At 43.3% G+C, this 461,373-nt stretch carries 396 protein-coding genes, 9 tRNA genes, 6 rRNA genes and 15 pseudogenes (2 of these 426 cut by a window edge); 251 read left to right on the top strand and 175 right to left on the bottom strand.

The window, feature by feature from the left end; genetic code table 11:
* The 41 genes from CW735_RS17210 to CW735_RS17010 form a co-directional block, all read left to right on the top strand.
* On the top strand, positions 1 to 209 hold the end of the coding sequence (locus CW735_RS17210; RefSeq protein ID WP_100970721.1) for an IS110 family transposase. 829 nt of this gene lie to the left of the window's left edge; 209 of the gene's 1,038 nt are visible here — the last part of the coding sequence; its start codon lies beyond the left edge, outside the window; it ends in the stop codon at positions 207 to 209.
* A 509-nt stretch (positions 210 to 718) separates the two neighbouring features.
* A complete protein-coding gene (locus tag CW735_RS17205) occupies positions 719 to 2,155 on the top strand; it encodes a DUF4397 domain-containing protein (protein ID WP_232368316.1) in 1,437 nt (478 codons plus the stop codon).
* Between the two features lie 412 nt (positions 2,156 to 2,567).
* Positions 2,568 to 2,936 carry a 50S ribosomal protein L14 gene (gene rplN, locus CW735_RS17200; protein ID WP_071980728.1) on the top strand — a complete coding sequence of 123 codons (369 nt, stop codon included), beginning with the start codon at positions 2,568 to 2,570 and terminating at the stop codon, positions 2,934 to 2,936.
* 12 nt (positions 2,937 to 2,948) lie between these two features.
* Positions 2,949 to 3,263: a 50S ribosomal protein L24 gene (rplX, locus tag CW735_RS17195; protein WP_071980727.1), complete on the top strand. Its 315-nt coding sequence runs from the start codon at positions 2,949 to 2,951 to the stop codon at positions 3,261 to 3,263.
* 17 nt (positions 3,264 to 3,280) lie between these two features.
* Positions 3,281 to 3,820, top strand: coding sequence for a 50S ribosomal protein L5 (rplE, locus tag CW735_RS17190; protein WP_071980726.1), 540 nt, complete (start codon positions 3,281 to 3,283; stop codon positions 3,818 to 3,820).
* Positions 3,821 to 3,833: 13 nt separating this feature from the next.
* On the top strand, positions 3,834 to 4,139 hold the full coding sequence (gene rpsN, locus CW735_RS17185; RefSeq protein WP_071980725.1) for a 30S ribosomal protein S14: 306 nt from the start codon (positions 3,834 to 3,836) through the stop codon (positions 4,137 to 4,139).
* 13 nt (positions 4,140 to 4,152) lie between these two features.
* On the top strand, positions 4,153 to 4,545 hold the full coding sequence (gene rpsH, locus CW735_RS17180) for a 30S ribosomal protein S8 (RefSeq protein ID WP_071980724.1): 393 nt from the start codon (positions 4,153 to 4,155) through the stop codon (positions 4,543 to 4,545).
* Positions 4,546 to 4,558: 13 nt separating this feature from the next.
* Positions 4,559 to 5,092: a 50S ribosomal protein L6 gene (gene rplF, locus CW735_RS17175; protein WP_083595320.1), complete on the top strand. Its 534-nt coding sequence runs from the start codon at positions 4,559 to 4,561 to the stop codon at positions 5,090 to 5,092.
* 12 nt (positions 5,093 to 5,104) lie between these two features.
* The gene (rplR, locus tag CW735_RS17170) at positions 5,105 to 5,458 is read left to right on the top strand and encodes a 50S ribosomal protein L18 (RefSeq protein WP_032094986.1); all 354 of its coding nucleotides are present in this window, start codon (positions 5,105 to 5,107) and stop codon (positions 5,456 to 5,458) included.
* Positions 5,459 to 5,467: 9 nt separating this feature from the next.
* Complete coding sequence (gene rpsE, locus CW735_RS17165) at positions 5,468 to 5,968, top strand: 30S ribosomal protein S5 (protein WP_071980723.1); 501 nt, start codon at positions 5,468 to 5,470, stop codon at positions 5,966 to 5,968.
* Between the two features lie 6 nt (positions 5,969 to 5,974).
* The gene (gene rpmD / locus CW735_RS17160) at positions 5,975 to 6,154 is read left to right on the top strand and encodes a 50S ribosomal protein L30 (RefSeq protein WP_032094888.1); all 180 of its coding nucleotides are present in this window, start codon (positions 5,975 to 5,977) and stop codon (positions 6,152 to 6,154) included.
* A gap of 4 nt (positions 6,155 to 6,158) precedes the next feature.
* Positions 6,159 to 6,593: a 50S ribosomal protein L15 gene (gene rplO / locus CW735_RS17155; RefSeq protein WP_071980722.1), complete on the top strand. Its 435-nt coding sequence runs from the start codon at positions 6,159 to 6,161 to the stop codon at positions 6,591 to 6,593.
* Positions 6,594 to 6,598: 5 nt separating this feature from the next.
* Positions 6,599 to 7,918 carry a preprotein translocase subunit SecY gene (gene secY / locus CW735_RS17150; RefSeq protein WP_032094886.1) on the top strand — a complete coding sequence of 440 codons (1,320 nt, stop codon included), beginning with the start codon at positions 6,599 to 6,601 and terminating at the stop codon, positions 7,916 to 7,918.
* A gap of 37 nt (positions 7,919 to 7,955) precedes the next feature.
* On the top strand, positions 7,956 to 8,069 hold the full coding sequence (gene rpmJ, locus CW735_RS17145) for a 50S ribosomal protein L36 (RefSeq protein WP_013786217.1): 114 nt from the start codon (positions 7,956 to 7,958) through the stop codon (positions 8,067 to 8,069).
* Positions 8,070 to 8,243: 174 nt separating this feature from the next.
* On the top strand, positions 8,244 to 8,600 hold the full coding sequence (rpsM, locus tag CW735_RS17140) for a 30S ribosomal protein S13 (RefSeq protein WP_012519216.1): 357 nt from the start codon (positions 8,244 to 8,246) through the stop codon (positions 8,598 to 8,600).
* A 14-nt stretch (positions 8,601 to 8,614) separates the two neighbouring features.
* A complete protein-coding gene (gene rpsK, locus CW735_RS17135) occupies positions 8,615 to 9,007 on the top strand; it encodes a 30S ribosomal protein S11 (RefSeq protein ID WP_013786215.1) in 393 nt (130 codons plus the stop codon).
* 24 nt (positions 9,008 to 9,031) lie between these two features.
* Entirely contained in the window at positions 9,032 to 9,652 is a 621-nt protein-coding gene (rpsD, locus tag CW735_RS17130) for a 30S ribosomal protein S4 (protein WP_032094884.1), read from the top strand.
* A 19-nt stretch (positions 9,653 to 9,671) separates the two neighbouring features.
* Entirely contained in the window at positions 9,672 to 10,661 is a 990-nt protein-coding gene (locus CW735_RS17125) for a DNA-directed RNA polymerase subunit alpha (RefSeq protein WP_071980721.1), read from the top strand.
* Positions 10,662 to 10,702: 41 nt separating this feature from the next.
* Positions 10,703 to 11,104 (top strand): 50S ribosomal protein L17, encoded by a 402-nt coding sequence (gene rplQ, locus CW735_RS17120; protein WP_100973018.1) that lies wholly within the window; start codon positions 10,703 to 10,705, stop codon positions 11,102 to 11,104.
* 314 nt (positions 11,105 to 11,418) lie between these two features.
* Positions 11,419 to 12,771 carry a flagellin N-terminal helical domain-containing protein gene (locus CW735_RS17115; RefSeq protein WP_100973017.1) on the top strand — a complete coding sequence of 451 codons (1,353 nt, stop codon included), beginning with the start codon at positions 11,419 to 11,421 and terminating at the stop codon, positions 12,769 to 12,771.
* Between the two features lie 146 nt (positions 12,772 to 12,917).
* Positions 12,918 to 13,502: a response regulator gene (locus tag CW735_RS17110; protein ID WP_100973016.1), complete on the top strand. Its 585-nt coding sequence runs from the start codon at positions 12,918 to 12,920 to the stop codon at positions 13,500 to 13,502.
* A gap of 154 nt (positions 13,503 to 13,656) precedes the next feature.
* Positions 13,657 to 15,051 (top strand): Fic family protein, encoded by a 1,395-nt coding sequence (locus CW735_RS17105; RefSeq protein WP_071980718.1) that lies wholly within the window; start codon positions 13,657 to 13,659, stop codon positions 15,049 to 15,051.
* Between the two features lie 118 nt (positions 15,052 to 15,169).
* Positions 15,170 to 16,630 (top strand): phosphomannomutase CpsG, encoded by a 1,461-nt coding sequence (locus CW735_RS17100; RefSeq protein WP_100973015.1) that lies wholly within the window; start codon positions 15,170 to 15,172, stop codon positions 16,628 to 16,630.
* 491 nt (positions 16,631 to 17,121) lie between these two features.
* Positions 17,122 to 21,231: a PKD domain-containing protein gene (locus CW735_RS17095; RefSeq protein WP_100973014.1), complete on the top strand. Its 4,110-nt coding sequence runs from the start codon at positions 17,122 to 17,124 to the stop codon at positions 21,229 to 21,231.
* Between the two features lie 242 nt (positions 21,232 to 21,473).
* Positions 21,474 to 22,880: a mannose-1-phosphate guanylyltransferase/mannose-6-phosphate isomerase gene (locus CW735_RS17090; RefSeq protein ID WP_100973013.1), complete on the top strand. Its 1,407-nt coding sequence runs from the start codon at positions 21,474 to 21,476 to the stop codon at positions 22,878 to 22,880.
* Between the two features lie 269 nt (positions 22,881 to 23,149).
* A complete protein-coding gene (locus tag CW735_RS17085) occupies positions 23,150 to 25,987 on the top strand; it encodes an SLBB domain-containing protein (RefSeq protein WP_198520982.1) in 2,838 nt (945 codons plus the stop codon).
* 63 nt (positions 25,988 to 26,050) lie between these two features.
* Positions 26,051 to 27,007, top strand: coding sequence for a Wzz/FepE/Etk N-terminal domain-containing protein (locus CW735_RS17080; RefSeq protein ID WP_100973011.1), 957 nt, complete (start codon positions 26,051 to 26,053; stop codon positions 27,005 to 27,007).
* 153 nt (positions 27,008 to 27,160) lie between these two features.
* Positions 27,161 to 28,351 (top strand): UDP-N-acetylglucosamine 4,6-dehydratase, encoded by a 1,191-nt coding sequence (locus CW735_RS17075; RefSeq protein ID WP_100973301.1) that lies wholly within the window; start codon positions 27,161 to 27,163, stop codon positions 28,349 to 28,351.
* Positions 28,352 to 28,366: 15 nt separating this feature from the next.
* Positions 28,367 to 29,521: a LegC family aminotransferase gene (locus CW735_RS17070; RefSeq protein ID WP_100973010.1), complete on the top strand. Its 1,155-nt coding sequence runs from the start codon at positions 28,367 to 28,369 to the stop codon at positions 29,519 to 29,521.
* Positions 29,521 to 30,675: a UDP-N-acetylglucosamine 2-epimerase gene (neuC, locus tag CW735_RS17065; protein ID WP_100973009.1), complete on the top strand. Its 1,155-nt coding sequence runs from the start codon at positions 29,521 to 29,523 to the stop codon at positions 30,673 to 30,675. The genes CW735_RS17070 and neuC overlap by 1 nt, the downstream gene beginning before the upstream one ends.
* Positions 30,676 to 30,683: 8 nt before the next feature.
* Positions 30,684 to 31,757 carry an N-acetylneuraminate synthase gene (gene neuB / locus CW735_RS17060; RefSeq protein ID WP_100973008.1) on the top strand — a complete coding sequence of 358 codons (1,074 nt, stop codon included), beginning with the start codon at positions 30,684 to 30,686 and terminating at the stop codon, positions 31,755 to 31,757.
* Positions 31,747 to 32,397, top strand: coding sequence for a NeuD/PglB/VioB family sugar acetyltransferase (locus CW735_RS17055; RefSeq protein ID WP_232368315.1), 651 nt, complete (start codon positions 31,747 to 31,749; stop codon positions 32,395 to 32,397). Before neuB ends, CW735_RS17055 begins: the two co-directional genes overlap by 11 nt.
* Positions 32,394 to 33,452: a nucleotidyltransferase family protein gene (locus CW735_RS17050; RefSeq protein WP_100973007.1), complete on the top strand. Its 1,059-nt coding sequence runs from the start codon at positions 32,394 to 32,396 to the stop codon at positions 33,450 to 33,452. The genes CW735_RS17055 and CW735_RS17050 overlap by 4 nt, the downstream gene beginning before the upstream one ends.
* Positions 33,452 to 34,159, top strand: a complete 708-nt coding sequence (locus CW735_RS17045; RefSeq protein ID WP_100973006.1) for an acylneuraminate cytidylyltransferase family protein — start codon at positions 33,452 to 33,454, stop codon at positions 34,157 to 34,159. The genes CW735_RS17050 and CW735_RS17045 overlap by 1 nt, the downstream gene beginning before the upstream one ends.
* Complete coding sequence (locus tag CW735_RS17040) at positions 34,152 to 35,114, top strand: Gfo/Idh/MocA family oxidoreductase (protein ID WP_100973005.1); 963 nt, start codon at positions 34,152 to 34,154, stop codon at positions 35,112 to 35,114. Before CW735_RS17045 ends, CW735_RS17040 begins: the two co-directional genes overlap by 8 nt.
* Before the next feature lie 13 nt (positions 35,115 to 35,127).
* Positions 35,128 to 36,066 carry a Gfo/Idh/MocA family oxidoreductase gene (locus CW735_RS17035; protein WP_100973004.1) on the top strand — a complete coding sequence of 313 codons (939 nt, stop codon included), beginning with the start codon at positions 35,128 to 35,130 and terminating at the stop codon, positions 36,064 to 36,066.
* The gene (locus tag CW735_RS17030; protein WP_100973003.1) at positions 36,059 to 37,018 is read left to right on the top strand and encodes a hypothetical protein; all 960 of its coding nucleotides are present in this window, start codon (positions 36,059 to 36,061) and stop codon (positions 37,016 to 37,018) included. The genes CW735_RS17035 and CW735_RS17030 overlap by 8 nt, the downstream gene beginning before the upstream one ends.
* Before the next feature lies 1 nt (position 37,019).
* The gene (locus CW735_RS17025; protein ID WP_100973002.1) at positions 37,020 to 38,249 is read left to right on the top strand and encodes a lipopolysaccharide biosynthesis protein; all 1,230 of its coding nucleotides are present in this window, start codon (positions 37,020 to 37,022) and stop codon (positions 38,247 to 38,249) included.
* Complete coding sequence (locus CW735_RS17020; RefSeq protein ID WP_232368314.1) at positions 38,240 to 38,731, top strand: acyltransferase; 492 nt, start codon at positions 38,240 to 38,242, stop codon at positions 38,729 to 38,731. The genes CW735_RS17025 and CW735_RS17020 overlap by 10 nt, the downstream gene beginning before the upstream one ends.
* 100 nt (positions 38,732 to 38,831) lie before the next feature.
* On the top strand, positions 38,832 to 39,938 hold the full coding sequence (locus CW735_RS17015; protein ID WP_157812719.1) for an O-antigen ligase family protein: 1,107 nt from the start codon (positions 38,832 to 38,834) through the stop codon (positions 39,936 to 39,938).
* Entirely contained in the window at positions 39,935 to 40,693 is a 759-nt protein-coding gene (locus tag CW735_RS17010; protein ID WP_100973000.1) for a glycosyltransferase family 2 protein, read from the top strand. The genes CW735_RS17015 and CW735_RS17010 overlap by 4 nt, the downstream gene beginning before the upstream one ends.
* Positions 40,694 to 40,744: 51 nt before the next feature.
* On the opposite strand, the pseudogene CW735_RS17005 reads toward CW735_RS17010, so the two are convergent.
* Positions 40,745 to 41,031, bottom strand: a pseudogene (locus CW735_RS17005) (integrase core domain-containing protein); the annotation flags it as partial.
* Positions 41,032 to 41,304: 273 nt separating this feature from the next.
* Entirely contained in the window at positions 41,305 to 41,484 is a 180-nt protein-coding gene (locus tag CW735_RS17000) for a hypothetical protein (protein ID WP_157812637.1), read from the bottom strand.
* Positions 41,485 to 41,619: 135 nt separating this feature from the next.
* Between CW735_RS17000 and tnpC (CW735_RS16995) the strand changes: the two genes are divergently transcribed.
* Both tnpC (CW735_RS16995) and CW735_RS16990 read left to right on the top strand, forming a co-directional pair.
* Positions 41,620 to 43,029: an IS66 family transposase gene (gene tnpC, locus CW735_RS16995; RefSeq protein ID WP_100970864.1), complete on the top strand. Its 1,410-nt coding sequence runs from the start codon at positions 41,620 to 41,622 to the stop codon at positions 43,027 to 43,029.
* A gap of 19 nt (positions 43,030 to 43,048) precedes the next feature.
* Positions 43,049 to 43,489 (top strand): annotated as a pseudogene (locus CW735_RS16990) (IS66 family transposase); the annotation flags it as partial.
* On the opposite strand, the gene CW735_RS19645 reads toward CW735_RS16990, so the two are convergent.
* The 4 genes from CW735_RS19645 to tnpA (CW735_RS16975) are packed head-to-tail and all read right to left on the bottom strand — an operon-like array spanning position 43,483 to position 45,860.
* Positions 43,483 to 43,635, bottom strand: a complete 153-nt coding sequence (locus tag CW735_RS19645) for a hypothetical protein (RefSeq protein WP_157812636.1) — start codon at positions 43,633 to 43,635, stop codon at positions 43,483 to 43,485. The pseudogene CW735_RS16990 and the gene CW735_RS19645 overlap by 7 nt on opposite strands.
* A 7-nt stretch (positions 43,636 to 43,642) precedes the next feature.
* Complete coding sequence (gene tnpC, locus CW735_RS16985; RefSeq protein ID WP_198520977.1) at positions 43,643 to 45,229, bottom strand: IS66 family transposase; 1,587 nt, start codon at positions 45,227 to 45,229, stop codon at positions 43,643 to 43,645.
* 23 nt (positions 45,230 to 45,252) lie between these two features.
* A complete protein-coding gene (tnpB, locus tag CW735_RS16980) occupies positions 45,253 to 45,588 on the bottom strand; it encodes an IS66 family insertion sequence element accessory protein TnpB (RefSeq protein ID WP_100970759.1) in 336 nt (111 codons plus the stop codon).
* The gene (gene tnpA / locus CW735_RS16975; protein ID WP_100970758.1) at positions 45,588 to 45,860 is read right to left on the bottom strand and encodes an IS66 family insertion sequence element accessory protein TnpA; all 273 of its coding nucleotides are present in this window, start codon (positions 45,858 to 45,860) and stop codon (positions 45,588 to 45,590) included. Before tnpA (CW735_RS16975) ends, tnpB (CW735_RS16980) begins: the two co-directional genes overlap by 1 nt.
* 116 nt (positions 45,861 to 45,976) lie before the next feature.
* On the opposite strand from tnpA (CW735_RS16975), the pseudogene CW735_RS16970 reads away from it, so the two are divergent.
* Positions 45,977 to 47,029: pseudogene (locus tag CW735_RS16970) on the top strand (IS110 family transposase); the annotation flags it as partial.
* Between the two features lie 284 nt (positions 47,030 to 47,313).
* Here CW735_RS16970 and wecA read toward each other — a convergent pair.
* A complete protein-coding gene (gene wecA, locus CW735_RS16965) occupies positions 47,314 to 48,378 on the bottom strand; it encodes a UDP-N-acetylglucosamine--undecaprenyl-phosphate N-acetylglucosaminephosphotransferase (RefSeq protein WP_100972999.1) in 1,065 nt (354 codons plus the stop codon).
* 304 nt (positions 48,379 to 48,682) lie between these two features.
* Between wecA and CW735_RS16960 the strand changes: the two genes are divergently transcribed.
* The 5 genes and pseudogenes from CW735_RS16960 to CW735_RS16940 all read left to right on the top strand — a co-directional run.
* Entirely contained in the window at positions 48,683 to 50,086 is a 1,404-nt protein-coding gene (locus CW735_RS16960) for a capsule assembly Wzi family protein (protein WP_157812718.1), read from the top strand.
* A 207-nt stretch (positions 50,087 to 50,293) separates the two neighbouring features.
* Complete coding sequence (locus CW735_RS16955) at positions 50,294 to 51,298, top strand: NAD-dependent epimerase (protein ID WP_100972997.1); 1,005 nt, start codon at positions 50,294 to 50,296, stop codon at positions 51,296 to 51,298.
* Positions 51,299 to 51,368: 70 nt separating this feature from the next.
* A complete protein-coding gene (gene glmS, locus CW735_RS16950; RefSeq protein ID WP_100972996.1) occupies positions 51,369 to 53,201 on the top strand; it encodes a glutamine--fructose-6-phosphate transaminase (isomerizing) in 1,833 nt (610 codons plus the stop codon).
* Positions 53,202 to 53,270: 69 nt separating this feature from the next.
* Complete coding sequence (glmM, locus tag CW735_RS16945) at positions 53,271 to 54,614, top strand: phosphoglucosamine mutase (protein ID WP_100972995.1); 1,344 nt, start codon at positions 53,271 to 53,273, stop codon at positions 54,612 to 54,614.
* Positions 54,615 to 54,625: 11 nt separating this feature from the next.
* Positions 54,626 to 54,964 (top strand): annotated as a pseudogene (locus CW735_RS16940) (sugar phosphate nucleotidyltransferase); the annotation flags it as partial.
* A 2-nt stretch (positions 54,965 to 54,966) separates the two neighbouring features.
* Here the strand turns inward: CW735_RS16940 and CW735_RS16935 are convergent.
* Positions 54,967 to 55,923, bottom strand: coding sequence for an IS1595 family transposase (locus CW735_RS16935; protein ID WP_157812624.1), 957 nt, complete (start codon positions 55,921 to 55,923; stop codon positions 54,967 to 54,969).
* 59 nt (positions 55,924 to 55,982) lie between these two features.
* On the opposite strand from CW735_RS16935, the pseudogene CW735_RS16930 reads away from it, so the two are divergent.
* From CW735_RS16930 to CW735_RS16895, 8 genes and pseudogenes are all read left to right on the top strand, one after another.
* Positions 55,983 to 56,534, top strand: a pseudogene (locus CW735_RS16930) (sugar phosphate nucleotidyltransferase); the annotation flags it as partial.
* 26 nt (positions 56,535 to 56,560) lie between these two features.
* On the top strand, positions 56,561 to 57,115 hold the full coding sequence (gene rfbC / locus CW735_RS16925) for a dTDP-4-dehydrorhamnose 3,5-epimerase (protein WP_100972994.1): 555 nt from the start codon (positions 56,561 to 56,563) through the stop codon (positions 57,113 to 57,115).
* Positions 57,116 to 57,148: 33 nt separating this feature from the next.
* On the top strand, positions 57,149 to 58,024 hold the full coding sequence (gene rfbD / locus CW735_RS16920) for a dTDP-4-dehydrorhamnose reductase (RefSeq protein WP_100972993.1): 876 nt from the start codon (positions 57,149 to 57,151) through the stop codon (positions 58,022 to 58,024).
* Between the two features lie 130 nt (positions 58,025 to 58,154).
* Positions 58,155 to 59,237 carry a dTDP-glucose 4,6-dehydratase gene (gene rfbB, locus CW735_RS16915; protein ID WP_100972992.1) on the top strand — a complete coding sequence of 361 codons (1,083 nt, stop codon included), beginning with the start codon at positions 58,155 to 58,157 and terminating at the stop codon, positions 59,235 to 59,237.
* A 318-nt stretch (positions 59,238 to 59,555) separates the two neighbouring features.
* Entirely contained in the window at positions 59,556 to 60,092 is a 537-nt protein-coding gene (gene abiEi, locus CW735_RS16910) for a type IV toxin-antitoxin system AbiEi family antitoxin (RefSeq protein WP_100972991.1), read from the top strand.
* A complete protein-coding gene (locus CW735_RS16905; protein ID WP_100972990.1) occupies positions 60,082 to 61,002 on the top strand; it encodes a nucleotidyl transferase AbiEii/AbiGii toxin family protein in 921 nt (306 codons plus the stop codon). Before abiEi ends, CW735_RS16905 begins: the two co-directional genes overlap by 11 nt.
* 52 nt (positions 61,003 to 61,054) lie before the next feature.
* Positions 61,055 to 61,252: pseudogene (locus tag CW735_RS16900) on the top strand (NAD-dependent epimerase/dehydratase family protein); the annotation flags it as partial.
* Positions 61,253 to 61,516: 264 nt separating this feature from the next.
* Positions 61,517 to 61,855 carry a helix-turn-helix transcriptional regulator gene (locus CW735_RS16895; RefSeq protein ID WP_100972989.1) on the top strand — a complete coding sequence of 113 codons (339 nt, stop codon included), beginning with the start codon at positions 61,517 to 61,519 and terminating at the stop codon, positions 61,853 to 61,855.
* A 98-nt stretch (positions 61,856 to 61,953) separates the two neighbouring features.
* Here the strand turns inward: CW735_RS16895 and CW735_RS16885 are convergent, their stop codons facing one another.
* The 3 genes and pseudogenes from CW735_RS16885 to CW735_RS16880 all read right to left on the bottom strand — a co-directional run bounded on the left by CW735_RS16885 (position 61,954) and on the right by CW735_RS16880 (position 62,965).
* Entirely contained in the window at positions 61,954 to 62,298 is a 345-nt protein-coding gene (locus CW735_RS16885) for a hypothetical protein (RefSeq protein WP_232368313.1), read from the bottom strand.
* Between the two features lie 6 nt (positions 62,299 to 62,304).
* Positions 62,305 to 62,370 (bottom strand): annotated as a pseudogene (locus tag CW735_RS20160) (hypothetical protein); the annotation flags it as partial.
* Positions 62,371 to 62,401: 31 nt separating this feature from the next.
* A pseudogene (locus CW735_RS16880) lies at positions 62,402 to 62,965 on the bottom strand (IS607 family transposase).
* 189 nt (positions 62,966 to 63,154) lie between these two features.
* Between CW735_RS16880 and CW735_RS16875 the strand changes: the two are divergent.
* Positions 63,155 to 64,894 (top strand): glycosyltransferase family 2 protein, encoded by a 1,740-nt coding sequence (locus CW735_RS16875; RefSeq protein WP_100973298.1) that lies wholly within the window; start codon positions 63,155 to 63,157, stop codon positions 64,892 to 64,894.
* A 166-nt stretch (positions 64,895 to 65,060) separates the two neighbouring features.
* Positions 65,061 to 66,248, top strand: a complete 1,188-nt coding sequence (locus CW735_RS16870) for a nucleotide sugar dehydrogenase (protein WP_100972986.1) — start codon at positions 65,061 to 65,063, stop codon at positions 66,246 to 66,248.
* Positions 66,249 to 66,306: 58 nt separating this feature from the next.
* On the opposite strand, the gene CW735_RS16865 is transcribed toward CW735_RS16870, so the two are convergent.
* From CW735_RS16865 to CW735_RS16845, 5 genes are all read right to left on the bottom strand, one after another.
* Positions 66,307 to 66,693 (bottom strand): type II toxin-antitoxin system VapC family toxin, encoded by a 387-nt coding sequence (locus tag CW735_RS16865; RefSeq protein ID WP_100972985.1) that lies wholly within the window; start codon positions 66,691 to 66,693, stop codon positions 66,307 to 66,309.
* A complete protein-coding gene (locus CW735_RS16860) occupies positions 66,693 to 66,923 on the bottom strand; it encodes a type II toxin-antitoxin system Phd/YefM family antitoxin (RefSeq protein ID WP_100972984.1) in 231 nt (76 codons plus the stop codon). The genes CW735_RS16865 and CW735_RS16860 overlap by 1 nt, the downstream gene beginning before the upstream one ends.
* A 156-nt stretch (positions 66,924 to 67,079) precedes the next feature.
* Positions 67,080 to 67,970, bottom strand: coding sequence for a homocysteine S-methyltransferase family protein (locus tag CW735_RS16855; RefSeq protein WP_100972983.1), 891 nt, complete (start codon positions 67,968 to 67,970; stop codon positions 67,080 to 67,082).
* Positions 67,971 to 68,032: 62 nt separating this feature from the next.
* Positions 68,033 to 68,320 carry a type II toxin-antitoxin system RelE/ParE family toxin gene (locus CW735_RS16850; RefSeq protein ID WP_100972982.1) on the bottom strand — a complete coding sequence of 96 codons (288 nt, stop codon included), beginning with the start codon at positions 68,318 to 68,320 and terminating at the stop codon, positions 68,033 to 68,035.
* A gap of 7 nt (positions 68,321 to 68,327) precedes the next feature.
* A complete protein-coding gene (locus CW735_RS16845) occupies positions 68,328 to 68,561 on the bottom strand; it encodes a ribbon-helix-helix domain-containing protein (RefSeq protein WP_100972981.1) in 234 nt (77 codons plus the stop codon).
* Between the two features lie 275 nt (positions 68,562 to 68,836).
* Here CW735_RS16845 and CW735_RS16840 point away from each other — a divergent pair, with 275 nt between their 5' ends.
* Positions 68,837 to 70,060: an IS4 family transposase gene (locus CW735_RS16840; RefSeq protein WP_232368312.1), complete on the top strand. Its 1,224-nt coding sequence runs from the start codon at positions 68,837 to 68,839 to the stop codon at positions 70,058 to 70,060.
* Here the strand turns inward: CW735_RS16840 and tnpA (CW735_RS16835) are convergent.
* Positions 70,039 to 70,338 (bottom strand): annotated as a pseudogene (gene tnpA / locus CW735_RS16835) (IS200/IS605 family transposase); the annotation flags it as partial. The gene CW735_RS16840 and the pseudogene tnpA (CW735_RS16835) overlap by 22 nt on opposite strands.
* A 38-nt stretch (positions 70,339 to 70,376) precedes the next feature.
* Here tnpA (CW735_RS16835) and CW735_RS16830 point away from each other — a divergent pair.
* Together CW735_RS16830 and CW735_RS16825 are read left to right on the top strand one after the other, a co-directional pair.
* The gene (locus tag CW735_RS16830) at positions 70,377 to 71,606 is read left to right on the top strand and encodes an RNA-guided endonuclease InsQ/TnpB family protein (RefSeq protein WP_100972979.1); all 1,230 of its coding nucleotides are present in this window, start codon (positions 70,377 to 70,379) and stop codon (positions 71,604 to 71,606) included.
* A gap of 199 nt (positions 71,607 to 71,805) precedes the next feature.
* On the top strand, positions 71,806 to 71,988 hold the full coding sequence (locus tag CW735_RS16825) for a hypothetical protein (RefSeq protein ID WP_100972978.1): 183 nt from the start codon (positions 71,806 to 71,808) through the stop codon (positions 71,986 to 71,988).
* A 44-nt stretch (positions 71,989 to 72,032) separates the two neighbouring features.
* On the opposite strand, the gene CW735_RS16820 is transcribed toward CW735_RS16825, so the two are convergent.
* A complete protein-coding gene (locus CW735_RS16820) occupies positions 72,033 to 72,926 on the bottom strand; it encodes a LysR family transcriptional regulator (RefSeq protein WP_100972977.1) in 894 nt (297 codons plus the stop codon).
* Between the two features lie 158 nt (positions 72,927 to 73,084).
* On the opposite strand from CW735_RS16820, the gene CW735_RS16815 reads away from it, so the two are divergent.
* The 3 genes from CW735_RS16815 to CW735_RS16805 all read left to right on the top strand — a co-directional run bounded on the left by CW735_RS16815 (position 73,085) and on the right by CW735_RS16805 (position 77,292).
* Positions 73,085 to 74,794 (top strand): ABC transporter transmembrane domain-containing protein, encoded by a 1,710-nt coding sequence (locus tag CW735_RS16815; RefSeq protein ID WP_100972976.1) that lies wholly within the window; start codon positions 73,085 to 73,087, stop codon positions 74,792 to 74,794.
* Positions 74,795 to 75,844, top strand: a complete 1,050-nt coding sequence (locus tag CW735_RS16810; RefSeq protein ID WP_071980700.1) for an HlyD family secretion protein — start codon at positions 74,795 to 74,797, stop codon at positions 75,842 to 75,844. It abuts the gene before it with no gap.
* 92 nt (positions 75,845 to 75,936) lie between these two features.
* Positions 75,937 to 77,292 (top strand): TolC family protein, encoded by a 1,356-nt coding sequence (locus CW735_RS16805; RefSeq protein WP_442857513.1) that lies wholly within the window; start codon positions 75,937 to 75,939, stop codon positions 77,290 to 77,292.
* Between the two features lie 143 nt (positions 77,293 to 77,435).
* Here the strand turns inward: CW735_RS16805 and CW735_RS16800 are convergent, their stop codons facing one another.
* Positions 77,436 to 78,278: a hypothetical protein gene (locus CW735_RS16800; RefSeq protein ID WP_100972975.1), complete on the bottom strand. Its 843-nt coding sequence runs from the start codon at positions 78,276 to 78,278 to the stop codon at positions 77,436 to 77,438.
* A 605-nt stretch (positions 78,279 to 78,883) separates the two neighbouring features.
* Between CW735_RS16800 and CW735_RS16795 the strand changes: the two genes are divergently transcribed.
* From CW735_RS16795 to tuf, 14 genes are all read left to right on the top strand, one after another.
* A 16S ribosomal RNA gene (locus CW735_RS16795) occupies positions 78,884 to 80,416 on the top strand.
* 109 nt (positions 80,417 to 80,525) lie between these two features.
* Positions 80,526 to 80,602, top strand: a tRNA-Ile gene (locus CW735_RS16790).
* A gap of 43 nt (positions 80,603 to 80,645) precedes the next feature.
* Positions 80,646 to 80,721, top strand: a tRNA-Ala gene (locus CW735_RS16785).
* 277 nt (positions 80,722 to 80,998) lie between these two features.
* Positions 80,999 to 83,887: ribosomal RNA gene (locus tag CW735_RS16780) — 23S ribosomal RNA — on the top strand.
* A gap of 134 nt (positions 83,888 to 84,021) precedes the next feature.
* Positions 84,022 to 84,137: ribosomal RNA gene (gene rrf / locus CW735_RS16775) — 5S ribosomal RNA — on the top strand.
* Together the 16S, 23S and 5S rRNA genes with 2 tRNA genes alongside form the textbook arrangement of a ribosomal RNA operon.
* 275 nt (positions 84,138 to 84,412) lie before the next feature.
* Positions 84,413 to 85,969: a methyl-accepting chemotaxis protein gene (locus tag CW735_RS16770; RefSeq protein WP_100972974.1), complete on the top strand. Its 1,557-nt coding sequence runs from the start codon at positions 84,413 to 84,415 to the stop codon at positions 85,967 to 85,969.
* Positions 85,970 to 86,142: 173 nt separating this feature from the next.
* Positions 86,143 to 87,141: a UDP-N-acetylmuramate dehydrogenase gene (gene murB, locus CW735_RS16765; protein WP_071980698.1), complete on the top strand. Its 999-nt coding sequence runs from the start codon at positions 86,143 to 86,145 to the stop codon at positions 87,139 to 87,141.
* A 195-nt stretch (positions 87,142 to 87,336) separates the two neighbouring features.
* Complete coding sequence (birA, locus tag CW735_RS16760; RefSeq protein WP_071980697.1) at positions 87,337 to 88,323, top strand: bifunctional biotin--[acetyl-CoA-carboxylase] ligase/biotin operon repressor BirA; 987 nt, start codon at positions 87,337 to 87,339, stop codon at positions 88,321 to 88,323.
* 7 nt (positions 88,324 to 88,330) lie between these two features.
* Positions 88,331 to 89,062, top strand: a complete 732-nt coding sequence (locus CW735_RS16755) for a type III pantothenate kinase (RefSeq protein ID WP_232230512.1) — start codon at positions 88,331 to 88,333, stop codon at positions 89,060 to 89,062.
* A 109-nt stretch (positions 89,063 to 89,171) separates the two neighbouring features.
* Positions 89,172 to 89,247, top strand: a tRNA-Thr gene (locus CW735_RS16750).
* A gap of 8 nt (positions 89,248 to 89,255) precedes the next feature.
* Positions 89,256 to 89,340: transfer RNA gene (locus tag CW735_RS16745), tRNA-Tyr, on the top strand.
* A gap of 34 nt (positions 89,341 to 89,374) precedes the next feature.
* Positions 89,375 to 89,449 (top strand) — tRNA-Gly (locus CW735_RS16740).
* A 7-nt stretch (positions 89,450 to 89,456) separates the two neighbouring features.
* A tRNA-Thr gene (locus CW735_RS16735) sits at positions 89,457 to 89,532 on the top strand.
* Positions 89,533 to 89,600: 68 nt separating this feature from the next.
* Complete coding sequence (gene tuf, locus CW735_RS16730; protein WP_083595409.1) at positions 89,601 to 90,785, top strand: elongation factor Tu; 1,185 nt, start codon at positions 89,601 to 89,603, stop codon at positions 90,783 to 90,785.
* On the opposite strand, the gene CW735_RS19640 is transcribed toward tuf, so the two are convergent.
* Positions 90,777 to 91,133, bottom strand: a complete 357-nt coding sequence (locus CW735_RS19640; RefSeq protein WP_157812717.1) for a hypothetical protein — start codon at positions 91,131 to 91,133, stop codon at positions 90,777 to 90,779. The genes tuf and CW735_RS19640 overlap by 9 nt on opposite strands.
* Here CW735_RS19640 and CW735_RS16720 point away from each other — a divergent pair, their 5' ends adjacent.
* On the top strand, positions 91,134 to 91,340 hold the full coding sequence (locus tag CW735_RS16720) for a hypothetical protein (protein ID WP_015068459.1): 207 nt from the start codon (positions 91,134 to 91,136) through the stop codon (positions 91,338 to 91,340).
* Between the two features lie 723 nt (positions 91,341 to 92,063).
* Here the strand turns inward: CW735_RS16720 and CW735_RS16715 are convergent.
* Positions 92,064 to 93,041, bottom strand: a complete 978-nt coding sequence (locus CW735_RS16715; protein WP_100972973.1) for a transposase — start codon at positions 93,039 to 93,041, stop codon at positions 92,064 to 92,066.
* A 555-nt stretch (positions 93,042 to 93,596) separates the two neighbouring features.
* Between CW735_RS16715 and CW735_RS16710 the strand changes: the two genes are divergently transcribed.
* The 8 genes from CW735_RS16710 to CW735_RS16680 all read left to right on the top strand — a co-directional run bounded on the left by CW735_RS16710 (position 93,597) and on the right by CW735_RS16680 (position 105,844).
* Entirely contained in the window at positions 93,597 to 96,149 is a 2,553-nt protein-coding gene (locus tag CW735_RS16710; protein WP_071980674.1) for a sensor domain-containing protein, read from the top strand.
* Positions 96,150 to 96,449: 300 nt separating this feature from the next.
* Entirely contained in the window at positions 96,450 to 97,796 is a 1,347-nt protein-coding gene (locus CW735_RS16705; RefSeq protein WP_071980673.1) for an alkaline phosphatase PhoX, read from the top strand.
* A 128-nt stretch (positions 97,797 to 97,924) separates the two neighbouring features.
* Positions 97,925 to 98,101 (top strand): hypothetical protein, encoded by a 177-nt coding sequence (locus CW735_RS19635; protein WP_156844084.1) that lies wholly within the window; start codon positions 97,925 to 97,927, stop codon positions 98,099 to 98,101.
* A gap of 393 nt (positions 98,102 to 98,494) precedes the next feature.
* Positions 98,495 to 99,547 (top strand): aldo/keto reductase, encoded by a 1,053-nt coding sequence (locus CW735_RS16700; protein ID WP_100972972.1) that lies wholly within the window; start codon positions 98,495 to 98,497, stop codon positions 99,545 to 99,547.
* A gap of 455 nt (positions 99,548 to 100,002) precedes the next feature.
* Entirely contained in the window at positions 100,003 to 101,157 is a 1,155-nt protein-coding gene (locus CW735_RS16695; protein ID WP_071980671.1) for a Na/Pi symporter, read from the top strand.
* Positions 101,158 to 101,603: 446 nt separating this feature from the next.
* Positions 101,604 to 102,791 carry a hypothetical protein gene (locus tag CW735_RS16690; RefSeq protein ID WP_071980670.1) on the top strand — a complete coding sequence of 396 codons (1,188 nt, stop codon included), beginning with the start codon at positions 101,604 to 101,606 and terminating at the stop codon, positions 102,789 to 102,791.
* 446 nt (positions 102,792 to 103,237) lie between these two features.
* Positions 103,238 to 105,184, top strand: coding sequence for an acetate--CoA ligase (gene acs, locus CW735_RS16685; RefSeq protein WP_071980669.1), 1,947 nt, complete (start codon positions 103,238 to 103,240; stop codon positions 105,182 to 105,184).
* Between the two features lie 15 nt (positions 105,185 to 105,199).
* Positions 105,200 to 105,844 (top strand): response regulator transcription factor, encoded by a 645-nt coding sequence (locus CW735_RS16680; protein WP_071980668.1) that lies wholly within the window; start codon positions 105,200 to 105,202, stop codon positions 105,842 to 105,844.
* Between the two features lie 100 nt (positions 105,845 to 105,944).
* On the opposite strand, the gene CW735_RS16675 is transcribed toward CW735_RS16680, so the two are convergent.
* Genes CW735_RS16675 through rimK form a run of 4 tightly spaced genes read right to left on the bottom strand, consistent with a single transcriptional unit; the run spans position 105,945 to position 109,375 of the window.
* The gene (locus CW735_RS16675) at positions 105,945 to 106,916 is read right to left on the bottom strand and encodes an amino acid ABC transporter substrate-binding protein (protein ID WP_157812716.1); all 972 of its coding nucleotides are present in this window, start codon (positions 106,914 to 106,916) and stop codon (positions 105,945 to 105,947) included.
* Positions 106,917 to 106,938: 22 nt separating this feature from the next.
* The gene (locus tag CW735_RS16670) at positions 106,939 to 107,373 is read right to left on the bottom strand and encodes an ATP-dependent zinc protease family protein (protein ID WP_100973295.1); all 435 of its coding nucleotides are present in this window, start codon (positions 107,371 to 107,373) and stop codon (positions 106,939 to 106,941) included.
* Between the two features lie 4 nt (positions 107,374 to 107,377).
* Positions 107,378 to 108,409 (bottom strand): succinylglutamate desuccinylase/aspartoacylase family protein, encoded by a 1,032-nt coding sequence (locus CW735_RS16665; RefSeq protein ID WP_100972970.1) that lies wholly within the window; start codon positions 108,407 to 108,409, stop codon positions 107,378 to 107,380.
* Positions 108,410 to 108,469: 60 nt separating this feature from the next.
* The gene (gene rimK, locus CW735_RS16660) at positions 108,470 to 109,375 is read right to left on the bottom strand and encodes a 30S ribosomal protein S6--L-glutamate ligase (RefSeq protein WP_071980665.1); all 906 of its coding nucleotides are present in this window, start codon (positions 109,373 to 109,375) and stop codon (positions 108,470 to 108,472) included.
* Positions 109,376 to 109,683: 308 nt separating this feature from the next.
* On the opposite strand from rimK, the gene CW735_RS16655 reads away from it, so the two are divergent.
* Complete coding sequence (locus tag CW735_RS16655; protein WP_232230511.1) at positions 109,684 to 110,409, top strand: mechanosensitive ion channel domain-containing protein; 726 nt, start codon at positions 109,684 to 109,686, stop codon at positions 110,407 to 110,409.
* A 47-nt stretch (positions 110,410 to 110,456) separates the two neighbouring features.
* Here CW735_RS16655 and CW735_RS16650 read toward each other — a convergent pair whose 3' ends face one another.
* Complete coding sequence (locus CW735_RS16650; protein ID WP_071980664.1) at positions 110,457 to 113,924, bottom strand: PAS domain-containing hybrid sensor histidine kinase/response regulator; 3,468 nt, start codon at positions 113,922 to 113,924, stop codon at positions 110,457 to 110,459.
* 258 nt (positions 113,925 to 114,182) lie between these two features.
* Here CW735_RS16650 and CW735_RS16645 point away from each other — a divergent pair, with 258 nt between their 5' ends.
* The 4 genes from CW735_RS16645 to CW735_RS16630 all read left to right on the top strand — a co-directional run bounded on the left by CW735_RS16645 (position 114,183) and on the right by CW735_RS16630 (position 118,912).
* Positions 114,183 to 114,449 (top strand): DUF4212 domain-containing protein, encoded by a 267-nt coding sequence (locus CW735_RS16645; RefSeq protein WP_071980663.1) that lies wholly within the window; start codon positions 114,183 to 114,185, stop codon positions 114,447 to 114,449.
* Positions 114,450 to 114,453: 4 nt separating this feature from the next.
* Positions 114,454 to 116,160 (top strand): sodium:solute symporter family protein, encoded by a 1,707-nt coding sequence (locus CW735_RS16640; protein ID WP_071980662.1) that lies wholly within the window; start codon positions 114,454 to 114,456, stop codon positions 116,158 to 116,160.
* A 222-nt stretch (positions 116,161 to 116,382) separates the two neighbouring features.
* A complete protein-coding gene (locus CW735_RS16635; RefSeq protein WP_071980661.1) occupies positions 116,383 to 118,212 on the top strand; it encodes a putative nucleotidyltransferase substrate binding domain-containing protein in 1,830 nt (609 codons plus the stop codon).
* 1 nt (position 118,213) lies between these two features.
* Entirely contained in the window at positions 118,214 to 118,912 is a 699-nt protein-coding gene (locus CW735_RS16630) for a 3'-5' exonuclease (protein WP_071980660.1), read from the top strand.
* A 112-nt stretch (positions 118,913 to 119,024) separates the two neighbouring features.
* On the opposite strand, the gene CW735_RS16625 is transcribed toward CW735_RS16630, so the two are convergent.
* Both CW735_RS16625 and CW735_RS16620 read right to left on the bottom strand, forming a co-directional pair.
* Complete coding sequence (locus CW735_RS16625) at positions 119,025 to 120,008, bottom strand: GGDEF domain-containing response regulator (RefSeq protein ID WP_100972969.1); 984 nt, start codon at positions 120,006 to 120,008, stop codon at positions 119,025 to 119,027.
* 305 nt (positions 120,009 to 120,313) lie between these two features.
* Positions 120,314 to 120,820 (bottom strand): fasciclin domain-containing protein, encoded by a 507-nt coding sequence (locus CW735_RS16620; protein ID WP_071980658.1) that lies wholly within the window; start codon positions 120,818 to 120,820, stop codon positions 120,314 to 120,316.
* A gap of 296 nt (positions 120,821 to 121,116) precedes the next feature.
* Here CW735_RS16620 and CW735_RS16615 point away from each other — a divergent pair, with 296 nt between their 5' ends.
* Entirely contained in the window at positions 121,117 to 122,292 is a 1,176-nt protein-coding gene (locus CW735_RS16615; protein WP_071980657.1) for a tetratricopeptide repeat protein, read from the top strand.
* A 228-nt stretch (positions 122,293 to 122,520) separates the two neighbouring features.
* Here the strand turns inward: CW735_RS16615 and CW735_RS16610 are convergent, their stop codons facing one another.
* From CW735_RS16610 to CW735_RS16590, 5 genes are all read right to left on the bottom strand, one after another.
* Complete coding sequence (locus CW735_RS16610) at positions 122,521 to 123,360, bottom strand: isopenicillin N synthase family dioxygenase (RefSeq protein ID WP_100972968.1); 840 nt, start codon at positions 123,358 to 123,360, stop codon at positions 122,521 to 122,523.
* Positions 123,361 to 123,528: 168 nt separating this feature from the next.
* On the bottom strand, positions 123,529 to 124,740 hold the full coding sequence (locus CW735_RS16605) for a NupC/NupG family nucleoside CNT transporter (RefSeq protein ID WP_071980655.1): 1,212 nt from the start codon (positions 124,738 to 124,740) through the stop codon (positions 123,529 to 123,531).
* Positions 124,741 to 124,752: 12 nt separating this feature from the next.
* Positions 124,753 to 125,376 (bottom strand): uridine kinase, encoded by a 624-nt coding sequence (gene udk / locus CW735_RS16600; RefSeq protein WP_032095511.1) that lies wholly within the window; start codon positions 125,374 to 125,376, stop codon positions 124,753 to 124,755.
* 242 nt (positions 125,377 to 125,618) lie between these two features.
* The gene (locus CW735_RS16595; RefSeq protein ID WP_232368310.1) at positions 125,619 to 126,539 is read right to left on the bottom strand and encodes a hypothetical protein; all 921 of its coding nucleotides are present in this window, start codon (positions 126,537 to 126,539) and stop codon (positions 125,619 to 125,621) included.
* A 44-nt stretch (positions 126,540 to 126,583) separates the two neighbouring features.
* On the bottom strand, positions 126,584 to 127,435 hold the full coding sequence (locus CW735_RS16590) for a PhnD/SsuA/transferrin family substrate-binding protein (RefSeq protein WP_232368309.1): 852 nt from the start codon (positions 127,433 to 127,435) through the stop codon (positions 126,584 to 126,586).
* 417 nt (positions 127,436 to 127,852) lie between these two features.
* Here CW735_RS16590 and CW735_RS16585 point away from each other — a divergent pair, with 417 nt between their 5' ends.
* Both CW735_RS16585 and CW735_RS16580 read left to right on the top strand, forming a co-directional pair.
* The gene (locus CW735_RS16585; protein WP_100972967.1) at positions 127,853 to 131,044 is read left to right on the top strand and encodes a TonB-dependent receptor; all 3,192 of its coding nucleotides are present in this window, start codon (positions 127,853 to 127,855) and stop codon (positions 131,042 to 131,044) included.
* Between the two features lie 188 nt (positions 131,045 to 131,232).
* On the top strand, positions 131,233 to 131,916 hold the full coding sequence (locus CW735_RS16580) for a type 1 glutamine amidotransferase domain-containing protein (RefSeq protein WP_100972966.1): 684 nt from the start codon (positions 131,233 to 131,235) through the stop codon (positions 131,914 to 131,916).
* Between the two features lie 230 nt (positions 131,917 to 132,146).
* Here the strand turns inward: CW735_RS16580 and argR are convergent, their stop codons facing one another.
* Positions 132,147 to 132,611 (bottom strand): transcriptional regulator ArgR, encoded by a 465-nt coding sequence (gene argR / locus CW735_RS16575; protein ID WP_100972965.1) that lies wholly within the window; start codon positions 132,609 to 132,611, stop codon positions 132,147 to 132,149.
* A gap of 260 nt (positions 132,612 to 132,871) precedes the next feature.
* On the opposite strand from argR, the gene mdh reads away from it, so the two are divergent.
* The 5 genes from mdh (at position 132,872) to CW735_RS16550 (ending at position 136,805) form a co-directional block, all read left to right on the top strand.
* On the top strand, positions 132,872 to 133,810 hold the full coding sequence (gene mdh, locus CW735_RS16570) for a malate dehydrogenase (protein ID WP_071980649.1): 939 nt from the start codon (positions 132,872 to 132,874) through the stop codon (positions 133,808 to 133,810).
* A gap of 407 nt (positions 133,811 to 134,217) precedes the next feature.
* Positions 134,218 to 134,502: an IS66 family insertion sequence element accessory protein TnpA gene (tnpA, locus tag CW735_RS16565; protein ID WP_100972964.1), complete on the top strand. Its 285-nt coding sequence runs from the start codon at positions 134,218 to 134,220 to the stop codon at positions 134,500 to 134,502.
* Positions 134,502 to 134,837, top strand: coding sequence for an IS66 family insertion sequence element accessory protein TnpB (gene tnpB / locus CW735_RS16560; RefSeq protein WP_012518757.1), 336 nt, complete (start codon positions 134,502 to 134,504; stop codon positions 134,835 to 134,837). The genes tnpA (CW735_RS16565) and tnpB (CW735_RS16560) overlap by 1 nt, the downstream gene beginning before the upstream one ends.
* A 23-nt stretch (positions 134,838 to 134,860) precedes the next feature.
* The gene (tnpC, locus tag CW735_RS16555) at positions 134,861 to 136,438 is read left to right on the top strand and encodes an IS66 family transposase (RefSeq protein ID WP_100972963.1); all 1,578 of its coding nucleotides are present in this window, start codon (positions 134,861 to 134,863) and stop codon (positions 136,436 to 136,438) included.
* Positions 136,410 to 136,805, top strand: coding sequence for a hypothetical protein (locus CW735_RS16550; protein WP_015066045.1), 396 nt, complete (start codon positions 136,410 to 136,412; stop codon positions 136,803 to 136,805). The genes tnpC (CW735_RS16555) and CW735_RS16550 overlap by 29 nt, the downstream gene beginning before the upstream one ends.
* A 109-nt stretch (positions 136,806 to 136,914) precedes the next feature.
* Here CW735_RS16550 and CW735_RS16545 read toward each other — a convergent pair whose 3' ends face one another.
* Positions 136,915 to 137,712 (bottom strand): hypothetical protein, encoded by a 798-nt coding sequence (locus tag CW735_RS16545; RefSeq protein WP_071980648.1) that lies wholly within the window; start codon positions 137,710 to 137,712, stop codon positions 136,915 to 136,917.
* A 187-nt stretch (positions 137,713 to 137,899) separates the two neighbouring features.
* A complete protein-coding gene (gene ppc / locus CW735_RS16540) occupies positions 137,900 to 140,521 on the bottom strand; it encodes a phosphoenolpyruvate carboxylase (protein ID WP_071980647.1) in 2,622 nt (873 codons plus the stop codon).
* A 233-nt stretch (positions 140,522 to 140,754) separates the two neighbouring features.
* Here ppc and CW735_RS16535 point away from each other — a divergent pair, with 233 nt between their 5' ends.
* The 14 genes from CW735_RS16535 (at position 140,755) to CW735_RS16470 (ending at position 154,375) form a co-directional block, all read left to right on the top strand.
* Positions 140,755 to 141,375 (top strand): FKBP-type peptidyl-prolyl cis-trans isomerase, encoded by a 621-nt coding sequence (locus tag CW735_RS16535; protein ID WP_071980646.1) that lies wholly within the window; start codon positions 140,755 to 140,757, stop codon positions 141,373 to 141,375.
* A 225-nt stretch (positions 141,376 to 141,600) separates the two neighbouring features.
* Complete coding sequence (gene fabV / locus CW735_RS16530) at positions 141,601 to 142,779, top strand: enoyl-ACP reductase FabV (protein ID WP_071980645.1); 1,179 nt, start codon at positions 141,601 to 141,603, stop codon at positions 142,777 to 142,779.
* Positions 142,780 to 142,895: 116 nt separating this feature from the next.
* The gene (locus CW735_RS16525; protein WP_100970746.1) at positions 142,896 to 143,930 is read left to right on the top strand and encodes an IS110 family transposase; all 1,035 of its coding nucleotides are present in this window, start codon (positions 142,896 to 142,898) and stop codon (positions 143,928 to 143,930) included.
* Between the two features lie 650 nt (positions 143,931 to 144,580).
* Positions 144,581 to 145,921 carry a Na(+)-translocating NADH-quinone reductase subunit A gene (locus tag CW735_RS16520; RefSeq protein ID WP_100973294.1) on the top strand — a complete coding sequence of 447 codons (1,341 nt, stop codon included), beginning with the start codon at positions 144,581 to 144,583 and terminating at the stop codon, positions 145,919 to 145,921.
* Between the two features lie 3 nt (positions 145,922 to 145,924).
* Complete coding sequence (locus CW735_RS16515) at positions 145,925 to 147,127, top strand: NADH:ubiquinone reductase (Na(+)-transporting) subunit B (RefSeq protein WP_071980644.1); 1,203 nt, start codon at positions 145,925 to 145,927, stop codon at positions 147,125 to 147,127.
* Positions 147,117 to 147,881, top strand: a complete 765-nt coding sequence (locus tag CW735_RS16510) for a Na(+)-translocating NADH-quinone reductase subunit C (protein ID WP_071980643.1) — start codon at positions 147,117 to 147,119, stop codon at positions 147,879 to 147,881. The genes CW735_RS16515 and CW735_RS16510 overlap by 11 nt, the downstream gene beginning before the upstream one ends.
* 10 nt (positions 147,882 to 147,891) lie before the next feature.
* Positions 147,892 to 148,524 carry an NADH:ubiquinone reductase (Na(+)-transporting) subunit D gene (locus tag CW735_RS16505; RefSeq protein WP_071980642.1) on the top strand — a complete coding sequence of 211 codons (633 nt, stop codon included), beginning with the start codon at positions 147,892 to 147,894 and terminating at the stop codon, positions 148,522 to 148,524.
* 3 nt (positions 148,525 to 148,527) lie between these two features.
* Entirely contained in the window at positions 148,528 to 149,136 is a 609-nt protein-coding gene (gene nqrE, locus CW735_RS16500; protein WP_071980641.1) for an NADH:ubiquinone reductase (Na(+)-transporting) subunit E, read from the top strand.
* Positions 149,137 to 149,156: 20 nt separating this feature from the next.
* Positions 149,157 to 150,389, top strand: a complete 1,233-nt coding sequence (gene nqrF, locus CW735_RS16495) for an NADH:ubiquinone reductase (Na(+)-transporting) subunit F (protein ID WP_071980640.1) — start codon at positions 149,157 to 149,159, stop codon at positions 150,387 to 150,389.
* A gap of 76 nt (positions 150,390 to 150,465) precedes the next feature.
* Complete coding sequence (locus tag CW735_RS16490) at positions 150,466 to 151,494, top strand: FAD:protein FMN transferase (RefSeq protein WP_100972962.1); 1,029 nt, start codon at positions 150,466 to 150,468, stop codon at positions 151,492 to 151,494.
* A gap of 9 nt (positions 151,495 to 151,503) precedes the next feature.
* On the top strand, positions 151,504 to 151,737 hold the full coding sequence (nqrM, locus tag CW735_RS16485) for a (Na+)-NQR maturation NqrM (protein WP_032095528.1): 234 nt from the start codon (positions 151,504 to 151,506) through the stop codon (positions 151,735 to 151,737).
* Positions 151,738 to 151,928: 191 nt separating this feature from the next.
* Entirely contained in the window at positions 151,929 to 153,017 is a 1,089-nt protein-coding gene (gene dinB / locus CW735_RS16480) for a DNA polymerase IV (RefSeq protein ID WP_071980638.1), read from the top strand.
* 12 nt (positions 153,018 to 153,029) lie between these two features.
* Positions 153,030 to 153,278, top strand: coding sequence for a DUF1653 domain-containing protein (locus CW735_RS16475; RefSeq protein ID WP_071980637.1), 249 nt, complete (start codon positions 153,030 to 153,032; stop codon positions 153,276 to 153,278).
* Positions 153,279 to 153,472: 194 nt separating this feature from the next.
* Positions 153,473 to 154,375 (top strand): MBL fold metallo-hydrolase, encoded by a 903-nt coding sequence (locus CW735_RS16470; protein WP_071980636.1) that lies wholly within the window; start codon positions 153,473 to 153,475, stop codon positions 154,373 to 154,375.
* Between the two features lie 132 nt (positions 154,376 to 154,507).
* Here the strand turns inward: CW735_RS16470 and CW735_RS16465 are convergent, their stop codons facing one another.
* The 5 genes from CW735_RS16465 to CW735_RS16445 form a co-directional block, all read right to left on the bottom strand.
* Positions 154,508 to 154,948 (bottom strand): group I truncated hemoglobin, encoded by a 441-nt coding sequence (locus CW735_RS16465; RefSeq protein WP_332249001.1) that lies wholly within the window; start codon positions 154,946 to 154,948, stop codon positions 154,508 to 154,510.
* Positions 154,949 to 154,952: 4 nt separating this feature from the next.
* Positions 154,953 to 155,798, bottom strand: a complete 846-nt coding sequence (locus CW735_RS16460) for a DUF3034 family protein (protein WP_100972961.1) — start codon at positions 155,796 to 155,798, stop codon at positions 154,953 to 154,955.
* Positions 155,795 to 158,122 (bottom strand): GGDEF domain-containing protein, encoded by a 2,328-nt coding sequence (locus CW735_RS16455; RefSeq protein WP_071981357.1) that lies wholly within the window; start codon positions 158,120 to 158,122, stop codon positions 155,795 to 155,797. Before CW735_RS16455 ends, CW735_RS16460 begins: the two co-directional genes overlap by 4 nt.
* Before the next feature lie 8 nt (positions 158,123 to 158,130).
* Complete coding sequence (locus CW735_RS16450; RefSeq protein ID WP_071980634.1) at positions 158,131 to 158,772, bottom strand: methylamine utilization protein; 642 nt, start codon at positions 158,770 to 158,772, stop codon at positions 158,131 to 158,133.
* A gap of 179 nt (positions 158,773 to 158,951) precedes the next feature.
* The gene (locus tag CW735_RS16445; protein ID WP_071980633.1) at positions 158,952 to 159,167 is read right to left on the bottom strand and encodes a VF530 family DNA-binding protein; all 216 of its coding nucleotides are present in this window, start codon (positions 159,165 to 159,167) and stop codon (positions 158,952 to 158,954) included.
* A gap of 170 nt (positions 159,168 to 159,337) precedes the next feature.
* Between CW735_RS16445 and CW735_RS16440 the strand changes: the two genes are divergently transcribed.
* Entirely contained in the window at positions 159,338 to 160,183 is an 846-nt protein-coding gene (locus CW735_RS16440; RefSeq protein ID WP_100972960.1) for a class II glutamine amidotransferase, read from the top strand.
* A 100-nt stretch (positions 160,184 to 160,283) separates the two neighbouring features.
* Here CW735_RS16440 and CW735_RS16435 read toward each other — a convergent pair whose 3' ends face one another.
* A complete protein-coding gene (locus CW735_RS16435; RefSeq protein WP_100972959.1) occupies positions 160,284 to 161,201 on the bottom strand; it encodes a LysR family transcriptional regulator in 918 nt (305 codons plus the stop codon).
* Positions 161,202 to 161,368: 167 nt separating this feature from the next.
* On the opposite strand from CW735_RS16435, the gene CW735_RS16430 reads away from it, so the two are divergent.
* Positions 161,369 to 161,875 carry a lactoylglutathione lyase family protein gene (locus tag CW735_RS16430; protein ID WP_071981356.1) on the top strand — a complete coding sequence of 169 codons (507 nt, stop codon included), beginning with the start codon at positions 161,369 to 161,371 and terminating at the stop codon, positions 161,873 to 161,875.
* Positions 161,876 to 161,953: 78 nt separating this feature from the next.
* Here CW735_RS16430 and CW735_RS16425 read toward each other — a convergent pair whose 3' ends face one another.
* The 4 genes from CW735_RS16425 to CW735_RS16410 all read right to left on the bottom strand — a co-directional run bounded on the left by CW735_RS16425 (position 161,954) and on the right by CW735_RS16410 (position 166,683).
* Positions 161,954 to 162,595, bottom strand: coding sequence for an MBL fold metallo-hydrolase (locus tag CW735_RS16425; protein ID WP_100972958.1), 642 nt, complete (start codon positions 162,593 to 162,595; stop codon positions 161,954 to 161,956).
* Between the two features lie 119 nt (positions 162,596 to 162,714).
* Positions 162,715 to 164,001 carry an APC family permease gene (locus tag CW735_RS16420; RefSeq protein WP_100972957.1) on the bottom strand — a complete coding sequence of 429 codons (1,287 nt, stop codon included), beginning with the start codon at positions 163,999 to 164,001 and terminating at the stop codon, positions 162,715 to 162,717.
* Positions 163,994 to 165,649 carry an amidohydrolase gene (locus tag CW735_RS16415; RefSeq protein ID WP_198521015.1) on the bottom strand — a complete coding sequence of 552 codons (1,656 nt, stop codon included), beginning with the start codon at positions 165,647 to 165,649 and terminating at the stop codon, positions 163,994 to 163,996. Before CW735_RS16415 ends, CW735_RS16420 begins: the two co-directional genes overlap by 8 nt.
* 17 nt (positions 165,650 to 165,666) lie before the next feature.
* On the bottom strand, positions 165,667 to 166,683 hold the full coding sequence (locus tag CW735_RS16410) for a serine/threonine dehydratase (protein WP_100972955.1): 1,017 nt from the start codon (positions 166,681 to 166,683) through the stop codon (positions 165,667 to 165,669).
* 176 nt (positions 166,684 to 166,859) lie between these two features.
* On the opposite strand from CW735_RS16410, the gene CW735_RS16405 reads away from it, so the two are divergent.
* Together CW735_RS16405 and CW735_RS16400 are read left to right on the top strand one after the other, a co-directional pair.
* Positions 166,860 to 169,868 carry a putative bifunctional diguanylate cyclase/phosphodiesterase gene (locus CW735_RS16405; RefSeq protein WP_100972954.1) on the top strand — a complete coding sequence of 1,003 codons (3,009 nt, stop codon included), beginning with the start codon at positions 166,860 to 166,862 and terminating at the stop codon, positions 169,866 to 169,868.
* Between the two features lie 13 nt (positions 169,869 to 169,881).
* Positions 169,882 to 170,256 (top strand): PH domain-containing protein, encoded by a 375-nt coding sequence (locus CW735_RS16400; protein ID WP_071980626.1) that lies wholly within the window; start codon positions 169,882 to 169,884, stop codon positions 170,254 to 170,256.
* 57 nt (positions 170,257 to 170,313) lie between these two features.
* On the opposite strand, the gene CW735_RS16395 is transcribed toward CW735_RS16400, so the two are convergent.
* The gene (locus tag CW735_RS16395) at positions 170,314 to 172,536 is read right to left on the bottom strand and encodes a S9 family peptidase (protein WP_100972953.1); all 2,223 of its coding nucleotides are present in this window, start codon (positions 172,534 to 172,536) and stop codon (positions 170,314 to 170,316) included.
* 70 nt (positions 172,537 to 172,606) lie between these two features.
* Between CW735_RS16395 and CW735_RS16390 the strand changes: the two genes are divergently transcribed.
* The 8 genes from CW735_RS16390 (at position 172,607) to CW735_RS16355 (ending at position 183,551) form a co-directional block, all read left to right on the top strand.
* Entirely contained in the window at positions 172,607 to 173,227 is a 621-nt protein-coding gene (locus CW735_RS16390; RefSeq protein ID WP_100972952.1) for an NAD(P)H-binding protein, read from the top strand.
* Positions 173,228 to 173,476: 249 nt separating this feature from the next.
* Positions 173,477 to 174,196, top strand: a complete 720-nt coding sequence (locus tag CW735_RS16385; RefSeq protein ID WP_157812715.1) for a tRNA1(Val) (adenine(37)-N6)-methyltransferase — start codon at positions 173,477 to 173,479, stop codon at positions 174,194 to 174,196.
* 38 nt (positions 174,197 to 174,234) lie between these two features.
* Entirely contained in the window at positions 174,235 to 174,720 is a 486-nt protein-coding gene (locus tag CW735_RS16380) for a YgjV family protein (protein WP_071980622.1), read from the top strand.
* Positions 174,721 to 174,969: 249 nt separating this feature from the next.
* Entirely contained in the window at positions 174,970 to 175,548 is a 579-nt protein-coding gene (locus CW735_RS16375) for a DUF2975 domain-containing protein (protein WP_083595312.1), read from the top strand.
* Positions 175,529 to 177,748, top strand: a complete 2,220-nt coding sequence (bcsA, locus tag CW735_RS16370) for a UDP-forming cellulose synthase catalytic subunit (RefSeq protein WP_071980621.1) — start codon at positions 175,529 to 175,531, stop codon at positions 177,746 to 177,748. The genes CW735_RS16375 and bcsA overlap by 20 nt, the downstream gene beginning before the upstream one ends.
* 3 nt (positions 177,749 to 177,751) lie before the next feature.
* Complete coding sequence (locus CW735_RS16365; protein ID WP_071980620.1) at positions 177,752 to 180,061, top strand: cellulose biosynthesis cyclic di-GMP-binding regulatory protein BcsB; 2,310 nt, start codon at positions 177,752 to 177,754, stop codon at positions 180,059 to 180,061.
* Positions 180,055 to 181,098: a glycosyl hydrolase family 8 gene (locus tag CW735_RS16360; RefSeq protein ID WP_100972950.1), complete on the top strand. Its 1,044-nt coding sequence runs from the start codon at positions 180,055 to 180,057 to the stop codon at positions 181,096 to 181,098. Before CW735_RS16365 ends, CW735_RS16360 begins: the two co-directional genes overlap by 7 nt.
* Positions 181,099 to 181,103: 5 nt before the next feature.
* The gene (locus CW735_RS16355; protein ID WP_100972949.1) at positions 181,104 to 183,551 is read left to right on the top strand and encodes a cellulose synthase subunit BcsC-related outer membrane protein; all 2,448 of its coding nucleotides are present in this window, start codon (positions 181,104 to 181,106) and stop codon (positions 183,549 to 183,551) included.
* On the opposite strand, the gene CW735_RS16350 is transcribed toward CW735_RS16355, so the two are convergent.
* The 6 genes from CW735_RS16350 to CW735_RS16325 form a co-directional block, all read right to left on the bottom strand.
* Positions 183,531 to 184,856, bottom strand: a complete 1,326-nt coding sequence (locus tag CW735_RS16350; RefSeq protein ID WP_100972948.1) for a choice-of-anchor A family protein — start codon at positions 184,854 to 184,856, stop codon at positions 183,531 to 183,533. The two genes, CW735_RS16355 and CW735_RS16350, sit on opposite strands and share 21 nt — an antisense overlap.
* 158 nt (positions 184,857 to 185,014) lie before the next feature.
* Positions 185,015 to 186,385, bottom strand: a complete 1,371-nt coding sequence (locus CW735_RS16345; RefSeq protein WP_100970794.1) for an IS4-like element ISUnCu9 family transposase — start codon at positions 186,383 to 186,385, stop codon at positions 185,015 to 185,017.
* A gap of 139 nt (positions 186,386 to 186,524) precedes the next feature.
* A complete protein-coding gene (locus tag CW735_RS16340; protein ID WP_071980617.1) occupies positions 186,525 to 186,932 on the bottom strand; it encodes an ExbD/TolR family protein in 408 nt (135 codons plus the stop codon).
* A 144-nt stretch (positions 186,933 to 187,076) separates the two neighbouring features.
* Positions 187,077 to 187,862, bottom strand: coding sequence for a CLCA_X family protein (locus CW735_RS16335; RefSeq protein WP_100972947.1), 786 nt, complete (start codon positions 187,860 to 187,862; stop codon positions 187,077 to 187,079).
* A gap of 63 nt (positions 187,863 to 187,925) precedes the next feature.
* The gene (fldB, locus tag CW735_RS16330; RefSeq protein WP_100972946.1) at positions 187,926 to 188,462 is read right to left on the bottom strand and encodes a flavodoxin FldB; all 537 of its coding nucleotides are present in this window, start codon (positions 188,460 to 188,462) and stop codon (positions 187,926 to 187,928) included.
* Between the two features lie 19 nt (positions 188,463 to 188,481).
* Positions 188,482 to 190,341, bottom strand: a complete 1,860-nt coding sequence (locus CW735_RS16325; protein WP_232368308.1) for an alkaline phosphatase family protein — start codon at positions 190,339 to 190,341, stop codon at positions 188,482 to 188,484.
* 408 nt (positions 190,342 to 190,749) lie between these two features.
* Here CW735_RS16325 and CW735_RS16320 point away from each other — a divergent pair, with 408 nt between their 5' ends.
* Positions 190,750 to 191,868: a hypothetical protein gene (locus CW735_RS16320; protein ID WP_071980613.1), complete on the top strand. Its 1,119-nt coding sequence runs from the start codon at positions 190,750 to 190,752 to the stop codon at positions 191,866 to 191,868.
* A gap of 137 nt (positions 191,869 to 192,005) precedes the next feature.
* Here the strand turns inward: CW735_RS16320 and msrA are convergent, their stop codons facing one another.
* A complete protein-coding gene (msrA, locus tag CW735_RS16315; protein ID WP_071980612.1) occupies positions 192,006 to 192,545 on the bottom strand; it encodes a peptide-methionine (S)-S-oxide reductase MsrA in 540 nt (179 codons plus the stop codon).
* A 155-nt stretch (positions 192,546 to 192,700) separates the two neighbouring features.
* Here msrA and CW735_RS16310 point away from each other — a divergent pair, with 155 nt between their 5' ends.
* The 3 genes from CW735_RS16310 to CW735_RS16300 all read left to right on the top strand — a co-directional run bounded on the left by CW735_RS16310 (position 192,701) and on the right by CW735_RS16300 (position 195,447).
* Positions 192,701 to 193,096, top strand: coding sequence for a thiol-disulfide oxidoreductase DCC family protein (locus CW735_RS16310; protein WP_071980611.1), 396 nt, complete (start codon positions 192,701 to 192,703; stop codon positions 193,094 to 193,096).
* On the top strand, positions 193,086 to 193,811 hold the full coding sequence (locus CW735_RS16305; RefSeq protein ID WP_100972944.1) for an SDR family NAD(P)-dependent oxidoreductase: 726 nt from the start codon (positions 193,086 to 193,088) through the stop codon (positions 193,809 to 193,811). Before CW735_RS16310 ends, CW735_RS16305 begins: the two co-directional genes overlap by 11 nt.
* A 214-nt stretch (positions 193,812 to 194,025) precedes the next feature.
* Positions 194,026 to 195,447 carry a sodium-dependent transporter gene (locus CW735_RS16300; protein ID WP_100972943.1) on the top strand — a complete coding sequence of 474 codons (1,422 nt, stop codon included), beginning with the start codon at positions 194,026 to 194,028 and terminating at the stop codon, positions 195,445 to 195,447.
* 145 nt (positions 195,448 to 195,592) lie between these two features.
* On the opposite strand, the gene CW735_RS16295 is transcribed toward CW735_RS16300, so the two are convergent.
* Together CW735_RS16295 and CW735_RS16290 are read right to left on the bottom strand one after the other, a co-directional pair.
* Positions 195,593 to 196,429, bottom strand: coding sequence for an NAD-dependent epimerase/dehydratase family protein (locus CW735_RS16295; protein WP_100972942.1), 837 nt, complete (start codon positions 196,427 to 196,429; stop codon positions 195,593 to 195,595).
* Positions 196,430 to 196,635: 206 nt separating this feature from the next.
* Positions 196,636 to 197,436, bottom strand: a complete 801-nt coding sequence (locus CW735_RS16290) for a DUF2884 family protein (protein ID WP_100972941.1) — start codon at positions 197,434 to 197,436, stop codon at positions 196,636 to 196,638.
* Between the two features lie 333 nt (positions 197,437 to 197,769).
* Here CW735_RS16290 and CW735_RS16285 point away from each other — a divergent pair, with 333 nt between their 5' ends.
* A complete protein-coding gene (locus CW735_RS16285; RefSeq protein WP_100972940.1) occupies positions 197,770 to 197,961 on the top strand; it encodes a hypothetical protein in 192 nt (63 codons plus the stop codon).
* A gap of 91 nt (positions 197,962 to 198,052) precedes the next feature.
* On the opposite strand, the gene CW735_RS16280 is transcribed toward CW735_RS16285, so the two are convergent.
* Genes CW735_RS16280 through CW735_RS16270 form a run of 3 tightly spaced genes read right to left on the bottom strand, consistent with a single transcriptional unit; the run spans position 198,053 to position 201,144 of the window.
* Positions 198,053 to 199,336, bottom strand: a complete 1,284-nt coding sequence (locus CW735_RS16280) for a mechanosensitive ion channel family protein (RefSeq protein WP_100972939.1) — start codon at positions 199,334 to 199,336, stop codon at positions 198,053 to 198,055.
* Between the two features lie 3 nt (positions 199,337 to 199,339).
* Positions 199,340 to 200,233 (bottom strand): acyltransferase, encoded by an 894-nt coding sequence (locus CW735_RS16275; protein ID WP_100972938.1) that lies wholly within the window; start codon positions 200,231 to 200,233, stop codon positions 199,340 to 199,342.
* On the bottom strand, positions 200,230 to 201,144 hold the full coding sequence (locus CW735_RS16270; RefSeq protein WP_100972937.1) for an acyltransferase: 915 nt from the start codon (positions 201,142 to 201,144) through the stop codon (positions 200,230 to 200,232). Before CW735_RS16270 ends, CW735_RS16275 begins: the two co-directional genes overlap by 4 nt.
* Before the next feature lie 113 nt (positions 201,145 to 201,257).
* Between CW735_RS16270 and fghA the strand changes: the two genes are divergently transcribed.
* Positions 201,258 to 202,100: an S-formylglutathione hydrolase gene (fghA, locus tag CW735_RS16265; protein WP_100972936.1), complete on the top strand. Its 843-nt coding sequence runs from the start codon at positions 201,258 to 201,260 to the stop codon at positions 202,098 to 202,100.
* Positions 202,101 to 202,286: 186 nt separating this feature from the next.
* Here the strand turns inward: fghA and CW735_RS16260 are convergent, their stop codons facing one another.
* The 5 genes from CW735_RS16260 to CW735_RS16240 form a co-directional block, all read right to left on the bottom strand.
* Positions 202,287 to 203,141, bottom strand: a complete 855-nt coding sequence (locus tag CW735_RS16260; RefSeq protein ID WP_157812713.1) for a nucleotidyl transferase AbiEii/AbiGii toxin family protein — start codon at positions 203,139 to 203,141, stop codon at positions 202,287 to 202,289.
* Positions 203,125 to 204,156 (bottom strand): type IV toxin-antitoxin system AbiEi family antitoxin, encoded by a 1,032-nt coding sequence (locus tag CW735_RS16255; RefSeq protein ID WP_071980600.1) that lies wholly within the window; start codon positions 204,154 to 204,156, stop codon positions 203,125 to 203,127. Before CW735_RS16255 ends, CW735_RS16260 begins: the two co-directional genes overlap by 17 nt.
* Positions 204,157 to 204,826: 670 nt before the next feature.
* Positions 204,827 to 206,227: a HipA domain-containing protein gene (locus tag CW735_RS16250; protein ID WP_100972934.1), complete on the bottom strand. Its 1,401-nt coding sequence runs from the start codon at positions 206,225 to 206,227 to the stop codon at positions 204,827 to 204,829.
* On the bottom strand, positions 206,211 to 206,531 hold the full coding sequence (locus CW735_RS16245) for a helix-turn-helix domain-containing protein (protein WP_232368307.1): 321 nt from the start codon (positions 206,529 to 206,531) through the stop codon (positions 206,211 to 206,213). Before CW735_RS16245 ends, CW735_RS16250 begins: the two co-directional genes overlap by 17 nt.
* A gap of 774 nt (positions 206,532 to 207,305) precedes the next feature.
* Positions 207,306 to 208,436, bottom strand: a complete 1,131-nt coding sequence (locus tag CW735_RS16240) for a hypothetical protein (protein WP_100972933.1) — start codon at positions 208,434 to 208,436, stop codon at positions 207,306 to 207,308.
* Between the two features lie 78 nt (positions 208,437 to 208,514).
* On the opposite strand from CW735_RS16240, the gene CW735_RS19775 reads away from it, so the two are divergent.
* Both CW735_RS19775 and CW735_RS19770 read left to right on the top strand, forming a co-directional pair.
* Entirely contained in the window at positions 208,515 to 208,652 is a 138-nt protein-coding gene (locus CW735_RS19775) for a hypothetical protein (RefSeq protein WP_198520980.1), read from the top strand.
* On the top strand, positions 208,652 to 208,789 hold the full coding sequence (locus tag CW735_RS19770; protein ID WP_012519791.1) for a hypothetical protein: 138 nt from the start codon (positions 208,652 to 208,654) through the stop codon (positions 208,787 to 208,789). The genes CW735_RS19775 and CW735_RS19770 overlap by 1 nt, the downstream gene beginning before the upstream one ends.
* A gap of 158 nt (positions 208,790 to 208,947) precedes the next feature.
* Here CW735_RS19770 and CW735_RS16235 read toward each other — a convergent pair whose 3' ends face one another.
* The 4 genes from CW735_RS16235 to CW735_RS16220 form a co-directional block, all read right to left on the bottom strand.
* Entirely contained in the window at positions 208,948 to 209,493 is a 546-nt protein-coding gene (locus tag CW735_RS16235) for a hypothetical protein (RefSeq protein WP_100972932.1), read from the bottom strand.
* Between the two features lie 215 nt (positions 209,494 to 209,708).
* Entirely contained in the window at positions 209,709 to 210,020 is a 312-nt protein-coding gene (locus tag CW735_RS16230) for a hypothetical protein (RefSeq protein ID WP_100972931.1), read from the bottom strand.
* 252 nt (positions 210,021 to 210,272) lie between these two features.
* Entirely contained in the window at positions 210,273 to 211,643 is a 1,371-nt protein-coding gene (locus CW735_RS16225) for an IS4-like element ISUnCu9 family transposase (RefSeq protein WP_100970794.1), read from the bottom strand.
* 126 nt (positions 211,644 to 211,769) lie between these two features.
* Entirely contained in the window at positions 211,770 to 212,096 is a 327-nt protein-coding gene (locus CW735_RS16220) for a hypothetical protein (protein ID WP_100972930.1), read from the bottom strand.
* A gap of 108 nt (positions 212,097 to 212,204) precedes the next feature.
* On the opposite strand from CW735_RS16220, the gene CW735_RS16215 reads away from it, so the two are divergent.
* Together CW735_RS16215 and CW735_RS16210 are read left to right on the top strand one after the other, a co-directional pair.
* Positions 212,205 to 212,528, top strand: a complete 324-nt coding sequence (locus CW735_RS16215; protein ID WP_100972929.1) for a hypothetical protein — start codon at positions 212,205 to 212,207, stop codon at positions 212,526 to 212,528.
* Positions 212,529 to 212,663: 135 nt separating this feature from the next.
* Positions 212,664 to 212,960: a hypothetical protein gene (locus CW735_RS16210; protein ID WP_232368306.1), complete on the top strand. Its 297-nt coding sequence runs from the start codon at positions 212,664 to 212,666 to the stop codon at positions 212,958 to 212,960.
* A 119-nt stretch (positions 212,961 to 213,079) separates the two neighbouring features.
* Here CW735_RS16210 and CW735_RS16205 read toward each other — a convergent pair whose 3' ends face one another.
* Positions 213,080 to 214,126, bottom strand: coding sequence for a hypothetical protein (locus CW735_RS16205; protein ID WP_100972927.1), 1,047 nt, complete (start codon positions 214,124 to 214,126; stop codon positions 213,080 to 213,082).
* Positions 214,127 to 214,370: 244 nt separating this feature from the next.
* Between CW735_RS16205 and CW735_RS16200 the strand changes: the two genes are divergently transcribed.
* The 5 genes from CW735_RS16200 to CW735_RS16180 all read left to right on the top strand — a co-directional run bounded on the left by CW735_RS16200 (position 214,371) and on the right by CW735_RS16180 (position 222,530).
* Complete coding sequence (locus tag CW735_RS16200; RefSeq protein WP_100972926.1) at positions 214,371 to 215,303, top strand: DUF5655 domain-containing protein; 933 nt, start codon at positions 214,371 to 214,373, stop codon at positions 215,301 to 215,303.
* A 117-nt stretch (positions 215,304 to 215,420) separates the two neighbouring features.
* Positions 215,421 to 217,067 carry a type I restriction-modification system subunit M gene (locus CW735_RS16195; RefSeq protein ID WP_100972925.1) on the top strand — a complete coding sequence of 549 codons (1,647 nt, stop codon included), beginning with the start codon at positions 215,421 to 215,423 and terminating at the stop codon, positions 217,065 to 217,067.
* Complete coding sequence (locus CW735_RS16190) at positions 217,064 to 218,257, top strand: restriction endonuclease subunit S (RefSeq protein WP_100972924.1); 1,194 nt, start codon at positions 217,064 to 217,066, stop codon at positions 218,255 to 218,257. Before CW735_RS16195 ends, CW735_RS16190 begins: the two co-directional genes overlap by 4 nt.
* Positions 218,258 to 218,280: 23 nt before the next feature.
* Positions 218,281 to 221,706, top strand: coding sequence for a DEAD/DEAH box helicase family protein (locus CW735_RS16185; RefSeq protein ID WP_100972923.1), 3,426 nt, complete (start codon positions 218,281 to 218,283; stop codon positions 221,704 to 221,706).
* Positions 221,707 to 221,729: 23 nt separating this feature from the next.
* Positions 221,730 to 222,530, top strand: coding sequence for a DUF2971 domain-containing protein (locus CW735_RS16180; RefSeq protein ID WP_100972922.1), 801 nt, complete (start codon positions 221,730 to 221,732; stop codon positions 222,528 to 222,530).
* Here the strand turns inward: CW735_RS16180 and CW735_RS16175 are convergent.
* Positions 222,516 to 223,472 carry an IS1595 family transposase gene (locus CW735_RS16175; RefSeq protein ID WP_157812624.1) on the bottom strand — a complete coding sequence of 319 codons (957 nt, stop codon included), beginning with the start codon at positions 223,470 to 223,472 and terminating at the stop codon, positions 222,516 to 222,518. The two genes, CW735_RS16180 and CW735_RS16175, sit on opposite strands and share 15 nt — an antisense overlap.
* A gap of 494 nt (positions 223,473 to 223,966) precedes the next feature.
* On the opposite strand from CW735_RS16175, the gene CW735_RS16170 reads away from it, so the two are divergent.
* Together CW735_RS16170 and CW735_RS16165 are read left to right on the top strand one after the other, a co-directional pair.
* Positions 223,967 to 224,227 (top strand): hypothetical protein, encoded by a 261-nt coding sequence (locus tag CW735_RS16170; protein WP_100972921.1) that lies wholly within the window; start codon positions 223,967 to 223,969, stop codon positions 224,225 to 224,227.
* 106 nt (positions 224,228 to 224,333) lie between these two features.
* Positions 224,334 to 224,570: a hypothetical protein gene (locus CW735_RS16165; protein WP_100972920.1), complete on the top strand. Its 237-nt coding sequence runs from the start codon at positions 224,334 to 224,336 to the stop codon at positions 224,568 to 224,570.
* Positions 224,571 to 224,606: 36 nt separating this feature from the next.
* Here the strand turns inward: CW735_RS16165 and CW735_RS16160 are convergent, their stop codons facing one another.
* Positions 224,607 to 225,476 carry a hypothetical protein gene (locus CW735_RS16160; protein WP_100972919.1) on the bottom strand — a complete coding sequence of 290 codons (870 nt, stop codon included), beginning with the start codon at positions 225,474 to 225,476 and terminating at the stop codon, positions 224,607 to 224,609.
* 908 nt (positions 225,477 to 226,384) lie between these two features.
* Here CW735_RS16160 and CW735_RS16155 point away from each other — a divergent pair.
* Positions 226,385 to 226,756 carry a hypothetical protein gene (locus CW735_RS16155; protein WP_100972918.1) on the top strand — a complete coding sequence of 124 codons (372 nt, stop codon included), beginning with the start codon at positions 226,385 to 226,387 and terminating at the stop codon, positions 226,754 to 226,756.
* A gap of 236 nt (positions 226,757 to 226,992) precedes the next feature.
* Here the strand turns inward: CW735_RS16155 and CW735_RS16150 are convergent, their stop codons facing one another.
* Positions 226,993 to 227,268 (bottom strand): hypothetical protein, encoded by a 276-nt coding sequence (locus tag CW735_RS16150; protein WP_232368305.1) that lies wholly within the window; start codon positions 227,266 to 227,268, stop codon positions 226,993 to 226,995.
* Positions 227,269 to 227,553: 285 nt separating this feature from the next.
* On the opposite strand from CW735_RS16150, the gene CW735_RS16145 reads away from it, so the two are divergent.
* From CW735_RS16145 to CW735_RS16130, 4 genes are all read left to right on the top strand, one after another.
* Positions 227,554 to 228,369, top strand: coding sequence for a GIY-YIG nuclease family protein (locus CW735_RS16145; RefSeq protein WP_100972916.1), 816 nt, complete (start codon positions 227,554 to 227,556; stop codon positions 228,367 to 228,369).
* Between the two features lie 468 nt (positions 228,370 to 228,837).
* Positions 228,838 to 229,386, top strand: a complete 549-nt coding sequence (locus tag CW735_RS16140) for a hypothetical protein (protein ID WP_198520979.1) — start codon at positions 228,838 to 228,840, stop codon at positions 229,384 to 229,386.
* Complete coding sequence (locus CW735_RS16135) at positions 229,373 to 229,786, top strand: type II toxin-antitoxin system YafO family toxin (RefSeq protein ID WP_100972914.1); 414 nt, start codon at positions 229,373 to 229,375, stop codon at positions 229,784 to 229,786. The genes CW735_RS16140 and CW735_RS16135 overlap by 14 nt, the downstream gene beginning before the upstream one ends.
* A 734-nt stretch (positions 229,787 to 230,520) precedes the next feature.
* On the top strand, positions 230,521 to 231,630 hold the full coding sequence (locus CW735_RS16130; RefSeq protein ID WP_100972913.1) for a hypothetical protein: 1,110 nt from the start codon (positions 230,521 to 230,523) through the stop codon (positions 231,628 to 231,630).
* 105 nt (positions 231,631 to 231,735) lie between these two features.
* On the opposite strand, the gene CW735_RS16125 is transcribed toward CW735_RS16130, so the two are convergent.
* The 3 genes from CW735_RS16125 to CW735_RS16115 form a co-directional block, all read right to left on the bottom strand.
* The gene (locus tag CW735_RS16125; protein ID WP_100972912.1) at positions 231,736 to 232,368 is read right to left on the bottom strand and encodes a hypothetical protein; all 633 of its coding nucleotides are present in this window, start codon (positions 232,366 to 232,368) and stop codon (positions 231,736 to 231,738) included.
* A gap of 260 nt (positions 232,369 to 232,628) precedes the next feature.
* Entirely contained in the window at positions 232,629 to 233,780 is a 1,152-nt protein-coding gene (locus CW735_RS16120) for a site-specific integrase (protein WP_100972911.1), read from the bottom strand.
* A gap of 140 nt (positions 233,781 to 233,920) precedes the next feature.
* Positions 233,921 to 235,003, bottom strand: a complete 1,083-nt coding sequence (locus tag CW735_RS16115; protein ID WP_100973292.1) for a tyrosine-type recombinase/integrase — start codon at positions 235,001 to 235,003, stop codon at positions 233,921 to 233,923.
* Between the two features lie 211 nt (positions 235,004 to 235,214).
* Between CW735_RS16115 and dusA the strand changes: the two genes are divergently transcribed.
* The 10 genes from dusA to CW735_RS16065 all read left to right on the top strand — a co-directional run bounded on the left by dusA (position 235,215) and on the right by CW735_RS16065 (position 244,684).
* Positions 235,215 to 236,189 (top strand): tRNA dihydrouridine(20/20a) synthase DusA, encoded by a 975-nt coding sequence (gene dusA, locus CW735_RS16110; RefSeq protein ID WP_232230651.1) that lies wholly within the window; start codon positions 235,215 to 235,217, stop codon positions 236,187 to 236,189.
* Between the two features lie 189 nt (positions 236,190 to 236,378).
* A complete protein-coding gene (locus tag CW735_RS16105) occupies positions 236,379 to 236,666 on the top strand; it encodes a hypothetical protein (RefSeq protein ID WP_071980597.1) in 288 nt (95 codons plus the stop codon).
* Between the two features lie 330 nt (positions 236,667 to 236,996).
* Entirely contained in the window at positions 236,997 to 237,665 is a 669-nt protein-coding gene (gene pspA, locus CW735_RS16100) for a phage shock protein PspA (protein ID WP_071980596.1), read from the top strand.
* A 95-nt stretch (positions 237,666 to 237,760) separates the two neighbouring features.
* Positions 237,761 to 237,961, top strand: coding sequence for a PspC domain-containing protein (locus CW735_RS16095; RefSeq protein ID WP_071980595.1), 201 nt, complete (start codon positions 237,761 to 237,763; stop codon positions 237,959 to 237,961).
* Positions 237,961 to 238,323 carry a hypothetical protein gene (locus tag CW735_RS16090; RefSeq protein WP_071980594.1) on the top strand — a complete coding sequence of 121 codons (363 nt, stop codon included), beginning with the start codon at positions 237,961 to 237,963 and terminating at the stop codon, positions 238,321 to 238,323. The genes CW735_RS16095 and CW735_RS16090 overlap by 1 nt, the downstream gene beginning before the upstream one ends.
* Positions 238,324 to 238,474: 151 nt before the next feature.
* Entirely contained in the window at positions 238,475 to 239,467 is a 993-nt protein-coding gene (locus CW735_RS16085; protein WP_071980593.1) for a DUF2333 family protein, read from the top strand.
* Positions 239,468 to 239,470: 3 nt separating this feature from the next.
* Positions 239,471 to 240,226: a TIGR04219 family outer membrane beta-barrel protein gene (locus CW735_RS16080; protein ID WP_071980592.1), complete on the top strand. Its 756-nt coding sequence runs from the start codon at positions 239,471 to 239,473 to the stop codon at positions 240,224 to 240,226.
* 165 nt (positions 240,227 to 240,391) lie between these two features.
* Positions 240,392 to 242,227, top strand: coding sequence for an assimilatory sulfite reductase (NADPH) flavoprotein subunit (locus CW735_RS16075; protein ID WP_071980591.1), 1,836 nt, complete (start codon positions 240,392 to 240,394; stop codon positions 242,225 to 242,227).
* Entirely contained in the window at positions 242,227 to 243,945 is a 1,719-nt protein-coding gene (cysI, locus tag CW735_RS16070) for an assimilatory sulfite reductase (NADPH) hemoprotein subunit (RefSeq protein ID WP_100972909.1), read from the top strand. Before CW735_RS16075 ends, cysI begins: the two co-directional genes overlap by 1 nt.
* Positions 243,938 to 244,684, top strand: a complete 747-nt coding sequence (locus CW735_RS16065) for a phosphoadenylyl-sulfate reductase (protein WP_100972908.1) — start codon at positions 243,938 to 243,940, stop codon at positions 244,682 to 244,684. The genes cysI and CW735_RS16065 overlap by 8 nt, the downstream gene beginning before the upstream one ends.
* A 138-nt stretch (positions 244,685 to 244,822) precedes the next feature.
* Here CW735_RS16065 and CW735_RS16060 read toward each other — a convergent pair whose 3' ends face one another.
* Entirely contained in the window at positions 244,823 to 245,728 is a 906-nt protein-coding gene (locus CW735_RS16060; protein ID WP_100973291.1) for a TIGR03899 family protein, read from the bottom strand.
* A 224-nt stretch (positions 245,729 to 245,952) separates the two neighbouring features.
* Between CW735_RS16060 and CW735_RS16055 the strand changes: the two genes are divergently transcribed.
* Complete coding sequence (locus tag CW735_RS16055; RefSeq protein WP_100972907.1) at positions 245,953 to 248,193, top strand: two-component system response regulator; 2,241 nt, start codon at positions 245,953 to 245,955, stop codon at positions 248,191 to 248,193.
* Positions 248,194 to 248,241: 48 nt separating this feature from the next.
* On the opposite strand, the gene CW735_RS16050 is transcribed toward CW735_RS16055, so the two are convergent.
* On the bottom strand, positions 248,242 to 248,820 hold the full coding sequence (locus tag CW735_RS16050; protein WP_071980586.1) for a uracil-DNA glycosylase family protein: 579 nt from the start codon (positions 248,818 to 248,820) through the stop codon (positions 248,242 to 248,244).
* A 111-nt stretch (positions 248,821 to 248,931) separates the two neighbouring features.
* On the opposite strand from CW735_RS16050, the gene CW735_RS16045 reads away from it, so the two are divergent.
* Entirely contained in the window at positions 248,932 to 249,237 is a 306-nt protein-coding gene (locus CW735_RS16045; RefSeq protein WP_071980585.1) for a pyridine nucleotide transhydrogenase, read from the top strand.
* Positions 249,238 to 249,290: 53 nt separating this feature from the next.
* Here the strand turns inward: CW735_RS16045 and sthA are convergent, their stop codons facing one another.
* A complete protein-coding gene (sthA, locus tag CW735_RS16040; RefSeq protein WP_071980584.1) occupies positions 249,291 to 250,706 on the bottom strand; it encodes a Si-specific NAD(P)(+) transhydrogenase in 1,416 nt (471 codons plus the stop codon).
* Between the two features lie 163 nt (positions 250,707 to 250,869).
* A complete protein-coding gene (locus CW735_RS16035) occupies positions 250,870 to 251,997 on the bottom strand; it encodes an acyl-CoA desaturase (RefSeq protein ID WP_071980583.1) in 1,128 nt (375 codons plus the stop codon).
* A gap of 186 nt (positions 251,998 to 252,183) precedes the next feature.
* Here CW735_RS16035 and fabR point away from each other — a divergent pair, with 186 nt between their 5' ends.
* Positions 252,184 to 252,777 (top strand): HTH-type transcriptional repressor FabR, encoded by a 594-nt coding sequence (fabR, locus tag CW735_RS16030; protein WP_071980582.1) that lies wholly within the window; start codon positions 252,184 to 252,186, stop codon positions 252,775 to 252,777.
* 123 nt (positions 252,778 to 252,900) lie between these two features.
* On the opposite strand, the gene trmA is transcribed toward fabR, so the two are convergent.
* Positions 252,901 to 253,995, bottom strand: a complete 1,095-nt coding sequence (gene trmA / locus CW735_RS16025) for a tRNA (uridine(54)-C5)-methyltransferase TrmA (RefSeq protein ID WP_100972906.1) — start codon at positions 253,993 to 253,995, stop codon at positions 252,901 to 252,903.
* 226 nt (positions 253,996 to 254,221) lie between these two features.
* On the opposite strand from trmA, the gene CW735_RS16020 reads away from it, so the two are divergent.
* Positions 254,222 to 255,538: a DUF5610 domain-containing protein gene (locus CW735_RS16020; RefSeq protein WP_071980580.1), complete on the top strand. Its 1,317-nt coding sequence runs from the start codon at positions 254,222 to 254,224 to the stop codon at positions 255,536 to 255,538.
* Between the two features lie 53 nt (positions 255,539 to 255,591).
* On the opposite strand, the gene CW735_RS16015 is transcribed toward CW735_RS16020, so the two are convergent.
* Positions 255,592 to 256,059: an RNA recognition motif domain-containing protein gene (locus CW735_RS16015; protein WP_071980579.1), complete on the bottom strand. Its 468-nt coding sequence runs from the start codon at positions 256,057 to 256,059 to the stop codon at positions 255,592 to 255,594.
* Positions 256,060 to 256,602: 543 nt separating this feature from the next.
* Here CW735_RS16015 and CW735_RS16010 point away from each other — a divergent pair.
* From CW735_RS16010 to rrf (CW735_RS15990), 5 genes are all read left to right on the top strand, one after another.
* Positions 256,603 to 258,135 (top strand): 16S ribosomal RNA (locus tag CW735_RS16010).
* Positions 258,136 to 258,215: 80 nt separating this feature from the next.
* Positions 258,216 to 258,291, top strand: a tRNA-Ala gene (locus tag CW735_RS16005).
* 127 nt (positions 258,292 to 258,418) lie between these two features.
* Positions 258,419 to 258,495, top strand: a tRNA-Ile gene (locus tag CW735_RS16000).
* Positions 258,496 to 259,134: 639 nt separating this feature from the next.
* A 23S ribosomal RNA gene (locus CW735_RS15995) occupies positions 259,135 to 262,144 on the top strand.
* Between the two features lie 134 nt (positions 262,145 to 262,278).
* Positions 262,279 to 262,394, top strand: a 5S ribosomal RNA gene (gene rrf / locus CW735_RS15990).
* Between the two features lie 129 nt (positions 262,395 to 262,523).
* On the opposite strand, the gene CW735_RS15985 is transcribed toward rrf (CW735_RS15990), so the two are convergent.
* Both CW735_RS15985 and CW735_RS15980 read right to left on the bottom strand, forming a co-directional pair.
* Positions 262,524 to 263,204: a hypothetical protein gene (locus CW735_RS15985; protein ID WP_100972905.1), complete on the bottom strand. Its 681-nt coding sequence runs from the start codon at positions 263,202 to 263,204 to the stop codon at positions 262,524 to 262,526.
* A gap of 339 nt (positions 263,205 to 263,543) precedes the next feature.
* Positions 263,544 to 266,027 carry a DNA polymerase II gene (locus CW735_RS15980; RefSeq protein WP_232368304.1) on the bottom strand — a complete coding sequence of 828 codons (2,484 nt, stop codon included), beginning with the start codon at positions 266,025 to 266,027 and terminating at the stop codon, positions 263,544 to 263,546.
* Positions 266,028 to 266,347: 320 nt separating this feature from the next.
* Between CW735_RS15980 and CW735_RS15975 the strand changes: the two genes are divergently transcribed.
* Complete coding sequence (locus CW735_RS15975; protein WP_100972904.1) at positions 266,348 to 267,370, top strand: MBL fold metallo-hydrolase; 1,023 nt, start codon at positions 266,348 to 266,350, stop codon at positions 267,368 to 267,370.
* A gap of 19 nt (positions 267,371 to 267,389) precedes the next feature.
* On the opposite strand, the gene CW735_RS15970 is transcribed toward CW735_RS15975, so the two are convergent.
* The 5 genes from CW735_RS15970 to CW735_RS15950 all read right to left on the bottom strand — a co-directional run bounded on the left by CW735_RS15970 (position 267,390) and on the right by CW735_RS15950 (position 271,962).
* Complete coding sequence (locus tag CW735_RS15970; RefSeq protein ID WP_071980578.1) at positions 267,390 to 268,706, bottom strand: sensor histidine kinase; 1,317 nt, start codon at positions 268,704 to 268,706, stop codon at positions 267,390 to 267,392.
* Positions 268,706 to 269,290 (bottom strand): chemotaxis protein CheX, encoded by a 585-nt coding sequence (locus tag CW735_RS15965; RefSeq protein ID WP_071980577.1) that lies wholly within the window; start codon positions 269,288 to 269,290, stop codon positions 268,706 to 268,708. Before CW735_RS15965 ends, CW735_RS15970 begins: the two co-directional genes overlap by 1 nt.
* Entirely contained in the window at positions 269,287 to 269,652 is a 366-nt protein-coding gene (locus CW735_RS15960) for a response regulator (RefSeq protein ID WP_071980576.1), read from the bottom strand. The genes CW735_RS15965 and CW735_RS15960 overlap by 4 nt, the downstream gene beginning before the upstream one ends.
* Before the next feature lie 274 nt (positions 269,653 to 269,926).
* Entirely contained in the window at positions 269,927 to 271,093 is a 1,167-nt protein-coding gene (locus CW735_RS15955) for a pyridoxal phosphate-dependent aminotransferase (RefSeq protein WP_071980575.1), read from the bottom strand.
* Between the two features lie 47 nt (positions 271,094 to 271,140).
* Positions 271,141 to 271,962, bottom strand: a complete 822-nt coding sequence (locus CW735_RS15950; protein WP_071980574.1) for a sulfite exporter TauE/SafE family protein — start codon at positions 271,960 to 271,962, stop codon at positions 271,141 to 271,143.
* 566 nt (positions 271,963 to 272,528) lie between these two features.
* On the opposite strand from CW735_RS15950, the gene CW735_RS15945 reads away from it, so the two are divergent.
* Entirely contained in the window at positions 272,529 to 273,515 is a 987-nt protein-coding gene (locus CW735_RS15945) for a LysR family transcriptional regulator (RefSeq protein WP_071980573.1), read from the top strand.
* Between the two features lie 7 nt (positions 273,516 to 273,522).
* On the opposite strand, the gene CW735_RS15940 is transcribed toward CW735_RS15945, so the two are convergent.
* Both CW735_RS15940 and CW735_RS15935 read right to left on the bottom strand, forming a co-directional pair.
* A complete protein-coding gene (locus CW735_RS15940) occupies positions 273,523 to 274,236 on the bottom strand; it encodes an endonuclease/exonuclease/phosphatase family protein (protein WP_071980572.1) in 714 nt (237 codons plus the stop codon).
* Positions 274,224 to 276,428, bottom strand: a complete 2,205-nt coding sequence (locus CW735_RS15935; RefSeq protein ID WP_100972903.1) for a VTT domain-containing protein — start codon at positions 276,426 to 276,428, stop codon at positions 274,224 to 274,226. The genes CW735_RS15940 and CW735_RS15935 overlap by 13 nt, the downstream gene beginning before the upstream one ends.
* 256 nt (positions 276,429 to 276,684) lie before the next feature.
* Here CW735_RS15935 and CW735_RS15930 point away from each other — a divergent pair.
* Positions 276,685 to 278,426, top strand: a pseudogene (locus CW735_RS15930) (PAS domain S-box protein).
* A 436-nt stretch (positions 278,427 to 278,862) separates the two neighbouring features.
* Positions 278,863 to 281,163 carry a catalase/peroxidase HPI gene (katG, locus tag CW735_RS15925; RefSeq protein WP_100972902.1) on the top strand — a complete coding sequence of 767 codons (2,301 nt, stop codon included), beginning with the start codon at positions 278,863 to 278,865 and terminating at the stop codon, positions 281,161 to 281,163.
* Here katG and CW735_RS19630 read toward each other — a convergent pair.
* Complete coding sequence (locus CW735_RS19630) at positions 281,133 to 281,519, bottom strand: hypothetical protein (RefSeq protein ID WP_157812712.1); 387 nt, start codon at positions 281,517 to 281,519, stop codon at positions 281,133 to 281,135. The genes katG and CW735_RS19630 overlap by 31 nt on opposite strands.
* On the opposite strand from CW735_RS19630, the gene CW735_RS15920 reads away from it, so the two are divergent.
* From CW735_RS15920 to CW735_RS15910, 3 genes are all read left to right on the top strand, one after another.
* The gene (locus tag CW735_RS15920; protein ID WP_015068459.1) at positions 281,520 to 281,726 is read left to right on the top strand and encodes a hypothetical protein; all 207 of its coding nucleotides are present in this window, start codon (positions 281,520 to 281,522) and stop codon (positions 281,724 to 281,726) included. It abuts the gene before it with no gap.
* 382 nt (positions 281,727 to 282,108) lie between these two features.
* Positions 282,109 to 283,146, top strand: a complete 1,038-nt coding sequence (locus tag CW735_RS15915; RefSeq protein WP_100970721.1) for an IS110 family transposase — start codon at positions 282,109 to 282,111, stop codon at positions 283,144 to 283,146.
* Positions 283,147 to 283,586: 440 nt separating this feature from the next.
* Entirely contained in the window at positions 283,587 to 284,072 is a 486-nt protein-coding gene (locus CW735_RS15910) for a hypothetical protein (protein WP_071980568.1), read from the top strand.
* Positions 284,073 to 284,079: 7 nt separating this feature from the next.
* On the opposite strand, the gene CW735_RS15905 is transcribed toward CW735_RS15910, so the two are convergent.
* Positions 284,080 to 285,399 carry a mechanosensitive ion channel family protein gene (locus CW735_RS15905; RefSeq protein WP_071980567.1) on the bottom strand — a complete coding sequence of 440 codons (1,320 nt, stop codon included), beginning with the start codon at positions 285,397 to 285,399 and terminating at the stop codon, positions 284,080 to 284,082.
* A 253-nt stretch (positions 285,400 to 285,652) separates the two neighbouring features.
* Between CW735_RS15905 and CW735_RS15900 the strand changes: the two genes are divergently transcribed.
* Positions 285,653 to 286,735: a hypothetical protein gene (locus tag CW735_RS15900; RefSeq protein ID WP_100972901.1), complete on the top strand. Its 1,083-nt coding sequence runs from the start codon at positions 285,653 to 285,655 to the stop codon at positions 286,733 to 286,735.
* An 871-nt stretch (positions 286,736 to 287,606) separates the two neighbouring features.
* Positions 287,607 to 288,965, top strand: a complete 1,359-nt coding sequence (locus CW735_RS15895) for a DEAD/DEAH box helicase (protein WP_071980564.1) — start codon at positions 287,607 to 287,609, stop codon at positions 288,963 to 288,965.
* A 9-nt stretch (positions 288,966 to 288,974) separates the two neighbouring features.
* On the opposite strand, the gene CW735_RS15890 is transcribed toward CW735_RS15895, so the two are convergent.
* On the bottom strand, positions 288,975 to 289,694 hold the full coding sequence (locus CW735_RS15890; RefSeq protein WP_083595309.1) for a thioredoxin family protein: 720 nt from the start codon (positions 289,692 to 289,694) through the stop codon (positions 288,975 to 288,977).
* Positions 289,695 to 290,045: 351 nt separating this feature from the next.
* Between CW735_RS15890 and dld the strand changes: the two genes are divergently transcribed.
* Positions 290,046 to 291,779, top strand: coding sequence for a D-lactate dehydrogenase (dld, locus tag CW735_RS15885; RefSeq protein ID WP_071980563.1), 1,734 nt, complete (start codon positions 290,046 to 290,048; stop codon positions 291,777 to 291,779).
* Here the strand turns inward: dld and CW735_RS19625 are convergent.
* A complete protein-coding gene (locus CW735_RS19625; protein ID WP_157812711.1) occupies positions 291,776 to 292,093 on the bottom strand; it encodes a hypothetical protein in 318 nt (105 codons plus the stop codon). The genes dld and CW735_RS19625 overlap by 4 nt on opposite strands.
* A gap of 35 nt (positions 292,094 to 292,128) precedes the next feature.
* Between CW735_RS19625 and CW735_RS15875 the strand changes: the two genes are divergently transcribed.
* On the top strand, positions 292,129 to 292,335 hold the full coding sequence (locus CW735_RS15875) for a hypothetical protein (RefSeq protein WP_015068459.1): 207 nt from the start codon (positions 292,129 to 292,131) through the stop codon (positions 292,333 to 292,335).
* A 253-nt stretch (positions 292,336 to 292,588) separates the two neighbouring features.
* Here CW735_RS15875 and CW735_RS19620 read toward each other — a convergent pair whose 3' ends face one another.
* Positions 292,589 to 292,957, bottom strand: a complete 369-nt coding sequence (locus CW735_RS19620; protein ID WP_157812710.1) for a hypothetical protein — start codon at positions 292,955 to 292,957, stop codon at positions 292,589 to 292,591.
* Between the two features lie 35 nt (positions 292,958 to 292,992).
* Between CW735_RS19620 and CW735_RS15865 the strand changes: the two genes are divergently transcribed.
* Positions 292,993 to 293,199 carry a hypothetical protein gene (locus CW735_RS15865; RefSeq protein ID WP_015068459.1) on the top strand — a complete coding sequence of 69 codons (207 nt, stop codon included), beginning with the start codon at positions 292,993 to 292,995 and terminating at the stop codon, positions 293,197 to 293,199.
* 382 nt (positions 293,200 to 293,581) lie between these two features.
* Entirely contained in the window at positions 293,582 to 294,619 is a 1,038-nt protein-coding gene (locus CW735_RS15860) for an IS110 family transposase (protein ID WP_100970721.1), read from the top strand.
* A gap of 316 nt (positions 294,620 to 294,935) precedes the next feature.
* Here CW735_RS15860 and mmsB read toward each other — a convergent pair whose 3' ends face one another.
* Together mmsB and CW735_RS15850 are read right to left on the bottom strand one after the other, a co-directional pair.
* Positions 294,936 to 295,811 (bottom strand): 3-hydroxyisobutyrate dehydrogenase, encoded by an 876-nt coding sequence (gene mmsB / locus CW735_RS15855; RefSeq protein ID WP_071980561.1) that lies wholly within the window; start codon positions 295,809 to 295,811, stop codon positions 294,936 to 294,938.
* Positions 295,812 to 295,832: 21 nt separating this feature from the next.
* The gene (locus tag CW735_RS15850) at positions 295,833 to 297,332 is read right to left on the bottom strand and encodes a CoA-acylating methylmalonate-semialdehyde dehydrogenase (protein WP_071980560.1); all 1,500 of its coding nucleotides are present in this window, start codon (positions 297,330 to 297,332) and stop codon (positions 295,833 to 295,835) included.
* A gap of 97 nt (positions 297,333 to 297,429) precedes the next feature.
* Between CW735_RS15850 and CW735_RS15845 the strand changes: the two genes are divergently transcribed.
* A complete protein-coding gene (locus CW735_RS15845) occupies positions 297,430 to 298,317 on the top strand; it encodes a LysR family transcriptional regulator (protein ID WP_071980559.1) in 888 nt (295 codons plus the stop codon).
* 24 nt (positions 298,318 to 298,341) lie between these two features.
* Here CW735_RS15845 and CW735_RS15840 read toward each other — a convergent pair whose 3' ends face one another.
* Entirely contained in the window at positions 298,342 to 299,274 is a 933-nt protein-coding gene (locus CW735_RS15840; protein ID WP_071980558.1) for an AEC family transporter, read from the bottom strand.
* A gap of 393 nt (positions 299,275 to 299,667) precedes the next feature.
* On the opposite strand from CW735_RS15840, the gene CW735_RS15835 reads away from it, so the two are divergent.
* Positions 299,668 to 301,494 (top strand): diguanylate cyclase, encoded by a 1,827-nt coding sequence (locus CW735_RS15835; RefSeq protein WP_100972900.1) that lies wholly within the window; start codon positions 299,668 to 299,670, stop codon positions 301,492 to 301,494.
* A gap of 228 nt (positions 301,495 to 301,722) precedes the next feature.
* A complete protein-coding gene (locus CW735_RS15830) occupies positions 301,723 to 302,796 on the top strand; it encodes an adenosylhomocysteinase (protein ID WP_232368302.1) in 1,074 nt (357 codons plus the stop codon).
* A 58-nt stretch (positions 302,797 to 302,854) separates the two neighbouring features.
* Here CW735_RS15830 and CW735_RS15825 read toward each other — a convergent pair whose 3' ends face one another.
* The gene (locus tag CW735_RS15825) at positions 302,855 to 303,316 is read right to left on the bottom strand and encodes a tetratricopeptide repeat protein (protein ID WP_071980554.1); all 462 of its coding nucleotides are present in this window, start codon (positions 303,314 to 303,316) and stop codon (positions 302,855 to 302,857) included.
* A gap of 251 nt (positions 303,317 to 303,567) precedes the next feature.
* Here CW735_RS15825 and CW735_RS15820 point away from each other — a divergent pair, with 251 nt between their 5' ends.
* The gene (locus tag CW735_RS15820) at positions 303,568 to 305,871 is read left to right on the top strand and encodes a winged helix-turn-helix domain-containing protein (protein WP_100972899.1); all 2,304 of its coding nucleotides are present in this window, start codon (positions 303,568 to 303,570) and stop codon (positions 305,869 to 305,871) included.
* A 34-nt stretch (positions 305,872 to 305,905) separates the two neighbouring features.
* Here CW735_RS15820 and CW735_RS15815 read toward each other — a convergent pair whose 3' ends face one another.
* On the bottom strand, positions 305,906 to 306,271 hold the full coding sequence (locus CW735_RS15815; RefSeq protein WP_071980552.1) for a hypothetical protein: 366 nt from the start codon (positions 306,269 to 306,271) through the stop codon (positions 305,906 to 305,908).
* Between the two features lie 312 nt (positions 306,272 to 306,583).
* Here CW735_RS15815 and CW735_RS15810 point away from each other — a divergent pair, with 312 nt between their 5' ends.
* The 3 genes from CW735_RS15810 to CW735_RS15800 all read left to right on the top strand — a co-directional run bounded on the left by CW735_RS15810 (position 306,584) and on the right by CW735_RS15800 (position 309,817).
* Positions 306,584 to 307,105, top strand: a complete 522-nt coding sequence (locus CW735_RS15810; protein WP_071980551.1) for a retroviral-like aspartic protease family protein — start codon at positions 306,584 to 306,586, stop codon at positions 307,103 to 307,105.
* A 176-nt stretch (positions 307,106 to 307,281) separates the two neighbouring features.
* Positions 307,282 to 308,490, top strand: a complete 1,209-nt coding sequence (locus tag CW735_RS15805) for a M24 family metallopeptidase (protein WP_071980550.1) — start codon at positions 307,282 to 307,284, stop codon at positions 308,488 to 308,490.
* Positions 308,491 to 308,647: 157 nt separating this feature from the next.
* Entirely contained in the window at positions 308,648 to 309,817 is a 1,170-nt protein-coding gene (locus CW735_RS15800) for an acyl-CoA dehydrogenase family protein (RefSeq protein WP_232230506.1), read from the top strand.
* 86 nt (positions 309,818 to 309,903) lie between these two features.
* Here the strand turns inward: CW735_RS15800 and CW735_RS15795 are convergent, their stop codons facing one another.
* The 3 genes from CW735_RS15795 to CW735_RS15785 all read right to left on the bottom strand — a co-directional run bounded on the left by CW735_RS15795 (position 309,904) and on the right by CW735_RS15785 (position 312,169).
* Positions 309,904 to 311,115: a saccharopine dehydrogenase family protein gene (locus CW735_RS15795; protein ID WP_071980548.1), complete on the bottom strand. Its 1,212-nt coding sequence runs from the start codon at positions 311,113 to 311,115 to the stop codon at positions 309,904 to 309,906.
* 7 nt (positions 311,116 to 311,122) lie between these two features.
* On the bottom strand, positions 311,123 to 311,557 hold the full coding sequence (locus tag CW735_RS15790) for a DUF3010 family protein (protein ID WP_071980547.1): 435 nt from the start codon (positions 311,555 to 311,557) through the stop codon (positions 311,123 to 311,125).
* Between the two features lie 159 nt (positions 311,558 to 311,716).
* Positions 311,717 to 312,169 carry an RrF2 family transcriptional regulator gene (locus CW735_RS15785; RefSeq protein WP_071980546.1) on the bottom strand — a complete coding sequence of 151 codons (453 nt, stop codon included), beginning with the start codon at positions 312,167 to 312,169 and terminating at the stop codon, positions 311,717 to 311,719.
* Positions 312,170 to 312,298: 129 nt separating this feature from the next.
* Here CW735_RS15785 and CW735_RS15780 point away from each other — a divergent pair, with 129 nt between their 5' ends.
* From CW735_RS15780 to CW735_RS15770, 3 genes are read left to right on the top strand one after another with little or no spacing between them, the layout of a single operon-like run.
* Complete coding sequence (locus tag CW735_RS15780; protein ID WP_071980545.1) at positions 312,299 to 313,099, top strand: sulfite exporter TauE/SafE family protein; 801 nt, start codon at positions 312,299 to 312,301, stop codon at positions 313,097 to 313,099.
* A gap of 10 nt (positions 313,100 to 313,109) precedes the next feature.
* On the top strand, positions 313,110 to 313,964 hold the full coding sequence (locus CW735_RS15775) for an MBL fold metallo-hydrolase (RefSeq protein WP_071980544.1): 855 nt from the start codon (positions 313,110 to 313,112) through the stop codon (positions 313,962 to 313,964).
* A 10-nt stretch (positions 313,965 to 313,974) separates the two neighbouring features.
* Positions 313,975 to 315,645: a bifunctional protein tyrosine phosphatase family protein/NAD(P)/FAD-dependent oxidoreductase gene (locus CW735_RS15770; RefSeq protein WP_071980543.1), complete on the top strand. Its 1,671-nt coding sequence runs from the start codon at positions 313,975 to 313,977 to the stop codon at positions 315,643 to 315,645.
* A gap of 199 nt (positions 315,646 to 315,844) precedes the next feature.
* On the opposite strand, the gene CW735_RS15760 is transcribed toward CW735_RS15770, so the two are convergent.
* The 5 genes from CW735_RS15760 to CW735_RS15740 form a co-directional block, all read right to left on the bottom strand.
* Positions 315,845 to 316,246 carry a rhodanese-like domain-containing protein gene (locus CW735_RS15760; RefSeq protein WP_071980541.1) on the bottom strand — a complete coding sequence of 134 codons (402 nt, stop codon included), beginning with the start codon at positions 316,244 to 316,246 and terminating at the stop codon, positions 315,845 to 315,847.
* Positions 316,247 to 316,256: 10 nt separating this feature from the next.
* Positions 316,257 to 317,126, bottom strand: coding sequence for an MBL fold metallo-hydrolase (locus CW735_RS15755; RefSeq protein ID WP_071980540.1), 870 nt, complete (start codon positions 317,124 to 317,126; stop codon positions 316,257 to 316,259).
* A 74-nt stretch (positions 317,127 to 317,200) separates the two neighbouring features.
* Complete coding sequence (locus CW735_RS15750) at positions 317,201 to 317,449, bottom strand: hypothetical protein (RefSeq protein ID WP_232230505.1); 249 nt, start codon at positions 317,447 to 317,449, stop codon at positions 317,201 to 317,203.
* 250 nt (positions 317,450 to 317,699) lie between these two features.
* A complete protein-coding gene (locus CW735_RS15745; RefSeq protein ID WP_071981349.1) occupies positions 317,700 to 318,239 on the bottom strand; it encodes a DUF1439 domain-containing protein in 540 nt (179 codons plus the stop codon).
* A 341-nt stretch (positions 318,240 to 318,580) separates the two neighbouring features.
* Positions 318,581 to 318,979 (bottom strand): DUF3718 domain-containing protein, encoded by a 399-nt coding sequence (locus CW735_RS15740; protein ID WP_071980539.1) that lies wholly within the window; start codon positions 318,977 to 318,979, stop codon positions 318,581 to 318,583.
* A gap of 296 nt (positions 318,980 to 319,275) precedes the next feature.
* Between CW735_RS15740 and CW735_RS15735 the strand changes: the two genes are divergently transcribed.
* On the top strand, positions 319,276 to 321,516 hold the full coding sequence (locus tag CW735_RS15735) for a penicillin acylase family protein (RefSeq protein ID WP_100972898.1): 2,241 nt from the start codon (positions 319,276 to 319,278) through the stop codon (positions 321,514 to 321,516).
* 109 nt (positions 321,517 to 321,625) lie between these two features.
* Here CW735_RS15735 and CW735_RS15730 read toward each other — a convergent pair whose 3' ends face one another.
* Together CW735_RS15730 and CW735_RS15725 are read right to left on the bottom strand one after the other, a co-directional pair.
* Positions 321,626 to 323,515, bottom strand: coding sequence for a sensor domain-containing diguanylate cyclase (locus CW735_RS15730; RefSeq protein ID WP_198520978.1), 1,890 nt, complete (start codon positions 323,513 to 323,515; stop codon positions 321,626 to 321,628).
* Positions 323,516 to 324,215: 700 nt separating this feature from the next.
* The gene (locus tag CW735_RS15725) at positions 324,216 to 326,027 is read right to left on the bottom strand and encodes a hypothetical protein (protein WP_232230504.1); all 1,812 of its coding nucleotides are present in this window, start codon (positions 326,025 to 326,027) and stop codon (positions 324,216 to 324,218) included.
* A gap of 52 nt (positions 326,028 to 326,079) precedes the next feature.
* On the opposite strand from CW735_RS15725, the gene CW735_RS15720 reads away from it, so the two are divergent.
* Together CW735_RS15720 and CW735_RS15715 are read left to right on the top strand one after the other, a co-directional pair.
* Entirely contained in the window at positions 326,080 to 326,307 is a 228-nt protein-coding gene (locus CW735_RS15720; protein WP_071980537.1) for a type II toxin-antitoxin system Phd/YefM family antitoxin, read from the top strand.
* Positions 326,285 to 326,641: a type II toxin-antitoxin system RelE/ParE family toxin gene (locus CW735_RS15715; RefSeq protein ID WP_232230503.1), complete on the top strand. Its 357-nt coding sequence runs from the start codon at positions 326,285 to 326,287 to the stop codon at positions 326,639 to 326,641. Before CW735_RS15720 ends, CW735_RS15715 begins: the two co-directional genes overlap by 23 nt.
* Before the next feature lies 1 nt (position 326,642).
* Here the strand turns inward: CW735_RS15715 and CW735_RS15710 are convergent, their stop codons facing one another.
* Positions 326,643 to 327,104, bottom strand: a complete 462-nt coding sequence (locus CW735_RS15710) for a hypothetical protein (RefSeq protein ID WP_100972896.1) — start codon at positions 327,102 to 327,104, stop codon at positions 326,643 to 326,645.
* 621 nt (positions 327,105 to 327,725) lie between these two features.
* Between CW735_RS15710 and CW735_RS15705 the strand changes: the two genes are divergently transcribed.
* Both CW735_RS15705 and CW735_RS15700 read left to right on the top strand, forming a co-directional pair.
* Complete coding sequence (locus CW735_RS15705) at positions 327,726 to 328,883, top strand: helix-turn-helix domain-containing protein (RefSeq protein ID WP_071980535.1); 1,158 nt, start codon at positions 327,726 to 327,728, stop codon at positions 328,881 to 328,883.
* Between the two features lie 14 nt (positions 328,884 to 328,897).
* Complete coding sequence (locus CW735_RS15700) at positions 328,898 to 329,389, top strand: hypothetical protein (RefSeq protein ID WP_071980534.1); 492 nt, start codon at positions 328,898 to 328,900, stop codon at positions 329,387 to 329,389.
* Positions 329,390 to 329,604: 215 nt separating this feature from the next.
* Here CW735_RS15700 and CW735_RS15695 read toward each other — a convergent pair whose 3' ends face one another.
* Entirely contained in the window at positions 329,605 to 330,363 is a 759-nt protein-coding gene (locus CW735_RS15695; protein ID WP_100972895.1) for a DUF2034 domain-containing protein, read from the bottom strand.
* 128 nt (positions 330,364 to 330,491) lie between these two features.
* On the opposite strand from CW735_RS15695, the gene CW735_RS15690 reads away from it, so the two are divergent.
* Both CW735_RS15690 and CW735_RS15685 read left to right on the top strand, forming a co-directional pair.
* On the top strand, positions 330,492 to 331,496 hold the full coding sequence (locus tag CW735_RS15690; RefSeq protein ID WP_100972894.1) for a DUF429 domain-containing protein: 1,005 nt from the start codon (positions 330,492 to 330,494) through the stop codon (positions 331,494 to 331,496).
* 72 nt (positions 331,497 to 331,568) lie between these two features.
* Positions 331,569 to 331,850, top strand: a pseudogene (locus CW735_RS15685) (WYL domain-containing protein); the annotation flags it as partial.
* 403 nt (positions 331,851 to 332,253) lie between these two features.
* Here the strand turns inward: CW735_RS15685 and CW735_RS15680 are convergent.
* From CW735_RS15680 to CW735_RS15670, 3 genes are all read right to left on the bottom strand, one after another.
* A complete protein-coding gene (locus CW735_RS15680) occupies positions 332,254 to 334,416 on the bottom strand; it encodes a hypothetical protein (protein ID WP_100972893.1) in 2,163 nt (720 codons plus the stop codon).
* 406 nt (positions 334,417 to 334,822) lie between these two features.
* On the bottom strand, positions 334,823 to 335,377 hold the full coding sequence (locus tag CW735_RS15675; protein WP_100972892.1) for a hypothetical protein: 555 nt from the start codon (positions 335,375 to 335,377) through the stop codon (positions 334,823 to 334,825).
* A gap of 9 nt (positions 335,378 to 335,386) precedes the next feature.
* Positions 335,387 to 335,797 (bottom strand): hypothetical protein, encoded by a 411-nt coding sequence (locus tag CW735_RS15670; RefSeq protein ID WP_100972891.1) that lies wholly within the window; start codon positions 335,795 to 335,797, stop codon positions 335,387 to 335,389.
* Between the two features lie 389 nt (positions 335,798 to 336,186).
* Between CW735_RS15670 and CW735_RS15665 the strand changes: the two are divergent.
* A pseudogene (locus tag CW735_RS15665) lies at positions 336,187 to 336,552 on the top strand (transposase); the annotation flags it as partial.
* A gap of 56 nt (positions 336,553 to 336,608) precedes the next feature.
* Here the strand turns inward: CW735_RS15665 and CW735_RS15660 are convergent.
* Together CW735_RS15660 and CW735_RS15655 are read right to left on the bottom strand one after the other, a co-directional pair.
* Entirely contained in the window at positions 336,609 to 337,022 is a 414-nt protein-coding gene (locus tag CW735_RS15660; RefSeq protein ID WP_100972890.1) for a hypothetical protein, read from the bottom strand.
* Between the two features lie 59 nt (positions 337,023 to 337,081).
* On the bottom strand, positions 337,082 to 337,438 hold the full coding sequence (locus CW735_RS15655; RefSeq protein WP_100972889.1) for a hypothetical protein: 357 nt from the start codon (positions 337,436 to 337,438) through the stop codon (positions 337,082 to 337,084).
* Positions 337,439 to 337,742: 304 nt separating this feature from the next.
* Here CW735_RS15655 and CW735_RS19615 point away from each other — a divergent pair, with 304 nt between their 5' ends.
* From CW735_RS19615 to CW735_RS15620, 8 genes and pseudogenes are all read left to right on the top strand, one after another.
* The gene (locus CW735_RS19615) at positions 337,743 to 338,192 is read left to right on the top strand and encodes a hypothetical protein (protein WP_157812708.1); all 450 of its coding nucleotides are present in this window, start codon (positions 337,743 to 337,745) and stop codon (positions 338,190 to 338,192) included.
* Between the two features lie 19 nt (positions 338,193 to 338,211).
* The gene (locus tag CW735_RS15650; protein WP_100972888.1) at positions 338,212 to 338,736 is read left to right on the top strand and encodes a hypothetical protein; all 525 of its coding nucleotides are present in this window, start codon (positions 338,212 to 338,214) and stop codon (positions 338,734 to 338,736) included.
* Positions 338,736 to 339,065, top strand: coding sequence for a hypothetical protein (locus CW735_RS15645; RefSeq protein ID WP_100972887.1), 330 nt, complete (start codon positions 338,736 to 338,738; stop codon positions 339,063 to 339,065). Before CW735_RS15650 ends, CW735_RS15645 begins: the two co-directional genes overlap by 1 nt.
* Positions 339,066 to 339,226: 161 nt before the next feature.
* Positions 339,227 to 339,415, top strand: a pseudogene (locus CW735_RS15640) (IS5/IS1182 family transposase); the annotation flags it as partial.
* The gene (locus tag CW735_RS15635) at positions 339,415 to 339,987 is read left to right on the top strand and encodes a hypothetical protein (protein WP_100972886.1); all 573 of its coding nucleotides are present in this window, start codon (positions 339,415 to 339,417) and stop codon (positions 339,985 to 339,987) included. The pseudogene CW735_RS15640 and the gene CW735_RS15635, both read left to right, overlap by 1 nt.
* 171 nt (positions 339,988 to 340,158) lie before the next feature.
* Positions 340,159 to 341,336, top strand: a protein-coding gene (locus CW735_RS15630; RefSeq protein ID WP_100970927.1) for an IS3 family transposase whose coding sequence is annotated in 2 segments (ribosomal slippage) — positions 340,159 to 340,408 and positions 340,408 to 341,336 — 1,179 coding nt in all. Because the reading frame shifts where the segments join, the coding sequence is not laid out codon by codon here.
* 328 nt (positions 341,337 to 341,664) lie between these two features.
* Positions 341,665 to 342,054: pseudogene (locus CW735_RS15625) on the top strand (DUF6444 domain-containing protein); the annotation flags it as partial.
* A gap of 66 nt (positions 342,055 to 342,120) precedes the next feature.
* A protein-coding gene (locus CW735_RS15620) for an IS3 family transposase (RefSeq protein WP_100970927.1) occupies positions 342,121 to 343,298 on the top strand; the annotation gives its coding sequence in 2 pieces (ribosomal slippage) (positions 342,121 to 342,370 and positions 342,370 to 343,298; 1,179 coding nt in all).
* A gap of 9 nt (positions 343,299 to 343,307) precedes the next feature.
* Here the strand turns inward: CW735_RS15620 and CW735_RS15615 are convergent.
* Positions 343,308 to 343,541 (bottom strand): hypothetical protein, encoded by a 234-nt coding sequence (locus CW735_RS15615; protein WP_100972885.1) that lies wholly within the window; start codon positions 343,539 to 343,541, stop codon positions 343,308 to 343,310.
* Positions 343,542 to 343,697: 156 nt separating this feature from the next.
* Complete coding sequence (locus CW735_RS15610; protein ID WP_100972884.1) at positions 343,698 to 344,021, bottom strand: hypothetical protein; 324 nt, start codon at positions 344,019 to 344,021, stop codon at positions 343,698 to 343,700.
* 509 nt (positions 344,022 to 344,530) lie between these two features.
* Here CW735_RS15610 and istA point away from each other — a divergent pair.
* Positions 344,531 to 346,057 (top strand): IS21 family transposase, encoded by a 1,527-nt coding sequence (gene istA / locus CW735_RS15605; protein ID WP_083595408.1) that lies wholly within the window; start codon positions 344,531 to 344,533, stop codon positions 346,055 to 346,057.
* A gap of 14 nt (positions 346,058 to 346,071) precedes the next feature.
* On the top strand, positions 346,072 to 346,857 hold the full coding sequence (gene istB / locus CW735_RS15600; RefSeq protein ID WP_269529678.1) for an IS21-like element helper ATPase IstB: 786 nt from the start codon (positions 346,072 to 346,074) through the stop codon (positions 346,855 to 346,857).
* 30 nt (positions 346,858 to 346,887) lie between these two features.
* Here istB and CW735_RS15595 read toward each other — a convergent pair whose 3' ends face one another.
* The 5 genes and pseudogenes from CW735_RS15595 to CW735_RS15575 all read right to left on the bottom strand — a co-directional run bounded on the left by CW735_RS15595 (position 346,888) and on the right by CW735_RS15575 (position 350,880).
* Positions 346,888 to 347,166, bottom strand: coding sequence for a hypothetical protein (locus tag CW735_RS15595; RefSeq protein WP_100972883.1), 279 nt, complete (start codon positions 347,164 to 347,166; stop codon positions 346,888 to 346,890).
* A gap of 44 nt (positions 347,167 to 347,210) precedes the next feature.
* Positions 347,211 to 347,471 (bottom strand): annotated as a pseudogene (locus tag CW735_RS20155) (site-specific integrase); the annotation flags it as partial.
* 408 nt (positions 347,472 to 347,879) lie between these two features.
* The gene (locus tag CW735_RS15585) at positions 347,880 to 349,205 is read right to left on the bottom strand and encodes a hypothetical protein (protein WP_100972882.1); all 1,326 of its coding nucleotides are present in this window, start codon (positions 349,203 to 349,205) and stop codon (positions 347,880 to 347,882) included.
* 27 nt (positions 349,206 to 349,232) lie between these two features.
* Positions 349,233 to 349,532, bottom strand: coding sequence for a hypothetical protein (locus CW735_RS15580; protein WP_100972881.1), 300 nt, complete (start codon positions 349,530 to 349,532; stop codon positions 349,233 to 349,235).
* A gap of 25 nt (positions 349,533 to 349,557) precedes the next feature.
* Positions 349,558 to 350,880 (bottom strand): tyrosine-type recombinase/integrase, encoded by a 1,323-nt coding sequence (locus CW735_RS15575; protein ID WP_100972880.1) that lies wholly within the window; start codon positions 350,878 to 350,880, stop codon positions 349,558 to 349,560.
* A 260-nt stretch (positions 350,881 to 351,140) separates the two neighbouring features.
* On the opposite strand from CW735_RS15575, the gene CW735_RS20045 reads away from it, so the two are divergent.
* The gene (locus CW735_RS20045; RefSeq protein WP_100972879.1) at positions 351,141 to 352,340 is read left to right on the top strand and encodes a flagellin N-terminal helical domain-containing protein; all 1,200 of its coding nucleotides are present in this window, start codon (positions 351,141 to 351,143) and stop codon (positions 352,338 to 352,340) included.
* A 273-nt stretch (positions 352,341 to 352,613) separates the two neighbouring features.
* On the opposite strand, the gene CW735_RS15565 is transcribed toward CW735_RS20045, so the two are convergent.
* Complete coding sequence (locus CW735_RS15565; protein WP_100972878.1) at positions 352,614 to 353,084, bottom strand: hypothetical protein; 471 nt, start codon at positions 353,082 to 353,084, stop codon at positions 352,614 to 352,616.
* Between the two features lie 356 nt (positions 353,085 to 353,440).
* Positions 353,441 to 354,061 (bottom strand): hypothetical protein, encoded by a 621-nt coding sequence (locus CW735_RS15560; protein ID WP_157812707.1) that lies wholly within the window; start codon positions 354,059 to 354,061, stop codon positions 353,441 to 353,443.
* A gap of 167 nt (positions 354,062 to 354,228) precedes the next feature.
* On the opposite strand from CW735_RS15560, the gene tnpA (CW735_RS15555) reads away from it, so the two are divergent.
* The 4 genes from tnpA (CW735_RS15555) to CW735_RS15540 are packed head-to-tail and all read left to right on the top strand — an operon-like array spanning position 354,229 to position 356,786.
* Positions 354,229 to 354,501, top strand: a complete 273-nt coding sequence (gene tnpA / locus CW735_RS15555; RefSeq protein ID WP_100970758.1) for an IS66 family insertion sequence element accessory protein TnpA — start codon at positions 354,229 to 354,231, stop codon at positions 354,499 to 354,501.
* Positions 354,501 to 354,836 carry an IS66 family insertion sequence element accessory protein TnpB gene (tnpB, locus tag CW735_RS15550; RefSeq protein WP_100970759.1) on the top strand — a complete coding sequence of 112 codons (336 nt, stop codon included), beginning with the start codon at positions 354,501 to 354,503 and terminating at the stop codon, positions 354,834 to 354,836. The genes tnpA (CW735_RS15555) and tnpB (CW735_RS15550) overlap by 1 nt, the downstream gene beginning before the upstream one ends.
* A gap of 23 nt (positions 354,837 to 354,859) precedes the next feature.
* Positions 354,860 to 356,446: an IS66 family transposase gene (gene tnpC, locus CW735_RS15545; protein WP_198520977.1), complete on the top strand. Its 1,587-nt coding sequence runs from the start codon at positions 354,860 to 354,862 to the stop codon at positions 356,444 to 356,446.
* A gap of 7 nt (positions 356,447 to 356,453) precedes the next feature.
* On the top strand, positions 356,454 to 356,786 hold the full coding sequence (locus CW735_RS15540) for a hypothetical protein (protein WP_100970760.1): 333 nt from the start codon (positions 356,454 to 356,456) through the stop codon (positions 356,784 to 356,786).
* Between the two features lie 491 nt (positions 356,787 to 357,277).
* Here CW735_RS15540 and CW735_RS15535 read toward each other — a convergent pair whose 3' ends face one another.
* Positions 357,278 to 359,257, bottom strand: coding sequence for a hypothetical protein (locus tag CW735_RS15535; RefSeq protein ID WP_100972876.1), 1,980 nt, complete (start codon positions 359,255 to 359,257; stop codon positions 357,278 to 357,280).
* A gap of 190 nt (positions 359,258 to 359,447) precedes the next feature.
* Between CW735_RS15535 and CW735_RS15530 the strand changes: the two genes are divergently transcribed.
* The 6 genes from CW735_RS15530 (at position 359,448) to CW735_RS15505 (ending at position 364,322) form a co-directional block, all read left to right on the top strand.
* Positions 359,448 to 359,840, top strand: a complete 393-nt coding sequence (locus CW735_RS15530) for a hypothetical protein (RefSeq protein WP_100972875.1) — start codon at positions 359,448 to 359,450, stop codon at positions 359,838 to 359,840.
* A 154-nt stretch (positions 359,841 to 359,994) separates the two neighbouring features.
* Positions 359,995 to 360,909 carry a tyrosine-type recombinase/integrase gene (locus CW735_RS15525; protein ID WP_100972874.1) on the top strand — a complete coding sequence of 305 codons (915 nt, stop codon included), beginning with the start codon at positions 359,995 to 359,997 and terminating at the stop codon, positions 360,907 to 360,909.
* A complete protein-coding gene (locus CW735_RS15520; RefSeq protein ID WP_100972873.1) occupies positions 360,906 to 362,918 on the top strand; it encodes an AAA family ATPase in 2,013 nt (670 codons plus the stop codon). The genes CW735_RS15525 and CW735_RS15520 overlap by 4 nt, the downstream gene beginning before the upstream one ends.
* A 22-nt stretch (positions 362,919 to 362,940) precedes the next feature.
* Complete coding sequence (locus CW735_RS15515; protein ID WP_100972872.1) at positions 362,941 to 363,378, top strand: DUF6641 family protein; 438 nt, start codon at positions 362,941 to 362,943, stop codon at positions 363,376 to 363,378.
* Between the two features lie 174 nt (positions 363,379 to 363,552).
* A complete protein-coding gene (locus CW735_RS15510; RefSeq protein ID WP_100972871.1) occupies positions 363,553 to 363,960 on the top strand; it encodes a DUF2787 family protein in 408 nt (135 codons plus the stop codon).
* A 65-nt stretch (positions 363,961 to 364,025) separates the two neighbouring features.
* The gene (locus CW735_RS15505; protein ID WP_157812706.1) at positions 364,026 to 364,322 is read left to right on the top strand and encodes an RNase H1/viroplasmin domain-containing protein; all 297 of its coding nucleotides are present in this window, start codon (positions 364,026 to 364,028) and stop codon (positions 364,320 to 364,322) included.
* 1 nt (position 364,323) lies between these two features.
* Here CW735_RS15505 and CW735_RS15500 read toward each other — a convergent pair whose 3' ends face one another.
* Together CW735_RS15500 and CW735_RS15495 are read right to left on the bottom strand one after the other, a co-directional pair.
* Positions 364,324 to 365,073, bottom strand: a complete 750-nt coding sequence (locus CW735_RS15500; protein ID WP_100972869.1) for an NYN domain-containing protein — start codon at positions 365,071 to 365,073, stop codon at positions 364,324 to 364,326.
* Between the two features lie 9 nt (positions 365,074 to 365,082).
* Positions 365,083 to 365,850: a restriction endonuclease gene (locus tag CW735_RS15495; RefSeq protein WP_100972868.1), complete on the bottom strand. Its 768-nt coding sequence runs from the start codon at positions 365,848 to 365,850 to the stop codon at positions 365,083 to 365,085.
* A 128-nt stretch (positions 365,851 to 365,978) separates the two neighbouring features.
* Between CW735_RS15495 and CW735_RS15490 the strand changes: the two genes are divergently transcribed.
* The 3 genes from CW735_RS15490 to CW735_RS15480 all read left to right on the top strand — a co-directional run bounded on the left by CW735_RS15490 (position 365,979) and on the right by CW735_RS15480 (position 368,464).
* Positions 365,979 to 366,983: a DUF429 domain-containing protein gene (locus CW735_RS15490; protein ID WP_100972867.1), complete on the top strand. Its 1,005-nt coding sequence runs from the start codon at positions 365,979 to 365,981 to the stop codon at positions 366,981 to 366,983.
* 72 nt (positions 366,984 to 367,055) lie between these two features.
* Positions 367,056 to 367,949, top strand: a complete 894-nt coding sequence (locus CW735_RS15485; RefSeq protein WP_071980531.1) for a WYL domain-containing protein — start codon at positions 367,056 to 367,058, stop codon at positions 367,947 to 367,949.
* Positions 367,946 to 368,464 carry a DUF6933 domain-containing protein gene (locus CW735_RS15480; protein WP_100972866.1) on the top strand — a complete coding sequence of 173 codons (519 nt, stop codon included), beginning with the start codon at positions 367,946 to 367,948 and terminating at the stop codon, positions 368,462 to 368,464. Before CW735_RS15485 ends, CW735_RS15480 begins: the two co-directional genes overlap by 4 nt.
* Before the next feature lie 15 nt (positions 368,465 to 368,479).
* Here CW735_RS15480 and CW735_RS15475 read toward each other — a convergent pair whose 3' ends face one another.
* Positions 368,480 to 369,679: an IS4 family transposase gene (locus CW735_RS15475; protein ID WP_100970741.1), complete on the bottom strand. Its 1,200-nt coding sequence runs from the start codon at positions 369,677 to 369,679 to the stop codon at positions 368,480 to 368,482.
* A 204-nt stretch (positions 369,680 to 369,883) separates the two neighbouring features.
* Here CW735_RS15475 and CW735_RS15470 point away from each other — a divergent pair, with 204 nt between their 5' ends.
* From CW735_RS15470 to CW735_RS15455, 4 genes are read left to right on the top strand one after another with little or no spacing between them, the layout of a single operon-like run.
* On the top strand, positions 369,884 to 371,536 hold the full coding sequence (locus CW735_RS15470) for a class I SAM-dependent DNA methyltransferase (RefSeq protein ID WP_100972865.1): 1,653 nt from the start codon (positions 369,884 to 369,886) through the stop codon (positions 371,534 to 371,536).
* Positions 371,526 to 372,869 (top strand): restriction endonuclease subunit S, encoded by a 1,344-nt coding sequence (locus CW735_RS15465; RefSeq protein ID WP_071980528.1) that lies wholly within the window; start codon positions 371,526 to 371,528, stop codon positions 372,867 to 372,869. The genes CW735_RS15470 and CW735_RS15465 overlap by 11 nt, the downstream gene beginning before the upstream one ends.
* Positions 372,870 to 372,874: 5 nt before the next feature.
* Complete coding sequence (locus tag CW735_RS15460; RefSeq protein ID WP_071981345.1) at positions 372,875 to 376,183, top strand: type I restriction endonuclease subunit R; 3,309 nt, start codon at positions 372,875 to 372,877, stop codon at positions 376,181 to 376,183.
* Between the two features lie 56 nt (positions 376,184 to 376,239).
* Positions 376,240 to 377,070 (top strand): abortive infection family protein, encoded by an 831-nt coding sequence (locus tag CW735_RS15455; RefSeq protein WP_071980527.1) that lies wholly within the window; start codon positions 376,240 to 376,242, stop codon positions 377,068 to 377,070.
* A gap of 113 nt (positions 377,071 to 377,183) precedes the next feature.
* On the opposite strand, the gene CW735_RS15450 is transcribed toward CW735_RS15455, so the two are convergent.
* The 7 genes from CW735_RS15450 to CW735_RS15420 form a co-directional block, all read right to left on the bottom strand.
* Positions 377,184 to 379,544, bottom strand: a complete 2,361-nt coding sequence (locus CW735_RS15450) for a S8 family peptidase (RefSeq protein ID WP_071980526.1) — start codon at positions 379,542 to 379,544, stop codon at positions 377,184 to 377,186.
* A gap of 24 nt (positions 379,545 to 379,568) precedes the next feature.
* A complete protein-coding gene (locus tag CW735_RS15445; RefSeq protein WP_071980525.1) occupies positions 379,569 to 380,543 on the bottom strand; it encodes an AAA family ATPase in 975 nt (324 codons plus the stop codon).
* 419 nt (positions 380,544 to 380,962) lie between these two features.
* Positions 380,963 to 381,049 (bottom strand) — tRNA-Leu (locus tag CW735_RS15440).
* A gap of 281 nt (positions 381,050 to 381,330) precedes the next feature.
* Positions 381,331 to 382,356, bottom strand: a complete 1,026-nt coding sequence (locus tag CW735_RS15435; RefSeq protein WP_071980524.1) for a methionine synthase — start codon at positions 382,354 to 382,356, stop codon at positions 381,331 to 381,333.
* Positions 382,357 to 382,420: 64 nt separating this feature from the next.
* Complete coding sequence (locus tag CW735_RS15430) at positions 382,421 to 383,470, bottom strand: putative oxygenase MesX (protein WP_071980523.1); 1,050 nt, start codon at positions 383,468 to 383,470, stop codon at positions 382,421 to 382,423.
* A 273-nt stretch (positions 383,471 to 383,743) separates the two neighbouring features.
* Positions 383,744 to 386,341, bottom strand: coding sequence for a TonB-dependent receptor (locus tag CW735_RS15425; RefSeq protein WP_071980522.1), 2,598 nt, complete (start codon positions 386,339 to 386,341; stop codon positions 383,744 to 383,746).
* A gap of 268 nt (positions 386,342 to 386,609) precedes the next feature.
* Positions 386,610 to 387,884, bottom strand: coding sequence for an ROK family transcriptional regulator (locus CW735_RS15420; RefSeq protein ID WP_232230502.1), 1,275 nt, complete (start codon positions 387,882 to 387,884; stop codon positions 386,610 to 386,612).
* Between the two features lie 118 nt (positions 387,885 to 388,002).
* Here CW735_RS15420 and fucP point away from each other — a divergent pair, with 118 nt between their 5' ends.
* Positions 388,003 to 389,277 carry an L-fucose:H+ symporter permease gene (gene fucP, locus CW735_RS15415; protein WP_071980521.1) on the top strand — a complete coding sequence of 425 codons (1,275 nt, stop codon included), beginning with the start codon at positions 388,003 to 388,005 and terminating at the stop codon, positions 389,275 to 389,277.
* Between the two features lie 239 nt (positions 389,278 to 389,516).
* On the top strand, positions 389,517 to 392,657 hold the full coding sequence (locus CW735_RS15410) for a WD40/YVTN/BNR-like repeat-containing protein (protein WP_071980520.1): 3,141 nt from the start codon (positions 389,517 to 389,519) through the stop codon (positions 392,655 to 392,657).
* Positions 392,658 to 392,768: 111 nt separating this feature from the next.
* Here CW735_RS15410 and CW735_RS15405 read toward each other — a convergent pair whose 3' ends face one another.
* The 6 genes from CW735_RS15405 to CW735_RS15380 all read right to left on the bottom strand — a co-directional run bounded on the left by CW735_RS15405 (position 392,769) and on the right by CW735_RS15380 (position 398,603).
* Positions 392,769 to 393,869 (bottom strand): HupE/UreJ family protein, encoded by a 1,101-nt coding sequence (locus CW735_RS15405; protein ID WP_100972864.1) that lies wholly within the window; start codon positions 393,867 to 393,869, stop codon positions 392,769 to 392,771.
* 16 nt (positions 393,870 to 393,885) lie between these two features.
* Complete coding sequence (locus tag CW735_RS15400; RefSeq protein ID WP_071980519.1) at positions 393,886 to 394,998, bottom strand: hypothetical protein; 1,113 nt, start codon at positions 394,996 to 394,998, stop codon at positions 393,886 to 393,888.
* Positions 394,999 to 395,074: 76 nt separating this feature from the next.
* Positions 395,075 to 395,602 (bottom strand): Ig-like domain-containing protein, encoded by a 528-nt coding sequence (locus tag CW735_RS15395; RefSeq protein WP_100972863.1) that lies wholly within the window; start codon positions 395,600 to 395,602, stop codon positions 395,075 to 395,077.
* An 11-nt stretch (positions 395,603 to 395,613) separates the two neighbouring features.
* Positions 395,614 to 397,206, bottom strand: coding sequence for a DUF4331 domain-containing protein (locus CW735_RS15390; RefSeq protein WP_100972862.1), 1,593 nt, complete (start codon positions 397,204 to 397,206; stop codon positions 395,614 to 395,616).
* 165 nt (positions 397,207 to 397,371) lie between these two features.
* Complete coding sequence (locus CW735_RS15385) at positions 397,372 to 398,073, bottom strand: anti-sigma factor (RefSeq protein ID WP_100972861.1); 702 nt, start codon at positions 398,071 to 398,073, stop codon at positions 397,372 to 397,374.
* Positions 398,070 to 398,603, bottom strand: coding sequence for a sigma-70 family RNA polymerase sigma factor (locus tag CW735_RS15380; protein WP_100972860.1), 534 nt, complete (start codon positions 398,601 to 398,603; stop codon positions 398,070 to 398,072). The genes CW735_RS15385 and CW735_RS15380 overlap by 4 nt, the downstream gene beginning before the upstream one ends.
* Before the next feature lie 579 nt (positions 398,604 to 399,182).
* Here CW735_RS15380 and CW735_RS15375 point away from each other — a divergent pair.
* Positions 399,183 to 399,695 carry an RDD family protein gene (locus CW735_RS15375; RefSeq protein WP_083595406.1) on the top strand — a complete coding sequence of 171 codons (513 nt, stop codon included), beginning with the start codon at positions 399,183 to 399,185 and terminating at the stop codon, positions 399,693 to 399,695.
* 176 nt (positions 399,696 to 399,871) lie between these two features.
* Here CW735_RS15375 and lptG read toward each other — a convergent pair whose 3' ends face one another.
* Both lptG and lptF read right to left on the bottom strand, forming a co-directional pair.
* A complete protein-coding gene (lptG, locus tag CW735_RS15370; RefSeq protein WP_071980513.1) occupies positions 399,872 to 400,933 on the bottom strand; it encodes an LPS export ABC transporter permease LptG in 1,062 nt (353 codons plus the stop codon).
* Positions 400,934 to 402,034, bottom strand: coding sequence for an LPS export ABC transporter permease LptF (lptF, locus tag CW735_RS15365; protein WP_071980512.1), 1,101 nt, complete (start codon positions 402,032 to 402,034; stop codon positions 400,934 to 400,936).
* A 260-nt stretch (positions 402,035 to 402,294) separates the two neighbouring features.
* On the opposite strand from lptF, the gene pepA reads away from it, so the two are divergent.
* The 3 genes from pepA (at position 402,295) to CW735_RS15350 (ending at position 407,069) form a co-directional block, all read left to right on the top strand.
* Positions 402,295 to 403,800, top strand: coding sequence for a leucyl aminopeptidase (pepA, locus tag CW735_RS15360; protein WP_071981343.1), 1,506 nt, complete (start codon positions 402,295 to 402,297; stop codon positions 403,798 to 403,800).
* A 6-nt stretch (positions 403,801 to 403,806) separates the two neighbouring features.
* A complete protein-coding gene (locus CW735_RS15355) occupies positions 403,807 to 404,229 on the top strand; it encodes a DNA polymerase III subunit chi (protein WP_071980511.1) in 423 nt (140 codons plus the stop codon).
* Between the two features lie 65 nt (positions 404,230 to 404,294).
* Positions 404,295 to 407,069 (top strand): valine--tRNA ligase, encoded by a 2,775-nt coding sequence (locus tag CW735_RS15350; protein WP_071980510.1) that lies wholly within the window; start codon positions 404,295 to 404,297, stop codon positions 407,067 to 407,069.
* Between the two features lie 83 nt (positions 407,070 to 407,152).
* Here the strand turns inward: CW735_RS15350 and CW735_RS15345 are convergent, their stop codons facing one another.
* The 5 genes from CW735_RS15345 to CW735_RS15325 form a co-directional block, all read right to left on the bottom strand.
* Positions 407,153 to 409,864, bottom strand: coding sequence for an ATP-binding protein (locus tag CW735_RS15345; protein WP_071980509.1), 2,712 nt, complete (start codon positions 409,862 to 409,864; stop codon positions 407,153 to 407,155).
* 28 nt (positions 409,865 to 409,892) lie between these two features.
* Positions 409,893 to 411,173 carry an ABC transporter substrate-binding protein gene (locus tag CW735_RS15340; protein ID WP_071980508.1) on the bottom strand — a complete coding sequence of 427 codons (1,281 nt, stop codon included), beginning with the start codon at positions 411,171 to 411,173 and terminating at the stop codon, positions 409,893 to 409,895.
* 218 nt (positions 411,174 to 411,391) lie between these two features.
* Positions 411,392 to 412,306: a choice-of-anchor H family protein gene (locus CW735_RS15335; RefSeq protein ID WP_071980507.1), complete on the bottom strand. Its 915-nt coding sequence runs from the start codon at positions 412,304 to 412,306 to the stop codon at positions 411,392 to 411,394.
* Between the two features lie 157 nt (positions 412,307 to 412,463).
* The gene (gene rraB / locus CW735_RS15330; RefSeq protein ID WP_071981342.1) at positions 412,464 to 412,874 is read right to left on the bottom strand and encodes a ribonuclease E inhibitor RraB; all 411 of its coding nucleotides are present in this window, start codon (positions 412,872 to 412,874) and stop codon (positions 412,464 to 412,466) included.
* A 47-nt stretch (positions 412,875 to 412,921) separates the two neighbouring features.
* Positions 412,922 to 413,647: a 1-acylglycerol-3-phosphate O-acyltransferase gene (locus CW735_RS15325; RefSeq protein WP_071980506.1), complete on the bottom strand. Its 726-nt coding sequence runs from the start codon at positions 413,645 to 413,647 to the stop codon at positions 412,922 to 412,924.
* Positions 413,648 to 413,958: 311 nt separating this feature from the next.
* Here CW735_RS15325 and CW735_RS15320 point away from each other — a divergent pair, with 311 nt between their 5' ends.
* Positions 413,959 to 415,098: an HD domain-containing phosphohydrolase gene (locus CW735_RS15320; RefSeq protein ID WP_100972859.1), complete on the top strand. Its 1,140-nt coding sequence runs from the start codon at positions 413,959 to 413,961 to the stop codon at positions 415,096 to 415,098.
* Positions 415,099 to 415,205: 107 nt separating this feature from the next.
* Here CW735_RS15320 and glnG read toward each other — a convergent pair whose 3' ends face one another.
* From glnG to glnA, 4 genes are all read right to left on the bottom strand, one after another.
* Positions 415,206 to 416,615, bottom strand: a complete 1,410-nt coding sequence (gene glnG / locus CW735_RS15315) for a nitrogen regulation protein NR(I) (protein WP_100972858.1) — start codon at positions 416,613 to 416,615, stop codon at positions 415,206 to 415,208.
* Positions 416,605 to 417,690 (bottom strand): nitrogen regulation protein NR(II), encoded by a 1,086-nt coding sequence (gene glnL, locus CW735_RS15310; protein WP_100972857.1) that lies wholly within the window; start codon positions 417,688 to 417,690, stop codon positions 416,605 to 416,607. The genes glnG and glnL overlap by 11 nt, the downstream gene beginning before the upstream one ends.
* Positions 417,691 to 417,815: 125 nt before the next feature.
* Complete coding sequence (locus CW735_RS15305; protein WP_100972856.1) at positions 417,816 to 418,472, bottom strand: DUF4124 domain-containing protein; 657 nt, start codon at positions 418,470 to 418,472, stop codon at positions 417,816 to 417,818.
* A 202-nt stretch (positions 418,473 to 418,674) separates the two neighbouring features.
* Positions 418,675 to 420,084 (bottom strand): glutamate--ammonia ligase, encoded by a 1,410-nt coding sequence (gene glnA, locus CW735_RS15300; protein WP_071980501.1) that lies wholly within the window; start codon positions 420,082 to 420,084, stop codon positions 418,675 to 418,677.
* Positions 420,085 to 420,539: 455 nt separating this feature from the next.
* On the opposite strand from glnA, the gene typA reads away from it, so the two are divergent.
* From typA to CW735_RS15285, 3 genes are all read left to right on the top strand, one after another.
* Positions 420,540 to 422,369 (top strand): translational GTPase TypA, encoded by a 1,830-nt coding sequence (gene typA / locus CW735_RS15295; protein ID WP_071981341.1) that lies wholly within the window; start codon positions 420,540 to 420,542, stop codon positions 422,367 to 422,369.
* A 250-nt stretch (positions 422,370 to 422,619) separates the two neighbouring features.
* Complete coding sequence (locus tag CW735_RS15290; protein WP_071980500.1) at positions 422,620 to 423,003, top strand: response regulator; 384 nt, start codon at positions 422,620 to 422,622, stop codon at positions 423,001 to 423,003.
* 236 nt (positions 423,004 to 423,239) lie between these two features.
* Positions 423,240 to 424,391 carry a MalY/PatB family protein gene (locus CW735_RS15285; protein ID WP_071980499.1) on the top strand — a complete coding sequence of 384 codons (1,152 nt, stop codon included), beginning with the start codon at positions 423,240 to 423,242 and terminating at the stop codon, positions 424,389 to 424,391.
* Positions 424,392 to 424,505: 114 nt separating this feature from the next.
* Here CW735_RS15285 and CW735_RS15280 read toward each other — a convergent pair whose 3' ends face one another.
* The gene (locus CW735_RS15280) at positions 424,506 to 425,702 is read right to left on the bottom strand and encodes an Nramp family divalent metal transporter (RefSeq protein WP_071980498.1); all 1,197 of its coding nucleotides are present in this window, start codon (positions 425,700 to 425,702) and stop codon (positions 424,506 to 424,508) included.
* 186 nt (positions 425,703 to 425,888) lie between these two features.
* On the opposite strand from CW735_RS15280, the gene CW735_RS15275 reads away from it, so the two are divergent.
* Positions 425,889 to 426,551 carry a UPF0149 family protein gene (locus tag CW735_RS15275; protein WP_232368301.1) on the top strand — a complete coding sequence of 221 codons (663 nt, stop codon included), beginning with the start codon at positions 425,889 to 425,891 and terminating at the stop codon, positions 426,549 to 426,551.
* Positions 426,552 to 426,585: 34 nt separating this feature from the next.
* On the opposite strand, the gene CW735_RS15270 is transcribed toward CW735_RS15275, so the two are convergent.
* The 3 genes from CW735_RS15270 to CW735_RS15260 form a co-directional block, all read right to left on the bottom strand.
* A complete protein-coding gene (locus CW735_RS15270; protein ID WP_071980496.1) occupies positions 426,586 to 426,777 on the bottom strand; it encodes a hypothetical protein in 192 nt (63 codons plus the stop codon).
* A 192-nt stretch (positions 426,778 to 426,969) separates the two neighbouring features.
* Positions 426,970 to 427,398 (bottom strand): CopD family protein, encoded by a 429-nt coding sequence (locus CW735_RS15265; protein WP_071980495.1) that lies wholly within the window; start codon positions 427,396 to 427,398, stop codon positions 426,970 to 426,972.
* A 1-nt stretch (position 427,399) separates the two neighbouring features.
* Complete coding sequence (locus tag CW735_RS15260; RefSeq protein WP_100972854.1) at positions 427,400 to 429,076, bottom strand: chloride channel protein; 1,677 nt, start codon at positions 429,074 to 429,076, stop codon at positions 427,400 to 427,402.
* A 119-nt stretch (positions 429,077 to 429,195) separates the two neighbouring features.
* Here CW735_RS15260 and CW735_RS15255 point away from each other — a divergent pair, with 119 nt between their 5' ends.
* A complete protein-coding gene (locus CW735_RS15255) occupies positions 429,196 to 429,921 on the top strand; it encodes a DUF6776 family protein (protein WP_100972853.1) in 726 nt (241 codons plus the stop codon).
* 137 nt (positions 429,922 to 430,058) lie between these two features.
* Here the strand turns inward: CW735_RS15255 and azu are convergent, their stop codons facing one another.
* Positions 430,059 to 430,523, bottom strand: coding sequence for an azurin (gene azu, locus CW735_RS15250; RefSeq protein WP_071980492.1), 465 nt, complete (start codon positions 430,521 to 430,523; stop codon positions 430,059 to 430,061).
* 391 nt (positions 430,524 to 430,914) lie between these two features.
* On the opposite strand from azu, the gene CW735_RS15245 reads away from it, so the two are divergent.
* The 7 genes from CW735_RS15245 (at position 430,915) to CW735_RS15215 (ending at position 436,061) form a co-directional block, all read left to right on the top strand.
* Entirely contained in the window at positions 430,915 to 432,294 is a 1,380-nt protein-coding gene (locus tag CW735_RS15245) for a class II fumarate hydratase (RefSeq protein ID WP_100973287.1), read from the top strand.
* Positions 432,295 to 432,580: 286 nt separating this feature from the next.
* Positions 432,581 to 433,396, top strand: a complete 816-nt coding sequence (minC, locus tag CW735_RS15240; RefSeq protein ID WP_100972852.1) for a septum site-determining protein MinC — start codon at positions 432,581 to 432,583, stop codon at positions 433,394 to 433,396.
* A 31-nt stretch (positions 433,397 to 433,427) separates the two neighbouring features.
* A complete protein-coding gene (minD, locus tag CW735_RS15235; RefSeq protein ID WP_071980489.1) occupies positions 433,428 to 434,237 on the top strand; it encodes a septum site-determining protein MinD in 810 nt (269 codons plus the stop codon).
* Positions 434,237 to 434,491 (top strand): cell division topological specificity factor MinE, encoded by a 255-nt coding sequence (gene minE / locus CW735_RS15230; RefSeq protein ID WP_071980488.1) that lies wholly within the window; start codon positions 434,237 to 434,239, stop codon positions 434,489 to 434,491. Before minD ends, minE begins: the two co-directional genes overlap by 1 nt.
* 46 nt (positions 434,492 to 434,537) lie before the next feature.
* Complete coding sequence (locus CW735_RS15225) at positions 434,538 to 434,912, top strand: sensor histidine kinase (RefSeq protein ID WP_100972851.1); 375 nt, start codon at positions 434,538 to 434,540, stop codon at positions 434,910 to 434,912.
* An 82-nt stretch (positions 434,913 to 434,994) separates the two neighbouring features.
* Positions 434,995 to 435,339 carry an iron-sulfur cluster insertion protein ErpA gene (erpA, locus tag CW735_RS15220; RefSeq protein ID WP_071980485.1) on the top strand — a complete coding sequence of 115 codons (345 nt, stop codon included), beginning with the start codon at positions 434,995 to 434,997 and terminating at the stop codon, positions 435,337 to 435,339.
* A gap of 143 nt (positions 435,340 to 435,482) precedes the next feature.
* Positions 435,483 to 436,061: a glutathione S-transferase family protein gene (locus CW735_RS15215; protein WP_071980484.1), complete on the top strand. Its 579-nt coding sequence runs from the start codon at positions 435,483 to 435,485 to the stop codon at positions 436,059 to 436,061.
* 3 nt (positions 436,062 to 436,064) lie between these two features.
* On the opposite strand, the gene CW735_RS15210 is transcribed toward CW735_RS15215, so the two are convergent.
* On the bottom strand, positions 436,065 to 437,054 hold the full coding sequence (locus CW735_RS15210; RefSeq protein WP_100972850.1) for a D-2-hydroxyacid dehydrogenase: 990 nt from the start codon (positions 437,052 to 437,054) through the stop codon (positions 436,065 to 436,067).
* 133 nt (positions 437,055 to 437,187) lie between these two features.
* Between CW735_RS15210 and CW735_RS15205 the strand changes: the two genes are divergently transcribed.
* Together CW735_RS15205 and CW735_RS15200 are read left to right on the top strand one after the other, a co-directional pair.
* The gene (locus CW735_RS15205) at positions 437,188 to 438,999 is read left to right on the top strand and encodes a trans-sulfuration enzyme family protein (protein WP_100972849.1); all 1,812 of its coding nucleotides are present in this window, start codon (positions 437,188 to 437,190) and stop codon (positions 438,997 to 438,999) included.
* A 174-nt stretch (positions 439,000 to 439,173) separates the two neighbouring features.
* Complete coding sequence (locus CW735_RS15200; RefSeq protein WP_100972848.1) at positions 439,174 to 439,620, top strand: SRPBCC family protein; 447 nt, start codon at positions 439,174 to 439,176, stop codon at positions 439,618 to 439,620.
* Between the two features lie 104 nt (positions 439,621 to 439,724).
* On the opposite strand, the gene CW735_RS15195 is transcribed toward CW735_RS15200, so the two are convergent.
* The 4 genes from CW735_RS15195 to CW735_RS15180 all read right to left on the bottom strand — a co-directional run bounded on the left by CW735_RS15195 (position 439,725) and on the right by CW735_RS15180 (position 444,014).
* Positions 439,725 to 439,952: a ChaB family protein gene (locus tag CW735_RS15195; RefSeq protein WP_100972847.1), complete on the bottom strand. Its 228-nt coding sequence runs from the start codon at positions 439,950 to 439,952 to the stop codon at positions 439,725 to 439,727.
* Positions 439,953 to 440,154: 202 nt separating this feature from the next.
* Positions 440,155 to 441,276: an alkene reductase gene (locus CW735_RS15190; RefSeq protein WP_100972846.1), complete on the bottom strand. Its 1,122-nt coding sequence runs from the start codon at positions 441,274 to 441,276 to the stop codon at positions 440,155 to 440,157.
* Between the two features lie 133 nt (positions 441,277 to 441,409).
* Positions 441,410 to 442,645 (bottom strand): anhydro-N-acetylmuramic acid kinase, encoded by a 1,236-nt coding sequence (locus CW735_RS15185; protein ID WP_100972845.1) that lies wholly within the window; start codon positions 442,643 to 442,645, stop codon positions 441,410 to 441,412.
* Positions 442,646 to 442,685: 40 nt separating this feature from the next.
* Complete coding sequence (locus CW735_RS15180) at positions 442,686 to 444,014, bottom strand: peptidoglycan DD-metalloendopeptidase family protein (protein ID WP_100972844.1); 1,329 nt, start codon at positions 444,012 to 444,014, stop codon at positions 442,686 to 442,688.
* A 341-nt stretch (positions 444,015 to 444,355) separates the two neighbouring features.
* Between CW735_RS15180 and tyrS the strand changes: the two genes are divergently transcribed.
* Positions 444,356 to 445,555: a tyrosine--tRNA ligase gene (gene tyrS / locus CW735_RS15175; protein WP_100972843.1), complete on the top strand. Its 1,200-nt coding sequence runs from the start codon at positions 444,356 to 444,358 to the stop codon at positions 445,553 to 445,555.
* Between the two features lie 67 nt (positions 445,556 to 445,622).
* On the opposite strand, the gene CW735_RS15170 is transcribed toward tyrS, so the two are convergent.
* The 11 genes from CW735_RS15170 to gltB form a co-directional block, all read right to left on the bottom strand.
* Complete coding sequence (locus CW735_RS15170; RefSeq protein ID WP_100972842.1) at positions 445,623 to 446,252, bottom strand: GNAT family N-acetyltransferase; 630 nt, start codon at positions 446,250 to 446,252, stop codon at positions 445,623 to 445,625.
* Between the two features lie 3 nt (positions 446,253 to 446,255).
* Positions 446,256 to 446,642 carry a DUF2721 domain-containing protein gene (locus tag CW735_RS15165; protein ID WP_071981339.1) on the bottom strand — a complete coding sequence of 129 codons (387 nt, stop codon included), beginning with the start codon at positions 446,640 to 446,642 and terminating at the stop codon, positions 446,256 to 446,258.
* A gap of 130 nt (positions 446,643 to 446,772) precedes the next feature.
* A complete protein-coding gene (locus CW735_RS15160; RefSeq protein ID WP_100972841.1) occupies positions 446,773 to 447,177 on the bottom strand; it encodes a rhodanese-like domain-containing protein in 405 nt (134 codons plus the stop codon).
* Positions 447,178 to 447,278: 101 nt separating this feature from the next.
* Complete coding sequence (locus tag CW735_RS15155; protein WP_232230499.1) at positions 447,279 to 448,085, bottom strand: cobalamin-binding protein; 807 nt, start codon at positions 448,083 to 448,085, stop codon at positions 447,279 to 447,281.
* 118 nt (positions 448,086 to 448,203) lie between these two features.
* Complete coding sequence (locus CW735_RS15150) at positions 448,204 to 449,145, bottom strand: cobalamin biosynthesis protein CobD/CbiB (RefSeq protein WP_071980471.1); 942 nt, start codon at positions 449,143 to 449,145, stop codon at positions 448,204 to 448,206.
* A 135-nt stretch (positions 449,146 to 449,280) separates the two neighbouring features.
* On the bottom strand, positions 449,281 to 449,979 hold the full coding sequence (locus tag CW735_RS15145; protein ID WP_100972840.1) for a 5'-methylthioadenosine/adenosylhomocysteine nucleosidase: 699 nt from the start codon (positions 449,977 to 449,979) through the stop codon (positions 449,281 to 449,283).
* Between the two features lie 206 nt (positions 449,980 to 450,185).
* Positions 450,186 to 450,773, bottom strand: a complete 588-nt coding sequence (locus CW735_RS15140; protein ID WP_071980469.1) for a DUF2726 domain-containing protein — start codon at positions 450,771 to 450,773, stop codon at positions 450,186 to 450,188.
* Positions 450,774 to 450,972: 199 nt separating this feature from the next.
* A complete protein-coding gene (locus tag CW735_RS15135) occupies positions 450,973 to 452,370 on the bottom strand; it encodes an amidase (RefSeq protein WP_100972839.1) in 1,398 nt (465 codons plus the stop codon).
* Between the two features lie 26 nt (positions 452,371 to 452,396).
* Positions 452,397 to 452,834, bottom strand: coding sequence for a hypothetical protein (locus CW735_RS15130; RefSeq protein ID WP_157812705.1), 438 nt, complete (start codon positions 452,832 to 452,834; stop codon positions 452,397 to 452,399).
* 300 nt (positions 452,835 to 453,134) lie between these two features.
* A complete protein-coding gene (locus CW735_RS15125; protein ID WP_100972837.1) occupies positions 453,135 to 454,550 on the bottom strand; it encodes an FAD-dependent oxidoreductase in 1,416 nt (471 codons plus the stop codon).
* Between the two features lie 13 nt (positions 454,551 to 454,563).
* Positions 454,564 to 459,030 carry a glutamate synthase large subunit gene (gene gltB, locus CW735_RS15120; protein ID WP_100972836.1) on the bottom strand — a complete coding sequence of 1,489 codons (4,467 nt, stop codon included), beginning with the start codon at positions 459,028 to 459,030 and terminating at the stop codon, positions 454,564 to 454,566.
* Positions 459,031 to 459,652: 622 nt separating this feature from the next.
* Here gltB and CW735_RS15115 point away from each other — a divergent pair.
* Positions 459,653 to 460,687, top strand: coding sequence for an N-acetylmuramoyl-L-alanine amidase (locus CW735_RS15115; protein ID WP_100972835.1), 1,035 nt, complete (start codon positions 459,653 to 459,655; stop codon positions 460,685 to 460,687).
* A gap of 172 nt (positions 460,688 to 460,859) precedes the next feature.
* Positions 460,860 to 461,373, top strand: the 5' end (the start) of a protein-coding gene (gene arcB, locus CW735_RS15110) for an aerobic respiration two-component sensor histidine kinase ArcB (RefSeq protein ID WP_100972834.1). It continues 1,838 nt past the right edge of the window; 514 of the gene's 2,352 nt are visible here — the first part of the coding sequence; it begins with the start codon at positions 460,860 to 460,862; its stop codon lies beyond the right edge, outside the window.

Genomic DNA, 461,373 nt, shown 5'->3' with positions numbered 1-461,373 from the left:
GAAGTTTGCTCTATCAGGGAGCAATGTCGGTAGTGAATAAAGCAGTATCCAGAGAGCCTAAGACTGTGAAAGAGCAGTGGCTGAAGGCGTTAGTTGACCGAAGGGGAAAGAAGGTTGCTGCCATCGCGTTAGCAAATAAAACGGTGAGAACCGCTGTTGCTCTAATAAAGAATAATGACGATTACAATCCGATACTGTTAGCAGCCTAAGAGTTAGTAAATCAACAAATTGCGAAAATAAATGGTAAGACCAACCAGCAGAATTCAGCCAGTCCTCTCAAGTGACTAAACACTGTGTGTGAGAATTGAACTGTTGGTGCGTATACATCGAAGGGCAGGAGTAGCTCTCCATTTAAAGCCCGTATATAAGAGCGCATCTACTACTAATTTTTCAAAAGATGTTGATTACTTCAGGGAGTCCATATAAGAGGGATGAGGCGCAAGCCTCACCCTACTCGATAGTTATCAGAAGCCGCCTTGGAGTAAACCCTCTCAGGAAAACCTTCTACGTTATAGCCCAAACAACCCTTCTTGCTATTTTCCCAATTTGTTTAGTTTTACGCCGTTTTCTTCAGTTAAATGTCAGTTTTGTAAAGAAAGAGTAAAGCTATGAACCTACGCCACATTTTTATGCCATAACGGCGTTCGGCGCATGTTTTCCCGTCTGTGCTGCTATCTAATTTATCTATTTAAAAACAAATTTAAAGGAAACACCGTTTATGCAATTACTCTCTTCGCTTTATCGTACCTGTCACTTTAGAAGCGGTGCCTGTCACATTAGTAATAGTGCCTGTCACTTTAGTAAAACTTTAGCGCTAGCCTTGGTTGCGCTGTTCGCCCTTTCGGCATGCGGTGGCTCAGATAGCGGTAGCTCAGATTTTGAATCTGCATATCTTCAGTTCTATAACGCATCACCAAACGGCGCAAACGTAGAAATGAGAGAAGTAGATGAAGACAGCTTTGGTTCAGCGCAATTTGGCGATGCTACGCCTATGTATTCAATGGAAAGCGGCGAAATTGTATTAGAGTTCATTCGTACGGATTCAGATGACCAAGAAATCTATATCGATGAGATAACGGTAAATCTAAGAGAAGGCGACAAAACAATAATCGTCATGAGTGGCGACTTCAATAACCCTACATTCACGGAATATAGTTATGAACGGGAGACGCTTGAAGACCATTTCCGATTATTAGCACTATCGGTGACAATGGAAGGCAATTCCTTCGACTTTTACATGAGTGATGCAGGTGATCCCTTTGAAGCAGCCAACTTTCTTGGAACAGTAACACCAAACGATTTAGGCGAATTAATCTATTGGGACGGTGATGACGACAGCGACGACTTCGATGAGGGCGAATACACAATATATCTAACAACACCCGGAAGCAACGAGGTGATCTTCGAGTCGCAAACTCTCGATTTTGTTTTCGAAACTGAATACGTAATGGCGCTTCGTGATGTAAGTGGCGCTATCCAAGAAGGATTAGTGGTCGATACCATTTTGAATTCATCTACTGTCTCAGCGCTAACCGATGTAGAGGCCGACGCTCAATATCGTATTTACAATTCAACAGACCTGACAACACCGCTTAACATTACCTTTGGTGGCAACACAGACGAAGAAGACATTGAATTTGCATTGTCTGCTGGAGAGCTTTCGGAGTTTTCTGCTATTCGTTACGGTGACTATCGGGTGAGCGTAACCGACTCAACAGATACATTAACGCCCTTAAGCAATAAGCTTGTAACGCTAAACCAAGGTGAAAGTAAGGCAATATTGATTTATCAAACAAACAATACGCTCAAAGCTTCTACCTTTGAAGAGAGCGGGCTGCCGCAGGCGTACGACAAAACTGTTAACTTCATCAATCTCGTTAGCGATTATGACGACGTTGAAGTTTACTTGGTACGCGTTGACGAAACCATAGACACAGCGGAATACAAAATTCGCAATCTGGAGTTTGGTGAAAGCAATAGTACGGTACTGCCGTCAGACTTTTATGAAGTCATCGCAGTCTACGAAGATGACAACGACGAACAAGTGCTACTAGACAGAACAGCACTGTTCGGCTTTACAGAAGAAGAAAACTATATTGTAACCATCGAGCCTGCAAACACACCTACAGGCTACCAAATCAATGTACTGTTTTAGTCGTTCACAAAAAAGAGATGTGATAGGAAATACGAAGGTTTTCACTCAACAACTAGCCTAAAATTATTAGACTAAATGATGAGTGAAAAACCTACCATTTTCTGAATTCTCTATTACTTTTAAAGTATGCCCGAATGTCATCTCGTGGTGCTCATGTCGACGTTCAGGTTTGGAAATAGTTCCTGCTTGATGACCTCCTCTGTGGTTATCTACCCCCCAGTTAGTCGCTGGGGGTTTTTTTATTCGCCCCAGTCTAAAATTAATTCAATTTTCCGCTATCGCTTCGCTAATAATTCTGTTATAGTTTCGCGCCCTTTTTATGGGGGTATGTACATAAAAGCAGCGATATCCAGTTGCTTTTAGCAGCACAATAACGACTCGGGAGAGTCTTAATTTAGAGCGGAGCACTAACATGATCCAAATGCAAACTAACCTGGACGTTGCAGACAACAGCGGCGCTCGCAGGGTTCAGTGTATTAAGGTTCTTGGTGGCTCGCATCGCCGTTATGCAGGTATCGGTGACATCATCAAAGTTACTGTTAAGGAAGCAATTCCTCGCGGTAAAGTTAAAAAAGGTGACGTACTGAATGCAGTGGTGGTGCGTACTAGAAAAGGCGTTCGTCGTTCAGATGGTTCAACCATCCGTTTTGACGGTAACGCGGCTGTTTTGCTTAATGCAAACAAGCAACCAATTGGTACGCGTATCTTTGGCCCGGTAACCCGTGAGTTGAGAAGTTCAAACTTCATGAAAATCATCTCATTGGCCCCAGAGGTACTATAAGGAGTCACGATAATGGCTAATAAAATTCGTCGTGATGATGAAGTAGTCGTATTAGCGGGTAAAGACAAAGGCAAACAAGGCAAGGTCCTTAAAGTGCTTATGGCTGATGACCGTTTAATTGTAGAAGGCGTTAATCTCGTCAAGAAACACACTAAGCCTAACCCACAATTGGGTGTTGCTGGTGGTATTGTTGAGAAAGAAGCTTCTATTCACGTTTCTAATGTTGCGATTGTTAACCCGGCAACGGGCAAAGCAGATCGCGTTGGTTTCCGTTTTGAAGATGAGAAGAAAGTACGTTTCTTCAAGTCTAACGGCGAACTTGTTTAATTATATTGGAGAGTACGATGGCGAAACTGCATGATTTCTATAAAGAAACAGTAGTAGCTGAACTTGCTAAGCAGTTCGGGTACAAAAGCGTCATGCAAGTCCCTCGGATTGAAAAAATCACTCTAAACATGGGTTTAGGTGAAGCAGTTGCTGACAAGAAGGTGCTTGAAAATGCTCAAGCTGACATGACGGCTATCGCCGGTCAGAAGCCTGTTGTTACAGTTGCTAGAAAATCAGTAGCGGGCTTTAAAATCCGTGAAGGTTATCCGATTGGCTGTAAAGTAACCCTACGTGGCGAGCGTATGTGGGAATTCCTAGAGCGTTTGATTTCAATCGCTATCCCGCGTATCCGCGACTTCCGTGGTTTGAATCCTAAATCATTCGACGGACGTGGTAACTACAGCATGGGCGTGCGTGAGCAAATCATTTTCCCTGAAATCGATTTCGATAAAGTGGATAAGGTTCGCGGTATGGATATTACTATCACTACCAGTGCGAATACTAATGACGAAGCACGTGCTCTGCTGGACGCGTTTAACTTCCCATTCAAAAAGTAAGGGGTGTAGGGTTATGGCAAAAGAATCAATGAAAGCACGCGAAGCGAAGCGTACTAAGCTAGTAGCTAAGTATGCTGAAAAGCGCGCGGCACTTAAAGCGATTATCAGCGATGTTAACGCTTCTGAAGAAGAGCGTTGGGACGCTGTTCTGAAGCTACAACAACTACCACGTGACTCTAGTAAATCTCGTCAACGCAACCGTTGTCGTGTAACTGGTCGTCCACATGGTTACCTACGCAAATTCGGTCTTAGCCGTATTAAGCTTCGTGAAGCAGCGATGCGCGGTGAAGTCCCTGGCCTTAAGAAAGCCAGCTGGTAAGGAGTAGCTGATAATGAGTATGCAAGATCCTATCGCGGATATGTTTACCCGCATCCGTAACGGCCAGATGGCACAGAAAGTTTCTGTAACTATGCCGTCTTCTAAGCTTCGCGTTTCTATCTGCGAAGTATTGAAGTCAGAAGGTTACATCGTAGACTTCGCTGCATCTGGTGACGTTAAGCCTGTTTTAGAAGTTACGCTTAAGTACTTCGAAGGCAAGCAAGTAATTGACACTATCGAGCGCGTAAGTCGCCCCGGTCTGCGCATCTATAAGAAAAAAGATGAGCTTCCAAAGGTTATGGGTGGCTTGGGTATCGCTATCGTGTCGACTTCAAAAGGTGTGATGACTGACCGTGCAGCGCGCAACGCTGGCATGGGCGGTGAGATCATCGGTTATGTAGCATAACGGAGGAGTTGAAATGTCACGTATAGCAAAAGCCCCAGTAGACTTGGTATCAGGTGTAGAAGTTTCTATCTCTGGTCAAGAAGTTACTGTAAAAGGTAGTAAAGGCACATTGAGCCGCGTTTTTAACGACGCTGTTGAAGTTGTACAAGAAGAGAACCAGTTGAAAGCACTTCCTCGTGAAGGTTTTGCAAACAACTGGGCACAGGCTGGTACTGTTCGCTCACTTCTTAACGCAATGGTTCAAGGTGTTTCACAAGGTTTTGAGAAAAAGCTTCAGCTAAATGGTGTTGGTTACCGTGCTCAAGCACAAGGTAGCAAGCTTAACCTTACGCTAGGTTTCTCTCATCCTGTAGTATACGAAATGCCTCAAGGCATTACCGTTGAAACTCCTAGCCAAACTGAAATCGTCGTCAAAGGCGCCGATAAGCAGGTGGTAGGACAGGTTGCGGCGAACATTCGTGGTTACCGTCCACCAGAGCCTTACAAAGGCAAAGGTGTTCGTTATGCTGACGAAAACGTACGTCGTAAAGAAGCTAAGAAAAAGTAGGTGGGTGATACGATGGATAAGAAAACAGCTCGCATTCGTCGCGCTACTCGCGCACGAGCAAAAATTCGTGAACTGGCCGCGCATCGCTTGGTAATTAACCGTACACCTCGCCACATATACGCTCAGCTAATCGCTCCTTGCGGTTCTGAAGTATTAGCGGCGGCTTCAACTGTTGAGAAAGATCTTGCGAAAGATCTTAAGTCTACAGGTAACGCTGAAGCAGCGACGGTAGTCGGTAAAGCAATCGCAGAGCGCGCTATTGAGAAAGGCATTAAAGCAGTGGCTTTCGATCGTAGTGGCTTCCAATACCACGGTCGCGTTAAAGCATTAGCTGATGCAGCTCGCGAAGCTGGTCTTCAGTTCTAGGAGTTTATAATGGCTAAACAAGACGTTCAAAATGGTGAATTTCTAGAGAAATTGATTGCCGTAAACCGCGTATCTAAAGTGGTTAAAGGTGGTCGTATCTTTAGTTTCACTGCATTGACAGTAGTGGGTGACGGTAACGGTCGCGTAGGTTTCGGTTACGGTAAGGCACGTGAAGTTCCTGCTGCAATCCAGAAAGCTATGGAAAAGGCACGTCGCAACATGGTTGACGTAGACCTTAACGGCAATACGTTACAGCACCCTATTAAAGGTCGTCACTCTGGCTCTAAAGTTTACATGCAGCCTGCATCAGAAGGTACCGGTATCATCGCCGGCGGTGCAATGCGTGCAGTACTTGAAGTAGCTGGCGTACAAAACGTACTTTCAAAATGTTACGGCTCTACAAACCCAATCAACGTTGTTCGTGCAACAATCAACGCGCTGACAGAGATGAATTCTCCAGCGAAAGTTGCTGCGAAACGTGGATTGTCTGTAGATGAAATTTTGGGGTAATCAGACATGGCAACGATTAAAGTAAAGCAAACTAAAAGTGCTATCGGCAGACTGCCTAAGCACAAAGCTACGCTTAAAGGCTTAGGTCTTCGTAAGATCAACCATGTTCGTGAACTGGAAGATACCCCAGCCGTACGTGGCATGGTCCACCGTGTACATTACATGGTCGAGATAGTGGAGGAGTAAGAACATGCGTTTAAATACTATTGCTCCTGCACCAGGGGCTCATAAATCTGGTAAGCGTACTGGTCGAGGCATCGGCTCAGGTCTTGGTAAAACGAGTGGCGTAGGTCACAAAGGTCAAAAAAGCCGTTCAGGTGGCCGCGTTAAGCCAGGATTCGAAGGTGGTCAGATGCCTTTACAGCGTCGTCTTCCGAAGTTCGGTTTCACTTCACGCAAGAGCTTTGTTACTGATCAAGTAACGCTTGCAGAAATTGCGAAAGTTGACGGTGATACAGTGTCTCTTGAAACACTTAAAGCAGCAGGTCTTGTTAAGAAAGAAATGCAGTTTGTAAAAGTAGTTAAGAGCGGTGAAGTATCACGAGCTGTAACAGTAAGCGGTTTAAAGGTTACTAAAGGCGCTAAAGAAGCGATTGAAGCTGCTGGCGGTAAAGTAGAGGAATAAGCTAGATGGCTAAACCAGGATTGGATTCAGGCGCTAAAAGCGGCTTGAGTGAGCTTAAAGCAAGATTGTTGTTCGTACTAGGTGCGATTGTTGTTTTCAGACTAGGTTCTTATGTTCCTATCCCTGGCATCGATCCAGCTGTACTTGCTGACTTGTTCGAGCAACAGAAAGGCACCATTGTAGAAATGTTTAACATGTTCTCTGGTGGTGCGCTTGAGCGTGCATCCGTTCTGGCTTTGGGCATTATGCCATACATTACTGCATCCATTATTATGCAGTTGCTCTCGGTGGTTCATCCACCGATGGTAGAGCTTAAAAAAGAAGGTGAAGCAGGCCGTCGTAAAATCAGTCAGTACACGCGTTATTTAACGCTTGTACTAGCGATTTTCCAGTCAATTGGTATCTCGACTGGTCTGCCCAACCTAATTAATGGATTGGTATTGAACCCTGGCTTCGGATTCTACTTTACAGCGGTAGTGAGTCTAGTCACGGGAACTATGTTCCTAATGTGGTTAGGTGAGCAAATTACCGAAAGAGGTATCGGTAACGGTATTTCAATCTTGATTTTTGCTGGTATTGTTGCGGGTTTACCTACAGCAATAGGCCAAACGGCAGAGCAAGCAAGACAGGGCGACATTAACCTGTTGTTCCTATTGTTGATTGCTGTGATTGTTATTGCGCTCACATACCTAGTGGTATTTGTTGAGCGCGGACAGCGCAGAATTGTGGTAAACTACGCGAAGCGTCAGCAGGGCCGTCAGGTTTTTGCAGCGCAGAGCACGCATTTACCATTGAAGGTCAATATTGCTGGTGTAATTCCACCAATCTTTGCTTCCAGTATTATTCTGTTTCCAGGAACTATCGCAGGATGGTTCGGTCAGAATGAATCAACAGCTTGGTTGCAGGATGTAGCATTAATGCTATCTCCAGGTCAGCCGCTATATGTAATGCTTTATGCAGCAGCTATTATCTTCTTCTGTTTCTTTTACACGGCGTTGGTTTTCAACCCGCGTGATACAGCAGACAACTTGAAGAAGTCTGGTGCGTTCATTCCTGGTATTCGTCCGGGTGAACAAACATCGCGTTACATAGATAAGGTAATGACTCGCCTCACATTGGCTGGCGCACTGTACATAACCTTTATTTGTTTAGTGCCTGAATTTATGCTAATTGCCTGGAATGTGCCGTTCTACTTCGGTGGTACGTCGCTTCTCATAATCGTGGTGGTTATCATGGACTTTATGGCACAGGTGCAGACGCATTTGATGAGTAGTCAATATGAGTCTGTTCTGAAGAAAGCTAATCTTAAAGGCTACGGCCGTTAAGTTAGCCCCTTAATAGTAAAGATAGGGGAGTGATGTAATGAAAGTTCGTGCATCAGTTAAAAAGATTTGCCGTAACTGTAAAGTTATCAAGCGCAACGGCGTTGTGCGTGTAATTTGTACAGAGCCAAAGCACAAGCAAAGGCAAGGTTAATCTAAGCGGTAAAGAATACTTGCAAGGCTACTAAGCAGAATCCGAATTATACTTATCGGGTTCTGCTAGCTTTGTTTATGGGTATTTTGAACCTAAATTTGCAATTTGGTCGACGGATGAGTATCCTATCGGGCTTTTTAGGTCGTCGACAATTAAACAAGAGGAGTGCTGTTAATGGCCCGTATCGCTGGCATTAACATTCCTGAGCACAAGCATGCTGTTATCGCTATCCAAGCGATCTACGGCGTTGGCCCCACACGTGCGAAAAGCATTTGTGCGGGTGCTGGTGTTGCAGAAAATACAAAAATCAAAGAGCTAGACGAAGCTACTATCGATAAGCTTCGTGACGAAGTGGCGAAATTCACTGTTGAAGGTGATTTACGTCGTGAAGTCTCTATGAGCATCAAACGTTTGATGGACCTGGGTTGCTTCCGTGGTATTCGCCACCGTCGTAGCTTGCCTCTACGTGGTCAGCGCACTAAAACTAATGCGCGTACCCGTAAAGGTCCTCGTAAGCCAATTAAGAAGTAAGCGGGGAGTAAGTTATGGCAAAAGCACCAGCTCGTAGTACGCGTAAGCGCGCTAAACGTCAGGTTGCAGACGGTATGGCTCATATCCATGCGTCTTTCAACAACACAATTGTGACTATTACAGACCGTCAAGGCAATGCACTAGCATGGGCGACATCTGGTGGTTCAGGTTTCCGTGGTTCACGTAAATCTACCCCATTTGCTGCACAGGTTGCTGCTGAGCGTGCAGGTGTAGCTGCACAAGAATACGGTCTTAAGAACCTAGAAGTGTTCGTAAAAGGTCCAGGTCCAGGCCGTGAGTCTGCGATCCGTGCTCTTAACGCTACTGGTTATAAGATCACAAATATTACCGATGTGACACCTATTCCTCACAACGGTTGTCGTCCACCGAAAAAACGTCGCGTTTAATCGACGGACAGTTGGAGAAAGATCATGGCAAGATATTTGGGTCCAAAACTCAAACTTAGCCGTCGCGAAGGAACTGACTTGTTCCTTAAAAGCGGCGTTCGCGCAATCGATTCTAAATGTAAAATCGATACAGCGCCTGGTCAGCATGGTGCCCGTCGTGGCCGTTTGTCTGACTACGGTGTTCAGCTGCGTGAGAAACAAAAAGTTCGTCGTATGTTCGGCGTACTGGAAAAGCAATTCCGCAACTACTATAAAGAAGCTGCGCGTCTAAAAGGCAACACAGGTGAAAACTTGCTACAGCTTTTAGAGCAGCGTCTAGACAACGTGGTTTATCGTATGGGATTTGCTAGTACACGTGCTGAAGCACGTCAGCTAGTAAGCCACAAGGCGATCATGGTAAATGGTCAAGTTGTGAACATTCCATCGTTTAACGTTTCTGCCGAAGACGTGGTTTCTGTTCGTGAAAAAGCGAAAAAGCAAGCGCGTATCGTTGCTGCTTTAGAACTGGCTGACCAACGTGAGAAGCCAACCTGGATTGAAGTAGACAGCACTAAAATGGAAGGCACTTTCAAGCGCGTTCCAGAAAGAACTGATTTGTCTGCTGAAATTAACGAACAGTTGATCGTCGAACTTTACTCTAAGTAAAGCCAACTAAAGAGGAAGCATTGTGGGTTCTGTGACTGAATTCCTAAAACCGAGATTAGTAGAGATCGAAAACGTTTCTCCTACTCGTGCCAAAGTAACTTTGGAACCACTAGAGCGCGGCTTTGGCCACACTCTAGGTAACGCCCTACGTCGTATATTACTGTCATCTATGCCAGGATGTGCAGTGACCGAGGTAGAAATAGATGGCGTTCTTCACGAGTACAGCACCAAAGAAGGTGTGCAAGAAGACGTGATCGAAATCTTGCTCAATCTTAAAGGTTTAGCGGTTCGCCTTGAAGGTAAAACTGAGGCAACCCTAACTCTAGTGAAATCTGGCGCTGGCCCTGTTGTTGCTGGTGATATTCAGCATGATGGCGACGTAGAAATTGTTAACCCTGACCATGTTATTTGTACTCTAACTGGCGAAGCTGAAATCAGCATGCGCGTTAAAGTAGAAATGGGTCGCGGTTATGTACCAGCTTCTACCCGTCGCTCCTCTGAAGAAGATGATCGTCCAATTGGTCGTTTGTTAGTTGATGCTTCATACAGCCCAGTAGAGCGCATTGCATACACTGTTGAGTCTGCTCGTGTTGAACAGCGCACAGACTTAGACAAACTAATCATCGATATGGAAACAAACGGCACATTAGATCCTGAAGAAGCGATCCGCCGTTCTGCAACCATTCTAGCTGAACAGCTTGATGCATTCGTAGACTTACGCGATGTATCTGAGCCAGAAGCGAAAGAAGAAAAACCGGAATTCGATCCGATTCTACTTCGCCCAGTTGATGACTTAGAGTTAACAGTACGTTCTGCTAACTGCTTAAAAGCAGAAGCTATCCAGTACATTGGTGACCTGGTACAGCGCACTGAGGTTGAGCTACTTAAAACGCCTAACCTTGGTAAGAAATCGCTAACTGAAATCAAAGATGTTCTAGCATCTCGTGGTTTGTCTCTAGGCATGCGCCTAGAAAACTGGCCGCCAGAGAGCATCGCTGAAAAAGATTAATCAGGTTTTTATCAAACTGATTTGTAGAGAAGGATAAAACTATGCGCCATCGTAAGAGTGGTCGTCAGTTGAATCGCAACAGCAGCCATCGTCAAGCTATGTTCAAAAACATGGCCGGTTCTTTGGTCAAGCACGAAGTGATCAAAACTACGTTACCAAAAGCGAAAGAATTACGTCGCGTAATCGAGCCACTAATCACTATGGCGAAAGAAGACAGCGTTGCAAACCGCCGTCTAGCTTTTGCTCGCACAGGTGATAAAGAGGTCGTAGGTAAACTGTTTAACGAGCTTGGTCCTCGTTACGAAGCACGCCCAGGCGGTTACACTCGCATTCTTAAATGCGGTTTCCGTTCTGGCGACAATGCCCCAATGGCATATGTTGAGCTAGTTGACCGTCCAGTTGTTGAAGCTGAAGAAGAAGTAGTAGAAGCAACTGAAGAGTAAGTAATACTCGAAAAGAAAAAGGGGTCAGAACTTTAGTTCTGACCCCTTTTTTTATCCAAAATAAACGGGGTCAGATCCAGCTTTCCTGCGCTAATACACCACGCTCTACATCGCCTGTTTTGATAAACAAATCTTGGCCATTGTAAGAACAGTCAGTACCCTCATTGTACCCCCATTGGTTTAGAGCATCTCAACCGATCACTTCCAGAATTATTGGCAAGTAGTTTGCTGTACGAAAACTAACTATAGGTTCATCGGCATGCAAAATATGCCGTGCAAATACAGCGCACTGCCAACATTCATCAAGGAAGCACATGTTATCAGTATCCGGTAAGTTTCAATCTCTTGGATTATCAACCTTCAGAAGTAATGTGGTTGCCACGTCGTTAGAACGCTTAAGTTCTGGGCTTCGCATAAATAGTGCGGCTGACGATAGCGCAGGTCTGCAAATATCTAATCGGCTTGCTTCAGAGCGTAATGCCTACACTCAGCTAAACAGAAACCTTAATGACGGTATTAGCTATGCGCAGGTAGCTGAAGGCGGGCTGCAGGAATCTGCCGCTATTTTGCAGCGTATGCGGCAGCTGAGCATCCAATCTCAGAACGGTATTAACAATAACAGTGATAGAGCAGCACTTGATAAAGAATTCCAAGCGCTAAAGCTTGAACTAAATGCCATTGCCTATGGCACTGAAGTGTTCAACCGTTTGCCCTTAGTGGGTGATGCGAATTTGCTGAGTGATAATGTACCGTCTATTGGCGATAAGTTTTCTCAAGGAGTATCGCAGTCGCTACGCAGTGGCCTGCGCTCTATTGCCTATATTCCCGCAGGCTCTAGCAACGTTCAGGTAAATTTAAACGACAACGGTGCTAATGACGATATACAAGTCTTTACCACAAGCGGAAAGCATCTTGTTGGTACACCGATTACTAACACAACATGGAGCGGCAGGCCGAACAATATTTCGTCAGCCGCCGATCTTGAAAACCGTTTTTTCCTTACAGAAAACGGCTACAACGGGAATGCGGCATACGATGATAGCGATTTGCTTACGAGTGGCAGTGCCACCATCGACGGCACAGCAATAACCTTCAGTGGCGATCAAAACCCAAGTAATCTCAATGAGACGCTGACAATAACGAGCAACCCACAACCGCTGATTATTTCCGTTATCGGAAATGGTTCGTTTACTGTTTCCGCAACATGGGATTCGTTGGGCGATGAAGGTGAACTCGCCTATGGTTTAGGCCCTGTAAACATAACCGCGACCAACCAATTAGGCGAGGGTACACAGTTTATTGATGTAGAGAAAACCCCGGCATCTTTAGAAGACTTGGGTTTAGAAAATACGTCGATAAGTAGTGCTCAGTCTGCGGAAGCAGCGCTCAGTCAGTTGGATAGCGCTATCGATTCTGTAAGCGTAGGTCGTGCTTTCTATGGCGCCAAAATAAATCAGATGACATCGGCGCTAAGTGTAAACGCCATTGCCAGCGAAAACACAAGCACCGCACGCTCACGAATTACAGATACCGACTTTGCAAAAGAAACCGCATTACTAACTCAAAGCCAAATTGTAGAGCAAGCGAGTATCAGCATAAGGGCGCAAGCGCAATCAAACGAGAGTCAGGTACTGGGTTTGTTAAATGGAATTACAGAACAAAGATGATAAGCAAGTTCAGAGCTATTTCTGTGTTGTAACTGGGTTAAGCACCTCAACTTTGAAAGAACACTAAAGTGACAGGCATTATAACCACCGCGCTTTAAAGTGACAGGCATAATAAACCACCGGCAAAACAACCATAGGAATAGGCAATGTTTACAATAAAAGAAGCCACGCTATGCAAGCGAATAATCGGTAAAAAATTAAAAAAATTGCGGAAAAAGCACGACGAAAAAAACAGTGAAAATGAGCCGGAAAGCGACTCTGAACTTATGGTTCTAGTATCCATATATAACAAGTTGAACGATCATATTGAAAGTCAAAACGACTCAATTTCTACTCTAGTGGATACCAAGATATTGGTTGTTGAGGATATCCAAGAAATAAGAGACACCGTTACCGACATGCTGTCTAAAATGGGCTTTGAAAAAGTGGATGGTGTTAATAGCGCAGAGAAAGCATGGCGATTGCTTAACGATGCTGCAGATTCTGATAAACCGTATAAGCTAGTGCTCACCGATTCGGAGATGAGTGGCAAGAGCGGTATAACGTTGTTAAAGGAAATTCGACAAAGTGAAAAGCTGTCATCGGCTGATGTATTTATAATGAGTGCAAACAGCGAACACGACGAAATAGTAAATGCTATGGAAGCTGGAGTAACCGGTTATATCCTCAAACCATTAAGCTTTAATACATTACAAGAGAAGTTAGATAAATACCTACCTGGCGAAGAGTAGCATAGTAATAGCTTGGTTCAGCAATGATGAAAATACTACGCTCAAATAAATCATAATCGCACTTGTTATGAGTAGAAAATGTTTTTGATTAAAATATTTCCTTTAATTTAATCATATTGCGCCTTATTATGATTAAAATAGTGAGGTGGTAACTATGGGCATCAAATATAACTGGCAACATCCTAATTGGCCGAAGTTTACTTATCAGTCAGGTGGCTTGGATAAGATCATAAATGAGTACACTAAAATTTCTTCAAACCTTCAAGGCCAAATATCACAGTTAGATCAAAATAATCAGTCAGAAGCCCATATCTATCTAATGGTGGAAGAGGCAATCAATACTAGTGAAATAGAGGGCGAAAATTTAAACCGTGAAGAGGTTCGCTCGTCCGTCGCTCGCTATTTAGATCTCGATTTATCTCAACCGAAAGGCATATTTCATAAAGAAAATGGTATTGCTTCGTTACTCGTCGACGTGAGAAAAAATATTACCAGTAAGCTATCAAAAGAATTGATTTGCCTTTGGCACACATTGTTACTCACAGGTCAGGATGATTATTGTGAAAGGCGAGGTATCAAGATTGGAGAATATCGCTCAGGACCTGTTGATATAATTACAGGCTTTGGTGATTATGAAAAAGTGGTGTTTGAAGGTCCCCCAGGGGAGGCTGTCGAAGCCGAGATGAACTCATTTATTGAGTGGTATAACAGTACATCTCCACTTGTTGACGATAATTGTTTTATTCCCGGGCCCATTCGCTCAGCAATAGCCCACATGTGGTTTACTTCCATTCATCCGTTTGGTGATGGTAATGGACGTGTTGCGCGTGCCATATCTGAGCACGCATTATTTCAAGATTTTGATATACCACCACTATTCAGTATATCCACAGAAATTAATGAAAACAGAGGTGACTATTACGAGATGTTGGCAGAAAGCTCTCGTGTTTCGCCATCTGTTGATCTTACTAATTGGATTAAGTGGTTTGCCGAAACAGTGAGAAATGCGCAACTAGATGCTAAGAGCAAAATCAACTTTGTACTTAAAAAGTCTGTTTTTTGGGACCATCATAAAAATACTGAGCTAAATAAGCGACAGTACAAAACAATCAACAAATTTTTTGAGTTTGGTACAGGCGGCTTGATTAAAAATGGTATTAAATCTGAACTTTATCAATCAATTACAGGCTGCTCCTCTGCTACAGCAACCCGTGATCTAAAAGATATGGTTAAAAAAGGCATTTTAGTACCCTCTGAATCGGGAGGGCGAAGCCTTCGTTACTTTATCAACCTTATTGAAGAGAAAAACGTATTTAACGTAGCCCCCAGAGAGAGTAGCAAAAAACTGGCAGAAGTCCGTATGGATAACTTGCTAAATAGGATCCAGCGAAATATTAAGTTTTATATGGGGCCTAATGCTCAATTGAGTCAGCTAGTTGATGAGTACACAGTACTTGCTGATGGTGAGAAACCTTATTTAGATAAACTAAACGATTTATTATCACAGATAGGTTGTGATGATATTCCACATAGCAATATCACCTCCTAAATGGTTTAATATACAAGGGCGTAATCAACGTGAGAAGCGAGTTATGTAGCATGTCGCGCAGGATAAAAAGTTACGCCGTTAACTTACTCCCACCCGATAAAGGAATAGAGACTCAGCAATGGCCAACCCAATTACCTGTTTTAAAGCGTACGATATTCGTGGCGAACTTAACTCTCAATTAACCGAAGAAGTGGCTTACCGTATTGGTTATGCATTTGCAGAAGAACTTGATGCTAAAACGGTAGTAGTAGGAAGCGACGTTCGTTTAACCTCCACACCACTAAAATTAGCACTAAGTGCGGGTTTAATTGATGCAGGCGCAACCGTGACTGATATCGGTATGGCGGGTACAGAAGAAATTTACTTTGCTACCAAGCACCTTGGCGTAGATGGCGGTATAGAAGTAACAGCCAGTCACAACCCCATCAACTACAACGGTATGAAGTTAGTAAAAGCGGGCTCTATTCCTATTAGCGGCGATACTGGGCTTAATGCAATTAAAGAGCGCGCAGAAGAGCTGAGCGATAAATTTGTAAACGGGCGACTAGCGCATTACTTCAACAATGAGGCCGTAGATGCCGATGCCTTTTTCAACGGCAAGGCCCACACGCAAGAAGACAAGCTAACTAGTACCGACCAGTACACAATAAGCTCGTGCATGAACGACTACGTAAAGCACATGCTTTCCTATGTAAACCTAGATAACTTCACTTCGCTTAAAGTAGTAGTGAATGCCGGTAACGGCTCTGCGGGCCCGGCTTTGGATGCTATCGAAAAAGCGATGCTTGCTAACAACGTACCTATCGAATTCATTAAGGTGCATCACAACGCTGACGGCACCTTCCCGAATGGCATTCCCAATCCACTGCTACCAGAAAACCGCGCAGACACTGCTGATGCAGTAAAAGCATCAGGCGCCGACTTCGGTATTGCATGGGATGGCGACTTCGACCGCTGCTTCTTATTCGATGCAGACGGTGAATTCATAGAAGGCTATTACATAGTAGGGCTACTTGCCGAAGCGTTTATCGAAAAAAACATCGACAGCAAAATCATTTACGACCCGCGCGTATACTGGAACACCGAAGATATTGTGGCCAACGCAGGCGGCACACCTATCAAATCGAAAACCGGTCACGCCTTCATTAAAGAGCGTATGCGCAAAGAAGATGCCGTATACGGCGGTGAAATGAGCGCTCACCATTATTTCCGCGACTTCGCCTACTGCGATTCGGGCATGATCCCCTGGCTTTTAATCTCCGAGCTTGTGTGTGTGAAAAAGCAAACGCTAGCCAGTATGGTAAAAGAGCGCATTAAAGCGTTTCCGTCATCAGGTGAAATTAACAGCAAACTAAAAGATGCCGATGCTGCACTAGAGCGTGTTACAAGCAAATACCAACCGCTGGCCAGCGTTGTAGATACTACCGACGGCCTTGGGCTAGAGTTCGGCACATGGCGCTTTAACTTACGCAAGTCGAACACCGAGCCGGTAATTCGCCTAAACGTAGAAAGTAAAGGCGATATTCCGTTAATGGAAGAAAAAACAAAAGAGGTGCTTGCGCTTATTCGTGCCGAGTAAAAAATGTTTGTGAGTATTAATGAAATTGTGTCACGGACGCTTACTTTCAGCGAGAATTATTAACGATATAAACACAGTTGTAACGGCGAAATGCGATGAGTGGCTACCGCTGTGTTTATACCGAGTTTTTCTCGCTTCATCCGTTTTAAATACCCCTATTCCACTCCACCGCGATAAGCAAGGCAACTGCTAATCTTGTCGACTTCAAAATACTACACTTACAAAACAAACCGCCCCCCAAAACAGATAAAGTGATTAAGCTATTGGACTTCAAAGAAAAAATATTCTGCGTTGACACTAAAAATTATGCAATGACGGTTTAAAAGAAGTACAAAACTGGTATATCATTACATTAACTAGTCGTTACATTGAGCTAAGGCTCGGTTGCTCTCAACCAACCCGGAAAATGTATAGACTAGCGTTTAAAGGGATTTAAAAGTGCGCATGCACTAAGGTCGAGAGCGTCTTTCAACCTTAAATAAGGAAATATCATGTCAAACAAATCAGGGACGATTGGAGTCTCTATTGTATTAAGAAACCTCTTGGTTTCAGCTTCATTACTTGTAGGCTTGACCGCCTGCGGGGGCTCTGACGGAGATGAAGACACCGCACCGTCATCCCAAAACCAACCCCCATCTGCAAACGCAGGTTCTGATCAGTCCGTCGATGAAAATACAGAGGTAACACTTACCGGTTCAGGTACTGATGCCGATGGCAGTATTGCAAGTTACAGCTGGTCTCAAACCAATGGAACATCAGTAACACTGGAAAATGCAGATAGCAGCACCGCCGCTTTCCAAGCGCCAGAAGTTATTACCGATGAGCAATTAGTGTTTGAACTAACGGTTACCGATGACGATGGTGAAACTGCAACTGATTCGGTTCAGATAACAATTTTGAACATAGAAGAAGCTAACCAGTCCCCCTCTGCGAATGCAGCAGCACCGCAAGAGGCGCTGGAGTCTACCGTTGTATCGTTAGACGGTTCTGCAAGTAACGATTCCGACGGTTCAATAAGCGCATACAATTGGGAGCAAATCAATAATGGCGCGCCTGTCGCTATCATAGATGATACTGAAGCGGCTAGCACAAGCGTTGAGCTGCCAGAATTAGCAGGCAATGTAGAATTTGCATTCAGATTAACTGTCACTGATGACAACGGTGGGGCGGGTCAAGACGACGTCGTTATTATTGGTAGGCCGACTCCAGGTATTTCGGTAAGCGACGTGTCTGGTAATACTGCAGCTTTAAACGCCGCAGCGGAATTCGCGGTCCGACTGACAAGTCAGCCATCCGCCAACGTGAGTATTTCAGTCTCATCCAGTGATGAAGCAGAGGGCGTACCAGACCAATCTGAATTAACGTTTACGCCTGAAAACTGGCAGCAAGACCAAATCGTCGTAGCGCGCGGCACAAATGAAAGTGTTCAAAACGGTGAGCAGGATTATCAAATCATACTTGGCTCAGCCATATCGTCTGACGAGTTCTACAGTGGGGTCGATGCCGATGATGTTGATTTGAAAGGGATTGAGTTATCTATATCTCAACCAGAAGCGTTAGCGCCATTTATTGCAGCGTCAGAAGCAACATTGCAGACCAAGGTTACCTATACGGGCAATAGTCAGTTGTCTTACTCGCTACTGGAATCTCCAGAAGGGATGAATATTGATTTAAGCACGGGTGTAATTACATGGATTCCTCAAACGTCTGATGAAGGGCAAAGTTACACCGTTGAAGTTTCGGCTAACGATGGTAATGCGTTTTCGACAACCAGTTTTCAAGTGTCGGTTGCGGCATCTCAAGCTGTTGTCACCGAGGTAGAGGGTGATACGCTTACCGTGGTAGATAGCTCTACAACACTGGATGGAATGACAATTACTCACATTGGGTCCGGCCAGTCTGAAGTAGCGTCAACAGCATCGCCAGGGGTAAACAACACGGCTGATTTATCTCAAGTTAACATCGAAAAACTCAACTTAGCAGATGCGCCAAGCATTCCAGCCAGCATTGCACCAGCGTCCGATGCGTTTGTTATTAAAACGCTCTTTACCGAAAAAGCTATCCTAGAGTTCCCCATAAGTGAGATACCAGCGGGTTACAGCATCAGAGATATCAATCTTTATCGACTTTCCACCTCTGAGGACATCGAGGGACAGTTTTGGTCTCCTGTTTTTCTCAAGTTTTCATTCGGCGGCACACAATCTGATCGTACGATAAAAATCGAGTTAGACGGCCTTAAGGGAGCGTACTTCTTTGGTTTTGATAATGCGGTATCAGTTAGTCAAAACCAATCTAACAATGTAACTGTACTGAACAATGCGCCAGACAGCGCTTCTTTCGTTTCTTCCAATAACGCCTCAATCACCTGTACACCCGATGAAGTACTTCCCGAAGATAACCCCGGCGACGAGTATAGGCTTCAGACGTGCGTAGACAGTAATACGCCAGGCTTAGCTGTTACAGTGAAAGACTTTGGTACGTCGGCTAATGCCACGAAATGGGGCGGCGCAGCAATTGAAGATCTTATCTCATGGCTAGTTGAATCACAGACACAGTTTGATTCGTTGGGGTTAAGCTACGATAACGAATTCAATGTCGCGTTTTTTAATACGGCACCTAACTCACGTGGACTTATTACTTTGGGATATGTCACTTCTGGTGACAACCGTAAAACCCTCTTCTTAAACGACTACAATGGTATACGTACTGCAAGTGCGCAGTCGACAGCAGCTCACGAATATTTTCACCACGCTCAATCTCGTTCTTCAATTGAAGGTTCAGCGCTACTTATAGACCAAGGTACAGCAAAGCGTTGGATGATTGAAGGCAGCGCAAGGTGGTTTGAAGACCGTGTTTACGACAACTTAAATACCTACAGAGGGACAGGAAATAGTCGCTTTCTCGAGCAAGGTTTAAATTCAAAAGATGGTGACCTAGAACCTTACCGAAGATTTGCGTTCATTAAGTTGATCGAAAGTAAATGCTCTCAGTTCGACAGCAGTTATATCAATATGATTAACATTGATAGCGCAGGCGATAGCAGTGGTATCGAAAAGTTTGCTAATGAACTTGCAAACGCAAACTGTTCTTTTGGCGAGCATATCGGTTCAGAGAATTCATCCTCACTTGAGGCTGCGCTACTCTACTATTCCTATGCCACCATGTTTAAAGGTGATATCACCCTGCTAGACAGTAATGAGTCCAGTAACTTTAGGTTTGCTCGTCCCGCTCACCAATTCAATCAAACATGGTTAAACACGTTAACACAGTGGCTGAATTTAACAGATGACACTGAGTACAAGTTAAACGGGGTATCAAATATTCCCGCAGTAGGCGCCTACTCATTCAAGGTGCCGGCCATTACCGGTGAGCTACCAGAGGGCAAAGTAGCTGATTTGGTGGTCGAGTCTAATCGAGAGGTACTAGTTTCGTTGACCAGCGAAGACAGCAATTTTGTCGGCACGAATACTATAGGAACAGACCCACATACCTGGTTTTCAACCGCTGATCAAACAAGCTATATCTACGATGCCAACGGTACCGTTCCTGAGTTATTTGTTACCGTGGTTAACCCCAGCTTAGACAACAGTGTAAATGTAGACGTGTATTTCAAGATACGTGATGAATTGAACGTAGAAACCATCATCACTAGCCATGACACTGGCGATGAAGTTTCTTCTCGCGTTGTCAGTATTGCGGGTAATATTCCGGCTGAAGCAAGAGAAGCGACCAGTAAAGTAACCGTAACGGCCAACGGTATCGCAACTGATACTGCGTTAAATTCTGATGGTTCGTTTGTTGCTGATGTTGTTGTTACGTTAGGTGAAAACATCATTAAAGCGCAGGGCTTTAATGGTTCTACACCGGTGACCAATGAAGAAGTCATCAGCATCCAAGGCGTGGAGAATAATTCAACTATGCGTAATGCTCTTATTTCTTCAAAGGTTGTGTTTATCTTGCGATGGGATACAAACTCAACAGATTTGGATATTTACAGCACAGATAAAAACGATGGCACAATTTGGTACTCCAATAGAACAGTAGGCCTTGGTAACCTTGATTACGACGATACTAATGGGTTTGGTCCTGAAGTTGTGTCTTACCGTTCTTCTGAAGATGATATTTATGTAAATGGAACCTTTGATGTAGACGTGCATTACTTTTCTGGTACACCTTCGACAAATTACACATTAGATGTTGTATTTAATGAAACAGACAGCCGCAATCGCCGTTCGTTGAGATTTGAGTCTATTACTCCTCACACGCAATCTACAAGCAGGCAAAATGGCCCAGATGGTGCGGGGGAGTCTAGGTTTAACGATATATTAAGGGTTTCATGCAGCGCTCAGCGTGTTTGTAGCTTGGCAGGCGTTGATACAAGTAAACTTGTTCAGGCTGGCAGTGCATCATCGCAAAGCCAACCTGTGACCGCGGTTAACGAATCAGTGAGCACTCCCAAAGTTAAGGCGGGTGAAATTACACCTATAAACAAAGCACACTCTGCCTATTCACACTGTATGGCAGAGTTTAAATCCTCTGTAAGCAAGACTGGCACTGCCCGTTGGTCATGCAATAACGATGGCACTAAACGCTGGCACTAAGCCCTTATATAAAGGCCATTAAAACGCGTTAATACGCTGCGCAAGGCTCTTGAGTGTACAAGCTCAAGGGCCTTTTTATTATCGCGCGTTTGTTTTCTCCTTCTTGTTTGACAAATTGTTTTACCCCAAACCCATCATTTCCGCTATTTGCCATTTAATAGCAATGTAAACCTTTGTATACTCCTTAAATACGTTCAAATTTCAGGAAGTGGGCATAACACTCACTCATCAAGGATATTACAATGAAACCAGTGGTATTAGCTGGCGGCTCTGGTAGCCGTTTATGGCCAAAGTCTCGTGCAGCACTGCCAAAGCAGTTTTTGTCGCTTACTTCAAACAGCACTATGCTGCAAGACACCATAACCCGCTTAAATGGCACCAAAGCTCAAAGCCCAATTTTCATTTGTAACGATGCACACCGCTTTTTAGTGGCCGAGCAGCTGCGCCAAAAAGATATCCATCACGGTGGTATACTACTAGAGCCTGTAGGCAGAAATACAGCGCCTGCTATTGCATTAGCAGCTTTGCACGCAACTATTGACGGCGAAGACCCAGTGCTGCTTGTACTAGCAGCAGATCATCTTATTCAAAATAACCAAGCTTTCCACAACGCTATCGAAAAAGCTGAAAAGTTAGCCGAAGAAGGTAAACTTGTTACTTTCGGTATAGTGCCAGATAAGCCGCACACAGGCTATGGTTACATTAAGGCGGGCAGCGAATTAGGCGATGGGTTCGAAGTAGCCGAATTCGTTGAAAAGCCAGCATTAGAAACAGCCAAAGAATATGTCGATTCTGGCAGCTATTTTTGGAATAGCGGCATGTTTATGTTTAAGGCCAGCCGTTACTTAGAAGAGCTGGCCAAATACAACCCAGAAATGCTAGACGTATGTAAGCGCGCTATCGACACTAAAACACCAGACTTAGACTTTATTCGCGTAGACCACGATATTTTTGCAACCTGCCCAGACGATTCTATCGACTACACAGTCATGGAAAAAACCGATAGCGCCGCCATGGTACCGCTAGATGCAGGCTGGAGCGACGTAGGCAGTTGGACATCCCTTTGGGAAACGGCTAAAAAAGATGAAAACGGCAACGCGACCGTTGGCGATACTATTTTAGAAAACACCAAAAACAGTTACGTGAATGCAGAACAGCGTTTGGTTTCTGTTATTGGGCTAGAAGACGTAATAGTTGTAGAAACCAAAGACGCCGTAATGGTGGCCCACAAAGATGATGCGCAAAGCATTAAAACGGTAGTAAACAAACTAAAAGCCGAAAAACGCCCAGAATTTGAATTCCATCGCGAAGTATTCCGCCCGTGGGGAAGCTACGACTCTATAGACAGCGGTTCACGCTTCCAGGTAAAACGCATCACGGTTAAGCCTGGTGAAAAGCTTTCAGTTCAAATGCATCACCACCGCGCCGAGCACTGGATTGTAGTGTCGGGCAGTGCCAATGTGACTATTGATGAAAAGACCACGTTGGTTACTGAAAATCAGTCAGTCTATATTCCGATAGGTGCAGTTCACGCACTTGAAAATCCGGGTAAGATACCACTAGAGCTTATTGAAGTGCAGTCTGGTGCTTACTTGGGTGAAGACGATATTGTCAGGTTTTCTGATAGGTATGGGCGTGTAGCCAAATAGCCATCGAGTAAACTCATTCAAATCTACTGTAAAGGTAAGCATAGTTATAAAGCCTATGCTTACCTTAATTTCTTCTTACAAAGCTTCCTACTCCACAAGTTGATTCGTAATCTAGAAAATTGTGATCCACTTGAATTTTAATTATTAACGGTTGGAAATTTCAGGTTTTAATAGGTAGAATGCGGCCTCCGAAAACATACGGTCGGCATACGGTCGATTTGCTCGGAAAGCTCGTTGTGGTAATTCCGCAAAAGATAAAGGGAATAAATGTGAAAAAAGTGTGTTTACTCATTGCATCGCTAATGGCTACTGTAGCCTTGCAAGTCTCCGCAGCCACTCCTACGCCAGAACAAATTGAAATGTTTTCAAAATTACCGAGAGCGCAGCAAGAAGCGCTTGCTCGGCAATACGGCGTAGATCTAGATGCGCTAACTCAGCAGTCTGGCGCAAACTCACAGCCTTCTCCTACTCTAAACGAACTTGTAGGTGAAAGAGGTACTACTCGCAGGAGCGATGCAGAGTTAGATAACTCTATGATGACAACGCAAACCGACGCAGAAACCGAGAACAGAGACGCTCAGCCCAACGAAACTGAAGAAAGCACAAATAGCGAAAAAGTAACAAACGACTTCTTCAAGCAGCAAAAATCAGATGACCTTAAACCATTTGGCTACCAACTGTTTGCTGGAGAGCCAAGCACATTTGCCCCAGTTTCAGACGTGCCGGTACCCAGCGAATACGTTCTGGGCCCTGGCGACACATTGCGTATTCAATTATACGGCAAAGAATCACAAGACTATTCACTTAAAGTAAATCGCCAGGGTGATATTGAAATACCCAAATTAGGCCCTTACTCAGTAGTTGGTCAAACGTTTGCTAACGTTCGTGAAGAGCTGAGCGCTGAAATAAGTAACCGTATTATTGGTGTTCGCAGTAACATTACCATGGGCGAATTGCGCTCTATACGCGTTTTTGTGTTGGGTGAAGCCTATAAGCCCGCCTCTTATACAATTAGCTCTTTATCTACCGTTACCCAAGCCATTTTTGCGGCAGGTGGGGTGAACGATATTGGCTCGCTGCGCAATATAGAAGTGAAACGCAACGGCAACGTGGTAGCAAATCTCGACTTGTACGACCTGCTTCTTAAGGGCGATACCAGCGGTGATGTAAGCTTAATGGCAGGCGACGTAGTATTTATTCCTACAAAGGGTAAAAGTGTATCAGTAAAAGGTGCAGTGCCTCGCCCTGCTATTTACGAGTTAGACGGTGAGGAAACGGTACGCGATGTTATAAAGCTTGCAGGCGGCCTGCTACCTAATGCATACAGCAGCATTGTTAAACTGCAGCGAATAACAGCAAAAGGTTTAAGCCAAGTTATTAACGTTAACCTTAACAATAACAAAGAAAATATAATACAAAACGGTGATATTGTTGCCGTAAGTTCAACGTTAGATGCATTAGAAAACAGTGTAACCCTGTTAGGGCACGTTGCTCGCCCTGGCGTTTATGGTTGGCAAGAAGGAATGCGTTTAAGCTCGTTACTTCGTGATATACACGATTTTAAAACACAGCCCGATTTAAACTACGTTCTTGTTACCCGTGAAGACCCTTTAACGGGTGCTATAACAGCCTACGATGTTAATTATTCACAATACCTCACGCAGCAAGATTCTTCGCAAGACTTAACGCTCAGTGCAAAAGATACTGTGTATGTATTTAGCCGCAAGCCGGAACGTGCTGAACGCCTGCAGACAGTTATAAGTCAGTTGAAAGAGCAAACTAGCTTAGCAGAGCCACCAAAAGTAGTTACAGTAAAAGGCGCAGTAAGAAACCCGGGTACTTACCCTTTAAGCGAAAACTCTACGGCAAGTAATGCACTTCGTGCAGCAATGGGTTACACCCAAGATGCAGAATTAAACTTTGTATTAGTGGCTCGACTTAATCAAGAAACGTTTAAAACCGAACTTAAATATATTGATATAAGCACTACTAACAGCGAAAAGCTGCATCCACTAGACCGCTTATATGTATTTGATAAAGATAATCCGCGTGATGAGTTAATTGAAGATCTAGTAGATGAACTTGCACAGCAGTCAGCTAAAGGCTTCACGCAGCAGTTAATTACAATTAGTGGCGATGTTCGCTTTCCTGGTATTTACCCCTTTGTTGAGGGCATGACTCAACAAACCCTCATAGCGCTTGCTGGGGGCCTTAACGATTCAAGTTATATGCTTGATGCAGAGCTAACGCGCTTCGAAACTAACGACACATCTACAGCAGCATTAACGCATCAGCGAGTATCGCTAAGCGATGAGATTAAACTACAGCCTTTAGACTCATTATTGATAAAGCGCATTCCAGAATGGCGAGAGCGCCGAACAATCAAATTAGCAGGTGAAGTAAAATTTCCTGGCACTTACGTGCTGCAAGAGGGCGAAACACTAAGTTCAGTGATACATCGTGCTGGCGGCTTAACAGAACTTGCTTTCGCAGATGGAGCAATTTTTACTCGCGAATCACTTAAGATACGTGAACAGGAACAAATTGAACGCCTATCAAAAGAGCTTGAAAACGAAATAGCTTCGCTAAGTGTTGACAAAAGCGACGATGTGCAAAACCTCTCTGCCAATGAAGCTAACCGCTTAAAAGATAGGTTAGACACAACAGATGCTGTAGGCCGTTTGGTAATCGACCTTCCTGCGTTAATAGCGGGCGAAGAATCGCTTGATCTAGCACTAAATGCAGGCGACGCGCTTTATGTGCCCAAAATATCGCAAAGTGTGACTGTATTAGGTGAGGTGCAGTATCCAACTTCTCATATATTCGACCCGAATGTTGATATAAGTGACTACCTTTCTCGCTCTGGTGGTTTGAAGGCGCGTGCAGACGACTCTCGAATTTATGTAGTACGAGCAAACGGCTCGGTGTATCAGCCAAGCACTTTCAATTGGTATTCCTTAGAAAGCCGATTAGCGCCTGGCGATACCATTGTTGTGCCGCTAGATACAGAATATCGAGACAGCTTGAGCTTGTGGAGCACAGCTACGGGTATTCTTTATAACACTGCGATTGCCGTGGCTGCGCTCAACGGAATAAACGGCCTGTAGCGCTAAAAGTGATAATCAGGCTTAAAAATATTATGAGACTTTATGGAACACAGTAAGAGCAGCATGAACAACAAGAATAACTTAACACAAGCCAACGAGCCTCTTCTTTCTGTGAATACTTCAGAGGATGAAATAGATTTACGAGAGCTGTTTACCGTTATTTGGAAAGGTAAGTTCGTTATTATAATAGTAACCGCACTGTTTGCAGTTGCTGCTGTAATTTATGCAATAAACCAGCCTAACATTTATAAATCAGAGGCTTTGCTTGCACCTGCAGAGCAAGAGGGTGCTGGTGGGCTTGCAAGTTTAGCTGGGCAGTTTGGCGGCTTGGCGAGTTTAGCTGGCGTTAACCTAGGTGGTGGTAGTAATAAGACCCAGCTAGCAATAGAGGTTTTAAAGTCTCGCCAGTTTACCAGCGCTTTTATTCAAAAGCACAATATTCTGCCAGACCTTATGGCTGCGGAATCATGGAGCATGCAGGCAAACACGGTAGTTTACGACGATGAGTTATTCAATAGCGAAAACAACGAATGGATACGAGAAGTAAAAGCACCTTTCAAACCGCAGCCATCCATGCAGGAAGCTTACAAGGTTTTTAACAAAGCATTGAGTGCGAATACAGATAAAGAAACAGGGATGGTTACGTTATCGATACAGCATGTATCGCCTTATGTTGCCCAGCAGTGGGTAAAGTGGTTAGTTGAAGATATAAATCAAACGATGAAAGAAAGGGAAGTAGCAGAAGCAAAAAGAAGCACTGAATTTTTGCAGCGGCAGTTAAAACAGACGGAAATTGCAGACATACGCGAAGTGCTTTACAAGTTAATTGAAGAGCAAACTAAAACAATTATGTTTGCTAAGGTACGCGATGAATATGTTTTTAAAACCATCGATGCGGCATTAGTGCCGGAGGAAAAATTCAAGCCACAACGTGCCCTTATCGTTATATTAGGCGTAATACTGGGAGGCATGTTAAGTGTTATGGCAGTGTTGATTAAGTATTTCACAAACAAAAAATAAATTGCATTTTCGGTAAAAACTGGAACTTTTTTGGTGAAAAATACGCCACAAAACCTTTTAAATCATAAGATGACTTGACAATCACGTATTTAATGTTTCCTTAAACATGTTTGTTAAAGAAGATTACTAGAAAAAATGGAGCAGGGATACTTAATGAATAACACGCTATCACTTATTGGCCGTAAAGACGCATTGTTTACGAGCGATATAAATAAACATGAGCAGGAACTCAGCGAGATTGTCTCATCTTCTCGCTTTTTGGTTTTAGGTGGTGCCGGCTCTATAGGCCAAGCTGTTACAAGAGAAATTTTCAAACGCAACCCTGCGAAACTCCACGTAGTTGATATCAGTGAAAATAATATGGTGGAGCTGGTCCGCGACATTCGTAGTTCATTTGGTTACATAGATGGTGATTTTCAAACTTTTGCGCTTGATATTGGTTCAGTTGAGTACGATGCATTTATTAAAGCCGATGGCAAATTTGATTATGTCTTAAATTTATCTGCACTTAAGCACGTTCGCAGTGAAAAAGATCCGTTTACTTTAATGCGTATGATCGATGTCAATATTTTCAATACGGATAAAACCATTCAGCAATCGATTGATAGTGGCGCCAAAAAATACTTCTGTGTTTCTACTGATAAAGCGGCTAATCCTGTCAACATGATGGGGGCTTCCAAACGCATTATGGAGATGTTTCTAATGCGAAAGAGCAAAGATATTTCTATTTCGACAGCTCGTTTTGCCAATGTTGCATTTTCTGATGGCTCACTTTTGCATAGTTTTAACCAACGCATACAAAAGCGTCAGCCGATAGTTGCACCTATCGATATAAAGCGTTATTTCGTAACGCCGCAAGAATCTGGTGAACTATGTTTGATGTCTTGTATTTTTGGCGAAAATAGGGATATTTTTTTCCCGAAACTCAGTGAGGCATTACATTTAATTACTTTTGCAGATATTGCCGTTAAGTATCTGCGAGAACGTGGTTACGAGCCTGTTTTATGTAAAAGTGAAGACGAGGCCCGAGAGTTAATAAAAACCTTACCGAGCGAAGGTAAGTGGCCATGTCTATTCACCGAAAGTGATACAACGGGAGAGAAAGATTTCGAGGAATTTTTCACAGACGATGAAGCGTTAGATATGACGCGCTTTGAGAATTTAGGAATTATAAAGAATGATGCACGCTTCGAACAAATATTGTTAACCGAGTTTGAAAACGTAATCGCACAAATGAAAGTGGATAAATCTTGGACAAAAGACGAAATTGTTTCACTTTTTTTTAGAATGATTCCTGGTTTTGGACATAAAGAAACGGGCAAATACCTCGACGGTAAAATGTGATTAGGCAGATTTATTATGATTAAACAGCTTGTTCCGTTTATTAAAGACCTTTATCAAACTAATGATTTCATTCCTCTGCACGCACCAACTTTTTCAGGTAATGAAAAAGAATACGTCTCCGAAACTATAGACAGTACGTTCGTTTCAAGCGTTGGTAAGTTTGTAGATGATTTTGAAAAACAAATCGAGAATTTCACTGGAACAGCTAAAGCTGTAGCCACGGTAAACGGTACAGCTGCACTCAACGCATCACTTTACATGGCAGGAGTAAGGCATGGTGATATTGTTATCACTCAAGCGCTCACTTTTGTAGCAACGTGCAACGCAGTGAATCATATGGGAGCAGAGTCGGCTTTTGTAGATGTCTCACCAGTAAGTTTAGGGTTATGTCCTAAAGCATTGTCTGTCTTCTTAGAGCAATATGCAGTAGCGACTGATTTGGGGCCAATTCACAGAGAGACAAAGCAGCGGTTTCAAGCCGTAGTGCCTATGCATACGTTTGGGCATCCAGTTGAGCTTAACGAGTTAATTGAGGTTTGCAGGGAGTGGAAAATTGCCTTAGTCGAAGATGCAGCTGAAAGTTTAGGCTCATTTTATCGAGGACAGCACACTGGCACATTCGGAGATTTCGGTGCTATCAGCTTCAACGGTAATAAAATTATTACTACCGGCGGTGGTGGCATGGTTCTATGCAAAACTCTCGAATCAGGCAAACATACAAAGCACATTACCACCACAGCAAAAGTACCTCATCCCTATGAGTTTTTTCATGATGAGCCAGGCTTTAATTATCGCATGCCAAATTTAAATGCTGCACTCGGTAGTGCACAAATGGAGAATCTCCAAAATTTTATAGATAATAAACGCCAGCTAGCAAATATGTATTTAGACTTTTTCAAGGGTACAGAGTTCGAGTTCGTTACAGAACCTGATTACGCAAAATCAAACTATTGGCTAAATGCGGTGATTTGCCCAAGTCATAAAGAGCGTGAAAAACTACTGAAACAAACAAATGCTGAAGGCGTAATGACACGGCCTATATGGCAATTGATGCATCGCCTACCAATGTTTAAAAATGCAATAGCGGGTAACTTGTCTCAGTCTGAGTTTATTGAAGCTCGGTTAGTAAATATACCTAGCTCTCCAGTTAATTTCTCGAGCACGTTGTAATGATTAAAAAGGTAGCGGTTTTCACAGGAACACGTGCAGAATACGGTTTGCTCTATTGGCTGATCAGAGATATACAAGACGATCCAGAACTAACGTTACAGCTATTAGTTTCTGGAATGCACTTATCTTCAGAATTTGGCGAAACCTATAAGCAGATAGAACAAGACGGTTTCATAATAGATGAAAAAATAGAAATTTTACTTTCATCAGATACAGCTGTTGGCACGGCAAAAAGTATGGGTCTTGGTGTCTTAGGTTTTACTGATGCTTTGAATAGATTAAAGCCGGACGCTTTAGTTATTTTAGGTGATCGTTTCGAAGCGCTCGCTGCAGCGCAAACAGCCATGATACTTCGCATACCTATTTTACATTTACACGGCGGTGAAATAACAGAAGGCGCTTATGACGACGCTATTCGCCACTCAATTACAAAGCTCAGTTACTTACATGGCACCTCTACTGAAGAATACCGTAAGCGCGTGATACAACTAGGTGAATCCCCTCAGCGGGTCAAGAATATCGGTGCAATCGGGCTAGACCACTTGGTTCGAAGCACATTGATGAGTAAAGAGGAGTTAGGCAGTTCATTAAATTTTAAGCTTACTCAACCATACTTCCTTGTCACCTACCATCCGGTAACACTAGGTGAAGAGTGCCCCGAGAAAAGCTTTTTGGATTTGCTTCACGCTTTGGACGAATTTGAAGATCGTCAGGTAATCTTAACGTATCCAAATGCAGACGACGGAGGTCGGCGAATTATTCCTATGCTAGAAGATTACGCTAAGAAAAAATCTAGTAGAGTTTGCGCTATTTCTTCTTTGGGGCAGCAGCGATATTTAAGTGCGGTAAAGTATGCTGAAGTTGTAATCGGAAATTCATCGAGTGGCATAATTGAAGTTCCGGCATTTAATGTGCCTACAGTAAATATAGGTTTGAGACAAAAAGGCCGACTTGCAGCTAAGAGTGTAATTAACTGCGAAGCGAATGAAGTGGCAATAACCGACGCAATAAAAATAGCTATTATGGGAACTTATAAAGCTCCAGGCGAGAAGATAGTGAATCCATATGGTGCTGGTAATGCAAGTGCTCAAGCAATTGAAATGCTCAAATCTTTAAATTTTGAGCCAAGGAAAACGTTTTACGATTTAAAGTGAGAACCTCTATGACATTAATTATTGCAGAAGCTGGTGTTAATCATAATGGCAGTGACGATTTAGCTTTTTCACTTGTTGACGCTGCGCATCAAGCTGGTGCCGATATAGTAAAATTTCAAACATTTAAAGCTAAAAACCTAGTGACTAAAGATGCGCAGCAAGCAGAGTACCAAATTACTAATAGTGGTCAAAAAGAGTCTCAGTACTCAATGCTCGAGCGATTAGAGCTAAGCTACGAAACACATCATAAGCTAGTTAAATATTGTAATGATTTAGGTATTGAGTTTTTATCGACAGCGTTTGATTCAGAAAGCCTTTCGTTTTTAGTAGATGACTTGGGAATAACACGCCTCAAGTTGCCATCGGGTGAAATTACAAACGCCCCATTAGTGCTTGAGCATGCTAGAACCGGCTGTGATCTGATTGTTTCAACAGGAATGGCAACCCTTTCTGAAATAGAGCAAGTACTATCAGTAATTGCCTTTGGTTTCATAAACCCAGAAGGCAATCCAACAGATGAAGCGCTACAAGCAGCGTACTTTTCTGAGCAAGGAAAGCAATTATTAAAAGACAAAGTAACGCTTTTACATTGTACTACCGAATACCCAGCACCATTTAGCGATATAAATTTAAATGCAATGGACACCATGAAAAACGCCTTTAAGCTAGAAGTAGGTTACTCAGATCATAGTGCCGGAATTGTAGTACCTATTGCTGCTGTCGCGAAAGGGGCTGTTTTAATTGAAAAGCATTTTACAGTCGATAAAGCATTGCCAGGTCCAGATCACAAAGCTTCTCTTGATCCTATAGAATTAAAAAAAATGGTTGATGGTATTCGCATTGTAGAAAAAATATTAGGTGATGGCATTAAAGGGCCTAGACCTTCAGAAGTTAAAAATAAAGCCGTGGCTCGAAAAAGTTTAGTTGCAGCACAAGCAATTAAACAAGGAGAGATGTTCACTGCTGATAATTTAGCGGTAAAACGCCCTGGAGGCGGTATTGCCCCTATTAACTTTTGGGCGTTATTAGATACTCCTGCTAGTAAAGATTACTCAGTTAGCCAATTGCTCGATGAAAAATAAGCCGCTTGTAATGATTGGCGGTGGTGGTCATGCCGCCGCTTTGCTAGAAATACTATTACTACAAGGAAGAGATGTTATTGCTGTTGTCGCACCCGAAATAACAGCAGGCAAGGAACTATTTAAAGGCATTAAGCACTTTAAAAATGATGACGCTATTTTAGATTTTTCTCCTAATGAGGTTGAGCTTGTAAACGGCATTGGGGCAATGCCTTATTCAGGCTTAAGAACCAAGATCCATTTAGAGTTTAAAAGCAAGTCTTATCAATTTGCTACAGTGATTGCAAACTCTGCTCATGTTTCTACAAATGCAGCCATTGCGCAGGGAGCACAAATTTTAACAAATGCCACAATATGCATAGGATGCAAAATTGGTTTTGGTACCATAATTAATACTTCTGCTAGCATAGATCATGACTGTGAAATAGCTGCATTTTGTCATATAGCACCCGGTGTAATAATGAGCGGCCAAGTACATGTTAAAGAATCAGTGCATATTGGCACCGGTGCAAAAGTTATTAATAGTATTCAAATAGGCAAAAACACCATAATTGGTGTTGGCGCTAATGTTTTAAAAACACTCCCAGACTTCGCTATCGTCTATGGAGCCAGACCATACATAAAGCTGGAAGGTAAGGTATGACAAAAAATTTTGAAAATATTTTGATTTCTCCAGAAGTCAAAATACGAGACGCGCTAAAAGTAATAGACAAACAAGCCATGCACGCTGCTTTAGTTGTTCTAGAGTGCAATAAGTTAATTGGTTTAGTAACCGATGGTGATATTCGAAGAGGCTTAATTGACGGTATTGGCCTAGATAATGCTGTGACCGAAATAATGAATACGTCACCAACCAGTGCAAATTCTTCAATGTCTAATGAGGCCCTGAAGATAATGATGCAAAAAAAGAAGATTCTGCTTCTTCCGATTCTTGATGATAACGGCCGGCTTGTCAATGTAAAAACATTACATGAAACACTGGAAATTGAAAAACGTGACAACCCTGTTTTTATAATGGCGGGAGGCTTCGGCACTCGATTACGGCCTCTAACAGATAACTGCCCTAAGCCCATGCTTAAAGTGGGTGGAAAGCCAATGTTAGAAACATTGATCAATCATTTCAAAAGCCATGGTTTTTATAAGTTTTATATTTCAACGCATTATTTACCAGAAGTAATAATGAATTACTTTGGTGACGGTAGCCAACACGATATAGAAATTACATACGTTTATGAAGATACTCCTTTAGGCACCGGTGGCGCGCTTTCATTATTACCAAAAACCCTGCCTAAGCTACCTCTTGTAATGGTTAATGGCGATATTCTTACAAACGTGGATTTTAGAAAAGTACTCGATTTTCATAATGCTAACCAAGCAGATGCGACCATGTGTGTGCGCGACTATGAAATTAAAGTGCCTTTTGGTGTCATTGAAGGTAAAGGCAATGAAATTTCAAATATTGTCGAAAAACCAACTTATCGCTACTTTGTAAACGCTGGTATATATGTCATCTCAAATAAAGTAATTGAGTCTTTATCAAGCAATGAGTATTTAGACATGCCAACATTATTTGAAAACTTAAAAGCGAATGATGAGAAAACATTAAAATTTCCGATCCATGAATATTGGCTAGATGTTGGCCGCCATGATGACTTTAATCGTGCGCAAATAGATATTCATGACCTTGGGGTGCTTTAATGAGCAATGAAAAAACTATTCTAGCAATTATACCTGCTCGAGGTGGAAGTAAGCGTCTTCCAGGTAAAAATATCTTGCCATTAGCAGGTAAGCCAATGATTAACTGGTCAATTGAAGCTGCTAAAAGTGTTGCTTCAATAGCGCGAGTAGTTATTAGTACCGACTGCGAAATAATCGCAAATACGGCTCAAGCAGCTGGTGCCGATGTGCCTTTTTTAAGACCTGCTAGCTTATCATCAGACACAAGCAGCAGTGTAGACGTAGTGCGCCATGCACTGGAGTACTTTAAAGATATTGGTGAAAGCTGTGATTATGTAATGTTACTGCAGCCAACCTCACCTTTACGCACATCTGCCGATATACAAGGCGCGATTGATTTATTAAATGTAAAAAATGCCGATTCAGTAATATCAGTTTGTGAATGTGAGCATTCTCCATTGTGGAGTAACACATTAGATGACTCGCTATCGTTAGAAAACTTTATCCCTGAAAGTATAAAAAATACGCGAAGCCAAGATCTACCACAATACTACAGATTAAATGGTGCAATTTATTTGACTAAAGTTGAACAGTTTCTGCAACAAGGTGTTTTGATGTCAGGTAATAGCGTTGCTTATATAATGGATAGCGAGAGCTCTGTAGACATAGATACAAAACTAGACTTTATTATTGCTGAAACAATACTGCGAGACAAAATACATGAATAAAATACTTATAATTGGTGCTGGGCAATTAGGAAGTCGACACTTACAAGGTGCTTTACAAAGCGCTTTAGTGTTAAATATTACGGTTGTAGACCCGTCAGATGAGTCGTTAAATATTGCAAAGCAAAGAGCAGAGCAAGTTGCTATTAATAATGCAAAAAGTGCGGTGCACTATTCGCAAAGCTTACCAAAAGCAGAGTCATTCGACGTATGTATTATTGCAACCTCGGCACCGGTAAGAGCAAAAGTAACAGCCAGCTTACTCGCTGAAAATAAAGTACGTTTTATTATTTTTGAAAAAGTGTTGTTTCAAGCGCTGAATGAATATAGCGATATTGAAGCTTTACTTGAACAACATAATGTAACTGCTTGGGTTAACTGCCCTAGAAGACTTTACCCTTCTTATCAGCAAATTAAAGAACTCTTAAACCCTGATGAAGTACTTACCATGAAGGTTTCTGGTAGTGGCTGGGGAATGGCATGTAATAGCATTCACTTTATCGACTTGTTCTCTTATTTATGTAACTCAGCAAACCTGCAAACGAGCGAAAATAATTTAGATACACAACTACTCGAAAGTAAACGAGCCGGATTTTACGAGCTAACAGGTAAAGCAAAGTTTATGATTGGCAATCATTCATTAGAGCTTGAGTGTACAACTGCTGATGAAGTATCAATAAAGGTAGCTCTCTCGTCTGAGTCTAATACGATAAACATCGATGAAATGGCAGGTACTATTAATACAGCCGGTACTACATTGGAGCAACAATTTAAGCATCAAGTGAAATATCAAAGTGAGTTAACGGGTTTAAATATTGATGAAATAATAAACACTGAGACTTCATCATTAACTCCTTTTAAAGAATCGTGCCAACTTCACACCCCGATGATTGAGCTATACCTTGAGCATATAAACAAAGTGCTAAATAAAAAATTATTAGCGTGTCCAATAACATAAAAAGGAGAATAAAATGATTTGGTTGGTTGGCTCAGGCCCAATGTCGGTTGATTATGCGAAAGTTTTAGATGCCCAAAATCGCGATTATATCGTTATTGGCCGCGGTAAAGCATCAGCAGAAGAGTTTACCAACAAAACAGGTAAAAACGTTATTCAAGGCGGGCTTGAAGCTTTTTTAGACACAGCGCCAGAACGCCCTGAAGCTGCAATTGTTAGTGTAGGTGTTGCGCAGTTATATACAACGACTGAAAAGTTAATTCAAAGCGGTGTAAAGTGCATACTAGTTGAAAAGCCAGGTGGCACAACATTGGCCGAGCTAAATACTTTGCATAAGCAAAGTATTGAAAGCGGCTGTGATGTTTTTATTGCCTATAACAGACGCTTTTTTGCTTCAGTAATCGCATTAAAAGAAAGACTTAAAGCTGAAGGTGGGGTAACGTCGTTCAACTTTGAACTAACAGAGTGGGCGCATGTAATAGAAAAAATAGATAAGCCTAAAGACGTACTTAGTAAATGGTTTTTAGCCAACTCTACTCATGTAGCCGATTTGGCATTTTATTTAGGCGGGCAACCTAAGGAAATGGCTAGTTTTGTTACAGGTGAATTAAATTGGCACCCTACCTCTTCTATTTTTTCAGGGGCAGGTGTTAGTAAGTCTGGCGCATTATTTAATTATGCTGCTAACTGGGAGTCGGCTGGGCGATGGGCTGTTGAAGTATTCACAAACGAAAACAGATACATATTAAAGCCAATGGAATCGTTATTAGTACAAAAAAAAGGCACAATTCCTCAGCTTAGTGTCGAAATAGATGACTCGCTAGATAAAGAGTTTAAGCCAGGCTTATATAAACAGCTAGAGGCATTTGTACAAGGCGATGTAAGCAACCTTTGCACATTAGATGAGCAGCGCCATATGTGTAACGTTTATAATAAAATGGCAGGCTATGAGTAAGCATAAAGATCATGATTTAAATGTTTTTTATGTAGAGTCTCCAGGGCAGTTAATTAACGCCATGGAGGCAATATATAAATTTCAGCGTAAATGGAAGTTACTTATTCGCTATAATGGTGATGCCATTAATGATCAGCAAATAGAAAAAGTACTTAACTTTTATATAAGTAAAAATGAGCCTGTATTTGCAGAGGGTAACGTAGTAAATATTTACTCTTTTATTCAATTTATAACCACCTTTTTGTGTGTTTTATTGTTTGATGGTAAAACTAAAAAGTATGTTGGCTGTCATAAAAGTAAATTTTTAAAACCTTTTCATTTATTACGCACCCCCATGATTTTAATGGATGATGGTGTGGCCACATTAGCCTATTTAAATAGACTTAAAAATGAAAAAAGAAGCTTTATACAGCGTGTTTTTTCTACACTCAACCCGATGGATTTATTTACCGCACTCGATTTATCTAGTTTTGATGTAGCAGCAGTTACTGTTGAAAAACATAACTTTAGTTTTTTAAAAAGCTTAACTACCGACAACGATGACTCATCAAAAGTATATTTTTTTGGGGCTAAGTATATAGAGGCGTCTATTCTTAGTGAAAAATCTTACGAAAACCTATTAACACAGGTTATAAAAGCATATAAGGGCAGAGACGTATATTACCTTCCTCACAGAGGTGAGGATAGAGCGCGGTTAACCCGGTACAAAGCAATTGGCTTTAAAATATATGAGCCTAGTTTTCCGTCGGAATTAGAGCTAGTATTGAGTAAGAATAAACCGGCTGTTGTTGCAGGCTTTTTTACTGCCTCTTTATTTACAACAAGTATAATTTCACCAAGTACTGAGGTTACCTCGTTTAAAATACCTAATGAGCTAATTAATACGCCATCATTAAATTATATTTATGACTTTTTTTTGACCTTTTCTAATGTTTATGAATTAGACGCATAAAATGAAAAAGCTTTTTACTTTAAGCCTAGTTACACTTATTTCCTCTAGTGTCGCATTCTTATTTTTACCTTATATTTCAGCAAGCCTATCGATGGCGTCTTTTGCTGATTATTCTTTTTTGTATTCTTTGAGTGCGGTGTTGTCTGGTGTCTATATATTTGGCACCACTGCGAGTTACTCACTAGCTGCAGCAGAAAAAAATGAGATATACGCATCTGACGCAGTACAGCTGTTTTATAGTGTAAATGTATTTTTAACCGTGCTGGCGTTTTTGGCCACGCTAATTGCGATAATTGGCTTTAATATTTCTTGGGCTTTGCTAGCGCTACCTGTTTTAATCTCTGGAAGAAGTATTTTTCAGGTTACCTCGCATTACTTTAGAGTTAACAAAAACACATTTAAATTTGCTTACTATCAAATAATTACTTTGACCTCGTCTTTTTTAGTACCTTTATTATGCAGCGAATTAATGGCAGGGTTTTCCGGTATAGACTTTATTGCTGTTATGGCATCTATATTATTAGTTGCTGCATGTGTTGGGTGTGGGGTTTTATATAATGCAGGGCTGTTAAAATTTACCTTAATAAATCCTCTAAAAATTACATTTTTTAGGTTTGGCTTGTTTGCTGCTTTGCATTCATTGGCCGCGGCGTTAATAACCATTATGGATAGGTTTATTTTAATTGGTTTCATAGAAAAAGAAGTATTCGCAATTTATGCACTAGCAGCAACGCTGGCATCAGCCCTGAGTTTGTTTTTTACTATTATAAATCAAAATATATCACCCGACTTTTACTCAAAAATGAAAGTAACGAACGATAAAATGAAGGTATTTTACCAATATTTTTTAGCGTACTTAGCCATTCTTGTTGTTGCTTTTGCGCTGTATCAAGGATTAATTAGTTACATTGTTGCGGTGTTTTTTCCAAAGGAGTACGCAGGGGCGGTCGAGTTTTCTAGAACACTATCATTCGCTTCATTGATTCAAGGCATTTACTTTTTTGCATCATCATTATTAATGTATTTTAATTTATCTGAAAAGCTCTTCAAAATAACTCTGTTACTCGGCGGTGTTAGTATTGTTTTTGGCATAACTGCTTATAAATTTTGGGGTATAAATGGTGTTATATATAATTGTATTTTAATTTGGCTTTTATATGCTTTAAGTGCTTATTTTGTTGGTTATAAAGAGCTAAAGCGTGTTATTAATTTGGAAAATGTATGTTCATAATAAAAAGGTTACTTAGGGTTATATATCAATTTATAGCACGGGCTAGAATTGGGTCGTATAAAGCAAAACCTAGAGTAAATGGTTTCACCTTACTGTCAAAAAATACTCATATAGGTACTAACGTAAATTTCAATGGGTTTAGGGTTTACGGTAACGGAAAAGTTACAATTGGTGATAACTTTCACAGTGGCTCTGGGTGTTTTATTATAACGCAAGTTCACAATTACCACGGCGAAAGCATTCCTTACGATAATACATATTTATATAAAACAGTAACCATAGAAGATAATGTGTGGTTTGGTATGAATGTATCCGTTCTGTCTAGTTGTGTAATAGGTGAGGGCTCAATTATTCAAGCCGGATCGGTAGTCGTAAGTGATATTCCTAAATATGCCATTGCTGGCGGAAATCCTGCGAGAGTATTCAGTAATAGGGATAAAGAGCATTATTTGAAATTGAAACAAAGTCGTGATTTTTTTTAAGATGTCTATAAATAGAAAGAATATTTTTCTGATTCTATTAGGTTCTTTTTTTATTCAGCAGTTTTGGATTTTTACTAGCCCCGGCCCTATAAAGCCTTATATGCTGGCAGTAGTACTCACTTTGGTATATGCAGGCATCACATGTAATGGGATAAGGTTCACGCTTCCAATACACATTCCCTTTGTTGCAATATTTTTTGTTTATATGATTCTGTCTTCTTTTTGGGGGGAAAGTATAGAGTTGGCTTTCAATAGAGCGTTAGGTATCGTTTTTTTAATAGCAACCTATGTAGCACTAACTATCATTGCGCCTGTCTATAGCGTACGGCGGGAATTAAATGCCTTCGGCTTTAATTGCTTTTTATATTTGATTATTTTTTATTATTTATTAGGTCTATATTATATCTACATAAACGGTTACAGCGCGGGTGAGAAATATAATCAGGGTATATTTGGTGTTTATTTTGAAGGTGTTTTGCCAAGGCTTCGTGGCTTTGCAGATAGTCCTAACAATATGGGGTTACTTATTTTTCCGCTTTTTTACTTTGTTTTTATTTTTAAGCCTTTTACGAGTAAGTCGTATTTTTTTTTATTGGTAATAATTTTAATTTTAACCTTTTCAACTACTAGTTACATAGCTTTCTTTGCTCCTTTGTTTCTTTTGGGACTACTTGGAAGTGTAAAGATTTTTTTAGTCGGATTAGCTTCATTTCTTTGTATTAGTTTTCTATTGTCGCTGATGTATTTTAATATTGATTTTATTGCTCATTTAATTGACCTAAGGTTAGACCGAATAGCTACGGGGAGTGGCAGGTTTGAATTATTCTTTTTTTCGATAGAAAAAGTAGGGGAAAGTCCAGTTTACGGGCACGGTTTGGCGCAGGTACGCTTATTTTTGGAAGGCTTTCAAAATAGGGACCTTCAAAGTTCACATAACTCATTTATTGAAAGTTTTTTTGAGGGAGGCTTTTTTGGCATTTTCCTATTCTTACTTTGCTGGATTGGTTTTGGAGTACATCTATATAAACTTAGAATAAGGTACTTAGATAAATGTAAGCTATTTGCATATTTACTTTCGATGTTTATTTTCTCTAATTCAAATCTAATGATTTACGTTGAGCTTATGGTATTAAATATGTTCTTAATTGTATATATGGGAAACTGTCTCGAGAATCAGTATAAATTCGACTACAAGGACCGAACATGAAAAAGGTTACAATAATTACAGCAACGTATAACTCTGAAAGTGAGTTGACTGAGACTTACGAATCAATAGCGAAGCAAACATACCCTCATTGGGAGTGGATCGTAACAGACGACTGTTCTACGGACAGGACTATCGAACTTCTTGCAGAAATTGCTAGTTTGGATCAAAGAGTATCCATCATACACAACTCTGAAAATCGAGGTGCTGCTTATAGTAGGAATCAGTCATTACACGCTGCTACAGGAGAAATGATTGCATTTATCGATAGTGATGATATTTGGCTCCCTAAAAAACTAGAAACTCAGATAGAATTTATGGATAACCTCAATATTGATTTTTCATTTACGGCTTATGAAATAATAGACAGTCAAGGGACTCGGCTTGGGAAGGTTGTTGATAATAGATTATCAGAACCATTGAGTTATGAAGATATGTTGCGAAAAAAAGCGACACTTGGTTGCTCTACTGTTATGTTAAGACGAGTAGCTTTTAAAGACAAAGAAATTACTATGCCTCTTTTACGTACTGGCCAAGACTATGCTACATGGCTTTCTTTACTCAAAACGGGAAAGTTCGCATATCCATTGAACAGTGCTCTGACTCATTACAGAATACGACCAAATTCAATTTCGAGAAACAAATTCAAAAAAGCAAAGAGACAATGGCAAATCTATCGAGAAATAGAAAATTTACCTTTACTTAAATCTTTTATTTGTTTCTTTTTTTACGGATGGCGAGCGGTTTTTAGAAAGTAGCTATAATGATATAGTCGCAAACATTGATTCGATCAGATGTCCACTTCCCCATTAATGACACAGTTCTAAACTAGAGTTTTCCTGTTTTTCTCGGTAAGCTGCCGGAGGCAGATTTCCGAGACTTTCATGGGTTCTTTGTTCGTTATAATCCAGTCGCCAGAACCAAGACATTTCTCTCACTTGGCTGATATTCTCAAGCAAGTAGGCATCCTGCGGAATGAACCATTAAAGCGTTCTACAAAGCCATTTTGCTGTGGCTTGCCTGGCTGAATATATATCAGTTCAATATTATGGTTCTGACACCAATCTGTTAGCGTGGCTGAAATTAGCTCGGGGCCAAGATACCTGTTGAATGCAGGTTTTTTATTCATTCTTTTGTAAAAGATGTCGGCCATTAACAATACTTAAAGTGACCAAACAATAAGTGGAGTTAAAGCAATGACCGACAACATAGATGATAGTAAAAATTTGACCTTAGTGGCCATCGATATAGCGAAGAAAAGCCATGATGCTTGCATTCAGTTTGCTGACGGTACAACAATTCAGATGAAATTTGAGAATTCATTGCAAGGCTATCAGCGTTTAAGGGATGCCTGTTTTAATGTAACCGATCATTTTAGACCGTTCTTGACCGCCTGACTAAGATCGAGTTTAGCAACGCTAACCGCAGTTACTATGCCAGCCGGCACCTTGTGATGCGTCTTGCCATTGTTGTTAGCAATGAGCACCGTTTTTCTATTTTTCTTAAGTAACGTGCCGGTGATAGTTTTGCCATCATGAGCATACTGCACTTTCATGCCTGGGCGCAGTTTAGCAAGCGCTTCTCGTAACCGTTCAGCAGGGCCCTATTGACAGCTAAATATATTTATTTTCAGTGATCTCTTGGATCCTATTGATTGATCCCCCCAGTCTGTCAAAGTGACTTCATGCCACGTAAAAAACAGCTATCAAAGCCGCCCGCAGTCGATAACTTAGATGATGCAAAATTGGTTATTCAAGCACTCTGGGACAGGCTAAATGACCTCGAAGACCGACTGAATCAGAACAGTCGTAATTCATCGCGCCCGCCATCTTCTAATGGTCCGAGTGTAGCTTCATCTGCGCCAGCTAAAAAGCCGACGGGCCGTAAGCGCGGTGCGCAATCCGGCCATAAAGGTAGTAAGCGGATGCTGGCCGATACCGTTGATGAGACGCGCACCTATTATCCCGACGATACTTGTGCTTGCGGTGGTGACATTGCTATCAATGATTCCCCTTATCGTCGGCATCAGGTATTTGATATTCCCAGCCAGGCATTCTCTGTAGTCGAACATCAGTTGCATCAGGGCCATTGTTGTCAGTGCAGTAAAACGGTAAAAGCAACGCTACCTGACAACGTGAATCAGGGACAGATGGGCAATAACCTGCTGGCCTATGTGGCAATGCAGTCCGGTCAGTTTCACCAGAGTATCAGTAAAATCCAGCAACAGCTCGAACAGAACTTCGGCTTATCGTTCAGTCGCGGTGCTATCTCTGAAGCGCAGGGCCGGGTTAGTTCAGTGCTGACGCCAGCGTATCAGGATATCAAAGAGATGATGCGCACTGAGGCGGTGGTACACTGCGATGAAACCCGTCATCAGCGTGGCAACGAAAACCGTTGGATGTGGCAGGTCTGCACAGCAGAGTTATCATGCTTCATGACCCACTTCTCACGCGGAGCCTGGGCAGCGAAGAAATTACTGGGCGATAATCCAGAAAACATTGTTGTGACTGACCAGTATGCCGGTTATCACTATATTGATGCTGACCATCGTCAACTATGTTGGGCGCATATCTTAAGAAATATGAATGCGCTGGCGGAAAGCTGGGGCACGAATAAAATCTACGGTACAGTATTGGTCAGGCTCATCCGCCTGTTGTTCCGGCTGCAACACCGGTATGAAAGTAACAAGCTAAGTGAAAAGCGATACCGGGACCGAATGGAAAAGCTACGCATCGCATGGCGACAACAACTCGAACTGGCATCAAGACGTTGTGTGACTCCCCGGTATCAGAACCGGTGTAAACTGCTGCTGAAACACGATGATATGTGCTGGGTATTCCTCAAGAATGAAGGCGTGCCCCTGACCAATAATGAAGCAGAACGCTCATTGCGTAGCTATGTACTGTGGCGAAAAGGCAGCTATGGCGTGTGGTCACATCGGGGCGAACTGTTCAGACAGCGCATCCTGACCATTGTTGAAACCTGCCGAAAACAAAAGTTGAATCCTCTGAAATGGATCCGGGCAATACTTGCTGCGACGCTGAATAAAACCACCTATCCTCTGCTCAAAGACTTTAAAGTTGCCTGTCAATAGGGCCCTGGTGAACGGTTACCTGTTCCAGCTGCAACACCGGTATGAGAGTAACGAACTAAGTGAAAAGCGATACCGGGACCGAATGGAAAAACTGCGTATCGCCTGGCGAGAACAACTTGAACTGGCATCAAGGCGTTGTGTGACTCCCCGGTATCAGAACCGGTGTAAACTGCTGCTGAAACACGATGATATGTGCTGGGTATTCCTCAAGAATGAAGGCGTGCCCCTGACCAATAATGAAGCAGAACGCTCATTGCGTAGCTATGTACTGTGGCGAAAAGGCAGCTATGGCGTGTGGTCACATCGGGGCGAACTGTTCAGACAGCGCATCCTGACCATTGTTGAAACCTGCCGAAAACAAAAGTTGAATCCTCTGAAATGGATCCGGGCAATACTTGCTGCGACGCTGAATAAAACCACCTATCCTCTGCTCAAAGACTTTAAAGTTGCCTGTCAATAGGGCCTTGGTGAACGGTTACGCGCTTCTCTATCTTGTTTTGCTCGTAATTCATCAATGCGGTTAACGACCGCTTCATTGAGTATATACAATTGGTCGAGAGTGAGTTGGCTAATATCGATGGTCGTTTTCGTTTCTTTTTCGGTCATAGCGTCTTCACTTTTCTATGTCTGAGCGCAGGCGTTTATCAGCGAACAGTGCTTTCCAGCGTCTAGGGGTTAAGTCGATGATGTCTTTGGCTGGATGTTGCGATACGCGTTGCAGTACATCGACTAGGTAGTGGTATGGATTGATGTTGTGTAATTTGCAGGTCACGGTGAGTGTATGCAAGGCACCAAGCTGTTTTGCGCCCAACTCACTCCAGCAGAACAAATGGTTCTTCTTACCCATAGGGATAACGCGTAAGGCCCTTTCTAAATGATTAGTGTCGATATTCACTTGTGCGTGCGTCAGGTAAGTCTTTAACTCATGATGACGGTCATAGGCATAAGCTAAGGCTTTGCTTAACGGATCTTTAGGTAATAATTCTGGGCGTTGGCGTTGCTCGTATAGCCAATGAAACAGAGCATTGATGACAGGCTCGCTGTGTTTGAGGCGATATTGCACGGTATCCTCGGCATTAAGCGCGTGTTTTCGTATGTGTGCTTCCACTTTATACAGCTTTTGTATTTCAGCCAAGGCGTATTGTGCCTCTTTAGGATGATAATCCAATGCTTTTTCGAAGTAGCGGCGCGTATGCGCCCAACAGGCTGCATGGGTGATGTGTTGGCCTTGGCTGTTTAGCGTATCAATGATTTGGCTATACACCGCATAACCATCGCTTAGCAAGGTGCCATTAAAGCCAGTGAGTTGCGCAATCGCATGTTGTTTGCCGCGAGAAGATGACCAGGTAAAGGCCACTTCATCTTGCTCACCATAAATGGGCCAGAAGTAGGTTTGTTTCATGGTGTTATGTTTGCGGCGAGTCGAGGCTTGTCGACCCGCCTTCATCGGCGTTTCATCCATGCTGATGTTGCCCCCACTCAGTATATTACTCAGCACTGCTTGTGCGATAGGGATAACTAAATCAATGCTTTGACTGACGTAGTTGATTAAGCTCGCCCGCGATAAAGTCACACCCGATTGCAGCATACGTAAATGCTGTCGGTGAAGGGGTAAATGGAATACGGCTTTATCAACCATGAGGCCCGCTAATAGTGATACATCCGCATACGCCCCTTCTAACACATTATCGGGAGTTGAGGGGGACAACATGTTGCCCGTTTCTTTGCTTTTAAAGACTTTTTTGCGATAAATTAAGACTTGGTAGCTACCTGGCAGTTGCGCTAAGCGATGGGTCTCTTTCGTGCCAATAATTTCATACTTATCAGCATCCTCACCTTCAAGCTCGGGGCAAGGCACATCAATCACTTTTGTGGGCACGTCATCAGTAAAGCGAAGGCCGGTATCATTGACGTTATTGTCATCTTTTTGTTTAGTGGAGCGGGCATAGCCTTTGACGGCTTTTTTAGGTGCTGGCGGTAAATCTTCATTCGTCGCTTGGCCAAACAACTGCGTTTGGTCAGAATTCTCTACTATGTGCTTTTCTGACTTACGCCCAAACAACTGACGCTTAAACCAGTCGACTTGTTGTTGCAACTGCGCGGCGTGTGCTTGTGACTCAGCCAGTTTTGCACACACATTAGCATATTCTTCTTGTGGAATATGAGGTGTGTTTTGTGGCAAATCGGCAGCGCTTTTCATGCGGCTAAGTATAGCAAATTCAGCTACTTAAGTCGCATGTTTTGTTTGCCTTTTTGCCAATAAACACCATCAATCAAACACTGTAACTGCGCGGTGTTCAGGGCGATTTTATGCCCATTACCTGACACTTTACCGAAGGTGCCCCGCTCCAATCTTTTCGACCATAAACAGTAACCGCCTTGATGGTAATACAGCACTTTTATCATGGTGCGTTTGCGGTTCACAAACACAAACCAATCGCCGAGCTGTGCTTGCATCTGCAACTGATTGTTCACCAACGCCGCTAAGCCGTCGAACTGCTTGCGCATATCGGCAATACCAAGATATAACCATATTTTAGCGCTACTTGCTGTTAGCATTAACCATCTCTACTCATGTTCAGCACCACACCGTTTGGTAGCGTTAACTCGATTTGCCATTGGCGCATGGCTGGCCGATGTGAGGTCATGCTGTCAATGGGCAGCCATTGCGGTGATGTCTGCGGCAACGACAAAGCTTGACGTTTTTTGCGTTGCAAATAAAAAGTGGACTGGTTAATGTGGTGCGTGTGGCAAAACTGCGCGATGGTCATATCGCTGGCTTCTTGCGCATCGATAAGTTGCTGCCATTCTTGAGAGCTTCGTCTAGTCATTGATATTTTCTCCTATATTAATCAATGATTAGATTTTAGGGGCTTAGCTTAAGAATAAAAGAGCGGTCTATTTTGACCGCTTACGTTTTAATGGAGAGTCGTCAGTTAGGATTGGCTTCGAGCCAACTGCGGACTATCATCGCAATATTGCCTACTGGTTTGAGAAACAAGGAGCACAGTGTCATTTAGTCTCATCTTTGTCATGCGCTCGCGCTCGGGAGATGCTTTATCAAACATGGGATAAGAATGATCGTAAAGACACCAAAGTCATCTTGTATCTACTCAATCAAGGGATCTCAAGGCCGTTTTACGATCCGCTAGTTAATAAAACGATGGATATCCAAGAGCTTTCAAACACCTATCATCAGGTCACGATTGCTAGGACTAGATGTTTAAATAGCTTGGTGAATCATAACCTGACTCTTTACTTTCCAGAGGCAGAGCAGTTTTTGCACAATTCGAGGTCTGAATGGTTCTGTGACTTCTTGTTGAAGTTTCCAACCCCCGCGTCTATTACACGTTATCGCAAGGCAACGTTTATAAAACGTGCTTGGAATATAGTTGGTCGCAAACAGTTTAAACAACAGTTCTTGGAGCACTTGTATGGTGTGGCAGAGAATTCTATTGGTTTACCAGTCGACATTAACAGTGTCGCGGTAGAGGCATATCGGCTGCAGCTACAACGTTATATTGATTTAACACGCCAACGCCTTGCGCTTGAGCGTCAATCAGAGCAGTTTCTGGGTGACAGGGAAGATTACCAACGATTAAAAACATTGCCTGGTGTGGGTGCCGTCATTGCCTTAATCATTCTGGCAGAAGGCGGCGATTTGGCGAGATTCGCTCACTACAGGCAACACCTTAATTATTGTGGGTTTAATCTATCGGCGCAGCAAAGTGGACAGCAAAAAGGAAGCTATAAATTGTCTAAGCGAGGCAATGCACGTCTGCGTTATGGCTTCTGGCTGGCAGCCAATGCGGCTATTCGAATGAAAGAAAACAGTTTCAGATACAAATATGAACGGTATATCAAAACCAATGGTGATTCGGCAGATGTAGGGCGAAAGGCATACACAGCGGTTGCTGTAAAATTAGCACGTGTCGCACATTCAATCGTTAAGAATAATGTAGATTACCATGGTTATCACGAGTTTTTTCGAGGGACGTAAGTCACCCAGGGCCGTTAAGGCGCATTGAGCGACCTAGTAGATAATGCTCTACGCCCTCGAATTTTAATAATGCTATGTTAAGTCCGTTAGTGCCTTCGATGAAGGACACCTGTATATCATGGTAAGCAATATTTTTATTTGAGCGAGGTAGCTAAATCCAAGAAAAAAGAAGCGGCATTAACGTGCTGCTAATAGAGCTTTTTGTTTGAAAATGGTTGACTTCGATAGGTAGTCCGTTGTCACAAATAGCAGAGCTGATTTACCCTCCGGTGAGGCAGTTTTCATCATTTAGCGCTGGAGCTTATTAAATTTCTTTCCTCGATATCTTCTTTCCTATGGGGCCAATTTGCGGTGAGGACATAATTGTATATTGCAAAAGTCGTTAAAAACCCGAAAAACATTAATGGCTCAGGTACGTTTAAATATTCCCCCAATATTCCAATTGATGCAAAAACGGCTGAGATGCCGCATATCAAGAATAGGCTTTTGTATCTTCCAAATCCGAGTCGCAAGCATATATGGTGCAAATGATCACGGTCCGGTCTAAAAGGGGAACGTTTTCTTTTTATCCTTCGGAACATAACAGCTGCCATATCCATTAGTGGTAAGCCTATTATCCATAAGCCTGTCACGGGTCTAATAATCGGTCCACCTTTCATTTGGCTAGAGACAAGAAGCAACCAAATAACAGTGAACCCAATCATCATGCTACCAGCGTCTCCCATGAAAATTCTTCTTGTCTTCCCTAGCCAGCCCATATTAAATGCTACGTAAGGAGTAATCGCGACCACAATTACAATGCACATGTATGCCAGGTCGTGTTGAGAGGCCATAGTCAAAACCAAAGCCAGACTCAAAAACGTTACAATTGAGAGCCCTCCAAGTAATCCATCGATTCCATCGACCATATTAAAAGCGTTTATTGCCCCAATAACGGCAAGTATAGTAACTAACGGCGATAAAAATCCAAACTCTAAGTTACCAACTCCGAGGATATCGCCAACAAAGTTAAGTTGGAAATCCGTGAAATATATCATTGAAATAGTGAGTAACGTTTGAACTAAAAGTCTGAATTTGTAACTGATATCGAATTTGTCGTCTAACGCACCAATAGTTGTCAAAATAGCGATTATTGTGAGGTATAAGTGTGCATGCGGCATAAGCCCAATATTGTTATATATAAATTGTGCGATGGTTATGAATACGGCAATGCCCCCGACCAGCGGGACCTCGCCATCATGGTGCTTTCTTAGATTAGGTAAATCAACTAAGCCTACTCGCTTAGCCAGCCTTCGGAGAGTAAAGAGGGCCGTAAAAGAGAAAAAAAAGACAAAACTGAGCTGTATCACTTTATGTTCCTTGTTGCTGAAGCTGTAAGCCTTGTTTATAGATCACTATAAAGGTCTGAGGCGCGTGAGTTTACATTTTTTTTGACTAAGTTCCAAATGAAACAACATGGTTTAATGTCTGGAAATATATTCACTATCTCTAGGAATTGAAATGTAAGTTGCTGTATCATTTACTGTCGTCATAAAACGAAGGCCGTTTTTAGTCCAATGCAAAAAACCTTTTGCGTAAATCTTGAGATTATGCTTTCACAAACGCTCAATTAACAATTTATTAAATGGTGAAACTACTTTGACGCGAGTCTACGTGCTAACTAAATCTAAACTTGCTTTTGCAATTTTCCTATTATTGATTTCTACGCAAGCATACAGTGCCGGGGTGTCGCCATACTTACCCTTAAATCTACCCAATCACATTGCACAAAAGATAGAAAGGTTGGGTGCTATTGCTGGCGAAACGTCGCTAAACAAGCCCTATAAAATAGCGCAAGTTACTGCTTTGGCCCGTAAAATTCAAACTACGCACCCACTGCTTTATCGAGATCTTGCCCCCTATTTGCGCAATCACAAAGAGCGAACTAGCACTAGCTTAATGCAAGTGTCGCTTGCATCTAGTAACAACAGCATTAGCAACCCATATCATTTTGGTGCAGACGGAGAAAGCAGCTTACTTTTAGAAACTGCTGGTTATGCAATGTACTCAGATTATATAGGCGTAAGCGCCAGCGCTATTATTAGTGAAAACAACGTAAATAAAGCCCAGGGCATGGTGCATGTTGGCGTTGATATTTTACAACTTGATATAGGGTATAAGTCTCGCTGGTGGTCGGTGGGGCGCATTAACTCGTTGCTACTCTCAAATGAATCAGAAGCTTTCGCTAGTGTATCGGCTAGCAATGTTGTGCCGATAAGTGCATTCGATATTAATTATGAAGTGTTTGCAGGAAGGTTAAATAATGAAGTGGGCATATATTCTGGCGACATATTTGAACAAGACAAGCCGTATATAACGGGGGCAACTTTTAACTTTTCGCCCATTAAGCAGGTTACGCTTGGTTTTGCCCACACTACCGTATTTGGTGGCGGAGTGAGAGACGGTGGGGGTAGTGATTTTCTTGATGCCCTTACCGCCAATAACTTAGGAAGTGCTGAAAACTCCTCTTTCAGCGAAGCCCAAGCCGACAGGCGCTATGCACTTCAAGCTAGGTATAACCATGAAGTTGTGGGGTTCCACTATTCAATTTATGGTGAGCATGTTACCAAAAAGGTGCTCGGCGATAACGGTGAGCAGCCAAATGCAGCTACTATCGGTATTTATTTTCCGGTTATAAACGATAGCTCTTTAAGAATAGAGGCAACGCGCTACGACCAAGGATTTTACAACAGTGACATTTACAACAACGGCTATCAAGATAACAAAACTTCGCTTGCACATTTTATTGCAACCAAGGCGCAAAATAGCGCTGCAAAGAGCTTAACGGCACAATGGTTTTGGTCGATGAATGCTGATGAAAGCTTGACTACCTCGCTAGGCTGGTCTCAGGTGGCATTGTTGGCAGAAAACTCGAACGAGCTTGTTAATTCAGGTTTAAACTTTAGTGCTGATTATCGCTCTCGGTTCGAGAATGTGTATTGGGGTATCGAAGCGTCCAGCGGTATTGATGCAGTGGGTGAACAGGTTTATCGACTGGGTGCTTATATAGGTTTTTAGTATTGCCTCTACTCATTGCTTAGTTACACCCTAATTGTAGTTTTCATTCACTGCTTGATTGTATTGTTGCCTCTGTTCATTACAATACATCGGCTAGACTAAAGTTGAAACGCGTGCAAATATCCAGCATGATCAAAATATTTGCCACTTTAAAGAATTTGAGTTTTCTATGGTATTGCCTAGTCAATACCCCTTCCGGGATTTGATATGAAGTATTTGGTTACCGGTGCTGCAGGTTTTATTGGAAGTGCAGTAGCCGAGAAGTTGTGTCATCAAGGCCACAGCGTTATTGGTGTCGACAACATAAATGATTATTATGATATTGACCTCAAAATGGCTAGGTTACAACGAATTGAGCACGATAATTTTAAATTTGAGCGCTTAGATATTTCTGATAGAGCGCTTATTAGCAAGCTTTTTGCGAGCGAAAAGTTCGACAGAGTTATTCACCTTGCTGCGCAGGCAGGAGTGCGATACTCAATTGATAATCCTCACGCTTATGCAGATGCTAATTTAGTGGGGCATTTGAATATACTTGAGGGCTGTAGGCAGAACAGTGTTCAGCACCTTATTTATGCATCCTCTAGTTCTGTATACGGTCTAAATGCAAAAGTGCCCTTTACTACAGCTGATTCTGTCGATCATCCTGTCTCTCTTTACGCTGCTACCAAAAAGTCGAACGAGCTAATGGCTCACAGCTATTCTCATTTATACGATATTCCGACAACAGGGCTTCGCTTTTTTACTGTGTATGGAGCATGGGGAAGACCTGATATGGCGCCGTTTATCTTTACCAAGAAGATATTAGATGGCGATATAATTGACGTTAACAACAACGGCGATATGTGGAGAGATTTCACACACGTCGACGATATCGTTGAAGGTGTAGTTCGTATTGCTGATGTCGTTCCAGTTAAGGATGAAACCTGGACAGTGGAAAGCGGCACACCTGCAACTAGTTCAGCTCCCTATAAGGTTTTCAATATCGGTCATGGCTCGCCAATTAATTTGATGGATTTTATTAAAGCTATTGAGAGTGAGTTGGGTGTCGAGGCGAAAAAGAATTTTAGAGAGATGCAGCCAGGTGACGTGTATCGCACTTTTGCAGACACTGAAGATTTATTTGCTGCTACCGGGTACAAGTCGAAAATATCTGTAGCAGAAGGTGTTGCCGAATTAGTGGCTTGGTATCGTGAGTTTTACAAAAAATAAAAATTAGCGTTCTTAAAGTCAAAAAGTTAAGCAGTCTTACAGCAAGTTTGTAAAGTATGGAGTAAATGGAATGTGTGGAATTGTAGGCGCAGTAGCCGAACGAAATGTAGTTGAAATACTGCTCGAGGGCCTAAAAAGGCTTGAGTATAGAGGGTATGATTCTGCAGGTGTAGCGCTACTGAACAAGGATGGAAACCTGCAGCGAATTCGAAAAGTTGGCAAAGTAAATAACTTAGCCACAGCCGTTGAGAACGAAACTGCACTAGGCACAACAGGTATTGCCCACACACGCTGGGCCACTCACGGCGGCGTTACAGAATACAACGCACACCCTCACTTTTCTTCTAGCCGCGTGGCGGTAGTTCATAATGGTATTATTGAGAACTATGTTGCCCTTCGTAAACAGCTAAGTGAGCAAGGCTACAACTTCACCAGCGATACCGACACCGAGACCATTGCTCACGTTGTGCACAATATGCTCGACGAGGGGCTTTCGTTGTTACAGGCAATTCAAAAAGCGGTAACTCATTTTACCGGGGCTTACGGTACCGTTGTAATTGATAAAGAAGACCCTGAGAAGATGGTAGTGGCTCGCTCTGGCAGCCCTCTTGTTATTGGTTTAGGGCTTGGTGAAAATTTTATTGCATCTGATCAACTTGCGCTATTACCAGTAACTCGTCGTTTTATTTTCTTGGAAGAGGGCGACGTAGCCGAAGTTACACGCCGAGAAGTAACTATTTTTGACGAAAGCGGAAAGCAGGTAGAGCGAGAAATTGTCGAGTCTACCGTAGAGCATGACGCGGGTGATAAGGCCGGTTATAGACATTACATGCTTAAAGAGATACACGAGCAGCCGGCAGTAATCAGAAATACCCTTAAAGATAGAATTGAGCATATTCACAGTACAGACGCATTGTTTGGCGAAGGTGCTGAAAGTATTTTAAAACAAGTTAAACATGTTCAAATTATCGCCTGTGGTACCAGTTACCATGCGGGCATGACTGCTCGCTACTGGCTAGAAGAGTACGCCAATGTATCTTGTTCGGTAGAAATTGCTTCTGAGTTTCGTTATAGAAAGTCGGCAGTTCACGAAAACAGCCTGTTAGTAACTATATCGCAAAGTGGTGAAACGGCAGATACGCTGGCTGCTCTTCGCTTGGCAAAAGAGCTTGGCTATATGTCAGCACTTACTATTTGTAATGTGCCAGGCTCATCACTGGTGAGAGAGTCAGACTTAGCGTTTATGACACTAGCGGGGGCAGAAATTGGCGTTGCCTCTACCAAGGCATTTACCACGCAGTTAACGGCATTTTTAATGCTCACTCTTGCTATTGGTAAATTTAATGGTTTGCAGGAAAGCACCGAACAAAAGATTGTTTCGGCAATAAAAACACTTCCGGGTAAAATTGAGGAGGCGTTAAATACTGCTGATGTCATTGAAGAACTTGCCAAAGAGTTTGCCGACAAAAACCATAGTTTGTTTTTAGGTCGTGGAGCGCAATATCCTATTGCCATGGAAGGAGCGCTGAAACTTAAAGAAATCTCTTACATTCATGCAGAAGCATATGCATCGGGTGAATTAAAGCACGGGCCCTTAGCACTTATCGATGATGAGATGCCGGTTATTGTGGTTGCCCCCAATGACGAATTGCTTGAAAAGCTTAAGTCTAATGTGGAAGAGGTGCGTGCTCGCGGCGGAATTATGTATGTGTTTGCCGATGTAGACGCACACTTTGAAAGCGACGATACCATGCGCGTGATTAATATTCCGCATTGCGAGGATATCATAGCTCCTATCGTATATACGGTGCCTCTTCAATTGCTATCTTATTATGTTGCCCTAATTAAAGGTACAGATGTTGATCAGCCGCGTAATTTAGCAAAATCGGTAACTGTTGAGTAATCAAGTAATTTACGTTTTTAAGGCCATAACTTTTGAAGTTGTGGCCTTTTGTGTTTATAGGAATTAGTAATGTCTCAGAAATATTTTGGAACCGATGGAATTCGTGGGAAGGTAGGTGATTTCCCAATGACCCCAGATTTTGTAATGAAATTGGGTTGGGCAGCGGGTACCGTGCTTGCGGCAGATGGTACAAAAGCAGTACTAGTGGGCAAAGATACTCGTGCTAGTGGTTACATGATTGAATCTGCCTTAGAAGCAGGCTTGTCAGCTGCCGGTGTTGATATTGCCCTTGCTGGGCCTATCCCTACGCCTGCTGTTGCTTATCTAGCATCAACATTTCGTGCCGACGCAGGAGTGGTGATCAGTGCATCACACAATCCTTATTACGATAACGGCATTAAGTTTTTTGGTAGAAACGGTGCCAAACTAGGTGAGGCTCAACAAAAAGCAATAGAAGAGCAGCTTCAATATGCCATTGAAAATGGCATTAAGTGTGTAGATTCTGGCATGTTAGGAAAAGCCCGTAGGGTAGAAGATGCAGCCGGTCGCTACATTGAATTTTGTAAGGGAACATTTTCTTCCGAGCTTAGCCTTGAGGGATTAAAAATTGTAGTAGACAGTGCTAATGGCGCTGCATACAAAGTGGCACCAAGCGTATTTGAAGAGCTGGGCGCTAATGTGATTAACATTGCTAATACTCCCAATGGCGTAAATATTAATAACGAGTGCGGTGCCACGTCACTGGCCTCATTAAGTGATGCAGTGAAAACGCACAAGGCCAACTTGGGTATTGCCGTAGATGGCGACGCAGATCGTATTATGTTTGTTGATGAAAACGGCGAAACAATCGATGGCGACGAAATTCTTTACCTCATTGCTCGTGATGCCAAGCAAACAGGGTATAAAGGCGGTGTAGTAGGTACTTTAATGAGTAACCTTGGGCTAGAAATTGCACTAAAAGAATTAGGCATTCCTTTTGTTCGCACGAAAGTGGGCGATAGGTATGTAGTTGAAAAGCTCGACGAAACTGGGTGGCGCATAGGTGGCGAAACATCAGGGCACATACTCAACCTAGACTATACGTTCACCGGCGATGCCATAATTGCTGCGCTCCAGGTACTCTCCATTGTAGTGAAAAGCGGCTATTCCTTAGCTCAAATAAAGTTAGGTATGACCAAGTTACCACAATGCATTGTAAATGTTAGACACGAGAATTTGAGTTCTGTGTTGAATCTTCCGAGGGTACAGCATGCAGTTACCAACGTAGAAGAAAAGCTTGGCAAAGAAGGGCGGCTTGTACTGAGGAAGTCTGGCACAGAACCCTTAATTCGTGTAATGATAGAAGCGACAAATAGACATGTTGCTGAGACACTTGTAAGTGAACTGGTTAAAATTTTAAAAGAGAGCGAGTAAGGAATTATGCGATGAGAAGAAAGGGGATAATTTTGGCTGGCGGCTCCGGCACACGCCTCCACCCATTGACGAAAGTGGTAAGTAAGCAGCTAATGCCAGTTTACGATAAGCCTATGATTTTTTATCCATTGGCTACTCTGATGTTGTCTGGGATTAAGGATATTCTTATTATTACTACTCCTATGGAGCAGCAGCGCTTTATTGAGTTAATCGGCGATGGAAGCGATTTAGGTATCAATGTGCAGTATGCAGCACAGCCTTCACCTGATGGTCTAGCTCAAGCCTTCTTAATAGGTGAAAGTTTTATTGGCAACGACAGTTGTACGCTTATATTAGGCGATAATATTTATGGCTATGTTCGGATTAACTGTTGTTGAATCGAAAAGAGCCTGTTTTCGTTAAGGTTTTCTGGATTATCCATAAACCTGAACCAACCCAGGTAGTGTTCCAAGTATTTTGTGGCTACTCCGTTAAACCGTTTTATCCACGCTTTCAGACGGCTGTGATAGGCGTTAACATTTTGAATGTGAAAGACTTTATCTATCACCTTAATTCCTCCTGCCACATCTAAGCGCTTGTGTATTAAATCATTTTTCTCAGAAAGAGCTATGTAGGGCTTATAGCCATCACTACACAACACACTGTCTTTCTCTAATTTTCCTGCTAGCTCCTGATGCAAAGCTTCCGATGTAACACTTGGCACAACGGCTTCATACGTACTCTTAGCTCGGTCTCTGACCGTTAAAACTGGCACCCAATCATCCTTTGAACGCCCTCGTTTTTTCGCTTTCACCCCTCTTTTACGGGGCTGACGAGTCATCCGTTTTGAGCCTTTCTCTGAGTAGGGAAAAAGTGTTTCGTCTGCCTCGATAATGCCTTCTAATTTGCTCGCTTTCAGTGCTGATGGTAGCGCCAAGAATCGGTGCCGCCACCTGAACGATGTTTCAAGGTGGAGGCCACATTCTTCGGCACATTTACGCAATGGCTTACTGTCCAGCATACAGCGAATATATTCTAACCAAAGCTCTTTGTACCTCAGTCGAGCTAGCGGTGTCGCCGTTGTCGCTACAAAGGTTTTGCCGCAGTTCTTGCAGCGATAACGCTGCATCTTGTTTACCTTGCCGTGCCGATTGATCAGTGAGCTATGGCAGTGCGGACATTCAGGGTTTTCAACCATCCGCTCCTCAAGCTCTGTTATCAACTGTGAGACGCTATCAGTGCCTTTCAGCAGCTTCTCAACATAACGGGTTTGACTATCTGTTAAGTGTTCTAACTCGGCTATAAGCTTTGTAAATTGTGCTGGGATCATGATCAACCCTCAATAACTGTATTCATATACAGTATAGCAACAATTTAGCAGAACATAGCCATATTTATTATGGTCACGATTTAAAGCTTTCTCTCCAAAAAGCTCACGCACGAGAGGAGGGTGCTACAGTATTTGGCTACCATGTAAATGATCCAGAGCGCTACGGCGTTGTGGATTTTGACGACGATTGGAACGCACTTTCAATTGAAGAAAAGCCAACTAAAGCAAAATCCAACTATGCTGTGACTGGCCTTTATTTTTATGATAATCGTGTAGTTGATTTTGCCAAAGAAGTAAAACCTTCGCACCGCGGTGAACTAGAAATTACTGATTTAAATAACATGTATCTTGAAGATGGTAGCCTTAAAGTCGAGTTGATGGGGCGGGGATCTGCTTGGTTAGATACTGGTACATTAGACTCATTATTAGATGCTGCAAATTTTGTAGCAGCGATAGAGAAGCGTCAGGGCCTTAAAGTTTGTTGTCCTGAAGAAGTTGCGTACAGAATGGGCTACATTGATGCTGAACAACTTGAAACGTTGGCAGTGCCGCTGAAAAAAAGTGGATACGGTGATTACTTGTCAAAAGTAATAAGCGACCGCGTAAAATAAATGAAGACAAGGACTAGGCTTTCCAAATGCAAGTAATTAGTACCGAAATCCCAGGTGTTAAAATCATTGAACCCAAACTATTAGGCGATGAGCGTGGCTTTTTTATGGAAATTTTCAGAACAGATTGGTTTAAGAGAGAATGTGCCGATGTAGATTTCGTTCAAGACAATCATTCCAAGTCAAGCCAGGGGATTCTGCGCGGTCTACATTATCAGCTGGAACATCCCCAAGGTAAATTAGTTCGCGTAGTGAGCGGCGAAGTATACGATGTTGCGGTAGATATGCGTAAAGACGCACCTTCCTTTGGGAAATGGGTAGGCGTTACCTTATCGGCTGAAAATAAACGACAGCTTTGGGTGCCTGCCGGTTTTGCTCATGGTTTTTATGTAACTAGCGAGTCCGCTGAGTTTGTATATAAATGTACAGAATATTATCACCCTGAGTCTGAAGTGTCGATAAACTACAACGATCCTACGTTGAGCATAACCTGGCCGTTAGTGAATGGTGAAAAGCCCTCGCTTTCTGGAAAAGATGAAAACGGAACTGCGTTTGTTGATGCACCTACGTTTACCAGCTTTTGATCCGCAGCCAAATTATAAGGAATAAGAATAGCCATGAAGATTATTGTAATTGGTAATGCAGGGCAGCTGTCGTATGAATTGGTGCGGATTTTGGGCAAAGATACTATTTGCCTAGGCCCTGAAGATACCGACATTACGAAGGAAGACGTGTTGTCGAAAACTCTGTCTCAGCTTTCACCAGATGTGATTATTAACGCTGCTGCATACACAGCGGTTGATAAAGCCGAAGACGATTTAGCGTTATGCCATGCCATCAACGCCACAGCCGTAGAAAACTTAGCGAAGTATTGTAAGCAGGCCGGTACGTTTTTAGTACATGTCTCTACAGACTATGTGTTTAATGGGCATAAGGGTTCTCCTTATTTGCCTAACGATCCAATCGAACCGCAGGGCGCTTACGGGAAAACAAAAGCTGAAGGCGAAAAAGCGTTACTCGAACTGTTGCCAGATGCGAGTTGTTTAATTCGCACTGCGTGGGTGTATTCGGCTCATGGCAATAACTTTGTGAAAACCATGCTTCGCTTAATGGGTGACAAACCACAGCTTACGGTAATCGACGATCAAATAGGTACGCCTACATGGGCCAAAGGCTTGGCAGAGGCATGTGTGTCGGCTGCTGAAAACAAAACTGCCGGTGTGTTTCATTGGACGGACGAAGGCGTGGCCAGTTGGTACGATTTTGCGTTGGCTATTCAAGAGCTGGGCGTTGAGAAAGGCTTGTTGAGTAACGCTATTCCTGTGTTGCCTATTCCTACTAGTGCATATCCAACGCCAGCAAAGCGCCCCCATTACAGCGTGTTAGATAAAACATCGGCAAGAGAAGCCTTCTCATCTTGTAATCCTACGCACTGGCGCAAGCAGTTATCGGCCATGATGAATGAATTAGTGGATGAAGCTGAGAGTGAATGAGCTTTCTGCTGATGTAAAAGCTGTGTGAAAACTTCAGCACAAACACTTTTATAAAGTTTAGCCTTAGGCAGTTCTTGTCCTAGATAAGTAGCATTCACAGCCAGAACAGAATTTTTTGAGAAAAAGATAAATGAGTAAAACAATATTAGTTACCGGTGGAGCAGGCTTTATAGGCTCGGCGGTAGTACGTCACCTAATAAACGATACCGAACATGCGGTGGTTAACTTAGATAAACTTACCTATGCAGGTAACTTAGAGTCATTAACTACCGTATCTAACAACGAAAGATACAGCTTTGAACAAGTTGATATTTGCGATGCTGACGAAGTAAAGCGCGTGCTTAATTCACATCAGCCAGACATTATCATGCACTTGGCGGCAGAATCGCATGTCGATCGTTCGATAGACGGCCCAGGTGAATTTATTCAAACCAACGTAGTGGGTACTTACACACTGCTAGAGCAAGCGCGCGCATATTGGTCTGCATTAGAAGGTGAAAAGAAGAGTGGATTTAAGTTCCATCATATATCTACCGATGAAGTATACGGCGATTTACCTCACCCAGATGAAGTAGCGCCAGGTACAGAGCTGCCGTTGTTTACCGAAACCACACCGTATGCGCCAAGCTCGCCATATTCTGCCAGTAAAGCAAGCTCAGATCAGTTAGTGCGCTCATGGCTGCGTACTTATAAGCTACCTACGCTAGTTACTAACTGCTCGAATAATTACGGGCCGTATCACTTCCCGGAGAAGCTAATACCGTTAGTTATTCTAAATGCGCTAGCGGGCAAACCGCTGCCAGTATATGGCAAGGGTAATCAAATTCGCGACTGGTTGTACGTAGAAGATCATGCTCGTGCGCTTGTGCTTGTGGCGCTAAAAGGTGAAATTGGCGAAACGTACAATATTGGCGGCCACAACGAGAAGCAGAACATTGAAGTAGTGCAAACCATTTGCGCTATTTTGGATGAAGTTAAACCGAAAGAAAGCAAGTACGCCGAGCAAATTACTTACGTGCAAGACCGCCCGGGTCACGACATGCGTTATGCTATTGATGCTAGTAAAATTCAGCGCGAGCTGGGCTGGACACCACAGGAAACGTTTGAAAGTGGTATCCGCAAAACTGTGGAATGGTACCTAGCTAACGAAAGCTGGTGGAAAGCGGTTTTAGACGGTAGTTATCATGGTGAGCGTTTAGGCGCGGGTAGTTAGTATCGAGTACAAAGTAATATGCCATATAAAAAAGCCGCAATTTAGCGGCTTTTCTGTATATACGCCGGTTTTTTTTCCGAAAAAATAGAGCATATTGCAACAAGCCAAAACTAAGTCGCAATCCATTTCCGCCCTTGCACGTCGGTGGCCCTTGGGAATAGGCCGAGCCGACTGGTTAATATGAGGTGTATCGATAATCCACTGATTATCACGCGTGTAGTACAACCAAAATACTTTTTTAGTAACCTTGTTTGTTATTTGTTTTAAGTGTACGGTTATGACACAAATAAGTGTAATTATTGATAACTAGATGCCATTATGAAAAAGACTGAAGCAATCAAAAAACTGTCGGAGTATGACAGGCATGGTCGCTATGTGTATACCAATTCAGATTTGGCCAAAATTTTCTATCAAGACAACGAGCGAACATTGCGTGCAGGGATCAAGCGCTTAATCGATGACGGGCTTCTTACCCGTGTTATCAATGGTGTGTATTTATATAGTCTGGCACAGTCGAAGGGTAGCGACACCTTAGAGTATATTGCTAAAACGATTCGTCGTGGAGAATATAATTACGTTAGTCTGGAATCTGCATTGTCAGATTTTGGTGCCATTTCTCAAATCCCTATTGATCGATTAACAGTCATGACAACGGGGCGAACAGCCGAATACAAAACGCCATTCGGTACTATTGAGTTTACCCATACTAAACGAACACCCACGGATATCCTGGCAAATACAAAGCTGGTAGGGCGGCCACTTAGGTTAGCAAGTAAGCAAGCCGCATATAGAGATTTAAAACGAGTAGGCCGAAACACGCATTTAGTTAACGAGAGAGCTTTATATGAAGATTGATCAGGATAATTTTGCACAACTGGTTAATAAGGCTATGCAAGATGAGCATGTGGTTCATATGCGAGCGGTAATCGAAAAGGAACTCTTACATTACGACATTCTATTTGCGCTAGAGAAGGGAGGCCTTCTAGATAAGCTGATTTTTCAAGGTGGTACGTCACTTCGGCTATGTTATGGCGGTAATCGTTTCAGTGAAGATCTAGATTTTGCAGGAGGAGTGGATTTTAGCTCAGCAATTTTAGCAGACATGAAGTCTTGTATTGAGAAATACATAGGCGCTAGGTACGGGCTAGAAGTTAACGTGAAAGAACCCAAAGAGCTAAGAAAAAATCCTAAATACGCAGAATTGCGCATTGATAAATGGCAAATTTCCGTAGTTACGTCTCCCGAGAGAAAGGATGTGCCACAACAAAAAATTAAAGTGGAAGTGGCAAATATTCCAGCTTATACAAAAGAGCCATTGGCGCTAAAAGCCAACTATGACTTTTTACCAGACGGTTACAGCGACACGCTAATATTAACTGAAACGCTAGACGAAGTTATGGCCGACAAAATCATCTCTTTACCGGCAACAACGAAATATGTTCGTTACCGAGATATATGGGATTTAGCCTGGATGCAACAGCAAGGTGCTACATTGAACATAGAGCTAGTCAAAAGTAAAGTTTCGGATTATAAGCTTGAACAGTTCGATGAATTGCTGACTAGTTTGTTGGAGAGGTTGCCAGAGCTTGTGAGAAGCGAAAGATTTATTGAAGAGATGAGGCGCTTCTTGCCAACTGATGTGTATGATAGAACGTTAGCGTTAGAGAAATTCCAAATTTATTTGAAAAATACATTGGTGGCGTTATTCAAAAATGTACAAAATGAGTTATCAGGTCAGAAAGTTACTACAGAATTCAAGATGTAAAAGGCGGCGAACCTGATTAGAATTTGCGTGTATGTTATCGAGCTTAACCAGTATTTTAAACGCGTTAGCCGGTAAGCCACTGCCAGTATATGGCAAAGGTAATCAAATTCGCGACTGGTTGTATGTAGAAGATCATGTACGCGCGTTGGTGCTGGTTGCCCTTGAAGGTAAAGTTGGCGAAACCTATTACATTGGCGGTCACAACGAGAAGCAGAACATTGAAGTAGTACAAACTATCTGTTCTATATTACCTCTGATAATTCAAATCCATAGTCTTTTTACCGTGTTCACTAAATCACAGTTATTGGACGAAAAAGTAGGAGTGTCCAATAAAACGTCATTTAATGAACACAAATAGCATTAATTGTCCATTAAAAACCAATCTATTGGGCAATCATCGTGTTCCAATATATCCATTAAAGAGACTAAGAAACTATCAGTAAGTTTGACTAATTTATTCTCGTGCACTATATGTAATTCATTAAGCCATTAAATGTTCTATATGTGACACAAAATGCCAAAATCTATAGTCAGAACTTACTCCCGTTATGCAGAAGAAGCGCTAACATTATTGGCAAAGCGCATTCGCGCCTCAAGACTCGAAAAAAAAATGAGTGCTCAGGAAGTTGCAGACCGCGCAGGTATTTCCAGAGGGATGCTTTCCCGCATAGAAAAAGCAGATCCGAAATGCGAAATAGGAGCAACCTTTGAGGTAGCGAGAATAGTCGATGTAACGCTCTTTGAGGCAGAGCCTAGTCGACTTACTATGCAATTGAAGCAAGTTGAAGAAAAGCTGTCACTTCTGCCTAAAAGCGCCCGAAAAAGGAGTAAGAAAGTGATAGATGACTTCTAAACAGATTTATAAAGAAGCTTTCGTCTGGATATGGCTGCCTGAGGAGACCCAGCCTATCGTGGCAGGTCGTCTCGCGCCTGATGGTGATAATTTTATCTTCAACTACGATAACGGCCACGCACCACAACTTGGTCGCCACCCACATAGAATGAATCTATGCTTTTGCCTTTCCTTTTAAAACGAGGCTTGCCTACAGGCTTGCCGTTCATGGTTTTCTTTTTGAAAAAGTCAGACCATGCACGATTTAAGAAGATGAAGGGTTGTTGTGAAGCGTACTTGGTGACCTCATACATCCACGGGAAGTCGGCTTTCTTCACGCTATTCAGTTGCTTCTTCAGCATCATGCCGGACGGCTTGAGCGCCTTTTGCTTGCCGGAATCGACCCATAACTCGTATTGCTTCTGCCATGCAACCACCCCCCAATTCCATGCAAAGCGAGACACGCCACATGCTTTTAAAAAGTATGTGGCCTGCTTGTTATTCGCTAGGATTCGGGTTTTGAATGCACACTTCATGCATCTCAATATGCTGGATGTAAATACAGTGTCAAGCAGCGAGTTTTACCCGCTTATTTTGATGTGAGCGCCTGCCATACATACGCGCCGAGAACACGGTCATCAAGGTGATCACATCCTTCACCAGCTCTTGCTCAAAGCTAATGATTTCCGATTCATTATGGATAATCACCTTGCAGCCAGACCATCGGCACAGTTGAAACACCAACTCATGTCCAAACCGTAGCAACCTATCTTTATGTGTGAGGTGTAGTTCTGACACTTGTTGATTGAGCAGCATCGATATTAATTTACGCAATCATGGTTTCTTACAATTCAAGCCAGAGCCTTAGTCCTTTAGCACTACATCGCAATGCCGTTGCAAAAATAACGACTGGGTGTCTAAGTCCGACTTCTGATCGTGTGAACTCACTCTGGCATAACCGACTTTACATTTCTGTTTATCTAACAGCTTATATCGACGATGATTACCCAGTGTTCTGCTGTGAGGTTTTAGCCTCCCTTCTCTATCCCAACGCCTGAGTGTTGGAACTGACACGCCAAAATGCTTCGCAGCTTGAGAAATAGACACTAAACCAAAATCAAGAATTTTCATGGGGCACCTCCATGATCAGGTTTAGTCAACTATTGGCTAACTAGCAACTACCCTTTTGATCGAGGGGAGTCTCAAAAATACAGGCATAATACGCTGAAGTGCCGCTAGTTCCGAACGAAACGAAGTATGGTATTCTATAAGGCCGCAAATAACTGCGGTTTTTTATTTTTTAAGGGTCATGTTAGTAGTATGAAAAAGTTAGCCATGTTAACTGTTAAAGGTGCGATAGGATTAGTACCCAAAGCGGTTCGGAATAAGCTAAAGACTAATCATAAACTGACCGAGTTTTACAGCCGTTCACTACAACGTTCAGGGTTGTTTTACGGTTTTCCTTCTAAAAAGAAAAGTGCCGCGTTGTATAACACCTTTTTGAAGTATCAAGAGAAAAAGATAGAAAATGAAGGGGTTTCATCGTCAGACATCAAAAACATTAGAGCGATAGTTATTGGTGAACATCGCCTAAGTCGAACTTTTGAAAGTTTAATTTCTGCAGGCATAGATCCCTCAGTGATCTATGTGGTGTCGTCGAAGCAGACTGATGACCAAATAACCCGCTTCTCAAATCTTCAAGCTGCTTTAGAGAAATTGAAAAAAGTAGGGCCAGAACTCGGATACACATTTTTTATCAACAGTGGCGATAGGCTAGTTCCTGCAGCTCTGAAACTTATGTTACAGCGAACGAAGTTAAAGGTTACTTCTGATGCGTCTTTAGTCTATTGCGACACTGACTTTATAAATGCGAAGCAGCAGCGAGTTTCTCCTCATTTTTTGCCCGATTGGAACCCCGAGTTACAACTTTCCACCGCGTATGTATCTACTGGGGTGATGGTGCTTAATTCTCTTCTTCATAGTATTGACGTTTTTGCATCTACTGTTGCTGGACTTGTTACAGAGATGTGGCTTAAAGCACCAAACAGTGTCATCGAACACGTGCCTTTTACATTGGTACACAGAGATTCCGACAAAGACGGCTGTTGCACAGAGCTTGATGATATTAGAGCGTTGTTAGAAAAACATACCAAGTCGACCATAGCTTACAATGAAGAGCAAGGTATTAATCATGTTCAATGGCTGTGTAGCGCTCAACCGCTAGTGTCCCTAATTATCCCTACTAAAAATGGCAAGGAACTGGTTGAAGCTTGTATAGAATCTATATTAGAAAAAACTACCTATCAAAATTTTGAAATACTGCTCATTGATAATGGTTCTGACGAACCGGCGAGCCTGGCTTATTTTGAAGAACTGAATAAACATCCTAAAGTGCGTGTTTTGAATTATCCTGGGGTGTTTAATTATTCAGCTATTAATAATTTTGGTGTACAACACGTAAGTGAAAGTAGCGAGGTGGTAGGGTTAATTAATAACGACATTGAAGTGATTAGGCCCGATTGGTTAACGAGCATGGTGGGCCACGCACAGCGAGAAGATATAGGTTGTGTAGGAGCAAAGCTTTTGTATTCAGACGGCAGAATTCAGCATGCCGGTGTGGTGCTTGGGTACGGTGCTGGTGCAGGGCATGCACACAAATATTTCCCGCGGTATCATCCGGGTTATATGAAGCGCTTAATTGCTACGCAGAATTATTCAGCGGTAACCGCGGCTTGCTTGTTAGTGAAAAAGTCGTTATTCGAAGATGTGGGCGGGCTTAATGAAACAGAACTTACGGTGGCCTTTAACGATGTTGACTTTTGTTTGCGAGTAAAAGAAAAAGGTGTAAGAAATGTGTATTGCGCCGAGGCCGAATTGTACCATCATGAGTCGGTGAGCAGAGGGCTTGATCACGCACCAGAAAAAGCCGCGCGCTTTAATAGAGAGTTGGCTTATTTAAAAGATAAGTGGAGCAGCTACATTGAGCATGACCCTGCGTATAGCCCAAACCTGACGCTGAGGCGCGAGAACTTTTCGGTGAAGACGAAAGAAGAGTTTTAAGCTAACGTGAGGTAGGGTAGTTTATATAAACTTTTAGGGTTAACTTTACTTTCAATGTGTATTCAGTGGTTAAAGTGGTATGAATCGAGAATACTCTAAAATATGTCAGCGAGCGTGTTCGCTTGGGTGTTTTAGAAAAATGAAAATTTCGGAATAAGCTTAGTAAATGGAACAAACAATGAAAAAGTACAAAATAGCAGTAGCAGGAACAGGATATGTGGGCTTATCAAATGCCGTTTTGTTAGCCCAGCACAATGAAGTAAAGGCTATTGACTTAGTACCTGAAAAAGTAGAGATGCTGAATAACCGAAAATCTCCTATTGAAGATAAAGAGATATCGGAATACTTGAGCACCAAAGAGCTTGATTTAGAAGCAACGCTAGATGCTGAAGTAGCTTATCGCGATGCGGATTATGTGATTATTGCCACGCCTACCGATTATGATACGCAAACCAACTACTTCAACACCAGCAGCGTTGATGCAGTAATTAAAAGCGTGTTGGCGGTTAACCCAAAAGCAGTGATGGTAATTAAATCTACAGTACCAGTTGGGTTTACCCGAGAGGCTAAAGCGCGCCACGGTAGTGACAATATTATTTTCTCACCTGAATTCCTTCGCGAAGGTAAAGCCCTTTACGACAACTTACATCCTAGCCGTATTATTGTGGGCGAGCGCACCGAACGAGCTGAAATATTCGCTAAGTTGCTAGAGCAGGGCGCAATCAAAGAAGGCATAGATGTACTGTTTACCGACAGCACTGAAGCAGAAGCGATTAAGCTTTTTGCTAATACTTATTTAGCTATGCGCGTTGCTTACTTCAACGAGCTAGACAGCTATGCAGAGCGTGCTGGACTAGATACCAAACAGATAATTGAAGGCGTGAGTTTAGACCCTCGCATTGGCGGGCACTACAACAACCCCAGTTTTGGTTACGGTGGCTATTGCCTTCCAAAAGACACAAAGCAGCTGTTAGCTAACTACAGCGAAGTGCCAAACAACATGATTCAGGCTATTGTAGATGCTAACCGCACGCGCAAAGATTTTATCGCCGACTCTATCGTAAGCCGCAATCCAAAAATTGTTGGTATTTACCGCCTTATCATGAAGTCGGGTTCTGATAACTTCCGTGCAAGTGCCATTCAGGGCATTATGAAGCGTATTAAAGCTAAAGGCATTGAGGTTATAGTTTACGAGCCGGTACTTACTGAAGATGAGTTCTTCCGCTCTCGCGTAGTAAACGACTTAGAAGCGTTTAAGAAAGAGTCTGATGTGATAGTTGCCAACCGTGTAACTACAGATATCGAAGACGTGCTTGAAAAAGTATACAGCCGCGACCTCTTCAACGCCGACTAGAAATAAAATGGGGTCAGAACCGCATTAATGCGTTAATTCGGTTCTGACCCTCTTTTTATCACTTACTGGCGTCGATTAATCTTATACCGTAATCAGGGAAATATTCGTCTTTCGTTAATATTTGCAATCCCTCTGCCTGGGCTTGGGCGATTAACATGCGATCAAACGGATCTCTGTGATGCATGGGTAATCTGCCTGCTTGTTGACCGTGAAATAAACTGATAGGCAATGCATTAAAACCTAACTCTTCGATAAGCGACTCTATATCGTCTGGTACTGTAAGTTTGCCCATTTGTTGTTTAATCGACATTTCCCAAACGGTGGCAGCGCTAACATAAATAGTGTTTTCAACTGTAGCAATTTGCTCTTTTGCATCATGGCCAAGCTTTTTATCACCACACATCCACCAGATCAAAGCATGCGTATCTAATAAAATTCTCTTCATTACATACCAAACGTGTTTGCTATATCGTCATTAACGTCTTTTGAGTCAAAGTCGTCAGATGCAATAACTCGCCCTTTGAATTGTCCAAACACCCTCACTTTTTGGTCTTTGAAAGGCACTAGTTTTACCGCTGGCTTACCTGACTTTGCAATGACCACCTCTTCGCCTGAAACTGCCAATTCAACAAGTTGGGACAGCTTACTCTTTGCTTCGTGCATGTTCGTTTGCATACGCTACCTCAATGAAACTTAGCTAGACTTAGCTAAATAGTAGTTTAAAAAAGGGGCGGTAGCAATTGCTTATTCAAAAATAATAGAGGTTAGCTCAAATCTGCTTTTACTTAAAAAGGGGATTAATAAACTGAGTCATATGTGGCCGCCCCCCTTCTATTTTTTTAGCTGTTCGCTCAAGGCCTTGATATGCAGAGGGCTGATTTCACAACATCCACCTATAACACTTGCGCCTTTTTGTGCCCATGCTAGAGCGTATTCAGCGTATTTCTCTGGCGATAAATCTTTTCTCTGCGCTAAGTTCTCTACTGTGTCTCCGGGGTACAGTTCATCAACCGCTTTAAACCCGTTAGCGTAAACGCCAAAGGCAATATCACGCTCTACTAACAACGAGTGAATTTCATTAAGCGCAGCGTTGATGGCTTCAGGCCGACTGCAGTTGAGCAAAATCATTTGCGGCTCTAATAGGCTTAACTCTCTAACTGCATCAGCTATGCGTTCGCCGCCGCGCAGAAGGGCTGGCTCAGTATCGCTTACTGAAAATGCTATCCATATCGGCTTCCCCGCTTCTTTTGCGGCGGTACAGGCGGCTTTTGCTTCTTTTATTGACGACATTGTTTCGCATAAAAATATGTCCGCAGCATCGCTTTGTAACTCTACCAGCTGCTGATATGAGCGCAGCGCTTCCTCAAAGGGCATGGAGTCATCAGGGTGATAACTCGCCACAAGTGGAGGCAAGCATGCTGCTATTTTTGTTTCAGCTTTACCAGATGTCGTAATAGCTTCTTGTGCAGCTTTTATCGCGGCCCCGTGTAATGGCTTAAGTAGCTCAATAGAACCATCGCGAGTTAGACGCTGTGGAGTAGCGGTGTAAGTATTTAAGGTTATAACCTCAGCGCCATTATTTATAAATTCCGCGTGCACATCACGCACAAGGTTTGGCTCGTGCAGCATGACATCGGCAGACCATAAAGGCGTTAGCTTTCTAGAAGTGCGCTTAATCAATTCTTGGCCCATGCCACCGTCTAAAATTGTCACGTTTTTCACTGTTATGCCCTATAGAAAATTTGGTTGGAGAATACCTCGATAAGACGCATGGATAAAGGAATTTAAAGCCACAAGTCTGCGTCTTGACCTCCTAATATGGCCATAATTTCTACAATATTGTCATTGATTCTGAAGTAAATAGAGTCTGAGCCACATGGGCAACGACGATAACCTAAACGAATGCTATCTATTGTTGGGTATGCAAGGGGATTGTCTGATATGCGTTCGAATGCCTCAAAAAAGCCTGCGTAATAAAGGTCGGCTTGTTTTTCACCGAAGCTTTCGAATCCGTAAATATAGATCCGTCTTAAGTCTTCTTTGGCGTTGCTAGAAAGCTTATATTTAGCCACTAGACACTTACTTAGAATTCAGGTCTTTTTTGAAATCGCTTAGTATTTCCTCTTTCGTTTGTTCTACAAACCCTGAGTTTTCTGCTTCAATTAGCTTTTGGTTAATTGTCTCGTTACGTCGTGCCTTGCGAATGAGTTCATTTACCAATTCACTTTTACTAGCATATTCTTTGGCGTCTTCCACATGGTACTTTAACCAAGCATCATTTTTTTCTGTAAGTGAAATACTTTGTCTAGGCATAAATAGTTTCCAGTCTACGGGGTGTGGTGCGATTTTACACCAGGAGCTTTGCGTTCACAATATACGCGTTTAACAAGGCCAAACTTAAAGAGACAGTCACAAGTTCATTAGCTTAGGAGTTGAAGAGACATTGGCAAGCAAAAGGCTAATGTGGATCTGACCCTGAGGTATCCCCACAAATAATGACTAAAACTCAGTAAGATAAAAAATAAAGGGAACATTCATGACGTTTGGTGATCAGATCTTTCGCCAAAAACAAATGAAGGTTAAACGCCATGAATGCCCTATCTATTGTGAACAAAGTCATCTCGCTTGTCAGCTTTAAAATGCATATGTCGCGACAAAAAGCGCTTACCGCATGTGTTAAAAGTTTGCTTAACGGAAATGCCGCAACTGTCACGAGCATAGGTCGAGGCATCAATAATAAAGCCTTTGAAAAGCACCGGATTAAGCGAGCCGACCGATTACTTTCCAATACAAACTTATTACATGAAACGCCAACTATCTATGCAGCTACATGCCAGTTGTTATGTAGTCATATTTTGCGGCCTGTTATTTCCGTAGATTGGTCAGATCTTGATGAGCATAACGGTCACTTTCTGTTACGTGCCGCTATTTCTCTTAAAGGCAGGCCCATCACGCTTTACCAAGAAGTCCATTGTAATAAAACCAGAGAAAAGCAAGCGACGCAAAGAGCGTTTTTGCATGCTCTGCGAGCAGTATTACCTTCACAATGCCATTCCATTATCGTTACAGATGCTGGGTATAAATCACCGTGGTTCAGGGAGGTGATGGCGTTAGGGTGGGATATTGTCGGTCGCGTGCGTCGGCCGCATTATTACTCGTCTGACTCTGGACACACGTGGCAATGTATTCATCAGCTTTACGCTCAAGCCACGTGCAGACCAAAGCGTTTTGATAATAGCCAGATAGTCAGAAGCAATCCTTTTGCCTGCACGCTTGTTTTATTTAAACAAAAAAGAAAAGGCCGTCACGCTCGTAACACTGATGGTTCGCTCAAGCGCTCAGGACATTCAAAAAAACATGCTCAGGGTGCAAAAGATCCTTGGCTATTGGCAACATCGCTCTCTTCTCATCGGCAGTTATCAAAACAAGTGGTCGGTATTTATCGACAGCGAATGCAAATTGAAGAAGGGTTTAGGGACATGAAAAGCACCAAGTTCGGGCTTGGCTATGAACAAAATAAAAGTATTAAAAAGCAACGTCTTACAATATTGATATTGCTGACAACATTAGCGTCACTGGTTGCTATATTACTGGGTATGGTGCTTGTTTCTTCGAACAAACATCGCCAATTCCAAGCGAATACCGAAACCAGAAGCGTGCTATCATTCCACTACCTTGGCCTTAGAGCTATTGCTTGCCGAATAAGGTTTACCATGCGACAGTGGAAAGCTGCACTTGCATTTCCTACAGAACACACAAAGTATCCATCAGACCCAAATGTTCTCTCTTTCCAAAATTGGTTTTTGAGATAAGGAAATGATTTCCAGATTTTAATTGTTGTAACTTGCTTAATCCTCCTTGCGTGCTGACCTACTGAATATCGAGTGCTGATTGTAATCAGCATATGAATGTGATCCTTGTCTATCTCAACCTCTTCGATCCTAAAGTCAGAAGATAGAGAAACATCGAAAACTGTTTTCTTAACAAACTCATCTAGTCTTCCATTTAGTAAAGGTTTTCTGTATCTAACTACCAGAATTAAATGAAGTGCTATTAGATATTTATAGTGAGATTTAGTCTCATATTCCATCTTGACAATCCGTTCTTATACAGTAGTCTATACAGTATATGAAAAGGACGCTCAGATACAATTACAGGCTAAATCCTACGACAGTTCAAGAAGCTAAACTCATTGAGTTTGGCGCTACAGCGCGTGGCATTTGGAATCTGTTGTTGTCTGAAAATAGGCGTCGATATGAATACGATAAAACATTCCTGTTTTACAAAGACATGGCTTCTCTCCTTAAGGAAATAAAGCCATTCGAGGAATTTGAGTGGATTAAAGCGTTTGATTCAGCGGCAGGCCAGCAAGTCGCTCGTGACTTAGAAACGGCGATGAAGAATGCGTTTTCAAAAGGTCGTTTGCAGCGGTTTCCAAAGCATAAAATATCCTACAAGAAAAAGAAGCTTCACAATGACTCGTTCCGAGCTGTCAATAACTCCAATTGCATTCGAATCGAAGATGGTGCTATTAGCATCCCAAAAGTTGGCAAAGTGCCAATCGTTTTGCATCGTGAGTTGGTCAGTAATATTAAAACAGTGACTGTCCAGTATCGTCACGGAAAATGGGAGTGCAGTATCACTCAGGAAGTTGAGTGTAAAACCGCTAAACAAGTATTGGAAACGCTCACTGGCTTTGACATCAACTCAAAACAAACGGTGGTAGGTTCTAACGGTTTTGTGGCCGACAACCCTAAATTTTTAAAACACTCAAAAGAGAAATTAAATCAATTGCAACGCCAGCTTGCTCGCCGAACCAAAGGTTCAAATCGCTGGCAAAAAACAAAACAACGCATCAATAAATTGCACGGCAAAATCTCAAGGCAAAGACTCGACTTTGCGCACAAAGTATCACGACAGATAATCAATGAAACTGATATAGCGTGTTTTGAAGATCTGAATGTAGCAGCGATGCAAAAGTTCAATGGCAGCATGGTTGTTGATAATGTGATGGGGTTAATCACTCAGCTTTCAAAATATAAGGCCGAGCTTGAGGGTAAGCTCTATCACGAAATTGGTCGCTTTGAAAAATCCACTGGGATTTGCTCAGAATGCGGTCAGCGTCATGTATTATCATTGAACGATAGATATTTCACCTGCTTGTCTTGCGGAACATATCAAAACCGCGACCTCTCAGCAGCTAAAAGTATAGCTCGAACAGGTGAATTAGATTTAATTGCGGCGGGAATCGTCGCAAAGGTTTTAAAGCCTATATCTCAGCAGAAATATTCCATTAAAATGAAAGTCTTCGAGCTATCGAAGTTGGATTGTGGATCTGAGAAAAGAGAAGCAGCTTAGCTCAAAGCTAGACTGTGGAAGCCCAGTGATCAGAAGCGATGTCGCTGGGTAGTTCACCAGCAAGTCGTTGTAGGCAATGTTATCGACCAACATACAAATTGTGATAGCGCGATACCCAAGTTCAAAGGCTGTTATACGGTGAATAGGATATTATTCGTTTATGATTTAAAAAGCCGGTTTGAAGAGCAGGATAACTTCAATGATAGTAGAACAAATGGTGGAAGGTGGGTGTTTCGAGGCTGTTGAGGCACTTGCTGAGCATGCGTATATTGGGCGCGGGCGTTTCGACTGGGCAAAAGTAAGTGAAGAAGCGCACAAATCACTCGATGACCGCTATGGTGAAGCGCAAGTTGAGCTCTGCATTGAAAAGTGCAAAGGCTAGAAGCTAAATTCACGGCCTAACACCGCGTGCTTAAGTAAACCACATTAGCGAGTGAACAGGCCTCTTGCCGTTTCTACAATATGCTCACTTAGCGTGTACTCTGCTCGGCTTTTGCCTGTTATCGCATAGTAGCGCTCGCTCAAACTATCTGCTTTACCAATGCAGTGTACGTTGTATTGCGCTTCTACATGATCAGCTATTGCTGAAGGCGCACAAAATACACCAAAATTTTCACTGCCAAATAGCTTTAATAGTGCACTATCATCGAACTCGGCCACAATTTTTGGATAAAGTTGCTCTGCTTCGAGCCAGCTGGTTAGCGCATGCCTTATACCTGAAGTGTTACCTTGCATTAATAGCGGCATGTGGTTTAAGCATTCTGGGAAACGCTGATTATTAGCAAGTGGCTGTTTAGCAAAAAAGCTTAACGAACTTTCTCCAAGGAAATAGCTGTTTGCGTTTACCTGTGTTCCCGGCGCTATACCTCTATCCGCCATTATAAAATCTACCGCATTAATCGCTAATTCTTTTAATAATACATCAAAGCTATCTTCTTTTATGACATACTTTACATTCGCAAACTGGCGCATGGTATGGTGTACAAAGTCAAAAAAGAGCACCTTTGGTACGCCATTAGTAATACCTATGACGAACTCTTTCGTATTGACTTCGTCGTTTGTATTGAGAATTTCAGCGAGTTGGTTGCCTTTGTGAAATATTTCACTGGCATACTGATAGCTCAATTTTCCCTTAGCGTTCAGATACAGGCGCTTGTTTATTCTATCGAATAGGGAATAGCCTAACTGGTTTTCGAACGTACTTAGCTGCCCACTTACTGTTTGAGGGGTGACATGGAGAAGTTTTGCTGCTTTCGCAATACTGCCTTCCCGCGCGACTAGATAGAAATAGTAAAGATGATGATAATTTAAATGGTGCATATAAACCGCTTTTTGGGAACGCTAAGCGTTAGTTGTAATAATTAGTTATACAACTAAGGTTTTGCCGATGAAGTTAGAAGAATATAACAGATTTAATCTTATTAAATATTAAATTACACTATAAAAAATGAGCTTGCGGGTATATTGAAGATACTATTATGGGAAAAGTAATTAATCTGCGTCAAACGCGTAAAACGCTGTTTTCGTTGTTAAAGCCTGAAGCTAGCTTCTTTTCTGTGGCTATTGCCTACGGCATTGCAATTGGCTTGTTAACACTAGCAGTACCTATTGCGGTCCAAACATTAATAAACAGCATCGCAAACATTGGCTCTACGCGAGCCGTGGTTATATTGGCCATAGTATTGTTTCTCACCTTATTTACCTCTGGGGTGTTCAGTGCCTTGCGCACCCGAATAATGGAATACTACGAGCGAAAAGTGTATGCCCGCTTAACCTCAGATTTAGGTCTTCGCACAATAATGGCGCCGCATAGCTATTTCGAAGGCCGTCAAAATATCAGCATTACGCAGCGTTATTTCGACATCATGATTCTGCAGAAAAACATTCCCTCACTCATGGTCGATGGTTTTGCGCTAGTGCTACAAATGCTGGTGGGCTTTACGCTGGTCTCGTTTTATCATCCTACCTTATTAGCGTTTAACGTTATTCTTATCCTTGTCATGTATGCGGTGTGGAAAATTTGGGGGCGCGGAGCAAAGCGCACGGCTATCGAACTTTCTACAGCCAAATATAACTCTGCAAAATGGCTGCACGATATCGCCAGTGCTCACGAGTTTTTCAAGTCGGCAGATCATGTCGAATATGCTGGCAAGAGCACCGAAGCCTTGATCAGCAACTATATTCAAAAGCATAAAAATCACTTTCATTACACCTTTTCTCAAGTGGTGATGTTTTTACTACTTTATGCAGTAGCGAGTGCGTCTTTACTAGGTATTGGCGGCGTGTTGGTTGTGCAAGGGCAGTTGTCCATTGGCCAGCTGGTGGCTGCAGAGTTAGTTATGTCGTCGGTTTTCTTAGGGCTATCTCGTTTCACTCAATATCTGAAGTTGTATTACGAGCTATACGGTGCGGCTGAAAAGCTGGGCAATGCTTTGTCTATTCCCCAAGAGTCGATGCATTCAGATGCGGAACATATTCCAGAGTCTTCGAAGCTGGTGTTTAACAAGCTCCAACTCAAATATGGTAATGATCATTGCAATATAGACGTTACTTTGGAGCCTGGCTCACAATACTTTGTTACTACAGACAAAAGCTGGGTGCAGCGAGAGCTTCTTGGTTTATTAAAGCGCTACGAACCAGTGCGCACGGGTGAGATTACAATAGATAACCTGAGTTTGAATGATTACGATATTCACGAGCTTAGACAGGCCGTCACTATTCTCGATCGCTCGCTTATTATTGAAGTTTCGATTGAGCGTTACTTGAAACTCGCTCAGCCAAAAGCAACTCAAGCTGATATTCGCAAGGCTTTAGAAGAGGTTGAGTTAGTCTCGATAATTGATGCATTGCCAGAGGGCTTACAAACCCAAGTGTCTGTGCTTGGTGCGCCGCTGCAACCACTAGAGTTTTTATTATTAAAGCTAGCTGCCGCTATTATTGCCAAACCTCAAATTCTTATTTTGAACCAGCACTTTGATGCTATTCCGCCAGATTTAAGAATACGTTTGCTCGAAAGACTGAAAGACCACGATTTTACGGTACTGTATTTTACTAACACGCCTTTGTCTCAGTGCGCAACAGGTTTGCTGCACCTACATGATGATGTAGAGATAACAATTTACGAGCAGAGTAGCCAAAACGCAGCAAGTGGTCATTCTTCAGAACATCAAGGCAAGGAGGGCTGCTAAATGAACAATACTGAAAGCCGTTTTTTAGACAACATGAAGTCGCTGCCCGCTATGCGTGTACCTAAGCTGCACAAAGTGGTGTGCGGTATTATAGGCTTTTTGATCATCGCCTCTTGTTTTATTTTGTACTTTACGCCTTGGATCCAAACGGCGTATGGCACTGGAATGGTAGATTCTCTCGACCCCGAAGATCGCATGCAGCCTATTAATGCCTTGGTTGATGGCCAAGTGAAAAAATGGCACGTGAGAGAAGGGCAGCAGGTAAAAGCTGGCGAACCTATTGTGACGCTTATCGACATAGACGCTCAGCGCTTAGAAAAATTAGAGTCGCAATTAGCCGCCGCAAACTTGAAAAATCAAGCGAATGAGACTGCGGTTAGAAATGCAGAAAATAATTTAAGACGGCAAATCAGCCTTGAAAAGCAGGGGCTGGTATCTCGAAAAGAGGTAGAGAACGCGCAGATAAAAGTGGAAGAGCTTAGAGCAAAAGCAGCGGCATCGATAACAGAAATCAACGATGTAAGTATGACCTTATCAAGACAGTCAACGCAGACAAAAGTGGCTCCGGTTGATGGTACGGTTGTTAGGCTGTTGTCAGGTGGGGTTTCTACCTTTGTAAAGTCGGGCGACATTTTAGGGCAGTTTATTCCCGCAGATGCCAAGCGAAGTGTGCGTGTCACGGTAAGAGGGCTAGATGCTCCCTTAGTAACGCCCGGGGCTAAAGCGCGTATTCAATTTGATGGCTGGCCGGTCTTTCAGTTTAGTGGCTGGCCGGGTGCAGCTATAGGCACCTTCGGTGGTGAAGTTGTTTACGTAGAGCCAGTAGCGAGCACAACCGGCGATTTTCAGGTATGGATAAAGCCCGATGAGGATGATATTGCTTGGCCTGCCGAAAGCTCAGCCCGCTTGGGGAGTCAGGTAAGAGCATGGATTTTATTAGAAGAAGTGCGATTGGGTTATGAACTGTGGCGTCAGCTCAATAATTTCCCTCCTAAGCCCACAACGCAGCCAAAAACTACCGCAAGTGATAAAGGAAGCGGTCGGTTATGATAAATACGAAAAGGTTTTTTGTGAAAAAGGTGGTTAAAGCTGCCGTTTACGCATTCATGTTTAGCGGTATAGCTAGTACATGCGCAAATGCAATGGAGAATAGCTCGAGTAAAGTGCCCGCGCCCAGCATCAATGACTTCATTGAAAGCATGACCCGCTATCATCCTTATGTACTTGCTATTAATGAAGGGAATTATCAGGCTGCGGCAGAGCTAGAGATTGCGCGCAGCAACTTCGATCCCTTCATTGAGCAAAAAACCAAAAGCAGAGTAAGCGGTTATTACGACGGCACAAATTTAACGCAGCGCTTTACCAATCCGGTTGAAGATTATAACGCCAATGTGTTTACAGAATACCGTATTGCCGGTGGCGACTTTCCGGCCTATGAAGGTGATTACGATACATTGTCTGCCGGCGAAGCTAGTATTGGCGTTGCCATGTCGTTGTTGCAAAACCGCGAAATAGATAAGCGCAGAACAGAGCTTCGCAACGCGGGGTTAGCCACTGCCCAGTGGGAAGCTCAAGCTACGAGTATGATCAACAGTTTTATTTATAAAGGCGTGAACGAATACATATCGTGGTATGAAAGTGCGCTGCAAATAAAAGCGGTACAAAACTTATTGGAAACAGCGCAAGAGCGAGAAAAAGCATTAAGTACGCGGGTGGAAAAGGGCGACTTAGCAGATATTGTATTGGTAGAGTTTCAGGCAAATCTGATGCAGCAGCGATTACTGCTCGCTGAGCTCACTCAAAAGCGAGATTCTCACGCACAAATGCTGTCTTTTTATTGGCGCTCACCGCAAGGCGACATGCTATCGTTCAATGCTGATACTCCTCCGAATAACATTGAATGGCCGTTTTGGGTAGGCGACGCACAGCTTATTGCATTGCGAAAGGCATTAAAGCAACACCCCGAGCTCGACGTATTACAGTTAGAGCAGCGGGTGGTACAAAATAAAACTGCATTGGCAAATAATGCGTTACTACCAAAGCTAGATTTGCAGGCGTCTATTGCTCGTGATGTGGGGGCAGGTTCAGAAACGCTAGAGGGAACAGAAACGAAACTTGGCCTTTCTTTTTCCTACCCATTGGGTAACAGAAAGGCGAAGGCAGAACGTTCTCAATTGCTATCAAAACAAAGAGAGCTGGGACACAAGTTTACTTCAATACAGCAGTCGATAACCCAACGCTTTGAGCAAGCCTATGTATTTTGGACACAGGCGAAAGACATTGCAGAGCTGCAAAGTCAAAACGCATCGCTTGCTAGACGTTTATCACAGGTAGAGAGGACCCGGTTTGATGCCGGAGACAGCGACATGTTTGTATTGAATGCGCGGGTACAAAATGAAATAAAAGCTCAAATTAAAGAGATTAAAGCAAAGGTAGATTTATTGAAGGCAGAGTTAATGCTTTATAAAGAAGCCGCTATGCTTTATGACATGCGATGATTGATGTTGAAGTAATACCTTACGACCTACAACTAAAAAAGCCTAGTAAAAATCTTCTACTAGGCTTTTCGGTTTTCTTGAGCACTAACTTCTCTCACTAATTGAGTTAGTCCACACCATCATCTAATCAGTTAATCATCTTACTACTTAACCGCACTCGCGAAGTCACTCTCGCTTAATCCCGCAGATTGGGCATACTCTTTAAGCTTTATTTTCGAGACACCAGAATTGTTCGCTGTATTTAAAATACGCATAACGTGCTCACGTTGCTGCGAAGACTCGCGAACTGCAGTTTCTACTACTTTTTCTGCTTTATTGGGGAACACCGCTAATAACGCGTCTACTACATATTCGCCAACGAATGCTACAGCATTGAGTGCACTTGTCATTATTTCAACAATTTTGTTTGGGTGCTCTTGAGATAGTGTTTGTACAATACTATCGGCAGAATCTGGTTGGGTTAGCACTGCTACCCGTACTATTTCATCGAGTTCCTCTGGCGTTGCCATTGCAGCAGCGTGTACTACAAAATCCACATACGTGGGTTCTGCGGTAATAGCTAACTTAACAATGTTAGGGCAGCTGCTTACCTCTTTCTCAATCGCCAATTTAACAATCTCTTCTGTGGATGATGGCTGTGCTGAGATAGCGGCAAAGATAATTTCGCGGTATTTTTCAGGGTAGGTGTCTAGTGCAATATCCACTACAGATACTACGTCTTGAGGATAGTGGCTTGAAATTGAACGGATCGCACGGCCAACAGACATCGCTTCGTCAACCTGGCGTTTCAAAAACGCCTTTTGAAAACGCGTAGCTTTGCTAGCTTCCTCTTCTGGAACAACTTCGTTTTGCGCGCCCGCTTTAGTCTCTATTTCTGCCGAAACAGTTTCTACTGCCTTTTGCGCAACGGACGCTTCAACATCATTAAGGCTAAGTAGGCTTGCTGATAACAGTGATGCCGATAGAATAATTACCGTTCTTGACATAAATCCACCTTTTATAATTATTGTGTAGCGTTATAACGATGCTGAGTGTTCGACTTCTTTGTGTTGCTGCACAAAAATCTGCCCAATGACCAACAATAATAACAACAATAATGTTGTTATCGGCAACATACGTTAACCACTTAGTGGCTACTACCATATAGGATCTTAACATTCATCCTATTAGTAATTAGTCCACATTGTCTACTTAATATCACATCTGACTAAAAATTAGGCGGTTGGTTCACTTTGTCAGATAATTATTAAAATACTTGTTGACGTGGGCGCTCAGATCCCTAAAATGCGCATCCGCTTCGGGGGAAAAGCCAAACGGCAGACACCGCGAAGTTAGTCTCTACTACCTTTGTAAGGCAGTAAAGACGGGAGTTTCGAAGTTAGCTTTAAGAAAATAAATTTTCAAAAGGTGTTGACAGTAAAAACTTCCAGCGTATAATGCGCACCTCACTCGAACAGGGTGAGTCACCAAGAAGCAACGGCTTACGGTGAGATAGCGACGAAGTCGCTATGTTCTTTAACAATTTAGACAAGACAATCTGTGTGGGCACTCGTTAAGAGTGTCTATACGACGATTCATAATTCGATATATTTAATTGAAGAGTTTGATCATGGCTCAGATTGAACGCTGGCGGCAGGCCTAACACATGCAAGTCGAACGGTAGCAGGATGTGCTTGCACATCGCTGACGAGTGGCGGACGGGTGAGTAATGCTTGGGAACTTGCCTTTGCGAGGGGGATAACAGTTGGAAACGACTGCTAATACCGCATAACGTCTACGGACCAAACGGGGCTTAGGCTCCGGCGCAGAGAGAGGCCCAAGTGAGATTAGCTAGTTGGTGAGGTAAAGGCTCACCAAGGCGACGATCTCTAGCTGTTCTGAGAGGAAGATCAGCCACACTGGGACTGAGACACGGCCCAGACTCCTACGGGAGGCAGCAGTGGGGAATATTGCACAATGGGGGAAACCCTGATGCAGCCATGCCGCGTGTGTGAAGAAGGCCTTCGGGTTGTAAAGCACTTTCAGTTGTGAGGAAAAGTGAGTAGTTAATACCTGCTCACCGTGACGTTAGCAACAGAAGAAGCACCGGCTAACTCCGTGCCAGCAGCCGCGGTAATACGGAGGGTGCGAGCGTTAATCGGAATTACTGGGCGTAAAGCGCACGCAGGCGGTTTGTTAAGCTAGATGTGAAAGCCCCGGGCTCAACCTGGGACGGTCATTTAGAACTGGCAGACTAGAGTCTTGGAGAGGGGAGTGGAATTCCAGGTGTAGCGGTGAAATGCGTAGATATCTGGAGGAACATCAGTGGCGAAGGCGACTCCCTGGCCAAAGACTGACGCTCATGTGCGAAAGTGTGGGTAGCGAACAGGATTAGATACCCTGGTAGTCCACACCGTAAACGCTGTCTACTAGCTGTTTGTGACTTTAAGTCGTGAGTAGCGAAGCTAACGCGATAAGTAGACCGCCTGGGGAGTACGGCCGCAAGGTTAAAACTCAAATGAATTGACGGGGGCCCGCACAAGCGGTGGAGCATGTGGTTTAATTCGATGCAACGCGAAGAACCTTACCTACACTTGACATGCAGAGAACTTTCCAGAGATGGATTGGTGCCTTCGGGAACTCTGACACAGGTGCTGCATGGCTGTCGTCAGCTCGTGTCGTGAGATGTTGGGTTAAGTCCCGCAACGAGCGCAACCCTTGTCCTTAGTTGCCAGCATTTAGTTGGGCACTCTAAGGAGACTGCCGGTGACAAACCGGAGGAAGGTGGGGACGACGTCAAGTCATCATGGCCCTTACGTGTAGGGCTACACACGTGCTACAATGGCATTTACAGAGGGAAGCGAGACAGTGATGTGGAGCGGACCCCTTAAAGAATGTCGTAGTCCGGATTGGAGTCTGCAACTCGACTCCATGAAGTCGGAATCGCTAGTAATCGCAAGTCAGAATATTGCGGTGAATACGTTCCCGGGCCTTGTACACACCGCCCGTCACACCATGGGAGTGGGATGCAAAAGAAGTAGTTAGTTTAACCTTCGGGAGAACGATTACCACTTTGTGTTTCATGACTGGGGTGAAGTCGTAACAAGGTAACCCTAGGGGAACCTGGGGTTGGATCACCTCCTTACCAAAAACGTCGAAAGACGCCTTGATGCAGTGCCTACACAGATTGTTTTGTCTGAAATATTAGAGAACACCACGGTAGTACTCACTCTATACAGAGTATTGCGCAAGTTAGGCTTGTAGCTCAGCTGGTTAGAGCGCACCCCTGATAAGGGTGAGGTCGGCAGTTCAAGTCTGCCCAAGCCTACCAACTTCTTTCGAATTCATTTTATTCCATGCGAAAGATTTTATATGGGGCTATAGCTCAGCTGGGAGAGCGCCTGATTTGCATTCAGGAGGTCAGCAGTTCGATCCTGCTTAGCTCCACCACTTCTAAGTGCATTTATTAAGTGTATTTAAAAGTGGTTTTTTTACCACGATATGTTCTTTAACAATTTGGAAAGCTGATATTAATAGTAATCAATCAGAAGAGTAATTGAGAAGTCGAAAGACGCACTTTTTACTCTACTTGACTTGAATTGCTTGTTATCAATTTATTGATAGCAAGGCAATTCTTCCGATTAGCTTGTCATGCATACAACATTACCCTTGTCCGATTTCAAAAGGCGGACATGAGGCCGATACTCAAGGCTTTTTAGGGTTGTATGGTTAAGTGACGAAGCGTATACGGTGGATGCCTTGGCAGTTAGAGGCGATGAAGGACGTGTAAGTCTGCGAAAAGCTGTGGTGAGCCGACAAAATGCATTTGAGCCACAGATGTCCGAATGGGGAAACCCACCTGTTTACAGGTATCGTTACATGAATACATAGTGTAACGAGGCGAACGAGGGGAACTGAAACATCTAAGTACCCTTAGGAAAAGAAATCAATTGAGATTCCCCTAGTAGCGGCGAGCGAACGGGGAGCAGCCCTTAAGCTGTTTAGTGTGTAGTGGAATCCTTTGGGAAGAGGAGCGATACAGGGTGATAGCCCCGTACACGTAGCGTGCTTTACAGTGAAATCGAGTAGGTCGGGACACGTGTTATCTTGACTGAATATGGGGGGACCATCCTCCAAGGCTAAATACTCCTAACTGACCGATAGTGAACCAGTACCGTGAGGGAAAGGCGAAAAGAACCCCTGTGAGGGGAGTGAAATAGAACCTGAAACCGTATACGTACAAGCAGTGGGAGCCCTTCGGGGTGACTGCGTACCTTTTGTATAATGGGTCAGCGACTTATATTTAGTAGCAAGGTTAAGCGAATAGCGGAGCCGTAGCGAAAGCGAGTGTTAACTGCGCGTTGAGTTGCTAGGTATAGACCCGAAACCCGGTGATCTAGCCATGGGCAGGTTGAAGGTTGAGTAACATCAACTGGAGGACCGAACCGACTGACGTTGAAAAGTCAGCGGATGACTTGTGGCTGGGGGTGAAAGGCCAATCAAACCGGGAGATAGCTGGTTCTCCCCGAAATCTATTTAGGTAGAGCCTCGGACGAATTCCATTGGGGGTAGAGCACTGTTAAGGCTAGGGGGTCATCCCGACTTACCAACCCTTTGCAAACTCCGAATACCAATGAGAACTATCCGGGAGACACACGGCGGGTGCTAACGTCCGTCGTGGAGAGGGAAACAACCCAGACCGCCAGCTAAGGTCCCAAAATATTGCTAAGTGGGAAACGATGTGGGAAGGCATAGACAGCTAGGAGGTTGGCTTAGAAGCAGCCACCCTTTAAAGAAAGCGTAATAGCTCACTAGTCGAGTCGGCCTGCGCGGAAGATGTAACGGGGCTAAGCAATATACCGAAGCTGCGGCAGCACAGTTTACTGTGCTGGGTAGGGGAGCGTTGTGTAAGTGGATGAAGGTGAGTTGTAAAGCTTGCTGGACATATCACAAGTGCGAATGCTGACATGAGTAACGATAATGGGAGTGAAAAACTCCCACGCCGGAAGACCAAGGTTTCCTGTCCCATGCTAATCAGGGCAGGGTAAGTCGGCCCCTAAGGCGAGGCAGAAATGCGTAGTCGATGGGAAACGGATTAATATTTCCGTACTTGTATAATCAGTGATGGAGGGACGGAGAAGGCTAGGCAAGCTTGGCGTTGGTTGTCCAAGTGAAAGTGAGTAGGCTGCGTATTTAGGTAAATCCGGATACGCTCTTTAAAAGAGAAAGGCCGAGACACGAGACGAGCTCCCAAGGGAGTGAAGTTGTTGATGCCCTGCTTCCAGGAAAAGCTTCTAAACTTATGATTATATGAACCGTACCCCAAACCGACACAGGTGGTCAGGTAGAGAATACTAAGGCGCTTGAGAGAACTCGGGTGAAGGAACTCGGCAAAATTGTACCGTAACTTCGGGAGAAGGTACGCCTCTGTTTGTGAACACTTCGCGTGGTAAGCAAATGGAGGCCGCAGTGACCAGGTGGCTGGGACTGTTTATTAAAAACACAGCACTCTGCAAACTCGTAAGAGGACGTATAGGGTGTGACACCTGCCCGGTGCCGGAAGGTTAATTGATGGGGTTAGCGTAAGCGAAGCTCTTGATCGAAGCCCCGGTAAACGGCGGCCGTAACTATAACGGTCCTAAGGTAGCGAAATTCCTTGTCGGGTAAGTTCCGACCTGCACGAATGGTGTAACCATGGCCACGCTGTCTCCACCCGAGACTCAGTGAAATTGAAATCGCAGTGAAGATGCTGTGTACCCGCACCTAGACGGAAAGACCCCGTGAACCTTTACTACAGCTTGGCACTGAACATTGAACCTACATGTGTAGGATAGGTGGGAGGCTTCGAAGCACAGTCGCTAGATTGTGTGGAGCCGTCCTTGAAATACCACCCTTGTATGTTTGATGTTCTAACATTGGTCCCTTATCGGGATTGTGGACAGTGTCTGGTGGGTAGTTTGACTGGGGCGGTCTCCTCCCAAATAGTAACGGAGGAGCACGAAGGTTAGCTAATCACGGTCGGACATCGTGAGGTTAGTGCAATGGCATAAGCTAGCTTAACTGCGAGACAGACACGTCGAGCAGGTACGAAAGTAGGTCATAGTGATCCGGTGGTTCTGTATGGAAGGGCCATCGCTCAACGGATAAAAGGTACTCCGGGGATAACAGGCTGATACCGCCCAAGAGTTCATATCGACGGCGGTGTTTGGCACCTCGATGTCGGCTCATCACATCCTGGGGCTGAAGTCGGTCCCAAGGGTATGGCTGTTCGCCATTTAAAGTGGTACGCGAGCTGGGTTTAGAACGTCGTGAGACAGTTCGGTCCCTATCTGGTGTGGGCGTTGGATGATTGATGGGAGCTGCTCCTAGTACGAGAGGACCGGAGTGGACGAACCGCTGGTGTTCGGGTTGTCATGCCAATGGCATTGCCCGGTAGCTACGTTCGGAACGGATAACCGCTGAAAGCATCTAAGCGGGAAGCCGGCCCAAAGATGAGTCATCCCTGACCTTTAAGGTCTGGAAGGGTTGTTATAGACGATGACGTTGATAGGCAGGGTGTGGAAGCGTTGTAAGGCGTTAAGCTAACCTGTACTAATTGCCCGAGAGGCTTAACCATACAACGCCTAAAAGGCTTCGATGAGAAGTTGGCGTTGTAAGCAAAGACAAGCTAAAAGCAAGATAGAGTAAAAAGTAAATTACTCACTGATTGAATTAATATCAAACTTTCCTAAATTGTTATAAAAGTTTTTTCCTGGCAGCCATAGCGATACGGTACCACCTGACTCCATTCCGAACTCAGAAGTGAAACGTATTAGCGCCGATGGTAGTGTGGGGTCTCCCCATGTGAGAGTAGGACACTGCCAGGTCCCATTAAGAAAAACCCGCCTAACGGCGGGTTTTTTGCTTTCTAGAATCCCAAAAGTCATAAACGGGGTCAGATCCACATTAAGCACTCCTTCACAGCCTAGCGATACTTTTTTTGACAGAAAGTGGTGCTATTACCACATTTGAGTATTAATCCCAGCAGCCAAGTAAGCCAATGTGGATCTGACCCCATTTATCTCTAAGACTATCTTCGTATAGTTTTTTTCCGAGTTTTCTTCTATTTTGATTATATTGTCAGGCAAAATAGTGATTGGGTATGTTAATTGTTGTTCCAGCGTTAGTGTCGGCGGTAGCTGTTGTTGCGAGTTTTTTCATTACAAATTCAATCTATATAACTGTCGTTATTGCTTTCTTAGCTACCTTGGTGGCAAGTTATTTTCTGTCTAATCTCGACTCAAAATCCGAGTCCTCGAATGAAGCGCATCCAGCTGGCTCTGGGTATCTTGATAGAAACGCACCAAACGGTAACAAAATAAGTGCCTCGTCAAGCAAAATTGCTATAGGCGGCGCGTCAGTCTCATTCTTTCTCGATAAGTTATCATCAGCGTTTCGCGATCAGGTAAGCAGTATAAGTGAAATGAGTGGAAGACTTCAGAACTTAGAGTCTGGAAGTGCTTCACTTAAAGAGCTTACCAGCCAAGCAGGTGACGCGGTTTCCCTTTCTGACGAGAAGACTCAGCGTGGAAGTAGAAGACTTAAGAAAGCATTAGAACATCAAGAGTTACTTCGTGAACAGATTACTATTTCGTCTCAAACGCTCGTTGAGTTAAAAAGTAGAGCAGAGGGCATCAGCAATATTACTAACACTATTAATCAATTAGCTGACCAAACTAATATGCTTGCACTTAATGCCGCTATAGAGGCCGCTAGGGCTGGTGATCAAGGGCGAGGTTTTGCGGTAGTTGCTGATGAAGTGCGAGAGTTGGCGAAGAAGACGACAGAGGCAACATCTGGTATAGAGCATGTTTTACAAGACGTGAACCAGAGTAGTAAGCAAGCTGTTGAGACCATGAGTAAGGTATCAGAGTCGGGCGAAAGCATGAGCGAACTACTCGTTGAAAGTGAAACATTAATTGCAGAATCAAGTTTGCTTTCTTCTGAGGCAAGAACAGCAATGCTGTCGATGCAAGAAAATGTGTCGAATCTTGCTCAGGATAGTGGCGGTATTGGTGTTTCTATTGAATCATTACAGAACGCTACGAGTAGCCTGGAACATGATTTATCCGAGGTTTCCGAGCAGGCCTTGGCGTTAAGTACTCAGGCCGAAGACATTTTTAGGTTGTTAGAGTCGCTTGATATTGATGATGAGAATAGCCGAGTTCGGGATATCGCTATTAATACTTCAAAGCAAATAGGCAGGCGCTTTGAAAAAGCGATTAGCGATGGAACAATTAGCGAGAGAGAGCTGTTCGATTTCACCTACACCCCTGTGCCCAATACAAACCCTGAGAAACACACTACAGCGTTTGATAGCTTCACAGACAAAGTACTACCCGAGATTCAAGAGCCAATATTAGATAATAATGACTTTATCATCTATGCCGGGGCTGTAGACGTGAACGGTTACTTCCCAACACATAACATTAAGTTCAGTCAGCCGCTCACTGGTAATTACGATACCGATTTGGCCAATAATAGAACGAAAAGGATCTTTAGCGATAAAACTGGCAGTAGGTGCGGAAGCAATACTGAGTCTTTCCTCCTGCAAACTTATAAAAGGGACACGGGGGAGATAATGCACGACTTATCTGCGCCTATTTATGTAAATGGCAAACATTGGGGCGGCTTTAGAATTGGCTATAAAGCGAAGTAATGCACTGAATACGATTCAATTCCATGCGTCCTCAGAGTCGTTTGCAGGAAGCCAGCGGTGTTATCGTTGGCTGATTTATATTTAATAAGGCGTATTTCGGCCTTATTACCCTTTTATTTATATGACCATTAACCTACCATAACGCTCATCCTAGAGCGCAATGTAAATACGGTATGCCATCTCTCAAGCCCTACAGTACCTTCGGTCTTTCTACATCCTGCAACACAGTAGTCAGTTTCTCATCAGCAAATGAATTTATCGACGCTTATCGAAAATTCCCTGTTAGCTATATTGTAGGCGGGGGAAGCAACTCTATTTTTCTCGATGATTTTGACGGTGCTTTACTTGTCAATAATATTAAAGGCATTAGTCATTTCGATACCGACTCGCATCACTACATAAGCGCAGGCGCTGGTGAGAACTGGCAAGCGCTGGTTGAGTTGTGCATGCAGAATGGTTGGTATGGCTTCGAAAATTTGGCTTTAATTCCAGGCTCTGTGGGGGCAGCCCCTATACAAAATATAGGGGCATATGGGGTAGAAATAAACCGATTTATCGAGTCTGTTATTGTGACTATGATTGACACAGCAGAACAGGTACGGTTAACACCTTCCGACTGCCAATTTGGCTATAGAGACAGCATATTTAAGCATGATTTGGCCGGCAAGGCACTTATTGCGCAGGTGAATTTTGCGCTACCCAAAGATTATCAATTAGAGACTTCTTATGGCGAACTAGCATTGCTAACATCGCCAACTGCACTTGATATATATAACAAAGTCATCGAGGTAAGAAAAAATAAATTGCCCGACCCAGAGGTACTGGGCAATGCAGGAAGTTTTTTTAAAAATCCAGTTGTGAGTAACACGCAATTTGCCAAGCTCAAAGCGACGTACAGTGACATTCCTGGGTATTCGGTAAGCGAAAATGAAACAAAAGTGCCTGCAGCTTGGCTGATAGATTGTATTGGCTTTAAAGGAAAGTCTTACAATGATGTTCGATGTCACCCCACACAGCCTTTGGTGCTGACAAATTTAGGCAATGCTTCTGGTGATGACGTGCGTTATATGGCTACCGAAATTATTCATAGTGTTAGAAAAACCTTCGATATTGATCTTGAGCCAGAGGTAAGGCTTATCGGAAAACGTGGGTTAGAGACATTGTCGAACTAACATAGTGTATTGGCTTTTTATAGCAAACGTCGTTTAATGCTAAATGCTGTTACCTACTAGTCATTTATTTAAGAAGTAATGTGATAGTGACTGTCAGCGCAGGACCTCAGCGCAGGACCTCAGCGCAGGACCATAAAAGCACAGTAAAAGTAACGACGCTGCAATCATGCGAGAGTTATAAAGGATTGTTCAAATATGAGACAGGCATCTAAAGTAATAAGAAAACATATTTTAGCCTTATTGTCTGACGGCCACTTTCACTCAGGTGAAACTATTGCTCAACAGGTGGGGCTGTCTCGAACCGCCGTGGCGGGCCATATTTCCCAGTTATCCGATTGGGGGTTAGATGTATTTAAAGTAAAAGGTAAGGGATACCGTCTTGATCGAGGCTTTGAGATGTTAAGCGCTGATAGCATAAAGAAATACTTAGGCAATACAAAGCGAGCAATGATAGACGTGGAGTCTGTCCTTCCCTCTACCAACACCGAGATGAAGAAGCGTATTGCCAATAATCGCGAAGAACTTGCAGACGGCGACGCTATTTTTGCAGAAATTCAAACTGCCGGCAGAGGAAGACACGGCAGAGCCTGGTTGGCACCGGTAGGCGGAAGCTTAACGTTTTCTATGTATTGGTCGTTTCCCGACGGTTATCAAAGTATGGCTGGCCTGTCTTTATTAGTGGGATTAGCAGTATGCGATGCGCTTAAAGAATTCGGTGTGAATGATGCCGAATTAAAGTGGCCGAACGATATCTACCTTCAGGGCAAAAAACTGGCGGGTGTACTCATTGAAGTAGAAGGGCAGATAGGGGCGACAGCACATTGTGTTATTGGTATCGGTCTTAACGTTTGTGTACCAGACAATCAGTATGACGTGGGGCAGCCGCACAGCGATTTAGCATCTTTTTTAGGAAAGGTACCTGATAGAAATGAATTAGCGGCGCAGATTATTAAGTCTCTGTGGTCGTATCTACCTAAATTTACTCAACAAGGCTTTGGTCCATTTGTACCTCATTGGGAGGCGTTAGACTTGTACGGCGACAGACGAATTGTGCTGCAAATGGGAGAAAAACGTTTTTCTGGTATCGACAGAGGCGTAGACGCTAGTGGTGCGCTGTTGGTTGAAACACAAGATGGAATAACGCGCTTTCACGGCGGTGAGGTAAGTCTTCGTGGTAACTGAAGCATCGGTGTTATTGGTTGATGTAGGAAACACGCTTATAAAATATGCGTTACTGAGTAACGTGCATGAAGAGCCAAAAGCTAGTGATTCTCTAGAAAGTTTATTTTCTTTTGTCGATGTTCAAAAAAATATTACTCATCTTTATATCGCATCAGTGAGAAATCAGGACATGGTTGATGAAATATCAACCATGTGTGCAGCGAGAAATATTGCATTTGTAGAAAAGCAGACAGAAAAAGAAGCCTTCGGAATAAAAAATAGTTACGCCAATGTACAAAAAATGGGCGTGGATAGATGGCTTGCCATGATTTGTGCAGCCGAAAAAACAAAAAAAGCATTTTTTGTTATGGATGTGGGCACAGCAATTACCGTTGATTTTGTTGTTGATGGTCAACATTTAGGCGGTTGGATAGTGCCTGGCTTTAACGTTATGAGAGATGCTTTAGTAGCTTCAACAAAAAAAGTATTCGCTAATGATGAAATTCCAACCAGCTTTGGGGTAGGGACGGACACCGAAGAATGCGTAGCAACGGGGTGTCATGCAGCGGTTTATGGTGTTTATTTGAGCGCCGTTGATTACATATCAAGCAAACAAACCGAATTTGACATTATTTTAGGGGGGGGAGACAAAAAAGTGTTTGCATTCTTAGAATCCGCTGTTAACATTCGTCCCGCTCATTTGGTGGTGCAAGGTCTTGCCCGATATGCCAGAAAAGAACTTAGTGATTTTCTAGCGTAACCTTCTGATAGATTGAGAAATCGGTCAGAAAAGAAAAATGAAAATTTTTCAAAAAGACACTTGCACTGAGTAATTCATTACTCTAGAATGCGCACCCACTTGATGTAGTGCCGACTTAGCTCAGTTGGTAGAGCAACTGACTTGTAATCAGTAGGTCGCCAGTTCGATTCCGGCAGTCGGCACCATCAATTCTGGAGGGGTACCCAAGCGGTCAACGGGAGCAGACTGTAAATCTGCCGGCTCAGCCTTCGCAGGTTCGAATCCTGCCCCCTCCACCACTTTCTTTATGAGGTGGCCAGAGAATTAAGATTTGCGGGCATCGTATAATGGCTATTACCTCAGCCTTCCAAGCTGATGATGTGGGTTCGATTCCCACTGCCCGCTCCAAATCAGTGCTGATATAGCTCAGTTGGTAGAGCGCACCCTTGGTAAGGGTGAGGTCGGCAGTTCAAATCTGCCTATCAGCACCAGTTTTCTCCCCAGCTCATGTTGTAAAAATTCAAAATTTTTTTAATGTAACTTTGCTGGGATAATAGAAATGGCAAAAGAAAAGTTTGAACGTACGAAACCCCATGTAAACGTGGGTACAATCGGCCACGTTGACCACGGTAAAACCACGCTAACTGCAGCTATCACTACTGTTCTTTCAAAGACATACGGTGGTTCAGCTCAAGCATTCGATCAAATCGATAACGCGCCTGAAGAAAAAGCACGTGGTATCACTATCTCTACGTCACACGTAGAATACGATACTCCATCACGTCACTACGCGCACGTTGACTGCCCAGGACACGCTGATTACGTTAAAAACATGATCACTGGTGCTGCTCAGATGGACGGTGCAATCCTAGTAGTTGCTGCGACAGATGGCCCTATGCCTCAAACTCGTGAGCACATCCTACTTGGTCGTCAGGTTGGTATTCCTCACATCATCGTGTTCATGAACAAATGTGACATGGTTGATGACGAAGAGCTTCTTGAGCTAGTAGAAATGGAAGTTCGTGAACTTCTTAGCGAATATGAATTCCCAGGCGATGACCTTCCAGTTATCCAAGGTTCTGCACTAAAAGCGCTTGAAGGCGACGCAGAATGGGAAAAGAAAATCATCGAACTAGGTGAAGCTCTTGATTCATACATCCCAGAGCCAGAGCGTGCAATCGATAAGCCGTTCATTCTTCCAATCGAAGACGTATTCTCAATCTCAGGTCGTGGTACTGTTGTAACAGGCCGTGTTGAGCAAGGTATCGTTAAAGTAGGTGAAGAAGTAGAAATCGTTGGTATCAAAGATACAACTAAGACGACTTGTACTGGTGTTGAAATGTTCCGTAAGCTTCTAGACGAAGGTCGTGCTGGTGAGAACGTTGGTGTACTACTACGTGGTACTAAGCGTGATGACGTAGAGCGTGGACAAGTACTAGCGAAGCCTGGTTCAATCAACCCACACACTAAGTTCGAAGCAGAAGTATACGTATTGTCTAAAGACGAAGGTGGCCGTCATACTCCATTCTTCAAAGGCTATCGTCCACAGTTCTACTTCCGTACAACTGACGTAACTGGTGCTGTAGAGCTTCCAGAAGGCGTAGAAATGGTAATGCCTGGTGACAACCTTAAATTCAAAGTAGAGCTAATTGCTCCGATTGCGATGGACGAAGGTCTACGTTTCGCAATCCGTGAAGGTGGTCGTACAGTAGGTGCTGGTGTTGTAGCGAAGATCCTAGACTAATCTAGACTTTGCAAACACTGCACAAGAAAGCGCACTTAGGTGCGCTTTTTTTGTTTGCCCAGCGAAGCTGGCAAACCCGTCAGGTTGAAAGAAACCTGAATCACCCTGACTGAGGGGAAGATAATCCGAATGGCAAGGGCGTTGTTGGCCAACGGCAGGGTCTGAAGGAAGCCATAGGAAGTTAGAGGTACACAACGCAAGTGAACCTGATTCGGCAAGACAGGAGGGTAAGCGTGCAAAATAGCGCGAAGCCCGATACTCAGTCAGTCCTGTTTTGTGTTTGAGGGTGGAATTTCTAACAGGGAGCCAGTGCAGTAACTGGGGAAGCCTGGCATTAGATCCAATCAAATGGTTGGACGTATCGTTCAAGGAGTGATCCAAGAATGTTGCGAGTGTGAGGTGGCAGATGAACCCGTAGTAGTGAGTAAGGCTAGGCCGATGAAAGCCAGTAATGGTGTGGAGGGTAAAACCAAGCCGACTATCAGCATTGTGTTTGATAGGATCTATTTTAGCCAAAAGCTTAAATGGATTGCGAAGGGGGGAAGCAGACTTTAAGACTCTGATGAGTTGTGAGTTTTTTTATCATTGATACACAAGCCGCCAGATCAGCGGGACAAGTCGAATCGGTGCGCTAGGAATAGTGATGTCTGGTGAGACAGGCCGTATATGGGAAGTAATTGTAGTCAAATTTGGTAGATTGCCTCAGTGCTAGAACGCCAAACCCTGCAATGAAAGTTACCACAATGTTAGAAAATGAACGATGTCCATAGGGCGCACGATACTAGATTGCAAATTAGCATTGTGTCACTTAGCAAGTGATATGAAGTATGCAGGAGCCGTATACGAGGCCCGTACGTACGGTTCTGTGAGAGGGATGAGGCGCAAGCCTCACCCTACTCGATATGCCTGTAAAAAATCTACTATTGAGACAGGCATGTTAATACTACTTATGTACCCCTCAATAGCTCTAAAAGGGGAAGCAGCTCTTTGTATCTCTTAAGCTTTTCCTAAAAGCTCCGGTCACTAATAAGACAGTCATATTAGGATCCCGCGGCCACTAGTAAGACAGTCACATTAGGGTTTCAGTAGGAACTCATAGGCACTGACTACATCTACGCTTTGTAAGTTTGTGAACGAAGGTTTTTTGGCGGATCTGAAGCTACATTGAATATGTGACAGCTTAAAATAGCTGGTAGTGGCACTCGGGGGACTGTATAGGGGCTATATAGCTGTTCAAAGCTCTCAGTGAGCAAGCACTCTTAAGAAGTAACGATAGGTTTATCCAAGTAAGCGCATAGCGCTTTTTCGTCCATGAACTCGCTGTTGATGTTGGTTGTGGGCGTACTGCTCGAGGTGAACAACTTTCCCCGCAGCGTGCTTGAAACAGTGTTCAAACTGGGTAGTTAACGTCAGCCATTTTTCATCGTCGATGCCAAGACGCACTAGAATGTGTGGCATATTGCTTTCTACTTTGCCGTGTTTAGTTGGAAGAATACACCGACTTGTTGTATCCACAAGCTGAAGGTAATCGCTAAGAGTGAAAGGTAAGCCATGGGGCCTATCTCGCTGTGAGTTGCCAGCAAAAGGCATGAGTCGTTTCGGTGTTTTACCCACCCTTGCAGCACGAATTCGGTATTGAATGCTGGTATGGTCAGAGGTTTCAGGCGTTTTCGCCACATTAGCGCGCACCGGGTTTAAATCGACGTAAGCCATACAGGCAGCTAGTGCAGACTCATCCAGTAGCGCCTGGGATTTAAATCTTCCCTCCCAAAAGTGTCCTGTACATTCATCTTCTTTATTAGCCGCGCGAGCAATGTATTCATTGAGTGCGCGCATAAACCAACTGATATCATAAAGTCGTGCTCGCCACACGCCTGCGGTATTTTCCACGGTATCTATCTGCGCCTCACTCAGCGCTTTTCGTGTCATGGGCGAGGCGTATTGCTGCGTTAACAAGGTTCCTCTGTACAATGAATGCCAGCGCTCAATAACCTCTTCTGTCGAGAGCGCTATCGCTTTCTCTTTATTCACATGCAGAACGATATGGGTATGGTTGCTCATTACCGCGTAAGCACAAACTTCTATCGCAAATACATCACTTAACACATGAATGCGGTCTTCAACCCACTTGCGGCGGTGTTCGAAGCTTTTTCCGTGCTCTGTTCCACATAAGAATGCGCGGCGAACACAACGAGATACGCAGTGATAATACGGTGTATCTGATAAGCTAATTTGAGACTTTCGGGCTTTAGGCATCGAGCTATTCTGACGTTTAATTGTGCTGATACCAGTTTGGAGTGCTACACCATCTAAAGAAAGTGTATTGAGGTACAGTTTTTTTGGTGGCTCAGGCTAATAGCGGCTCAGTCGTGACTGTCTTGATAGCGGTCTAGCCATGCCTGTCTTGGTAGTGACAGAAATGATCGAGCATTGCAAACATGCCTGTCTCAATAGATAGTCGGAGGACTGTCTACCCAAGTGACTAATTCGATGACAAGTACAAAAAGTACAAGTGTCTGTCTCAACAGGGCAAGTAAAATTGCCTGTCTCAATAAGAAGAAGAGTACGAACTTTTGGCGGTAGATGACATTCATCTATCTCCTCAAAGGTATATTAGTGTTTGCTTAGGTATTGTTTATAAAAGCTTTTTCTGGCGTTTTAATGCTCTTTTAGATTGACTATGTTACACACTCTACTATTCTCTTTATTATTGAAAAAAAGCCTTCATTTTTCTACTGTAGGTACAAATGAAAGAATCTTCTGCCTGGTTAAAGATATCATCGAGTCGACGGCTGGGCGCAAAAGGACGTTATGTTTACCCACAATGCTGTATTTGAGGAAGCCGAGTTTAGCCGGCTAGTTAGGGCCAATAAGCAAGTATTTGTCGATGAATTGCTTGAATATAATGCATCGCTAAAAGCTGACTTTTTGTTGCTTGGTGTCCGAAACGAAAATAGTGTTTCTGTGTTAGTTGGAATTCAACAGCAAACGCTGGTTAGTGATTTATCTGATTATGCATTGCAGGGCTCTCCTTGCGAAGAGGTTTTACAACGCGGTGTGTGTGCATTTTCCGACTCTGTACGCAGTCACTATCCCTGCGATAAGTCGCTTCAAAAAATAGCGGCAGAGGCTTATCTCGGCGCAGGACTTTTTAATGAAGAGGGGCGCAACGTAGGTATTTTAGCTGCGATTTTTACGTCCCCAAGACCTAACATTGAAGAGCACAAACCAGGCTTCAGTGCGAATGCAAAGCTCATTGCCACGCGCTTACAAAAGTACTATCAAGAATTCCGTACTATAAATAACTTATCTTTATTAGATGAAGTAAGTAGTCTCTCGAAAACCGGAGCGTGGGAATATTACCCTGCTGAAGATAAGCTATTTTGGTCCAAGGAAACCTATGCAATTCACGATATTTCATATAAAAAGCCAGTGAGTGTAAATGATGCTTTGTCGTTTTATAGCCAAGAATCAATAGAGTTAGTTGAGCACACCTTTGCCGAGTTGATAAAGCACAACACCTCGTACGATATTGAAGTTCAAATACTTTCGGCCAGCAATGTCAAAAAGTGGGTCCGAACATCGGGTAAACACGAGCTTGACGAAGAAGGGAATGTGAGGCGCTATTTCGGAGCCTTCGAAGATATCACCGATTATAAGAAAACAATGATCTTGAGCGAGGAGCGGGCTGGACGAATTCAAAATATTCTCGACAACATTAACGATGCGGTAGTAAGTATTTCTTCAAAAGGCATTATAAAACAATGTAACGACATCACGCTTTCCATGTTTGGCTACGCAAAAAACGAGCTTGTCGGGGAGTCTGTAGAAGTACTTATGCCCGAGCCATATGCATCAAACCACTCTCGTTACATGGCAAATTATGAGCGTACAGGGAATGCCAAAATTATAGGTACGGGCAGGCAGCTGCCTGCAAAGCGCAAAGATGGCTCAGTATTTCAGATGGAGTTATCGCTTTCTGAAAGCACCGATTTAGGCGAAAAGATTTACATTGGCGTAGTGCGTGATATCAGTGAGCGAATAGCAGCCCAAGATACAATTTATAACCTTGCTTATACCGATAGCGTTACACACTTGCGCAACAGTCAGTGGTTTCAAAAAGAATGCAAAGATTTGATTTTGCGTGCGGCCATTCATCATGAGTATATGCATATTCTTTTGCTTGATATGGACAATATGGCGCAGATAAATACGCGTTTAGGCTATAACAATGCTAATAACGCACTACGTGCTATTGCTGAAAAGTTACTGTTTATTATCGGCCACGACTACCACATTTATAAATTCGCAGGCGACAGCTTTATCGTCTTATCAAAGAAAACCTATAAAAAAGCGGACATTCATCATTTCAATGCCAGCATGATAGAAAATGCGTTAATTAACCCTCGGCACTATGATGTAGACATTAGCGGCGTGAACGTCTCGATGAGTGCTTCTCTTGGCAGCGCGATATTTGAAGCCAGTAAGCAAAACTATGAACGCATGATCAATGTACTTGAAAATGCGGTGAAGCGGGCTAAAAAATCAGCCCCCTTCGGCCTTTGTCATATTTCAGAAGATGGTATGGAGGAGTTAGATCGCTATTTGGCTATAAAGCTTCATCTGCGGCAAGCTGTGGCTAAGGACGAGCTATTGTTGGCATTGCAACCACAGGTAAATCATAGTGGTGAAACTACGTCGTTCGAAGCCCTAGTTCGCTGGCATTCTTCAGAACTTGGAGTCGTCAGTCCCGCAGACTTTATTTCCATTGCCGAAGAAAGCCATGTTATTTGCGATATCGGTAATTGGGTCATCGATGAAACACTAAACACCCTCAAACAGTTTATCGCTCGAGGGCTGGACTTGTGCGTTGCTATCAATATCAGCGCAAAACAAATTGTACTGCCCGATTTCGCCTCTTCTTTGATTGCAAGGATCAACTATTACGGTATTCCAAGCCAAATGCTAATTTTAGAGTTAACTGAAACCGCGCTAGTGGTAGATATCGAGACAGTAAAAAACACAATGAACGAATTGGCCAATTATGGTTTTCGCTTTTCTATTGACGACTTTGGCACCGGATATTCTAGCTTAGCTTACTTAAAAGAGTTGCCCATTAGTGAACTTAAGATTGATAAAATATTCATCGACGATATTGATAATAACAGCGCTAAAAAGGGAGCGCCTATTGTTGATGCCATTATTGAAATGGCAAGAGCGCTTAATGTCACATCAATCGCAGAGGGAGTAGAAACGCAAGAGCAGGTTGACTACCTCACGAGTAAGGGCTGTAATCGTTTTCAGGGCTACTATTTCTCAAAACCCCAATTTGTACAGCACTGGCATAACAGTGAGCTAGGGTGATAGCGCCTGTGATTGTTATGCCTGTCAGGCTATTTTCGTGCCTGTCACGATAGTGGTTTCCTGTCTGAATTCGACAATCAAAAATGCCTGTCTGAATTACATAGCCCAAGTTTGACATTATAGCTCGGTAACTTGAACACCAGTTCATGTATAAGTGATTCTGTTGCGCAATGACCAATTATTGCTAAGGCAGAAAGGTAAAATTTCTTTTAGTTGTTATAATATAACAAATGACAGTTTTACTATTAATTGATGTCAATTGACGCCCTCCTCAGCATATTTGTTTAATAGGTCCTTACTATGATTTCACGGCGACAGTTTATTTTGGGTTCTTTAGCGTTTGGAGGGTTGGCGTCAAGTGGCTTCGGCAAAAACCAATTGGGTCAGGCAACAGAAGGGGTAATGTCGATATCAAAAGGCTATGGAAATTTGCTTTCAGACAGCAATGGCTTATTGGATTTACCTAGAGGGTTTTCTTATCGCGTTATCTCTGAATTCGGGAATGCAATGTCTGACGGTTTGCATGTGCCAGACAGAGCAGACGGTATGGGGTGTTTAGCTCTTGACGATAATAGACTAGCGCTCATCCGCAATCACGAGTTACACCCAAAGCATATCGAGCAACAGCCTCCATCTATTCAACAGCATTCTCACTCTCTCGCATACGATACTTATAGTAGTGGAGTAGCCTTGCCAGGTGGTACATCAACAATAATTTACAATCTGTCTACTCAACGCGTTGAAAGGGAGTTTATGAGTTTGACTGGAACGGTGCGCAACTGTTCTGGCGGAGTTACTCCGTGGGGCACTTGGCTTACTTGTGAAGAGTCGGTTGATAAGCCAAATGGCTTGGTAAATAAAGAGCACGGGTATATTTTCGAGGTTCCAGCGTCGGCAACCTCTATGGTTCAAGCCGTGCCGTTAACAGCAATGGGACGTTTTAATCATGAAGCCGCAAGTGTTGATCCCCGCACCGGCATAGTTTATCTAACAGAAGATAGAGGCGACAGTGTCTTGTATCGCTTCTTACCAAACTCGCCTTCAAATCTCGCTGCCGGCGGTCAATTACAAGCGCTTAAAGTGTCTGGGCGTCCTCAGTTTGACTCTCGAAATTGGAATGCTACCACTATGCCGCTAGGAAAGTGGTTAAATGTTGAGTGGGTAGATTTAGAACATCCGGAAAGCCCCAAAGATAATCTCCGTATGCAGGCATTTGAAAAGGGCGCCGCGTTATTTGCCAGAGGCGAGGGTATTCATTGGGGAGAAAATGAGCTGTATTTTTGTTGTACCAATGGGGGGGAAATGCAGTTAGGCCAGGTAATGCGTTTAATGCCATCTGTTGATGGGAAAAACGACAGACTACAATTGTTTTTAGAAAGCAAAGATAAAAATTTGTATAACTTTGGCGATAATCTTACCGTGTGCCCCAATGGCCACTTGCTTGTATGTGAAGACCAATATACTGATGTGGTTGATAATCATCTACGCGGCGTAACGCCTAACGGTGAAGTGTATAATTTTGCAAAATTACACGCCCAAACTGAACTGGCTGGTGCCTGTTTCTCTCCCGATGGTCGAACCTTATTTGTTAATCTTTATTCTCCGTCGAAGACATTGGCTATAACGGGTCCTTGGATGATGAGTTAAAATCTATTGGCCTAATCGAATGTTTTCAATTTAATCATTATTATTGATTAAGCATAATGTGCCTGTCATTTTAAGAATTAGACATCTTAAGAATTAGACATCTTAAGAATTAGCTTTAGGAGAAAACGATGAGCACATTATTTACAAAGTTTACTACTTCAAAGTCACCTACTAACGTTGCGGAAAAAGTCCCGTTCAGTAAAAAAGAATGTAACTACGCTGATAATTATTATGGCGACCAAGTTTGCGTTGAAGTGAAGATTCAAAAGCCTCGAGTAAATCTTCACTTGGGCGTTCAAGCTTAGCAATGAAGTGTAATTCGGGCTGCGACTTGCTGATTTTGATAGATAAAATCATTTACTCTTTGAGAGAGCATGGTCTAAAAACCTCAATGGGCAGGGGGGAACTGGAAAGAATCCTCTAGGATAAAATTGTGACTATGCTACAAATCACTATGGCGACTCAATGTGTAAATAAAGTTAATTAGCGTTCTTTTCTTACGCATGTGTTAGTAAAAGTAAAATTGCAGTGCTGAATCCGCTCCTAGTCAGGAGAAAGAGGTTTACACATTTTTTACAGTCAGCTTAGTAAAAGTAACTAGGGTCTAGCCATGTAGATTTTCGAAGGGTAGTCTTAGGCTCACGTATGACTAATAGTGCCTTAGAAGGCACGAAAATAAAAATTGAGGTTTAGCTGCTATGAATTTCAATCGCTTGGGTTCTAGTGATTTGCAGGTGTCAGATATTTGCTTAGGTACTATGACTTGGGGCATTCAAAATACGCAACAAGATGCGGATGCTCAAATGGCTATGGCTCTAGACGCGGGTGTTAATTTTATCGACACCGCAGAAATGTATCCGGTACCGCCTAATGAGCAAACATACGGTGATACAGAGCGTATTATTGGTAACTGGATTGCTTGCAATCAAGACAAACGAGACGATATTGTCGTAATGACAAAAATCGCTGGGGCTGGACTTAAATACATCAGAGAAGCTACTCCCATTACAGGTTCTGCGGTAACTACTGCATTAGAGGACTCTTTAACTCGCCTGCACACCGATTATATTGATGTTTACCAGCTACACTGGCCGAATAGAGTTACCCCACATTTTGGTAAGCACTGGCCAGACGGCGCAGATCCTACGCGCATTGACCGCGAGAAAGAAATTGAGGGAATGCGAGATATTTTACGCGGCATCAAAGCTGCTATAGACGCAGGGAAAATTCGTTATTGGGGACTGTCTGATGATACTCCTTGGGGGATTCACACATTTTTACGATTGTGTGAACAAGAAAATGTGCCTTTACCCGTATCTATTCAAAACGAGTTTAGTTTATTGCACGCAAAAGATTGGCCCTATTTAATCGAAATGTGTGAGTGCGAAAATATTGCCTATTTACCTTGGTCGCCACTGGCTACTGGCATGTTAAGCGGCAAGTATCAAAACGGAGCCCGTCCAGAGGGTTCACGCTGGACATTGGCGCAGCGCATGGGGCTGTTTAGAGATCAAGCGCCAGCTCAGGCAGCTACTGCACAATATATGCAGGTGGCAGAAAAGGCTGGCATTACGCCTTCCCAACTAGCACTAGCATGGTGCCGACAGGTACCCGGAGTTACCTCCACTATTATTGGTGCTACAACATTAGATCAGCTATCGGAAAATATCGCTGCGTTTGACCTTACATTAACTGAAGACACTCTGAGTGATATTCATGGCATTTTAAAATCTTATCCACTGGGCTTTTAATTTTTATCGTCTAGTTTTGAGAATATCGAAATAGGACATAGAGTTACGGCAAAGAGCCAGGAGATAAAGTTAGCCTACAATGCCAGAGCCCAGAAGCTCTGGCTTATACTTGACTTGCCCTGGCGTGAACTTTGCCATAAACCCAGATTCAATTTTTAATCTAACGCCTAATCTAACGTCTGGTCTAGGCCCTAAAATAGAAACACTTATTTCAGTGTTTGCTGACGATAGGCTTTTGGCTCCTCTCTTTTAAATTCAAATTCTGTAATACCTAAAGCATTGTTGAGCCGATACTTTGCCTTGTCGTTAATGCATTAAATCCTAGCCTTACAAAAGTAATGCTTTGCAAAAACTCATAAGCCAATGAACCTATGTGCCGTCATTTATGTGTAACAAGCACGTCATACTATGGAAGTATCCGTATCTTTCTATTTATAGTGAAAAAGTAATTTTTTATGACCGTACTTGAGTCTGCAATTCTCGATGAACGTCCACTAGAAAATAAGCCGCAATGGTTACGTTGGATAGTACTTACTTTGCTTGTATACGTTATGTTGCTTGCAGTAAGTATGATTGGAAGTGGTTTTCAGTATGCAACCGGCGATCAAGCTCGCGAGTTATTTAATTTTGCATCGAACCCTATTATGGGTCTCATTATTGGCATGGTTAGCACTGCGCTTATTCAATCATCAAGTACAGTTACCTCAATTATTGTGGGCATGGTGGCGGGTGGTTTGCCTATTACCATAGCCATACCCATGATGATGGGAGCTAATATTGGTACCAGCATTACTAACACCCTGGTTAGCCTTGGGCACGTTAGGCAAAAAGAAGAGTTTCAGCGCGCGTTTAATGCAGCAACTATACACGACTTTTTCAATGTTCTATCGGTGCTTATATTCCTGCCTTTAGAAATGGCGTTTGGTGTTTTAGAGTTTCTTAGCGGCCAGCTCGTCGCACTAATTCATACCGGCGAAGCGATGGGTGTAGGCGGCGTTAATCCCATAAAAGCCGTAACAAAGCCAGTAACAGAGCTTGTTTCTGAATCTCTACAGTTTTTGCCCTCTGTGTATCCGGGAGTGGCGAAGATTTTTATCGGAATTCTACTCATAGTGGCGTCTATTACCTATATGGGCAAAATTATGAAGTCGCTTATGGTAGGAAAAGCGAAGGCGTTATTGCATAAAAGCATAGGGCAGGGCCCCTTATCTGGTATTGCGTCGGGAGCTATTGTCACCGTGTTAGTTCAATCGTCATCAACGACTACCTCTCTTATGGTTCCTCTAGTTGGTGCTGGCGTGTTAAAAGCACGAGATATTTATCCATTTACTCTTGGTGCGAACGTGGGAACTTGCATTACCGCACTTATTGCTGCACTAGGTGTAGTAGGTGTAAACAGTGGTTTCGCATTGCAAATTGCGCTGGTGCATCTCATTTATAATGTATTAGGGGTTACTCTCATTTACGGAGTTCGTTTTTTACGGGATATTCCCATAAATTTGTCCTATCAATTATCGGTACTTGCATCGGAACAAAAGCTCTATGGCGCAGCTTATGTTGGCGGCCTGTTCTTCATTATTCCGCTTGGCATTATTTTCACCTCTATGTGAATTTAACGCGAATAAGGTCGAGTGCTCTGCTTTTTGCCTAACGCAATATGATCTAATAAATAGCAAAGCGAGTCGTCCTACTCGATGCAAAGTGTGTTTATTCTTTATTTAATCCGTCGTTTTACACTTTGAACGAAATCAGATAGTTACTCTTTATTTCTATTCTGTGCTGCATAGAAATAACAAACGATTTTCCAGCTAATTACAGCTGAAAATGTAAATGCTCTCGGTACTTGAGTGATAAGACTTTGGTCGCAACAGCTATGATTTGTCGAGTGTTTTGCCTATTTTTAACCCACAATTGCTTTGTTGAATTTATGTTAACCGAAAGTTAACTCGGTGAATGATTCAAACTCAATTTTATAATCTCTGTGCTTTCACCATCGAACACAGGGTAATCAAGATAAAAATGATAGTGAACACTAAGAATAATTTTGGAGAACCACATGCTTAATCGTGTAGCTGCGTCTTGCGCACTTATTTTGATAAATAGTCCTGTTTACGCTTTTGATTTTAGTTTCAAGGGTATGATTAAATCTGAAGTGGTTACGTCTAGCCAAGGCGTAGCAAGTTTTGGCGGTGCCTACAGCCAAGTGGCACCCACACATGCGCTGAGAACGGATATCTTCGGTGGTGCGCCAGCTACGGAACAGCAAACAAACTTCTTGGAGTCAGAGTCAACATCTTTCCAAGCGGCTCAATCACGATTCTCATTAAATATGAATCATGAAAAAATAAGATCGGTACTGGAGTTTGATTTTATTGATGGTGAGGATGGGTTTACCAATCAAACTGCACTTCAGGCGCAAGAGCCTCGTCTTCGCCTAGCAACGCTTTACTACGATATGGATGAAAACTGGACTTTCTTCGGTGGGCAGAAATGGAGTACCGCAGCTGGTATTAAGTCGAGTGGTAGCTACAACTGGATTGGTAACGCCTACCGCGCAGGTAAGTCAGGGTTCTTAGCTGTAGAAGTAGGGGCAACATATAAGAACGACGGTTTAATGGTAACCGGCGCATTAACAGGAAAGGGCAGAAACGCCACAGCAGGTGGTATTAATGCGAACGAACTTGGCCGCATGCCTGGTTTGGCTTTGGATGTGAATTACAGTTTTTCTGGTCATAAAATTGGTGCAGCAGGTCATTTTGCAGAGCTCAACTTTGAAGACGAAGCTGGGTTTACTGCCGGTGAAAACCAAGATGCCACGCTAATGAAAGTTTATACCACCCTAAATTTCGGTGCAGTCAGCATAAATGCTGAATATTACACAGGTGATGCGCTGAATAATCAAAACGCTCTTGGTGTTGCTCCTTCATCGGGCTTGAACGGTGCAGGTGAAGTTCGCGAAAGCTTTGGTGAAAGCGGCTTCTTCACATACCTTACTTGGAAAGTGAATACAGATTCTACTATCAAGGTAGGTTACGCCAGTGCTTCTGTAGACTCTAGCGACCGTAACCGCTTGTCACTAACAGACCTAAATGAAAACACTACAGCCTATATAAACTATGGCCACAAGTTAATGGACGGTTTGACTGGGTTTGTGCAATTTACTCATTTCAATACCGAATACGGCGGCGATTTTGAGGACTTCTCAACGGTAGTAGGCCGTGCAGGTGTTGTCTTTAAATTTTAATGCCTGAGCGAGAAAACACGCTAAATTAGCCCGCCATTGTGTAACGCAATGGTGGGTGTACTTTTAAGTAATGCTTAGAAAGACAGGCATTTTTAAACATTATTTTAAACGTTAATGTGACTGTCTTAATAGCGGCCCTTGATGTGACTGTCTTGATAGTAGTCTTGCTGTCTGAAATTATGACTGTCTCGATAGAATTAGGAAGGTTTACTTATAAAGACAGGCACTCTAAAAGATTATTGTGACTGTCTTAATATGTAATTCGTATTGAGACAGGCACATTTAAGTAAGAAACAGCCTTAAGCGTTGAGCTGTAAGGTTTTTTGTGGATGATTCTTCGATAACGACTACCAGTAAGACCAATGTCTCATTTTTCTTTACTCATTAATGGCTAGAGTATTTCAACGAAATCGAGAATTTAACATTATAAATAATGGAGGCAATCTATGACTGCCAGCAAGACTTACCCCGTACCTGAAAATATCCTTCAATCTACGCATCTTACTGCCGCTCAGTATGATGACATGTACAAGAAGTCGATAGACGATCCAGAATCATTTTGGGCGGAGCATGCTGCACTACTGGAGTGGTACGAGGCGCCAACCAAAATTAAGAATACCGCTTTCGGTAAGAATGATGTGTCTATCAAATGGTTTGAAGACGGCTCATTGAATGCCAGCTACAACTGTATCGATAGACACCTAGAAAAAAATGCAACAAAAGTGGCCTTTCACTGGGAGGGGGATTCTCCCGAAGACAGCCTCGACGTCACTTATCAACAGGTGCATTACGAGGTATGCAAACTGGCTAACGCACTAAAAGGGATGGGCGTTGAGAAAGGCGATCGTGTAGCGATTTACATGCCTATGGTGCCTGAAGCCGCATACGCTATGTTAGCTTGCGCACGCATTGGCGCAGTCCACTCGGTTATTTTCGGCGGCTTCTCGCCTAACGCTATTGCAGATCGCATTAATGATAGCGCGGCTAAAGTTGTGATTACCGCCGATGAAGGACGCAGAGCAGGGCGCAGTATTCCGCTTAAAGCGAACGTAGATAAAGCGTTGGCAAATGGTGCCTGTCCATCTATTACTAATGTTATTGTTCATAAGCTAACCGGCGGTGATGTTGAGTGGAATAGTGCTCACGATGTGTGGTGGCATGAGGCCATCGATAGTTGTTCAGCACAATGCGAACCGGAAGTGATGAATGCTGAAGATCCGCTTTTCATACTGTATACATCAGGCTCTACTGGCACGCCAAAAGGGGTAGTGCATACAACAGGTGGGTATTTGCTGTACTCAGCCATGACATTCAAATACGCCTTTGATTACAAAGAAGATGATATCTATTGGTGTACCGCAGATGTGGGCTGGATAACCGGTCATAGCTACATGGTTTATGGGCCAATGATTAACGCGGCGTCGCAGGTATTTTTTGAAGGTGTACCTACCTACCCAGACGTTAAGCGTATAGCCCAAGTGGTAGAAAAATATAAGGTGAATAGCCTGTACACTGCGCCTACCGCAATACGTGCATTAATGGCACATGGCGATACACCAGCCGAAGGCTGTGACCTCTCGTCGCTTCGCCTGTTAGGCACTGTGGGTGAGCCAATAAATCCAGAGGCATGGGAGTGGTACCACCGCGTGATAGGACAAAACCGTTGCCCAATCATTGATACTTGGTGGCAAACGGAAACCGGCGGACATATGATCATGCCGTTACCGGGAGCAACAGAGCTTAAGCCGGGCTCTGCTACGCGTCCTTTCTTTGGCGTAGCGCCTGCATTGTTTGATGCCGATGGAAACGAGCTAGGAGGTGCCGCAGAAGGTAACCTAGTCATTAAAGACAGCTGGCCAAGCCAAGCCAGAACCGTTTACGGCGATCACCAGCGCTTTATCAATACCTATTTTAGCGCGTATACCGGTGTGTATTTCACAGGTGATGGTGCACGTCGTGATGAGGACGGTTGCTACTGGATAACCGGCCGTGTGGACGACGTGCTTAACGTTTCTGGACACCGTTTAGGCACCGCCGAAATTGAGAGTGCGCTGGTGGCCCATAGTAAAGTTGCCGAAGCGGCGGTGGTTGGCTATCCTCATGACATTAAAGGTCAGGGCATTTATGTTTACGTAAGTCCTAATGAGGGTGTAGAGGTAGATGAGGCACTGACTAAAGAGCTCAAAGCTTGGGTACGTCAAGAGTTAAGCCCCATTGCAACGCCTGATATTATTCAATGGTCTACTGGGCTTCCTAAAACACGTTCAGGCAAAATAATGCGTCGTATATTACGTAAAATAGCGGCTAATGAACACGAGCAACTCGGTGATACATCAACATTGGCGGATCCGTCTGTTGTTGATACACTCATAGAGGAGCGACTTAATAGATAATCAAGGAAAATGACAATGGTAACGCTTTTAATCGCAGATGATCACCCGCTGTATCGCGATGCATTAAGAGGCGCCTTATCGTTGTCGCTGCCCTCTTTAACACTCAAAGAGGCAGGCGACTTAACGTCAACGGTCGATATGCTTAATCAAGAAGATATCGACCTGTTATTACTCGATTTACACATGCCCGGCAGTAACGATCTGTTCGGGCTTCTTCATATACGCAAGCTTTACCCAGATATTCCCGTTGCTGTGGTATCAGGTACAGAAGACACCTCGTTGATTTCAAAAATCATTGGTGTTGGAGCATCTGGCTTTATTCCAAAAACTGCCAGCGCCCAAGACATTGGCAACGCCGTTGAGGCAATACTCGATGGCGATATATGGCTGCCCGAGGGGTTAAGCGACAGTGTTGATGATGTTGATGAAGCGTTTTCAGAACTGGCCGATAAAGTGGCTTCTTTAACGCCCTCTCAATACAAAGTGTTGTGCTACATGAGAGATGGGTTACTAAACAAGCAAATAGGCTATAACTTAGATATTGCTGAGGCAACGGTAAAGGCGCATGTTACCGCCATATTCAAAAAGCTGGGTATTAACAACCGCACACAAGCCGTACTTATCGCGTCTCAGCTAGAATTAGAGCCGCCGTCTCGTTAAGTCAGCCAGCATTGGAGCAGCCTCACTAAATCAAAAGCGCGACTTTAAAAGGTTACCGCTTGATTGAGATAGGGAAAGGCAGGCTGTAGCATTGCTTAGGTTATAGCTCTTTTTTAGTCTGTTTCGAGTCTTGCTCATCTGGTGATTCTTGCTCTGGCGTATTTTTCAACCTTGTAAGGCGAGGAACAAAGGTTTCTAACGCCATTCTACTTTCTTCATTTAAAAGCGGGTTATCGATATTAATTGTGGTGCGTCCTTCCATTAAGGCAAGGCTTTCTTGGTAACCTTCTTGGCTCAATAATAGCTGCTGAAAACTACCGGTTTCTATTAGCTGCAGTAAACCATCGGTGATGCGTTTGGCCAAGGGTTGATTATCACTACGAACGAAAAAAAACACAGGGCTTGGATAAGCAATAACGAGGTTGTTTTCCAATTGCAAGCCTCGACTAAGTTCAAGGTTGCTCATCTCTTCTTTCACTTCCATCACGCTGCGCGGGAACATGTCGGCGAAGCCATCTGCGACCATTTTAAACGAAGCGCGATAGTTGGTTTCAAGTACCGGTATTTGTGCATGACGAAAAATAGCTGTATCGGGCCAATCATAGCCCAGTGCAGCTCTAAAATTGCGTAATGTGTCTATGTCGATGTTCTTCGAAAAGCGTGTATCGTCACCGGCAATCAACAGCACTCTCTTGCCGTAAAGACCTGCCATGATGGGAATACGAATAGGCTGAAAGTAGGCTTCTCTGTCCTTAGAAGTAACGCTCCAAGTGACATCGAGCATGTCATGTTCTAAGCTTCTTAATTGGCGCTGTTGAGGGCTCTCTTGTTCGCTAACAATAAACTCAAAAGTGCCGTATTCTTTTTCAGTCACCGTTAAGGCGTTAAAAAGCAACTGCTTTGCATAGCTGTAAATGGCGTCCCGGCCGGGATGAATATTGGGCAGCCTTACTTGGGTGTGAACTCGTGGTATGTCGCTCTCGTCTGAGTTCTGGCGAGCAGAAACATCTGAAAGTGCAGTGATAAAAGATAAGAGCGAAAAAACAATAAGTGCCTTTCCTGGCAATCGCATACCCATTTACTCATTTCAAAAGTTAGTCTTTACCTGTGAGAAGATAGTCATACTCTGGGTCGACAATGAAATGCCCCGACATGCCCTCACGGCCTAAAAGCATGGAGTAGGTCATCTCTGAGCGGTCTGTTAACGTCAGTTGGATTCTCCATTGAAACCCATCCATGATGATATCTGTTAATATAACATAGCGCTTTTCTCGGGTTGCGGTGGAACTTTTTACCTTTTTTTTGCCAAATACTTCTGCTTCTCTTCTTACTACCGTGTCGACATTGTAAATATCAGGGTGAATGTCAAAGCGGATCCACAGCGTTTCATCACGGGTAAACTCTTCTATATTGTCGACATGAAGAGAGGAAGTGGCTGCTCCTGTATCTACGCGAACATTCAGCTCGGTAATAGCAAGTTGGGGTAAATCGCACACTTCAACTGCACCAATAAGTTTTTTATTTTTCATTTTTTTACTCAACAAGTGGCTCGTCTGTAGGTAATAAATTGTCTTGGTAAAGTTCAACGTGTTCTGCTACTTCATTAGGCTGTGAAAAATACGCAATGTGATAGATTGCCTCTCCCTCTTGCGTGAGAGGTATGTTTTGCTTGCCTATTACAACACCCTCGGCCGGGCTAATAATGCTGCCGATAATGTTGCCAAAAGGGTCGGCAATAGCCGCAAGTTTATCCCCTTTTACAACATGGTCGCCTAATTGTGCAAGATGGGTTACAAAACCGCTTTCAGCTGCACGCACCCAGCCGCTTTGTTGAGCGATAAACCGATTTATACTGTGGCCTTTACTGCGACTTTTATTCAGCATACCAAGGTGTCTCATGGTATTGATAATACCTTTCACGCCGGCCCTGATAGAAAACTCATCGTAGCGAAGTGCTTGGCCTGCCTCATAAAGCAAAATTTTAACGCCATTTGTGCTTGCGGCCTCTCTTAGCGAGCCTTCACGAATTTCAGCGTTAAGTAACACGGGAACGCCAAAGGCTTTTGCCATCTCAAGCACGTCTGCGTCGTCTAAATCTGCGCGAATTTGCGGCAGGTTGCTTCGGTGTATTGCACCGGTGTGAAGGTCTATTCCAACGTCACACTTGCTCACTACCTCGTTAAAAAAAAGATTTGCGAGCCTTCCCGCTAATGAGCCTTTTTTGCTTCCGGGAAAGCTGCGGTTTAAGTCTCGTCTATCAGGCAAGTAACGTGACTGATTTAACACACCATAGACGTTTACCATTGGCACTGCGATAAGGGTTCCGCGTAATTTCTCAATTGCCTTCGAGCGTATTAAACGCCCTACAATCTCTATGCCGTTTAGCTCGTCACCGTGAACGGCAGCGCTAACGAACATAACTGGCCCTGGGCGTTTGCCTCTTTTTACATAGACTGGAATACTCATATTGGTAGCCGTATAAAGCGGCGGCATTTCCAAGTCTATTTTCTTGGTTTCTCCTGGGGCGATATCGTGACCCCCAATCGTCAAAACATTACTTACCACTAAGGTTTTTCCTTCACAAATGGCATTTCAGCCTTCATTAACGATGAACGTTGCTATGTATTAACCTTTACCACGAGTTTTTGTTTTGTGTGGCTCGGCGCTTTTTTCAATAAACTCAATAATCATAGCTGCTACATCTTTATTGGTGGCTTTTTCTATACCCTCTAATCCAGGAGAAGAGTTAACTTCCATAACGACGGGGCCATTGTTAGAACGCAAAATATCTACGCCGCAACAATTTAACCCCATGGTTTTTGCTGCATCTATTGCTGTTTTACGTTCAGCAGGGCTTAATCTCACTAGGCTAGCTTGTCCGCCACGGTGTAAATTAGAGCGAAACTCGCCGGCTGCGGCCTGACGTTTCATTGCCGCGACAACTTTTCCGCCTACCACCAGGCAGCGAATATCACTTCCTCCGGCTTCTTTTATAAATTCTTGAACCAGAATGCTGGCGTTAAGCCCCATAAAAGCTTCAATTATAGATTCAGCGGCATTGTGAGTTTCTGCCAAAACCACGCCTATACCCTGCGTACCCTCAAGTAACTTAATAACAACAGGCGCTCCTCCCACGGTTTTTATCACATCATCTATTTTATCTGGATGATGGGCAAACCCTGTTCGTGGCATTCCAACCCCTTTACGAGAAAGCAATTGAAGAGAGCGTAGCTTGTCACGAGAGCGGCTGATTGCCACTGATTCATTAACACTGTATGTGCCCATCATTTCAAATTGACGCACTACTGAGGTGCCGTAAAAGCTTACCGACGCACCAATGCGTGGAATAACGGCGTCGTAGTAGGGAAGCTTTTTACCTTTATATCGAACAGAGGGTCTTGCGCTGGTGATATCCATGTAACAGTGCATGGTATCGATAACATCCACTTCATGACCTCTAGCTTTTCCTGCCTCAACAAGACGTGAAGTAGAGTAAAGTCGCGGGTTTCTTGACAGTATTGCAATGCGCATAGGTTTATTAGCCTTGATAAAATAATGAGTTCAGCTCTCGAATTAACACTACCGTTACATGTGAGCGATAAATGCGCAAGCTGTTTAGGACGCGCATACTAATCGAGTCTGTAGGGTCTGTCTTACAAATTTTTCTTATGGTGTCGATTGTTTTTATTTTATGAAGACTGTGGTTTTTGGCAGTAGCATATCGACTCTTCGCATTAGAATACGGGCTATTGGTGGCCTTGCAAAGATGTCATAGCGCTTTCGTGATAATGTGAGTATATAGCAATAATGAGAGCGCTAAGCGCTACGAAGGAATACATGTGGAGTACACTGGAGTGATGATTCAATGGTGGGACAATTTTCTGCAATGGGCAACGCAATATCAATCTAATATCGTGTTTAGTGTTTTGGTACTGCTCGTTTATTTGGTTATGTCAAAAAAGCTGCTGCCGAAAATTGAAAACGACATTGCGAAATCGAAGCTTAAGTCTCACAGTGCATTGAAAGGACTATTTGCTGCTAAAGTAATAGCGGCAACAGTGTCCCTTTGTTTGCTATTGCTTGCTTGGGGAATAGACTTTTCAGGCCTTCTTGTCTTATCCACATCTATTATAACGGTTACAGGGGTAGCGCTGTTTGCCAGCTGGTCGTTAATCAGCAATATAACAGCCTACTTCATATTGCTTACGAATGTATCTTACAGACGAGGCAATTACTTACGCATTATCGATGGTGATAATTTTGTTGAGGGGTTTATTGCCGATATCGGGCCATTCAGTACTCGCCTGGTCACGCTTGAACGTGAAACTATTATGTATCCTAACAACCTCATTCTCACTCGGCCTGTTATGTTAAACCCCAAAGTAAAATGGGACAGCATAGGAAAAGTGGTTGCTAAAACGAACGCCATGTTAGAGGCTAATTCGACTGAGGCTAATTCGACCGCTAAGGAAAAAACACGCCCAGCTACCCATGCCGCTAGCAATGCCAGTGATCATGCTGCAGGCCAGGCCGCAGAGCAGGCCCAGTCAAATGAGGAGCGGTAGTAGGCAGTACTTGTATTCGTCTATTTAATCAGTATCTCTATGCAGTTCTAATCGCTACTGCCTTCATTTGCATCTACGTTTTTTGCCTCGCGAATGTAGCGCGTCATGCTTTGCAATAACGCTCTTAATTTTGCAGGCTTCAGCGGCTTCGCTAAAAAGTTTACTCCCTGCTCTTTGCATTGCACCACAAGACTTTCATCAGGCGTTGCGGTAATCAGAGCGGCGGGTACAACAACGTTTAATTTGGTTCTAATAGTATCAATAAGAGCAAGCCCGTTTTTGTCATCTTCATGGCTTAGCTGGTAATCCATTAGTAATATTTGAGGTTTAACTGACTCGGCAAGAGACAACGCATCATCCCAATTATTAGCCAGATAAACCTTAACGCCCCATTTCTCAAGCAAGGTGCTAAGTGCGTCTAAATTTTCACGTTGATCGTCCACACACAGCACCTGCATACCGCTAAAGGTTGTATTTTTTGGTTTATTACTAATAGCTGAGGTGGCTTTAGGGGCAGCTTTATTGAGCGAGAACATAAAGCTACTGCCCTTACCTAAGTGTGAACGCACCTGTATTTTGGTGTCGAGCTGTAAACTCAAGCGCCTTACCACACCAAGGCCTAGGCCTAAACCATGTTCCTTACTTTCATTGGCGCGGAAAAAGTCGCCAAATATGGTGTCTAGTTTGTCGCTAGAAATACCGATGCCTGTATCTAAAATCTTAAAATATACAGTGTCGTTAACCGATTTGACCACAAATAAAACTCTTCCTTTTTCGGTGTATTTCACCGCATTTGACAACAAGTTTTGCAGTATTCTGTACAAGTATGTTTTGTCGGCCCGCACCCAACAAGGTCTAATAATGGCTTTTAGCTCTAAACCTTTGTCTTTAGCCCGCATCGCCATTTCATCTACCAGGGGAGTGAGCAGGGCGCTCACATCAACAGACTCGATGTCTGGTTTCATTTCGCCCTGATCTAACCGTGCTATGTCTAGCAACGTACCTATCAAAGCCTCGCTAGACGAGACGCTATGACTTAGCTTTTTGATAATGGCATGAGTTTGCTCAGATAAGTCTTGCTCTTCCAATGCGCTAACGTATAGCTTAGCGGCATTAAGAGGTTGTAAAACATCGTGGCTGGCAAGCGCAAGGAAACGAGTTTTACTGGCGTTGGCATCTTCTGCTGCTTTGCGGGCTCTTATCAGCTCTTTTTCGGCCCCCGAACGTTTTTCGATTTCAAGGCGAAGCTCAGCATTAATTGAATGCACTTCTTCTGTGCGCTTTTTTATTCTCGCTTCAAGGTCAATATTAGACTCTTCTAGCGCCTGCTGAATTTCTACGTGCCCGGTGATATCGTTAAAGCTAGTTACAAAGCCACCGCCAGGCAGAGGGTTGCCCACCATCTCTATTACCCGCCCGTCCTTACGCTGGCGCGTAAAGCGATGTGGCATGCCCGAGCGCAAGTGTTCTAGGCGTTTTTCCACCTCGGATTCTACGTCAAAAGTGCCAAACTCTCCCTGTGAGGCGTTATAGCGAATAAGCCTTTCAATAGGAACGCCAACGGTAAGTAAGTCATCGGGGTAGGGGTACAGATTAGAGTAGCGTTTGTTCCATGCCACTAAGTTTAAATGCTTATCGACAACGCTGATCCCTTGATCCATATTTTCAAGCGAGGTTAAAAGGGCCGTCATGTTAAATTGCATGGCCTGAGTGGTGTCATCAAAGAAGTTGATAATTTCAGTGAAGTCCATCTTTTTGCCGCGCAGCGCACTATCGAGTAAAACCTTTGCACTTGATGCGCCGATAACCCCCCCGAGCGCACGCTCGCAAAACGACAAGAAGTTCTCGTTTGGTGTGTCTTGTTCGTTAAGTTCGCAGTGATTTAACTGCTGATATTGCTCAACGAGCTGTATACATCTGCCCGCTCCCATAAAAGTAGAGAGTAAGGTGGTTAAATCTGCCACTTTTACGTTGGTAGCCTGAGATTTCACCGTATTGTTAGCAGACATAGTAGGTGATACAAAGGCTTCTGCTTGAATGCGATCGATAAGGCGCTGTGGTGCAAACCACGAAAACAGTATGTACATAAGGGAATTGGCAGCAAGGCTTATCATGGCGCCTTGGCTGATAAGTTCGTTTTGTTCTAAACGCGAGACTTGCTCGCTGACAATTGGCAGAACTAGCCATAGTACCCAAATGATAAGCCCTACCATCAGGCCAGCATACACCCCATGAGCGTGAGCGCGTTTCCAGTAAAGCCCGCCTACGATAGCGGGTAGCAACTGAATAACCAATGAAAATGCAATAAGACCAATAGAGTGCAGCGAGCGACTGCTCGTCATTTGCTGGTGGTACAAAAAAGCCATCAGCAGAATAGAGGCAATCACAATGCGACGTATTAATTTTATTCGGCGAGAAATATCCCGCTTTCTACCTGAGTCTTCGGTAAATGCGAGTATGCGAGGTAAAATAACGTCGTTGGTGAGCATAGTACTTAGTGTAAGCGTGGCCACGATGATCATGGCGGTAGCTGCAGAAAGCCCTCCTACAAATACGATAACTTGCAGTAGCGCAGACTCTGAGAACATGGCTAAAGAAAGTACATAAGAGTCTGGCTCTACACTGGTACCCGCAAAAATAGCTTTCCCTGCAATAGCGATAACAGGAATAACCGCAGAAATGATGATCAGATAAAGCGGAAACAGCCACCGCGCAGTGCGCAAGTGAGACAAGCTAAGGTTATCAATAATTGCTACGTGGAATTGTCTGGGCAAACACACAATGGCCGCGGCGGCCATAATGGTTTGTGCAATGAAAGTAAACGAGCTGAATTGCGACATCGCAGCTTCGTTCAAAAAACTTTCAAAAAATGGTCCGCTTTGGGTGTTTTTCCATGCGCTGTACCCTACAAACGCCACCAATACCAGTGCCAGTAGTTTTACTGATGACTCAAAAGCGATGGCAAGCATCAGCCCGCGGCGATATTCGGTGACGTCGGTCTGACGGGTACCAAAATAGATAGCAAACACGGCTATAAAAGCAGTAGCAGCAATAATGATAATATCGTTTTTGGGCTGCTGTGTAAGCAGTTGAAACGTTAATCCAACGGCTTTTAATTGTAGTGCTATGTAGGGAATAGTAGCGAGTAAAGCAATAATGGTAACAAGTAAGGCCACGGTTTGACGTTTGCCGTAGCGCGATGCAATGAAGTCAGAAATGGTAGTTATATGCTGCTTTTTACTCACAAGGGTAAGCTTATAAATAAACTTATACCCAATGACGTACACCAAAATTGGCCCCAACATAATAGGCAGGTAAATCCAGGTGTCTCTACTTGCCTGTCCTACCATGCCAAAAAATGTCCATGCTGTGCAGTAAATAGCAAGAGCAAGAGAGTAAACCGCAGGATGTGAGGTTAGTGCACGTGCTGTAGGCGAGTTTTTTTCACCCCAACTCGCGAGGGAGAAAAGTAAGAAAAGATAAAGTACTGCCAGTGTAACCCAACCAAAAACCATAGCGCTTCCGTTAACCTTATTTTTACAACTCTGTGTCTATTATACCTATTGAGACCATCGTCTACCTACGACCATGGTCTCATTTTTAAATTTAACACGCAGGTCTAAAGTGATATCCAACCTCCTAAAAGCTTGGCTTTGCTGCATGATGGGTTTGCATTTAACAGTGTGAAATTTGAAGCGGCAACCACACAAAAGCTGAGCGTTAGGAAAATGTAAAAAAACAACAACCGATTAACCTGACGTGGGGACGGACAAATGGCATTTAGAAATGATGATGACAAAAAAGCATATTGGAAGGAGAACTTAGCGCTCCTTTTCAAACTTTTAGTCATTTGGTTTGCAGTGTCGTTTGGTGCGGGCATTTTATTTGCCGACGCATTAAACAACATCCAATTCTTTGGTTTCAAACTGGGCTTCTGGTTTGCACAACAAGGTTCCATTTTAGTATTTGTTGCTCTTATTTTTGTCTATATGGCCAAAATGAACGCGATGGATAAACGCTATGGCGTAGACGAGGAGTAAAACAATGGATCTTCAAACACTCACCTTTATTATTGTTGGCGCAACATTTGCGCTTTACATCGCAATTGCCATTTGGGCAAGAGCAGGTTCAACGAACGACTTTTACGTAGCAGGTGGCGGCGTTCCTCCCGTGCTTAACGGTATGGCAACTGCTGCCGACTGGATGTCCGCGGCATCCTTTATCTCCATGGCTGGTCTAATATCTTTCATGGGTTACGATGGTGCTGTTTACTTAATGGGCTGGACTGGCGGATACGTACTGCTTGCACTTTGCCTAGCACCTTACCTGCGTAAATTCGGTAAATTTACTGTACCCGATTTCATTGGTGACCGCTACTATTCGCAAACCGCTCGAACCGTGGCAGTATTCTGCGCCATCTTCGTGTGCTTTACTTATGTTGCCGGCCAAATGCGTGGCGTAGGCGTTGTGTTTAGTCGCTTCCTTGAAGTAGATATCGTTACCGGCGTTGTAATTGGGATGGTTATCGTATTCTTCTATACCGTTCTTGGCGGTATGAAAGGGATTACATACACTCAGGTTGCACAGTTCTGCGTAATGGTATTTGCGTATGTTGTTCCAGCAGTATTTATCTCAATTATGGTAACGGGTCACATCTTACCGCAGACCGGATTCGGTGCCACATTAGCTGATGGTTCGGGCATGCATCTTCTGCAAAAACTCGACAACCTCTCCACCGACTTAGGCTTCCACGAGTACACCACAGGTACCAAAAGTACCATAGACGTATTCTTCATTACATTTGCACTTATGGTGGGTACGGCAGGCCTACCTCACGTTATCGTTCGCTTCTTTACTGTGCCTAAGGTTCATGATGCTCGTAAATCAGCAGGTTATGCCTTAGCGTTTATCGCCATTGTTTATACAACCGCACCGTCACTTGCAGCGTTCGCTCGTGTGAACATGATTGAAACTATCAATGGTCCAGAACTCACAGGTACAAGTTATGAAGAAGCGCCGACGTGGATTAAGAACTGGGAGCAGACCGGCCTTATCGAGTTTAACGATAAGAATGGTGATGGTGTTATGTTCTATTCTGGTGACGAGCGTAACGAGATGAAAGTAGACCGCGATATCATGGTACTTGCTAACCCTGAAATTGCGAATCTTCCAGCGTGGGTAATTGCCCTAGTAGCTGCCGGTGGTGTTGCCGCTGCGTTGTCTACATCGGCAGGTCTATTGCTGGTAATCTCTACATCGGTGTCGCATGACCTATTGAAACGAAACTTTGCGCCTAATATTACCGATAAAGCGGAGCTGTTCTATGCCCGACTCGCTGCGGGGGTTGCCATAGTGATTGCAGGTTACTTTGGTATAAATCCGCCCGGATTTGTTGCGCAGGTGGTCGCCTTTGCCTTCGGCTTAGCTGCATCAAGCTTCTTCCCTGCGATTATTATGGGTATCTTCAGTAAACGTATGAATGATAAAGGCGCTGTGGCGGGTATGCTTGCGGGTATTGCTTTCACCGCTGCCTACATCATTTACTTCAAGTTTGTTAACCCAGCGGCGAATGTTCCAGCAAACTGGTGGTTTGGTATCTCACCTGAAGGTATTGGTACATTGGGTATGATGGTTAACTTCTTGGTGGCATTCCTAGTCTTTAAAGTGACAGACGATGCGCCAGAAGAAATCCAAGAGTTGGTTGAGAGTATTCGCTATCCTAAGGGAGCGGGTGAAGCCTCTGCACACTAAGTATTAATAGGTAATACAGGTAACACCTTGCGATGCTAGCAGATGGCAAGTATCGCAAGGAAACCAACAATAAAAGAAAGCCAGCCTTCTAGTATTATTTAGTCGGTTGGCTTTTTGTTTTAGTAAGACCCTAACGCCGTTGCTGCTTTTTTTACGAAACAACGTCGTAGCTACTTTTTTCAAAAGAATATGCAGCCTTAAAGGAATAGTGAGGACTTTGTAATGACAGCAATAGCGAAACAGGTTGAAGACTTTCTATCTTCATCGGCCCCATTTGACATGTTGAACGAAGCGCAGCGCAGCGACCTCATTCGCAACGCTGATTTATTGTATGTGACAAAAGATAACGCCGGGCAATTTGGTGCGAAAGAGTCACGTTTGTATCTTATTCAAAGTGGACAATTCTCAGTAGAGGATGGCGAGGGTGCAGCGCGACATTTAAGCGAGGGAGATTATTTCAATTATACCGCTATTTTAGATAACCAGACTTACCCGCTCTCGGTCACCGTAGATAGCCCAGGTTTAATTTACAGTTTCGCTGCAAGTGACGTAACGGGTTTACTAGACCTTGTAGAAGTAAGTAGTTTTTTTAACGGCTTACGCAATAATGCGTTACAAAACCATGCAATCGCAGACTCTAACTCTATGTGGTTATACAAATCGTTAACCGATGTAGTGAGTAAGGCTCCGGTGGCGGCACATTGCGATACCACTATTGTGGAAGCGGCAAAACTCATGACCCAAGAAAAGGTGTCTTCGCTGCTTGTCACTGAAAACGAGAAACTAATAGGTATAGTCACCGACAGAGATTTGCGCTCACGTGTAGTGGCAGAAGCGTTTGATACTCATAGAGCGGTGAGAGATATTATGACCGCCACGCCTGCGCAAATTGGAAGTAATAGAACGCTGTTCGATGCTATGTCCCTCATGACAGAGAAGAATATTCACCACTTGCCGGTAATCGATCACTTATCGCAATCACCGATGGGCATGATAACGGCAAGTGACATTATTCGACATCAGCGCGGTAACGTCCTCTTTATTATTGGTGAATTAACGAAAGCTAACAGCCTTTACGAACTTATTCGGCTTTCTTGGCAATTACCCCACTATTTTGCCGCTCATGCTAAACGGGCTGGCGATTATGATATTGCGGGTAAGATTTTGTCGCAGGCGACAGATGTCATGACGAGGAAACTGATTGGCTTTTTTCAGCAGGACAACGGCAAAGCACCAATGATGTTCGCATGGCTAGTTTATGGTTCGCAGGCAAGGGAAGATCAAACAACAGGTTCTGATCAAGACAGTGGGTTACTTTTAGCCTCAAAACCTAACGAAAAACAAGCCGCTTACTTTGCTGAAATGACAGATTACGTATGTAAAGGTTTAGCAAAGTGTGGAATTAAACTTTGCGACGGTAACATTATGGCTAGCAACCCCAAGTTGCGACTGGCGTTAGATGATGCAGTAAGTGAGGCACAACAATGGGTTAATTCACCCACGAAAGAAGCCATAATGCACTTTAATATATTTCTAGATGTGCGCTGCGCCGCAGGCGATGCCAGCCTATTTAAAGAGTTACAAAAAAGGCGCGCTCCATTATTACAGCAAAAAATGTTCTTAGCGGCTCTTGCTCGCGCCAGTAACGAAGTATCTGTGCCCTTATCCATGTTTCAAAAGTTTAGCTATGAAAAAGGACGCAAGCAAAAAGACACTATTGATTTAAAAACACGGGCCGTCGCGTTGATAAATAATATTGCTCGAATCTATGCATTGGCTGATGGAATTACCTTACCTAACACAGTTACTCGCCTTGAGAGTTTATCTGAGAAGTCGGAGCTTTCTTCAAAAGACGCAGCAAATTTAAAAGACATATGGATATTTTTGAATCGACTTCGCTGGCGCCACCAGTTGGAAAACAAGGTTACGGATAATCTAGTGTCGGTAAGTACATTGTCTTCAATACAAAAGCATCAGTTAAAAGCCGGTTTTAAAGCCATAGAACGTGCCAATGAGGCTATGGTAATGAAGTTTTCCGGCGGGGTGGGTTAGCATGGTAATGCATTGGCTAAAGACCCGGCTATTTGGCAAAAAGGGATTGTCGTTTAAGAAACAACTATCTAATTTGTATGTCCATAACACAGAATTGTTGGCGATAGACTTAGAGCTTACCTCCCTTGATACGCAAACAACCAGTATTACATCGATAGGCTGGGCAAAGGGTAAAGGATGCCAATTGCCACTCAACGCCTGCGAGTATTATGTTATCGATACGCCAGCGGAACTTGGGCAAAGCCCAGTCATCCACGGATTAACTCAGGATATTTTACAAGAGGGTGTGTCATTACAACATGCGATTTCAAAAGTCTTGCCACTTTTAGAAACGTCAGTATTGGTATTTCACAATGCGAGCTTAGATTTAGCTGCGCTGAATAGGACGTTTGTAGAACTATCGCTGCCCGCTATCGATGTTGTGTATATCGATACTTTAAAGCTAGCGGTGTACCAATTGAATAAACAGCATCAAGTACTGCCAAATAACAGCGCAACGTTAAGTGTATGTCGACAGCGGTTAGATTTGCCCAGTTGTCCAGAGCACAACGCGCTTGATGATGCGATGGCTACCCTGCAGCTGTTTTTTGCTCAAATTGAACAGTTTGGACTTACCCAACAAAGTGCACTTTTGCAGTTACATCATACAAAAGCGCTAGGGTGCTATAGGCTTGGTAAAGAGGCTGGAACTAGACTGTAGCCGAACTCTAGTCTGGACTCTAAACTGGAATCTAGATTAGATCATAAGAAGTGTGCTTGCTCGAGGGAAGATCGCTTTAAAACAATGAAATTTAAAGGAGGGAAGCGTGCAATTATACCAATATTCGACGTTTGGTGGCCTTAATAGGCGACTCGTTTCCTGTGATAGTAAACCCTTCAGCTTTCACACAATTACGGCCCGATGTTTTGGCCATATAAAGGTGTTTATCAGCTTCTAACATCACGTACTCGATGGTTTTATCATCGTCAGCTTGTTTGGTTGAGAGACCGGCACTTAAAGTAACTCGCTCAAATTCAGATGCAGCATGTTTAATGTTGAGATCATACACTGTTTCTAACAGGCGCTTGGTAACCTCAACGGCACCTTGCGTGTCTGTATTCGGCAAAATAACCAGAAACTCTTCACCACCAATACGCACTAATTTATCCATAGGCCGCAGAAGTGAGCTACTAATACACTGACTCACCTTCCATAAACAACTGTCGCCATCTAAGTGACCATACATGTCATTAAATAGTTTGAAGTGGTCAATATCAAAAATGACAAGCGAAAGAGGGGTGATGTTTCTCAGACCGTCCCGCACCAAACGCGGAAGATAGTCATCAAGGTAGTGCCTGTTGTATGCGCCCGTTAACTTATCAATGTAGATAAGTTTTTCGAGTAAATCGTTGCGCATTTTATTTTTCAAATGCGATTTAACGCGGTTTTGTAGGGTACAGGCGTTAACAGGTTTTACAACAAAATCAACACACCCAGAGTTCCAGCACTTAGATTCCTCCTCTTCTGTAGACGAAGAGGTAACGAAAATGATTGGAATGCCTTCACATTGAGGTTTTTTTCGTAAGAGTGCGGTAGTCTCATGCCCGTCTAGCTCTGGCATAGAAACGTCCATAAGAATAAGGTCTGGTTTTTTGAAACGGCAGTATTCAATTGCATCTCTGCCAGAGGAAACAGACTCACAGGCCACAATGTCTTGCAGCAGTGTTTCTAGCACTAGTCGACTACTTGCATCGTCGTCAACAATAAGCACACTGCAATCAGACAGTGTTCTGTTATCCACCTGTTCTATGTACACGCCAAACCCTCAAAGACTATAACGCCTAGCTGGCGTTTAAATAACACATTACACCTGCTGAACAGAAAAGTGCATTCAACATAAGTTTAACATTGGCCATTTACACTAAATATTTATGCGTGAAGACAATTGACGGCATTCGGAAACGTGGGGGAGTATTTTAGAGCAAGAGTTGAGTGAACGGGGCTAGATAACCAAAGCGAAAACTAACAAACCACCGCATTTATGTCCTAATGTTTGGGAATAAAGCGGTGGTTTTATTTGATGTTCTAACTATCGCTTTTGTTTACGAAGCGATTTTACTCTTATAACGCAGCTGCTACTTCAGCAGGTAGTAATACAGCGTCGATAACGTGAATTACACCGTTCTCAGCCATTACGTCAGCTTTGATAACGTTTGCATTATTGATTTTTACTTTACCCATTGCAGCAGTAACCGATACATCGCTACCTTCAACTGTAGTTGCAGATGACAAAGTAACTACATCTTCAGCTTTTACCTTACCCGCTACTACATGGTAAGTAAGAATTTGTACTAGGGTGTCTTTATTCTCTGGCTTCAAAAGCATGTCTAGCGTACCTGCAGGAAGCGCAGCAAATGCCTCATCTGTTGGTGCAAACACAGTAAACGGGCCGTCGCCTTTCAATGTATCTACCAGGCCGCCTGCTTTCACAGCCGCAACTAGCGTTGAGAACATTGGGTTACTCGCAGCAGTGTCTACGATGTCCTTGTGGTCGCCCATTTTATGATGACCTGCAAAAGCCGAAGAACTCACTACCATTATCACTAAAGCACTTAAAAACTTACGCATGATTTATTTCCTTAAAGTTTAAAATTATGAACGTTAGATTTACTACTTGTTTACAAATCTGATTTCGCTAGTGGTTACGGTACTTTTGTCTAAAATGATGATTAACTTTATGTAATACGCTCTTCTCTTAGACGAAAAACCTTTAAATGAAAGGGCTGTAGGCGATCGAATATATTTTATCAATCCTTCATAAAAAGCCGCTGGTGTACGCAGCGCTAGGATTAATGAGATGTAAAGCAATAATCGCAGTTCAAGGTCTATACTAAAGTATCGAGTATTTTCTTGGAGTAAGAGATATGTTCACTCGACGTGTATTACTCGCCACCTGCGCGTTTCTAGCTGCATGCCAGAGCGTTACCTCTACAAGCTCGGTAAGTACTAAAAGCTTGCTAAGAGATGATTTATTCCCAAGCCACCAACTCTTTACTATTGAGACAGAGCAAGACGTTTTCTATCTTGGAAAAGAGGCGAAGCGGTTTGCAGAGCGCGCCATACTGGATGAAACCGCGAATGTTACTACCAAAAAGGCCAAAAATGTTCGAGGCTTTGTCAGTGCCATCCTCGACTACTCTGATAATGGCATTGCATATCGCAATAATGCAAACACGGTAGCAAATACAACATTTAGCAACCGAGCGGCAAATTGTCTTTCACTATCTATAATGACGTTTGCACTTGCCGAGCATGTTGGCCTTAATGCGACATTATACGAAGTTGACATTCCCGAGTACTGGACTAGGAGGGATGGTTTTAGCTTGCTCAATGGTCACGTGAACTTGCGGGTAAGTGCATCAGATAATCCCTCGTCTATTGTATTAGGTACCACCTGGGCGGATGTAGACTTTGATCCTCAGGCTATTCGCAGTCGCTTTCCTCGCGTACCTGTATCTAAACAAAGTGTGTTGGCCATGTTTTACAACAATAAAGGTGCCGACGCTCTGGTTGCAAATAGTTATACTCGGGCCTACAAGTATTTTAAAGCCGCTACCGAAGTTGCACCTCAACTTCAGCAAAGCTGGACAAACTTAGGGGTGCTTTACAGAATGAAAGGCGAATTGAAACTTGCCGAGAATATTTATCAGCACGCGCTTTCGTTAGATTCGGAGAACTTAACTGTTTGGGAAAATCTCGCGATCTTGTATCGGCACCAGAACAGGCATGAGGAGTCGAAGCAGTTGCTTGCAAGTGTGGAAACAAAACGTAAAACCAATCCGTTTTATCACTTTATTCTAGGCGAGCAGTCTTTCGAAGACGGAGAGTTTGCAAAGGCCTTAGCTCATTATCAACGGGCAGTGCGATTGGATAGAAAAAATCATGAAATTCTTTTTGGGTTAGCTAAGGCCTATTACGAACTTGGAGACATCAGCAATGCTCAGCGCTATTTGCAAGGCGCGGTTAATTTTTCCCCCGATAAGTACAGCGCACAGCATTATTCTTCAAAGTTAGCTGCATTAGCACACAATGAGCGTTAGCAGCCTTATCTTAGGAACATAAATAGAAAGACAGGCATAGAAAGTTAACGAGACAGGCATAAAAAGGGCTTAACGAGACAGGCATAAAAAGCAACTTATTAAGACAGGTATAAAAAGTAGGCTTATCGAGACAGGCATAATAGAGCTAAGTAAGACAGGCACTAAAAAACAGGTAAAAAAAAGCCACGGACTAGCCGTGGCAAGGTAACACTACAAAAGGAACTTCACTTAAATCACGCCTAGTTCACGAAGGCGCTCTTGCAGGTATGAGCCTGCGGTATGACGTTCTGAAAGAACAACATCTGGGCGAGGGTGTAAGAACAAAGGCAGTGAAATACGCGACTTCGTCATGTCTGCACCATCTGGATTTACAACCCTGTGGGTAGTCGATGGGAAGTAGTGACCGGATGCTTCTTGAAGCATGTCGCCAATATTCACAATCAAACTACCAAAGTCACACGGTACATCTAACCAGCTACCGTCTTTAGCCTGAACCTGAAGACCAGGCTCGTTAGCTGCTGGCAAAATAGTAATTAAGTTAATGTCTTCATGAGCAGCAGCGCGGATGGCATCCACTTCTTCATCGCCGCTTAGAGGCGGATAATGAAGAACACGCAATAAGGTTTGATCTGAATCTTTGATCATATTACCTAAAGGCTGGCTATATTTATCACTGACTTCACTTGGCGAGTGCGCTTCTATCCAACCCAATAATTCTGTGGCAAGCGTATTCGCTTCTTCATAATATTGAGAGATCTGAGGACGTAAAGACTCAGGACATTGTCCCCAAGGGTAATAGTGATAATACTCTTTGATATCTTTTTTCGTGAAGCCCTTAGCTACCTCAGAAACGCTCTGAGGGAAAAATCCGTCTTGCTTACCCTTGTTGTAAAGGTAATCGTTCTTCTCTTCACTGTTGAAGAAATCCTGCCAATTGTCATAAATACCTTGAACTAAAGACTGCTTGATAGGGTGATTTTTCAATACACCAAACCCAGTCTCACGCAACGATTTAACAAATTCTTCTTGCGCGTTTTCAGCTTGGTAGTCAACAGCAACTAATTGCATAATGTTTTCCCGTATATTTAGATTGCGGCATTATAAAGGTAGACGGGCTACAGAAAAAAGTCGCTGATATTGATTTACATCAACGTCAGCGAAGAATGCGCGTAATTTACATAAACCTGACCATTTAGTCTAGTAAAAAACTGACTAAATGGTCTGTTTAAATAAAATTTAACTGAGAGAGAGGAAAAAGCCCGCTAGTGCGGCACTCATTAAGTTTGATAAGGTTGCAGCAATAACCGCTTTTAATCCCAGTCGCGCAATTTCTTTTCTGCGAGTTGGTGCCATAGCGCCAATTCCGCCCATCAAAATCGCGATAGAAGAGAAGTTTGCAAAACCACATAGTGCAAAGGTGATAATGGCCTGAGAAGCTTCGGACAATTGATCTTGGTTTTCTAAGAAATTGAGATAGGCAACAAATTCATTCACTACCATCTTTTGACCAATAAAACTGCCCGCAAGTTGTGCTTCTTCCCATGGAACGCCGATTGCCCATGCAAGTGGTTGAAGAACAAACCCCAGGATCCCTTCAAACGTGACGTTTTCATAACCGAACAAACCTGCGCTCCAGCCAATGAGGCCGTTGAACATGGCAATGAGGGCTATGAAAGCGAGTAGCATTGCACCTACGTTAAGCGCAAGTTGCATGCCTGATGCTGCGCCACTAGCGGCAGCATCAAATACATTGGCATAGCCCGCGTCGTCTGCGTCTACGTCATGTAAATCTTCGTTTGGCTTACTTGTTTCAGGCAAGATGATTTTTGCCATCAATAAGCCGCCAGGCGCAGCCATAAAGCTGGCCGCTAAAAGGTATTTAAGCTCTACGCCCATTCCGGCGTAGCCGGCCATAACAGAACCAGCAATTGATGCTAAACCACCCACCATGATGGCAAATAGTTCAGAGCTGGTCATATGGGGTATAAAAGGGCGTACGACTAAAGGCGCTTCAGTTTGGCCTACGAAAATGTTGGCAGCTGAAGACATAGATTCGGGTCGGCTGGTGCCCAGCGCTTTTTGAAGAAAGCCACCGATCACCTTGATAATGATGCCCATTACCTTTAAATGATAAAGCACCGCGATAAGCGCGGAAAAGAAAACAATGACGGGAAGTACGTTGAACGCAAATATGAATCCTAACGATTTATTGCCAATAGGGCCAAATAGAAAGTCAATTCCCTGCTGGCTGTAGCCAATAATATTGGCCACAAACTGCGTTGCTTTATACAGAAATTGCTTACCGGGTTCAGAATACAGGACAAACGCACCAACAGCAGCTTGTATAGCAAATGCTCCACCAACAGTACGCCAGTTAATACTGCGCCTTGCCGACGACATCGCTAATGCAATACCTATAAGGAGCGCAACGCCCAGTAAACCTACCATAAATTATTTCCCTTAAAGAAGCGCTTGCTGAATGTGTGATTTGATCACATCTAATGCAATTTGATTTTTTCCACCCTGCGTTACCACTACGTCGGCAGTAAAGCGGCTAGGCTCTATAAACTGGTGATACATTGGCTTAACAGTCTCTTCGTACTGTTTTGCTACAGACTCTATCGATCTACCGCGCTCTTTTAAATCGCGCATCATTCTTCGCATTAGGCAAATATCGAGGGGAGTATCGATAAATATTTTCACATCGTATAACGGCAGCAAATCGGTGCGTGCTAACAACATGATGCCTTCAAGTATAATAACCGGCGCAGGGTTTAAGCGCTCTGTTTCAGGCAAACGAGTATGCGTTTTATAACAATAATGTGGATAGTCTATGGGCTGACCTTCTCTTAACGCCTGTAAATGAGCTTTTAGAAGCTCATGCTCAAATGCATTGGGATGGTCGTAGTTGTTTTGCTCTCTCTGCTCCATGGGCAGATGATCTTGCGCGCGATAGTAATGGTCTTCGCGCAAAACCTGGACAGGACGGCCTTGTGCGCTGAATCCGTTAAATAAATTTTTTGTAAAAAGAGACTTTCCAGAGCCTGAAGCTCCAGAAATGGCAATAATTAATGGCGATTGCATAGTACTAAAAAGCTGATTTTGTTGGTGCAAAGATACGCGCTTAGCCCTCGCGAATCAATGATATATTCACGCAGCCTAGTATTTTGGATCGGTCTTTGCTAGGTCTTTTCTTGAAGTTCACCGATATTTCAAGGTATTGCAGGCCATTCATTAAAACATGAAGACGTTATCCAATTGGTCAATATTATTCATATACAGCGGGTTGTTGTTTAAATTTAAAGCAAACTGTCTAGACCAACCCCCTAGTTACCAATTATTTCTATGTCAGCTAACGCGATTTTGGGTAAAGCATAAGAATGCTGTTTTGACCGAGACCCTTCACCTTGCGCCCTTGGTGGATAGTAGGTTTCTTTTTCCGTCGGGTAGTTGGCAAATACTTCATCAAGTGCTGCGCGAATTTCGCTGAGGGTTTTATCTAAATTAGCATTGAAGTCCGGCCTTTTCCGTTTGGTATGGCCTAACTCAATAAGGCGACCAAAACTTTTATTCGCCAGTGCGACCAACTCATTGGGTACGTCTTTGTGCGGAGGTAATTGCACTCCATGATTCTCGATGCAGAACTTCACTAACGCGGTGTAGAAGCATAGTGGTTTGTTCTGCAACGTCACAGCATTATCGGTGACGCCGTTTGATATGGTTTTATCTTGCAAGTTGATAATAAGCTTTGGGGTAGGGGGTAGTAATGCCTCTGCTCGTTGCGCCATTTGCTTTGCAGTGGTTCTGGTGTTAATCGCAAACATTGGCATTATAAGTAGTGACGCAATCAAAGCGGTCCAACTAAAACCAAGTGCGCTAGAAATAGGTTTGCTTACTATCTCTATATCTATGCGCTGTTCGGCATTTCTCAAAACAGTTGTATAACTTTTTGGAAAGCTGAGTGTTGATATTTCCTCACTTTTAAATTCTTCACCCTGAATAGACTTAACTAAAACAGGGTAGCCTTGGGTAGATAACTCCGCATTCAACGATGTAGTGTATTGCCATATTGCGTAGCTATTTACTGGCGTTTGCAGAGTTTGATTACCCACATCTAAAAAAGCGCTGTCTAAACTAATTCTTCGTTCAACCTTATCAATAGCGCCATGAAGCGTGCTTTGATATGAAACAAACTGTCCTGCAAAAGCTATGCACTGCAATAAAAAAAGCAGCGTCAATCCACTCATAACAATTCGTCGCTTAGATTTAAATGACAGTTTATTTGAAATGTTCATCGGCAGCCTTCCTCAAGAACAATATTCTTATAGTAGGGACGTGGATGTGCCATAGCAATATCATGGATGACTGACTGCATTGCGCAAAACAGGTCGGTGTTTTGAGTTTGCATCTTTAAATACCAACGCATTCCGCTTACCTGCTGTAATAATGGTGCGGTATAATTTTTTGACAGAATTTCTTCATCGTCTTTTGCCCAATAAGAGGAAATGATATCAACCTCACCAGCGAGCAGGGCACGCCTCAGTTCTTGATGTGAGCTGTAATATACAATGTTCACATTAGTATCACTTAACCCAAGCCGCTTTAATACTGTTTTAGGCACTATGTGCCCAGAGCGGCTGCTAGGGTAGTCGAGCAAGCCAATTCGCTTTCCCAATAAATATTCTTTTTCTAGTTTAGGCTTTTCTCGTAATGAGATAAAAAATGCCCCGTAATCTGGGTGAGATGCGATAGGCGTTAAGCCGTAGATATCGTTTGCTGCAAAGGCGTCTACTACGTTTCGTTTAACTAATGCTAAATCAACCACGCCATGATTGATATAACGAAAGGTGTCATAGTCACTCTGACCTATTATTACCTTTACCTCTCCATATTGTCGTTTTATGACATTATTGTTACAGATTTTTTCGCTAGCAAGCTGCGCGATTCTGCTGTCTGTAACATATACTGAAAATCGGTCGGCATTGGCTGAAAACCCGCCATTGCAGGTTAAATGTTGACCTGTTTGTGGTGGTATGTCAGAAAAGTTCCGTAAATTTGAAAAATAATTTACTAGGACGCAACAAACAGCTGCGAACGCTAATAGCCACCATCTTGATAAAGAAGCAATTCGTAGAGTTGTCAAAAGACGACCATTGAAGTTAATAATTTAAAGTTGCATTTCAACAGTTAAGGTTATTTATTGCAATAGATAAATTTATTTGAATGACCTATGTCTATGATTACTCGGTTTTTAACTTGGGTTAATCTGATTTTGGTTAAACGCTGTTTATTAGTCGCGTATGTGACAAGAATGAAGCTGAGTGATATGGGCGAGTAATAACAATAACAATAAGTAATTTAACTTGACTACATGGTCAGATTAAATTGAGGCGTTTATTTTCTTAAGTGATGTCGTAAGTAGATAAAAGCGCAATTTTTGTAATAGAAATGACACGAAGCTCATTAACACTTTGTACAAACCTCGTCCACGAATAGGACGAGCAATTTTGTCTGTAACACCTAGTTAGAAAAAAATTCAAAACAAAAGGGAAACACACACATGAACTTCAAAGCAAAACTCAGCCGCGTTGCAATCGCTGTTGCTGTTGCAGCTGGACTATCTTCAACAGCATTGGCACAACAAACCTCAGCAGGTATTCGCGGCACGATTGTCGACCCAACTGGTGCTCCCGAAGCAGGTGTCGAAATCACAATATTACACGTTCCTTCGGGAACACGTAGGTCTGTAACCACCAACGAAGAAGGTAATTATACGGTTCAAGGTTTACGAGTCGGTGGTCCATACAAAGTCACGATAGATTCTAACGAGTTTGAAGATCAAACAGTTGACGGTCTTTTCCTACAACTAGGCCAATTTGAGCGAGTCAACGGCCAGTTGCAATCTACTGATATGGAGGTCATTACTGTTTCTGGTTCTTCTTCAGGCTCTTACTTCCAAAACGTTGGTGCAAGCAGCTATTTCGGTGAAGAAGCAATTTTGGGTCAATCTGGCCTAACGCGCGACATAAAAGACGTAATCCGTGCTAACCCACTAGTTTCTGTTGGCACAGGTGGTTCGCGCGAATTATCAATTGCGGGTAACAACCCACGTTTCAACAGTATTACGGTAGATGGTATCAGCCAGAACGACAACTTCGGCCTAAATGCTGGAGGTTTCCCAACTCAACGCTCTCCTTTCCCTCTTGATGCACTCGACCAAATTACGGTCGACACAGTGCCGTTCACGGCCAAGCAGGGCGGATTTACAGGCGGTCTGATTAACGCTGTATTCAAATCTGGTACGAATGAAGTTACTGGCAATTTCTTTTACGAAAAAATTGGTGATGAACTTGCTGGCGACACTATAGACGCTCGCGGAAACGAAACGGAAATAACGTTTGGTGAAGTGACTTATGGCGCCACGTTTGGTGCTCCAATAATCAAAGACAAATTGTTCTTCTTTGGGGCTTATCAAAAACTAGATATCGACACTGCGCTTGAATGGGGACCAGCAGGAGCCGGATTTCCTAATGACACAGATATCACAGTAGATGAAATTAACGAAGTCATAAACATAGCACAAAATGTGTATGGCCTGTCGTCAGACCAGGTTGGAGGCTTTCAGGCTTCTCCCGTAGAGGAAGATGAGAGTATTGTCGCGAAGTTAGACTGGAACATAAGCGATTTTCATCGTGCATCTTTAACTTATCAGTATAATAAAGGTAACGTTACTTCTAATTTGACCAACAATAATGGCACTCTGACCTTGAGTTCAGGATTCTATAACCGCAGCGATGAACTTCAAAACTACAGTGCAAAAGTTTACTCTGACTGGACTGATAATTTCTCTACGGAGATTGCTTTCAATGTTCAGGATGTTGATAACGGACAGGTTTCTTTTAGTAATATTGGGTCTGTGACAATCGAAGAGGTTGGTGCTTTAGAAAGCGATGTCGAATTTGGTTCTGATCCATCACGTCACGCTAATAACCTCAATACCAAAAATACTACGTTCAGAGTCGATGCCAATTATTTATGGGACGACCATAATATTGAGTTTGGTATCGAGAATCAGTCGTTAGAAGTCTTTAACATTTTCCTGCAAAATTCTCGAGGTACACTCGTATTTGAAGGGCTGGAAAACTTCCGAAATGGACTGGCCGCCACTTACGATTATCAAAACGGTTTAGCTAATAACCCAGCTAATGCTGCGGCTGAATTTACCAACGACACATTAACGCTCTATGTTCAAGATACATGGGATTTCAATGATGATCTAACTTTGAGTTTCGGTGTGCGTTATGAGCGATTCTCGTCTGATGATAGACCAGAGTTTAACCAAGCAAGTTTCGAAAGAACAGGCGTACGCAACGATGCTACTTTCGATGGCAGAGATGTAGTTCTTCCGCGTTTCAGCTTTAACTATGCATTTAATGATGATGTTACGGTACGTGGTGGTATCGGCGTATTCTCTGGTGGTCAGCCTAATGTTTGGTTAGGTAACTCATTCTCGCAAGCTGGCGTAAACGCTGGTCAGTTCCAGGCTACAGACGTACAGGTTACAGGTGCAGACATTTCGGGTATATTGCCCGCTGCCTCTGCAGCGATTCCTAACACCGTCGATGAACTGCTTGCATCAGGTGCCGAGGGCGTCGTGTCTCTACTTGATCCTGATTTCGATATTCCGACTGATATCCGATCACAAATTGGTGTCGACTATGTGTTCGACGTTCCAGGCGTAGGGGATTCGTTTGTTTGGTCTACTGAGTATATCTATACGGATAGGGAAGATGCGCCACATTGGGTTGATATGTCCCTTCCTGGAATCAGTCAAAGTCCTACTTCTGGCGGCAGCACAAGGACGACTGCAACGGGTCAAACGCTTTACGTTGACGATGATGAAAACCGGGACCTAATGCTGACGAATTCTTCAGGCGGTCGTTCTAACATTATAACAACTAGCTTGAACAAATCGTGGGAGCAAGGTGTGACAATGTCGTTGTCCTATGCATATCAAGACATCACAGAGGCCAACCAGGGTACTAGCTCTACATCACAGAGTAACTATCGCTTCTCGCCTCAGATTAATCGTAACGACGCATTGCTTGGTACGGGTCGATTTGAGACGGAGCATCGTTTAGTAGCCTCTTTGGGTTATAAAACAGAGTTTTTCAACGGTTACGAAACAAATTTTAATCTATTCTTTGAGCGCCGTTCTGGTCGTCCGATTTCTTACACGGCTGCAATGGATAGAAACTTATTAGAGTTTGGTAGTGACCAATTTGGTAACGCTGCGTTTAGCCCTGAGTTCAATGGCGGTAACTACCTCGCTTATGTTCCTGGTGAGAATGACCCGAATGTTGTCTACGCAAGCCCAGAACTTGAAGCGGAATTACAAGCGTCAATTGCACAAGCTGGTCTGGCCGGTTATGCGGGGGGATTCGTGCCAAAAGGTGCTACAACCGAACCATGGCTAACAACTCTTGATTTAAGCGTAACACAGGAAATTCCTGGTTTTGTGGAAGGTCATAAGGGGCGCTTAATTTTTATAGTTGATAACTTGCTTAACCTAATCGATAGCAGCGCTGGTCGTGTAAGAACATCAGACTTTGGTACATTCCGTTTGTATGATGTTGATACACTCGATGCTGAGGGGCGTTACGTCATCGATAGAGTTCGTAACGATTCAACAGCGTTTGATTCTGATGATTCTACTTGGAGAATCAAGATCGGTATCAGTTACGACTTCTAATCACAAAGTGTGAATTAGTTGTAGTGTTAGGTGCCACTCTCCTTTGCGGACAGTGGCACTTTTTTATTTATGCAACTTATCTCACAAATCCGCGCGCTAATCGTTTCTTGATTGCGCTTATGATCTATTAATCTCCTTAAAACGAACCAAGTTACATTGTTTTTTTAATTACAACGCAAGGAGGTCAAATGTCAAAGTCTATTCTTATGGTAATGACATCACACGAAATTATGGGTGATACAGGCAATAAAACGGGAATGTGGTTGGAGGAGTTTGCTTCCCCTTATTACGCATTTAAAGACGCTGGTTATTCTATTACATTAGCGTCTCCCATGGGCGGGCAGGTACCTATCGACCCCAATAGCCTCTCCGACGATGCCATGACCGACGATGCCATACGTTATACTAAAGATGACGTAGCACGAAGCGCCGTTGCCTCTACTATCCCACTCGAAGATGTGCGTGCAGAAGAATTTGATGCGGTGTTTTATCCGGGTGGTCACGGTCCCCTTTGGGACCTATCTGACAATGCATATTCTATCAAACTCATCGAAGATACCATTGCAGCGAATAAGCCAGTAGGTGCGGTGTGTCATGCGCCTATTGTGCTAAAAGACGTTAAGAACCCTGACGGCAGTTTTTTAGTTGACGGTAAAGCTGTAACTGGCTTTTCAAATAGCGAAGAGGCGGCCATGCAGTTAACCGATGTGGTGCCTTACCTTGTAGAAGACGAGTTGAAAAGCAAAGGCGGAAAGTTTGAAAGCGCCGACGATTTTGCAGTAAAAGTATGTACTGATGGACTACTTGTAACAGGGCAAAATCCACCGTCATCTCGCCCTGCAGCAGACGCTTTGATAAAGTTAATTTCATAAGCAAGTTTTATGAGCGAGTTTCATGAGCAAGTAGAGCGCTGCGAACATTGGTTCACTCGCGTTGAAAGTTTTTGATTAAAGACTTTCTAAAGCGAAAAACCATTGAACAGCGTCTATGCTAATGAGAACGCTCTAATAAAAAAAATTTAAAATAGAAAAAGCCGCTGTTAAATATGTTTTCTCTTATCGAGAAACTTATTTAGCAAGCGGCTTTTTTGTATTGAGACGCTTTAAACGTTGTCGAACAGGTCTTCAACACGCAAACGAAGCTCTTCTATTTTTTGAACATCCGCAGGCGCGATAAAGATAGTATCGTCACCAGCAATGGTGCCCAGTACGCCATCTTTTTTACTCAACGAGTCTAGTAGCCTGGCAATAAGTTGTGCTGCGCCTGGGCTGGTTCTAATAATGACCATTACATTGTTGTGTACTACATCAAGCACAAGCTGTTTTAACGGGCTTTTGGCAGTGGGCATTCCAAGCTCTGGTGGTAGGCAGTAAACCATGTCTCCACGAGCGTTACGAGTGCGTACAGCGCCAAACTTACTGAGCATTCTTGATATTTTCGACTGACTAATATTGTCGAAGTTTTGCGCCTTTAAGGCATCTACTATTTCACCTTGTGAACCGTAGCTCTCAGCTTTAAGTATTTCTTTGAAAGCTTTAATCAGTTGTTCTTGTTTTGTGTTAGCCATTAAGCGCTCTTTTTTGTCTCATTAGTTGTTTTAACCAGTAGGGTATGGCCAAAACAACTGAATTCAGTTTTTATTCGCATATTGTGCCCCACAGGTGGACTTTAGGCAATTTGTTTGCATAATCATCCATGATAATGAATATTGACAAAAAATCGCTGTTTATGGCGTCAATAAGACGATCCGGTGATTGAGTTTTCCCCCGCGTTGCATTAGTGTGACGTTCCGTTTAAATACGTGAGTAATCCCATAGGAGAAATGGTATGAAAGTAGCCGTGTTAGGTGCTGCAGGTGGTATCGGTCAAGCGCTGTCGTTGTTGTTAAAAACACAATTGCCAGCAGGTTCAGATTTAGCGCTTTATGACGTTGCGCCAGTTGTTCCTGGTGTTGCAGTTGATTTAAGCCACATCCCCACTGCGGTTAAAGTAACCGGTCACGGTAAAGATGACCTAGCTGGTGCACTAACTGGATCAGACGTTGTTCTTATTCCAGCTGGTATGCCGCGTAAGCCGGGTATGGATCGTTCTGATCTATTCAACATCAACGCTGGAATCGTTAAAAACCTTATTGAAGGTGTTGCTGATAACTGTCCAGACGCGTGTGTTGGAATCATCACCAACCCAGTTAATACTACAGTTGCTATCGCAGCTGAAACGCTTAAAGCAAAAGGCGTTTACAACAAAAACAAACTTTTCGGTGTAACTACGCTAGACGTAATCCGCGCCGAAACTTTTGTTGCTGAGCTTAAAGGTGTAGACGTATCTTCTGTGCACGTGCCGGTAATCGGTGGTCACTCTGGTACAACTATTCTTCCTCTTCTTTCACAAGTTGAAGGTGTTGAGTTTACCGACGAAGAAGTGGCTAGCCTAACGACTCGTATCCAAAATGCGGGTACTGAAGTTGTTGAAGCAAAAGCGGGCGGCGGCTCTGCAACCCTTTCTATGGGTCAAGCAGCAGCTCGTTTCTGCCTATCTCTAGTTGCAGCAATGCAAGGCGAGAACGTTGTTGAGTACACTTATGTACAAACAGACGACAGCGATGACGCAGCATTCTTCGCTCACCCAGTTCGCTTAAGTGCAAACGGTGTTGAAGAAATCTTGCCATACGGCGAGCTAAGCGCATTTGAAGAAAAAGCGAAAAACGACATGCTTGAAGGCCTACGTGGCGACATCAAGCTAGGCGTAGATTTCGTAAACGGCTAGGGGTGAAATCACTGGTAGGCTTGTAAACGCAGGCCCGCCGTGAATACATCCTTGTAGGCTTCGCCACCGCATCCCTGCGGTGGAGAGCCTGCTCATTACAAGCCCACCAGTTTAAGCATTCCCCGCATAGCATCCATTTACTGCGTTTGAGTATAAGAACAGACAGTCTGTTACGACCTTACGTATCCAGCCTTTTTGTTACATCTTGTAGGCTTCGCCGCCGCACTCATGCACGGGCTCTTGAAAGAGTAAAAGCCTGCTTGTTACAAGCCTTCCAGTTTAAGCATTCCCCGCATAGCATCGATTCACTGCGTTTTAAAAGTAAGCGATCAATATAGGCCGTCTTCCCCAGATTTAGCTACTCCGTAAAATAGCCTCCGTAGATTTTACTAACGGAGACTTTACTGATGGCAACAAAAAGACGTACACGTGAGCGATGGCAAAGATTGGTTGACAAGCAAGCAGCAAGCGAGCTGACAGTCAGTGAATTTTGTGCACAGCATGCGTTAACAGTATCAAATTTTTATCTGTGGCGTAAAAAGCTGAGCGATGATAGTCAACCGTTTGCGCAGCAGGATAACTGGCTTGCTTTTGATATGCCAGCGAGCGGGAACCAGAGTATAGATTCAGCGTGGGAGATTGAACTGGTATTACCCGGTGGTGTGGTGCTGCGGATGAACCGAGCGGCCTGATGTTACCCTTATCTAATGGGCGTATTTGGTTGTACACCGGCAATGCCGATATGCGCAAACAGTTTGATGGGTTGGCAGCGCTGGTACAGAGCAAGTTGGGCATGCAGGCGCATTGTGGTGACTGGTTTGTGTTTATCAATAAACGCCGCACCCAGCTAAAGGTATTGTATTACCATCAGGGCGGTTATTGTTTGTGGAGCAAACGCCTGGAAAGAGGTACCTTCGCCAAAGTCACTGACGGCACAGCAAAAACACCATTAAACAGCGCTCAGTTACAGTGTTTGATTGATGGGATTTACTGGCAAAAAGACAAACAAAACAGGCGATTTAATTAACTGATTTTGTTATAATTTAGCCCATGAAAACACGCTATATTAGTCACCTTTCACCGTCTGAAATTGAGGCTGCCTTTGCTCATCAAGCCGATGAAATTGCGCAACTCAAGCAGCAACTCGACTGGCTTAAACGTCAGTTGTTCGGGCGTAAGTCTGAAAAGGTGTTAGCGGATAATCCGGCGCAGAGCAGTTTGTTTGATGAGGGGGAAACCCTCACCTTACCGGCAGAAACAAAACCGGTGAAGGCACATACTCGTTCCTCACAAAAGCAACGTCGCGACTCGGATTTGAATGATGAAGGCCTGCGTTTTGATGAGACAGTGCCGCAACAGATTATTGATATACCTGCGCCAGAATTACAGGGGGCGGATGCCGACCAGTATGAATTAGTGGATACCAAAGAAACCTGTCGCTTAGCACAACAGCCTGGCAGTTATGTGGTATTGAGATTCCGTCGTCAGGTCGTGCGTCATAAAACCACGCAAACCATTAAGGAGACCCCAGCGCCAGGCAATGTGCTGGAAGGCTGTTACTGCGATGTCTCACTGCTCGCCGGACTGATGGTTGATAAAGCGGTGTATCACTTACCGCTTCACCGGCAACATCAACGGATGCTGGATAGCGGTATTACCCTTAGCCGGGCCACCTTAATCAACTGGATACAAAAAGGCATTGAGCTGCTTCGACCCATCGCCAAAGCCCAGTGGCAACACATTCTGCAAAGTAAAATACTGGCCATGGATGAAGTGCCCATTAAAGCAGGTCGCACTAAAGGCGCTGGCCGAAAACCCGGACACATGAAACAAACCTACTTCTGGCCCCTGTACGGTGACAGTGATGAAGTGGCGTTTACCTGGAGTAACAGCCGGGGTATGTTGTATGCCCAAGCACAGTTACAGGACTTTACCGGTACCTTGCTCACCGATGGCTATGCCGCTTACACCAAAACGGTAGCGCAGATAAACCAACAAGAACAACAGATTGTGCACGCAGCCTGTTGGGTACACATGCGCAGGGGCTTTGAAAAAGCCCTCGACAGTGAGCCGCAAGCCGCACAGCAGGCACTGGATATTATCGCTGCGCTCTACCGACATGAAAAACACATCAGGCATAAACAATTAGACCTGGCCGATATCCATGCTTACCGGCAACAACACAGCGAACCCTTAGTCACTGACTTCTTCCGGTGGGTTTATCAACAACGACAGCGCACTGATTTACTCCCCAAGTCTCCCTTCGCCAAGGCACTCGATTATGCGCATGAACGAGAATGCCAACTCAAGGTGTTCCTGAGCAATCCTGCTTTACCCATGGACACCAATCATCTTGAGCGGGCACTGCGTGTTATTCCCATGGGGAGAAAAAACTATTTGTTCTGCTGGTCCGAACTCGGGGCTGAACAACTGGGCATATTACAAAGCCTGATGGTGACTTGCCGCCTGCAAGGCGTTAATCCCTACCATTATCTGGTGGATGTATTACAACGCGTGGCATTGCATCCGGCCAAAGACGTACTCGACCTCACGCCGCGGCTCTGGAAACAAAAATACAATCAAAACAGGTTAGTCAGCGATGTCAAAATACTCACTTCCCAACACTAAAATCTCAGCCACAATTATGGAGTTCGGTAAAGGAGTGTTAAATGCACTCCCTGCTGATTACAGCCAGTCAGAAATGGAAGATGCTATGCTGACGATAATAACCGTGTGGAATGCCATCGTACTGGACACTTGGCACAACACAGACAAAAATGAAAAAATGGTGCTTGATGCACTCTCTCAAGCGCCTAAAGAAGGACAACTTCAAGTAAAACGATTGATAAAAAGAAAGAAGACCAAGTTTAGCGATGATATCCGCGCGGTTGGAGATCACTGGATAAGAGAAGAGCAAGGGGACTTTATCTTCGGCTGTGAAGCACGGTTAGATATAGAACGCATCTCCTTAAACGAAGATAGCCTCAAACACTAAACGAATCACAACGGTCTATATTGATCGCTTACTTTTAAAATAAGTAAATGCAGTCTGTTACGACCTTACGTATCCAGCCTTTTTGTTACATCCAGTAGGCTTCGCCACCTTATTGATTTTTAATTCTGTACAGTTTTATTTCGCCCGAGCCTACTGGGTAACCTTTATGTAGGGCATAGGTATAGCCGTGTATCATGCCTTCAGCTTTAACAAATAAAAGAATGTTTGAGGCGAAGGTAGTGTGTGAGGCTTCAATCTCGATCACTTTACCGTTTATACTGACGTTGTCTGGCGAAAAATGAGTTTGAGTTTCCTGAAATGTATTAGTGCCTTTGCTATATACACTTAATGTTCCCTGTTTATGCTCGTTTAATTGGAGTAATGCCAGCTCTGGCTCATCTAAATACTGCATCACGCCAACCCATGTACCGTAGGGGTGCTCTACTAAACTCTTCTCAGCGTCCAGAATGATATGCTTACGATTCTCAACAAATTTACGGGGAGTGGATTTTGCTTCTTGTTTTACAAGCCGATAGGTTCGAGATAAATAACTATCATCCCCTTTATAGCTAGATTCTAAAACCGAAAAACCGATCCCTAAATAAGGAGATAGGGTGAGAGTTCGCGTTACGTTGTCTTCAATAATAGTGTTGATTGTGCACCGGTTTTCTATGCACTTTATATCGCTGTTGGTGAAGGTTGTACGTCGAACTTTTTTCAAACCACCCGGAATGACTATTTCATAGAAGTAGTGTTCATCACTGTCAGTTATTTCAAGCAGTCTGAAGGTTAATTCATCATCAGCAATGCCTTCCCATAACCCTGGTGACATTTCCATAGTTTTAGCGTTGCCGATATTACTTAGCGACAACGACGCAATAAATAGTGTTAGTAGAATAATGCGCATTTTTAATCCTTTAAAAAAGAGGAGACGGCTTTCAAGGTTGTCAGGCTCGTACTGCCAATAGGAGTAATACCAGTTTTCTTTAATAATTCAAATAAAAAAGCCCGTGCTGTTAATCCAGTACGGGCCTTTCGAATAATGAGGTCGTCAATCGGTTAACTGACCGCTCATCAAATTAACGTTATTTATATTAACCAGTATTACGCATACCAATGGCAATACCTGCAATTGTCACCATCATGGCGCGTTCTAAGCTGGTATTTTGCGACTCGTCACCTGCTTTTCTAATGCGGTCAAGCAATTCAATTTGCAGATAGTGAAGAGGCTGCAAGTACGCTGCACGAATTTCCATCGACTCTTTGCCTTGAGGGTCATTAGTCATAATGTCTTTTTCGCCAGTAATTGCGAGTAAAGAAGAAATGCTTTCTTTTAGCTCAGTACGTAGGGCTTCACCGAAGTGTTTAAGCTCTTTTGGCACTAGGCGCTCGTCATACGCCTCACTAATGCGTGGGTCGGCTTTGTGGAACACCATATCAAGCATGGATAAGCGCGAACGGTAGAATGGCCACTCACTGAACATCTCGTTGACGACTTTTTCATTCTCAGGCGTTTTTACGCTATCGATTGCACGCATAACGCCAAGCCAGCTAGGCAGTACTAAGCGGGTTTGTGCCCATGCAAATATCCACGGAATAGCGCGTAAGCTCTCAATACCGCCTTGTGGTTTACGTTTCGCAGGGCGGCTACCTAGTGGTAACTTACCAAGCTCTTGCTCTGGCGTTGCAACGCGAAAGTAAGGAACAAATTCTTCATCGTGACGTACAGTGGCGCGATAGTTGTCGCGGCCCTGACCTGCCATAGTAGTGATAAGCTCGCGCCATTCTTCTTTTGGTGCTGGAGGCGGGAACAACATAGCTTCTATAATAGCGCTGGCGTAAATACCTAAGCTGCGCTTAGCAAGAGTTGGCATGCCGAACTTATAGCGAATGGTTTCGCCTTGCTCCGTTACGCGGAAACCGCCTTCAAGTGAACCAGGAGGCTGCGAGTAAATAGCGGCGTGAGCCGGTAAGCCACCTCGACCAATAGTGCCGCCACGACCGTGGAATAGCGTAAGCGATACATCAAATTCTTCGGCAATAGCAACAAGCGCTTCTTGAGACTGATACTGTGCCCATCCCGCGGCGAGTGCTCCGGCGTCCTTTGCCGAATCAGAGTAACCAATCATCACAAACTGACGACCCTTCACGTATCCGCGATACCAGTCAATAGACAGTAGTTTGCGCATTACATCAGGTGAATTATTTAAGTCGTCTAATGTTTCAAATAGTGGAGCCACTGGCATTGGCCAGCTTACGCCGCTTTCTTGAAGTAGTAATTGCACGGCAAGCACGTCAGACGGCTCGCTCGCCATTGAGATAATATAAATACCAAAACCATGCTTACTGTGCTTAGCAATAACTTTACAGGTTTCAAGTACTTCTTTAACGTCGTCAGATGCATCCCACTGTGCTGGGAATAGCGGGCGTTTCGAGCCAAGTTCTCTCAATAAGAAAGCTTGTTTATCGGCTTCACTCCACTGGGCATAGTCGCCTAGTCCAAGATAGCGAGTTAGCTCACTAAATACGTCTGAATGACGTTCGGAGTCTTGGCGAACGTCAAGACGCAGCAAATGGATACCAAATACACGAGCACGGCGAATGGTATCTAGTAATAAGCCGTTAGCCACTACTTGCATGCCACAGTCAATCAATGACTGGTGACAAAGCATCAGTACGTCAATTAACTCGTCATCGCTTTCTACCCACTCTGAAGTATCTGGGTTTTTACCAGCTAAATAGTCATCAATACCATCGCGTGTTTTAATAAAGCGAGATACCAATGGACGAAGCAGCGCACGATATGGCTCGTTAGCATCGCCAACTTTTGCGCGAAGCTCATCGTTACAGTCGTACATTGACAGCTCAACCTGTAAGCGGTCTAAATCGATAGCAAATAATTTTGCTGCTCGCTTTCTCGCTAACAACAATACCTGCTCAGTGACTTTTGAAGTAACGAATGGGTTACCATCGCGGTCTCCACCCATCCAAGAACTGAACTGAACTGGAGAAGCGTCAAGTGGTAACGCAACACTGTAATCTTTAGTAAGACGATCGCTTAACTCGCGAAGGAAGTCTGGCACCGCTTCCCATAGTGAATTTTCGATAACCGAGAAGCCCCAGCGAGCTTCGTCTACAGGTGTTGGGCGTACCGAGCGAATTTCTTCGGTATGCCAGGCTTGTGCAATCAAATCGGCGATACGAGTTTCTACTTTAGCGCGATCGACATCGTTGAGTGATTCTTGGTGAACGGCCTGTAGGCAATCAGCTAATTCTTTATGCTTATGTATCAGGGTTCTTCGAGTGACTTCAGTAGGGTGAGCAGTTAAAACAAGATCGATATTGAGTTTGCCTACAGCTTCTTGCACTTTTTCAGTGGTGAGCTCAGCTTTATCAAGGTGCTCAAAAAGAGCGTCCATCGACGCATCAACATTCATTGCTGCGTTATATTCTTGCTCAGCAATATTGCCTAAATTCAAAAATTGCGCGAAGGCACGGCCGACGGTAAGTAAATCGTCATCGGTCATGGTTTTGAAAGTTTCTTTCAGTTCTTCGCTACATTTTCCGTCGCCTTGATACGAGGCTCTGCCGTCGATTCGTATTTTTTCAATACGATCAAGCCATTCTTGACCCAACTGATTTTTAATAGTTTCGCCAAGTGTCTTTCCAAGATATCGAACGGTATCTTTTAGTTCAGCATCGTGATGAGTTTGCATGCTATCCTCCTAAATATATGGTTCTAACCATACTGCGTCCTTTGCAACTTGTCTAACCTCTTTCGGTTATAATTTACAACATTTTGATACTTTTACAGCCTTATTAACAATGCTGAAGGCAAGATAAATTATGGTGTGGTACACTCTCGCACCGGAAAATGCAGAAAAATTCTCGCAGTATGCGAGTTGTTTAAAATTCGTACTGCATTTGTAATTTAATTTCAGGAGTTATTGTGACTGATACTTTCAATACAGTAGAAACCCAAGCGAGTTACGGCATTGGTTACCAAATGGGCCAACAACTACAATCTAACCCTTTTGACGGTTTAGCAATTGATGCAGTTGTTGCTGGCTTAAAAGATGCGTTTGCGGCTTCTGCACCTCAAGTTGACAACGATACACTTCGCGATGCGTTCGGTGAAATACACAACCGTATGCAAGCGGCTAAAGAAGAAGCTAGCAAGGCTGTAATAGAAGCAGGCACTAAGTTTCTTGAAGACAACGCTAAGCGCGATGAAGTTAACGTTACCGAGTCTGGTCTTCAATACGAAGTTGTTGCTGAGGGCGAAGGTGAGTCACCAGTTGCAGCAAGTACAGTGCGTGTTCATTACCACGGTACACTCATTGACGGCGCAACATTTGACAGCTCTTATGAGCGTGGTCAACCTGCGGAATTCCCAGTAGGTGGCGTAATTAAAGGTTGGACTGAAGCACTTCAAATGATGAAGGTTGGTTCAAAGTGGCGTTTATACGTTCCTCACGACCTTGCCTATGGTGAGCAAGGCGCGGGCGCAGCCATCGCTCCTTACAGCACACTTATTTTTGATGTTGAACTTCTTGATATCCTTGGCTAATTAAACGCCATCAATTGCAAAAGTAAGCGCAGCATCTTGTTGCGCTTTTTCATTCCTAGAGTTTATAACCAGTAATTCCACTCTCATTTTCCTTTACTAAAAACCCCGTATTCAACCAACCCCAATATGCGTTATGCTTTAAAACATGCAAGATACATCTGCTCCGAGTTGTTAAACGCAGTCACAGCATTACAATAGCGCCACGCTTAAATAAGGAAAATTATTATGGTTATCAAGCCTAAAGTGAGAGGCTTCATTTGTACAAATGCACATCCAGAGGGGTGTTTGGCATCGGTGGAAGAGCAAATTGCCTACGTGGAAGGCCAAGGTGATTTGGGAGAAGGGCCCAAAAACGTACTCGTTATTGGTAGCTCAACCGGTTATGGTCTCGCGTCTAGAATAACATCCGCTTTTGGCTATGGCGCTAAAACCTTAGGTGTGTGCTTTGAAAAAGCGCCTACTGAACGTAAAACGGGAACCGCGGGCTGGTATAACACTGCCGCATTCCATCGTAAGGCTGAAGCAAAAGGATTATTTGCAGATACGATTAATGGTGACGCTTTTTCAGACGAGATAAAGCAACAAACTATTGAAAAGATCAAAGCGGGGATGGGCAAGGTTGATTTGGTAATTTACAGCCTGGCATCGCCACGTAGAACCGACCCAGATACTGGCGTAACGTATAAGTCTACACTGAAGCCCGTCGGTCAGGCATACACAACAAAAACTTACGATACTGACAAAGACAAGGTACATGAAGTTGCGTTAGAGCCGGCTAACGATGAAGAAATCTTGCACACTATTAAAGTAATGGGCGGTGAAGATTGGGAACGTTGGATGGATTTTCTGCGCGATGCAGATGTGTTATCAGAAGGCTGTAAAACCACTGCTTACACCTACATTGGCAAAGAATTGACTTGGCCTATTTATGGGCAAGCCACTATCGGAAAAGCCAAAGAAGACTTAGACAGAGCTGCTGCAGCCATTATTGGCAAAAACAGCGACTTGTTTGTTCAAGCGAATGTAAGCTCGTTAAAAGCGCTGGTAACACAAGCGAGTTCGGCAATACCTGTCATGCCTCTTTATATCTCACTCATATACAAGGTAATGAAAGAAGAGGGCACGCACGAAGGATGTATTGAGCAAATTCATGGATTATTTACACAGTGTTTGTTTGGCGATAGTCCAACGCTGGATGAGGCCAATCGCTACCGCATGGATGGTAAAGAAACCAATGATGCCACTCAAGCGAAAATAAAGGCGCTTTGGGACCAAGTTACACAAGAAAATTTTCACGCGGTAAGTGATTATGAAGGTTACCACCATGAGTTTTTGAAGTTATTCGGGTTTGATATTGAATCGGTCGATTATGAAAAAGACGTCGATCCAAAGGTAGAATGGTAGTCTACTTTTAATGCGTTATACTATGCGATAAGCCGCTGCTGAAAGCGGCTTAATTAGATGGTCCGCCTCACCTCTAAGCTAATCTTAGAGTTAGGCAATCAAAGAGGCGAACCATCATGTCTACTATTAAAGTTCTTGGAATCGATTTAGGCAAATCATCTTTTCACGTGATAGGCCGCGACTATTCAGATAATCAAATCATTCGCAAAAAATTTTCCCGCTCGGCACTCATTCACTATCTTCATCAATTAACGCCATGCACAATTGCTTTCGAAGCTTGTGGCGGTGCGCACTGGCTTGGCAGGCAGTGTGAGTTGATGGGGCATACGGTCAAACTAATCCCGCCACAATACGTAAAACCTTTCGTTAAAAGCAATAAGAATGATTTTATTGATGCAGAGGCCATATGCGAAGCATCAATAAGACCGAAAATGCGGTTTGTCAGCGTCAAATCAGAAGAAGCCCAGGTCATTTCAGCTATTCATAAAGCAAGGCATGGTTATGTCAAAGACAGAACAGCCTGCATGTCCCGTATAGGCTCCTTACTGCTGGAGTTTGGCATTGCACTTCCAACAGGCCATAGCGTAATGAAGCAACTGTTTAACTGGCTTTCACAGCAGCGGCAGGTCTTGCCAGGGTTACTTATGGAAGAGCTCATGGAGCTGCACGAATATTACCTGCTCCTTAACAGGAACATTGAGAGACAAGATAAAAAGCTAAAGCAACTGGTTGATACAAACCCGATAGGGCAGCTTCTTAAAACCATCCCAGGTATTGGCGATATGACCGCCAGCCTTTGTATTGCCAACATCAGTAGCGCTACGGATTTTAAAAACGGAAGAAACATGGCTGCATGGTTAGGGTTAGTTCCAGCGCAGTACTCAACTGGCGGTAAACCCAAATTACTGGGGATAAGCAAGCGGGGTAACAAAGAACTCCGAACCTTGTTTATCCATGCCGCCAGGGCGGTTATGTCCAGGCCGGATAAGACCGGAAAGATTTATGGCGAGTGGTTGATAAATTTACGCGCCACCAAGCCATTCAATGTTGTAACCGTTGCCCTGGCCAACAAACTGGCCCGAATAGCATGGGCAGTGATGAAAACAAAAAAAGCATTCAACAGCAAAGCGTTAGCACCGGGTTTGCAATGATAAATATGATGACGAAAACGGTAGAACCACTGGATTAAAACCTGACATAAAAAACAGCTCTCAGAAGCTTTCGGTTTTTTGAGGATAATCCAGCGCGGATCTCATCGTGGAGCGGGTTGCGAAAGCGCCTAAACAGACTCCGAATACATTAGCGCATAACCAACCCCGTTATCGAAATTAATCATTGCAATAACGAGGCGGACCATACATTTTTATATTGTTTTTTACTGCCATTTACATCGCATAAATCAGTAAATAGGTGATACAGACCATTGGTTTACATTAAATTGTCGAAAATTTTGCCTTTATCTGTGATTTGCGTGGCACAAACGTGTTGGTTAATGCTAAAATCCCGAAATTAAGTGGGGGGCCGTTTTAATCCTCGCTAAAACAACAGTCTCATATTTGGCATCAGTATAGTAAAAACAACGGTTTCCGATGAGATTGTCCAAGAAAGATAGGGTGAAAAGCCCGCATTAGGAATGAATCACCACGGTTTCGTTTTCGCAAGTCGTGAAAAGTTCGGCAAGTTCCGTCAATCAAGAATAAAAGGTGTTTAACACCTGTTACTAGTACGCTTTTGCATGCTGACAGGCAGGATTACTGCGGTTATGCAAAAGGGTATTTCTATTAGAGTAGTGCAATTACATATGATTAAAATCAAGAAAGGTCTCGACCTCCCAATTGAGGGAGCGCCAAAGCAGGAGATTGCTGATGCATCTGCTGCAACGCGCGTTGCCATTCTGGGAGAAGAATATGTGGGTATGCGCCCTACCATGCACGTCCAAGTTGGCGATGTAGTGAAGAAAGGTCAGGTTCTTTTTGAAGATAAAAAGAACCCAGGCGTTAAATTCACTGCACCGTTAGCGGGTGAAGTGGTAGAGGTTAATCGTGGTGCAAAACGGGTACTTCAGTCTGTAGTGATTAAAGCTAACGGTAGCGATGCTGTTAAATTTGATACGCTAACAGCTGACCAAATCTCAAGTGCTTCACGAGAGCAGCTCCAATCAATCCTCGTAGAATCTGGCATGTGGACAGCGCTTCGCACGCGTCCATTTAGCAAATCGCCTGCGTTAGATTCTGTACCAAACTCAATTTTCGTCACAGCAATGGATACTAATCCACTTGCAGCCGATCCGGCTGTGATTATTGCTGAGCGCCGAGAAGACTTTGCAAATGGTCTGAAGGCGTTAACGCAATTGAGCGGTGGAAAGACTTACGTCTGTAAGGCGCCAGGTACATCGGTAGCAACCGGTGATGCCGCGGTAGACGTAGAAGAGTTCGGTGGTCCACACCCAGCTGGTCTTCCAGGTACGCACATCCATTATTTAGATTCTGCTGGCATGAACAAAACTGTTTGGCACGTAAATTACCAAGACGTAATCGCCATTGGCGCATTGCTGACAACAGGTGAATTAGACAGCAGACGTGTAGTTTCATTAGCCGGTCCTGCAGCTAAAAATCCACGCCTTGTTCGCACAACGGTGGGAGCTGATTTAGCAGAATTAACAAAAAATGAACTTGTAGACGGTGACGTACGCGTTGTGTCTGGCTCTGTACTTAACGGTACAACAGCACAGGGTGTTCACGGCTTCTTAGGTCGTTTCCACACACAAGTATCAGCATTAAAAGAAGGTCACGAGAAAAAGTTCTTTGGTTGGATTACTCCAGGCTCAGACAAACACTCAGTGACACGCGCATACCTAGGTCACCTAGGTGGTAGCAAGAAATTTGATATGACAACAACTACCAATGGTTCTGAACGTTCTATGGTTCCAATTGGTAATTATGAACGCGTTATGCCCCTAGATATCATTCCTACGCTTTTGCTTAGGGACCTGATTTCTGGAGATACTGACAGTGCTCAGACATTGGGTTGCTTAGAGTTGGACGAAGAAGATTTGGCATTGTGTACTTATGTATGCCCTGGCAAATATAATTATGCTCCTATTTTACGCGACTGTTTGGCCACGATAGAGAAAGAGGGTTAAGTCATGGGTTTAAAAGCGTATTTAGAAAAAATCGAACCGAACTTCGAGCCAGGTGGTAAGCATGAAAAGTGGTATGCGCTTTACGAAGCTGCGGCTACCATCTTTTACACGCCGGGCAAAGTAAACAAAGCAAATACTCACGTGCGCGATAGTATCGATCTTAAGCGCATCATGATCATGGTATGGATGGCAACATTCCCAGCTATGTTCTTTGGTATGTACAACATTGGTTTCCAAGCACAAGATGCAATTGCAGCGGGTGCTGGTACATTACCTGATACATGGCAAGCGGGCCTTTTCACTGCGCTTGGCGGTGATTTGTCAAATGCTGGCGTACTAGGCATGTTCTTCTACGGCGCATGTTTCTGGTTACCTATTTATGCCACTACTTTTATTGTAGGTGGTTTTTGGGAAGTGCTATTCGCATCTGTACGTAAGCATGAAGTTAACGAAGGTTTCTTTGTAACCTCTGTGCTCTTTGCTCTTACACTTCCAGCCACTATTCCATTATGGCAGGTAGCTCTAGGTATTACTTTTGGTGTTGTTATCGCCAAAGAAGTATTCGGCGGAACAGGCCGTAACTTCCTTAACCCAGCACTATCAGGTCGTGCTTTCTTGTACTTTGCTTATCCTGCACAAATCTCAGGTGACCAAGTATGGGTAGCAGCAGACGGATATTCTGGTGCTACTTCTTTAAGCCAAGCAGCATCTGGCAAACTTGATTACTCAAACATGGACCACTGGATGAATAGCTTCATCGGTACCATTTCAGGTTCTGCGGGTGAGGTATCTACCTTAGCCATTATTCTTGGTGGTTTATTCATCATGTATATGGGTATTGCAAGCTGGCGCATCGTTGCAGGTGTAGGCTTAGGTGTGGCGTTCTTCGCAACACTACTTAATGTTATTGGCAGCGACACAAATATGATGTTTGCTATGCCAGCATACTGGCACTTCGTTGTGGGTGGTCTTGCATTCGGCATGTTCTTTATGGCGACAGATCCAGTATCTGCAGCGTTTACAAATCAAGGTAAGTGGGCTTACGGCTTCTTTATCGGGTTCATGACCGTGTTAATACGCGTATTGAACCCAGCCTTCCCTGAAGGTGTGATGCTAGCGATTCTATTTGCTAACTTGTGGGCACCACTGTTCGACTATTTTGTCGCACAAAGCAATATCAAGCGGAGGGTAGCACGTGTCGGCTAAGAAAGAATCTTTAGGCAAAACGTTTGGTATTGTTGTTGCCGTATGTTTAGTGTGTTCAATTGTTGTATCTGGCGCGGCCGTAGGCCTGCGCTCGTTACAGCAAACAAACGCCGCTCTAGATAAAAAGAGCAACATCCTAAATGCTGCAGGCCTTTACGATATGGGCATGAGCAACAGCGAAATTGAAAGTACGTATTCTGAACGTGTTGAGTCGCGCTTTGTGAACTTAGACAGTGGACAGTTTGTTGAAGCACCAAAGCCAGATTACGATATGTATAAGGCTGCAAAAGAAACTGAGTACAGCACAAAAGTGACGAATAGTAACGTTGGATTCCAACGTCGTCCTGACGTTGCCAGTGTTTACTTGGTGCGTGATGCACAAGGTGAAGTATCTCGCATCATCTTGCCTGTTCACGGCAGCGGTCTATGGGATCTTATGTATGGTTTCTTAGCATTAGATGCAGACGGAAAAACCGTTCGCGAGCTAATCTACTACCAGCAAAAAGAAACACCAGGGCTTGGCGGTGAGGTTCAAAATCCATCGTGGCAGGAAAAATGGGACGGCAAAGAAATATACGAAAATGGCGAAGTTGCTATTCGTGTAGTTAAAAATGCGAACCCAAGCAATCCTCACACAATTGATGCGCTTTCAGGTGCAACCCTTACTAGTAACGGTGTTGAAAATACAATTCGTTACTGGGTAGGCGAGCAAGGCTTCGGCCAGTTCCTGAAGAACCAAGCATGGCGTTCATAAGGGAAGTCTCATGGCAGATACTAAAGAAATGAAAAAGGCCCTCTTTGGGCCGATATTGGACAACAACCCGATCGCCCTTCAGGTATTAGGGGTATGTTCAGCACTGGCAATTACCACCAAGCTAGAAACGGCGTTGGTAATGTCATTGGCGCTTACAAGCGTTGTAGCGTTCTCTAACTTGTTTATCTCACTAATACGTAATCAGATACCGTCGAGCGTGCGAATTATCATTCAGATGACAATTATTGCGTCTTTGGTAATCGTTGTTGACCAAATATTGAAAGCGTATTCCTATGAAATATCGAAGCAACTGTCGGTATTCGTTGGCCTCATTATTACAAACTGTATTGTAATGGGCCGTGCGGAAGCTTACGCAATGAAGAGCCCACCTCTTATGAGTTTCCTTGACGGTATTGGTAACGGTTTAGGATATTCTTTCGTCCTTGTTGTTATCGGTACAATTAAAGAACTGTTCGGGTTCGGTACTATTCTTGGTTTTGAGATCCTTCCACTTGTACAAAATGGTGGTTGGTATCAGGGTAACGGGCTATTAATACTGCCATTCAGTTCATTCTTCTTAATCGGCGGTATGATTTGGTTTATCCGTACCATCCGTCCAGAGCAAGTAGAGCCTAAGGAGTAAGTCGTGGAACATTATTTGTCGTTATTTGTTCGCTCAATTTTTGTTGAGAACATGGCGTTATCACTTTTCTTAGGTATGTGTACCTTCTTGGCGGTATCTAAGAAAGTAAAAACTGCAATGGGTCTTGGTGTTGCGGTAATTGTTGTTCTTGGTATTTCAGTACCTGTGAACCAAATAATTTACGTAAACATACTTGCTCCTGGTGCGCTAGCTTGGGCAGGTTTCCCAGAAGCAGACTTAAGTTTTCTTAACTTTCTAACGTTCATCGGTGTAATCGCTGCATTGGTTCAAATTCTAGAAATGAGTTTGGACAAGTTCTTCCCAGCGCTATACAACGCACTTGGTATATTCTTGCCGTTGATCACCGTTAACTGCGCAATCTTTGGTGGTGTTGCATTTGCGGTTCAACGCGAATATAACTTGAGCGAAAGTGTGGTTTACGGCGTAGGAAGTGGTATCGGTTGGGCAATTGCCATTGTGCTGTTGGCCGCTGTACGCGAAAAGCTGAAATATGCCGATATGCCTGATGGTATTCGTGGTCTTGGATCTGTATTCATGATTGCGGGCCTAATGGCGCTTGGCTTCCAGTCATTCACTGGTATTCAGCTTTAATCGAGCTCGGGAGCATTTAAATGAATAACGTAGAAATTTATCTAGGCGTCGCCATGTTCATTGCCATTGTATTGGCACTAGTATTCATCATCATGTTTGCCAAGTCGAAGTTGGTACCTAGTGGTGACGTGACTATTACGATTAATGGCGATCCAGACAAAGCAATCAAAACTGAGCCAGGCGGTAAGTTACTTGGCGCACTGGCAGATGCAGGGTACTTCGTATCTTCAGCATGTGGTGGCGGTGGCTCTTGTGGTCAGTGCCGTGTAGATGTGCACTCAGGCGGCGGTGAGATATTGCCTACTGAGCTAGATCACATCACTAAAGGCGAAGCACGCGAAGGCTGTCGTCTTTCATGTCAGGTAGCTATTAAGCAAGACATGGAGATTGAGCTAGAAGAATCTGTATTTGGTGTTAAAAAATGGGATTGTGAAGTTATCTCTAACGATAACAAAGCAACCTTCATCAAAGAACTTAAGCTTAAAATTCCTAACGGCGAAAGTGTACCTTTCCGTGCGGGTGGTTATATTCAAATCGAAGCACCAGCTCACCATGTTAAGTACAAGGATTTTGATATCCCTGAAGAGTATCGCGGTGACTGGGAGCGATTTGGCTTCTTTGACATCGAGTCTAAAGTTGACGAAGAGACAATTCGTGCATACTCCATGGCCAATTACCCAGAGGAAGAAGGCATTATTATGTTGAACGTGCGTATTGCTACGCCGCCGCCTAATAATCTAAGCCTGCCCGCTGGTAAAATGTCATCGTACATTTGGAGTCTTAAAGAAGGTGACAAAGCAACGATTTCTGGTCCATTTGGTGAATTTTTTGCGAAAGACACTGATAACGAAATGGTATTCGTTGGTGGTGGTGCCGGTATGGCTCCAATGCGTTCGCACATCTTCGACCAATTACGTCGTTTAAAATCTTCACGTAAGATGAGCTTCTGGTACGGTGCACGTTCACTTCGTGAAATGTTCTACACAGAGGATTTCGACGAGTTAGCGGCTGAGAATGAGAATTTTGAGTGGCACGTGGCACTTTCAGATCCACAGCCTGAAGACAACTGGGAAGGTGAGACTGGATTCATTCACCAAGTGTTACTTGAGAGATATCTCAAAGACCACCCAGCGCCAGAAGACTGTGAGTTCTACATGTGTGGGCCACCTATGATGAACGCTGCCGTTATCAACATGCTTAAAGATTTAGGTGTTGAAGACGAGAACATCATGCTAGATGACTTCGGTGGTTAATCTACGCAATTAAGTTGTAAAAAAGGGGCGTAAGCCCCTTTTTTGTTTGTGCTAAAGATAAAGTAAGGAACATAGTGTGATTCGATTTTTTGTTCGAATTCTTTTAGCGGTTATAGCCATCAGCATGGTCATGCTTGCAAGCTGCAGTGATGACAGTCGTCCTGTTGTGCATTTGCAAGGGCAAACCATGGGCACAACTTATAACGTTAAATATATAGCGGCGGACGGAAAAGCAGTAGAGGGCCTTCAGTCACAGATTGATGCACGCTTGGTGGATGTAAACAAAATGATGTCTACATACGATCCTACTTCTGAATTGTCTCGCTTTAATCAATATCGCTACACTGACAATTTTTCTGTGTCTGGTGATACTTTATTGGTTGTAAATGAAGCCTTGCGTTTGGCGAAACTTAGCGGCGGCGTATTAGACGTGACTGTCGGACCGCTCGTAAACTTATGGGGGTTTGGACCCACAAAACGCCCAGAAAAGGCACCTAGCGAAGACGATATCAATGATATTCGCGATTATGTAGGCTATGAAAAGCTAGTAAGTACCCCTAGCGGACTTAAAAAGCGTCATCCTATGCTGTATGTCGACCTATCTACCATTGCTAAAGGCTTTGGTGTTGACGAAGTAGCAGAAATACTTGAGCAGTATAGTATTGAAAACTATCTCGTGGAGATAGGCGGCGAAATGCGGGTTAAAGGCTTGCGAGGTGACGGAAGTGAATGGTTAATTGCTATTGAAAAGCCTGTCACCACCGAGCGAGCGATACAGAAAGTTGTATCTATTGGCACAAATGCTGTCGCTACTTCAGGTGATTATAGAAACTACTATGAAGAAGACGGGAAAAGATACTCTCATCTTATTGACCCCACTACAGGTTATCCAATTTCCCATAATTTAGTGTCTGTCACTGTTGTGCATCCCTCGTCAATGACGGCTGATGGCCTTGCCACGGCATTTAATGTAATGGGGTGGGAACAGGCTATTGAAATTGCCGAAAGAGAAAACCTTGCGGTATTTCTCATTCGTCGCACAGAAGATAGTTTTGAGGAGTATGCGTCGCCAGAATTTGATAAACTAGTGACAGTTCACAATTAAGAGGTAGTTATGTCTACATTTATTCTCGCATTTGGTTTCTTTTTAACAATGGTTGCTGCTATGGCCATAGGTTACCTTGTGCAGCGAAAAACTATTTCAGGAAGCTGTGGTGGACTAGGCGCGATTGGAATTGAGAAAGCGTGCGACTGCCCAGAGCCTTGTGATCGCAAAAAATCACGTATGGAAAAAGAAGAAGCGCGTCAGAAAAAATTGAACGAATGGAAGCAAAACCAAATTTTATAGGCAAAGACGCCCACAAACACCTTTTGCTTTATACACAAAGCCGTTAGTTATCTACTAGCGGCTTTTTTCTGCAAGCTGCAGGGCACGTCTTACTGGATTAAGTCATCGCTAGTCGCTACTATACTGTCTAAATGTACAGTTTGGTATTAGCATACACTTATAAGCATCCTAGTACCGCAATGCGAGTTTGAATGCGAAAAATCATCCACGTTGATATGGATTGTTTTTATGCCGCAGTGGAAATGCGGGATAATCCTGCGCTTAAGAATATCCCCATTGCTATCGGCGGGAGTTCCGACCGAAGAGGCGTTATTTCTACCTGCAACTATCCGGCGAGAAAATATGGCGTACGTAGCGCAATGGCTACCGCTTATGCCATGAAACTGTGCCCAAATCTTACCTTAGTGAAAGGACGCATGGATGCTTATGCTAGTGAATCTCAAAAAATCCGAAAAATTTTCGCCGACTATACCGACCTTATTGAACCCTTGTCATTAGACGAGGCATATCTTGATGTTACTAACAGCCAGTTTTGTGGCGGCAGCGCTACCTTAATAGCCGAGGAAATACGGGCAAGAATTCAAAGCGAACTTGGCCTTACGGCATCTGCGGGTGTCGCACCCTGTAAATTTGTGGCAAAGGTTGCAAGCGATGAAAACAAACCAGACGGTATTTGTGTCATCACGCCGGATGAGTTAGATGAGTTCGTTCGCAACATGCCGCTTAAAAAAATACCCGGAGTGGGCAAAGTCACCATGCAAAAGCTCGCTCGTATGGGGCTTAATACCTGTAATGATGTGCGCCAATACCCATTCGAGCGTATTCAAAAAGAGCTCGGTAAATTTGGCAGCGTGTTGTGGGAACGTGCTCATGGCATAGACGAGCGAGAGCTTTCTGTATCGCGAGAAAGAAAGTCGATAGGGGTAGAGCGCACGTTAAGTGATGATATTCAAACCCTTGAGCAATGCAATGCGTTCCTACCATCGTTACTGGAAAAGCTACGTGACAGAATGGAAAATCATAAAAAACGCACAGGCAAACCTGTTCGATTGAGAACCCAAGGTGTAAAGCTTAAATTTAATGACTTCCAACTGACCACGGTAGAGCACCGTCATGGAACTCTCGATGAGGATTACTTTACTACTTTAATGAAGGAAGCTTTTGAGCGTGCTAAAGGCCGAGGTATACGTTTAGTAGGTATTCACATTGGCTTAGCGGCGGAACAGTCAACTCAACAACTAGCGTTTGCTTTTGAAGACGAGACGCAAATAAAAACTTAAAAGGAGTATCTGGTGGATACACAACTATTGATTGCGCCAGGGCGCTACAAACACTACAAGGGCCATTTGTACGACGTATATGAGGTGGCCACACATTCAGAAGATGAATCTAAGTTGGTCGTGTATAGGCCTTGCTATGGCGATCGTGAACTGTGGGTTCGTCCACTAGAGATGTTTACAGAGTCTGTAGAGTTAAATAATGAAACAGTACCTAGGTTTGCTTATATAGGAGATATTCCTGACGGTGAAAGCACGCTTTAATGCCAAGGGAAGGTTAAAGTGAACAGGTTTAACTATTTGAGGGTATAAGTTACATCGTAAAGTAGCGACTGAGGTAAATACGGCTCTAAACACGAAGCGCTTTACCCTACACGTCACTAGAACTCGTACAGAAAACTTAAGTGAAGAACTTAGGTGTAGAACTTAAGTACTAATAATGCCCAGAGGAACGCGTAATGAAAACAGCAAAGAAAAAACCGTTGATAGCGAAAGCTTTAATCGCTGCTACAGCGGTAGCGGCTATATCGTCAATTATCTCTCCGATCTCTTCGGCGTATGCCCAAGATCGCTTTGCCAATGTAGAGGTAAAAGCGACACCCATCAAAGGAGCCGTTCATATGCTAACGGGTATGGGTGGAAATATCGGCGTATCAGCCGGTGAGGATGGCGTGCTTATTATTGATGATCAGTTTGCTCCGCTTGCGGAAAAAATTGCAGCACAGCTTGGAGAGCTTGGCAGCGACAAACCTAAGTATGTGATAAACACCCATTATCACGGTGATCACACTGGCTCGAATGCCTTTTTCCATAGCCACAAGGGCGCCACGATATTTGCTCACGAAAACGTTCGTGTTCGTTTAGCTGGCGATGAAAATGTTAAGCCTGAAGCTCTGCCAGCAGTGACTTATGAAGACGGCATAAAGATATATTTTAATAACGAAACGCTACATGTCATGCACCTTCCTGTAGGGCACACCGATGGAGACAGTGTTGTTTGGTTCGAGCAGCCTAATGTTATGCATACAGGGGATCTGTTCTTCAACGGCATGTTCCCGTACATCGACCAAGGCGCTGGAGGAAATGTAGAGGGTTACATGGAGTCGGTTCAACATCTTTTGAATAAAATAGACGATGACACCATTATCATTCCGGGCCACGGAAAAGTGGGCTCAAAAGCCGAGTACGCCACCTTTCTTAATATGATCAGCGAAACCTTTGACTATGTTAAAGCCCTTAAGCAAGACGGAAAAACCTTAGATGATATCAAAAGCATGGGGCTTGAAGATAAGTGGGCACAGTGGAGTTGGAATTTTATCAACGAAGAAAAATGGATAAGCACGTTATATAACGATGCTTAATCTTTTAGGCTGTGCCGATACTATCTGTTGATGCCAGAATCATGTGTTTATGCTATGCATTTAACAACACGTAGCAACATGAACTGTAGCAATAAAAGAGTGCGTCACAGCCTCTTTTATTGCTGATAAAACTTATAAATAAAGCATTTCATCGCGAGTTGGTGCTAACGCCCTTAGTACCTTATTTTGCAACCGATGCGGCACGTCGGCTTTGTTCATGGCATTTATGAGTAAGTCTACAGTGCGGTTAAAATCGGCCTCGGTAATGTTCATACCACCATGAACTTGTGCCATAGTGTCGCCAGTGTAAGAGCACGGTCCGCCGGTACGAGAGCATATCTGTTCACTTAATTTTTCAACAAAGCGGTTGATATCCGCACCCTCAAAGTAAGCTAAAATGACAGGGTCGCGCTCAATCTCAACAACGAAGTTTTCGACGATTTGCTCTACCTTCTCATTACCTCCTAGCTGATGGTAAACGGAATTTGATTGGCTGGCGCAGCCGGCTAATAACGCTCCCATGCAGCACATACCCAATAAGCCGCTTAGCGAAATAATTCTTAATTTAAACATGATGTCACCACAGTTGACCGTTTATTGAGAGGTAAAGACCATTTTGATCCTCAGCGCCAGCAATACTGCCTAATTCTGCCCACGCAAGCGTAAGCGCGATGTGTTTGTTGGGAATGTAACTTACAAAGTAGTCTATCCAGTCTTCTTCGCCTAACCCAAGGTTGTCGGGCTTTTGCCGATACTCCATGCCTACCGCGACATTTCGGGAAAGCAAAACGCCAGCGGAGGCTTCAAGCATAATCTCATGGTCACTATTCTGCGCTCCGCCAAAACCTAGCAACCCAAGTTGATTGGCTTTTGTGGCTCGTGCCGTAACATTCCATACCGCATTAAAGCCTGCAACAGCGCCTAAATGTATTTTCGTCGCAGCAATATAATAGTCGGTGCCGCTAGATGAAGAGTCAGCGCCGAGTAAGTCGGCTATTGCGCCATCTTCTAATTTCTTATGCTGAAGGCCAATGCTTATTTGCGGGAAGTTGCTATATACTGCATCGCCATAAAGTCGGTATTTTACACCTATTACATTTTGTCTGATGTCACCGCCAAGCTGTTTCAAATCGAAACGTTGATGCGCAGCGCTTATTTCAACACGGTCGTAAAAAGAGGCAGAAACTCCCATCACGTTTAGGCGATAATCATCAAGGTCAACTTGGGTCATTACCGCGCTTACCGAAATTTCATCTTGTGTGTCGTAGCCGGATAATGTTGCCCATGGAACAATACCGCCGCCTCCTGAGCCCTCAATCTGCACAAGCCCTGAAGTAGCGAGTAGCTTGCCATCGCCGGCTAATGCATAGTTGCTGGCTATTAAGCAAACTAATGCGCTCAGTACAAAAAAGTAGTGTTTCATAATGAAAACCAATCAGTGTTTATATTATCTTTATACCATTGAATAAAGCTCTCTACGGGGACAGGACGACTTAAAAGGTAGCCTTGCGCATAGTTGCAGCCCCACTTTTGTAATAGCGCCAAACTACCCTGAGTCTCTACACCCTCGGCGATAACTTTCAGATCGAAATTATGGGCTAAATCAATGATCGTTTTTACTATTTGCTGGTCACTTTGGTTTTTGTCTAAATTGAGGACAAAACTCTTATCTATTTTCAGCTCGTTTACTGGCAGGCTTTTTAAATACGACAGCGACGAGTAGCCAGTTCCAAAGTCATCGATAGCAAGCGCGAAGCCCGCGTCGCGATATAAAGCCAGCTCGCTATACACCCCTTCTGCATCGCTCACCAAATCACTCTCAGTGATCTCAAAGGCCAATTGAGACGCCGTTAAACCAGCCTGAACAATTTGCGATTTAATATCTGATAACAGAGTTTTGTTTAAAATGTCTTTGGCAGAGAGGTTGATAGCGACGCATACATCAACATCACTTTGGAGTAGGTTTTTCGTATCCTTGATGGCGCGTTTTATTACCCACTCGGTAACCGCACCAATTAGACCAGCTTGCTCAGCGATAAGAATAAATTCATCTGGGCCGACAAAGCCAAGTTTTTCACTGTTCCAGCGCATAAGCGCCTCTGCGTGGCTTACCGTGTTAGTAGTGAGATCCAGCTTGGGTTGATACACTAGCGATAATTCTGGGCTGTCTTCGCTCAGTGCCAGTTTTAATTCAGTGATGATACTAATTCGGCGGGTATATTCGGCGTCAAAATTGGCGCTGTAGTGAACCCTATGTGTCGGAAGGTGACGAGCGTGATCCAACGTTATCGCAAGGCGTTTAAGTAGAGTTAATGCGTCATTAGCGTCTTCAGGGCACTTTAAAACTCCTAAAGACAACCTTAGCGTTATAACAACATTCTCAGCTTGGATAGGCGCTGCTAGCTCAGCTTGCACTGAGGCTATGTCTTCGTTGGTGAGAGGGTTTGTTGGTATCCATAAAAACTCACCGCCGTTTAGTCTAGCTGTTACTCCCCCAAGTGCACTTAATCGGCCAGCGAGGGTATGCAAGCATAAATCGCCGTTTTGATACCCAAATACATCATTAACGTTGCGAAAGCCGAGTATATTAATGCCAATAACTTGCAATGTTTCATTGTGCTTAAATTTGTTATTCAGTATCTCTGTAATGTGATAGCGGTTAGAGAGACCCGTAAGGAGATCGTGTGTGGCTTGATATTGAATTTGCTCTTCTCGCATTTGAATATTGCTCTGCATAGACTGAAAAGAGTCTGAAAGCGCTGCAATTTCCGTTGTGTGGGAGGTAACAAAGGTTTTGTGATTGTAGAAGCCTGCGGCTATTTCTTGGGAGATTTTCGATAAACGTCGCAATGGCCTTGATATACGTTTGGCAAATAACGCTGCAATAATTAAAGAGGCGGCTAACAGCAGAGCAGCAATGATACTGATTTGTTTCTGCAGGGTAGCAAACTCGGTAAACAAGGTTTCCGCGCTTTCAGATAATTCCAGTGTTATTTTCGTGTCGTTTCCACTAAAAAGTGGAATATCCTGTGTGATATATTGTGATTGGTCAGAGGGAATAAAAGATAGCCATGAAAGACCCTCTACGCCATTCACCCGCTTAACGTTGTCCTGTTCTTCCGATAGCGTAGACTGCTTAAAAATAATACTGTCGTTTTTTTTCGCGATAATCGCCACTTCAGAGAGCGTAATCGATTTTAAACGCTCCAGAACGGGCGCATCAATTTTAAACCCAATAGCCGCTATCGCAATGGGGTTTGGTGCTTCCACCAATAGCAACAACACTTGGTACAGTTCATTGTTGAGCACGATAAATGCGTTGTCTCCGCCCTGTTTAAGGGCGTTGTCTACAAGCTGAGGGTGAGGGAATTGCTGGCCAGGCAATAAGCCATCTGAAGTACTGCTGGTAATGTCGCCAGATAATGTTAGCAGGGCCATAACGTCAGCACCTACGCGATTGCCATGATTTTCCAACGTACTTGCTATGGTGGCGTTATCTTGCGATGCCACTGCGCTTTTAAATCCAAAATCGTCGGTAAGTACACTGGCATTCGTAAAAAGCTGCTCTTCTCGATTACTGAATACTTCAGCGACTACATAACGAGCTACTTCCAGGCTTTCGGCAAGCTCTCTTTTGGCATGCTCTGTAGTAGACGACCAAACGCTGAATAAAATAGCCACCGTTGACAGCAGCACAAGTCCTGCAGAGAGTCTAAATACGTGCTGATTGAGAGGATAGGATTTCAAAGGCTGCCTCAACCCCCAAAACGGCTAGAACCAAAGGTTCGTTTGCTAGGTTGCGGTGCCTTACTGACAAGTTCGACATTTGCTGTTGCTATTCCATCTTTTTCAGTCAGCATGACATTGACTTTTAAGCTACCATCGATAGATAGGCCTTTATGCCATATTGCTACACGTTCTGGGACGGCTTCGTCAAACGTGGCTTCCCCTTCGGCATTGGTTACACGAGTTACCTCACCGTCTGAAACATAGATATGACCCACCATGTTATCGTGGATATTACATCCTAATGTTCCAATGCCGGGCTTATCGAAGAGAATAGGGGCAACGTTTGAACCTTTATAGAGCTTTATCTCGAAAGGTTTTGTAGGGGAAAAACTGTAAACATGATGACGAATGTCATCACTATTTGGAAATTTAACCTTCTGACCTTTTTGTATGGCGATAACGCTGGGTAGAAACTGTTTGTTTACTTGGTCCATAACAGCAATGTCGTTGGTATCGGCAGTTGGCGAGGAGCTTTTGGAGTAGAAGGCCACGACAGCATTGTTTACTGGGTTGTTCTCTTGATCCACAACTTTAACGGTATGAACAGCCGCCTCGCAATACGTAACAAAGATTGCAAATATCATAAAACAAAAAACTTGTTTAACCATGGCTTATTTCCCTGTTATGGAATCCGTTTTTCGAACATACAGCATACAGATTTAAGCGTATATTAAAAATAAGACGTTGGCACCAAAAGCATAAATATAATTACTTTTAGTAAAAGAAAAAGGCTCAATATCGAAAGTGAATTTGCTTAAATAATTTTGGTAGCTAAGCACTAATAAGCCTAAGAAAATGTCTGAATATAAAGCTGCTCTACTTTGTCTCTCGCCCATTGAGTTTTGCGTAAGAATTTTAACGATGACTTAATCGATGGGTCGTTTTGAAAGCAATTTATTCGAATTCTGTAATACAACCCTTCCCATCCGTAGCGCTCGTACAGCTGCGTAACAATTTTCTCAAGTGTAAGCCCATGGAGTGGGTTATTCGGTTGTTCTGTCATATTGAAACCAAGGTTTAAGCTTTTAAAAGATTAATTCATTAGAATGATAGCATAGCCGTTAACAAGACTAAAAAGAGACACGCTTTGAATATTCATTGCATTATTGATTCATACTGCGTGCTTGCGTATTCTCGCTTGATGATAACCAAGGAATAGAAGGGCAGAAAGCAGTGTGTGAACTTTTGGGCATGAGTGCAAATACACCAACCGACCTATGTTTTAGCTTTACAGGGCTTACCCGCCGCGGCGGTGAAACCGGGCCGCACAAAGACGGTTGGGGCGTAGCTTTTTACGAAGGAAAAGGCGTGCGCATGTTTCACGATCCTGAGCCCAGTGCAACATCGCCTATTGCAGACTTTGTGGCGACATTACCCATAAAAAGTAAAACCGCGATTTGCCATATTCGTCAAGCAAACGTGGGCAATATTACCCTTGCCAACACACATCCCTTCGCTCGAGAACTCAGGGGCGAGTATTGGGTGTTTGCTCATAATGGTCAGCTACCTAATTTCTCCGCACAAAAGGGAATGTATGAGCCAGTAGGTGATACCGACAGTGAAGACATGTTTTGTGACATGATGAACCATGTACGTCAGCATTTATCACGAGACACATCGCCCCTGAAATTGGTCGAGTCTCTTGTTTCATTAGCTCAAGCCTATGCCAAGCAAGGTGTCTTTAACTGTTTGTTGGGGAATGGTGATTGGTTGTTTACGTTTTGCAGTACCAAGCTTGCCAGTATTACCCGAAGAGCGCCATTTGGTCCTGCCTGCCTGAAAGATGTAGAAGTAGAAATAGATTTTGCAGCCGAAACCACCCCTAAAGACGTTGTAAGTATTATTGCTACAGAGCCTTTAACTAATGATGAGCAATGGGACATATATGAAAGAGGCGAGTGGAAGTTGTGGCAAGACGGTGAAGTTATTGCGAAAGGTAAAGTAGATGTCCCCGAGCATAAAAAAGAAACCGAAATGCTGTCACCAGACCCTGAGATTGAAAGAGCAAATACAAAGTAGTCGGACGACATGGCAAGCACACAATAAAGACGACTCGTAACTTTGCTATGGCGGCGGCTTGTAGGCCTAATAAAAGTGTTACTTAAAAGCAGTGAAAACGCTATTTAAGAACCTCTCTAATAGTATCTTTAACCACATTGTACCTAGCGGGCAGCATACTGTGTGGCGTTTGAATGCAATACAGAGGTTCGGTTACCTTGTTTTTGGGTTTGTAAACAGTCAGCCTATCTGCAACATCAACAAAGTCTAGCGTGCTGCTAGGTAATACAGTAAACCCAAGCCCCTGGCTAACGGGGATAAGAATTTGAGAAAGTTGATTAATATAACCAGACTGTTTTAATGTAGTCGGGTTGATGGTTGCTAAGTCATCTTCACCGCTATCTTTAATATATCGCTGTAAATAATGCACAGCATCTGGATGATTAATCAGGCCCAGCGTGTTCAGCGTATCAACAATGTGGGTATTCTTTTGTGAGTCGGCAAACAAGCGACAGTGTTTCACAAACTCTCTTGGCAATATAAGCCCAAGGGACTCCTCGCCTAAATAGGTACTCGATACCTCATCAACGTTCGGTGTATTTGTAATAATACCAAGCTCGAAGGTGCCATTAATAATTCCCGATAAAATGGTTCGTCTGGGGGCAACTTCTACATGTATCTCTAGTTTTGGATGCTTTAGCTGTTGGGCTAAAAGTGCGGGGTAGATGCGTTGGGCGATAGCACCAGAACAGGCCACAACGCACTTCCCTTCATAAGGTTCGTCAAATTTTAAGCTGGCTATAAAGTTTTGCTCTTGGTGCTGTTGTGATTTCGCATATTCAAATACTCTTCTTCCTTGTTCTGTTAATTGAATACCTTTACCAAGGCGAACTACTAATTGACATTCACATGCTTCCTCGAGCTTTTTTATATGCTGGCTCACTCCCGGCTGTGTCATAAACCGCTGCTCTGCTGTGCGAGTAAAGTGACCTGTCTCAGCCAGCGTAATAAACGTATCGAGCCAGATTGGGTTTAGCATTGTCATAAATTCATATTATAAAATTAAGAAATAATGATAATTTCAAATTCTAGCGCTGTCTAGTTACGATGTGTTCACGCTGACTTGAGCCAGATAGAAGAGGTTCCAAGTTTTCTTTTAAGACTTACACTACGCAGCAATGCGTTAAGGAAGTACTCGTGAACGACATGACTAAAACACCGTATCCACGCACGTTCTCTCATATTGGGCTATCAGTACCCGACCTCGATGCAGCAGTTAAGTTTTATACAGAGGTACTTGGCTGGTATTTGATCATGAAGCCAACAGAAATCCTCGAAGACGATTCAGCTATTGGTGAAATGTGTACTGATGTGTTTGGTGCTGGTTGGGAGAAATTTCGCATAGCTCATTTATCGACAGGCGACCGAGTAGGCGTTGAGATATTTGAGTTTAAAGACCAACAAAATCCTGAAGATAACTTTGAATACTGGAAAACGGGTATTTTCCATTTTTGTGTTCAAGATCCAGATGTTGAAGGCCTTGCAGATAAAATTGTAGCGGCAGGGGGTAAAAAACGTATGAAAGCTCCGCGTTATTATTATCCTGGCGAAAAGCCTTATCGCATGATTTATATGGAAGACCCGTTTGGCAATATCCTAGAAATTTACAGTCATAGCTATGAGTTGCATTATGCCAGTGGGGCATACGAGTAAAAACATGTGCCAGTGGGGCATACGAGTAAAAATATATGGGCGGGCCATGTTTGCGCATGGCCTGGTTATATAAAATGCTTATCCCCACTGTCCCGATACGTAGGGATTGGTCGCTTTTTCTGTTCCCACTGTGGTAGTAGGTCCGTGGCCCGGATAAATCATCATATCCTCTGGAAGCGAGAGAATTTTTCGCTTAATCGAGTCGATAAGCTGCTGCTGATTTCCTTGCGGAAAATCGGTACGGCCAATAGAGCCTGCAAAAATAATATCGCCCACTATTATTCTATTGCTACTGCGCTCTACTAGCGCCACATGACCCGGTGTATGCCCTGGACAATGCAATACCTCTAGCGTAAGCGTGCCAACAGATATAGTGTCGTTATCGTTTAACCATTGGGTAGGCTCGAAAGGCGAGGCTGGTGGAAATCCAAACATCTGACTCTGTTGCATTAACCCATCTAGCCAAAACTTATCGCCTTTATGTGGACCAATAATTGGAACATTAAAATGCGAAGCAATAGCAGTTGTGCCACCAACGTGATCAAGATGGCCGTGAGTTAGTATTATTTTTTCTATCTCTACGTAATTATCTTTGGCAGCTTTAATCAGTTGCTCCACATTACCACCAGGGTCGACAAAGGCGCCCTTCATTGAGCTTGGATCCCAAATAAGTGAACAATTTTGGGAAAATGGGGTGACGGGTATAACGACAATCTTCACTCTATTTCTCTTCTTTATTTACATTGTTTTTCATGCGGTTTGTGCCGGTGGTTTATCCACTCAGCATTTGTCTGGCTCTTTATTTAGTTTTTTGTTCAGCTTTTTATTCAGCTTATTATTCAGTCATTCGCGGTCTTGCTGCAAATCCAATACAAAATGGCACCAACGGCTAATTCGCCCATTAAAAACAGCCACGCATTCATCGACGACTGACTGATAGACCAGATGCATACAATCAGTGCAATAAAGGGGATAAACCGCTTAATAATATTAGGGGAGTAGGTGCGCTGATGCTGCGCCTTCATGAGAACAATTACACACACCGCGTACACCACAAGCCTTGCTAATACGCTTGAAATAGCTAGCCATACAAAACTTCCACTCAGTGCCATTAGGCCAGCGAATACACCCAGTACTAATACCGAAATATAGGGAGTGGCAAATTCACCGTGTACCTTGCCTAGCCAGTTTTTACCCAAGTGCTTCGGAATAAGAGATTGACGGGCCATCGAGTACGTTAGGCGAGATGTTGATATCATATTCGCCAGTAAGTTACCGGCTACAGACACAACAGCTGTCAATGTCATAACAAGGGCGCCTGTTTTGCCAAAAATAATGTTGGCTAACGCAATAAGGGGCGCACTGTCTGGTGTTTCTGCGCCAACAGTGTGCCAATAAAGCCACTGCACACAAAAGTAAAACAGAGCGATGCCTGACACTGTGAGCATAAGTGCTCTGGGAATTGTTTTCTTTGGCGAGTTAGTTTCACCACTGGTTACCACGACAGTTTCAAAACCGATAAAGGCATACAGCGTAATTAGCGCACCTGCTGAAATAGTATCTAATGCAGGAGTTGTTACCGCTGTAGCTGTAGAGAAATCAAGCTGCCAATAGCCCACACCAATAAGGGCGATAAAAGGTAACAGTTTTAAAACAGAAATTGTGTCGAGAGAGCGCATAGCCGCTTTCAAACCCACAATATTGACAAATATCAATAAACTCGTAAGTGCAATAATTGCCAGCGACTTACCCATACCGGTATTAATCTCTGGCCATAAATATCCAGCATATAGCAGCAACACATGCATATTGGCTGCTATCGCGGTAGCTCTGGCAAGATAGTAAACAAACCCGGTTTGAAAGGCCGCAGCATCGCCAAACCCTTTTCTTGCGTAAACAACGGGACCGCCCGTTTCCTGATAAAAAACGGCAAGTTGACCAAAACACCACACGATAGTGAGCATTAAGGCACCAAAAATCAGGAAAATATAGGGGCTGAACGCCCCTAGTTCCGCTGCCATTTTGGCCGGTAGGGCAAAAATGCCTGCGCCGATCAAACCATTGAGCACAAGCAAAGCGGCACCTATGCCGCCTATCCCTTTTGTAAGCAGGTTGTTTTTAGTCATTGGTTAGTGAAAACACTTGCTCGCCGGCTACATAGGTTGAAAGTACTTTAGTCTTCCAAATATGTTTCGGCTCAATAGTAAAAATGTCTTGGTCTACCAAGATAAAGTCTGCCCATTTACCCTCAGTGAGTGTGCCTAATGTATCTTCCATATGGCCGGCATAAGCGGCATCAAGGGTAAAGCCTTTAAATGCCTGCTCTATAGAAAGTGCCTCATGGGCATACCAGCCTTTAACCGGCTGATTGTCACTGTCTTGACGAGTTACTGCTGCATGCAGCCCGTAAAACGGATTAGCTAGCTCTACTGGGAAATCTGACCCAAGTGGCAGCGCGATGCCAGAATTTAGTAACGTTTTCCATGCATATGCCCCTTTCATTCGATCTTTACCAATACGATCTTCTGCCATGTTTTTATCACTTGTGGCGTGGGTTGGCTGCATGGAAGGCAATACTTTTAAATCAGAAAAGCGAGCTAAATCATCAGGTGCAATAACTTGCGCGTGCTCAATGCGATTGCGCAACTCGCTGCCACCAATACGTTTAAATGTGCTTTCAAATTCATTCAGCGCGACATGGTTAGCTTTGTCACCAATCGCGTGATAGTTCAGCTGGAAGCCAGCTCCAATAACTGTGGTAAAAAGGTTTGTCATATCTTCTGGTTGAGTAAGCAATAACCCATGTTGATGCGGCGCATCTGAATAGGGGGCTAGAAGCGCAGCACCACGACTACCAAGAGCGCCATCGCCATAAGCCTTTACCGAGCGGATATACAAATAGTCGTCTTTATCTCTGATAGTACCGTTACCTAACATAGTACTTAATTCAGGATCGGTGGCACTTACCATGGCATAAATGCGAATGGCGAGTTCGCTTTCTACAGATTCTTTTAAATAAAAATCGTATACGTCGCGGCTTATACCAGCGTCGTGCATGGAGGTAATGCCGTTAGCTAATAAATGCTCTGAGGCTGCATCAAGCTGCTGTTGATACACAGCATTACTGGCCGAAGGAAGATGTTTTTCTATTAGTATAGAGGCGTTATCAATAAATACCCCAGTAGGATTACCCTCGGCATCTTTAATAATTTCGCCACCCACAGGAGATTGGGTGTCTTTCGTAATACCTGCAATTTCCATGGCTTTACTGTTTACCCAAGCAGCGTGCCCGTCGACGCGAGTTAACACGACGGGGCGGTCTGATACTACGCTGTCTAAATCCTTTGCCGTAGGAAATGCACGGTCGCTCCACAATTCCTGATTCCAGCCACGGCCGGTTATCCACTGCTGCGTAGTATTGGCAAACGCATAATCAGCAACCATTTTAGCAGCGTTAGCCGCACTGGTGCTTTCTCTCAAGTTCACCTCTAACAGGTTTGCCCCGAGGCCAAGAAGGTGACCATGGGCGTCGATAAGCCCTGGAAGCATCACTTTGCCGCCACCATCTATGGTGCTTTCAATGTCGTAATTTTTCGGCTGCACATCCAGTGCCACTACTTTTCCTTCGTCCATCACTAAATTGCTGAACTGAATAAGGTTGCCCTTATCATTCAGGGTGTAGCCTTTGACATTACTTACCAAAGTGGCCGCATTGGCATAATTCAGCGCAATACAGGATGCGGCGAGTGTAAGGCCGCTCAGGAGCTTTTTCATTGCAATTGTCTTCATCATTATTCTTCTATACTGTCGTCAAAATTTATTATTGGAGGTTGTAGTAAAAAATCTCGTTCCCAAATAGCCGCCATGGACGCCTGACTGATATTGCCCCCTGAAAGCATCACTAATGCCGTTTTTCCAGGAGGGGTATTGGCTGCCCATGATGCTACGGCTGCCATTGTCATGGCGCAGGTGGGCTCAATATGTAACTTCAATAAATGGTGTAGCCATTGAGTCCAATAGGCTATTTGAAGCTCATCAACTTCGTAAAAATCGTCGAGTTGCTGCAATAACTCAAAAGTAATATCGCCAACCGACGGTGTTGCTGCACCATCGGCTAATGTATTCGGCGTATGCTCAAGGGCAACAATTTCTCCTGCTTGAAGGGACAAAGATGCATCGTTAGCCGCTGCCGGCTCAGCGCCAATTACCAGCGCATTTGGTTGAAGTGCTCGTGTGGCTAATAATGTGCCGGCTAAAAGGCCACCACCACCACAGGGCGCAAAAACCGCGTCTACGTCGCCAGCATCTTCTAGTGCCTCTAACGCTGCTGTGCCTTGCCCGGCAACAATATCTTCATGGTTAAAAGGTGGGATCCATACAGTATCTGCAGCATTCGCAGCTTCTTTTACCGCAGCATCAGCTTCAGGTCGTGTTGCGAAAAGTTTTAGCTCGGCACCGTAACTTTTGGTGGCAGCTGCTTTAATAGGGGATATGTTTTCACTGGCGAAAATAGTGGCGGTAATACCAAAGTGTGCCGCGGCATAGGCAACCGCTTGTGCATGATTGCCAGAACTATTTGCTACCACGTGAGCCGGAAGCCGGTTTTGCTCTTTTAAAGTCGCCAAAAAATTCATCGCGCCACGAATTTTAAAGGCGCCGATAGTTTGTAAGCATTCGGCTTTAAATAAAATTCGATGGCCCATCCATGAGTTCAACAGTGATGATTCAACAATAGGTGTGCGTTTTATATTATTTTTTATGCGTTCGTGAGCGTGTTTTACACTTTCAAAGTTGACCCGTGATGTCATACAGAGTGTCTCTTTCATCTTTTTACTTTAACTTATCACTTACCGCTAACAATACCAATCTGCATACACCTATCCATAAGATAAGCTGCCTGTTTTGCGGGAGCGAATGGGGGTAGTTCATATTAATTTAATATTTGAACGCTACTATTTAGCGCTAATTATTTTGAGATGACGCTATGTTTAAACAAATGAATCATCGGGTATATGCATTGCCATTGATGTTATTCATTTTTCTTGCGGTGTTATTCGTATCTGCCGGTGTTTATATAAAAAAGGAAGAAAAAAGCGCAAGGATATCAAAAGCGCAGTCGGTGGCTGAGCAAGTCATGATCAGCCTAGAAGTCTTTTCTACAGAGCGTATTCAGGCCGTAACTAATTTGATGCGCACGTGGCCCTCTTTTGAACCAAACAAAAAAGACTGGTTCAATGCCCAATCTATGTCATTAATGGGGATGCAGCGAGGATTCAGTTCTCTCGTGTATATTAATGCTGACCGGCGAATTGAATGGGTAGCTACGCCACCAGTTGCCGCTAAAACACGTATTTCAAATGCCCTCATTGGTAAGCCCATGGCAGCGGTAGGCATGACTATCGATGCTGTAACAGAGACATTCACCAGTACGCTAACGTTTTCAGAATTAACTCAACACCACTATATTTTGATTGGGCGTAGCATTAGCCCGCAAGAGCCAGAGCACGGCTACATAGTGGCAGGGTTTGATGTACAAACTATCTTAGGCGTGATGCTAGGTGAGTTGGTAGGCCCTCAATTTAACTTCGAACTTACTGCGCAAGAAGAAGTTCTTTTTCAGAGCGGTGAGTTTGTTAGCGACGGTACGCAAATAACGCTTCCCGAATTTCAGTTTCTAGAGCGGCCGATTTCTTTATCGATGCAGTCGCAGCTTAGCCCATATAACCCTGGCATGCTCGTTATTGCAGTGGGCTTACTTATGTCTGTCTTGGTAAGTTACATTTTTCATAAGCAGCTTAAAGGCGCCGTGCGACTGTCAGATAGTCAGCAGCGTTACGTGACAGCAAGTGAAGCTTCTTTAGATGCGCTATTAATCTATCAGCCTAATGAGGACGACTATGTTTTAGTTGAGTCGAACTCGCACAGTGCGTTTATTTTCAAGGGCGTTATCGAAAAGCTTAAAGCAATGACGTTAGCACAACAGGCACAGTTTTTAGCGCTTGGCGATATTTTAACGAAAGTAGCCCATGTCGCAAAAACCGGCACTCCCTATGAAGCTTACGTAGCCGTCGAAAATAAAGAGATAACACCAGACTGGCTGAAAGTGCAGGTGGTAAAAGCAGGGGATAATATCGCTATTACAGTGAGAGATGTTTCTGAACGCTTTAAAGCACAGCAGGATTTAGCTCACAGCGAAGAACGATACAGACGACTGGTTGATGGTATGCGTCGACACTTTGTTTACACCAAAAAGAGCAACCATAGGTTTGCCTATGTCAGTGCTGGAGTTGAGCAGCTGCTTGGGTATGAGCCTGATGACTTTTGCAACAACGAACCAAAGTTCGTGCGTCAAATTCCCGATGAAACTTTAGAAATACGTCGCTTGATAGCACATGGGCAAAAGCCTTCACCTTATTTGGTAAGGTACGCCAATCATCAGGGGCGAGAGTGTATTATCGAGTTTTCAGACACCCCCATACTCGATGAGAACAAGCGCATTATCGCCATAGAAGGGATAGCACGAGATGTTACCGAAGAGCTCGCGCTACAGGAAAAGGTAACGTTTCAAGCCAATCACGACCAGTTAACTGGCTTGCTCAATCGTTATGCCTTTGATGCAACGCTTCGAAACATTTTAAAAGAAATCCGCGTTGTCGATTTTCTCGATACTGGACCTTTGAAAAATGAAATTAGCTTAGTCAAAGAAAGCACTGGGCAAATACAACCAACAATACAACCTCAAACAAGCCCCCAAACAGGCAACACAAGCAAAGAAAGCGTGATGTGCTTTATCGACATGGACCGCTTTAAGCTTGTTAATGACAGCTGCGGGCACCCTGCGGGCGACAAACTGCTGAAAGAAGTTGCGGGGATTTTTGAAAACCACGTTCGATCCTACGATCTATTAGCGAGAATAGGCGGCGATGAGTTTTGTATTATTTTCAAGAATCAGTGCATAGACGACGTTAAAAAGCGACTAGATAACTTACTTGAGAGCATATCGAGCTACCGTTTCTTTTACGACGATAAAATGTTTTTTATTGGCGCAAGTATTGGTGTAATCGAAATTAATGCCAACACAAAAAGCGCAGAGTCGCTGATAAAAGCAGCAGATAACGCCTGTTACAAAGCAAAACAGCTAGGTCGAAATCGGTATGTTATTCATAGTGATAGCGACAACCAAAATGCTATTGACGACAACGAGAACAGTCTTCTCCAAATTCTACACAGGGCCCTACAGCACGATGGTTTTGAGTTGTTTAGTCAGGCAGTTATGCCGCTTTGTCATAAAAATGCCTCGAAAACCACGCACCTACAGCATTACGAAATTTTACTGCGCCTTCGTAACGAAGCGGGTAGTTTGGTGAGCCCAGGGCTATTCATCCCCTTGGCCGAACGTCACGGGTTGATGAGCAAGGTAGATATGTGGGTGGTGAAAAATACAATTCGCATTTTAGAAGCTCACCCCTCTCATTTAGATAACGTTGGGAAAGTGGCGATAAACCTTTCGGGAATAACCTTAGGTGATGACGTTGCGCTGCAAAAAATAGCGCAACTCATTCAAAGCACTACAGTGCCCGCTGAAAAGATCTGTTTCGAAATAACAGAAACCACTGCCGTAACCAATCTCAATGCGGCGCGAGATTTCATTTCAACACTAAGAGACCTTGGTTGTAGCTTTGCACTAGATGACTTTGGTGCGGGTATGTCGTCGTTTACGTATTTGAAAAATCTCGACGTAGACTATGTGAAAATTGACGGCTCGTTTGTGCGAAACATTGTTTACGATCCTATCGACCGTGCTACAGTAACTGCTATAAACAACATTGCGCATAGCATGGGTAAGAAAACCGTTGCTGAGTTTGTAGTTGATGAGGCGACCACGGATGTTCTTAGAGAGCTTCAGGTAGACTTTGGACAAGGTTTCGCGCTTGATAAGCCCAAGCCCTTAGCGCATAGAGTTCAATGGCGAGTTAAACTCGCCTCAGCCTAAAAGGAATAAGAGTATGGGTTTGTTCGACACTATTATGGGAAATGCTAGTGAAACTAGTGCTGAAGACGTACAAGAAGAGTTATCTCCTATCCTAGCAGACAACGAAACGGTTACATCGGCATTTAAGCTTGTAAGAGATTTGAGTGTGTTTACAAATAAGCGTTTAATTTTAATCGACAAGCAAGGGCTTACGGGGCGAAAAGTGAATTATCACTCTATTCCGTATAAGTCGATTACTCAGTTTATTGTTGAAACAGCAGGGCATTTTGACACAGATGCAGAACTCAAAATTTGGTTATCTGGAAAATCTGACGCCATCGAAATAGAACTAAGCGCTTCATCTGCCCAAGCGGTACAGAAGAACTTAGCCTCGCAAATGTTCTCATAAAAAAAGAGCGGGCTTATAGTAAAGCCCGCTCTTCATCATTAAAACCTCAACTATTTTTTACTTTAGCGTTCGTTCAAAAAAGTTTGTTATGGTTTTGTATAAGTGAATGCCGGTTTGCTTACCTCTAAGGCCATGCTTTTTACCTGGGTAATCCATAGTTTCAAAAGGAATAGCTAAGTCCTGCAGGTGCTTGTACAACATGGTTGAATGGGTGAACAGCACGTTGTCATCTGCCATTCCATGATAAATTAACAAGTCACCCTTTAGGTCTTTCGCATAAGGGAACACAGAGGAAGCAGTATACGCATCATTTTCTGTGTTTGGATTACCCATGTAACGCTCGGTATAATGGGTATCATATAAGCGCCAGTCGGTCACTGGAGCCCCAGAAACGCCGGCACTGAAATAGTCACCCGCTTTAAACATTGTCATAAGTGTCATATAGCCACCGTAACTGTGACCATGAATACCAATTTTGTCTGCGTCAACGAACGGCAGGGTTCGCAAATATTCAACGCCCGCGACTTGATCATCAACTTCTATAGAGCCCATTTTTTTGTAAATTGGATCTTCAAAAGCTTTACCTCGGTAATTAGAGCCGCGGTTGTCTAGCGTAAACACAACAAAGCCTTGGTCAACCCAGTGCTGCATAAGTAAACCGCGATTCCCCGCCCACTTATTTGTTACAACTTGAGCATGTGGACCGCCATATAAGTAAACAATAACAGGGTGTTTCTTATTTGGGTTCTCAACCGCGCTTTCTGGCTTGTAAATACGATACTTCAGCGTTGCTCCGTCTTTGGTTTTGATATCGCCAAATTCAGGTTTGGCCCAACTGTCCATATAAGTATAAAGCGGGTGTCCTTTTTCTACTTTGTTTTCTTCAAGCCAAGTAATTCGCTCGCCAGAGGCGTCGTTTAAGCTAACTTGAAAAGGAGAGTTAACTGTAGAGAATCGGTCGATAAAAATTGAAGCATCGCTGCTAAATGTTGCGTCATGGTACGCGCCTAACTCGGTAATACGAGTAATAGTGGCTGCGCTGTCTTCGCTATCAAGCGGTACAACATAAATATGACTTTCTAACGGAGTATCTTTTCTACCAGAGAAATAGAGGCGATTGTTGACGGTGTCTATCGCTTCTATACTGTCAACTACCCATTCACCTTGTGTGAGTTGTTTAATCAGCTTACCGCTGTTATCGAATAAGTACAGATGCTTAAAGCCGTCTCTTTCAGAAGCCCATACAAATTGGCCTTTGTCTTTTAAAAAGAAAAGGTCATCGTGCAAATTAACCCACGTATTGCTGCGTTCGGTTAATAATACATTTTGCGATTTTGTCTTTGTATTGAAAGCACGCAGTTCAAGGGTTTGCTGGTTGCGGGTTTGCCATTGATAGGTAAATGTGGTGCTGTCTGGCATCCATTGGCCTCGAGCGAGATAAACATCTTTGTTCTCGCCCATATCAACCCAAGTGCGCTCATCCGTATTTAGAGACTGAATAGCTAGTTCTACTATTGCATTAGGTGTGCCCGCCTTGGGGTATTTTTGTTCAATGAGTTTAATATCATCAGCATAAATTTCCGAGCGCGTAATTACTTCTACAGGTGTTTCATCCACCTTCGTGAATGCAATTTTACTCTCGTCGGGAGACCACCAATAACCTGTCATTCTGCTCATTTCTTCTTGAGCCACAAACTCTGCCATACCGAATTTGATATTTCCGCCACCCTCTTTAGTGATGGCCATCTCTTTACCTGAGGCGATATGTTTTACGAAAAGATTTTGGTCGCGAATGTAAGAGATGTAATTGCCCTTTGGAGAGAGTTTAATATCTGTTTCAAAGGCATCGGTGTCGAGGAGTTGTTTAGCGCCTTTTTCACCCAGTTTGTGGTAATAAACATCGCCGCCCATAGGGAACAGTAACGCTGTCCCATCATCGGACCACTCGTAACTGACAATGCCGCTGCCTTTTAAGCGCATGCGTTCACGGCGAGCTTTCTCTTCATCGGAAAGCACTTCTTCACCGCTTTGTAGGTCGTTAGAGTTAAACAACATACGTGTTTCGCCGCTGTCAATGTGATACTCCCACAGGTCGAGGCGTTCGTAGTCTGTTTGTTTACCTTTCAAAAACGTAACGCGTGCACCGTCGGGTGATACTTTGAGGGTGCGCGGCGCGCTGCCGTCTAATGAAGGAGATGAGAAAATTCGCTCAATAGTGAGCGTTTCAGCGTGTAAAGCAGTAGAGAGCATAGCGGCTCCAATTAAAAGGGCTTTTTTCATTTTTATCTGCATATTTTACTGTCGAAGGTTAGATTGTAGAGAAACCATCTCATGATACAAGGTGCAATGTATGAAATCCGCAATGGTGCTAGGAGCGACAGGTTTAGTAGGACGAACACTTGTAAATATGCTTTTACAAGATAGACGCTACAACGAAGTGACGTGTTTAGTACGCAAGCCACTTTCGTCACAAATGTTCTACGACCCTCACAATCGATTGAAGCCGGTGGTGATTGATTTTGAAAATCTTCAAGACTACCAAGGGTACTTTAGTGTAAATCATGTGTATTGCTGCCTTGGCACAACGCTAAAAAAAGCAGGATCTAAGAAAGCCTTTAGGCGAGTAGATTTTGAGTATGTGCACGTTGCCGCACAGTTAACTCGTGCCCAGAGAGCCGACAGCTTCGTTTGGATATCCTCGGTTGGTGCCGATGCTAAAAGCAGTAATTTTTATTTAAGAGTTAAAGGTGAATTAGAAAATGCGATAATGCGCATGCCGCAGTTGCCGAACGCCTCGGCGGTAAGACCTTCATTGCTGTTAGGCGATCGAGGTGAGCCTCGGTTACTTGAGGATGTCGCGCAAAAAACCGCGCCTATTTGGCAGTCGATCATGAAAGGGCCGTTAAAAAAATACCGACCTGTTGCTCCAATAGATGTCGCTAGAAATATGATGTCGTTGCAGAAGTGGTAGCGTTAGCTACAAATAGGGATACTAAGCTTCAGGCGAAACAGCATAACAGGGCTAACGCAGTAACCGCGTAAACAGAGAAGCCAATAGAATTGAAGAAGCTCATTAACTAAACGTAATATGTCTAAACACAATATGATCAAATGCTGGTATAAGGTAAAATACCATGCTGTGTTTTTCTCCCTGCTTAATGTGTAGCCTGAAATTATGTTCCGTTGTAAACAATTTAATGTGGCACAAGATAAATGTGCCATGAAGGTCAATACTGACAGCTTAATATTGGGAAGCTGGGTAGCGCCAAACAATGCGCAGTCATTATTGGATATTGGAACAGGGACAGGAATTCTAGCGTTAATGCTAGCGCAGGAAACCGTAGAATCTGCTAAAATCTTGGCCCTTGAGGTTGATAAAAACGCGGCAGAGCAGGCTCGAGATAATGTGAGAGTGTCGAAGTGGCCTAATAAGATTACTGTTCTCCATCAGGCTCTTGATGAATATGAGCCGGAAGTGCGCTTTGATATTATTGTTTCAAACCCTCCTTATTTTGAGCATGCGAATAAGTCTACAAATGCCTACCATACTCAAACTAAATCGAGAACAGTTGCAAGACAAACTCGCTTGCTTACACCCCTAGCGCTTTTTCAGTTTAGTGCGTCACATCTAAAGAATGGCGGAAGCCTGTATTGTCTATATCCATTTCAACGTGTTGAAGAAATAAAACAGGCTGCCTTTTCATGTGGATTTTCTCTCGCCGAACAATTAACAGTAAAACACAACAATGAAAGTGATCCCTACCTGTGTGCGTTTCGTTTTCAAGCCCATTCTGGTGACGATACCTCAAAGGTACAGGGACAGGAACAGACGCTAACTTCACGGATGCAAGCTGAACAAGAGTTATCTATACGAGAGCTCGAAGGTACGTACACACCGGACTTTAAAGCATTATGCCAGGCGTTTTACCTCAACTTTTAATACGTACTTTTAACGCATACTTTTAGAGAGATAAATTCATGATGGTGGTAGCAGAAGCGTTTGGCGCACTTGCTGTAGTTCTTAACTTCATTGGGTATAGACAGAATAATGTAGACAGATACCTGGTTCTATCAGCCTTTGCGTTAGCAAGTTTAAGTGCCCATTTCTTTATGCTAGACGCTATGGCTGCAGGCGTGGGCACACTGCTCGCAAGCGTTCGTAACATCATTGCAATAAAAAATAGAAGCAACCTTATCTTGTTTGCATTCATCGGGATCAACATCGGCTTTTTGTGCTACGAGTGGTTTTTCTTAAACCACCACTGGAATATTTTTATTGCCTACGCCTCGTCTTTGATATTCACCATCGGCTCAATTGTCATTAGAGACACACATAAAATAAGAAGAACATTTTTAGTTGCTGAGTCGTTGGGTTTAATCTACGCCATCTCAGTGGGAAGCATATTTGGCACTGTGTTTAATATAAGCAACCTGATAAGCATAATTAGTAAATTAAAAAGATAGCTTCTTCTAAGAAGCCTCGATAATGGTCGATACAAAAATTAATGTCGAATTTTACTTACGTTGAGAGTATTTACGGCTCTAGATTTCTTTCTCCCCCCCCCCCTCAGTTTGCTTGTTTTTTATCCGAAAGTTGAATTGATACTATTATGTCATTACACGTATTGTTTCTCATTACATTGTATGAAGTGAGCGATGTTTTTTTGTCAGGCCACACTATAGGCTCTTACCAAGCCTCTGTGGAGTCAAAACGTGATTAAGAAACTTGATACGAGTTATATCGGTCAAAAAACCAATTCTGAGAGATTACTCGAACACTCGCTTTGTGATTGTACACCTATCAGCATCTATGAGTATGCAAAGCAGCAAATGCAACTTGAAAGCGAGACTAAACAAACAGCTCGATGCACTATAGAGGAAGACAACTCTTACGTCGAAACGCAGGCCCTTTGGCAGAAAAGACTGCAATTGCTCCAAAAATCCGAAAAAGAGCTCAACAACGCTACTCGTTTACGTAAAATTGCTGGTATATTAACAGTTACTTGCTTGTCGACACTTGTTTTTTCTCTATTCACGGCACCAACGATACCTCCAATGATCTTTTACGGACTCTTGTTGGTTGCTGTTACGGGTCTAGCCATTTATCCGATATGTTTCATTGCTAGCAAGAGTGCAATGCAGCAACGAGATAACATTTCTAGACTTTTTTATAAGAGTAATTATGAAGTCGAAGTTACTGACGATGGTCTGACTTTGATAAATAGAGCGAACTACGCAAGTGTAACTAAACTAAACGTAGTGGATCGCAGCTTTGGACAATTCGCAACATGAAAGGCTTATATTTAAAGAGAGATATGTAAGTGTAGTACTTATTGCTTGCTTGTTACTAGGTGCGTTTTTATTGGCGCCTATGGATGCTATCGGCCAATTGTTTGCATCGTCAATTGTTATACTCACCATTGGGTGGTGTAGTAAAGAAGCCCGACAAACTCAAAAGTATAAAAATTTTTTTCGTGTTTTAGCACTTGTCTTAGGGACTGCTTTAACTACGCGCTATCTTCTTTGGCGCGGTTTATACACGCTTACCTACACCGACCTCATTTCCGCTATTGCTGTTTGGCTTTTATTTATTGCTGAAATTTATGCAGGTGTCACTTCAGTCCTAGGCGCAATCGTAAACGCATTTCCTCTCAATAGACCACTACTTACATTAAAGGGAATAAATACAGAAGGGCTTCCCTCAGTCGATGTCATGATACCTACATACAATGAAGACGTTGATATTCTTGAAGTGACTATAAGAGCAGCGAAGGTACTCGATTATCCGAAGGATAAGTTATTTATTCACTTATTAGATGACGGGGGGACTGATCAGAAAATTAATGCGAAGGATGAAATCGCCGCATCAAAGGCGAAAGCCCGTCGTATCAAACTTCAAAAGCTTTGTGAGAAACATAACATTACCTATCACACGCGCGCAAAAAATGAGTTTGCAAAAGCGGGTAATGTGAATAGTGCGATAAATAACACAAGAAGTGACCTCATTGTCATTCTTGACGCTGATCACGTGCCCACATCGGACTTTCTCGATAGAACAGTACCTTGGATGTTAAAAAATGATAACGTTTTCCTAGTACAGACACCCCATTTCATGGCGAATCCAGACCCCGTTGAAAGAAATTACTTTTCAGCATTCACTCGAATGCCATCCGAAAATGATATGTTTTATGGCACCATACAAAAAGGCTTAGATTACTGGGGAAGCTCATTTTTCTGTGGTTCAGCCGCTTTAATGAGAAGAGCGCATCTTGAGCTTGTAGGTGGTATTTCTGGCGAGTCAATAACCGAAGATGCTGAAACCGCATTAGATTTACACAAATTGGGCTATGAATCTGTTTATGTTGACAGGCCAATGGTCAGTGGTCTTGCCCCAGAAACTTTTGATGCATTCATACAACAACGAATGCGCTGGGCTCAAGGAATGACTCAAATTCTTTTGTTAAAGAAGCCCTTCAAATCCGAGGGCCTCAAGTGGTATCAGCGCGTTGGATATATGAGCTCTATTATGTTTTGGTTGTTTCCCTTCGCTCGTATCATTTTCTTATTGATGCCATTGGCCTATCTTGTATTTGGGCTGCAGGTTTATCACGCTTCAATGCTCGAGATTTTGGCTTACACTATTCCTCATGTAATCGCTACTTATATGATTTCCACCATGTTGTTCGGTAGGACACGATGGCCCTTGGTATCTGAAATATACGAAATACTTCAATGTGCGTTCACATTGAAAGCTCTTATAAAAGTCTTTTTGAAGCCTCGAGCGCCTTCTTTCGTGGTTACTCCAAAAGGTGAGAGCCTAGATAAAACATTTGTATCGCCATTAGCCAGTGTTTTTTATTGGCTTATTTTTATATTGTTATTTGCCTTCTTCACTGGGTTAATAAAATTCTTTTCAGACCCACTCACTAGAGAGTTAACCGTTGTCGTTATGTTGTGGAACGGGTTCAACCTTTTGCTTTTATTGTCGGTATTGAGTGTTCTATTAGAGCGAAAGCAAGTACGCTCTCAAGCTCGTTTACCCGCAACAAATAATGTAGTGATACGAACAATCAAAGGAAACGCTTGGGTTGGTGATCTTGTAGACCTTTCTATTGGTGGTGCTAGAATGAGATTGAAAGGTGAGGGAGCATTATTTTCGGAAGAAGCAACTCTGACGGCTTGGTGTCAGGCTTTAAATAAGAACGTGGACCTGCCAGTAAAGGTCTTAAACTATGACAGCAAGTTGTCTTTACTCCGTGTTCAATTTACACCCTGTACAGAAAGAGAGCACAGTGAGATTGTAGCTTTTGCGCTAGCGGATAGTAGAAGATGGATGTCTTTTCAGCGAAGGAGAACGCGTGCGATAACATACTGGTATGGTGCTAAACACGTACTCAGTGTGGGTTTAAAGCCAGCTTTTCTTCATTTCATGCATGCAGTGGAGAAAATGACTAAAAAAATAAGTCACAAAATAAGTTCTGCCAAGGAATAAATAATGATAAGAATATATTCTACTTTGCTGTTGAGCTTGCTTTTCGCACTCACTGTGCAAGCCGAGACAAGTACCTACCGCTTAACAGACTTTTTCGCAGGTGAAAGTATTATTAGACTAGAGGGAAAGGCAGACTCGTTGGACTTTGCTATTCCTCTGTCTTCAATAGCTGATGTTAAAGAGGCGGTGCTTACACTAGACGTAGTTAGCTCCAGAGCCTTGATAGAAAAGCGCTCCCAACTCGTAGTGCGGTTTAATAACGCCACTATAGGTCAGATAAGATTCGATCCCGCACGTCCATCGCTGATTTCTGAAGTGAAAGTTCCCAATGCATTATGGCGAGATGGCTTTAATACACTTACATTAGAGGTTAGCCAACACTATGCTAATCAATGTGTCGATGGTAGCGCTCCCGAGTTGTGGAGCGAAGTCAATATGTATAATTCCACACTGCAAATATCAACTACGAATAACGTAAGCAATTTCACCTTCGATAAATTGAACGGTTTCTTCAACCCAGGAATTGGCGGAGTACGTGCTGTGTCTCTAGTGACAGCAACAGACACCGAAGACGATATTAAGCAACGTACACTCTCATTGGTAAGCCAAGGCCTCGCACTTAGAAATCAATATCAGCCTCTAGCGATTCAACATGCAACTTTTCCTGAAGGGTATGTGTTACCTGAACTAGGCGACACAACAAATCAAAGTTGGATGGATAAAAATATTCAGCGATATGAACGCTCAGCTTGGTACACAACACAGGTCAGAAAAAACCAAGACACATTATTGGGTAATATCAAAAGCATCACTGAGCCTTTACATGTTTTAGTGGGAACAGCGGCGTCCTTGTCACCCGTATTATCAGATACTCAGGTGGACTCAATTGATGGCCCGTACTTAAACACTCAAGTCACCCCCGCGTTTTCAATTGGCGATCGAGTGATTATACCTTCTACCTATCGCCTTATCGTTAGTGGTATCACTACAGAAGACGTGCACAAAGCGGCGGAAGCGCTTGCGGTAATGGATGATTCCATAAATATGGTTTCTCAAATATCGGTTCTTTCTTTATCGGGTATGGACGCTACGCGAATGCAAAAGCACCATATTGCGGCGCCAGACAATACTTACACTTTCCAAGATTTAGGTATATCTGGTGCACAGTTTAGAGATGAAGGTGATTTCTCTAAACGGGCTTCATTTACGTTACCTGCCGACTTCTATGTACCTGAAAATGCAAGCGTAGGGCTGCTACTTAACTTTGGTTACGGAGCCGGGAACGGCCCCGGAACCGTGTTGAATGTCAAAGTTAATGACGAGTTAATTCACGGTCTTGCGCTAGATAATCCTAATGGGCAAGTATTTAAAAATTATAAACTCTCAGTACCTGCGAGATATTTAAAAGGCGGTGTTAATAACATTGATTTTAACGTCACGTTACGCGCGCCATTAGCTGGAGTGCCCTGCGATGAAGTTGCAGGGAAACACCTAGTTTTCCAATTAGAGAACTCCTCAGCCATTGACCTTCCTGATGCGGGGCATGTGGCAGTGCAACCCAATTTAGCCCTGTTCGGCGAAACTGGTTATCCACTAGCGCGGTTTGAGTCTGCACCTGCCTCTACCATTGTTATACCATCACAAGACTTTATCGACAGTGCGCTGACCTTAAGTGCCAAGCTTGCTCAGGTAGTAAAAGCGCCTTTATTGAATATGTCTATTACTACTGAGATGCCCGAAGGTAGGAAAGGTTCTGCCATTATTTTAGGTACGCCAGAGTCGTTATCGCAGGTTCAGCAGACTGAATTTACAACGGCAATAGAAGCAACCAAAAAATGGTCTTATCGTTTACAAAATAGTCTTCACAATCGCATTAGAAACGCAACTCAGGATATGAGTTTTAAAGCCATGAAGATTGACGGAAATATTGTTCAAAAGAGCGATTTAGGACCGCAGGCTATTCTTACTGCGCATGCTAACCCACAAAGTGAGGACACACTATTTATTCTTGCAGCCGAAACAGCAGAGCTGCTAAACGAAAGGGTAAATGACTTAGTGAGCTTATCTATGTGGGGACAGCTGGCCGGAGATTTTTTCGCTTGGAGTGATGATAATTCACCATCTCTTGTCATGCAGGTGAGCGAAACCTATGAAATAGGAGAGTCTGATGACGCGTGGCTGCAGCTAAGGCTTTGGCTTTCTAATAACCCATGGTACTGGCTGGTTGGCTTTGTCGTCTTGGTATTCATCGTGAGCTTGTTAATTTACCTATTGCTCAAGCGTCGCAATCAAAAAGTACAAGAGACATGGTAAAAAATACACGTTGGTTTTGGGTGTTGGGAATAGTGATCATGCTGACGTCCTGTGCAAAAACTGGCAATAGAGAGTTTGAAAACGCTTTTTCGGCTTACAAGGCGCTGTTTGTTATTGATGGTAGGGTGATAGATACTGGTAATAACAATATCTCTCACTCAGAGGGGCAGGGTTACGGTCTGCTATTTTCTGTAGCGGCAAACGATAGGCGGGCGTTTGATAAGCTATGGACATGGACAGTTGGAGTATTGCAGCGCCCAGACGGTTTGTTTAGCTGGCGATATATACCTTGTGAGGCTAAAAATAGAACCTGTGTGGACGACCCTAATAATGCATCGGACGGTGATATTCTAATTGCCTGGGCGTTATTGCGAGCCGCTGAGAAATGGGGGGTTGATGGTTATAAAAGCGAAGCTATTAAGATTATTAATACTATCGAGAAGAAGCTCATTGTCGCCCAAGAGCCTTACACGCTTTTATTACCTGGAGTAGCGGGGTTTAAGGACGATAGCGGTGTGCAATTCAACCTTTCTTATTGGGTGTTTCCGGCTCTAACTGCATTTTCGCAAAACAGTGACAACCCCGACGTTTGGAAGGCATTATTCGAAAGCGGTATCTTCTTAATTCAGGAAGCGAGTTTTTCTTCGTATAAGCTGCCCTCAGACTGGACACGAATTAACAACGGTAAAATTTCGCTAGACAATGTTATTGCTGGTGAGTTTGGATTTAACGCAATCAGGATCCCACTGCATTTAGTTTGGTCGCCAGCCTTTCACGAGAACGCAAAGCGAGACACTCTTTTGGCGCCATTTACGACATGGTGGAGTTCGCCCAATAAGCCAGCTACCCTAGAGCTAGAGAATGAGGCGCCTTCTGATTATACAATGACTCCTGGAATGAAAGCTGTAGTTCAGGCGGTAAACAAAATTGATAACGGAAAACAGCCGAGGTGGCCAATACTCAATCGCAATACGGATTATTATTCTGCTAGTTTGGTGCTGCTATCGATGCTAGCGGTATCGGACATGTCCTCGTGAGTAATATGTTAAAAATGCTACGAGGTATATCGCTTCTTTTATTGACTCCCTTGCCAGTACTCTGTGCAATCACTCTTGCGTTGACACCGATTTATCACGCGAATGCGCAAACTAAAACCACCTATGAGAAAAATGATATTGAGTTTGCACCAATAGAAGAGGGGAAACCGGATGTTACTGGTTTATGGTTTCATATAGAGCAGGGGCAAACAGCACTCGCTAATGCTGAGTTTGGGCGTCTTCGTAATATCTATCCGTCTTGGAAACCCTCTGCCGATTTGCAGGCGGCATTGGCGCAAATTAACCAGCCTCGAAACAAACAGACTGAAACCTCAAGTGGCAAGTTAAGCACACTTAGTAAACAGACCACGGAACCTGTAGCCACTCCTCTTGAGGTATTTGCCTCTAAAAGTCCTCGAGAGCGCAAAATAACAAACCAAGAGTTTGATGCACTTCTAACAATTGCTGAACGTACCGATGATGTAAATTCTCTCTTGTTAATGGGATGGACAGCCATAGAGCGAGGGCAGCTAACAGTCGCCCAAAGCCAGTTTAATAGAGTGCAAACATTAGCAAAAAGTGAGATAGCCAAACGCTCGGCACGCCAAGGTATTGAAACTATTCTTACTTTGGAAACTGAGCAGGCTATATCGCAAGGTAACATGGAAAAGTTGGTCAACTTGCTTGCAGAAAATAAAGAGAACGGTGTTGTTTTATCTTTAATCGAGACAGAAGCATGGAATAGCTTTAATGATAAGGGCTACCAAAGAGCCTATGAGTTCTTTGCTTTAGCGAAAAATTTAGAAGGGCAATATCTATCATTAAACGCACAAAATAAATCAGTACAAGCAAATGCGTTGGCCTGCGCTATAAGCACCGAGAACTTTTTGCGCAGATGCGCAGACGGTTTAGCGCAGCAGCAACTTTTACTCTACGAGGATAAAAAGTATAAAGGGAGTATTCGTGCAGCACAGCGGCTTAGCAACATTAGACGCTTAACCGAAGGTGAGCTTTCATTATTGGGCTGGGCGGCGGCAAAAAACGGCAGCGTAGCTATTGCTACAGAAGCTTTTGAAAAAGTATTGGCCTTGAACCCGAATGACAAGGCAGTTGCCGATGAGTTAGTTCGTTTGAATAGTCAAAATACACTTAAATTAAGGCAGTTGTCGGCAAAATTTTCGATAGTAAATACAAGTCGTCAAGCTCAGATAAACAACAACGCTTGGCCCAGAAAGCAGTTTTTGTTGTCTTATAACAATGCTGATAAGCGTGCTATCAACGCTCAAACCAAGGATGCCTTCAGTGTAGTATCAGGAATGACCACCCGTTCACGCTCTGGCCAAGCAGGGCTTGGGAATTTCGATGTTTTGACTAGCTATGTTGGAGTAGGGGATATCTACAAAGAATGGCAATGGCAAGTTACCTTAGATTATAAACAATTTTACACCGGCCAGGCCCCGCCAAACGTGTGGCTCGGAGATAATTTAGTGGGTAGCTCCTTTGCTCCCGTATCAAATAATATCACGGGTTTTGAAGACAAGGGAATAAGAGCAGAGGTCTCTTATCAAGGTGTAGGATTTAATGTTTATGCAAACGCAGAATACGGCATGTTTGATCAACCTGTAAATACAGCGCTAACAGGGCAAGTTTCGGCTACTTGGTTTTTGCCTGATGTTACGCTTGCTGCCACCGTTTTTCGCTACCCAAAAGGAGACAGTATGTTGAGTCAGACTGGATCTTTTAACGCGCGTAATGAAAACGCTTGGGGTTATGTTCTCGAAGATGGTGTTAGAGGGTTAGCGGCCTATCAAATAGCCCCAAATTGGTCTGCTGCGGGCACAATACAAATCAGTGCACTTCACGGAGATCTTGTGGAAGATAACAAGGCACTGATGCTTCGCGGCGATCTCAGTTACGATATTGGTGCTAAGATAGGATCTTCAGTGGCTGATATTATTGATTACTGGCGCATAGGTCCTTTTGCAAGTTACTCAGGGTATGACAATAACAGCAGTGGGTTTACCTATGGCAATGGGGGATATTTCAGCCCCAATTATTTTGTTTCTATAGGATTATATTCAGAGCTTCTGACACTGGAAGCTCTTGAGTGGCAATTTAAGCTTAGTAACGCCTTAGCAATATCTCGACTTGAGCAAGCAGCAGACTCTCGATTTCCCCTACTGAATTTCCCAGATGAGGGGAGTGACGCATCTCCTGAATTTACCTTGCCTTATTCGAAAGACACGGGTTTAAGTGGAAACTTCCTAGCAGAAGCACAATATCGTATTAGCCCAGAGTGGATAATTGCAGCCTATCTAGGCAAAGCCTTTGCCGTTGAATATCAGGCTTTTGAAGCAGGAATTCAAGTGAGATGGCGAGGCGGGAAAGGTAATGGTGTCACCAGTGATGAGCTAATGCTATCTTCGCCAAAGTTAAAAGGTTTCGCGCTTTAAGTTCACACTATCACGAGAAGTCTTCTTTCTGCGTGCTAACATAAAACACCCCGCACCGAAAAGTAGAACGATCGATGCTGGTTCACTCACATTTATGGCGCCAAACCGATAGTTGTTCACTTGACCCGTAGGGGCTAGATAGGTCTCATCTTTATCGTTTTTTAATTCAACCTCAGGCGTTACCAAACTACTGGCGATAAGGTTTCCATCTATATGGCCATTGTAAAAACTGAGTTCTGCATAAGGAGCAAGAACACTTCCCTTTACGCCCACGGCGTGAAGTGTAACGTCGGTGGCATCGACGAAATTAAACAGAATATTGTTTGTATATAAACCATCATGTCGCTGGTTTTCATTATTATCATTATCGCGATACTGCCCATTCTCTCTGAAGTAGCTGTTCTCCTGTGAAAAAGCAGTATTAAAGAAGCCAGTATTAAATAGCTCCACTTCCTTACCGAATACGTTAATAATATTGATACTCGTAGTGGAGAAGTCGTACACAATATCTTTGTCAGCGGCACTAAACCACGCACTATCAATTGAGAAGATGTTTACATCATCAGAGCCAGAAAAAGTGATGGTATCGATAGGTGAACTTGCACTTTCGGAACATGTTTGGGAACCGCAAGACAGTGTTGTAATACCGTTGACGTCGCGAGCAGCGAAATCTTTTGATTGGGCGATAACTTCGTTTTTCATCGTCGTGAAATCGAGGTTTTCTACGTCGACAATATTAGTTGTATCCTTAACAGAGGCAGATGTTCCAGCGTTACCGTTTTCTACAATTAACTCATTACCATAGGTAACTGAGCCATCGTCTAAACCAGAACTTTTTATGAAAACGCTGCCTTCAGCATCAATATCGCCTTGTCTAATTCCTGCATCTACAAGAGATACATCCCCTTTGCTATTTATACCACCGCTAGAGACAGAGCCGCCTTCAATAGACACAAAGCTCTCGCTATTTACCGCCCCAGCGAACTCCACATAGCTGGCTTCCACCATACCTGAAACAGTAGTTTGACCGCCATTAACTTTACCGCGGCTAAAGGAAAGATCGCCTCCCACATATAGCGAGCTTTCAGACAGATCTTGAGGAAGTAATAAACCAACGTCAAAGTCTTCTACTGTCAGATTACCACCAACAGCAAGCTTGCCTTCAACGTCAGAGCGTTCGCCTGAAAAATCATTGAAAATGAAAGCGTTGTAATTGAACGCTTGGCTTAGCTCGATAGTTCCAGCATAGCTAAGTGGAGAAGAGATAAGGGCTGCGGCAAATGCAGCAGTAGCTTTTAGTTTCATATTTTGCTCCAGGATTGTCTGAGCCTGGAACGGCACTTTCAACATGGCTTTCCAGACAAACCTTACTTTATAGTATAACTAAAAATCATGCGATTGAGCAATCTATACTTTGGTATAGGGGGTAATACGAAAAAAGCCGCCCTAAGGCTGTCTCTTGATCACAAGTCGATATCAAGAGACAGGGCTAGCTCATAGCCTTCAAGGATGGTTTGCAGTTTGAACCATCCTTGCCATATGACTTTCACAGACGCTCTTCCTGTTCTTTTTGTATCTTTCCACCCTCCTAGCTTTGCAAGCTCCGTATAGGCCCATTTCATTGAGGGGGCTGAGTCAGGTGGTGTCTTACTCACTCGTTTTAACCATAATAACTTCCATGCTTTAGGTGATAGGACTTCTTCACAGCTACTATCGTCCGGTCGGTCTTTTGCGAATTTGAGTTGAAGGATCCTTACGGCAATAAACGCGTTTATTGTGACTAGACGCTCAACGTTTTCCTTACTTTGTAAGCGCGAAGCTTCGATATTAGTACCGTCACTTTTCCACGCCTTATGATATTCTTCTACTAACCAACGATGCTCGTAATAGCCAATTATTTTTTGTGCTTGCGCTTGATTTGTGATGGGTTCATTTGTCAGTAAATGCCAGCATAACGCCTCTTTTGAATTACCGCGCTCTACACATCCGACGTAGTATAAAGGAAGTGATTCACCACGTTTATTGCTAGGAACCTTGAGCGTAACGGGAGCAAATACAATATCCAACGTCACGTTTCGTGCTTTGCGCCCTCCTTTTTGCGGAATATGTATTTGCTTGTGCCCTGCACTTTTTAACTGACTGGCATAGTGATATAGCTTGTTTTCGCCTTCCTCAATGTGCCGACTTTGCATTGAACGAACAATAAACCGCTGCTGAGTTGTTAGCTTATAAAGTAGGTACTCGTAGATATCGGCTTCTCGGTCACAGACGGATATCACATCATCTATCTTTGCGCCCAGTCTTGCTGACATATTGATTGATGCTGACTCCCACTTGTAGCCTTCTTTCTCAGTGTATGGTGTCGATGCATGTTTCGCTCTTTTACCACGCGTTGTTATGTCTCGTGTCCAACGCGACTGTTCAATCAGTCCAACTATTTCTTGTGATTCCGGCGCAAAAAGTAAGACACTATGGGCAAGCATACCGCGGCAACGGTTACCCTGATTCACGTGTCCAAGTTCGTTTCGAATACTTTTATGGCTGTATGAAATGGTCGTAGTATCTTCTAGGGCAAGTAATGTTTTGTGTTGCGCAGCTTGTACAGCTGTAACGTTAAATCCAGTTTCAGCGATTGAAGTCGCATCTACACTTTCATTTCTAATGAAGCGGTATGCTCCTTCCATATCGGCGGGGGATTCAGTGATATTCACAAGAGGCTTTCCTGGTGTATTGGCAAGTGTTGCAGCTAATTTTACCAGACGAGATGTACGACGAGGATCTCCTAGATTTGCTTCTCCAAACGTTTTTTCAGCCCACTCTACATTATCAATCATAATCTTTCCCAATGAGTTAAGTGAAAGATCTGATCAGAGTTGGAAGGAAGAGTTCAAAAAAATCCCCACTAATTACTTAGTAGGGATTTGTGTATAAGAGACAGCCCTAAGGCGGCTTTTTGATGATTAAGCAGAGAAATTATCCCTTCTTAACCAGTACCGATACTTTTGATATACCAGCAACTTTTACTTGGTTCATTACTTCTACCACAACGCCGTGTTCAGCTTCTTCGTCGGCTTGGATAGCAGCAGTGTCAGTATTGTTTTCGGCAAGATAAGTTTGAGTGTTAGCTACAACACGACGAACATCAACTTCACGTCCACCCATCATTATTGTACCGTCTTCCTCAATACGAATTGAAAGCGCTTTAGAAGGCTTATCGTTTTTCGCTTGATTATCTTCTGGACGATTTACGTCTAACCCTTTTTCTTTTACGAACGAGGTCGTTACGATGAAGAAAATCAACATGATGAACACGATGTCCAACATGGGGGTCATATCAATCTGAGCCTCGTCTTCGGCCGAGGTATGCTTTTTTCTTTTCATCTCGTCTTCTTTCTTCTGTTACGTTCGAGCCCATTAGTATACTGTTTGTAACAAAAATATACAGGCTTTTGTACAAAATTGTGCGCTCGTAACCACTTGTTGCTGGAAAAATGCTCAATTTCACGGTAATTGCACGCAGAGTTGTTAGCGTTTGTGTGAAATGGCGACGCCTAATTGGTAAAAATACAACATCAATGCTTTATTGAGTGTTATACGCAAATTACCATGAGGATAAATGCCAAGTCTAGCTTCTGTAGACTTTTTTGTACCTTGCACCAAGAATGCATTTTTAATGTGATGGTCCTGTATACACGATTCGAAGGCCCTGGCGGCCATTTCCTGTGGCATAGCGTAATAAAATGTTTTCAGCGCTCGATCAGCCTCTACGGATTTTACAAAATACTCGTTAGGTCGCTTATTGTGATCTAAAAACATTATGGAAAAGCAATCACTTAGCTTTTGGTTAAGTGGATGAGGGTTCATAACCGCATTGTCGAGCCAGGCTTGTGTGGCAAAGGTGCCTGGCGACAATGCCTCAAACATACGTGGTGCTATATAATGGTCAAAGGCATGAAACCATTCATGCGCCAATGCGCCTGCCCCAGCATTTTTTGCCAACGCTAATTGTCTCTTCGCACTGTTATAATGAGCGCTCGCATTTTTTTGTCCGCCACTTCCAAAAGCAAGTGAAAGCGAGCCGTTGAGGGATAAAACCTGCTCATTAATATTGAGAATGGTAGTGAGATCGTAAAGCGCATCAAAAAATAAGTTTGCCGCTATTTGTTGCTCTTCGGGAGTTACCCAACGACCTACAGTAATGGTGGCAAAGTTGAATAGCTTTCTTATATCTTGAAACGACACATCAGCACCGTCCCGGTGGCTAGGCTCGTTGCGGTAAAATGGCTGGTGGATGCGGCCTTTCGTTTCCACGTCTTTCGCTCTCAAATTTGTGGTGCTTAGGTTTTTTTGTTTTTCATTAAGGCTAAACCTTAGTTAAACAAGAGAAATAAGAAGTTGCTCGCACCATGCTTCCACGCGCTCATCTGTTTGATCATATTGATTTTCATCATCCAGCGACAAGCCCACAAAGTGGCTTTTATCTTCGGTAAGTGCCTTTGAAGCGGTAAATTCATAACCCTTATTGGGCCAATAACCGATTATATTGCAGTTAGAGGGTAGAATGGCGTCGTGAAGCATGCCCAAGGCGTCTTGGAACCACTCGCCATACCCCAATTGGTCACCTAAACCAAAAAGAGCGATAGTTTTACCCGACAGGTCTAAACGATGAACATCTTCCCAATGAGACTCCCAGTCTTCTTGCAACTCACCGAAATCCCACGTTGAAATACCAAAAATAATAATGTCATAGTCGGCAGTACGAGACAAATTTACGTCTTTAATATTATGAAGTTCGACTACGTTGTCATCGAAAAGGCTATTAAGCTGAGCTTGAATTTTTTCCGCTGCCATTTCGGTATAACAGGTTGTTGAGCCAAAAAATAAACCTATAGACAGGGCGCCATCACTCATTCGATACCTCTTTCTTTCGTTAGTCGTTATTAACTGGCGGGAATTCTACCTCTTTACCGTTACTCAACAAAGCTTTGCAACGAACATCCTTGCCTTTGTGTGAAATATTTAATACACCAATAGCACAGCCATTGTGCAGTTCTGCAGAGCCGCTGTTGGGATGCCTGGCTTTTACCGACATATTTCTTCTCCGTGTAAAAATGTTCAACGGCGATTTTGAACTGTAAAGTAGTCTATTAAGCCGATCGAACCAGATGATAAGCCTGTCGGGAAACGCATTTTTCATGCCGCTGCAAGTAAACTGGGTGATATGAGGACTGTTGCGTCTGAAACGAAGGCGAACATCGTAAACAAAGGAGTAGTGAACGTCGCCAGATAAAATAATGAACTCAGGCGGCGTTTTATAGTGTCTAAATATGTTGAGAATAACGTTTGCCGTACCTTTATGAGCCATCCAGTTTTCCGCGTCAACGGTGAGGGCCTTACCAAAAAACGTAAACACCTTTTGAATGGCCTCTATCACTTTTACCCCATAAATAGGTGCTGCAGAAACAACAATAACAGCGTCTTTGCCTATGATGGCGTGTTGAAAGTCGCATAGTGCCTCCCAATCCATTAAACCAGAAGGTTTATTTAAACTAGATTCAGAGCGCCATCGCTGCGTGCGAGTGTCGAGAACCTCGATAGGCGGGGTGGTATCAAGCCGATAATGCCAGTTATTAAAGTCGAGTAAGTTATTGATAAAACTATCTTGCTCGTTTAGCTCTCTAGTACTGAATACTTGCTGAGCTTGTCGTATGAGGGGTTCGACCTTTTTAGGAGCATTGCCCCATCCTTGGCAAAGTAAATAACCGATTAACGCATTACCAATCATGCGCTTTGACAAGGGATTGGCATAAACTTCTTGTTCCCAACCTCGAGTTAAATTCCAATCATCGGTTACGTCGTGATCATCAAAAATCATGTAGGTAGGAACATGCGCTAGAGCACGCCTAACAGCGGGTAGTTGTTCAACGAAACTCGCTATAATTTTTTGTTCGTGTTGAAAGTTGTCGATATATTTTGCCGGGATATGGGTGTTTTCAATATTGATAAGCGGCCAAAGGCTATCTGACCATACCAAAAAATACATGGCGAGAATTTCGGCGCTACCAATGAGATGGTTCTGCGCATTCACCGACGTAAATACAGGTTTCTTCTTAGCGCCAAAAAACAGAGATGACAGCACCGTGTTGGTTGAAATTCGCGGCAGCAATTGCTGTCGCTCATAAAATCCGTGAGGATGAGAGGCTAAGTCTTGAGTGTTTGTAATCGTAGCCCCTTCAAGCGATTCATGATACAACCCAAGTAAGTCGCAACACTGATGTATCGCCTTTAGCATGGGGCCAGCAACATCATCGGCGTAAATTTGATCCCCCGTCATTAGCAGTACGTCCGGCAGAGAGACTCCGGATGTTAGCCCTTTCTCTATAAGTCTATCGACCTGCGCTAGCGCGTCTTCGCCATCAAAATGAGGTTTGCGGCAGGAACCATGCAATATCGTTTCGGGGGCATCAGTGTAATGAAAGCTCAAACTTTCTTGCGTTGAATATAGCAATTTTTGCTGTTCTGTTTGCCATCTATTATTAAACTCGGAACTCTCAAACGAGAGGTTGTAATTAATCCGTACATTGTTAGAAAAGGCAGTGGGTGTGCTTGCTGATAAAAGGTGAATAAAGGCTAACTTTCCCACTTGAACAGTTTCTGTGTGCGGCTGATGCTCGATAGCCTCATCATTTTGCGTTAGCGATATTGTTGGCGCGTTTGGCGTAGAGGTTACTAACCATATATGACAAGTATCTTTACTTACTTTGCGAACAATAGGGCCGGCAATGACCACTGGGAGTTGATGGTTTGAGATAGTTAATGCCTCGTTTTCTACTTTTTCAGCTTCCTTGTGAGCACTTTACTCTTTTTTGTTCCTAAACGGTATGCTCTGTATACTCGCTTACAATTTATTCATATTTACTATTAAATATAGCAATCACTCAACTTAGGATCTTGCGTTTGAGTAAGAATATTTTGCCTTACGATTTATTGGCTTTTTTGAAGGTATAAACTTGAAGTAATGAATTTGAGTGCACGAATAAAGGGTGAAATAAGTAATATCCGCAGCTTGATTAGGGCATTAAGCTTATTAGGGATATCGGTCTTTGCTTTCTGTTTTTAAAGCGCTCTGTGTTCAGCAAAGACCAACATGCCCTAATAACTGACACAACAAATAACTGAATATAAGAGAACTATCGATATGCAAAAATACGCTTTACTTGGTAGCGTTTTTCTTTTTCTTGCTACCGCATGTAGCGAACCACAAGAGGTTGTCATTACTCCTGAAAAGCCTGATATGACTGCTGTCACAACAGGACAATGGATAACCAAGCCCAATGGCGATGTTATGTACGACCCGCAAACATCTGGATTGGTTGCCTTAGATGGAGAGCTGTTAACAATTGCAGACGCCAGTGCAGAGAAAAGTCAGCAGTTAAAGTTACATCGCATTGACCCAGCATCATCAACACTGCTCTCATCCACCGACAAATTTACTTTTTCATCTCGGGTAGCGCGAAGTTGTTTTTATAATTATTTAAGCACAGAGCCTGATTTAGAAGCGCTAGCTGTAGACCCTCGAGACAATGATGTTATTTACACCGTAACCGAAGATGCCACTCGAACTGGGGCATTAAGCCCTCGTTGTGAGTCGAAATACAGCAACACGGGGTCTACAGATTACCCCACACTACTGGTGCGGTTAGCTCGAAAGCAAGACGGAAATTTCACGATGACCCATGTGCGTCCTCTTCAATTTCCCGCCAAATTCAATGTAGGGAATTTTCCTAACGATGGTATTGAAGGGCTAACCATGGATGATAATGGAACTTTGTATCTGGGATTAGAAAAGGATATCGCAGGGCAGCCGCGCATTTTTACCGTTGATGTAAATAACGACTTTTTCTCTTCAACAGAATTTGCCGTTGTGCAAGAGCCTAAGCTTTTGCTGCCTACTTTTGCTGCGGGCAATCACCCCATAAACGGACTGACCTTGCATACAGAGAATGCGAAAACGTACCTTTTAGCTGCGGCTAGAAACGACAATGAACTTTGGGTTATTGATACTGCAGCCAGACAGCCAACGCTAAGAGTCCCTATCACTTTTAAAGTGAAGGGTAATGAAACTTGCAGCGATTATGTAATGGATAATGCTTCAATGGAGGGACTGGTGGTGATGCAAAATACCCTATGGATAATTAACGATCCTTGGGAAAAAAATTATCTTAAAAATGCCTCTTGTCAGGTAGATGAGAAGAAATATAAAGACTTAGCTCCGTTGCTATTCTCCCTTCCCCTAAATCCAAGTTGGTTTCAGTAGTTTTTGAGCGGTATATCGTAAAACAGCGCGGGTGTAAACAGCCAAGTGCCCTTGTGATAAGGCACTCTTGGCTGCCGTCTTTTTATTGCCTATCAATTGGATATAAATTGTCTATGAGAGACCAGCGTTATCTAGGCTTAGCTTCGAAGCTTAGAAGCAAACGTCTTCTTAAATTTTGCCAGTTTTGGAGCCACCACCATTGAGCAATACTGGTTTTGTGGATTATTTTTAAAATAATCTTGGTGATAGCTCTCGGCTTCGTGATAGTTATTAATCTCAACAACTTCTGTAACGACTGGGTCTGGCCAGATTTCATCGTTACTTATCTCGGCAATAATCTTTTCAGCTTCGGCTTTTTGACCTAAGTCATGGTAGAAAATTGCACTTCGATATTGAGTGCCAACATCATTTCCCTGGCGATTAAGCTGTGTTGGGTTGTGCAGTGCGAAGAAAATTTCCAGAACCTCGCGATAGGTAAGTTTGTCTGCATCAAACGTTACCTGTACCACTTCAGCATGACCGGTATTGCCACCACATACTTTTTCATATGTAGGCGCTGGGTCTTCGCCACCGGCATAGCCAGATAATGCCTTTTCAACTCCATCGACAGAATTAAATGCCGATTCAATACACCAGAAGCACCCGCCAGCTAGCGTAGCGACCTGTAAATTTGCCATGATAAAACCTCTTAATTTCAATGACAGTAGTGTGGGTTTCACCTACGTCTAACTCAAGTCATCCAAGCATGTTTTTTTAGCGTATAAACGCATAATAAATAAAAAAACACCTTTCGTGCGCTTTAGTACGTTTCCAATTAACTTGAGGTTTTGTAGTGATTATTTTTTATGATGGCTATTGTCCGTTGTGCATGACAGAAATGAAGCACCTCAGAAAACGAGACAAGCACAAGCGATTAACGCTGGTTGATATTCAAGAGCCGGGCTTTAACGAGCGCTATCCCACATTAGACTGGCACGCACTCAATGCCAGAATACACGCACTCAGAGATGATGGCACGTTAATAACGGGCCTCGATGTTACTCACGAAGCATGGAAAGCTGTTGGGGTGGGCTGGCTGTATGCGCCACTACGGTGGCCCGGAATTCGTATAATTGCAGATGCTTTTTATAATGTGTTTGCCAAGCATAGATATACTATTTCCTATCTGCTAACGGGCAAAAAACGCGGTTGCGATCGCTGTATACCAGGAGAAACCAATGACAAATAAAACACTTATTATTGGGGCCTCAGGCGGCATTGGTAGAGCTATTGTTAAACGCTATGCTGACAACGGCGATGAAGTTATTGCGGTGAGTCGAAGCGGCGCTACAGACGACAGTTGGCCCAATACCGTTACGGCAAAAGCTATGACAGAGCATAATGAAATCAATATTGCGGCTTTCGTCGATGAGCTAAAAAGCCAAGGTACAACTTTAAATAACGTGGTTATTACAACAGGGATGTTGCAAAACGACGAGCTAGGCGTGAAACCTGAAAAACGCTTGGAAGACATGAACGAATCAGCGTTGTCATCTTACTTTGCGGTGAATTCTATCATCCCTGCCTTATGGCTTAAGCATTTGGTTAACGTAATGGACAAAAACCACTCTACTGTTGTGTGCCTCAGTGCTCGTGTGGGCAGTATTTCCGATAACGGGTTTGGCGGCTGGTATGGTTACAGAGCATCGAAGGCAGCTCTGAACATGCTAGTGAAGACCGCATCAATCGAATATAAACGCAGAGTGAAAAACGCCATGCTGGTGTGTTATCACCCTGGAACGGTAGACACTGGGCTTTCAAAGCCATTTCAAAAGAATGTTGCTGCTAAAAAACTATTCACTCCTGAGTTTACCGCAGATCAGCTTTTTACCCACGTCTCAAAGCTAGATCGCGACCAAATTTGCCATTTTATCGACTGGGATTGCGAAGTGGTAACTTGGTAATACGCTTTGTTACGATTCCTTTAGTTCAACCTCAAGACTTTTTATTACACTGCTGTTACCATATCTTTTGGGGTATGGTGCAGCGTATTAATTGGCCTGTAGAGCCTATACGTGGTCTATAGAGTCTGGAATACAAGGCGTTGACGCCGTTGTGAGTCACTTCAAAACATACCATCCTGATAAACATAACAATAACTCAACAAGAGGAAGGGATATGAGCGGGGCCAGAGAACAGTTCGGATCGCGCATAGGTTTTATTTTGGCAGCTGCAGGTTCTGCAGTTGGTATTGGTAATTTGGTTGGCTTTCCGGTAGGAGCAGCAAAAAACGGCGGCGGTGCATTCTTATTAATGTACGCCATATTTGTATTCGCGATTTGCTTGCCTGTAATGATGGCTGAAATGTCAGTGGGTCGTCATGCAAAAAAGGACCCTTTAGGTGCCTACAACTCAATCAGTAACAATAGTCCAAAATGGAAACTTGCAGGGTGGTTAGCAATAGCGACTCCATTTATGATAGCCGTGTTTTACATGGTTATTACAGTGTGGATTTTTGGTTATTTATACGAGGCTGTCAGTGGCAATTTAGACAAACTCGCTGACCCAGAAACCTTTGGTATCTTTATAAATTCTCCTTCGATTTTCGCTTACATGGCTGTCGTCGTTGGGGTGGTGTATCTGATTTTGCAAGGCGGTGTTAAAGAGGGAATTGAAAAAGCGGCAAAGCTTCTTATGCCTGCTCTTTTCGTGATGCTTATTGGGTTGGTTATTTTTGTTTTGACGCAAGATAACGCCATGGCGGGAGTCAAGTTTTATGTTGTACCTGACTTTTCGAAATTAAATGCAGAGGTAATAAACGGCGCCTTAGCCCAAGCTTTCTTCTCGCTATCGTTAGGAATGGGGATCCTCATTACCTATGGCAGCTACATAGATAAATCGGCTGACGTACCAACTTCTGCAAAGCTGGTGGCACTTACTGATACTGCGGTTGCATTTACTGCTGGTTTAATGATTTTACCCGCCATTTTCTCTTTCAACCCAGACATCAACCCTAATGACTTAAGCGAGTCTTCGGTAGGTATGATATTTACCTATCTACCAAGTATCTTCTTGGCGTTGCAGGAGTCTATCGGTTATTTAGGCGCTTCAATAGTTGCTAGCATGTTCTTCTTACTCGTATTTTTTGCTGCTATTACCTCGCTAGTTTCAATATTTGAGGTGCCGGTAGCAGCGCTAATGGACGAGAAAGGTGTAAGCCGTAAATGGGCGCTGACCTCGTTGGGAAGTATTATGATAGTACTAGCTATCTTAAGTGCACTTTCCTTCGGTAAGATTGAGGCGTTAACCACCTTTGTAAGTTACGCTGGAGCCGATAAGTCATTCTTTGATGTGATCATCGATGTTTTTTACGAAACCATACTGCCTCTGAATGGCTTATTGATTTGCTTATTTGTTACCTACCGTTGGAAAACCACTAACTTCAATGCGTCACTGGAAGAGGGCAGCAGTGATTATCGCGGCAGCTGGTTCGAAAAATACGTCGATATTTCGCTTAAAACGTTTATTCCGCTAATCTTACTGGTCATTTTCGCCAACACAGTAGCAGTTAAATACTTCGGCGTAAGTTTGTTCGGTTAATCATAATACGGGCGCTGTTGTCGTTACAAAAGTGCACGTTGTAATTTATTAGTTGTAATTTAATAGTCGCAATTTAATATTAGTTACATTCAAAAAAAGGGATGGCAAACGCCATCCCTTTTTTAGTTATTGTAAATCTGGCTTATTATTTACCGGAGTACATATCATCTGGGTTTGAAAAGCGAGGAGTAATCTTCAATGCTTTCCAGCTTGCTGTGGCATCAACTACTTTGCCTTTGGCCTCAGATTCGGTGTCAGAGAAGATGGGCAACGGGAGATTAAGCGCCGATGCTGCGCGAGCATAATATTCGCCGCGTTTAGGGTGAAGTTCACTGCATAGGTGCAGAGTTTTGTTTTGCAACGGAGTGCGAATAACACTCACCAGAGCGTTAACCACATCACTAATATGCACAAGGTTTATACGCTTGTTGCCCGCAGGCAACTCCCGTCCGCTTAATGAGCGTGCAGGGTGACGGTCTGGACCAACCAAGCCCGCCAAACGAAGCACTGTATAATCAACCTGCGACGACACTGACGCTAAATGCTTTTCTATCGCTACATGTGCTTTTGCCGATGCTGTTTCAGGTGCGGTAGAGCTTGACTCAGTGAGTGTTTCGTTTGTGCTATCACCGTATACCGATGTAGTGCTGATAAAAATAATATGGGCCACCTGCGCTGCCACTGCATCATCAATCAGTGCAATAACTTGCTGAGTAAAGCCATCTAACTGAGTGTTTCTTCTACCTGGTGGAATGTTGATAATAAAGGTCGCGCCAGACATATGCTTGCATAGCTCTGCGGTATCATCGCCAAGGGCAAATTTAATCGCTGTGATCTGTTGTTCACCAAGGGATTTACGTTTTTCATCATTTCGTGTTGTGCCCACTATGGTTGCGTTGATAGTATTATCGCTACTTAACAACGCATTTCCTAGATAACCCGCCATCCAACCGTAACCTGTAATCACTACTTTTTTCTGCATAAGCTATGTGTCCTAACATCCGTACTAAAATTTGTATGGCATTCATTTATAGCTTTCAGTATATCAGGCTAATATGTATTTGTGAGTGGAGAGGGAAATTGAGGAGTAGTGAAAATGAATAAAAAGCCGAACACCTTCGCGTTCAGCTTCTTTATTTTAACACAGAAAAGTTCTTATGTTTTTGCTAAGTTTTGTCGCTACTTTACTTACATTCTTAACTCGCTGTGACCTTCTAATTCTATAAGGTTCAAGCCATCTAGACCGGGTATAGAAGCTTGCATTTTTGATTCTGCATAATCAGCCTTTTTAAGCACATCGCACAATGCGTTACCTTTTTCTTCAAGCGATGCTGCCTTTGCTTCTAAGCGGTACTCTAGGTCGTCTCCAAAACGTTCCATTTTTTGCTCAAACTCAGACATATCGCCCCCTTCCCACAACATCTGTGTACCAAGAGCGATAAGAATGCGGCCCATAGACTCACTAATTAATGATTCAATTTGCTCTTCAAACTCAGCTTCCCAGCTTTCGTCAAACCAACCAGGCTCATCAAATTTTGAAGAGTCTACTCGAATGTTGCCTGCATCGTCGTAAAAGGAGCGAGCCAATTTTTGATCGAGAGAGTAGAACAGCGCTTGGAAATCGTTATCAAGGTCACTGCCGCTGCCAAGCAATTCTCCAAAAACCTCGGTTACCGCTACACTCGCCACTTCTAAGCCTTCACTTGCTATTGTTAAGGTCATTGGAATTGCTGTATCGATGCTATTGTAATAATCGTTTACGTAGCTCTGCTGGTCTTTAGTTAACGCAATTGTTTCACCGTTAACTGTAAGGTCGCGATTAGAGTTAATGTTAAGAATCGACCCATTGTCCATATTTACGGTTAGGTCACCTTGGTAATATTGCAATTGACCATCTAACTCGATATCGCAACTGTTATCATGAGCCAAAACCTGACCACTTAGTAATGCGCCAGTTACAGCAACTGAAAGTAAAAGCTTGTTCGACATTATAAAATCCCTAATCGTGACTTAACGATAAAAACATTGTTTATTTGATGAGCTGGATGTCACAGACGGTTTAGCTCATTGATACATAAGCTTTAGCAATGCAGATGCCACATATTAAAGTCATTTATTTTCAATGGTTTAACTTTTTATTTTTTTCTAACAAATTACAGCAAGTTTAATTTTTGGCAAAAATGCTAATAAAGTAGTTATTTTGACTACGATCAAATTTTACTCAATTGCTGCTGTTTCTCATAAAATTAAACCCCACCGAAATATGTTCAATAGAGATGAATTGATGCATAATACGCCCAATTAAATTAAGGGGTTAACACAATGGCTGATTGGATTAATGCAATTATGTTCGGTGTTGCGCTAATTGCCTTTACGCTTGGGCTTAGCAGCATCGTTATGGGTTTTATTACAGCAAAAACTGGTGCTGAAGGTATGCAGGAAAAAGTAGAGTATGGCTTTTTCGGCGTAACTGGTTTAGTTATTTTTCTACTAATGACTTACGCAATAAGTTAGTAGAACTGCGGATAATATAAAAACAAAAAACCGGCTCACAAAGCCGGTTTTTTATGCGCTACTGTTGTAGCCAATGGCAATATGAAAGGAATTAACCGGACGTTTTTTCAACCTCTCTGGCTAAGTGTAAGCTGCTTAAATGGCTATCACGTTGGTAGGCTCGCAAATCAAAAGGGTCGAGCATTGCAATTACGTGGTCAAAAATGTCAGCCTGCACTTTTTCATAGTCCACCCAGTCTTGCCTTGCACTAAAACAATAAATTTCAAGTGGCAACCCCAACTCATTTGGCGGGAGCTGTCTTACCATCAATGTAAGCTCTTGATTAATATGAGGGTGCTTTCTCAAGTACGCTTCTAAGTACGCGCGAAATGTTCCTACGTTCGTCAAACGTCTGCTGTTCAGCAAGTCAGACTCATCAATAGAAGAGTCTCTGTGGTAGGCCTGCAGTTCATTCTTTTTCTTCTCTATATAGTCGTTGATGTATCGAATTTTTGAGAACCGCTCTAGCATATCGTTGTCGCATAGCTTTATAGAGTGAATGTCTAAATAAATTGCACGTTTTATTCTACGTCCGCCAGACTCCTGCATTCCGCGCCAGTTCTTTACTGCTTCCGTAGTAAGGCTGTATGTAGGGAGGGTAGAAATTGTTTTATCCCAGTTTTGCACCTTAACATTTGTAAGACCAATTTCTTTAATTTCGCCATCAACCTCGTATTTTTGCATCGATATCCAATCACCAGTATTAAACATACGGTTGGCCGCAATTTGAATTCCAGCGACAAAACCCAGGATCGTATCTCTGAAAATGAGAAGTAGTACGGCGGCTATGGCGGTAAGACCCGACACAATCAGCAGAGGGCTTCTATCAACAATTAAAGAAATACTGAGCAATATAGTCACAATAGCGAAAGCAAGCTTGGTGACTTGAATGAAGCCAGTAATCGGGGCTCGTTTCGCCAGCGAAGAAGAGTTGTATACATATTCAACGGTGCTGAGCATGGCGTAAAGTGCAAGTAATCCGCTGTAAAGCATATAAAGCTGCGCACTTTTGATTAAAAAGCCACGTAATACAGCACCTTCATCGATCAGGATAGGCGTGGTTATATAAATAAATAGCGCCGGAAACAGGTGCATTAAGCGTCTAAAAAAGCCGTACTCTTGTAGCGCGTTGTCCCACACGTTGTTCGACTTATAGACGATTCGCGCAATTTGAGGCCTAATTAAAAGGCGAGCAATGATATAAATCACCACAGAGACAAGCAAAATTGCACTAGCGGCAAGGACGTTAAACAGCGGTTCACCGGTTGTAAGTTCCGGAAAAATATCATTCACTAAGTGAACAAAAGTCTCGCGAAAAGAGGAACTGACTTCCATGATTTATGACTCCAACAGGTTTTTAATTCGCGTATCTTTATTTTTCCAAAGGTTATTTAACCAACCTTGGAAATAAAGCCGGAATTCAGATTCATCGCGCTGGGAGTTCTGTTGCAATTCTGGAACAGGCTCTACATTTACATCTATTATTATTTTAGTCATGGTGCCACAAAGCATAGCCATCATTGGATGCTTTTGATTATTGGGGTACAACAGAGAAATGTCCAACACGTTGGTAAATAGTTCTCCCATTGCCGCAAGAGTAAAAGACACTCCACCAGCTTTTGCTGGCAGCAAATGCGTATAAGGGCTTTTCTTTAGCGCATGCTTTTCGGGTGTGAATCGCGTGCCCTCAACAAAATTAATAACAGTAGTTGGCACCGTTCTAAATTTTTCACAATACGCTTTAGTGGTCTCCAGGTCCTTACCTTTTTTCTCTGGATACTTTTCTATGTAGGCGCGGGAGTATCTGCGCATAAACGGCATATCTAAGGCCCACGCGCCCAAGCCAACGAACGGCAACCATATAAGCTCTCTTTTCAAAAAGAATTTTGGCGCAGGAATTCGGTGAGTAGCAAACTCGATAAGCAAAATAATATCTAAGTAGCTGAGATGGTTAGCAATAATTAGGTACCAACGGTCTTTTGCCAGTTCGCCATGAATTGCGTATTCGATATCAATGGCATTAAACATACGAATAAGCAGCACACTAATGCGCCCAAAGCTAAACATTAGCCAGTGCATTACGCTATTCCATAGCGACCTTATTTTACCGTTAGGCAATACCAGTTTTACTAAGCCCAGCACAATAATAAGACTTCCCCATAACGCGAGATTTAGTAGCTGTAGCGTTATGTGAACAACGAAAGTAAAAGGAGCGAGAATTGTACGGATCATAAAGGTTTCTGCGTTGCGTTTAGTTCTTCTAAAAGATTGTCTTTTGCTTGCCAGCGTTCGTTGAGCCATGTTTGAAAACGAGCGCGCACTTGCGGGTCGTCAAAATACGAAGGGTGAAAGATACCGCTATCCATAATCTCTTTAATAGGCATAACGCTTATATTTACCCGAACATCGCGCACTCGGCCGCTAACGAAGTCCCAAAAAGTGGGGACGCCATTTGGATAGTCAATAGTAACGTCAATAAGTTTATGAAGTTGTTCGCCCATTGCCGAAAGTACAAAAGCGATGCCGCCGGCTTTTGGCTTTAATAGGTGGGTGAAAGGCGAACCTTGTCTGTCGTGTTTGCTTTGAGTGAAACGCGTACCTTCGACAAAGTTCATGATACTGACAGGTTTGGTGCGAAATTTCTCACAGGCTTTACGTGTAGTTTCCATATCTTTGCCTTTTAGCTCAGGATGTTTGGCCAAAAACGACTTGGAATATCTACGCATAAACGGAAAATCCAGTGCCCACCATGCCAACCCCAGTATCGGCACATAAATTAACTCTTTTTTGAGAAAAAATTTTAAAAATGGAATTTTGCGGTTAAATACACGTTGGAGAACCAGAATATCTACCCAAGACTGATGGTTCGCAGTAACAAGATACCAATCGTTACGAGTAAGCTGCTCGAGTCCGGTAACATGGAATGTAGTACCACTGCTAATGCGCTGATTTAAGTTATTGACGCCAATCCATGCAGTGGCGCATGTATCTAACAGATACGAAATGAAACGTCGCCATTGAGGCACTGGAATAAGCTTAAACACAGAAAGCACAATGATGGGTGTTGCCCAAACCACTGTATTTATAAAATAGAAAATGACGGAAATTGTACCGATAATATGATGCAATAGTGCTCTAACCATTGTATTTACCTCAAAATTTAGGCGCTTAGTGTAAACGAACTTGATCTAAAATCCGATAGAGCCTTTACTGAATCTTCAATAAAGGTACAAATACTATTTATAAAGGAGCGGTAATGAAGCTTTTAAGCGAGAACAAAGCGTTCGGAGGAACACACCTTCGCTACAGTCACACTTCAACGACAACAAACTGTGAAATGACGTTTGCGATATTTTTACCGCCTTTCGCCAGCAAAGAGAAACCCGTACCTGTGCTGTATTGGCTGTCGGGACTAACCTGCAACGATCAAAACTTTATGCAGAAAGCTGGAGCGATGAAGCTAGCCAGTGAACTGGGTATGGCAATTGTCGCGCCAGATACATCTCCGCGGGGCGAAGGTGTTCCAGATGACGCAGAAGGGGCTTACGATTTCGGTTTAGGAGCTGGTTTTTATGTGGATGCCACCCAAGCGCCATGGGATGAGCACTACAAAATGTATAGTTATATTACTGAAGAACTCCCACCGCTGATTGAAGGTGAGTTTCCTGTAACTAAAGAAAAGGCGATAAGTGGGCACTCAATGGGAGGCCACGGCGCTTTAATCATTGGTATGCGCAATCCTAATAAATATGTGTCGGTATCGGCATTTAGCCCCATTGCCAACCCCAGTGACTGCCCTTGGGGAGAAAAAGCGCTGGGTAATTATTTGGGAAGCGATAAAGCCAGCTGGAAAGATTATGACGCCTCTGAATTGATGGCGAGTCAGACTCATTATATTCCTATGCTGGTTGAGCAAGGAACAAAAGACGAGTTTCTTCAAGAGCAGTTAAAGCCGCAATCACTTGTTCATGCAGCGCAACGCTCTGAAACACAGCTTACGTTAAACATGCACGAAGGATACGACCATAGCTATTTCTTTATCGCATCGTTCATTGAAGAGCATTTAGAATTCCACGCAGGCCATATGGGATTAATCTAACTCATTGATATGGAGGCATAATGCACTCCACTACATAATGCACTCCATTATTTGTACGATGGTAGAGAAGCCGAAGTGTTAAGTGAATTAACCTTCGGCTTTTTTTATCCCCCGGGTGACAAAAATTTTAAGGTGGTGCAAGGCCGTTGTGGAGCTCAGTGAAATATCCAGAAACAACCGATGGTTTTATTCTCCATTTAGCCTATCTTTTATTATCTCTATGAGTATGTCGGCTTCTTCATAACCTGCGACAGTATGCTTTGTTATATCAACCTTCAGGCGCTCTGAGACACTATCTTTGTTTAGCAAAGCCTGCTTTATGTAGGTCAATGTTTTTTCCCTTACTATGGCCGCGACTTCGTCCGCTAACATCATTGCACTGGCTTTCATATCGTCATAGTCATGCGCATCCATATAATCTTGTTCGTAAAGCGCATCTACAACCGCAGGAATTTTGCTGTAGTGTTTTATGACATAATAGATATCAATAGCGTCTTTTCCCTGATACTCGCGCCCTCGTTCAGTCCAGGCGATAAGTTTTAGCAATAGGATGCCTACCGGAGATGCTACTTTTACACTAAGTTCAGGATTTTTTGACAGGGTAACGTCCCATGCGTTTTGATAGACTTCATTGAATCCTAGCACGCTCATAACAAAATCATGTTTGGGCGGCCAAGCGATCTGGCCGTGATCATCGCTGACCCCACCAAACGGAATCAAGTCGATTTCCCAAGGCAAGCCGTCACTGTCAGTCGTGTCTAGTTGATGTGCCTTCTTCGAGTGAGGTGTAAATCCCGCTTCTATCAGTGCAGTTCGTAACACTTCGTAATGCTCCCAATTCTGCACTTCAATACCAAAGTCCACATCTTTCGTACCGCGCTCAATCGTAGCGTTATAGCCGTGAGCCAAGATAATATCCCGTGCAGTAGCCCCTACAATTAGCAACGGAACACTTAGCTCTGCGGCAATACCGTGGATTTGACTATATACCTCGACAAGCCCCTTGGGCAGTTTTTCGGATACATCAAGCGAGGTGGTCATGGTAGATCCTTTTTGCGGTATCAATATTGCGAGGGTCATCGCTGTTGAGTAGTTCCGCATATACTAATAGTGGCGCGACATAGCCAGGTAACTCCCCCCTAATTTTTTCGATTCCTACAGGCGGCTCTATAATTTTCAGTATATTAACGTCTGTCTCTTCAGCACGTAGTCGGCGTAGCCTGAAAGTTTTTAATAGGGCTTTATGTGCTTCAGTATCAGCATATATCTGGTATGTTTTGGGGGTAAGGTAATGAGTATAGGCATCGGCGGCGACCTCTCCGCCCCAGAGTGCTCCGTACTTATCTAGCGGTGCGTTACGAAGCTGCTCAATATTCTGAGGAACATATAGCTTCTCCTCCAGTTTAGCTTCCATGTTGTGTGGATAAGCGTCCAGCCATCGCGTTAGAAGCAGATCTTTTTCGTTGAGGACGAGTCCTTTTTTCCCTTTTTCGAGAACAAATGTGAGTTGCTTAAGGTCATCTAAAACTTGTTTTACCGTGCCTAAAGCAATTTCAGCTTGCTCCGCAAGTACCCGCATTGGCTGATTAACAAGCTCAGGCTTCAATAACAACATCATGACCAGTTTCATACCTTTAGGTTGAAACGCCTTTCCTGTTAGCTTTCTCGCGTGTTGTATTTGAAGCTCTTGAGGTGGTTTCTTGCCTCTAATATCGATATAAAAGGGAGGTATATTGAGGTGCGCATTGCCTGCTATATCGAGATAATCGATTTGCAACTCCCGACAAAGTTCTGCAATTTTTTCATTAATATAGGTTGTGACAATAAGCGTTTTTTTGTCGCTAAAAACTATTTTTTCTAGTTGAAGCTTGTGTAGTCTGTGGCGAGTAATTCTCTCCTTTTCTTCCACACACCAAGTATGTTTCTGGTTTCCGTGAGTGAGCGTCAGCTGTCCGTCCGTCACCTCAGTATTTTGGAAATTATGATGCGTGTAAGTGATATTTAGCTTGGTATTCGCGGCTAACAGTTTCGCAGCTTCAGCTAATAAGTTATCCATTTGTTCATTTATCTCTTCCGTTCACTATTATTGAACGTTACGAAAAAATGAACAAAATTGCAACCATTGTTCATTATTTGTAGCTGTTCACTTTTTGTGAACATTAGCTTTTAATGAACAAAAAGACATCGTGTCAAATATTTTTAGGAGAGAAAGGGAGCCGCTGGACAGTCTAGTAAGAGTTTTCGCTCTTTTTCCTCAAACATGTAGGCAGCTTCAATGTAATGGAATGCGGCAATATCTTTCTAATTGAGAGGGGAGCAGCCGAGGATAATGCTATCCTACGTCACCTTACTTTGCGCCTAAAAATTTGGGGTCCCAAAAAGGCATTTTTTGGAGCTTGATACGGTGAAATAAGGAATTAAAGGGATAAATACCGCACTTGCTATTTACTCAAGAAGTTAAATTTATCTCTAAAAAAACAAAGGCTTAAATTCAATACTACGGTTCAAACTCTTGACCGCAGATTCTCTGTCGCCTCAATGCTAGACTGGAATTGCGCTCGCTTATCTTCCTTTAAATACAAGGCTTGCAGCGAGAAGTAATAAAAAGTTCCCCTATATACCCTCAATAATGGGAATGTCTCATTCCTAATTTTGCTGAACAATGCGTTTTATTCAAGAGCACTATTTGCAGAAATCAGCTCAATAGTTTCATTGCTCTTTTACATTTAAAATAAATTCACCATTTCTGGTATGTGTTTCACTTCTTGGCCTAGTTCTTCAATGGCCTCATTAATGATCTGAATACAGACATCAATGTGTTTGATTTCCGATTCGCTTAACTGGTGCATCATCGCTTCGCTTTTTGCTTGCTGAATTGACTCTCTTACTGACTTGATCATTTGCCTCATCAATAATTGCAGACGAGGGAGTGATATACCAAATTCATGGGCGAAGTCTGCCAACATATAAGCAGTAAACGGGTGATTAAAATTACCAGCACTGCCAGCACTATATTCACCTATCGACATCGCGAAATGGTTTGCCATGCCTGTAGCTATTGCCACATTAGCGTTTTCATCAGCTTGCCTTGCCTGGATCTCTTGAATAATGGCCTCAATGTTTACTAAATCGTAAAATGGCGTAAGACTTAAACCCTGTTTACCCACAAAGAAACTGATGTTCTTACCGTGAGCATCATAGTTGCGCACTAAAATATTAAAGGTCATCCAGCGTATAAGTTGCGTTTGATACGCTTCGGCATTAGTTGTTTTTACATTGAACAGTTTAGGAAAAGACACACCATCACGAATATAAATACCGTCGCCTTCATCACCGTGTTGGCGTTCGTATTTGTAAGAAGGGGGCAGATTAGTAGCTTGACAGCCATCAATGACGTGACGGCGCATAACGCGATGTTGCTCTGTTATTAACTTACGGTCAAAACGGTCAATGACAAACGCGCTGACTTCTCCATATTTTCGTACCGTTACCTCTGGTACATCGATACCCGAATGTTTTGCCAGCAACATGGTAAATAATTCATTCACCGCAATAAAAGGCGCTTTTCCTGTTTCAAACTTAAAGATCTTATTTGAGCAAAGCTGACCTTCACCAAAGCCTAATTTGCCATCTATCTCTAATAAGTTAAGTTTATCTTGTACACCTGCGACTGATAGTCTTGTACGACCATCCCAATAGGTAATTGATTCTCCAGCATTCTTAAAACGAGCTAACTTTTCGATTAGTTCTTTATTAGTGACTTCTCGAAATGAAGTTTCGATCTCTTCATTGCTCCGACTTGTAAATGATAACGCGCCAGATGTGTCAGCGCCGATGATCTTGATAAGCCCAAAGGTATTATTTCTTGAGATAGTGTTATTACTCGTTATCTCTTCTAACCCTTTACCTTCAGGTAATAAGTTTTGTAGGAAGTTCCGAACCGCTCTGTGACCAAACTCACCGTTCAAAGGCAGATGGGGCGAGATAGCAAAACCCTCCTTAACCCAATCAGGCTCGTAAGTTAAGGTTAATTCGGTTTCAGAGCCTACAGGAATAGTTATTGCCGCAATTCTACGACCATGACCGATATAAACGTTCAGGGTATTTAGATTAGTACCAGTCATCACCTACCCCCGTTTCTACTTTGGAAGTCGCATCATCACAAAGAATGCTAAATGAAAGACCAAGGTACTCCATTACCTTGAGAAGGTTTGCTAACTTTACATTGGTATCGCCTTTTTCTATTTTCACCAGCGTTGGCTTTGAAATAGACAATGCTTCAGATACATCTACAAGAGACAGCCTCATACCCGTTCGCTTTGCAGTGATCGCTTCAGCAAGCTGAGTTGGGGTAAAGCGTTCTGATAAGTTAGGCATCGCTGAAGCCTTAACCGCTTTACCTTTTCTGTTTGTCTTGGCAAGATTACTCATATAAGTTAACTGTTATTTACTTTTAAATATAAAGTAATGCCGAAAAAGATATAAGTCAAATATAGTTTACTTATAGTATCTGAAAGCCTTTTCCTCATTAAAAGTCAGTTATAATTTACTTTTAATGCTTCAAATAAGAGGATAGGGAAGCCAGTTCATTTTTAATGGCGCGCCTTACTTCAGCACGCTGATGACCTGTATAGCCTCACGAGCATTCTTGAATCCAATTATGCGCCTCTTCAATGGAAAGAACATGCATTGAATGAATGCCATCACGCAAATCTCATAGGCTATATCTAACTCGGAAGAGGCATCATTTACCAGAAAATGCTCTACGTTATTTCCATATGGGTTAAATGATACTTCGATAACTTGTACATCTGTTTTTTCTAGTCGTCTTAGTAATGCTATAATACGCCATCTTATTTTCCGCCTAAAAACTTAGGGCCCCAAAAAGGCTTTTTCTGGACCCTGAAAGAGTGAAAATAAGGAATTAAAGGGACCCGAATTCAGAAAATTAAGTGCACCGCACTTGGCATTTACTCAAGAAGTTAAATATTATCTATATGAAACATGGACCTAAATTGAATACAACTGTTCAAGCTCTTGACCGCAGATTCTCTGTCGCTCCAATGCTCGATTGGACAAGCAGTTCTCTTATACCCCTTTAAATACAAGGTTTAAAGCAACGTTCCCTCAATACAATTCCACCTATTAGTCCCCGCGTTAGTGCGAAAGTCTCGCAAAACCATGCTAATTAAATTCGACGACATATCAAGGCTGGAGTGTTCCGTTTTTGATATAATGCTGGAAGCGTTTTTCCACGAGATCCCTAACTTTCTCTACCTTAGCGAACTCAGCTTCTATATGAGTAAGTAGTTGTTCGGTATCTTCCTTCTTGTTGCACCTTTTAACCAGCGTCATCTGAACTGAAGTCAGGCAGTTAGATATGAGATAAATGAGAAAAGCCTCCAGCTCCTTTTTAGAATCCCCAAATGAGTAATAAGAAACGAGTAGGTTCTTCCTGAACGCACTAAACGTGAAGAGGCTATCTTTCCTCCACCGTTTAAACTGCTGCTTAATTGCCTCCACATCGGGATCAACGGTATCTGGTATACAGTCTTTACCTAACTCATCATCTTGCTGTTTCATAACCGCAATATGTTTGTAAAAATGAGTCCAAGGCTTAGTCTTGCCCTCATGGTGGATACGCTCGTATTCTTTTTTGAATTTGGACAGCAACTTTTCATTGCTGTGAGAAAACTCACTCTTATCTTTGTCCAGCGTCGGCATGATCGAGTTAATTAATTTAGGTTTCTCTTGATGAATCCAGATTGCAGCAATTTTTTCAAGGACAATGCACCAATAAAGCGTTATGCGAGTGAGGAATGTAATGTCGGCTTTAGGCGAGTTTTCTTCCATCACTTCTTGGTTCACGGTTAACCATATTGATATATATTGATACAGTGCCTCCCGCGAAGCTCCCTTTTTACATTCACGCAGAAAAGCTCGCTCAGCTTCACAGTGTTCCTCGATAAATAGCAGTATGTCCTTAATGTCTTTATCTTCTTCATCTAAAGCGTGACGAAATCCGCTTACCCATGAGCGGATGATGATCCAATCCCCGACAATATCTCCCTTCTGGTACTCGGGTTGCCAAGAGAAGTTGGGCTTTTTTTTATGAGGAAGGTGGGTAAAAAAATTTACTACATCATCGACTGTTGAAGTTCCGGCCCTGATATTTCTAAATAACTGTTGGTCATGGGTATAAGTGTCTTTGCCAGTAAAAAGCCGTGCACACTTAACGATAAAATCAGCCTCACTTTTGATGAGCTTTGATGCATCGATCAAAAGCCTTGGCAGGCCGTGAAACATCAAACCGATATCTTGTTTATCCCCAAACATATTTCACTCAAATGTCCCTTTTTTCATGGTTGTATTAAATCAGAATACACGTCGAGCAACAAATAAGGAGAAGCTCTAATGTCAAACATCAAACCTACAGACAACTCAGCGAACATGACCAATCGCAATAAAGGTACATCTGGAACAAACAAGCAGTACGACCAAGCGATGGGCAACCGTGGAAAGCAAATTCAACAAAACAGAGGTAAAAAATAATGAGTAGAACATCGAATGACGACAGAAGCGACAGCATGAACCCAAACAACGATGCTTATTGGGATAGTTTGGACAATCATGCTGACCAACTGAATCCAAATAACGATGAATATCGTGGCGAGGATGATGAAGATTAATAGTTGTTGAAAGGGAAGCTAAGCTTCCCTTTTCATACAGCAAGGCTTCTTTCAGAGGGCCGTACTCGTTCCAAATACCGGAAACATAAGCACTATTTTGATAACGTATGTTTCAACAAATTTCATGTATCAACTATTTAGCCAATTCAGGCTTGAATCTAATCAGTCGAACTATCCCCCAGAACCACTACCTCCCTCTTTTTGTAAAAGTAGTCAGCTAGATCTAGCACGCTTACCAAGGGACGAGATTTGCGATTTTCTTTCTCGACTTCCATGTAGCACAAATCTTTATAAGCTCCGCTTTTCAGCTTTGCTTCCGCCGAACTTGGCGCAATTTGGAAAAGCTTAGCGGCCTCAGCAAAGGGAACAACAGCGCGATTGCCTAGCTGCTGAAAGAAAAGGGTGGCAAGTTGATGTTTAGACATTAACGCGTTTAGCGCATCCACAGACTGTTCGTGAAGACTGTTATCTTGCATGTTTTTTGGGGTACTCAGTTTAGCTGACTTGCTTGCGACTAAATCCTTAGCCACTTGCATCAACGAAATATCACAATCCAATTCCTTAGACTGTGCGAAATACTTTGCCAGATCGGTAAGAAGCGTCTTCGAAGCAGGTTTCGCTGCAAACCACGTTGAGATATCACTTGGTTGTACATACGCATTATTGAATTGTTGAACCAGTAATGAAAATAAAGTGGTTACCATCGATACAGCCTCATTTTGTTCTGACAGGTAAAAGTGTATTTGGAAAAGCGAGAAATAAACACAACCTCATTTGCGCTTTAGTGAAAATAATCTGTTCTTTGGGACTGGCACACTTTTGAAACCTTATTAAAAGTTGACGTGATGTCCCTGCTAACCATCGTTTATCAGACCAAGTATTCACAAGCGTGCGAATCCAGCTCAACCGTAATTAAACACTACGGTGCAACTGGCGATATGAAGAAGTTTGCAATCATTTGGCGATCCTTCATTTCCAAACGAAACGCAGCTTCCACAAAATCAAATTTCAATGCGTCTTCGTCAGAACCCGTCCAGACTGCCTTGAAAAAACGGAAGAGAAGGCGGTCACTTTTGGTCATATAGACACTTTCATCATCAAGTAACAGCAACTCACCATCGTCATGTTTTTCAAAGTCCCAGTATTTTTCGAGCTTTGGGTAATGCTTTAGCATCGAACGAAAGTTAGCCGTATCGGGGTTAGGTTCAAAGATGATTTTCGTTGTGAACATTGGTTCTCTCTACGATGACAAATTATTGGTAAATGTTAGCGATTAGGCATACACAAAGCGCCTTAAAATCAAAAAATTGTTTGAAATTTATTTTGGTGACTATTAGTTAGGAGCTAGGATGTTGTTTGAAGTTGAACTATTGAGCTTCGTCGCGATTCACCGCAGCGTTTATGAGAGGAAGAACGATGGATACAGAGGTTTTGAACTCGCCTGTTAGGTATAAATAAAGCCAGCGAAAAGCCTGTCTCTTGATCACAAGTCGATATCAAGAGACAGGGCTAGCTCATAGCCTTCAAGGATGGTTTGCAGTTTGAACCATCCTTGCCATATGACTTTCACAGACGCTCTCCCTGTTCTTTTTGTATCTTTCCACCCTCCTAGCTTTGCAAGCTCCGTATAGGCCCATTTCATTGAGGGGGCTGAGTCAGGTGGTGTCTTACTCACTCGTTTTAACCATAATAACTTCCATGCTTTAGGTGATAGGACTTCTTCACAGCTACTATCGTCCGGTCGGTCTTTTGCGAATTTGAGTTGAAGGATCCTTACGGCAATAAACGCGTTTATTGTGACTAGACGCTCAACGTTTTCCTTACTTTGTAAGCGCGAAGCTTCGATATTAGTACCGTCACTTTTCCACGCCTTATGATATTCTTCTACTAACCAACGATGCTCGTAATAGCCAATTATTTTTTGTGCTTGCGCTTGATTTGTGATGGGTTCATTTGTCAGTAAATGCCAGCATAACGCCTCTTTTGAATTACCGCGCTCTACACATCCGACGTAGTATAAAGGAAGTGATTCACCACGTTTATTGCTAGGAACCTTGAGCGTAACGGGAGCAAATACAATATCCAACGTCACGTTTCGTGCTTTGCGCCCTCCTTTTTGCGGAATATGTATTTGCTTGTGCCCTGCACTTTTTAACTGACTGGCATAGTGATATAGCTTGTTTTCGCCTTCCTCAATGTGCCGACTTTGCATTGAACGAACAATAAACCGCTGCTGAGTTGTTAGCTTATAAAGTAGGTACTCGTAGATATCGGCTTCTCGGTCACAGACGGATATCACATCATCTATCTTTGCGCCCAGTCTTGCTGACATATTGATTGATGCTGACTCCCACTTGTAGCCTTCTTTCTCAGTGTATGGTGTCGATGCATGTTTCGCTCTTTTACCACGCGTTGTTATGTCTCGTGTCCAACGCGACTGTTCAATCAGTCCAACTATTTCTTGTGATTCCGGCGCAAAAAGTAAGACACTATGGGCAAGCATACCGCGGCAACGGTTACCCTGATTCACGTGTCCAAGTTCGTTTCGAATACTTTTATGGCTGTATGAAATGGTCGTAGTATCTTCTAGGGCAAGTAATGTTTTGTGTTGCGCAGCTTGTACAGCTGTAACGTTAAATCCAGTTTCAGCGATTGAAGTCGCATCTACACTTTCATTTCTAATGAAGCGGTATGCTCCTTCCATATCGGCGGGGGATTCAGTGATATTCACAAGAGGCTTTCCTGGTGTATTGGCAAGTGTTGCAGCTAATTTTACCAGACGAGATGTACGACGAGGATCTCCTAGATTTGCTTCTCCAAACGTTTTTTCAGCCCACTCTACATTATCAATCATAATCTTTCCCAATGAGTTAAGTGAAAGATCTGATCAGAGTTGGAAGGAAGAGTTCAAAAAAATCCCCACTAATTACTTAGTAGGGATTTGTGTATAAGAGACAGGCGAAAAGCTGGCTTCAGTAGTTCAAAGTCTCTTGATGAACTTTGAAACGCTACAGTTGAACAAATAATGAAAATGAGGCAACGCGGCGCTTTCGAGAACGTGCTGCGTGACTTCTGACTCAAAATGTTTCAGAACCGAGAAGTGCGGTGTGAAATAAACACCCGCTACAGTTCTGAACTTCTCGTCCAAACTCATCATCAAGTCGAAGCTGAGCAGCAGAAACTCAGTTCGAGTTGCATAATTTCTCACGTAATAGATATACGAGCCTTCGCTCTCGTATAAAGCAATGTAGTCCTCATCATCTGAGATGCAATGCTTTGGCTGTTCAACAACTGTTAGATGCGTCATGTCTTATTCCCTTTCCTGGTTAGTCTTATCTTTTAATAAGTCAGTAATAGGGAAATTTTTCTGACAGAGAGGCTAAGTAGTCATGAATAACAACAAAAAGGAAAATTTATGACTACAAATACCTATCTATGCTCCGCAATCGTATCCGACATTTTTTATAATCTGGCAAACGCATTTGAGGCTTACCGTGACGAATTTGATGGGAGTCAGTACAGAAACAATCAGCACATGGAAGACACAATTATGAATGTGATAATGAAGAATCATATAGTGGCGAATCCAGCGTATTTTCCCGTGATACGTGAACTCATCGGCGTTGTATTGAGTGAGCCTGAGCTTTATGCCGAGTGGACAGAAGACGATTTAGATTTTTTCTCAAAACAGATGAAGTTGGACTTTCACACTGAAGAAAGAGAGGAGTTTCCCATCTAGGAGCCTAGTTACTTCTAAGGACAAAACAGGAGTAACAAAATGCAAGACTTAAAAACATCTATCATCAGGAAATATCAACGGCGATCAAGGTCGCCATTCGAAGGAGATGACTCAACGATTCTATTATTAGCGAATGTGACTGCTGAACCATCTGGCATTGTGTTGGATTACCAGCGATACGTTTATTTGCATCGCGATAATGTCGGCAGATGGTTGGGTATATCAATTAGCCATTCTCTTGAGCAGGAGATGGAGGACGGAGGTGGTAAATATCGTCAGGGAAGGGAAGCGCTTTCTCTACTGCTTTCCTATCATCAAGAGATAACCGACTTTTTGAGACATTTTTCTGGTGATGTTGAAAGTATTTTTGGTATCGATGCTGAAACGTGGATGATTGCGTGTAAAGCACGATGGAAAAAACTATCTAAATAATACTGGCGACTCATTAGAGTCGCCCTTTTATGGTATCTTAAAAACTTAAATATTGTTAATTTCTACGTGATACAAGATTTAGCGAAGAGGGGGGGTTACCGCCTCTTTATGATGATTATTTAGTGATATTTTACTATTCTTTCTTTAACTATTACATCACTTGTTTCATCTGCAACCCATTCACTATTTAATTTTTTGTATGTTTTTATCGTTCTTTTTTTATGCATTCCGTTGTCATAGAATTCAAAAGTATTCGTAAAAGCTTTCGGGCCATCGAATGAATCTGAGACAGTAGGCAAGACGTATTTTTGGCTGACCACGTTTTCAAGCGATTCAAAATCAATTTCATATCGTAAAATTGATTTGTAATATCTGTTTAAAGATATTTTAGACTTTAATTTTCCTGAGTCGCTATATTTATACTCAACCTCTATGTCGGGTTTTCGAAGAGCTTTTGGATCATATGGATAATACTTAGTTGAAAGCACCTTTTCGCGTTCTATTTGAATATCTAAGCGCCACTGATCACCACTATCGATATCTTCTTCAAATACTTGTATAAGGCTTGGTTTGTAAAAAAAGTTCCAAGTTTTGGCAATCTCACCGCTTTTATCGTAGTAAAGCACTGCTTTTAATCTTCCATCAGAGTGGTACTTCAAAGCCTTGACCGTTTTTTCCTGAGCTTTTTGGGGATCGTATACTTCAAGTTTGAGTTTAGGGTTAAAATATTCTTTGGATTGTGATTCTACTCTGCCGTTTTTAAGTCTAGTAGTATAAGTTCGCCACAAGTATCCGTCTTCAAATTCGTGAGTTTGGATTTCATCTTTATTTTTCTTAACAAACTTGTACTCAGTTACTTTTGTTTTATCAAAGTACGGCGTTTCTGACCGCACAATATTACACTTTTCGTCATACCAAACTTTTTCGGAGGAGCCTTCATTTTTTTCCAAACGCTGTTCTCCGTATTCGTTCTTAACCGTAAATGTTGATTCTTCAGTGTAAGAGATTCTTAGGTTATTATTAAAATGCGGTGTGCAGTCCTCATAAAGTCCATTCATGTAAATATAAGACTCTGCTTTATGCCTCGTTTCTACAATATTTAAAGTGTGCGAGTGAGAGTTATATGAAAATGCTGCTAAAAGAAGAATAAAAGTCGTCCTTAACATGTATTACTCCGATTTTTATAATTTTTAATTCAGTAAACCCTTTATGCTATGTTCAAAATGCGCGAGTGTATAGTCTTAATCTTGCGGAATCTAGGCGTAAAGTCTCAGGCGCGATTAAAGAGTGCATAGTTGAAGTGCTCGGATACTTAAGGTACTGCTTGAAATTAAGATATCATGAATCCAGTATTCTTAAGCAACAATACCCCTGGCCAGATGCAGTGGCAATAAAATGCAGGAAGCATAAATGAGCGATATTAAATTATTCAGAACGCTACCAAATTCAGTTGAAGAATTAACGCCGAAATCAGCTAAGCTCGAACGGGAGCTTCAGAAGCAGATAGAAGCGAACATGGATACGTTTCTTAGTATCCGTTTCCTGGCTACTGAATTTTCAACATCTAATGGTGGTCGCATAGATAGCCTAGGATTAGACGAGAACGGATGTCCTGTCATTATCGAGTACAAACGGCACTCGAATGAAAATGTGATAAACCAAGGTCTGTTTTATCTGGACTGGCTGCTAGATCACAAAGCCGATTTCAAGCTACTGGCGATGTCAGTGCTGGGTAATGATGTTGCCGATACAATTGAGTGGTCTGGCGCACGTCTTGTTTGCATCGCTTCAGACTTTAATCGTTATGATGAGTACGCCATTAAGCAGATAGATCGTAATATCGAGCTAATGCGCTACAAGTATTTTTCTAATGATTTACTGCTCCTTGAGCTAGTGAATACCCAGATATCCTCTAAGCCTGCTGCTCAAGAGCCAGTCACCGTTAACACAGTGCAGGCAGAGACTAAAAAGACGTCAGCTTACGACTGGACGATGGAAAAAGCTAAGAGTCAGTGTAGCGAAACATTGCTATCACTTTTTGACGAACTGTGTTTATTTACAGAATCGCTGAGCGATGACATCGTTCGCAAAGACTTAAAGTTGTACACCGCATTCAAAAGAATCAAAAACCTCGCATGTGTCAGCATTGTGCCAAACAAAGATCCTCGGGTGATCATATGGCTCAAGCTTGATCCTGCCTCAATAGAACTTGAAAGCGGTTTTACAAAAGATGTGCGCAATGTCGGTCATTGGGGGACAGGTGACCTAGAAATTGAAATTCGCAATGAAGAGCAGGCGAATAAAGCAAAAGTTCTCATACAGAAAGCGTTTGAAGAAAGCTGATATTCTTCAATGCAAAGAGGCTTAAAACCTCAGGTAATGTTACAATCTCGGGCAATATAGAAGCCATCATAGTAGGGCATTAAAGCCCTAAGAAGTAAACAGGACAACTCCAAAAAAATGCTAACAGGCAAACTAAAAAATCAAGTCGATGAAATCTGGGAAGCCTTCTGGACGGGTGGTATCACCAACCCTATCTCAGTTATCGAACAGTTCACTTATCTTCTGTTTATTCGTCGCTTAGACGAAATTCACACGGCGCGTGTAAAAAACGCGCTGGTCATGGAAACCGAAATCGAGAAGCCGATTTTTGGTACTGAGCAAGACAGCTATCGCTGGAGCAAATTTAAAAACCAAGATCCTCAGGTTATGTTCGAGTTGGTTCGCGACAAGGTTTTTCCGTTTATTAAAACGATAAACGGTGAAGATACAACCTTCGCAAAACACATGCGAGATGCCATCTTTATGGTGCCTACCGCTGGCCTGTTGGATCGCGTTGTTACCATGATTGACAAAATTGACATGGACGACAGAGATACCAAAGGTGATTTGTATGAATACATGCTCAGCAAATTACAAAGCTCAGGCACGAATGGTCAGTTCAGAACACCGCGTCACATCATCCAAATGATGGTTCAAATGACAGCGCCAAAACTAGATGGCGATAAGTCAGACGTTATCTGCGACCCAGCATCCGGCACCTGTGGTTTCCTTATGGCAGCTGAAGAGTATGTGCGTAATACTCAGGGTGGTGCGCTAATGCGCCCAGAAAACTCAAAGCACTTCCATAACCAAATGTTCAACGCCTATGACTTCGATCAGCATATGCTGCGAATTGGGGCCATGAACCTAATGCTGCATGGTGTAGAGCACCCAGTTGTTGAGTATCGCGACAGTTTAAGCGACCAAGGCGAGCAAAACATCAAAGATAAGTTTACGCTGATTTTAGCAAACCCACCATTTAAAGGCAGCGTGTCATATGATGATTTAGCGCCGGACTTACTTACCGCTTTGGGTAAAACACCGAAGAAAGCTACAGCGAAAACAGAAACCGACGAAGAAGGTAACAAGAAAAAGAAAAAAGGCCCGTCCGAAAAAACAGAGCTACTTTTTCTAGCACTTATTCTTCGAATGCTTCAACCAGGTGGCCGTGCTGCGGTAGTAGTGCCTGACGGTGTGTTATTTGGCTCTACTAAGTCTCATAAAGAAATTCGCAAAACACTGGTTGAAGAGCACAAACTGGAAGCAGTGGTATCACTACCCTCTGGGGTGTTCAAACCCTACGCGGGGGTATCAACGGCAATCTTGTTTTTTACTAAAACCAATGATGGCGGCACCGATAATGTGTGGTTTTACGACATGCAGGCTGACGGTTTTTCTCTCGATGATAAACGTACGCCTCTTATCAAAGAGCAAGCCTTAACAACTGAAGCTGATGCTATCGATTATAAAGCGGCTGAAGGTGAAAGCCTGGAGAAGGGACAAGCCCCTTCGGAGCTTGAAAATCATAAACTCAATAACATTCCCGATGTGTTGTTCCGTTGGCAACATTTGCAAAATGAAACTGATCGCGAGCGCATAGAACAAAGCTTCTTCGTACCGCTATCTGACATTCAATCGAATGACTATGATCTTTCCATTAACCGTTACAAAGAAGTGGTTTATGAAGAGATTGAATATGAGTCTCCAAAAGTAATTCTAAAGAGAATTAAAGTGCTTCAGGCTGAGATGGACAAAGGTATTGCTGACTTGGAGTCTATGTTGTGAGTTGGCCCCTTGTAAAATTAGGAAATTGTGCAGAAGTCGTATCTGGCGGAACTCCGAAGCGCGATGAGTCAGCTTATTGGGATGGTGACATATACTGGGTTACACCAAAGGATCTTTCGAAGCGAAGTGATATTTATCTTTCTAAAACTCCAGAAAAAATTACCGAGCTTGGCCTTCGGAAGTCGTCTGCCAATTTGCTCCCTGTCGGTACAGTGCTTTTTAGTTCAAGGGCACCAATAGGTCATGTTGCAATTACGAAGACCGAGATGTGTTCAAATCAAGGGTTTAAAAGTCTTGTGCCAAAAGAAGGGCTGGACTCGTTATATCTCTATTTTTGTCTGAAATTTTATAAAACAGCTATAGAAAACCTCGGAAATGGTGCTACTTTTAAAGAGGTCTCTAAGAAAGTAGTAGAAAATTTCGAGATCCCACTTCCCCCTCTGCCTATTCAAAAACAAATAGCGGCGGTACTCGAAAAAGCAGATAACTTGCGCAAGCAAAGTCAGCAAATGGAGCAAGAGCTTAACTCGCTTGCGCAATCTGTGTTTTTAGATATGTTTGGTGATCCAGTTAAGAATACTAAAAGCTGGCCTAAGAGTTACTTTAAAGACGTAAGCAAAAAATTGACGGTTGGAGTGGTTGTAAAACCAGCCTCTTATTATGTTAATTCAGGTGTGCCAGCGCTAAGATCACTTAATATTAAGAATGGCGAAATCTCAACTGATAAGCTTGTCTTCTTTTCAAATGAAGTTAACGATACCGTGCTCAGTAAATCTAAACTGAGGCAAAGAGATATCGTTATCGTGCGCTCAGGTCAGCCAGGAAAAGCAGCAGTAGTTCCCCCTCAACTTGATGGTTGTAATGCGATTGATATTTTAATTTGTAGAGTTGATGAAACAATTATTCTTTCCGAGTATGTAACCTTTTTCTTAAACTCAGAAGGTGGGCGAATTCTAGTTCTTGCTAACGAAAAAGGGCAAATACAAAAGCACTTGAATGTTGGTGAGCTAGGTAAATGCAGCATCCCAGTGCCTCCAATTCACCTTCAGCTCGAATTCGTAAATAGACTGCGAGCAATTAAACTTCAATTAGATACTGCGAGCAAAAACGTCATTAGAATTAATGAACTATTTAACTCGCTAATACAACGCGCTTTCAAAGGCGAACTTGATTTAAAAGATGTAGCATAAGGATGTAATAGCAAGGAACGCTGATGTCGAACTTCGAATTTTTAAAAGAGTGGCCCCAACTTCACGAACATGCAGTTATTGCTGAGCAGCAAGTAAACGCTGAGCCGCGTTCAAGCTGCTTCTACAGCCGTTACACGCTGGAGCGCACTGTAAAGTGGATGTTCGAGTTCGACAGTTGGTTGCAGGAACCAAAGTACGATAACTCTCTCAACACTCTTGTCAATGACCCCGAGTTCAAACGCAGTCTGGGCAGTAACGTTTTTCCCAAAATAAAAGCAGTCCAGCGTGCAGGGAATAATGCAGTACATAGCGAGCGTAAAGTTAGCGTCGCAGAAAGCATTCAAACCTTAAAAGAGCTACATCACTTCCTGTATTGGTTCTACCGTACATATACCTCTAATAAGCCGCCTACCGACCAGCTTTTTGATACAGCGAAAATCCCAAATACTGTACAGGTAGACGCAAACCTTGTGATAAACAGTGCCAAGCAGCTTAAAGCACTGCAAAAGCAACTGTCTGAGCGTGATGAGAAACACAAAGAGCGGCAAGAACAATTACTGGCTGAAAATGAAGCGCTAAAAAAAGAGCTAGAAGCTCATAAAGCTAAAGTTGCTGAAGACAAGAAGCAAAACCAGCAAGTCAAAGATAGCCATAACTATAATGAAGCAGAAACCCGTAAGTTCATAATCGACCAATACCTGAAAGAAGCAGGCTGGGATGTCACAAAGCCCAACACCGTGGAATTCAAAGTTTTAGGAATGCCCAACAATAAAGGGGTTGGGTACGTCGATAATGTACTATGGGGTAGCGATGGAAAGCCGTTAGCAGTTGTAGAGTCGAAACGTACTACGGTTGATGCCACGCAGGGCAGACAGCAAGCGGTACTCTATGCCGACTGTTTAGAAAAAGCATACGGCCAGCGCCCACTCATTTACTACACCAACGGTTATGAAATTCACTTTTGGGACGACACACAGCAGCCTCCAAGAGCAGTTCAGGGGTTTCATAACCGTGATGAGATGCAGCGCATCATTGATAGGCGGGCACTTCGGGTTCCGCTGACAGACGTTGCTATTAATACTGACATAGCAGGTAAAGATCGCCCGTATCAAACCCTTGCCATTCAAAGCGTGTGCGAACGCTTCACGTTAAACCAGCGCAGGTCGCTGTTGGTGATGGCAACTGGTACAGGTAAAACACGAACAACTATCGCGTTAGTGGATGTGTTGATGCGTGCAGGTTGGGTGAAAAATGTCTTATTCTTGGCTGACCGAAATGCACTGGTTAATCAAGCCAAGAAAGAGTTCTCAAAACTTCTACCCAAAACATCGCCTGAAATCCTCACATCAGCCACCGATACGCTGCGCGGAAGGCTCTACTTATCAACCTATAATACGATGATGAACTTGTTGAGCGTTGATGCACGAGACCGTTTGTTTGGTATAGGGCATTTCGACCTAGTTATCGTAGATGAAGCTCACCGTAGTATTTATAAGAAGTACCGATATATTTTCGAATACTTCGATGCATTGTTACTTGGCTTAACCGCGACACCTAAGTCAGACATTGATAAGAATACCTACGATATTTTTGACCAGCCTGACGGCGATCCCACCTATGCTTATGAACTTGAAGAGGCAATTGCAGATAAAAAGCTAGTGCCGCCAAAAGATGTTGCTGTCGATTTGGGCTTTATTCGCGAAGGTATTAAATACAGCGATCTAAGCAAAGACGAAAAAGAAGAGTGGGAAAGTAAAGAAGAGCTTGTTGAGCGTGATGAAGTGTTACCAAGCGAGGTGAACAAGTTCTTATTCAACAAACCTACAGTAGATAAAGCACTAGAGGTGTTATTTGAGCGAGGCATTCGAGTAGCTGGAGGAGAGCGGTTAGGTAAAACCATTATTTTTGCCGCCAACAATAAACACGCAGAATTTGTTGTAGACCGTATTAATGCAAACTACCCCAAATATAAAGGGAAGCTTGCCAGAGTTATCACCTATAAAGAGAAATATGCCGACTCACTTATAGAAGAATTCAAAGGCGAGAAGAAGCCCGCCGATCCCAATTGCCCACTTTCCATTGCGGTCTCTGTAGACATGCTGGATACAGGCGTTGACGTGCCTGAAGTCGTCAATCTGATGTTCTTCAAAGTAATAAAGTCCAAAGTGAAGTTCCTTCAAATGCTAGGGCGGGGAACAAGGCTTTGTGATGACTTGTTTGGGCCAAGCGATGATAAGGTTTTCTTTAAAGTTTTCGACTGTTGCAAAAACTTTGAGTATTTTGAAATGCAGCCCGAGGGCGCAAAAGACTCAGGCAGTAAAACCCTCTCACAAGCCATTTTTGAAAAGCGCCTAATTCTGTCACAACATTTGAAAAGCAATGAACAGTTCGGCACTGATGGAGCTGAATTACAACGTTCACTGGTACAGAATTTACAAAACCGCGTAGCGGGTATGAATCTGGACAACTTCATCGTTCGACCTCGACGGAAGGTAGTTGAGAAGTACCAGAAGCCAGAGACTTGGCAGCACCTAACAGATGAGAATGTGGGCGAGATTCAAAAGCATATTTCTGACTTGCCCACTGAAGCAGAACCAATAGAGCCGCGAGAGAAAGACGAAGAGTTAGCGCTGCGTTTCGACCACATGTTACTTACTATGCAACTAGCAATGGTTGAGAAAACAGGTATCAGCGACTATTACCGCGACAAACTGGTAAATATTGCAGCGAAGCTTGAAAGCAAGACTAGTGTTCCTGCTATAGCCGAAGAAGTGGAATGGCTTGAGTATATTCAGTCTGCCAATTTCTGGACTGATCTTACGTTAGATGAGTTGGAACAGACGAGAAAACGTCTTCGACTTCTCATGCGCTTTATGGATAAGGAAGGCACGGGCTACGTTTACACTAACTTTCAAGATGAGCTTTTAGGTGTTAATGAGAATGAAGGCATCTATGTTCCAACTAGTGGCAATGAACTTCAGCTATATAGAAAGCGCGTAGAGTCTTATATTAAAGAAAACCAAGACAACTTGACCATCGCTAGACTTCGCAAGAATTTGCCTATCACGCGTCTGGATTTAGACGAATTAGACGTTAAATTGATGGCAGTGAGTGGTATCGGTGACCTCACGCAGTACCAAGAAACAATTCACCCAGATAAGAGCCTTGGTGTATTCATTCGTGAGTTGGTTGGAATGGACAGGGGCGCAGCCAAAGAAGCCTTCGCAGAATATTTGGATGAAGCGAAATTCAATGCCCAGCAACTGAGATTTATCAATACAATCATCGATTATCTTACGCAAAACGGCGTGATGAGTGCTAAACAGTTAGCACAACCGCCTTTTAGTGACATTCACTATGAGGGGGTAACAGGCGTGTTCTCGCTGGATGAGGCAATTCAGATAAGAGATACATTGAAAGGCATTGAGAAAATGGCGGTAGGGGAGTAAGTCTTAAGACCAACTGGGGGATTATGAAATTATATAAATTTCGTTCGTTTGATACCTATAGCCTGACCGCACTTCAAAATAATTATATTTGGTTTAGCAAGACTAAAGACTTTAATGACCCGTTTGAAGGTGCGTTCCTCTTGGATGAGAAGATTCCGCCAAAGCTGGTTGCGCAAGCTCTAAAACAGACTACTTTTAAATCCAAAGAGGAGATCGGTGCCGAGCGGTATCTAGAGATGCTTAAATCAATGGGACTAGACGAAAATTCCGTGACTAATGAGCAGTTATTTCACGCGCTAGTAAAGCAAAGCTTAGATAGTGTGATTAATGTCTATTCTAATATGATGATGGGATGTTTCTCAAAGTGTACGGCAGAAAGAGACCCTATTTATGAAAACCTGATGTGGTCACATTATGCTGATGGATTACGAGGTTATTGCCTTGTATTCGATCTTGAGCAGTTGGGAGAAGATTTTAATTCCATTGAGAACCATTCAGTAGCTTCTATTGACGTCAGGTATCAGGATTCACCGAGTTCTCTAAGCCTTGAGGAGTTTATTTCTACTGGTGTAATGTTTGGTGTAGAAAACTTCGAGTATGTAGATAAAGCAGCCAGAGTATTTTCAACAAAATCTCCTTCGTGGGATTATGAAAATGAGGTTAGGTTTATGTCTCATTTAAAAACTAATAAGCACGTATATTCTGCCGATGCCCTACTCGAAATTGTTATTGGTAGTAAAATGCCACAAGAGCAACTTTCTCTGTTATCTGCAATTGCTAATAATGTGAAGCCTGGAATTTCAATAAGGCTATGTTCGGATTAACTGTTGTTGAATCGAAAAGAGCCTGTTTTCGTTAAGGTTTTCTGGATTATCCATAAACCTGAACCAACCCAGGTAGTGTTCCAAGTATTTTGTGGCTACTCCGTTAAACCGTTTTATCCACGCTTTCAGACGGCTGTGATAGGCGTTAACATTTTGAATGTGAAAGACTTTATCTATCACCTTAATTCCTCCTGCCACATCTAAGCGCTTGTGTATTAAATCATTTTTCTCAGAAAGAGCTATGTAGGGCTTATAGCCATCACTACACAACACACTGTCTTTCTCTAATTTTCCTGCTAGCTCCTGATGCAAAGCTTCCGATGTAACACTTGGCACAACGGCTTCATACGTACTCTTAGCTCGGTCTCTGACCGTTAAAACTGGCACCCAATCATCCTTTGAACGCCCTCGTTTTTTCGCTTTCACCCCTCTTTTACGGGGCTGACGAGTCATCCGTTTTGAGCCTTTCTCTGAGTAGGGAAAAAGTGTTTCGTCTGCCTCGATAATGCCTTCTAATTTGCTCGCTTTCAGTGCTGATGGTAGCGCCAAGAATCGGTGCCGCCACCTGAACGATGTTTCAAGGTGGAGGCCACATTCTTCGGCACATTTACGCAATGGCTTACTGTCCAGCATACAGCGAATATATTCTAACCAAAGCTCTTTGTACCTCAGTCGAGCTAGCGGTGTCGCCGTTGTCGCTACAAAGGTTTTGCCGCAGTTCTTGCAGCGATAACGCTGCATCTTGTTTACCTTGCCGTGCCGATTGATCAGTGAGCTATGGCAGTGCGGACATTCAGGGTTTTCAACCATCCGCTCCTCAAGCTCTGTTATCAACTGTGAGACGCTATCAGTGCCTTTCAGCAGCTTCTCAACATAACGGGTTTGACTATCTGTTAAGTGTTCTAACTCGGCTATAAGCTTTGTAAATTGTGCTGGGATCATGATCAACCCTCAATAACTGTATTCATATACAGTATAGCAACAATTTAGCAGAACATAGCCTTCAATAAAAACAGCAAGCTTAGAGCCTGGAACATACAGACTGCGGATTTGTTAAAGCCTTTAAGTGAATTTAGCAGGGAAAGATTGACGCAAATTACCCTCGTATGGGCGTATTTCTATTTAAGGACAAAGCAGAAAAAAGTGTGCTCAACCATCACTTCGTAAACTGCCAACCCGCGGACTTCCTAGACTCCGCAACGTGATTGGATGCCATCAAGGGTCTCCGGCTGCTTACCTTGTTGTATTTGCAGTGAAGAGCCAATGCTAGGTTCATTGGTTGATATCTCAGCACGAGTGCGCTGCTTGAGATATCTGATGATCGGCAGAGCAAAAAAATGGAAAAAAGCAGGCATTTCGATGCCTGCTTTTTTTTTGTCTAAGAAATTCCCCTATGGCAAGCCTAGGTATATTTAGGACTAACTAGGGATATCAACATGAAGATCACTAAAGAAATAGCTTTTAACACACTTATTAAATTCTCAAAAAATAGCATGACACTCGGATATATATTCCTTGCGTTTGCACTATTTCCATTCTGGCATGAGATAGTCTCTGTACTACTCGATTGGAAACCTGCTGCTGAAGCTAATTTTGAGTTGAATGAGTATTTTTACTACAACTGTGTGTGTATAGCTGCGTCGCTATTTTTCGCTTTGTCGGCAGGCATTGTTCTGCGGTTTATGGCAGATGAATAAAGCGATCTTACTGACGGGCATTCTATGTCCGTTTTCTTATTCTCAGAAAATTCTCATCAGTCGTTCTTAGTTACTTATGCAAGTCATAAGAAACTTAGGAGGACAAATGACTAAGCAAGAACAACTCGTCATCATGGCATTGGACATGATTACTAAATTTTTGATGAGTATCGGAGACGTAATTTTTGTTATTTGGATATTTCAAATGATCACTGGGTTTGAGGCGCATAGCTCATACCCATTCGTTGGACTTAAGGGGGCTATGTATATATTGCTAATATATCTGATAGCTCTTGCAATCTATCTACAAGAAATGAGGCTTCGTAAGAAATTTCAAAAGTAATTATTGAGAGCACCTAATGGTGCTCTTTTTCTATTGCTACCGATAAAAAGTCTGCTCGATTGGGGCTATAAACTTAGTTCTAAAGATAATTCTCTCACGAAGCAAAGCGGCGTCATGTTGGGTCAATAACGGCCGTTTCGTTTTTCTATCGATGCGATTAGGAAGCTCTTCTAATAGTTGCTCATAGAAGCGCTGAGTATCAGCATTGATTCGTTCCGAGCAAGTGATGATAAACACCTTATCGTAAAGCTGACTATCACTGATTAGTGCATCTTTCAATTTTAGGAGAGTAGTCTCGTGCTGCGCCTTTCGTTTAAAGGAAGCCTCAAGCTCCACAGCAGCGACTTCTCCCGTCGGCAGTAACACCAAGCCATCCACATTTTTTATCGTTGCAGATGGATACAGTCTTTTGAATTCCATTTCTGTTAAAAACGAAGTCCAAAGTGGCTTGGCTAAACCTTCTGAGGTTTTGTTATTAATTCCCTCGTTCAGAACAAAACTCAAAACAGCGTCGTGCATTATCGCATTTTGGTTTATTTGTGTAATAGGCTCTTTAGCCGAGCGAAATGGCACATCAAGACGCATCATTTCAGATGCAAACTGAGCACCTGTGTGAGTTAAAACATAAACTCGTCTATCCGCAGCGCGTTCTGTTTGGGCTAACAGTAGATATCCTTGGGAAACAAGCTTACCTAAAAATTCTAGGGCTTTGGCCCGTGATACTCCCCAGGTCTGCTCACAGACTAGCGCTGATACAAATCCGAATCGGGCTGCATTTATTAGTGCAAAACGTGTTTTATTGCGACTGCGTTGAATATTACTTGGCGCGAGTCGATATTGCATATCAATATTGAAGTAGATTTCGTACCGTTCAAGAATACTTTTAGTAATACGATTTTCAGACATGATTTCTCCCTTAAATCTAAAAATAGTCATTAGAAAAAAGGCTCAAAGGGCGAGAAATATTGAAGTAGAAGATCTCTTTGTTGGTTTTCAAGTCGGGATATCATGACTGCTTGCTCGCCCTTATTAATCTCCCAATAAAAAACTGGTGTTAAGGATTGCGCTCACAACCTTCGTTGTGAGCTAACACGCTTATAGTGCACGCCACTGCTAATGTTGACGTTCGTCAACGCAGTGACTCTACGCCGCAATTGCGGCTAGCTCTAACGCTAATGGCGCATGTTCTTGTGCTGCGCACTACCCCCCGTTTTGCACGTTCACGTCAATGTATTTCATACATACGGGTTCACTGCATTCGCTTCGCTCTGAGCAAGAGTTTGATTCATAGCGCTGTCGCACCATTTATCAAATTTTTTCTGAAGAAAAAACAAAACAGGGGGTAGTTCGCAGCTTCGAACATGCGCCTGCTACGTAATCAAATGTGCTTCGCAATTGTCTTTCTACGCGAACTGTTACGTTGTTTCACAACGCTTTTTTTACAGACGAATTTGCAATTCGCTGTGATGCTTACGCTTCGCTTCCAGAACGTCAGTTTGAGCTTAAAGCATAATTTACGTTTTTTTGTGTATGACGTTTATTAGACAATACATGTGCTCAAACGTAGTGTGTATTCTGCAAAAGTCTGACGTCGCTTTTGCTCCAGGTCGTTTGAATTTTTAGTTGTCGCGACAACGCTTTTTGCGCTGTGAGAGCCAAGTCAAGTGAGGAAATATAAGAGAAGATAACAATATTCTTTGAGGATAAGCTGCAATATCATTGTTGCTGAACGTTGCAGTCAATGAAATTGAAAATGCCACATTTTTCATTAACTTTCAATAGAGCAGTTAATATTTGAAAGTGAGGAAAAAGTGATGTCATTACTGAGTTTGAAATTATTCGGACACTGCGCTGACGACGGTGAGGAGGCTATTGCTTCTGATTTTACTGATGAAAACCAGATGGAAATGTGTGGGGTAAATGAAGCCACCGGATTACCTTTGGTTCCAAGCTGTTTAAAAGGCTGTTCTGGTACTATTGATGTCGAAGGAAATCCCAGAGGAACAGATTTGTCAGACTTCTGTGATTTGAGTCCTTCATATGATGACTGTTCTATCGATAATACGTTGAACTGCGGTATGGATATTCACTCGGATATCGATTGGATATGCGACAGCTCATCAATGGATAGTGGTATTGATGATTTTGGCTGTAGCGACTTGTCTGGAATTGATAGCGATTGGTAGATGAGTGCATTTCAGACTGGTTTATTAGTGTTGTTATTTATCGTAGCTTTGGCTATTTGGCTACTACCCGCTATCGAAGCGTTGATAGAAAAATATATTAAGACTGACAGGTAGTCAGCGTCCCTTATGTCCTCAAAAGTTTGCCCGCAAAGTGCGGGCATTTTTTATTTTAGCGCTAGGAAGCTTATCTTGAGCGTTATCAGATATAGCTTCAAAAAGATTGACCCTAGCTAACATTATCGCTCTATTTCGCTGTTAATTATTTCGTATTCAGTTTCTATACAATTGACTAGGTCAACATAAAGTACACAGACCTCATTCTTCTTGTGGAGATTAACCCTTAAGTATCGCATCGGGTCATGACTGAAAAGAGTAGGATCTTGAGGTTTGTAGAACCGCTCATCATCTATGGTTCCCATTAGTTTATATCTACCTTCGCCTACGTAATGGGTATTGAAAGGATTATTGACCTTTAATACTTTGGGGATAACTAGGTACTCTTTTGAGTCCATAGGTGGGAAATTGCTAGGGAATGAAACACAACCGTTCAAAAAAATACAAAAGAATAAAATTCTAATTTTTGAGAAAAAATACATTAATACCTGGTATCCATATGAAGATTGCTCGTAGAGCAGTTAGATTACAAAAAAGTGGGGAGTGTAGGAGTATTTTATGGAAAAAATGGATTTTACCATCCACTATTCACTGAAGCATCGGTCTAAGTCACTACGCCTTGGCTTATTTTAATCCTATATGAAAATGTTATAAAACGGATTGTTTACGAAAAAGGAGTTTTTATGCTTGATTCACTAGGTCACTATGTTTACGCACTACTAGATCCTGAAACTAACGAGATCTTTTATGTGGGGAAAGCCCGAGCAACAAAAAACGGAATGTTAAACTTGCGCCCTACTGCTCATTTTAAAGGAGGAAAAAACTCAGATAAATTAGCGCGAATTAACGAAATTCGTGAACGAGGCTTTTCTGATGAGGATATGATTTTAATCTTACGTCATAACTTGAGAAGTGAAGGCGAAGCTTTCACGGTAGAGGCTGCCGTAATAGATGCGTTAGGAAAGCAAAATCTTACTAATATTAACTCTGGGCATGATGTAAAGCACGGCGCTATGAAATGGACGCACATGAAGTCTAGGTTCAGTCGTTCTTTTGTTGATTTTACAGAGCTTGAAGATAGTGCGAGAGAGCAAAACTGTATCTACTCCCTTTTTCACGTCAAGAATACTTATAAACCCAATATAACAGCGACAGAATTGTACGATGCAACAAGAATGTGGTGGCGTATAAGAAAAGATCTGGTTGATGAAGTTAATAGCGGGAGAGGTCGAACGCATATTGCTTTGGCGTGTGTAGAAGATGCGATAATAGAAGCATATGAAGTTAAACATTGGTTTTCTGCTGGTGAAACATTTACGTCTCGTCATTCTGACAAAGAGCGTTTAGGCATTAGAAATGGGAATGTTGAATTTGCTGAAAAATTCGAGTTCGTCGGCAATGTAGCTTCAAAAGAACACTCCAAATATATTGGCTCTCGTCTTACTCAACATAATGTCCCATTCGTGTGGGGACAAAAACCTTGGAAACACTTTATGTGAAAATGAGTTAGCGGTGATGTCCTTTGCCTACACGTCTGATGATATGTCGTAATTATAACAAGTATAACCCGCTTAATCGCCACTTAACCTTGCACTCTCAAACATAAGCTACATCAAATCTGACAATTTCTCACGACCATATAGTGAACCCCCATAAATTAAGCCTAAGGAATTCGCGTCAAATGAGGCTATTCAATCTTTACCAAGGTTCACTGATGGATTTAAGGGTATGAATTCTTGGGGTATATGAGCCAACGTCTTAAAATTAGAGAGAGTCATTTTGCTTCTCCCCCTCTTTGTATAAGACCAATTACATTGTGTTTTTCGTCGTAATGTGGAAAATAGTCTATACTGAAAAAAGTGAAATAGCTCCCTAATTATCCGAATTATAATTTTGGATTAATAAAAATTTTTCGGCTGTTTCTGTTTTTTCGTCGTATAAATCCTGTGTGTGAGTAAAAAGGAATCATGATGGACATCGGTAAACAAACTGGTGATGCTGTATCAGGTCATTTGCATGCGTTTCAATCGATGACGCAAATGCTCGGAACCCAGCACGCTATTTTTGGCCCAAATCCTGATGATATAAAGGAGCTGGCCAAGTTAAAAAAAGACATTGCGCTAGCTAACACTCAGGCCAATGGGCTTAAGGCCTTTATCGTAGGAAGCAGCAGTGAATTTGCGAGTACCCTAGGATATTTAGTTCCAGATGCTCCCGAGCTGTTGCAAGTTAACGCTGGTATGGTTTACCGCTTAAACCAAACGCTTCGAGAGAATGTTCGAGTTATTAGCTCGAAACCTTTTACGAGTTCTGAAATAAAGCAAATCAATAGGGATGTTGATACTTTGAATAATATATTGGTTAAGGCATGTGACGCTCTATTGGAGCTGCGGCAGAAGATTCTTAGTGAGAGAGGAATTGCTCCGCATTTTAGGGCAACGCGTTCTAACTTAGAGAAGATAGCTGCTGAAGCAAACCGCACGGATGTAGGTGAACAGGATTTTGTCGAAGTCTGATATTAGAGTTCTTATAAGCCCAGAAATAGCCACGGAAAGTATTAGAAATCTTGCTAGAGATTTTAAAAAGTACAAGTTAACTGGAAATAACTTTTCAATGTTCGGTAGGGATGTCCCTTTTACTGATGAGGCGTGCCTTCATCAGGCTGGAGTATGGAAAGTCCACGTTCTGGAAATTGAAGAGTTTAATGAAATAAAATCTCAGTACAATAATACAACCGACAAATTTCACTTAGTTTATTGTCAGCACCCCGAGCACTCCAATTTCTATTGCATCATTCATGTGCTTTCTCCTGAGGCTCATAAGCAAGCTCGGAGAAGAGAATTTGTTGCAGTGGCTGAGAGAAGGGCGGAGGAGTTTATAACAGCAATTAACCATCGGATGAAGAAGTCAGCATAATTGGTTACGGGCTAAGCAGGTAACCTACGTAGTATTTCTTCGTACTCACAAGAGTTTACCCAAATCACCGAAATTGATAATTCGAGGCTTTTTTATCTGAAAATCTTGGATTACCAAATGTATAATTCAGGAACTCAAACAGTGTGAGGGCGAAAATCTCAATGGATGTCAGAGTGCTACAGTCCTTTAGGCCATCAGCATAGGCTTATAAGAATTTTTACACTGTCTTACTCAGGTTAGGCCGACAATTTTCCTTCGCCATATGGTACTTTGTAACAATAAAGCGGCGCTACAGGCTGCTAGAATTGATAGAACTCATCATTACTACATTGCATGTAGATATTAAAAACTCCCTCACTCACAAATTGGTGTAGTTATACAGCGATTGGCAGTTCGATGCTCTTATTAAGTTTAATCTTGCAAAAGTGTATTTACATTTTTGTTTTATATTTCTGCAACTTCAATTTTTGCGTGGATGAAGGAGTATCTCTATCTGAAGACGTCAAAGTATTAAGATTTATCGACCGCTCAAATATTTGAATATTAGTGCTATTTTCCTTAGTATCGTTCGAGTTCATGAATGAACGCTTCGTACCAGAAGTTTTACTTGGAAGTAGCTCCCCCTTTAGTGGCTTTAACCCACACCCGACTTTCAAGTTTTCTTTCAATAAAATATGTAAGTATAAAAAGAACTGCCATAGAAGTGGTTTTTGTAATTTTTTAAAGGATTAGGTTTGAAAAATATTGTCCTCGCTGTGTGCTGCTCTGTCACACTTTTAGGTTGTGGCTCTACTGGTAAAACAGTGAATGAAAAAGCAACCATGAATAACACTTTGACCAATACGCCCCTTACACACCTTCAAAGTTTAGACCTCTATCTCAATACGAGGGCATTTACTTATCAAGATATCTTATTACTCGAAAACGGGTTTGGAGACATAAGATTTTCAAATAAACCAGTTAACGGATGGCTGGATGTAATTAGACCTGATTTGAACGCTACAAAGTTAACCGCTGGCTGTAGGCAGCCCACTAAAATAGATGGAACGGAAGAAGCGTCTAACTGCTCCCGAGTAGTTAGCGCTCAAAACCAAAATTCGTGGGGAGGTGTATTTTCCGCTTATGAGAATTTTGAAGATGAATTTGAGGATTTGTATAAAAGCCTAAGTAAACTTGATGAACTGGTCGCCACAAGATCCCATCAAGAAAGAAAGTACCTGGCTAACTATCTGGTTCGAAACTTTGCGAGTGGCAGAAGTCTAGAGCAAATGAGTGGGGCAATTTCGACATTTAACGATAAATTTCGCCAAAATGCTGAAGAAATAATAGCAAAAGAGCGTCAGAGAGAAGAAAGACGTAAAGCGCGAGAAGAGGAAAAAGAGAAGATCGAATTAGCGCGAGCACAAAAGGAGCAGCAACGTGAGGCTGAGCGCCGCAAAAGAGAGCAAATGTTTGCTGAAGTGCGCGAAAGAGAACGTTTAAAGCAGCAAAAAAAACGAGAAGCGTTTGAGAAAAAGCAAAGAGCTGAGCACAAGTTAGTAAATGAAATCGCCAAAAACTGGTGGGACACCAGAACAGCTTCTTATGAGAATCGAGAGGTCGGCGACAGAATATGCAGCTTCAAAGGAAACAAGATGGGTTTCGTTGAGCAGGTTGCTGGTGACAAAATCAAAGTTTTTTGGAAGGGATACGTTATTGAAGATGACGGGTTCTTTTATGGAAATATGCCTTTTTACGTATTCAGTAAATCTGAGCTAGGCGTCACCAATTATACGTACACTAAGATTTCCGATACTACGTGGGTAAGTGCAACAGACGTGGGACGTTGCGTTCACGAACTTTAAAAGTCCACTATTCTATTAATTAAATGTACTAGCTCAGACTTGACCTGACAATTTCCCATTCTATGGTGCCACAGTCATGTCAGGTTTGAGCTAAATTTATTCCTACTATGCGAGCTTTTCGCACCAATCTGTAGCTAATTTAACTCTTCGCTTTAACTCGAAGTAGGAGTCATAAAGCTGGTCGTTATCTTTGTTTGCATCAAACTCAATAGAGTCATGAACGTAGTACGTGGGATAATTAGAGTTTTCCCACATATCATAGAGGTCGATACTGACTAGCTCTTCCATTTCGTAATCTAAATAGAGCACCTGAAAATCTTGAAAGCTCATCTTGTTAAGCATTTTGCAAAAGTATTCAACATTGTCACTGCTGACTATTAAGGGGTTAGGCCACATAGCTCCGCCATTACCGTCTGACTCGATGTAACCATCATTAGCTGGCGTAATTGAAATAAAAGAGTCACCCGCTCTAGTGTCCTGCTCTATTACACTGAGGAATTGTTCAAGCTCACTTTTCGAGAGGCAATCTTCGAAAAGGGCAACGACTTCTGCATGAGTAGACTTTAGTTCTGTTATAGATTGTTCCCAAGTTACATATGGGTTCGACATGTGCTGCTGTGCCACACGATTGAGTGCTTGCGTCAGTGTGATGTCTTCCAATTTTTTGAGTTTTTTCGCGTCTTTTTTCGCGCGGGCAAGCGATATACCAGAAGGAAATAATGGCTCATTAATATTCATAGCGTCAGCTCCAAAAATAGCGTTTTTATAGACACGCCCACAGATCTAAACACGCTGATTTTGGTGTTTGACTATCAATAATTTAAGTTAGCTGATTGTCCGACAGGACTGCGCCTAGAGTGGGCGTAACAAGCGTATCAGGGAAGCTTTTTTACATTGTCCAACAAAATGGTTAACTGATTCAAGTAATTAACATTGATTCATAGAAAAAATGTTTCACCTTCTCACTTATTGGATTTCGTGTCGCCTAAGGAGGTGGCTTACCTTTTAGCAATATTCACTGCTTGAGCAGCGTTGTAAATTTTTACGATCATATCGATGTCCTTATGACCCGTAAAAGCAGCGATCTGCAACACGCTATAACCTTCCTCCACCAATCGAGACACGCCTTCACGCCGAAGGTCTCTTAGTTGAAGCCCAGTGATACGAGCATGACTTACAATTCGGGGGAACAGGGTTGTCCAATACTCCGTAGTTATGTTAAAAACTAAACCTGACTTTTCTTCACCACCTTTTAAAGTCTTCAATATTTCGTAAGCACGCTTTGTTAAAGGAACTTTTCTAGGCGCTTCTCTCGTTCCATTGCTGCCTGGACGAACATTTTTTCCGACTGCAATAGTAAAGCGGTGCCTGTTAAATTCAATATCTTCCCAGCGTAAGGATAGAAGTTCAGATGCGCGTAGCGTCGTTTCGATATATAGAAGAATAAGGTAATCATATCTAACGCCACTTTTGTTTCGGCTGGAAAATTCCTTCGCAGAACTAAGAAGTCTTCTAAGCTCGTTCCGGTCTTTAATTCTTCTGTTGCGAGACTTCGAGTCGGAAATTAACCCATTTTTCTTTAGCGTTGCATAATTGCTCTCAAACTGTGCTTCTAGCTGTTCGCTATCAGTAGCTTTTGAAAACTTATTCATTTCTCGTAACTCTCTTAACGCCCGTTTCAACGAACTAATTTCGATACGAGTAGTTGACGAACTGCATGTGACATTTCGCTCTTTACAGTATTGTTCTAGAGCCTCGTAGCCGACGAAGCAGAGCGGATAATTGGCGAGTTGATATCTACAAATTGTACGCAGTGCATCTTGTGTTGTACTTGAAGCGGGCAACGGCATTGAGTTTGTATAGCCTAAATAGGCATTGATAACGTATTTAACTGACGATTTTGCGTCTAACTGAGGCTGGTGGTTTCTAAAAACGACTCGCTTTAATTGAGTGTCTGAAAGCTCATTCACTTGGCCTTTAGCTTGCTGGTACTGTCTCTCCATTACCACAAACATATTTGCTGCCCAAGCTTCTGCTTCCGCTCTGCTAGCGAAAGTTTTTGACTTGGACTTTACAATCGCATCTTTAGCGCGATTCTCGATAATTGCCTGGATACGGCCATTAGTTTTAACGCGGAATTTCTTGTGCATATAACGTGATCTCATTGATTAAAAAAAAAGAGATCACGTATTTTATACACCAAAAATAAAAAATCTCGCGGTAACACACTAGTGAGAATAAATAGTTGTAAAATAATTACCGGAGGTTTGTTTTTTGAACAAGCTGTTTATTAAGTGAGCACTCTTAATTTTTCAAAGCGCCTTTGAATGTGCTCTGGTGTAATCGAAACATACACATTCCAGAGAATGTTCAGATCTTTATGACCCGTTATCCGTGATGTTTCTTCTACTGACATTCCAGCTTCAATTAAACGACTAGCTCCCTCTCGCCTAAGGTCATGATATCGTAAGTCTACTATTCCAAGTCGTTTACGAGCGCGTCGAAAACCAGCCGTCACGCTTCTAGGGTTATATGGAAATATACGCTCTTCGAACTTAGGTTGTCTAAGGATGATAGAAAGGCTTTTCCCTAAAAGCGGTAATATCGAATTGTTGTTTTGTGAACCGCTAGGACTTTTCCGGTTTCTTACTAAAATATGGCGTTGCTCTACATTCAAGTCTTTCCATTTAAGCTCACAAAGTTCACCAATACGACAACACGTTAGTAAAGACATCATGAACATATCTGTGTATGGGATCTCGTTACAGTGGTGATAAGACATTTTTTGAAACTCTCTGAGAAGCGCTGAATATTCATCAGCGCTGACTCGTCGGTCACGTTTATTTGACTTATCAATTAGTTTTAAATCGTGAAGAGCGGGGTATGCGTTTATCACGGCACTGTCATCAGCGGCTACGTGAAACATTGACTTTGCAACTCGCAGTACCTTTCTTAAACAGCTCACATCTATAGATATTGTTTGTGAAGCAGTCTTTTTTCTGCGCTCAAGACAAAAATCAACGATGTCATTTGAATTCAATCTACTAGCAATTACCTTTGCGATAGGATAGCGGCATAGTTGGTTTAGACTATATCGCGCCGTTCGTCCTAAAGGCTTATCTGAGCCATCTTTGGCTTTAATATAATTTTGAATTAACTCTCCTAAAGATATATCGATGTAGGAATACGGCTCGTCTTTTGTATTATTTTCCACCTTATGAGCGGTTTCTTTCGCCCATTTGTTAGCCGCTGACTTAGTATTGAATGTTTTACTTTTAGAAAACGTAATAATGCCACTTTGCTTCTGTCTAACCCTTGCTGTATAGGAAACTCCATTTTTTCTCGTTCCCTTAGTTATGCTAATATTAGCCATCTTATTTGACCCATTGTAGAGGGTGCGCCAAAGCGGAAAATTATTCCACCATTTGGGCACCGCGTTCCCTTAATGGGGACTAAAAACCGTGAAAAGTCCAATGCTTTTGGCATTGGTGATTATTTGAGGACTGCTGTAAGTGCCTGATATTAAAGTTTTAAATGAGAATTGTGTTAGACCTGCTATCGACAGGCGCTTCTCTGTTGCCCCAATGCTGGATTGGACAGACAGGCATTGTCGCTACTTTTTACGATTGCTCTCAAAGCACACGCTACTGTATACGGAAATGGTAACGACTGGCGCCATTATTTATGGGAAGGGTGACTATTTAGGCTTCAATACTGAAGAGCACCCTGTGGCTGTTCAGCTTGGAGGGAGCGACCCTGCCGATATGGCGAGATGCGCGGTGCTGTCACAAGAGCGAGGATATGATGAAGTTAATATCAACGTTGGTTGTCCTAGCGACAGGGTAAAAAATGGCAGTTTTGGTGCTTGTTTAATGGCTCAACCCGACGTGGTAGCTGCTTGCGTTAAAGCGATGCAGGCCGAGGTCGATATTCCGGTTACGGTAAAGTGCCGTATTGGAATCGATGACATGGACGAAGATGAAGATTTTACCCGCTTTATAGATATTGTAGCCGATGCAGGTTGCGATACATTTATTGTTCACGCTAGAAAAGCCTGGTTGCAAGGGTTAAGTCCGAAGGAAAATCGTGAGATCCCTCCGCTAAACTACCCAAGAGTTCATCGTATCAAACAAACTCACCCGGAACTGTCTATTAGCATAAACGGTGGCGTCAAATCTTTGGACGAGACAAAAGCTCAGTTGCTGAATGTTGATGGCGTAATGGTTGGCCGCGAGGTGTATTCAAATCCTTATATCATGGCGCGTGTAGACGCAGAAATTTTTGGAGATGATAATGTAAATACGATATCGCGAAAGGAAGTTGTTCATAAAATGCAGCAATATATAGAGCGGCAGCAGGGAGAGTATTTTAAACCTTGGCATGTTGCGCGCCACATGCTTGGTCTATTTCAAGGCCAAGCAGGTGGTCGTATATGGCGCCGTTATTTAAGTCAGAATGGTACTGGAAAATCACCGGATCCAGACTTATTAATGAACGCATTAAGCGCTGTTGAAAGCGCACAACGGGAAATAGAAGAATATAATGGTCAAAAAGACTAATCATTTAGCGCCTTTGACTAAAGTTTAATATTTGTTCTACATCAAAAAGTATGTCTTAATTTTTAAGTTTTAAATTAAGCTTTAATATCAATAATTTATAATTTATTAAGCTTTTGGCACGTCTCTCGCAATCCTTTGTGTATCACAACAACGCTGTGTTGTTGGACCGACAAAATTTCGAGGGACACTATGAAAACTTCACTAATTGCAGCAACTATACTTTCAGCAAGCATGATGAGCGGTGCAGCAAACGCACAAGAATCTGTGCTACACACTTTTCTACAAAATATGGTGACTAGCGCAGTAACAACGACCGCTAATGAACTAACTGCGGATGTCTATCAATCGGTTGCCAATACCGCTTATCACTTTTCATTAGATGCAAACCAAAGCAACAGTAAAGCCAGCGTTAGTGTTACTGACATTGCAGCTACGACAATGAAAGACCCTAAGAACAATGAAAAAGATTCCGACTAATTATTTTGATTAATTCGTACTCTCTAGAAAGCGCCCTCGGGCGCTTTTTTTTGATTTCTACATAAATAAAGCTCAATACCTCTTTTAGTTAAATTCACACTGCTGTGGTCAAAAAAGCCAAAATTTGGTTCTGTCTCTCTTTGATAAGCAGGGTTTCTCAGGCTGAAAATTGAAAAATCAATGAAATTCAATGATTTAAGTTTTTGGCACGCCTATTGTAATACCTTCAGTGTAATCACAGTTTAACCAATACAGTGAGATGTCAGCGTCACATCAGTCTTGATAGTCAATTGCTGGTAACTCACCAAAAATCCAAGTGGAGAGATAATTATGGGTATGTTTTCAAGAATTAACGATATTGTTCAGGCCAACATCAACGCAATGTTAGACAAGGCAGAAGACCCTGAAAAAATAATTCGTCTAATCATTCAAGAGATGGAAGAGACACTCGTAGAGGTTCGCACTGATGCTGCACGATACATAGCGCAACAAAAAACGTTGGCAAGACAAATGGATAATGCCAACAAAGAAATCGCTGGGTGGCAGAGTAAAGCGCAGTTGGCCATGGATAACGACAAAGAGTCTTTGGCAAAAGCTGCACTTGTTGAAAAACAAAAGTACGTGGCAAAGCTTTCATCATTGCAAGAGCAAGAGGCGCATTTAGCAGAAAGCATCGAAAAAATTCAGCACGATACATCGCGTCTTAACGACAAGATGGCTGAAGCTAAAGCAAAGCAAAAAGTACTTATTCAGCGCAAACACGCAGCAGAGACGCGTTTGAAAGTGAAGCATGCTAACCATGAGACAAAAATTGATGACGCTATGTCGCGTTTTGAAAATTACGAACAGCGAATTGACTATCTTGAGGCGCAGGTAGATGCCTACGACCTTACTAAATCTAATGAAGCCGCATCGCTTTCTGCAGAATTTGAAGCACTTGAGGCCAATGAAACGATTGAAAAAGAACTGGCAGAACTAAAGAAAAACAAAGTGGCGTAGGGTGTAACGCGCATAAGTATGCTCACCAGTACAACTATGCGCGTGCAATGTGAACATCGAAGCTAGTCACCCATTAAAAATTGTTGGAGAACATCATGAAAATTTCATCACAAAAGCGTTTATACAGAGACTTAGATTCGGGAGTTATATCAGGAGTGTGCGCAGGCGTAGCACGCTATATTGATATTGACGCAGTGTGGGTTCGCGGTGGCGCAGTAGTGGCACTATTTTTTATGCCTGCCATTGTATTACTTGCTTATTTCGCCGCGGTTATTCTACTTCCGAGACTACCGTAATGAAAAATTTCTTACTGGCGTTATTTATAGCAATTGTACTAATGAACTGTCTCGGCAGTGTAGTAGAGGACCTTCTTGGCATGCATTTAGTAATGTCTGATGAGCTTCTCAGCCCCTGGCAAAATATCGCGGTATTTTCTATTGTGGGTGTTGTACTTGCTATTGTAGGCTTTGTTGTAGCGCTCAGTGTTATGGGCACGGTTATACTCGCGATATGCGCGGTCTTGTTCGCATTGTTGCTGGCAGGCGTAAGTGCTTTCTGGCCAGTCATTGTCATCGCAATTGCTATTTTTGCATTGAAAAAACGCAACTCTGCATCATACGAGCACAAAAATGAACAAAACATGTCTCATACGTTATAGTTATCATAACTGAATTTAAGTTGTGTTAGAGTGCAATAAAGTGGTCATATAGAGGAATGCTGTCATTAGGGGCAGTTTTTCTCGATATCATAAATTACAAACAGCTGACTAAGGTCAGCTGTTTGTTATAAAAAGGAAGGTTGGTGTTCATATGAGACAATCAATTAATGCAAAACGGATAGCGATTGTCGCTGTAGTGCTTGTTGTTCTTTTCTGGCTTATTGGCTGGTACTGGAGTTTATCGCCAGATACGTTTGATGTTAAAGAGCGTTTAAAAACCTCATCTTCAGTAGAAAACCCTACTGAAATTGCCGGCTACACCATGACAACTGCTATGATTGAAGTGTCTGAAACCTTACTTGATAAACCTGGTGGCTATTTGTCGAATGACGTTATCCCACCGAGCGTTCTGTTAGATAACATGCCCGCATGGGAGTTTGGTGCCCTTGAGATGGTTCGCGATCTCGCACTTTCTATGCGCAAAGACTTTAGCCGTTCTCAGTCGCAGTCAATGGAGAATCCTTATCTCACTAAAGCACACCCTAAATTCAATATGGACCATAAAAGCTGGGCACTGCCTTCCTCTGAGTCGAGTTACTCAGATGGTATAGAGCTTTTAAAGCAATATAGAGAAGAGCTTGCAGTAACTCGCAATAGCGACAGCCAGTTTTACACTCGTGCCGACAATTTACGTGAATGGTTAAAACAAGTTGAAAAACGCCTAGGAAGTTATTCGCAAAGACTAAGCGCTAGTGTAGGATCTGCTAGAATCAACACTGACTTAGCGGGCGATAGAAATGCACGTCAATCTTCGCCAGTAGCTAGACAGAGTGTTGTAAAAACAGGTTGGTGGAAACTAGATGACAACTTTTACGAAGCGCGCGGTGCGACATGGGCCTTACTTCATTTTCTAAAAGCCGCAGAAGTAGAGTTTTACGATGTGCTGGAAGATAAAAATGCGCTTGTTAGTATGCAGCAAATTATTCGTGAGTTGGAAGCTACTCAGCAATCTGTATTCAGTCCAATGATTTTAAACGGAAGTGGTTTTGGCATGTTGGCCAATCATTCATTAGTAATGGCCAATTATATTTCTCGCGCCAATGCCGCTCTTATTGAAATATCAGAACTTCTCAATCAAGGATAACAAATGAAAAAGGGTCTTTTAATCGCCGCTCTTGGATGTGCATTCGCATCGGCGGCTTCTCATGCTGATACCATTGCTGGTGTTTATGTGGGAGCGCAGGCTTGGCAGACGGATACTACCGGAGGCTTCGCTGATTCAAGCAGCACGGCAGATTTTAATTTTGATGATAAGACTAATTCTTCGTTTTATATCGCATTAGAGCACCCTGTGCCGTTTCTACCTAATGTGAAAGTAAACCACACTACGCTAGATAACTCTGGCGTAACGGCGCTAGATTCAAGCTTTACTTTTGACGGACAGCTGTACACAGCGAATAGTGAAGTGACCACTGAGATCGACTTAACTTCTACCGATCTTATTTTGTATTATGAATTGTTTGATAACGACTTAGTCAGCTTCGACCTTGGTGTAAATGCGAAATATATCGATGGCGCTTTGTTTGTAAATGATAGAGCAAGCGCTACTCAAGGCTCTGCTGACTTTTCTGGCGTAGTGCCTATGGCCTATTCAAAGCTGCAGTTAGGATTACCTTTTACGGGGCTATCGGCCTACGCCGAGGGAAGCTACCTATCATTCGATGATCATGAGCTAAGTGACTATCAAGTAGCGGTTGCTTATTCATTTATTGAAAGTATTGCTATTGATATGACTGTGCAAGTAGGTTACAGAAATGTCACTGTAGATATTGAAGATCTCGATGATGTCTATGCTGATATGGAGTTTGACGGCGTATTTGCTGGGCTAGAGCTACATTTTTAGTATAAATTTAAAATTGACTCTAAGGCGCAACGGTTCCTCTGTTTGCGCCTTTTTTATTTCAACAAGGGTTTTAAGCACATTCAGTAATAAAAAAGTTTCATTTATTCTTTTCTCTTCTTGAATAAAGCCGTTAGCCTAGCGACATCGAAAAAGGGCTAAAAGACTATGTCACAAGATTCTAATTCATCAAAAGCTTCAAATTCAGCGCCAGGCGCAGTAGTAAATGAACAGCAGTGGAATGCCATTACGCAGGCTATTGCTGGCTTAAACCGTGACCAGCTCACTTGGGTGAGTGGTTACGCAGCCGGAATGGCTGCTGCGCAAGGTGGAGCGGTAGCACCTGCGATTCAAGATCAAGCTGCCGTTGCTGGCGATATACCTACACTCACCATTTTATATGGTTCGCAAACCGGTAATGCGAAAACGTTAGCGCACGAGTGCCAGGCAAAAGCAGAAGGTGCGGGCTTTAACAGTAAACTAGTGAGTATGGCTGATTATAAAGCGCGAAACCTTAAAAATGAAACGCACGTTGCTGTGTTTGTAAGCACGCATGGTGAGGGCGATGCGCCAGACGACGCGGTAGAACTTCACGAGTATGTTGGCAGTAAAAAAGCGCCAAAGCTGGCTAACACTAAGTATGCAGTGTTGAGCTTAGGTGACAGCAGCTATGAGTTTTTCTGCCAAACTGGTAAGGACTTTGACGAACGTCTGTCTAAACTTGGTGCTTCTTCAGTTATTGACCGTCTAGATTGTGACGTAGACTATGAAGCTGAAGCGCAAGCATGGCTAGACAAACTCATCGAGTCACTGAAAGGTGATTTTACACGCACTGCTGCCCCGGCAGTAGCGGCGCAAACAGGCGCAGCAGTTACAGCGGCGCCAGCGCAAACGTATACAAAAAAAGCACCTTACACAGCCTCTCTAATAGAGTCTCAGAAGATCACAGGCAGAGATTCGATTAAAGATATTCGTCATATTGAGATTAGCCTTGAAGACTCAGGCATCACTTACAAGCCTGGCGATGCTCTTGGCGTTTGGTTTAAGAACGCGCCGTCATTGGTTAATGATTTGATTGCTTTACTCTCGCTAAGTGAAGATGCCGAAGTGGTGGTAGCTGAGAGCACAATGACGTTAAAAGAAGCGCTTACTTCAAAGTTAGAGTTAACGCTTAGTTATCCTAACTTTATCAAAGCCTATCAAGCCGCTACTGGCTCTGAGGGATTAGCTGCCTTGATGGAAGATAAAGCTAAGCTGCGCACTTACATGGCCGACCGCCAAATCATCGACATAGTGCGAGATCACGTGGGCACGATTACTGAGCAACAGCTTGTTGATGCGCTGCGCCCACTTACTCCAAGACTATATTCTATTGCTTCAAGCCAAGCCGATGTTGAAGATGAAGTACATTTGACTGTAGCGCATGTTGATTACGAAGCCTTTGGCCAACGTCATCAAGGTGGTGCGTCTGGATATTTGTGTGAATACCTGGAAGAAAATGGTGAAGTAGACGTTTTCGTTGAGAATAACGATAATTTCCGCTTGCCAACAGATCCCAACACGCCGGTTATTATGGTTGGACCGGGAACAGGTATTGCGCCTTTCAGAGCCTTCATGCAAGAGCGTGATGTACAAGAAGCCGAGGGGAAAAATTGGCTGTTCTTTGGAAACCCACACTTTACTCAAGACTTCTTATATCAAGTTGAGTGGCAAGGTTACGTAAAAGATGGCTTGCTAGACAAAATTACGCTGGCATTCTCTCGGGATCAAGAAGAGAAAATTTACGTTCAGCATCGCTTACTAGAGCAGGGTAAAGAGGTGTTTGAATGGTTAGAGCAAGGCGCCCACTTTTATGTGTGTGGTGATGCCATGCATATGGCCAAAGATGTTGAAAATGCACTTATCAAAATTGTACAAGAGCACGGCGGTAAATCAGAAGCCGAAGCGAAAGCTTATGTAGTTGAACTGCGCAAAGCGAAACGTTATCAAAAGGATGTCTACTAATGAGTAATGAAAACTCTCAATTCATAGTTGAAGGTAAATTGGCCGACAATGAACGTTTGAAGCGTGAAAGCAATAATCTGCGTGGAACCATAGAGACAGACTTGAAAGATGATCTCACTGGTGGCTTTACTGCTGACAACTTCCAGCTAATTCGTTTTCACGGCATGTATCAGCAAGACGATAGAGATATTCGTGCCGAGCGGGCAAAGCAAAAGCTAGAGCCGCTACAAAACGTTATGTTACGCGCCCGTTTACCCGGTGGTGTTATAACTCCGGACCAATGGTTGGCCATAGACAAATTTGCTACGGATCACACTCTATACGGCAGTATTCGTTTAACAACCCGCCAAACTTTTCAGTTTCACGGCGTGTTAAAGCCAAAGATAAAGTCTATGCATCAGATGCTTAATAAAGCGGGAATAGACTCAATTGCTACTGCAGGAGACGTAAACAGAAACGTGTTGTGTACTTCTAACCCAGTAGAGTCGGAACTGCACTTAGAAGCGTTTGAATGGGCTAAAAAGATAAGCGAGCACTTACTTCCAAAAACCCGTGCGTATGCCGAGATTTGGTTGGACGGTGAAAAAGTGGAAACTACGGAGAAGCCTGTAGAACCTATTTTAGGTGATAACTACTTGCCCCGTAAGTTTAAAACCACCGTGGTTATCCCTCCGCAAAACGACGTTGATGTGCACGCTAACGACCTTAACTTTGTTGCCATTGCAGAAAACGGCAAACTAGTTGGCTTTAACGTTCTTGTTGGCGGCGGACTTGCCATGACACACGGCGATAAAAGTACCTATCCACGCAAAGCAACGGATTTCGGTTTTATCTCATTGGCCGATACGCTAAATGTTGCTGCTGCGGTAGTAACAGTGCAGCGCGACTGGGGTAACCGTGTGAATCGTAAAAATGCGAAAACAAAATACACTCTTGAGCGCGTGGGCGTAGAAAACTTCAAAGCTGAGGTAGAAAAGCGCGCTAATGTTACCTTTCAGGCGAGCAAACCGTTTGAGTTCACCGGCCGCGGAGATCGCTTTGGATGGGTAGAGGGTATTGACGGAAAGTACCACTTAACCGTATTTATCGAAAATGGTCGAATTCTTGACTACCCAGGCAAAACGTTAAAAACTGGCTGCGCTGAGATTGCCAAAATTCATCATGGCGATTTTAGATTAACAGCTAATCAAAATCTTATTATTGCCGGTGTTGCGCCAAATGATAAAGATAAAATAGAAGCTTTAGCCCGAGAGCATGGATTAATAGCGCCGGCTGTTTCAAATCAACGTCTTGATTCAATGGCTTGTGTTTCGTTACCTACATGCCCGCTAGCGATGGCAGAAGCAGAGCGTTATTTGCCAGATGCGGTAACCGAACTTGAAGGGTTACTAGCTAAGCACGGCCTTGCTGATGACAGTGTCATCTTCAGAGTAACAGGTTGCCCGAACGGTTGTGGCCGCGCCATGCTTGCTGAAGTTGGACTAGTAGGCAAAGGCCCGGGTAAGTACAACTTGCATTTAGGTGGAGACCGCGAGGGAACACGCATTCCTCGTATGTATCGCGAAAACATAAGCGAGCAAGAGATAATGTCTGAATTAGACCGCTTGTTCGGCAAGTGGGCGAGTGATCGAGAAGACGGCGAGTCGTTTGGCGACTTTGTTATTCGCACCAACGTGGTTAAACCTGTCATTGATTCAGCGCGAGACTTCTATGATTAATAGTACGGCAGCGAAGCAGCAGGTATTATCACATGATATCAGCAAGGATGAGCTTGCTGATATCAATGCATCGTTAGAGAAAATGACGGCACAACAGCGGGTGGATTGGGCACTAGACAATTTGCCAGGCAACCATATAGTGTCGTCTAGCTTTGGCGCACAGTCTGCGGTAATGCTGCATATGCTTACGCAAGCGAAGCCTGATATCCCGGTGGTGTTGACAGACACCGGGTATCTATTTCCTGAAACCTATCAATTTATAGATGAATTGGTAGAAAAGCTGAAACTTAACTTACATGTTTATCAGGCTGCGCTTTCGTCAGCGTGGCAGGAAGCTCGTTTTGGTCGACTGTGGGAGCAGGGCATAGAAGGTATCGAAACTTACAATAAATTAAACAAAGTTGAACCCATGCAGCGAGCGTTAGAAGAGCTTAATGCAGGCACATGGTTTGCCGGCTTGCGTCGCAGTCAGTCGGATTCTCGTGGAAAGCTTCCTGTTTTACAGAGAGTGGGCGGGCAGTTTAAGTTATACCCTATCATTGATTGGAGTAACAAAGACCTTCACTATTATCTAAAAGAGCACGGTCTCTCTTATCATCCCCTTTGGGATCAGGGGTATGTGTCAATTGGAGATTGGCATACTACTCAGTCGTTACAAGAAGGCATGGATGAGCAAGATACGAGATTTTTTGGTCTTAAAAGAGAGTGTGGTTTGCACGAATTTGGCGACGGTATCTAAGGCGCGTTGGTCTTCAGTACGGCAAGAAACAACACGCCCTAATTTACTGAACCGTTTTCGCGAGTATTTCAATGTATGACTGTCTTTGTTCTGTTCGTTTGCTAGCTTATTAATTTTACCAAGCTAACAGAAAGGCAGTCACGAAATACTGAACACGCCGGCAAGTACGTCTTTCATTTTCTGCATGTATGCTGTGTTCGTATTTTTTCCGACAAGCTTATATAGCTCACTGCCAACTGGCGTAAATTTATAATAAACCAGCGCAACGCCAGATGATTTACAGGTTAAGGTAAAGCTTTCGTTTACACACCTCCAAGATGTTTGTTGACCTTCTTGGTACTCCCCGCTTTCTATTTCACTGGCATAAATTAATTTCATCTCTTGAAGAGAGAGTAAGTCTGGGTAGCTCAACCCTACGGTGGCGAGATTAACTTGTTCTGGCAAGGGCTTTTTAAAAATGGAAAGTAAGCCTTTCCTTTTGTGGTAGCCCACTAAAATTCTTGGAACAGTATCATTAGTTCGCTTACTAGCCACATTAACGGCTTTGGTAAATGTTTGCGCATCGCGATGAGTTAAGGATTTTAATAATTGAAGAGTTCTTAGTGAAAAGCTACCTGGTCGAGATACCTCGACGGCAAAAATCTTTCCCCATAGTTCTTGCATAGGCGCACTATAAATTTCCTCGGCCAATGAGCTGAAAGCAAAAAACCAATCAGGATCTAAGTTGTCACTTGTTTGTTCGTTGATTGTGACATTTAGTGCTATATTTAAAATAGATTTAAGATTATTTGCCTTCTGTATCTGTAGTATCTTGTTACGACGTTCTAGAGCGTGTTCTTGTTTTTTTGGCTCTAGAGACAATGCCGATGGAGAAATGCCTACTCTTGAAAACCATGAGAGCATACGTTGTCTGCTCGCTTCAAGGTCTGCGCTTTTGTTTACTGCTTCCTTGGCATGAGCCGATGGTTTAATGGCATCTTCTTTATTGAGAGGCGGTGATGCTCTTTTTACCTCTTGGGGCTGATGTTGTGGAGAGATTTTCATAAACGTCACATCGGTGTTTTGTAACAATAGGTAACAGGAATTCACTATTGCATTGCACAAAATAATTATCAATGTAATCGTGACACTAATGATAGTAAGGCATTTTGTCTTTTGCTGTGCATTTTTGCGGCAGTATTTGTGCCATTTAAGAAAGGCAAAATGTTGAAGTTCAGCACGGCCTAGTGCGCAATTATGTTTTATCAGTATTGAGGAAATGAGTGGTTATGTCGGCAACGGATTATGAAAACGACGAACTTATCTTTTTAGATGATGATGCAATAGACACAGAACTACATCTTGGAAAAGATTGGAATATCCTAATCGTCGACGACGATGAGGAAATCCATACAGTCACCCGCCTTGCGCTATCCGACCTGATAGTTAACGATCGCAAGCTAAACTTTATTCATGCACACTCTGCTAAAGAAGCCAAAGAACGCCTGCATGAATATGGCAAATCCATAGCAATAATCCTCCTTGATGTAGTGATGGAAACTGACGATGCCGGCTTCGACGTCGTTAAATACATTCGCGAGGAAATGAAGCTTAATGAACCCCGCATTATTCTTAGAACCGGGCAGCCCGGTTTTGCGCCCGAAGAGCAGGTTATTAAGCTTTACGATATTAACGACTACAAAACAAAAACAGAGTTAACTCGGTCAAAACTACTGACAACCATTATTTCCTCAATTCGTTCTTACCAGCAAATTATCACGATAAGCCAAAGTCGACTTGGCCTTGAAAAAATCATTACTTCATCTGCAAATTTGTTTGAAGAGCACTCAGTGAAAGCGTTTTGCGAGGGAGTAGTAACGCAAATTAGTTCACTGATTGGGTTAGAATCTGAGGGGCTGTTATGTGCTCGAGCGGGCTCGCTTCTCGACCTAGACGATGAAAATATTTACGTGCTCGGGGCTGCGGGCGCATATGCAGAGTTTATCAATCAGCCAGTCGATAATATTCATAATGACGAAATGACAGAGAATATCCATCGCTGCCTAAGGTTAAAACAGCATATTTTTGATATCTCTTGTTCTGTGCTTTATATCAATAGAGCAGGTTTTGAGGCTGCAGTTTACATGCGTCAAACTCATGAAATTAACGACTTGGATAAACACTTACTTGAAGTATTTCTGTCTAGTATTTCTGTTGGATATGAAAATGTTAACCTTTTCCACGAACTTCGTAATGCAGCCTTCAGAGATTGGTTAACTCGTCTGCCTAATCGCAATCAGTTTATCAACATGCTGGATAACCCGGCCAGTGTTGCAAGTAAAAACTGTTGTGTCGCATTGGTTGACGTCAATCACTTTTCTGATGTGAATGACGGTCTAGGGCAAGAAGTGGGTAATGATGTGCTGCGAGCTATTGCCCAGCGCATGCAAACATCTTTGCCCAATACTATCCGCTTAAGCCGAATTGCAGCAGATGTCTTTGGGCTCATTGGGCCTGAGAGCGAAGTATGCCCAGATGTTATCAATGCGATTTTTGATTCATCGTTTGTGGTGGATGAACACGTTCTTCCAATAAAAGTAACGTTAGGCCTTTGCAGAATAGAAAATGAGCGAAATATCGGCGTCGATTTTTTGAAGCGGGCTAATATTGCACTGAACCGAGCTAAGAAAAATCTCACTGACAATTTCGAATATTACGCGAAAGATATCGAGGATCAAACAACATGGCGTCTAGCTATGATTCGTCGGCTTCGAAGCGATTTCGCAGAGCGTAAACTTGAGCTATGGTTTCAGCCGCAAGTAGACCTTCTTACTGACAAAGTTGTGGGAATGGAAGGCTTACTGCGTTGGCCAGATGGTGAGGGAGGGTATATTTCTCCAGCAGTGTTCGTACCGTTGGCAGAATATTCAGGCTTAATAGTAGATATCGGTGAATGGGTGCTCGATGAGTCTTGTCGACGGCTTCAGCAGCTAAGAGAGTTAGGCCATGAGCATCTTCGTGTGGCTGTTAATATTTCTATTCCTCAATTTAGGGATCGTTTTTTCGTCGACAAGGTAAAAAATGCGCTGTTAGAAGCAGATTGCGACCCTAGCTTACTTGAGCTTGAAATTACAGAAAGTGTGGTAATGGATGAGCCCCAAATTGTCATTGATGCGCTGCGCGCATTAAAAGACTTCGGGGTCAAAATTGCCATTGACGATTTTGGCACTGGCTTTTCATCAATGAGTTATTTGCAGCAGTTACCCTTAGACAGGTTGAAAGTTGACCGTTCCTTCGTTAAAGATATTGCGCCAGGCACGTCTGCGGTGCTAGCAGAGACCATTGTTACTCTCGGCAATAAGCTTGGATTGCTTACTATTGCTGAGGGAGTTGAAACGCGAGAGCAGGCTATCTACATGATCAAGCTAGGGTGCGATGAGGCCCAAGGCTTTTTCTTCGCTAAGCCCATGCCGTTTAATCAGCTAGTTGAGTTACTGAAAAGCACTAGGTTGCCTAGTGACAACACTTAGGCTTAGAAAGATTGTTCGTCACTAAGAGGCTATCGTTTCATTAAGATATTAACGCTTAATGAGTGCAGTTACCTTTTTTTGAAGTGCAGGAACAGTTTCCTTCTCAAACCATGGGTTTTTTGCCAGCCATCTATTGTTCCGCCCTGACGGGTGAGGTAATACGAAGTAACCATCATGAGGTGTTTTAATAGCTTCTGTCAGTGTTTTGTATTGCTTGAGGTAATATTGTTGAGCATAACGTCCAATCAATAACGTCAGTATAGGTTTTACGTGCTGCAAAAGTGGCTTGTGCCATGTTGGCGCACATATTTTCATTGGCGGTGCATCAGCGCCGTTTCTATAGCCTGGAAAGCAAAAGCCCATCGGCATAATGGAAAATAACTCCGGCTTGTAAAATGTATCTTTATCTACACCAAGCCAAGCGCGCAGTCTATTGCCGCTAGGATCGATAAAAGGAACATAATTATTGTGGGCAGTTAATCCAGGTGCCTGACTGATGATTAGGATCTTGGTATTTTTGGCTACCGATAAAATAGGGCGTGTAGGATGAGGGAGTGCATTATCACAAAGAGAACAGCTTTTTGCGAGGTGAACTAAATTGTCAAATTCAGTCAAATTTTTCTCCAAATATTGCACTTTGTCATATTAGTGTAACATTACTATGATCGAAATTGACTAGTGAACATACATGTTGTATTATGTCAACACAGTACAATACTGTACCACAGGAGATAAGACATGCGTAAAGTAGTATTCAGTTTAGCCCTTTTAGCTTCATTTGGCATAGCGCATGCGGATTCTGGCAGTGGCCAGCTTTTCGATTGTATGGACACTAAAACGTTCGAAATGAATAACCAATGTATGGCCAACAAAATTGGCAACAACATTCGTTTCCGTGATGCTCAACAAGATCTTGTAAATATCGCTAGCGAAAGCCAAGGCGATTACGCGATAGCAACGATGACATTTGACCAAGAGAAAATGCACATTGATATCGTAGCGCACAAAGACTCTTTAAATGCGCTAGCTGCAAATAGAAACTAAAATCTTAAAAAGTAGCGAAAAGCCGGCAGAAAAAGCCGGCTTTTTTTTGGCTGCTAGAAAATTCTATTGAGTCCATTAATTGCAGCAACTCGATAAGCTTCTGCCATCGTAGGGTAGTTGAAAGTAGTGTTTACAAAGTAATCAATAGTATTCCCTTCACCCTTTTGCTGCATTATCGCTTGCCCGATATGCACAATTTCTGATGCACGTTCGCCAAAACAATGGATCCCTAAAATTTCTTTTGTCTCGCGGTGAAACAATATCTTTAAGCTACCTGTTTGAGTTGAGGCAATCTGTGCTCTTGCCAGGTGTTTGAATTGGGCGCGTCCTACTTCGTACGGTACTTTTGCTGCAGTAAGTTCTTGTTCGGTCTTTCCAACAGAGCTAATTTCCGGAATGGTGTAGATGCCTGATGGGATATCGGCCACCAATGAGGCATGAGTTTTGCCCGCTAGCATGGCCTCGGCGGCAAAACGACCTTGGTTATATGCCGCAGATGCTAAGCTTGGGTAGCCAATGACATCGCCTACAGCATACACATTCTCTACGTCAGTTTGATAATTTTCGTTAACCTTAAGTTGGCCTCTACTATCTGCTTGTAAAACAATATTCTCGAGCTTCAATTTGTCTGTGTTACCCGTTCGTCCGTTTGCAAACAACAAGCAGTCTGCACGCATACGTTTTCCAGACTCTAAATTGAGGATCACAGAGTCATCGGTTGTTTCCACTGACGAATATGTTTCATTGTGGCGAATAAGTACGCCGTTATTCCAAAGGTGATAACTCAAGGCATCAGAAATCTCGGTGTCGAGAAAAGACAGCAACCGGTCTCGCATATTAACTAAGTCTACTTTTACACCGAGTCCACGGAATATGCTGGCGTATTCCGATCCGATAACACCTGCACCATAGATAATAATGGATTTGGGGTCGTGTTTAAGGGACAAAATAGTATCGGAGTTGTAAATTCGAGGGTGATTAAAATCGATGTCTTTTGGTGTGTAGGGACGAGATCCTGTTGCTAATGCAATTTGCCCCGCGGTAACAATGTCTTTTGAGCCATCCTCGCGAACAATCTGAAGTGTATGAGCATCGATGAAGCTGGCTTCACCATGAAAAAGTGTTACTCGGTTTCTATCATAAAATGATGAACGCAAACGCGTCTGACTGTTTACTACGCCGCTTGCGTGACGCATGATTTCCGAGAAGGTTAAGCTTCTGCTTAAATGATTGTCTGCAAAAAGGGGAGAGCTATTATACTCTATCAAACGACTTACTGAATGACGCAGAGCCTTCGAAGGAATTGTGCCCCAATGTGTGCAGCCTCCTCCCACAGCGTCATAACGCTCAACAACGGCAACCTTCTTGCCCGCTTTGGCGAGCTGCATCGCAACACCTTCTCCTCCCGGTCCGGTGCCTATGACAATTGCATCGTAATGATATGAGGGTGCTTTTTGCTTTGCTGCCATGTTGTATTCCTATTTGTTTAATTGCGCATATAAGCGACAGGATAGTGCATTTGTTTACTTTACTACTATCAGTAAATTTAACTCTAGTAGTAAATAGTAAATAAAAAAAACCACATGCAACGAATTGCATGTGGTTTTATTGACAGTTGTAATGGGAAGAATACTACGCCATTTGTAGAGAGAGGGTCTGCAGTTGTGTCCATTTCTCTTTTTGAACGGCAAATGCATGCTTCATTTCTTTATATTTATACGTCAACTCGAATCCTTCAAGAGTGCGCTGAAACGATTTTTGCTTAACACGCATCACTCGTTTCTTCGTCGAATAATAATCGCTCATACGTTGCATAAGCAGGTCGTATTCTTGTTGGATGGTATTCATCATTTCGTCGGCGTTGGGAAGCAGCGACACTTTTTCACTTGCTCTTTGTAACTGCATAGCAGCTAGCGCCTTTTCAATCCGCTCTTCAGGTACTTTTCGTAGATTGGTTGTTAATCCGACAAAGGATAAACCTCGGATTAGCCATTTCGTTGGATCGAATTGATACCAGCGAATGCCGTTCCGATAGTCATACTCAAAGATATGGTGATAGTTATGGTAACCCTCACCAAATGTGAAGAACGCTAGCACGCCATTATCTCTTGCTGTGTTCTTATCTGTGTAAGGTTGCGAACCCCAGAAATGTGCAAGTGAGTTAATGAAAAAAGTGACGTGATGAACTAGAACAAGTCTCAACACACCAGCAATAAGCAACATTCCTAAAATATCGCCATTCAGCCAGCCTAATAATCCCGTCACACCGAAGTTTGCTACTAATACTATTGGAAGGTAGTAGTTGTGTTGCCACATAACCACTTTGTCTTTCTGTAAATCTTTGCAGTTACTGTAATCGCCATAGCGGTTCGACTGATACTCTCTTAGCATCCAGCCTATATGAGCAAACCATAGACCTTTCTTAGCTGAATAAGGGTCTTTCTCTGTATCATCAACGTGGCGGTGATGAATTCGGTGATCAGACGACCAATGTAAAATGCTGTTCTGTAGCGCCATCGCGCCGCCAATTGCGAGTATTACGCGCACTACAATGTTTGCATCGTAGGTTTTGTGTGACCACAAACGATGGTACCCAGCAGTAATAGACATACCGGTAAAGTAAAATAAAAAGATAGCGGCGCTTATTTCGGCCCAATCTATCCCTCGGTGCGCAATCCATAGTGGAGCACCGATAAATGCAATCGCGCCCGATATTATAAATACCAGCACGTTCGTTAATATAAGAGGAGGTTTTTTCATTTTTGACTACTTGGCTTACAACTGTTCGCTAATTTATCGTTTTATGTATTCTCAGGCAAGTAAAACTAGGTTAAGTTCTGCTAACATAGTTAAACTTTAATCATTATAGAACACTACACAGCATTGTGTTTCGCCTCTCGGCAAATGATGGGGTAACATGTCGTAGATTTAATAAGTGGTGTCATCGTGAGTCGACAAGAGCAAAAGTTAAAAACCCGTCAAAATATAATTCACGCCGCGTTTTCGCTTCTGGATGAAAATAGAAGTCTTTCTGCCATTAGCCTTCGCGAGGTTGCTCGAGAAGCTGGTATTGCGCCAACGTCTTTTTATCGTCACTTTAAAGACATGGACGAGTTGGGACTGACCCTGGTAGATGAGGCTGGGTTAGCGCTCAGGCAGTTGATGAGACAGGCTCGCCGTCGCATAGCGTCAGGTGGTGGTGTTATCCACACGTCCGTAGAAACGTTCATGGAGTTTATCGCTGCAAATACAAATGTTTTTAGACTACTGCTTAGAGAACATACGGGAACTTCTTCTGCCTATCGTCTGGCGGTATTTCGAGAAATTCAGCACTTTATTGATGAGCTCACTGATTACATTATTGAAAAACAGGGCGTTGAATACGCATCAGCGCAAATTCAAGCCGATGCAATGGTGAGGCTAGTGTTTAGTGCAGGAGCAGAAGCTCTAGAGGCTGATGATAAGTTGCGCGGAGAAATTGGCGAAAAAGTTAAAAAGCAGCTTCGGTTTGTACAAATTGGCGCTACTGTTAAAAAGTAGCCCCAGCTGTTCAGCAATACTTTAATCAGCACAATGTTAGTTTAAGCAGTACGCTCATAATTGCTTTTCATCACCCAACCTCATCATTACTGCATATCTTTTATATGCTAACGCAGCACATTCTTATTTTCTTGATAAAAGCACACCGGCTTCAATGTGGTGTGTGAAAGGAAATTGATCGAATAGTGCGGTTTTAACGACATTATGGGTGGTACACAACACCTTTAAATTATCTGCTAGCGTTTCTGGGTTGCAAGAAATGTAAACGATATTGTCATAGTCTTGAATCATCTTTAATGAGTCTATGTCTAAACCCGCACGAGGTGGGTCTACCAACACTGTTGTAAAGTTGTAGTCGCTAAGCTCAATACCCTCAAGTCGACTAAAGGTACGCTCACCTCTCATCGCTTGCGTAAACTCTTCTGCTGCCAAGCGCACTATTTTTACGTTATCTAAATTATTGTGCTCAATATTATATTGGGCTGCGTTTACTGATGGTTTTGCGATCTCTGTACCAATGACATTGTCAAAATGTGTGGCGAGCGGGATAGAAAAGTTACCTGCGCCGCAGTACATTTCAAGCAAATCTCCACTGAGTGGCTTTACACAATCTAGAGCCCACTCAATCATGCTGCAGTTCACTTTAGCATTAGGTTGAGTAAAACTGTTTTCGATATGCTTGAAAACAAACTCACGGCCATTAACCGGGAGTCTCTCTATAACGAAGTCATTCCCAATTATCACTTTTTGCTTACGAGCTCTGCCTATGATACTTACCGCTGGAAAAAATTGAGAAAGTGACTCTTTTAACCGAAGAGCATGGTTCTCCCAGTCACTATCTAATTGACGGTGATATAAAAGGCTTATAACCATTTCTCCAGAAAGAGCCGATAAGTAATCTATTTGAAACAGTTTTCGACGCAAAATTTCATTTGGTCTTATTAAATCAAGCAATTCCACCATTGCTCTGTTAATACCTTCAGACGCTGGTGGGAACGTATCAACGCGATACTTTTCCTTTGTTTGTTGATTGAACATGATATGAAAAAGATCGTCCCCTTCATGCCATACTCTAAATTCTGCGCGCATTCGGTAATGTTCAGGTGATGATGGAAACACTGACAATGCTGGCGCAGAAAATTCACCGAGCAATGTATTAAGGCGGCTAACTTTCTCATCGAGCTGTTCTTGATACTGCGCTAAGTTGTTGTCTGCCATTCGTTTCTCCATTAGGTCATCGGGCCTAAATCATATTTTTGAAAATTAGTCGGTATCGTTTCGTAGAAGTGTTGTTCATCGGTACCTTTCGTTAAGGACGCGAATTGTAGAGGCTTCTGCATTATGTGCAAACCTAATTCGTAAGCGTAGTAAAAATTTCTGTATTAAAATTAAACAATATTGAGATGGTGCCGATATAGTACATGAGGATAGTGAGGATCAAATTATGAACGTGGGTCAAATTAAGGCTTTTATGGGAGAGCAAAAAGCTGATCAAAAGGCTGCAGTTAACCCTAATGAGGCACTAAAAAAACAGCTTCAGCAAGACGGGCTTCAGCAAGCTGCTGAGTTCTCGAAACAGCAGGCTTCAACGGTATCTGTAAATAGCACTCAAGCCAGTATTGGATTAAGAGTGGTGAGTAGTAGCCTCAGTCAATCGCTAGAAATAGACGGGCAAAAGCCTAAAGAGTTAGCCGATAAAAAAGTTGAAGAGAAAAACAAAAGCTTATTCGACTTCGAAGAAGTGGCTAAAAATGTCATGCGCTTTGTAGGTGGTGTAATTCGCGGAGCTGCCAATGGTGGAGCAAGCGATGAAAAGTTAAATGGATTATTTAGCCAAGCAAGAGAAGGCGTAAGTAGAGGCTTTGCCATGGCGGAAAAAGATCTTGCGGGCTTTATGAATGAAGAATTGGAAAACGGAATCAGCAAGAGTCGTAACCTCATCGATAATGGTATAGATGAATTAGAAACTGACATCTTTAATCGTAAAGGTTCTGAGAACGGGAACGTCGCTCAGGTTTCTACCCTATCTGCGGCGTCGGTGTCTGATGAAAAGTCTGGTCAATTGAGCATTCGCACCAAAGACGGCGATGAAGTAACCTTTAGCTTTGAAAGCTTGCGAACGTTCCAAGCACAGCAGCAAACTTCCTTTCAGGCGCAATCAACCATCGGGGAAGCTGGAAGTGACAGCTCGACGAACATAGCTGCACAGCAAACCACATCCTTCGAGTTTTATGAAAGAAGCGGTATAAGCTTTTCTCTTAAAGGTGAATTGGACGAAGCCGAGATGAAGTCTATTGCAGACCTAGTTGGTCAAGTGCAAGATCTTGCAGATACGTTTTATAAAGGTGATGTAGATAAAGCGTTTGAGGAAGCACTAAGTTTGGGGTTTGATGATAAAGAATTAGTAGGCTATGCGCTGCAGCTAAATCGCTCTACGCAAACAGACGTTTTAAAAGCTTACGAAAATATTCAGCACTACAGCGAAGAGAACGATGAACGCGGTAAGTACGGTAACGTAGTCAATCCTGTGTCTCAATATTTAGAGAAAATGATGAATACGTTTGAGAAAGCTGAAAATACGTTGGAGTCTAACGAAGACTACAATACGCTGATTGCTGGTCTCATAAGTAATATGGAAGATGTTCAGATCCCTGACTTAATTTCAGCGATCAATCGGTTTCATTCATTTAATAAGACATTACTTGATGGGTTGCCACAAGCGGAAGGTACTATAGGCAATCAAACTGAAGCTACTGAATAGTAGCAACAATAAAGAGAATCAAAAAAGCCTGGCGAACCGCCAGGCTTTCTTATTTATGCATGCTCGACTTTTTCTTTCGCTGGCCGCACTTTTAAAGTACGTTCCTGAAAAGTTGAGTCGTTTGTTTTTTCAATAACGGTGTTCACATCTTTGGCTACTACTTCAATAAAGCCATATCCTTTTCTCTTACCTGTTTTACGATCTTTCATTAAGCGGACAGATTGTACTTCTGCATAGCTACTGAAATATTCTTTAACTGCATTTTCATTCGCACGATACGGTAGATTACCAACGTAAAGTGTTTCAACGGCATCTGCAGAGACTGAAGCAGAGACATCGTCATTTGAAGAAGATGAGCTTTGGATAAGAGAAGCCAGCCATGGGGTAACTATACCGCTGATAAGAAGTGCAGCGGAGACAGTTAATGGAGAAACTTCCATATTAAGTGAAGAAAATAACAAAAAACCTGCTATCGCAAAAATGGCACTAATAATAATGCACTGAATAAAGCCTACTTTCATATAACTACCTTTCTATTGTTTTTTTGGGTTGAAGGCTTCGGCTAGTTTACTCATTTGTAACAAATTGAACAATCAAATGTGAAAAAACTAGTCTAAAGAAGCATTAACCTATCAGAAATGGTGGAGAAATGAACGGTTAAGCTAAGATTTTACTCAAACAGTAAAAAAACACTAATTTAGTATTGATCTTTTCATCTAGCTATCTATAATGCGCTCCACGTTTTGAGGGGGCTTCAAGCCAAATCAAAATTAAGCGCTAAACCAGTTGAAAAACATTTAAAAAGTTCGAAAACATGGTTGACATCAAAAATAAATGATGTAAAATGCGCATCTCACTCGAGCAGGGTGAGTCACCAAGAGGCAAAGCGCTTCGCGGTTTGCAAGGAATACGAATCAACTGAGAGTAATGTTGGTCCTCCTTGCGCAGAAGTCACGACAAAAGGCGTCATGATTCTGCAATACGTTCTTTAACAATTTAGACAAGACAATCTGTGTGGGCACTCGTTAAGAGTGTCTATACGACGATTCATAATTCGATATATTTAATTGAAGAGTTTGATCATGGCTCAGATTGAACGCTGGCGGCAGGCCTAACACATGCAAGTCGAACGGTAGCAGGATGTGCTTGCACATCGCTGACGAGTGGCGGACGGGTGAGTAATGCTTGGGAACTTGCCTTTGCGAGGGGGATAACAGTTGGAAACGACTGCTAATACCGCATAACGTCTACGGACCAAACGGGGCTTAGGCTCCGGCGCAGAGAGAGGCCCAAGTGAGATTAGCTAGTTGGTGAGGTAAAGGCTCACCAAGGCGACGATCTCTAGCTGTTCTGAGAGGAAGATCAGCCACACTGGGACTGAGACACGGCCCAGACTCCTACGGGAGGCAGCAGTGGGGAATATTGCACAATGGGGGAAACCCTGATGCAGCCATGCCGCGTGTGTGAAGAAGGCCTTCGGGTTGTAAAGCACTTTCAGTTGTGAGGAAAAGTGAGTAGTTAATACCTGCTCACCGTGACGTTAGCAACAGAAGAAGCACCGGCTAACTCCGTGCCAGCAGCCGCGGTAATACGGAGGGTGCGAGCGTTAATCGGAATTACTGGGCGTAAAGCGCACGCAGGCGGTTTGTTAAGCTAGATGTGAAAGCCCCGGGCTCAACCTGGGACGGTCATTTAGAACTGGCAGACTAGAGTCTTGGAGAGGGGAGTGGAATTCCAGGTGTAGCGGTGAAATGCGTAGATATCTGGAGGAACATCAGTGGCGAAGGCGACTCCCTGGCCAAAGACTGACGCTCATGTGCGAAAGTGTGGGTAGCGAACAGGATTAGATACCCTGGTAGTCCACACCGTAAACGCTGTCTACTAGCTGTTTGTGACTTTAAGTCGTGAGTAGCGAAGCTAACGCGATAAGTAGACCGCCTGGGGAGTACGGCCGCAAGGTTAAAACTCAAATGAATTGACGGGGGCCCGCACAAGCGGTGGAGCATGTGGTTTAATTCGATGCAACGCGAAGAACCTTACCTACACTTGACATGCAGAGAACTTTCCAGAGATGGATTGGTGCCTTCGGGAACTCTGACACAGGTGCTGCATGGCTGTCGTCAGCTCGTGTCGTGAGATGTTGGGTTAAGTCCCGCAACGAGCGCAACCCTTGTCCTTAGTTGCCAGCATTTAGTTGGGCACTCTAAGGAGACTGCCGGTGACAAACCGGAGGAAGGTGGGGACGACGTCAAGTCATCATGGCCCTTACGTGTAGGGCTACACACGTGCTACAATGGCATTTACAGAGGGAAGCGAGACAGTGATGTGGAGCGGACCCCTTAAAGAATGTCGTAGTCCGGATTGGAGTCTGCAACTCGACTCCATGAAGTCGGAATCGCTAGTAATCGCAAGTCAGAATATTGCGGTGAATACGTTCCCGGGCCTTGTACACACCGCCCGTCACACCATGGGAGTGGGATGCAAAAGAAGTAGTTAGTTTAACCTTCGGGAGAACGATTACCACTTTGTGTTTCATGACTGGGGTGAAGTCGTAACAAGGTAACCCTAGGGGAACCTGGGGTTGGATCACCTCCTTACCAAAAACGTCGAAAGACGCCTTGATGCAGTGCCTACACAGATTGTTTTGTCTAGAATATAAAGAACGACACAAGTTTATGGGGCTATAGCTCAGCTGGGAGAGCGCCTGATTTGCATTCAGGAGGTCAGCAGTTCGATCCTGCTTAGCTCCACCACTCTTTACCGCAAACACTTATTTCGTAAGTGGTCGTGATAAATAACTTACCGTCGATGTAAAATCGACTTGTTATTTATCTACTCGCTAAAGTGAAGAGATTAGTCGCTTAGGCGCGGATAAACTGAAGGCTTGTAGCTCAGCTGGTTAGAGCGCACCCCTGATAAGGGTGAGGTCGGCAGTTCAAGTCTGCCCAAGCCTACCAATTCTACTTGCTTGCGTTATTTTGAACGCTGCGATACTCATGTGCTAGCGCACACTGCGTTTCTCGCATTCAAACTAACTTTACCAAGCGAATTGGTTGTGGTTTTACGTTACTTGCGTTGCAAGTGGTCGTGAAAAATCGCTTTACCGGAAGCAGAGCTTCCTGACGATTTTGCTACTCGCTAAAGATGGTGGTAGTCAAACAAATCGTTAGCGTATGTGTCGAGATGGACATCAAATCCTAATGAATATTTACTTTTTAAGTAAGCATTGATTAGGGTTTTTTACCCTAAGGGAGCATTTACGATACTCTAGAGAGTAATGTAATTCCTCCTTGCGCAAAAGTCATGACAAAAAGCGTCATGATTTTGCACGATAGTTCTTTAACAATTTGGAAAGCTGATATTAATAGTAATCAATCAGAAGAGTAATTGAGAAGTCGATAGACGCACTTTTTACTCTACTTGACTTGAATTGCTTGTTATCTAAGAGCGCTGAAAAGCGTGCCAATCGGCAAGCCGATTAGCAAGAAGATAGCAAGGCAATTCTTCCGATTAGCTTGTCATGCATACAACATTACCCTTGTCCGATTTCAAAAGGCGGACATGAGGCCGATACTCAAGGCTTTTTAGGGTTGTATGGTTAAGTGACGAAGCGTATACGGTGGATGCCTTGGCAGTTAGAGGCGATGAAGGACGTGTAAGTCTGCGAAAAGCTGTGGTGAGCCGACAAAATGCATTTGAGCCACAGATGTCCGAATGGGGAAACCCACCTGTTTACAGGTATCGTTACATGAATACATAGTGTAACGAGGCGAACGAGGGGAACTGAAACATCTAAGTACCCTTAGGAAAAGAAATCAATTGAGATTCCCCTAGTAGCGGCGAGCGAACGGGGAGCAGCCCTTAAGCTGTTTAGTGTGTAGTGGAATCCTTTGGGAAGAGGAGCGATACAGGGTGATAGCCCCGTACACGTAGCGTGCTTTACAGTGAAATCGAGTAGGTCGGGACACGTGTTATCTTGACTGAATATGGGGGGACCATCCTCCAAGGCTAAATACTCCTAACTGACCGATAGTGAACCAGTACCGTGAGGGAAAGGCGAAAAGAACCCCTGTGAGGGGAGTGAAATAGAACCTGAAACCGTATACGTACAAGCAGTGGGAGCCCCATCACTAAGTGCCTTTAGTGATGTGACTCACAAAGCATAATAGCCAGTTTGATTTAACGTCAACGTTGACCTGCGAAGCAGCCAACGGTAAACCGCAAAAAATCAAGCAGGGTGCTTAGTGATGGGGTGACTGCGTACCTTTTGTATAATGGGTCAGCGACTTATATTTAGTAGCAAGGTTAAGCGAATAGCGGAGCCGTAGCGAAAGCGAGTGTTAACTGCGCGTTGAGTTGCTAGGTATAGACCCGAAACCCGGTGATCTAGCCATGGGCAGGTTGAAGGTTGAGTAACATCAACTGGAGGACCGAACCGACTGACGTTGAAAAGTCAGCGGATGACTTGTGGCTGGGGGTGAAAGGCCAATCAAACCGGGAGATAGCTGGTTCTCCCCGAAATCTATTTAGGTAGAGCCTCGGACGAATTCCATTGGGGGTAGAGCACTGTTAAGGCTAGGGGGTCATCCCGACTTACCAACCCTTTGCAAACTCCGAATACCAATGAGAACTATCCGGGAGACACACGGCGGGTGCTAACGTCCGTCGTGGAGAGGGAAACAACCCAGACCGCCAGCTAAGGTCCCAAAATATTGCTAAGTGGGAAACGATGTGGGAAGGCATAGACAGCTAGGAGGTTGGCTTAGAAGCAGCCACCCTTTAAAGAAAGCGTAATAGCTCACTAGTCGAGTCGGCCTGCGCGGAAGATGTAACGGGGCTAAGCAATATACCGAAGCTGCGGCAGCACAGTTTACTGTGCTGGGTAGGGGAGCGTTGTGTAAGTGGATGAAGGTGAGTTGTAAAGCTTGCTGGACATATCACAAGTGCGAATGCTGACATGAGTAACGATAATGGGAGTGAAAAACTCCCACGCCGGAAGACCAAGGTTTCCTGTCCCATGCTAATCAGGGCAGGGTAAGTCGGCCCCTAAGGCGAGGCAGAAATGCGTAGTCGATGGGAAACGGATTAATATTTCCGTACTTGTATAATCAGTGATGGAGGGACGGAGAAGGCTAGGCAAGCTTGGCGTTGGTTGTCCAAGTGAAAGTGAGTAGGCTGCGTATTTAGGTAAATCCGGATACGCTCTTTAAAAGAGAAAGGCCGAGACACGAGACGAGCTCCCAAGGGAGTGAAGTTGTTGATGCCCTGCTTCCAGGAAAAGCTTCTAAACTTATGATTATATGAACCGTACCCCAAACCGACACAGGTGGTCAGGTAGAGAATACTAAGGCGCTTGAGAGAACTCGGGTGAAGGAACTCGGCAAAATTGTACCGTAACTTCGGGAGAAGGTACGCCTCTGTTTGTGAACACTTCGCGTGGTAAGCAAATGGAGGCCGCAGTGACCAGGTGGCTGGGACTGTTTATTAAAAACACAGCACTCTGCAAACTCGTAAGAGGACGTATAGGGTGTGACACCTGCCCGGTGCCGGAAGGTTAATTGATGGGGTTAGCGTAAGCGAAGCTCTTGATCGAAGCCCCGGTAAACGGCGGCCGTAACTATAACGGTCCTAAGGTAGCGAAATTCCTTGTCGGGTAAGTTCCGACCTGCACGAATGGTGTAACCATGGCCACGCTGTCTCCACCCGAGACTCAGTGAAATTGAAATCGCAGTGAAGATGCTGTGTACCCGCACCTAGACGGAAAGACCCCGTGAACCTTTACTACAGCTTGGCACTGAACATTGAACCTACATGTGTAGGATAGGTGGGAGGCTTCGAAGCACAGTCGCTAGATTGTGTGGAGCCGTCCTTGAAATACCACCCTTGTATGTTTGATGTTCTAACATTGGTCCCTTATCGGGATTGTGGACAGTGTCTGGTGGGTAGTTTGACTGGGGCGGTCTCCTCCCAAATAGTAACGGAGGAGCACGAAGGTTAGCTAATCACGGTCGGACATCGTGAGGTTAGTGCAATGGCATAAGCTAGCTTAACTGCGAGACAGACACGTCGAGCAGGTACGAAAGTAGGTCATAGTGATCCGGTGGTTCTGTATGGAAGGGCCATCGCTCAACGGATAAAAGGTACTCCGGGGATAACAGGCTGATACCGCCCAAGAGTTCATATCGACGGCGGTGTTTGGCACCTCGATGTCGGCTCATCACATCCTGGGGCTGAAGTCGGTCCCAAGGGTATGGCTGTTCGCCATTTAAAGTGGTACGCGAGCTGGGTTTAGAACGTCGTGAGACAGTTCGGTCCCTATCTGGTGTGGGCGTTGGATGATTGATGGGAGCTGCTCCTAGTACGAGAGGACCGGAGTGGACGAACCGCTGGTGTTCGGGTTGTCATGCCAATGGCATTGCCCGGTAGCTACGTTCGGAACGGATAACCGCTGAAAGCATCTAAGCGGGAAGCCGGCCCAAAGATGAGTCATCCCTGACCTTTAAGGTCTGGAAGGGTTGTTATAGACGATGACGTTGATAGGCAGGGTGTGGAAGCGTTGTAAGGCGTTAAGCTAACCTGTACTAATTGCCCGAGAGGCTTAACCATACAACGCCTAAAAGGCTTCGATGAGAAGTTGGCGTTGTAAGCAAAGACAAGCTAAAAGCAAGATAGAGTAAAAAGTAAATTACTCACTGATTGAATTAATATCAAACTTTCCTAAATTGTTATAAAAGTTTTTTCCTGGCAGCCATAGCGATACGGTACCACCTGACTCCATTCCGAACTCAGAAGTGAAACGTATTAGCGCCGATGGTAGTGTGGGGTCTCCCCATGTGAGAGTAGGACACTGCCAGGTCCCATTAAGAAAAACCCGCCTAACGGCGGGTTTTTTGCTTTCTTGCATCCCAAAAATCATAAACGGGGTCAGATCCACATTATTAATTTAATGTAGATCTGACCCCCATTTATTTGACCCCCATTTATTTTATTCTGTTTCTATTTGCTTGAAAAAGGCGCGGAACTCCATACGTGTGATGTACTGGTCGTCGTCTTTGTCTATTTCACTAAAGTCACCTTTAGAGTCAGTCATAGAGAGTTCTTCTTCTGTTAGCTTGCCATCACTGTTAGCGTCTAGGCGTGTAAATTTTTCGTTTGCTGTAGCAGAGAGTTCGCTTCTTAGTTCCTTGTTATGCTCTGAAATCATTTCACCGTCTGCGCTAACTAGTGCTTTTCCATGACTGTGCTTTCTCATGTTGGCGTCTCGAATTTCTTCGCTTCGCATTTCCTTGTTTTTCTCGGCAATAACATCACCGTCTGTACCTGTTATAGCTTCTAAATGGCCACGCTTTGTCATTACAGCGTCGTTTGTTCCATTAGTCTGTAATTCAGTAATAATTTCATTGCTGAACATGGTGGGGTTCACATCAACGAATGTATTGAACTCCTTCCGGCTAATCATACTGTCGCCGTCCATATCCATTTTCGACATTAGCTTGCTGTTGAACACACCTGAAGCTTCTGAACCGATAATGTAGCCATTACCGTCTTTATCTAATGAATTGAAGTCTTGAGTTATTTTCTCTTCATGATGACCTGCAAACACTGTTGTTGAAAGTGAGGCGACAATGACTGCACTGGTGATGGCGCTTAATTTTCCAAATTTCATACCGTAATTCCTTCTATGCTGTTTAACCATTCAGGGCGTTCAGGTGCCCTTTACACTTGTTATCGTTTGTTACAAGTGACGCTTGTTTTCACTATCTTTTATTCATTTGTTATGCCATTCGTATAACTAACTGACAAAAAACAAGAAATTGAGAAGACGGATCGTAAGATATGCGTGCCGGGCCGGTTAATTTGCTACGAATTTTGAAATAAATACACGCAGTTGCGCTTACATCGATGCGCTTACATCAATCCGCTTAGATCAATGCCTTGACAACAACAATGCTATAAGTGGCCTGATACCAACAACTTTATAATATTCAGTAGGTTTTTGAGCAGACTAGAAAAGCATCATCTGGTCATCAACGATGTCATTAAAATCAAGTCCTATAGAGGGTAATATGCTTTCTGCTATGGGACGAATTTGTTTGTCAATATAGTGGTTGTAATCCAGAGGAGATGAAATCATGTCGTTGGTTTGCGCGCCATTGACGGTAATAACGTAAGATATAGTGGTATTTCGCTGGTACTGAAGGGGTCTATTTTGTTCCGCATTCAGTGTATCTGCTAATATCGCCGCTTTTACATGGGGGGGATGAGACTTAGTGTAAGAAGATAGGGGTTTTCGCAGACGTTTCTTATAAACAAGTTTATGGTCCACCGCCCCTGAATTGACAGTGGCGATAACATCTCGAATGAATTGCTTCACAGGTTGTTGTTTGAATACTTTGGCATAAAGATCGTATTGAAAGTCTTTTGCCAACTGAGTCCAATCCGAGCGCACGTTTTCTAAACCTTTAAAGACAAGCTCTTCATGCTGGGCTTTAGTCTCTATTTGTTTAGATGAATCAGTATTGCTTTCAATATTAGTAACGTCGTTATTATTGTCTTTTCTTTTTTCAGGGCTATGTTCAGAGCAATGTTCAGAGCTTTTCTCGGGGCTATTTTCAACTGATAAAGTACGAATACCTGCATACCTTTTCTTGCTGCCTTGAGAGGAGCCTCTGATAGTAGGCATAAAAAACTTAGTAAAGTGCGACTCAAACTCAATTTCAAGCTCACAATCCAGCTCAAATTCATTGGCAATAAGCTCATGCCATTTCTCATTAATTATTTTGGCAAGTGCTCTTCCGGTTTCCGCGGGCGTACCTAGAGAAATAATATTATTTAAATGCACAAATGTAGAATCGGTATCGCCATAAATTACCGTATAGCCTAAGTCTTCTATCCACTTTGCGGTCGTTTGCATGATGTCATGGCCGCGCAAAGTTATAGAGCTAGCAAGTCTAGGATCATAGAAAGGACAGCCGCCACTTCCAAGAACGCCATAAAAAGAGTTCATTAAAATCTTTATAGCTTGTGAGCGAGGTGCGTCTTTTTGTCGTTTAGCCTCGTCTCTCTGTAACCACAGGTTTTTAATGATGTTTGGTAAGAAATGTTTGGTACGACTAAATACTGCTCCTTTGAACCCTGGTATGGCGTTTTCTGGGTGTTTTAAGCCCTCAGCTAGCCCTAAGGGGTCAATATTAAATGTGCGAATAATAGAAGGGTAAAGGCTTTTAAAGTCGAGTACCAAAACGTCATCATAAAGGCCAGGAAGCGATCGCATTACATACCCCCCTGGGCTTGCGAGCCCTCCGTTAGATGGACGCACCCCTGCAACATAGTGTTCTCTATGAAGTTTGGGTAAATAGACGTTGAGGAACGCGGCCACCGAACCCCCTGGACGACCGAGTTCAAGCCCGGTAAGCGTGCCTCTAAGAGTTAAAAAGTCTATAAAACGGGTTTTATCTTGAATAGTGTTTACCAGTTCACTGTCTTTAAAGTTGTAGTCTGCTAGAGACAGAGGGTTATTGTTATATAGGTTTTTTATAGCCCGAAGTTTATCCCCCTCTTTTATAAGTTTCCTTTCGTCTATTAGCTGACCTGACACATAATCTAGCGAGAATGATTCAAATTGGTAGGTCATGGTTTTCAATGCCTCTATACCATCGATAGTACATCGCCCGGGAATATTTACTAAAGTTTGGTCTTCCCACGCTCTTACCGTCGCTTCCCGTCCTTGACGTCCAAGAACTAGTTTTAAACGATTTGCAGTAGCTCGGCGAGAGAGCACAGCAAAGTCGAACTGCTTTACATTCCATCCCAATATAATGTCTGGGTCGATGGCACAAACTCGCGAGCAAAATTCATTAAGCAACGTTTTTTCATCGTCAACCACTGTGAGTATGTAAGACGCATTTTCACTAGCCAAAGAGGTATTTCTGAACGATGGAGGTCTCACCAGAATGACTTCGTTATGGTTTCTTCCTGCTATAGAAACGCTGAACAACGACTCATCTTCATCGCACTCAATATCGATACTTATCCATGAAAATGATGGGAGGTAAGCCGATGGTCTTATTCGAGCATCTCTTATCTCATCGCCGTCATTAATATCGGCATATTCCAAGGCCCCATAGACAAAACGCTCCATAAGATATCTGTCGGCTACTCTGATATCTGCTTCATACAAAGTAATATGGTTTTCCGCTGCTATCTTTCTTAGCGTGTGCATTTGGCTTTCAGTTTTTACTTTCACTGTGCTTACTGGCTCTTGTTCAAGTGTTTTAAACTGAGCTGAAGTAAATGAAATATCACGAGCCAATGAAGTGGTTGCGTTGACGAGGTTTGCTTTGTTTTTATCTGCAACAAAGCAGGTTGGCTGCTGTGGAGGCGAAACTAACCTAACTGTTTTTTCGTCTGTTTTAACCCAGAGTTCAACAAATACCTGTTTATTTTCGGTAAAGGTTGTCTTGTTTAAAATATAGCCTTTTTTAATCACAGCGCATTGTTCTTCGATATGGAAAAAATAACGGAGAGACTCTTGTGAGTTTCTTGAGACGCAAGTATACCGCAAGAGCTATTTTGTTGTTGTTTTCTGTTGCACGCCACGTGTCACCTTGATTTAGAACCACTATACCTGCGGTAACAGGCCGCGATTACGAATATTTTAAGTCTCGCTGAATAGGTAAGTATCTATGCGGATTGGTATTTAATAACTCAGTACTATAGATCTCTATTCGACATATACGTTTGTTTTTAGTCTTTGGTCGCGATAGAAATAGCGAAGGTTAAATAAATAGATCCCTTTTGAGGTGTGCCATGCAGTATCTAGCCGACAAACAGCCCGAGCCTGGCGAGGTCTTTGAAATTGCTGACGGTGTGTTGTGGCTAACCATGCCTTTGCCTTTCGAGTTAGATCATATCAATCTTTATCTTATTAAAGACGGTGACGGCTGGGTGGTAGTCGACACAGGAATTGGCACAAGCACAACTAAAAAGCTGTGGCAGCAAATTTTTAAAAAAATTGATGGTCGTATTACCGGTGTTGTTGTCACTCATCTTCATCCAGACCACGTTGGCCTAGGGGGATGGATTGCTGATGAGTTTAATGTGCCATTTTACATGTCGCAAACCGAATACTTTACCGCCAGAGCTTTTTGCGCTGGGAAAAACGGTGCGTCGAATCAACGAGATATCGATTACTACAATAGAGCAGGGCTAGATAAAGAGCTTATCGAGAAACTGACACAAGGGGATGGAAAGGGGTTTAGTCAGGTTGTATCGCCGATACCAATGAGTTACACGCGCCTCAAGCACAATGACACTTTATTGTTTGGTAGTAGTGAGTGGCAGGTTCTGATAGGAAGAGGGCACTCGCCCGAACACGCCTGTTTGTATAACGCTAACAAAGGCGTACTGATTTCTGGAGATCATATTCTGCCCATGATTACTCCAAATATTGGGGCATACTCTACTGAGCCAGAAGCGCTTACGCTAAATGATTACCTGACTACATTGCCGCCATTTAAAGCACTTCCTGAAAACACAGTGGTATTGCCAGCTCACAAGTTGCCATTTGTTGGTCTTCACGAACGAGTTGACGAGCTACTTAGCCATCACCATAAACACCTTGATGCAGTTACTGAAGCTTGCCATACGCCGCAATCAATTTCAGATTTGCTTCCCGTTATGTTTAAACGAGAACTGTCGAGTAGAAATATGGTGTTCGCAGTTGCCGAGTGTTACGCACATATGAATTATTTAGTGGCTAATAACACGCTTAAGAGAACGCTAGATGATAGAGGGGTTTACAAGTTTTGTGGCGCTACAGTAAACGTTTGAGTTGATAACTGCACAAGCGCTATAGGTTTTCCTGCTCAGGCTGCTCACTAGCGCTGTCTTCCTCTTGCTGAACGTTCTGCGCGGGATATTTGGGAATGGTAATTTGAACAACCGTCCCTTTACCTTCCTTGCTGCTTATCGATACTTTTCCGTTGTGCTTTTCTATAGCGGTATAAGCAACAGATAATCCAAGTCCCTGCCCTTGCCCCTCGGGTTTTGTGGTAAAGAAAGGCTCGAATATTCGTTTGAGATTTTTTTGCTCAATACCACAGCCACTGTCGAGTATTTTAAAGCTAATGTCGTTGTCGTGTTCAACAATAGAAAGTTTTATAAATCCTTTGTCTTCTATCGCTTGTGCAGAATTCACCATAACGTTCATAAGGGCTTGCTTCAGTGTTCCAGGATCGCCAATAACTTCTAATTTTTCATGGGCACACTCAAACTTATACTCTGGTTTTGCATATTGTGCAGATATCAGGGTGATAAGCTGTTTAGCGACCGTGCACACTTCGATAGTTTGGTAGCCTTCTGCAGTTTCTAAAGAGAAGTTTTTGAGGTTTTCTACAATATCTCTTACTCGGGTAAGGCCTTCGCTAGACTCATCAATCAGCTCAGTAATGTCGTCTTTTAGTAATGCATAGTGATTGCTATCGTAGAGAGACTGTATTTGTTCCTGCATCTCTTCGGTAAAGTGTGTGATTTGCGACTCTACGCCATCGCAAATAGACAAAAGATGAGTGGCATACTGAGATAGTGTATCTAAGTTTGCGGTTACAAAACCAATTGGGTTATTTATTTCGTGGGCGATGCCGGCAGCGAGTTGTCCCGTTGAAGCCATTTTTTCAGCTTGAATAAGCTGGCTTTGTGCCGTGTCTAATTTTCGGATCAGCTTCCGCTGTTCCGCGTGTTCTTTTTTCAGCGCCTGCGACAGTTTTTGCTGCGCTCTAAAGTAGCTAGCCTGAGCGGTGACGTCTTGAAGGAATATGCAGGCTAGCTTTCTACCAGATGAATTATCCTTTATGGGAATTATTTCCATATTTTGATACATCTGAGTTTCTTCGCCCGTGATAGGGCGGCTACTTTTGAACGGAAATATGTGAGGGCGCTGTTCCCAGTAACTAAAGCTAGGATGTTGCAGAACAAAGACTGATTTCAGACGCCTTTGTAAAAACTTACCTTGCCCCTTAAAGAGATCAGTAACCGGCTGCTCTTTGTAATTCTTGCGTAGCTCATGGGGCAGCCTGTCTAAGAAAAAGTCGTTTAGATAAACCACGTTGAATTGTTCGTCAACAATGCCGATACCTACGGGAAGTTTGCTAACGAGTTGTTCGAACATTAGCCTAGTAGCTCATCCAATGTTGTTTTCATTCTGGCAAGAGACTCATCGTCTAAACAAAACACAACGCGCATGCTAAATGATGATATCGCAATAATAAACTGCACTTCCATCACCAGAGTGTGCTGCCATTGCAAGTCGCTAAAATTAGACTTTTCAGGTTGAAATAGCGTTGGCATATTCAAATTCGTAGTTAACTCTAGCTGATCTGAAAGACCTGATAAACAAGCGCCGGCCAGTATATTACAAAGCTCAAGAATAATTTCTTGCACATCTTCTTTATCAAGAGGCTCGTCGTAGTCCATTAGCTTCGCTACCTCTGCTAACCCCGATTGCGATAGCACCGACATCACCTCACCATGTATATCGCCTAAAAAGGATTGGCGAGTATAGAAGGAGTCTGTTGTTTCAAACAGTAAACTATACAGCTCACTTGGCGTAACTGTTGCAATTTTGGGAATTGAAATATCAATCTTTGTTTCAATCAGTTGTGCTAGCGAATTGGCCGCCTGTCCCATAGATATATTAAGAAGTTCTTGGAGTGCGTCTCTTTGATCCTCGTCAAGTGGTAACACAATACTCATAAGTACCCCAATTCGAACATCGCCATAGCGAGCTCTTCTTTGTCTAAAGGTTTTCTTAAAAAGCGCTTTGCGCCAAGAGAGGTAACGATTTTTTGCTTTTCTGGCTGAAAGTCAGCGCTAATAACGATAACGTTCGGTGCATCAGCTTTGTCGCTTAAGTATTCTAATACGCCTACGCCGTCAACTTCCGGCATAGTCAGGTCGAGCAAAACCAAGTCAAAGGATGTATCAGAAAGTAGTTCAATTGCTTCTTTGCCATTTGTGGCTTCACAGATGGCATATTCTAAATCCTCTGGTAATGCACGAATCACACTGCGTCTTGATAGCTTAGAGTCATCAGCAACTAAAACAGATATCGACATTAAAAAGTCTCCTAGATGGCATTATCGTGTTTGCCCAGTAGTAAAGTATGTGCAAGATTAGCGTTACTGCAACAATCTATATAAAAAAGTTTCACAGTGTGCAGTTCTCTCTCATGTTTCAATTATATGGCAGAAGTGACTTTTGTGCGTATTATACTTTAAGTCTAAAAATGAAAGAATGTGGGATGGAGTAACTGAAAATAACAAAACAGTGCGCCTATTGAACAGGCGCAGCGGTGAACATAAAGACTATTATAAGCTTGGACGACGTTAATTAGCTGTTTTGTAGTTTGTACATCTTTTCGATAGAGGATGGTATAGCGTCTACATAGCGCTTAACGTCAGCAATTTTACCCATACTTACTCTAGACCAATTGGTATACGTTCGATAAATGCCGCGAATTAAAACATTTTGCTCAGCCATGGCCTGGCGAAAATACTCCGCGTTTCCATCTCCCAAATTCACAAACACAAAGTTAGTACTTGATGGTAGCGCTGTCAAACCATTAGCTTTAACTGCGTCCATGACCATGCCTCTTCCTTCAAGAATTTTTTCTTTTGAAAAGCTTAAAAAGGCATCATCGTTGTAGCTCGCTATAGCAGCTGCTAAGCCTGCTTGGTTAAGCGTGTAATTGCCCATACCGTACTTGTTAATCCATTCGGTATTTTGTTCTGAGGCAATAAGGTAGCCAACTCTCATGCCGGCAAGACCATAAATCTTTGAGAATGTGCGTGCTACCACTATATTGTGGCCTGCTTTTACAAGAGGAATCATTGTGTGTTTTGGCGGTGCATCAGTAAGTTCGTTGTAAGCTTCATCAACCAGTACCAAGGTTTTCTTTGATGCCTTAATACAGAACTCGCGAAGCGCGGAAGGTTCGAGAATTTTCCCTGTTGGATTATTGGGGTTACATATATGCACCATACTAATAGTGTCGTCTATTGCGCTATAAATAGCTTCTAGGTCTATGTCTAGTGAAGCGGTATTCGGGACACGTATAATCTCAGGTCCCCCTTGTTTCTCTGGTGCTCTAGACGTGGTATCCCAAAATAGATCAGGCCCAAGAATTTTACCCTTATCACAAGCCGCTAATGCTGTATAAGAAAGTATCGGGCTAGACCCTGCGCTAAGTGAAATATTTTTCTTATCAATACTATGACGCTCAGCAATCATATCAATTAAGCGCATAGCGGCAGGGTAGGCATAGTATGCACCGCCTTGAGACGCAGCCTCAGATATTGCTTTAAGCGCAGATGGGCTGGGACCAAACGGATTTTCATTGGCATCAAGTTTTGCTACCCCAGGTTTTGGTCCATAAAGGTGCTGAGAAGAGCTTGAAGCTGCTTGAGCTCCCAATGTGGTAACAATACCGCTAGCGCCCATCGCGGTAGCTGCAGCACTGCCCCCTAAAAACAGGCGTCTAGAGCGATTGATTGTCATAGTGTTATTCCTTTTTCATAGCAGTAATAGTCACAGTGATTTACGACTTAAATGGCTTTGTAAAACATGGCGCTAGATACAATAACCAAATAAATTCCAAACAAGCGTTTGAGCTTTATTTCACTAAAGTTATGCGCCATTTTTGCGCCAATAGGCGCCGTGAAAATAGCACCTATGCTTATAGCGATAAGTGCAGGCAAATTGATATACCCAAAGGTGCCGAATGGGAGAGAAGAAGACTGAGAGTTGGTCATAAATAAAAAGCCCACCGCGCCAGGTAAACCAATTAAAAAGCCAACTCCTGCAGCGGTAGCAACCGCTTGCTGAATAGAGCGCTGACACATCACCATGGTAATAACCGTTGGCGTACCGCCACCTATGCCGAGCAATGCAGAAAAGCCTCCGAGAACAAAAGCCAAAAGCGCTTTGCCTTTGCCGGAAGGCATTTCAAATACAAGCCCGGGACGCACTACGAATTCTGGAAAGAGAAAATACACAGAGTACAAGAGAACCCCAGATGCGAACACCACGGTTAGGGCATCTGAACTAGTGTTGCCTGCAATGGCCACACCTCCTATAACGCCCAAAATCAGCCAAATACTCCATGAACGGAGTATATCGAAATCGACGGCACCTCGTGCCCTGTGGGCAATAACAGATCGTGCGCTCGATACCACGATTGAGGCCAATGAGGTACCAATAGCTACTTTTACCAACTCCTCAGATGGTGGAGTAAAAAAAGGAAATACCGCTAGAAGAGCAGGAACCACGACAAAACCGCCCCCATTTCCGAATAGACCAGCGGTAAGACCAGCGATAGCGCCGGTAATACACAAGGTAACTACAAACCACAGTAGTTCTATTTCCATTTATCTGAAGCTCCGTCGACGATTACTGTTAAAAATGCTTGAAAGTACTTCGTTGATGAGCAAACTGCTGTACTTAACGTTGAAAATAAGAAATTCACAATGAGATGTTCAAAACAAGAAATTGAAAATAAATAAGCTGCACGACTGTAAAACACCCGTGCCCACAGTCTGTGCAGAAATGTTACAAACCTAAATGTTGGCCGCTTATAAGCCGCCGATTATCACCATCAAGAGCAAAATTTTCATATCAGCGATTAAGCTAAGATCTCTTCGCTTGAGAGGGAAGAAAGAACAATATTTAGGGGTATAATAAAAATGTTGAGCCAGCTCTGAAGCACAGATAAACACTGAGTTAGCGCTTTGAAAGCTTTAGCGCAGCATTTTTTACCGAGCGTTATTTAGTCATGTACAAATAGAAGAGAAATATTTAGTTCTTTAGGGCTCTCCCTCGCTTTTATTAGTGTTTTCCATTCGCTATGGCATATCGCTTGCTATCTCAATTGCGTATCGCTTGCTGACTGCATTGCGGAATATTGATAAATGAGAGATCCCTCAGAGGCCGAACTTTGCACTCAAAGCAATTAACGTACTTTGTTACTACGGTTAAAAAAGGCAGTATCGCTGCAGCGGCAAGGGCGCTGAATATTGCGCAGCCGGCCGTGAGTCAACAGTTAGCGAATTTAGAGCGAGAAGTTAAGGCTACTCTTTTCAATAGAAGCTATGCCGGCGTTTCACTAAGCCCAGCCGGAGAGATTTTTTTCAATCATGCAGTTGCCTTATTAGAGCAAATGGAAGCAGCTAAAAATGCGGTTGTTGAGCTGAATCACTTGCATGAAAAAACAATCAAGATAGGTGTTATTCCGTCCATTGGTAACGTTGTGTCTTTGCCTCTAATTACAGAGGTAGAAAAGGCTAATGCTTACAAAAAAGTAGAGATTAGTACGGGGCCTTCTTATGCCATTAATGACTGGCTTGAATCTAAGCAGGTCGATATAGCGCTTTCTTATCGGGAAGCGATTGATGACAAACACACTACTGCAATACCTCTTATTCAAGAGGAAATGCACCTTGTATTTCCTGCATCATTACAAAAAGAAGAACTGGCGTTTCTCACCAATCGAAATACCGTGCGTTTTGAGGAATTAAAAGGTCTACCATTGATATCGCCCGGTACAAAAGATGCGCTTGGGCAGTTGATCGCCAGCTTCGAGCAGCAGACCGGGATTAAGTTGAATCACGACCATGCTTATTCTGGGCAGTTGATGACAGGACTGCGACAAGTCATCAATGGTGAAGGGGTGATGATCCTTCCCACGTCAGCCATATTTCATCTTAAAGAACCCGGTTTGGTTGGCTCGGTAAAAATTGTCGAGCCAGATATGTATCGAACGGTCTATGCGTTTACACATAAAAATAATTCGCAACAAAAAGACATCGTCAACACTCTGTCATCGATAAAAAGGGTGGTATATGAACAACATGCGTTGCGTCACTGGTGCGGTAATTTAGAGTTTGCTACCACTACAGCTGGAACAAATTTAGCTACCCTTTGATCATTTATTACTCGATATTTTTGGGCAATTCAATGTCGATAAGAATAGGTAAATGATCGGATAAAACCGCTGTTTTGCGATTTTTTACTTTAGTGTATTTTTTTACATTAATATCCTTCGACACCCACATTCTATCGAGTGAAAAAATTGGGAACTGGCTTGGAAAAGTGGCTCCCATTTTCTGTTGATGAAGAAGTCGATTTAAAGACCGAAATGTTCTGGAGAAAAACTGCCACTCGTTAAAGTCACCGCCAAGTACAAGAGGTGTAGGAGTTTCTGCCAAGCGTTTTCTCAGGTGTTGGTGCAATAGAGTAAACTGAGACCTTCTTTCTTTAGTTTTAAGCCCTTTGTGGGTATTTACTACCGTTAATGGGCCACCCTCTGTCTGATATTGTACTAATTGAACATTTCTCGGTTGCCTACCTTGCTGACTTACATCTAGAGTTTCACTAGATAGGATGTCGTAGCGACTTAATACCGCGTTACCATACCAACCATCTTGTTCAGTAAGTGCGGGGGAAGCCGTTAAACGAAAGGTATTGTTGGCACAAATATCATCGATATCTTGATTTGTATCACGGTGGCTAGGGCGGGTGTCCATCTCTTGCAACAACACAATATCTGCACCCATTTGCGATAAGAATTGCCCGATTCTTTTGTAATCATGCTGTTTATCGCGCCCTACGCCACTGTGGATATTATATGAAACTATGCGACACATTCTTCGCTCTCATTATCCTGTTGTTTCTCATTGCTCGCAGCTTGCTTTCGCTGTTGATAGTAGCGGGCAAATTTCTGAGAGCCCCAAATCATCAAGCCCCAAAGTGCAATGCCTGCAACCAGATAGCTGATGGTTTCGACAGAAGGGTTTTGCCAAATTTGCGCGATAGAGTCACCCACTAAGCCTTTGGCAATCATGGGCGGAAACATACCGAGGAATGTGCCAACCAAAAACTGAATAATGCCGATAGATGAGATGCCGGCGACCAAGTTGACTAAACTAAATGGTGCAATGGGCAGCATTCGAATAGCCGCTACGCCAACAATACCGCTGCGTTTAAGCTTTTCGTCAACGGCAGCTACTTTGGGGCCTCCCAGCTTTTTCAAGCCAGCGTTACCAGAAAGTTTACCAATGCCAAATAATATTGCTGAGCTTAATAAAGCGCCCATCATTCCGTAAATTGGCCCCCAAATTGGGCCAAATATCGCGGCCACAGCTAGCGAAAGAACGGTGACTGGGAAAAACAAAATTCCACCAACCACATAGACCATTAATACCGTAGGCAGCGCAAAGTAGGTTCCTCTACTTTCTTCCAGAAACGCATTGATACTGTCTGAGCTCAACCAAGGTATAGATTGACTTGCCCAGTACATTAAGCCACACATCACTGCAACAATGGTTACCCCAATGGCAATCATAATGCTTCTACGCCTGGGGTTTCTGGCGGGCAAAACCGTTCCGTCAGGAGTTGGAATGGAAATCAAGGGCTCTTCAGGGTCTGACAACGAGCGAAATAGGTTTGCGGTTGATTGCTCAGTAAATATTTCGTCTCTTACCTCGGTAAGAATATAGCCATGGGCAATTTGCCCCTGCATCAATGCCTCAACAGGGTTTGGTTGTTCAAAAATAGCGGGCATATCTTCCAGCGCTCTACCCGTATGTTCTGCAAGTAAGTCATTTCTAACGTTAACAACACTTTGTTTGTTTTCTGGTGTATTGCCATACAGAACCGTATCAATCTCGGTGTCCAGCGTCATTGAACGATTACTCAGATTAGATGAACCAATAACAAGGTACTTATCGTCAATGGTCATTACCTTTGAGTGAATACGTTTGTACGCGCGTTTTCCCTGCATATCTTCAATAGATGAGTAGGTCATCTTCACTCTTTCTGGTGAAATACCACTCTCTAATATGGTTTTAAATTGAATGCGACTGGCCCAAAACGCTTCGCACTCAAACTTTCCTTTCGGCTCGTATGAACTAACAATACACACATTCAAATTGGGCTTAAGCTTAAGCTGTCTATTTAATTCTTCTGCTATTTCTTGACGAGTAGTAAATTGATTCTCAATGTAAATAAATGACTCAGCTTGGCCGATAAGGTCTAGCAGCATGTGGCGCACTTCTTGTGCAGGTTCTACCTCGTCCATAAAAGGGATCGTTCTTGCCAGCGCACACTCCACGTTTTTAAAAATAGGAGGGTAGCTTTCTGGCCATGCAGCAGGAATTGGCGCATCAATGTTTATATTCGCATTATCTCGAATCGCTATGGGCGTTTCGTTTGCAACTCGCTGCCATCTCCAGCGTACGAGTTTCGAAAAATCAGCTACTACCGGGCCGCTTGATACCATTTGTACGTCGTGCAGGGGCCCATAATCACCGTCTGGCCCATCACGCTCCTCAGATACCACAGGATGATCTCTGGTGTCCCAACGGTTAGTAGATACGTCCATGCCTCCTGAAAAAACCAGCTCGTCATCAATGACCACAATTTTTTGATGCTGACTCCCACCCATAGGAATGGTGTCATCAAGTTCGGTTTTTACATTATCGGGGGTTTTTTCATCCCATGCTTCTTTAGCCCAAAGTTCTCTTTGTGCAAAAAATGCAAGGGATGAGTCCCACCGCAGCAGATAAATTTGAATATCAGGGGTTTGTTCAGCTTTCCATTTTAGTAAGTCGCTTATAACGCTTGGTGCTGAACTTTGCGCTTCATCTTCACCACGGATAAGACGAATTCGGCTGTCTATGTCCCAGCCAACAATAAATATGCTGTGCTTTGCTTTTACTATCGAACTGTGCAGCGCTTTATAATAATTGGCGCAGTCGATAAGGGGAGCTGCGAATGTAGCGTTGCTCTCTACCCAACAGTTTTCGCCTGGCTCAAAAATATTATTCTGCGAAGTCATGATATTGTCCTAATGCTATTTTTCTCCGTTATCGTAAGACATTTGCACAAATCATTCCGTATGAATTGATGCCAAAATAGAAAGCTAAATTATTGTTTTTCATTGGTAATTAGGCTTTCCCATAAAAGAGTGACGATAATGGGAAGGTAACTTAATTGTAATAATTTCACGAATTACCTCCTTCTTTCCCGTCTAATTGGTAAAAAGCATTTTTTTCACCTATATATTGGAAGGGTTATGTATTGGAGTAAAACAAATGGGTTTCTTTTCCCGAGAAAACGCTGCAAAGCAGGCATTGTCTCAATCGATACTTGCTGTAGTTACCATTGATGAAAATAATAATGTAACGTTTTATAACGATGCAGCGGAGCAACTGTGGGGTTATTCTCCTTCAGAAGTTATCGGAAAAAATATAAAAATGTTGGTGCCAAGAGAGCATCAGTCTAATCACGATAGCTATGTAAATACTCACCGAAATACAGGTGTGAATAAAATTGTTGGCAGCTCAAGGGAAGTGGAACTGGAAACCAAGTCAGTACAGCGCATTTGGGTGCAACTCGCTTTATCGCAGGTAGACGTGGGTGGAAAAAACATTACACCGCTTTGGTTCGTGATGTTACAGAAGAGCGAGAAGCAAGAGAAATTGTTGAGCAGACTCTTGAACAAGCGTTAGATGCTGTAGTTTGTATTAATGAAAATAATGAAGTAACGCTGTTTAACGCCTCGGCAGAAAAATTCTGGGGTTACAGACGAGAAGAAGTTATCGGTAAAAACGTGAAAATGCTGGTACCAAAGGCTATTCAGGCTAACCACGATAATTACGTTAATGCGAATAGGGAAACAGGACAGGACAAGATTGTCGGCACCAGCAGAGAGGTCAGAGTCGAGCGAAAAGACGGTGAGCTGCTTTGGGGACGCTTGTCTTTGTCAAAAGTACGACTTGCAGACCGCACTCTTTACACCGCTTTTGTGAGAGATGTAACCGAGGAAGTAGAACAGCGTGAATTACAGCGAATGCTGTCGCTAGTGGCAAATGAGACGGACAACGCCGTTATTATTTCAGATGCTGACGGACTTATTGAATATGTAAATAACGGTTTTTATCGCTTAACAGGGTGGAGTTTAGAAGAGGTTAGGGGCAAAAAACCTGGCTCATTTTTGCAAGGTGAGGAAACTGACCCCAGAACTGTGGATGTTATTCGTCAAAAGCTTAAAAACAGAGACGCCTTTTACGATGAAATTTTGAATTACCGTAAAGATGGTTCACCCTATTGGACGTCGCTATCCATAAACCCAGTTTTCAATGAAGGGCAACTGACTAACTTTATTGCCGTACAGGCCGACATTACCCGCGTAAAACAAATGTCGCTTGATTTTACTAACAAGCTCCAGGCCATTGGCAGTGCACTGGTACTATTAGAAATGGAGCCGGACGGAAGGTTAGTCGAAGCAAATAAATTGTTGAAAGAAACACTGAAAGGCATTTACGACTCTAAAGAATTTGCGAAAGAGTTGATGTCACGGTTAACTTCAGAAGACAGGACTCAGCTCGAAAAGACTGGCTTTGTTTCTAAAATTCTAGAATTTAGAAATAACGATAAGTACCTCGCTTTTGATTCACGAATTAGCGCGCTTAAAAACTTTAACGGTCAGATTACGCGATACGTGTTCTTTGCCATTAACGTATCTACGCGCAAACAAGCAGTAAATGACACACAAGGGGCAATGCAAGAGTTGCTTACAACCAGTCAAACTATTAGCACCATTGTGGGTACTATAAACTCAATTTCTGAGCAAACCAATCTGTTGGCACTTAATGCCGCCATTGAGGCCGCAAGGGCCGGAGAGATGGGACGCGGGTTTGCGGTCGTAGCCGACGAAGTGAGAACTTTGGCCGGAAACTCTCAATCGTCATCAAATGAAATTGATAACCTCGTAAAAACAACTGTGACCAAAATAGAAGAGCTTGCCCAACTCATAAAAGGTATTGACGGTTAAAGCTGGTGTCGAAACCAATTGATTGTTGGAATAGCGATTCTTGAAACTCGTACATTTAATGGCGCCGTTTTGGCGCCGACCTAGTACCTTTTGGCGCTGGTTTATACTACAAGCCACAGGTCAAGGGCGTTTCTCTGAAAGTGTCTTTGTGAGGAAATAGCGCCTCTTTTGCCCACTTTTACTCCACACATATGGCCTTTAATGATTTCTCGATTATCTAATGAAACTTTCTTTTAATTTGTAAGATATTGAAATTATTATAAAAAATGATTGATTGAAAAATGCTATCGAATGAATTCAATTAATCGACTATCAAAAAGGGCCACTTCTATCTATCTTTATCGGTGTTAAAAGTAAATATATTGTTAACCGTAATAGCTTTTGGAAAACACTGGGTTTTCTTGGTTTACTCTATAAACAACAATGGGATGAAGATATGATCATGATAAGGTTTAAAAGAACCACGCTTTCTGCACTTGTAGCGCTTTCGCTGGGTGCTACAGGCGCAGTCGCTAACGATGAAATTAGCAAGCCTGCTGGTGCCAAGGGCACTGGGATGACCAAACCGTTTCAAGCCAAAACTAACCAATTCTGGTGGCCTGACCAACTCGATCTTTCTCAGCTTCGCGATCACGACAATCGCTCTAATCCCCTCGGTGAAGACTTTAACTATGCAGAAGCCTTTTCTAAGTTAGATTTAGACCAGGTGAAGGCAGACGTTAATGAACTGCTTACAACGTCGCAAGACTGGTGGCCAGCGGACTATGGAAATTATGGCCCGTTCTTTATTCGTTTGTCATGGCATAGTGCCGGCACGTATCGCACCCTAGATGGTCGTGGCGGTGGCGACGGTGGTCAAATGCGTTTCAACCCACTAAACAGTTGGCCAGACAACGGCAACCTAGATAAAGCACGCCGTCTGCTGTGGCCAATAAAGCAAAAGTACGGTGAGAGTCTATCTTGGGGCGACCTTATGATACTTGCTGGTACAGTGGGTATGGAAAATATGGGCTTTGACACTTATGGCTTTGCTGGCGGTCGTACAGACGATTGGGAACCTGATATGGTGTATTGGGGGCCAGAAGTTGAAATGCTTGCAAGTGACCGTGAAGAAAGTGACGGCGAGCTTAAGCGTCCATTAGGTGCCACGCACATGGGTCTTATTTATGTAAATCCAGAGGGCCCTAAAGGGGTTCCAAACCCACTTGGCTCAGCGAAAAATATTCGCACTGCATTTGCTCGCATGGCTATGAATGATGAAGAAACCGTTGCGTTAATTGCTGGTGGTCACACATTCGGTAAGATGCACGGCGCACATAAACCTGCAGATTGTCTAGAAGCAGAGCCGGGCGGTGCTGGTTTAGAAGAACAAGGTCTTGGTTGGAAAAATAACTGCGGTAAAGGCCATTCAGAAGACACAGTAACAAGTGGCCTTGAGGGAGCATGGACACAAGCGCCAACGAAATGGACAAGCTTGTACCTTTCAAACTTAATGGGATTTGAGTGGAAACAAACCCGTAGCCCAGCAGGTGCAGTTCAGTGGATTCCAAAAGATGAATCTGCTCACCAGTCAGTACCTGATGCACACGTTGAAGGCAAAATGCATGCTCCAGTAATGACTACGGCTGACCTAGCTTTAAAATACGATCCTGAGTATCGCAAAATTGTAGAACGCTTTTTGGCAGACCCTAAGGAATACCAAACAGCTTTCGCTAAAGCATGGTTTAAGCTGACTCACCGCGATATGGGTCCAAAAGAGCGTTACTTAGGGAACGACATACCAGAAGAAAACTTCATCTGGCAAGATCCTGTACCAAAAGCCGACTACAAAGCAATTTCACAAGATGATGTGAAAGAGCTGAAAGCAGAGATCTTAGACACCGGCCTATCGGTGCAAGAGCTTGTAAAAACAGCGTGGGCTTCTGCTGCTAGCTTCAGAGCATCAGATTTACGCGGTGGCGCTAACGGTGCACGCATTGTGCTTGAACCTCAAATGAGTTGGGAAGCGAACGAGCCAGAAACAGTCAAAACGGTTGTTGAGAAGCTTAAAGCCATTCAAGATGACTTTAATTCTCAGATGTTTACTAAAAAGAAAGTATCTTTAGCAGACTTGATTGTAATTGGTGGTGCAGCAGCCATTGAAAAAGCCGCTGCTAATGCGGGTGTTAAGGTAACTGTGCCTGTTGTTGTGGGTCGTACCGATGCTACACAAGCTCAGACTGACGTTAACTCATTCTCGTTACTTGAGCCTGCGGCTGATGCATTCAGAAACTATTACAATGCTGAGAAAAGCTATCGTTCGCCTACTGAAATGCTAGTAGATAAAGCAGATCAGCTAAACTTAACTGTACCTGAAATGACAGTACTTGTGGGCGGTATGCGTACGCTCGGAGCGAACGTAGGTGACAGCAAGCACGGCGTGTTTACTGACAATGAAGGCGCGTTAGACAACGACTTCTTCGTAAACCTGCTAGACATGAAAACGAAGTGGAGAAAAACAGACAACCCATCGGTATACGAAGGTTTCGATCGTAAATCGGGTGAAGTACTTTACACCGGTACGCCTGTTGATCTCGTGTTTGGTTCAAACAGCGAACTGCGCGCCGTTGCTGAAGTGTATGCTTATGACAATGCAAAAGAGCGTTTTGTAAACGACTTTGTAGATGCATGGACAAAAGTAATGACGCTAGACCGTTTTGACTTACGTCACGACGTTACGGCTAAAATTGAAAAGTAATAGTCGATAATGCAAGAACTACAACGGGGCTTTTGCCCCGTTTTTTGTTTGCCCAGCGAAGCTGGCAAACCCGTCAGGTTGAAAGAAACCTGAATCACCCTGACTGAGGGGAAGATAATCCGAATGGCAAGGGCGTTGTTGGCCAACGGCAGGGTCTCCGGGGGCCGGCCCGAAGCAAGCCATAGGAAGTTAGAGGTACACAACGCAAGTGAACCTGATTCGGCAAGACAGGAGGGTAAGCGTGCAAAATAGCGCGAAGCCCGATACTCAGTCAGTCCTGTTTTGTGTTTGAGGGTGGAATTTCTAACAGGGAGCCAGTGCAGTAACTGGGGAAGCCTGGCATTAGATCCAATCAAATGGTTGGACGTATCGTTCAAGGAGTGATCCAAGAATGTTGCGAGTGTGAGGTGGCAGATGAACCCGTAGTAGTGAGTAAGGCTAGGCCGATGAAAGCCAGTAATGGTGTGGAGGGTAAAACCAAGCCGACTATCAGCATTGTGTTTGATAGGATCTATTTTAGCCAAAAGCTTAAATGGATTGCGAAGGGGGGAAGCAGACTTTAAGACTCTGATGAGTTGTGAGTTTTTTTATCATTGATACACAAGCCGCCAGATCAGCGGGACAAGTCGAATCGGTGCGCTAGGAATAGTGATGTCTGGTGAGACAGGCCGTATATGGGAAGTAATTGTAGTCAAATTTGGTAGATTGCCTCAGTGCTAGAACGCCAAACCCTGCAATGAAAGTTACCACAATGTTAGAAAATGAACGATGTCCATAGGGCGCACGATACTAGATTGCAAATTAGCATTGTGTCACTTAGCAAGTGATATGAAGTATGCAGGAGCCGTATACGAGGCCCGTACGTACGGTTCTGTGAGATGTATGGACTCCCTTCCCTGAAAGGGGTACGGTCTTAATTGTCAAATTAGCCAAAGGGGTCCATACATGATTAAGAATACAATTATTGCAATTGACCTTGCAAAGCATTCCTTTCAGGTTTGCAAGTTCAACAGTGACGGAAAAATTGATTATAACAAAGCAATGAGTCGTAAAGCATTGATAGCACTTCTGGGAAACCATGTGTCAGCGTTAGTGGCAATGGAAGCCTGTGGTGGCTCGAATTACTGGGCGCGTTTAGCGAGGCGGCATGGTCATCAAGTAAAAATCATTCATCCTCGCGCAGTAAAAGGGCTGCAATTAAAGCAAAAAACAGATAAAAATGACGCCTACGCTATCGGTATTGCGGCTCAATTACCTCATATAAACTCTTGTGGCATCATGGAGGAAGATGAACAGGGTCTTCAGGCCCTGGAGCGGGTGCGAATGCTGCAGTTGGAGCAAAGGACGGCGTTGGCAAACCAGATACGAGGACTGTTGACGGAATTCGGGATTGTGATAGCAAAGGGGTTAAATCATTTAGTCACTGCGCTGCCTGACATTTTAGAAGATGCAGAAAACGGCTTGCCGATGAATTATCGTCAGGCTTTGGCTGCGCAGTCACAAATGTTACAACTCTATACGACTCAAATAGAAAGTTATGACAGGCTCATAGCAGAACACACGCGGCATAATCCTGTTTGCCAGAAATTAAGTAAACTCGAAGGCGTAGGCCCTTTGATTGCTTTGGGGTTAACCGTTCGATTGGGAAATGCGACAGAGTTCAATACAGGCCGGGATGCATCAGCATGCATAGGTTTGACACCGAAGCAGCATTCGACCGGCGGTAAAGAGCGATTGGGACATATTTCTAAAAACTGTGCAGATAAAAGATTGCGAAGTTTGCTCTATCAGGGAGCAATGTCGGTAGTGAATAAAGCAGTATCCAGAGAGCCTAAGACTGTGAAAGAGCAGTGGCTGAAGGCGTTAGTTGACCGAAGGGGAAAGAAGGTTGCTGCCATCGCGTTAGCAAATAAAACGGTGAGAACCGCTGTTGCTCTAATAAAGAATAATGACGATTACAATCCGATACTGTTAGCAGCCTAAGAGTTAGTAAATCAACAAATTGCGAAAATAAATGGTAAGACCAACCAGCAGAATTCAGCCAGTCCTCTCAAGTGACTAAACACTGTGTGTGAGAATTGAACTGTTGGTGCGTATACATCGAAGGGCAGGAGTAGCTCTCCATTTAAAGCCCGTATATAAGAGCGCATCTACTACTAATTTTTCAAAAGATGTTGATTACTTCAGGGAGTCCATATAAGAGGGATGAGGCGCAAGCCTCACCCTACTCGATGTTTGTGCTATTTGAATTCGTTTGCTTTACAGGTAGGCACTCGGTAGTTACGATTGTCGACTATTTAGCCAAAGTTATCATTTTTAAGCAGATATGTGTTTAGGCAGATATGTTTGGGCAGAGTAAGATACGATATTAAAGCACGTATATTTTAACCATACACGCCGTAAGCACATAGGCAGCAGAAAGTATGACAAGTCCCCAGCGTACGCTGATAAATCTTGAGATATTGAGCGATGATATTAACCAACTCGAGAGCTCACAACTCAACGGCTCTCTTCACTTCAAATTGCTCAGTGACTTTCTCTTACGGCTAACTGAGTTAAGCCATAGCGTGCAGTCAGACACTGAGGCTTCAGTAAAACAACTGCTAAAAGGCTCGGTACTTGATGGAGCAATAGGGCGCAAGTCTATGCTTGTGGTGTATATCAAGCTAATTAACTATGTCATAACTGCTTGGGATGCAACGCTGAAAGCCGAATCAATTATCAACGATAATTTTGATGATAGCGCCGATGTGAGATTAGAGCTTCTGCAAGTTAAAGCGATAAAGGCCAAAGCACAGCTAAAAACCGTTGCTTCAGCTATGGGGGAGCAAGACTACAAAACCTTTTGTACTATGCTAGGGCTGACTGCTGAAAAATGGCAGTGGGATACATTGCGCGCCCGCTTCTAACAAGTTACTAGGACGTTTTTATACTGATATCGCCTTCATTGATAACCCGAACTTCACGTTGAGGGAAGGGGATCTCAATATTGTGTTCACGTAATGTTTCAAACACGGTTAGCAGTAAATCACCGCCCACTCGGTTTTTACCATCATCTACGCCTTCCATCCAAAATTCGATAAACATGTTAACGCCTGAGTCTCCAAAGCTGTCGATTTCGCAGTCTGGTTGTTCCTCAAACGGAATACCTTCTCCACCAATTACCTGTGGGTGCTCGGCAACAGTAGTTTTAATAATTTCAACCATAGCTCGAATATCAGTTTTATAGGCAACAGAAAAATCGATGCGATATCTCTGCTTAGAATCTTTGTGGGTCCAGTTGATCAGTAACGAGCTAATGAACTTCTCATTGGGTACTAGAATATCTTTGCCATCAAAGGTCTCTAAAACCGCATAGCGCATTTTAAATTCTCGCACTATGCCTTTTCTACCGTCTTCTAGTTCAACATAGTCGCCTACCGTTAAGGAGCGGTCTAACAGAATTATGATGCCAGATATAAAATTCGAAGCGATGGACTGCAAGCCGAGGCCAAGACCTACACCAAGGGCGCCACCAAAAACGGCTAAGGCGGTAAGGTTTATGCCCATTACGTTTAACAATAAAATAAACGCAACACAGAAAAGCGCCACCTCAAACAGTTTGGCAAATACCTCTTTCGTTGAGATATCTAGCGACTTATGATTTCGAATAATATCCTGACCGATTGCGTTAGAACTGCGGCCGAGCCAAAACAGCAGCCCCCCAAATATGACTACACGGGCAACGCCATACGCTGAAATTTGCACGTTTCCTACAGAGATTGCGATAGAGGCTAACGCTTCATTTATAATGGGTAAAAGCCCAATGAGATGTAAAAATAAAATAGGAAGGCCGATAACACGCATTAAGCGGGCCGTAGATTTATTTTCGACAAAACCGCTAATGATCGAATTCACGAAAAGAAGTACTGCGACTACTACCGCAATATCTAATAACCAGGCGTCAAACTGGAACTTTTCGCCTAAAACTGTGGAAAATTTTAAGAGGCTAATGGTCACAATGGGAAAGAGCGCCTTTCCTAAATTGTAAAGAAAACCATGTAGAGTATGCGCGCCGTTTTGGGGCTGAGACTTTGTGAATCTCAGGTTTTTCTCAATTTGGCGAGAAAATAAAAATGCACATAGATATATAACAGCAATGATGAACAACTGAAGATAAAAACTAGTGGAAAGTACCGCTGATTCAATAACTGACAGTTTACTCTCTACCGCTTGATAAAAATGCTCATAATTCATTTTACTGTTTTCTCCAAATGTATACGACAATGTATACAGAAACCGCGTTTTATACCTTATCAATGATTGGGTAAAGCTTTATTTTTGGTATCGCTGTTTTTGCACGCTGATTTTACTTAGAAGCAATCCGTCACAACGAATGCATTTATCGGCATCAAAATACTTATAACCTAAAGAACCATAGCATAATTAAAATTTCGTCCTAAACTATGGTAACAAACAAGTTGAAGCGCGCTGTAATAAAGCGATATAGATGACGGTGTTAAAAAATGGTGTTTGGGTTATGAACTCAATAAAAAGAAGTGTGCTTTTAATCGCACTGTATCTTCTCAGCATATCATGTGTAGATGCCGAACAGCATGATGATAACGGACTCGCTGTTTCTGGCTTTGCAAGACTAGTTGGTGGTTACCTTGATACCGATAAGGCCCGTTACCAAGGTTACGAAAACGCCTTAAGCTTCTCTGAAATGTCCCTTGCCGCCATCCAGGCTGATTATAAAATAAATGACTATTTTTCTGCTTCGGCGCAACTTTTAGCACATAGCAGCGAAAATCGCGATTCAGGTATTGAGTGGCTGTATTTAACCTACATGCCAAACGAGTCGCTGCAATTTAATGCCGGTAGGCTTCGCACGCCTTTTCTTAAGTATTCCGATGTTATCGATGTGGGTTTTGCTTATCCATGGATAAGCCCACCGCAGCAGCTATATAGCAGTATTTTATTTTCTCATTACGAGGGTATTAACGCCCGATACCGCACGCGTTTCAACGATTTTTCTGTCGATTTTGAGGCCTACTACGGCAGCTACCAAGACGATATGAACATGCAGGGAGTGAGTGCAAAGGTTGATATAGATGAGCTTTATGGCGGCATTGTCGAAGTTAACTACGGTAGTTTTCAGCTGCGACTGGCCAGTATTGCAAGTCAAAAAATAGAAGCTGAGGTAGACAGCATTACCCCGCTGTTACAAGGGTTAAATAGCGCAGGTTTTTCTGATACCGCCGACCGCTTTAAAATAAATGATGGTGCGCATTCAGTTCTCATCGGCGCCAGTTTCGATAGCTTAGACTGGTTTATTGGTGCGGAATGGATGAAGATTACGTCGGATATTGACATACTCTCAACACTAGACAGTGCTTATCTCACCGGAGGATACTATTTCGATAATGTGCTACTTCATGCAACATTCACTTCCTCTCGACAGGCGTCTATTAGTCAAGAAAATCCAGTTCGCCTATATTTTTCACAACGACCACTTTTGAATTCAACTTATGCAGTCCAATGGGCAGAGAATATACGGCTTTTTTTTCAGCGTATTGTTCATCGAGTATGAGTGTTCTATCTATCGCAGCGTTATCTTCTTGCGGGGAAGGGCTTGATGAGAAATATGGTCCTTGTGTTAATGCGGCTTGGCTTGAGTAACTGGCGAGTAATTCATTTTCTGTATTGAAAATTTCCGCCGATTGAACATATTCGTACTCGTCGAGTCGCAATAGAGTCTGTGTTTGCTCGAAACTTCCAGCAGGTTTGTTCATGGAGCCTAGCAGATCGATAGACAAATTCTCAGCAATTGCATCTACCTCTGCTGACACAAACTCTACATACAGCTTTTCGTACACAACTATCGAGAAACCAATAATTAGTGCACTCACTACGGCGATAGAAGCAATGGTATTAAATGATATTTCCGAGCGAAGGCTTTTCAAAAACGTACTCTTCGTGATTCTTTCTGAGAACTACCAAGATATTAGTATAGCTTGGTATAGTGTTTTTTCATGTGAACAGGGAACTGACGATAGATACTCAGTACAAATATCTGTGAGAATATAGTTTTTTCTATGCGTTATACCCATTATACCTTTGGCCTATTTTTTACGCGGCTCCTTACTTCCAGGCATTGTTTAATATGCAGCATAGACAAAAAGACGAGAGCTACGCTTAAAAAGTGTGCTGGTTATCATGTGCTATAAATGCTAGACTCCGCGCGCGCTTTGACAGGACAGCAGCGTGCGTTAATTCCATCTTGTACTATAAATCAAAAGAGCTTTTTAAGTCGCCTCGGCGCCTTGGTCATCCCCTTTATATTTTTAAACCCATTGGTTAGCAAATCAACCCATCGGTTAACAGAACGGCATTCTCGCTTTACTCACAGGTATTCACTGCTTTTCAGTCAAAGCAATCATTATTCAGGAGTTATTTAATTAATGTCATTTTCCCAGCTAGGGCTTGCCGAGCCGTTGTTGAAAGCAATTGAGAAACAAGGGTTTAGCAAACCGTCACCCATCCAAGAAAAAGCCATTCCCGTAGTGATGGAGGGAAGAGATGTACTTGCCGCAGCGCAAACCGGAACCGGAAAAACCGCAGGTTTTGGGTTACCCATATTACACAAGTTGTTAGATGGTAAAAAAGCATCTGGCAATAATGTTAGAGCGTTAATTTTAACGCCAACGCGAGAACTCGCGGCCCAAGTTGAAGAGAGCATACGCGAATTAAGTGCTTATGTTCCGCTAACCACTGCAGTGGTTTTTGGTGGCGTAGGTATTAACCCGCAAATGATGAAATTGCGAAAAGGCGTAGACGTCCTCATCGCTACCCCAGGTCGCCTACTAGATTTGTACCAGCAAAACGCGGTTAAGTTTTCTCAGCTTGAGTATCTTGTGCTCGACGAAGCCGACAGAATGCTAGACATGGGCTTTATTCACGATATAAAGAAGGTTTTGAAGTTATTACCTAGCCAACGTCAAAGCTTGCTGTTTTCTGCTACGTTTTCGCCCGAGATCACTGCGTTAGCGCAAACAATTACCCGCGATCCTGTGCAGATATCAACGACACCGGCGAACACAACGGTAGATGCGGTAAAGCAACACTTAATTGCTCTGGATAAATCTAAAAAAACATCTGCACTGATTTCGTTAATAAAACAGCAGAATTGGAAACAAGTTTTAGTATTTAGCCGAACCAAGCATGGTGCTAACCGCGTTGCCGATAAGTTGTCAAAAGCGAAAGTGCCGGCTGCTGCTATCCACGGCAATAAAAGCCAAGGTGCGCGAACCAAGGCTCTATCCGATTTTAAATCTGGCCAAATAGATGTACTGGTTGCTACCGATATAGCGGCTCGTGGTATAGATATTAGTGATTTGCCTATTGTTGTTAACCTAGACTTGCCAAATACGCCGGCAGATTATGTACATAGAATAGGGAGAACCGGGCGTGCAGGAGCCAGTGGTCAAGCATGGTCTTTCGTCAGCGCCGATGAATTGCAAAGTCTAAAAGACATTGAAACCCTTATTCAGAAGTTATTGCCAAGGGAAACTTTAGACGGTTTTGCTCCTCAAGTACCGGTGCCAGTAACGACATTATCTAAACCGAAAAAGCCGAAAAAACCAAAAGCGCCTAAGTCATTTGATAATGCAAAAAGGCCACAGGGAGCAGAAGGCGGGCGCGGTGCAAATAAAACAGGGGCGCAGTTTAAAAATAAGAGACGCAGTGCTCCTAAAAGTACTAATGGCAGCGGCGGCAGCGCTAACTCAGTGGCCAGACGCCCAAAACAGCAAAATGCATAAATAAGCTATTTATTGCCAAGAGAAGGGGTCATACTCAGTGAGTGTGGCCTTTTTCGATCCTGAGGCACTATTTTCTGCGTTATCAAGCTGCTGTGCAGCACGCTCCATAAGTTCTTCTTGTAACGTCGCTCGAAACCTCCTTACCTCTTTCCACATGGCATAAAAATTATCGTCGGTTTTTCCATTAATATCGTCTTTGAGTAATGGCGAAAGAGTTTTATAGGCTTGCTGCAAGCGTGCCGCATACTTTTCATTGTAAGACGCTTCTTGTGGAGTGGGGCTATAGGTTTGCAGAGCAGCTATTTCTGTATCTGTTAATTCTGCGTATTGGGTAAAATACTCAACGTAATCGAGCAGTGGAATGCTATCGGCATATGCCCATCTAGCCATCGTTTTCCTGTTTAACAATATGCCACTACTAGGCTCAATAATCATCACGGTGGGTGTTGCATAATATGTAGGGTAATTGAAGCGCTGAGTAATATCACGTCTGTCTTCTAACAGGCCGACATCAACCATGATAGTGGTGTAGTGCTTCTGTAAAATAGGACGCAATGCCTCAGAGTTGAAATGACCCGCAAGGCCTGTACTGTCATGACACCATTGAGCACCTAAAACGACTAATAAAAGTTTGTCATTGGCTGTGGCTTGCTCTTGAGCCGTAATAACATCTTCAAGTGGCGTATCGCTGTGCACGAAAGACGGTGTGGTATCGAGTTCGCTGGCCACACTCTAAATTGCAATACTCGATAATGCAATAAGTAATGAGAGCGATGCTATTACTAACCATATTGCTTTTAACAAAATGGTTGTAGGGCTAATGCGTTGATAGGTGCTTTTATACATGCTTACCATCTTAGTTCAAAAACGTGCTATTAATTTAATATTGTCCGTTGCTAATGTAGCACTATTTTTCGGTAAGGGGCATTTGAGTTTAAACTCGCTAGAATCCTCGCACTATTTGATGCTCATTAAATATAAATAAATTGTATTAAGAACCACAGGGTTCCCTCTTTGTTCTGTTTGTGATTCGTGTATAGTTCCTCACCAGCGAATATTTCGATTTTGATAGAGAGACTCATGGCCGCCCATCCAGACACTCAGTCCCTAATTGCATCTATGCAAAATGTAGTAGGACAAGCCTATTTATTAACTGATCAAGCCAAGAAGCAGCCTTATTGCAAAGGTATCCGGTTTGGTGCCGGTGAGGCGCTAGCCGTTGCAAGACCTGGTTCCCTTGTTGAAATTTGGCGAGTGCTAAAGCTATGTGTTGATGCCGATGTAGCTGTGATAATGCAGGCGGCTAATACAGGCTTAACTGGCGGCTCTACACCTGACGGTAAAGAGTATGACCGACCGTTAGTTATCATTAGTACCATGCGCATTGATGATATTCAGGTTGTTAACCAAGGCAAACAAATTGTAGGTCTGGCAGGAAGTACTTTGTTCGGTCTAGAAGAACAATTAGCTCCTTACGGGCGTGAGCCACACTCGGTAATAGGGTCATCGTGCATTGGCGCTTCTATTGTGGGCGGCATTTGTAACAACTCTGGTGGCGCGCTGGTAAAAAGAGGCCCTGCATACACAGAGCTGGCATTATTTGCACAAATCAATGAAAACGGCGAGCTTACGTTGGTCAATAATTTGGGCATAAAGCTCGGTGATACGCCGGAAGAAATTCTGGAAAACCTCGAGAAAAAACGTTGGACCGATGATGATGTTGAGCAACCCAATGCACGAGCGTCGGATAACGAATACGATGCACGCGTCAGAGATGTAGACTCAGACACACCATCGCGTTTTAATAACGATGGCCGCAGGTTGCACGAAGCATCTGGTTGCGCTGGTAAATTAGCCGTATTCGCTGTGCGTTTAGACACTTTTCCGATTCCAGCTAAAAAGCAGGTTTTCTACGTAGGGTCTAACGATTCAAACGTTTTTACCTCGGTGCGCAGAGATATTCTTTCTACCTTCAAACATTTGCCCGACTCTGGTGAGTATCTGCATCGCGATTGTTACGACGTATCGAAGAAGTACGGCAAAGACATGTTTATTGTCATCAACAAACTCGGTGCGAAATTTATTCCAAAGCTGTTTGCCTTTAAGCGTAAATTCGATGCGTTTGCAGATAAACTAGGCTTTCTTCCCAATAAAATGTCCGACCGTGTTATGCAGGCCGTTAGCTACGTATTCCCTAATCACTTGCCAAAGCGCATGGATGAATTCAGAGATAAATACCAACACCACTGGATTTTAGAAATGAGCAATGAAGGTGTTGATGAGGCCCGTGAATACCTCAACGAATTCTTTAAGACAAATGAAGGCGGTTATTTCGAGTGTACGGAAGAAGAGGCTGATAAGGCCATACTCCACCGCTTCGTAGCTGGTGGTGCTATTGGCCGTTATCACATAATGCACAGTAAAGAAGTAGGCGCAATGATGACCATTGACGTGGCGCTTCGTCGTAACGACCCCGATTGGTTTGAAGTGCTGCCTAAAGAAATAGACGACCAGATTGATACGAAATTGTATTACGGGCATCTGTTTTGTCATGTTATGCACCAAAATTATATTGTTAAGAAAGGTGCAGATGCCAAAGCACTTAAAAACCAGATATTGGCTACGTTTGATGCACGTAAGGCTGAGTATCCTGCAGAGCACAATGTAGGTCATGAATACGCAGCAAAAGAAACGTTGCGCAACTTTTATCGTGAGCTAGACCCGACAAACAGTTTTAACCCAGGTATTGGAAAAACCACCAAGTTTAAAAATTGGGCCGAACAGGCAGGTGGGTGCTGCTCTGGTCACGACTAAAATAAAAGCCGATATTGAAAATTCAATATCGGCTTTTTTGTTTGCCCAGCGAAGCTGGCAAACCCGTCAGGTTGAAAGAAACCTGAATCACCCTGACTGAGGGGAAGATAATCCGAATGGCAAGGGCGTTGTTGGCCAACGGCAGGGTCTGAAGGAAGCCATAGGAAGTTAGAGGTACACAACGCAAGTGAACCTGATTCGGCAAGACAGGAGGGTAAGCGTGCAAAATAGCGCGAAGCCCGATACTCAGTCAGTCCTGTTTTGTGTTTGAGGGTGGAATTTCTAACAGGGAGCCATAACGTGGTTACCAGCACAGTAACTGGGGAAGCCTGGCATTAGATCCAATCAAATGGTTGGACGTATCGTTCAAGGAGTGATCCAAGAATGTTGCGAGTGTGAGGTGGCAGATGAACCCGTAGTAGTGAGTAAGGCTAGGCCGATGAAAGCCAGTAATGGTGTGGAGGGTAAAACCAAGCCGACTATCAGCATTGTGTTTGATAGGATCTATTTTAGCCAAAAGCTTAAATGGATTGCGAAGGGGGGAAGCAGACTTTAAGACTCTGATGAGTTGTGAGTTTTTTTATCATTGATACACAAGCCGCCAGATCAGCGGGACAAGTCGAATCGGTGCGCTAGGAATAGTGATGTCTGGTGAGACAGGCCGTATATGGGAAGTAATTGTAGTCAAATTTGGTAGATTGCCTCAGTGCTAGAACGCCAAACCCTGCAATGAAAGTTACCACAATGTTAGAAAATGAACGATGTCCATAGGGCGCACGATACTAGATTGCAAATTAGCATTGTGTCACTTAGCAAGTGATATGAAGTATGCAGGAGCCGTATACGAGGCCCGTACGTACGGTTCTGTGAGAGGGATGAGGCGCAAGCCTCACCCTACTCGATGTTTGCCCAGCGAAGCTGGCAAACCCGTCAGGTTGAAAGAAACCTGAATCACCCTGACTGAGGGGAAGATAATCCGAATGGCAAGGGCGTTGTTGGCCAACGGCAGGGTCTGAAGGAAGCCATAGGAAGTTAGAGGTACACAACGCAAGTGAACCTGATTCGGCAAGACAGGAGGGTAAGCGTGCAAAATAGCGCGAAGCCCGATACTCAGTCAGTCCTGTTTTGTGTTTGAGGGTGGAATTTCTAACAGGGAGCCATAACGTGGTTACCAGCACAGTAACTGGGGAAGCCTGGCATTAGATCCAATCAAATGGTTGGACGTATCGTTCAAGGAGTGATCCAAGAATGTTGCGAGTGTGAGGTGGCAGATGAACCCGTAGTAGTGAGTAAGGCTAGGCCGATGAAAGCCAGTAATGGTGTGGAGGGTAAAACCAAGCCGACTATCAGCATTGTGTTTGATAGGATCTATTTTAGCCAAAAGCTTAAATGGATTGCGAAGGGGGGAAGCAGACTTTAAGACTCTGATGAGTTGTGAGTTTTTTTATCATTGATACACAAGCCGCCAGATCAGCGGGACAAGTCGAATCGGTGCGCTAGGAATAGTGATGTCTGGTGAGACAGGCCGTATATGGGAAGTAATTGTAGTCAAATTTGGTAGATTGCCTCAGTGCTAGAACGCCAAACCCTGCAATGAAAGTTACCACAATGTTAGAAAATGAACGATGTCCATAGGGCGCACGATACTAGATTGCAAATTAGCATTGTGTCACTTAGCAAGTGATATGAAGTATGCAGGAGCCGTATACGAGGCCCGTACGTACGGTTCTGTGAGATGTATGGACTCCCTTCCCTGAAAGGGGTACGGTCTTAATTGTCAAATTAGCCAAAGGGGTCCATACATGATTAAGAATACAATTATTGCAATTGACCTTGCAAAGCATTCCTTTCAGGTTTGCAAGTTCAACAGTGACGGAAAAATTGATTATAACAAAGCAATGAGTCGTAAAGCATTGATAGCACTTCTGGGAAACCATGTGTCAGCGTTAGTGGCAATGGAAGCCTGTGGTGGCTCGAATTACTGGGCGCGTTTAGCGAGGCGGCATGGTCATCAAGTAAAAATCATTCATCCTCGCGCAGTAAAAGGGCTGCAATTAAAGCAAAAAACAGATAAAAATGACGCCTACGCTATCGGTATTGCGGCTCAATTACCTCATATAAACTCTTGTGGCATCATGGAGGAAGATGAACAGGGTCTTCAGGCCCTGGAGCGGGTGCGAATGCTGCAGTTGGAGCAAAGGACGGCGTTGGCAAACCAGATACGAGGACTGTTGACGGAATTCGGGATTGTGATAGCAAAGGGGTTAAATCATTTAGTCACTGCGCTGCCTGACATTTTAGAAGATGCAGAAAACGGCTTGCCGATGAATTATCGTCAGGCTTTGGCTGCGCAGTCACAAATGTTACAACTCTATACGACTCAAATAGAAAGTTATGACAGGCTCATAGCAGAACACACGCGGCATAATCCTGTTTGCCAGAAATTAAGTAAACTCGAAGGCGTAGGCCCTTTGATTGCTTTGGGGTTAACCGTTCGATTGGGAAATGCGACAGAGTTCAATACAGGCCGGGATGCATCAGCATGCATAGGTTTGACACCGAAGCAGCATTCGACCGGCGGTAAAGAGCGATTGGGACATATTTCTAAAAACTGTGCAGATAAAAGATTGCGAAGTTTGCTCTATCAGGGAGCAATGTCGGTAGTGAATAAAGCAGTATCCAGAGAGCCTAAGACTGTGAAAGAGCAGTGGCTGAAGGCGTTAGTTGACCGAAGGGGAAAGAAGGTTGCTGCCATCGCGTTAGCAAATAAAACGGTGAGAACCGCTGTTGCTCTAATAAAGAATAATGACGATTACAATCCGATACTGTTAGCAGCCTAAGAGTTAGTAAATCAACAAATTGCGAAAATAAATGGTAAGACCAACCAGCAGAATTCAGCCAGTCCTCTCAAGTGACTAAACACTGTGTGTGAGAATTGAACTGTTGGTGCGTATACATCGAAGGGCAGGAGTAGCTCTCCATTTAAAGCCCGTATATAAGAGCGCATCTACTACTAATTTTTCAAAAGATGTTGATTACTTCAGGGAGTCCATATAAGAGGGATGAGGCGCAAGCCTCACCCTACTCGATGTAGGTGGTAAAGCAGGGCATTTATTGTTAATGCAAACCCATTTACATCACTTTACCTACAATTATTTATGCTAACTTATTGATGATAGATGAAAAGTCTAGAGCGCCGTTTCCTTCGTCACAATGCTGCTCAAACCATTTCGCCGCCAGTTCACCCATAGGTACCTGAGCCTTTACACCGTCTGCACCCTGCATAGCCAATGTAAGATCTTTAAGCATAAGCGCAGAGGCAAAACCGCCTGCAAAGTCTTTATCAGCGGGACTTTGCGGGCCCACCCCCTTAATTGGGCAATAAGTGGTGAGCGACCATGTTTGGCCAGAGGCATTTGATGCAATATCAAAAAATACTTGAGGATCTAAACCTAACTTTTGTGCCAGCTGCAAGCTCTCGCAGGTGGCAATCATAGAGGCGCCAAGCAGCATGTTATTGCAAATTTTTGCTGCCTGTCCTGCACCATGACCCCCGGCGTGAACAATTTTCTTGCCCATAGCACCTAAAACGCCCTGCGCTTTTTCAAATGCATCGGCATCACCACCAACCATGAAGGTTAATGTACCTGCTGCTGCCGCGGCTGTGCCACCTGATACCGGCGCATCAAGCATTTTCAGACCGTGCTCTTGGGCCATTTCCGACACAGATTTCGCACTGTCTACATCAATGGTAGAGCAGTCAATCAATAGTGTGTCTTTATTTACGTTAGTCAGTATCTGATTGGCGTAAATATCGCGAACATGCTTACCTGCAGGAAGCATGGTGACCACTATATCAGCGTCTTTCACCGCTTCTTCAGCTGAAGACGCTACGTTGCATCCGTACGCTTTTGCCTTTTCAAGCGCCGTCTCGCTTAGATCGAACGCAGTCACATCAAACTTGCCTTTAACAAGGTTGTCCGCCATGCCCGAGCCCATATTTCCAAGGCCAATAATTGCAACTTTTGTCATATTAAAACTCCTTGTGTTGCCTTAGCCCATAGTGGGAATTACGAATGCATTATCGTTTGTGTCTGAACTGTCAGGCCAGCGTTGAGTAACCGTCTTCACTTTGGTCCAGAATTTCACACCTTCCATGCCGTGCTGATTAGTATCGCCAAATGAAGAGCGTTTCCAGCCGCCAAACGTATGATAAGCAACGGGTACAGGAATAGGCACATTAATACCTACCATGCCAACGTTGACTCGCTGGGCAAATTCCCTTGCTGCATGTCCGTTACGGGTATACATAGCCACACCATTTCCGTATTGATGGTCGCTAGCTAAATTCACGGCTTCAATAAAATCTTTAGCTCTTACAATTTGCAACACTGGGCCAAAGATTTCTTCCTGATACGAGCGCATTTCTTTCGTTACATGGTCGAACAAAGTAGGTCCGATAAAGAATCCTTTGCTATCGGCAGGTATTTGAGCGTTACGACCGTCATAAACAAGCTCTGCGCCTTCTTCTATGGCAAGGTCTATATAGCCCTCAATACGAGCCTTGTGTTCGCCGGTTACTACCGGCCCATAGTGGGCGTTAGGATCTTCAGAGTGACTTACCATAATGTCTTTAATGGCAGGAATTAACTTAGCTTTAAGTTTTTCAGCGGTTTCATCGCCAACGGGAACCACTACGGGTAAAGCCATGCAGCGTTCACCTGCAGAACCGTAAGCGGCACCAACTAAGTCAGCAACAACTTGGTCAAGGTCTGCATCGGGCATTATAATGCCGTGGTTTTTAGCACCGCCCATTGCTTGAACCCGTTTGCCTGCTCGTGCGCCACGTTCGTAAACGTAGTTAGCAATATCACTAGAACCTACAAAGCTCACTGCCTTGATGTCTTTATGGTCTAAAATACCGTCTACCGCTTCTTTATTGCCGTGCACAACATTAAGCACGCCGTCAGGAAGACCGGCCTCTGTCATAAGTTTTGCTAGCTCCACTGGAACCGAAGGATCTCTCTCAGACGGTTTAAGAATAAAAGCGTTTCCACAGGCGATGGCCACACCAAACATCCACATGGGGATCATAGCTGGAAAGTTAAAAGGGGTAATGCCTGCTACCACACCTAATGCCTGACGCATAGAGTACACGTCAATACCAGGGCCAGCCCCTTCGGTGTATTCACCTTTTTGGGCATGAGGAATACCGCACGCAAACTCAATGACTTCAAGACCGCGCTGGATGTCGCCTTGGGCGTCGCTTAATACTTTTCCGTGTTCACTGGATAGCAGTTGTGCAAGTCTGTCACGGTTTGCTTCAAGTAACTCTTTAAACTTGAACATAACTCGTGCTCGTCGCTGTGGATTCGTGGCTGCCCAATCGGCTTGCGCTGCTAACGCTGAATCTACCGCTTTTTGCAAAGTATTTGAATTAGCTAAGAATACTTCGGCTTGAACGTCGCCTGTGTTTGGCGCATACACCGACGCAGTGCTTTCTGTCTCGTCGCTATATAGTTTACCTGCAATGTAATGATTAATTTGTCTCACGTTACTACTCCTAGTTTTTTTACAATATTGAAACCTTGTGTTTGCAAGATCAATACATATACTTACAGCTTGGTGCTGTAAAAATGCAGGTATATTGATGAATTGGGATGACATGAGGTTATTTCTTGGACTGGCAAGGAATGGTCGGGTAGCAATTGCAGCAAAAGGCCTAGAGCTGGATCCGACGACACTTATTCGTCGTGTAAAAAAGCTTGAAGACTCGTTAAATTGCAAATTGTTTGAGTTGACCAATAAAGGCTATGTCTTAACCTCGCACGGGATCAAACTAGTCAACTACATTGAAAAAGCAGAACACTACTTTCTTGAAGCGCAAAATGAACTGCACGACGAACGCTCGCATTTAGCGGGCACCATTCGGGTAAGCGTATCAGAAGGGTTTGGCAACTGGTTTCTGGCGCCGCGACTGCCAGAATTTAAACGCCGTTATCCCGGTATTTGTATTGAGTTAGTCGCTACCAGTGGTTTTTTAAATTTAAACAAGCGAGAAGCCGATATCGCCATCTTGCTTGAAAAGCCCAGTAAAGGATTGCTGGTAACTCAAAAACTCACCGAATATTACCTGTACTTATACACAAAAGCATCGTTAGTAGAGAGTAACTTACCTCATTCATTGAGTGACCTTTCACAATTTAATTTAGTGAGCTACGTGCCCGATTTAGTTTTTGCCCCGCAGCTTAAATTTATAGAGGAGACTGCGCTTTCACAACTAAGTGCGCTGCGCAGCACTAGTATTCATGCTCAGTACCAAATGCTCGTAAATGGGGCTGGTGTAGGCATATTGCCAAAATTTATAGCTGAACATCAGCAGGGCCTAACTCGTTTACTTGAAGATGAGATCCACATAAAACGTACGTTTTGGCTGGCAACACACAAAGAAACCCATTCTCAGGCCCGTTTTCAGGCATTTATCAATTGGCTTACTGAAGAGGTGAGTGGCGCACAAGTGACTTTCTGTGATTTATAATAGTCACCACGAGTTTGCTTTATGTCACAGCAGGCCAAGAGTAGACAAAGCACCAAAACCAATAGCGGTAATAGGCAAAGAAACCAGTGTGCTAACGGCAATAATACTGGCCGCTAATCTATGATCGCCGCCAATATTGCGCACCATTATATAACTGGCAGCCGCGGTGGGGGCTATTGAAAGCAACAAGATAACGCCCAAGCTCATACCTCTTATCCCAACCCAGTAAGCCATAGTAACCAGTAGCGTGGGATAAATAATGCATTTGCTGATGGTAGTAACAACAATGTTATACCAGTCGCTTGAAAAAGAGCGAAATTGCAGAGATGCGCCTGTACAAATTAGTGCTAATGGCAAAGTTAGCTGAGCAAAATACTCACCGGTTTTGAGCAACACCTCAGGCAGTTGCCATTGAAAGTAAGAGAAGGGAAGGGCTGCGATAATAGATATAATGAGTGGATTTTTGGCAATTCCTTTTATTTGATCGGTAGGAGCACTAAACCCTATTTGATAAAAGTTAAGAATAAAAACAGACAAGACGTTATACAAAATTGTTACGCACCCCATATATACCGAGGCTACAGCTAAACCCTCTTGCCCGTATGTGTTTGCGGCATACGCTAGCCCAATTATGCCCATATTCGCTCTGAAGCCACCTTGAACGACAACGCCCTTTGCGTTCGGGCTTACAACGGTAAAGCGAGCAAGAACAACTAACGCTACAAACATGATTATTGTGCCAGTAAGACCAACTAAAATTAAGGGTACATTTGCGGCTTGAGAAAAATCTGACTGACTTATGGAAACAAACAGCAGGGCAGGCAGCGCAACGTTAAAAACAAGTTTGGACCCAGACTGGGCAAAACTGTCGTCTAGCCATTGAATACGGACAAAATACCAACCTAGCAGTAATAATATGAGAACAGGAAACAGCGTGCTTGTTATGAAAGACAGCATGAGAGTACGTAGTGCATGAAACTTACTTTAAGGTTACCAAACTTTGCGATGGTTTAATGCACTGCGGTGAGAATTTGTATGATGTTACTAAGCACGAAAAGGATTGTTACGAAGAGTCTTATTATTTACGAAGAATCTTATTATAAAGAGGCATATAACAAATACGCTTGTTAGGAAGGCTTGTCATAATGGCCATTCAGCTTTACCTCCCTTGTTGCGAACTATTGAGCGTCTTTCTATTAGACTATTTGAATATTTTCAACAAAAGAGGTTAAAAAAAATTCACAATGTGTTGGGAAAAGGCTAAATTTAAGGTGTAGGCCGTATTAGGGAAGTAAGGTGAGCCAGCCAAGAGTAATAAACGTTTGTCTAAAAGCATTGATATGTTGCATCATGCTGTTCATTTCTTGGCATTCTGTTGCTCAGGAAAATTCATCAGTTTCCGCCTCCCACCCTGTATCTAAAAATGACACCTTACCGCTAACTTCAACAAGTTACACTGATCGCACGTTATTAAATAATCGCCTCTTTCTCTATCAATCAGGTAACGAAATCACTTCCGCCGCACAGGCAGTCACAGCATTTAAGCAGGGAAAATTTAGTCAAAACACCGCCGGACAGGTTAGTTTTGGCTTTACTAATGCCGTGCTGTGGGCTGTACTCCCAGTCAACGTAAATACTGTTTCAAATAGCCAAATAGGGGCTAGCCTAGGGACTAGCCAAGCTGCAGATACTCAGAATATAGATAATAAAACCAGCTTGAAAAGAGTGATTGAAATAGACAATGCATGGCTAGATAAAATTGATGTTTTCTTTATAAAGGGCAATGAAATAGTCAGGCGTGAGGCGTTAGGTGATACTGAACACATCGAGCGGCGCGGGTACAACGCAAGAATGCCAACCGTAAGCTATGCATTTTCGCCCGGCGAGACCCTCGTGGTTTTTCGCTTCGTCTCTCAAGACCCCATGACAATACCTGTCTATTTGAGCAACGAGCAAGCGAAAAAAACGGTGATGCTGGAAAATGCCTATTTTTACGGCTTCTTATATGGCGCCTTGCTTATTTTATTGGTTTATAACCTCGTTCTTTTTGTGTATTTAAGGGAACGGAAGTATTTACTTTACTCCTGCTATTTATTTGCCTTTACCGCGTTTAACTTTACCTACACAGGACATGGCTATTGGTGGTTTTGGGGGGCTTACCCATCTGTACAGCAGTGGCTAATGCCCGCTCTCATGCTTTGTTACATAACGGCCGGTGTAACATTCACAATCGAGTTTTTAAACACTAAGAAATACTTACCCTCGCTTTTTGCAAAGCGTAAGCTTATTTACTCAGGGTTGCTGCTACTTGCACTGATTATGTTGATATACGGCAATCAGCGTTTTGCCATCCTGGCCCAACTTGTTATTTTAACCAGCTTATCATTGTGGATGTTACTGATTGGCATACTTTGCTACAGAAATGGCAATACGCTGGCTAAGTTTTTCGTGCCTGCGATTTTATTGGGTACTGGCGGCGCTACGGTTTCTAGCCTTGCTACCTGGGGGGTTGTTCCCTATTCCCAGTGGGCGTTTAGAGGTATAGAGCTGGGTATGTTTTTAGAAATGTCGTTATTGTCTGTCTCGTTAGGTTTCAATTTTAAAGAAGTGTATAAAGCGCGCTTAAGTGCTGAATTTACTTCCCGAGTAGACCCTCTCACTAATTTATATAATCGCAGAGCATTTTCACAGTTAGTTTATCCACTTTGGGAGTTGGGCGTTCGCAAAAAGCAAAAGCTCGCAGTTGTTCTCATTGACTTAGATTGGTTTAAGCAAATTAACGATGCATTTGGACACGATGCCGGAGATCGGGTTTTAGAGTTAGTCGCTAAAACAATAAAAGAACGAGTGCGAAGCTCAGATCTGGTTTTTCGCTGGGGTGGCGAGGAGTTTCTACTGTTTTTGCCCGACACCAATTTAGAAGAGGCTAAGACTCTTGCTGAGACATTACGAATTGCGGTTGAGAAAGAAACTAGCCAGGGAATTGCAAAAGTGACCATGAGCATTGGCATTGCATCACTCGCCCCTTATCACCAAACGGCGGCAGAAAATGAAGAAAGCAATTTAAAAAGTGCCGACAAAACGAATGAAATATCCTTACATGAGTTAATAAAATCTGCTGACAACGCACTGTATCAAGCAAAGCAGAATGGTAGAAATTGTGTGGTAGCTGCGTAAACCAAGCCCTAACAAAGGCGTGTAATTAGTCATAGTTAAGCGCAGAAAACTGTCTATTTCAGTACTTCACATCCAGATCTCTTATTCAGCTGTCTATTAGTAGGGTCTACCACGGTGTTGTGGTGTTGTGGCTTTGTGGTGTTCTAGCGTATGCTTTGTTTTTTATCCTCGCAGCAATTTCTTATGTATCAAAATTTTCAAGCCGAACTCGACTGGGCACGACTCCATATGCCACGGACTCAAAAAGCCGTCGCCGAACTCCCTGAATTGAGCCACATCAAACTAGCGTGCAACATGCACTTAGACCTAAAAATGGCCCCGCTCGTCGAGGGATTGTTATCGCGTGGTTGCGAAGTTTTTCTCACAACTTGTAATCCCACAACGGTGCAGGACGATGTTGTCGACTATTTAGTTAAAAAGGGCGCAGTCGCGCATGCATGGCGCGACATGGATGACGCAGAGTGGTCTTCCTCGTTCGACAAAGCACTTGAATGGCAACCTACTCATTTATGCGAGATGGGGGCAGATCTCACCGCACGTTTTCATGAAATTTCTAGTAAAGGCGCATCTGTACCTAACGTAAAAGCAAGCCTTGAAGCAACGGGCTCTGGTATTAGTCGCTTAAACGGTATGTCTCCTCAGTACCCTATTTTTAATTGGGATGATTTGCCAGTAAAAGAGGGGCTTCACAACCGCCATATGGTTGGCTTAAGTGCTTGGCAAACCTTTTTTCAAACTACGCATTTAACGCTTCACGAGAAAGTAGTGGTAGTGGTGGGCTACGGACTTGTTGGGCAGGGAGTGGCTGCTTCTGCAAAAGCATTTGGTGCCCAAGTGCAGGTGGCTGAAATAGATAAAGCTCGTGCTTTACAAGCGAAATACGATGGTTGGCCGATAGTACCCTTAGCTGATGCCGTAAAAACCGCTGATATCATTGCCACAGCAACAGGTGCCAGTGGCGTAGTTCATGCTGGGCATTTGGACGCTATGAAAAATAATGCGTTTCTTTTAAATGTTGGGCATGTTGCCAAAGAAATAGATGTGGCGCACTTAAAAGCGAATGCCTGCCATACTGAACCAATGCCTTATGTGAATGCTTATACTCGAAACGGAAAAACGGTTTTCTTACTAGCCGACGGCTCGATGTTTAATTTAACCGCAGGTTATGGAGATAGTTTAAACGCGTTTGACGTGACATTAGCGGTAATGGCCGCAGGCATAGGTCATATTGTAGGGGAGGGGGAGTCTCATGAAAGAGGACTTTATCTGCTGCCTGAATCGGCATGGTCTTCGGCACTTTAGCAATGCGCGCAGACATTGGCTTTAATAGCCAATGTCTGCGAATACCTAAAAGGTATGTTTAGTTTTTTGTGATCTGAAGGCGTGTGTTTGCCAACGTAAGATTACTGGTGGAAAAGCGGTTAAACTTGTTTGCTGACACTGAACGCTCAAAGTTCTCTACGCAAAGCGTGGCTTTGCTTTCTAAGCAGTTTAATACAGCAAGGTTGTTAAGCGCGATGCTTTTGTTACCCGACTGCTCAACTGCTTTCTCACAATGAGTTTGAGCGGCTTCTAAGTTACTTGTGGCAATGTGAGCCACGCACAAGTTTGTGTGCAAAGGCGCTTGCATAGATGCTACAGATGTACGAGCAAGTTGAGCATTAAGTTTGCGAATACCACTGGCGTAATCGCCGTTTTCTACGTCTTGAACGCCGTATACATCCTCTACAGTAGTTCGTAGTTTAAATACACTGTTATCACTTTGCGCTAACGCACTGGTCGCAAAAAGAAGAGTGGTTGCTAGGGTTAGAACTTTAATCATGATATTTTCCCACTTGTCGCGTTAGTTAATTTGTTTTTAGACTTATCGATGCGTGAACTTTCACGTGGCTGATAAGGCATTGGTTAACGTTTTGTTAAACGATGATTGGAGAATAGTGACTTTTACTGTAATTACATGATGAAAAGATAATTACGTACTCACTTCTTTCTAATGAAAACCTAATGTTCATTATTTTTTTGTTTATTTTTATTTATTTCAAATGCTTAATTTTTTTTGATTGAGGTTTTTAAGTGCCTTCCACGTTATTCAGAATTGAAAGTTTTGTCGTTAATACCGCAGATAACACCATTTCTTGCGATGAACGCGCAGTGAAGGTAGAGCCAAAATGTATAAAAGTGTTAAATGTATTGGCAGACAATGCGCCTGAGGCAGTAAGTCGTGAATATATTCACAAGGCTGTCTGGGGAGAACGCGTGGTTGTCGATGAGGCACTTTCACGTGTTATTTCGCAATTACGCCATGCTCTGAATGACAATAAATCTAAAAGGCTGATAAAAACGATACCCAAACTGGGGTACAAACTAACCGTAACCCCAAGCTATGTTAATAGCGAAACCTCTAAAAGTGATGCTCGAGCACCAAAGACATCATCAACTCAGTCTTTATCTGCTAACAGCCACGAAAATGCAGCCCATACAAATGAGAAAACCACTAGATTGGAGGGCAACAGCCCTGAGCTTTTAGACAGCCCTGAGCGTAAAGACAGCCCTGAGCTTGTAGACAGCCCTCAGCCTGCAAACGCTTCAGAGCCTACATCAACTCGCTCTGATACCAATGCCAATAAGGTGTCGGCATCTACCTCATCAAATGCTCGCCATAAAGTGTGGCTAGCTATAGTGGCTCTCATTGTGATAGCGGCACTATTCTTTACCATGAGCAGAACTACTATATTAAAGACAGACAGTCAGCATGAAACCTCTCAGCAAGGCATAACAACTTCTGTTGCAATACTTCCTTTTAGTCAGATTTCAGATGATACAGATTCGTCGTATATTTCCCTTGGTTTAACAGAAGAAATTAGTTCAAGCTTATCGACAACACCCGGCTTCAACGTGCCTTCGCGCTACTCTACACTAGCGCTAACTAAACAAGGCTTATCGTTAGCCGATATTGCCAAAACGCTAAATGTGAATTACGCCCTTGAGGGCAGCGTTAGAAGAATTAATCAAAGCTTCAGAATATCGGTAAGATTAATTGCTCCATATGAGGATAAAACGCTGTGGAGTGAGCAATACGACGTAACCAGTAATGATTTACTCAAAGTACAATTAGATATTTCCAATGCAATTATTACCCGTGTATCTGCTACCAATACCGCATCGGAATCTGTATTAAAATCGGGTATTACAGACAATGCCGCTGCTTATCAAGCCTACCTTAAAGGTACATATTGGTGGATGAATGGCACAACCAGTGAGTGGTTTACCAAAGCTGAAAAAGCGTTTCTACAGGCTGTGAACCAAGACCCCACATTCTCGGCGGCTTATGGCAGTCTTGCTTATATTTATGCCCGCTATAACTTCTACGATTTGTACATACCGCAAGAGGAGGCGCTACCCAAAGCAAACGCTGCAATTGATAGCGCACTGAGATTAAACCCTTATGATGCCAATGCACATAATGCTACGGCTATTCTGGCTACCCTTGATTACCGTTTCGATGACGCTCAAGCAGCGTTAAATCGAGTGCTAAGTCGCAATGCTGACAATTCAACAAGCCTGTATCTTTCCTCTGAGTTAGCGTTGGCGAAACTGCAGCCAGAACGCGCGCTTTCGCTCGCTCAGCAGGCTCTAGATAAAGAGCCACTTTCACCTTGGGTAAACGTTAATCTGGCCATCGTGCATTATTGGCGGGGAGAAACCTCGTTAGCCTTGGCAACGTTAAAACGAGCCCTAGAAATAGACGATATGTACACATGGGCCTATGTATGGAAGGCGAGGATACTGGCGTTAGAAGGCAATAATGCCGCTGCAATAGAAGCAATGGAAGCGTGTTTGTCTATTGATCCATTTTCTTCGGTAAATGCCGCGTATCTGGGAAATCTACATTCGCTGGCAGGAAATAACAGCAAAGCTACGCAATGGTTTACCCATGCAGCATCTTTGCTTGGAGATAGCACCATAGCTCGCTTTTGGAAAACTCATGCTAGTCGTTTACGCAAAAGTGACGTAACTAACACTGATATTGCGCTTATGGAATCTCTTCTTTCTGAGCAAACCCAGGCGTTTAGCGTTATCCCGCTACTTACCGATGGCTACATAGCCACCGAGCAACAAAAAAGCGGTTATGAGGTAATACTCAATCATTTTCCATCTTTAACCAAACCCACTCCAATTGTGAATAGTCACAATGTAGAAGCCGTTCTAGCTCTGGTTAGACTCTCTAGCGATGCGCCTCAAAAGGCTGTTCACATCGAAAAGGCTCTCAACGAATTTTTGCGTACCTACTCGCGGTGGGCAGCTCTTTCTGGATTACAGTCTCGTTATGACAAATTAAGTAAACGCAGATATAAAAAAAGCGAGGACGCTTCATGACGACCTCGCTTTTGCTCTTTAATGAAAAAATAGACTAGCGGCGCTTGAACGGCGGATGGCCGCTAAAATTCGTTGAGCTTTCCGACTCGTTAGTCATTTCAAACTGCGCAACATCTACCACCGGTACGCACTCTACAGAGCGTTTGAATGGCGGTTTGCCGCGCATATCTACGCTCATTCTATTTTCACATTCTGTAGACGCATTCAGCAGTTCGAATTGCGCTACATCGTGTTCGCTCACTTCAACAAGCTCACGTTTGAAGGGAGGCTTTCCGGTGCGATCAACAATTATCATTTTTTTCACGCTGGCGTCGTTGGCACCAGATTCAGCGCTCAAAGCAGCAAAGGGAGACGCCGCTAGCGAAGATAAAAACAAAAGAAGCAATATAGATTTTTTCATAATGAATCCTCATTTAACCAGTGAGTTCAATGTTACTACGTGTGAAGTTTAACTTTTGATGACTAAAAAATAATCCTATCTCGCGATAGCTAAAAACTATCAATTTTGTAGAGGTTATAAAGATAGCTTAGTCAGAAAAAGGTGGGGTTGCACGTTTTGTGTGCTGTTATGCTCTGAGGTGGTGCGTGGAAAACCATGGAGCGCCAAAATCAATCTAAAAATCAGTAGGTTATTTTTTGGCTTTTTAATTGCAAACCTCTGTTCAGCTAAAAGTAGTTACACCACTACACCGTGAAGTTTGAGAGAATGAGTATGAACAGATATTTCAACGCTTTGAAAACAGCATCTTCGGCAGTGATGTCAGCCATGCTGGTTTGTTTATTTCTGACGAGTATCAACGCTTCTGCAAATTCTTTTTTACTAACAAGCAGTGGTGGTGGAACCTTGTATCTTCAATCTTCTGATGAAGAGCATAGAGTGTTCAATTATCTCATCGATACAGGCTCTTCTTTAACCATTCTCAATAAGGCCACATTCAAAGCGTTTAAAAGTGAACAGAGCGTAAAACAAGACGGTGTTGTTATTGCCAAACTGGCCAACGGCCGCAAGCAAAAAGTAAAGCTATATACCATACCGCTACTGACGCTAAGCGCTGATTGTCACTTCGAAAATGTGAAAGTGGCAGTCATGGATAATCAGCACAACATCTTAGGTATGGAGGTGCTTAGCAGAGCCGCGCCTTTCGGTATTCAAATGTCACCGCCCACGCTAACGCTTAACCAATGTGATGATGAATTGATGCCCGAATTGGTTGCAAAAAACACCAACAATTAGTGGCGCACAATCAGTAGCCCCGACCTCTCTCGACAATGCGTGTTAATAATGTAAATTAGCCTTGCAATACCATTCCTGCATTCCCACGCTTTGCTAGAAAACTTGCCAGCGCCTTCTGAGTGGGCAATCATCTATGCGGATTGGTATTTTAATTTTAGATGTATAAGGCTCACCACATGCAAATAGGCGGAAAAACACAGCAAGAAGCATTAGAATCTTTACGCGACATGACTACAGACATGTCGCCTATTCTCATTTCTGAATATACCGCGCGTATTGAAAAAGCACAGCAGTTCATGCAGACAAACGGTATTGCAGCGCTGTATTTAAATGCTGGAACTAATCTAGCATATTTCACCGGAATGCAATGGTACGCCAGCGAGCGATTAGTTGGCGCTATTTTACCTGCGCAAGGTGATGTGGTGTATATTGCCCCCGCTTTTGAAATCGAATCTCTAGAAGAGCGTAAAGTTATAGCCGGCGATATTATTGGCTGGCAAGAGCATGAAAGTCCTTATGCGCTCTTTGCTTCATTATTGAGTGATATAGATACTGCGGGTGGTAGCAAGGTAGGTATTGACGAATCTACTCAGTTTTTCATTGCAGATGGTTTTCGCAAAGTGTTACCCACTTCTTTTGAGATTATTAATGGTAGTGAGGTAACAGCACATTGCCGCATGCATAAGTCTGAGAATGAATTAGCCCTCATACAACGAGCTATGGACATGACGCTAGCCGTACATAAAGCCACGGCGAGTATGCTTAAAGTTGGTATGACAACCACAGACGTTGAGGCTTTTATTAATGAAGCACATAAAAAGGTTGGTGCCAGTGGCAGTTACTTTTGCATTGTATTGTTTGGAAAGGCCACCTCGTTCCCTCATGGAGTTAAAGATCCGCAGGTTCTTAAAGCCAACGATTTGGTTTTAATTGATACTGGGTGCAAGCTGCATGGGTATCTCTCAGATATTACGCGAACCTATTGTTTTGGTGAGCCAAGTGACAAGCAAAAGCGACTTTGGAACAGCGAAAAGAAAGCACAGATAGCGGCATTTAATACCGCCAGTATTGGAAATACTTGCGGAGCTGTTGATGCCGCTGCGCGCGAGAGTCTGCAAGCCGATGGGTTAGGGCCTGATTATACGCTGCCTGGCCTACCTCACAGAACAGGTCACGGAATTGGTATGGATATTCACGAATGGCCGTATTTAGTGAAAGATAACCCACACCCTCTAGCAGCGGGAATGTGCTTCAGCAATGAGCCTATGATTGTGGTTCCCGGTGAGTTCGGTATCAGATTAGAAGATCACTTTTATGTCACTGAAAACGGGCCAGTGTGGTTTACACAGCCCAGCAAATCTATCACCGAGCCGTTTAATTTTTAAGCAGCATTATAGGCAGGTAATCATAAATAGCAGTGATTCTTCAAACTAGATAAACATCATTAGTACAGCTCTTTTCAATGCTCTACACTAGCGAAATGTAAATTAGATGTAAAAATGCCGATTTAACCGTCGGCTTGGTTGTATTTTGCGAGGGTGAATGATGTCTGGAACTAGTGCCGTGAACAATCAAGCAAATAATGAAGAAATCACCATGTTTAAAGACATGGTGTTACGTTTTATAGACCAAGAAATTTTGCCCAACTACGAGCAATGGGAAAAAGATCATCATATGCCTCGTGAACTTTGGCACACCATGGGCAGCGCTGGTATGTTGTTGGTTGATATGCCAGAAAAGTACGGCACGGCAGACGCAAGTTTTGACGTTTGCCAAATGATTCAGGAAGAAATGTGCCGACTAGGATTACACAGCCTGGCAACGGGATATAACATTCACGCCAACATTGTGGCTCCCTACCTATTAAATATTGGTACCGAAGAGCAAAAAGACTATTGGCTTCCTAAAATGGCTACAGGAGAAGTGCTTACCGCATTGGCGATGACCGAGCCTAATGCGGGAAGTGATGTGGCCGGAATGAAAACCAATGCGGTTAAAGACGGCGATAGCTACATTTTAAACGGCTCCAAGGTGTTTATTACCAACGGTAATCAAGCCGACATGATTATTGTATGCGCCAAAACCGACCCAAAAGCCGGAGCAAAAGGCGTGTCTTTATTTTTAGTAGACACGAGTTTGCCGGGTTTCTCCACGGGTAAGCCCATTCACAAAATTGGTCAACACAGCAGCGACACGGGTGAACTCTTTTTCGAAAATATGCGAATACCGGCCAACGCCTTGTTAGGCGAAGAGGGGAGAGGATTCGTCTATCTGATGCAGGAATTACCCCGAGAACGTTTGGGGTGTGCGGTACAGGCTATTGGCCATGCACAAGGGGCGCTAGATCTTACTATCGATTATGTAACCCAACGCAAGGCGTTCGGTCAAACAGTGGGGCAATTTCAAAATACCCGGTTTAAATTGGCGGAATGCCAAACAGAACTTGAAATGTGTAGAGCGCTGCTTGAAAAGCATATGGATAAGTTCAGTCGAGAAGAGATGACAGTAACCGATGCAGCTATGCTCAAACTAGCCGCTACCGAAATGCAGGTGAAAATGGTAAATGAATGCCTGCAGCTGTTCGGTGGTTATGGTTACACCGATGAATATCCTATTTCGCGCTTTTACCGAGATGCTAGGGTGCAAACCATCTATGCCGGCAGCTCTGAAATTATGAAAGAGGTTATTGCACGAGGAATGCTAGGGCGTTAATCGAGAATTTTAATACCAACAACAAAAAATAATAAGCCCGCTTAATTTGCGGGCTGCTTTTTTTTACGGATTCTTTTACGACTGTTTTATAGTTCTTTTATAAAAACACCGGCATGCTTGCCTAAGCGGTCTATCAAGGCATCACCAAGCGCAGAGGCAGGTGTCCAAAATCCGCCTTTTACATGCGGAGTATCTTTTGCCAGGCAAAGCGCAGCCTGAGACAGCATTTTTGCAGTGCTTCCATAGCCTGGGTCTTTATCGCCTGTCACTTTCACTGTTTGCATTTCGCCATTACTAAGCTGAGCATAAAAGCGCATGTCGAACATGCCGTTTTCCTGCTCTTCCCGCGAGGGGCCTTCACCAGGCTTTGGTAAAATATGATCTGCAAGAAGGTTTCTCAAAGGAGAAAAACTTGCCGCTCCTACAAAAGCACCTAAACCGAGTGTAGTTATCCAGGCCTTACTGGCTGTTTTGCTCGACATTGCTTCATCGTAGCTAAACTCTTGCCCATACATGCTACTTAAAAGCTTATTACTGCGGTGAACAATACGTTCGTTGATGGCTGCCATAACAAAAGGCATTGTCCAAATACCGAGTTCGCTGTCGTATTCCGCCTTTTTGTGGTTTTTCTGCCGCTGATGGAACGGATGCTCAGGGCCGCAAAGCACATAGGGGTTTACTAACAACTTTCTTAAACTTGCGTCTTCACCTGCCTCTTTGAGCACATTTAACATGCTGGCAATGGTGCCACCCGATGCAGCGCCTTTAAGCTTATATACTCGCATCTTAATTTGTGAAGCTGGTTTGCCTGTTTTTTCTATAGCGAGCTTTTGCGAAAAATATACGCCGAGGTCTGACGGTATTGAGTCGAAACCCGAGCAATGAATTATTCGTGCACCCGAGTGCTTGGCTTCATCCTCGTACTTGTCGAGCATCGCCTTTATCCATTGAGGCTCGCCAGTTAAGTCGCAATAGTCAGTACCGGTTTGTGCACACACTTTAACTAGTGTTTCACCATACAGTGCATATGGCCCCACGGTTGAGATAATCACGTTGGTTTTCTCGCACAATGCGGTAAGCGCGGTTTCGTCGCTAGCATCAGCAATAAAGTGCGGTAGTTCAGTTAAATTGTGCTGTGCTTTTAATGCTATGAGTTTCTGTTCATCTCGACCTGCTATAGCCCACGAAAACTCGTTTTGGGGCAAGCCAGATAAGTATTCAACCATGATCTTGCCAACGAATGAGGTGGCGCCATAAAGAAGAATGTCAAAAGATTCAGGTTGTTTTGCAGCTGGCATAGGGGACCTATTCGGTTTTGTCGTGCTTCATCAACCAGGCATAAGCGGTTGTGAAAGCCGGCTCTTGAAATTGTTTTAACCCGGTTTCTGCAAATGGTACGGCAACGGGGTTTCTCCGCAATGACTCTTTAATGTCAGTAGGGCTAAATACTACAACGTCTAAACCGTCAATTAATTCAATGGCAGCCTCGAGTTTAAAGCCAATAGCGCTGCCAGCAAACTTACCTTTGCTCTGGCGCTGGCGAATAATTACTGCGTCAATTTTGTAATCGGCAACCAGCTTAGCGAAGGTGCTTTGAAAGCTTTTAAGCCCCTTAGCGCTGGTGTCTGCTAATGTTAACCGGCGCGAACGGCAGTCGGGAATGTGAAACAAACCATCGATAAGCGACAGCAGACACACCGTTGCCTCGTTACTCTTTATATCTATACCGCAGACTTTCATATTAATTCCTATATCTATTTGCCTTCAGTATAACCCGATTCGATACTTTTACGGCACTTAGGCTACAATTTTCCCTTTTTCAATGCCATTTCGCTGCCCTTAATTTGGTGAAGAGCGCATTAACATCTGTATTCGGTGATAAATTCGGTAAAAAAACGCCTATTCTAGTTCGATAAACTCTATCGCTAAGTGCATGGCTAACGCGCCTTCTCTCCCTTCAACTAGGTCGTAGAGCGTGTATTGATCGAGCTCGGCAATAAATTTTGATGTTGCATCTTGAAGAATAGTTCTCAGCCTGCAAGACGGTGAAATAACACATTTGTTGGTTGGTGAAGCAAAGCACTCAGCTAGAGCCACGTCTTCTACCGTGAGCCTAAATACTTTTCCGATATTTATGGCTTTGGGAGCTAAAGCCAGTCGAACACCGCCTCCACGCCCTTTTGTGCCTAAAATGTACCCGTGCTCAATAAGCAAGGTAATTACCTTCTTCAAGTGGTTGTAAGAGACAAAGTACGCGTCTGCAATCTCACTGGTCTTTACTTTTTTGTTGTTCCGCAACGCCAAATAGATAAGAACGCGAAACGCCAAATTCGTAAATGTGTTTATTTTCATAGGTCATCTAAAAAATCGATTGATGTAATCGTCAAATTTTACAGTAATGTAAAAATTAAATATATATTTAGAATATACTTTATTGTATATTTTGTTCTAAGGTAGAACAAAATGAAATAAGGTGGCGTAATGACAATTCTTGGCTACATTGCAGCCGTGCTCATGGGCATGGTGCTCGGTGTAATAGGCGGTGGCGGCTCAATACTTACTGTACCAATACTGGTTTATCTAATGGGAGTGGCTCCAGATGTGGCGACGGGTTACTCATTGTTAATCGTTGGAGCTACTGCTGCTTACGGTGCTGTACGGTATTTTAAAGAAGGGCTAGTAGACGTTAAGTCCTCCATATTATTTGCCATTCCCTCAATTATTGCCGTTTATCTATCTCGCGCTTACTTAATGCCGTCAATTCCAGAAACTATAGAGTTTCAATCAATAGCGATAGAAAAGAACTTGGGCATTATGGTTTTGTTTGCTTCTTTAATGCTTGCCTCCGCTGCGATGATGTTGAAAAAGGCATACAGCAAAGCGACTCCCTCCAAAGTAACAGCCGAAAACACCTCTCCCAATATTGCCCTCATTGTTGTAGAAGGCGCTGTGGTTGGCGTGATCACCGGCATTCTTGGCGCAGGCGGTGGCTTTCTTATTATTCCAGCGCTGGTTCTAATTTTGGGAATGCCCATGAAAAATGCTGTGGGCGCTTCTCTTTTCATAATCGCACTTAAGTCGTTAATTGGCTTTGTTGGCGATTTACAAACTGGGATCCAATTGGAGATGCCTTTGCTTCCACTCATGTTGGTAGCGACGTTCATTGGGATGGCAATCTCCACGAAGGTAGCGGGGAAGCTAGATGGTGCAGCTTTACAAAAGTTTTTTGCATTTTTCACTCTAGTTATCGCCGTTTTTATTATGTCAAAAGAGCTTCTTTAAGGGGAATACCATGAACGTTGAAACATTCTACGACAACAAAACAGCAACCTTCACTTATGTACTCTTCGATCCTACTTCGAAGGAATGTGGAGTAATAGATTCGGTTGCCGACTACGATATTTTTTCTGGTCGCGTAACGATGGAGAGCGCCGACAAAGTTGTTGCATTTATCAACGACAATCAGCTTATTAATAAATGGATTTTAGAAACCCACGTACATGCAGATCATATAACGGCGGCGCATTATTTGAAGTCGAAAGTGGGCGGTAAAATTGGCATTGGTTCAGGCATAAAAGCAGTTCTTGATACTTGGTTAGACGTTTTCGAAATTTCAAATGATACGCCCAATGATGGCAGCCAGTTTGATGTGTTATTCGAAGAAGGTGACACGTTTAGCATTGGTGAATATGAAGTAGCAGTTTGGCATACGCCGGGTCATACACCAGCATGTGCGAGCTTTCTAGTCGACGGAAAAATTTTTGTCGGTGATACCATGTTCGCGCCTAACTTAGGCACAGCAAGGTGCGATTTCCCAGGCGGCAGCGCAGAGCAACTCTATAACACCATTCAACGCTTTTTTACTCTGCCTGACGATACCGTTGTACATCTTGGGCACGATTACCCTAAAGAAGGCAGCGAGCCACTTTCTACGCTGACGATCAAAGAGGCAAAAGAAACCAATAAACAAATCCGTCCAGATGTGCCTTTAGCAGAATATGTTGAAAAACGAGAAGCAAGAGATGCCACTCTCGCTGTGCCAAAACTACTGTTGCCGGCTATTCAGGCGAACCTCAGAAATGGGCAATTTGGGGCACCCTCAAAGAGCGGCAAGCAATTTATCAAAATCCCAGTAAACGCTATTTAGGAGGTGGAATATGAAGTACGCTAACGTTACACAACAACTTTCAGTTTCCCCCCAGATTTCAGTTGAAGATATAGAGGCAATAAAAGCCGCTGGGTTCAAATCGATTGTTTGCAATAGGCCAAATGGTGAAGGCGCAGATCAGCCCACATTTTCTGAGATAGAGGCGAAAGCTACCTCAGCGGGTATTCCCTGTGTTTATCAGCCCGTAGTGAGTGGGAAGGTTACAACGGAAGATGCCGTTAAATTTGAAGAGAATCTACAAAAGTTAGAAGGGCCAGTTTTTGCGTATTGCAGAACGGGGACTCGCTCTATTACGTTATGGGCGATGACAGCGGTAAAAACCTTATCTTTTGAAGAGATACTTACCCTTTCGCAAAAGGCAGGTTATGACCTAAGTGGTGTAGTGCGACGCCTAAAAAATAGTGGTGAAACGCCTACCGACCATGCCAATTATTCTCACGCCGTAGTGATTGTGGGAGCCGGGGCTGGCGGTATCGCGGTGGCTTCAAGCCTTAAAGCTCGATGTCCAGACCTCGATATTGCCATTGTTGAGCCAAACGAAGTGCACTATTACCAACCAGGGTGGACACTTGTTGGCGGAGGTGTTTTTAACGCTAATGAAACAGTGAGAACCGTTGCGTCGGTTATTCCACAAAATGTGAAATGGATAAAAGCCGGTGTAGCTGCCTTTTCTCCAAAAGAGAACATGATTGTTGTCGACGGATGCAGAACTGTAAAATATGAGCACTTAGTTGTATGTCCGGGAATCAAACTGGATTGGAGTAAGATTGAAGGTCTCAGTGAAACGCTTGGAGAAAACGGTGTCACCTCCAACTATCGGTTCGACTTAGCACCCTATACGTGGGAATTGGTTAAAAATCTTAAAAAAGGTAAAGCGATATTTTCTCAGCCTCCAATGCCCATAAAGTGCGCTGGTGCGCCTCAAAAGGCAATGTACCTGTCATGTGATCACTGGCTTAAAGAGGGCGTGCTGGGTAATATTGATGTTCAATTTTACAACACCGGAGCCGTGCTCTTTGGCGTTAAAGAATACGTACCCGCGTTAATGGAGTATGTTCAAAAGTACAATGCGCACCTCAACCTTGAGCATCAGCTAGTGAAAGTTGATGGTAAATCAAAAGTAGCATCGTTCAAAAACCTAGCTGAACCAGATGCTCCTCTCGTGGAGACTGAGTTCGATATGCTCCATGCTGTTCCTCCGCAATCGCCACCTGATTTTATAAAGGTAAGCCCGCTTGTCGATGCAAACGGCTGGATAGATGTAGATCAGTCGACATTACAGCATAAAATGTACGAGAACATTTTTGCATTAGGTGATGCAACAAACTCTCCCAACGCAAAAACCGCAGCAGCAGCCCGAATGCAAGCGCCAGTAGTAGCAAACAACTTGCTTTACGAGCGAGGAGTTCAAACAGGTAAGGCAATATACAATGGTTATGGAAGCTGCCCTTTAACGGTAGAGCGCGGCAAAGTGGTACTCGCGGAGTTTGGTTACGGCGGTAAGATTTTAAATAGCATGCCGTCATGGGTGTTAGATGGCACTAAGCCGTCCCGTCTCGCTTGGTATTTAAAAGAAAAATTGCTTCCACCTATCTATTGGGAAGGCATGCTTAAAGGGCGCGAATGGTTGGCAAAGCCTAAAACGCACACACCTCAATAAGTATTGCTCTTTATCTTACTGTGTTGAGAGCCTGATTTTCGTATACTTAATTTTTGAGAAGCATGCTTTTGATAGGCTGTGTCTTGGTAAGCTGGCCCTTGACCAAAAAAATAGCGCGATGCAGCTGATAATGCGGGAGCAAACACGATAAGTAATAACGCTATTGTTCCCGCTTTTTTGTTGAAACACATTTTGTGTTCTACCGATTAGTGTCTAACGGCAAACCTTTCCTATGCCACTCATCCATACCCCCTGCTACAGAAAATACGTAGCGATGACCCATCTCATAAAGAGACTTGGCTGCTAACGCCGAGCGCCCACCCGACCTACAAATTAAGTAGATACTGCGTTGGGCTAAATCCTCAATAGCATCTTTCTCTTCACAATGATGTGACAACAGCGGGTGACTACTTATCTTCATCTCAAGTAGCCCCCTTGGCATATTAACCGCTGCTGCGATATGCCCGTGTTGATACTCTTCGTTTTCTCTAACGTCGATTAAAATGACATCGGGTTGTGTTAACGCAATCATCAGGTCGTCTACGGTAACTTCTTCAACACAGGCTTTGACTTCACTAATGTAAACCTTTGGCGTTTTCATTTGGGGAGCCTCAAAGTTGATTAATCGGTACTTTGATGTAGCTCACTTGGTTATCTTCCGGCGGTGGTAATTCACCTGCTCTTACGTTTAATTGTATTGAAGGAAGAATCAAGCGAGGCATACTCAATGTAGCGTCTCGTGCTTCACGCATCTGAACAAATTCAGCCTTTGAAACGCCGTCTTTAACGTGAATATTGAATTCCTTCTGTTCACCAACTGTCACTTTACTTTCGTGAGTACGATGTTGTGTTGGATAGTCATGGCAAACGTAGATACTCGTTTCTTCAGGTAGTGCCAAAATTCGATGTATTGAGTCGTAAAGGGTGCTTGCACTGCCACCAGGGAAATCACATCGTGCGGTTCCCACGTCCGGCATAAACATGGTGTCACCTACAAATACCGACTCTTTGTTAAGTAAATACGCAATGTCTGCTGGTGTGTGACCGGGTACGTGCATCACTTCAAAGCGCAGGTTGCCAACTTCCAGAATATCACCTTCCTCAAATAGCCTGTCGAACTGCGCACCGTTAGGAAGAAATTCTTTTTCTAAATTGAACAGCGCTTTAAAGACCTTCTGGACCTCTGTAATGCGCGCCCCAATACCAATTTTTGCGTTGTACTTACGCTTGAAAAATGGTGCGGCTGATAAGTGATCAGCGTGGGCATGGGTTTCTAAAACCCACTCAACTTGTAGGCCTCTCTTGTCAATGAAGTCTGCAATTGTTTCAGCACTTTCGGTATGAATGCGACCGGCGCTGTAATCGAAATCTAAAACCGGGTCTATGATCACAGCTTTAGACGTGGATTTGTCTTCTACCACATAAGTAAATGTTTCACTGTCGCTATCTAAAAATGATGTGATTTCAGTTTGTGTACTCATCAAAATCTCCTTAGTAAAGTCAGTGATATAGAAATTCTATATCACTGATAAATAGTCAAAACGTTAGTTAACAGTTAAAGAGACTTTTTACAAAAATACCAATCTACATAGTTGTAACCGGCAGTCTCTCTGCCTTCTGCGTCTTCGATAGTGTGTGGAGGAGGCACAATCACTTCTTCGCCCACTTTCCAGTTTTCAGGGGTAGCACAGCTGTGCTCATCACTGGTTTGTAGCGCTTCAACAAGTCTTACAAACTCGTTAATAGCACGTCCGTTACTCATTGGGTAGTAAACCATGGCGCGAAGAATGCCTTCCGGATCCATAGTATTGCTCTCTTTATTTAAGGTGTATTTAATATATGTATTTAATATAGCGACAAATATAAGATTTATCTAATCTAAATTAATGATTATTGAAATTGGTTTATCAGATTGAAGCGATAGCGTGAGGCTATAAAAAAAGCTAATAACAACGCATTAGCTATTTTTAAAGGCGGGAGGGAAAATTTTGTAAAACAGCAACTTACAAAGCCGCACTGCTATTGATTACAGTGCGGCTATTTGTGTGTTTAACTTATCTGGGCCTTAATGAAATTTTTCCAGGCTCAACGTTAAGAGTGAGGGGAATTGTAGAAAGAAGGTTAATGGTTTTATTCGTTGTATCTAACGTGTACACAGGGTTTGAAGCTAAAAAGCCGTTAATCATTTGCATAACCTGAGTACTTAAGGGGGCTAAGTTTCCTTTATATCCCCCAGCATCAATAGTGCTATCAAGTAAAGATAGTGAGCGAACAAAAATAGCTTTCTTCTCAGCGTCGTAATAGGGCGTGCCTTCTATCGATAAGCGAATATTGGCAGGGTAGCTAAAGCCGAATGCCTTAATACTAGCGGTGGCATCGGTACCTAACTGAACAACGTTCCTTCCATCAGGGCCAATACTGACTGAAATATCGCTTACTTCTAGGAAAAGCGGTATACCTGCAAGTGATGCTTTCTGTTGAAGTTTGCTTAATTGGCTGTCGAGTACCTGCTCAACCTCTGCGTTTGACACTGTGTAAGCAGATAATTGTGACAGCGTTGCACAACCACTTAAAATGAGTATAGCGCTAAACATTGTGGATTTTAGAACAGCGTTTCTTAATACAGCGCCATTAAACTTTGTCTGAATACTAATGCATGAGAAAAATTTCATTATATTTGTGCTCTTAACGAATGCGAAAACGCAGTCAGTAGACATGAAAGCAAGCGATAAATCTACTCTATTGAGATAGCGAAGAACTTGCCTGAGGTATAAAGCCTTAGGTGTAGAGAAAAAAGCGTGAGAACGTGCTGGGGCGTAAAAAGGGGGAACAGAAAAGGCGAGGCCCCATTAAAGGGGCCTCTAGTGCGGCCCGGAGCCGCTACCATGTTGAAACTGCTACTCACATGGCGTGATAAATTGATTGCGGTCGAATATTAAATTCTTCCGTTAAGCTCTGCAGAAATTGGTGAGTCTTGAAGACCTTGCTCAGCAATCCACGCTTGAAGTGTTTTGCCATCTGCCTCAGGAGCTTGTAAATCTTTACTTGGCATTTTCTTAACTAATAAAGTACCAACTTCAACCGCGTTGCTAGTGACTGCCGTACGAATAAGGCTTTGACCATTGCATGAAATGCCTGAGTAATAATCGCGTAACTTCAAACGATAATCTGACTGAACGCTACGCATTTTTTTGCGAAGTTCGCCTTTGTCGTCTGCTTGCACGATAGTGCAAATGTTAGCAAGCGCATCGTTGATGCCGTCTGCTTGAGCTGCGTTAGAAAATGCAAGCGAAGACGCTGCGATGATGATAGAAGTTTTAACTATTTTCAACATGGTTAAAGTTCCTGTGGTTAATGGTTTAATGTTTTTTGCAACTCACTTGTCGTTGCTTGAGTTGTATTAAACGCCACCTTTGCAAAAACAAAAACATGTTGTGCGATATATAAGTATTCAAAACTATACTTTAGGCTAAGGCTCAAACAGAAAAGCCGTTAAACTTATAAAAAACTGCACAGCAGTTTCTGTAACTTGTGCCTTCCTATTGTTAAATCGACTATCTTGGGAGCTTTCTTTACAGTTGAATTAATGAGTAGTAGGTTTTGCTTACAACTAAAAATAAGGAAAAGCAGATGAAGTGCCTGTCGGTATGTTTTGCAGTATTTGTGACTCTGTTTGTTTCGGCGTGCTCGTCGGATTACAAGGCGCCCGCAGCTAATCAGGCAACTGATAAAAAGTCAGAAGAAGTTTTGCGCTGGGAAGCAACGGCAAAGAACGTGACTATTACCCGCGATAACTGGGGTATCCCCCATATTAAAGGGAAAACTGATGCTGATGCTGTGTTTGGCATGCTGTATGCTCAGGCCGAAGACGACTTTAATCGAATAGAGCGCAATTATATTAACGCAATGGGCCGATTAGCTGAAGATCTCGGTGAGGATGAACTATACCGAGATCTTCGCATGAAGCTGTTTATTCAGCCTAAGCAAATTAAAAAGCAGTATGAAGAAAGCCCTGAGTGGCTTAAAAAATTGATGGTGGCGTTTGCCGACGGTTTAAATTATTACCTCTACACACACCCTGAAGTAAAACCTAAAGTCATTACCCGCTTCGAGCCGTGGATGGCGCTCACCTTTAGTGAAGGCAGTATTGGTGGCGATATTGAGCGCGGCGTAAATATGGCCCGATTGGCCGAGTTTTACGGTGATGATATGGCAAATGTCTCCTTTAAAACTGACCCATTGAATACAACAAATCAATTAGACGCAGAGCCAGGTGGGTCAAATGGCTTTGCTATTGCTCCTAGTCGCACGAAAAACGGTAATGCGCTTCTTTTAGTAAATCCTCATACCAGCTTTTATTTTCGACACGAAGCTCACGTGCAATCAGAGGAAGGGTTAAATGCCTATGGGGCATCTACCTGGGGACAATTCTTTATCTACCAAGGTTTTAACGAGCGTTTGGGGTGGATGCACACATCAACCTACGTGGACGTTATAGACGAATACGCAGAAACCGTTATCGAAAAAGAGGATGGTTTGTACTACCTATATGGCGATGAGCATCGCAAGCTCGAAACGCGACTCATCGAACTACCTTACAAAGCAAAAGACGGCACTATGCAGCAAAAGCAAGTCACTGCTTATTTCACCCATCGCGGTCCAATAGTGCGCTCACATAATAATAAGTGGGTATCTGTGCGTTTAATGGAGGAGCCGGTTAAAGCGCTTATACAGTCGTACACTCGCACAAAAGCGCAAAATTACGATGAGTTTTATACAGCAATGAAAAGCTTAACGAATTCATCGAACAACACCGTATACGCCGATGCAGATGGTACTATTGCCTACTTCCACGGTAATTTTGTACCTCGTCGAGATACGGCTTTCGATTTTACTCAACCAGTAGATGGAAGTAACCCTGCTACAGATTGGCAAGGCATTCACCCCCTTGAAGAGCATATCCATATTAAAAACCCAGGTAACGGGTGGATTCAAAATACCAATAACTGGCCTTACAGTGCGGCAGCCGAGTTCAGCCCTAAAAAATCGGATTACCCAGCGTATTATTCCGGTACCACTGAAAACTATCGCGGTATTCACGCAATTAACTTGCTTGAAAGTACGACTGATTTTGATATCGATAGTCTTATTAATGCCGCTTACGATAGCCATTTAACTGGGTTTGATGAGTTGCTTCCGCCCCTGTTTAAAGCTTTTGAGTCCTTGCCCGATTCTGACCCCAGAAAAGCGTCATTACGGGAGCCTATTGCAACGCTTCAAGCGTGGGACAACCGCAGCGGCGTAGACAGCGTGCCTACCTCTGTTGCTGTTTTCTGGGGCATGGATTTGATGCAGGCCGTTCGCAATAAAGCGCGAGCTGCTGATGTAAGTGTTTATACCTATATGGAGAGCATGGCTTCTAATGAGGAGCGCGTTATTTCTCTAAAGTCGGCTGTTGATAAGCTAGCTCGTGACTTTGGAACCTGGCAGACCCCATGGGGAGAAATTAATCGCTTTCAACGCATTAGCCCCGATATTCGACAGCATTTCGATGATGATGCACCAAGCTTGCCCGTTGGTTTTGCGTCTGGCCGGTGGGGAGCTCTTGCGGCCTACGGCCAAAATTATGGCCAGGGTGAAACAAAGCGAATTTATGGCACGCGTGGAAATAGCTTTGTGGCAGCCGTTGAATTTGGCGAAAAGCTAAAGGCTAAGGCGATAACCGCCGGTGGCTTGAGTAACGATCCAAACTCTCCACATTATAACGATCAAGCGGCAGTCTATGTCTCAGGTAAACTGCGCGATGTGTATTTTTATGCTGACGATATCGCGGCGAATGCAGAAGAGACTTATCAACCAGGGCTGCGATAGTATGCATTGATGAGTGAACGATGGGTGGTGAGTGATGTGTGGCTTTAATTTATCTTATCCTGCATCACCCGTTGTTACTCTTCGTTAAGTAACTATTGCTTCATATTGTTTACCCTATCAAACAATTGCCGCCTTTTGCCTTTGCTTTGTATAGATTTTCATCGGCAAGTTTTATGACATTCGAAGGCGTTTGTCCCTGATGTATTGTAACCGTACCCATGCTAATACTCACTACGTTCCCGTCTCGATGATTAAAATCGTGACGAATGTCTAGCTTTTCAATCAGGGTAATAACCTCATTGAGGAGGGTCGGGGATTTATTCAATCTAGTTTCTTTCACCAGCAAAGCAAACTCCTCTCCACCGTAGCGATAGACCTGAGCGTGGTTAACCTGCTGTAAACATCGGCCAACGCGTCGTAAAACCGTATCGCCTGCTTCGTGACCATAGTGGTCGTTATAGGGTTTAAACGCATCAATATCGGCTAAGGCTAAAATATAGTTGTCGTTTGAGTTTAAGGCTGCCTGTAAATCTCTATCGAATGAACGCCTATTCATCAGCCCCGTTAGGCCATCTATATGCGCTATTTCCTCAAGCTTGCTATTTGCCTGCGCAAGCTCGGTGGTTCTTGTCTGAACCTGTTGTTCAAGGTTAAGTTGCGCTTCTATAAACCGACGGGCCATTGTTCTAAAGGCGTCAAGGGCTAGCTTTACTTCGCCTTTGAATTTCCAGACGTGCTCTTGATTTGTAATTACGCCTTCATAATTTTTTGAATCCATCTGCGCTGCGACAGAGGCGAGTCGTCGAAGAGGCTGTGATACCTCACGAGTGACTTGCCAGTAGACAACGAGTAATAAAAGCCCCAACATAATTATACCCGTAGTAAACACCCGCAATGACTGCATACCAGCTTGCTCTGAGATCATATTCTGTGGATAAAGAGCAACGTACCACCAACCCAAACGGGGCAGAGGTTGAACAATAACCAGCTGTCCTGGCACGGCGTCTTCAAACACCGCAGGTCCTTCTGTAAAAGAGCGTTGAGTCATCAGTTGATACACTGATTGATATACCGGCTCGAGATAATTGTCATGATTTAATAGCGGCTGGGCTTTGAGTTTGTCACTGATACCGGGGGCCGCAATTAAATCCCCTTTTTGATTTAGTACCATAAACTGTGTAGCATCTTGGCGCTGTCCCTGCAAATCTTCCAGCAATTGCGTCAGTTCTACATCAAAACTTGCGTTTGCTAGGTGTTGCCCTGCTAAATCTATTGGCCTTTGATAGGTTATCGTCCATAAGTTCGCAGAGCGGTCATAATACAGTCCAGTCCAATTAGGCTCGCGGGCGGGATTATTAGACTGCAAGCTTGATTTCAGCACACTGTAGTTTGTCATTATTAAGTCTTTATCGGCAAGACGACCCCAGGCGCTGTGTTGTGAGTACAGAACAAGTGCATTTTCTGGCATAGAAAGGTGACTGTTGCTAACGCTATTTGACCATGCGGGACCAAGTTCGTTGAGCGTGAGCGTCGCGGCAATAATACGTGCTTTTCTCTCGTCATCAAGGGGCTGCTCAGATTTACCGATGAATGCTGACATGCCTTTAATGAGAAAGTCGTTGTCATTCTTGCCATCGAAGTAAGACTGCTTTAGACGTGTGACTCCTGGTGACGTCTGCTCGAACCAGTGATCAAATTGGTCCACGCTATCCCGACTGTCAGTATGAAAATATTGATAATATGCGAGAAAGCGCGACGTCATCGTCTCGGCATGTGAGGTTACGCGTGCAAACAGGGATTCTGCCGGTACTAACGCAGTGGCTATATCCTGCTGTAATGACGTAATAATACGTTGTTGGTAATTCGGATAAGTTGAAAAAAATGTCGCCGTTGAAGCAATGAAAACAACCAATAAGGACCAAATACTGATACGAGCAACGAGGCGTCTGCCTAATTGTTCCTTGCTACTTATCTCTCTTGCTAATTTTCTTTTTTCCAAAAATGTGTACCGGTTTATTGTCTTGCATTGATATAGAGTATGAATATTGGCTGTATACACACATCCCATTGCTTTGCGTTTTTTTCTTATCAAGTAGATTAATCTAAGCGCAAAGTCATTTTGTCGCCTATCTGATTACATGTCAAAGTAATGAGGAGCCAACCCAAAAAACGGATACTTTAGCATTAAGACTTTCCTGTGCAGAGCACTCACACCCTTTGCAAGTTGGGTATGATCGTTGGTAACGCAAAAGTGAAAGCGGACGTTTATGAGTTAAGATTCAAAGAGAACGGTACCAGAGGCCGGACTTTTAATTGGTCGCCACGCGATGGGCCGACATCCGGACGGCACGCTATTTCTAGCAACGGATTTTGAAAAGTTAGTGTTTGAAATAATTATTTTAAGTCAGCAGGTTAAATTGTAATAATGACGCTTTGCAAATTCTTTGCATGACTAACAGCTTTTCGCAAAGAAAATGCTTAGAGTCACTTTACCCGATTCTCCCTCCCCCAGTCCATGAAGCCCCATACAAAGGTGATGAGGTTTAGGTGGAATCCCTTTCTATCAGATTCAGATAAACTGCGTGTTTTGATCTGAAATTCCATGCCATAACAAATAAATTGATGTTTATTGAAGACGCTATGATTACTGATGCCGCACGCATTCGATTAGAGTAAATGACGTTTTTTTATCACCTGATTCATATGTGCCAAGAAATCAGTTCGATAAACAGAGGCGTAGCTATGATTTCTTTGGAAAAACCATTTGTATTTTCATCGGTGCTTTCACGTTTTTCTATTAGTCCGACTTGCCATGCAAAGTCGAACCAGAAATGAAAAATATACTGGGAGGGAAATTCTATCTTTGAAAGCTCTGGCAACGGATCTGCTTGATCTGGGAAAGCCTGCTCATAAAGTACCTGGTATTCTCGGTAATGTCGCCATTCAGTGCCAAGATGATGAAGCATATACAATGAGTAACCTATACTGAACTGATAGAATGCACAATCGCTCTCATTACCACTAATGTACGCCCAGTTGTACTCAGTAGCATACGTTTTAAACAGTATTTGATAAAGTTCGGTCGCAGCTGTGTTATCACCTTGCTGTATACGCTCATAAAGTTGCCATGTTGATTTCAATGGCTTCCAGCGCCCACCGTGTTTACGAATTAATTTGGCAATCAACAATATGCTGCGAACTACATGTAGGTTAATGAAATCGTCCTCTTTATTTATTTTGGAAACGATAAAGCTGGGAGCAAACTCTTTCATATAACTATCGAATAGCGATCGACATAAATTGCGGGGCAAATTTCCATTGGCGGTGCACTTAACTCCATCAGCCCCTAAAGCTCCTATTAAATTTACAGCTAACCAATAAACAGGGGCTGATGTAAATTTGGTAACATTCGAAAATTGCCAGCTAAGTAAATCACTGGATTCGAAAGGCTCAGTAAGTAGCTTGTGAGTTTGGCTTGGTGTGAGGTTAAGCATATCAGTATTCGGTGAACTGTTATGCTCATTCATATAGTTCTCAACAAATGCTTGGGCATCCTCAATTGAGTCAAACTGCTCGTTGCCCATGGCTTGTGATATTGCCTGATTGAGTTCAGTGGCAGGGTTTGAGGTTTTCTCTTTTTCTGCATAGAAATCGGTAATACCAAATCTTGGAAGCTCTTCTATCTCTCCGTCTTCAAGCGCTTTTAATAATGTCAGGTTATTTTCAGCTAACAGGTAATTTGGATCAATTGCCAATGCTCGATGAAACGCACGTTTTGCAGACAAGTGATCGCCTAAATACATCTGACAAATTCCCAAATTGCCGCAGCTTTGTACATGCTCGGGCTGGCTTTTTAACAGTAGAGTAAAGCAGTTTGCCGCTTCACTGAACTTATGACTTCCTAACAATTCAACACCTTCTTCAAAAACTTCGGCGTCTATAAGGTACTGTTCTAAAGTGAGGCGTTCGGGAAGTTGCTCTCTTATCGCTTGGAGATGGAGTCTGGCAGGTTCATATTGATGAAGTTCTTCCGGTGACGCACTGTCCAGCGCATTTTGAAATGCCGCTAAAGATTCAGCAATTGAGCCAGATTTTTCGGCACAGAGTCCAAAATTAAAATATACAAAAGCAGGTGCGTAGCCACTGTTTATTGCTTGCTTAAAAAACAAATAACCATCGGTATGATCATCATCGATAAATACAGCTGCTAGCCCTTGAAGCGCGAAGCAAACAGGATGTCGGGGGAATTTCCTGACCGCCTTTTTTACAATGAGTCGGGCAAGTTTGTAATCTTCGTCATCAATGGCATCAAAAAATGCGTCAAGCCGCATCTCTAGTTTTGGGAAATCTCTATCAAACTTTGTCAAGTAAGTAGTCTCGAATCGCTGAATTGATGCAGAAGCATAACATGCAGAGTTTTCAATTTTGAAGCCGATTTGATTAAATAAATGTTCCGGTATAGGTATATCATGAAAATATTTGCGGTCCACTCGGAAATCTATCCGTTTCATTTTTCGTCTATCGGACTATAATAAGTCTATATTTAGACCAATAGAGATTGTTATGAAAACTCAAACTGTATCTTACATGAAGGAACATGCGAATCATCTGGAATTGGATAATCCCATTTTGGTCACGCAAAATGGCAAGCCAAAGTATGTTATTCAGGATGCGAATGACTACGAAGAACAGCAACAAACTATAGCATTATTAAAACTCATAAATTTGTCAGAACGCAGTGCGCGACAGAACGGGCTATTTGATCTGGATGAAGCATTTGACGACAATTAAATACAGCATAAAAGTGACGCCGGTTTTTAAACTTTGTTTGAAAAAACTGGATGCATTTTTAACCAGAAAATTTAATCACAATGTTGCAAACGAGGCCAAGCGAGCTGTTAAATCAAAAGTTAAGTCTCAACTCTCTGGAAATCCGTATTCTGCGCCTCATAGCGACAGGCTCCTGGAATTAGGGGTAACCGGATACAGGCAACTTCTTGTCGATAGTCATAATGTGGTGCTTTACCGAGTTGAAGAGTCTACAAAGACAGTCATTCTTCTTCTAGTTTTTGATTCTAGACAAGATCTGAAAAAGATTTTGTTTGAAGTTAATTTACTCGTCTGATTTACCCCAAATTAATAGAACAGGATAAATACTGATCCCCCCGTTTATGGGGTAGAGCCGATGGTACCAGAGTGATTTGAGCTGTTACTTCTTTTCGCGCATTTCTTTCCATTTCTAGCACTTTGTCACAAATACGTTCGTATTCTTCTGGTGTGAAAGACGCGCGCCTTGTTCCAGCCTTACCTACATTGTTTAGGTTCGTAACCTGTATTGGAGCCACCCACTGATTGTCCAATGCGATTTTGAAAACCATATTTAAAGCTGCGTTATGATTGAGGATCGTAGACTTGGATAAATCCTTCTTAGCGATCTCTCTGCGTTTTACGTTGAATTCACTCAGCTTATCTTGGTCAATAGATGTGATATAGGTCCGGTCAAAGACTGGAATGTGATACTTTGTCAGTGCGCCACTGTAATCCTTGTATGCAACCTTGCCAGTGCCCATTGCAAGTTCGTGCTCCATTTGCTCAATAGCTTTCTGTGCAACATCACGGAACCGCTTGCTCGTCGATACGTGCCAGTTTCAATTTTGATCTTGTACTCAGTTCGAAGATATCGAGCGGTCGCCTTTGCTTCTTCTAAGTCCTTTTGTTTTGTCGCTTTGCAATACCATTTCCCAAACAGCTGAAAACGTGCGTACCAGCGTTTACTGTTATCCTGCTTAAATACATACAACGTATCATCGATGTCATGTCGGTCAATTTGATTAGCCATTGTTTACTGCTGTGCAAAGAATTTTTAATTCGTGTACTTTATAGTTCGTGAATTGTGTGCAGTCGCAATCGAAAGTGGATACTTGCTTTTAATCCGTAATAAAGTGGAGCTGCATGTTCCGGCCCATTCCGATCACCCATTTCCCCGACCGTTCGGATGCACCGAAATACGCAGGAGCTATTTCAGTATCTTATCTTGGTGAGTCTGAATGTCTTCAGTGGTCATTAACAGCAACTATTTTGCTCTTGGGTTCTAGTGGTTTTTAGCACAATATCTATTGTAAATTAAACGGTTCATTGCGAGTCTCCTTGATTCAATAAAGTAGCTATTATTAAATAATTTGTTATTATGATTACTAAAGGAGACCGCAATGAACAATCAAGCTATTGCTCACAATCTAAAGCGATTGCGCTCAAACGCGCGATACAATCAGTCAGATCTAGCTGAAAAGGCTGGTATGTCTCTTAGTGGTTACCAAAAACTTGAGCGTGGAAAGGCTACTCCGAGAGCTGAGTCAATCAAAGCTCTAGCTCAAGCACTACAAGTACCAATTCAAGAAATACTGGCTGAAGTGAAGCCTCTTAAGCATATTCGGTTTAGGTCACTCAAAAGGCTTAAAACTAGGGAACAAATTATTTCTGATGTGGTTACTTGGTTGTATGACTTTAATTCTCTAGAAGAGCTTACTCAAGACAAGCAAGTAGCCGATTTACATGAGTTTTACGCTTATAAGGAAAGTAATACCTGCGGAATACCTGAACTTGCAAACTATTGCAGAAGTAAGTTTGGATTGGGTCCCAAGGAGCCTGTCTTGGACATTTGTGGACTTCTCGAAGCAAGAGGAATTAAGGTCCGTTCTATTGAAGTGGAAACTGATTCATTTTTAGGGTTGTCAGTTAGTGAGCAAGAAAAAGGCGGACCCGCTGTTATAGTTAATACTTGGAAGAGACTGCCGGTAGAAACTTGGATATTTAGTGCAGCTCACGAGCTCGGTCACCTCCTGATGCATCTAAATGCATATGATATTGACCAAACTACCGAGATTGAAGAACAAGAGGCAGAAGCTGATCAATTTGCATCACATTTCCTCATGCCTCAAGACGCCTTTGAAAGAGAATGGAATGAAGCGGCCGGCTTAAGTTTTGTGGATCGGGTTTTAAAGGTAAAAAAAGTATTTAAAGTCAGTTGGAGGACTGTTCTCTATCGATACGCGGAAGATATGCCGTCTGAAAAGAAAAATAAGCTTTGGATGAATTTCAATATCGAGTTTAAACACCGTTACCGTAAATCTCTTCAGAAGCATACTGAGCCGGTAGGCATTGAAAGCGACCATTACAGGATTAACCATAGGTACACCACTGCAAGTGAGCCTTTCAATCTTGATGTATTTGATTTTACGGAAGATCGCTTGCCATTCCTTGTAAGAAAGGCTGTTGAGAGTGGCAATATTTCACTTTCTCGTGGGGCAGAGATACTGAGACTGCAGAATAAGGAAATGCGTCAACTGGCGTCTTCATGGGTTGGTTAATTCGGGAATAAATAGTGCCAGTAATAACAGATGCAAATGTCCTCATTGATTATGCCGATGCCGATATAATGATGCTGGCGTTGTATTCCGAGAAGATTGAAAGAGTTGTTATACCTTCAGTTATTCTAGGTGAAGTTGAGCAGCTTAGTCATGATGACTGTTTGCAGTATGGTTTTGACGTAGTTGAAGAAGATCTAGAAGTTCTTTTTGAAGCATCAAATGCACAACATGGGCCATTGTCTTTTCAAGACAAGGTTTGCTTGTATTTGGCAAAGAGTATTGGGGATATAACTTGTATTACAAACGAGAAAGCACTCCTGAAATTTTGCGAGGAAGATAATATACCAACGAAGCGAGGGTTGAAGCTGTTACTTGAACTCGCCGAACAAGGTTTTATTTCCAAAGACGAGGCCATTGGTACGGTTTACGCGATACACGAGTGCAATCCGCTTCATATTCACCAAGGCGTGGTAGAGGATTTTATCCGTCTTATTGAATGTGCCTAAAAAAGTATGACGCGCTGGCGAAAGCTAAAGCCGCATTCAGGAAAAGGAGTCTAGTGACTACTATCCGAACAAGGAGTTTACTTGGTCATATTCGCGACCAGTTAGGAGACGCTGAATACCATTGGAGGAAGGCTTCGGCAGTTTAAACAGTTCTACTATCCGCTAAAGCTTTCATCTTCCAACAATGCAACATACCTCAAATAATTTACAAAAAACTACTCGGTGTAGCGGCACTTGGGAAAGCTGGAACAACCCAAGAAGGTATTACCTGCATTGGTGCCGCGCTTAGCTTGTCGCTCAACTAATTCACTACCACACCTAGGACATGATGCCTGTTGGACCGGCGCTATAATGGGCTCTGCCTGTGCATCTTTAACGAGCGATAATAGTTCATTTCCGGTAATTAGCTCGATAGGCTTATCAGATGCGAAGTCTATTGCCTGTTGGGTGAATTTACCTGAACAGATGACGATAATCTTGTCTGCATTACTGGCGGTTAATACACCAAACATCTCGCGTACCACACTGACACCAACTTTTTGTGCCTTCCATTGTTTGCACTGAACGAGAGTAAGCCCTTCGCCTTTCCTCAGTTCTAGGTCAACACCACCGTCAGCACCAAAACCACCTTCGGTTACTCGATAACCTTGTCTTCGATAGGCTTCTGCCACTAGCTCTTCGAAGTTTCGCCAATGCAGTTGTCTAATGGTCTCAATACTCTTTTGCGCATCTAATTGCTTGGCTTTACGACGCGCATTAAAAAACGAAAAAGGCGCGATGAATAATATGAAAATTGCAAAATAAGGCGCAGGCATAGCGAGTGCCTTAAATACCATGTTGATAAGCTGGTTATCAGTTTCAACAGAAGGCAGTAGGTGACCCATTACAACATAGGTAATTGCTGCCGTTATCACCGAAACCCACCACGGCGCTTGGAAAAGAAGGTCAGCAAACGAAGTATTTTTTCTTGGCATAATTGAACATCCTTGTTAAATATCGAAAATATATTAACTCAGGCAATGTCTTGATTGGGTATTAATTCCAATCGTGTAGTATCGTTTAACAGTGAAATATTCATTCCTGACAGATAGGAGAGACAAACATGGACGTGTTTATCGGTATCGATGTCGCTTGTGCGAAAGGTAAATACCTGCCACTGGTGATTTGTACTCTAGAAAATGGGCGATTATTGCCGTTTCCGTTAGCCAGTTACCCAATAAAACCACCTAGAGGTTTAGGCAACGCCCGGACCTTGGATGACAAGGTTAATCAGGCATTTGCAGAAGATGTCGCCAGTTACATAGAAACGGTATGCGAGGCATTCCATTTAAACCCAATTCGAATAGGTATCGACTCACCGCTTCGGCCAAGGGATAACCATCTTAATCGTAGATTTGCAGAACAGGCGCTCGATAGGGCGGGTATTAGCTGTTACACCACACCTTCTGCCGATGACTTTATGGTGATTAAAGCAAAAGGTATTGCACATCTTGAGGCGGGTAAGCCGATACAAAACCTGCCTCATGCCCACCAAATCTTTATGCTGTTAGGTTTCGCGTTGAACGAGCGACTGAGTAAAGTTGCCGAATGTATAGAGGTCTATCCACACGCGACAGTGAAACAGTTAGGTGTCGCTGATATCCATAAAAGCAAAGGGAATCAGGCTGAGTTACAGCTGTCTGCCATGTCGCATTACACTGGTTGGCCTAAAACCGACTACGATTGGTCGCAAGCAGATAATATGTGCCTTGGACCAATGCACGATAGAGTGGATGCCTACAGTGCCGCATGGGTAGCAAGCTTGCCTGAACAGGAGCGCATCTCATTTGGTGAGCCAGAAAAGGGTGATGCTATCTGGATACCAGACGTTAAGCCAATAAGCAGCGCAGCTGCCAATCTACCGACAAAGCCCAACCCCATAAGGAAGACAAAACAGGCTGTTTCCAATATTGCACGTCAACGCGCTTGCCCTGCCTGTAATCAACACCTGTTTAAACGCTGGCCGCTTGGGTGGGACGCGCGTGCAGCGCATCGCTGCACTGGACTAACAGAGGTCGAACCGGAAGCAAGAAAGAAGGAATTTAAGTACCGATTTATGAGCAGTTAAATATGTATCTTCTTTACAACCGTCTCAAAATAAACCACATTGAGCTAAAGTATAGAAACGCAAACAGGGACGATGCTCGACTCTATCAGCTTTGCTCAAAAACAACGCCTTGCCTACATCGACTTTTGCTTGCTATTCAAAGGTGCGATTTATCGTCAGGACTTAATTAACCGTTTTCAGGTCGGGTTGTCGGCAGGTTCACGAGATTTCTGCACTTACAAAGAGCTTGCATCGGATAACCTGTCTTACGATTCGCGAAAGAAACGGTATTTCCAGACACCTCAGATCAAACCGGTATTCGAATCCGTGCAAACCTCAGTGATTGACGACTACACCATTCAGCGAGGTTTTGACTTTGACGCATAAGTTACAAAAAAAACGACAGCTTGAACATGCAATATGTTGAGGCAAAAGCCTCTATAAATCTGATTTCAAAGTTAGTACTAAAGAGCAGGTAACCTGCTTATCTTAACGACTACCCTTTTCGAGCTATTTTCAGAACACATTCAATATATGTAAAAAACCGACTTAAACTCAGCTGACACTATGTCTTGCCTATAGCGTTTATACTTCTTATACTCCATCAAAGTGTTAGATTAGTTGATATGGCTTGCTTACTTTTTGGTGAAGTCGACTTACAAGCACTCTATATAAAAAGAGTAGCGCCCCAAGAAAAAAACGGCAAATAGTTGTTATTTTCATTTAAATCTCTCTCGTTTATTTTCAGGTTTTAGGCCAGCAGAACCTGCCAGACCGGCTATTTTGCTACTGATTTCTTGCTCCCTGACGATTCTTTGGCTTCTTGAAAACCTCTTTCACAATGCTGTCTGGCGAGCCCGGGCGTTCGCTTACCTATCTCACATGTTTCTTCGTAATAGCGCCGACGATCATCACGAGCTTTCTTCGCGCAATCAGAACCGCCTCCGAAGCAAAATCCATCAGATGGTGGTCGAGGCATTTCCATGCTGAAAACTTCGCGGTTACTTGTAGTGGTATAACCTTTAAGGATTGGTGTTTTTACAGGGGGAACTGATGTCAGGCTTAGCGTATTGTTATTAAATTGATATTTTATATTTTTGCCAGCCCCGGAAAAATAAGTGCTGCTATTACTAAAAGCATTATTGAGTCTAGTTTGCGGGTCGAGATTCGCATTGTAATTTGAAGAATATCTACTATGATTTTTCACAAACTTTTGTTGCAGTTGCGTTTTTACATATTCCTTTTGAACTGCCTGCCCTAAAGCACTAGCAAAAGCTCCCCAACCACTGTTTCTTTCTTCTTCCTTTTCTGAGTAGTAACGGTCTTCAGCATCTGCAAGCATTTGATTGCAGTCTTTCAAAGAATTAGTGTAATAATTGACCATGCGACGCACGCTATAATTTAAATAATGTGCAAGGTTTTCAGGGGTCAAATCCTGTGCAATGGACGCGTCTAATAATTCAAACCCTTTAGTGATGGTTTTTTTCGTTCCTTTAATTTTTCTAATATGCCTTTTTAATCTCGAACGGTTATTAGAATCAGAATAACAAGCCATGTATTTATCTTGATTTAACAATGCCTTGGGAACCTCATCAGTGATAAACGCAAGTATGTCTGAATTGATGGGAAATAATTGATTCGCCTTGTAAGCAGATGTATAAAGGTCATTGAATGCAACTTCGCTCGTGTAAAAAGTGCCTATTCTACTGTGAATGCCGCTATTAAGTTGCTTGCCATTCTCAATCTTTTCAAAGCTTTCAAAATAACGTAAGTAGGGATTTGACCATTTAAAAGGGTCGGTTTTGGCCAAGATGCGCTCTCGTTGCGCTTTGTTTTCGACCAGAAATTTTTCTTGCGCTTCAATCGTTGCCCAGCCCGCCATAGTCACCTCTAGCATACTTAGCTCGCCTGTTTCGGCAGCTGTATAGCTAATAGTTCCATTGGAGTCTTTGGTCACTTTGAGAGGACTGAGCCAACCATTATCAAGCCGGATATCAATCGGCGTTGGATCGTAATAAAAAGCCTCTGATGGATAGACCCTGTAATTGCGTCCCCAAGCGGAGTATTCACCTTGTAACCGTGCGCTAAACTTATAGCCCTTGGAATCGTAAGGTAAAGCGTTATTTAGGCCTTCTAGAGTCGCTACTGAATAATACTCAATACCGAGTAAGGCACCTCTTCCGTAGCTGCTTTTGATTCGGTCATGATAAAGTCCACCAACGGCCTTCTCTGTAAATGGTTGCCTCATCTCAAATGTATGACCAGTGCTTTTCCCAATCGCTTTAACGACCAGATACGACTGCTTATAATCGTCTTTACCAAGAAGTTGCTTATCATTGTAATGGTAATTGGCATAATAAGTTTCGCTTGAAAAATCTTCGTCCTCAGATAAATTGGCTAACCGCCTCATCTCGTTTCTGTTTGGTAGTGTTGCAATATCAACTGATGGTTTATTTCCAGTTCTAAAGCCATTTCCTCTGTTCGACTTTAATTCTCGAACTTTAATGTTTAAACGTTTTTCGCCTTCGTCCAACGTTACGTACGGTAATGCGGCCGTGTTAACGAGAACAGCGAAGGTACCACCGTGAAGGTTATAGAAATCGGCCTGTTTTCCGTTTAAAAAATCTCTAATCAACGAAGCATCGGGGTCGTATTTAGCTCCATTTTCACGCTCTAAAAATGCTAAGTAATCGTCTGTCGTCCAATCCATTCCAATGGGACGAAGAGCCGGCATTATGCTAGGTGAGGCTCCTGCTGGAACGTTATCTTCGTAAATAACCTTGTACCCATATCTGCTTTCATCGGCAGTAACAGTCAGGGATGAGCTGACGTATCCGTAGTTTTTCAACGCCTCAGCTTGTTTCTTCCAAGAGGTGCCACACCCAGTAAGTGCTAAAATTGCTAGAGCCAGAGTGGCTATTAACGTGATTTTTTTTATCATTAGCTTCCAACCATTTTGTATCGTCGATTACCTGATAATACAGATTCCACTACTATCTCAATTTATTCTTCGAGAACTTTTTAACAGAGGGGAACACCACTCAACTTCAGCTCTTCTAATATTCAATTTAAAGTGTATGCTCTTCAAATCTACTTCTGCTACAGAGCCCTTCTTCAACGTATCAGAAAGGCGTTGTTGATCAAATACCGCCCTTTTTAATTACTTTTCAGAAGGGAGGCGGAGGCACTTGAACTGAGACTTTTATAAGATCAATTTCCAAATTTCAACTGCAAAGTGTCACTTTGACCGCTGTTTTCGTAGGTCAGTTTCGAAAAAACTGAGCTTCTTGCCCAAACATGTACCTATTATAAAGCGCCCTAAACTGTTTAGTTATAAGTTATTGTCTTCAAGGCCAGCAAAAGTACTTTTTATCTCCTGACCATGAGGAATTGAATGACCAGACTACTGACTCTATTTGACCTTCAATAATGGTTATGTACCATTTTTCATCTTCTACGGTCTTCAAGCGATATACTTCTTCATAGGGAACTCCGGTGCCATACATGGGCAATTCAGCGGAATTATCTGATTTTGTTAAAAAGCCTGTTGCCGTTACTTCATCATCACCAAACCTATGATCAAACCTTCCTTCAATACTTGTAGTGTTGTTTTTTTCTGAAGTGATGCTAATTTGGCAATTCCCGGACTCATGTTCGAAGTGATATTCTTTGTACCTGCCTTGGAAATTTTTTTCCATGATAGTGCCATCGACTTTAACGACGTTAGGGGGGGGGAGTAGTAACTCTGTTTCTCTAGTTTTGGAGGTAGTCGATTCACAGCCACATAAAAAAACGCTAAAACTCAGCATGGCTAAAATATTTACTTTTGTATTCATCACAATGGTTACTTGCCTTGTATTGCCAAATGTGGCTTTCAAAAAATATAAGTCTAGTTCACTCAAACATACAGGTTATAATTCTACGACTGCTCGTTCACCATTGAATGTAAACTTGACACTTGACAGAACCACGTCGACTATCACACCTTTTTTAAGTGTGTCCGAAACAGTAGTAAAAGAGCGCCCCGAATGCAGTTTATCACAGTGTTCACCAGAACGGCTTATTTTCTGTCCATTATCTAGAGTATAAACTTTGTTGCCAATGCCTACACAATCAAGGGTCTCTTCACTTGTATTTGTTACTCTCCATTGAGCTTGTGCATTCCAGCCTTTCTTTGAATAACTCCGAAACTCTACTAACAAGATACGATTATTTCCGGCAGTTATTTCGTGCATTTGATGCCATCTACCCCATTCAGCAAAAGCTGATAGACTGAAAAAGAAACAGATGGAAAATAAAAATATTTGTCCTGCACATTTCATACGCTCTCCTTTCAAAACTAATTTATCTAAACTTGGGTGTACGTGATGAACATCGCTTTGTAGGCTTTGGTTACATGGGAGATAAGTACGCACTTGTTCGGATACCACTACTAATTAATTAACAGCTTCATTTCTCGGTGGCTCCTCGTTGAACTTCAAACATGTACTCTTTCGTTTTAGCCATCAAAACTCTTTATGTAATATTAGATAATAAGTTATTAATTTAGCGGTCAAAGAAAATAATACGTACAATATTTAATATAAGGTAGGGTAAAAAATGTACATTTTCAAGTGCGTATTTTTAACGGTTGGTGAGCCCTTAGGGAAGGTGTGAACAAGTCCCTGATGTGAGATCATAACGGTACAGTTAATCACAACCGCTAGTGTCCATTAGCCAACAATTTACCTTCGCCGATAGTGAGTTTTCCAGCGAGCGCCGCCAAACGAGAAAAGAGGTTTTCTTATCCATAATGGATAACCTTCTGCCGTGGTCTCGACTGCTGGAAGTGATTGACCCCTTTTATACTAAAGCAGGCAATTGCAGACGTCCGTATGCGCTTGAAACCATTTTTCGCATTCATTGTATGCAGCAATGGTACAGCCTTGATGAAGAAGCAATGGAAGATGCGTTCTATGAAATTGCTTCAATGCGTTAGTTTGCACAACTGTCACTGGATAAAGCCATACCCGATCGCACCACCATCATGAATTTCCGGCACTTACTGGAAAAACACAAACTCACGCGCAAGTTATTCTAGAGACAAGCATGGGGGTGAGTACAGGAGGAGCTGTATTGCTAAATAACTGGTGGTTAAGGGCTTGTAGATCCTCTTATTTTCCTTGTTTGGGAATAAATGGAATCATCGAAGTCGTCGAGACTTATTATCTTAATGGTTACCGGCAGTGCAGTTAGTTCGTCAATAAAAGCTTCGACGACTTTGCTGCCAGCTTGTCTCCCGCAATAAAATTGTAGCTTTACTGAGTTGCCTACTCTTGTGGGGGCATCCTCTAGCACACAAGTCTGCTGTTCAAAGACCAGTTCAAAAATGGTGGGTAGCTGATACCCAATCCAGTCCATACTGCATTTTATCGCTCGCATCCGCCTGGCATCAGGCCTTTTTTTGCGTACTGTCATAGTCGGCCACTGGCTGAATGCCTCAAAAACAAGCTTTGCGTGCTCTGCAGTTTCATAGGCCAATTGCACGTGCAACGTAACTGATGACATTCAACTTCTCCTTAATATGAATTTTAAACGGCTTATTGCTTGGAGCTGAGCAAAAAAGGTTAGCGCCAGCATTCAAGTTTGACTGCTTCAGTATGAACAAACCCAGTATTGGAATGCCAAGCAAAATGAATCGAAAAATCACAACGGTTAGAACTCGCACTGATATTCAGTTGGTTGTTGTTGAAGCTGAGAGAACTTAAATCTTCTAGATAAGGTAGCTGTAACTCATTTACATTGCCAAGAGAAGTAGAGATATACCAGCAATACAAGCACCCACTGGTATCAACCCCACCGACGAACTGACAAGCGACATAGTCAGGTTCACCATCTCCATCAAAGTCTATTTCAAGACTCTGTGCGTAAGCTCTAATACTGAATATTGCAAGAATCACTATCGCTGCTAAGCGTATTAACATACATAGCCCTATCAAATAAATGCTATTGCCGACCTTCCCTATGCCGATTTGGCGTTAAATATTAACGTTTGCGCAAGCATATTTAACTATACGAGTCTTGCAGTATAGCCAGCTCGCTACTCATTGACAGAGTCTTGTTTAATAGTAACTTGTAATTGCTAACTCTTGTTAGTTACATGAGTATTCTTTTTTTTGGTCAAAGACCTATATTTGTCTGAAGTGGTTGATGAGTTTCTGCTGTTGGTTAGCGAATAAGTAGCCATTCATTACAGCCTTGAATAAACAGGCAAGGTGGAGATTTTTTGTGTTAATACGACTTCTGATAGTGAGTTGCTGGTTTGTGTGCACCCAAGCCCAAGGCACACAAGACACTAGCATTTCGGTTAACTTTAACCTGTCCAAAGAATGCTTCGAGCAAGAATCACTGAATCAACGCTATGCTGAGATTGCTGGCGTAACTGGGTTTTTCTTTTCTTTTAAGTTAACTCCACAGTGTGTTCACCAACCACTAGAGGTGAGTGTTACTAGCGTTAACAATGAAACATTTTCAGGGTTTCATACCGTATCAGAAAACGAAAGCGTAAGTGACGTTTTGACATTTAGCTGCACAATGCCAACTCCGATATTTACACGAGAGGGGATGGTTTCGACAATTTTCTTAAATACTAGAGGGGAGATTGAATTACCTTCAGTAAACAGGCAGGTCAATTTGTACTTCGCTACGACTAACCCCCAATACTGCCAAAACGAGTGAACCTGAGGGATATTATTGGATGGAAACTCTAGTACAAAGTGAACTCAAACAACTACTTGAACACTACTGCAACAAAAGGAAAGACTTTGAGCAACGCCATGCTCAATACGATATTCGTGAATCGATGATAGCAGTGGGTATGTTTGCTGAAATTGCCAAGACGGTCGATTACAACGCCGATATGGCACACTATTCAAAACTGCTTGAGGAAAAGGTAAAGGATTATAAATCAAGCTACCCAACTCACTTAAAAGGTGAGTATAGTGGTGGCTATGCGACGATGGGTAGTTGCCTCATTGATTTCCTTGGTATTTTAGAAAACCTGCCCAACTTTGATGCGGCAATTGACTATATTAATGCCAAATACAACGAAGACAATGTTGTGATGATTAAGGGGGATGACATTGTTTATTTAGAGCAGCAACATCCAGAAGCGCCCTTATCATGGCAGAGAAGCTTGCTAAAGAATGTACTCATCGTCATAGGTGTGTTTGTATATTTTGTTGTACTTATGATTGTCCTTGGCTCATGGTTTGGAAAATAATGAGTAAATTAGAGTATTTAAAAACTTTTGTGACGTTTAATGATGATGCTTCTCTGTTATCTGTATCGCCTGATTGGTCAGACGGTATTGATTTAAACCTTGAGTTTAGACATCAAGTTATTGATTCGCTGACACTTGAGACCTCAGTCGCTCCTGCAATGATGAAGGCGTTACTTAAAGCTGAAGTAGAGTATTGTGAAAAGAGTTGGTGCGGAACGCCGCAGTTACGAAAGCTTGCCTCTGTGTTCCACGAATTAACGGATTACCAGTATGTCGACCTTTATAATGCTTGTGCATCAAAGAGTTATGATATCGAAAACTGTTTGTGATGAGTGAGGCCTGTGCATCAGACAAAGAGAGCAACTAATACGTTTTAAGCTCTATTTGCATAATCAACTACGGACAGATAATTTTAGTTGACTAGGGAAGATGCGAATAAGTCCCAGATGTGAGAGCATAGTAGTATAGTAAATCGCAACGACCAACACCCATGCTCCAACAGTTAACTTTTGCCGATAGTGAGTTTTCTAGCAAACGCCGTCAGACGAGAAAAGAGATTTTCTTATCCCGGATGGACAACCTGTTGCCGTGGACTCAACTATTGGATGTGATTGAACCCTTTTATCCTAAAGCAGGCAACGGCAGACGTCCGTATGCGCTTGAGAGAATGAGGGAGATATGAAATTCATTACAGTATTTTTATTTGTACTTCACTTTCATATTTATGCAGAGATTAGATCTAAGGATCATGATTATAACCCCTCTAAAACTGTTGCTATCATTGAATCTGAAAAAACATCAAATCTTGAAGAATTTTCAAATAAGGTCACAGAGTACAATTTAGAGGCTGTAGACAATTTATGCTATGGCTTCTCGATTGTACTTGGAGACGATCATGTAGAGTCTCTAGTTGAAACATTTGTTTCAAAGCATAAAAATATGGCAGAAGAAGAATTTTATGCAAAAGCTATATTTGATATAAGGTGTCCTAATAGTGGAAAGCATTTTATTGATTTAATGTTAGATAAAAATGCACCTAATCTTGTTAGCCTTTTGTCTAGAAAAGATGTTTCTTACCCTATTGATGAACCTCGTAAATATAATGATCAAGATAAAATGTGTTTAATACAACTTTTGAGAACTTATAAAGGTCACTATATTAACAAGAAATGGACAGGTTACTATATTGACCTATTAAAAATATTCAAAAACTTGGGCGCGAATTCAAGTCCGAAGTGCACCACTCGCTAAATTAGGCGGCCTTGCGTAGTTCATCGAATACCGTGTTTTATTATAGTCTTTCTGGTTGAGCTGCTCTTACGACAGCTTTTGGCTAAGTGACTTTCAGATAAAGTCTGACGTGGTCCAATTGAATTGACCAGTCCAGTTAAGAGTATAATATCAGCTTAACTGGAGAAAGAGATGCCTGAAAGAAAGCGTTACACCAAAGAATTTAAACTCGATGCGGTTAGTCTTGTGCTTGATCAAGGCCATAGCAGAACCGATGTTGCCAAAATGTTAGATGTTAACAATCAGATGATCAGTCGCTGGGTCAAGGAATACCAGCAAGATGATGATGGGCAAGCATTTAGGGGCAACGGTAAATTAACACCAGAGCAAGAAGAGATCCGTCGACTTAAAGCGCAGGTCAAACAGCTTGAAATGGAAAAGCGCATATTAAAGGAAGCGACGGTCTTTTTCGCCAAGGAAACGAAATAAAATATCGTTTCATCGCGCAACGTAAAAAGACCTATCCAGTCGATTTAATGTGTCGACTGTTGGGCGTGAATAGAAATGGCTTCTACCGGTATATGAAGAAGCAGGAATGGCCGCAGACGCAGAAGGATAACGAAAAAGCTGAGATGCTCGAATGGATTGAAGCCATAGATGTTGCGAGTGAGCATACATACGGTAGCCGCAGAATGCAGCGAGCATTGAACTGTTTAGGTTATCCAGTAGGCCGACAGCAAACGCGGCAGTTAATGAAAGAAGCCAACGTAAAGGTTCGATACAAGAAGAAGTATAAAATCACCACCAATAGTGATCACGACAAGCCCGTATTCGACAATGTACTCAACCGTGAGTTTGACGTTAACGCACCGGACCAAGCGTATGTTTGCGATATTACCTACGTCTGGACACGTGAAGGTTGGTTGTATTTAGCCGTGGTTATTGATCTGTTCTCGCGGAAGGTTGTGGGCTGGAGTATGGGTTCACGAATGAAGGCCAAGCTTGTTTGCGATGCACTGACAATGGCGATTTGGCAACGTCGCCCGAAGCCAGGATTGATTGTTCATTCTGACAGAGGAAGTCAGTATGCAAGTGACCAGTATCGTCGATTATTGAAAGGCCATGGTTTTATTGGCAGCATGAGTCGAAAAGGCGACTGTTGGGATAATGCCGTGGTAGAGAGTTTCTTCGGTACACTGAAACAAGAACGTGTGCATTGGAAGTCATATCAAACCCGTCTCGAAGCACAGCAAGATATCTTGCAGTACATCGCGATGTTTTATAATCCGATGCGGTTACATTCATACTTAGGATATATGAGTCCGAATCAGTATGAAGTGGCAGCATTGAAACAGAAGAAAGTAGCTTAACTGGGTTGGTCAATTTTGGTTGACCACGTCAGTCGAGACTAATTCAATTCAGTAATAAATCGCACTATTAGTATGGGTTTATACAAACCAGTTCACTGTCGATTTCTTTTGTCCGTTGATCACCCGCGCAGGCAGCTAACCGTTCAACATTTCCTGTCGAGGATATAGTTCGGGATGGCTTGATTAGCCGATATTGTGTAAAAAAACGCCCTTCCTTGCTACCACATTGTAACCGTTCAGCAGGGCCCTATTGACAGCTAAATATATTTATTTTCAGTGATCTCTTGGATCCTATTGATTGATCCCCCCAGTCTGTCAAAGTGACTTCATGCCACGTAAAAAACAGCTATCAAAGCCGCCCGCAGTCGATAACTTAGATGATGCAAAATTGGTTATTCAAGCACTCTGGGACAGGCTAAATGACCTCGAAGACCGACTGAATCAAAACAGTCGTAACTCGTCGCGTCCGCCATCGTCTAATGGGCCGGGGGCGTCCTCTTCTGCGCCAGCTAAAAAGCCGACAGGCCGTAAGCGTGGTGCGCAATCCGGTCATAAAGGTAGCAAGCGGATGTTAGCCGAGAGCGTTGATGAAACCCTGACGTACTATCCCGATGATACGTGTGATTGCGGTGGTACTATTACTATCAGTGATTCACCGTATCGCCGCCATCAGGTTTTTGATATTCCTTCTCAGGCCTTCTCTGTGGTTGAACATCAGTGACGTGGTCCAATTGAATTGACCAGTCCAGTTAAGAGTATAATATCAGCTTAACTGGAGAAAGAGATGCCTGAAAGAAAGCGTTACACCAAAGAATTTAAACTCGATGCGGTTAGTCTTGTGCTTGATCAAGGCCATAGCAGAACCGATGTTGCCAAAATGTTAGATGTTAACAATCAGATGATCAGTCGCTGGGTCAAGGAATACCAGCAAGATGATGATGGGCAAGCATTTAGGGGCAACGGTAAATTAACACCAGAGCAAGAAGAGATCCGTCGACTTAAAGCGCAGGTCAAACAGCTTGAAATGGAAAAGCGCATATTAAAGGAAGCGACGGTCTTTTTCGCCAAGGAAACGAAATAAAATATCGTTTCATCGCGCAACGTAAAAAGACCTATCCAGTCGATTTAATGTGTCGACTGTTGGGCGTGAATAGAAATGGCTTCTACCGGTATATGAAGAAGCAGGAATGGCCGCAGACGCAGAAGGATAACGAAAAAGCTGAGATGCTCGAATGGATTGAAGCCATAGATGTTGCGAGTGAGCATACATACGGTAGCCGCAGAATGCAGCGAGCATTGAACTGTTTAGGTTATCCAGTAGGCCGACAGCAAACGCGGCAGTTAATGAAAGAAGCCAACGTAAAGGTTCGATACAAGAAGAAGTATAAAATCACCACCAATAGTGATCACGACAAGCCCGTATTCGACAATGTACTCAACCGTGAGTTTGACGTTAACGCACCGGACCAAGCGTATGTTTGCGATATTACCTACGTCTGGACACGTGAAGGTTGGTTGTATTTAGCCGTGGTTATTGATCTGTTCTCGCGGAAGGTTGTGGGCTGGAGTATGGGTTCACGAATGAAGGCCAAGCTTGTTTGCGATGCACTGACAATGGCGATTTGGCAACGTCGCCCGAAGCCAGGATTGATTGTTCATTCTGACAGAGGAAGTCAGTATGCAAGTGACCAGTATCGTCGATTATTGAAAGGCCATGGTTTTATTGGCAGCATGAGTCGAAAAGGCGACTGTTGGGATAATGCCGTGGTAGAGAGTTTCTTCGGTACACTGAAACAAGAACGTGTGCATTGGAAGTCATATCAAACCCGTCTCGAAGCACAGCAAGATATCTTGCAGTACATCGCGATGTTTTATAATCCGATGCGGTTACATTCATACTTAGGATATATGAGTCCGAATCAGTATGAAGTGGCAGCATTGAAACAGAAGAAAGTAGCTTAACTGGGTTGGTCAATTTTGGTTGACCACGTCAATACTATTAATTTCTTTGATATTATTAACTGTAAATGAATCAATTACTTCATCAGCTTTTACAGGATCACAATCAGCTCCATCTCTTTTAGCCTCAGCAAAAGTAGAACCTATAATCAAAAACACAACTAAGTATTTCATAACTCCCTCATTTTTATTTACTTTTAAGTTCTTTCGATAACTTATAATAAGAACTTGAGATAAATAATTCACTTGCCTCAACCACCCTCAAACCTAATATTGAGAATAACAAACATTAACGCATAATTTGCTTCCAACTTAAATTTTAATAACATTGATGTTCTGTATTGACCACTGTGTTTATATCGTACCCTTAACTGTTGTACAGAGAATACCCATTTAAAGGCATTATTCAATGTCATAACTGCGTGTTCTGCACTCGTTATAAAAATCGAGATATTGATGCTTAGTTAGAGGGTGAAAAAGTTTTCCTAGCAGCCTTAGTTCGCTTGTACCGCACCAGTTTTGCACGCAATACTCCACTTCGGCTTCAAGTAAGGCTTTAATAAACACTGGCGACGCGATTGATTCAGCGGTGAGTGAGTCAACGATTTGATGTCGAAATTCGAGATTCAAATCGATATCTTCAGACCAATCGGCAGCAATAGACTCGAAGGCCTCGTCATCTTCACGTTGAATGAAATTACTTAGGTAAGTGGCTTTATTCAACATAGACTCTTAATCACCATCGAAAGGCACCAAGCAAATACATTACCGTTAAGTAAACACTCATTATAATAGCGGTTCCTAAAAGCTGTTCCTTCCATGATTTAGGCCTTGACCAAAAGCTTTGACTAGTGGGCTCTCCCAAAACACCATCTTCATGATTATCTTCCTCATTGCTAGCAATGTGATACTGGGAATTAATGTAACTTTCAGCATCAGCAAGCGTTGAGGATTTTTCTAATAGTAGTGCAAAATCTGCTAAACAACTGCCCAGAGTCGCATAGCCACCGCTATATTCACCTCTTAAGTGATCTGGTGTTAATTTGCACCGCTATGGAGCCATTACACTTGCGGCGTAATGGCGCCACCTAATTTGCACCTAATGGCGCCACCTGATTTGCGGTTAATGGCGCCACTTTAGTCACCCTTTTTACCCTCAAACTTCATTGTAAATAGCGTATCTTTATGTCTACTTTTTAGACAAGGAGATGCGCATGGCAAACAAGAGGTTTGAAATGTACCAATATCGACAAATACTCGTTCGGATGCGAATGGGTGAATCTAATCGTGCTATTGCCCAAAGCGGGTTAATGGGACGCAAAAAGGCACAGAAGTTGAGGGATACCGCACTTGAGCATGGCTGGTTAGATAAACTCAATCCCTTGCCTGACAACGCCCAATTGGCGACCGTGCTAAATGTTACCGTGCATACACCATCATCTAGCGTGTCTTCCGTGTTACCCCATGCTGGGAAGGTCAACAAGTGGATTGAAAGCGGCGTGCAAGGCAGCACTATCCATCAAAAGCTGGTAGACAGTTATGGTTTCACAGGAAGCTATTGGGCGGTAAATCGTTATATCAAAAGTGTGATTGCCAGTGAGCCAGGCAAGGTCTCGACAGTGATGGAGTTCGACCCTGGTGATGCGGTGCAAGTGGACTTCGGGTCTGGTCCGTTGATGGTGGATACCCGCACAGGCGAGCTGCGTAAAACATGGGTGTTTGTGATGACGCTAGCGTGGAGTCGCCATATGTACGGTGAATTTATCTGGGACCAAAGTGTTGCCACATGGCTATCTTGCCATCGCCGTGCGTTTGAGTGGTTCAACGGTGTACCCAAGCGCGTGGTAATCGACAATCCAAAATGTGCCATCACGAAAGCGTGTTATCACGACCCCGATGTACAGCGTGCTTATGCTGAATGCGCGGAAGGTTATGGTTTCTTAATTGCGCCATGTCCGGTGCGCGACCCGCAAAAGAAAGGGCGTGTTGAATCCAATGTGAAGTACATCAAGAATGCCTTCGTGCCACTGAAGGAGTTCCGCAGTTTAAGCGATGCCAATGCACAATTAAAAGAGTGGCTGGTGAGTGTGGCGGGTAACCGCAAGCACGGTACGACGCGTCTTTACCCTTTAACGCAGTTCAAAGAAGTTGAACAGGAATTACTTAAGCCCTTGCCTGAAGTGCCCCCGGAGGAAGCAGTATGGGCGCAAGCAAAAGTCCACGGTGATGGGCATGTACAGTTCGAACTCTGCCGTTACTCGGTGCCTTATACACTCATTCGCCAAACGGTATGGATACGCGCGGGCGATTCCACCGTGCGTATTTATCAGCAACACGAACTCAAAGCTACTCACGGTAGATTACGCCACCAAGGCGGTCGTTCAACGGTGCCAGAGCATCAACCACCTGCGGCGCAAGCCTACAACATGCAAGATCCTCAATACTGTTTAACCCAAGCAAAGAAGGTCGGGGAATACTGCCATCTGTTTGTTGAAAGATTGTTTGCGAGTCGCGTGCTAGATAACCTGCGCGCAGCACAAGGTGTGGTCGGCTTCGCCAAACGCTATGGGCCTACTCGCTTAGAAAGGGCCTGTTGCCGTGCGTTAACCTTCGACAATGTGCGCTACAGCGCCATTAAACAGATACTCGAAAAAGGCTTAGATGAGCTGCCCCATGAAACCAATGCGTTTGATAGTTTAAGCGACAGTTATACCGGTAAAGGTCGCTTCAATCGCGACCCTAACAAACTCATCCCACATTAAAAAAAGGAACAACCATGATTAACCCTATTCCAGAATTATCACCCTTACTCAAACAACTACGCCTATCAGGCATGACGGATTCACTGGCCCAGCGTAACCGCGAAGCCATTGAACACCAAATGACGTATCCTGAGTTCTTAGCCTTACTCGTGCAAGATGAAGTGGCAAGGCGAGACCAAAAGAAATACGCTACACGGCTGCGCCGTGCAGGCTTCAAATCCAATAAAACACTAGAGAGCTTCGACTTAAGCACCAACCCCACACTGAATCGCGCCTATGTGCAAGAGCTGGCAACCTGCGGCTTTATTGATGAAAAAGTGCCTGTATTAATAGCAGGGCCATGTGGCACCGGTAAAAGTCATTTAGCGCAAGCCATCGGGCACTGCGCGGTGCAAAAAGGCGTGGATGTACTGTTCTTTACCCAAGCCAAACTACTGGCAAATCTGTATGCCGCACGCGCCACCAACAGCTATGAAAAGCGCTTCCAAACCTTAGCTAAAGTACCGCTTCTCATCATTGACGACTTCGGTTTAAAGCCATTGAAATCGCCACAAGACGAAGACCTGCACGACTTAATTGATGAGCGTTATGAACAACACGCCACCATTATTACCAGCAACTTAGACTTTACAGAATGGGGAGATGCCTTCCCGAATAAACTACTTGGCGCGGCCACACTTGACCGACTTCGCCACAATGCCTATCGACTAATATTAGAAGGGGAAAGCTATCGAAAATTAAGACCTGAAAACAACATCAAAAACAACAAAACTGGACTCGCTCCAAAAAGCGGTCAATAATCAACTTGTTTGAGGGCAAAAAGAGCATGTTCAGGTGGCTCCATTACGCCGCAAATGGGTGGCGCCTTTAGGGTGCAAATTAACATCTGGGTAATACTGCTGTTTGTTTTTGACCACTTCGGTAAGTTCATTTAAAAAATCGGTAACATTGCCACTAAAATTTATGCTGCGCGCCATTTCTGAAAAAATACCCACAGCCATCACCGACTCGCGAACATCGTACTGTGCATGGTCAGCCTCAAAGCTGCTTCTACGCGCACTGAATATCTCAATGAGTGTCATCCATTCATCGTTTGTCACTCGAAGCATATGATATCCCCTTAAATGCTATGTTAAAGCAACAAGGAGCCGAGTCAGAAGCATCCGCGATTCTTATATTCAGCTGCCCATTCCTGAAACCTTTTCTCATCACGTTCCATACTCCTTTTTTGTCGGGCTAACGTTTTTTTCGACTTGGGCCTAGGCCTCTCTTGATAAAATGTAACACCAGACAAAGCATCTGCAAACATCTCAGGTTTAACATGGCTATAATGCTGCTCAATCATAGCTGCACTTGTACCGCACTGACGCGCGATAACGTCCATGCTGGTTCCGGCTAGTAGTTGCCAAGTAATTCATGTTTCTTAGCGAATAAAACATTTGTGAGCATCAGAGTCTTTTAGCACAGAAACCTTCGGCGGTTTTGGAGGGGCGGGTTTATATTGAAGCGGGTTCGGTCTTCCTTAGGCATTCTGTGTCGCTACAGTCGTGAGAGAAGCGCCATGAGTTGATTATTGGATTAACTTCTGAAAGAGGGTTACGTAAGGACACAAAAAAACCGACTCATAAGTCGGTTTCAGTATCTGCTTATAGAAGAAGAGATGGTACCAGTGGGCGGACTTGAACCGCCACGCTATCGCTAGCAACGGATTTTGAAAGTTTCGCGCCTAAAATATATTTATGTAACTCAATAGTTTAAGTTTGTATTTTAGGCGCTTTGCATCAACTTTGCATAGTTGGTTTTTTGCTCACATCAATGATGTCTAAGCTTCTTGCTCATCTTCATCCTCGTCTTCCCGAACATTATCGGCAAAGTTTGGATACGGTGAGACGTCAAATTGTTCATCCAGTTCTAACGCATGACTCATTACTTTTGGATGGTCAACAGAGGCGAGGTTTCGCCCATATACTTGGTTATTATCTTCTATTTTTGAAAGTAAGTACAAAATAGCATCAATCGAAAATAGGTGTATATAGGGTAATATCGCTCTTCTAAACCTTCCATCTGCCTGAGTGAACCCGCGACTAGCCGTATAGTATGCTGATAGAGTCTTACAGAACATTTCTTCCCATTCGGCAGAGTCATTGATTTCTAGTATGGCGTCCCAATGTTTGCTATCAATTGTCGGATGCTCGTCCCCTTCAACCCACTCAATCAGGTCTTCAAAATGCTGTTCAAGATTTTCTTTTACAAACCAACCTAGACTTTTACCAATATCTTCTGTAGCTATACAGTGCTGAATTTTAAGTTTTGCATCGTCAGACAGTAAAGCATAGATGTGGTGATTTTTAGATAAATAGAAAACCAAGTATTTAATAGGCCAACCACTACTTGAAATATTACTGAAATAGTCGAGATCCCCTGATATTAAAGAGCTAAGCTCGGTCTTATTCCTAGAGCCAATAACTTCCAAAAGCTGTAGATTAATCTTCCTATTCCGTTCGCATTCATCATTTTCTAACTTAAATACGATTTTCCACAATGATCTGTATATTTGCAGCTCTGTTGAAATAGTGAGCCTACTAAGATATCGACTCTCGACATATTGTTTGACTTTCTTTCTTGAATTTAGAGCTTCAGAGTTCTCGGAGATATCTACCATCAATTCGTCGAATATTCTCTGAGTATAGAATGGAGGCTTTATTAGTACCCCTTCCAAAGTATTTCTCAGGAGTGATCGCACAGTTTCCTTATTAGGAGTGTGTAGTTCTCTATCTTGATTCAATACAGGATGGGCGCACAAATGCCTTTGTTTTTGCAAGTATCTTAGGTTTTCATATTCTGAGCCATCAACTAAGTTTGTTTTGTCATATACGTCATCTACAAGCTTCACCTCCCATCCTGAGGATTTGGGGTCGCTGTTCTGTAAAGCCGTGAGTTCATTTAAAATATCGCGTGCAGCTGCATCTTCATATAGGTCAACAAGGTATTGAAGCTTGTAAATGATGTCACATACTGCGACTGACCATAGCATCACAATCGAGGATCTGTAATTACCATTTTGGTATGAAGACAACACTTCCTTGAAGTAGCCTTTAGTCTTGCCAAAGTGGATTCGTTCAGAGATCTTTTCTAATGAAAACTCCATGTTAGTTAAACTCCATAATCAATAAATTCATCGCTTTCGCTCTATAGCTGGAATATTAAAATAATCGTCAGGTGAGGAGGCTTTTAATTGACTCATGTGCTCTTTCCGGTCCTTCCTTCGCTGAATAGTTTCGCCAAACACAAGAATATGTTCTTCCTCATAAATATCGCGAACTTCTTCTGAAGTTAAAATTCCAAGTAGCCGACATGCCTGAAAGAGTCCTTCAGTACGGCTTTTCATTACGTCATCACTGTCGCCTTTCTTTGTATTCTCAAAACAAGCTCTTAGCTCTTTGCGACAATGTTGAATAAATTCTTGTGGCTCCATTAGTTCTCCTTTCGTTTTGTAGTCCTTAAATACAGCCTCGTCTTTTGTAGTTCGCTGCCCATTCTTTGGCTCTGCGGGAGTAGCTTTCTATAGCTTTTTCATTGGAAAGTGCGAATCTATTTTTAATCTGCTGAACCTCGTCAAGTTCAAGGCCAGATAGCTGGTTACTATACATTTTAGGAACAACATGGCTGTAGTGTTGTTCGATCATTGATATGGATGTACCGCACTGTTTGGCAAGAACTTCTATGGGTACTCTTTGAGCTCTCAGTTCCCAAGTGATATAGCTATGACGCAGTGAATATAAGGTTCGCTCGCCTGATGAGTTATCTTGCTCACCTTTCTCTGTTTTAGGTTTCTTTAACCCAAGGTTTTCGAGAGCAAGCGCAAATGTTCTACCAAGCTCCTTAGTTTGCTTCCCGCTTTTCAATCTAAATATCAAATCGTTAGGCTTTCGTTCCGGAAAGTCTCTGGTGAGAAGCCAAATAGCATCATAAATGTTTGCGTTACAGACTACCTCTCTTGTTCCAGTGAACTTGGTTGTTTTACCTTTCCTAACATTCAAATAGAAGCGCGCTTGATGGCCTTGCGTTTGGATGTGTAGGTCGCCCCACTTTAGATTATCGAGTTCAGTACCTGGCCTTAACCCCGTATTTATCGCGAATTCCATATAGTAGTAAAGTAGTCGTCGGATTTCGGCAGTAACCTTTTTCCTAGAGTTTTGCTCAAGTCTAAGTACTTCCTCGCAGATTTGGTCGTACTCTTCAGGCGTGAAGGATAGGCGTCTGTGCCCAGACTCTCCATCATTTGTTAACTTGGGGACCTGAATTGGGAGCATCCACTCATTGTCTAAAGCAAACTCAAAGACTCGTTGTAATGCTGCATTGTGGTTGAGGATTGTAGATTTGGATAAAGTTTTACCGGCTTTTTTAAATCGCCAATTATCAAACTCCTTAAGCTGCGCTCTTTTAATGGACGTAATCGACGTTTTAGCAAAAAATTCGATGTGGTATTTCCTCAGAACGCCGATGTAGTCTTTGAATACTACTTTACCGGTTCCAGCATCCATTTTGCGCTTCATATCAGCTATTGCGAGTTCGGCAACCTCTTTGAAACTCTTATTTTTTACTAAGGTTCCTTCATTAAGTTTAGACTGAAACTCTCTTCTAATAAATTTAGCTTCAACTCTTGCGTCTTCGAGGTCTTCTTGACCCGTGGTTTTGCAGTACCATTTTTTACTGGGGTCGTTATCTAACTTAAAGCGAGCGAGCCACTTGTTACTGTTATCTTGGAGAAAAACATAGAAGTGTTCAAAACCCTCAATATCTACTCGTTCAAGTTGTGCCATTCGCGTAACTGCCCATGCAAAGAAAAATAACGTGCCTAGTGCTTATAGTACTTGAATTACTTGAAGTCGCAATCGAAAGTGGATAGCTGCTGTTAACTGGTGATTTAAGCTTCAGTTCTGCGGGCAAACTTCATGTCTAATTTTATTAATATTATTAAAGGATTAGTAAAATCCGACGATATGTACATTAGATAAAGTTACGCAAAGAATAATTAAACAAGGGACTGATATAAGGTTTTTTAAGAACCTTTACACGCACAATGAGTTTATTTGTCAATACCAACATATCTTCATTAACTGCTCAGCGAAATCTTTTCTCTTCTAGTATGCAGTTAGATAAGTCATTCGAACGCTTGTCATCTGGCTTCAGAATAAATAGTGCCTCAGATGATGCTGCTGGTTTACAAATAAGCGATCGGCTTTCAAGCCAAATAAATGGCCTAAATCAAGCTGTTAGAAATGCAAATGATGCTATTTCAGTGACTCAGACTGCTGACGGTGCGCTCAGCGAGACAGTAGGGAATCTTCAGCGTTTACGTCAACTTGCTATTCAATCTCAAAATGGTATTAATTCTCTCGCTGATAAAACGGCACTTCAAAAAGAGGCGCAAGAGCTCGTCGAGGAGATAAACCGCATTTCTACGGATACTCAATTTGCTGGTCAAAATTTGCTAGATGGAACATATAGCGCCGCGTTTTTGGTTGGCGCGAATGCGGGACAAACAATTACCGTCAGTTTAACCCAGTTCTCCGCAGCAGGGTTTGGACCGCAAGGGGCTTTAATCCCTAATCCAAACCTTATCAGTGGAACTTCAGGATATGTAAAACCGGAAAATGTCTCGGGTGCTGCTGATCTGCAAACCACAGGAGGATTAGGCTTTATTATCGATGATGATCGGCTTGCTTTTGCTGATAACAGAGTCTATAACCTCGCCGTTTCATACGATGGGGGCAATTCTTATTCTGAAATATCACTTAACTTAACTGATCCTGGCTTTGGTCTAGAAGAATTTGCCTCCGCTTTAAATGAGGCCGGAGGGGGAAACCTATGGTCTGCAAGTTCTACTGATGTCTCTCCTACAGGGAGTATCAATGATTTCAGGATAGCTGCACCCGACCAAAAAACGATAGATGAACTATTTCCCAACCCAATATTTTTTAGAAATGAAGTAGGAATCTATAAGTCTGAAGATATTTTACAGGCTATTGACGGTGCAATATCTAGGTTTGGAAGTGTAAGGTCTGAGCTTGGCGCATTACAAAATAGATTCCAGTCCACAATTAGGAACCTCAGTATCACCTCTGAAAACTTAAGTGCATCTAGAAGCCGAATAAATGATACCGATTACGCTAAAGAAACTGCTAATTTGGCCCGAAATCAAATCATTCAGCAAGCAAGCAACACCATACTAGCTCAGGCAAATCAAAGGCCTCAATTAGCGTTGTCACTTCTTTCGTAGCTGCCTTTAATCCGTATTAACGTGGAGCTATTTTTTGCTTTTGCCTTGGTAAAAGTAATTGCCTCTAGCTGCTATTAACAGCAACTAATTTCAAATTAATACTATGATTTTTAATTCCGATCTGATTTGAACAGCGATTCCAGATTTATTTAGTACAGTTTTGCACTCATTTACGGAATCGCTGTTCAAGCACACCCGAATCTAATGTGTAACGTTCTAATAAACAAAAGAAGAAGTACTCATTAGATAACCCAGCGAGCAAAGCAATGTAGGCTAAACAGCAACCTGAAAATTAAAAGGGTCAACACCTTTTTTTATTAAAATATTGCTCCAACAAGATAAAAGGGATTGAGTTAGTTCAGAGTCAAATTTCGGATGGTTTCTGAGAAACTTATCTGACTCTCTCCAGCATTGAAGAGAAACGTTCACTGGAAGGTTGTCATTCATAGTCTGCTCCATATAGAGCCCTGTCACTGTATTGAAAACAATGTCGAATACGCTATGGTTCTCTTCCCCTTTTTCTCTATTAAGGTATCGATTGGTGCATACTTCGATGAGTTCATCGGTTTGACGGTCATTGATAAAACTTATTTCGGATGCAAATAATGTAACAGTTTGCTCTATTTCGTTTGTGAAACCCTCTTTTCTCCCCGACTTTTTCCCTCTAAGCCATCCGATATATACAGCTTTAACGATAACGAACCCTATCCAGCAAACAACCAAAAAACCTATAAATTCAAGCATAACTACTCCATGTCTTAATGTATTTTTAAGGTTGGCTAGGATGCATTAATTTTACATACAAAACAATGGGGTAGCTGTATCTAATTGTAATGGCTAATTCTGGATTGGTAGGGTGATCCCCCGAAGAACAACTTAAGTCAAAAGTAGAACCTTCTCGTAACCTATACGTGGGAGGTTCTGCATGAAAAAATCGAAACACACCGATAGCCAGATCATGGCGTTGTGAAACACGCCGAAGCCGGTACGCCTGTTCCTGAACTGTGCCGAGAACCTCGCACATAGTTACCTTTAACATGCATTAAGAGTAACAAGTCGTGACCGCGAAGCTTAACAATGCTCGCGTATATTGGTTAGTGCTATGCACATTCTATTTTTCTATCTGCGAATCTGTGTGGTGTTGCTATCAGATTCTGTAATTCGTATAGTTTTTCCTGATATCGTTTTATTAGCTGTTTTTTAAAATCAGTACTTGCCTGAAGTTTGTACTTGCACATCTTTCGCTCAAGAATTCTGCGGTTATTGTTAGTCAGCAAATATACTGCTTTTCCAATTCCTTCTCGCCGAATTAATTCAAAAACCGACTTGGGCATACCATCAAGGATGAGCGGATCGTAAAACGTAACGCCTTGAAACGCATACTTTTGGGTGTGTAATTCACTAAGCCTGAACATTGACTTTCTTCCTCTGGCGTTAGGTTTGTGGAGTTTTTCTAATCTTGTGTACTGACTATAACCATTGAACATACCACCTTGTTCAAAAGCCTTGTCATAAAACTTCACTGGGCATCCATTGCCAGCGCCATACTGAAAGCCGCTATACAGACATGATACATCATCTATAAAACTCTCAAACGTGGTGCGATAAGCGTAATCTACAATAAGGTGTTCGAACGCCAGGTTGGGAATATCAAGTGTGTAATCAACACGAGTGACTTTGCTGTTTGAAATACACATGTCGTAATCACTTTTACCTACCATTTGTCTGATATCATTAAATACTGCAATGGCATTGGCTAGACCTACAGTGTTGGGATTGAACTGAACACGAACACGATTCTGCCGTAAGCGGTCAAAATAGACCGCTCTTTTATTCTTAAGCTAAGCCCCTAAAATCTAATCATTGATTAATATAGGAGAAAATATCAATGACTAGACGAAGCTCTCAAGAATGGCAGCAACTTATCGATGCGCAAGAAGCCAGCGATATGACCATCGCGCAGTTTTGCCACACGCACCACATTAACCAGTCCACTTTTTATTTGCAACGCAAAAAACGTCAAGCTTTGTCGTTGCCGCAGACATCACCGCAATGGCTGCCCATTGACAGCATGACCTCACATCGGCCAGCCATGCGCCAATGGCAAATCGAGTTAACGCTACCAAACGGTGTGGTGCTGAACATGAGTAGAGATGGTTAATGCTAACAGCAAGTAGCGCTAAAATATGGTTATATCTTGGTATTGCCGATATGCGCAAGCAGTTCGACGGCTTAGCGGCGTTGGTGAACAATCAGTTGCAGATGCAAGCACAGCTCGGCGATTGGTTTGTGTTTGTGAACCGCAAACGCACCATGATAAAAGTGCTGTATTACCATCAAGGCGGTTACTGTTTATGGTCGAAAAGATTGGAGCGGGGCACCTTCGGTAAAGTGTCAGGTAATGGGCATAAAATCGCCCTGAACACCGCGCAGTTACAGTGTTTGATTGATGGTGTTTATTGGCAAAAAGGCAAACAAAACATGCGACTTAAGTAGCTGAATTTGCTATACTTAGCCGCATGAAAAGCGCTGCCGATTTGCCACAAAACACACCTCATATTCCACAAGAAGAATATGCTAATGTGTGTGCAAAACTGGCTGAGTCACAAGCACACGCCGCGCAGTTGCAACAACAAGTCGACTGGTTTAAGCGTCAGTTGTTTGGGCGTAAGTCAGAAAAGCACATAGTAGAGAATTCTGACCAAACGCAGTTGTTTGGCCAAGCGACGAATGAAGATTTACCGCCAGCACCTAAAAAAGCCGTCAAAGGCTATGCCCGCTCCACTAAACAAAAAGATGACAATAACGTCAATGATACCGGCCTTCGCTTTACTGATGACGTGCCCACAAAAGTGATTGATGTGCCTTGCCCCGAGCTTGAAGGTGAGGATGCTGATAAGTATGAAATTATTGGCACGAAAGAGACCCATCGCTTAGCGCAACTGCCAGGTAGCTACCAAGTCTTAATTTATCGCAAAAAAGTCTTTAAAAGCAAAGAAACGGGCAACATGTTGTCCCCCTCAACTCCCGATAATGTGTTAGAAGGGGCGTATGCGGATGTATCACTATTAGCGGGCCTCATGGTTGATAAAGCCGTATTCCATTTACCCCTTCACCGACAGCATTTACGTATGCTGCAATCGGGTGTGACTTTATCGCGGGCGAGCTTAATCAACTACGTCAGTCAAAGCATTGATTTAGTTATCCCTATCGCACAAGCAGTGCTGAGTAATATACTGAGTGGGGGCAACATCAGCATGGATGAAACGCCGATGAAGGCGGGTCGACAAGCCTCGACTCGCCGCAAACATAACACCATGAAACAAACCTACTTCTGGCCCATTTATGGTGAGCAAGATGAAGTGGCCTTTACCTGGTCATCTTCTCGCGGCAAACAACATGCGATTGCGCAACTCACTGGCTTTAATGGCACCTTGCTAAGCGATGGTTATGCGGTGTATAGCCAAATCATTGATACGCTAAACAGCCAAGGCCAACACATCACCCATGCAGCCTGTTGGGCGCATACGCGCCGCTACTTCGAAAAAGCATTGGATTATCATCCTAAAGAGGCACAATACGCCTTGGCTGAAATACAAAAGCTGTATAAAGTGGAAGCACACATACGAAAACACGCGCTTAATGCCGAGGATACCGTGCAATATCGCCTCAAACACAGCGAGCCTGTCATCAATGCTCTGTTTCATTGGCTATACGAGCAACGCCAACGCCCAGAATTATTACCTAAAGATCCGTTAAGCAAAGCCTTAGCTTATGCCTATGACCGTCATCATGAGTTAAAGACTTACCTGACGCACGCACAAGTGAATATCGACACTAATCATTTAGAAAGGGCCTTACGCGTTATCCCTATGGGTAAGAAGAACCATTTGTTCTGCTGGAGTGAGTTGGGCGCAAAACAGCTTGGTGCCTTGCATACACTCACCGTGACCTGCAAATTACACAACATCAATCCATACCACTACCTAGTCGATGTACTGCAACGCGTATCGCAACATCCAGCCAAAGACATCATCGACTTAACCCCTAGACGCTGGAAAGCACTGTTCGCTGATAAACGCCTGCGCTCAGACATAGAAAAGTGAAGACGCTATGACCGAAAAAGAAACGAAAACGACCATCGATATTAGCCAACTCACTCTCGACCAATTGTATATACTCAATGAAGCGGTCGTTAACCGCATTGATGAATTACGAGCAAAACAAGATAGAGAAGCGCTTGCTAAACTGCGCCCAGGCATGAAAGTGCAGTATGCTCATGATGGCAAAACTATCACCGGCACGTTACTTAAGAAAAATAGAAAAACGGTGCTCATTGCTAACAACAATGGCAAGACGCATCACAAGGTGCCGGCTGGCATAGTAACTGCGGTTAGCGTTGCTAAACTCGATCTTAGTCAGGCGGTCAAGAACGGTCTAAAATGATCGGTTACATTCTGCCGTTCATTGAGCCCAAATAAATATATGGAGAAGTAAGCTCCATTACTAAAAGTTGCTGTTATGCATTTCCGATATTTGTGACTTCCAACCTCGTCATTTGTTAATTGCTTTAACTTATACTGCCTATCCGCCGTTCTGATCTGTTGAAGACGGTATAACGATTTCGTGGCATTTTCTGAGAAGGGAATTGTGAACGAAAGCATGTCGATTGATGGACTTCCATACAGACAAGGGTTATCCAATAAGTTAGTTAAGATATATGAGCTTTGTTCTAAATCATGTTTCATAACAACAGCTTCCTAAATAAAAATAGTACAGTGTTCATAAGGAAATTATTATTTGTCAGCACAATAAGCAGATTATTTGAAATAACCGGTACCCTCACAACCCTCACTCCCCTCAGTCTAAGAGTGGTTAACATAGCTGAGCTGAATGAGGGGAGTGAGGGGAGTGAGGGTTCAGTAAGTTGCGGTATTTCAGTACTTAGTACCTTTCAGAACATTTATTACATCTTCGAATTCGTGGGTGTCTTTCAAATACCATTCAAAGCTGTCTGCCCTTGGTGAGCTTTGTCTCTCAACAATCCCGAGTTCTTTAAGAAGTAGTAGCACTTCATTAACAAACGGGGTGCTCCTTCCGACCATTGACCATTCTGATTGAGTGATGTACCGAGTAGTCCACTTGCGCTTGTTAATCAAAGACAGCTTCTCTAAGATTTTTATCGCAGTTGAAGATAATAAAAGTCGCTTTCTATTCAGCATGCGAGATCTTTCAACTGTAATATCATCAATGAACCTTTTTGCCTCTAAATAGGTTTCTTTTTTAATTGCAATTATAGGTTTTTTTCCCACAAAACTTTCTTCAGAAAGTTGCATGATTTCTAGTGCCAAGGCGACACTGAGTACCTTATCTGTCATCCCATCTTCAAGATCTTCACGACTCACTTCACGTGAAAAGTAAACAGATAACCTCTCTGATTTTAACTTTTTAAGCAGTGCAAGTTTTTTGTTCAAGTCTACGATTTCTGAGCTGGAATACTCGTTGAGCTCAGTTGTAAATTCTCCATCCATAAGAGGAAACATATCGAAATCAAGTATGACATCTACATCATCTGTATTGACTACATTTAAGGTCTCCGGTTCTGACAAGGAGAAGTTCGCAAAGCTTTGATAGTCGATGGCCCCAAACACGGAAAGAAACGAACCTGCTGAAGATTTATCCTTGCCAAGGAGCTCTTTTTGGATCGATAGACTATTACCTCTTAAGCTATTTGCAATTTCGATGGAAGTTGGTCTTGCCTTCTGAATACTTGATATCAATGCAGCTAGACTGTGATGCACAATTGACAAACCATCTGCACTAAATTTGTGTGCTAGAGCTACCTGAGAAGGATCATTGGTTGGGCAATGAATTCGTTTTTCATACCGGTTTAAGTCTTCATGGCTCAATGAAATGAATTCATTTTTAGCTTGCTCTAACGTCTCTAGAGCGACCGTATCATTATTTTTTCTAGCAAGACGAATATTCTTTCTGAGTTCGTTCAGCACTTCTCCTTGTTGCATCTGGCTATACTTTTTATAAAACTCTTCTTGCTTTTCTTGATGGAAAAAATTGGCCTGCATAGATGTCTGGAGTAATTCAAAGGTATCCAAAATAGTTCTAAATGCTGGCTCAGCCGAAGTCAGATTTGATGTAACGAAGAGTGTATTTAACGGTTTTAATGAGTAGTTACCAATTCTCTTTGTGTCAATACCGTGAAAGTGAGAGGAAATTACGGATAGCTTTAACAGATTAAAAAATGTTGCAGTTCCATCACTATATTCGTGGACTAGATCAGGGCATAGTGAAGGTGCACGGGTAACCGAAGCATCTACAGTGTAGATCGGAAGTGAGAAATGCTCTCCCACAAAAGCTGATTTATCTCTTTCGTAACGAAGAGTATTTTTCAGGAATTCAAAGTGCCCAGCATCTTTATTGATGTTTATTAAGATAGAGGACTCAATTTTTAATTCATCAATTAAATAGTCGTTTCTCTCAACAAGACTTGTTAGTGCCGTTTCTAGACCTTCCTTGTGTTTATGTTCGAAACCATATAAGGCTAAGTAACAGCGAAAGCCTTTATTTCTTCTTTGCATAAAAGCGGAAACGGCCCTAAGTTCAAAAGTTTTATTAAATCCAAATGAGTTATCAAAGATATCAATTCTTACAAGTGTGAGGCTTTGTGAATCTTTGGGTTCAACCCGCAATTGTACACCTTCAAATCCATCAATTTTATTGAAAAGTCCTTCAAGTCGTTTTCCTTCTGCACGGCATTTATATATGCTCATTTTTTTTCCTTGAGGTTTAATGAGCAATTTTCCGGCACCAGTAGGGACACATTTCATTGCTTTTCTAATAGCTATACTAACTGGCATTTTTGAAGGTGAGACACCGACAGATTCTGGTTGATAATGCATAATTTTTCTCCTAAAGAGTTGTTACTTCAGGGTTCAATTTAGCATTCATGAATAGTGAATTAACTTTATCCTATCTCGCGGATTATGTATTTTAGGCTATGGTTAATTAGTGTTTTTAAGCTTCCGTGTGAGAGGAAGCGGGTTTTGAAAAAAGTTATTATAAAGCAATGGCATACGGGTTAATGGTTGGATGAATAAGTTACAAAAGAGAGCCTTTAAAAAACTCCTCTTTTATTCAAGAGCTCAAAACGATGACAAAAATGGGCGCAAATTATCTAGAGGAGCATTTGAGTTCGGTGTGTATGTCCTGTCATCACTTACAAGAGATGAGTTGAAGCTTGGTGGTTGGAGTCAAAAGTACAATTCACTTGCAGAAATAGGAGACTATTTCGGAAGCTTCTTTGATGGTGAGCCGATGCCCCCAAATAGAGTGGAGGAGGCTATTCTTGAGTTAAGCATAATAGGCTTAATAACTGTTGATCGAGTGGAAAATACCTCTGAGGAAAGAGAAAAGTATGGCTTTTCAGGAGGCAAGGAAGCATGGTTTTTGGATGTCGATTTAAAGGCATTCGTTGAGAGCTAATTTAACAACAGCCCTTTAAATGAAGTTGTAATGGTGTACTAAACAGGTCAAAAACAGCGGCAGGAATCCCCTGAAATAGGCGTTACATTGTGGGCATGACTGTGTTTCAGCAGTCTCCAAATCCCACACAAAAACGCTTATTCAGGAGGTTCCTATGGATGCTCAGTGTCCGTATGCGCTGTATTTGGCTCGATTATCAACCAATAGCAGGCGGTCAATTCAGGCTCAGTTAGAAGGTATTGCTGAAGTCATGGGTTGGCCACTTGTTGATTTACCCGCTAAGCTTGCCTGCGTTGATTACGCGCAGGCGCTTTCCATTCAAAACACCCTTCTACGTGAAGGCTTTGCGCCACGTAGTATCAACCGAGCTATGATGGCAATACGTGGTGTGGTGAAAGCTGCCGTTATTACCAACCAAGTCGACCAACAACATTATCTTAATCTACAATCTGTGCCCAAGGTCAAACATGGGCAGCATGCCGGTACGCCGCTTACGGTGCATCAGGTGCGTAAGCTATTCCGAATGCTTGCACAAAATCGCACACCGTTAGGACTACGCAACTATGCCATCTTTGCTGTGATGTTGGGATGTGGTCTGCGCCGAAGCGAAGTCGCTGACCTGAACATTGGGCACTATGACAGAGAAAAGCGCACGCTGTTTGTGGCACAAGGCAAAGGCAATAAGTCACGAACTGTGTATCTGCCTGACTGGGTGCAGGTAACCATCGAGGATTGGTTAGAAGCGCGCACCGACGAGTCTGGTTACCTATTTTGTACGGTAAAGCGCGGTGGCCACGCACATACCGGCAATCCTATTAACGGTGAGTTGGTTTACTCGCTAGTCAAACGCTACTTCAAAGAGCTAGGTTTGCCCACCGTCACACCACATGACTTACGCCGAACCTATATCACTCGGTTACTAGACCAAGGCGCAGACCTTAATACGGTAAGACAAATGGCAGGGCATTCGGACATCTCAACCACCGTTATCTACGACAAGCGCGATGACAAAACCATGCGCAAAGCAGCAGATGAACTCAATTATGGTGATGCAGGACTGCCGCTATGACATCGCGCAATATGGTATCCAGTGCATTGCCTGCACTAGGCTCGAAGCTGGCTTTACGACTATTGGACGTGACACCATCACACGTTGACTTTGACTGGCCTTCCACGTTACCTAAAGTGATAGACAAGCATGTCCGCCTTGCCAAGACGTTGAAAAAACAGGACGTTAAAAAGGTACTGTTATCCAGCCTTAATCTGTCATCTGAAGAACTGCGGTTATCAAGAAACGTCGATAAGGTGTGTGAGCTGTTTGGCCTAGCGCATCCATGCGGCGAGATAATACTGTTCACGATGCTTTTATCTATCAATGAAGGCTTCGCCAAGCTTTACTCAGACATGGAATTTACTGTCCAGCGTCTGACTAACCAGCGCATCTTATGCCACATGTTCGAGTCGCGCATTGAGGCATTGCATGATGCTCAGGCAAAGCTTTTTGAGCTAGGTTTTGTCGACAGCATGGACATCGACAATTTATCGACCTTGGGACTGCCGTATTTTCTTCGCAATGCGTTACTGACGACAACGATAAGCACAAAAGAGCAGTTGTTAGCACCGTTGATGACGAGCAGCCCAAAGGCACAGTTCGGGCTTAAAGACTTTTCGCATATCAATCATGAATTGGTGAGCGATTACCTACATGCTGCAATTGATAAACAGGTATCGGGTGTTTCACTGCTGCTTTACGGCGAAAGCGGTAACGGTAAAACTGAGTTTGCCCGAACGCTCGCAAAAGTCACTCACCGTCAGCTTATCGAGGTACGTGCAAAAGACACCAAACAGAAATCTACGCAGAATGAATTCGGCTATCCATTTGCCAGTGACGAACGGTTGCAGAGCTTAAAATTACTGCAAACTCTATTGGGCAGTAACAGTAATGCCATGTTGTTAATTGATGAATGTGAAAGTCTGTTCGACCAAGCCGATACCCGATATACCAAAGAACGGCTACAACGGTTTATTGAGCAGACCCAAGTGCCGTGCATCTGGATAACGAATTATATCAACTGGCTAGAGCCGAACTACATTCGCAGGTTTAAACTGGTGATGGAAGTTACTGCACCGCCTGCGTCCCAGCTTGAATCGATTATCCATACATCCAGTAAAGGCTTGCGACTGTCCAAGACCTTTAAACACCAATGGGCAAAGACAGATAACTTAACGCCAGCGGTCATCGATAATGCCTGCCATGTTGCCCATTTGGTAAACCACTCAGGCAATGATGCCGAAAAGACGGTTACCGAAGTGGCTGAAAATACCTTAATCGCATCTGGCCTATTAGAATCTGTTCCGCAATACCAAGGTGACATACCGTTTGATATAAGTCTGCTCAATATCAAAGGTCCCAAGTCGCGAATTCGCGACATCGAGAATGCGATTAAATGCGATGCGCCTATTCGTGTATTGCTCACCGGACCTCCCGGTACAGGTAAAACGGCACTGGTCCATCACCTTGCTGAGATGCATGACAAGACTATTATCCGTGTCTCGGCATCAGATGTGCTCAGCAAATACGTTGGAGAAAGCGAGCAACAGGTATCTGAGCTGTTCTATCGCGCCCATCATGAGCAGGCAATCTTGTTACTGGATGAAGTCGATAGCCTGTTAGCAAGCAGGCAGCATCTGACTGCCCAACACGATGTACAACTGGTTAATGAACTGCTGACGAAGCTTGAGTGCAATACACAGCCCGTGTTTGCTGCCACCAACTACGCAGCCAAGTTGGACCATGCGGTGCTTAGACGCTTTGACATCAAGCTTGAATGCACGTACTTGTCAGTTAAGCAGCTGCACAAGCTGTACAAGCAAACGCTTGGCATACGCGCTCTCACGCAGTCTGAGGCCTCTACACTCAGTCAGCTTAAACATATTACGCCAGGTGATTTGGCAATCGTTGCCAGACACATGCGTTTTAACCCTAAGACGGACCACCGCAAACAGGCACTCTCACTGCTTGTTGAGGAAAACCGTCGCAAACAACCTAAAACCCCAATCGGCTTTTTAGCCAACTAAACCAACCTAGAAGGTAAACAACATGACTACATCAGTATTGAGTTCGCTCAAGGTTATCGCTCGTCCTAAAATCGAGCCAAAACCACCGGTTCTTGGCAAACGTCTCAGGCTTATTGAAAAGCTGGAGCAGCAAAAAGAGATGGCTGTCTGCATGATTGAGAACCGGCGTTTCGAAGCCTTTCGGGACAAGAAAGTCAAAAATCCCGAAACAGGCGAAGTGACCGTTCAACGTCGACCTACCAGCGTTAGGCCTTGGTATTACGACAGCGACGACCACTACTATCTGGAAGTTAAGGTGAACAACAAGCCCATCGATATACAAAAAGGAAAACCTGCCATCGATGTTGGAGATAAAGCCAAACTGCCTGAGGTGATTGACACCATCATCAAAGCGACAGAGTCCGGTGAGCTGGATGACTTCTTACTTAAACCTGCTGTGCCGAAGAAGGCTAAGCAATAGCGAGCAGAAAGCGGATAACAAAACGAGCCTTATCCGCTTTTATTCATTTAGCAATAAGGTATTGCCGCAAAGATAGGTGCTTGGCTTATCTGCATACCAATAAATTAGTTTCTTCAATCAAATCCAGTGCCAAAAAGCGCACAACACATTCAATTTAAGTATTCGAGGTATTTTATGCGTATTCATTACGATGGACTGGCATTGCCAGTCTCTACGAAATTTGTTCATGAAATTGATAATCTGTTAAGAAATAACCAACAGCACAGCGAGGCGGTTACTCTTAATTTTCGAGATCCCAACTATTGTGCCAAAAGAGGGGGCTTTCATCCGGTCGAGATAAGGCTCGAACAACGCGACAACATCTGGCATATCTGCTACATCACCGATTTTGCTTACATCGGTAGTGGACCTTATGCGGAACTGACTAAAGAGCTCGACTTCGATTTCCAATCAGGTGTCTTTCAAAACCTCTTCGGTGTGTTTCCTATCGAACAGGCAAAAGACATGTATCAAATATGGGAAGGCAACTTTTTGTATTACTTGCTTGAATTAGAGGCCTTCACTGTGAGTATTTCCGAATAAACCCAGTGGCATTTCTGAAAACTGTAAACAGTTAGGGAATGATTAAACACAGTAAGGACAGGATTATGCCAAGAGGTTTTGACGATATAAAACTTTCCCGTAGACATGCAGCTTATGTTGTTTTCGAAGGTGTTAAGCCTGGGGTTTACACCACTTGGGAAGAGACGGAAGCGCAAGTAAAAGGTTATCGCAACAATAAATACAAAGGCTTTCCGAGCCTCGAAAAGGCAGGGCGTGCTTACCATCGTTATCTAAAGGAAAAGAAAACGATGTCTAAACCGAAAGCCAAACCCAAGGAACAGAAACCCATCAAACGGTCAGCCGTTATCGATGATGACCTTCCGCCTTGGGATATCGATTAGCCTAAGACGTTGCGAAGATGGGGCGGTACAGAATGATTTGTGTCGTCCCTTTTCCTTTTTGTCTCGTCATTTCAAAGACGGTCGACAGACTTGAAATAATATCAGTAACTTTTGCTGCACCATAAGTTCTTGGGTCAAAGTCAGGCTTCGCACGTTTTAGGAAGCTACCAGCTGGGCCCGCATTCACCCATCCATCGTCATTTTGATAAAGCTCCCATGCTTTAAGAAGTGCCGGTATTAACTCCTCTGCACCATTGGAAGTATTAGTTCCTGTTTGCTTGGACTTTCCTGTTTTAGGTACTTTTCCGGCTTCAAGGTTTTCCGTAAAGATAAAGTCATCACACGCATTCCTGAACGACACTGGCGTCTTCTTTTCACCCACACCAAAGACAAACTTCTCTGACTCTCTCAAACGTGACGCAAGCTTGGTAAAATCGCTATCACTGGATACCAATGCAAAAGCATCGATTTTTTCAGAATAGAGCAAATCCATCGCATCTATGATCATGGACGCGTCGGTGGAATTCTTTCCGGTGGTATAGGCAAATTGTTGAATAGGCTGGATGGCTAACTCATTGAGTGAGGTCTTCCAGTTCTTCAGGGCTTCAACAGACCAATCACCATAGGCACGCTTGATAAGCACATGACCGTGCGCGGATATCTCATCCAAAATGGCAGATAGCTTCGATAGTTGGGCGTTATCAGCATCAATAAGTACCGCTACTTTTTTATGAACATCCAAGTCTTTCATCTATTTTCCTTAAAATAACTCTTCGGTGTAACGGCATTTGGGAAAGGTAGAACAACCCAAGAAGGCGTTTCCAGCATTAGCGCCACGTTTTGCTTGTCGTTCTACAAGCTCACTACCACACCTAGGGCAGACGTTTTGTTTTACCGTTTCTACTTTTGGTTCTGTTTGCACTTCATGAATAAGAGATAGCAGTTCATTTCCGTCAATGAGAGTCACTGGTTTATCAGATGCGAAGTCTATTGCCTGTTGGGTGAATTTACCTGAACAGATGACGATAATCTTGTCTGCATTACTGGCGGTTAATACACCAAACATCTCGCGTACCACACTGACACCAACTTTTTGTGCCTTCCATTGTTTGCACTGAACGAGAGTAAGCCCTTCGCCTTTCCTCAGTTCTAGGTCAACACCACCGTCAGCACCAAAACCACCTTCGGTTACTCGATAACCTTGTCTTCGATAGGCTTCTGCCACTAGCTCTTCGAAGTTTCGCCAATGCAGTTGTCTAATGGTCTCAATACTCTTTTGCGCATCTAATTGCTTGGCTTTACGACGCGCATTAAAAAACGAAAAAGGCGCGATGAATAATATGAAAATTGCAAAATAAGGCGCAGGCATAGCGAGTGCCTTAAATACCATGTTGATAAGCTGGTTATCAGTTTCAACAGAAGGCAGTAGGTGACCCATTACAACATAGGTAATTGCTGCCGTTATCACCGAAACCCACCACGGCGCTTGGAAAAGAAGGTCAGCAAACGAAGTATTTTTTCTTGGCATAATTGAACATCCTTGTTAAATATCGAAAATATATTAACTCAGGCAATGTCTTGATTGGGTATTAATTCCAATCGTGTAGTATCGTTTAACAGTGAAATATTCATTCCTGACAGATAGGAGAGACAAACATGGACGTGTTTATCGGTATCGATGTCGCTTGTGCGAAAGGTAAATACCTGCCACTGGTGATTTGTACTCTAGAAAATGGGCGATTATTGCCGTTTCCGTTAGCCAGTTACCCAATAAAACCACCTAGAGGTTTAGGCAACGCCCGGACCTTGGATGACAAGGTTAATCAGGCATTTGCAGAAGATGTCGCCAGTTACATAGAAACGGTATGCGAGGCATTCCATTTAAACCCAATTCGAATAGGTATCGACTCACCGCTTCGGCCAAGGGATAACCATCTTAATCGTAGATTTGCAGAACAGGCGCTCGATAGGGCGGGTATTAGCTGTTACACCACACCTTCTGCCGATGACTTTATGGTGATTAAAGCAAAAGGTATTGCACATCTTGAGGCGGGTAAGCCGATACAAAACCTGCCTCATGCCCACCAAATCTTTATGCTGTTAGGTTTCGCCTTGAACGAGCGACTGAGTAAAGTTGCCGAATGTATAGAGGTCTATCCACACGCGACAGTGAAACAGTTAGGTGTCGCTGATATCCATAAAAGCAAAGGGAATCAGGCTGAGTTACAGCTGTCTGCTATGTCGCATTACACTGGTTGGCCTAAAACCGACGACGATTGGTCGCAAGCAGATAATATGTGCCTTGGACCAATGCACGATAGAGTGGATGCCTACAGTGCCGCATGGGTAGCAAGCTTGCCCGAACAGGAACGCATCTCATTTGGTGAGCCAGAAAAGGGTGATGCTATCTGGATACCAGACGTTAAGCCAATAAGCAGCACAGCTGCCAATCTACCGACAAAGCCCAACCCCATAAGGAAGACAAAACAGGCTGTTTCCAATATTGCACGTCAACAAGCTTGTCCAGCCTGTAATCAACACCTATTTAAACGCTGGCCGCTTGGGTGGGACGCGCATGCAGCACACAAGTGCACAGGATTAATAGAAGGCGAACCTGAAGCAAGAAAGAAGGAGTTTAAGCGCCGATTTATGAGCAGTTAACGATGTACCTTCTTTACAACCGTCTCAAAATAAACCACACTGGACTAAAGTATAGAAACGCAAACAGGGACGATGCTCGACTCTATCAGCTTTGCTCAAAAACAACGCCTTGCCTACATCGACTTTTGCTTGTTGTTCAAAGGTGCGATTTACCGTCAGGATTTAATTAATCGTTTTCAGGTCGGATTGTCGGCAGGCTCGCGCGATTTCAGTATTTACAAAGAGCTTGCACCGGATAACCTGTCTTACGATTCGAGAGAAAAGCGATACTTCCAGACACCGCAGTTCAAACCTGTGTTCGAACACGATGCAAGGCGTACCTTAACCAAACTCGCCAACGATATTTCTGATGGGTTTGATGCAATAGGTGATATCCATTTCCCAGTAGAAGCACCGTCCAGTCTGAATGTACCAGACATCTTTATCGTTGCTCGCCTTGTTCAGGCGATTCTCAATAACAAAGCGGTTAGCGTTATCTATACGTCACTTTCTAGCGGTTCGAATGCCAGAGAACTTGTACCGCACTCCATCGTAGACAATGGTCTACGCTGGCACGTTCGCGCCTTTGACCGAAAGAGTCAAAGCTTCCGAGACTTTGTGTTAACACGCATTAGCAAAGTAACACTAAAAGACACGCCTAATGAAGATGAAAACGCCCAAGCAGATACCGAATGGCAGCGCCTTATTCCACTTCAGCTTGTACCGCATCCCAAGAATGTTGAACATCCAACCGCGATAGAAATGGATTACGGTATGGACAATAAGCAACTTCTTATCGAGGTGCGAGCGGCAATGGCTGGATACCTGTTAAGACGATGGAATGTGGACTGCACCGAGCGCGGAACGCTAAAAGGTGCGGAATACCAACTTTGGCTACAAAACCGGTTTACGCTAAACAATGTGCAAAACTTGGCGATTGCGCCGGGATATGAAGCTAAAGAAAGAGTAAGCGGAGGCAGTAAGTGATCCTCCATTGCACCAAGAAGTTATACGCTAAACTGCCTGAGAAGGTGAAAGCTACAAAGCAACCTGCGACTGCTATAGGTATTCAGGCACAGTGGCTAAACTGGCATGCAAATCTCATCACCATTCAGCGTAGGCAATGTATCATCGCCGTGCATGATGCGACTCGCTTCACGTTGTTTATTCCATGCCTGACCAAGAAAGACTTCTCAAACCTCGACTGGCACTTTAACGATGTGTTTATTAACACCTTGCTGAAAAGCGATATGCCGCCTGAGCTCGTTAATGCCGCTGCGACGAATTACCAACCACTTACGTTCGATACAACCTGTAATCGTTCGGTACAAGGTACGATGAATCAGGTAGCTCAGGAAATTGATTATGGGTTGTATTACAAGAACACGTCGGTAGCGGATATCAGCCCGTACCGATACAGTGCAGATTTAAGCCACAGGCCTTGCGGCGTAAAAGGGCAAAAAGAATATATTTGGCCAGATAAAGAAATGGTCCAGTTCTGAGGGATCCCCACGAATTTAGCATGTAATCTTGCTCATGCAAGCTTCAGCGGTGAGTTCATCAAGCCAGCGGATCGTCTTTTTCCACTGATGCAGGGTAAATCGCATTGAGGTGTTAAAAGCTCTCAAGCCAAGAAAGTGAAAGGATAGTACGGATTTTGTTTCGGTATTTGCCTGAAAGCGTCGATGCTTGTTACTGACAACTAATAGCATGCCCAACAGTACAGCCACTAACGAAGCCAGTGTGGTAAGCAAGACCAGAACAGTAATGCGTGTCTTGGTTGTGCTGCGATTATTTTCATACCCCAGACCAAAGCGCGTGCTTTTCATATCCCGAAAGCCTTCTTCTATTTGCATGCGCTGGCGATAAATATCGATGACTTGTTTAGATAAGTGACGATGGTAGGGCAATGACGTCGCCAGTAGCCACGGATCTCTTGCGCCATCAGCATATTTCAATGAATTGGTATCCCGTTGGCGCGAGCCATTGGCATTAAACGCTCGTCGACCTTTCGCTTTCTCTTTAACCAACACCAAGGTACAGGCAAAAGGTCGTGACTTGACGATAAGCGCGTTATCAAATCGCTTGGGCCGTGTTGTAGCCTTTAGATAAAGCTCAGCGATAGATTGCCATTCATTACCGCCATCCAGCGAATATAAATGTGGCTTTCGCACACGTCCGACAATATGCCATCTCAATGCCTGCACTTCACGAAACCACGGCGATTTGTAGCCCGCATCAGTGACAATAATGGGCTGGCAGGTATCCGGTAAGAGCGTGTGCAATATCTCTAAAAAGTCTCTATGTGTAGTCGCTTTTGCACTGGCTTTTCTATCATGCACTTCCTGATAAAGGGTAATAGGCCGCCCTTTAACGACAATTGCGGCGCGAAGTAAAAAGTGCTTTTTGCACTTATCCAAATCTGACCAGTCAACGGCAATGACAGGATGTTTACAGGTACAAAATAACCGGCAAATCATTGCATAGATAAACGGTACTTCACGCTGGAGGTGACCATTAGATAACAGCCGGTCAGCCCGCTTAATACGGTGTTTCTCATAGGCATTGGAACGGATACCGCGCCCCATACTGGTCACAGTGGCCGAACCGCTCTCAATCAAGCTTCGCACACAGGCGACAACGGCCTGTTTGCGGGTTTTATGCATTTTATGGCTGACAAAAGAGACAAGATTGTTCAATATAGAGCGTGCATTCATGGTGTTTTCTGTGTTGGTTTTTTTTGGCGAAAGATCTGATCACCAAATGCCATGAATGTTCCCTAACTCTTTGACTTTATTTTACTATTCGTGGGGATAGCTCAGGGTCCAGTTACTACAAAAATTACCAAACAAAATAGCCGATAGTACAGCAAATACGACTCTGCACTAGTGGCGAACGGAATAAGAATATGGACACAAGCAATGAGTAAAACAACGAAAAAGTCACCAGCGAACAAGAAAGAAGTCGTTTTTGAAGAAGCATTATGGGATGCGGCCAATAAGCTCCGTGGAAGCGTTGAATCAGCAGAATACAAGCATATAGTGCTCAGCCTTATTTTTCTCAAATTCATCAGCGACAAATTCGAAGTGCAGCGAGAAAAGCTTAAAGCGGGAGGCATGGGCGACTATGTTGATATGGTGGAATTTTATACCAAAGACAACGTGTTTTACTTACCCGAAGAAGCTCGCTGGTCGACGATTCAAAAACAAGCCAAGCAAGACGATATCGCGGTAAAGATTGATACAGCACTGCACACCGTTGAGAAAACCAACCCATCGTTAAAAGGCGCATTACCGGATAATTACTTTTCGCGTTTATCGCTGGACGTAAGCAAGCTCGCCGCACTTATTGACACCATCAATAACATCAACACCGTTGCCAATGAATGTGACATGAGCGAGGAAGACTTAGTAGGTCGAGTTTATGAATACTTCCTTGGTAAGTTTGCCGCCAACGAAGGAAAAGGCGGTGGTGAGTTCTATACACCAAAGTCAGTAGTTAGCTTAATCAGCGATATGTTAGAGCCTTACAAAGGCAAGATATACGACCCATGTTGTGGTTCAGGCGGTATGTTCGTGCAGTCGTTGAAGTTTATCGACAGCCACAAAGGCAATCGCAAAGATATCTCCATTTACGGTCAGGAATATACCAACACCACGTATAAACTGGCGAAGATGAATTTAGCGGTTCGTGGTATCTCTGCCAATCTCGGTGACATTGCCGCTGATACATTCTTCAAAGACCAGCACCCAGACTTAAAAGCTGATTACATTATGGCGAATCCTCCGTTTAACCAGAAGCAGTGGCGTGCCGACAATGAGCTTACCGACGACCCAAGATGGGCAGGCTTTGATGTGCCACCAACAGGTAACGCTAACTACGCGTGGATCATGCATATGATATCTAAGTTGAGTGAGCACGGTACGGCAGGTTTCGTTTTAGCTAATGGTTCAATGAGTTCTAACACTAGCGGTGAAGGCGCTATTCGCCAGAAAATCATCGAAAACGACTTGGTCGATTGTATGATTGCGCTTCCCGGTCAGTTGTTTTACACCACACAAATTCCTGTTTGTTTATGGTTTATCAGCAAGAATAAGAGCGAGGACAAAGAACGAGGCTACCGCAACCGACAAGGCGAAACTCTGTTTATCGATGCCCGGGAAATGGGCAGTATGATTAGCCGTGTCCATAAAGAGCTTACCAGCGATGATATCGCCAAAATCGCCAACACCTACCATGCATGGCGACAGAGTAAGCAATCCATTGAACAGGCACTCACAGAACAACAAGACGATGCCCCGACACAAGAGCTGCTACAGGAACACAAGCAACTTGATGCATATGAAGACGTTGCAGGCTTTTGTAAGTCGGCAACCTTAGACGAAATAAAAGCTAACGATTACGTGTTAACGCCTGGTCGATATGTTGGTGCCGCAGCCATTGAGGATGACGGAGTTCCATTTGAAGTGAAAATGCGAGAGTTTAGTCAAACCTTGCTCAGGCAAATGGATGAGGCCGCTAAGCTAGATCAAGCAATTCGTCGAAACTTAGAAGGGCTGGGTTATGCAAAGTAGTTGGGTTGATACTACAGTAGGCGAGTTCTGCCCTTTCATCTACGGGAAAAGCCTACCAGCGAGAGCAAGGGACGAGAGTGGGTCGACTCCAGTTTATGGTTCAGGAGGAATCAGTGGGTATCACTCGAAAAGTCATGTAGAGCACCCAGGTGTGATTATTGGCAGAAAAGGCACGGTTGGCTCTGTCAGGTTCTGTGATGGTCCTTTTTGGCCCATTGATACCACATTTTATGTGACGAAAGAGGACAAACTTGACCTACTATTTACCTATTACTTATTGAAGTCGCTAGGTTTAGAAAAGTTAAATAGTGATAGCGCGGTACCTGGACTGAACAGAGAGGAAGCTCACAGCATCCCAATCAAAGTCCCACCTTTGGAAGTCCGCAGGAATATCGCAAAATCAATATCTTGCTACGATAATAAAATCAATCTGAATTTAGAAGTAAACCAAACTCTGGAGCAAATGGCGCAGTCGCTATTTAAAAGCTGGTTTGTAGATTTCGACCCTGTGGTGGATAACGCATTAGCGGCAGGTAACCCAATACCCGACGAACTGGCTCATCGAGTTGAAGTTCGCAAAAAAGCCCATGCGTTACCCGACTTTCAACCTTTGCCAGAACATATCCGAAACCTATTTCCTAGCGAATTTGAGCAAACAGGTGAAGTTACTTTTGGCATAGAAGGCTGGATACCCAAAGGATGGGAACACAAAAAATTCAAAGAGGTTATTGACAAGTATATAGATAATAGAGGAAAAACACCGCCGCTTAGTAAAGAGGGGTATCCACTTGTGGAAGTTAAGAACCTGCCTGCAAATAGTAACTTTCCTCTAACAAACTCAGAGAAACGGGTTGACGAAAAAACCTTTAGAAGTTGGTTTAGGCAATATGTAAGAGAAAAAGATATTTTAATATCGACTGTTGGGACAATCGGTAGAAGCTCCTTCGTTAAGGATGTCGATATAGGTGTTGCTCAGAATGTACTGGGATTGAGGTTCGGGAAATTGGCTACACCTGAATTTATGTTTTACACAATTAAAGGGCATAGATTCCAGCACGATGTCGATTCAAGATTAGTTATTACAGTGCAAGCAAGTATCAAAAGGAAGGATCTCAACACAATCGATATTCTATTACCGAATATCAGTATACAGAGCAAGTTTTCCGAAATTGTCGATGGTTATTTAACCGCTCAGTATTGTAGAGCATTACAAAACCAGACTCTGGAAGCAAATCGCGATGCATTGCTTCCCAAATTAATCTCTGGCGAAATCGAGCTAGACTCGGCAGACAAAAGTTCTGCCAATCAAGAGGCTGAATTACAGGGAGTATAGCCATGCTGAATTTCACCGAAGCGCAATTGGAAGCGGCAATTATCGAGTTACTAGAAGGGCAGGGATATCCTTATGTACCCGGTAATCAGATTGCGCGTACGCCTACCGACGTTATTATCAAAGATGACCTGCGTGCGTTTTTAGCCAAGCGGTATGCCGATGATAATATTACCAGCGGTGAAATCGACAGCATAATATGCCAGATTGAGCTTATGCCTGCCAGCGACCTATACGAAAGCAATAAAACCTTTTGTAAGTGGCTAAGTGATGGTTTCTTACTTAAACGAGAAGCAAGTAGCGAAGCAGGTAAAGCCTCACAGAAAGACTTGTATATCCAGCTTGTTGATTACGATAACGTTGTCGAGTCATTGCTACCTGAATTGCAAAACAACAAGCGAAACGCACGACGTCTTGAACAAGACCTTCAGCAAAAGGTGGCTGAGCAACACCCTGAATTTGAAACGATAGTTTCAGCCACCAAAGACAGAAATATCTATAAAATCGTTAATCAGCTTGAGATTGAAGGTGCAGAAGGTGAGCTGCGCATACCTGACGGCATTCTGTATATCAACGGCTTGCCTATCGTGGTGTTTGAATTTAAAAGCGCCATTCGTGGTGAGGAAGCAAGCATCCACGATGCTTACGTGCAGCTTACTACACGTTATCGCAGAGACATCCCACAGTTGTTTATTTACAACGCGCTATGCGTTATCAGTGATGGCGTAAATAACAAAATGGGTAGCATGTTTGCGCCGTACGACTTCTTTTATGCGTGGCGCAAGGTGACAGGCAACGAGTCAATTGAAAAAGACGGTATTAGCTCACTGCACACAATGTTGGAAGGGCTTTTTGATAAAGCACGTCTTCGCGATGTAATACGTAACTTTGTGTTTTTTCCAGACACCTCAAAACATGAAGTGAAAATTGTCTGTCGCTATCCGCAATATTACGCCGCCAGAAAGCTATACCAAAACATTAAAGACCACCGTAAGCCAATAGGCGACGGTAAAGGCGGTACTTACTTTGGGGCAACGGGATGCGGAAAAAGCTTCACCATGCAGTTTCTAACCCGCTTGTTGATGAAAAGTGTAGAATTTGAAAGTCCAACCATTGTGTTAATTACAGACAGAACAGACTTGGACGACCAGTTATCGCAACAATTTACCAATGCTAAAGGTTACATTGGCGACCAGACTGTGGAATCGGTAGAAAGCCGTTCTGATTTGCGCGCCAAACTGCAAGGTCGCAACAGCGGCGGTGTGTTCTTAACCACCATTCACAAATTCACGGAAGATACACAGCAATTAACTGAACGTAGCAATGTTATCTGTATCTCAGATGAAGCGCATCGCAGCCAGACCAACCTAGACCAAAAGCTTCGCATTGTGGAGAAAGGCCCTAATGCAGGTGTAAAGCGTACCTTCGGCTTTGCCAAGTATTTGCATGACTCGTTGCCCAATGCCACTTATGTAGGCTTTACAGGCACACCGGTAGACGCGACCTTGGATGTCTTTGGTCAGGTAGTCGACAGCTACACCATGACAGAGTCTGTTAAAGACGAGATTACCGTTCGCATTGTATATGAAGGTCGTGCCGCTAAAGTGGTATTGAACAACGCCAAATTAGAAGAGATTGAAGCCTATTATCAGCAATGCGCCGAAGACGGTAGCAACGAACACCAGATTGAGGAAAGTAAGAAAGCTTCGGCGAACATGACCTCTATTTTGGGTGATCCTGACCGTATTGAGGCTCTGGCGAAAGACTTTGTGGCGCATTACGAGCAGCGACTCTCAGAAGGCTCAACCATTAAAGGCAAAGCTATGTTCGTGTGCAGTAGCCGTGAAATCGCTTGGCAGTTCTATCAATCACTGAGGGACATAAAGCCCGAATGGTTTGAAGTATTGCAGTGCGAAGCAGGTGCTACGCTCACAGAACAGGAGAAGAAAAAGGTTAAGCCCATGGAACGGGTAAAAATGGTAATGACCCGTGGTAAGGACGATCCTAAAGTACTGTGGGATTTACTCGGCACCAAGGAAGACCGTAAAGAGCTTGATCGCCAATTCAAAAATGAAAAGTCCAATTTCAAAATCGCCATTGTGGTGGATATGTGGTTAACCGGTTTCGATGTGCCATTCCTAGACACGATTTACATCGACAAACCCATACAACGCCATAACCTGATCCAGACGATATCTCGTGTTAACCGCAAATACGAAGGCAAAGACAAGGGCTTAGTCGTTGATTACATCGGTATAAAAAGCCAGATGAATAAAGCCTTGGCCCAATATGCCAAGACAGATGAAACCAATTTTGAGGATATAGCCCAGTCTGTCGTGGTGGTGAAAGACCACCTAGACTTGCTCGCTAAGCTAACCCACGGCTTTGATGCCAGCGATTACTTCACTGGTAAACCTATTGCGCAGTTAAACTGCTTAAATAACGCCGCTGAATTCGTGCTACAAACTAAAAAGCTCGAACATCGTTTCATGGCGTTAGTTAAGCGGTTAAAAGCAGCCTACGACGTTTGCTGTGGCAGCGAAAAGCTTAACCAAAAAGAACGAGACCTGATCCACTTTTATCTTGCAGTGCGTTCCATCGTGTACAAGTTAACTAAAGGCAATGCGCCAGATACCGCGCAGATGAATGCCAAAGTACGCGAAATGATCACCGAGGCATTAAAGGCTGATGGCGTTGAAGAAATCTTTAAGCTTGGACAGGGGCAGGACGGTATCGATATCTTCGACGATGATTACCTCGCTAAGATAGAAAAGATAAAGCTGCCCAATACCAAAATACAGTTACTTCAGCAGATGTTGGCAAAAGCCTTGGGCGAGTTCAAAAAGGTCAATAAAACTAAAGCGTTTGATTTCTCAGAACGGTTTAAATCACTGGTCGAAAAATACAACGAACGCAAAGAAGAAGATGTGCTGGTGAGCAATGTACTGGAAGATTTTTCAGACGAAATCATCAACATGTACAACGACCTCAGAACCGAAATGAACTCCTTTGAAGACATGGGCATCAACTTCGAGGAAAAAGCGTTCTACGACATCCTGCTTGCCTTAGCGGCTAAATATGACTTCAACTATCCAGACGATAGATTATTGGAGCTAGCCAAGGCAGTAAAAGAAGTTGTGGACGACAAAGCCAAGTACACTGACTGGAGCCAGCGCGACGATATTAAAGCCGAGTTGAAAGTGGATTTAATCATTCTACTAGCCAAGCACGGCTACCCACCCGTTGACCGCGATGAGGTATATAAGGAAATCTTCGAGCAGGCCGAGAACTTCAAGAAGAATAGGGATAAAACATAATGGTCTCAAAACGCTTGGGAAATATCATTATGAATAGACGCTAAAACAGGAACACGATGCCTTTATTACTGCCAACAGAACTTCAATTTGCAACAGAATATGCTTTTTCCATACCTGATGATGCTTTCAGAGAATTTCAGGCGCTGATCCGTAAAATAAATCCCAATGAACGGTGTACAGAAAAACACATACTAGAAACATTTAAGAAGCACATGTCAAAGCCAGCGGAGATGGAATACGGAAAGAGTTCCAGTATCGACTGGGCGAGGGGAGACTTAGAAAGTTGTATGGAACAAGCTAGTCAGGACGGTCCAGGATTCATTGCCGCACTCTATAATGCATGTGAACAAGTTTCTCTTTTAGAGATTAATGTTCCCGCAGAGTTATACATAAACCAAATTCTGTCGAGACATGGGCTACCTTGCCATATCAACAACAGCGAGCTGATATTGGCTGGTAACGTAAAAATACCCGAATCTAATGCTTCGGCATCACAGACAGTCGTCCGTGCATTACAAGATGCAAAGACACTGTCACCAGCAAGCGCAATTGATCGTGTTCATACAGCACTTCATGCATATTTGGTTGAATTGTGTCACCAAGCTTCTATCCCCTTAGAAACAGGTGCTACGGCACAAAAAGCTTTCAAAGAACTAAAAAGTAATCACGCAGCTCTTAAACCAATCGGGAACAGACCATCAGAAGTAGCAAACGTTCTCAACAGCATGGCCGCAACAATAAATGCTTTGGGTACAATTCGAAACCACGCTAGTCTGGCTCATAATAATGAGCTACTTCTTGAGCCAGAAGCTCAAGCGATGGTCAATGCAGCAATGACTATTTTTCGTTACATCGAAGAATGTATTGCGCGCCAGAAGAAGACCTAATATCAGAATTAGAAGTCAAGCCGATTTAGTTACTGTTAACAACTACTGAAATCAAAAATGACTGCCAAGATAACATTTGGAAATAGCTCCATGTTAATACGACTTAACAGTGACTAACCCACTCGTGTACGTTGCTGTGTTCTCGCTTTAGCTCTCAGCTTAGCGGATATTTGTTGATATAGTTGTGCTTGTTCGTTTTCGTAATCTGTTATTGATATTGCTACTGCGTATGGTTCAAACTGTTTTACTAGATCGTTTGCCCATACTTGGTCTTGGCGAGTTACCACCAAAAACAGTTTTCTAGGCCTGTTGAATTGTTTGTAAGTCCATGAACTTGATTGAACTGTCCCTCTGCTCCTGTCATCTTGCGTGATGTTACGCTTTTGAGAGTCAGCTTCTGATATGCTGTCTGTGCCCTGTCTATTGTCGTTATTGAATGAATCTACAACCTGTTCCAATGACTCTGCATCTATAAGGTGGTACTTCATTTTACTAGCTACGTATTCTATACGGGTGGTTTTGACCGCTGGGCTATAAGCAAGTGTTACTGTTACTGTGCGAGTTGCCCTTCCAATGCGGAAAAAATCACTTGGCAGCGGGATTTCAAAAAATTGGTGTTTATCGTTCTCTATGCTGTCTTCTGCAATGAGAACCACATGTTCCTCAGATGATTTGAAAAGGCTTTCTTCATCCACCTCGCCGTAACCTGCAACCCTTCTCAGTTGCTTGTTATTGGTAAACGTATTGCCCAGGGTCGCTGAAATCCGTGCGTTATTTACTAATATTGCACGGATAAGGTTCGCTGACGCGTTGGGGTAGGAGTTTAATAGCCGCGCTGATAAATGAGATATATAGGGGGCTGCGAAACTTGTCCCGCAGAACTCCTTAAATATAGTGCTCGTATTGAATTGATGATTAAGAGTTACTACTCCAAGCCCTCGATGGATTTGACGGTGTTGATCATTTTCCTGCCTGATATTTACCGCAAAATTCCCGCCATGAGCTACCAGCTCAGGTTTGAACGGAGCTTTGTCATCTTGGCTACAGCGTGAAAAAGGTGAGATTTGGCCTTCATTCGCTACGTGAATTTCATTTATTTCTCCTCTTTGGCCATAGCGACGTTCATTAAAAGTAAGTGTGTGCTTTGAAATGGACCCAATTGTGAGAGAGTTCACAGCAGGAGCAGGATCGATTAACGCAGCTTTTTCATCAAAGAGGTAAGATGGGTATTCTTCTTTCCAGTCTCGGAGGTTATCCGAACCATTAAAATTGCCCGCAGAAACAATGATAATAATATCAAGGTTTCGAGCAAGCTCATCAATTGTAACCGCGATACCTGAGATATGTTTATGAAGGAAAGGTGCATTTGAGTTACCAATTGATAGGTTAAAAACTCTGCAACCGTAATTGTCATGAAAGTAAGTTATTGCATTTATTATTGAAGTTTCTATTGTCATTTCATCGAATACTGGATCACCGTTTTCATCTGCTTTTAGAATTTTCCCACTGAGCAACCATATTTCACGAGACCAGTCATTTGCGTCAATTCGCTCTTCAATATCCCCATATAAGGCCACTCCCGCTACAGCCGTGCCATGTCCGTGATCATCATCAGCGCCTACATCAGAAACAAAACTTTGAGCGTCGCCAACAGCGCCTTTTAGAAGAGGGTGATTTGAGTTCAATCCAGAATCTAGAATGCAGACTTTTGCAGAGTTCTCTGAGGGCTCTTGTATTTCAATAGGAATGTCATTGATATCAACATGAAGATGTTGGAACTGTACTCCATACCTTGGCGGAAGGTCGACTTGTCTAATATCTTTGTGATTTAACAAGAGATCTACTTGATCAGAGTTTACACTTACACGATAAAGCAGAAGGCTGTCACGATTAACGCAGTCCTTCTGTGCAATCCCTTCAGTAGTAAGCCAACTAGAAAAGTCTGATTTAATTTGAAGTCTTTCTGCGTCATTGCTTAAACCAATCGGCCACAATTCTACATCTAAATAAAATGATTCACTGTCTGGTAAACCAATATGCCGCAGCGCCCAGCTTTTCCGGTCTTCGTAACCCCAAGCATCTATTTGGTCTATGGCTAATAAGATTTGGACATATGTAACTTGCTCGCCAGCAGCGAGGCTCGATAGTTTGCTACTAAACTCATTAAGCTCTTGTTCACTCCCAAAGGCTAGGTAGATCGTGTCATCTTCCTGACCTATCAAAGATATTCCATGTTTTGAAATATCCTCCAAGTTTACCTTCTCTGCCGTTCTGAGCTTGATAACATTGCGGGTTGGGCTCCCTCCGAGCTGAGAGGACAAAGTCTCTTGAAGGGCTGTTGCTTGATTTTGAAGTACTCTGCCGTGCGCTTGCCGATCGTCTCTAGTTACGGAGCTTCCAAATCCATTTCTTCTCCGTCTCGGTGTCAGATGTACTTCTTTTGTAATTAAAAGGTGTTCGTAAGCTCCTGCCATTTAAAACTTCCTTGAATGAGATGATTATCTACTGGGCTCTATCTCAGCAGCCTGTTGCAGCATTCTGATAGACAAAAACTCTTTTTGTTTGAGAATCATTCTTTTTATAGCTCTTCTAATTATTCTCTCAATAATTGCTGGAGATTTTCCTTCAAATAATTCAAATAGCTGACGGTTTTCAATTTCGAATTCTCTACGGACACCTCTGAGTTTTAATTGTAGAAGTTCTTTAAGTTGTTTTTTGTCCAGCATTGGAAATGGGACTATTTCATCAAATCTTCGCCAAATTGCGCTATCAAGAATCTGCTCATGATTAGTTGCCGCAATAATTAAACTTTTACCTTTATAAGCATCCATCATTTGTAGTACAGCATTAACGACTCTTCTCAGTTCACCATGCTCTGAACCATCGTCTCTCTCTTTTCCTAAAGCATCGAATTCGTCAAAAAGGACTACAAGCCTGTGTTTGGAAATGAACTCAAATACTCTGCGAAGATTAGTTGCTGTCTCTCCTAGAAATGAAGAGACTAGCGAATCGAGTCTTACAATTGCTAAGGGGCGATTAAGCTCATAAGCAATTGTCTCAGCAGCTAATGTCTTACCGCACCCGGGAGGCCCATACATCAACAACTTTTCAGCCGGAATCATTCCATAGCTGCGTAATATATCCTCTCGCCGGTATTCCTCGAGGATGTTTTCAATAACTTCCATGGTATTTGGTTGGAGTATTAATTCTTCCAAAGAGCGGTTTGCTTGTCGAATGTCGACAAGTGGAACTCCAGATTCTTGGTCGTTAGGTGGTTCTGGAAGAATATTATGGACAGAATTGTTCTCATGACTCCTTTCGCCATAAAGTATTCTTTCCAAGTCATTGGCAAGCAGATTATGTTGCTTGGCCCTTTCTTCCTTGATTAGCTGTTCTGTGGCACTTCTGAAGGCACTGGGGTCACCTGCTGTCCCAGATTGAACAAGTAGTCTTAATAGTTTCCCGCTGGCCATGTCGATCTCCCAACCAATGTTCCATATATGGCTAAATTAGAGCTTTTGTTAGCTTGTAGTTTATAGTATTTCAAAAAAGTATGATTTTCATTAGTTTGACAATGTTTAATTAACTCTTTCTTCGTACTCCCTACGCTGGATTACATCCTTGTTAGTATTTTGATTTTCCATTTACGTTAACCAGCTTTTATTCCCTAGGCGTAAGTCCCTTCTGTTTCTTCCGATACGAATTGTTACCTCTCATCGTCAAAAAGTTAATTGTGAAGCTAGAGAGTAGATATGTTGGGACAGGCAATTCGAGTCGGAGAAAGCTATTAAGATTCAGGAAATTAATCGCTTCGCTGGGATACTCATAAAGCTGATTACACAAAAAAACCGACTCAAAAGTCGGTTTCAGTATCTGCTTCTAAAAGAAGAGATGGTACCAGTGGGCGGACTTGAACCGCCACGCTATCGCTAGCAACGGATTTTGAATCCGTCATGTCTACCAATTCCATCACACTGGCATTAAATTTTTCAGTCTACAAAACTCTAAACACTTTGCATGACTTTGCAAGCATTTTTTAACTTGTTTAAGTCAAAAGGTGCTTACCTTTCAATGACTTGCCTATTTTGAGTTGCTAGACGCGACCAATTTTGAATCCGTCATGTCTACCAATTTCATCACTCTGGCATCAAATTGTAATGGCTACACGCCAATGCGATGCATTATAGCGATGCAGCGCGCGCATACAACACTTTTTTACCTAAAAATGACTAACTGTTGAAAGAATGCTCAACCGTAGTCTTAGGTACACTCATTTCTCACAATAGCGGCGCCATCAGATAAGGCTTTGAGTTTAGCGCGGGCTACCTCTCTTGGCAGCGGTGCCATACCGCAGTTCGTGCAGGGATAAAGTTTATCTGCATCTACATATTTTAGTACGTTACTGAGCGTGTTGGCGACTTCATCGGCGGTTTCTACTGTGTGGTTGGCAACATCGATCGCGCCCACCATGATTTTCTTGCCTCTTAACAATTCAATAAGCTCTAGCGGTACCCTAGAGTTGTGGCACTCTAATGAAATGATGTCTATGTTTGAGCGCTGAAGCATAGGGAAAATAGATTCGTACTGTCTCCATTCGTTGCCCAGTGTCTTTTTCCATTCAGTATTCGCCTTAATGCCGTAACCATAGCAAATATGTACAGCAGTTTCGCATTTCAGCCCTTCCACAGCGCGCTCTAAAGCGGCTACGCCCCACTCATTTACATCGTCGAAAAATACATTAAATGCGGGTTCATCAAACTGAATAATATCTACACCAGCCTCTTCTAGTTCTTTCGCCTCTTGATTGAGAATCTTCGCAAACTCCCATGCCAGTTTTTCACGGCTTTTGTAGTGCGCGTCATAAAGCGTATCTACCATTGTCATAGGTCCGGGCAGGGCCCACTTGATAGGTCTGTCCGTTTGGCTACGTAGGAATTTAGCGTCTTCTACAAATACGGAATTGGGGCGAGTAACGGCATCAATTACTCTTGGTACGCTTGCGTCGTAACGATCTCGAATTCGTACAGTTTCTCTGTTTTCAAAATCAACGCCGTTTAAATGTTCAATGAAAGTGGTAACAAAATGCTGCCTTGTTTGTTCGCCATCGCACACAATATCAATTCCAGCACATTGCTGTTCGTGTAAAGATAGTTTCAAAGCATCTCGCTTGCCTTCAATAAGGGCTTCATTGTTAAGTTTCCATGGCGACCATAGCGTTTCTGGCTCTGATAGCCAGGACGGTTTTGGTAAACTTCCAGAAATTGTTGTTGGTAATAGTGTTTTCATAATCAAATCTTCACTTAATAGGGGGGGGGGGAGCATTAACACGCGCTGTCGTATGGGCGTTACTTTAAGCGCGTTGCTTGATGTATTGCCCCAAGGTTGCGCGGTAGGGCTTGATAAAGGTTTCTTCAACAAATTTTCCTTGCTCAACGCCTAGCTTGGTGCGTTCATCTCTGTCGTAAACAATGCGAGTAACCGAGTGGTCTGGATGACGCAAATTAGGCTGGTAACGTTTTCCGGCAACGGCATTCGCGTTATAAATCTCTGGGCGATAGATTTTTTGAAATGTTTCCATTGTGCTAATGGTGCTGATTAGCTCTAAGTTGGTGTAGTCGTTTAGCAAGTCATTAGAGAAATAGAACGCAAACGGCGCAACACTATTAGGCGGCATAAAATAGCGCACATTTAAGCCCATTTTTTTGAAGTAGCTTTCGGTTAATGACGTTTCATTGGGAATATATTCAACCCCTAAAATCGGGTGTTCATTTTCAGTTCGGTGATACACCTTGCTATCTGAAACGCTTATACAAATAACAGGAAGCTTTGAAAAGTGCGCCTTGTAAGTGTTTGACTGCACAAGCTGTTGAAAGAGCGTACCATGCAGGTCGCCAAAGTTGTCAGGAACACTAAAGTGAGACTGCCCCTTATTATGCGCTGGAAGCACTACGCTGAAATCGTAATCTCTTAAGTAAGAAGAAAAGTTGTTACCCACTATACCTTCTGTACGCTGCTTTGTTTTAGTGTCCACAATCGTCGTTTTCAGAACTTCAATAGCTGGAAAGCTTTTGTTAGCACCCTGAAGCTTGGTATCTGAGAGGGCGGAATTTTTGATACTGTGATCGTTAATCTCGTTTTTAGTGATTGCAGGGGCTTTAAGGGTTACCTCTACTGTTATAATGTCTAACTCTACAGCGTATCTTTGCCCCGTAAGGTTGTCCCATGTAGCCAGTGCATTAAAGCGGTTGTTTATCATTTGCAGAGCATTGCGAAGATTCGCTTTACGATGTTCACCCCTAGCTAAATTTGCATAGTTAGTGGTAATTCGCGTTGTCTCTGAAGGGCTATACTCCTCATTCAACGGTGTGCTAGTAATAGTAAATTCAAAGTCTTTATTCATTGTGTTTCACGCTTCCCTCAATGGTGTCTCTGCATGGGAATGTTATACGCAATGTTTGTTATGAATAAAAATGACTTAATTTCATCTATCGATGAACTTTATTCATGTGTTGGTGGATTATAGTGGGTTATAGAAGGTGAGTTGAATTGTATAGATGGTGGTCTGAAAGTGTTGAGTAGCAGAGCAGACCGATTTGCCAATCAATAATAAAAAAGCGGTAGTGAAAAAATAGAGTAGGGTAGCTTGGTCACACGCCCAAGCTACCCAAATTGTTTAGAAGCGTTTACCTACACTTACTGTAAAGGTGCGAGGCAACACAACACGGGCGTTAAATGTGGTATTTTGCCCAGCTACAGTTTCTCCAGCTCGTGGATCGCCTTCCGATAAGCCTTCAGAATTGTTGATGTTTTTAACGTCAGCTCTTACGTAATAGCCATCTTCGTTTTCTATCGCAAAGCCAAGGTTAAGCATGCCATAGAAAGGGAGTTCAGCAGTATTAGCATCGTCTGCATAACGTTTTCCGCTCCACGAGTAAGTGGCGTTTACACTGGCCACACCCCAAGCAAAGTCTTCAAACTCATAGCTGGTGGTAAGTTGCCCAAAGTGCTTTGGAACGCGAACAGGCATATTGCCATTAATGTTCACTGTGTCTACGTTTCCGTCGCTGTTGATAAATTCAGCCGCTGGCGTGTTTACGAATTCTGGATCTTGATATGTTGCAGATAAGCCAACTCTCCAGCCTTCCGTTACTTGTAAATTGAATTCAGCTTCTAAACCAAGTGTTTCTGTATTGCGAAACGCTTGGCGTTGTACCACCTGATTGTCAACTACAGTGGGAACGTTAAAGAATAGGTCGTCTGCTGCGGCATAATAAGCTGTTAAGAAAGCAGCAACGTCGCCTGAGTTATATTTGAAGCCTAACTCTGCCATTACTGTAGAGGCTGGTTGGGTTTCACGACGTTCAGAGCGATTAAACTCGTCTATCTCTGCTTGACTTGAAAGGTCGGTAATTGCCATATATTTATCTACGTCAGGCATACGAAACCCGTCTGCATATCGAGTAAAAACAGCAAAGTCTTCATTCACGATGTAATTCGCAGCAACTGTCCACGCTAACTCGCTATATTCAATATCAAAATCTCGATAAGTGCCGTCACCGAAGGGTAGGACAATGCTTCCGTTTACTAGGTCAGCATCGCTAGTAAAGCTACTTATTTCGTAGTTGCCCTGATTCTCGGCTTCACCATTTGCTCTAAGTGTTTCGTAGCGTGCGCCAAGGTTTAGGGTTAAATCATCTATCTCGTATTCAAAGTCCGCATAAGGCGCAATGGTCGACTCGTTATAAACAATATTGGCAAAGCCATGTGAACCAGCCTGTATTCCTTTATATGTACCGCTGGCAATGTCATTGCCTTGTTCGTCAATAAACGCGATATCTAAACGTTGTGGTAAAGGCTCAACAGACTGAAGGGTGTTAATTCGGTAATCGGTAACATGGCCGTTAATATTAGAAACAAACAAACCAAATGTAGAGTAAATAGTGCCTTCATCTAAACCTTCGTAAACATGACGAAGTTTTGTTTCATTTTGAAGGTTATCGCCTTCAAAGCGGCGATGCCAAAAGCCTGCATTAATACCAAAACCATTGGTATTAAAAGTATCAACATTGCTGTTGTTAGCCAGTTCAAAGCCTGTCCCGGCATCGAGTATTCTGTAGTTCAAACTATCATTAAAAACCGCATCGGCAAGGGCAGTTTGGTTGCTATCAAATATAGCTTGAGCCTTACCCGATAAAGGTTCTGCGTTGCCAACATTAATAATACCGGTGAACGTTGTTAGTAGGTCGGTATAGCGAACTTGGTTGGTAAACATCCAGTTGTCGTTTAGCTCTACCTCTGTGGTGTTTCCGATGTAGGTTACGTCTGCAAAGTTACCGTCGGTAACGTCTAAATCGATATCGCCGCTAGGCGTATTTGCTAAGCGAAGTAAACGCGCGCCCGCTGAGTTACCCGTTGTTCCATCGCGAATGTCCATCCCCCCTGGAATGGTTTGCGCATCGGTTGTTGAACCGGTAAGAGGCTGAGGAATGAAGAAGAAAGATTTGTCATCTTGTTTGTTAAATTCAAAGCGAGTAAAGCCACTGCTGTCTTTAAAAAAATATTTTACGTTGGCATTAATTTCACCACCTTGGTTGGCGGTATAGCCCGGGTCGCGAGCAGAGTCACCTCTGCGATACCAACCGCCAATGGCATAAACGGTTTGGTCGTTAATTGAGCCACTCACCCATGCTTGCGCACCTAAGCGGTTGTTACTATTGGTTTCAAAAAATACATCGCCTTCTGTATCGTCACCGCCTTCACGAGATAAAAAGTTAATAAAACCAGCAGGTGCACTACCTACGAAAATCGATGATGCACCACCTCTAATGGCTTCAACATTACCTATGAAATTAGAAAGGCGAGTAAAGCGGTCGTTTTGAGAAAACAAAACATCTTGGTTATAAAATACCGTCATACCATCGCGCAATAATGCAGTAAATTCCGTCTGCGTTGACAGCGGAAAACCACGAGGCGCAACATTGTTACCTGTTTCACCACCTGTGTCTTCCGCATGAAATCCAGGAATGCTGCGAACTAATTCACCCACACTATAAGGTGCTAAACGCTCAAGTTTTTCTTCGCCAAACGTTGTCATTGCGTTTGTCGATTCAATTTTTTCTTTTGGTCTAGATGTACCCGTAACAATGATTTGCTCAAAATCCAGACTGCTAGGTTTGCTTGTTTCCTCTTCAGCAGTTTGTGCCAAAGAAGTTTGAGAAATAGATGCAGTGACGGCTGCTGCGATGAGTGTGAGTTTAGTTGCGCATTGCATAATGTGTCTCTCCAGTGATTTATTTCTTAAAGTTGACTAACCCTGTCCCGTAGTTAGATTTAGTCAAATGTTAAGGGTGGTAACAAGATTGTTAACGAAATGTAGGTTATTCAAAATAATAAATCAACTAATATTATTTAATATTTTATGCACAAAATGACATCAACCTATTTACAGCGATTCGAAAACGCTTAAAAAGATGGGGAAACCCACAACGCAATGCTGTGTTTTATTAAAAAGAGGTAGGGAAAACTAAGGTCGTTAGACCTTAGTTAAAAAGGCTTCGACTGTCTTGAGAAAAGTTTGCCAATAGTGGCAGGTTTGCGCACCCGATAGACTGCGCTTTGCCTCCTATCGTGCCGCTTACAACTTCGCAGGGTGAGAGCCCTCGAGTATCTGATTTTGCTATTTTTTCTGCAGTAGCACGTACAATTTTTTCTCTTACCGTAACGGGAATAGCGCCATCAATAACGATGGCCTCAAAATCAAAAATAGCCATAGAGCAAAGGGCTACATAGGCGAGACCATCGGCTACTTTGTCAATCCAGTCATCCAGAGTGGCGCCTAACTCTCCCCAGTATTCACTCGACTGCCATAGTGATTTTCCATCGTAACCTGCATCAATTAGCATCTGTTCGAGTATGTATAATGAGGACTGCATGATCAGCTGTTGGGATGATAGCTTTCCTTGTGGGTCGAGTACTGGTTGAGGCAATGAGCCAATAGCACCTGCATTCCCCGTTTTGCCGGTAAACAACGAACCATTGAGTACCACGCCACCACCAATAAACGTACCAATAAACACGTACATGAAATTGTCGAAATGATGTGGGTTACCAAAGCTTAGCTCGGCAGAGCATGCAGCGGTATCATCGTTACAAACATAAACCGGTAAATTGATAATACTCGTGATCCCTTGAGTAAAATTAAAGGTTTTCCATTCGTCCAATACTTCCGACGGGGCGCCTGCTTCTTCCGCCCAGCTCCATATTTCGTAGGGCGTTGCCACGCCCACTCCTAAAATTCTTTCACGCAAATCGCTGTTCAAACCTAGAGTAAGGGCCTCAATGCCTTTTTCTAAAAATGCCAGTAATTTAATAACGCTGGGGTATTGAACGTTTTCATGAAGAGTAGCGCGAACATTGCCATTCAAGTCAATTAAAGTGAGGTCGAAACTTCGTCTTCCTACCTTTAAACCTATACCAAATGCTCCTTCTGAATTGAGTGCAAAGGGCACTAAAGGTTGTCCTACTCTGCCTCGCTGGGGTGTTTTTCTTACTAGTAGTTCGTCAGCCTCTAAGCGATTTATAATGACTGTAACTGCTTGAGCAGACAGTCCAGTTTTGTGGGCTATTTCTGCTTTAGGTAATGCACCATGTTGGCGAATGAGGGATATGATTTTTCGCTCATTCTGGACTCTTAGACCAGATTGACCTCGGCCTTCTCGTGTCGATTTCTGAGTTTTTGCTTTATCGGTCATGTCGTCTACTTCAAAGAAATTTAGGTTGGTTATGTTAAACGTAATAACTCCGTTTTTTAACATTTGTTTTTTGCCAATAAATTTGCTTAATCATATTTAAATAAATAAAGTTGATTTATTGACATGGCAATACTTTGTTGATTAAATGCGTTAACCAAAAATTAACATGCGACCGTAACCCATGCAACAAAAAGCCCCCTTAGTCTCTCGTGATATGTTACTGCCTTTTATTCTTCTTACTGTATGTTTTGCTGCATGGGGAACTGCCGCAAATATGACTGATCCGCTTGTTAAAGTGTTTAGCAAAATTTTCACTATGTCTTCTTTGCAATCAGCCTTAGTTCAGTTTAGTTATTATGGCGCTTACTTTTGCTTAGCCATACCGGCTGCATTTATCAACAAACGGTTCTCTTATAAAACTGGAGTGCTGACCGGGCTGGGATGTGCCATTTTAGGGGCCTTTATGTTTTACCCCGCCAGTCAGATGATGACGTATGGTTTTTTTCTCGCGGCCTTGTTTGTGTTAGCCGGTGGGTTATCTATTCTTGAAACCTCTGCTAACCCGTATGTCATGCGAATGGGGAGTGAAGTTACAGCTACTCGACGTCTGAATTTCGCTCAGTCATTTAATCCTGTTGGCACTAATTTAGGAGTGTTTTTGGCAGCAACGCTCATTCTTCCCCAATTAAACCAAGCAACAGCCGATGAGCGAAGTAACATGAGTGCTGATCAACTCGTTGCGGTAATGAGTGCTGAACTTGAGGCCGTCATGGTGCCCTATGTGGGGTTTGCATCCGTGTTGGTGGTTATTTGGATAGCCATTGCCATGATGAAAACGCCCGCAGTTTGTCAGGCTCAAGAGACGAGTAATAAGGTCGATTTTAGGGCCACAATGGGAAGGCTTTTCAAAAATCGCCACTATCGCTTTGGTGTAGTAGCGCAGTTTTTTAATGTAGCAGCGCAAACCTGTGTGTGGACCTTTACTATTCAATACGTAATGGAAGCCAAAGGCGGAGATGAAATATCTGGTGGGACTGTGTTGCAATACAGTATGTTGGTTTTCCTTTTTTCGCGTTTTGTAATGACATGGATCATGGGCTTCATTAGGCCTGCGGCTCTGTTAACCGTTATGTCTACTGTCGCTACGTTACTGTGTCTTTGCATGATTGCCATGCCTAATGATACAGGCGTTTGGGCGCTTATTGGTATTTCGGCTTGCCTATCACTCATGTTCCCAACTATCTATGCCATTGCACTACACGGATTAAAAGATGACGCTAAATTTGGTGCGGCAGGATTGGTAATGGCTATTCTTGGTGGGGCACTTATTCCACTTATTCAAGCGGCACTGATTGATAACTACAGTACAGCGCTATCCTACATAGTCCCCGCGGGCTGCTTTTTAATCGTTGCTTCGTATGCTGTTTTCGATCTTAGGTCAAAGCAAAGAGCGTAACACGTTGCCCTGCTGGCACGTTGAAGGCCCAAGGGGGCTTCAACGTGCCGCGCATTAAAATTCTATAGCCCAACACATCTTCACAGCTTCTCATTATTGTATATTTGCATATTCAAATTCCTCGCCAAAGTCATTGCCATAACGTTACGCTGGCTGCAATATAAGTGTTCATCGTTACAAAACATCAAAAATAAGCATTTCCACTTTTAAAAATAATAACCAAAATAAGGCGTTCAGAAATGATATTACGGCGAACATTAGCTGCTCTAGTTGTGTCTGTGAGCACACTGTTGAGTTTTTCATTTCCAACTTATGGATTAGAAGGCACCATTGATGCAGTACTTTTCGACAAAATGGAATACCGTTTTGTCGGTCCTTACCGTGGCGGTCGTTCGGTTGCCGTTAGCGGCGTTAAGGGCAACCCGCAGCTTTATTACATGGGCACTGCTGGTGGTGGAGTATGGAAAACTGAAAACGCGGGAATATCGTGGAAGCCGCTATCAGATAAACATTTTGCAGTAGGCAGCATTGGTTCTATTGCAGTAGCGCCTTCCGACCCCAACGTAATTTATGTTGGCACTGGCGAAGGGCCTATTCGAGGCGTTACCACAAGTCATGGCAAAGGCATCTATAAATCTACCGACGCGGGCGAAACATGGAAGCTGGTTGGATTAGACAATCGGGGTCAAATTCCAAAAATACGCATACACCCTTCGAATCCAGACGTTGCTTGGGCTGCGGTTCAAGGCAATATTTGGGCTCCCAACGAACAGCGCGGTATTTTCAAAACCACTGATGGTGGTAAAAATTGGCAACACGTATTAAAAGTGAATGCAGATACGGGCGCAGCCGATTTGGCCATAGATCCTTCTAACCCAAGAATACTCTATGCAAGCATGTGGCATCACGGCAGAACGCCGTGGTTTGTAAAATCTGGCGGCGATGGGGGCGGCATTTATAAGTCTATTGATGGCGGTGAAACCTGGGAGCAGCTTGAAAAAGGCTTGCCAACGCTCATTGGCAAAGTGGGAATTGATGTATCACCATCAAACCCTAAACGACTCTACGCCATTATTGAAGCTGACAAAGGTGGCTTATATCGCAGTGATGATGCTGGGGCTACATGGAAGTTAATGAATGGCGACAATATTCTTAAAGCCAGAGCTTGGTATTACAACCATATAAAAGTTGACCCGAACGATGAAAATACTCTGTACGTTATGAATGTGCAGCTGCATAAATCCATTGATGGCGGCAAAACCTTTGAAATTAAGTCGCTGCCTCATGGCGATACTCATGATATGTGGATTAACCCTGAAAACAGTTTAAACATGATAAACGCCAACGATGGTGGCGCAACTGTTACGTTTGATGGTGGAGCGTCGTGGTCGAGTATTTACAATCAACCCACTGCGCAATTTTACAGAGTGACCACAGATAACCTTGAGCCGTATCATATTTATGGAGGCCAGCAAGATAACACCACTATGGCAACGCCTTCTGCGACTTGGGATAGCGGCATAGGCATTGACGAACAATTTGCAGTGGGCGGTGGTGAAAGTGCCCATATCGCGTTTAATCCAAACGATCCTGCGCTTATCTACGCCACTACTATAAACGGTACACTCACGGAATTTGATAGAGAAAGTGGGTTAACTCGCCCCATCATGCCTTACCCTGAATACGTATTCGGTCGTAATGCACGAGACCAAAAGTATCGCACTAATTGGAATGCGCCGGTTTTAGTATCAAAACACGACCCAAATACTGTGTATTACGGAACACAGATGATACTACAAACCACTGACTGGGGTGTAAATTGGCAAGAAATTAGCCCTGACCTCACTCGCAACGATGCCAATAAACAGGGGTTGAATGGTGGCCCTATCACAAATGAACAGGCAGGCGCGGAATACTACAACACAGTGTTTTATATTGCTGAATCTCCTGTAAATGCGGGAGAGCTTTGGGTTGGTGCCGACGACGGTAAACTGCATCTTACTAAAGACGAAGGAAAAAACTGGGTAGATATTACCCCTCACAAAAAAGAAGCGCAGGTAAATGCCATAGAGTTAAGCTCTCATGCCGAGGGCAAAGCTTACGTTGCAGTGACTGGCTATAAACTTAACGACTACAGCCCGTATATTTATAAAACGACAAATTATGGAAAACGCTGGACTCGTATTGATAAAGGCTTGCCCGAAGACGCTTTTGTAAGAGTAGTTCGTGAAGATACTCAGCAAGAGGGTATGCTGTTTGCCGGCACAGAAAGCGGAATGTTTATAAGCTTTGATGATGGTAAAAACTGGCAAAAGCTGTCGCTTAACTTACCTCCGGTTGCAATAACAGACCTTAAAGTGAAAGGCGATGACCTTGTGGTTGCTACACAGGGAAGAGGGTTTTATGTGTTAGATGATATATCGCCTCTTCGCGAAGTTAACGAATCTTTGGTTGATGAAAAGCTATTTCAATTTAGCCCTGTTGACGGCGTGCGGTTACTAAGCGGTGGTAATATGAGCGGTCAACCTGAGGCTAAGAACCCTCCTCGCGGCGCGTCATTCAGATATTATTTAGGCGCAGAGCTAGAAGAAGATGACGAACTTCGCATTGACATTTTTAATGCCGACAACGAATTAGTGCGCTCGCTATCGTCTAAACCTAGCGCGTTTGAATCTTGCGCGAAAGGCAATGAAGATATTCGCAGCCCGGTCAAGTTCAAGCATCCATCGACAAATAAAGGCTATAACACCTTCGAGTGGGATTTGCGTCGCGCACCCCTTAACTGTATTGATAACGTGAAGCTTTTTGGCGGCTGGAATGGTGCCAGAGTAATGCCGGGAGAATATAAAGCTACGATATCGCTTGGCGATATAGCGCAAACTAGATCTTTTAAGGTCCTACCCGATCCACGAGAGAATACAAATGCGCAGCAGTTAAAAGTGGTTGAGCAGAGTATCAAGGCCAGTGAAACTATTTTAAATGAACTGTTTGCACACTTACAGAAAGCCCGGAATGTGCGTGAAAAGCTTAATGACATCACACATTCTAATGTGATGCTGTCTGCTGAAATGTCAGAGTCTATCGACCGTATTGTTAGTGAAATAGATGAGTGGGAGTCGTTAGTGATTCAGCCTAAACATCAAACTTTCGAAGATGATATCAATTGGCCGAATATGCTCGACAGGCAAGTACGCTTTTTAATGGATAACTTTGATAGAACAGGGGCGCCAGCGCAAGCGGGCGCATTAAAACGATTAGAAGACTTAGAAGCAAAGTGGCTGCAATATAAATTGCAGTTACAAACCCTGTTTGAAGAGCGAATAACGCCGCTCAATAAAAAGCTATCAGAGCAGGGCGCATATGATTTAGAACGTTTGTAGCTCATCACACGCCAACTCAAAATAAAACGTCCCTAGTAATAGGCAACTAGGGACGTTTGTACGATACCAAAACACTGATGTGGGGCTGAACTTAGTTACCGACAAAAAGGGCTACCACCGCTGTAAGGTCCAGTTTAATGCAATAATGGCGATGACAGAGGATGCAAACGGCATAATTGTTTTTGCATAAACATGCCAATTACGCGCAAGCATAAGGAGTGGCAGAAGTACTGCAACAATGACCAACTGGCCTATTTCTACACCAATGTTGAATGCGGCCACGCTCATTACTAGGCTGTTTGATTGTGCGTTTAATTCTGCAAATACGCTGGCGAAGCCCATGCCGTGAAGAAGACCAAAGCCAAAGGTTAAAAAGCCGAGCCTAAATACCAACGGGAATATATTGTTCAGTGCCGTTAGCATAACGGAAATTGCAATGCCCAGCTCTACCCATCTGCTGTCTAGCGTTATGATATCAAGGGCTGTAGCAGTAAGCGTTATTGAGTGCGCTAAGGTGAACGCACTCACTAAAATAACCGTGTTTTTAAAAATATCCCGTTTCTTGTCTTCTTTTTTCCACGAACGCTCATTACGCGCTAAATTAACGGTAAGTAAGGTCGCCACTAGAAAAAGAATATGATCTAGGCCAATAAAAATATGCCAAATGCCTTGGTATACCATTTCAAAAAACTGTGTAGTGATAGAGAGAGCCGCAGGTGTTAGCGTTAATATGCGCTTATCTTCAGCTATCACTGTAGTTAAGGTTTCTTGCTCAAGTTTTATTGTTGTCAGCAGTTTATGCGTAGGCGTTACTTCAAAGATCCCTTGATACATTATGCTAATCTCACCGGTTCCTTGGCAGCTGACATTTAACGGATAAACAATAAGTGACTCGGCAGATATTGAGCGCATAGAAGGAACTGTTGTTGCAACATCGCACTTGATTTCTCCCTGCTTTACTTGTAGCGAGGACGCGATATATTGCTCTGCAAAAGACTGATTATCTAAAACTTCACCCCACTGCAATTGCCCGTCATTATTGGAATCTAAATTAGCGGCTTGCCCAATATCCTCAGGCTTTAGCAGCAACTCCCCTTTTAAAAGTCCTCCTTGCTGATAATTCAGAGTTAAATATCCGTTACTTAACTCATGGGCAAAGCCTTTTGCAGTAAACGCAAAAAGAATAAAGAAAAATAAAATAAATCGTTGCATAACCTTGTTGAAACTCCTAGCTACTTAGTTCTGAATTTGCTTTTTCAGCCCTTTCAAGTAGTGCTTTATCGTGTTCTGTTTGCGCATACTGCCAATTCAGTTGGGCAAATTTTAGGGCGAGCTCAGGTTGAGGATCGATATCAAGATAGTAGTTTGCCACTTGCGCAGCGTGAGAGGTATCTTCTCGCCAAGCCCTTATTTTCATGCGCTCGCCTAGCAGGCGCATCTCTTTAGTGTTGTCTTCGCCTAGCGCTTTTTGTGCTTTAACCCACCGTAGTAATAACGCGTCGTCTAAGCGTGAAAGGTCAGTAACATCTCTCTCTAAGGTTGAAGTGATAGTGCCATATTGACCACTAGCATAGTGGGCATCGGCCCAGGTGATAATGGCACTGATGGGAAGCGAAGCAATTTCAAATTCAGCCAATTGCTTTATTGCTAGTTCAGGCTGCCCAACAGAAAGAGCCATGCTCGCTAGTGTTTCTTTGAACCAAATGAATTCAGAATTATCAAAACTTGACGAAATGGGTGACGATGAAGAAGAAGGTAGTGATGAGTATTGTTCAAATTTTTTGAGTTTATGATACACCTCTATAGAAGGTGAGATAGCAAAATCAGCATTTAACACGCAGCCAAAAGACAACATAAAGCTTGTTTTGCCCAGCAGGCGCTCGCAGTGCTGCTTCGCTTTATTTCCATTACCTTGTTGAATGCTAATGTCGGCAAGCAGCAATTGCGCAGCCGCAGAGCGAGATACATCGATAGTATTCAAATGTCTCATGGCATCATCAAATTTATGAATGCTTTGCATGAGCTTTGCTTCAAGAATAACAACTCGTTCGAGCTGCGTTCCCCTTAAAACGGGTTGCTCAGAACGTAACTTATGTAGGAATTGGCTTACGCGCTGGCGCTCGTTTCCTGAGGCAGATAAATATCGGCTAGATGAGAGTAATTGCTCGGCTTCAAAAAGGCTTGTGAGCACTTTTTCGTCGGGTTGCCAAGTGGCGATTATGGCGTTTTTATCTATTTGATTTTTTACGGGGTGTGAGGACGCAGATTCTGCGTTTGCGAATGTGGGTAGTGAAAGTAGCACTAAGGCACATAACGTCCATACAGATACGAACTTTGACATGATAGTTCCCTTAAAAAAAGGCCGTCCATGGCCTTGCGGTTATGCTCTTTTACGGTGACTTGTGATTAATTGTTACTTAGTCAATCAGTAAGTCGTCGAAAGCGGCATCATCGGCGTCCTGAGTAAACTCACGACCATTTACTGGCAGTGGCTTGTCGGTTGGCGCCTGATTAAACACTTCTCTCGTGTAGCTAGCTACAGACAATTGCTGAGCTTCAATGGTTACTGTTACCGTGCCGGTAACCTGCTGATTAAAGCCATCGCTAACGCTAAAGGTAAAGCTATCCGAGCCTGTCACTTGAGCGTTTGGCGTGTAAGTAAAGCTACCGTCTGAATTTACAGTTGCTGTACCTAACGAGCCGTCATCTGCTAGGGCAAACGTAAGAGGATCGTTTTCAGGATCTGTTGCTGAAAGCGTGCCTTCAAATGCAATGTCTGCCTGAGTGGTTAACGCATCATCAACGGCCACTGGCGCTTCGTTGATCTCAGGCGCTTTGTTATCGTCATCGCTATCGAAACAGCCTGATAACGCTAGCGCCAGCGACGTTGCAATCCAAATACGGTGTAGTTTTCGGTTGCTTGGTTGATTAGTCGAATTATTCATAGTTGTGCTCCTTACTCAGAGCCAGCAATAGGCGTTCTTAGGTATGGGAATGATGAATCAATCATGCTCGCATCCACCGGTGCACCATCAGTAAATGGCACTGTACCTACGCTTGCATCTTCCGGTGCACAAAGACCTAGGTCTGTATCTTCACCTGCTACTGGGATTGGATAGCACAAACGGCCCATGACTACGCGAAGTGCAATGTCTACAACATCATCACCTGGACGGCGACCGTTAGGGAAGCCTGCTAAATCGTCGCCTGCTACACCAAATGCCGATTGTGACGCTGCTGGTGTGGCTGGAATGCCAGTGTTTAAACGAAGCATTTCAGACGGTGTTACTGTTGCCTGCTGATTCACACCAGGGAAGCCTGTTAGGAACGCGGTTACCAAGTCTGTTCTTGGGAAGTTAGTTGGTGCTAGCGTTTCAATTTCCGTACCTAGCGTAGTGTTTACCGCATCTTTAAACAGAATATTCAGTAACTCAGGTAAAGACGGATGCGTTACGTAATCCGCAAATTGACCGTCCTGACTTGGGTGTGCGCTAGAGAACTTATCTTTATCGCCAATACCAATCACGAGTTCGTTAACTAGTGGGCTACCTAAGCGAGACACTTGTGTCATTGCACCGCCGTTAACTTCAGGCTTTGCAAAAGTAGCATCTGGGTTTAGGATTCGTGCTTGCGGCAGACTCGCCGTAGTCCAGCTTCCGATTACGCCATTGCCATCGCCAGTTACGCAGCTTGCAGGAACTTCAACAGACAATGACGTTACGTTTTTGTCAATAAGGTCATCGTTGCTGTCGCTCTGTGTAATACCGCCAGGGAAGCCTTCACCGTCGCCAGCACCCGGGGCACTATCACCTTCTACAGGTACATAGTTAACTAAGTCGAATGTTTTACCTAGGTTTACAACAAACGGGTCTTTACGCTGGCCTACAAATACACGGGCCATATCGTCACAACCTGGAATGGCAAACGAATAAATAAAGCTTTCAGCATAACGTGCGTACTCAGCTTCACTGGTAAATGTTTTATTACCGATGTAATCGAGTGGCTTCTTAAACATATCGCCCATAGCAGGCGTTAGCATAGTGCGCTCACCGCTTTGCATATCACCAGAAACCATGGTTAGCGTATACATCTCCGAGAAGTTGGCGGCGCTAGAATCGTCCGCGCTAATGCCACCTACATTTTTAAGCGGCACTTTCACCATTTTTTGATTGCCTTCAGGGCCAATCGGAAGTGCTATGCCTTCATTACCTGCAGCAAGCATATTGTTAAAATTGAATACAAAGCTAACATCCTCTACTGCATCTCCATCACTGTCGATATGAATGGCGTAATGTGCTGCAGGGTCCATAGCAAAATAGTTAGGACCGCCGTAGGCGTCTTGTAATGGAATATAGTTGGCAATGAAGGTTACATAACCTTCTCTGCCTTCTTCGTAACTGTTAAAGGCGTAAAAATCTGTACTGTCTACCGCTGGAGCGCGGGTAATGTTAGGTGCTTCTCTGTGGCTTGATGCCATTGCGCCTGCTGTTACGACAGCGCAAGTGAGAGCAATTGCAACCGATAGAGTTTTACGTTTGAAGATTGTCATGTTTTATCTCTCTGTTTTATGAGTTCCTAAAGTTAAACGAGCGAGATGCACGACTAGATGCAAAAAAAATAAAAAATTTAAAAAAATGTTTCAAAAGCGTAAATAAAAAGAAAAGGCCGCATATTTAATGAGAAAAATGCGGCCTTTGGAGTGGGGGGCGGTTTTTTAAACCGATAGAATAGGTGCTATATAAAGCACTTCTGTTGGTGCTCCGGTTTTAGAGCCTCCTGGGGCCTCCAAGCTAATTGCAAGTGCCGCGATACTGCTGTCGAGTAAAATATCTGGCGTTACTCTGCTATCTCCACCCATTTCAGGCATTAAACCAAGAGATATCGGTGCTTCTCCATTAGCAGGAACCATCCAAAGCTCATAGTCTTTATCTGCAATAGCAGTAAAGGCATCGGTAACTTTGACGTCCATGGTACTCGGCGATACTTCGATAACCCACAGCGGCGTATTATCCGCATTATTGACCACGGCAATATGCGATACGCCCTCGACTGGGGCTGGCTGCATGACCACTAAAAGTACGGCAAGCACCAAGGCTGCAGCAGTTGATAGCATAGAGAGCCCGCGCCAGCGATCGCGTTTTGCTCGTTCAAAATCGACAATTTGAGCAGATGTGTCGTTAGAGGCAGAATGCCCAAGTCGACGCTGAATTTCCTCCCACACGGCTTTTGGCGGTTCAACCGGCTCAACAGTATCGTTAAAACCCGCTAAATACTGCTCCCATTGGGCGGTGGCATCGCTCACAGCTTGGTATTGCATCATCAATTTTTGATAACGCAAACGGGCTTTTCCACGCAGTGTTCCTACAACATATTCAGCGGCTAATGCGTTAAGCGTTTCTTCTTTCAAATAATTCATAGCGATAAACACCTTTGAAGGCTTTGTAATCCTCTTCGTATCCAACTTTTAATAGTGCCTAATGGCGAAGATAGATAATTCACCACTTCTTGGTGAGATAGACCGTTTACGTAGGCTAAATGAATGGCTTGTCGTTGCGGCCCATCTAACTCGTCGAGGCAGGCAGAAAGCTTTTGTTGCTCACCGCCTAATTGAAAAGCCTGGGGAGCGTCGGGAATGGCAGCGGCTTCATCGGTTAACTCTACCTCGTTGCGAACGTTGTGATAGCGCATTGAATCTAATGCTCTATAACGCACAATACTTACCATCCACGTTAATACAGTTCCCTTGGTTCGCTGGTAGCTTCCCGCGTTGTGCCAAATTTTGATGTAAGCGTCTTGCGTTGCTTCATCTGCAAGCTCTGGCCGTTTTAGTAGCTTTAATGCCACCGCGTAAAGCTGAGAGCTGGTTATTTCATACAGTTTAGCAAAGGCATCTTTGTCGCCCTCTGCCGTTTTACACAACAGCGGAAACAGAGTTTCATGTTCCATTTTGGCTCCTTATATATGACTTTTTACAGTCACATGCTTAATTGTTGTTAGCCATCATAAGACTTACAGGTTTTTAATATACTAACGTCCATCTCGCCTGGTTAGATGCAAAAAAGCACAGTAACGGTCAATATGCTCTGTTTTTGACAATAGCACGGTTTAATAAATTGTCATTATCTCCTTAAGTCTAGGCTCTCTTTCCAGTGGGTTAAGCGTATTGACGAATGAGTTGTCAGGTGAAAAACGCGTAATGCTACCTTATTCATATTTATGCCCAGTCTTGCTTGTGTCACACTATTAGATGTTTACTCTTATCCGTAACGCTAATTGCACCGTGGTTTGCTATAGCCGTATTAGGTTAAAGCGACGTCAGGTTAGAGCCAGACTGATGTTTTAAGCGTAGCCATCGAGATAATGTGTCAAATGTCTTAGTAATAAATAGAGTAATAGCAAGCATATTGGCATCAAGCGAGCCTGTTCTAAGAAATTAAATAAGCATTTAAAGAGAAAAGTGTGTCAAAAAACAAAGTAAGAGCTCAAAAGCGAGTTCGCAAAAAAAATGAAAGTAGTGAGGCAGACATGGAAAGCCAGAATACACCTGCGTCTGAATTTGGAGAGCGGGCAGGATTCTTTCGTCGTCTTTTAGCCATGGTTTACGATGCACTTGTTGCTATTGCAGTGGGCATGTGTGCGGCAATGGTGATCATAGTCACGCTTATTATTATGTTGAAAAATGGCGCCATAGACATGCAAGGTTATGCTGAGCCAGCCGATTTCATTCAGGCCTCTAGAGCATACAAACTTCTTATTCAGGTTTGGGTAGGTTTGTGGATAGCCGGCTTCTTTTTATGGTTCTGGAAACGAGGAGGGCAAACATTAGGCATGCGTGCTTGGCGGCTCCGTATTTTTAGCACAGTAGATGAGCCCGTTACCATGGGGCGTTTACTTACTCGCCTTATTGCTTCACTTTGCGGATTAGGCACGTTACTGGTGTTGTTCGATATAAAAGAAAAACAGTCGCTACAAGACAGATTAGCAAAAACCGAAGTATTAAAGCTGTCAAAAGAAGCGAATGACCATAAAAGCTGGTAGGCAAAACAGCGTTGAAAAGAGGCACACAAAGTTGCTTACAGCGCTTAAGAACAAGCATTAAAAATTAAGACTCGGTAGCACAATCGATGAGCAAAAGAAAAGGGCAGATATTGCCCTTTTGGCTCTCAAATCTAGCGAGTTTGCTGTCTAAACCAGTTAAAGCAACATAAGTGTGATCAGCGCCGAAGCATTATGCCCGCGATAGCGGCAAACAGCAGGCTTGGTAGAAGCGCGCCCAGAAATGGCGGTAACTGATAAACCAAGCTCACAGGCCCAAACACTTCATTGAGAATAAAGAAACCAAAACCGGTTAGTACCCCCATAATAACCCGCGCTCCCATGGTAACACTTCTCAGTGGGCCAAAAATAAACGACAGTGCCATTAATAGCATCACGCCAACAGACACCGGTTGCAATATCTTGCGCCATAGAGCGAGTTCGTAGCGTGCGGGGGCCTGATCGTTACTTTCTAAATAATTCACATAGTCTATTAAGCCGGTAATAGATAATGCTTCTGGTTTTACTGCCACTATGCCCAATTTGTCTGGAGTGAGAGTTGAGTTCCAGCGCTTCCTTTCAATATTTTCCGTTGAAATCTGTTGCTCAGTGAAAGTTGTTACATCTACATTGTTTAGCCACCAGCCATCGTCGTCGAACGTGCCCGTATTCGCATAGCTAATGCTTTGCAGCGAAAGGTCGGTGTTAAAGGTGTAAATGCGAATATCTTTTAAGGCATCTTGGCTGAGAACCTGTCCAATGCTTACGAATCGTTCGCCATCTTTCGCCCATACAAGCTTATCAGATGAGAACAAGCTTCCCCCAGAAATGGCCTCCGTGCGAAGCTGTTTGGCTTTTGTCTCGCTTACTGGGGTTACCCACTCGCCAACAGCCATAACCACCAAAATCATAATCAGGGTCGACTTCATGGCAGAATTGATGATATTCCAGCGGCTCAGTCCTGCGGCCTGCATGACTACAAGCTCGCTATTGCTTGCAAGCACGCCCATTCCCACTAAGCCACCAAGTAGGGTAGCCATAGGGAAAAACTGCTCCAAATCGCGAGGCAGGCTCAACAAAACATACAAAAATGCTAGAAGCATGTCGTAGTCGCCTTCACCAATCTTTCGCAGCTGTTCAACAAATTTTATAAGCGCGCTGAGTCCAATTAGTACGCTAAGGGTTACTGTAACTGTGCTTAATAATGTTCGTGCTACATACAAATCGAGGATCTTAAACATTTATTTTTTCCCCAATATCCAAGCACGTAACTGAGTGCCTGTTTTCCTATCGCGAACAATTAAGACAAAACCAATCACTAGCATAACGGTGTGAACCCACCACAGCCCAAGTTGAGGTGGCATTTTCCCGTCTTCAAGCACGCGTCTGCTGGCTAACAGTAATAAAAAATACCCCAGGTAAAGTAATATAGCAGGGAACATTTTGCCAAATCGACCTTGCCTTGGATCAACCGCACTCAGCGGCACGGCTATAAGCACTAAAAAAGGAATGGAAAGGGGAATAGCAATACGCCATTGCAGTTCAGCTCGTGCTTCTATGCTTTCGTCATTCCACAGTTCAGTGGTTGGTAATACACTCACTTTCTTGCGAGGCTCTTCTGCAGGCTTGTCGGCAATTTGAATTTGGTATTCGTCAAACTCAACTTTTCGATAGGCGTTACCCGATTGTACGCCCTCGTATTGCACGCCTTGCTTCAGGATAAGGTTACGGGTGCCGTCTGCATTTGTTGCTACGTCACCTGTTTGTGCGTAAACCACACGCACCTGTTCTTTGCTATCGTCACTTTGATTTTGCGATAAAAAGACTCGTTTTAGTTTGTCGTTTTCATCAACGTCGTGAGCAAAAATAACTGCTTTTTCGTTGCCGGTTTGTTGAAATCTACCGGGCATAAGCGCCGAGATGCCCGCTTCGTTGCGCGCTTTTTCTCGCAGTTGATATTCGTTTTCTGCAGCAAGAGGAGCGAAATACAGTGTAATAGCGCCGGTAACAATCATAATCAGCACCGACAGAAACAGCATTACCCTCGTTATATACCATTCACTAATGCCGCAAGCGCGCATAACAGTCATTTCGCTATCAACGTATAGACGGCCATGGGCCAGCATAATGCCGAGATAAGCGCTTATTGGCAGCACAAGAGATGATAGCATGGGGGCATAAAGACCCAAGAAGCCTAAAACTAGACCTGCGGGGATGTCGCCATCGGAAGCATCACCTAAAACACGCACGAAGCGCAAGGTGACAAAAATGGCCATTAAGATAAAGAAAATCGCTAGCTGAGATTTTAGCGTTTCCTTAAGTAAATAGCGGAATATCAGCATCTCAGTCTGCCCGGATAATTAGGAATTTTAGTGAAAGAAAGCACAATTTTGTTTAAACTTACCGTTTTTACACGTTTTGCCTGCAACCATAAACTGTTTGTATGATGTTTTGACGCCAATTTGGCCTATATTTAAGGGCAAACGCGTTCATTGCAGTGAACTTAAAAGTTATTCTGCGTATTAAAACATAAAGCAGCGCGAAACGTTACGTGATTTTAGTCATCGTGCAAACTATAAACGACGAAAAGCGAGGTAATATCGTGGAGTTTAGTGTAAAAAGTGGCAGCCCAGAAAAGCAACGTAGTGCCTGTATCGTTGTGGGCGTCTTCGAACCACGCCGTTTAACGGCAGTGGCAGAACAGCTAGACGAGATCAGCAATGGTTATATCAGCAACCTGTTGCGCCGCGGCGATTTAGAAGGCAAAGCCGGCCAGATGTTGCTGCTACACAATGTACCAAACGTCTTGAGCGAGCGGGTTTTACTTGTCGGTTGCGGAAAAGAGCGCGAATTAGACGAGCGTCAGTACAAAAATATCATTGCAAAAACAATCCAAACACTGAATGAAACTGGGTCAATGGAAGCCGTATGTTTCTTGACCGAACTTCATGTAAAAGGCCGTGATACCTATTGGAAAGTACGCCAGGCGGTAGAAGCCACAGAAGACTCGCTGTACACATTCTTACAGCTTAAAACGAAGAAAGGTGAGCCACGTCGCCCCTTGCGCAAAATTGTCTTCAATGTTCCCACCCGTCGAGAGTTAACCGTAGGCGAGCGCGCTGTTGAACATGGTTTAGCGATTTCTCGTGGTGCCAAAGTGACAAAAGACGTGGCCAACATGCCACCCAACATTTGTAATCCAGAATATCTATGGAAACAAGCACAAGAGCTTGCGAGTCGTTATGACAGTATAACCGCTGAAGTGGTTGACGAAACGCAAATGGCAGAACTTGGTATGCAAGCCTATCTAGCGGTAGGGCGCGGCTCTGAAAATGAAAGCATGATGAGTATTATGCATCACCGTGGCGGCCCTGCAGATCAGGCGCCTATCGTGCTTGTGGGTAAAGGGTTGACCTTCGACTCTGGCGGTATATCGCTTAAACCAGGCGAAGCCATGGACGAAATGAAATACGACATGGGCGGCGCTGCAGGCGTATTAGGCACAATGCACACTATTGCCGCGCTTAATTTACCCATTAATATTGTTGGCGTGCTCGCTGGCTGTGAAAACATGCCAAGCGGCAATGCGTATCGTCCAGGTGACATTTTAACAACCATGTCGGGTCAAACCGTTGAAGTGCTAAATACCGATGCAGAAGGCCGTTTAGTGCTGTGTGATGCATTAACTTATGTAGAACGCTACGAGCCTGAGTTGGTAATTGACGTAGCAACCCTTACCGGCGCAGCCATTATTGCCCTTGGTCACCACGCTACTGCGGTGATGAGTACTCATAATCCTCTTGCCCATGAGTTACTCAACGCCTCAGAGCAAAGTTCAGACCGCGCTTGGCGTTTGCCGTTGTGGGATGATTATCAAGAGCAGTTAGAAAGCCCATTTGCCGATATGACCAACTTAGGTGGTCGTCCGGCAGGAAGCATCACAGCGGGTTGTTTCTTGTCGCGCTTCACTAAAAAGTACAACTGGGCACACCTTGATATCGCAGGAACCGCATGGCGCAGTGGTAAAAATAAAGGTGCGACGGGACGTCCTGTTCCTATGCTTTCTCAGTTCTTAATGAACCGAGCAGACATTAAGTTAGAGGACTAACCTAGCATGCCACAGGTTATTTTTTATCAACTAAGCGCTAGCGATAATGGCGTAGCTGGCAAAGCCAGTGAGATTGTCGCTAACGCTTTTGCTAATAAACAAAAGATGAGTGTGCTATGCGATACGCAGGCACAAGCAGAAGAAGTTGATGAACTGCTGTGGCAACTGCCGGCGAACCGTTTTGTACCTCACAATTTATACGGTGAAGGACCACAGGCAGGTACGCCGGTAGAAATATGCTGGCAACCAGAGCAGGTTGCCCGGCGTCAAATGGTGGTAAACGTGGGTTCTGGCATGGTGCCATCGCCTAATCAACACCGCCAAATCATCGATTTTGTACCCGTGGATGAAAATGCTAAGCAAGCAGCGCGGGTGAGATACAAAAACTATCAGCAAGCTGGTTGTAGTATGCAATTTAAGTCTGCATGACGGCGCGCACCTAGCACGTTTACTTTTTCACCCAAGTTACATCAGCTTCAAAACGAGAGTCAGTAATGGATAAAACCTTCGAACCGCAGTCTATCGAGCAGCAGTGCTATAAAAAATGGGAAGACGCGGGTTTATTTAAAGCATCTGGTAGTGGTGAACCCTACTGTATTCTTCTTCCCCCGCCAAACGTGACGGGAAGTCTACACATGGGCCACGGATTTCAGCAGACCATAATGGATGCGTTAACCCGTTACCACAGAATGAAAGGCGACAACACGTTGTGGCAGGTGGGTACAGACCACGCGGGTATCGCCACGCAAATGGTAGTTGAACGCCAGTTAAATGCCCAAGGTAAAACACGCCACGATTTGGGCCGCGAAGACTTTATTAAAAAGATCTGGGAGTGGAAAGAGCAAAGTGGCGGTACTATCACCAGCCAAATGCGTCGCTTAGGAACATCGCCAGATTGGTCTCGCGAAGTCTTTACCATGGACGACGATTTATCGACGGCAGTGACAGAAGTCTTCGTAAAGCTGCATGAAGAAGGGCTTATTTATCGCGGCAAGCGTCTCGTTAACTGGGACCCTGTACTGCACACCGCAGTATCCGATCTTGAAGTTCTCAACGAAGAAGAAGATGGCCACATGTGGCACATGCGCTATCCTCTTGCCGATGGTAGCGGTGAGCTTGTGGTAGCTACAACACGCCCAGAAACGATGCTAGGTGATACCGCTGTAGCTGTTCATCCCGATGATGAACGTTATCAAGGCTTTATCGGCAAAGATATTAAACTGCCAATAACAGGTCGTTTGATCCCCATAATCGCTGATGACTACGTTGATATGGAATTTGGTACAGGGTGCGTGAAAATAACCCCTGCCCACGACTTTAACGACTATGACATGGGTAAGCGCCACAACCTTGCCATGATCAATATTCTTACCGACGATGCCAAAATAAATGATGATGCGCCAGAGGCTTACCAAGGTTTAGATCGCTTTGACGCCCGTAAGCAAATCGTTGCCGATTTAGATAGCAGTGGTGTTTTGGTAAAAGTAGAGCCGCATAAGCTTAAAGTGCCCCGTGGCGATCGCACTGGGGCGGTAATCGAGCCTTACCTTACAGACCAATGGTACGTAGCGGTAGAGTCTCTTGCCAAGCCCGCAATTGAAGCAGTAGAAAGCGGTGAAATTCGTTTTGTTCCAGAAAACTGGAACAAAACCTACTTCCAGTGGATGAATAACATTCAAGACTGGTGTATTTCTCGTCAGCTTTGGTGGGGACATCGCATTCCAGCTTGGTATGATGAGAACGGCAAGGTTTACGTAGGTCGCACCGAAGAAGAAGTACGCGCGAAAAATGACTTAGGTAGCGAGGTTACGTTAACCCAAGATAATGACGTTCTCGATACGTGGTTTTCTAGTGCGTTATGGCCTTTCGCCACTATGGGATGGCCAAAAGACACTCCCGATTTAGAGACGTTTGTTCCGTCATCTGTTTTGGTAACAGGCTTTGACATTATTTTCTTCTGGGTTGCCAGAATGATCATGATGACCAAGAAGTTTACTGGAAAAATTCCATTTAAAGACATTTACATCACAGGTCTCATACGCGATGAGAGCGGTGACAAAATGTCGAAATCAAAAGGCAACGTGCTTGACCCTATTGACCTGATTGACGGCATCGACCTCGAGTCTCTTGTTGAGAAGCGCACTGCCGGAATGATGCAGCCCCAGTTAGCTGAAAAAATCGTTAAGCGCACGCGCAAACAGTTCCCTGAAGGAATTCATGCCTACGGTACCGATGCTCTTCGCTTTACTTTTGCGGCAATGGCATCTACCAGCAGAGATATCAATTTTGATATGTCTCGCGTTGAGGGCTATCGAAACTTCTGTAACAAAATTTGGAACGCATCGCGTTTTGTTTTGATGAATACGGAAGAGCATGATACCGGTGCGAATGGCGGTGATATGGTACTCAGCTTGGCAGACCGCTGGATTTGGGCGAAGTTTCAACAGACCCTTGTTGAATTTGAGAAAGCACTTTCTGATTACCGTTTCGATATTGCTGCGCAAACTGTGTATGAATTTACTTGGAATCAATTCTGCGATTGGTACCTTGAGCTCACAAAGCCAGTGCTTAGCAATGACGCAAGTAGCGAGGCTGAAAAGCGAGGAACTCGCCATACACTCATCAACGTGCTAGAGAGCCTGATGCGACTAATGCATCCTCTTATGCCGTTTATCACCGATACTATTTGGCAGCGTGTTGTGCCGCTAAGCGCACTTAACGTTGAAGACGACGCTAGCATCATGGTGCAGCCATTCCCAGAAGTTGAAGCGGATAAGCAAGACGAAAGCGTGCTGGCCGATATTGAGTGGGTGAAGAAGTTTATTGTTGGCATTCGCAATATTCGTGGCGAAATGGATATTTCCCCAAATAAACCGCTTAATGCTTTACTCAGAAATGTAAGTGACGAAGACAAACGACGTTTAGAGGCTGCTAAAGGCTTCTTAGATAAGCTGTCTAAACTTGAGAGCGTAACTATTCTTACTACTGGTGAAGAAGCACCAGCTAGCGCGACGGCGCTGGTAGGAGAGATGGAAATTCTGATTCCTATGGCAGGGCTTATTGATAAAGATGCAGAGCTTGCACGTATCACCAAGGCCATGGAGAAAGTTGAGAAAGACGTATCAAGAACCCGTGGCAAACTTGGCAATGTAAAGTTTGTTAGCAATGCACCTGAAGCCGTAATCGAAAAGGAACGCGGTAAGCTCGACGAGGGTGAAAAAGCGTTGGCAAAACTGAAAGAACAATATGAGACGATTGCTGCTCTCTAGAGTCGCTTAACCTTTATTGTTTTCAGCAGTATATTCAACAATTAAAACGGGGCCAAATTAATGGCCCCGTTTTTTTGTCATGCCTAAATTGAATAATTGCTGTCATCGTCTGAAGCATTTTTCGTAAGATCTCTTGCCAGGAAATACTCTAGCTTGGCTGAAAGGGCTTTTTGTTTGATAGGTTTGGTAATGTAGTCATTCATTCCCGCATCAATGGCGTTTTGCTTATCTTCTTTCATCGCGTTAGCAGACAAACCTATAATTATGATATCTGTAAAGCCTTTTTCCCTCAGCGCCTTAGTGGCTTCATAACCATCCATAACGGGCATTTGAACATCCATGAGAATGAGGTCGTATTCTGTTGAATTTTCAACTTTTTGCACGGCTTGTTTGCCATCTTCAGCGACGTCAAAGGTTAAGCCCACATTGGTTAGCATTTCACCGGTAACCAACTGATTTATATTGTTATCTTCAACTAAAAGCACATGGCCTTCGAGTGTAATAGAAGGGGGGCTGTCCGCAGTCAACTCTTGGGCAACGTGCCCGTCTTTCTCTAGAACTTGTTTAATAAAGCGTTCAAACTGAATAGGCGTAAACGGATGCATGATGAGTGGATTGGTCCATAGCGACGCATACTTAGCCTGAAGCGCGCTGCCCGCTGTTTCCATAATTAAACCCACAGACTTGCTTTCTTCTACTAACTCATTAAACCAACGCAAGTTCTGTCTAAAGGTACTAAAATCCGGAACGTCAATAAGAATATGTTCTGGCAAATTTGGTTGCGCTTGAGCGTCTTGTATAGAGCATACTGCTGTTGAAGAAAGGTTGAGGTGCTGTGTGTAATAGGCGGGCAATAGAGGAGATTCTGTCACGTAAATACTTCCCTCAGGCAGAGCAGGGGTTTGACTCAAAATACCGCTTTGTCGGTTAACCGCTCTTAACGGTAGTGATATAAAGAACTCACTTCCCTTTCCTAGAGATGAAGATGCTCGCAGGTCTCCGTTCATCAACTCAACGAGTTGACTCACAATAGCCAAGCCAAGTCCCGTGCCGCCATACATTCTGTTAGTCGAGCCATCAGCTTGGGTGAAGGGTTTAAAAATTTTACTCAGTTGCTTTTCACTCATGCCAATGCCCGTGTCTGACACCCGCATAGAGAGAGTAAACACATCGCCGTCAGCGTTCATGCCGCCATCAAACTCTATTTCAACCCGTCCTTGATCAGTGAACTTCACGGCGTTGTTACCAATATTCATAATAATTTGGGCTATTCGAAGGGGGTCGCCAATAACAGTTGCGTAAAGTGATGGGTTTACCGAGAAACGAACTGAAAGATTCTTCTCCTTGGCACGAAGGGCAATAACAGCAATTAAGTTGTCGAAAAGAGAATGCAAGGAGAAGCTAACTTCCTCAATTTTTAATTCACCGGCCTCTATTTTTGAGAAGTCTAAAATGTCATTAATAACACTTAGTAATATTTGACCCGAATACGCTGCTTTATCAAGATAGTCTCTTACCGTGTTGCTGATTGATTGCTTTTGGGCTAGCTCGATTAAACCAATAATACCATTCATCGGCGTGCGTATTTCGTGGCTCATATTGGCTAAGAATATACTTTTCGAGGCTGTGGCTTGCTCTGCTTTGCGCTTAGACTCTCTCAACTCATTATTCAGCCGCTCTTGTTCTACATTTAAGCTTTGTGCTTCGGCCAACAACTTTTGAGTTTGACGATTTTTATCACTAAATACCATGGCGGCTCTGGAAAGCTTGCCTATCTCATCGGTGCGTTTGCTACCTGGTATATTTTCTATGGGCACATTCTCTGAAAGTTTATTGAATACGCCGGTAATGGATTTAATGGGGCCAAGGATCCTGCCCATGGTGAATATCGCAGCGGCTAGCGCTAATAAAATTGCAAAGAGGGAAAAGAGTTCTCCCTTTTGTTGGGTAGTTTCAGCGAGTTGATAAGTTTGTTGTGTGGCGGCTTCAGATGCTGCCGATACATTATTAGCCAGTTCACCGCTTAAATAGAGAAACTCTCTTGCTGACCCGGCCATAACTACGTTTACTAGAAATAAATTGCCCTGAGTAATTTGTGAAAGCGTTAAAAAATCTGACTTGAGCTTATTTACTCTGGACTCTAACTTTCGCTTTGAAATACCGTCAACTGTGGAGACAATATCTGTTAACGGCGAGACCGATTGATTGAATAAATCTACAAAAGTAATGTCTGGTTTTATGAGATATTTCAGCGTGGCGTTCTCGGCAAGCACAAGCTGCTTAGTAATTTGCTCATAAGTATTCACGCTAATGTCGCCGGTGTTAAGTAGGCTTGATGCCAGTCTTTGCAGCACTAAAGTACTCGTTAAGGTTCCTTCAGAAACAAGGTTGTCTCTTTGTGCTCTTGCGTCTACCACTTGCTTAAAATTGAGTTGGTAGGCGTCTAAATGCTCATTCATCCTCGCAAGCACGCCATTATCTTGCTTATTCGAGTAAGCCGAGTTTGACTGGGCAAGAACATCGAGTTTGTCTGCAATCGATGCCATTAGCCTCGAGAAGCGAGTAACGGCTGACGGGCTGGCATTTTCTTTAAAGATAAGTACATTTCGCTGAAGGTCGACAACGTCTCGTTCTAATTCTTTTACAATGCCAACGGCATTGACTGCCTCGGTAGCAGTCTCTACACCACGATTTAATACCGCTTGGTTCTCATGGGCTATAAAGCTCTGAAAAAGGATAAGCACGATAAGTGCTAGTAGCACTGTAACAAGCTGTATTCTGATTGAGGATAGCATTCAGCGCAGTGGCCTTTTTGTTATTAGTTTAAGAGGTAATGAACTCGTACCACTTTTGTAAGCTGTATTCATAAGTCGGCATTACTGTATTCCAAACAGCCACATTACTAAAGCGGTTTTCATAGCTCCCGCCCGTTCTTTGCGCTCCTTTTAACACGCTTACCTTTCCATCTGTACCTGTTAAATCGGTAGCTGCTGGCTGGCCTTTATACCAGTAATCCCACTCAGCTTTGGATAGATAATTAGCTGAGCGCTCCGGATTAGAAATATAGTAACCTTGTTTAGCGATAAAAGCACCCGGCCAACCCGACAGCCACCAGTTCATATACTCATAGGCAACGTCTTTGCTTCGCCCTTGAGAGGCTGAAGATAAACACATAACGCCATGCCATCCGCGGTAGCCTTCTTTAGGCGCAGCGAACGTAACAGGAATGTTTTCTCCGTTTAATGTAGATACTGCGGGAGAGAACATACTCTCAATGGCAACTCTGCCACTTTTCATAAATTGCACTGACTCTGGTACCGATGTCCAGAAGCCGTTGAAGTGGTTTAACTGAACCAGTTCTATTAGCACGCTAAATAATGCATCGAGTTCTAACTCTGTCATTGCACCAATATCATTAAATTCAACGAACCCCTTGGCCTGGGCTGCTAGGGCTAGGTCGAAAAGACCAATAGTAGGGTCGTTAACAATAGCCACCTTGCCCGAATAGCGACTGTCGAGTAACCATCCCCAGCTTTCGGCTTCGCCCTGCATGGCTTCTGGAAGATGACGTCTGTCGTATCCAAAAGAATCAACATTGTGTACATACGGCAAAAAGCTCACTGTGTCGGTGGGTGTAGCCCCTAGAGAACCATTACCCTGCACGTTTAATATTTTGTGAGGAGCGTCTCCGGCCCCCATTCTGGCATTCGCTGTGAGTTTACCGGTTTTTGATAAATTGTTAATTTCTTCCCAATAGCGAATACGTTTTTTTTCTATTGGCTGAATAGCGCCTGCACGCCACAGAACGCCAATACTATTAGACCACTGTTCATACAAATCAAAAGATGTGGGGTTCATAGACGCCTTTTGCAGTACCGTTGCACTGCCGCCGGGCTCGAATTGAATGTTTATGCCCAAGTCTTCCATTGCTTGTTGTCGTATGGCTTCTTGCAGCGTTACATGGGTACCCATAACCTTCAGCGTAGGCTTAGGTTTACCTATAGCAAAGGGCGTAACCCCTGCAGTAACCCCCAGCGCAAGGGTACCTTTTATAAAGTTCCTACGAATGGAAGGTGAGGATGTGTTTTTACTGTCCTTTGTCATTGTAGTGTTCGTACCTTAAAACGCAGTCACAGGCGTGTATTAGCTTGTAGTAATAGAGCAGTTGCTAATGAAAGAGATTAGCAAATTACTTCAATTTTTGCGCGCTACAAATGGTATTTGCAAAACATCACTCATACAAAGCACTATTCCTACAAAAGGCTACTCCTACAAAACGCCATCAAACAAACTGCTTTTATATAAGGCTTTATTCACACTAATCACGATCGCACTATTTTCGATTTGTTTGTAGTGGGTTTCACCAGAGCACGGCCAAGCAACATTAAAAAACCAAAAAACAGTGTCATCCACGATAATGATCCCCCGTGCTCCTGCACAATAACCACAGATTCTTCTACAACGTATTCATTGGTTTCACTTTCTAAAGGTACAAAAGCAAACTCAGGGTTGTCGTAGCTGTCAGAAAAGGCCACAAGTTGCTCTGTTTGCGCATCATAAAGCTCGAGTAAAATATCGTAGTCATAAGAGGGGAACCCTGAAACTAATGTGCTTTCAATCACAAAACTGTCTGTAGAATCTTCCCCGTAAATAAAGAATTCTGACGACACATGTATGGCGTCGTAAGTACCATTGCGGCCCAAATAAAGCACCGCGTAAACAGGTACATTAGCGAATATTGTGTCGGCGTCGAATTCCACCGAAAATTGTGAGTAATATCCGTCGTAATCAATATCCTGAACAAGGCCTACCCAGCTGTCGTAAATCCAGAATTCATTACTACTTACAACGGTAATACTACTCGATAACTTCGTTGTATTTGCGTACTTCTGAACGCGTTGGGCTGTTTTTAAGTCTTGCGTATCAAGTGTAGATTTTAAGTTTGACGTAGCGTGGCTAGTGCCGTTGCTGCTCTCGCTAAAATCTGCGTTTGGAGAGGGTGAGTTTGAATCTGCTGCTTGTCCAGTTAAAGACTCAGTATCTGCCCCACTCACTGGTGTTGGCTGTTCAAGGGGCGTATAAACCTTGTCATAGCGGTATTCTTGAGATGTTACTTCTTTATTTTCAGAGGCGGTGCTGCTGGTATCTTTCGTATTAGTTTGTGCATCAACATGCGCACTAAGCAATGCAAGTAGGGCAATTGTAGAAAGTATCGTTCTAGCAGATTGAATCTTCATAAATCCATCCTTTTCCAATCAATAATGACATGGTCATTGTTGACTGGAAAAGATGAACGAAAGCTGAAGTGAAACTTAATGGGTAGTTATTTATACCTTACCCATTATATCTTACCCATAATATCTCGAGCAGCATCGAACCGGTTCGAGTTAACCTTTAGTCCTCGTCGTAGAAGCTGTCGTCTTCCACGTCATTTGTTGTCTCGTTGTCTTCCCGTGGTTCGAAGTAAGTTCCCCAACCATCATAGGTCACGTCTTGCTTGTCGGCGATTTTGAGAAGTTTATCAACATCAGCGTTAAGTAAATTAATATCTAACTTACGTTCTACCACAGCATCGAAACAAAATACGGTATCACCGTCATCTAACATCAATTCTTCTGCGTCGGTAACTTCAAAGCCTGCTTTAAAAACATCAACCGCTGCTTTTTCTAAAACATCAAAATCGGTACTGGCAAAATGATGCTCAATGGTATAATCGGCGTCGGCTTGACTGCCATCCTCTAACAGTGCATCAATCGTTTCTTGATTGAATTCATACCACTCTTCTCTTTCGTCAAATTGATTCATTTTTTTGCCTAATACGTAGCTTGTTGCCTTTGTTAATGGGCGCAAGTTTACCTGCTTTTCTCTAATTCATCGACCTGCGCATTCAACTGTTCAAATTTTTCTTTCATTTGCTCGTTGAAAATACCCATCCACTCTTTAATAGAGTGTGTTTCTGTTAGCGGTTGAGGCGCACTAATGTCGATAAGAACAACACCATTATCCCATTTATTCCAACGTACTTTTTTATGTAGATTGCTCGCAGTTACCATTACCACAGGTTCATTGGTGGTTTTTGCCAACCGAAAAGCCCCTTGTTTAAACGGCAAAATACCTCGGCCATTACTGCGCGTACCCTCTGGGAACAACCATACCGAGGTTTTCTTTTTGGCAATTCGGTTTGCAGCTATGTCTAGCGTGTTTCTGGCTTTGCCTGAATTATTTCGGTCAATCATGATGTTGCCTGATAGCCAGTAAATTTGGCCGAAAATAGGGATCCACTTCAGACTTTTCTTACCAATAGTCACCACACCCGGCAGGGCAGCTTTACATATTGTCATAATATCAAAGCTATTTTGGTGATTTGCAATGAATACATAGGGCTCATTAAGTTTTACTGCCGGATCTCTTCGAACAATAACTTTAAGGCCCACAATTTTAGCCATCTGGGAATATAGCGCTCCCGCAGCCTGCACGTTATCTTTGTGGAAAGGGCGCAAAATGAAGACAAAAAGCAAGATTACGTTGATAACCAAAAACGCGATGAAAAGAATGGGAATGCGAAGCAAAGCGATCAAAATAACTCCTAGCAGTAAATAGAGCGCGCAGTATAGAAGAAATTTCAGCGTACACTTGTCCGATGAGTTTTTACAGTGAAGTTTGTAATCTGGGCTACACTAGAGTGTTGAGCCGCTATTTCTATATTATTTTCGCGTTACTAAGATAAAAAGTAGATCTAGGAGCCGGTATTTTACGGGATATATTGAAATCGTTAAGCGGCATCTAGACAATTCGACGTTTTTATCACCTTTAGTATGAAGCATTTTTATTAATAGCCCATTACAATAGATAAGACTAAGCATTCAAACCATATTTGGTACCCATAAGTATGTTGACATTTACCCCTGACGAACTAGAAGAAGATATTCTTGCAGACCTCATGGAGGAAATTAACGAGCTTTATGAATCGAGCGAGCAAACGCTAATAGAGCTAGAGTTACGTCCTGCGGACAACGAGCTTCAAAGAGCCTTGTTTCGCTCTATACATACCATTAAAGGTGACCTTGGCTTAGTAAACTTCTCGCCATTAATTCCATTACTTCAGCACGTAGAAGATTTGCTCGATTACCTCCGCAAGGGCCAAGTTGATTATACAAGCACTATGAGCGACCTTGTTCTGCTTACTATGGACAGGGTAAAAGCGTTTGTAGAAGAAGTCATGCGCACTGGCAAAGCAGAGTATGACAATAATCTGCACGAGCAGTTAGTGCTTGCAATTAGTCGCATAACGCCAGAAAACAACGCTGAACACGAGCGCTTCTTGAACGATGCCGTGCTTCTGCTTAATCCTGCCCTTGATGTTGCGAGTAGCGAGGGTAACTCGGAAAGTGCACCCGTAAAGGCCCCCGTTTTGGCTTCAACGGGTATTCCAAAAGATATAAGCAGTGAAAAGAAACAAGATGTGCTGTTTTTTAGAGAACTAATGCAAACCGTCGAGCGACGCTGTACATTTTGGGCAGGAAAAGGTGACCGCATTGCAAAACTTGCTATGTATATTAATGATGTGGCCGACAATATTATAGATGAAGATCAGCTAGCCGTTGCCAGTTATGTACATGACTTCGGTATGGCCTTTATGCCCATGAAGTTGTTAAACAAAGGCGATACGTTAACCGAAAATGAATTCAATCTAATGCGCTCTCATGTTTATAAAAGTGCCCGTTTACTAGAGCACCTAGATGACTGGGATATGGCGCGCAAAATAGTGATGCAACACCATGAGCGCACCGACGGCTCAGGGTATCCGCTAGGCTTGAAGGAAGACGACATTTGCGAAGGTGCAAAGCTGTTGGCGATTATTGATACGTACGATGCTCTTACCCACCCAAGAGCGCACAACGAAGACAAAGTCATGTCTAAGAAAGAGGCAGTTATCCATATCAACAAGCAGGCTAAAGGACAGTTCAGCATGAAATGGGTTCGCCACTTTAATCAAGGCATAACAGGGTTACTGACTAAAGGTCATTAAAACCGGTTTAGGCAGCTTGTTAGGTTAATAACAAGCTGCACATGTTAACTTTTTTACTGCCACCTTCATATTTCTGAAGTAAGAACCTCACTCTCCAGTGTGCCAAGCTAGCTAATACCTAACTCTTTTAGCTTACGTGTAAGCGTGTTACGCCCCCATCCTAAGCGTTTTGCTGCATCTTGCTTGTGGCCGTGAGTATGATGTAAGGCACGCTCAAGCATCACTTTTTCAAACGTTAACATGGCATCATTTAAAATGTCGTGACGACCGTCCCGCAGCTGTTTATCTGTCCATGAGGCAAGTAATTCAGGCCATTCTCCGGTAGCGGCAGAAGATGTTTCTACGTGCCCATCGCTGTGAATTTCTGGCGGTAAATCGCTGGGGATAACTTCTTGGCCGCTTGCCATTACCGTTAGCCAACGACACACGTTTTCTAGCTGTCTTACGTTACCAGGCCACGGAAGCTGTGACATCACTCGCTCAGCACTTTTACTAATAGTTTTAGCATCAACATCAAGTTCTTTAGCGGCGCGACGCAAAAAGTGTCTAGTTAACAATGGAATGTCTTCACGACGTTCGGCAAGGGAAGGTAGGTGCACTCGAATAACATTGAGGCGGTGAAATAAATCTTCACGAAACTTACCTTCAGCAACTCGGGTTTCTAGATTTTGGTGGGTTGCGGCAATAATTCTTACATCGACACTAACCGATTGGTGCCCGCCAACGCGATAAAATTGACCGTCGGCAAGTACTCTTAGCAAGCGGGTTTGAACATCAAGAGGCATATCGCCAATTTCGTCCAGAAATAAGGTTCCGCCGTCGGCTTGTTCAAAACGCCCCTGACGCGCAGCCTGAGCACCAGTAAATGCCCCTTTTTCGTGCCCGAAAAGTTCAGACTCTACAAGATCGGCGGGAATAGCGGCCATGTTTAGCGCAATAAAAGGTTTGCTAGAGCGGGGGCTATGTCTGTGCAAAGCATGGGCGACTAGCTCTTTACCTGTTCCAGACTGACCGTTAATGAGTACACTGATTGACGAGCGAGACAGACGACCAATGGCACGAAACACTTCCTGCATCGCTGGCGCTTCACCAATAATTTCAGTAACCACCTCATCTTGCTGTACCTTGGTGGTAGATGACTGCTCCCTTGCATGGTCTATTGCACGCCGAGCAAGCGTAACGGCTTCATCGATATCAAAGGGCTTGGGCAAATACTCAAACGCCCCCTTTTGATATGCATTTACCGCACTGTCCAGATCTGAATGCGCAGTCATAATAATGACAGGAAGTAGGGTGTGTGAGCTGTGAACCTCGTTCAACAGGGTCATACCGTCCATTTGAGGCATTCGTATGTCAGATATAATAACTTCTGGCGCTTGACCACTTTGGATTTGGTGCAGCAAATCTTCTGGGTTTTCAAAACTCAAGCAGCTGATATTGGCTGCCTGTAAGGCTTTTTGCAGCACCCAACGAATCGAACTGTCATCGTCGACAATCCATACCGACTCATTCGTCATCGTCTGTCTCCTTACTTTTAATTGGAATATAAATCACGAATTTGGTGTAACCAGGGTGGCTATCAACATCTATTTTTCCACCGTGGTGATTAATAAGTGTTTGTGAAATCGACAATCCAAGACCCGAGCCATTTTGTTTACTGGTGACCATGGGATAGAACAAGGTGTCTTTTATCTCTGCAGGTATACCTGGGCCGTTGTCGATAATTTTCACTTTGGCCACTAAAGCGTGGCGCACAGATTGAATAGTCATTTGACGTTCGATACGGGTTACCAAGCGTATTTCAGGGTTAGGTGTTTTGTGCTCGTTCAACGCCTGAATACTGTTGCGCACTATATTCAGCACCGCTTGCTGAATCATGTCTGGATCGATCCTCAGATCGGGAATACTTGGGTCGTAATCTCGTACAATTGAAATTGGTATGGCAGAGTCAACCAACATAAGGCTTCGCACTTTCTCTAACGCTTGATGCACATTGCTTACTTCAAAGCGAGGTAAAGAATTAGGTCCTAAAAGGCGGTCTACCAAGGTACGCAGTCTATCCGATTGCTCGATTATCATGCGTGTAAACTCTTTATGTTGTTCAGGTAACTCTTTTTCTAACAGTTGAGCTGCACCACGAATTCCTCCTAAGGGGTTTTTTATTTCATGGGCTAGGCCACGCACGAGTTCTCGAGCTGCATAATGCTGGGCATTTTGTAGATTTTCTCGGGTGATTCGCTTTTGCTGGTCTATTTTCTTTACTTCAAAAAGCAGGCCTGGGCCGTTGGAAGTTGCAATATTAGTAACGGTTAAATCTACTGAAACGTAGCGATTATCTTTAAACGCCAGTTTTATCTCGTTTTCAGTAAAGTCTTCACCTTTGCGTATTGCGGCTCGCAACCGCGTTGTCTCAATAGTACCCGGTAAGAAAAAGTCAGGTAGAATATGGCCTTGAAGTTGTTTTAACCCCGTTTCAAATAATGCCTCACCGGCGTGGTTCGCGTAAATAATACGCAGCCGGCTATCTACCATCACTAGGGCTGTATTTAGACTATTTAGTAATAATCGTGATTCTGACTCGGTAGAAACCATCCGAGCATGTCTCCTTTGCACCAATGTTGTGCATTGTAGCGTGTAACTGACAATCCCGCGCAGGTTTACTCGAAAATTAAAATTCTATGAACCGCGTTGGTGCGCCAGTTCAGTAGGGCTGCACGCTAGTTGTTATTGATAAACACCGATGCCTGATGCAGGTAAAGGGTTTGAGTAGAAGACGATGCAAGAGTCTTGCCCGTATTGTTGGTGAGTTCAACTTTGTAATTATGTGCCCCACGATGGACACCCTCTAGCTTAAATATGCCTGAGGAATTGCTCTTAACTGGGGCACCGTCGAATATCAAGCGATACAAGGGAGCTTTTACTGCACTGTTTTGTTCCGCTTTAATAACAATGTTGCCAGCGTTGTCTCTCAAGGTCGCTTCGGGAGCGGGGCTAGCGATACTTACGCTATAATTTGGCTTTTTCTTTTTAACCTGAACTTTTTGAGTCTTTGGCGTTTTAATAGCAGAGACCACGTTACGTGTTTTTATATCTAGCTCTACGGTCTCGGCATTTGGCGGTGGTGTATCTGTATATGTCACAGAGCCGTCTTCGTTGACGACTTTGAAAATTTGCGCAGGACTATTTTGTGTTTTTTGTTGGTGTGTTTTATTTTTCTGTGTCGTGTTTTGCTGGGCAGAGGCTTGCTGGTCAGGTGTTTGCTGATCGTATGTTTGCTGGGTAAAAGCCTGATGAGAAAAGCAGGTGGCGCATAGGAACAAAGTAAATGACGGCAAAGTGAAAAGCAGCGAGGTGCGTTTAATTGAATCTGTCATAAATGGTGTCCCTTTAAATGTTGCTCAAACGCTATCATAGATGATTCTAAGCATAATAGGTAATTGTTAGTCGCGCAGGCTGTTCCCAACCTAATAGGCCCTTATACAAATCAATGCGCAGACAATAAAAAAGCCCGCAATTGCGGGCTTCAAATATCTACATACATCATCAACACACGAAGCGCATGTTGAAACGTTTCTATTAAACGCTGTAGTACATGTCGAACTCAACAGGGTGAGTTGTCATGTTCAAAGTAGTGACTTCTTCAGACTTAAGGTCGATATATGCATCAATCATGTCATCAGTCATTACACCGCCAGCAGTAAGGAATTCGCGGTCGTTATCCAATGCTTCTAGCGCCATTTCTAGCGAGCTAGCAACGGTTGGAATTTCTGCTGCTTCTTCTGCCGGTAGGTCATACAAGTCTTTATCCATAGCATCGCCAGGGTGGATCTTGTTCTTAATACCGTCAAGGCCAGCCATAAGCATTGCAGTAAATGCAAGGTATGGGTTAGCTGTTGGGTCAGGGAAGCGCACTTCAATACGACGAGCCTTATCGCTTGTTACATAAGGAATACGGATTGAAGCAGAGCGGTTACGCGCAGAGTAAGCCAGCATTACAGGTGCTTCAAACCCTGGTACAAGACGCTTATACGAGTTTGTTGATGCATTAGCAAACGCATTGATTGCGCGAGCATGCTTAATAATACCACCAATGTAGTAAAGCGCTTCTTCAGAAAGGCCTGCATACTTGTCACCTGCAAAGATGTTCTTGCCATCTTTTGCAATAGATTGGTGACAGTGCATACCAGAACCGTTGTCGCCAACTAGAGGCTTAGGCATAAAGGTCGCAGTTTGACCGTATGCATGAGCAACGTTGTGTACAACATACTTGTATACTTGGATTTCATCAGCTTTCTTAACTAACGTGTTGAATTCACATGCAATTTCGTTTTGGCCAGCGGTAGCAACTTCATGGTGATGCGCTTCGATAACAAGGCCCATCTCTTCCATAACCATACACATTGCCGCGCGAATGTCGTGCGCAGAGTCTACTGGAGGTACTGGGAAGTAACCGCCTTTTACGCCTGGACGGTGAGCCATGTTACCGCCTTCAAACTCTTCGCCAGAGTTCCACTTTGCTTCTGATGAATCAATCTTGTAGAAAGAACCCGCCATATCAGTGTGGAAACGCACGTCGTCGAAAAGGAAAAATTCTGGTTCTGGACCGAAGAATACCGTGTCACCGATACCTGTAGACTTCAGATATTCTTCTGCGCGGCGAGCAACAGAACGCGGGTCGCGCTCGTAGCCTTCCATAGTAGTAGGCTCAACGATGTCACAGCGGATGTTTACTTGTGTTTCTTCTGCAAAAGGGTCAACTACGCAGCTGTCTGCGTCCGGAAGAAGAACCATGTCAGATTCGTTGATGCCCTTCCAGCCTGCAATTGAAGAACCGTCAAACATTTTTCCTTCTTCGAAGAAATCTTCATCAACTTGGCTCGCAGGAATAGATACGTGTTGCTCTTTACCTTTGGTATCGGTAAAACGTAAATCGATAAATTTCGCTTCGCTTTCTTTAATCAGCTCTAATGCCTTTTCTACTGACATCGTGTCCTCCAGGTTTTAATGTAAAAATGCAGAGTGATCAGGCTCACTCCAACAGTAAAATTGTGAAAGCGATAATCATGCCATATATCTATCTGCCGTTTTCTGCGGCTTAGACTAAGATGAAGACCTGTAATATAGCTTGCTTCGCACCAACTTGGTGCGATGTCGTGCGATAGTGGTGCAGGTGGCGTCGCCTAAGATGTTTAGACTAGAATACTTTCTAGCCGCTTGCCACTCTTTCTACACAGTGAATTACTCCCTTATTACCATTAAATTCCGCTATAGGCCTTTAAAATCATAAGAAAAGCGGAAACATTCATTGCAAAGTGAAAAAAGATGCGCAAACGGCGCGTTTTTTCTGTACAATCCGCGAAAATTTTCTATCTGCATTTTTTGCAAGAAATCTCATGCATACCGTGTTGGTATGTATCGATTTACACAGGCTCTATATAAGCATGAATACCACTGATATAAGTAAATTGCGTAATATCGCAATCATCGCCCACGTTGACCACGGTAAAACTACCTTGGTAGATAAGCTTCTTCAGCAATCTGGAACGTTGGAATCTCGCGGCGTACAAGAAGAGCGCGTTATGGACTCGAATGACATCGAGAAAGAGCGCGGTATCACCATCTTGGCGAAAAATACTGCAATTAACTGGCAAGACTACCGTATCAACATTGTTGATACTCCGGGACACGCCGATTTCGGTGGTGAAGTAGAGCGTGTAATGTCAATGGCTGACTCTGTACTTCTACTTGTTGACGCTCAAGAAGGTCCAATGCCGCAAACGCGCTTTGTTACTCAAAAAGCATTTGCTCAAGGCCTTAAGCCTATTGTTGTCATCAACAAAATCGACAAGCCAGGTGCTCGCCCTGATTGGGTAATGGACCAAGTATTTGATTTGTTCGATAACCTTGGCGCTACTGATGAGCAGCTTGATTTCCAAGTTGTTTATGCTTCTGCACTAAACGGTTGGGCGTCTAACGATGCTGACACACCGTCAGAAGACATGACTCCACTTTTCCAAACTATTGTTGACCAAGTTGCTGCACCAGATGCTGATGCCAACGGCGGTTTCCAAATGCAGATTTCACAGCTAGATTACAACTCGTATGTGGGTGTAATCGGTGTAGGTCGTATCAGCCGCGGTTCAGTTAAAACCAACCAACAGGTAACTATCGTTACTGCTGATGGCAAAACTCGCAACGGTAAAGTTGGCCTAGTATATGGCTACCTTGGTCTAGACCGTCACGAAGTAGACAGCGCGAATGCGGGCGATATCATCGCTATCTCTGGTCTTGGTGAACTGAAAATCTCTGACACAATTTGTGACGTGAATGCCGTTGAAGCACTTCCACCACTATCGGTAGATGAGCCAACAGTAACCATGACGTTCCAAGTAAATACATCACCTTTTGCTGGAAAAGAAGGTAAGTATGTAACGTCGCGTAACATCCTTGAACGTTTGAACGACGAGCTTGTTCACAACGTTGCACTACGTGTTGAAGAAACGGCTGATCCGGATAAATTCCGCGTATCAGGTCGTGGTGAACTTCACTTAGGCATACTGATTGAAAATATGCGTCGTGAAGGTTACGAACTTGCTGTATCTCGTCCAGAAGTAATTCTAAAAGAAGAAAATGGCGAAACAACAGAGCCATTTGAAACCTTGACGATTGACTGTGAAGAACAGCATCAGGGTTCTATCATGGAGCAGCTTGGTCTACGTAAAGCTGAAATGACAGACATGTCTCCAGATGGTAAAGGCCGTGTTCGTATCGACTTCGTTATTCCAAGTCGTGGTCTTATCGGTTTCCAAACAGAGTTTATGACAATGACGTCGGGTTCTGGTTTGCTATACCATTCATTCGATCACTACGGCCCATACAAAGGCGGCATTATTGGTAAGCGTAAAAACGGTGTTCTCATTGCCAACGCTAATGGTAAAGCACTTACTAATGCGTTATTTAACCTTCAAGAGCGTGGTCGTTTGTTCATCGGTCATGGTGTTGAAGTTTACGAAGGTATGGTTATCGGTATTCACAGCCGTGACAACGACCTAACGGTAAACGCGTTGAAAGGTAAGCAGCTTACTAACGTTCGTGCCTCTGGTACTGATGAAGCGCAAACACTTGTACCACCAATCAAAATGTCTCTAGAGCAAGCACTAGAGTTCATTGACGAAGATGAATTGGTAGAGGTTACACCAGAATCTATTCGTATCCGTAAGAAGTTGCTTACAGAGAACGAACGCAAGCGTGCATCGCGAGCGCCAAAATAGACAGCAATATACGTTAAAGTTTTAGCGCGTTAATGTTTGCGCTGAAAAAAGATAAAAATGCCAACCTCGCGTTGGCATTTTTTATTCTATTAGCGCTTGTTCAAACCATAACTCGCTAAATAGTTGCTACCAAAGGCGAGTGGTCATTTCTATATTTTGTCCCTACACTTTAAGTTATTAAGCTCCTGTAGGCTATATCGCTTTTACAGGTAACTTGTGTAAACGGTGGAATTTTTTAAGAGGTACTTCCATGCTTTCAATTGCCGTCATTGAAGATGATCAAATTACCCTCGATTTAATAACCGATGCATTAGAAACCCAGTTGGATGCAACCGTTTATCCGTTTAGCCGGAGCAAATACGCTCGAGATTTTTTGCTTCAGCAAACGCCAGATTCATTGAATTTGGTGATTAGCGACCAACTTATGCCCGACTATGATGGGCTGAGCTTGTTAAAGCTATGTCGTTCAAAAGGTTTAGAAATTCCGTTTTTGCTCATTACTGCAGACCCTCATAAAAGTCTTGTATTGGATGCGGCTAAACTCAATGTTTCTGGCTTCCTAGCAAAGCCAATTAGCATGAAAGAGTTAGTGGCTACCTCTGATAAGGTGACATCTCAAAACCACTGCAATTGAAATACCTCTAAGTGCTTTGTTACCAAAAACACTCTGAGATATTTATTCTCAGCACTCACTGCAAGCATTCCTTCAAGTAGCACATCCTTGGGCCAGTAGGCGATTAGTAGCAACTGAGTACCTGCATCACAATAATTAAGTGCAAATTGTTATAGAGAAATGTACTTCCCACCCTAGTTTATACCTTTGCAAAACCATACACTTGAAGCATAACTTTCTCGGCAAAAGGATGTAGTGTGAGCGCATTATTCGACAATACCCCATCAAGAAAAGAGACTCATTCATTTAAATGGCAGAAGTACAAAGGCAAAGACATCATTCCTGCCTGGGTTGCAGATACTGAGTTTTCTTGTGCTCAGCCTATTTTAGACGCTATTTCTGCTCAGGTAGACCACGGAAACATGGGGTACATTCTGCCCTCGCATCACACGGGGGCTATTAACGCAGTAGTGCGTTGGCTAAAAGATAAACACGATTGGCACATTGAGCCTGAGTGGCTAGTGTGGACGCCGGGTGTGGTGCCTGCATTTAACGTTGCGTGCAAAGCCTACTGCAACCCAGGTGATAAGGTGCTAATTCAAACGCCAAACTATCCGCCTTTGTTGGCCGCGCCTAAACTCAATCAGTTAGAAAGAGTCGATATTGGCACTGTCATCGACTCAACGAGTGATGCAGAGAATCCTAGGTATACCCTCGACTTTGATGCACTTGAACGAGAAGCCGCCGACCCTAAATGCACCCTGTTCATATTATGTAATCCTATGAATCCGGTAGGCACAGTGTTAACGCAATCGGAGATAGACAGGATTGCTGACATTTGTAATAAGAATGGCGTTAAACTGTGCTCTGACGAAATACATTGCGATCTTATTTTAGAAGAGGGCAAAGCCCATATTCCTGCCGGTAGAGAGGCGCAGTTAGCTGACAACAGCGTTACTTTAATGGCCGCAAGCAAAACCTTTAATATTGCAGGTCTTGGCACTTCGTTCGCCATCATACCGAATAGAAGCGTTAGGCAGGCATTTGTAAATGCCGCAGCCGGCATTGTTCCATGGGTAAATATAATGGGGTTAGCGGCTACCGAGGCCGCGTTTACGCAGTGCGACGATTGGCACAAACAAGAACTTAGCTATCTTCGCGAAAATCGAGACAGAGTTTACCAAGCAATCAATAACATAGAAGGGCTAAGCATGCTGAAGGCAGATGCCACCTTCTTAGCTTGGGTAGATGCAAGTGGCTTAGGTGTCGATGATGTACAGGCCTGGGCAGAGCAAAAAGGCGTAGGGCCATCGCCCGGTAAAGACTTTCACCAGCCAGACCATTTCAGAATAAACTTTGGCTGTAGTCGTTCTATGCTTGATGACATTCTAGCGCGCCTAGCTAAATAGACGAAGCCCAAAAAATAGCAGAAACTACTTGTAGTAGAAACTTAAATAGTAGAAAGCGCCTTGTGAAAACAAGGCGCTTTTACTAGCGATAATAAAGCTGGATAAAGCGTGCAATTACAGGAATACATTGACCAATTTATAGCAACCTAACCCCACCACTGTGCCTACCACAACTACTCCTGCAATATTACTTTTCCAAGAGTTTTTAAACTGCCCTAAAGCCTGGCTTTTGTTCATAACTACCAATAAGAAAATAGCAATTACCGGCAGTAATAGCGCGTTTGTAGCCTGCGCAAACAATATGGCGGGTAAGGGTTTAAAACCTAATGCTGCAACACTTACGCCTACCAGAATAATGACCATCCATACAGCTTTAAAGCTTCGGCTCTTCATATGGTCACTTAAACCAAGAGCCCCTGTCACCGCATAAGCGGCTGCTAGCGGCGCGGTTATGGCACTCGTCAAGCCTGCTGAAAACAGTCCAAGGGCAAAAAACCATTGCGCTTTATCGCCAAGCACAGGCTTGAGTTGCTCTCCCATGTTGCTGGCGTCTATGGTGGCTGCTTGATTGAAAAACGCCATCATTGCGGTTGCCATTACAATCAACGTTATAAGTCCGCCCATACTTATGGCTCTGGCTGACTGACTTCGACAGGCAAGGACAGCCTGCTGCTTATCTAAGCCTTTCGATGATTTTGCTACCAAACTCGCGTGTAAAAATAAATTGTAGGGCACTATGGTGGTGCCAATTAACGCCAATACGGTGGTAATAGCATCGGTGTCTAATTTAGGTGATATAAGCTGATTGAACATGGCTGATAAGTCGGGTTTAGCCACGAGCAGTGTGATCAGAAATACCCCTGCCATGATAAAGACTAAATAAACTAAAACAGTTTCAATCCATTGGTAGCTTCCAGACCACAATAGCACTATCGCAATAGCGCCAAGAATAGCGGCCCATGGCCCTATTCCAATATCGATAAACGCATCGAGTCCAATTGCGGCACCGGTTAAGTTGCCCGACTCATAGGCAGCGTTGCCAATGCCGATAGCACTGACGATGAGCACAACGAAAAGGTTTTTGAGCCAGGGCTTGTAGGCCATATCTTTCATGGCGCCAGCAAGTCCCTGTCCAGTGGCAACGCCAAGGCGGGCTGCCATATCCTGCAGGACTATTGTTGCGAAAACAGAGAAGATAAGTGCCCATACCAAATGAAAACCGAAGTTAGCTCCGGCTAAACTTGCGGTAGTAACGGTTCCTGGGCCAATAAAGGCGGCCGCGATAATATATCCTGATTTATCTTTTGCCATTTGCAACAACTCTTAGTTATGTTCTATTAGGGTCAACAGACCTTAGTATGATATCAATTGGAAAAAAAGGCGCGGAGCCTATCGTTTCAAAATATATAACGCAACCCAAAATGAGAATCTGCAGTGAATGATCAGTTACCCATAAATATTGTTAGGCCAATAGTGGAAAAAAAGAGCTTTTGCAACGTGCTCCCAAGTGCGGAAAAAGTCGATGGTATGATATTCGCTGTGGCCGCCTGCCCAGAAATACCTATGCCAGAACAGTGGATGCCATGGCTTATTCAAAGTGCTTCTAGCCAACTGGTTGACAGTGATGTAGATATTCTTGCCGATACGCTTATGAATGGCTTGCGTGCGCATTTAGACTTTATGCGACAGGGGCGTATCGCGTTACCGCCACACTGTATGGAAACTATTGTTACCACAGACGCAGGTAAAGAGGAGATGATTAAACCTAGTAGTGCGTTGTCACAGTGGTTAAATGGCCTGCTGATTGTTCACAAAAACGTAGAGCCTGTGTGGCAAAACGCGTGGCAGCTAGCTGAAAAAAAGCAGGCAAACGTAGATAGGCTGAATCATGAAGAGGCAGAAGAAAAAGCAGCTAATAATGAGGGGGAAGCGCCAGAAGTTCAGCTTTCTCGATGTCTAAAGCTTTTCACCACCTTGGCAAATATAGATTTAGCTTACCAGCAACGACAGCCCCAACATGCTGAGCAGCTAAGTAAAAACCTACCCATTCTTGTAAAACAGCTGCCTGCATTACTAGAAGATTATACGACGCTTGCCGGCGATTTAGCGGGCGCTTTGCCCAATCAATTCGAAATGTTTACTAAAAAAGAGAAAGAGTAAGTGTTGTAAGAGCATGCCCTCGGTTTAACACTCACTAACGCTGACGCTGCTGCAAACGTTTTTCACTTATGGTTTGCTTTAATGATGCCGTATAAGCATCAAGGGCAAGCTTAGCCTGTTCATATTCTTCGTTAAGCGTAAGTGAGCTTGGTTCACGCATAAGCGCTTTAAATGCGATATCCGTTTGTTTTAGTAACTCTTTAAGGTGCTGATTATTTTCGTCCATGTTCTGTCCTTGTTTTTTTTCGTTACCTGAAGCGCTATATTTTTGCGCCTGTCCATTTTTTGCATAACCGAATTTTTATGATAAGCCCAACCGTTTAACTTAGCACTGCAACTGAACGCAAAAACGATAAAACGTGTCTTTAGCGTGTTTATACAAGTACAAGTAGAGCAACTAGGCAATTCAGTGTTTGCGCTAGAATGGTTTTACAATAGCTAAACACACAATAGCGAGAATGATGAGTACCGGCGCTTCGTTAAGTATTCGATAAAAGCGAGGCGTGTGGGTATTTTCATCACGAGCGAACTGTTTCATCAGTGTAAACAAATAGAAGTGATAACCGTAAATTGCAACTAAAAGTAGAATTTTTATATGTAGCCATCCAGACATTTTAAACCATGTGCCGCCGTAACTTACAATAAGCGCAATACCGAACACTAAAGTGAGCAAAGCAAAGGGAGTGACAAAATACCAAAGCCGTCGTTCCATCACTTTAAATTCTTCTTTAACGACTTGAGAAGAGGTAGTGGCGTGATAAACAAAAAGTCGAGGTAAATAGAAAAGGCCTGCCATCCACGCAAGCATAAAAAAAATGTGAAGTGCTTTGAACCATAAAATGTACATGTCAGTAGTTCGCCTTTTGCAAAAAGCTTTGTAGGATATTCCAAGTAATTACGCCAATGATATCGTTAAAGTCTTGGTCGTAAACATAAACTGCGCCAGAGCGCGATTTTTTAAGATGTTCGTACACTTCATGAAGAGTAGTTTGAGCACTTAGCCCCTCCATTTGATAATAGCTTAAGGCCGCCGCATCGTGCTCTAAGCTCACATTGTATTGCACTAACTTGTATTGCACATCAATTTCGAATTTAGACTGCTGAATCACAATTTTGGTTGGCTCTTTCTCCAAATGATCGGTAAGCGCTTTTTCTGGTGCATCGTTAAATAGCTTGTAGTTGGTATCCATGGCTGCCAGAACGCCTGTTTTTTCTAACGCTTCCCGAATTGACGAAGTGGCGTAGGGAAGATTTTGATAGTCTAATTGAAGAATAAATAACGAACGATTTTTGAAAAACTGCGTTGATGTTACGTACGCAGGCACAATTACCAGCATGGCTGGAAGAATGATTTGCGGGCTGTAGGAGAGTTCCATTACTGCCGAAAGCGCAGCCAGCGGAGCGTGTAGTACTGCTGTTAGCATTCCTGCGATACCCAATAATGCAAAGCTGTTCGTGAATTCAGGTACATCAATAAAGTAAGACAAGGGAAGCAAGAGTACTGCGCCTGCTAACATACCAATTACCATCACAGGGCCGATAATGCCACCCGGAATCCCTAAGCCGATAGCAAAAACAGCAAGTACCACTTTAAAAACCAGAACAGCTATTAAAAGTAAGGTTTCTGGGTTGCTATCGAATAAATGCTCAACATCGATAAAGTTGGCTCCTAGCGCTTCTGGCAGCAAAGCACCAATAGAGCCTGTAATACACGCGGCTAGGATTAAGCGCCATACCATTGAAACTGGACGAAACCATGTCATTACACGCATTAATTGCCGATTGAAAAGAGTCGCTAGCATGCCAAGCAAAATTCCTAGCACCACTAAATACAAATACATCCACTGGCTAAAGGCGGTGAACGATAGAAAAGAAAGCTCGTTAACCTCGCCAAAAACAATACGGGCCAGCACCGAGCCACAGGCTGCGGCAAGCATGATAGGCACGAAAATATGTATTTTATATTCTCGCAGTACCACTTCCATTACAAAAATGACCGCGGCGAAAGGCGTGTTAAACGAAGCCGAAATTCCGGCGGCAATACCACAACCGGCGAGAATACGAACGCTGTTATAGGGCAAGCGAAGCCATTGCCCCAACAAGCTACTACTTGATGCGCCCATATGGACTGAGGGACCCTCTCGGCCAACAACAAATCCGCCAGCTAGTGCAAGCATTCCACCAAAAAATTGGTTAATAGTAGTTCGAAAAGGAATATGACCGTAGAAGTATTTCACTCTATGGATAACGAATGGGATCCCCAATCTATAGTGCTTAAAGCCGGTTAAAAAGGCGATAAAAAGAATAATACACACGCTGATAAGGGGCATAAATAACCAAACTAGCCACTCTTCAACTAACCAGGATTGCAAGGTAGACACGCCGGTTTCGCGAAGCCAATCAACGCAAAGGCGAAATAAAATGATGATAAGCGCAGCAAACGTTCCGCCAACAATACCTAATAGGCATAGCTGAACCGATGTGCGTGGGTGAGCCACTTCCTGTCGTAAAGCCTGAAAGCGCATGATGTGATACAGTAAAGTAAATGTAGTGTAAAGCTTACCACAACCACTTAAATTTCATAATGTTAAGAATAGGCTCTTAGCATTTAAAAGCAATGACAAACTTTTTAATGAAGTAAACGATGACAGCAGACCAACTCAAACACTTTTTAGGCAACCACAAATTTTCGCTGCTCATGGCGTTTTTAATGCTGGTAATGGTTGCCTTTGGTTATCAGCTAGCACGCTATATGGACGAAGGCGACAGACTGACCGTAACCGCGCAGAAAGAGACTATCGATATACTATCGACAGAAAACAATACGCTCACTACCCGTGTTAATCAGTTAGATGTAGAGCTTGAGCTTACGCAACTCGAAAATGAATCGCTAACGAAAACCTTGGTGGATATAAAGCAACAACTTAACGAGCAGCAGCAGTTATTAATCTTTTATGAAAGGGTAGTTGCACCAGAAAAGTCAGAAAAAATATTTGTAGCTGAGGATGTTGAATTATATGCAGCAGGCGATAATCAGTATCAGCTTAGAATGGTTTTGCTTCAGCCCAGTCAGCAAAAGTCGGTAATTAATGGTTCTCTAAAATTGAGCATTGCAGGCACACAAGAGGGCGAGTCTGTTACTTTTAGTTCCGGGGATGGCAGTTTTGTGGGAGAAAACATTAAATATCGGTTTCGATTTTTCCAGGCTGTAAATGTGACGTTTACCCTGCCCGAGAACTTCAATCCTGAGACTATTATGTTGACAACTGAAGTTTATCGCTACAAAACTAGTAAAGGCGGCTACGAACGTTCTATGCGCTGGGATGATGTAAAAGTAGATGGAACGTCTGGCGCGGTGAGTACGCTATAGCGTTTAAAATCTTCTCAAAAAAGTAATTGCCGAATAAAAAAGTACCGAATAAAAAAATGCAGTAGCGATATCGCCACTGCACTTTTATTTATTTGCTTTTTAGGGCTCAGTTTTACAACTCTTAATTAGCAGGGAAGTTATGCTTCAACCGTTACTGTACCCTGCATTATGCCAATGTGACCCGGGAACGAGCAGAAGAACATATATTCTTCATTGGCATCTAAGTCTTTGACTGAAAAGGTTGTGGTGGTCTCTTCACCACCGCCAATAACATCAGTTGCACCAATTACTCTTGCATCGTTGGGCTTAAGGTAATTGTTATCAAGTCCTGCACTCATGCCTTCAGTCGCGACAGCTTGGCCGTTTGCTTTTGTTGTCATTACCCAGTTATGACCCATGGCTTGTTTCGGTAACTGCCCAGTATGCTTTAATGTAACTGTGAAGTCGTCACAGGTTGCCGGAATTACAACGTTCGATGTGTTAAATTTCATCGCATCGTTACTTTCAACAGTAACCTCACATTCATTTGCATAAGCGGCGTTAGTTGATGCCAACATTGCTGCCATTGACAGTGCAGTACCAACAAAAATTTTCTTAATCATAAAAGAACCTCTTTTCAAAATGTTTTGGCTGCAATACTACCCAGCCTATTAATTTACCTACACTTTTTACGTGGTGATATGGTGTAAGATCATCTTATTGATAATAGTTATCATTAAAATATTTTGGGTTTTGTTAGCGAATTGTTCGCCTTACCCCTACAGCCGTCACTTCGTTGGTTCATATCCTTGGCGGGGTGAATCGTGCCATTGAGTAGTTAAAAAAAAGCTCGTTTTTATGTCTGTTTTTTTATTGGCTCGTCTTGATGTGATTACACCGATTCTTGAAAAGTCTTTTTAACGAAAGTGATCAAAACCGCCTAATATGATTACAAAATTGTTAGAAAGTCCGCTGCAAATAATAAACGCTTTAACTGAAGAAGGAGATGTTGGCATGGCGAACAATACACGAATTGAAAAGGACAGTATGGGTGAATTAGAGGTGCCGCATGATGCGCTATTCGGCGCGCAGACTCAGCGTGCTATCAATAACTTCCCCGTTAGTGGTCAGCGATTGCCAGAGCCATTTATTCGCGCACTTATTACCGTTAAAAAAGCAGCAGCTTTGGCCAATATGCAGCTTGGCGCTATTAGTGATTCAAGAGGAAACGCCATTGTTCGTGCCTGTGATGAACTGTTAAACTGTGACGATGTGATGCAGCATTTTCCCGTTGATGTTTACCAGACCGGCTCTGGTACAAGTTCAAACATGAACGCTAACGAAGTTATTGCTAATGTTGCCAGTAAATTTGCAGACGAAGTAATCCATCCAAATGACCATGTGAACTATGGACAAAGTTCTAACGACGTCATTCCAACCACTATTCATGTAAGCGCCGCATTAGAACTCGCATTTCGCTTAATCCCCTCTGTAGAAACTCTAATTGAACAGATTGAGGTGAAAGCCGAGTCGGTTTCACAATATTGTAAAACAGGCCGTACGCACCTAATGGATGCTATGCCAGTTACCATGGCGCAAAGCTTACTTTCGTGGGCATCGCAACTTAAACAGCAACTCAACACGCTGCGCGCAATGCAATCGGGTATTCAAACGTTAGCACAGGGTGGTACGGCAGTAGGCACAGGCATTAATGCGCACCCAAACTTCGCAGCAACGTTTGCGAATACCATGAGCGATTTAACCGATTTATCATTTAGCCCAGCAGATAACTTTTTTGCATTAATAGGCTCGCAAGATACAGCGGTTACGCTGTCTGGTGCTGTTAAATCGCTGGCGGTAACGTTTATGAAAATATCGAACGACTTACGCTGGATGAATTCTGGGCCACTTGCTGGGCTAGGAGAAATAGAGTTGGAGGCGCTTCAACCTGGTTCTTCAATTATGCCAGGAAAAGTGAATCCGGTTATACCCGAGGCCGTTGCGATGGCAAGTGCTCAAGTAATGGGTAACGACACTGCAATAACGGTAGGCGGTCAGTCCGGGAACTTTGAGTTAAATGTAATGCTGCCAATGATTGCAAGTAACTTGCTGTCTAGCATTTCATTAATGACAAATAGTGCATCGCTTTTAGGCGAAAAAGCTATTAAAACCTTTAGTGTAAATTCCGAATCTATTGAAGATGCGCTCTATCGAAATCCAGTTTTAGTCACCGCCTTAAACCCCGTTATTGGTTATGCTGAAGCCGCAGAAATAGCTAAAGTGGCTTACAAAGAAAATAAACCAATACTCGATGTTGCAGAGTCGATGACGAGCTTAACAAGAGAAGAACTGGCTACATTGCTAGACCCTAAAAAGCTTACGTCAAACAAGTGATACCTCACTGAAGTTTCCCGATACTACGTTTTCAAAATTTATGGATATAAAAAAGGCGCTTTTGCTGACAAGCAGAGCGTCTTTTTTCGTTTGCCTACTTATTGTTCACTTAATAGGGGGAAACAACTTATTGTTATTTATTGTGCAATAAGTAGACGTTTATTTCTGTAAGTTTCGCTTTATAGTTGCTGTGTGGGGGATTTTTGTTACAGTTGACACAACAACATGCTGTGGACACTGTGGGCCCGCCAAACCAGCGTCTTTAGGGCCTTTTTGGGAAGAATAAATGACAGAAACGTGCTTTCGCATGAAGGGTACAACGCTTACCAGCATTGTACTGGAAATAATCGACTTTGATCCTGATGTATTTGAATCTCAATTAGAGGCAAAAGTAGCGAGTGCTCCGCAGTTTTTTACGCGCTCCTCGCTTATTATACATTTGCAAAAAACGCTTTCGGCAACAGAATTCGAGCTGCTTATTGCATTGTGCAGACGCCTGCAGCTTCAACCTATGGCAGTAAAAGGAGATGTGGCTGAGTTAAGACCGGTGATAAACGATCTTGGTCTTGCCGATATTAGTCAAAGTAAAACCTCAGATAGTGACATCAATACCTCAACTGCCGACGCTGCTAATCAGGCTGAGGCTAGACAAACAGGGGCTAAGCAAGCAGAGGTAGGTAAAAACACCGGCAATCACAATAAAACGCCTTCTGCCAGCCAGGTTAATTACAGTGCACCTGAAGTAGAGGCTACTCCTGCGGTGCCTGTGTTGAAGCCCGCAAAAGTAATTATGCGCCCGGTGCGTTCAGGTCAGCAGGTTTATGCCGAAGGAAGTGACTTAGTGGTAACTGCATCGGTAAGCGAGGGGGCTGAATTACTCGCAGATGGCAATATTCATGTTTATGGCACTTTGCGAGGTAGAGCACTAGCTGGTGTGAAAGGAAACAATAATGCTCGAGTTTTCTGTCAGTCATTAGATGCAGAACTCGTGTCAATTGCAGGGCAATTTATTATGCACGACACCGTTAAAGGCGAGTGTTGGAAGAAACCTGCTCAAATATATTTAGAAGAAGATACGCTACGCATAGAAGCGTTGGTTTAACGGTTTGTGCGCGTACAAAGGAAATAAGTAAATGGCTAAGATTATTGTAGTAACGTCGGGTAAAGGCGGCGTGGGCAAAACCACTTCAAGTGCGGCTATTAGCACAGGACTCGCGCTAGCTGGGCATAAAACCGTGGTCATCGACTTCGATGTTGGCCTGAGAAATCTCGACCTTATTATGGGTTGTGAACGTCGAGTAGTTTACGACTTCGTTAATGTAATAAATAAAGAGGCGTCGTTAAAGCAGGCGCTAATCAAAGACAAGCGCACTAGCAATCTCTTTATTTTGCCAGCATCGCAAACTAGAGACAAAGATGCTCTGACAATTGAAGGTGTTCAGGCAGTGCTAGACGAGCTTAAAGAGAGCTTCGACTTTATTATCTGTGATTCTCCGGCAGGTATCGAGCAAGGGGCGCAAATGGCACTATACTTTGCTGATGAAGCTATTGTAGTGACCAACCCAGAAGTTTCGTCAGTGCGAGATTCAGACCGTATTCTTGGTATATTACAAAGTAAATCTATGCGGGCAGAGCAGGGTAAAGCGGTAAAAGAGCATCTTCTGCTTACCCGCTATAACCCAGCACGTGTTGAAACAGCAGAAATGTTGAGCGTAGCTGATGTTGAGGAAATTCTTGCCATTCCGTTACTCGGTGTTATTCCAGAATCTGAATCGGTATTAAAAGCGTCTAACCAAGGCCAACCTGTCATACTGGATGAAGAAGCAAATGCGGGGCAGGCGTATACAGATGCAGTTAAGCGCCTGCTTGGTGAAACCGTTGAACATCGTTTCCTTGATGCAGAGAAAAAAGGATTCTTCAAGCGTCTACTAGGAGGAAAGTAATGGGTATTTTCGACCTGCTAAAAAAGAAGCAAAAGCCAAGCACAGCTGCAGTGGCCAAAGAGCGCTTGCAGATAATAGTGGCACATGAGCGCAGAAAGCGTACGGAACCCGATTATCTTCCTATGATGCAGCAGGAAATTATTCAAGTTATCCGAAAATATGTGGCCATAGCAGATGACCAAGTGTCTGTGCAGCTTGATAACAACGATGACTGCAGCGTGCTAGAGCTCAATGTGACTTTGCCAGAGTCTTAAAAAGAAAAAAGTAGCTTTAGCCATTGATTCGCCCTGTGATGTAACAATGAAAACTTACCCGGGAGTGTTATCACAGACATTGCAAAACCTTATCGTAAATAGCGTTGAGCATGCCTTTGATGTTCACTCAAATAATGAAATAGTAATTTCAATTCGACGTGTTACCGATAAAGTGATTATAGAACACAAAGACAACGGTAAAGGTGTCTCTGATGATGTTAAACACAAACTTTTTGACCCATTCGTGACAACCGGGAGAGCTGCGGGTAATTCCGGTTTGGGACTATATCTTGTGCATCAATGGGTTACTAACGTGTTGGGTGGAAAAATTAAGGTGAATTCTAAAGCGGGTGAGACTGTATTTACGTTGACCCTACCTATAGAGCAACAGGCAAACGACGATAATAGCGAATTAAACTAGCTTTATTTGCTTGAAATAATCAAGTATTAGATAATGAGACGTAGTAAAATATCGTGATAGGTCATTAACGTTAGGGGTAAATATGTCAGTCGAAACGGCGTTGCCAATTGAGTTTTCTGATGCAGCGGCAAGCAAAGTAAAGGCGCTGGTGACAGAAGAAGAGAATGCAGACCTTAAATTACGCGTTTACGTAACGGGCGGAGGTTGCTCTGGGTTTCAGTACGGATTTACCTTCGATGAAAAGGTGAATGAAGGTGACATGACGATTGAAAAAGACAGCGTCACTTTAGTGGTCGACCCCATGAGTTTACAATATCTTGTTGGTGGTGTTGTTGACTACGTAGACGGCTTAGAAGGCTCTCGATTTTTAGTACAAAACCCAAATGCCACAACAACTTGTGGATGCGGAGCAAGCTTTAGCGTATAACGCGCGTAGTTCAAAATAGGGCAGGTACACGTTACTCTCTTTATGGTATCTGCTCTAAGAGTCCTTTCATCAAATTCTATTTTCAACCCGTACCTTTTGTGTCTACACTTACCCATACAATGGATTTGCTGTAGGACGTTTTTATGAAACTGTATGGCTCTACCACGTCACCTTTCGTTAGACGTATTCGTATCGTACTCGCCTCAATAGATCACGAGTTTTTAAACTTACAGATTTTCTCTGGTGCAGATAGGGAGCTATTAGCCTCTCGTAACCCCACGTTGAAAGTACCTTGCCTTGAAGACGGCAGCGAAATAATTTTTGATTCCCGAATTATCTACAACTATCTCGCGGATAAATATCAATACGAGCCTTTAACATGGGAGGCTGAAAATCAATTAACCCTTATTGACGCTGCGAACGACTCATTTGTACAACTGCTTTTGCTGAAGCGATCTGATTTCGATATAGCGCAGGAGAAATTTTACTTTAATTTGCAGAGCGAGCGTATAGAGGGAGTGTTAACGTCGTTATCAAACCAGATAAATAAGGGACTTTTTAGCGGGTGGAATTACCCCGAAATATGCCTTTACTCATTAGTCGATTGGGTACTGTTCCGAGAGCTACACGATATGCGAGATTATCCAGAGTTACTGATGTTTCATGAAAAACATCAAGACAGGATTGAAGTGACTGCAACAGACCCACGCATAGAGCATTAGTTACTAATAGCCCTTTGCAAAGTCGAGCTTATACAACAGGGGCAGTCCGTTGTAAAAGCGCTGTGCGTTATTTAAAAACACCTGGGCTACATCTTTTGGCTGCGATTCTGCCGCTGTATGGGCGGTGATTGAAACCTTCGGATGATGCCAAAAAGCATGCTCTGGGGGCAGTGGCTCTTGTTTAAACACATCCAACACCGCATGGTGCAGCTTATTGTTATTCAACGCATCAAGTAACGCACGATCATCTACTGCGCTTCCTCTCCCTGCGTTAATGAAAATGGAGTGAGGTTTAAGATGTTGAAAAAAGTTATCTGACAACAGATTTTTCGTTTGTTCAGTGTCTGGCATTAGATTGACAACATGGTCTGCGCGCTTGGCAAACGCACTAAGTTGTGAAGTGGGGTACATGGCTTCTGTACCCTCGACCTTGCTAGCGCCTCTCGACATGCCAATAACTTTCATACCAAAGGCGTGGGCCACCGGGATAAGCGCTTGTCCTATATTCCCTAAGCCCATAATACCTAAAGTTAACCCGTTGAGTGGCTGACGGGATTCAGCCTGCCAAACAGGAGGTTGTTTGCTTTGATTGTTACTAAATGCAGGTATATTTCTGGCAAATTGCAGCAAATAAGCGAATACATACTCGCGCATTAATTCACCGAAAACGCCCTTTAAACCAGTAAGCTGATAATCGGTTTTATCAAGACGAAAAAGAGGTGCATTTCCTGCCCATGTAGACTGACACCATTTTAGGTTATGGCAATAAGGAATAACCTTGGCGGCTAAGTTTGGATCTGCTAGCAAGACTTCAACGTTATCTTTATTTACGTCTTCAGGATTGTTAGATGCAACCACAATGTCCAGGTTTTTAAACTCGGTAGGGCAATGTTTTGTTTCGTTACCCATCTTATCAAGAATGGCGCTAGCAATTTGCTTTGCTTCTTTGCTTAATATTGTAATTTGAAGTGCACCGTCAGAGCTTGAATTCATTAGACCTTCACTTATAAAGTAAACTTTTCTTTCCTACCAAAGAGGCAATTATCGCATGGGTGGTTGTTCTAAAGTTGTGAATATAGTTTTACATTTTCGTTAATTAAAAGTGTCATCATTTAACGGAATTATCATGCAGTCGAATAACACTAACAACTTTCAGGCTATTTCGGTAGACCATGCCAAAGTGCTTTCTCCTAAGCGCAACAGCACAAAAGCAGACTCTACACAGGCGCTGGTTAATGAACAACTCGCTCACTTTGGTATCGATGAACAAAGCGACTACGGCAGGGCTTTAGCACAAACCGCGCACCACCTATATGGCGCGCAATCCAGTGTAATGCAGCTTTGGGATATTACTAGTAATACCCTTCAATCTCTAGATAAAGAGGATAGGGTGGCATACTTCAACGCCAAGAAATTTTTATCTTTTCAAATCGCTAAAATTTTAGACACCCTACAAAACCCATTTCGTGCTACCTATCAAAGCTTATCGAGTGGTAATGGATCGCAAGGGCATTACCCGTTATTTGACAACGTAACCGCGCTGTTTTCGGCCACCCCCGTGGTTGTGAGAACGGCAACCTATGTGTATGCCTGCACCGAGTGGGTAGACGACGCGTTTCAAGGCAAAGAATTTACGCACCAAATATACTCGCGCTTGTTAAACCCCACCAATATTTCACTAGCCAACGCCATTGTAGACATGGAGGCAGGCCCCTATGCTTCTGAATACCTTGCATGGAACTTTAACTCAGGCATGGCGGCTATCGATGCTATGTTATCAAATGTGTTAAGCCACGGTGATGTGCTAATTGTATCTAGGAATGTTTATGGCGGAGTTTACCAACTGCTTCACGATTACTTTGCCAGATCAAATCGAATGGATATTCAGATTGCGTGGTTTGATGGCTACGACAAAGAAAGTTTCGCCGACTTTATGGCGCAAACCAAGCAGCAGTATGCTGAGCGCCTAAACAAGGGGGCATCGATGCATGTCTACATGGAGTCTCCTTGTAATCCGCACGGTTACGTTCTCGATGTTCCTGGCATCAGTGAACTTGCCCACGCCGAAGGGGCGTTAGTGATGCTTGATTCAACGTTGGCCACCCCAGTATTACATCAACCTTTGCAGCATAAAAATAAAGCAGCCCGACCTGACTACGTGGTGCATAGTTATACCAAGGATTTATGTGGTAGCGGCGCCACTACCGCAGGTGTTGTTATTGGCCAAGGTCACCGTATGTTCCAACCTAAAGGAAGCAGTGTAGATGGAGTTGATTGGTCGCAAACCATGTTTTGGGATGTGTACTACATAAAAGGTGCCTTTCTTGATTCAGAAAAGGCGTTTGACGTGCTTAACGGTATGAAGACTCTTGAACAGCGTATGATGACTAAGGTGATTAATACAGAGGTATTCACTGCCTTTTTAAGCTCTCATCCCCTCATAAGAGTAAATTGCCATGCCTTGCCAGAGCACAGTAATGCGGGACTTCGCGAAAAACAGCACGCCCACGGATGGCCATGTACATTGTTTACTATTGATATGGCTCCAGCAGGCTTAACGAAAGACGTATTTACCCGCTTTTTCGATGCACTAGAGCCTGCATTTAGCCATCAGGTGAGTATTGGACAGAACAACACTATCGTGCTGTGCCCTGCATTAACATCGCATTCTGAGCTAAGTGCTGAAGAACAGAAAAAAGCAGGTATAGAGCTTACTACCATGCGTATTGCCATGGGGACGGATAACGTTAAGCAACTTATTGCTCACTTTATTTTAGCTGCACGACATTTTATTGATGCCGGCGCACCAAGTTTCAGTGATGAATTTATGAGTAATGAAGCTATTGATGAACTGTATTTGCGTGTAAGTGAGCGAGTGTGCGCACAACACTTTGGCAGTAAACCCAGTATGGCATCGCTTATGAGTACACAGAGTTGAAACTTAGCAATGGGAACATTTGTTAAAGCAACGCTTATGTATGGCCGATACTGAGTACAAATGCGTGCTGTAAAGCGCAATTCCTGAGCTTTTTGAATTCATGATTATCTAGAGTTTATTATCAGTAGCTAATTATCAAAAGCTCAGGTTTTGCTTAATCAATAAGGCCAACTTATGTACCAATTCACCATAGACGTTACGTTTACTGCACCTCTTTCGTTTATTTATGCTTCATTTCATGAAGTCGAATATTTGTCACAATGGTTTGCGCCGGGTAACTGCTCAGTTACGCAAGTGATGAACGATTTTAAAGAAGGCGGACGATATCGAATTAAGATGATGGAGCCAAATGGTGTAGAAATGTCTCTAACAGGCGAATACGTAACTATACTCACCGATGAGCAATTGGCTTTTTCATGGGCGTGGGAAGATAACTTAGACGAGTCTCATATTACTTCCGTAAACATCCATTTTAATGAAGTGGAGCCGGATCGCATAAACGTAGTGTTATTGCAAAGCGGCTTCGTTAATAAAGAAGAGTGCGATCAGCATGAATACGCATGGATGTCATGTTTGGAAAAACTAGCGGTATTAACCGATAGACAAAAGGCGTTGAATTAATTTCTCGTGGCCAATGCAATATCACTGCCGTTGAGCTTCGTTCACTGACAAGAGGCAAGTATAGAAGCCGGGCTTTGAATTTGCCCGGCTTTTTTCGTTGCTTATCATTTCTTCACCCAATCACCGTTTTCATTCTTCTCATACTTTTGCTTTACTGCCGACCGAGCTACTTTAAAGGCAACCTCTTCTCGTGAGTCATCAGCATCTCTATCGTCCGGGTCTTTATATTGTTCATAAGCATTGTTATATGCCTCTTTGAAAATTTCTTCGGCATGAGAGGGTAGGTTATCTTGAACCTGTTCAGGTAAGTCGCTTTTTTTATCGTAGGGCATAACGTTCTCCATTCAGTGATTACGGTAGCTTTAAAAGCCACAGTGCTTATCAGTATCGCCGTGCGTACTATTCAATTTTTACAGCTCTGTGATAAAAAGGATTACAAATGATGTGGCGGCTAGGGCGGGTACCTCAAATAAAAACGCCTAATCGCAGTAAAACGATTAGGCGCTTTTGACCATTACTTTATGGTAGTGAGGGTTAGGTTAGCGAGGACATCGCCTCTTTACCGCTAGATTCCTCATAGGTTTCGTAGTCGGTATAACCTTCCTCGTCGCCACCATACCATGTGGATGGGTCATCAAATGGTGTAAGCGGATAGTCGTGCTTAAAGCGCGTTGGAAGGTCGGGGTTAGTGATCCATGGTCTGCCAAACGCAATCATGTCACCATCGCCATCACTAATTCGCTTTTCAGCTTCTTCTTTTGTGTAACCACAGTTGCCGATAATTAGACCGTCGAACAAGGCTCTGAACTCTGCTAGGGTCATTGGCTCGCCGCGTTCGTGAAAACCAAACGCCAATCCGTCCATAACATGCAGGTAGCCTACTTTCAGTTTATTCAGCTGCTGAGCAACATAGGTGAACGTTTCTCTGTAATCGTCTGCGCCCATGTCGTTAAATACACCGTTTGGCGAGAGACGAACGCCCACATCCTGTGCTGGCCAAACGCTAAGCACGGCATCCATTACCTCAGAGAGAAAGCGGTAACGGTTTTCTAAGCTACCGCCATACGCATCATCACGCTGATTGCTGCGGCTATCTAAAAATTGATTTATGAGATAACCATTAGCCGCATGAACTTCGATACCGTCGAAGCCAGCCGCTTTTGCATTTATCGCCGCTTTTTTGAAGTCTTCTACCGTGCGCTGAATATCATCGGCCGTCATAGCGCGAGGTACTTCGTAAGGCTTTTTACCTTTGGGCGTATGGATTTCGTCGCCTTCAATCTTTATGGCCGAGGCTGAAAACGGCAGTTCACCGTTGTGGAAGTCGCTGTGCGAAGCGCGGCCAGTATGCCAAAGCTGTAATACTATTTTACCGCCAGCGTTGTGTACGCGGTTTATTATTGAGCGCCAGCCTTCTACCATTTCGTCGGTATAGATACCCGGCGCATTAACCCAGCCCACGCCCTCAGGGGATATTGATGTAGCCTCGGAAATAATGAGCCCTGCGTCGGCACGCTGAACGTATTGATCGCCCATAATTTTGTTAGGAATGTTTTCATTTCCTGCGCGGCCTCGGGTCATAGGCGCCAGTACCATTTTATTTTGCAATGTCTTTCCAGCCCATTCAATGGGTTGGAATAATGCTGAATCTGTCATTAAGTATCCTTTATGGTTTCTACTTTAGTCGTAGTGAATACTTAGGTGGGTGTAACTTGGATTGATTCAATAGGTGATATTAGTGCGAAACTTTATAATAAAGATGTTTTGAGTCTGTAAAAGCTAGGGCGTGTTACTCTTTTTTATAGAGCGCCCCTAGGACCGCGGCTCTGCTGGCTCCAGTAACCTGAGGTACATTTCCTTTAATATTATTTAAATTCGCAAAAGCTAGCCATGCAAACGCGGCTCCTTCAACATGTTGCGGGTGTATACCTAACGTGTGCGAAGTCAAAACCTTATAATTTGGTAAGGCTATGGTGAGGTGGTCCATGAGTTCGCGGTTAAAAGCTCCACCGCCACAGGCTATAACTTCAATGCCCTCAGCTACAGCATTACCGTTTTTGCTCAAAGTCTCTTTAATCGCGTGCTGAATACCGTCAGATATTGTGTGCGCAGTTAATGCTAAAAGAGTTGCCTGTATATCACATGGCTGAAGCCCGTTTTCTTTACTGTTTTCATTTTCTGAACTGGCGTCCTCCTTGCCCGGGTGGGCCGCAAATGAAGAGGAAAGGTAATTGCTCAACCAATCTATATTAAAATACTCGCGCCCTGTGCTTTTGGGAAATGGCCTCGCGAAGTACTTATCCTTAAGCATGTGAGTGAGCAGCTCTTCATTTACAGTGCCTGTGGACCCCCACTCACCGTTGCTGTCGTATGTTTTATTGAGATGCAGTCGAATCCAGTTGTCCATTAAAGTATTACCTGGACCGGTGTCAAAACCCATAGGTGAATGCTGAAGTTTACTCGGCGAGAGAACCGTAATGTTTGCAATGCCGCCAATATTTACCAAAACTCGATATTTTGATGGGTGTGAAAAAACCGCATTGTGATAAGCGGGAACAAGAGGAGCGCCTTGCCCACCCAGTGCAATGTCTTTTTTCCTGAAGTCGGCGACTACGTCAATATCCGTTAATACTGCTAACGTATTTGCATCGCCAATTTGACACGTGAAACCGCGTATATTGTCTTTGCCAAAGCTTACCGAAAGCACGTCGCAATTAGGATGGTGTCTGACTGTTTGCCCATGAGATCCAATGGCTGTTATATCAAAAGAAGATAGGTTCTCTTGCTTTAGCAGCGAGTTAACAGCGTCGGCAAACACCTCTGCCACAAGCCTATCGGCCACGGCTAGCGTATTAAGTTCGTTTGCGCCTTCTACGCACAATGCGTTAAGCGCAGCAAGAAGTTCCTTGGGGTAGGGTAGAGAGTAAGCTGCTAGCGTATTGCAAGAATCTCTGGTTATATCGCAAAGGACGGCATCTACGCCGTCCATGCTTGTTCCAGACATCAAACCAATGTACTTGGCCATTTACCGGGCCTTTAGTTTTGCTGTTTGTTTAGTCAAGGTGTTATCGCATAGCAAGCATAATACGCTTGTTGTTATCCAGCTGCTCTTGTCTTACTGATGCAATTTCCATAAACCTTGCACGTTCTTCTTTTGCAATAGGTAATGCCTTTGGTAATTGAACCGTTCTGGGGTTACGGTGCACGCCATCCACTAAAAATTCGTAGTGAACGTGAGGGCCAGAAGCAAGCCCAGTGCTGCCCAGATAACCAATGGTTTGCCCTTGTTTTACCGTATCACCCACTTTTACTGCGCGCTTTCTAAAGTGCAGGTATTTAGTGGTGTATTTCTCACCGTGCTTAATAAATACGTGGTGACCATTGTATTTGTCATAAGATGACTTCACTACTTTACCATCACCAGCAGCCATAACGGGTGTGCCTACTTTGGCAACATAGTCCGTACCTCTGTGGGCTTTCCAACGCTTTTGTACTGGGTGAAATCGAGCTTTAGTAAAGTTGGAGCTTACGTATCTAAAGTTAACCGGTGCTCGCAAAAAGCTTTTGCGCATGCTGCGGCCGTCAGGTGTGTAGTAGCGGCCGTCTTCATGCAATATGGCGCTGAACTGTTCGCCTTGGTTAGTAAATTCGGCGGCTACAATATCGCCATAACCAACAAACTCGCCGTCAATATATTGTTCTTCAAACACCACGTTGAAGGTGTCTCCAGCGCGTATTTCCATTGCGAAATCAATATCCCAACCAAAAATACCCGCAAGGTTCATTATTTGGTTGCTACTCATGCCTGCATCGCGGGCTGCGTTCCAGAAGCTGGATTTAATTTCACCTTGCGCAAAGTTGTAGCGAATATCTACATTGCGCTTTTCCAGCTCTGCGGTCAGTTTTTTTGCATTGCTTTCGCTTTTATCTTGGCGCACCAATAGAGTTTCTGTGGGCGAAAGAACGTATTTGAGTTCACTAAAACGGCCTTCATTATCTGCTTTAAATGAAAGCTCATCTCCGGGAAGCAGTGTTACGAGGGTTTTAGTTAACTCGCCAGCGTTAGTGACATTGTAAACATCCCGTGATGTGAACCCGGCTCGTTTGAAAATTTTAGCTAGGGTGTCGCCGCTTCGCACCTTATAGGTATGCCAAGACGACTCGTCTTCGCCCACAAAAACATCAGAGGAAGGCGTTAGATCAATAGCAATAGGATAGCGAACACCCGCATCAAGTGCCATTGCTTCGGTGTGACGACTCGCTTCCACCGGCTCTGACGGTAAAAGGACTAGCGCGCCTAAAAACATGCTGGCAATGGCCAAGCCTGTCCGGTGCTGCTTTGGTAACTTTTTAATTAAATTGACTGCTTTAGAAGCGTCTAATGTCTTTCTCATACTACTGACCACCAGAGAAAACTTGTCTGCAGGGTACCATTTTTCACATTATTTATCTCGATAATACTATTTCACATAGGTTGCATACAAATGCAACTTTTCTCGTCACAAATTAGCATAAGATATAAGCATGTATGGTGATGCTCCCCTGTGTTGCTAATTTACTTTGACGCTTTTGACCTGCCATTTTTAGCCACCACTTTGATCAACAATAATGCCCTTACCGGTAATATGACGTTTGGTATTCCGATTTTTGACGACTAAACCTTTTAATGGTTCCCTTGTATGCGTAAAATGCCGCACATTAATAAATGACTGTTATCAAAGAGTGTGATTAACAAATGACTGACTGGCAAACGGCTCTCGCTGAGATTAAACGGGGCGTTGATGAAATTCTCCCTGAAGAGGATTTGATTGAAAAATTAAAATCTGGAAAAACCCTAACAATTAAAGCTGGGTTCGATCCTACTGCGCCTGATCTTCATCTTGGTCACACTGTGCTAATTAACAAGTTGCGCACTTTCCAACAGCTTGGGCATAAAGTCGTTTTTCTCATTGGCGACTTTACCGGCCTTATTGGCGATCCAACGGGCAAGAACGTTACCCGCAAGCCGTTGAGCAAAGAGCAAGTACTAGAAAACGCTAAAACATATCAAGAGCAAGTCTTCAAAATTTTAGACAAAGAGAAAACAGAAATTCGTTTTAACTCTGAATGGATGGACGGACTTGGTGCGGCGGGCATGATCAAACTCGCAGCAAGCCAAACCGTTGCCCGTATGCTAGAGCGTGATGACTTTAAAAAGCGTTACAACAACGGCCAGCCTATCGCTATTCACGAGTTCTTGTATCCGCTGGTGCAAGGTTGGGACTCTGTAGCTCTTGAATCAGATGTTGAGTTAGGCGGTACCGATCAGCGCTTTAACCTACTTATGGGGCGTGAGCTTCAAAAAGAGCAGGGGCAAAAGCAGCAGTCGATTGTGATGGTTCCGCTTCTTGAAGGCCTAGACGGCGTTCAGAAAATGTCAAAGTCGTTGAACAATTACATTGGTATTACAGACACGCCTAATGAGATGTTCGGTAAGGTAATGTCTATTTCTGATGATTTGATGTGGCGCTACTATGACCTAGTTAGCTTCCGTCCTCTTGAGGAAATTGCCGAGCTTAAAGCTCGCGTTGAAAGCGGAGAGAACCCTCGCGATATTAAAATCATGCTGGCAAAAGAAATCATTGCTCGTTTCCACGACGATGCAGCAGCAGAAGGCGCACACCAAGACTTTATCCAACGCTTCCAGAAAAATGCTATCCCTGATGACATGCCAGAGCTTGAAATTGCATTAAGCGACGAAGGCATCGCTATCGGCAATTTGTTAAAAGAAGCGAAGCTTGTTGGTTCAACGTCAGATGCCATGCGCATGATTAAACAAGGCGCAGTTAAAATAAACGGCGACAAAGTAGAAGACACCCGTTTAGTGATTACCGAAAAAGGTGAAAACGTGTATCAGGTAGGTAAACGCAAGTTCGCTCGTATCACGCTAGCTTAATGCTTCACTAAAATTCTATTTGAAAGCCCGCAAATTTGAGCGGGCTTTTTTTTTGACAAAAGTGCGTTTAAAACGAAAGGAGCATCTCTGCGCCTTCACACTCACAATACCCAGAACAAACTGGGCAGTCGTAGCCTTCGTGGATAGAAGCGTGCCGCCATTTGTTCGCGTGCTTTCTCACAAGCACTCCACCATTTTTCGAAAAATACTTAAATGCACTATTTCCAGGACTTGCTAGCCAGATATGTGCAAGCCCAGCAACGGCGCCTTGTGCTTTAGCACTCTCTATGGATTTTGCCAATAGCGCGCTGCCAATACCTAAAGCTTGCTTTAAGGGGCTAACCGTATTGCACTTAAAGTAGCATACCTTTTCTTTATCCACGTTCCACAAGTGTGGAGAACACCATTTATCTTGTGTCCATTGGGTATGAGCAAAGGTAAGTCTAAAACCTACAACTGTATTGTTTTGCAGGGCAAGCCAGCTCGCATTAATATTGTTATGAAAGCTGCGGTTGTAATACTTATACAGTAACTCAGGCGTTAAATAATTATCACCGTGAACCGAATTACCCAGCTCAATTACACCTTCAAAATGTTCTGGACTCAGTTGAATAAAAGTAATGGTGTCTGTGGCTGTTTCAGCAGAACCTGTTGTACTCAAAGCAGCTTCACCGCACTTCTCTATATTCGAACCCATTTTTTAACTATCGTCCTTCATTCCATCTAGGTGGACATCAAGCGCTTCAACAGAAATCAGTATTTCTCTTACAGACATCCACAAAGAATAAAGCAACGACACTAAGCTAGCGGCAAAGATCCAATTACCTACTTTTTGATAGGTGAGATAGATGGCAAGCATTGATACTACGCAAAGAAAGAAGCTGCCAACGCCGGCAATTTGCATACGCTTTATCAGTTGAATTCGTTGCCGTAAATTGGTTATTTGGGCTACCGTATTATCGTTACGTTCCTCTTTTGAGAAATTCCGAATAATGGTTGCCAAAGTAAGAAACCTGTTCGTATACGCTAAAAGCAGTAACGAAATAGCAGGGAATAGCATAGCGGGAGTAGCAATATCTATCTTCATGGGATTCACGAAAAAAATGTCATGAAAAAAGTGTATCACATAGACGAGAAGGGAACACAGCGTTGCTTTCGTTCATAAAGAGAGTGAATTCTTCAATAACAGGATCATGTTAGAACGTTTTATCCAGTGGTTACATCTGTTCTAAAGCGAGACCCGTTTCGTTCCACCCTAGAATGTCGCCCTCAAGATGCATGACATCAGTAAAGTCGTGCTCTTGTAATACCTTCATAGCAAGCTTGGCTCGTCTACCCGAACGGCAGTAAATGATGATAGGTTTGTTTTTGTGTTGTTCAAGTTTGCTTAAGTAACCGTTTATATTCTCGTGGGGCATGTTAATAGCACCAGGTATGTGACCGTCGGCATATTCCTCAGGAGATCTAACGTCGATAAGCAGCCAGTTATTACTTGCTACTCGTTCAAGCAAGTATGGAGAGGCCTCAACTTCTTTTTGAGTAGTTGCTTTAGCTGTAAACTGTAGAGATAGAAATAGCGCAATACCTACAGCAACTAAAAAACCAGTAACGACCAATCGCATGTTGACCTTTTCCTTCGCGGCTATGCTATTAATAAGACAATGCACTTATTAAGATACTACAAACCCAAGCATTTGTTTTAGATGTTTAGTACTTTTATCAATTAAGAATTGATACCAATGCAAAGTTGTTTTAGTTCATCGGCAAGTCGCAGCGAGAAACGACTTGTTATATCTGGGTCAACGGTGATTAACTCGGCTTTCAAGAATTCGCGATGTGGTGCCCAAAAAGAGGATAACGTTTGTGGGCTCTCTTTACTTGCTGCAATTAACGCCTCGGGCTGACGCTTCAATACCTCGGTCACCGACACCTGCGGGTAATCAACAGGGCTGTCATAAAATGCAGATTGCGCGCCGCATATATTGAGTAATTTGTTAGGCCATGCATTCGGACCCACTGTCATTAGAGGGGCAGCCCAAGAATAGTAAAATACTGGTTTAAATGGTTTACTCGAAAAGGTGTTTCGAAGTGTCGCTATTTGCTGAGCAAATGCAGATGCCAGTGCTTTTGCTTGAGGTGCAGTATTCGTCATTGCACCTAGTCGAATTAATTCGGAGGGAATGTCATCAACGTCGGTTATTGCACTATAAAACACCTTCAGTCCTAATGATGATAGCTTCTGTATGTCTTGAGGCTTATTTCCTCCTTTCCAGGCCAAAACAAGATCTGGCTGTAATGAGAGAATCGCAGTCATATCAATGCCTTGATAATCAGCCACCCGTGGCAGCGTCTTTGCAGCTTCAGGGTAATCACTGTAATCGCTAACCGCCACAAGGTTTGTGCCTAACCCCAAGCTGTATACCCATTCGGTGAGGTGAGGAGCTAAGCTGACAATACGAATTTCATTACGAGTATCAGTTTCAGGGCTCCCACTTATATCCAAATCACTTAAATCTCGCTCACTTGCCATATGAGCCCATGCTTGTGCAACAGCGCACATACTGAGTAAAAAAAGCGCTAAGACACGTTGTTTATTAACGAGAGGTATTGTTAAATAGCGAGCTGTACGAATGAGAAAAGTCCTTCTGCTAAGCATTTATTATCATAATAACAAGAGTTGCAAGGGCTGTGACGACGATCATTGCATTTATCACTGTTCTCTTTACATACACCATGCTTGAAAAGGTAACATCTCTATTTCCCCCTACTCGCGGGTAGCGTATCTTTTGGTTAGCATAAATAGCAGGCCCGCCTAGCTTTATATTATGAATGCCACCAAGTGCCGCTAACAGCAAGGAGGTTTTGTCCTTTGATGGGCAGCGCTTCATAGCCTTAATACCCATTATAGGTTTGCTACTTATTAAGGTCGCTAACGCGCCAATTATTGCTGGGGGGATTACTAAAATAGAAACAATACGCCTTACTGGTAATGCAAATAACGCCATTTTTGGGTCGCGGTAATGCCATTGCCAGGATGTTAAAAGCAGCAGTCGATAAATTAACGCACCCATAGCCCCAAAAGCGACATAATAAAAAATAACGCCGCAAAATAGATACAAAAACTTAAGCCACAGCGACTCGATAGATGCCTTTGCCATGCCCATATCGGTTAACGTATCACACTGCCTTGCGGTGATGCTGGACACCATTTCACGGGCTAAGGACTTTTTGTTTTTCCCTACGGTAAAGAGCACTCTTTTATACTGCTGGCGTTGATAGCCGTAGTCGAGTAACACCACCATAATTATGGCTTCAAAAAACACAGGGTATTGAGCGATTGATACCAATATGCCAAGACAGACAACAAGAGGGCTGAGCAGTACAACAGCCGCCAAAGCACCCGAAATATAATGCTGGCTAGCCGCAAACTTTTGAGAAGGAAGTACTTTGCGCCCCATTTGATTGACCAAATAGCGCATAAGCGTAAGCGGGTGGGTTTGTTGAGGCCATCGCCAAGATGCATCTACGGCGATGGCCAACCAAAGTATTAATAGCGGCTTAAAGTCAATTCCGCTAACTAAAAAGTCCATTATTAAATCAAGCCTTAGCTAGGGAAAAGTTTAGGCAGCATATCAGGCTACATGCTCAAGCGACATGCTCAAGCGACATGACTAGGCTGCATGATCATTAAACATGATTAAGCAACAAAGCAAGGCCAAAGCGAGCTAAGCAAAGTCTTTGATCATAGCCATTACAAGCTCTGCAGAATGTTTAGCGGCGGTGTCCAAATACTCTTTAAAGCTAACCGAGGAGGTTTTACCAGCAATATCGGATAAAGAGCGAATAACAAGGAACGGCGTGTTCAGCATATAGCAAACTTGCCCAATGGCTGCGCCCTCCATTTCAACCGCTTTCATTTCGGGGAAGTCCTCTCTTAGCTTTGCTACGGCTTCGTCGCTACCGATAAAAGCGTCGCCAGTGCAAATGAGTCCGCTTGTCGACTGTATTTCAGAAATGTGTGCTGTCGCTTTTTTGGCGGTGTCGATAAGGGCGTCATCACAGCGAAAATCTTCAGGCATACCTGCGCATTGGCCTAATTTGTACCCAAAGTGCGTAAGGTTGGCATCGTGATGAATAACGTGGGTAGCTACAACGACATCGCCAATGTTAAGGTTCTTATCAAAGCCACCAGCAGAGCCAGTGTTCACTACTGCATCGGGGGCGTACTGCTCAATAAGAACAGTTGTTGCTATGGCGGCTGCAACTTTACCAATGCCGCATTTTACCAAAATAACTTCGATACCACTTAGTGTGCCTTCGTAAAACGTTAAATGCTTCCACTTAGTTTCTTTCAAATCGTCAAGCGACGCTTTTAGTAGCGCAACTTCTTCATCCATTGCACCTAAAATACCAATTCGTTTCATAGTTTTACCGACATGTGAACGTGTTAATGAGTGCTATTGCACGGCCTTAATAAAGATTATAGCAGTGCTGAAACTAGCAACTGTATAGATATATATTTGTAATTGTATAAGTAATGGCAGAAAACTGATAGAAAAATGCCTTTGTTGTAGTGGCTAATCGTTAGATAGCGATACAACAAAGGCAGGGGGAAGAGGAGGTAATCTAATTAAGCTGCGGCAGGGCGGCTAGATCTTATTGGTCGAGTAGGGCGTTTTGTTGGCTCTGGGTTAAGTGTAGGCTGTTGCGCCATTTTTTGCTGAAGACGGCGATAGGGTACAAGTTTATTTTCAAGACACTCGCGAATATCTTCCACGCTGTAACCAGATTTCACTTTAATACGCACATGAGGCACGCCTGCAGCGTCTAGTGCGCCGGTAACAAACCAGTCTTTTTGTGTTTTATAACCGTCTTTGCCTTGGTTATGCACTAAATCAATGGCTAAAACCGGGCTCATGGTGTCTTTCTCAACAAGCACAAAATCTAGCTGACGACTTGATGCTCGAGATACCGCTTGCGTGGCAGTTTTCTTTTTTGTCGATTGACGAACTGTCACCATGTCGTTGAGGCGAACTCGGCACATAACTCTGAATTCACGGCCAACGGCTTGTTCAATTAACGTTAAAAATGAGCATTCCACTTGGGTAAAAAGCTGCGGCTTACGACGAAATGGAAATGCCATTCCTCCGTCAGACAATTTTATGGCGCCTAGAGCAACGACAATAAGTAACATCATTAAAATAATTGCCAATTCCATCTTTATCCTCACATATTTCAATCAATATCAGCGTCAAAAAGGTGACGCTTAATCAAGCTAGACCTTTGGTACTAGTGACTTTGCAATGCAGATGCCAATAATGATTATTAAGCGTGAAAGTCTGTGATGAGGGGGGGAATGAGAGGTGATAGTGAAATAAGAGGTTATGAAAAATAAATAGAGGGGTAACTAAGAGTCGCTATCGCAATGCTTTTTCAAGTACCGCAGATGCATCTAGCAGCGCGCCTTCGTTACCTGGAACAGCTGCAAGCATAATACCCGGCAGTAAGCCGGTTTTTTTGTCAGCAAATCCGCGAGCAGGTACGGTAATGCTAGATAAGTCGAGTATGTTAACCAGTGTGTGGGCAGTAATCTGTTTGTTCAGGCCTGGCTTCATTAATGTCGCTTTATTCATTGCGCCGTGTTCAGGGGCAAGCATGCCCAGCGTGGGTAAGCACAGTATTCCGTCAGGCCCTATTAACTGCCGGTAATGCTCTCGCGCCTGTTCATAGGTTTCTATAACACTAGCTAACTCAGCCTGTCTTCGAGGCCGGTATAAACAATGAATAAGTGAAAGCCATAAGAAAAAGCCAGGCTGTACGGTAGGGCGCCCCGTTATTTGACGCAGCGCTTCGCTCATGGTCGAAAAGGGCTTACCTTCGCTAGATAGCCACTTTTTCCATGTGGAAATCATTTCACCAGTAACCAGTTTTGGAACATTCATAAACAGCGTTTTAATATCGTTAAAAACCGGTTCATGCTTGCTCATACCGGCTACTTGCAATTCCTTTAGTGCAGCTTCGTAGGCCGAGTTAATACACTGGTCTTTCGCCTCGAATGGGTAATTGCGCGGAGCAATTAGTTGTAATCCACTTATGCTTGCTGGCGGTTGTGGAGGCGTGTCGGCTATTACGGAATACGCAAGGCGAGCATCGCGCACACTTCTGGTGAGTGGGCCTATTCCATTGAATGTTTCAAAATAAGACCCTGATTGAGGATATACCGAAGTTTTGTTTATTGCTCCAGAGTGCGGTCTAAAGCCAATTAAACCGCAAAACGCAGCAGGGATGCGTATAGAGCCTAAAATGTCAGTACCAAAGCCCATAGGTGATACGCCACTGGCGACAAGTGCACCTTCGCCACCGGTAGAGCCTCCAGGAACAAGACGTTGATCTTTTGGATGATTGGTGCGGCCAAAGCGCAAATTATCCGTTTCGGCCGTCATCACAAATTCAGGAACATTGCTTCTCGCAATAACAATGGCTCCTGCCGCCTTCAGTCGCTCAACGACTGGGGCATCCTTTGAACATTGAATAGGCTGCATGCGCCGGCTACCAATAGTAATCTGCTCACCTGCTAGGGCGTACGTTTCTTTGAGGGTTATTGGTAAGCCTGATAACGGCCCGGCAACGGGGTTTTCAGCGGCGGCTAAAGCCTGTTCTGTAAACACTTGAGTTGCCGCGTTTAATATTGGATTTACAAAACGCAGCCTTTCCAGACTTGCTTTCACAAGTTGCTTGCTAGTGCACTCACCCGTGCGCATTTGTTCAAGCATTGCGGTGGCATCGGGCTGGTTGTGGAGAGTTAAGTCTGTCATTTTACAACGCTCTCCCTAAAGGCTAGCTATTTCGCTGCCACCAAAATATCGACTTGGGCACCCGTGTTATCTGGTGAAATTACAATTTTGGTATGACGTTCTTTTGATGTAATGAGCGTGCGCTGATTAACGGCTGGATGGGTTTTGAACATCGGCAATTGCTCTTTGTAAAAGCTAATTACCTGAGATGGAGACATAGCGGTGTGGTAAACCATAGCCGCCGGAATTTCGCTTTCAAATTGCTGGCACTGCGTGGCATCTGAAGACAATACAATTGAATGAAACTCACCAGGGCATGATACCGTGCTTGGCGTACCCATAGCATCACCGCTTTGTAATTTTTCCTGCTGCGCCACCGATAGTTTATCAGCATGCGTAACCCCACTACCCAATAATGTAAGGGTAACAGCACCGGTTTTCAGCAACAGTTGTGCACAGGGCAAAAAGCTTAACTTGTTATTCATGGTGAACACATTCTCATTATATTTATATATTGTCGCGCTAGCCTTATACATGGGTTCATATCCCGTATAGATAGAATATTTGGATTAACGCTTATTTGATAGTAAAAAGAATAGCGAAGAACTTCAACTGAACCTTTGACCTTTCAGGTATATCAAAAGCGAAAAGGGTATACCGTATATTTATCCACACTGGTATTAGAACGGAAATTGTAGCCTGTAAAAATGCGCCTATAAAAAACAAAAAAGGCTTAAGCGCGATATGCGTTTAAGCCTTTTTTATGGTTTCATGAGCTAGGCAGACTAAACGCCCATAAAGTCCATAATGCCTTCAGCGGCTTTACGGCCTTCATCGATGGCAGTTACTACCAAATCACTTCCTCTTACCATGTCGCCACCAGCAAAGATTTTAGGATTAGAAGTTTGGTAAGCAAACTTGCCGGCACGAGGCGCGCGAACGCGACCTTTTTCGTCAAGCATGATTCCAAAATCACCAAACCATGGTGCAGGGCTTGGTTGGAAGCCAAAAGCGATTATAACAACGTCAGCTTCAAGAATATGCTCTGAGCCTTCCACCTCAATAGGGCGGCGACGACCGTTTGAATCTGGTGGACCCATTTCAGTTTTAACCAACTTAACGCCTACGGCATTGCCGTTGTCATCAACAGCAATATCTAGTGGTTGAAGGTTAAACTTAAATTCGACACCTTCTTCTTTCGCATTTACTACTTCGCGACGCGAACCAGGCATGCTTTCTTCATCACGACGGTAAGCACAAGTCACGCTTTTGGCGCCTTGGCGAATAGACGTGCGCAAGCAGTCCATGGTGGTATCACCACCGCCAAGTACCACTACGCGTTTGCCTTTCATATCGATAAAGTCAGCGGGGTCTTTTTCTAGGCCCATTACACGGTTGGTGTTGGCAATCAAAAACGGCAGCGCTTCGTGAACACCGTGCACGTGTTCATTGTCAAAACCACCCTGCATCGACTTGTAGGTTCCCATGCCTAAAAATACTGCATCGTATTTGTCTAGAACTTCTTGGAACTCTATGTCTTTACCAATTTCGGTATTAAGTACGAACTCAACACCCATGTCAGTAAAGATTTGGCGACGCAGTTTAATCACGTCTTTTTCGAGCTTGAACGATGGAATACCAAAGGTCAGTAACCCGCCAATTTCTTCATATTTGTCGTAAACAACTGGCTTAACGCCGTTTCTTACCAAAATATCTGCGCAAGCCAATCCTGCTGGTCCCGCGCCCACAATTGCGACTTTCTTGTCTGTCCAAACAACATCTGACATATCTGGGCGCCAGCCCATCTCGAAGGCTTTGTCAGTAATATACTTCTCTATACTACCAATAGTAACCGCACCAAAGTCGTCGTTGAGGGTACATGCACCCTCACAGAGTCTGTCTTGAGGACATACGCGACCGCACACTTCCGGCAAGCTATTTGTTTTATGTGAAAGCTCTGCGGCTTCTATAATTCTGCCTTCGTTTGCTAAATCGAGCCATTGCGGAATGTAGTTGTGCACTGGGCATTTCCATTCGCAGTATGGGTTACCGCAGTCCAGGCAGCGATCTGCCTGGCCTTCGGTTTGCGACTGACTCAGCGGCTGATAAATTTCAGCGAACTCTTCTTTACGCACCATGATCGGCTTTTTAGGCGGATCGATACGTTCAACGTCGACAAATTGATATACGTTCTTTGCCATTAACTAAATCCTCCTATTGAGCCTGAATGCGCAGTTCTGCGCTTGAACGACTGATGTGACCAAGTAAGTTTTTCACATCACTGGTTTTAGGCTTAATAAGCTTGAAGCGTGATAGCGTTGCATTAAAGTCGGTAAGCAATGACAACGAGTGTTCGCTGCCTGTTTCTTCATAATGCTGATTAATCAGGCCACGTAAATGCTCGGCAAGAATTGCCTTGTCGTCAATTGACATAATATCAACGAGATCAGCATTAACGCGGTTTTCAAGGTCGTTGCCATCATCCATTAAGTAAGCAAAACCACCTGTCATACCGGCACCGAAGTTAACGCCCACGGGGCCAAGCACTGCAACAATACCGCCGGTCATGTATTCACAACCGTTGTCACCAATGCCTTCAACAACCGCAATAGCGCCAGAGTTACGAACGCCGAAACGTTCACCTGCACGACCGGCAGCAAATAACTTACCGCCAGTTGCACCATATAGGCAGGTATTACCCATAATTGCGCTGTCGTGTGCGTCGAATTCGATGTTTCGTGGCGGGTGGATAACCAGCTTACCGCCAGTCATGCCTTTACCCACATAATCGTTAGCATCACCTTCTAAATGCATGTGTAAGCCACCTGCATTCCACACACCGAAGCTTTGCCCGGCTGTGCCGGTTAGTTCAACCTTAATCGGTGTATCTTCGAAGTCGTGATTACCGTGATGTTTTGCAATTTCACCTGAAAGCAATGCACCTACCGAGCGGTCTGTGTTGCGAATGGGGTACTTAAGCGTAATCGACTCGCTATTTGCTACTGCACGATGTCCATCAGTGAGCATTTGTGCATTTAGCTCACCTTTGTCCATTGGCGCGTTGGTCGTCTGCGAACAGAACAAACGCGTATGCTCACCGGCTACAGGCTGTGCAAGTAGCGGAGATAAATCCAAACGATTTTGTTTTGCTGTAATACCATCAAGCACTTTCAGTAGCTCAGTTCGACCAACCAAATCATCGAATTTGCTCACACCAATAGACGCCATAATTTCGCGTACTTCTTGGGCAATAAACTTGAAGTAGTTCATTACCATTTCTGGAAGACCGATAAAGTGGTCGTCACGAAGCTTCTGATCTTGAGTTGCAACACCGGTCGCACAGTTGTTTAAGTGACAAATTCTTAGGTATTTACAGCCTAATGCCACCATAGGTCCAGTACCGAAACCAAAGCTTTCAGCTCCTAGTATACCGGCTTTAACTACGTCTAAACCTGTCTTCAAACCACCATCGGTTTGAACGCGAACTTTATGACGCAATCCGTTTTCGATAAGCGCTTGCTGAGTTTCAGAAAGACCAAGTTCGAATGGGCTACCTGCGTATTTAACCGAGGTTAGTGGGCTGGCCCCAGTTCCGCCGTCATATCCTGAAATGGTAATAAGATCGGCATATGCTTTTGCAACACCAGTTGCAATTGTGCCTACGCCAGGCTCCGATACCAATTTCACAGAGATAAGTGCAGTTGGGTTAACCTGCTTCAAATCAAAGATAAGCTGGGCTAAATCTTCAATAGAATAAATGTCGTGGTGCGGTGGTGGTGAAATAAGCGTTACACCTGGCACAGAGAAACGAAGCTGTGCAATGTACTTGTTCACCTTATCACCAGGTAGCTGACCACCTTCTCCGGGTTTCGCGCCCTGGGCCACTTTAATCTGAATGACGTTAGCATTTACCAGATAATGCGGTGTTACACCAAAACGGCCTGAAGCCACTTGCTTAATTTTTGAGTTCTTCTCGGTACCGAAGCGAGATGGATGCTCGCCACCCTCACCAGAGTTCGATTGCCCACCTAAGCGGTTCATTGCAATGGCTAAGGCTTCGTGAGCCTCAGGGCTTAGTGCGCCAATTGACATCGCTGCAGTATCAAAGCGCGGGAAAAGATTCTCCGGCCCTTCTACATCGCTTATATCAATAGGATCGCATTCTGGATTTAGCGCGAGCAGGTCGCGGATATGCGACGGCGCACGCTCGTTCACTAGCTTGGCATATTCTTGATAGTCGGTGTATTCACCAGAAACTACCGCTTTTTGCAACGTTTTTACAACGTCAGGGTTGTACGCATGGTACTCGCCGTCGTGTACGTATTTAAGTAAACCGCCGTGTGAAATAGGCTTGCGTTTTAGCCAAGCAATACGGTTCAAGTTAATATGATCTTGGTGGAAATCATCAAAACTTGCGCCTTGGATACGTGAGGTAACACCTTTAAAGCAAAGCTGCATCACTTCGTTGTTAATACCAATTGCTTCAAACAGTTTGGAGCTACGGTAGCTAGCTACTGTACTTATGCCCATTTTAGACATAATTTTGTACAAGCCTTTGTTGATACCTTTACGGTAGTTCAACGTGGCCTGCATAGGCGAAATATCTAGCTCGCCTTTTTCACATAGCTGTTCAATGGTCTCGTATGCAAGGAATGGGTAAACCGCTGTTGCGCCTAAGCCGATGAGCACTGCAAAGTGATGAGGATCACGAGCACTCGCCGTTTCAACTACTACGTTTGCATCGCAGCGTAGAGATTTTTCTACAAGACGCTTTTGAACCGCACCTACGGCCATAGCTGCAGGAATTACCAAACGGTTTTTCTTGATATTGCGATCTGAAAGTATGACAAACGCCGCGCGCTTATTCTTAACCAGCATTTCCACTTCGTTACAAATTCTCTCAACAGCCTTTTTCAAGCCTTCTTGAGGAGCGTATTGAAGTTCAATGACCTCAGAATAATAGTATTCTGGGTTAAACTCTCGAAGCTGTTTAAGATCGGTGTACATCAATATAGGCGAGTCGAACAACACGCGATCGGCGTAACCCGAGGTTTCGCTAAATACGTTTTGCTCGCGGCCTATACAAGTTGCCAGCGACATCACGTGATTTTCACGCAGCGGATCGATAGGCGGATTTGTTACCTGTGCAAATTGCTGACGGAAGTAATCGTAGATGGTGCGTTGACGAGACGACATAACAGCCATCGGCGTATCATCACCCATAGAGCCAACGGCTTCTTGACCGTCTTTTGCCAATACTTTCACAACCTGCTGAATTTCTTCATAACTGTATGCGTGAAGTTTGTGATATACGGCCATGGCATCGTCGTCAAAAACTCGCTTGCCGATAAGAGATGCATCTAGCTCTTCAATAGGCGTTAGGCGACGAATGTGCTTTTCTAGCCATTCTTTATAGGGGTGTCTTGCCTTAAGCTCTTCATCTATTTCAGTTGAGCGCCAAATTTTGCCGGTATACGTGTCTACCGCAAGCATCTCACCTGGCCCAACTCGACCTTTTTCAATCACATCTGACTGCTCGTAATCCCAAATACCTACTTCTGAAGCAAGGGTAATAAAACCATTTTTGGTAATAACGTAGCGCGCTGGACGAAGGCCGTTTCTATCCAAGTTACATGCAACGTGACGGCCGTTGGTTAACACGATTCCTGCAGGGCCATCCCACGGTTCCATGTGCATAGAGTTAAACTCGTAAAATGCACGTAGATCGTCGTCCATTGTTTTGTTGTTTTGATACGCCGGCGGCACTAATAAACGCATGGCGCGGAATAAATCCATACCGCCTGCGAGGAATAGCTCAAGCATATTGTCTAAAGACGACGAATCTGAGCCTTCAGTGTTAACAAAAGGTGCTGCGTCTTTTAAATCTGGAATAAGCGGCGTTGAAAACTTCGCTGCTCGAGCCATAGCCCAATCGCGGTTCCCTTTAATAGTATTAATTTCACCATTGTGAGCAAGAAAACGGAATGGTTGAGCAAGAGGCCAACGAGGCAAGGTATTTGTAGAGAAACGCTGGTGAAAAACACAAATGGCGCTTTTCATGCGTTCGTCAGCTAGATCAAGATAGAAGGTTGGTAAGTCTTTCGGCATTACCAAGCCTTTATAAATAGTTACAAGCCCAGATAAACAGGCAACGTAAAAGTCTGGATCGTTTTCAAGGCGCTTTTCAGCACGACGTCTAATCATATAAAGACGACGTTCTAGATCGCGTTTTCTCCATCCCGCAGGGGCATTAACGAAAACCTGTTCTATTTGTGGTACTCCGGTAAGGGCAAGTTCGCCAAGCACAGAAGTGTCAACTGGCACTTCTCGCCAACCCACCACAGACAGGGTTTCTTTTTCTAATTCTTCATTGAGTACTTCACGCGCGGCTTGCGCTAGTACAGGGTCCTGATTCAAAAAAACCATACCAACGCCATACTTCTTACTCAGCTTCCAGCCGTTCTCAGAGGCGATGGAATGGAAGAAGGCGTCTGGCTTTTGTAGCAATAAACCACAGCCGTCACCGGTTTTACCGTCGGCAGCGATACCGCCTCTATGTTGCATTCGGTCTAAACCGTGAATTGCAGTGGTCACCAATTCATGACTGGCTTCCCCGTGAGTGTGGGCTATTAGGCCGAACCCACAGTTATCCCGGGAATCGTTGGGATTGTATAAACTCATCTATTAACTCCTTCAACCTTTAGACTGGGCAAGGTATGCGTTGCGTGCAGATGCGCCTAGGTTTGCGTATCGAAACATAATTAGACATCTTTTCGTGCTCAAGCAATTATTCTGATGAATAACGCCGGCACATGCGTCTTTCTTGTCGTTAATTATTATTAGAGGGTTCCAGCCGTTCCGCATTTTTATGCATTGATGCGATGCGGGCCGTACAAAATACCCACATTGAAAACTAAAATCAAACCTAAAAAAAGCTATGGAACTAGTGAATTAGTATAATGATAAAAAATAATAGCCTTATCAATGCTATACATGCACTAATTTAGATTTGTAACAATAATGTTATAAAGTGATTTTGGGTAAATGAAAATTTCAAATAAATGATAATACTTCTCATTCATTAATTTTATTTGAATAATTATTCAGTAAATTCTTTGTTTTATCTAGTCAAGCGCCTGTTTTTTGTATTTTTATTTACTTGTAAATAAACCGTTCCACTTAAATAAGTAATTTGCTATATTGAGTAAAATTTAATCAATTACGCGTAATCGTGTGAATATAGAGTAGTTAGAATTCACTGCAGTCAAACTCGCTAGCAAGCAGAGTAATAAACGTTGTGACCATGCTATATTCGACGATATCAGAGACAATAAAACTTCATAATCATAGGTTATCAGGTGATAACATTTCTCACGTCACCACATTGAATACGTCAGGTGAATTTAAAGAGTTGCCCGATACTCTTGTTATTCACTTCACCGGCGGTGGTAGCTTGGCATCTTCTGTTAAGCATATGCAGAACAAAGACAGTAAGGTGTCAGCCCATATTGTAGTGGGGCAAAATGGTGACATCGTGCAACTCTTACCGTTTAATGCCATAGCATGGCATGCAGGTAAAAGTAGCTTCGACGGGCGCCAGCACTTAAATAATTACTCCATTGGCATTGAGTTAGACAATGCGGGGCAGCTTGAAGCCAGCGGCCACGGTGAATATTCAAGTTGGTTTGGTAAAAAGTATCAGCCCGGCGAGGTATTTGTTCATACAAACGCCAATTCATCAGCGCCACTTCAAACCTTTTGGCATAGATACAGCGAACGACAGCTGCAACGCACGTTTGAATTATGCAGGGTACTGTGTAATCACTATCATATTAGGTATGTTGTAGGTCATCAGGAAATAGCACCAAGAAGAAAGGTTGATCCTGGCCCTGCGTTTCCTTTAAACAAGCTCCGCAGTTATTTGATTAACCAAGCGAAAAGTGCTCAAGCTCTTGATGTAGCAATAGACGAGTCTGAAACCTCAAGCAAAACATCAGTTTTTTCTCACCCTTTTAATCACTCTTCTTATTTCTTCGAAAAACCGTCACTGCCTAACTCAACAATAAGAAATGAGCAGGAGTTAGAGCTATCCGGTCCTTTAATTATGCCTGCAGATAAAGCACAGCCCACTTTTCCTTACACATCAGCTATCGTTAATGCAAAGCGCCTAAATGTGAGAACTGGGCCAGGAACTGAATTTGAAACATTAAAAGGTCAGTTAAAATCTTCTAATGTATTGAGGGTGTTAGAAACCCAAGGAAATTGGTCTCGCGTTTCCTTCAACACCCAGGGGTGGGTTAATAACGCTTACCTTACTTTTATCAAGCAAAAGGAGTGAGGACGCAGATAGGAAAGGTGAGGGTGCCTTTGGTTATAAAGAGAAACGGAGAAGCCTTTGTCTAAATTATCATCGCCAAAGATGACTGCACGAGTCTATGGCACTTTTTGATGCATTCCAGAAAACGATAAAGCCTGATAGGATAGAGAAAATGGTTACAGACTAGACGTACATGCATTCAGACTCCCCTAATGATTCTTGGGCTATTCGATTTGCCCAATTTGTGCAGCGCTTCGGCACCTTAAAACTCAGTATTTTATTTGTTGTATTTTCCCTGGTATTTACCTTGGGTGGCTCATATGTCATTCGTGTAAGCCTGGGAAGTCAGGTACAGCCCGATGATTTTATCAGTGCAGTGGTGCTTACTATGCTCTCGGCACCCTGGGTATTGTATTTTTTTAGTGAGCTTATAAAGCAGCTTGAAAACTCACGCACAAATTTGAAAGAAGTGGTTAGCCAACTTGAAAGTCTTCGTGAGGAAGATGTGTTTTTAAATCGTGAGCTTCAGAGCAACATACGCCAGTTAAATCACGAAATTGAGCAGCGCAAAATTGCCCAAGAAGAGCGCGAAGGGCTCTTTAAAGACTTGGAACAAGAGATAAAAAACAAATCTGAACAAGAAGCTCAGGCGCGCAGATTATCGACTTTACTGCGTTCTATTATCGATGCATCGCCAGATTTAATAT

The sequence above is a fragment of the Alteromonas sp. MB-3u-76 genome (assembly GCF_002831605.1).
Taxonomy (GTDB): domain Bacteria; phylum Pseudomonadota; class Gammaproteobacteria; order Enterobacterales; family Alteromonadaceae; genus Alteromonas; species Alteromonas hispanica.
This window is presented reverse-complemented; position numbering and strand designations above follow the sequence as displayed.

Excerpts from the sequence above, each read along its gene's own strand:
- CW735_RS17205 (WP_232368316.1), top strand. The coding sequence starts at position 719 with ATGCAATTACTCTCTTCGCTTTATCGTACCTGTCACTTTAGAAGCGGT.
- rplN (WP_071980728.1), top strand. The coding sequence starts at position 2,568 with ATGATCCAAATGCAAACTAACCTGGACGTTGCAGACAACAGCGGCGCT.
- rplX (WP_071980727.1), top strand. The coding sequence starts at position 2,949 with ATGGCTAATAAAATTCGTCGTGATGATGAAGTAGTCGTATTAGCGGGT.
- rplE (WP_071980726.1), top strand. The coding sequence starts at position 3,281 with ATGGCGAAACTGCATGATTTCTATAAAGAAACAGTAGTAGCTGAACTT.
- rpsN (WP_071980725.1), top strand. The coding sequence starts at position 3,834 with ATGGCAAAAGAATCAATGAAAGCACGCGAAGCGAAGCGTACTAAGCTA.
- rpsH (WP_071980724.1), top strand. The coding sequence starts at position 4,153 with ATGAGTATGCAAGATCCTATCGCGGATATGTTTACCCGCATCCGTAAC.
- rplF (WP_083595320.1), top strand. The coding sequence starts at position 4,559 with ATGTCACGTATAGCAAAAGCCCCAGTAGACTTGGTATCAGGTGTAGAA.
- rplR (WP_032094986.1), top strand. The coding sequence starts at position 5,105 with ATGGATAAGAAAACAGCTCGCATTCGTCGCGCTACTCGCGCACGAGCA.
- rpsE (WP_071980723.1), top strand. The coding sequence starts at position 5,468 with ATGGCTAAACAAGACGTTCAAAATGGTGAATTTCTAGAGAAATTGATT.
- rpmD (WP_032094888.1), top strand. The coding sequence starts at position 5,975 with ATGGCAACGATTAAAGTAAAGCAAACTAAAAGTGCTATCGGCAGACTG.
- rplO (WP_071980722.1), top strand. The coding sequence starts at position 6,159 with ATGCGTTTAAATACTATTGCTCCTGCACCAGGGGCTCATAAATCTGGT.
- secY (WP_032094886.1), top strand. The coding sequence starts at position 6,599 with ATGGCTAAACCAGGATTGGATTCAGGCGCTAAAAGCGGCTTGAGTGAG.
- rpmJ (WP_013786217.1), top strand. The coding sequence starts at position 7,956 with ATGAAAGTTCGTGCATCAGTTAAAAAGATTTGCCGTAACTGTAAAGTT.
- rpsM (WP_012519216.1), top strand. The coding sequence starts at position 8,244 with ATGGCCCGTATCGCTGGCATTAACATTCCTGAGCACAAGCATGCTGTT.
- rpsK (WP_013786215.1), top strand. The coding sequence starts at position 8,615 with ATGGCAAAAGCACCAGCTCGTAGTACGCGTAAGCGCGCTAAACGTCAG.
- rpsD (WP_032094884.1), top strand. The coding sequence starts at position 9,032 with ATGGCAAGATATTTGGGTCCAAAACTCAAACTTAGCCGTCGCGAAGGA.
- rplQ (WP_100973018.1), top strand. The coding sequence starts at position 10,703 with ATGCGCCATCGTAAGAGTGGTCGTCAGTTGAATCGCAACAGCAGCCAT.
- CW735_RS17115 (WP_100973017.1), top strand. The coding sequence starts at position 11,419 with ATGTTATCAGTATCCGGTAAGTTTCAATCTCTTGGATTATCAACCTTC.
- CW735_RS17110 (WP_100973016.1), top strand. The coding sequence starts at position 12,918 with ATGTTTACAATAAAAGAAGCCACGCTATGCAAGCGAATAATCGGTAAA.
- CW735_RS17105 (WP_071980718.1), top strand. The coding sequence starts at position 13,657 with ATGGGCATCAAATATAACTGGCAACATCCTAATTGGCCGAAGTTTACT.
- CW735_RS17100 (WP_100973015.1), top strand. The coding sequence starts at position 15,170 with ATGGCCAACCCAATTACCTGTTTTAAAGCGTACGATATTCGTGGCGAA.
- CW735_RS17095 (WP_100973014.1), top strand. The coding sequence starts at position 17,122 with ATGTCAAACAAATCAGGGACGATTGGAGTCTCTATTGTATTAAGAAAC.
- CW735_RS17090 (WP_100973013.1), top strand. The coding sequence starts at position 21,474 with ATGAAACCAGTGGTATTAGCTGGCGGCTCTGGTAGCCGTTTATGGCCA.
- CW735_RS17080 (WP_100973011.1), top strand. The coding sequence starts at position 26,051 with ATGAACAACAAGAATAACTTAACACAAGCCAACGAGCCTCTTCTTTCT.
- CW735_RS17075 (WP_100973301.1), top strand. The coding sequence starts at position 27,161 with ATGAATAACACGCTATCACTTATTGGCCGTAAAGACGCATTGTTTACG.
- CW735_RS17070 (WP_100973010.1), top strand. The coding sequence starts at position 28,367 with ATGATTAAACAGCTTGTTCCGTTTATTAAAGACCTTTATCAAACTAAT.
- neuC (WP_100973009.1), top strand. The coding sequence starts at position 29,521 with ATGATTAAAAAGGTAGCGGTTTTCACAGGAACACGTGCAGAATACGGT.
- neuB (WP_100973008.1), top strand. The coding sequence starts at position 30,684 with ATGACATTAATTATTGCAGAAGCTGGTGTTAATCATAATGGCAGTGAC.
- CW735_RS17055 (WP_232368315.1), top strand. The coding sequence starts at position 31,747 with ATGAAAAATAAGCCGCTTGTAATGATTGGCGGTGGTGGTCATGCCGCC.
- CW735_RS17050 (WP_100973007.1), top strand. The coding sequence starts at position 32,394 with ATGACAAAAAATTTTGAAAATATTTTGATTTCTCCAGAAGTCAAAATA.
- CW735_RS17045 (WP_100973006.1), top strand. The coding sequence starts at position 33,452 with ATGAGCAATGAAAAAACTATTCTAGCAATTATACCTGCTCGAGGTGGA.
- CW735_RS17040 (WP_100973005.1), top strand. The coding sequence starts at position 34,152 with ATGAATAAAATACTTATAATTGGTGCTGGGCAATTAGGAAGTCGACAC.
- CW735_RS17035 (WP_100973004.1), top strand. The coding sequence starts at position 35,128 with ATGATTTGGTTGGTTGGCTCAGGCCCAATGTCGGTTGATTATGCGAAA.
- CW735_RS17030 (WP_100973003.1), top strand. The coding sequence starts at position 36,059 with ATGAGTAAGCATAAAGATCATGATTTAAATGTTTTTTATGTAGAGTCT.
- CW735_RS17025 (WP_100973002.1), top strand. The coding sequence starts at position 37,020 with ATGAAAAAGCTTTTTACTTTAAGCCTAGTTACACTTATTTCCTCTAGT.
- CW735_RS17020 (WP_232368314.1), top strand. The coding sequence starts at position 38,240 with ATGTTCATAATAAAAAGGTTACTTAGGGTTATATATCAATTTATAGCA.
- CW735_RS17015 (WP_157812719.1), top strand. The coding sequence starts at position 38,832 with ATGCTGGCAGTAGTACTCACTTTGGTATATGCAGGCATCACATGTAAT.
- CW735_RS17010 (WP_100973000.1), top strand. The coding sequence starts at position 39,935 with ATGAAAAAGGTTACAATAATTACAGCAACGTATAACTCTGAAAGTGAG.
- tnpC (WP_100970864.1), top strand. The coding sequence starts at position 41,620 with ATGCCACGTAAAAAACAGCTATCAAAGCCGCCCGCAGTCGATAACTTA.
- CW735_RS19645 (WP_157812636.1), bottom strand. The coding sequence starts at position 43,635 with ATGACCGAAAAAGAAACGAAAACGACCATCGATATTAGCCAACTCACT.
- tnpC (WP_198520977.1), bottom strand. The coding sequence starts at position 45,229 with ATGAAAAGCGCTGCCGATTTGCCACAAAACACACCTCATATTCCACAA.
- tnpB (WP_100970759.1), bottom strand. The coding sequence starts at position 45,588 with ATGCTAACAGCAAGTAGCGCTAAAATATGGTTATATCTTGGTATTGCC.
- tnpA (WP_100970758.1), bottom strand. The coding sequence starts at position 45,860 with ATGACTAGACGAAGCTCTCAAGAATGGCAGCAACTTATCGATGCGCAA.
- CW735_RS16955 (WP_100972997.1), top strand. The coding sequence starts at position 50,294 with ATGAAGTATTTGGTTACCGGTGCTGCAGGTTTTATTGGAAGTGCAGTA.
- glmS (WP_100972996.1), top strand. The coding sequence starts at position 51,369 with ATGTGTGGAATTGTAGGCGCAGTAGCCGAACGAAATGTAGTTGAAATA.
- glmM (WP_100972995.1), top strand. The coding sequence starts at position 53,271 with ATGTCTCAGAAATATTTTGGAACCGATGGAATTCGTGGGAAGGTAGGT.
- CW735_RS16935 (WP_157812624.1), bottom strand. The coding sequence starts at position 55,923 with ATGATCCCAGCACAATTTACAAAGCTTATAGCCGAGTTAGAACACTTA.
- rfbC (WP_100972994.1), top strand. The coding sequence starts at position 56,561 with ATGCAAGTAATTAGTACCGAAATCCCAGGTGTTAAAATCATTGAACCC.
- rfbD (WP_100972993.1), top strand. The coding sequence starts at position 57,149 with ATGAAGATTATTGTAATTGGTAATGCAGGGCAGCTGTCGTATGAATTG.
- rfbB (WP_100972992.1), top strand. The coding sequence starts at position 58,155 with ATGAGTAAAACAATATTAGTTACCGGTGGAGCAGGCTTTATAGGCTCG.
- abiEi (WP_100972991.1), top strand. The coding sequence starts at position 59,556 with ATGAAAAAGACTGAAGCAATCAAAAAACTGTCGGAGTATGACAGGCAT.
- CW735_RS16905 (WP_100972990.1), top strand. The coding sequence starts at position 60,082 with ATGAAGATTGATCAGGATAATTTTGCACAACTGGTTAATAAGGCTATG.
- CW735_RS16895 (WP_100972989.1), top strand. The coding sequence starts at position 61,517 with ATGCCAAAATCTATAGTCAGAACTTACTCCCGTTATGCAGAAGAAGCG.
- CW735_RS16875 (WP_100973298.1), top strand. The coding sequence starts at position 63,155 with ATGAAAAAGTTAGCCATGTTAACTGTTAAAGGTGCGATAGGATTAGTA.
- CW735_RS16870 (WP_100972986.1), top strand. The coding sequence starts at position 65,061 with ATGGAACAAACAATGAAAAAGTACAAAATAGCAGTAGCAGGAACAGGA.
- CW735_RS16865 (WP_100972985.1), bottom strand. The coding sequence starts at position 66,693 with ATGAAGAGAATTTTATTAGATACGCATGCTTTGATCTGGTGGATGTGT.
- CW735_RS16860 (WP_100972984.1), bottom strand. The coding sequence starts at position 66,923 with ATGCAAACGAACATGCACGAAGCAAAGAGTAAGCTGTCCCAACTTGTT.
- CW735_RS16845 (WP_100972981.1), bottom strand. The coding sequence starts at position 68,561 with ATGCCTAGACAAAGTATTTCACTTACAGAAAAAAATGATGCTTGGTTA.
- CW735_RS16840 (WP_232368312.1), top strand. The coding sequence starts at position 68,837 with ATGAATGCCCTATCTATTGTGAACAAAGTCATCTCGCTTGTCAGCTTT.
- CW735_RS16830 (WP_100972979.1), top strand. The coding sequence starts at position 70,377 with ATGAAAAGGACGCTCAGATACAATTACAGGCTAAATCCTACGACAGTT.
- CW735_RS16825 (WP_100972978.1), top strand. The coding sequence starts at position 71,806 with ATGATAGTAGAACAAATGGTGGAAGGTGGGTGTTTCGAGGCTGTTGAG.
- CW735_RS16820 (WP_100972977.1), bottom strand. The coding sequence starts at position 72,926 with ATGCACCATTTAAATTATCATCATCTTTACTATTTCTATCTAGTCGCG.
- CW735_RS16815 (WP_100972976.1), top strand. The coding sequence starts at position 73,085 with ATGGGAAAAGTAATTAATCTGCGTCAAACGCGTAAAACGCTGTTTTCG.
- CW735_RS16810 (WP_071980700.1), top strand. The coding sequence starts at position 74,795 with ATGAACAATACTGAAAGCCGTTTTTTAGACAACATGAAGTCGCTGCCC.
- CW735_RS16805 (WP_442857513.1), top strand. The coding sequence starts at position 75,937 with ATGGAGAATAGCTCGAGTAAAGTGCCCGCGCCCAGCATCAATGACTTC.
- CW735_RS16800 (WP_100972975.1), bottom strand. The coding sequence starts at position 78,278 with ATGTCAAGAACGGTAATTATTCTATCGGCATCACTGTTATCAGCAAGC.
- CW735_RS16770 (WP_100972974.1), top strand. The coding sequence starts at position 84,413 with ATGTTAATTGTTGTTCCAGCGTTAGTGTCGGCGGTAGCTGTTGTTGCG.
- murB (WP_071980698.1), top strand. The coding sequence starts at position 86,143 with ATGCCATCTCTCAAGCCCTACAGTACCTTCGGTCTTTCTACATCCTGC.
- birA (WP_071980697.1), top strand. The coding sequence starts at position 87,337 with ATGAGACAGGCATCTAAAGTAATAAGAAAACATATTTTAGCCTTATTG.
- tuf (WP_083595409.1), top strand. The coding sequence starts at position 89,601 with ATGGCAAAAGAAAAGTTTGAACGTACGAAACCCCATGTAAACGTGGGT.
- CW735_RS16720 (WP_015068459.1), top strand. The coding sequence starts at position 91,134 with ATGGTTGGACGTATCGTTCAAGGAGTGATCCAAGAATGTTGCGAGTGT.
- CW735_RS16715 (WP_100972973.1), bottom strand. The coding sequence starts at position 93,041 with ATGCCTAAAGCCCGAAAGTCTCAAATTAGCTTATCAGATACACCGTAT.
- CW735_RS16710 (WP_071980674.1), top strand. The coding sequence starts at position 93,597 with ATGTTTACCCACAATGCTGTATTTGAGGAAGCCGAGTTTAGCCGGCTA.
- CW735_RS16705 (WP_071980673.1), top strand. The coding sequence starts at position 96,450 with ATGATTTCACGGCGACAGTTTATTTTGGGTTCTTTAGCGTTTGGAGGG.
- CW735_RS19635 (WP_156844084.1), top strand. The coding sequence starts at position 97,925 with ATGAGCACATTATTTACAAAGTTTACTACTTCAAAGTCACCTACTAAC.
- CW735_RS16700 (WP_100972972.1), top strand. The coding sequence starts at position 98,495 with ATGAATTTCAATCGCTTGGGTTCTAGTGATTTGCAGGTGTCAGATATT.
- CW735_RS16695 (WP_071980671.1), top strand. The coding sequence starts at position 100,003 with ATGACCGTACTTGAGTCTGCAATTCTCGATGAACGTCCACTAGAAAAT.
- CW735_RS16690 (WP_071980670.1), top strand. The coding sequence starts at position 101,604 with ATGCTTAATCGTGTAGCTGCGTCTTGCGCACTTATTTTGATAAATAGT.
- acs (WP_071980669.1), top strand. The coding sequence starts at position 103,238 with ATGACTGCCAGCAAGACTTACCCCGTACCTGAAAATATCCTTCAATCT.
- CW735_RS16680 (WP_071980668.1), top strand. The coding sequence starts at position 105,200 with ATGGTAACGCTTTTAATCGCAGATGATCACCCGCTGTATCGCGATGCA.
- CW735_RS16675 (WP_157812716.1), bottom strand. The coding sequence starts at position 106,916 with ATGCGATTGCCAGGAAAGGCACTTATTGTTTTTTCGCTCTTATCTTTT.
- CW735_RS16670 (WP_100973295.1), bottom strand. The coding sequence starts at position 107,373 with ATGAAAAATAAAAAACTTATTGGTGCAGTTGAAGTGTGCGATTTACCC.
- rimK (WP_071980665.1), bottom strand. The coding sequence starts at position 109,375 with ATGCGCATTGCAATACTGTCAAGAAACCCGCGACTTTACTCTACTTCA.
- CW735_RS16650 (WP_071980664.1), bottom strand. The coding sequence starts at position 113,924 with ATGGTTTTTGGTTGGGTTACACTGGCAGTACTTTATCTTTTCTTACTT.
- CW735_RS16645 (WP_071980663.1), top strand. The coding sequence starts at position 114,183 with ATGGCATTTAGAAATGATGATGACAAAAAAGCATATTGGAAGGAGAAC.
- CW735_RS16640 (WP_071980662.1), top strand. The coding sequence starts at position 114,454 with ATGGATCTTCAAACACTCACCTTTATTATTGTTGGCGCAACATTTGCG.
- CW735_RS16635 (WP_071980661.1), top strand. The coding sequence starts at position 116,383 with ATGACAGCAATAGCGAAACAGGTTGAAGACTTTCTATCTTCATCGGCC.
- CW735_RS16630 (WP_071980660.1), top strand. The coding sequence starts at position 118,214 with ATGGTAATGCATTGGCTAAAGACCCGGCTATTTGGCAAAAAGGGATTG.
- CW735_RS16620 (WP_071980658.1), bottom strand. The coding sequence starts at position 120,820 with ATGCGTAAGTTTTTAAGTGCTTTAGTGATAATGGTAGTGAGTTCTTCG.
- CW735_RS16615 (WP_071980657.1), top strand. The coding sequence starts at position 121,117 with ATGTTCACTCGACGTGTATTACTCGCCACCTGCGCGTTTCTAGCTGCA.
- CW735_RS16610 (WP_100972968.1), bottom strand. The coding sequence starts at position 123,360 with ATGCAATTAGTTGCTGTTGACTACCAAGCTGAAAACGCGCAAGAAGAA.
- CW735_RS16605 (WP_071980655.1), bottom strand. The coding sequence starts at position 124,740 with ATGGTAGGTTTACTGGGCGTTGCGCTCCTTATAGGTATTGCATTAGCG.
- udk (WP_032095511.1), bottom strand. The coding sequence starts at position 125,376 with ATGCAATCGCCATTAATTATTGCCATTTCTGGAGCTTCAGGCTCTGGA.
- CW735_RS16595 (WP_232368310.1), bottom strand. The coding sequence starts at position 126,539 with ATGAGTGGATTGACGCTGCTTTTTTTATTGCAGTGCATAGCTTTTGCA.
- CW735_RS16585 (WP_100972967.1), top strand. The coding sequence starts at position 127,853 with ATGAACTTCAAAGCAAAACTCAGCCGCGTTGCAATCGCTGTTGCTGTT.
- CW735_RS16580 (WP_100972966.1), top strand. The coding sequence starts at position 131,233 with ATGTCAAAGTCTATTCTTATGGTAATGACATCACACGAAATTATGGGT.
- argR (WP_100972965.1), bottom strand. The coding sequence starts at position 132,611 with ATGGCTAACACAAAACAAGAACAACTGATTAAAGCTTTCAAAGAAATA.
- mdh (WP_071980649.1), top strand. The coding sequence starts at position 132,872 with ATGAAAGTAGCCGTGTTAGGTGCTGCAGGTGGTATCGGTCAAGCGCTG.
- tnpA (WP_100972964.1), top strand. The coding sequence starts at position 134,218 with ATGGCAACAAAAAGACGTACACGTGAGCGATGGCAAAGATTGGTTGAC.
- tnpB (WP_012518757.1), top strand. The coding sequence starts at position 134,502 with ATGTTACCCTTATCTAATGGGCGTATTTGGTTGTACACCGGCAATGCC.
- tnpC (WP_100972963.1), top strand. The coding sequence starts at position 134,861 with ATGAAAACACGCTATATTAGTCACCTTTCACCGTCTGAAATTGAGGCT.
- CW735_RS16550 (WP_015066045.1), top strand. The coding sequence starts at position 136,410 with ATGTCAAAATACTCACTTCCCAACACTAAAATCTCAGCCACAATTATG.
- CW735_RS16545 (WP_071980648.1), bottom strand. The coding sequence starts at position 137,712 with ATGCGCATTATTCTACTAACACTATTTATTGCGTCGTTGTCGCTAAGT.
- ppc (WP_071980647.1), bottom strand. The coding sequence starts at position 140,521 with ATGCAAACTCATCACGATGCTGAACTAAAAGATACCGTTCGATATCTT.
- fabV (WP_071980645.1), top strand. The coding sequence starts at position 141,601 with ATGGTTATCAAGCCTAAAGTGAGAGGCTTCATTTGTACAAATGCACAT.
- CW735_RS16525 (WP_100970746.1), top strand. The coding sequence starts at position 142,896 with ATGTCTACTATTAAAGTTCTTGGAATCGATTTAGGCAAATCATCTTTT.
- CW735_RS16520 (WP_100973294.1), top strand. The coding sequence starts at position 144,581 with ATGATTAAAATCAAGAAAGGTCTCGACCTCCCAATTGAGGGAGCGCCA.
- CW735_RS16515 (WP_071980644.1), top strand. The coding sequence starts at position 145,925 with ATGGGTTTAAAAGCGTATTTAGAAAAAATCGAACCGAACTTCGAGCCA.
- CW735_RS16505 (WP_071980642.1), top strand. The coding sequence starts at position 147,892 with ATGGCAGATACTAAAGAAATGAAAAAGGCCCTCTTTGGGCCGATATTG.
- nqrF (WP_071980640.1), top strand. The coding sequence starts at position 149,157 with ATGAATAACGTAGAAATTTATCTAGGCGTCGCCATGTTCATTGCCATT.
- nqrM (WP_032095528.1), top strand. The coding sequence starts at position 151,504 with ATGTCTACATTTATTCTCGCATTTGGTTTCTTTTTAACAATGGTTGCT.
- dinB (WP_071980638.1), top strand. The coding sequence starts at position 151,929 with ATGCGAAAAATCATCCACGTTGATATGGATTGTTTTTATGCCGCAGTG.
- CW735_RS16470 (WP_071980636.1), top strand. The coding sequence starts at position 153,473 with ATGAAAACAGCAAAGAAAAAACCGTTGATAGCGAAAGCTTTAATCGCT.
- CW735_RS16465 (WP_332249001.1), bottom strand. The coding sequence starts at position 154,948 with ATGTTTAAATTAAGAATTATTTCGCTAAGCGGCTTATTGGGTATGTGC.
- CW735_RS16460 (WP_100972961.1), bottom strand. The coding sequence starts at position 155,798 with ATGAAACACTACTTTTTTGTACTGAGCGCATTAGTTTGCTTAATAGCC.
- CW735_RS16450 (WP_071980634.1), bottom strand. The coding sequence starts at position 158,772 with ATGGTTAAACAAGTTTTTTGTTTTATGATATTTGCAATCTTTGTTACG.
- CW735_RS16445 (WP_071980633.1), bottom strand. The coding sequence starts at position 159,167 with ATGACAGAACAACCGAATAACCCACTCCATGGGCTTACACTTGAGAAA.
- CW735_RS16435 (WP_100972959.1), bottom strand. The coding sequence starts at position 161,201 with ATGCTAAACCCAATCTGGCTCGATACGTTTATTACGCTGGCTGAGACA.
- CW735_RS16430 (WP_071981356.1), top strand. The coding sequence starts at position 161,369 with ATGACTAAAACACCGTATCCACGCACGTTCTCTCATATTGGGCTATCA.
- CW735_RS16420 (WP_100972957.1), bottom strand. The coding sequence starts at position 164,001 with ATGACTAAAAACAACCTGCTTACAAAAGGGATAGGCGGCATAGGTGCC.
- CW735_RS16415 (WP_198521015.1), bottom strand. The coding sequence starts at position 165,649 with ATGAAAAAGCTCCTGAGCGGCCTTACACTCGCCGCATCCTGTATTGCG.
- CW735_RS16410 (WP_100972955.1), bottom strand. The coding sequence starts at position 166,683 with ATGACATCACGGGTCAACTTTGAAAGTGTAAAACACGCTCACGAACGC.
- CW735_RS16405 (WP_100972954.1), top strand. The coding sequence starts at position 166,860 with ATGTTTAAACAAATGAATCATCGGGTATATGCATTGCCATTGATGTTA.
- CW735_RS16400 (WP_071980626.1), top strand. The coding sequence starts at position 169,882 with ATGGGTTTGTTCGACACTATTATGGGAAATGCTAGTGAAACTAGTGCT.
- CW735_RS16395 (WP_100972953.1), bottom strand. The coding sequence starts at position 172,536 with ATGAAAAAAGCCCTTTTAATTGGAGCCGCTATGCTCTCTACTGCTTTA.
- CW735_RS16390 (WP_100972952.1), top strand. The coding sequence starts at position 172,607 with ATGAAATCCGCAATGGTGCTAGGAGCGACAGGTTTAGTAGGACGAACA.
- CW735_RS16385 (WP_157812715.1), top strand. The coding sequence starts at position 173,477 with ATGAAGGTCAATACTGACAGCTTAATATTGGGAAGCTGGGTAGCGCCA.
- CW735_RS16380 (WP_071980622.1), top strand. The coding sequence starts at position 174,235 with ATGATGGTGGTAGCAGAAGCGTTTGGCGCACTTGCTGTAGTTCTTAAC.
- CW735_RS16365 (WP_071980620.1), top strand. The coding sequence starts at position 177,752 with ATGATAAGAATATATTCTACTTTGCTGTTGAGCTTGCTTTTCGCACTC.
- CW735_RS16360 (WP_100972950.1), top strand. The coding sequence starts at position 180,055 with ATGGTAAAAAATACACGTTGGTTTTGGGTGTTGGGAATAGTGATCATG.
- CW735_RS16355 (WP_100972949.1), top strand. The coding sequence starts at position 181,104 with ATGTTAAAAATGCTACGAGGTATATCGCTTCTTTTATTGACTCCCTTG.
- CW735_RS16350 (WP_100972948.1), bottom strand. The coding sequence starts at position 184,856 with ATGAAACTAAAAGCTACTGCTGCATTTGCCGCAGCCCTTATCTCTTCT.
- CW735_RS16345 (WP_100970794.1), bottom strand. The coding sequence starts at position 186,385 with ATGATTGATAATGTAGAGTGGGCTGAAAAAACGTTTGGAGAAGCAAAT.
- CW735_RS16340 (WP_071980617.1), bottom strand. The coding sequence starts at position 186,932 with ATGAAAAGAAAAAAGCATACCTCGGCCGAAGACGAGGCTCAGATTGAT.
- fldB (WP_100972946.1), bottom strand. The coding sequence starts at position 188,462 with ATGAGTGATGGCGCCCTGTCTATAGGTTTATTTTTTGGCTCAACAACC.
- CW735_RS16320 (WP_071980613.1), top strand. The coding sequence starts at position 190,750 with ATGCAAAAATACGCTTTACTTGGTAGCGTTTTTCTTTTTCTTGCTACC.
- msrA (WP_071980612.1), bottom strand. The coding sequence starts at position 192,545 with ATGGCAAATTTACAGGTCGCTACGCTAGCTGGCGGGTGCTTCTGGTGT.
- CW735_RS16305 (WP_100972944.1), top strand. The coding sequence starts at position 193,086 with ATGACAAATAAAACACTTATTATTGGGGCCTCAGGCGGCATTGGTAGA.
- CW735_RS16300 (WP_100972943.1), top strand. The coding sequence starts at position 194,026 with ATGAGCGGGGCCAGAGAACAGTTCGGATCGCGCATAGGTTTTATTTTG.
- CW735_RS16295 (WP_100972942.1), bottom strand. The coding sequence starts at position 196,429 with ATGCAGAAAAAAGTAGTGATTACAGGTTACGGTTGGATGGCGGGTTAT.
- CW735_RS16290 (WP_100972941.1), bottom strand. The coding sequence starts at position 197,436 with ATGTCGAACAAGCTTTTACTTTCAGTTGCTGTAACTGGCGCATTACTA.
- CW735_RS16285 (WP_100972940.1), top strand. The coding sequence starts at position 197,770 with ATGGCTGATTGGATTAATGCAATTATGTTCGGTGTTGCGCTAATTGCC.
- CW735_RS16280 (WP_100972939.1), bottom strand. The coding sequence starts at position 199,336 with ATGGAAGTCAGTTCCTCTTTTCGCGAGACTTTTGTTCACTTAGTGAAT.
- CW735_RS16275 (WP_100972938.1), bottom strand. The coding sequence starts at position 200,233 with ATGATCCGTACAATTCTCGCTCCTTTTACTTTCGTTGTTCACATAACG.
- CW735_RS16270 (WP_100972937.1), bottom strand. The coding sequence starts at position 201,144 with ATGGTTAGAGCACTATTGCATCATATTATCGGTACAATTTCCGTCATT.
- fghA (WP_100972936.1), top strand. The coding sequence starts at position 201,258 with ATGAAGCTTTTAAGCGAGAACAAAGCGTTCGGAGGAACACACCTTCGC.
- CW735_RS16260 (WP_157812713.1), bottom strand. The coding sequence starts at position 203,141 with ATGACCACCTCGCTTGATGTATCCGAAAAACTGCCCAAGGGGCTTGTC.
- CW735_RS16255 (WP_071980600.1), bottom strand. The coding sequence starts at position 204,156 with ATGGATAACTTATTAGCTGAAGCTGCGAAACTGTTAGCCGCGAATACC.
- CW735_RS16245 (WP_232368307.1), bottom strand. The coding sequence starts at position 206,531 with ATGAGTAATCTTGCCAAGACAAACAGAAAAGGTAAAGCGGTTAAGGCT.
- CW735_RS16240 (WP_100972933.1), bottom strand. The coding sequence starts at position 208,436 with ATGTTTGGGGATAAACAAGATATCGGTTTGATGTTTCACGGCCTGCCA.
- CW735_RS19775 (WP_198520980.1), top strand. The coding sequence starts at position 208,515 with ATGTCAAACATCAAACCTACAGACAACTCAGCGAACATGACCAATCGC.
- CW735_RS19770 (WP_012519791.1), top strand. The coding sequence starts at position 208,652 with ATGAGTAGAACATCGAATGACGACAGAAGCGACAGCATGAACCCAAAC.
- CW735_RS16235 (WP_100972932.1), bottom strand. The coding sequence starts at position 209,493 with ATGGTAACCACTTTATTTTCATTACTGGTTCAACAATTCAATAATGCG.
- CW735_RS16230 (WP_100972931.1), bottom strand. The coding sequence starts at position 210,020 with ATGTTCACAACGAAAATCATCTTTGAACCTAACCCCGATACGGCTAAC.
- CW735_RS16225 (WP_100970794.1), bottom strand. The coding sequence starts at position 211,643 with ATGATTGATAATGTAGAGTGGGCTGAAAAAACGTTTGGAGAAGCAAAT.
- CW735_RS16220 (WP_100972930.1), bottom strand. The coding sequence starts at position 212,096 with ATGACGCATCTAACAGTTGTTGAACAGCCAAAGCATTGCATCTCAGAT.
- CW735_RS16215 (WP_100972929.1), top strand. The coding sequence starts at position 212,205 with ATGACTACAAATACCTATCTATGCTCCGCAATCGTATCCGACATTTTT.
- CW735_RS16205 (WP_100972927.1), bottom strand. The coding sequence starts at position 214,126 with ATGTTAAGGACGACTTTTATTCTTCTTTTAGCAGCATTTTCATATAAC.
- CW735_RS16200 (WP_100972926.1), top strand. The coding sequence starts at position 214,371 with ATGAGCGATATTAAATTATTCAGAACGCTACCAAATTCAGTTGAAGAA.
- CW735_RS16195 (WP_100972925.1), top strand. The coding sequence starts at position 215,421 with ATGCTAACAGGCAAACTAAAAAATCAAGTCGATGAAATCTGGGAAGCC.
- CW735_RS16185 (WP_100972923.1), top strand. The coding sequence starts at position 218,281 with ATGTCGAACTTCGAATTTTTAAAAGAGTGGCCCCAACTTCACGAACAT.
- CW735_RS16180 (WP_100972922.1), top strand. The coding sequence starts at position 221,730 with ATGAAATTATATAAATTTCGTTCGTTTGATACCTATAGCCTGACCGCA.
- CW735_RS16175 (WP_157812624.1), bottom strand. The coding sequence starts at position 223,472 with ATGATCCCAGCACAATTTACAAAGCTTATAGCCGAGTTAGAACACTTA.
- CW735_RS16170 (WP_100972921.1), top strand. The coding sequence starts at position 223,967 with ATGAAGATCACTAAAGAAATAGCTTTTAACACACTTATTAAATTCTCA.
- CW735_RS16165 (WP_100972920.1), top strand. The coding sequence starts at position 224,334 with ATGACTAAGCAAGAACAACTCGTCATCATGGCATTGGACATGATTACT.
- CW735_RS16160 (WP_100972919.1), bottom strand. The coding sequence starts at position 225,476 with ATGTCTGAAAATCGTATTACTAAAAGTATTCTTGAACGGTACGAAATC.
- CW735_RS16155 (WP_100972918.1), top strand. The coding sequence starts at position 226,385 with ATGTCATTACTGAGTTTGAAATTATTCGGACACTGCGCTGACGACGGT.
- CW735_RS16150 (WP_232368305.1), bottom strand. The coding sequence starts at position 227,268 with ATGGACTCAAAAGAGTACCTAGTTATCCCCAAAGTATTAAAGGTCAAT.
- CW735_RS16145 (WP_100972916.1), top strand. The coding sequence starts at position 227,554 with ATGCTTGATTCACTAGGTCACTATGTTTACGCACTACTAGATCCTGAA.
- CW735_RS16140 (WP_198520979.1), top strand. The coding sequence starts at position 228,838 with ATGATGGACATCGGTAAACAAACTGGTGATGCTGTATCAGGTCATTTG.
- CW735_RS16125 (WP_100972912.1), bottom strand. The coding sequence starts at position 232,368 with ATGAATATTAATGAGCCATTATTTCCTTCTGGTATATCGCTTGCCCGC.
- CW735_RS16120 (WP_100972911.1), bottom strand. The coding sequence starts at position 233,780 with ATGCACAAGAAATTCCGCGTTAAAACTAATGGCCGTATCCAGGCAATT.
- CW735_RS16115 (WP_100973292.1), bottom strand. The coding sequence starts at position 235,003 with ATGGCTAATATTAGCATAACTAAGGGAACGAGAAAAAATGGAGTTTCC.
- dusA (WP_232230651.1), top strand. The coding sequence starts at position 235,215 with ATGCTGGATTGGACAGACAGGCATTGTCGCTACTTTTTACGATTGCTC.
- CW735_RS16105 (WP_071980597.1), top strand. The coding sequence starts at position 236,379 with ATGAAAACTTCACTAATTGCAGCAACTATACTTTCAGCAAGCATGATG.
- pspA (WP_071980596.1), top strand. The coding sequence starts at position 236,997 with ATGGGTATGTTTTCAAGAATTAACGATATTGTTCAGGCCAACATCAAC.
- CW735_RS16095 (WP_071980595.1), top strand. The coding sequence starts at position 237,761 with ATGAAAATTTCATCACAAAAGCGTTTATACAGAGACTTAGATTCGGGA.
- CW735_RS16090 (WP_071980594.1), top strand. The coding sequence starts at position 237,961 with ATGAAAAATTTCTTACTGGCGTTATTTATAGCAATTGTACTAATGAAC.
- CW735_RS16085 (WP_071980593.1), top strand. The coding sequence starts at position 238,475 with ATGAGACAATCAATTAATGCAAAACGGATAGCGATTGTCGCTGTAGTG.
- CW735_RS16080 (WP_071980592.1), top strand. The coding sequence starts at position 239,471 with ATGAAAAAGGGTCTTTTAATCGCCGCTCTTGGATGTGCATTCGCATCG.
- CW735_RS16075 (WP_071980591.1), top strand. The coding sequence starts at position 240,392 with ATGTCACAAGATTCTAATTCATCAAAAGCTTCAAATTCAGCGCCAGGC.
- cysI (WP_100972909.1), top strand. The coding sequence starts at position 242,227 with ATGAGTAATGAAAACTCTCAATTCATAGTTGAAGGTAAATTGGCCGAC.
- CW735_RS16065 (WP_100972908.1), top strand. The coding sequence starts at position 243,938 with ATGATTAATAGTACGGCAGCGAAGCAGCAGGTATTATCACATGATATC.
- CW735_RS16060 (WP_100973291.1), bottom strand. The coding sequence starts at position 245,728 with ATGAAAATCTCTCCACAACATCAGCCCCAAGAGGTAAAAAGAGCATCA.
- CW735_RS16055 (WP_100972907.1), top strand. The coding sequence starts at position 245,953 with ATGTCGGCAACGGATTATGAAAACGACGAACTTATCTTTTTAGATGAT.
- CW735_RS16045 (WP_071980585.1), top strand. The coding sequence starts at position 248,932 with ATGCGTAAAGTAGTATTCAGTTTAGCCCTTTTAGCTTCATTTGGCATA.
- sthA (WP_071980584.1), bottom strand. The coding sequence starts at position 250,706 with ATGGCAGCAAAGCAAAAAGCACCCTCATATCATTACGATGCAATTGTC.
- CW735_RS16035 (WP_071980583.1), bottom strand. The coding sequence starts at position 251,997 with ATGAAAAAACCTCCTCTTATATTAACGAACGTGCTGGTATTTATAATA.
- trmA (WP_100972906.1), bottom strand. The coding sequence starts at position 253,995 with ATGGCAGACAACAACTTAGCGCAGTATCAAGAACAGCTCGATGAGAAA.
- CW735_RS16020 (WP_071980580.1), top strand. The coding sequence starts at position 254,222 with ATGAACGTGGGTCAAATTAAGGCTTTTATGGGAGAGCAAAAAGCTGAT.
- CW735_RS16015 (WP_071980579.1), bottom strand. The coding sequence starts at position 256,059 with ATGAAAGTAGGCTTTATTCAGTGCATTATTATTAGTGCCATTTTTGCG.
- CW735_RS15985 (WP_100972905.1), bottom strand. The coding sequence starts at position 263,204 with ATGAAATTTGGAAAATTAAGCGCCATCACCAGTGCAGTCATTGTCGCC.
- CW735_RS15975 (WP_100972904.1), top strand. The coding sequence starts at position 266,348 with ATGCAGTATCTAGCCGACAAACAGCCCGAGCCTGGCGAGGTCTTTGAA.
- CW735_RS15970 (WP_071980578.1), bottom strand. The coding sequence starts at position 268,706 with ATGTTCGAACAACTCGTTAGCAAACTTCCCGTAGGTATCGGCATTGTT.
- CW735_RS15965 (WP_071980577.1), bottom strand. The coding sequence starts at position 269,290 with ATGAGTATTGTGTTACCACTTGACGAGGATCAAAGAGACGCACTCCAA.
- CW735_RS15960 (WP_071980576.1), bottom strand. The coding sequence starts at position 269,652 with ATGTCGATATCTGTTTTAGTTGCTGATGACTCTAAGCTATCAAGACGC.
- CW735_RS15955 (WP_071980575.1), bottom strand. The coding sequence starts at position 271,093 with ATGACAATCAATCGCTCTAGACGCCTGTTTTTAGGGGGCAGTGCTGCA.
- CW735_RS15950 (WP_071980574.1), bottom strand. The coding sequence starts at position 271,962 with ATGGAAATAGAACTACTGTGGTTTGTAGTTACCTTGTGTATTACCGGC.
- CW735_RS15940 (WP_071980572.1), bottom strand. The coding sequence starts at position 274,236 with ATGTGTCGCATAGTTTCATATAATATCCACAGTGGCGTAGGGCGCGAT.
- CW735_RS15935 (WP_100972903.1), bottom strand. The coding sequence starts at position 276,428 with ATGACTTCGCAGAATAATATTTTTGAGCCAGGCGAAAACTGTTGGGTA.
- katG (WP_100972902.1), top strand. The coding sequence starts at position 278,863 with ATGATCATGATAAGGTTTAAAAGAACCACGCTTTCTGCACTTGTAGCG.
- CW735_RS15920 (WP_015068459.1), top strand. The coding sequence starts at position 281,520 with ATGGTTGGACGTATCGTTCAAGGAGTGATCCAAGAATGTTGCGAGTGT.
- CW735_RS15915 (WP_100970721.1), top strand. The coding sequence starts at position 282,109 with ATGATTAAGAATACAATTATTGCAATTGACCTTGCAAAGCATTCCTTT.
- CW735_RS15910 (WP_071980568.1), top strand. The coding sequence starts at position 283,587 with ATGACAAGTCCCCAGCGTACGCTGATAAATCTTGAGATATTGAGCGAT.
- CW735_RS15905 (WP_071980567.1), bottom strand. The coding sequence starts at position 285,399 with ATGAATTATGAGCATTTTTATCAAGCGGTAGAGAGTAAACTGTCAGTT.
- CW735_RS15900 (WP_100972901.1), top strand. The coding sequence starts at position 285,653 with ATGACGGTGTTAAAAAATGGTGTTTGGGTTATGAACTCAATAAAAAGA.
- CW735_RS15895 (WP_071980564.1), top strand. The coding sequence starts at position 287,607 with ATGTCATTTTCCCAGCTAGGGCTTGCCGAGCCGTTGTTGAAAGCAATT.
- dld (WP_071980563.1), top strand. The coding sequence starts at position 290,046 with ATGGCCGCCCATCCAGACACTCAGTCCCTAATTGCATCTATGCAAAAT.
- CW735_RS15875 (WP_015068459.1), top strand. The coding sequence starts at position 292,129 with ATGGTTGGACGTATCGTTCAAGGAGTGATCCAAGAATGTTGCGAGTGT.
- CW735_RS15865 (WP_015068459.1), top strand. The coding sequence starts at position 292,993 with ATGGTTGGACGTATCGTTCAAGGAGTGATCCAAGAATGTTGCGAGTGT.
- CW735_RS15860 (WP_100970721.1), top strand. The coding sequence starts at position 293,582 with ATGATTAAGAATACAATTATTGCAATTGACCTTGCAAAGCATTCCTTT.
- mmsB (WP_071980561.1), bottom strand. The coding sequence starts at position 295,811 with ATGACAAAAGTTGCAATTATTGGCCTTGGAAATATGGGCTCGGGCATG.
- CW735_RS15845 (WP_071980559.1), top strand. The coding sequence starts at position 297,430 with ATGAATTGGGATGACATGAGGTTATTTCTTGGACTGGCAAGGAATGGT.
- CW735_RS15840 (WP_071980558.1), bottom strand. The coding sequence starts at position 299,274 with ATGCTGTCTTTCATAACAAGCACGCTGTTTCCTGTTCTCATATTATTA.
- CW735_RS15835 (WP_100972900.1), top strand. The coding sequence starts at position 299,668 with ATGCTGTTCATTTCTTGGCATTCTGTTGCTCAGGAAAATTCATCAGTT.
- CW735_RS15830 (WP_232368302.1), top strand. The coding sequence starts at position 301,723 with ATGCCACGGACTCAAAAAGCCGTCGCCGAACTCCCTGAATTGAGCCAC.
- CW735_RS15825 (WP_071980554.1), bottom strand. The coding sequence starts at position 303,316 with ATGATTAAAGTTCTAACCCTAGCAACCACTCTTCTTTTTGCGACCAGT.
- CW735_RS15815 (WP_071980552.1), bottom strand. The coding sequence starts at position 306,271 with ATGAAAAAATCTATATTGCTTCTTTTGTTTTTATCTTCGCTAGCGGCG.
- CW735_RS15810 (WP_071980551.1), top strand. The coding sequence starts at position 306,584 with ATGAACAGATATTTCAACGCTTTGAAAACAGCATCTTCGGCAGTGATG.
- CW735_RS15805 (WP_071980550.1), top strand. The coding sequence starts at position 307,282 with ATGCAAATAGGCGGAAAAACACAGCAAGAAGCATTAGAATCTTTACGC.
- CW735_RS15800 (WP_232230506.1), top strand. The coding sequence starts at position 308,648 with ATGATGTCTGGAACTAGTGCCGTGAACAATCAAGCAAATAATGAAGAA.
- CW735_RS15795 (WP_071980548.1), bottom strand. The coding sequence starts at position 311,115 with ATGCCAGCTGCAAAACAACCTGAATCTTTTGACATTCTTCTTTATGGC.
- CW735_RS15790 (WP_071980547.1), bottom strand. The coding sequence starts at position 311,557 with ATGAAAGTCTGCGGTATAGATATAAAGAGTAACGAGGCAACGGTGTGT.
- CW735_RS15785 (WP_071980546.1), bottom strand. The coding sequence starts at position 312,169 with ATGAAAATAAACACATTTACGAATTTGGCGTTTCGCGTTCTTATCTAT.
- CW735_RS15780 (WP_071980545.1), top strand. The coding sequence starts at position 312,299 with ATGACAATTCTTGGCTACATTGCAGCCGTGCTCATGGGCATGGTGCTC.
- CW735_RS15775 (WP_071980544.1), top strand. The coding sequence starts at position 313,110 with ATGAACGTTGAAACATTCTACGACAACAAAACAGCAACCTTCACTTAT.
- CW735_RS15770 (WP_071980543.1), top strand. The coding sequence starts at position 313,975 with ATGAAGTACGCTAACGTTACACAACAACTTTCAGTTTCCCCCCAGATT.
- CW735_RS15760 (WP_071980541.1), bottom strand. The coding sequence starts at position 316,246 with ATGAAAACGCCAAAGGTTTACATTAGTGAAGTCAAAGCCTGTGTTGAA.
- CW735_RS15755 (WP_071980540.1), bottom strand. The coding sequence starts at position 317,126 with ATGAGTACACAAACTGAAATCACATCATTTTTAGATAGCGACAGTGAA.
- CW735_RS15750 (WP_232230505.1), bottom strand. The coding sequence starts at position 317,449 with ATGGATCCGGAAGGCATTCTTCGCGCCATGGTTTACTACCCAATGAGT.
- CW735_RS15745 (WP_071981349.1), bottom strand. The coding sequence starts at position 318,239 with ATGTTTAGCGCTATACTCATTTTAAGTGGTTGTGCAACGCTGTCACAA.
- CW735_RS15740 (WP_071980539.1), bottom strand. The coding sequence starts at position 318,979 with ATGTTGAAAATAGTTAAAACTTCTATCATCATCGCAGCGTCTTCGCTT.
- CW735_RS15735 (WP_100972898.1), top strand. The coding sequence starts at position 319,276 with ATGAAGTGCCTGTCGGTATGTTTTGCAGTATTTGTGACTCTGTTTGTT.
- CW735_RS15725 (WP_232230504.1), bottom strand. The coding sequence starts at position 326,027 with ATGAAACGGATAGATTTCCGAGTGGACCGCAAATATTTTCATGATATA.
- CW735_RS15720 (WP_071980537.1), top strand. The coding sequence starts at position 326,080 with ATGAAAACTCAAACTGTATCTTACATGAAGGAACATGCGAATCATCTG.
- CW735_RS15715 (WP_232230503.1), top strand. The coding sequence starts at position 326,285 with ATGAAGCATTTGACGACAATTAAATACAGCATAAAAGTGACGCCGGTT.
- CW735_RS15710 (WP_100972896.1), bottom strand. The coding sequence starts at position 327,104 with ATGGAGCACGAACTTGCAATGGGCACTGGCAAGGTTGCATACAAGGAT.
- CW735_RS15705 (WP_071980535.1), top strand. The coding sequence starts at position 327,726 with ATGAACAATCAAGCTATTGCTCACAATCTAAAGCGATTGCGCTCAAAC.
- CW735_RS15695 (WP_100972895.1), bottom strand. The coding sequence starts at position 330,363 with ATGCCAAGAAAAAATACTTCGTTTGCTGACCTTCTTTTCCAAGCGCCG.
- CW735_RS15690 (WP_100972894.1), top strand. The coding sequence starts at position 330,492 with ATGGACGTGTTTATCGGTATCGATGTCGCTTGTGCGAAAGGTAAATAC.
- CW735_RS15680 (WP_100972893.1), bottom strand. The coding sequence starts at position 334,416 with ATGATAAAAAAAATCACGTTAATAGCCACTCTGGCTCTAGCAATTTTA.
- CW735_RS15670 (WP_100972891.1), bottom strand. The coding sequence starts at position 335,797 with ATGAAATGTGCAGGACAAATATTTTTATTTTCCATCTGTTTCTTTTTC.
- CW735_RS15660 (WP_100972890.1), bottom strand. The coding sequence starts at position 337,022 with ATGTCATCAGTTACGTTGCACGTGCAATTGGCCTATGAAACTGCAGAG.
- CW735_RS15655 (WP_100972889.1), bottom strand. The coding sequence starts at position 337,438 with ATGTTAATACGCTTAGCAGCGATAGTGATTCTTGCAATATTCAGTATT.
- CW735_RS15650 (WP_100972888.1), top strand. The coding sequence starts at position 338,212 with ATGGAAACTCTAGTACAAAGTGAACTCAAACAACTACTTGAACACTAC.
- CW735_RS15645 (WP_100972887.1), top strand. The coding sequence starts at position 338,736 with ATGAGTAAATTAGAGTATTTAAAAACTTTTGTGACGTTTAATGATGAT.
- CW735_RS15635 (WP_100972886.1), top strand. The coding sequence starts at position 339,415 with ATGAAATTCATTACAGTATTTTTATTTGTACTTCACTTTCATATTTAT.
- CW735_RS15610 (WP_100972884.1), bottom strand. The coding sequence starts at position 344,021 with ATGTTGAATAAAGCCACTTACCTAAGTAATTTCATTCAACGTGAAGAT.
- istA (WP_083595408.1), top strand. The coding sequence starts at position 344,531 with ATGTACCAATATCGACAAATACTCGTTCGGATGCGAATGGGTGAATCT.
- istB (WP_269529678.1), top strand. The coding sequence starts at position 346,072 with ATGATTAACCCTATTCCAGAATTATCACCCTTACTCAAACAACTACGC.
- CW735_RS15595 (WP_100972883.1), bottom strand. The coding sequence starts at position 347,166 with ATGCTTCGAGTGACAAACGATGAATGGATGACACTCATTGAGATATTC.
- CW735_RS15585 (WP_100972882.1), bottom strand. The coding sequence starts at position 349,205 with ATGGAGTTTTCATTAGAAAAGATCTCTGAACGAATCCACTTTGGCAAG.
- CW735_RS15580 (WP_100972881.1), bottom strand. The coding sequence starts at position 349,532 with ATGGAGCCACAAGAATTTATTCAACATTGTCGCAAAGAGCTAAGAGCT.
- CW735_RS15575 (WP_100972880.1), bottom strand. The coding sequence starts at position 350,880 with ATGGCACAACTTGAACGAGTAGATATTGAGGGTTTTGAACACTTCTAT.
- CW735_RS20045 (WP_100972879.1), top strand. The coding sequence starts at position 351,141 with ATGAGTTTATTTGTCAATACCAACATATCTTCATTAACTGCTCAGCGA.
- CW735_RS15565 (WP_100972878.1), bottom strand. The coding sequence starts at position 353,084 with ATGCTTGAATTTATAGGTTTTTTGGTTGTTTGCTGGATAGGGTTCGTT.
- CW735_RS15560 (WP_157812707.1), bottom strand. The coding sequence starts at position 354,061 with ATGGTAGGTAAAAGTGATTACGACATGTGTATTTCAAACAGCAAAGTC.
- tnpA (WP_100970758.1), top strand. The coding sequence starts at position 354,229 with ATGACTAGACGAAGCTCTCAAGAATGGCAGCAACTTATCGATGCGCAA.
- tnpB (WP_100970759.1), top strand. The coding sequence starts at position 354,501 with ATGCTAACAGCAAGTAGCGCTAAAATATGGTTATATCTTGGTATTGCC.
- tnpC (WP_198520977.1), top strand. The coding sequence starts at position 354,860 with ATGAAAAGCGCTGCCGATTTGCCACAAAACACACCTCATATTCCACAA.
- CW735_RS15540 (WP_100970760.1), top strand. The coding sequence starts at position 356,454 with ATGACCGAAAAAGAAACGAAAACGACCATCGATATTAGCCAACTCACT.
- CW735_RS15535 (WP_100972876.1), bottom strand. The coding sequence starts at position 359,257 with ATGCATTATCAACCAGAATCTGTCGGTGTCTCACCTTCAAAAATGCCA.
- CW735_RS15530 (WP_100972875.1), top strand. The coding sequence starts at position 359,448 with ATGAATAAGTTACAAAAGAGAGCCTTTAAAAAACTCCTCTTTTATTCA.
- CW735_RS15525 (WP_100972874.1), top strand. The coding sequence starts at position 359,995 with ATGGATGCTCAGTGTCCGTATGCGCTGTATTTGGCTCGATTATCAACC.
- CW735_RS15520 (WP_100972873.1), top strand. The coding sequence starts at position 360,906 with ATGACATCGCGCAATATGGTATCCAGTGCATTGCCTGCACTAGGCTCG.
- CW735_RS15515 (WP_100972872.1), top strand. The coding sequence starts at position 362,941 with ATGACTACATCAGTATTGAGTTCGCTCAAGGTTATCGCTCGTCCTAAA.
- CW735_RS15510 (WP_100972871.1), top strand. The coding sequence starts at position 363,553 with ATGCGTATTCATTACGATGGACTGGCATTGCCAGTCTCTACGAAATTT.
- CW735_RS15505 (WP_157812706.1), top strand. The coding sequence starts at position 364,026 with ATGCCAAGAGGTTTTGACGATATAAAACTTTCCCGTAGACATGCAGCT.
- CW735_RS15500 (WP_100972869.1), bottom strand. The coding sequence starts at position 365,073 with ATGAAAGACTTGGATGTTCATAAAAAAGTAGCGGTACTTATTGATGCT.
- CW735_RS15495 (WP_100972868.1), bottom strand. The coding sequence starts at position 365,850 with ATGCCAAGAAAAAATACTTCGTTTGCTGACCTTCTTTTCCAAGCGCCG.
- CW735_RS15490 (WP_100972867.1), top strand. The coding sequence starts at position 365,979 with ATGGACGTGTTTATCGGTATCGATGTCGCTTGTGCGAAAGGTAAATAC.
- CW735_RS15485 (WP_071980531.1), top strand. The coding sequence starts at position 367,056 with ATGCTCGACTCTATCAGCTTTGCTCAAAAACAACGCCTTGCCTACATC.
- CW735_RS15475 (WP_100970741.1), bottom strand. The coding sequence starts at position 369,679 with ATGAATGCACGCTCTATATTGAACAATCTTGTCTCTTTTGTCAGCCAT.
- CW735_RS15470 (WP_100972865.1), top strand. The coding sequence starts at position 369,884 with ATGAGTAAAACAACGAAAAAGTCACCAGCGAACAAGAAAGAAGTCGTT.
- CW735_RS15465 (WP_071980528.1), top strand. The coding sequence starts at position 371,526 with ATGCAAAGTAGTTGGGTTGATACTACAGTAGGCGAGTTCTGCCCTTTC.
- CW735_RS15455 (WP_071980527.1), top strand. The coding sequence starts at position 376,240 with ATGCCTTTATTACTGCCAACAGAACTTCAATTTGCAACAGAATATGCT.
- CW735_RS15450 (WP_071980526.1), bottom strand. The coding sequence starts at position 379,544 with ATGGCAGGAGCTTACGAACACCTTTTAATTACAAAAGAAGTACATCTG.
- CW735_RS15445 (WP_071980525.1), bottom strand. The coding sequence starts at position 380,543 with ATGGCCAGCGGGAAACTATTAAGACTACTTGTTCAATCTGGGACAGCA.
- CW735_RS15435 (WP_071980524.1), bottom strand. The coding sequence starts at position 382,356 with ATGAAAACACTATTACCAACAACAATTTCTGGAAGTTTACCAAAACCG.
- CW735_RS15430 (WP_071980523.1), bottom strand. The coding sequence starts at position 383,470 with ATGAATAAAGACTTTGAATTTACTATTACTAGCACACCGTTGAATGAG.
- CW735_RS15425 (WP_071980522.1), bottom strand. The coding sequence starts at position 386,341 with ATGCAATGCGCAACTAAACTCACACTCATCGCAGCAGCCGTCACTGCA.
- CW735_RS15420 (WP_232230502.1), bottom strand. The coding sequence starts at position 387,884 with ATGTTAAAAAACGGAGTTATTACGTTTAACATAACCAACCTAAATTTC.
- fucP (WP_071980521.1), top strand. The coding sequence starts at position 388,003 with ATGCAACAAAAAGCCCCCTTAGTCTCTCGTGATATGTTACTGCCTTTT.
- CW735_RS15410 (WP_071980520.1), top strand. The coding sequence starts at position 389,517 with ATGATATTACGGCGAACATTAGCTGCTCTAGTTGTGTCTGTGAGCACA.
- CW735_RS15405 (WP_100972864.1), bottom strand. The coding sequence starts at position 393,869 with ATGCAACGATTTATTTTATTTTTCTTTATTCTTTTTGCGTTTACTGCA.
- CW735_RS15400 (WP_071980519.1), bottom strand. The coding sequence starts at position 394,998 with ATGTCAAAGTTCGTATCTGTATGGACGTTATGTGCCTTAGTGCTACTT.
- CW735_RS15395 (WP_100972863.1), bottom strand. The coding sequence starts at position 395,602 with ATGAATAATTCGACTAATCAACCAAGCAACCGAAAACTACACCGTATT.
- CW735_RS15390 (WP_100972862.1), bottom strand. The coding sequence starts at position 397,206 with ATGACAATCTTCAAACGTAAAACTCTATCGGTTGCAATTGCTCTCACT.
- CW735_RS15385 (WP_100972861.1), bottom strand. The coding sequence starts at position 398,073 with ATGAATTATTTGAAAGAAGAAACGCTTAACGCATTAGCCGCTGAATAT.
- CW735_RS15380 (WP_100972860.1), bottom strand. The coding sequence starts at position 398,603 with ATGGAACATGAAACTCTGTTTCCGCTGTTGTGTAAAACGGCAGAGGGC.
- CW735_RS15375 (WP_083595406.1), top strand. The coding sequence starts at position 399,183 with ATGGAAAGCCAGAATACACCTGCGTCTGAATTTGGAGAGCGGGCAGGA.
- lptG (WP_071980513.1), bottom strand. The coding sequence starts at position 400,933 with ATGTTTAAGATCCTCGATTTGTATGTAGCACGAACATTATTAAGCACA.
- lptF (WP_071980512.1), bottom strand. The coding sequence starts at position 402,034 with ATGCTGATATTCCGCTATTTACTTAAGGAAACGCTAAAATCTCAGCTA.
- CW735_RS15355 (WP_071980511.1), top strand. The coding sequence starts at position 403,807 with ATGCCACAGGTTATTTTTTATCAACTAAGCGCTAGCGATAATGGCGTA.
- CW735_RS15350 (WP_071980510.1), top strand. The coding sequence starts at position 404,295 with ATGGATAAAACCTTCGAACCGCAGTCTATCGAGCAGCAGTGCTATAAA.
- CW735_RS15345 (WP_071980509.1), bottom strand. The coding sequence starts at position 409,864 with ATGCTATCCTCAATCAGAATACAGCTTGTTACAGTGCTACTAGCACTT.
- CW735_RS15340 (WP_071980508.1), bottom strand. The coding sequence starts at position 411,173 with ATGACAAAGGACAGTAAAAACACATCCTCACCTTCCATTCGTAGGAAC.
- CW735_RS15335 (WP_071980507.1), bottom strand. The coding sequence starts at position 412,306 with ATGAAGATTCAATCTGCTAGAACGATACTTTCTACAATTGCCCTACTT.
- rraB (WP_071981342.1), bottom strand. The coding sequence starts at position 412,874 with ATGAATCAATTTGACGAAAGAGAAGAGTGGTATGAATTCAATCAAGAA.
- CW735_RS15320 (WP_100972859.1), top strand. The coding sequence starts at position 413,959 with ATGTTGACATTTACCCCTGACGAACTAGAAGAAGATATTCTTGCAGAC.
- glnG (WP_100972858.1), bottom strand. The coding sequence starts at position 416,615 with ATGACGAATGAGTCGGTATGGATTGTCGACGATGACAGTTCGATTCGT.
- glnL (WP_100972857.1), bottom strand. The coding sequence starts at position 417,690 with ATGGTTTCTACCGAGTCAGAATCACGATTATTACTAAATAGTCTAAAT.
- CW735_RS15305 (WP_100972856.1), bottom strand. The coding sequence starts at position 418,472 with ATGACAGATTCAATTAAACGCACCTCGCTGCTTTTCACTTTGCCGTCA.
- glnA (WP_071980501.1), bottom strand. The coding sequence starts at position 420,084 with ATGTCAGTAGAAAAGGCATTAGAGCTGATTAAAGAAAGCGAAGCGAAA.
- typA (WP_071981341.1), top strand. The coding sequence starts at position 420,540 with ATGAATACCACTGATATAAGTAAATTGCGTAATATCGCAATCATCGCC.
- CW735_RS15290 (WP_071980500.1), top strand. The coding sequence starts at position 422,620 with ATGCTTTCAATTGCCGTCATTGAAGATGATCAAATTACCCTCGATTTA.
- CW735_RS15280 (WP_071980498.1), bottom strand. The coding sequence starts at position 425,702 with ATGGCAAAAGATAAATCAGGATATATTATCGCGGCCGCCTTTATTGGC.
- CW735_RS15270 (WP_071980496.1), bottom strand. The coding sequence starts at position 426,777 with ATGGACGAAAATAATCAGCACCTTAAAGAGTTACTAAAACAAACGGAT.
- CW735_RS15265 (WP_071980495.1), bottom strand. The coding sequence starts at position 427,398 with ATGTACATTTTATGGTTCAAAGCACTTCACATTTTTTTTATGCTTGCG.
- CW735_RS15260 (WP_100972854.1), bottom strand. The coding sequence starts at position 429,076 with ATGCGCTTTCAGGCTTTACGACAGGAAGTGGCTCACCCACGCACATCG.
- CW735_RS15255 (WP_100972853.1), top strand. The coding sequence starts at position 429,196 with ATGACAGCAGACCAACTCAAACACTTTTTAGGCAACCACAAATTTTCG.
- azu (WP_071980492.1), bottom strand. The coding sequence starts at position 430,523 with ATGATTAAGAAAATTTTTGTTGGTACTGCACTGTCAATGGCAGCAATG.
- CW735_RS15245 (WP_100973287.1), top strand. The coding sequence starts at position 430,915 with ATGGCGAACAATACACGAATTGAAAAGGACAGTATGGGTGAATTAGAG.
- minC (WP_100972852.1), top strand. The coding sequence starts at position 432,581 with ATGACAGAAACGTGCTTTCGCATGAAGGGTACAACGCTTACCAGCATT.
- minD (WP_071980489.1), top strand. The coding sequence starts at position 433,428 with ATGGCTAAGATTATTGTAGTAACGTCGGGTAAAGGCGGCGTGGGCAAA.
- minE (WP_071980488.1), top strand. The coding sequence starts at position 434,237 with ATGGGTATTTTCGACCTGCTAAAAAAGAAGCAAAAGCCAAGCACAGCT.
- CW735_RS15225 (WP_100972851.1), top strand. The coding sequence starts at position 434,538 with ATGAAAACTTACCCGGGAGTGTTATCACAGACATTGCAAAACCTTATC.
- erpA (WP_071980485.1), top strand. The coding sequence starts at position 434,995 with ATGTCAGTCGAAACGGCGTTGCCAATTGAGTTTTCTGATGCAGCGGCA.
- CW735_RS15215 (WP_071980484.1), top strand. The coding sequence starts at position 435,483 with ATGAAACTGTATGGCTCTACCACGTCACCTTTCGTTAGACGTATTCGT.
- CW735_RS15210 (WP_100972850.1), bottom strand. The coding sequence starts at position 437,054 with ATGAATTCAAGCTCTGACGGTGCACTTCAAATTACAATATTAAGCAAA.
- CW735_RS15205 (WP_100972849.1), top strand. The coding sequence starts at position 437,188 with ATGCAGTCGAATAACACTAACAACTTTCAGGCTATTTCGGTAGACCAT.
- CW735_RS15200 (WP_100972848.1), top strand. The coding sequence starts at position 439,174 with ATGTACCAATTCACCATAGACGTTACGTTTACTGCACCTCTTTCGTTT.
- CW735_RS15195 (WP_100972847.1), bottom strand. The coding sequence starts at position 439,952 with ATGCCCTACGATAAAAAAAGCGACTTACCTGAACAGGTTCAAGATAAC.
- CW735_RS15190 (WP_100972846.1), bottom strand. The coding sequence starts at position 441,276 with ATGACAGATTCAGCATTATTCCAACCCATTGAATGGGCTGGAAAGACA.
- CW735_RS15185 (WP_100972845.1), bottom strand. The coding sequence starts at position 442,645 with ATGGCCAAGTACATTGGTTTGATGTCTGGAACAAGCATGGACGGCGTA.
- CW735_RS15180 (WP_100972844.1), bottom strand. The coding sequence starts at position 444,014 with ATGAGAAAGACATTAGACGCTTCTAAAGCAGTCAATTTAATTAAAAAG.
- tyrS (WP_100972843.1), top strand. The coding sequence starts at position 444,356 with ATGACTGACTGGCAAACGGCTCTCGCTGAGATTAAACGGGGCGTTGAT.
- CW735_RS15170 (WP_100972842.1), bottom strand. The coding sequence starts at position 446,252 with ATGGGTTCGAATATAGAGAAGTGCGGTGAAGCTGCTTTGAGTACAACA.
- CW735_RS15165 (WP_071981339.1), bottom strand. The coding sequence starts at position 446,642 with ATGAAGATAGATATTGCTACTCCCGCTATGCTATTCCCTGCTATTTCG.
- CW735_RS15160 (WP_100972841.1), bottom strand. The coding sequence starts at position 447,177 with ATGCGATTGGTCGTTACTGGTTTTTTAGTTGCTGTAGGTATTGCGCTA.
- CW735_RS15155 (WP_232230499.1), bottom strand. The coding sequence starts at position 448,085 with ATGGCAAGTGAGCGAGATTTAAGTGATTTGGATATAAGTGGGAGCCCT.
- CW735_RS15150 (WP_071980471.1), bottom strand. The coding sequence starts at position 449,145 with ATGGACTTTTTAGTTAGCGGAATTGACTTTAAGCCGCTATTAATACTT.
- CW735_RS15145 (WP_100972840.1), bottom strand. The coding sequence starts at position 449,979 with ATGAAACGAATTGGTATTTTAGGTGCAATGGATGAAGAAGTTGCGCTA.
- CW735_RS15140 (WP_071980469.1), bottom strand. The coding sequence starts at position 450,773 with ATGGAATTGGCAATTATTTTAATGATGTTACTTATTGTCGTTGCTCTA.
- CW735_RS15135 (WP_100972839.1), bottom strand. The coding sequence starts at position 452,370 with ATGACAGACTTAACTCTCCACAACCAGCCCGATGCCACCGCAATGCTT.
- CW735_RS15130 (WP_157812705.1), bottom strand. The coding sequence starts at position 452,834 with ATGAATAACAAGTTAAGCTTTTTGCCCTGTGCACAACTGTTGCTGAAA.
- CW735_RS15125 (WP_100972837.1), bottom strand. The coding sequence starts at position 454,550 with ATGGCAAAGAACGTATATCAATTTGTCGACGTTGAACGTATCGATCCG.
- gltB (WP_100972836.1), bottom strand. The coding sequence starts at position 459,030 with ATGAGTTTATACAATCCCAACGATTCCCGGGATAACTGTGGGTTCGGC.
- CW735_RS15115 (WP_100972835.1), top strand. The coding sequence starts at position 459,653 with ATGCTATATTCGACGATATCAGAGACAATAAAACTTCATAATCATAGG.